The sequence below is a fragment of the Stenotrophomonas sp. 2694 genome (genome assembly GCF_040548715.1).
In the GTDB taxonomy this organism is placed as follows: domain Bacteria; phylum Pseudomonadota; class Gammaproteobacteria; order Xanthomonadales; family Xanthomonadaceae; genus Stenotrophomonas; species Stenotrophomonas indicatrix.
On sequence record NZ_JBEPSG010000001.1, the window covers coordinates 112,098 to 566,973 of the forward strand.

Genomic DNA, 454,876 nt, shown 5'->3' on the forward strand with positions numbered 1-454,876 from the left:
GCGCTGCGCCTCGTTCCGCAGGTTGCTGCGAGCGCAGCAGCGCGTAGCGCGCGGATGAACTGCCGACACCCGCTCAATCGCGGGTGCTGACTTCCCAGGTGGCATGCAGCACGCCCGGCACCTGTTCCATCCGCGCCAGCACCACGTCCAGTTCGTCGGCGCTGACCGCGGTGCTGACCAGCACTGCGATCACATCAGTGGGCGCATCGGCGTGCTCCACCAGTTGCACGTCGCCAACGGGGTACTGCGCGGCTTCCAGCGCATCGACCAGGCGCTCGCGCACGCGCGGCACCGCGTCGGCATCCACGCTCAGGCGCACTTCGTAGGTCGCTTCGCTGGCGGCTTCGTTGATCGGGATGCGGTTGATCGCGTTCACCAGTGGCCGCAGCAGGGTATTGCCGGCGATGATCAGTACGGTCAGCAGCACGCCTTCGGCCAGCATGTCCGCGCCGGTGCAGCTGCCCACGGCAGCCGAGCACCACAGCGTCGCGGCGGTGTTCAGGCCGCGCACGTTCATGCCTTCCTTCATGATCACGCCGGCGCCGAGGAAGCCGACGCCCGAGACGACGTAGGAGATGACCCGCACGGCCTCGGCGCTGCCGGCGATGCGCATGCCCAGGTCAACGAAGGCGGCAGCGCCGACAGCCACCAGCACGTTGGTGCGCAGGCCAGCGGTGCGTTGCCGGTACTGGCGTTCGGCGCCGATCAGGGTGCCGAGCACGAACGCCGCCAGCAGGCTGACCACGGTGTCGGCGAAGGGGCCGGCCTGGAAGGTTTCAATGAAGCGCATGGCCGCAGTCTACCTCCCGCAGGTGACAGCAGATCCACGCCACGCGTGGAGGGGCAGGGGGCATCATCCACGCGTGGCGTGGATCTACTCGTCGACGCGCTCGCCCATCATTTCGCGCTGGCGCTTGTCCAGTTCCTCCGCATAGCGCTTGCGCACGAATGCTTCAGACACCACGCCCAGCACCTGGCCATCGTCGGCCACCACCGCCAGCTCGTCGGCCTGGGTCTGGTCGAACCGCTGCATCACGGTCACCACGTCGGCGCTGGTGGCAAGGGCCACGTCGCGGTTCTCGGCGAACGTACCTACGACGTCCTCGGGCTTCACGCCGTCGCCGAACAGGCGCGGAATCTGCACGATGCCAGCGTAGTGGCCTTCACTGTCGATCAGGATCACCCGGCTGCCCGAGCCCAGCGGGAAGCGCTGGCGGAAGGCGGCGGCATCGAGGTCGGCCGGGGCGGTGGCCACACCCTTGCGCATCATCCGCCCGGCATTGAGGTTGTGCACCCAGCCGATGTCACGCGCGCTCTTGATGGTTTCCCCGCGCAGGTGCATGCGCCAGGTCGAGAAGGAATAGCCGAACCACTGCCGCACCAGGGTGCTGGACACCAGCACGGCGCTCATCACCACGCTGGTCAGCAGGAAGTCGTGGGTGCCTTCCAGCACCAGCATGGCCATGGTCATCGGCGCGCCAACCACCGCCGCGGCCAGTGCAGCCATGCCTGCCAGCGCTGCCGACGTGGCGTCGACCACCGGGACGCCGGTGGCCATCGCCAGCAGCCCGGCAAACAGCGTGCCGACCAGGGTGCCCATGAACAGCGAGGCGAAGAACAGGCCGCCGCGGAAACCGAAGCCCAGCGAAATGCCGGAGGCCAGGCATTTCAGCGTCAGCAGTCCGCCGATCCAGATCAGCGGCAGATGGGTGGTCAGGTCCAGGTGCAGCGCCCCGTGGCCGGACGACAGCACCTGCGGGCTGGCCAGTGCCAGCGGAATCAGCAGCAGGCCGCCCACCACCGGGCGCCCCCACAACGGCAGCGGGCTGCGCTTGACCGTGCCTTCGATGGAGGCGATCAGGCGCATCACCACGATGCCGACCATCGCACAGCAGCAGCCGAGCAGGCCGTAGATCGCATAGTCGGCTGCGCGCACGTCGATGGTCGATGCCGCCGGCAGCAGATAGGCGTCCACGCCGGCCTGGTCGGCAACGAAGGCACCGGCCAGCGCGGCCACCGCAACCGGCGCCAGTGCCGCCGGCGTATAGGCACCGATGACGATCTCGAAGGCGTAGAAGGCCCCGGCCAGCGGTGCACCGAAGGCCGCGGCGATCGCACCGGCCGCGCCAGCACCGACCAGGATGCGCACGTCGTTGCGGCGCAGGCGCATCACCCGCCCCAGCTGCGAACCGCTGCCGGCGCCCATCTGCGTATACGACGCCTCCAGTCCGACCGAAGCACCGCAGCCATTGGAGACCAGGGTCTGGGTCAACACGATCAGGTTGTCGCGCATCGACATGCGGCCGCCATGCAGTGCATTGGCTTCCACGGCATCCAGCAGGGGGCGTTTCAGGCGCGTGGCAGCCAGGCTGACCAGGCCCACCACCAGGCCACCCAGCGGCAGCACCAGCAGGGCAGTCCAGGTCAAAGCGGGCAGCGAGCTCAGGCGCATGCCCTCGTCCAGCCCATACAACGCCGTCTGCAGGGTGCGTGCCAGCCCAGCCTGCAACAGGGTCAGGCCGCCGGCGATCAGCCCGACCACCAGCGCCAGGGCGATGAACCACAGGTCGCTGCCGCGCAGGCGCAGGCGCAGGCCCTGGAAGGCCAGATGCAGGCGCGATGGCGAAGCGGTGGAGGACATGGTGGCGGCATGATACGCCGCCACCGTGAGCGCTACCGTCACCGCATCAGGCGGTTGCCATGCTCAGAAGCGGTAGCGGCCCTGCACGTAGAACGTGCGCGGCGCGGCCACCATGCGCCCGGCGTTGCCATCCACGTTGCGGGTGTACCAGCGCTTGTCGGCCAGGTTGTTCACGCCCACCGCGACCTCGCTGTCGGCCAGCCAGGGCAGCTGCCAGGCGGCCTGCGCGTTCCACAGGCGTACGCCGGGTACACGGCCTACGCGCGCGTCGGCGGCTTCTTCCCAGGTGTTGGCGGCATCGGAGAACTGGCCGCTCTGGTGGGTGCTGGACACGTTGAAGGTCCAGCCGGCCAGCGCATAACGGGCGCCGACGCTGTCGGTATCGCGCGCGTAGAACGGCACATCGAGGCCGCGGTTGTCGCCGGACTGCTGGATGGCCTTGGTCCAGGTGTAGTTCGCGTACAGTTCCAGCCCGGCCAGCGCGCTGCTTTCGGCAAAGCGGTACTCGATCGCGCTTTCCACGCCCTTGTGGTCGGTGGCGCCGATGTTCTGGAAGGTGGGCGGGGTGATGCCCGGCACCTGCAGGATCTGGTTGTCGAAGCGCATCTTGAACACGGTCACTTCCGCACGCAGCCCGCCATCCTGCCAACGCGCGCCCAGCTCGGTGGTCCTGGCGATTTCCGGGTTCAGCGGGTTGGTCGCGCTCTGCGAGTTCAACTGGATGTTCTGCACGGGCCCGAACGAGGTGGTGTAGTTGCCGAACACGGTCAGCTGCGGGGTCAACAGGTAGGCGACGTTGAGCGAGGGCAGGGCCTTGTCGTTGCGGCTGCTGAAGGTCGCGCCGCCGCCGGCCTGGCGGCGGTCCATGTCGATCCACTCCATGCGCACGCCGGGCGTGATCCGCCACTGACCGATGGCGATGCGGTCATCAACGTAGAACGAGTGCGCATCGGTGGCGTTGTCGAAGCGGGTGGTCGCGCCGGTCGCACCGGTACGGCGGGTAACGGTGTAGCTGCGGTCGTTGCCGCGCTCGCGCAGGAAGCGGTAGCCGGCGGTGATGTCGTGCACGCTGCTGCCCCAGTGCAGGCGCTGGGTGTAGCGTGGCTCGATGCCGAGCACACGGTAGTCGCGCGGCTGCACCGTGATCTGTGTGTTGGCCGCGTTGATCAGCGAACTGGCCCGGTTGCTTTCGTTGTAATACGCCAGCACCTCGAACTCGCTGTTCTCCGACAGCGTGTTGGTGTAGCCCAGGTCGATGCCGGTGCGATGGCCCTTCCAGAAGTCGGACGGGCGGGTGTTCTGGAACGGATCGGCCTGGTACTGGGCGCGGGTCAGGCCGCCCGGAGTCAGAGAACGCACGTCGTAGTACGACAGCTTGGCACGCAGCTCCTGCTGTGCGTCGATGGCATAGGCAAACTTCAGCGCCAGATCATCGAAGCGGTCATCGCTGCCCTGGCGCCAGCCGCGGCCGTCCTGCCCCGAATACAGCAGGGCCATGCCCAGGCCGTTGTCGGCGGTGCCGCCGAGGAACGCGTTGTACTGGGTGCTGTCGCCGCCGCCGTGGTCGTAAGCGCTGTAGCGCACGCCGGCCTCGCCGTGCAGGCCAGCCGCAGTCGGAATCGCGCGGGTGCTGAAGTTGATGATGCCGCCGACATTCTGCGGCCCGTAGCGCACCGCACCGCCGCCGCGTACCACGTCGATCGATTCGATGTTGGCCAGGCTGGCCGGGGCGAAGGAGAGCTGTGGCTGGCCGTACGGCGCAACCGCCAGTGGCACGCCGTCCAGCAGGACGGTCGAGCGCGGCGAGTAACGGCCGGTCAGGCCGCGCACGCCGATGTTGAGCGAGACCGAGCTGCCAGCGGTGCCGGAGTTGTCGGTGACCTGCACGCCGGGAATGCGGCGCATGGCATCGCCCAGGCTGGCGGCGCCGCTGGCCTCGATGCGCTGGCGATCGACCACGGTACGCGCGCCAGCGAAGCTCTTGACGCTGTCGTGCAGGCCGGTGCCCAACCAACTGCCCGACACCTGGATGCTGTCGAGCGTGGTGGCGCTGTCCTGCGCGAGCGCGCTGGCGGCCGGAAACACGCACAGGGCGAGGGCGGCAGCCAGGGGCAGGCGGGCCGGTTGCGGGGCAGGGATAGGCATCGGTGCGGGGTGTGGAAGGTCGTAAATGAGAATTATTGCTGATTCCATTCGCCATTGGAATCCGTCCGCCGTTCAGCGCTTTGGCCCGGTGGTAAAGTGGCCGATTGCCTCCTGACCCGCTGAGAACTGCCATGTCCACTGCTGCTTTCTACCCCGTCGGTACCCCTGGCCAGCCGTGGGGCGTTGCGGAAAGGGAGCAGTGGCGTGCGCGCCAGCAGCGCCTGCGCCGTTACGACGAGGAGGTGCTGCCGCGCATCGATGCACTGGCCGGGCATTTCGACAAGGTGGCCTACGGCCAGCTCGACTATGCAGGCGAGACCTACACCCTGTTCGCCCTGCGCAGCCGCGACTGGAACCCGGCGTTGCCGGCCGCGCTGGTGACCGGCGGCGTGCATGGCTACGAGACCAGTGGCGTAATGGGCGCGCTGGAGTTCCTCGAAAAACATGCCGCCCACTACGCCGGCAAGGCCAACCTTCTGGTCGCGCCGTGCGTGAATCCGTGGGGCTTCGAGCGCATCAACCGTTGGAACTTCGATGCGATCGACCCGAACCGCAATTTCCGCGCGGACGGCCCGGCCCGCGAATCGACGGCGCTGATCGAACTGATCGCACCGCTGAAGGGCCAGTTCGTGCTGCACATCGACCTGCACGAAACCACCGACAGCGACGAGAGCGAGTTCCGTCCCGCACTCGCCGCGCGCGATGGCAAGCCGTTCGAACCGGGCCTGATTCCCGATGGCTTCTACCTGGTGGACGACAGCGGGAATCCTCAGCCGGCCTTCCAGCAGGCCGTGGTCGCCGAAGTGGAGAAGGTGACCCATATCGCACCGGCTGACGACAAGGGCGAGATCATCGGTTCGCCGGTGGTCGCGCATGGTGTGATCGAGTACGCGCTGGTGCCGCTGGGCCTGTGCGCCGGCATTACCGGGGCGAAGTACACCACCACCACCGAGGTATACCCGGACAGCCCCCGCGCGACGCCGCAGCAGTGCAACGACGCGCAGGTGGCGGCGGTGTGCTCGGCGCTCGATTACGCGCTCGCCCATCGTTGATCGGTAGTGCCGGCCGCTGGCCGGCAACCACGGGGCAAGGGGATGCCGGCCAGCGGCCGGCACTAGCTCACCCCAACGCCTCGGCCCACCACAACGCTGCCGGCCCCGGTGGCGTATCGCGCCGCCACACCAGGTCGCTGTGGATGCGCCTCGGCCAGCCCGGCACGCGCAGTTCCAGCAGGCGGCCCCGGTCGTAGCGCTGCACCAGCGCACGCGGCAGTTCGGCCCAGCCGATGCCGTCCTCGGCCATCTCCATCACCATCAGGTAGTCCGACGCGGTCCATGCCGGCCCGCTGATCGGCGGTGCGTGGTCGACCTGCGCACTCAGCCGCACCTGCCGATGCCGGGCCAGTTGCGCCGCCGCACGCACGCCGGCCTGCGCCAGCGGATGGTCGCTGGCCACGTACACCGCCAGTTCGCTGTGGTGGGCCAACGGCTGGGCCACCAGCGCATCGGGGTACTGCGCCTGGCGCGGCAGCAGGCCGAGCCCGGCGCGGCCAGCATCCACCAGTTCCAGCACGTCGCGCCCCTCGGCATCCAGCCATTCCAGCTCGATCTCGGGAAATGCCTCGGCAAACCGCTGCAGCACACGTTGCGCCGGATCGAGCTGGTAGACATCGGAGAACACCACGGTCAGGCGTGGCTCCACGGGTGCGGCCAGGCGCACGCTCAGTTGCTGCAGGCGCGCGTCGGCGGCAAGGATTTCCTGCGCGTGGCCCAGCACCTGCCGGCCGGCGTCGGTCAGCTGCGGATAGCGGCCGCTGCGGTCGAACAGAACCATGCCCAGGTCCGCTTCCAGATGGGCAATGGCAGTGCTGACCGTGGACTGGGTCTTGCGCAGCCGGCGCGCGGCCGCCGAGAACGAGCCCAGCGCGGCGGCCTCGACGAAGGCCTGCAGGGATTCGGGAGAATAGGGCATTGATCCATCGCTCCTGTCGATGGAATCCATTTTGATACCACCGTAAAAGACGATGATACTGGCCGCCGTCGCCCCTTGTCTGCGGGGGCGTTCCGGATCATCCACGCACGGCGTGGATCTACTGATGACGGGGCGCGGTCCCCGTCGCGCAAGGAGCTTCACATGTCCCGACCTGTTCCCGCCCGTGGCGCCTTCGTCGCCTGGGCCTGCCTGACCGTGGCGATCGTCGCCGAAGTGGTCGGCACGTCCTTCATGGCCCATGCCGCCCGCGATGGCGGCTGGACCGGCTATGTGGTGATGGCCGCCGCGCTGGCGCTTTCCTATTACTTCCTGGCGCTGTCGGTGCGCCGCATCGCCGTCGGCGTGGCCTATGCGGTGTGGGAAGGCCTCGGCCTGACCCTGCTGACCGTGGTCGGCATCAGCGTGTTCGGTGAGAGCCTGTCGCTGCAGCAGCTGGCCGGTCTGGTGCTGGCGGTGGTCGGCATCGTCTGTGTCACCCTCGGGGAGGCGCACTGATGAACTTGATGGCCTTGTTTTTCGTGATCTGCTCGGCGCTGATCGATGTGGCCGCCAACATGATGGTGGCCAAGTCCGATGGCTTCCGTCGCTGGCGTTGGGGTGTCGGCGCCATCGTGCTGGTCTGGATCGCCTTCGCCCTGCTGGGCCAGGCCGTGCGCTACATGGACCTGGCGACCGCCTATGCGATGTGGGGCGCGATCGGCGTGATCGGTACGGCCACCTGCGGTCGCCTGCTGTTCGGCAACCGCCTGCGCCCGATCGGTTGGATCGGCATCGGCCTGGTCACGGCGGCCGTGCTGCTGCTCAGTACGGCGTGATCCCGGCTTGATTGCGGCGATCAGTGAGGTGGCCGACACTTGGGCTTTCCCGCAACGGAGTGCCCGCATGTTCAGTCACGTCACTGTCGGAACCAACGACATGGCGGCTTCCCGCCGCTTCTACGATGCCTTGTTCACTGCCATCGGCGGTCGCGCAGGCGTGTTCGATGACGAGGGCAAGCTGGTCTATATCAAGGATGGACGGATGTTCATGGTCATCCCGCCCATCGATGGCGAGGCGGCGTGCCATGCCAACGGCGGCACCATCGGCTTTGCGCTGGCAGACCCGCAGGCGGTGCATGCCTGGCAGGAAGCGGGGGTCGCCCACGGCGGTACCGCGGTGGAAGACCCGGCCGGCGTGCGGCACAAGGCCGGGCGCCAGTTGTACCTGGCCTACCTGCGTGATCCCGACGGCAACAAGCTGTGCGCCGTGCATGTGATGGGGTGAATCGTCGGTGCCGGACGCGGCGTGTCGTAATCGGACCAAAGTGACAACGCCGCCCGGCACGCCCGCCGGTCTGCAGGCGCGCGCGTAGCACGGAAATCCAGCCGATCGTGCCTGCGCGATGCCACGACTTCATCCTGTGTCCACTGCGATTCAGCCAGAATCGGTCGGCTTACTCTTTGATCGATCCGGAGATGGCTGCCCATGGAAGCACTGGAGCCTCAACATCAGCCGGTGCGAACCCTGCGGCCCGTCTTCGCCTTCGCGGCGATCGTTGTCGTTGCCTTCGCACTGTTCGTCAGCCTGTATCCGATCGGCGCCGGTCGCCTGCTGGTCAAGGCGCAGGACTGGGCCGCGCTCAACGTCGGCTGGTACTACCTGCTGGCGATGACCCTGTACCTGGTGTTCGTGGTCGGCGTGGCGCTGTCCAAGTACGGCGGCATCAAGCTCGGTGCCGACCATGACGAACCGGAGTTCAGCTACCTCTCCTGGGCCGGCATGCTGTTCGCAGCAGGCATCAGCATCACCCTGTTCTTCTTCTGCGTTTCCGAGCCGCTGACCCACTACCTGCAGCCGCCGCAGGGTGATCCGGCCGCCGGCGAGGCCGGTGCGCGCCAGGCCATGCAGCTGCTGTTCCTGCACTGGGGCCTGCATGGCTGGGGTGTGTTCGCGCTGGCGGCGATGGCGATGGCCTATTTCGCCTACCGGCACAACCTGCCTTTGGCATTGCGCTCGGCGCTGTATCCGCTGATCGGCAAGCGCATCAATGGCCCCATCGGCTATACCGTCGACGCCCTGGGCATCGTCGCCACCGTGTTCGGCATCGGCGCGGACATGGGCTTCGGCGTGCTGCATCTCAACGCTGGGCTGTCGCACCTGTTCAACGTGCCGCACTCGAACATGGTGCAGATCCTGCTGGTGGTGGCGATGATGGGCGCGGCGGTCGCGGTTGCCGTGTCCGGCGTGGAGAAGGGCGTGCGCTGGATGGCCAACATCAACATGCTGCTGGCGATCGCGCTGGTGCTGTTCATGCTGTGCGCCGGCCCCACCCAGTACCTGCTCAGCACGCTGATGCAGAACCTGGGCGACTACCTGGGCAGCGTGGTGGGCAAGAGTTTCGACGTGTACGCCTATGGCGGCCGGCCGGAATGGCTGGGCGGCTGGACGGTGTTCTACTGGGCCTGGTGGATCGGCTGGGCGCCGTTCGTCGGCCTGTTCATCGCGCGCATCTCGCGCGGCCGCACCATCCGCGAGTTCGTGTTCGGCGTATTGCTGATCCCGCTCGGCTTCACCCTGGCGTGGCTGTCGATCTTCGGCAACAGCGCGCTGGACCAGGTGCTGCACCATGGCCAGCAGCAGTTGGCGCAGCTGGCGGTGGATGACCCACCGACGGTGCTGTATGCGTTGCTGGATGGCTACCCGTGGAGCAAGGCGGTGATCGGGGTGACCGTGCTGGTCAGCTTCATCTTCTTCGTGACGTCGGCCGATTCCGGGGCGGTGGTGCTGTCTACGCTGTCCTCGCATGGCGGTGCGCCGGAGGACGATGGCCCGCGCTGGCTGCGCGTGTTCTGGGGCACGGTGATCGCGGTGCTGACCGCCGGCCTGCTGCTGGCCGGCAGCATCGATGCCCTGAAATCAGCGGTGGTGCTGGCCTCGTTGCCGTTCTCGGCGGTGCTGCTGTTGATGATGTGGGGCCTGACCCGCGCCTTCAGTGACGAGTCGCACCGCAAGCGCGCGCAGCAGTTCAGGCCATCGCCGCTGATCGGCGATGACCGCCACCACCAGGGCTGGCGCCAGCGCCTGACCCAGGCCATGCACTTCCCGGTACGCGACCAGGTGTACCGCTTCATGGATGACACGGTGAAGCCGGCGATGGAGGCGGTGGCCGAGCAGCTGCGCGAGCAGGGCTGGGACGTGCAGACGCGGTTCGAAGCGGGCGACATGGAGCTGTCGGTCAACCACGGCGAGCAGCAGGACTTCCAGTACCGGGTGATCCTCAGTGGCTACCTGACCCCGTCCTTCGCCGCGCAGCAGCTGCGCAACCAGCGCTACTACCGCGCCGAAGTGCATCTGTACGAGGGTAGCCAGGACTACGACCTGGTCGGCTACAGCCGCAAGCAGATCATCAACGACATCATCAGCCAGTACGAACGGCACCTGCAGTTCCTGCACCTGAGCCGTTGATGCAGCCACGCCGGGCATGGCCCTTGCCTTTGGAGGGTGTGGACCGTTGGTCCGCACCCTCCTGTTCAATCAGAACCGGTAGCGCGCGCCCAGCGAAACGAACTGCCCGCGCAGGTTGTACTGGCTGATGTCGAAGCCGTTGGAACCGCCGGCCGGATCGAACGGCGGGTCCTTGTCGGTCAGGTTCAGCACCGACAGCGACAGCGTGGTCTTCGGAATGCCTTCATAGGCCACGTACAGGTCCAGCTGGTGGTACGGCTTGACCCGATCGCGCAGGCCCGGATTGCTGGTGGCCGTGGCTACGCGCTGGTCATAGCCGCTCACGTACTGCAGGCTCAGCGTGCTGCTCCAGTCGCCCACCGCCCAGTTCAACGAAGTGGTGCCGCGGGTGCGTGGCAGCGCGCCATGGCGGTTGTTGCCGGCGCCGTCATAGGGCGCCTGGCCGGCCACCAGCGGCTGCTTGAAGCTGAGCAGGTGGGTCCAGCTGCCGGCCACGGTGAAGTTGCCCCAGCCCTCGGTGCGGAAGGTACGGTTGGCTTCCAGGTCGATGCCCGAGGTGGTCAGCTCGCCCTGGTTGGCGTACTGGTTGGTGATGATCTGGATGCGGCCCTGCGCATCGCGCTGCACGCGACCGGGGAACAGTCCTGGGTTGTCGACGATGAACTGCGCGCTGTCCGGCTTGACCAGGTTGTCCTGTTCGATGCGGTACCAGTCCAGGCCGATGCTGGAATCGGCATCGGGTGACCACACGGCGCCGACGTTGAGGTTGCGCGAGCGCTCGGCCTTCAGGTCCGGATTGCCGGTGCGCAGGTTGGTCACGCCGCGGCTGCCGCCGGGCTGCAGCGGATCGAACGGGTCGACCACCGAGCCGTAGCTGATGGTCTGCCCCGGTGCGATCTCCGGCAGCGACGGTGCACGGAAACCACGCGAGAACGAGCCACGCAGCAGCAGGCTGTCCAGCGGTTGCCAGCGCAGCGCGAACTTCGGCGAGAATGCCTTGCCGAAGTCATCGTAGTGGTCACCGCGGCCGGCCACCTGCAGCTCCAGGGTGCGATGCAGCGGCACGCTGAACTCGGCATAGGCGGCACTGACCTGGCGCTCGCCGTCGACGATGTTGATCGCCGGGCGCAGTTCAGTACCGGACAGCACCTGCGCACTGGTGCGCGCGTCCAGCGATTCCTTGCGGAATTCCGCGCCCCAGGCGAAGCCGATCGCACCCGCCGGCAGTTCCCACAACGAGGTCGATGCCTTGACGTTGAGCGAGTGCAGCTTGTACCAGCCCGGGCGCTTGGTCTGCAGGCGCAGTTCGTCCAATGCGCCCGGCGTGCTGGACGGATCGAGGAAGTTGTAGCTGCCGTCGCGCAGGATCTGCTGGAAGGCGTAGCGGTCAACGAAGTTGTCCACGTACTCGCGCTGCGCACTCTGCGAGGTCAGTGCGGCCACTTCCCAGTCCCAGCGTTCGCCGTTGCCACGTACGCCGGCCAGGGCGCGGTAGAATACCTGGGTGTTGTCCTTCAGGCGCGGGCCGAGATCGAAGAAGGTGTACTCGAACGGCAGTGGCGTGCTGCCCGGATTGTTCGGATGGCCGACCGGCAGGACAGCGGCGATATCGGTCAGCGTACCGGTGGCGGGATTGTAGGCACGCAGGCCCGGGCCGACCGTCAGCGGGGCGCTGAAGATCTGGTCGGCCTTGTTGTGGCTGTACAGCACGTCGGCGAAGGCTTCGACGCTGTCATTGAAGCGATAGGTCGCGCTCAACGATGCCTGCAGGCGCTCGGCGCCCGGCTGCAGGGTCTTGAACGGCTGCGCGTTGAAGGCGCAGGCCTGGCCGGGCAGGGTGCTGCCGAAGTCGCTGTAGGGACGCAGCTCGCTGCCCTCGGGGCAGGGCGAGAACGGCTGCGGTGCGCGCGGATTGGACAGCCAGTTGCCACCGGCGGTGGACCAGCCGGCCAGGCGACCACCGGGCTTGTCGCGGAAATCGCCGTCGCGGGTGTACGCGCGCTGGTCGGCGTCGAGGCGGTCGCGCTTGAGCAGGTCCAGCCCGAACAGCACGTTCCAGCCTTGCTGCTCGAGGTCACCGAAGCCGGCCAGCAGGTTGGCCTTGCGCTCGTTCAGGCCGCCCTGGGTGGCGGTGCCGAAACCACCGCCGACTTCCACGCCCTGGAAGTCGCGACGCAGGATGATGTTGATGACGCCGGCGATGGCGTCCGAGCCGTACACCGCCGAGGCGCCATCCTTCAGCACTTCGATGCGCTCGACCGCGCTGATCGGCAGCGCATTGAGGTCGACGAAGGTGTCCTGGGTGTTGAGCGCGAAACCGAAGTTGGCCACGCGGTAGCCGTTGACCAGTACCAGCGTGTTCTTCGGTGACAGGCCGCGCAGGCCGATCGAAGCCGAGCCTGCAGCGAAGCTGCCGGTGTACTGTTCGTCGAAACTGTTGCCGGCGTTGGCCGACAGGTTGCGCAGCACGTCGGTAAGGGTGGAGCGGCCGGTCTGCAGGATCTGCTCGCGGGTGACGATCTGCACCGGATTGGGACCGGCGGTGTCGCTGCGCTTGATGTTCGAGCCGGTCACCAGCACGGTGCCGAGGGTGGTGCTGCCCTTGCCGGTGTCGGCGGTTTCAGCGGCGCCGGCGTTGCCAGCGACGAGGGCCAGCGCGACCGCGCTGGAAAGCAGGGTGGTGCGATACATGGAAGCGACTACGCCAAACGGTGGAGGAGCCGTCAGTACCGCACGCGGGTGAGTGCGCCTTCCAATGACGAAAGCGCATTCAGTTATACATCACAGGTTCTTAACCATCGGAATAAGCGGTGGCGGACTGCCTCGCGCGCCGTTACGGCATTCAACCCCGACCCATTTAATCGACCGGGTGCATTGCCAGGTCGGAGACGAAAATCCAGAGGCTGTCCGGTATGTCGTTGTGGCACGCAAGCCCCATATCCCTGATGCTTTCAGGAAACTGGACCAGCACGCGCAAGCCGCGTTGATGCTTGGCCATGGAAGCTTGGAATTCCTCAAGAACAATGGTCCCGTTTGTACCGATCAACCTCCAGTAGTCTTCGGAGGGCCGAACGTCGTCAGGCGGGTGTTTGCTCCCGAGAAAGGTCGCCAGCAGCACCTTCCGACCATTCATTCCGCTCAACGTGATTCCTTCTTCAGCAAAGACGATGCAGACATTATCCATTGGGATGGGGGCGGCGCGCAGCGCCGCCGGATCCAGCGCCTTGCATCAAGGCCGCAGCAGCACCTTGCCATTGCGGCCCGAACCGGCGCCGGCTTCTGCCGCCTGGGCGATGTCGTCCAATGCGAAGGTCTGCTCCACCGGCAGGGTCAGTTCACCCCCGGCCGCACGCTTCAGCAGTTCACCCACCAACCGCCGCTTGTCTTCCACCGCCATTGCCTGGCTGACCTTGCTGCCCCAGAAGCCCTTCACCGTGGCTTCCTTGTAGATCAGGCCACCGGCGGGAATGCGCATCGGTTCGCCGCTCATCACACCGAAAGAGACCAGGGTGCCGTGGTGGCCGAGCAGGTCGACCAGGTCGCCGCTGGCATCGCCACCGATGGAGTCGACTGCAGCAGCGGCCTGCGCTTGCCCGGTGGCTTCGCGCACGCGGTCCTTCCAGCCGTCCACCGAGGTATCGAACACGTGATCGATGCCCAGTGCCTGCAGTTGCGCCACGGCCTCGGCATTGCGCACCAGGTTGGCCACGTGCACGCCGCGCGCCTTTGCGAGCATCGCCAGCGATTTGCCGACGGCACCGTTGGCGGTGTTCTGCACGATCCACTGGCCCTGCTCGACGTGCAGGAATTCCAGCAGCATCAACGCGCTCAGCGGCATGGCGATCAGCTGTGCGGCCATTTCATCGGCGATCGCGTCCGGCATCGGGATCACCATCCGCGCCGGTGCGATGAACGCCTCGGCCCATGTGCCGTGCACGGAGGCGGCGGCAACCCGCTGGCCGATCTGCAGGCCGTCGACGCCTTCGCCGAGCGCATCGACCACACCCAGTGCTTCGCTGCCGCCGATCGCCGGCAGCGTCGGCTTGTAGCCATACAGGCCACGCACGGTCAGCAGATCGTGGTTGTGGATCGAGGCCAGCACGGTGCGGATGCGTACTTCGCCGGGACCCGGTTCGGGCAGGGGGGCATCGGCAACGGCGAGGACCTGGGCTGGATCGCCGAAGGAGGAGTACAGGGCAGCGCGCATGGGCAGTGTTCCAATGAAAGTTGACGTTGTACCGAACTGGGGATGCGCCCGGCGTCGACAAGGCCGCGCACGTGCAACACGGCATCCTGCGACCGATGGTCGCGTTGGCGCGCGATCACCGCATCTTGTGTTGACGGCTAGGAATATCCCCACTATGTTGTGGCTGTCACTCCCGGTCAGCCGCCGCCGCCGGACATGCAGCAAACGTCCCGCGGCCCGCCCCTGAAGGCTTGCCGTGTCGACGCGGCCGCCACCGTGCGGACGCAGGTCGCCCCCACGGCCCGGATACCGGCCGCAGGCGCAGGCAGATGCCGACGACCTGTGTTCCCGCCCCTTGGCACTTCACCCGTTCGCCCCGTGCGCCGGTATCGCGTGCAGGGCCGCCATGGCATCGGGCGCCGACGCGCGCACGAGCCTGGAGTTCCACCACCATGACCGACAGTACCTTCCGCGTGGCCGACCTGGCCGGCGCCGGCGACGCCATGCGCGCCAGCGGCGAGCGCGTGCCGACCTGGATCACCAAGGAAGCCGGCAATCGTCGCCTGCCGTTCGATGCGGCGCGCCTGCTGCGCAGCATCGATACCATCCACGCCGAGCTGCCGCAGCTGGATGTGGCCGACTATCGCCGCGTGGTGCTGGCGATGGTCGAACGCAAGCCCAGCATCAGTGCCGATGATCTGGTGGATCTGCTGATCCGCGAAGCGGAATCGCGCGTCGACCTTGTCGCGCCGCAGTGGGAACAGTTCGCTGCACGCCTGTACCTGCGCCGGCTTTACAAGCGCGCCAGCCGCAACCGCTTCTACGATGTCAGCCTGAAGTACGGTTCCTACGTGGGCCTGCAGGAAAGCCTGGCCGACCGCGGCATCTACAGCAATGACATCCTGCGCTGCTATTCGAAGGAAGAGCTGCAGCAGGCCGGCGAGATGATCGACCCCGAACGCGATCGTCTGTTCGCCTACAACGGGCTGTACCTGCTGGCCACGCGCTACCTGGCTACCGATCGCAGCCGCGAGGTGTATGAGCTGCCGCAGGAACGCTGGCTGACCATTGCCCTGTACCTGATGCAGAACGAGGGCGGGGCTGGTGAGAGCGGCCGCGTGCGCCGCATGCAGCTGGTGGGCGAGGCGTACTGGGCGTTGTCCAACCTGTACATGACCGTGGCCACGCCGACCCTGGCCAATGCCGGCAAGGTCGGCGGCCAGCTGTCGAGCTGCTTCATCGACACGGTGGACGACAGCCTGCAGGGCATCTATGACTCCAACACCGATATCGCCCGCGTGTCCAAGCACGGTGGGGGCGTGGGTGCGTACCTGGGGTACGTGCGCAGCAGTGGCGCGCCGATCCGCGGCGTGCCCAACTCGTCCGGCGGCGTGGTGCCGTGGATCAAGCAGCTCAACAACACGGCGGTGTCGGTCGACCAGCTCGGCCAGCGCAAGGGTGCAGTGGCGGTGTACCTGGACATCTGGCACCGCGACATCGAGGCGTTCATGGACCTGCGCCTTAACAACGGCGACCAGCGCCTGCGTGCGCATGATGTGTTCACCGCCATCTGCGTGCCGGACCTGTTCATGGAGGCCGTCGAGCGCCGTGCCGACTGGTACCTGTTCGATCCGCACGAGGTGAAGCAGGCCAAGGGCTGGTACCTGCAGGATTTCTACGACGAGAAGCGAGGGCAGGGCAGTTTCCGCGACCGCTACGCCGAGCTGGTGGCCGACGAGCGCATCAGCCGTCGCACGGTGAAGGCGATCGACCTGTTCAAGCGGATCATGCTCAGCCAGCTGGAAACCGGCAACCCGTTCCTGTTCTACCGCGACGAAGTGAACCGGAAGAACCCGAACAAGCATGCGGGCATGGTCTATTCCAGCAACCTGTGCACCGAGATCCTGCAGAACATGAGCCCGACGCGGATGATCCAGGAGATCGTCAGCGGCGACCAGATCGTCACTACCCGCCGCGCGGGCGACTTCGTGGTCTGCAACCTGTCGTCGATCAACCTCGGCCGTGCCATCACCGCCCCCGAGGATCTGCTGGCCAAGGATGTGCTGGAACGGTTGATTCCGATCCAGGTACGCATGCTCGACAACGTGATCGATCTCAATGCGCTGCCGGTGCCGCAGGCCACCATCACCAACCGCAAGTACCGCGCCATCGGCCTGGGCACGTTCGGCTGGCACCACCTGCTGGCACAGCAGGCGATCCATTGGGAATCGCCCGAGGCCGAGGAACTGTCCGATCGCCTGTTCGAGCGCATCAACTTCCTGACCATCCAGGCCAGCGCGCAGCTGGCCAAGGAGAAGGGCAGCTATCCGATGTTCGCTGGCAGCGACTGGCACAACGGCAACTATTTCCGTGACCGCGATTACAGTGGCGCGGCCTGGGACAGTCTTGCGCGCGAGGTAGCGACCAACGGCCTGCGCAATGGCTGGCTGCTGGCGGTGGCGCCGAACATGAGCACCGCGCAGATCGCCGGGTCCACCGCGTCGATCGATCCGATCTACAGCGCGTTCTACTACGAGGAAAAGAAGGACTTCCGGCGGCCGGTGGCCGCGCCTGGCCTGTCGCTGGAAACCTGGCCGTACTACGAGAAGGGTGCCTACAAGGTCGACCAGTTCGCCAGCGTGCGGCAGAACGCACGCCGCCAGCGCCATGTGGACCAGTCGATCAGCTTCAACCTGTACGTGCCCAGCACGATCCGCGCCAGCACCCTGCTGGAGCTGCACCTGAGTGCCTGGCGGGAAGGGTTGAAGACCACCTACTACGTGCGCTCCAACGACATCGACATCAGCGAGTGCGAGTGGTGCTCAAGCTGACCAGCCCGACCCATCGGTGGTAGTGCCGGCCGCTGGCCGGCAACCCGTCAGCAACAGAACGAAGGCAGAAGACCATGGCAACACCCCTGGACCGCATCAAGATCCTCGAACCGCGCCACCCCAACCGCAGCACCGGCATCATCAACGGCCGCACCAGCGGCATCCTGAACTGGAACGACATTCCGTACCCGTCGTTCTATCGCGCCTACAAGGAGCTGTCGACCAACTTCTGGATCCCCGACGAAGTGGACATGAAGGTGGATGCACGCCAGTACGGCGAGCTCAACGCGCGCGAGAAGAACGCCTACGATTCCATCATCGGCCTGCTGGCCACGCTGGATTCGCCGCAGACGCGCTTCATCTACAACGTCGCCGAGTACATCACCGATCCGGCCGCGCACGCCAACGCGGCGATCATCGGCCAGCAGGAGGTGATCCACAACGAGAGCTACAGCTACGTGCTGGCCTCGATCACCGACCTGCCCAACCAGAACCGCATCTTCGAGATCGCCCGCACCCATCCCACCATCATCAAGCGCAACGCGCCGATCATGGGGGCCTATGACGATTTCATGCGCGAGAAGACTGCCGAAACCCTGCTGAAGTCGTTGATCCAGTCCTCGATCCTGGAAGGCATCAACTTCTATTCCGGCTTCGCGTACTTCTACAACATGGTGCGGCAGAACCGCATGAACGGCACCGGCAAGATCATCAGCTTCATCAACCGTGATGAGCTGGCCCACACCAAGTTCATCAGCGAGCTGATCCGCGCCATCATCGGCGAGAACCCGGAACTGCAGACCAACGAGCTGACCGCCTACGTGCACCAGTCGTTCGAACACGCCATTGAACTGGAAACCCAGTGGTCGGCGGAGGTGCTCGATGGCATCGATGGCATCGACGTGGACGAGATGGTGCGCTACGTGAAGTACCGCGCCAACAAGATGGCCGGCATGCTCGGCATCGAGCGCCTGTACAGCGACACCACCGACAACGTGATGCCGTGGATCAAGGCCTACGCCGACAACTTCACCGAGACCAAGACCGACTTCTTCGAGATGCGCAATGCAAGCTACAAGAAGACCAACGTCGACAACGGCTTCGACGACCTCTGAGCGCGGCCCGGCGCTGCGCATCCTGATCGTGGTGGCGTCGCTCAGCGGCAACACCCGTGAGCTCGGCCGCCACATCGCCGCGCGTTGCCGGGCCGCCGGCCACGCCGTGCACTGGCAGGAGGCCGACGACCTGCGCCAGGGCACGCCGTTGCCGGTGGACGAGGCCGACCTGGTGCTGCTGGGCTGCTGGACCGACAACGCCGGGCGCACACCGTCGGAGATGAAGGCCTGGGTGGCAGGCATCGCCGAGCGCGGCCAGCGGCCGCGGCAGGTGGCGGTGTTCGGCACCGGTGAAACGCAGTGGGGGCAGGAATACTACTGCGGTGCGGTGCACCGGCTGATCCGCTATTTCCACAGTGGCTACCCGCCGCTGGAGATCGAACAGATGCCACATGGCCGGCGGCATGCTGCGGCCATCGATACCTGGACCGATGCGGTCCTGGATCACTACTGGAGTACCACCGATGCAGATCATCGACGCCACCACGCCTGAGCAGTTCCAGCAGTTGCTGGCCGACCATCCACGCGTGCTGGTGGACTTCCACAAGGACCAGTGCCCGGGCTGCCGGATGCTGGACATGTCGCTGCAGCGGGTGGCCAGCGGCACTGCAGGGCAGGGCACGACCCTGCTGCGGGTGCAGCTGGAGGTGGTGGGCGAGGCGTTCTTCCGCGAGCTGGGCCTGCGGCAGACCCCTACGTTGTCGCTGTTCCTGGACGGTGACGAGCGCATGCGCATGCCGGGTTTCCAGTCGCCGCAGCAGATCGAAGCGGCCATCGCGGAGTTCCTGTAGCGCCGGTCATGCCACATCCACGCATGGCGTGGATCTACTGCAGGTCGCCAGCGGTAGCGCCGGGCCATGCCCGGCGGATTCCCACCGCGCGGATCAACCGGCTGCGAACGTATCCACCAGCAGCTTCACGTTCAGCACCACGATCACCAGCGCGATCACCCAGGCAATGCCGCCCAGCCAGCGCGGTGCCACCAGCGCGCCCATCGTCACCTTGTCGGTCACGATGCGTACCAGCGGGATGATCGCGAAGGGCAGCTGCATGGACAGCACCACCTGGCTCAGCACCAGCAGCTTCACCGCGCCCTGGTCGCCGAACAGCATGATGACCACCACCACCGGAATGATCGCCAGCGCGCGGGTGATCAGCCGCCGCAGCCACGGCGGCAGGCGCAGGCGCAGGAACCCTTCCATCACGATCTGCCCGGCCAGTGTCGCGGTCACCGTGGAGTTCAGGCCGGAGGCGAGCAGTGCCACCGCGAACAATGTCGAGGCCAGGCCGACGCCCAGCATCGGTGCCAGCAACTGGTGCGCCTGCTCGATGTCTTCCACGTCGAAGCGGCCGTTGGCATGGAATACCGCCGCCGCCAGGATCAGGATGCTGGCATTGATGAACAGCGCCAGGGTCAAGGCAAAGGTGCTGTCGGTCACCGCCCAGCGCAGCGCGCTGCGACGGCCTTCATCGGTGCGTGGATAGGCACGGGTCTGCACGATGGAAGAATGCAGGTACAGGTTGTGCGGCATCACCGTGGCACCGATGATGCCGATGGCGATGTACAGCGCATGCGGATCGGTGACCACCTGCGCGCGCGGAATGAAACCGCCCAGCACCTGCATCACCGGCGGCGCGGCCAGCGCGATCTGCACCATGAAGCAGCCGAAGATCACCAGCAGCAGTGCGATCACGAAGGCTTCCAGCGCGCGGAAACCGCGGTTCATCAACAGCAGCACCAGCAGCGTGTCCAGCGCGGTGATCACCGCGCCCCACAGCAGCGGCAGATCGAACAACAGTTTCAGCGCGATGGCCGTGCCGATCACTTCGGCCAGGTCGCAGGCGATGATCGCCGCTTCGCACAACGCCCATAGCGCCAGGTTCACCGGCTTGGGGTAGCGCGCACGGCAGGCCTGCGCCAGGTCCATGCCGGTGGCGATGCCCAGCCGTGCCGACAGCGCCTGCAGGATCACCGCCATCAGGTTGGAGATCAGGATGACCGACAGCAGCAGATAGCCGAAGCGTGAGCCACCTGCGAGATCGGTCGCCCAGTTGCCCGGATCCATGTAACCCACCGACACCATGTAGCCGGGGCCCAGGAAGGCCAGCAGCCGGAACCACCAATGGCCCTTTTCGGGTACGGCGATCGACGCGTTGAGCGCACCCAGGCTGGCCGCGGTGGAGGCCGGAGAGTCGGTGGGCGCGACAGTGTTCATGGCTGTCAATATAGCCACTGCTATATCGCATAGCAATGTGAAACAATCGTCTTTACTGCGTCACTGGTCCAGAATTCAGGTTCGCACCCGGATGACAACTGCAGGACAGGCACACGCGTGGGCAAGACGGACGATTCGACATCGCTGAAAAGCACCCCCTTGATCGAGGCCGAGCGCCAGGTCGAGAGCTTCCGGCAAGTGCGCGAAGCACACCGGATGGAGCTGGTGGAGGATTATGTCGAGCTGATCTCCGACCTGCTGGCCGACGGCGGCGAGGCCCGCCAGGTCGACATCGCCACCCGCCTCGGTGTGGCCCAGCCGACCGTGGCGAAGATGCTGCGCCGGCTGGCCCGCGATGGCTGGGTGGTGCAGCGCCCGTACCGCGGCGTGTTCCTGACCCCGGAGGGCGAGGCGCTGGCCCATGCCAGCCGCCAGCGCCACCAGACCGTGGAGCGCTTCCTGCTGGCGCTGGGCGTGGACCCGGATACCGCGCGACGTGATGCCGAGGGCATCGAGCACCACGTCAGCGAACAGACGCTGGCGCTGTTCGACGCATTTGTGCGCAAGGCCGAGGGCGGTTCCGCCGAACGGTAGCGCCGGGCCATGCCCGGCGGGCGCGTTGCAGCCTCACGCATTTCGCCGGGCATGGCCCGGCGCTACCGGGGTTGAACGCCTGGCGTTGGGCGTGGACCCGGATACTGCGCGACGTGATGCCGAGGGCATCGAGCACCACGTCAGCCCAGCGGGCTCGTTGCCGCCTCACGCGTTTCGCCGGGCATGGCCCAGCGCTACCGGGGTTGAACGCCGTCATCGGGGCAGTGCGCCTGCTGTTGCGCACATGCCCGCTTCCACCATTCCTGCAGTACCGGTTGCAGCCCGCGGTAATGGCGCCCCTGCCAACCATTGGCCAGCACCGTGCCCTGCGCATCGATCAGCACCAGGTTGGGCGGGGCCGGGCCCGCCAATGCCTGCAGCGCTGGCATGCGCTGCGCACGACGCGGGTCCAGCACCGGCCACGGCATCTGCTGCAGGTGCATGTAGCGCCGCAACGCCGCCTCGCTTTCATCCAGGCTGACATACACCACTTCGGTATCGGCGCCGGCCTCGCGCAGCGCGTCACGCACGCCGCGCAGGGTCGGCACGAAAGCGTGGCAGGGCGCGCACCAGTCGGCGCCGAAGTACAGCGCGATCAGCGTTGGCGGTGGCGACCACTGCATCGGGCGCAGGGCACGTGGCTCGGGCCGCATCAGCGAGGCGGAGACCTGCGCATGCAGGTCGGCAGCCACTGCCGGCCATGCCAGTGCCAGCAACAGCGCGGGCAGCCAGCTAGAACGCATAGCGCAGGTTGACGTACCACGAGCGGGCGAAGCGAGGACCGTACACGTAATCGCTGTCGCGCAGCGCGCCGCTTTCCAGATCCTTCTGCCGCTGGTCGAACACGTTCTTGACCCCCGCCGCCACCGACACTTCCTGCTGTGCCTGCGCACCCAGATGGCGATGCCAGCGCGCGCCGAGGTCGGTGACCAGGAAGGCGCGGGTGCGATGCAGCTCGCCCAGCCGGTTGTTGAGCACCGGCATCGATCCGGTGTGGCGCAGCGCCAGGAACGTCTCCCAGGGCTCGGCCGGCATCCAGCTGAGTTGGGCCAGGCCGGTCCAGCGCGGGGTTTTCAGATAGTCGCGGCTGTCGATGACGGTGTCGCCGCCGTCGGCGGTGTCGTCGAAGATGCGCTGCGGCTCGCGGAACTGCGAGCGGTACCACGATGCGCCGGCAGTCAGCCGCCACTGCGGGGAGGGCTGCCAGCCGAGGTTGGTTTCCACGCCCAGCACGTTCGAGCCGGAGGCGTTGTAGCGCAGCTGCGTCAGCTGGCCATCATCGCCGCGCTGGATCTCACCCAGCGCGAAGGTATCGCGGATGCGTGCGTAGGACGCGGTGGCATCCCAGCTCCATACCGGGTCGGCCGGGTCGGAGCGCCAGTCGAACCCGAACAGGGTGGTCAGCGCACGTTCCTCCTTCAGGCCACGGGTGTTGCGCACGCGCACCTGCTCGCCGCCGAGGGTATCGACGTGGACATCCTCGACGAAGATTTCCGGCGCACGGAAGCCGGTGGCGATGCCCGCTCGCCATTTCAGCCGTGGCGTGGCCTGCCAGGCCAGGGCGATACGCGGTGAGAACACGGCGCTGTCCAGTTCCGAACTCTTGTCCACGCGCGCGCCCAGCACCAGGTCGACGTCCTCGCGTACGCTCCATTCGTCCTGCACGAACGCGCCGAGGTTGTGGAAGGTTGCATCCTCGAGCACGGCCAGGCGCTGGCCGGCACCATCGCGATTGTCGTCACGCAGGCCCTCATGCTTGTACTGAACGCCGAACGCCAGCGTGTGTGCACCCAGCCGCCAGTTCAACTGGCTGTCGATGTAGTGCAGCGGGTTGTGGGTGCGCCCGTACTGGCGCCATGAGCGTGATGCGGCGCTGCCCGGTACGTTCGGGTCCAGTTGCGAAGGATCGTAGCCGGGTGCGGACGGATCGGTGACCACGTCGCCGAGTCCGCCATAGAAGCTGTCGCGGTCGATGTCGGCGAAGGCATAGGCCAAGCGGAAGTCGACGTCGCCGCTCACCTCCTGGTCCCATGACAGGCTGCCGCGGCGGTAGTTCGTGTCCAGCGATTCGGCGATGTTGGCCAGGTGTTCGGGCTGGTCCAGGCGGTTGCCACCGCGACGGCTCTCATCGGTCACCTGCAGGTCCAACCGCAGGCGCGTGCCCGGAGTGGGCGCATACCAGGCCTGCAGGCCACCGACCTTGAGGTTCTTGCGGGTGATCTCGGTATAGCCGTCGCCGTTGTAGTCGATGCCGCTGTTCCAGTTGCGCTGGGCGATCACCGACAGTCCCGCGTCGGCTTCGCTGGCGACCAGATCCAGGCGCACGTCGGCGTTCTTCTGCGGCGTGCCCTTCAGAACATCCACGCCCGCCTGCACATGGCCGCCGCTGCGTGCCGGCAGCGGCGGAACCAGATTGATGACACCGGCTACAGCGCCCGGCCCGTACAGCGACGAACCACCGCCCTTGACCACTTCGATGCGGTCGACGAAGCCGGCGGGAATCTGTTCCAGTCCATACACACTGCCCAGCGTGGACAACAGTGGAATGCCATCGAACAGCAGCTGGTTGTAGGCACCGGGAAGGCCCAGCAGCTGCACTTCGCTGGTGTTGCAGTTCTGGCAGTTGCTCTCCACCCGCAGGCCGTTGATCAGCTCGGCCGCGCGGGAGAAGTCGGTGGCCGCGCGCAAAGCGATGTCTTCCTTGCGCAGTACCTCGGTGCGGATCGGCACGTCCGACAGCAGGCGTTCGCTGCGGGTGGCCGTGCTGACTTTCACCTGCACGCGGTCCAGCTCGGTAGGCGAAGGCGGTGCGGCGAATGCGGTCACCGGCAGGGCGGCGGCAATACCGGCAGCCAGCGGCAGCCGGCGGAGAAGGGAGGCAGCAATGCGCATGAGGGCGTCGTCCTTGGGGAGGGAGGGCGGCGAGGGCGACCTGGCTGGCGCACATGAAAGCAGATGGTCATCAACATAGCAATTGCTATATCAGGGTCTCGACGCGTGCGTGAACCGTGGCCTTTACTCGAACGCAAGTGTTATAACATTACACAATGCGCGCGCAAGCGTGCCGGTGGTCATGCACCGGAAGGGGTCAGCCGCGGCGGAAGGCGGCGGGAGTGCGCGCGCCGACGATGATCATGCGGATCATCGTGGAGATCTGTTCGACCAGTTCCGGATCGTTCTCAGGGGGCTGGTCCATGGCCGAAGCGCCCATCGCAAACACCAGCCGGGTGATCGCCATCGACACCAGTTCCGGCTTGTACAGCACCGCGCCATCCAGTGCGGCCAGGCGCACCAGGTCATGCTGCAGTTCTTCTTCGAAGTAGTGCAGTTCGCGTTCGACCGCGTGCTTGAAATCGTCCGAGCCGACCGCGCCTTCGCGTAACAGTACGTGCAGCAGCTTGTCGTCGGCACGCAGCTGTTCCATGAAGGTTTCCACCGACACGCGTACCACGCTGGTGGCGCTGGACGTAGCGCGCTGGCGGGCTTCACCGATGATGGTGCGCAGCGAGCGCCCAGCCACGTCGATCAAGGCGACGGCCAGTTCGTCCATGTCGCGGAACTGGCGGTAGAAGCTGTTGGGTGCGATGCCCGCCTCGCGCGCGACTTCGCGCAGGCTGAGGGTGGAGAGGCTGCGATGCGGGCCGATCAGTTTCAACGCGGCGGCCAGCAGATCTTCGCGGCTCACCGTACGGCGGGCCGGGCTGCTGGCATCTTCAGGCGGAGACAGAACGGTGGCGGCGGCCATGGTACTTCCGGAGGGGCAAGGCTGAATCATACCCAATCCGGTGCAATATACACATGTATACACAGCTGTGTGTGCGGCCGTATAGTGCATCCATGAGCGCTGTCGTCCGTCCTTCCCTGTTTTCCCCGTACCGCTGGCTGTCGCCGTCGCTGTTCGACTTCTGGGCGGGCCAGCTGAATCCGTTGTGGACCCTGCGTGAGCCGATGGCCCGCCTGGTACGGCGCGAGCCGGCGGGCGAGGGCGCCGCCACCCTGGTCCTGCGCTGCAACCGGCACTGGGCCGGGATGCGCGCCGGCCAGCACGTCACCTTGGGCGTCGAGCTTGAGGGGCGTGTATTGCGCCGCAGCTACAGCCCGACCCGCCTGGGCCGTCGTGAGCTGGCCATTACCGTCAAGGCGGTGGAAGGCGGCAAGGTCAGCCAGCATCTGGTAGCGCATGCCAAGCCAGGCGACCTGTTCCGGCTGGATGCGGCCTTCGGTGATTTCCACATGCCCGCCGCAGCGCCGGTACTGCTGCTGGCGGCAGGCAGCGGCATCACGCCCATGCGCAGCCTGCTGCGCGACGCCTGCCAGCGCCCGCTGGCGGCGCCGGTCGACCTGTTCTACTGGGAGCGCAGCGCCGCGGCGTTCCAGTTCCGTGATGAGCTGCAGGCGCTGGCCGCAGCGAACCCGAACCTGCGCGTGCATCTGCTGACCACCCGCGAAGGCGAGGTGCCGGCCGCGCGCATCGACAGCCACACGTTGGCCGTTGCCGGTGACGACACCCCGCTGGCGCAGCGCCATGTGCTGGCCTGTGGCCCGGATGGCTTCGTTGCCGCTGCGCGCACGCGGCTGGCGCAGCAGGTGGCCGGCTTCCAGGCTGAAGCCTTTACGCCGCCTGCGGCACTCAGTGATGCCGACAGCCTGGGTGAGGTCGCATTGACCCTGGCCCGCAGCGGCCGGCGGCTGATCGTGCCGCGTGGCCGCTCGCTGCTGGAGAGCCTGGAGGCGCAGGGCATCGCGCCCAAGCACGGCTGCCGCATGGGCATCTGCAACAGCTGTACCTGTGAACGCGTCAGTGGCACCACCCGCCACCTGCGCACCGGCGATACCCAGTCCGAAACGGCCGTGCCGGTGCGGATCTGCGTGAGCGCGCCGACCACCGACCTGACCCTGGATCTCTGAGGACTCCGCTGCCATGACCCGCGCTACCGACCGTGCCCTGAGCCCTGCCGAGATGCAGACGTTTGGTGAGGAACTCGATGCGATCCGCGACCGTGTGATCGGCAGCCTCGGCGCCTCCGACACCCGTTACATCCGCCGCGTCGCAGCGGCTGTGCGCTGGTCCGGCGTGCTCGGCCGCAGCCTGCTGTTCCTGGGCGCGTTCTCTCCGTTGTTCTGGGCGCCGCTGCTGTGGCCGGCCTGCATCGCCGGCACGCTGCTGCTGGCGCTGGCCAAGATCCTGGAAAACATGGAACTGGGCCACAACGTGATGCACGGCCAGTACGACTGGACCGGCGATCCCAAGCTCAACGGCAACACCTACGAATGGGACATCGTTGCCACCGCCGACAACTGGCGCAAGACCCATAATTTCCGCCACCACACCTACACCAACGTGCGTGGCATGGACGATGACATCGGCTATGGCCTGCTGCGCATCTTCCCGGAACAGCGCTGGAAGCCGTTCTACCTGCTGCAGCCGATCATCGCACCGATCTTCGCGCTGCTGTTCCAGTGGGGCGTGGCGGCGCAGGACCTGCGCTTGGGGCGCTGGTTCAAGGGCCGCATCAGCAGCCGTGCGATGTGGCTGCAGACCCGTCCGGTGGCCCGCAAGATGATCCGCCAGGTGCTGAAGGACTACGTGTTCTTCCCGCTGCTGGCCGGTCCGTTCTTCCTGCCGGTGATGCTGGGCAACATGGTGGCCAACGGCCTGCGCAACATCTGGACCTACGTGATCATCTTCTGCGGCCACTTCACCGCCGAATCGGAAACCTTCCCGAAGGAATGCCTGCGCAATGAATCGCGTGGCCACTGGTACCTGCGCCAGCTGCGCGGTTCGTCCAACATCAGCGGTGGTTTCGTGATCAACGTGCTGTCGGGCAACCTCAGCCACCAGATCGAGCACCACTTCTACCCGGACCTGCCGGCCAACCGCTATGCGGCCATCGCCAAGGAAGTGAAGGAAATCTGCCGGCGCTACGGCCAGCACTACAACAACGGCTCGCTGCCGCGGCAGTTCACCCAGGTGGTCTGGCGGATCCTGCGCCACGCGTTCCCGAGCAAGCCGCGCCGCCTGCCGATGCCGGACATCATGCCGGCACCGGCGTCGGCCAACGCCGGCTGAGTCTTCAGCCGGCCTTCGCCAACAGCGCAGGTGAATCGCGATCGAGCCTGCGCAGGAACACCTGCATTTCCTTGCGGGCCTGCTGGTCGCCCTTGCTGCCGGCCACGCTGAGCCCGCGCTGCCACGCTTCGCGCGCCGCCTGCGGCTGGCCACCAGCCAGCCAGGCCTTGCCCAGCAGCTTCCACGCCGCCGAGTAGTCCGGGTCCAGCACCACGCAGCGGCCCAGATGGGTGGCTGCGCGCACCGGGTCGCCGGCATCCAGCCAGCTCTTGCCCAGGCCGAAGCGCAGCAGTGCGCTGTCCTTGCCGGCGGCAAGCATCCTCTCCAGCGTTTCGATGTCCATCAGCGCACCTCCAGCAGGGTTTCCACCGGTCCCGCCTGGAAGCGGCCGCGATGGAACATCAGTGGTGCACCGCCTGCTTCCTGCACATCGACAATGCGCCCGGCCAGCAACAGGTGATCGCCGACCGGCCACTGCGCGTGGCGGGTGCAGGTGAGATGGATCACGGCACCGGCGATACGCGGTGGCGCATCTTCGCCGTCGTCCAGCAAGGGCACATCGGTGAATCGATGGCGCACCTGCGGATCGGCGAACCGGCGCGCCAGGGCTTCCTGGCCAGCGCCGAGCACGCTGATCGCAAAGCGGGTGGCGCGCTGGAACGTGGACAGGCTCTGCGCATGCAGGGCGAGGTTCCACAGCACCAGTGGCGGCTGCAACGAGATCGGCACGAACGAGTTGATGGTCAGCCCCTGCGGTTTTCCCTGTGCGTCGCGGGCGCAGACGATCGCCACGCCGGTAGGGAAATGGCCGAGCAACCGCCGCAGCGCACGCGGTGGCAGGCTGACCGATGGCACCGGTGCCGGAGCGGGGAACACCCCCGCCCACGGCCCGGCGTATGCACCGGAGTCCGCGTTCATGCTGCCCTGGCCTGGCGGTAGCGCCGGCCGACCTCGGCCCAGTTGATGAGGTTGAAGAACGCGCCGATGTAGTCCGGGCGACGGTTCTGGTAATGCAGGTAGTAGGCGTGCTCCCAGACATCCAGGGCAAGGATCGGGGTGTTGCCGGAGGCGCCCACCGCCGCGCCCATCAGCGGGCTGTCCTGGTTGGCGGTGCTCTCGACCTGCAGGCGGCCCTGGTGATCGACGGTGAGCCACGCCCAGCCGCTGCCGAAACGGGTCTGCGCGGCCTTGCTGAAGGTTTCCTTGAAGGCGTCGTAGCCACCGAGGTCGCGATCGATGGCCGCGGCAAGCTCATCATCGGCGGTGCCGCCATTGGCGCTGAGCACGGTCCAGAACAGGCTGTGGTTGGCGTGGCCGCCGCCGTTGTTGCGCACTGCACCGCGGATCGATTCGGGCAGGGCGTCGAGGTCGGCGATCAGGGTTTCCACCGGTTGTGCCGGCAGGCCCGCCTGTTCCAGCGCGGCATTGAGGTTGTTGACGTAGGCCTGGTGATGCTTGCTGTGATGGATCTCCATCGTGCGCGCATCGAAGTGCGGCTCGAGGGCGTCGTAGGCATAGGGGAGGGCGGGAAGCGAGTACGGCATCGAGACAGTCTCCGTGGGGAAGGCCAGGGGTATGGCCGTGGGGAGACTGTTATCGCACCTAAACATTGGTTGAGGTCAAGCGGGGTGGTTGAAAAGAGGGCGCTGTCGGCGCGTTGACTGCCCCGGGGTCGCGTGGGCGGATGGGCCCATGCAGGACAGGTCCACGCGCCGGCGCGGAGGCGACGTCAAAGGCGAGAGCAGAAGCAGCGGGGTAGTGGGGGGGGGGGGGGGGGGGCGGGCGGGGGGGGGGGGGGGGGGGGGGGGGGGGGGCGCCCGCCCCGCCCCCGGCACTACCTGTATCCGTCGAATCCTGCGTCTGGCGTCAGCTCAACCATTCCTTGCAGCCGCTATCAACCTGCTCACCACAGGCCGCCTGCATCCGCTGCTGCAGCCGCGCCAGCGTGTCCGCACCCTTGTGCTTGGCGCTCCACGCCTGCAGCTGCCCGGCCAGCCGTTCGAAGCGCTGGCGCGTGCGCTGGTGGTAGCCGGACGGCTGCTTGTCCAGCTCGGCGATCAAGGCCTCGGAGGCCTGCTCGATACGCGGTGCATCATCCGGTGCCAGCCGCAGCAGGCCTTCCACGTACAGCACGCCCCACTGCACGCGCGTGGCAGGGCCCTGCGCGCCTTCGTAGGCACGCTTCAGCCATTCCAGGGCGCCGGCGGTATCACCACGCTGCTCGGCCAGTTCGGCCAGCTCCGGCATGTAGTAATAAGGCTGCTCGCTGCGCTTCAGCTCTGCCAGCAGCAAGGCCTCGGCGCCTGCATCATCATCGACCTGACGCAGCGCGTAGACGGCACTGCTGATGGTGGCCTGGCGCGCGTGTGCATCGGTGGCTGCGGCATCGGCGGCGGCCACGCGCTGCTTTACGCGCTGCACCAGTGCTGCCGACAGCGCGCCTTCAGGCTGCTGCTGGCGTGCCAGCGCCAACTCGGTCAACGCACGTGACAAGGCATCGTCTGCGCGATCACCACGCGCGGCGTCGGCACGTTCCAGCGCGACCAGCAACTGCTGGCCGAGGGCATTGCTGCTGGCCGGACCGGCGCTGGCCTGCTTGACCAGCCCGGCGCCGGCATACCCCAGCAACTCGCGGTTGCGACGTACCTCCGCCGGTTGTGCCAGCACCGCCTGCAACAGTTCGCGTACCTGGGTGGGCGCTGCCGTCGGTTTCTCGGCGGTAGCCAAGGCGAGCAGCGCGAAGCGACGCTGCAGCGCAGGCTCGGGTGCGGCCTTGGCCAGCTGCTGCAGCACGTCCTGGGCGCTGCGCTTGCCAGCCAGGCGGTTGGCATCCACCTCCCAGCCGTAATCGCCCAGTACCTGCCAGTCTTCGGCGCCGAGCGTGGCCGGCGTCGCCAGCGCGGTCGCAAGTGTTTCGGCGACAGCGCTGCGGCGGCTGGCGGCGACGGTCAGGGCCCGGGTCAGTTCGGCCGCGTCGTTGCCGCCGGCCACGCGGGTGATTTCGTTGCGCTGCGGGTCGAGCACGATCAGGGTTGGATAGCCGCGCACGCCGAAGCGTTCGCCCCATGCCTGCGCGCCTTCTTCGTCGCCGTCCAGGTAGACCGGCACGAATTTGCCGGTCAGTGCGATGAAGGCCGGATCCTTGAACAGCCCCGCCTTGAGCTGGTTGCACGGCGGGCACCATACCGCGCCCCAGTACAGCAGCACCGGCTTGCCACTCTCGGCGGCTTCGTTGAACGCATCATCCACATCGCCCTGGCGCCAGGCGATGGCGGAGGCCGGGGCGGTCGATGCCGCCTTCGCCGTCGGTACCGGCGCGGACGCGGGGGAGCAGGCGCTCAGGGCCGAGGCCAACAGCAACAGGGAAAGCGCGACGCGCATCGGCAGCATCTCGAAGGACAGGGTGGTGGGCCATTGTAGGAACGGTCGGGGTGCTGGCTGATGCAGTTTGCTTATGTCGCACGCGCAGCACGGCATGTGGGCTGGGTATCAGTGCGGACCAGGGGGCGCAGCCACCGCAGCGGGCACCGCCAACACCAACGGCTGGTAGATCAGGCCGTGGTACTCGCCGACGTCGCCATCCAGCACGAACCCATAGTGTTCGTAGGCCGGCACCGCGTTGAGCGAGGCGCGCACGGTCATCTGCGGTCCGCGTACCTGCGGCAGCACCGCCTGCAGCAGGGCACGACCGATGCCTTGCCCCTGCAGCTCCGGCGCGACGAACAGCATCGCCAGGTGCTGGCCCGCCTTCAGTTCCACCACGCCGACCACACGGCCCTCCTGTTCGGCCACCAGGATGTGGTTGTCACCCTGCAGGCGCTCGGCGAAGGCGCTGGCTGCGGCCACGTTGCCGAAGGTGGCGATGCCCTCGGCGGTAAGCATGGGCGCAACGGCTGCAGTGAAGGCCGCCATGCACACCGCGCTGATCGCGGGTAGGTCATCGACGTGGGCGGGACGGATCCTGGGCATGCGCTGTACTTCCTGTTGTGGGACGCCATCAATGCCCCACGCTAAGCTGGCGACATGACTGATTTCAATCCTGCCCATGCACGTCTGTTTCCAGAGCAGGGCTTGAGCCTTGGCCTGATGACGCCGGTAGCCGCACACGGCCTGGCCGATCTACTGGAGGCGCGCCGCGTCGCGCGGCTGGCCGACGATCTGGGCTTTGCTGCGCTGTGGACCCGCGATGTGCCGCTGATGGTGCCGCAGGGGCCGGATGCGACCGCCAGTGCGCTGGATGATCCGTTCCTGTGGCTGGGCATGCTGGCCGCGGCGACCGAGCGCATCGTGATCGGCACTGCGGCCATCGTGCTGCCGTTGCGGCAACCGCTGCAGGTAGCGAAATCGGCGCTGACGCTGGACCGGATCAGCGGTGGACGCTTCGTGCTGGGGCTTGGCTCGGGTGATCGACCAGAAGAGTTCGCGGCCTTCGGCGAGGACCTACAGGGCAGGGCGGGCACCTTCCGCGAGCGCTGGTCGCTGCTGCGTGCGGCGCTGTCCCCCGAACCCTCCGAGCGCGCGCCGGTGTTGCAGGCAACCGATGGATACGACGTACTTCCCGCGCCGGCAAGGCGCATTCCGATGCTGGTGGTCGGTACTGCGCGGCAGAGCCTGCAGTGGATCGCACGCGAGGCCGAAGGCTGGGCAACCTATCACCGCGAAGAGACCGCGCAGGAAGGGCGCATCGGTCTGTGGCAGCAGGCGCTGGCCCAGAGCGGCGGCGCGCCCAAGCCATTCGTGCAGTCGATGCTGCTGGACCTGCAGGCCGATCCAACTGCGCCGGCGGAGCCGCTGCCGCTGGGCCTGAAGGTGGGCCGCGATGGCCTGCGCGCGTACCTGCAACGCGTACACGCGCAGGGTGTGGCGCATGTGATGTTCAACCTGGTGGACAACGGCCGACCGGTGGACGACGTACTGGGCGAGATCGGCGAGCACGTCCTGCCCGATACGCGTCGGTAGGTGTCCACCTTGGTGGACACGCCGCAGGTATCCGGCATGTTCGCATCTGCGTATCATTCGCATTTGATATCCAGCGCTGGAGCCCTGCGTGACCCACCGTAACCCGCTGCACCCGACCGGGCGCCTTTTCGCCGTCGTCGCCTTCATCGAGGCCATCACCTGGGCCGGTCTGCTGGCCGGCATGTGGCTCAAGTACGGCCCGCAGGCCAACGTCGCGCTGGTGAAGCTGTTCGGGCCGCTGCATGGCGTGGCGTTCCTGGTCTACGTGGCGGTGACTCTGTTTGCGGCGCTGCGCCTGCGCTGGCCATGGTGGGCAACGGGGCTGGCGTTGCTGGCTGCGATTCCGCCGCTGGTGACCCTGCCGCTGGAGTGGTGGTTCAAGCGTCGCGGCCTGCTGTCGGTACGCGCAGGGCATTGATGCACCCGCAGGTGCGTGCCCGTTAAGCGAATGGGTATCAAATGCAAATGCGAGCCGTTATCATTTAAGGATGGCGTCGCCGCCTGACAGGGCGACGTCGCGCGGGGTGCGGATGCGCCCGGCGTTCCCTCCCTGGTTACGGTTGGTGTTCCATGCATGCACGTCCCGTGGTTCCCGGCTTGCCGGCGCTGGTGTTGGCTGCCCTGATCGGCACCATGGCGATGATGTCCTTCGTCGCCGTCATCGGCCCGGTGGTCCGCCTGCTCGGCCTGTCCGAATGGCATGCCGGTCTATCGGTGACTGCTGCAGGCGTGTTGTGGATGCTGGCCGCGCGCCCGTGGGGCCAGCTCAGCGACCGCATCGGCCGCAAGCGCGTGCTGATGCTGGCGATGAGTGCCTACACCGTGGTCTACCTCGCGCTGGCGGTGTTCATCGATGTCGCGCTGCAGACAATACCGCCGGTGCTGGTCTCGGTGCTGGTGCTGGTCGGTGCGCGTGGCCTGATCGGCCTGTTCTACGCGGCTGTGCCGCCGACCGCTGCCGCGCTGATCGCCGACAAGGCACCCACCGGCCAACGTACGAAATTCCTCGCCCGTCTTGGCAGCGCCAACGCGCTGGGGATGGTGCTGGGTCCGGCTGCTGCCGGATGGCTTGCCTACAAGAACCTGCCGCTGGCGCTGTACGTGGCTGCGCTGTTGCCGCTGCTCGCGCTGGGCCTGCTGGCCTGGCGCCTGCCGGCCACGCCGCCGGTGGCAGCCGCACACAGCCGCAACCGCGTACCGCTGTCGCGCCTCGACCCGCGGCTGCGCCTGCCGCAGATGGCCGCGTTCGTGGCGATGGTGTCGGTGACCATCGCCCAGGTCACGGTCGGCTTCTTCGCCATCGATCGCTTCGGCCTGGATGCAGCCGAAGGTGCACGCATGGCCGGCATCGCACTGACTGCAGTCGGCGTGGGCCTGATCCTCGCGCAGGGGCTGGTGATGAAACTGGACGTGCATCCCCGGCGCTGGATCATCCTCGGCGCACTGATCGCAGGCATCGGCTTTGCGTCGGTGGCGGCGGTGCAGCAGACCTGGCAGTTGCCGGCGGCCTACGCGCTTGCAGCGTTCGGCATGGGCTTCGTGTTCCCCTCGTTCCAGGCGTTGGCCGCCGACGCGGTGCAGGCGCACGAACAGGGGGCGGCGGCCGGCACCGTCGCGGCGGCGCAGGGGCTGGGCATGGTGGCCGGGCCGATGCTCGGCACTCTGTTGTATCGCGGCGGCGCCAGCCTGCCTTACCTGCTGGTCGGCGTGCTGCTGCTGGTGCTGTGCGTGCTGGCAGCAGCGTATCGGATGAAGGAGACCCCATGAACGATTCCCTGATGCAGGGCGCGTGGCCGGAGGCTGCGTCGTTGCTGCCCGAGCCCACCGCCGAAGCGTCGCTGTTCCTGCTGCGGCAGGCCGATCAGCAGATGCACGCGCGCGGCTGCCGCGCACCCTTGCCGACCGGTGTGCTGGCCACGCTGGCCGAGCGCGTGGCGACGTTCTTCGCGCAGCAGCGCGGTGGGCCGGGCCTGCTGGTCGGCGCGGTGCCGTTCGAGCCGCGCGCCGATGATGCGTTGTATCAACCCGAGCGCCTGCTGCCGGCGTTGCCCGTGCAGTCGCAGGCGGCGCCGGCGCTGTCCGGAGCGCTGACTGCCGAGCCCTCGGCGCAGGCGTATGCAGCGGCCGTGGCCGACGCGGTCAGCGCGATGCGCGCGCCGGACCCGGAGCTGCACAAGGTGGTACTGGCGCGCAGCCTGTTGGCGCACACGCAGCAGGCGCTGTCACCGGAAATGCTGCTGGCCCGCCTCGGCACCGATCCTTCGGTGGCGACCTACGCCGTGCCGCTGCCGGTGGACGTTGGCCAGGCGCCGGCATGGCTGGTGGGGGCGACACCGGAACTGCTGCTGCGCAAACGCGGTGCGCAGGTGCTGTCGCATCCGCTGGCCGGTTCGGCCAGGCGCAGTGCCGATCCGGTTGCGGACGAGCGCGCCGCGCAGGCGTTGCTGGCATCGGCGAAGGATCATGACGAACATCGGCATGTTGTCGACGCCATTGTCGATGGCCTCTCGCCCTGGTGCAGCCATATCGAAGCGCAGCCACGCCCGGTGCTGCACGCCACCGCCAGCATGTGGCATCTGGGTACGCGCATCCACGCCACGCTGAAGGACGCTGCTACGTCGGCGGCGACCCTGCTGGCCGAGCTGCATCCCACCCCGGCCGTCTGCGGTACCCCGCGGCTGCAGGCACTGCAGCGCATCCGTGCGCTGGAACCGGTGCCGCGCGGCTTCTATGCCGGTGCGGTGGGCTGGCTGGATGCGCAGGGGGACGGCGACTGGTATGTGGCGATCCGCTGCGCGCGCCTGCAGGGCACCCAGCTGCGCCTGTATGCCGGCGCCGGCATCGTCGCCGACTCGCAGCCCGAGGCCGAAGTGGCCGAAACCGCCGCCAAGTTTGCTGCCCTGCTGAACGCATTGGGCGTGCAGGACCCGCTGTCCCTGATCGAGGTATCCGCATGACGCCGTCCACCGTTGATTCGCGCCTGCCGCTGCAACAGCAATGGCCTGAAGCGCTGGTGGCGCGCTATCGGGCCGCAGGTCATTGGCGTGGCGAAACCTTCCCGGGTTTCCTGCGCGAACGCGCCGAGCGCCATGCCGATGACATCGCGGTGGTGGCTGGCGATGTGCGCCTGAGCTATGCGCAGCTCTGGCATGAGGCCGGGCGCATCGGCGCCGGGCTGCTGGCGCTGGGCCTGCAACCCGGCGAGCGCGTGCTGGTGCAGCTGGGCAATACGGCCGGTTTCATCGCAACGGTCTGTGGCCTGTTCCGCGCCGGGCTGGTGCCGGTGTACGCGCTGCCGGCACATCGCATCACCGAGCTGGCCCACTTTGCGCGCAAGGCCGAGGCCAGTGCCTATATCAGTACCGATGTCCATGAAGGCTTCGATCATCGTGGCCTGGCGCGCGCGCTGCAGGCGGAAGTGCCGGCGGTACGCCACGTGCTGATCGACGGCGATGCGGCGGAGTTCGTCGCGCTGGAATCGCTGCAGGGCGATCGCAGCCAGCTGCCGGCCGATCCAGATCCGCAGTCGGTGGCGTTCCTGCAGATCTCCGGCGGCAGCACCGGGCTGTCAAAGCTCATTCCGCGCACGCACGACGATTACATCTACTCGTTCCGCGCCAGCAACGAAATCTGTGGCATCGACCGCGACAGCGTGTACCTGGTTGCGCTGCCGGCAGCACACAATTTCCCGATGAGTTCGCCGGGTTTCTTCGGTGCGCTGTACGCCGGCGCCCGCGTGGTACTCAGCCCGGGCCCTGGCCCGGATGCGGCATTTCCGTTGATCGCGCGCGAGAAGGTGACCTGCTGTGGTCTGGTGCCGCCCCTGGCGCTGCTGTGGGCGCAGGCGGCGGCGACCAGCAGGCACGATCTGTCCAGCCTGCGGGTGCTGCAGGTCGGGGGAGCGAAGCTGGTGCCGGAAGCCGCGCGGCGGGTCATCGATGGCCTCGGTTGTACGCTGCAGCAGGTGTTCGGCATGGCCGAAGGCCTGGTCAACTACACCCGGCTGGATGACCCGCAGGACCTGGTCGTCGCCTGCCAGGGCAGGCCGATCAGCGAGGATGATGAAGTGCGCGTGGTCGACGACCACGACCAGCCCGTTGCCGAAGGCGAGGTCGGTCATCTGCTCACGCGCGGTCCGTACACCATCCTCAGTTACCACAATGACGCGGCGGCCAACGCGCGCTCGTTCACCGACGACGGCTTCTACCGCACCGGCGACCGCGTGCAGCAGCTGCCCGGCGGCTATCTGGTGGTGCAGGGCCGTGCCGGCGACCACATCAACCGGGCGGGCGAGAAGATCTCCGCCGAGGAGATCGAAGACCATCTGCTGGCCCATCCCGGCGTATTCGACGCCGCCGTGGTCTCCATTCCTGACGACTACCTGGGCGAGCGCAGCTGTGCCTTCGTGATCCAGCAGGGCGAGGCCATCAAGGCGCCGGCGCTGAAGGCGTGGATGCGCGGGCGTGGCCTGGCCGCGTTCAAGGTGCCCGATCAGATTGTTTTCGTGGACAGTTTCGACACCACGGCGGTTGGCAAGATCAGCCGCCGCGAACTGCGCGCGCAGCTGCGCGCGCGTCATCTGCAACAGACAGGAGGAACGCGCTGATGGCGCTGCCCCGCATTACCCCGTATTCCCTGCCGACCGCTGCGGAACTGCCGCAGGCGCGAGGCGCCTGGCGCCCCCAGCGTGATCGTGTTGCCTTGCTGGTACACGACATGCAGCGCTATTTCCTCGCCGCATTCGACGCCGGCAACGCGCCGCTGCAGCCGGCGGTGGACAACATCGCGCGCCTGCTGGGACATTGCCGTACGCACGGCATTCCGGTGTTCTACACCGCCCAGCACGGCGACCAGGACCGCCGCGACCGCGGCCTGCAGGCAGACCTGTGGGGCCCGGGCATGGGCCGGCGTGCCGACCACGAGCCGATCATCGACGCACTCGCGCCGCAGCCGGGCGAGCATGTGCTGGTCAAGCACCGCTACAGCGCGTTCCAGCGCAGCAATCTGGAAACGCTGATGCGCGTGCGCGGCCGCGACCAGCTGCTGATCACCGGCGTCTATGCGCATATCGGATGCACCGCGACGGCGGTGGAGGCGTTCCAGCGTGACATCGAGACGTTCATCGCTGCCGATGCCGTGGCCGATTTCTCGCGTGCCGACCATGACCAGGCGCTGCACTGGATCGCCCGCACGTGCGGCGTACCGATGACCACCGACCAGCTGCTGGAGGCAATGTGATGAACGCGACGACCGAAGCCCTGACCCTGGAGCGCATGCGCGCCGACGTCGCCCGCGTGCTGGACTGCCACGCGGCGGACATCGGCGATGATGACAACCTGATCGATCTGGATCTGGATTCGATGCGCATGCTGGGGCTGGTGCTGGCCTGGGGCAACACCGGGCTGCCACTGGAGTTCGCGCAGCTGGCTGAGCACACCACGCTGCGCCAGTGGTGGGCGGTGGTGCAGCAGCTGCAGGCTGCGCAGACGGCATGAGCGGATCGCCGCTGCCGCTGACCGAGGCGCAGGCAGGGCTGTGGTTTGCCCAGCGGCTGGCACCGCAGAATCCTGCATTCAATACCGCGCACGCGGTGTGGATCGAGGGTTCGCTGGATGTGCCGGCGTTCACCGCTGCCGCCAACCAGGCCGCCGTCGAGGCCGAGGCGCTGGCGTTGCGTTTCGCCGAGGCCGAGGACGGCCAGCCCGTGCAGTGGCACGAGCCCGCGCGGGTGCCATTGCTGCAGCTGCGCGATGTCGCCGCGGCCGATGATCCGCAGCAGATGGCGCGCGCGGCGATGCTGGCTGACCGCTGCAGCGCGGTCGACCCGACCCGCGACCGGCTGAGCCAGCAGGTGCTGTTCGACCTGGGTGGCCAGCGCTGGGCCTGGTACCTGCGCGTGCATCACCTGGCCACCGATGGCTATGGCATGGCGCTGTTCACTGACCGCGTCTGCGCCCTGTATGCGGGCCGCACCGGTAGTGCGCTGCCAGGGGTGGCGGGCGTGCTGGCCGATGATGCCAGCTACCGCAGTGATGCGCGCCGCGACGTCGACCGGCAGTGGTGGTTGCAGGCGCTGCAGGGCGCCCCGGCCTCCACCGGCCTGGCCGGCACCGCCGCGGCCAGTGACGATGCACTGCGCTGGGTGCAGCCGGTGGACCCCGCATTGCGCGAGCGCCTGCTGCAGGTCTCGGCATCGTGGCTGCAGCCGTGGCCGGATGTGCTTGCCGCGCTGGCCGCCGAGTATGTGCGTCGCATGAGCGCGTCCGAGGAAGTCGTGCTCGGGGTGCCGTACATGGCGCGGCTTGGCAACGCGGCGGCGCGGGTGCCGGCGATGGTGATGAACGTGCTGCCGCTGCGGGTAGCGGGCGGCGAGGGCGGCGTCGAGGAATTCTGCCGGCGCATCGGGCGCCAGCTCAGCCAGAGCCGCAAGCATGGGCGCTACCGTGGCGAACAGCTGCGTCGTGACCTCGGCCTGGTCGGTGCACAGCACCGTCTGCATGGGCCGTTGATCAACGTACAGCCGTTCTACAAGCCGCTGGCGTTGCCGGGTGTGCAGGCCTCACTGGAAGTGCTGAGCACCGGCCCGGTTGACGACCTGACACTGGGCTTCCGTGGCGATGGACAGACCCTGCTGGATCTGGAGATTGAAGCAAACCCGGCCCTTTATGGCCTGGATGACATGAAGGCGCATGCCCGGCGGCTGCTGCATTTCGTTTCGGCCGCGCTGCTGGCCGAAGACATCGCGACGGTGCCACTGGCCACGCCGGAAGAATCGAAGCAGGTCGTGCATGGCTTCAATGCCACCACGCATGCGCTGCCTGACACCACCCTGGTCGAACTGTTGCAGCAGGGCATGGACCGTGATCCGTCGGCAGCGGCGCTGGTGTTCGGCGATACGACGCTGGACCATGCTGCGCTGGAGGCGCGCAGCTTCGCCCTGGCCGCGCAGCTGCGCTCGCTGGGCGTGGGCCCGGGCACGGTCGTTGCCGTAGCGCTGCCGCGTTCGCTGGAACTGGTGGTTTCGTTGCTGGCGGTGCTGCGTGCAGGCGGCGCGTACCTGCCACTGGACCTTGCCCATCCAGCGGAGCGCCTGGCGCGGATCCTGGCGTCGGCGCAGCCGGTCTGCGTATTGGCAGAGGCCAGCGTGCAATCCCGTCTTTCAGATGTGCCGGTGCTGCCGCCGGAGCAGTGGACCGACCTGAGCTTTGCCGCACCCTGGCCGGGCCCGACGGGCGACGATGCGGCCTATGTGATCTATACCTCCGGTTCGACCGGCGAACCCAAGGGCGTGGTGATCGAACACCGCGCCATCGTCAATCGCCTGCTGTGGATGCGCGAGCACTATGGCATTGGTGCCGACGACCGGATTCTGCAGAAGACCCCGGCAACGTTCGACGTATCGGTCTGGGAACTCTTCCTGCCACTGCTGTGCGGCGCGACGCTGGTGTTGGCGGGGCCGGACGCACACCGCGATCCGACCGAGCTGGCGCGGTTGATCCGCGTGCATGGCGTCACCACCGCACATTTCGTACCGTCGATGCTGGATGCGTTCCTGGCGGCACCGGCCTCACAGGACCTGCGGCTGCGGCGCGTGTTCACCAGTGGCGAGGCGCTGGATGCCGCACTGCGTGACCGCTTCCACGCGAGAATGCAATCCGAACTGCACAACCTCTACGGTCCGACCGAAGCGGCAGTGGATGTGAGCTGGTGGCCAGCCTCGGCCGATGACCGCTCGCGCCCGGTGCCGATCGGTTTCCCGGTCTGGAACACCCGCCTGTATGTGCTGGACGCACGGATGCAGCCCATGCCGGTGGGCGCGGCCGGTGACCTGTACCTCGGCGGTGTGCAGTTGGCGCGCGGCTATCTCGGCCGCGACGACCTGACTGCCGAGCGCTTCCTGGCGGATCCGTTCCTGCCGGGTGAGCGCATCTACCGCACCGGCGACGTGGCACGCTGGCGGGACGACGGTGCTGTCGAGTACCTGGGACGCAGCGACCATCAGGTAAAGCTGCGCGGCCTGCGCATCGAACTTGGCGAGATTGAAGCAGCGTTGCGCGAGCTGTCTGGCATGGACCGGGTGGAAGTGCTGTTTCGCGATGATCTTCCCGGTGAGGCGCGGCTGGTCGCCTATGTGCCGACGGCGCTGTTCGATGCAGCGGCGCTGCGCAGCCATCTGCTGACGCGGGTGCCGGACTACATGGTGCCGTCTGCGTTCGTGGGCGTGGATCAGTGGCCGGTGACCGCCAATGGCAAACTGGACCGGTCTGCGCTGCCGAAACCGCCGCAGCAGGACGTTGCGGGGCAGGCGCCGCGTACGCCGCTGGAGCAGGAACTGGCCGGGCTGTTCGCACAGGCGCTGGGGCGTGAACTGCCGGTGGCGGTTGATGTGGATTTCTTCAGCATCGGAGGCGACTCCCTGTCGGCCGTGCACCTGCTGCTGGCCATCGAGCAGCGCTGGCGTTGTGAGCTGGGGCTGGGCGCGCTGTTCGCGCAACCGACCGTAGCCGCGCTGGCGGCACGCATTGCCGAGCCGCCCGCACGCGCCGATCACGCGCTGGGGCCGGTGATTGCGCTGTCTGCATCCGACGAGGCAACCGCAGCCCCCCTGTTCGTGCTGCACCCGGCAGGCGGCATTGCCTGGAACTATCGCGCGCTGGCCCGGGCGCTGCAGCCAACGCGCGCGGTGTACGGGCTTCAGTCACCCGCGCTCGACCCCACGCAACCGCTGCCAGGCAGCATCGAGGCCATGGCCAATGACTATGTGCAGCGGGTGATCACGCTGCAGCCACAGGGGCCGATCCATCTGCTCGGCTGGTCGGTGGGGGGCATCCTCGCGCAGGCGATGGCCGTGCGCCTGCACGACATCGGCCGCGAGGTCGGCGAACTGGTGCTGCTCGATGCCTATCCCAGCGAATGCTGGCGTGCCGAACCGGAGCCCGACCCGATCGCGGCGCTGCGGGCGCTGTTGGCCATCGCCGGGCATGACCCGGACGCGCATCCGGAACTGGACGATCGCGAGCGCATCCTCGCCTTCCTGCGGCGCGGCGGCAGCGCGCTTGGCAGCCTGCCCGAGGTGGTGCTCGACGGCGTGGTACGGGCGGTGACCGGAACCAATCGACTGATCCGCGAACACCAGCACCGACCCTTCGTCGGAACGCTGGCGCATGTGCGGGCCGGACGCGATCATCAGGCACGGCCGCAGTTGCAGTCCGCGCTTTGGAGGGCACATGCGCTGCAGGTGGATGCCATCGAGCTGCCGTTCCTGCACGCCGAACTGACCGGGCGTGATGCGGTGGCGCAGCTGGCACCGTGGTTGTCGGCGCGGCTGCAGCAGTGGGACAGGCAACAGGAGAGCGCAACATGCAGCTGACGGGTTTTGAAGGAAATGTGGCGCTGGTGACCGGCGCAGCCGGCGGTATCGGTGCGGCGCTGGTGGGGCAACTGCTGGACGCAGGGTGCCGGGTCGTGGCAACCGATCGCGAGCGACCTGCGCTGGCAACCGACGATGGCCGCGTGCAGGCTTTCGCACTGGACGTCACCGACGGCGCGGCCGTGGACGCGCTGGTAAACCAGGTGGAAGCCACGGTGGGACCGATCATGTTGGCGGCCAGCGTGGCGGGCGTGCTGCATGTCGGCGAGGTCGTGGACACCCGTGACGCGGATTGGCGCAGGGTGTTCGCGGTCAATGCCGATGGTGTGTTCCATGTGGGCCGCGCACTGGCACGGGTGATGTCGCCGCGCCGGCAAGGCGCCATCGTGACCGTCAGTTCCAACGCGGCGGGCGTGCCACGGCATGGCATGGCCGCCTATGCCGCCTCGAAGGCGGCGGCGACGATGTTCACCCGCTGCCTGGGCCTGGAGCTTGCACCGTTGGGCATCCGCTGCAACATCGTTGCGCCGGGCTCCACGCTGACCGCGATGCAGACCGGCATGTGGGAAGACGAGCAGGGCGCGGCACGGGTGATCGCCGGCAATCCGGCCACCTACAAGGCGGGCATCCCCTTGCGCAAGCTGGCCACGCCGGAGGACATCGCGCAGGCGGTGATGTTCCTGCTGTCCGAGCAGGCCGGGCACGTGGCGATGAGTGACCTGTACGTGGATGGTGGCGCCACGCTGCGCGGGTGACGGGGCCAGGCGCCGCCGGGCGGGGTTCATGGGTTGCCGGCCAGCGGCCGGCACTACCACGGGGCAGGCGCGATGGGCTTGTGCGTTGGCGTGGGTTGCCGGCCAGCGGCCGGCACTACCACGGGGCGGACGTGACGGGCTTTTGCATTGGGTAGTGCCGGCCGCTGGCCGGCAACCCCAGCAGACTGTCAGCAACATCCTCATGGAATCTCGCGCTGTTCCCCGACAGCCAGCGAGGTCTGCCTGATCCACGATGGGCCATGAGCAGCGATCTCCTGCGCCACGGGCGGCGCTCCATCATCGGTCAGGTATATGTGCTGACCACGACAACATGCCAGCGCCGCCGACGCTTTGAATGCGGCGCTACCGCAGGCTGCGTCTCCAGCCAGTTTGAGGAACTGGAGCGACAAGGCCTGGTCCAGTCACTGGCATGGGTGGTGATGCCGGATCATGTGCATTGGATGTTGCAACTACGTGCGTCGGAGCTGTCGGGTATCGCCCGTCGGTTCAAATCATCCAGCGCGTTGGCCTTGAATCGGCTGGTCGGTCGCCGCGGCGTGGTCTGGCAGTCCGGGTACTTCGATCATGCGGTCAGGGCAGAGGAATCGTTGCATCGCCAGGCTCTGTATATCCTGGGAAATCCCATTCGAGCGGGCCTGGCCAGGGAGATTGGCCAGTATCCCTATGCGTGGTCGATCTGGTAGTGCCGGCCGCTGGCCGGCAACCAGGCGGTGTTTCCGGAGATTCATGAGGCTGCCGGCCAGCGGCCGGCACTACCATGGGGCAGGCGCGCGGGATTTTCCTGTCGGGTAGTGCCGGCCGCTGGCCGGCAACCAGGCGGTGTTTCCGGAGATTCATGAAGCTGCCGGCCAGCGGCCGGCACTACCACCGGTCGGGGTTTGTGAGGTTGCCGGCCAGCGGCCGGCACTACGGCAGGGTGAGCCGATACACCAGCACCCGGTTGTCGTTGTCGTACGCACTGTCGCAGTGCTCGCCCTGCATGCGGCAGTTGCGGGCGGTGAAGTCGTTGTCGTTGCCGATCAGCAGCAGTACGTCGTTCGGGTGCTCTGGATCAAGCGCCGGCAACACGTCCATCGCCTCCCATTTCTCCGACAGCAATCCCGGGTGAGGGCCACGCCCTGTGTCCAGGTCCAGCCCGGCCCGGGCCAGCTGCGGCCGGTCGAGCAGGTTCAGGACCTCTTTGACGTTGGCGGGCACGATGCCGGTCTTCAACATGGCGTCAGCGGGATCGGCCAGCACCGATGCCGTGCCGGTCTCATAGGCCGTGTCCACCAGATTGGAGGCCTGCCCCACGTTCACCAGCAGCACCGATTTATAGACGATCGGGTCGTTGCCCTCCTTGCCCAGTCCATTGCCATCGCGCGCCAGCATCAGGAAACGCTCGTTGTCCAGCGCACGCAGCTCGCTCTGTGCAGCGGTACGGTCGAGCTTGCCTTTGCCGTCGTGGGCGTAGGCGGGCAGGATCATCACATGGTGGCCCACCGGTTGCGTCGGCGTCGGGTTGGCAGACACGTCGTAGACCAGCACGCGGGTGTTGATGCGGCCGGCGGCATTGCCCGCCGCGCTGTCCTGCATCAGCGCGCTCTGCAGGGCAACGAACAGCCGTGTGCCGTCGGGCGACAGGCCCATGCCTTCCACGCCCTGGTTGTTGCGGCGCCCGGTCTGCGGCGGGGCCAATGATCCAAAGGCAGGCTTGCCATCACGTTGTGGCTGGATCGCCTGCGGCGGCACGATCACGCCCTGCAGCTGGCCCTGTGCGTTGAAGTAATAGACGTTGGCGGTGTACTCGTCGCCGATGTAGAAGTGGCCGTCCGCAGTGAACTGCAGCGATTCGGCATCAAGTGCGACCTTGCCGGCCCCCGCGCCCACGGCGGGTGAGGGCAGCACCACGCCACGCTGGATGATGGTGTGATCACCGGGGTCGGCACCGGTGAATGGCTGGCCGTTGTAGTCCTTCAGCACCAACCCCTTTTCCGGCTTCATCGTCAGCGTGCCGAAGCTCTCTGGCTTGTCCGCCGGCCAGTCGATGCGCAGCTGCATGCGCTCCAGGCGACCGGCGTAGTCGTAGAACAGGCCGGCTTCCGGATCGTTGCGACCGCGGTCGGGCAGGGTCCACAGCACCCCTTCATAGCCACGCGCGGTACGCCGCCACGTGCCCGGCTGTACCGCCAACGACGAGAACGAGCCCAGCGTATCGCCGAGGAAGTCCACGGTGCCGGCCGGCAATCGTCCGGCGGCGACCAATCCCTTGTCCACGTAAGTGAAGCTGGCCACGTCCACCGCGCGTGGTGGCATGCCGCGGGCTTCATGCGGTGCGTTGTAGCCGCTGACCGAGAGCGCGGCCAACAGCAGGGCAGTAACGGACATCAATGGACTCCTCGGCCGGCGATCAGAAACGGATGTCGATGGTACCGAACACCTGGCGCGGTGCCGACGCATGGAACACATACAGCTTGCCGGCCGGGTCGCTGGGTGCGAACACGCTCGAGTCCAGGTTGCTGGCGTAGCGCTTGTCACCCACGTTGGTCACGTTCAGCGACAGGCGCATGCCCTTGGCGAAGCCAACCTGACCGAAATCGTAGCCACCGGCCAGGTCGAACACGGTGAAGCCACCAAAGCCCTGGTCGTTGGTATAGGTGTAGAAGCGTTCGCCGGTGTACTTGCCGCGCAGGCTGGCGAACCAGCCGTTGTCGCGCCAGGTGATTTCGGTGGCCAGCAGCTGCTTGGGCGTGTCGGTCTGGATCTTGCCCTTGATCTGCTGCTCGACGCCGGCCTGGGTGTAGTTGGAGGCATATGTCGAGCGGTTCAGCGACGCCGAGGTGTACCAGCTGAAGTGCTCGTTCGGTGTCCACAGCACGGTCAGTTCAGCACCGCGGCTGTCGACGCCGCCGACATTGTAGAAACGGTTGCCGCAGGTGGGGCCGACCGGCTGCCGCGAATCGCAGGGGTTGTACTGCAGCAGGCGATTGTCAAAGCGCACGCTGTAGGCAGCGACCGATGCCTGCAACGTATCGGTGACGAAGCGATAGCCCGCCTCCAGCGAGCGTGATTCTTCCGGCTTCAGGTTGCCCTGCGCGTTCCAGGTGGCCTGGCTGACCGCCTGTGGGCCAAGTTTGAAGCCGCCCTGGAACATGGCGATGTTCTCGGCGTAGCTGGCGAACATTTCGTGATGCTCGCTGAGGCGGAAGTTGGCACCCGCGCTGGGCAGAAAATTCCTGCTGGCCTTCAGCGAACCGGTGGCGAACTGGTTGTTCGAGCTCGGCAGGATCGGTGTCTTCGCATCGCCCGGCAGCGCCTGCGCATCGGAGGTGGCGTGCGGGCTCTTGGCGCCGAACTCCAGGGTCAGGCGGTCATCGAGCAGGCGCCAGGTGTCCTTCAGGAAGAACTGGTGGGTCTTCCAGCGCGTACGCTGGGCGAACACGCCCACATCCGAGGGCAGGGTGTTCATGCCGCTGAGGTCGCGTGGACCGTCCACCGCCGTCTGGTAGCGTTGGGCGCTGCTGGTGTTGCGTTCGTACCAGAGGCCACCTTCGAGGCGGTGTGCGCCCAGCTCCCAATCGAAGGACAGCGTGCCGCCATCGCGGTCGATGGTGTAGATGGTGTTGCGGAAGATGATCGGGATTTCCTGCGCGGTGCCTTTGTTGGACCACGCACCGCTGTTCCAGTTGTGGCCTTCGCCGCGGTCATCGTGGTGGTAGGCCAGTGCCCGCAAGCTGAAGCCATCTGCCAGGAAGAAATCACCGGCCAGGTAGTACAGGTTGTCATCGCGCAGGATCTGCCCGGCGGTGAATGCGCCGTCGGCGTCCTTGTCCGGACCGCTGTTGTCGCACTTCTTCGCGTTGAGGCTGGCGGTGTTGCAGTAGGCCTTGGCCACGGCCTTGTTCCAGTCCGGTGCGTAGCCGCCCCAGTCCCAGCCCAGGCCGCGGGACATCTCGTCCTTGGACAGGTAGAAGTAGTCTGCCTGGCTGGTCCGCGAGGTGTCGACGAAGCCTGTGATCTGGCCGCTGCCGAAGTTCCACACGCGCTTCGCGTTGAACTGCTTGGTAGTGGATTTGTTGTACGCGGTCTGGTCGTTCCACAGGTCCGAGACCGCGTTCATGCCCGATACGTAGCCGGAGAATCCGTTGTACTCGCCGCTGTCCACGCGCACGAAGGTGCGACGGTTGGCATCGCTGCCGAAGGTCTGCACCACGCGGCCGCCCAATTCCTGCGCCGGGCGGTCGGAGGTATAGGAAATGGTGCCGCCGAGGTTGCTGGTGGACGGCGTGCCGAGGCTGCCGATGCCCACCGCCAGTTCGGCGCCCGCCATGTTCTCGCTGATCAGCGCACGGTTGATGGTCAGGCCGTTGTAGTTGTTGTACGCACCATCGCCCAGCGGCACGCCGTCCAGCGTGTAGCCCAGGCGGGTGGAGTTGAAACCGCGCAGGCTCAGGGTCATCGACTGTTCGTTGGTGCCCAGCGCGTCGGCCGACTGCGCGTTGACGCCGGGCAGCAGGTTGAGCGTCTTCTGCAGGCTGGTACCCGGCGGCAGGATGTCCAGGTTCTCGCGGGTGATGCGCTGCACCTGGCGCGCCTCGCCACTGCCGATGACTGAAACCGCATCGAGTTCAGTGGCGGACGGCGCCTGCTGCGCCCACGCGGTCGGTGCAAGGGCCAGGGACAACGCAGCAGCCAACAGGGTCTTGGTCATGGAACAGGCACTCAGGCAAGCGCGAGCCGCCGCATGGAAGCGGAGCTCAGGCAGATGAAAGGGGAAACACGCGATGCGATCACGGGCGCCTTGGGCGCCGCGCGATCAACGTGAAAATGGTGCGCTAGACAGATGACTGTCTGGTGACATGGTCATCTGCGGACATCACGCGCGGGTAGTGCCGGCCGCTGGCCGGCAGCTGCAGGATGCTGCGGAGGGTTCATGAGGCTGCCGGCCAGCGGCCGGCACTACCGGTATCGGTCAACCCGCGTTGCTGCGTGTGCGCTTTAGCGTCGCATCCTGCAATGCCCGCAGCTTCATCTGCGGACATACGGGTGGGTAGTGCCGGCCGCTGGCCGGCAACTGCGGGATGCTGCGGAGGGTTCATGAGGCTGCCGGCCAGCGGCCGGCACTACCGCTATCCGTCAACCCGCGTTGCGCGGCTTGCGCGTGCGTTTCGGCTTTGCGGCATCCGCAGCGCTGGCGGCACCATCCTGCAACGCCTGCAGCCACGACAGCGTATCGACATAGTCGATGAAGTGGCGCAGATACCCGGGGCTGGTCGCCTGCATCGTGTCCAGCATGCGCTGCACCAGCACCGCCGAGTTCAGCGGGCCACCATCCGCCGGGGCTTCGGTGCGCAGCGAGCGGCGCACCTGCAGTTCGCTGCGCAGCTCGGACCACTCGCGGCGCACGTCGTCCAGCATCGGCACCTGCGGGTAGTGCAGCAGCGATCGCGACCCGGTGTCGAGGTCGCGCACCAGGGCACGCAATCCCTCCAAAGGCGAGGACTCAGCTGCCATTGCCGTTCTTCTCGCCCGGCGCAGCAGCCTTGGGCGTGGGAATCGGCGCGATCTCCACACGGCGGTTGCGCGCGCGGCCATCTTCGTTGGCATTGGAGCTGACCGGCTGCTCGCTGCCGAACGCGGCGGCGAACACCGCATCGGCCGGTACGCCGTCGGCGATCAGGGTACGGGTCACCGTCAGCGAGCGCTGCGCGGACAGCTCCCAGTTGTCGGCAAAACGGCGGTTGCCTTCCCGCACCGGTGCGTCATCGGTGAAACCGCTGACCATCAGGATCTCTTCGCGCGTGCCGAGATAGGCCGCCAGCGGCGCGGCCAGGCTGCGCAGCAGTTCCTGGCCTTCCGGCTGCAGCTGGTCCGAGTTCAGCGCGAACAGCACGCTGCCGCTGATGCCGATGCGGCCATTCACCAGCGTCACCCGGCCGGCGGCAAGCGGGCCGGCCAGCGCCTGCTCCAGCGTCTGCAGGCGCTTGGCTTCGGCCTGGCGCTGCTTGACCTCCTGGTCCAGGCGCTGCGACAACTCCAGCTGCACGGCGACCACGCCGACCAGGATCAACACGAACGCGCCCAGCAGCACCGACATCAGATCGCCGAATGCCGCCCAGATCGGGGCGTGTGAGCCGCCGTCGACCTCCAGCTCGTCGCTCATGCGCTGCCGGCCTTGCCGCGGCGCGCGGCCAGCTGCTGCAGTTCTTCCATCACCTGCTTCTGCGACAGCAGGCTGAGGTCGACCACCTCGCGCGCCTGTGCCACGTAGTACGCCAGCTGCTCATCGCTGCGCGCCAGCGAGGCATCCAGCGCACCGCCAATCTGCTCCAGGCGCCCGGAGAGCTCTGCCGAAGCGGTGCCGAACTGCTCGACGGCAGCGCCGAAGGTGCCGGCCAGCTGGCCCACTTCACCGGCACTGCCATTGAGCAACGTGGCGATGCCATCGAGCTTGCCGGTCTCGGCCGCGATATGGTCGCTGAAACGGTTACCGACGCGTTCCAGCAGTTCGGCCGAGCCTCCGACCAGTGCATCCACAGCGGTGCGCTGCTCGTGCGAGGCGTGGTTGATCGCGTCCAGCAGGGTCTGCACGGTGGCCAGCAGGTGGCCGCGTTCTTCCAGCATCTTGTTGTCGCGCACCAGGCTTTCGGACAGGGTGCTGCGCAGTTCGTTGATGACCTCGGCGGCGGCCTTCGGTGCTGCGGCCGCAGTCTGCAGCAGGGTGGACACTTCGGCCAGCGTGGCGCTGGCCTGGGCACGGCCGTTCTCGCCGATCTGCTGCGCGGTCTGTGCCAACGTGTCGCAGACCTGCTGCTGCTGTTCGGCAAGGCGCTGGCCATCGGCCTGCAGGCGCTCGGCCAGATCGGCCGAAACGCTCTGCAAAGCATCGCTCCAGCGCTGCAGGCGCTGCTCGTCGCCTGCCAGCAGCTGGGCCTGCAACGCCGCGTGCGCCTGCTGCAGCTCGGTACTTACCGCGTCCCAACGCAGCTGGCGCTGCTGTTCGCGTGCATCCAGGCCCGCCTGCAGTTCGGCATGCGCCGTGGCGGTGGCGGCCTGTGCGGCGTGCCAATCCTGCAGGCGCTGTTGTTCGTGTTCCTGCAGCAGCGACTGGCCGGCGGCGTGGCGCTCATCCAGTGCCTGCAGCAGCGCCTGCGCACGGTCATCCAGGTGGCTGCTGGCATGCTGCAGCGCCTGCTGCTGGCGCTCGACCAGTTCACTGTTCAATGCCTGCTGCTGTTCGGCAGCAGCGCGCCAGGCCTCGGCGTTGCTGCTGGCATCGGCCTGCAGGCGCTCGCCGATGCGTGCCACCAGGGCTTCACCCTGCGTGCTCTGGCCTTCGCTGAAGGACTGCAGATGCTGGCGCAGTTCGGCAACCAGCGCCTGCTGCGCGCCGGTCTGCTCGGCCACTACCTTGGCCCAGCTCGCTTCGGTCGCCACGCGGCTGCGCTCGAAGCCCTCGGCCAGACCATTCAACTGCTGCTGCACGGCCTGTTCGACACGCGAATGCAGCGCCTGGCCGTGGCTGGCCAGACCGGCCAAGGTGGTTTCGGCCATCGGTTGCAGCGCGCCACCAATGGCCGCAGCACTGGCTTCGGCCCCCTCGCGCAGCGACTGCTGCAGCGAGGTGGCCAGGCGTTCCTGCAACGCCTGGCTCTGCGTCAGGAACTCGGCCTGACCGGCCAGCAGGCGCTCATTGGCGGCCGCGCTGTGCAGTTCGAAGGTGCTGGTCATCGCCTGCAGGCGATCGATCAGCGTAGGCAGCGCCGCAGACTGCGACTGCAGCAGGCGCAGCGACTCGGCACGTTGCCAGGCTTGCGAATACGGATGCAGGTCAGTGGCGATGGCGCGGTCCAGCTGCTGCACCACCTGCAGGCGGTCACGGCGCAGCAGTGCCGACAGCAGGCCCAGCATGGCCGAGCTGGCCACGCCGGCGATGGACGTGCCGAAGGCCACCGCCAGCCCCTGCACCGGCGAGGCCAGCGAGCCGCGGATGGCCGCCATGTCGGTGGCGCTCTGCAGCGCCAGGCCGGTGCCGCGCAGGGTGTCCATCATGCCCAGCAGCGTGCCGAGCATGCCCAGCAGCACCAGCAGGCCTACCAGATAGGGCGTCAGCACCGGCGAGGGCAGGGCGGTGCGTTCGCCTTCCACGCGCAGGCGCACGGCATTGCGCAGGCCCAGCGGCACACGCTCCAGCCACGGTGCCAGGCTTTCCTTGGCCAGCGAAAGGTCAGCCAGTGCGGCGCGCAGGCCCTTGCTGGCCTGCCGGTAGCGGTACAGCTCCACGCCACCGGCGATGTAGCAGGCTGCGATGATCGCTGCCACGGCTGCACCCAGCGGGTGCACCGAGACATAGCCGACGCCGATCCAGCACACGGCCAGCAGGCCAGCTAGGAAGACAAGGACGTGGAAAACAGTTCTGGACATGGTGTTCCGGTCAGTGTGAGCGCAGGGCGGCAAGCAGCCCCTGGATCGGGTGGAAGCGCAGTTGCAGCTCGGCGAGCAGCAGCGTGCGCATGTCGTGGCGGAAGGACGCGCGCCAGCCGGGCTGGCCGTGCACGCGTTCGAATCGGGCACCCAGCACCGCCGGGGCGGTGGCAAGCAGGCTGTGCTCGCGCGGGCTCAAGGTCTGCTCCATCACCGCATCGACCTCGGCCAGCCGCGCCAGCTCCGGTGACGCCTGCACCAGCTGGTCGCGCAGGCGGCCGCGCAGGCGGCCGGTAGCGGTCTGGATGGCCTGCTGCAGCACCCGGTAGCGCTGCCGCAACGAAGCGAAGTTCGGCGCGGCGGCGGCCTCGGCCAGGTCCAGCAGGCGCTCGGCCTCGGCATCCTCGCTCAGCGAGGCCAACAGGCTCGCTTCGGCCTGGGCGCAATCGGCCAGCAGGTCATCCAGCGCTTCGGCAGCCTCGGCCGGTTCAGCCAGGCGGCCATCCAGCGCCCCGGCAAGGGCCACGGCACGGCTCCAGTCCACCCACTGGCCGAGGCGATCGGTCAGGGCGGGACTGGAGGCCGGCATCGCGCCGTCGCTGAGACGGGCGAGCAGACGGAGGAAGTCCGGTCCATCCACGACCGGCTGCGCTGCGTTCGCCATCAAGGGGGTGGGGGCCAAAAACCGTTGATTTTACAACCAGATGAGGCCGGCCGTATGAAGGCGGGGGCGAGGGGCAGCACCGATCGGGCCACAAGGCTTAAAATGGTCGGCTGTACCACCGCACCCCGACTTCTGGAGCTTGAGATGACCGTTGCGCAGTTCTACCCGATCGGCACCCCCGGACAGCCCTGGGGCGACGCCGAACGCGCGCAGTGGCGGGCCCGCCAGCAGCGGCAGCGCAGCTACCACGAAGACGTGGTGACCGCGCTGGAACGGCTGGACGAGCGCTTCGACGTGGTGCAGTACGGCCAGTTGGACTACGCCCCGGACCACTACCCGCTGTTTGCGGTGGTGAACCACGACTGGAACCCGGCGCTGCCGACCGCGCTGGTCACCGGCGGCGTGCATGGCTACGAAACCAGCGGCGTGCATGGCGCCCTGCAGTTCCTGGAGCAGCACGCCGAGCGTTACCTGGGCCGCTTCAACCTGATCGTGGCCCCGTGCGTGAGCCCGTGGGGCTATGAGCGCATCCAGCGCTGGAACCCCAACGCCATCGATCCCAACCGCAGTTTCCGTGACGGCGGCCTGATCGAAGAAGCCGCCTCGTTGATGCGCTGGGTGGCCGAACGCAAGGCCAACATCCGGGTGCATCTGGACCTGCACGAGACCACCGACAGCGATCTGCACGAGTTCGACCCGGCCCGCTGCGCCCGCGACGGCAAGCCGTTCGAGCGCGACACCATTCCCGATGGCTTCTATGTGATCGGCAACAGCGAAGACCCGCAGCACGAATTCCAGAAGGCGCTGATCGCCGCCGTGGCTCCGATCACCCACATTGCCCCGGCCGACGCCGAAGGCAATCTGGTGGGCATGCCGCTGCAGTCGCTGGGCGTGGTGTGGGGCGAGTCGCGTTCCATTGGTGCATGTGCCGGCTTCACCGATGCGCTGTATGCCACCACCACCGAGGTGTACCCGGACAGCCCGCGCACCAACCCGCAGGAATGCAACGACGCCCAGGTGGCGGCGGTGTGCGCGGGGTTGGATTTCGCTCTGGCCAATTGATGGCTGCGTCGTAGCGCCGGGCCCATGCCCGGCGACTTCCAACGGCTGCAGGATCAGCCGATGCCTTCGGCCTGCAGGCGCAGGCTGTCGGCTTTGTCGACCCGTCCAAGCGACTGCAGGTAATCGGCAAGAATGGCGAGGTACAGTTTCTCGGCTACTAGAAACTCGTACCCGCCGTGCGCCGGTCCCCAGAAGCCGTAGAGCTCGACGTGACCGTCGGGGATGAACATCCCTTCCACCTCACGCTGGTACTCGTCCAGGCTATGGGGATACACGACGCCGAAGCCTCCGTTCGAATCGCCAAATCCTCGTCGCTTCAGCGCGAAGGCGGCGACCTCGGCGGGGTTGCTCCATGCGTCGATGACTTCCTTGACGCGTGCGATGGTTTCGGGTTTGGGCTGCATGCTGCAAGGATGCACCAATGGGCAACCTGCTGCAGGCCATTGCCCGTATCTGCGACGTGCAGGCCTGGCGCTGCCGGGAGGGTGGGGCGCGTCGCCGCGCCCCACGCCATCAGTACTTCTTTTCCAGGTTCAGCTGCAGACTATGGTCGGTGTCTTCGCTGCTGCCGAACAGGCCGCGGTACTCGATCCGCAGGCTGAGGTCGCGTTCAGTCTGCAGCACCGCCCCCAGACCGAAAACGAACCGGTTGCGCTTGAGTCCATCGATTTCGCTGCGGTAGAACGGGCCGCCCGGCAGATCGGCGTAACCCATCGTCACCGGGCTGGCGTCCTGGAAATCGTGCTGGTATTCGAGCCGCAGCTGTGGCGAGAGCGTGCCGAAGCGGACCGGGTAGCGATAGTCCATGTGCACGCCCAGGCTGGCGGTGGTGGTGTCCACATCCTGGTCCTCGTAGCGCAGGGCGTGGATCGCGTCGCCGCGTTCGGTATAGCCGTTCAATGTTGCACGGGCCAGGTCCAGCCGCGCATACGGACTCACCGACAAGCGGTCGCGCTGGTAGTCGCCGCCGACCGACAGCGAGGCGAACCACTGCTTGCCATCGCGGTCGCCTTGCACCATCGCGCCATTGGCGGTCACGTAGCGACGTGAGTCGAATGACAGCAACTGGTAACCCAGCAGGCCATCAACGAAGAAGTACTGCCCCGGGTGGTAGCTGCCGTACGCGGCCAGGGTGTAGCTTTCGCCGTGGCTGCGGGTGTCGTTGTGACCGACGTCGGTCGTGTCGCGGCCGTAGCCGATACCACCGCCGAAGGCGAATGCCTGGTTCATCCGGGTATCGGCACCGGCGCTGATGCCGCTGGTCTGGAAGTCGAAGCCCGCGCTGCCCGAGCGACCATCGCGATCACCGCTGTTGATCGAGCCGCCGGTCCACAGGGTAAGGGCACCGTTATCTCCATCACCCCTACGTGTGCCGCGATCCCCAGCGGCGGGCGCGACAGCAACGTCGTCCCTCAGAGCAGATTCGTCCAGCGTGGTCACCTGGCGGCAATCGCCACCGGGCATGCGTCGTACCTCATCCTGGCAGCGACGATCGCGGTCGACGCCGAAGCTCAGGCCATTCTCGAAGCGTGTGCCTCTGCCGGCACCATGCAGGCCTTCCATGCGGCGCTGGAAATTGCCGATCTGCGCGGTGGCGAAGCGCCGGGTGGAGGCGGTCTGCGCGCCCAGCAGGCCCATCACCTCCGCGTCCAGGGTCGGGTCCGGTCGGCCGATCACATCAAAGTCGATCGTCGCCGGCGCCGAGGTCGCGAACGTGTTGCTCAGGGTGAAGGTGGCCGTGGCGGTACCGGCGAAGGTGGCCGCCGGGGTGAACGTGAGGCGATAGCCCGCGCTGGCACCACTGCCGGACGGTGCGATAGTGGCAGTCCCGGCAGTGGACGGCGACAGCGACACCAGGGTGGCTGCAGTGAACGGGCCGCCCGTTGCATCCGTCGTCAGCTCGACCACCGCCGCAACACCCGCATTTGCACTGACCCGGCGCGAGATCGCCACCGGCACCTGGTTGATGGTGATCGTGGCGGTGATCGGAGCCGAAGCACCGTAGGCGTTGTTCAAGGTGTAGACGATGCTTGCCGTGCCCGATGCGGTGGCCAGCGGGGTGTAAGTGATGGTGGTACCGGTCACGGTCGTGGTGCCGGTGGCCGGCTGCGTCACCAGGGTCACACCGGTGAACGGACCGCCGGTGGCACCGACCGTGGTGTCGATGGTCAGCGGTTGGCCGGCCACGGCAGGGATGGCCGCGCGCGGCTGTCCGGCAGGGACGGGCAGCGCATTGACGGTGATCGACACCGTGGCCGGGGCCGAGGTGCCGCCCGGGCCGGTAGCGGTGTAGGTGAAGCTGTCCGCGCCGAAGTAGGTGCCCGTCGGCGTGTAGACAACGGTCACGCCGTTCACTGTGGCGGAGCCATGTGCCGGCGCGCTGGCCACGGCGATCGAGGTGATCACACCGCCGTCGTTGGCCGTCACCGGAATCGTCACCGGTTGCTGCGACGGCGTGGTGGCGCTGTCGTCCACCGTCACCGGCACCGCGTTGGCAATGACGAGGGTGTAGCTCTGGATGCTGGTGTAGCCGGCGTCGTCGGTGGAGCGCACCACTGCGGCATAGCTGCCGGCCGTGGTCGGCGTACCACTGAACACGCCTGCCGAACTGAAGGCAATGCCGGGGGGCAGGGCGCCGGAGTCGATCGCATAGGTGTACGGGGCGATGCCGCCGCTGCTGCTCAGGTTCTGCGAATAGGCCGTGCCGACTGCGCCGCCGGGCAGGGTGGCCGGTGCGATCACTACGGTTGCCGGGGCGATAGTGAAGGTGTACGCGCGGCTGGCGGTCTGGCTGCTGGAATCGGTGGAGCCCACCGTGATGCTGAAGTTGCCATCCGAGCGCGGGACGCCGGTCAGCGCGCCAGCGGAATTGAAGGACATGCCGACCGGCAGCGCACCACTGAGCAGAGAGTAGCTGTACGGCGCAAGGCCGCCGCTGGAGCTCAACTGTGCGTTGTAGGCCACGCCTGCGCTGCCGTTGGGCAGGCTGGGTGGATCGATGGCGATTGCAGGCGTGGCAACGACGATGGTGTAGTTCTGCTGCAGCGCGAACGGCGCGCCCGCGCCGGTGCTGGAATCGGTGGTACGCACAGAGATGTTGTAGTTGCCCGGTACGGTCGGCGTACCGCTGAGCAGACCGGTAGAGTTGAAGCTCACGCCCACCGGCAACGAGCCGGAGACCAGTGCGTAGCTGTATGGCGCGGTGCCACCGCTGCTGGCGAAATTGATGGTGGTGGCCATCCCGTAGTTCATCGGCAGGTTGCCCGGCGCCGGTGTCATGCTCAGGGTCGGCGCGCCGGCGGTCAGCGTGAAGCCCTGGCCGGTGGTGAACGGACCGGTGCCGGTGCTGCTGTCGGTGGCAGTGGCGACGAGGCTGAAGCTGCCCGCCGCGCTCACCGTGCCGCTTACGGTCACGCTGTTGGCGGTAGTGCCACCAACGCTGAGGCCTGCTGGCAGGCCGGTGACAGTGAAGCCGCTATAGGGTGCAGTGCCGCCATTCCAGGTGAACGTCTGGCTGTAGCTGGCGCCGACCTGCGCGCTCATGGGGCCACCCGCAGTCACGGTGATGGTCGGGTTGCCGACAGTGACACTGACCGTGGCGGGCGACGAGGTGCCGGCGGTGTTTGTTGCGGTGTAGGTAAAGCTGTCCGGGCCCGCGTAACCCGCGGTGGGCTGGTAGGTAATGGAGGTGCCGCTGGCGTTCGCACTGCCATGAAGCGGCGCGGTACCGACGGCCACCGAGGACGGCACGCCGCCAGAGATGTTCAGCGTGATCGGATTGGCGCTGCTGTTGTAGGCCACGCTCGCCGACAGCGGATTGGCGACAGGCGGGGTGTTGATGATCTGCAGCGTATAGCCGCGCGGCGCGGAACTGTAGGGCCCGGTGCCGGTGCTGCTGTCGGTTGCGGTCACGGCGAAATTGAAAGTACCCGCGGATGTAGGTGTACCCGACAGGGCGCCCGAGGAAGCGTTCAGCACGATGCCCGGTGGCAGCGCTCCGGCGGTCACTGCATAGCTGTACGCTCCCGTGCCGCCGCTTGCCGGATTCAGCATGGCGCTATAGGCCACACCCTGGGTGCCGTTGGCCAGCGTGCTTGCCGGCAGAGTGATGGTCGGCGGAGCGATCACCAGCGCATAGGCCCGGGAGCCGGTGTGCGGTGCGCCGGTGCCAGTACTGTTGCTGGTGGCGGTCACGGTGAAGTTGAAGGTGCCGCCGGCCGTCGGTGTGCCGGTGATGCCGCCGGTGCCGCCGAGGGTCAGGCCGGTGGGCAGCGCGCCTGCCGTGATCGCATAGGTGTACGGCGCAATGCCGCCGCTGGCACTGACAGACTGGCTGTATGCCGCCGCGACCGTGCCGTCGGGAAGTGTCGTCGGCGCGATCACGATCACCGGCAGTGCCACCACCAGGGAATAGGCGCGTGAACCGGTGAACGTATTGGCGTCCGTCGCAGTCACGGTGAAGTTGAAGGTGCCGGCTGCGGTCGGCGTGCCGGCCAGTGCGCCAGTACTGGTGTTGAGGCTCAACCCGGCGGGCAGCGAGCCTGCGGTGATGGCGAAGGTGTAGGGCGCGGTACCACCGCTGCCGCTGAGGGTCTGGCTGTAGCCCGCGCCAACGGTTGCACCCGGGACGGTGAACGGGTTGACCAGGATGGTCGGCGGCGGAATCACCTGCAGGGTCACCGTCTCGACCTCGGCGTAGCTGCCGGTGCCGCTGCTGCTGTCGGTGACGCGGATGCCGAAGGTGTAGCTGCCCTGGGTGGTGGGCGTGCCGCTCAGGGTCGCGCCGCTCAGGGTCAAGCCAGGCGGCAGCGCGCCGTTTTCAAACGCGAACGTGTAGCTGGGCACGCCACCGCTGGCAGTGAAGGTCACCGAGTAGGCAAGGCCCTGCGCCGCAGAGGGCGACGACGGCGCGATGGCAAGGGTCGGGTTGGCTGCTGAACCGCTGAAGGAGCGCACGCCGCTGGCCGAGGTGCTGTCGGTGGCGCGGATGGTGAAGGCGTAGGCGCCGCGCTGGGTGGGTGTACCGCTGATGGTGTTTCCGCTCAGGCTCAGGCCCGGCGGAATGGAACCGGTGTCCAGGCTGTAGGTGTACGGTCCGGTGCCGCCGCTGGCACTGAGGCTGGTGCTGAAAGGCACGCCAACCGTCAGGTTGACCGCAGGCGAGGCGGCGAGGGTGATGGCTGATGCCGGAGCGATGGTGACGGTGACGGTGATGTCACCGTTCGAGTCGTCCTGGATGACGAAGGTATCGCTGGTCGCGCTGTCGCCGTTGTGGGTGTACGTCAGCGGCAGGTTGGCACCCGACTGCACGCCGACGGTGCGGCTGCCGTGCGGGGTCGCCGCGGTGCCCGCAGAGATGCCGAAGCCGCCGTGGCAACCGTTGATGTTGATGGTCTGCGAGCCACTGTTGGCGACCGACATGCTCAGCGTCGGGCAGAAGGACGATGGTGCTGCCGTCGCCAGCTGCGGCCACAGGCTGCCTGCGCACAACAGCACGAGGGCGAGCCAGGAGCAGAACGAAGAAAAGAAGACGTGTGAACGCGCACGCGGCGTCTGCACGCGTTGCGCTGATGACTGATGCATGTTCTGCCCCTGTTGGCACCGCACGGGCTCGATCGTCCCAAGGACATCGAGCCAAAACGGCGAGACCTTACCCCTGTCCGCGGACACCGGGCTGGACCCGGTACCGCACCCCTTGCGAACTGCTGGCGATTATTCAAGCAGGATTCAGGGTATAAAAGGAAGTGCCTATATATTCATGAAGGATTAATGTTGCATTCGCACAAAAATTTCGCTTGTACGGCGAGCGGAGTGTGAGCGAGAGTAGCGCCGGCAGCGGACATGACGTCCGTGCCACCAACCTTTCGGGGGAAAAGGTATGACCGAAGTCTTCCTCGGGCAGATAATGCTCACGGGGTTCGCGTTCGCGCCCAGGGGATTCGCCCTTTGCAACGGACAGCTGCTTTCCATCGCGCAGAACCAGGCGCTGTTTTCTCTGCTGGGAACCATGTACGGCGGTGACGGCAGAACCACGTTCGCCTTGCCCAACCTGCAATCGCGTACCCCGGTGGGCGCCGGCAATTCGGTGGATGGCAACTGGAATCCTGCGCCTTACAGCCAGGGCGAAGTGGGCGGTGTGGAGAACGTTACCCTGCTGGCCACTCAGGTTCCGGCCCACATTCCGGTGGTCAACGGAACCACCACTGCAGGTACGGCCCGCAACCCTACCGGGGGTCTGTACGGCACCAGCGGCAGCGCCATCTTCGGACCGGCCAACGGCACCCTGGTTCCGCTGCAGGGCGTGGGGCCGGGCGGCGGCAGCCAGTCGCATCCGAACCTGCAGCCCTACACCGTGATCAATTTCGTGATCGCGTTGAACGGCATTTTCCCGTCGCGCAACTGATTCTTCCGACGCCCATTACAGGAGTTCCCCATGAGCACCCCTTACGTCGGAGAAATCCGCATGTTCGGCTTTTCGCGCGTGCCCAACGGCTGGTTCGCATGCGACGGTTCGCTTCAATCGATTGCCGAGTACCAGGTGCTGTACGCTGTGATCGGCACCACCTATGGCGGTGACGGCGCCAGCACCTTCGGTGTGCCTGACCTGCGCGGCCGCGTGCCGATCCACCAAGGCCGTGGAACGGGATTGAGTTCCTACGTGATGGGGCAGATGTCCGGCAGCGAAAGCGTCACCCTGCTGCAGACGCAGTTGCCGCAACATACCCCCTCGCTGATGGCCAGCACCGTCCTGGCAACCACCGGTGCGGTTGGCGCTACCGTAGTGCCGGCAGCGTTGTCAGGCGAGACCATGTACGTCACCGATATCACCGGCGCCAACGGCGCGACCCTGGCCGCCAACGCAGTTGTCAGCATGGGTGGCAACCAGCCGCACGACAACGAGATGCCCACGCTCACGGTGCAGTTCTGCATCGCCTGGGCTGGCGTCTTCCCTTCGCAAGGCTGAGCGGCCACCTGCGCATACTCGATTCCAGGATACGACCATGACCGAACCTTTCATCGGCGAAATCCAGTTGTTCGGCTTCAACTTCGCGCCCTATGGTTGGGCCAGCTGCAACGGCGCCATCTTGGCCATCCGGCAGAACACGGCCCTGTTTTCGCTGCTGGGCACCCAGTACGGTGGCGACGGACAAACGACGTTCCAGCTGCCCAACTTCGTCAACCGCGTGGCCACCGAACAAGGCCAGGGCGCGGGGTTGTCCCCGCGCAGAATCGGTGAAACCTATGGCAGCAATTCGGTGGCGTTGACCCAGACGGAAATGCCGTCGCACAACCACTCCCTGACGATCTACAACCAGCCCGACCAGTCCAAGCGCACCAGCACCCCGGTAGCGGGCAACTACCTGGGACTGCCGACCTCAGGGGCGCCGTTCGTGCCAAACGCCACCGCCAACGCACAGTTCAGTCCCAACATGATCGGTCCGTCCGGTGGCGGCCAGCCCCACGAGAACCGCCAACCCTACCTCGCGACGAATTTCTGCATTGCGTTGCAGGGTGTGTTTCCCCGCTTCAGCTGAAGACATGCAGGCGTCGTCGCAGCTCACTTCATTTCCGGCGGGCCGCGACGACCGCCTGCGTACCCCCGCGTGGCTGTGCGAGCGCGGGTATGCGCTGCGCCCGCTACACGATGATGACGTGCCGTGGCTGCGCGAACTCTACGCCAGCACCCGCGCCGAGGAACTGGCTCCGGTGCCCTGGCCCCAGGCGGCCAAGCGCGCGTTTCTCGACAGCCAGTTCGCGCTGCAGCACCAGCACTACCAGGCGCACTACGGCGATTCGGATTTTCTTGCCATAGAGCGTGGCGGTGTGCCGGTTGGCCGCTATTACCTGCAGCGCGGAACATCAGATCACCTGATTGTCGATGTCTGCCTGTTTCCCGGTGAGCGCGGACGAGGCCTGGCTGCGGCGCTGATCAGCCACAGCCAAGGCGAGGCCGCCGCGCTGGGCTGCGGCATGACCCTGCATGTGCAGGCCGACAACATTGCTGCGCAGCGCCTGTACCGGCGCGCAGGCTTTACCGTAATCCACGACCAGGGCTCGCATCTGTTGCTGCGCTGGGCGCCGGACTGAGCCGGCGACACGCCACCGCAAGCCTGGCCGCGGGCTCACATTCTCAGTTGAAGATCGCCTGATACAGGAATCCGGCCTGCTCACGCGCTACCGGCACCAGGAAAATCCCCACTTCACCGATGTCGGCATGGCGCATCAGATAGATCTGCTGCGGAAACAGGAAGGCCGAGCTGTTGCGGAACAACAGCGAAAACGGCGCCCGCGCCGCACTTGGCGGCAGTTGCGATGGATTCAGCGCCCGTGCCTCCACAAGCACGAACGGAATCTCGCCGTCGTTGATGACTGCCGAGAAGGTCTGATCAACGTGGCGGGCGAAATGATCGAGTGTCAGCAATTCCATGCAGGGTTCCCCTAAACCGAACCGCATCGTCGCCGCGCTGCACGCCCGATGCAAGTGTGCGGGCGGCCATGTTCCTGTTCGCCAGGGTTGAATGCGGACCATCAACACACGCCCGCAGCCGGTGACTGGTAGCCTGCGGCCGGGAAATGGCGCTCGCGACGCGCTGTGCACGTTGTTGAACCGTTCACTGCCCCAGCGCCAGGCGATGCATCCGGTCATCGGCTTGCGGCGTATGCCCTCATGCACGCAACGCTGTTGCCCTGCTGCTACGGATGCCCTGCATTCCCGCATGGCTGCTAGGCGGTGCAGTGATGGCAGCGAACGCTGCGCATTTCCCAGCCCGGTTGGGCTATCAACGAGGACACGAACATGCGTACCCAGATCCAGCGCCTGACCCTTGCCGCCACCGTCGCGGTTGCCTGCGCAACTGCCCCGGCCGCCTTTGCCGCCGACAACCCGATGGTGGGTGGCGTGCCGATGTACGCGAACAAGACCATTGTCGAAAACGCCTCCACCGCCCAGAACCTGAGCACCCTGGTGACTGCGGTGAAGGCGGCCGGGCTCGTTGACACGCTCAGCGGCAAGGGTCCTTTCACCGTATTTGCTCCCGACAACCAGGCGTTCGCCAAGCTGCCCGCAGGCACCGTGGAAACGCTGCTGAAGCCGGAAAACAAGGCCAAGCTGACCCAGGTCCTGACCTATCACGTGGTACCGGGCACCTACACCTCCACCCAGCTGACCGCAGCAGCGCGCAGCCACGGTGGCAGCAGCACGCTGAAAACGGTGCAGGGTGAAGCGCTGACGGTGAAGCTGCAGGATGGCAAGGTCTGGGTGGTCGACGCCAAAGGCGGCAAATCTGCAGTAACCACCGCCGACGTGAGGCAGTCCAACGGCGTGGTGCATGTGGTCGATTCGGTGCTGATGCCGAAGTAAGCCCAGGGCCGCAACATCGATGGCAGTGCGGGAGCGGCTGGTTTCACAGGCCAGCCGCTCACGATTGAGCGCGGTTCAGCGATCAAGCGCGTCGGGCGTTGTGCCTGCCGTCGCCCAGCCCCCACCCAGCGCCAGGAACAGATCCACCTGACGATCCCCCAGCTGCGCGCGCGATGCTGCCAGGGCAGACTCTGCATCGGCCAGCGCGGCCTCGGCAGACAGCACGTCGATGAAGTCGATCCTGCCGAACCGGTACAACTGCCCGGCCTGATCGCTGGCATGTGCCGCGTCGTCGCGGGCGAGGGCAAGGCTGTGCTCGCGATCGATCTCCTGAGCGTAGGCCGACAGCGCGGTTTCGGTCTGCCGCAGCGCGTCCAGCACCACGCCATCGAACGATGCCAGCGTGGCATCGGCGTTGGCGCCGGCCGCATCGATCCGCGCCCGGGTTGCGCGGCGGTTCGGCCAGCGCCACGACAGCAGCGGTCCGAGGGACGCGCCGACGCTGTCGCTGCTCAGCAGCTGCTTGAATGAACCTGCCGTGCCGGCGGACGCGCCGATGCTCACCTGTGGGTACAGGGCTGCCGTTTCCACGCCGATCATCGCGGTGGCGGCCGCCAGGCTGCGCTCGGCCGCGCGGACATCCGGGCGGCGCTGGATCAGCTGGCCACCATCGCCGACCGGAACCGGTTGCTGCAGGCGCGGCGGTTGTTGGCAGTTGGCGACGTCCTGCGGATAGTCGGCTGGTACGCGTCCCATCAGCGCCGCCAGCGCGAACAGGGCCGCCTGCCGTTCGGCAACCAGATGCGGCACCGCCGCCGCACTGCGGTTGACCGCCGCGCGCGCCCGGCTGACGTCGAATCCGGTTCCGCGCCCGCCGGCCGCCAAGCGCGTGGTGGCGTCCAGCGTGGCGCGCTGCGCATCGAGCACACGCTGCGTCGCCGCCAGGGTGAGGTTGGTCGAACAGATGCCGACATAGGCGCGGGTGACAGCGGCGGCGACCACCACCCGCACCTGGTCACGTGCTGCAGCGACAGCCTCTGCATCGGCGCTGGCAGCTTCGATACCGCGGCGGATGCCACCTGCCAGATCCAGTGGGTAGGCCAGGTGGATGCCGAGCGCATACACCTGCGGTGGCGAGGTGGGCGAGGTATATCCCCCGGCATGGGCCAGCGTGGCCGATGCATCTGCGTCGGTGCTTACCGAGCCCTCGGCCCGGTACTGCAGCACCATCGCCGTGGCGCGGCGCAGGTTGGCATCAGCCGCGCGCAGATCGGTGTTGGCTCGCAGTGCTTCGCTGACGTAGGCATCGAGTCGTGGATCGTCGTACAGCTGCCACCAGCGGTCCGGCAGCTCGGCCTGTGCGTAGGCCGCCTGGTGGCTCGATACGAATGCGAGGCGAGCTGCCGGGGCGGCGGCAACCGCGTTGGCCGGCAGCGTGTAGTCCGGGCCGGACACGCAGCCGGCCAGCGACAGCGCACAGGCGAGCACGCCCACGCGTGATGCGGTGCCGATCACTTGCAGGCTCCCTGCGCGCGCGGAGTGATGGTCACGCTGGCGGTCCTGCCGACGATCAGGCGCGTATCCGGTGCTACGTCGTCCAAGTGGATGCGCACCGGTATCCGCTGCGCCAGCCGCACCCAGGTATACGTTGACGCAACCGATGGCAGCAGGTTGTGGGTGCTCGCGCGCTGGTCGTCGGCAATGCCGGCGGCGATGCTCTCCACGTGCCCATGCACGTCGCGGCCATCGCCCATCAGGCGGGCGACAGCGGCATCGCCTTCATTGATGCAGTTGAGCTTGGTTTCTTCGAAATAGCCTTCGACCCGGAGGCTGGCGCCGTCGATCAGCGCCAGCGCCTGGGCACCTGGCTGCAGGAAGTCGCCCGGGTGCAGGTCCAGGTTGGTGACGATGCCATCGGCGCTGGCGCGCACTTCGGTGCGCTGCACGTTCAGCAGCGCCACCCGCCGCTCCGCTCGGGCCTGTGCAAGGCCGGCCACTTCGGTATCGACCTTGGCGGCATTGCGCTCCCGCGTTTCTGAAGCCACCAGGTTGCCCAGCGCGATGTCCCGCTTCGATTCACGGCGGGCAAGGGCAAGCGTGGCCTGCGCGCTGTTCACCGCGGCATCGGCCTTGTCCAGCGCGGCGGCGTAGCGCGGCTGGTCCAGCACCAGCAGCAGCTGCCCGGCTTTCACCCGCTGGTTGTCCTGCACCAGCACCTGGGTGACCAGCCCGCCCATGTCCGACGCCACGCGGATCACGTCCGCCCGTACGCGGCCGTCGCGCGTCCACGGCTGCGCTTCGTAGCGGTTCCACAGGGACAGGGCCGCGATGACGGCAACGACGAACAGGCAGAGCGTTGCGCTCCAGCGGCCAATGACACTCAACAGGTGCTTCATTTCAGGTTCTCAAGCAGGGGCGCGAGCTGGATCAGCAGCTCCGCCAGGATCACGAACAGCGAAAGGCCCACCAGCGGGCGATAGGCGAACAGCCGGTACAGGCCGAGGCTTGCCAATAGCCGCGAGGCCATCATCGACAGCGCCAGCGCGATGAGTGCCACCGCCAGCAGCCCGGGAACGAAGACGCCGTCAATGGAGATATCGGAAAACATCGACTCAGTCCCCATGTACGATCAACGGAGCGATCAGGTCACGGCGCAGGCCGCAAAGCAGCGCAAGAACAGGCTTGGATGCGCCGTTGCTGCCAGCGATGATCACCTCGCGTGTGCGCTCGAGTGATTCCAGCAGCGGCGTATCCACTGTGCGGCATGTGGAGGTACGGATACGGAAGTGGGCCGACGCGCTGTGCAGCAACTGGGCCAGGCAGTCGTGGCTGCGGCGATCATTCAACGCCCCGCCAATTACGCGAAGTTCGGCCACGGCACTGGCCGCGCGCATGTCCGCAAACAGCGTCCGCAACGTGGGGGCTGCATCCGGATGGCCGCGCAGGCGAGGGGCAAGCAGCGCAAGCCGATCCACCATGCGGCTTGTCCAGTCGCTGGCATTTCGTACCTGCCCGGCGGCGCGGCGTGCGATGTCCCGCCGGATGACATCCTGCAGGCGCGCGCGGCTGCGATTGCTGTCCAGCGTCTGCAGCAGCGACATGCTGCACAGTGCCGCCGCCGTGCCCACGAACAGCGCCACGCTGCTGTTGAGCGCGCCCGCGATATGGGTGGCATTGGTGGCGCCCAACCCGGCGATGAGGGGGAAGGTGAGCACTACCCCCAATGCGCCCATGATGAACGGCGGGCGGGCGAGGAACGAGCCACACACCAGCAGTGCCGGCGCCAGTGCCATGGCAAGGCCGACGAAATCGGACAGACCCGGAAAGATAACCAGCGCGTAGAACAGCCCGATGACCACGCCGATGGTCGACCCGATCAGATAGCGCATGACATGCCCGGCAGGTGCCTCGGTGGTCCCGAACAACACGCAGGCGGTGCCGATGATGGAGACGGCGGTTGCACCATCGGACCACGCGGTAATGATCCACAGCGCGCAGGCCAGTACGATGCCGACGAAGGCGCCCAAGGCGCTGCGCAGGGCGATCCGGTGGTCACGATGCAGCACATGACCGTTCGCCTTCCTGGCAAGGTGCGCGGGCACATGCCGGCGCCAGTCCGGGCGGGCGGCGTGCAGCTGCTCTTCCAGCAACCGGCAGTCGTGATGCGCAGCATCGAGTTCGGCCTGACGTGCGCAGAGATCTGCACGCATCAATTCCTTCCATGTGGTGCGCGCCGTGCCAGCGGGCTGCGCGCGCAACTGGGCCAGTGATTCGTCCACGGCGCTGGACAGCATCAGCACATCGAGCATCCGGTCATGCAGTGCGCGCAGGATCTGCACCTGGGCGACGCCGTGCACACTGTCGAACGGCAGGTGGATGGACAGCGTGTGCAGGTCGAGGAGATCTGCGGCTACCTTGGAGCGATCCGTAGCCAGTACCGTTTCGTTTGCGCCAGCGCGCATGTCCCGCGTCCAGCGCTCCGCATCGGCGAGGATCGATGCCACGCGCGCGTGCACACGCGGCGAGACCCGGCGTGGCAACAGCAGGCCATGGACCAGCGTCGCCGCAAGAATGCCGATGGAGATTTCCTGCACGCGGGTGACGGCGATGGTGAAGACGTCATCGGGCACCATCACCGCCGGGAAACCAATCAGGCTGGTGGTGTACCCGGCCAGCAGGAAGGCGTACGCACGCGGTGTGCGGTCGAGCATGGCCAAATACAGGCACAGGCCCATCCAGGCGGCCAGTACCACGCTCAACACCAGCGGCGCGTTGGCGAACCGCGGCACCAGCAGCACCGTAGCAACCGCTCCGCCGATCGTTCCCAGCAGCCGGAACAGGCCCCGGCTGAGTGTCGCGCCGGACATCGGCTGCGACACCAGGTAGACCGTGCCGATCACCCAGAACGGGCGGGTCAGGCCGATGCGCAGCGAGACATACAGCCCGAGGATCGCGGCGAGCAGGCATTTGAGCGAGAACAGCACCGCTTCGCGGTCGACCTTCAATGCGGGCGACGTCAACAGCGCGATGGGGCGCGAAAGCCAAGGGCGGGTAGGGGCGGGGATGTGCATGGCGCCATCGTATTCAGCGAGCCCCGCCGCCGAATTTCGCTAGAATGTCAGTCTATCGCTGAATCCGGTCATCGAGAATGACTCGCATTTCACTGCCTGGCTTTGATCTGGACCCGGACGCGACGGATCGGCCGGCAGTGGCCAGCCGCCTGCAGGTGGCCGACCACGATGCCGAGATTCCAGTGCATGACCACCGCAAGGGACAGCTGATCCTGGCACTTCATGGCGCGGTGACCTGCGAGGTGGCCAATGCGTTGTGGATCGTGCCGCCACAGTGCGGCGTGTGGATTCCGGGCAGCATGCCGCACAGCAACCGGGCCACCGCCAACGCCCGCCTGTGCTATCTGTTCGTCGAGCCGGGCGTTGTCGACCTGCCACTGCACTGCGTGACGCTGTCGATCTCGCCGATGGTGCGCGAGATGATCCTGCACCTGGCCGATGCGCCGCAGGACTACCCGCGCGGCGGGCACACCGATCGCCTGGCGCGAGTGCTGCTGGACGAACTGGTGCAGATGCCGGCCGAGCGGTTGTACCTGCCTGTGAGCGACCACCCCAAGATCCGTGCGCTGGCTGCGGCGCTGTCGGTCAATCCGGCCGACCGCAGCACCATCAGCGAGTGGGCCAAACGCCTGGCGTTGGGTGAGCGCACGTTGACGCGGCTGATTGATCGGGAAACCGGTCTGTCGTTCGGACGCTGGCGGCAGCAGCTGCATCTGCTGGTTGCCATTCGCGAGCTTGCCGGCGGCGCGGCGGTGCAGCGGGTTTCTGAAACCCTGGGCTATGAATCGGTGACGGCGTTCATCACGATGTTCAAGAAAGCGCTGGGGCAATCGCCTACGCGGTATTTTGCGGCGCGGTTGCGGAATCAGGATTCTGCTGCGCGTGGTGGTTGATGGTGACTGGCTGACGTTGATTGGCTGAAAGGAAGTATCAGCTCTCCGCGGAACTGCGTTTGTCACGTATCGAATAGATCACTGAAAAGATCTTCCAGCCCCGCTCGGTGCGGACCAGCTGCCACATTTCCCTGCCCCAGTTTGCCTTCACGCCGTTGGCATGGAAGCTGTAGTCGAACGACACCGATGCCACATCGCCATCTGTATCGATTTTGGCGTTGAAGAACTTCTCCTCCCGTGGCTCTGCCGTGGCCACTGCCTCATCGATGAGCGAGATGAAGTTGTTCGATGGGATCTTTCGCGCCTTGATCGCATCGGGCTTGGCCCTGCGGATGTCCGCCAATCGCCGATCCTCGGACACGAACTGCCAGCCGATGTCGCCCGGTCTATCCGAGAAGAACAAGCTCATGTAGGTCGGTTTGTCCTTGTTGATCAGCGAGGTGCGGAAGGACTCGATCACCTGTTCGATCGCTTCCACATCGGCAGGCGTGTTTTGTTCTGCGCAAGCTGGAAGGCAGGGCAACAGGCAAAGGGCGAGCGAGGTGAGGACCGTTCCTGGAGTGTGCATCTGTAGTGTCGGGTTGAAGGGGAGGGTGGGCATGCGCATCAGCGAGCGTACGTGCGCCAGAAGAGCACGCGATTGCCTGTGCTGCTTGTTGCGACGAAGATCGACTTGCCGAATTCGGGCTCGCAACGAAAGAAGGTATAGGAGCGCTTCAGAGCGGTCTCACTCGGCCACCAGCTTCGATTGAACAGCGCCGGCTGGGTAGCGCTGTGGTTGACGGGCCGGCAACCGGGCGGCAACAACAACTGCTTGCTGCGTGGTTTGCTGAAGGCAAGCGCGCTCACGTTTGAATCGAGGTCGTGCACCTCGCGCAGGTCGGTCGCCTCCTCGGGCACCCACGCAGGAATCCAGCCCTTGGCAATCATCTCGACGTCGACGGCTTCCTGCTTCGTGGCGTAGGAGCTGTCCATCACCAGATCGCAGGAGGTGAGTATTAAGCAGAGTGCGAAGAGGAGGAGCAGCCTCATGCGGTCTGGAAATGGAGGTAATGTCGGGGTCATAGACGATCCTGCAGCGCATCCTTGCATCACTGGCTTGACGGTGCACGCTAGCACTAATGAAGACTGGAAGCAGTTTGGGGGAGTACCCTGATCACCAGGGCAGGGGCGTTGCCGATATCGATAATCGTGACCGACATCCCACGGCTTGAATTGATTATGTAATGGGCTTGCGCGATAACTGCCCCGTGCGGCATTGCCGCATTCCGGAACAGGGGCGATCCGAAGCAGGGCGCGACAGGGCGGTGAACCGCCTGTGCGCCTTCGTCCCTCCCGGCGCGGTATTCGCCCAGGAAGGAGAACACGGATGTTCGGACGGAAAATGAAGCTGGCGTGTGTGGCGCTGACGATGGCCGCGCTTGGCTGCGCAGCCCCCCTTGCCGCGCAGGCGCAGGAGAGCAAGACAACCTGGCGCATCTCCCGAGGAGGGAGAAGATTGTGAGGCCCTGCTACGGACTGACACGGATACCTGCAATGGAATCACCGGGGGGCGTGGCGCAAGAGCTGGTGCGGTCTGTCATGCGTCGGCGACGCAGAGATATGCTGCGTGTCTTAGCGGAAGCCCTATTCCGCCATTGAATACATGGAACAATTGACAATGAATACGTATGACCATCTCGTCTGTGTCGATGAAGATGCACAGGAATTGGTTGTTTTTCGGGTGGGGCAGATGGGAAGAGGACCTTGTTCACCAGGGTGGCGCTTCCGCAGGTTGAGGGATGGTCTGCCGAGTTGCAGGATCTTGCGAAAGCGCTCGGCGAGAACCTGCTGATCGACTCTCCGGTGATCCGGCGGATTCTTAATGTGCGAGACATGAAACAGGGAGCTCCTCAGCCCTCCAGGAAGGCATAGCATGAGAGCGTTTGACCTGCGGAGATTGAAAAAGGACGCGAAGAAAAGCGGCATGCGGGTCGTTGGAAATTTCTTGATTGCCTCGTATACGCGAGATGTGATCTCTGGGTTTGCGATAGACCCTGCACCGTCTGCTATCTACTTATGGACCTTCGTACTTCCGACCTATGATGATTTGCCGTTCCTGCACATGTCTCTAGGCCAGAGGGTTGCAGTTGCGAAAGGAGATGAACGTTTCTTCTGTGGCATGCATACTGAGTACGTCGAAAATCTTGAGAGGGTGAGAACGGCGGCAGACCTTTTGATCTATGTTGACGGCCTTGACTTCAGGAACGACTACTCCGAATGGATAAAGTACATATCCGCCATTCGGCTTGGCGATTTCTTGGCGGCGGATGCCACGCTGAAGAATCTCCTGGCTTTGCCAATGTCCAGTGCGGTCCAACGTAGATTGGATGCGATTATCTCCGTCCTGAAGAATGGTGGTGAATCGGGCGCGCAGCATCTTCTGGAGACGTGGTCTGTTCAGATGGCTCGATTGGTCGGCGGCAGCTCCTGGGGCAGCGGACGGTAGCGAATCGCCTCGCTGCGCGCAGCCCTAAGGCAGCAGGGAATGCCACGCTCTGGCAGCAGATCGTTTACCTGCAGCGATACCAACCGCATGAACGCGGTGAAGCAGGGTAATGCCGTGCAGGAAAGCTACGCCTACAACCACCGCGGTGAGCGAGTGCTGCGCACGCCGGACGGTGGCGCAGCGCAGATCGCGCTGTATGACGAGGCAGGGCAGTGGCTGGGCAACTATTCGGCCACGGGGCAGGTGCAGCAGCAGGCGATCTGGCTGGACAACTATCCGGTGGCGTTGATCAATCTGCCGAGCAGCGGCGTGCCGGAGCTGGCCTACGTCCAGCCGGATCATCTGGGTACGCCACGTGTTGTGATCGACCCGGTGCGCGATGTCGCGATCTGGGAGTGGAGCAACAAGAGCGAGGTGTTTGGTGATCAAGCACCGATCAATGACGTCGATAGCGATGGAGTGACGTTCAGGCTGGCGCTACGCTTCCCGGGCCAGCAGGCCACGGATGCCAGCGGCTTGTTCTACAACTACCAGCGCGAGTATGACCCGGCGGTTGGTCGGTACTCGCAGAGTGACCCGATTGGCTTGAACGGGGGGCAAACACCTTTGCTTATGTTCAGTCCACGCCACTTTCCTTGGTCGATCCGCATGGGCTTCAGGCGACCTTCGCCGATTGCGTTTCGGAGAGGCGATGGGACTGGGGCAAGCTTGGCGCCAGCGGTCCGGAAGGTACGTCGACAACAGGTGATGTCACATCCAGGGCACAGGTAGCAAACGCCGCTGCCAACACTGCAGTTGGAAGTACAGGTTCGGGAATCAGCGCGGCACCCCACGCAACAACGTGGCAGCATGCAGCGGGTTCCCAAGCGGGGCAGACGATGCAGCGGGCGGCCAACGGGCGTCGATTCGGCCCTGTTCAAGCATCTTGGAGTTCGGCAGGAAGACTCTTGGGTCGCGTGGCTGTGGTGACGACTGTGTGGGAGGGATTCTGGAACATCGGCTCCGTGGTTTATTGTGGCTGTAGCGCAGGCGGTGAATAGAGGTCAATAGAAATGATGGATATTCTGAGAGAGCGAGAGGAGCTATCTCCTCCTGGCTTCTATGACCAGTACTATGCGGAAAGTGGCTTGGATCAGGAAACCGTAGTCGAGCTACTTAAGCACGTTGCAGATGAGCTTCGACTTCCACCAGGGAAGCTCCGGCCCGGAGATCGCTTTTCGAAGGAGCTGTCGCCTGACGACGCACATGGTTGGGACTCGGGATATGGGGTTTTGATATTCGAGCTTCAATCGCTGGCGAGAAAGCGGGGTGTTGCAATCAATCAGAAGGTAGATTCGCTCGACGATTACATTCGTATCATGGCTGGCATCTATTGATGGGAATGGATGAGTGCTGAACTGTTGTCAACGCGAAAGCAGGTCGTATCTGTGCGTGGACGATCAGGATCAGCTGTTCGAGCTTGAATTCTGGACGGTAGACTCCTCGCCGATCATCTACCTCGATCCGAGGAGCGCTTTCAGCGGGCACTGACGCCTGCTGAAAGCGCTCTTCGCTGAAGCGTTGCGCGTGGCATTCACCCCTCGGGCTGCAATCGCCCCACAGCCTGCGCACTCAACGCCAGGCACGCCAGCATCAGCCCTTCCATCACCCGGTCCCCCACATAATCCTCGAGCTCGCCGTTCTGCCGGGTGCGCTCCGCCGCCAGCAGTACCTCCTGCACCACCCGCAAGCCGGCCAACGCGCAATCCGAATCGGCCAGCGCCATGCAGCGCCCGGGCAACTGGTGTCGCTCTGGCCAGGGCTGCCCGTCGGCGGCGGCGCCTTTGCCGATGCGCTTCAGGTTGGCAATCAGGGTATGCGCATCCGCGCAGGGCACAGCCTCTGCCAGGTCATCGGCATTGGCCGGGTCACGGTAGGCGTGCAGGTGGGGAAGATCAGATCCGTTCATGGCGAGGCTCCGTGCAAGGCAATCGGTAGCCGCCACACAGAGGTGGCGGGCGGTACGTGGTTCGAATCCGGGTTGACGTCAAGCCGGTGGGCGCGAACGCCCCCACGCACCGCCCGCCATAGCCGGCAGACGGATTGCCAGCCGGCGCCACGGAATGTGGACGCCGGCTGGCAAGCGCAATCACTCAACGCCAACACGGGATTCGAAACCCGGCCACCCGTTTTCGGTGGCACGCCATCTGAGCCCGCGTCGCTGTGCAATGCCAATCAGAGAAGTTGCAAATAACTCACGATTGGAGACGCTTTCGGCATTGAACCACGCTGTTAAGTACTGGCAGCGCTGGCTGCCGCGATGATCCACCGCGACCAGGCAATCTGCGACAGGGGTCGTGGTTATAGGGGATGCGCGGGATGTGTGAGCGGGTTGATGGCGACAAGCCATGGGTAGCGCTGGACCATGCCCGGCGAGCAACGTGGTGTGGTGCTCTGATGCACTCCTCCGGGCATGGCCCGGCGCTACCGTTTCCGTCGCGCCTTGACGTTCCCCGCCACCAAGCGCAGGCTTGCCCAGCACGTTTCCTAAACACAAAGGAGACTTATGACAGCTACCGCGTCTCTGCATCCCACGCCCGACACCCAAGGCCGTTCACGCCTCTGGAACGTCTTCTGGCTGCAAGGGGTCATCCCCAGCAACATGCTCTGGGCCGTTGCCCTCTGGGCCCTCGCCAACCAGCGCACCACACTGGTGCTGGCGATGTTCGCCGTGCTGCTGCTCTATACCGGTTGGATCATCCCCGCAGTCTGGCGCGCGGCGCCCACCGCGCGGACCCCGAACCTGGGTGTTGCCGCGCGCGGGCTGACCGTAGCCTGGGGCCTGAATACGGTGCTGGTGATCTTCTTCCTGACCCTGCAGCTGGTGACTCAATAGAACTGGATCGGCTCACCGCTGCGGTCGAAGGCGGCGAAGCGGCCGATCTGGCCGTCGTTGATGGCGTTGACCATCAGCCGCAGCGGGCGGGTGGCCTCGTCGGTGCTGGGGGCGAAGCCTGCACGCCCATCCATTGCCGCCACGAACACCATGTCCCACTCCACGCCGGTGGTGGTGGACTCGCTGGCCAGTGCCTGGAAGCTCGGCACCTCGGCCGGCAGCTTGTCCACGCACAGCACAGGCGACAGGGTGCCGCCCTCACGCCGGTCATGCCGGTCGCGCTGGTCGTCGGTGGGCGATTCGGGCAGGTCGGCGCGGGCGAATACGAACAGCAGGCGTTGCGGTTCGGCCTGTTCGCTGGCGGCCTGCAGCAATTGCTGGAAATCATTCATCATCATGATGGCTGTCACACGCACGCTGCACGGAAAGCCGCATGCTGCCATAACGTCCGGGCGGCGTGGCCGGCGGCGATTGATTTAAGTCATCCCGCTGCCAATGCCTGCCGCGTAGGCTGGCGTCAGTCTCAGCAGGCGAGGGTATCCGGGCCGTTCCGGGCACAGGCAAGACGGTGGAACAACAAGGTGGACCAGCCATGAGCCAACTCACCGACGGATTCGGGCGCAGCTTTCCTTACCTGCGCCTGTCGTTGACCGAGGCCTGCAACTTCCGTTGCAGCTACTGCCTGCCCGATGGCTACCAGGCCGACGGCCGCCCGCGCTTCCTGGCGGTGGACGAGATCGCGCGCCTGGTGCGCGCCTTTGCCATGCTGGGGATGACCAAGATCCGCCTGACCGGTGGCGAGCCCAGCCTGCGCAAGGACCTGGACGAGATCATCGCCACGGTGGCGGCCGTGCCGGGCATCCGCAAGGTGGCCATCACTACCAACGGCACGCTGCTGCCGCGTCGCCTGCCGGGCTGGCACCGCGCCGGCCTGACCGCGCTGAACGTAAGCATGGACAGCCTGCAGCGCGAGCGCTTCAGCACCATCACCGGCCATGACCGCCTGCCGGAAATCCAGCAGGGGCTGGAGATGGCACAGGCATTGGGTCTGCCAGCCATCAAGCTCAATGCAGTGCTGCTGCGCGGCCTGAACGACGACGAGCTGCCGCAGTGGATGGACTTCCTGCGCGACCGTCCTTTCAGCGTGCGCTTCATCGAACTGATGCGTACCGGCGACAACGAAGCTTATTTCCAGCGCCACCATCTGCGCGCCGACGTGGTGATCGAGCAGCTGCTGGCCGCTGGCTGGCACGAGCGCCCGCGCGCGGCCGATGCCGGCCCGGCACGCGAGTTCAGCCACCCGCAGCATCGCGGCACGGTGGGCATCATCGCCCCGTACTCGCGTGACTTCTGCAAGGGATGCAACCGCCTGCGGGTGACCGCCAAGGGTGACCTGCGGCTGTGCCTGTTCGGCGAATTCGGCGTGCCGCTGCGCCCGCTGTTGCAGAGCGACGACGACCAGGACGCGCTGCTGGCACGCATCACCACACAGCTTGGCCTGAAAGCGGCCGGGCACGGATTGCACCAGGGCCAGACCGGGTTGACCCCGCATCTGGCTTCGATTGGAGGATGAGGAACACGATGAGTGGTGAATTGACTGCGGCCTTCCACATGGCCGATGTGCGTGACAAGCGCGTTACCCGCCGCCGCGCGGTAGCGGTGGGCGAGCTGCATGCCGGGCCAGTGGCCTACCCGCTGATTGTCGAGCGCCGGTTGCCCAAGGGCGATGCGCTGGTGATGGCCGAGATCGCCGGGCTGCAGGGCGCCAAGATGGCCTCGATGCTGATGCCGCTGTGCCACCCGTTGCCGCTGGAACTGGTGCAGGTGTACTGCGCGCCGGTGCCGGAGCGGCAGGCGATACGCGTGTGGTGCGAGTGCGCCAGCGAGGCCCGCACCGGTGTGGAGATGGAGGCGCTTGCCGGCGTCAACGCGGCACTGCTGACCCTGTACGACCTGAGCAAGCCGGTGGAGCCGGCACTGCGCATCGAGGGCATCCGCCTGCTGTTCAAGGAAGGCGGCAAGCGCGGCCTGTGGCTGCACCCTGAAGGCATGGACGAGAGTGAGCGCGAGCGCTTCCGGCCACGCCCGCCCAAGGGCCTGAACGGTGCGGCCTGCGCGGTGATCACCCTGAGCGATCGCGCCAGCGAGGGTAGCTATGCCGATGAGTCCGGCCCGAAGCTGGTGAACGGGCTGCAGACGCTCGGTGGCGAGGTGGTGGCTGCCGAGGTATTGCCCGACGGCATCGAGCCGCTGGCGGGCCGGCTGCGTGCGCTGGCGGGCGAGGGCGTACGCCTGTGCCTGTGTACCGGCGGCACCGGGCTTGGCCCGCGCGACTTGACCCCGGAGGCGCTGCGTTCGTTGAATGCGCGACCGGTGCACGGCTTGGCGCAGATGGTGCGCGCGTTGAGTGCGCAGCACACGCCGATGGCCTGGCTGAGCCGGGCCGAGGTGGTGCAGCTGGATGACATGCTGGTGTTTGCGCTGCCGGGCAGCCCGCGTGCGGCCGCGCAGTGCCTGGACATCCTGGCGCCGGTGCTGGGCCACGCATTGGCGATGGTCGATGGCGGTGGCCACGCATGATTGCCTACAGCGAAGCGCTGCAGCACCTGATGGAAGCGGCTGCACCGCTGCCGGCCGAGCGGCTGGCATTGCATGAGGCTGCGGGTCGCATCCTGGCCACGGACATCATCAGCGGGCAGTCGTTGCCGCCGTTCGACAACTCGGCGATGGACGGCTTCGCGTTGCGCGCCAATGGCACGCCGTTCGAAAGCGATACCGAATTTGTGGTGCAGGGCTGGCAGGCGGCGGGCGACGCCGGTGCCGAGGGCGGCGACGGCGCCTGGGAAATCATGACTGGCGCGCGCATGCCGTTTGGGCTGGATACGGTGGTGCCGATCGAGAACGTGGAGATCCTTGCCAGCGAGCAGGGTCGCCCGACCCGCATTGCGTTGAAGAGCGGGGTGAAACCTGGCCAGAACGTGCGCCTGCGCGGACAGGACGTGGAAGAAGGCGAGCGCGTGCTGCAGGCCGGGCAGGCCTTGGACATCAATGCACGCACTCTGCTGCACGCCATCGGCGTGGCCGAGGTGGCGGTGGTGGCACGGCCGAAGGTCGCGGTCATTGCCACTGGCAAGGAGCTGGTGACCGAAGCGGCGCAGGCGCTGGACTCCGGACAGATCCGTGACAGCAACCGGCCCTACCTGATCGGCCGCCTGCAGGCCGCCGGTGCCGAGGTGGTGTGGCAGGGCACGGTAGGCGATGACGTGGCTGCCTTCGATGCGGTGCTGGACGACGCGCTGGCTGCGGGTGCGAAGGTGCTGATCAGCACCGGCGCGGTGTCGGCCGGCCGCTACGACTTCATTCCCGATGCGCTGCGCGCCCGCGGCGCCCGCATCGTGTTCCACAAGGTGGCGATCCGCCCGGGCAAGCCGCTGCTGTTTGCAGTGCTGCCCGATGGCGAGTTGTATTTCGGCCTGCCGGGCAACCCGGTGTCGGCGGCGGTGGGGCAGCGTTTCTTCGTTGAACCGGTGCTGCGTCGCCTGCTGGGCCTGGCCGCAGAGCCGCTGCTGCAGCTGCCGTTGCAGGCCGATGTGCGCAAGCCGCCGGGCCTGCGCTTCCACGCGCGTGCGCGGGTGGACGTGGACGCGCAGGGGCGCTTGAGCGCGCGCGTGCTGTCCGGGCAGGAATCGTTCCGTTTGAAATCCATGCTGCAGGCCAACGCCTGGGTGGTGCTGGAGGGTGAGGGTGACCTCGTCGCGGCCGGCACACCGGTGCGCGTGCAGGGCTGGGGCCATCAGGACCCGCTGCAGCTGGCAACCCAGGAGTCATGATGAAACAGGTGAATCTGCAGTTGTTCGGTGCGTTTTCCGATCTGGATGACAGCCGCGAGATTGCGCTGGAGGTGGCCGGTGGCACCGTGGCCGACCTGCGCCAGGCGCTACGAGAGCTGTTGCCGGTGCGCTTTCCCGGTTTCCGCGCCGGGTTGCTGGACTATTCGGCCTTTGCCGACCAGCAGCGCGTGCTGCGTGACCACGAGGCGCTGCCTGCCGATGGCAAGGTGGCGATCCTGCCGCCGGTGAGCGGGGGCTGAGCCATGAGCAGCAACGTGACGGCAAAGGTGGTGGACCGTGCGCAGCGCGCCATCGACCCGGTCGAAGGCATCGCGGCAGTGTCCGACCCGGCATTCGGCGGCATCGATGTGTTCATCGGCAAGGTGCGCGACTTCAATGTGGGGCGGCCGGTGACCGGCATCACCTATGACCTGTTCGAACCGCTGGTGCTGAACGAGATCCAGCGCTTGGCGGCGGAGATCGAGGCGACGTTCGGGCCGAAGCTGAAGCTGTATGTGGCGCATGCCAAGGGCCGCTTGGGCATTGGCGATGTGGCGGTGGTGGTGGCTGCGGGCAGCCCGCACCGCGATGAAGCGTTCCGCGCGTGCCGGCAGTTGATCGAGGCGGTGAAACACCAGTGCCCGATCTGGAAGCAGGAACATTACGAGGACGGCGACAGCGAGTGGAGCGAAGGCTGCACGCTGTGCCACGCCGACGGTGAACCGGCGCATGATCACCACTGACGGCAGTAGATCCACGCCATGCGTGGATGGCGCCTTCCCCTCGCGCTTGGCAGAAGCAGCCACGCATGGCGTGGCTCTACTGAGGCGTACCTGCACGGTTGCTCCATGCGTGGATGGCGCCTTCCCCTCGCGCCCGACAGGAGCGGCCACGTATGGCGTGGTCGGGTTTCCCGCGTGACAACGCCCATTGCCGGCATCCTTCTGGCCGGCGGCCTGTCCAGCCGGATGGGCCGCGACAAGGCATTGCTGCCCTGGCAGGGGCGCACCCTGCTGGAGCACATGCGCGGCACCTTGCGGCTGGCCGGGGCAGACCGGGTCTGGGTGAGCGGGCGCTACCCTGCCTTCGGCGGCATACCCGACCAGATCACGCGTTGCGGGCCGCTCGGAGGCCTGTTCAGCGTGGCGATGCAGATGACCGATGGCCCGGCTTGGGTAGTACCGGTGGATACGCCCCGCTTGACCCCGGATCTGCTGCAGCAATTGCGTGACGGGCATCGCAGCGCTTGCACGATCTTTGACGGGCATCCGCTTCCGATGCTGTTTAATGTGGACAATGAAAGTCGCACGATCCTCGAAAACATGATCCACGATCCCCTCGGCCCGCGTTCCCTGCAGGCCTTGCAACACCGGCTGGACGCGCAGACGCTGCGCCTGGCCCACGCTGATGAAAGCGCCCTGATCAACTGCAATACCCCCACCCAATGGGAGGACGTTGCCTCATGAAGGTGCAGTTGCAAGAACAGACAATGCGCTTGCGCCTGGACGAGGCCGAGCTGGCCACGCTGCTGGCCGGTGAAACGGTGGAGAACCTGACCCGGTTCGGTGGCAGCGGCGGTTGGGGCACGGCCGTTTCGCTGCATGGTGGCGAATCGGCCGTGCTGCTCGACAGCGGCACCGATTGCCGCCTGGTATTGCCCCGGTCTTCCGTGGAGGACCTGGCCGGGCGCCTGCCATGCCGCGATGGCCTGGCCTTTGCGCTGTATCTGGACGACGGCACCACGCTGCAACTGCAGTTCGATGTGGATGTGCGCGACAGCGTGCGCCAGCGTGGCGTGACCCGCCGCGGTTCCGCGTCACCGGTTTGACATTTGTCAGGGGCAGGCTGAAAACCCGCCCCTGATTGATCCAGATCAACCCCGTCGTTGCTGCTGCACGGCCTAATGGCTGCATGACGACGGGTTACAACTTGAAAGCAGTACCCACGTCATTCCACAGCCTTGGAGCCATGTATGACCGTCGGTAGCGATCCTGTTGTCCGCAGCACTGCCAGTCCCGGTCGCGTCATCAGCGACTGGACGCCGGAAGATCCCGGCTATTGGGAGCGCACCGGCAAGCGGGTCGCCACCCGCAACCTGGTCATCTCCATTCCCTCGCTGCTGCTGGCGTTCTCGGTCTGGGTACTGTTCTCGGCGGTGACCATCAGCCTGCCGAAGATCGGCTTCGGCTTCAGCACCGATCAGTTGTTCTGGCTGGTGGCACTGCCCAGCCTGTCCGGCGCGACGCTGCGCATCTTCTATTCGTTCGTGATTCCGATCTTTGGCGGACGCCGCTGGACGGCGCTGTCCACTGCGTCGCTGCTGGCACCGACGATCTGGCTGGGCTTTGCGGTGCAGAACCCGGCCACGCCGTACTGGGTGTTCGTGGTGATCGCGATCCTGTGCGGCTTTGGCGGGGCGAACTTCTCCTCGTCGATGTCCAACATCTCCTTCTTCTATCCCAAGCAGAAGCAGGGCCTGGCGCTGGGCCTGAATGCCGGCCTGGGCAATGTCGGGGTGTCCGTGGCCCAGGCGGTGATTCCGCTGGTGATCACGGTGGGCGTATTCGGTGCCCTCGGTGGTGCGCCGCAGCCGGTGGTGGAGGGCGGTGCACCGCTGTACCTGCAGAATGCCGGCTTCATCTGGGTGCCGGCCATTGCGATCTGCGCCGTGGCGGCCTGGTTCGGCATGAATGACCTGACCAGCGCGCGTTCCTCGTTCGCCGAGCAGGCGGTGATCTTCCGCCGCAAGCACAACTGGCTGATGTGCTGGTTGTACATCGGCACCTTCGGTTCCTACATCGGCTTCTCTGCTGGCTTCCCGATGCTGGTGAAGAGCCAGTTCCCCGCCGTGAACCCCCTGGCCTACGCCTTCATCGGCCCGTTGCTGGGTGCGCTGATGCGCTCGGTGGGCGGCAGCATGGCCGACCGCTGGGGTGGTGCGCGGCTGACGTTCTGGGTGTTCGCGCTGATGATCGCAGCGGTATTCGGCGTGCTGCATTTCCTTCCCAGCGATGGCCAGGGCGGCAACTTCTACGGCTTCCTCTTCAGCTTCATGGCGCTGTTCGTGCTCAGTGGCATCGGCAACGGCACCACCTTCCGCATGATCCCGGTCATCTTCCGCACGCTGCATGAGCGCCTGTCGGCAGGGGCCAACGCTGAAGGCAAGGCCGCGTCGGCGCACCAGGCCAGCATCGAGTCGGCTGCGGTGGTGGGCTTCTCTGGTGCGATCGGTGCCTACGGCGGCTTCTTCATTCCCAAGAGCTATGGCTCTTCGATCACGTTGACCGGCAGCCCCGATATGGCGCTGTACGGGTTCGTCGTTTTCTATGTCACCTGCCTGGCCGTGACCTGGTGGTGGTACTACCGGCGCGGCGCTGAGACGCCCTGCTGACATGAAAACGCACCGCAGCCAGATGACACACACAGCCACGATGCAGATGTCCGCAAAGGGAGACCCCCGATGAGTTATTTTCTTGATCGCTTGCAGTTCTTCAAGCGTGACCCCCAGCCCTTTGCCGATGGCCATGGGTTTGCCAAGAGCGAAGGCCGTGACTGGGAGAACAGCTACCGGCAGCGCTGGCAGTACGACAAGATCGTGCGCTCCACCCACGGGGTGAACTGCACCGGTTCGTGCAGCTGGAAGATCTACGTCAAGAACGGACTGGTCACCTGGGAAACCCAGCAGACCGACTACCCGCGCACGCGCCCGGACCTGCCCAACCACGAGCCGCGTGGCTGCCCGCGTGGCGCCAGCTATTCCTGGTACCTGTACAGCGCCAACCGCCTGAAGTATCCGCTGATCCGCGGCACGCTGCTGCGCCTGTGGCGCGAAGCACGCAGGACCCAGGGGCCGGTGGATGCCTGGGCCAGCATCGTGGAGGACAAGGAAAAGGCGCGCTCGTACAAGACCCGGCGCGGCATGGGCGGTTTCGTGCGGCTGAACTGGGAAGAAGCCAACGAGATCATCGCGGCTTCCAATCTGTACACCGTGAAGCAGTATGGGCCGGACCGCGTGGTCGGTTTCTCGCCGATTCCGGCGATGTCGATGGTGTCCTACGCCGCCGGCGCGCGTTATCTGTCGCTGCTGGGCGGCGCCTGCCTGTCCTTCTACGACTGGTACTGCGATCTGCCGCCGGCCTCGCCGCAGATCTGGGGCGAGCAGACCGACGTTCCCGAATCGGCCGACTGGTACAACAGCCGCTACATCATCGCCTGGGGCTCGAACGTACCGCAGACGCGCACGCCGGATGCGCACTTCTTCACCGAGGCCCGCTACAACGGCACCAAGACGGTTTCGATCTGCCCGGACTATTCCGAGCTGGCCAAGCTAACCGATCATTGGCTGCACCCCAAGCAGGGCACCGACGCCGCGTTGGCGTTCGCCTTCGGCCACGTGATCCTGCGCGAGTTCCATGTGGATTCGCCGTCGCAGTACTTCCAGGACTACTGCCGCCAGTACTCGGACATGCCGATGCTGGTGCGCCTGGAGCGCCGCGCCGATGGCCGCCTGGTGGCCGGCCGTTTCCTGCGTGCCAGTGAGCTGGGAGGGTTGGGCGAAGCCAACAACCCGGACTGGAAGACCCTCGCTTACGACGAGACCAGTGGCCAGATCGTGGTGCCGAACGGTTCGATCGGTTTCCGCTGGGGCGAGAAGGGGCGCTGGAACATCGAGGAGAAGGCCAGCAACGGTGCGGAGACGCGCCTGCGCCTGAGCCTGTCCGAGGCCAACGATGGCATCGAGGCGGTCAGCTTCCCGTATTTCGGTGGCATCGAGAGTGACGGCTGGACCGCCGCTCCGGCCGAGGAAGTACTGGATCGCAACATTCCGGTACGTCGCCTGGCGCTGGATGATGGTAGCCAGACGCTGGTGGCGACGGTGTATGACCTGCTGCTTGCGCAGTACGGCGTGGACCGCGGTTTCGGCGGCGCCAATGTCGCCAGGAGCTTCGATGAGAACGTGCCGGGCACGCCCGCCTGGCAGGAACGCATCACCGGCGTGTCGAGCGGGGAAGTGATCGAGATCGCCCGCGAGTTCGCGCGTACCGCCGACAAGACCCATGGCCGCTCGATGATCATCGTCGGTGCCGGCATGAACCACTGGTTCCACAACGACATGAACTACCGCGGCCTGATCAACATGCTGATCATGTGCGGTTGCGTGGGCCAGACCGGCGGCGGCTGGGCGCACTACGTGGGCCAGGAAAAGCTGCGCCCGCAGACCGGCTGGCAGCCGCTGGCGTTCGGCCTGGACTGGAGCAAGCCGCCACGCCATATGAACGGTACGTCGTTCTTCTACTTCAACACCGGGCAGTGGCGTTACGAGAAGCTGCAGGTGGACGAACTGCTGTCACCGCTGGCCGACGCCAGCAAGTACAGCGGCAGCCTGGCCGACCTGAACCTGCGCGCGGTGCGCATGGGCTGGCTGCCAAGTGCGCCGCAGCTGGACCGCAACCCACTGCAGCTGGTGCGCGAAGCCGAAGCGGCTGGCGTGGCACCTGCCGACTACGCACTGGGCAAGTTCAAGGACGGTTCGCTGGACTTCGCCTTCGCCGACCCGGATGCCAGCCAGAACCACCCGCGGATGATGTTCATCTGGCGCTCGAACCTGCTGGGCTCTTCGGGCAAGGGCCATGAGTACATGCTGCGGCACCTGCTGGGCACCCGCCACGGCCTGCAGGGCAAGGACCTGGGCGAGATGGGCGCAGTGAAGCCGGAGGAGGTGAGGTGGCGCGACGAGGCGCCGGAAGGCAAGCTGGATCTGCTGGTGACGCTGGACTTCCGCATGTGCACCACCGCACTGTACTCGGACATCGTGCTGCCCACCGCCACCTGGTACGAGAAGGACGATCTCAATACCTCGGACATGCACCCGTTCATCCACCCGCTGTCGAAGGCGGTGGACCCGGCGTGGGAATCGCGCAGTGACTGGGACATCTTCAAGGAGGTGGCGCGCACCGTGAGCGAGATGGCGCCCGGCGTGCTGGGCGTGGAGAAGGACCTGGTGCTGGTGCCGACCCTGCACGACACCCCCAACGAGCTGGGCATGCCGTTCGGCGTGGCCGACTGGAAGAAGGGCGAGTGCGAGGCCATCCCCGGCCAGACCATGCCGTCGATGACGGTGGTGGAGCGCGATTACCCGAACCTGTATCGCAAGTTCACCTCGCTGGGCCCGTTGCTGGACAAGCACGGCAATGGCGGCAAGGGCATGAACTGGGATACGAAGCATGAGGTGGAATTCCTCGGCAAGTTGAACCATACCGTGCGCGAGGAGGGGGTCAGCCAGGGCCGGCCGGCCATCTCGACGGCGATCGACGCGGCCGAAGTGATCCTGCACCTGGCCCCGGAAACCAACGGCCATGTGGCAGTGAAGGCGTGGGAGTCGCTGGGCGGCTTCACCGGCCGCGAGCACACCCATCTGGCGGAGGGCAAGGAGCACGAGGCGATCCGCTTCCGTGACATCCAGGCGCAGCCGCGCAAGATCATCTCTTCGCCGATCTGGTCCGGGCTGGAAGACGACAACGTCAGCTACAACGCGGGCTACACCAATGTGCACGAGTTGATTCCGTGGCGCACAGTGACCGGCCGCCAGCAGTTCTACCAGGACCACGAGTGGATGATCGACTTCGGCGAGGCCTTCATGAGCTACCGGCCACCGGTCAATACCCGCACCATCGAGCCGCTGCTCAACCAGCGTTCGAACGGCAACAAGGAGATCGTGCTGAACTGGATCACCCCGCACCAGAAGTGGGGCATTCACAGCACCTACAGCGACAACCTGATCATGCAGACACTGTCGCGCGGTGGCCCGATCGTGTGGCTCAGCGAGGACGACGCGCGCAGTGCCGGCATCGTCGACAACGACTGGATCGAGCTGTTCAACGTCAACGGTGCGATCGCCGCGCGAGCGGTGGTCAGCCAGCGGGTGATGCCGGGCATGGCAATGATGTACCACGCCCAGGAACGCATCATCAACGTGCCGGGTTCGGAGATCTCCGGCACCCGCGGCGGCATCCACAACTCGGTGACCCGCATCGTGCTCAAGCCGACCCACATGATCGGTGGCTACGCGCAGCTTGCCTACGGTTTCAACTACTACGGCACCTGCGGCACCAATCGCGACGAGTTCGTGATCGTGCGCAAGATGGACAAGGTGGATTGGCTGGACGATGAACAGCCCGCTGGTGCCTCGGCATCGGCCAGCAAGGAGGTGGTGTGATGAAGGTCCGTGCACAGATCGCGATGGTATTGAACCTGGACAAGTGCATCGGCTGCCACACCTGCTCGATCACCTGCAAGAACGTGTGGACCTCGCGCGAGGGCGTCGAGTACGCCTGGTTCAACAACGTGGAAACCAAGCCGGGCATCGGCTACCCGAAGGAATGGGAAAACCAGGAGAAGTGGAATGGTGGCTGGGTGCGCACCGGCAGCGGCAAGCTGGTGCCGCGCGCCGGTGGTCGCTGGCGGATGCTGGCCAAGATCTTCGCCAACCCGGACCTGCCGCAGATCGACGACTACTACGAGCCGTTCGATTTCGACTACCAGAACCTGCACACCGCCAAGGACAGCCAGCACCAGCCGACCGCAAGGCCGCGCTCGCTGATCAGTGGCGAGCGCATGCAGAAGATCGAATGGGGCCCGAACTGGGAGGAGATCCTGGGCTCGGAATTCAGCAAGCGCTCGCGCGACTACAACTTCAATGAAGTGCAGAAGGAGATCTACGGCGCCTTCGAGAAGACCTTCATGATGTACCTGCCGCGCCTGTGCGAGCACTGCCTGAACCCGGCGTGCGTGTCGGCGTGCCCGTCGGGCGCGATCTACAAGCGCGAGGAAGATGGCATCGTGCTGATCGACCAGGACAAGTGCCGCGGCTGGCGCATGTGCGTGTCGGCGTGCCCATACAAGAAGATCTATTACAACTGGAAGAGCGGCAAGTCGGAGAAGTGCATCTTCTGCTACCCGCGCATCGAGATGGGCGAGCCGACAGTATGTTCGGAAACCTGTGTCGGCCGCATCCGCTACCTGGGCGTGATGCTGTACGACGCCGACCGCATTGCCGAGGCCGCGTCGGTAGCTGCCGAAAAGGATCTGTACCAGGCCCACCTGGATATTTTCCTGGATCCGCATGATCCGGCGGTGATTGCTGCTGCGCGCGCCGAAGGCATTCCGGACAGCTGGCTGGAATCGGCCAAGCAGTCGCCGGTGTACAAGCTGGCGATCGACTGGAAGCTGGCGCTGCCGCTGCACCCGGAGTACCGCACGCTGCCGATGGTCTGGTACGTACCGCCGCTGTCACCGATCCAGTCGGCGGCCGAGCGGGGCCGCATCGGCATGAGTGGCGAGCTGCCGGACGTGGCCTCGCTGCGCATTCCGGTGCGCTACCTGGCCAACATGCTGACTGCCGGTGACGAGGCGCCGGTGGTGCGTGCGCTGGAACGCCTGATGGCGATGCGCGCCTGGCGCCGGGCCAAGAACGTGGACGGCGTGGAAGACACGGCGGTGCTGGACCAGACCGGGCTGACCGTGGCACAGGTTGAAGAGATGTACCGCTACCTGGCCATTGCCAACTACGAGGACCGTTTCGTGATTCCGACCGCACACCGCGAGTACGCCAACGATGCCTTCGGCGAGCGCGGCGGCTGCGGTTTCACATTCGGCAACGGCTGCAACGGCGACAGCCCGGCCGACCTGTTCGGGCAGCGCAAGAGCACCAGCTTCGTGGTGAACAACGGCCCGAACCACCGCCGCAAGGAGGTGGTGTGATGAGCGTACTGAAGCTGGTGGGGGTGCTGCTGGACTACCCCCGCGACGAACTGTGGCAGCACGGCGAGGAACTGCTGGCGGCGTGCGATGAGGCGGCACTGACACCGGCGCGGCGCAGGCAGTTGCGTGGTTTCGTACAGCAGTTGCTGGACAGCGATCCGTTGGATGCGCAGGCCGCCTGGCTGGCGACCTTCGACCGCGGCCGCTCGATGAGCCTGCTGCTGTTTGAACACATCCACGGCGAATCGCGTGACCGTGGCCAGGCCATGGTGGACCTGGTGGAGACCTACCGCCGCAACGGCTTCGAACTGGATGCCCGTGAGCTGCCGGACTACCTGCCGCTGCTGCTGGAGTTCCTGGCCCACCAGCCGGAGACCGAAGCGCGCGAGTGGCTGCACCATATCGGCCACATCGCCGGGATGCTGGCCGCGCGCGCCACCGAGCGTGAGCTGCCGCACGTGCCGCTGCTGGAGATCCTGGTGGAAGCTGGTGACGGCAAGGTCAACCTGGAGGCGCTGCGGCAACGCGCCAGTGAGGAACCCCGCGACGATACGGCCGAGGCGATGGACCGGTTGTGGGAAGAGGAAGCGGTGCGTTTCGGTGCCGAAGCGCCCGCTGAAGACTGCAAGCCACCGACGCGCTCGCCGGCCCGTCCTGTGCATCGTGAGGTCCAGCCATGAACTACTACCTGCATCAATTCGCCTTCCAGTACTACCCGTACATTGCCGTGGCGGTGCTGCTGATCGGCAGCTGGGCGCGCTATGACAAGGCCATGTACACCTGGCGCACCGGTTCCAGCCAGATGCTGTCGGACAAGGGCATGCGGATCGGCAGCAACTGCTTCCACATCGGTATCCTCGCCATCCTTGGCGGCCATCTGGTCGGCCTGCTGACCCCGCACGCGGTGTATGAGCACTTCATCACCTCCTCGCAGAAGCAGATGCTGGCGATGGTGGTGGGCGGCGTGTTCGGTGCGCTGTGCTTCATCGGCATCAGCATCCTGCTGGTGCGTCGCCTGACCAATGCCCGCGTGCGCGCCACCGGCAGCTTCGGTGACACCCTGGTGCTGGTGCTGCTGTTCGCCCAGCTCTGTCTTGGCCTGTACAGCATCCGCGTATCGTCCGGGCATCTGGACGGTGGGGTGATGGTGCAGCTGGCCGAATGGGCGCAGCACATCGTGACCTTCCGTGCCGGTGCTGCTGACTACATCGAGGGCGTCAGCTGGGTCTACAAGATGCATATCTTCCTGGGCCTGACCCTGTTCCTGATCGCGCCCTTCACGCGGCTGGTGCATGTGTGGAGCATTCCGGTCAGCTATCTGTGGCGGCCGTACCAGGTGGTGCGCCGTCGCCAGGCGGCGCTGCGCTACGGGCCGCGGGAGTAAGCCATGGGCAACCTGCCGAAGTTCCTGCCGATCACCGTGATCGATTCCGCCCAGGCGGTTCCGGCCGAGGCCCACCAGCACCAGCATGACGGGGCAGGGGAGGGGCCGCGCTCGCTCGGGCAACCGGCACCGTGCCGGTTGTTCGTGGAGGACACGGCGATAAGCGAGGCCGACATCGCCCGCGAGATGCAGCACCATCGGGCACTGCGCCCGGAACAGTCGCGTGCCGAGGCGGCGCGCGCACTGGTGGTGCGTGAACTGCTGCGGTTGGAAGCGCAGCGCCTGGGCCTGCTGGCGCCGGCAGGCGGCCGGGTCAGCGATGAGGAAGTGCTGATCCAGCAACTGCTGGAAGACGCGATCGAAGACCGCGTGCCGACCGACGAGGACTGCCAACGCTACTTCGAGCAGAACCCGGAGCGATTCCGCTCACCGGATCGGGTACGGCTGCGCCATATCCTGCTGGCCGCGCCGGCCGATGATGTGGCCGGGCGGCTGGCCGCACGCACCGAGGGCGAGCGTCTGGCCAATGAACTGAAAGCAGCGCCGCACCTGTTCGCCGACTTCGCCCTGCGCCATTCGCGCTGCCCGTCCAGCAGCGACGGCGGTGACCTGGGCTGGCTGCAGCGTGGGCAGACCACGCCGGAGTTCGATCGCCAGGTGTTCCGCCTGCGCGAGGGCCTGGCTGGCTTCCCGGTGGAATCACGCTGGGGCTACCACGTGGTCAGCATCGATGGGCGCGAGGAGGGGCAGCCGCTGCCGTTCGACGCAGTGCTGCCACAGATCCGGGACTACCTGGAGCTGCAGGTGCGCCAACGCGAGGTGCAGGCGTACCTGCTGCAGCTGCAGGAGCGCTACCCGGTGCGCGGACTGGACGAGATCGAAGCCGAAGCCGAGGTCGGCTGACCCACTCTTGAGGAAGGAGATTGCATGAACCAGGCCCTTGCCCCCGCCAGTGCCGGGCAGCAGCAGCGTGCGCTGTGGCTGAGCACATTCGCCTTCACCGTGTGCTTTGCGGTGTGGATGATCTTTTCCATCATCGGTATACAGATCAGCGAGCAGCTGGGATTGACCGACACCCAGTTCGGCCTGCTGATCGCCACCCCGGTGCTGACCGGCTCGGTCAGCCGCGTGTTCCTCGGCATATGGTCCGACCAGTTCGGCGGCCGCAAGGTGATGGTGCTGGTGATGCTGTGCGGCGCAGTGGCTACCTGGATGCTGACCTATGCCCACACCTACCCCCAGTTCCTGTTCGCCGCGCTGTGCGTGGGTATTGCCGGTGGCAACTTTTCGGTGGGCGTGGCCTATGTGTCCAGGTTCTTCCCGGCCAGCAGGCAGGGCACCGCCCTGGGCATCTTCGGCGCCGGCAACATCGGCTCGGCGGTGACCAAGCTGCTGGCGCCTTTGGTGATGGTGGCCGCGGGCTGGACCATGGTGGCCAAGGTGTGGGCGGTCGCGCTGGCGGTCACCGCCGTGCTGTTCTTCCTGTTCAGCAAGGAAGACCCGTCGCTGGAACAGCGCCGCCGTGACGGGGTGAAGCCGGTGCCGTTCTCCGAGCAGATGGCTCCGCTGAGGAACCTGCAGGTGTGGCGGTTCTCGTTGTACTACTTCTTCGTGTTTGGTGGTTTTGTGGCACTGGCGTTGTGGCTGCCGCATTACCTGGTGGGGGCGTACGGCATGGACGTCGGCACCGCCGGCATGCTGGCAGCCTGCTATTCGATTCCGGCCAGCCTGTTCCGCGTGGTGGGCGGTTGGATGTCCGACAGGATGGGGGCGCGCCGGGTGATGTACTGGACATTCAGTGTGTCGGCCATCTGCACCTTCCTGCTGGCCTACCCCGATACCGAGTACGTGGTGAAGGGCATCCATGGCCCGATCCACTTCCACCTGGCCATCGGCGTGGTGATGTTCACCGTGCTGGTGTTCGTACTGGGCTTCTTCATGTCGCTGGGCAAGGCTGCGGTCTACAAGCACATCCCGGTGTATTACCCCAGGCACGTGGGTGCGGTGGGCGGTGTGGTGGGCATGATTGGCGGCCTGGGTGGCTTCATCCTGCCGATCGTGTTCGGTGCGCTGAACGATGTCCTGGGCATCTGGAGCAGCTGCTTCATGTTGCTGTTCGTGGTGGTGTCCGCTGCCCTGGCGTGGATGCACTTCGCGATCCGCCGGATGGAGCGTCGACACTTCCCGCAGATCGATCGGGAGACCGATCTGCCGGAGGCCATCGATGCGGCTGCCGCGGAACGGGCGCGCGGCACGTGAATGGCAGTGCCGGCCGCTGGCCGGCACCTCAGCGCAATACGTCACGCTTGATTTCAATCAGGGCTACGCGAAGAGGATCGCGCGAGGATGACAGCCATGAGCTTCCACGTTGATGCGAGCGAGGACACAGCGCTGCAGGCCGCATTGCTGCGGCAGCCGCGCCATGTGCTGTTTCCACCGGCCGGCCATTTCAGTGCCGGCTTCGGTGAAAGCGGCTGGCGTACTGCCGTGCAGGCCAGCAACGAGCACCTGATTCCACGTGGCCTGACGCTGGGCTTCCAGACCGGGCGCATGGGGACCGATGTGCCGGCCGAACGCTATCTCGACACATTGCTGGCCGCGTTGCGCCTGCAGGCAGATGCCTTGGCCGAAGACCGCGAGGTAGTGGCGATGGTGCTGCAGCTGGGCCTGGCCGAGGCACTGCCGCCGGTTCTGCTGGGGCAGCTGCTGGATGCGGTGCCGCAGTACCTGCGCACCGTGGCCCGGCCGCAGGTGGAGGCACGGCTGGATGCCGGCAGCGGCTTGTCGCCTGCACAACTACGTGCAGTGGGTTGCACGCGACTGAACGTGATCGACCGCGCCGATGCGCCTGGCCCGGCAGTGCTGGCGCAGGCGCGCGACGCCGGCTTCACTGCCCGCTACTACCAGCTGCGTGTGCCCGCTGTGGAGGATGCCGGATTCATCGGGCGCCTGCAGACCGTGCTGGCAGATGCGCCCGAACGCGTGCTGTTGCCGGCGCCGTGTGCGCTGCCAGAGCATCCCTCATCGGAACGCTGGCTGCAGGCATGGCGATTGCTGCGCGAGGCAGGCTATGTGGGTATCGGCGGCGACCATTACCAACGCGGGGACCTGCCGGACCCGAACGGCCCGGGTGACGGCCAGCGTCATTGCGATCTGGCAGGCGTGCCCCGCCGCGATCGCAGCGATTTCATCGGCATCGGCCTGGCGGCGTGCAGCCAGATTGGCGAGGTGTTCTGCCGGACGGAGGATGACCTGGAGCGCTGGCAGGCACGCCTGCGGGCAGGGCATGTGGGCGTGGCCGCTGGCCTGATCCTGTCGGAGGAGGAGCGGCTGGCTGCGGAGGTCGCGCAGAGCATCGCCTGCGATCATGCGCTGGATGCTGCTGCCTTCGAATGGCGCAATGATGTTCCGTTCGATGAATGCTTTGCCGAGACCCTGCCTGCACTCGCACCGCTGCTCGCGCGGGGCTGGGCGCGCTGGGACGGCCGCGTGCTTCGCCTGGCCGAGGAAGGGCGGTTGCTGTGGCGTATGATGGCCGCATGTTTCCGGCCGGCGGCCGCCATCGCTTGAGTGCTGTCCCGATGTCTTCAACTCCGCCCTCACAGGCCCGGCCCGGCCGGACCACGCCGAATCCTGCCGCCGCCGATGATGGCGACGCGCTGCATTTCTGCAGCACCTGTGCCTTCTCCGATGCATGCATGTCGCAGGGCTATGACAAGACGGCGCTGGGCGAACTACATGTCCTGGTCGACCACGTGGGGCCGTTCCATGCGGGTGATTACATCTTCCGTGCGGGTGAGGCCTTCGATTCCATCGCCGCTGTGCGCGCAGGCATGGTCAAGACCTTCGTCGACGACAGCCAGGGCAACGAGCAGGTGCTGGGCTTTGCTTTGCCGGGCGAGGTGATCGGGCTCAATGCGATTCACGGTTCGCGCTTCCCCTGCAATGCGGTGGCACTGGATACGGTGCACCTGTGCCGCATTTCGTTCCCCAAGCTGAGCCTGCTGGCCACCCGCATGCCAGGGCTGCAGGCCAAGCTGTTCAGCCTGCTCAGCGCGGAGATCGGCAAGGTCGCCACGCTGGCGGCCAACCACCGCACCGAGGAGCGGATGGCAGCGTTCCTGCTGGATATGTCGGCGCGTTACGCGCGGCGTGGTTTTTCCGCGACCCGCTTCAACCTGACCATGGCCCGCACCGAGATCGCCAATTATCTGCGGATGGCGCCGGAGACGGCCAGTCGCGTGCTGCGGCGGTTGAGCGATGATGGTGTGATTGCGGTGAAGCAGCGCGAAATCCTGCTGCTGCAACCCGACCGGCTGGCGGCACTGGCTGTGGCCGATGAAAACGAACCCGATTGAACCTGGCCAGGGAGCCGACGATGAAGCGATGGGCAATGGTGTTTCTGGGTCTGCTGGCCACGCTGCCTGCGTGGGCTGGCAACCTCACCGTGTCGGCGGCATCCAGCCTTACCGAAAGCTTCCGCGAGTTGGGCGCAGCCTATGAGAAGGCGAACCCGGGCAGCAGGGTCGATTTCAACTTTGCCGCTTCCGGAGTACTGCTGCAGCAGATCGCGCGCGGCGCGCCGGTGGATGTGTTCGCTTCGGCCGATGAAGCAACGATGGACCAGGCTGCGCAGCAGAAGCTGCTGGCGGCCGGTACGCGCGAGGTCTTCGCGGTGAACGCGTTGTGGGTGGTCGTGCCACCGCAGGCGAAGGCGCCGCCGCGCGCACTGGCCGATCTGGCGGGTGCCGGCGTGCAGCGCATCGCAGTGGGCAACCCGGACAGCGTGCCGGTGGGCCGCTACGCGCAGGGCGCGCTGCGCGCCGCCAAGCTGTGGCCGGCCGTCCAGGGCAAGGTGATCAGTACGCAGAACGTGCGGCAGTCGCTGGATTACGTTGCGCGGGGCGAGGTGGATGCGGGCTTTGTCTACGCCACCGACGCGCAGGCAATGCCTGATCGCGTGCGGCGCGCGTTCGAGGTTCCGGTTGCCGGACGCATCGCCTATCCGCTGGCGGTGGTGCAGGCCAGCACGCAGCCGGTGGAAGCCAGGCGCTTCGCGGCGTTCGTGCGCTCGGCGCAGGGCCAGGCGATCCTGCACAAGCACGGGTTCGGCAAGCCCTGACGGATGGACCTGGACTGGAGCGCACTGGGATTGTCGTTGAAGGTGGCCGGCTGGGCCACGGCGATCAATCTTGTTGCCGGCGTGGCACTCGGCGCGCTGCTGGCGCGACGGCGCTTTCCCGGTCGGGAACTGCTGGATTCGATACTGACCCTGCCGATGGTGCTGCCGCCGACGGTGCTGGGCTATTACCTGCTGGTGCTGATCGGGCGCAATGGCCCGATCGGCGCCTGGTTGCAGTCGTGGTTCGGCATCAACCTGGTGTTTACCTGGCAGGCGGCGGTGATCGCTGCTGCGGTGGCGTCGTTTCCGCTGGTGTTCAAACCGGCACGCGCTGCATTCGAGGAAGTGGACGGCCAGTTGGAGCAGGCCGCGCGCACGCTGGGTGTGTCCGAAGCGGCGGTGTTCTTCCGCATCACCCTGCCGCTGGCATGGCGCGGGATCCTGGCGGGCCTGCTGCTGGCGTTCGCACGGGCGATGGGTGAGTTCGGCGCCACGCTGATGGTGGCCGGCAGCATTCCGGGCCGCACGCAGACCTTGTCGATCGCCATCTATGAAGCGGTGCAGGCGGGGCAGGATGGCAAGGCCAATGCGCTGGTGATCCTGACGTCGGTGGTGTGCATCGTGATCCTGCTGCTGGCCGCGCGGCTGGTGGGTGGGCGCCGTCGGGAGCTGCGCGATGTGGCTTGACCTGCAGGTGCAGCGGCGATTGCAGGCGTCCGGCCAGACGTTCGAGCTGGACGTTGCACTGCAGTGCACGCAGCGGCAGGTGGTGCTGTTCGGGCCTTCCGGTGCCGGCAAGAGCCTGACGCTGAAAGCGGTGGCCGGCCTGCTGCGCCCGGAGCATGGGCATGTGCGCCTGCACGGGCAGACACTGTTCGATGCGGGAGCAGGGGTCGATCTGCCACCGCAGCGTCGTCGCCTGGGATATGTGTTCCAGGACTACGCGCTGTTTCCGCACCTGAGCGTGCGCCAGAACGTGGCGTTCGGGCTGCAGCGGGGCTGGTTGAATCCACCGCGCGGCACCCGTATCGAGGCAGTGGAGCAGTGGCTGCAGGCATTCCGGATCGAGCATGTGGCGGATCTGCTGCCGTCACAGGTATCCGGCGGACAGCGCCAGCGCACGGCGTTGGCGCGTGCACTGGTGACCCGGCCACAGGCGTTGCTGCTGGACGAACCGTTCGCAGCGCTCGACCACGACCTGCGCCAGCACCTGCGCCAGGAGCTGGAAACCGTACTGGATGAAACCGGTATTCCACTGCTGCTGATCAGCCACGACCCGCAGGATGTGGCGGTGTTCGGCCAGCAGGTAGCGCGGGTGGTGGACGGGCGCGTCGTCGATGGATGACGCGGGGCGTTTGTGCAGGGCCATAGCCTGGCGCGCCGTGTATCCACGCGGGTAGTGCCGGCCGCTGGCCGGCAGCGTCGTAGGGACGGTTCAATACAGCTCGCAGTGGGTGCGGCCCTCACCGCGCAGGGCATCCCAATGGCCTTCGCCGCCGATCGCGTCGATGGCTTCGCGCATCGCACCTTCCAGGTGGCTCTTGTTGCCACACAGGTAGATGTGGCCGCCACGGGCCAGCACATCCCGCATCTGCGTCGCCTGCTGCTTCAGCACATGCTGCACATAGACCTTTTGCGCCGCGTCGCGCGAGAACGCGGTGTGCAGGCCAGCCAGTACGCCACGCGCCTGCCAGTCCTGCAGCTGCTCGCGGTACAGGAAGTCGTGCTCGCGATGCTTCTCGCCGAACACCAGATGGACCTCCCGTGCGTCGCCGGTGGCCTGCAGTTCCTGCATCAGGCCCATCAGCGGCGCGATGCCGGTACCGGTGCCCACCAGCAGCAGAGGTGCGTTGCCGCCTTCGGGCAGGTGGAAGCCCGGATTGGAGCGGCAGTACACACGCGCCGTGTCGCCGCCGTGCAGCAGGCTGCCAGTGGCGGTGCCGAAGCGTTCGCGGCCACGCAGGGTGTAGCGCACTTCGCGCACGCACAGGCTCAGCTGGTCGTCGCGCGGATGCGAGGCAATCGAGTAGGCGCGCGGCAGGCAGGGTGAGAGCAGCTCGCGCAATCGCGCCAGAGGGACCGACTGCGGGGTGGCGTGGTCCTGCAGCACGTCCAGCAGGTCCAGGCCATGCAGGTAGGCGTCCAGTTCGCGTTTCTGGCTGATCTTCAGCAGGCTTTTCAGTACGTCGCTACCCCCCAGCCTGGCCAGTTCGCGCAGTACGCCCTTGCTGAGCAGGCGCAGTTCGCGGTCGCGCAGCGCGTCGACGGCGCTGGAATCGCCATACCAGCTGGCCAGGGCCTGCAGCAGCGCAGGATCGTTTTCTGCAACCAGATGCAGGGTGTCGCCGGCCCGGTAGGCCATGCCGCTGCCCGCGATGTCCAGCTGCAGGTGCCAGGCGGCGGGGGGGCTGTGATTCAGTCGGCGCCGTTCGACAATGCCGGCGGCGAACGCGTTGTCTTCGCCGTAGGCCGTCACTTGCAGGCGCAGATCCTGGCCCGCAGTCGCATCACCGTCCAGTACCTGGCCCAGCACCGGCCGCCACTGCTGGAAGAACTGTTCGTAGCCGAGGTCGGCGTCGACACGGTGCAGCAGTGGCTGCGCCTGACGATCGCTCAACGCTGCATCCAGCGCCTTGGTGAAACCGCAGAAGCTGGGGTAGCCGGTATCCCCCAGGCCGAACACCGCGTAGCGCAGTCCGGGCAGGGCGGGCGCCTGTCGCAGCGACTCGAAGAAGCGCTCGCCATTGGCCGGCGGCTCGCCGTCGCCGAACGAGCTGGAGATGGCCAGCAGCACATCGCCGTGGCCGAGGCCGGCCACATCGATGTCATTGAACGGCAGGACCTGCGGTCCATGCGGCTGCAGTTCCGGGTCCGCACCCAGGCGTTGGGCCAGGGCGCGGGCGTTGCCCGACTCGGAGGCGAAACCCACCAGCAGCCGGCTGATGGGGCTGCGTGTGGGGATGGCGTTCACGCAGCCTCGTAGAAGTCGTCGAACTTTTCCTTGCTGAACTCGACAAGGTCATAGTTCTGCATCAGGTCGTTCACCACGCGGCGGATGCTGATGTACGAGGTGATGTTGCCATCGGCGTCGAACAGTGGCTGCACGGTGGTGTCGACCACGTAGAGCACGCCGCCCTTGCCAAGGTTGGGGACGATGCCGGTCCAGGTCTTGCCGGCCTTGATGGTGTCCCACATGTCCTTGTAGACGGCCTTGGGTACGTCAGGATGGCGGACGATGCTGTGCGGCTGGCCGATCAGTTCCTCGCGCGCGAACCCGGTGAGCGTGCAGAACAGGTCGTTGGCATAGGTGATGTTGCCCTGCAGGTCGGTGGTGGAGATCACCATCACGTTCTGCATGGCGTTGAGCAGCTGGGCGTTGTCGGGGGTGTAGCTCATCGCGGGTCCTTTGGATGCCGGTGACGCCGGCGTATTGGGTTCCTGCATAGAGATACGCGCCCGTGGCGTGGGGCGGATTGATATAGGTCAAGCGTGTGCCCGGAGGGGGCTGCGACCGGCTGTCGCAGGGAGGGGCGGCGCTAGTGGGCGCTCACCCCATCACATACCGCAGCACACCCGCCGATACCACGCCGATCAGCACCGTCGGCAGCATCGACAGCCGCGTGGCCGCAAGCAACGTGATCGCCAGTGCAGCCAGATCGGCCGGCTTGTCGGCCACGAAGTCCGGGGCGATCACCGAGATCAGCACGCAGCCCGGGGCGGCTTCCATCACCGTCACCGCGCGCTTGCTCAGGGTGCGGTTGCGCAGCGCGAGGAAACCGATGATGCGGGTGAGATAGGTGGCGGCGGCCATCAGGATGATGGTCAGCACCGAGGTCCAGTGGATCAGTCCGTTGAAGATCATGCGGCGTCCTCGGCCAGCAGCCACGCAGCGGTCAGACCGGCCAGCGCGCCGCTGGCGACGTACCAGGCGCCGGGCACCAGCAGGTAGGTGCCCGCTGCCACCACCAGGCTGACCAACCATGGCCGGGCGGCGCGGATGCCTTGCCACATGCCGCGCAGCAACACCAGGAACACGGCGGGGAAGGCCATGTCGAAGCCATAGGCGTGGATGTCACCGAGCAGTGGGCCGACGATCGCGCCCAGCGCGGTGCACAGTACCCACACGGTGTACAGGCCGGCCGACACGCCGAGGTAGTAGGACAGGCTGAAGCCCAGTGCCCGACGGCGCGCATCGGCCACGCCCAGAGCCCAGCTTTCATCGCACATGAAGAACAGCGCCGGCAGCACGCGACGGCGCGGCAGGTGCTGCAGCAACGGCGCCAGGCTGGCACCCATCAACAGGTGGCGGCTGTTGACCAGCGCGGTGATCGCTACGATCAGCGCGATGTGTGGCGGCGAAGTCCACAGTTCGACCGCGGCGAATTCAGACCCACCGGCAAAGTTGAGGCCGGTCATCAGCGGCACTTCCAGCGCCGACAGGCCCTTCTGGGCGGCCTGGGCACCGAGCACCAGGGCGAAAGGAATGAAGCCGATCATCACCGGCACGGCGGCGCGCAGGCCGCGCAGGAATTCGGCGCGCGGTGCGGTGTCGCACGCGGTATCAGGCAGGGGCAGGGTGGTTCGGGCGTCCATGGATCAACAACGGGTGGGGGTGGCCCATGCTAACGGTCCGATCACGCAATCGGGTTGCGTTGATGCCATTGAGTCGACGGAATGTAGAATATCATGCGGCCATCAGCCTGATGGGTGAAATTTCATGCAGTACCAGCTCGATAACCTGGATCGCCGCATCCTCGACGCCCTGCAGCGCGATGGTCGCCTGCAGAACCTGGAGCTTTCGCGACAGGTGGGGCTGTCGCCGTCCGCCTGCCTGCGCCGGGTCCGCCTGCTGGAAGAGGGCGGCTACATCGATCGCTACGTGGCCCTGCTCAACGCGGCGAGGATCGGGCGTGGGTTCACGGTGTTCGTCCGCGTGTGGCTGCGTGGCCAGGACGAAGACACCACCAACCACTTCATCAACAGCATCAAGTCCTTCCCGGAAGTGCTTGAATGCCATCTGATGGCGGGCGACTGCGACTTCCTGCTGCGGGTGGCGGTGGCCGACCTTGATGCGTACCGGCAGTTCCAGATACAGCACCTCAACCGGATCGCCGGGGTGCAGAACACCAAGACCGAAATCCCCATGCAGCGGATCAAACAGACCACTGAACTGCCGGTCTGAACGGCCCGGCGCGTCCCCTGCGCGCCGCCGTCATCGCAATGACACGTGACGCCGCTACGGTTTGACCCGCTTGCCGGCCGTGCGCAGGTCGACCCGCCTGGTCGCACCGCGCTTCGCCGCTGCAGCTGATGTCGCTGCCGAGGGTCATGTGTTCTACGTCAGGGGGCTGAATGGACAGCATGCGATCAGACGTTGGAGGGTGGCGGCCGCCGCCGGGTTGCTGTTCGCCTTCGCTGCCGCCGCACAGGACGACATCCGCGCCTATGACATTCCCGCGCAGCCGCTGGAACAGGCGGTCGAGCGCTTCAGCGTCGTCAGCGGCTGGTCGGTGATGTATCCCGGCGACCTCGGCACGGGCCGCAGCAGCCATCCGCTGCAAGCCAGCCTGCCGCCACTGCAGGCGCTGCAGGTGGTGCTGCAGGATACGGGTGTCGAGGCCGAGCTGATCGGCGCGCAGCGCGTGGTCCTGCGCCGCGCCGCACGCGCCGCTGCCGAGGCCTCTGCGACCGGTGTGGCCAACGACCTCGGGCAGCGTCGCCGCTTCGGCGACCTGCAGCAGCGGCTGCGCACTGCGTTCTGTGGCGACCCTGACCTTGCACCGGGCGCCTATGCGGCGACGCTGCGCTTCCGCATTGCCAACGACGGCCAGGTGCAGGAACCCGAACTGCTTGCCGGCAGCGGCAGCCCCCGCCGCGATGCGCGTCTTCTGCAGGCGATGCAGGCGCTGCGGCTGGACACCGATGCTGCCGCGCTGCCGCAGCCGGTGACCCTGCAGATTCGTCCTTCCAGCGCGGGCCACGACTGTGGCCGGCGCCCGCCCCAACCATGACGTCAAGGAATCGAACATGAGCAACAGCACGGCTGGGGCGGTAGACCTGATGGACCATCTGCTGGGCGCGTACGACGAACTGAAGCGCCGCCTGGTGCGCAAGCTGGGCTCGGAAGAGCTGGCCGGCGACGCGCTGCAGGACACCTGGATGCGCCTGAGCACGCGCCGCGATCGCCTGGACCCGGTACAGAACCCCGCGGCGTACCTGCTGCGCATGGCGATGAACACCGTGATCGACCGCCAGCGCGCCGACCATCGCCTGCTGAGCCTGGAAGAAGTGGATACGTTGATGGACATGGCCGATCCCGGCCCGGGGCCGGCACAGGCGGCCGAGCAGGAGATGGCGCTGGAAGACATGGTCGGGCTGCTGCAGCGGATGCCCGAGCGCCGCCGCCGGATACTGCTGGCGATCCGCGTGGACGGCCTGCAGCAGCGCGATGTGGCCGAGCACCTGGGCGTGTCGTTGCGGCTGGTGCAGCGTGAGCTGAAAGCCGCACAGGATTACCTGGCCGAACGCAGCGGGCAGGGACGGCAGGTGCGGTTCTGAGGCACGGCATCCGTCTACACTTTGACGCCGAGCAGAACCCCGCAGCGTGCGGGGACGGCAAGAGCCCTCATGGACGCTGACGACCAACCGCACCGCCCGCTCGACGCCGTGGAGCGCCAGGCCCACGCGTGGGTGGTACGGTTGACCTCGGGCGAAGCCACTGCGGCCGATGCCAGGAAATTCCGCCAATGGTGCGAGGCCGATCCCGGCCATCGGCACGCCTTTGCGCGCGCGAAACGGCAATGGGAACAGGTACGCCTGGCCGGTGAGCAGCTGCCTGCCGCTGCGCGCCAGCCGCAGCCTGCAACCCCGGCACAACGCTGGAGCCGGCGCGCATTCCTGGGTGCGGCCGTGGCGGCACCTGCGAGCCTGGCCGTGGTGGCTGCGCTGCACCCGCCACTGGGCCTGTGGCCTTCGGTGACGGCGATGACCGCCGATTTCCATACCGGTACCGGCGAGCGGCTGCAGATTGCGCCGACGCCGCACCTGAAGATCGAACTGGATACGCAGAGCAGCCTGCGCCGGCGCAGTGATGCCCAGGGTGAAGGCTTCGAGCTGGTGCAGGGACAGGCGGCGATCGAGGCCGCTGCGGGAGCGCGCCTGGCGCTGTTCGCCGGGCCGGGTTGCCTGGTGGCCGACGAGGGCGCAGCACGCCTGGATGTGCGCAATACCGATGGCCAGGTGCGCGTGACCTGCCTGCGCGGCAGCGTGCGCATCGAGCATCCGCAAGGTCGCCTGCAGCTGCAGGCCGGCCAGCAGACGGTGTATGACGAGCGCCTCAGTGGCGTGGTGGCCGAAGCCGTGGCGGCCGAAGTCAGCGCGTGGACCGAAGGCATGCTGGTGTTCCGCCGCGCGCCACTGCGTGAGGTGGTGGCCGAGATCAACCGCTACCGGCGCGGCAAGGTGCTGCTGGGCGAATCCGCATTGGCGCGGGCGCCGGTCAGTGGTCGCTTCCGCATTGATGATCCGGATGCCGCACTGGAGCAGCTCGGGCAGACGCTGTCACTCGGCCTGCGTCGCTTTCCCGGTGGAATTGCCGTCTTGGGGTAAGACCCTGGCTGCGCGCGACGCGCACGCCCGCTGCATGCATGGAGAGGCCAAGGATGCGCAACGAGACCATCGGTGTGTTGGATCTGCGCCGCAATCTGTCGGCGCTGCTGGAAACCACCCAGCGGCGGCCGCTGATGGTGCACCGCTATGGCGCGCCGTGGGTATGCGTGGTGTCCGACCCGCAGTGGCGGCAGCAGGCGGTGCTGCTGGAGTTCGAGCCACAGGACCATCCGTTGGCGATGCTGCTGCGGTTGCAGCGGCAGGCGCTGCCACTTTCGGAATCGGGAATGCTGCCTGCTGCTGCACTGGCACGTGCCTTGTTGCTGATGGCCATGCACGGCATCGAGGGTCTGGCGGCACTTCACGATCACGTGCGCTACCACCGGTTGTGGCACTGGTTCGTGGCCGCCAGCGATGCACAGATGGAGGGATGGCAGCTGCCACTGCTGCAGGCGACGACGGCGGCGCTGCTGGATGACGCGGACGCGATGCACGCGCTGGCGGCATTCGCGCAGCGCAGCGACGTTGCCGTGCTGGCCCGGCGGTGTGGCGGAGAGGCGCCGCGCCTGGACCTGCAAGCCTGCAGGCGGATGACGTTGCGGTGACATTCCCGCGATGCTGCCACGCACTGCTCAACATCGCATTCGTGCTGTCGCTTCGGCTGCCTTGCTGACGTCTTCTGCAGAGTACGACGCTCCCGCGTCGCGGAGCGCAGGCGACGCCGATGAACGACAGTCGCAGGATCAGCATGCTGGAGCTGGACCGCCACCTGAGCCAGTCGCTGGAGCAGGCGCGGCACGCCCCAGTGAATGTGCAGCGCTATGGGCAGCCGTGGGTGTGGATGCTGTCCAGCGATGCCTGGGCCGATGCGGCAAGGTGGTCAGCGCTGGATGTCAGCGGCCATCCGTTGATGCTGCTGCGGCAGGCGCTGGACGCATGCCTGCAGCCGTGGCCTGAAGCCGCCTTGGCCACGCTTGCGCAGGAGAGCGCGGAGATGCGCATGGTGCAACGTGCGGTGCTGCTGATCGCGCTGTGCGCCCCTGGCAGCGTGCAGCGCCTGCACGACGATCTTCGCTATCACCAGGTGTACCGGCAATTCATCGGCTTCGATCATGGCATGGCCTGGTCGCCCCTGCAGTGCATGCGCCTGCTGCAGGCGTGTGCCGCGCCACTGCTGCAGCGCTGCGTGGAGGAAACGCTTGCGCGCGTTCCGTCGTCGCTGCTGGACGCTGCCTGCGTGGGGAATGCGCGCCGTGTGGGTGATCGGCTGCAGGAACGGCCGATTTCCGCAGGATGTTTATCGTACTGACACATGCGCCGCTGACCATGGGGCGGCGGTCTCTTCCAGGATGATGAGGGCGGAACAATGGCAATGCAGATGGGTGGTCGCAGGGCTCGGCAGCAGGGCTTCAGCCTGATCGAGATCATGGTGGTGGTGGTCATCATCGGCATTCTGGCTGCACTGATCGTGCCCCGGCTGATGGATCGCCCCGACCAGGCCCGCGTGGTGGCGGCACGCCAGGACATCGCCGCACTGATGCAGGCCATGAAGCTGTACCGGCTGGACAATGGGCGTTACCCCAGTGCCGGGCAGGGGCTGCAGGCGCTGCTGAAACCGCCGCAGGGCAGCGGCGCGATGCCGGTCACGCCGTACCTCGACCGCCTGCCGGATGACCCGTGGGGGCACCCCTACCAGTACCAGAACCCCGGCACGCACGGCGATATCGACGTGTTCTCGCTGGGGGCCGACAGCAAGCCCGGCGGTGAGGCCGGCAACGCGGACATCGGTTCCTGGCAGTTGTGAGGCCGGACAATGGCACGCCGGAACATTCCAGGTGCGTTTACCCGCCAGCAGGGCATGGCGGTGATCGTGGCGATGCTGGTGGTGGCACTGGTGGCGGTGATCGCCACTGCGCTGCTGACCCGGCAGGCCGCACAGCTGCGTGCGGTACGCAGCGACCAGCTGCGCATGCAGGTACGCATGGCAGTGGACGTCACGCTGGAACGCGCGGCGCAGCAGTTGCGTGACGACGCGCGCGAGCAGTTGACTACCGTTGGCAACGGGCGCTGGGCGCGGCCGGTGCAGCTGCAGGCGCCGCTGCCGGTGCACCTGCAGCTGGTGGACGCGCAGTCGAGGTTCAACCTGCGCACGCTGCTGGCTGACGGCCAGCCTGCCGCAGAGGCACTGCGTGCGTTCACTTCGCTGTGTGTGGGGCAGGGGCTGCCCCGCGCGGCCTGTGCCAGCGCCGCAACGCAGGTCCAGTCGCGCCTGCGCGATGGTGATCGGCAGGCGCGGGCACCGTTGCCGCGTGAGTCGCTGATTGAACAGGTTCTGGCAGGCGCCGATCCGGTGGCGATACAGGCACTGGCGCGGCGTACGGTGGTGCTGCCAGCGCAGACCCTGGTCAACGCCAATACAGGTGATATCGCCGTACTGCAGGCGGTTGCACCCGGGGTGGAAGCCGGGCGCCTGCAGGCGCTGCTGGGCGAGCGTGATCGTGGCCACTGGCTGCTCAACCGCGGTGACATCGCCAACCGGCTGCAGCTGAGCAACGAACAGATGGCGCTGATGCCGCTGGGTATCCACAGCGAGTGGTTCCTGGCGGTAGGCCAGGTACAGGCAGACGGCGCATCGGTGGATTTCCGCGCATTGATCTGGCGCGAGTACCGTGACGACAGCGTGCGTGTGCAACGGGTATGGACAAGGATCGGTGCATGAGCCTGCAGCTGAGAGTGCGCCTGCCGGCGCTGGAACGATTGGATGGGGACAGCGCGGTGGAGTGGGCGCAGCTGCACAAGGACCGCGTGCTGGCCACGGGCAGCGACCCTCTGTCGACGCTGGGCCAGCGCTTTCCGCAGGCGAGGGTGCATGCGAGCCTTGATCCGCAGGACCTGATCCTGCTTGAGCTGCAGCTGCCGCCGCTGCCCGGGCGACGCCTGCAGGCGGCCCTGCAGGGTGAAGTGGAAGCGATGCTGCTGGATGATCTGCAGGAGGTGGCGCTGGGCCATGGCACCCAGGCGGCCGATGGCACGGTGGCGGTGGCGTGGCTTGGCCTGGAGGCGATTGCGCGCGTACAGCAGCAGTTGCACGAGTGCGGGCTGCAGTTGCAGGCGCTGCACCCAACGCCCTTGGTGCTGCCGTGGGCGGTCGGCCAGGCCACCCTGCAGCTGTGTGGTGAGCAGGTACTGGTCCGCTGTGGCCGTGATCGTGGCTTCGTGCAGTGGTGCGGTGGGCGTGACCTGGCCTCGGTGATGCAGGTGCTGGCCGTGCGCTTGCAGCAGGCCGGGGTGCAGGCAGTGCAGTGGATCGATGCCGTGCCGCCCGCTTGGGCCGAGCGTCTGCCGGCCAGCGTGCTGACGCAGGCGGTGCAGTGCAGCGGTCCGCTGCCTGGCTGGTCACTGCCGTTGCCGGCCTCGCGTGCAGGTGCGCCACGCCTGGCTATCGGTCTTGCGCTGGCGGCGGCAGTGCTGGTTGCGCTGGGCCTGCAACTGCAGGTGTCGCGCTGGCACAGCGAGGGTGAAGCCCTGCAGCATGACTTGGCGCGGCAGTTCAGCACGCACTTCCCCGAGATCCACGATGTGGTCGATCCGGTGGTGCAGGCGCGGCGGGCACTGGCGGCGCCGGCAGCGCCACGGGCACTTCCCGCCGTGCAGCAGCAGGTTGCCGGCGTGCTGCAGGCCATCCCCGAGTTGGCTGGCCAGGTTCGCAGCCTGCGCTATCAACCGGGCCAGATGGAATTGGAACTGGACGCTGACGCGCAGGTGTTGGCCGAGGACGCGCAACGGCTGGAGCGCTGGCAGCAGGCGATGCAGGCACAGGGGCTGCAGCTTGCGCACGAAGCCGGTGGCCGCTTGCGGATCAGCAGCGGGACTGCGCCGTGACCACAGCGGAACTACGGCCGGCGGGCTTCGTGCGCGGACTGTCGCAGCGTTGGCAGCGGCTGGCGGCGCGCGAGCGCGCGATGCTGCTGTTGATGGCTGTGGCGATAGCGGCGGCCGCACTGTGGCTGGGCTGGCTGCAGCCGCTGCTTAAGCAGCGCAGCCATTGGCAGGCTGAGCTTCCACGGCTGCAGGCGCAGGCGGCAGCACTTGCACCGCTGCTGCGCGCCCGTGAACAACAGCAACAGGCGCAAGGCCGGCGGCCGACACTTGCAGGCCTGCGCCAACAGATCACCGCTGCCGGCCTGGCGGGCAGCCTGCATATCGAAACGCGCGACGGGCGCTGGCACCTGCAGGTACGCAGTGTGCCCGCCGATGCGCTCTGGAACTGGCTGCTGCCTCTGCTGGCCGACCCGGCCATCGAACTGCAGCAACTGCAACTGCAACGGACAGGGGACGCGAACATGCCGGCGGCACGGATTTCCGGAAACATCGTGATGGCCGCCCAGGGCGGTGGCCATCCATGAAGGCGATGCGCAGCCTGGGCTGCAGCGCGGCATTGGCACTGGTGGTGGGCCTGGCCCATCTTCCGGCGCCGGTGCAGGCGCAGGACGCCAATGGCGAACCGGTGCAGCTGAACCTGGTGGACACCGATATCGGTGGGGTGCTGCGCATGGCGGCACGCTTCACCGGCCGCCAGTTCCTGGTCGACCCCCGGGTGAGCGGCAAGATGACCGTGGTCTCCGATGGGCCGGTCAGCCGTGTGCAGGCTTACCAGCTGCTGCTGGGTGCATTGCGCATGCGCGGTTTTGCCGTGGTTGAAAGCGGGGGTGTCAGCCGGGTGGTGCCGCAGGCCGATGCCAAGCTGCTGGGCGGCCGCGTTGGTGCCGGTGGCGCGGGCGGCGAAATAGCCACGCGCACGTTTTCCCTGCGCTACGAGAGTGCCGCGGCGCTGGTGGCGGTGCTGCGGCCGATGATCACCGCGGACAATCCGATCACCGCCAACCCCGGCAACAACACGCTGGTCATCACCGACTACGCCGACAACCTGGAGCGCATCGCGCGGGTCATCGCCAGCGTGGATACACCGGCCGGCATGGACACCGACGTGGTGAAGCTGCAGCAGGGCATTGCCGTGGACGTGGCGGCGATGGTCGCACCGCTGCTGGATGCGCAGGGCGCGGAGCCGGCGCAGAAGGTGGTGGTGATGGCCGACCCGCGCAGCAACAGCGTGCTGCTGCGTTCCAGCAGCCCGGGCCGCACGCGCTTGGCGCGGCAGCTGGTGGAGAAGCTGGACAAGGCCCAGGACGAGTCCGGCAACCTGCATGTGGTGTACCTGCGCAACGCCCAGGCCACCCAGCTGGCCGGGGTGCTGCGGGGCGTGGTGGCAGGGCAGAGCGATGCGCCGGCAATGGGCAGCAGCGACGGCATCACTGCATTGCCGGGCGAGACCAGCCGCAATGCCAGCCCGCCGCCGCAGCCTGCACAGGGCAAGAACAAAGACAATGCGCTGGAATCGCCGCGGCTTGATCCCGGCCGTCGCGAACCGACCGATGCCGGCAGCACCGGCTTCAGCCAGAACGGCATTTCGGTGCAGGCCGACATCGCCACCAACACCTTGCTGATCTCTGCCCCGGAGCCGGTGTACCGCAACCTGCGGCGGGTGATCGACCAGCTGGACCAGCGTCGGGCGCAGGTGCTGGTGGAGAGCCTGATCGTGGAGGTCAACCAGACCGACGCCGCCGAGCTGGGCGTGCAATGGATGCTGGGCAACGGCCGCACCTTCGGTGGCACCCATTTCGGCGGCACCACCGGTGGTAGTGGGCTGAACACCACCGCGCGCACCACGCTCGACGTGCTGCCGAAGGACGGGCTGAACATCGGCGTGATCGACGGCACGATCAACCTGCCCGGCGTCGGCCAGATCCTCAACATGAAGGCGCTGGCCAATGCCCTGCAGAGCAAAGGCGGCGCCAACATCCTCTCCACGCCGAACCTGATGACGCTGGACAACGAGGCGGCCAGCATCATGGTCGGGCAGACCGTGCCCTTCGTCAGTGGCCGCTATGTGACCGATGGCGGTGGTGGCAGCAACAACCCGTTCCAGACCATCGAACGCGAGGACGTGGGCCTGAAGCTGCGGGTGCGCCCGCAGATTTCCGAGGGCGGCACGGTGAAGCTGGACATCTACCAGGAAGTCAGCAGCATCGATGCGCAGAGCTCGGGCAGCGCCGGCATCATCACCAACAAGCGGGCGCTGGACACCAGCGTGCTGCTCGATGACGGCCAGATCATGGTGCTGGGCGGCCTGCTGGAAGACAGCGTCAGTCATGGCCGCGATGCCGTGCCGGGGCTGGGGAAGATCCCGGTGCTGGGCGCGCTGTTCCGCAGCGATACGCGCAAGCGGGCCAAGACCAACCTGATGGTGTTCCTGCGCCCGCACGTGGTGCGTGACCCGGCTGCCGGCCAGCGCCTGACCCGCGACCGCTACGACTACATGCGCAATGCACAGGCCGGCACGCAGCCGGTACAGAGCTGGGCATTGCCGGCGCTGTCGGCGCCGCAGCTGCCGCCGCAGGACCTGTCGGTGCTGGGCCAGGGCAATGCACGTGATGGCCAGGGCCAGCCGCTGCAGAACGGCAGCCTTGCGGCGTTGTATCCGGCCAGCGAGGGCAATGTGCAGGTGGTGCAGTTCGCGCAGGGGCTGGATGCAGCGCGTACCATGCAGGCCGTGGCACAGGTGCGCGCGCTTGGCCTGCAGGCCTATGCCGAAACCACGCCGGGCGAAACCGGACAGCGACTGCGGGTGCGGGTGGCACGCGACCCGGCCACGCTGGACCCGGCGCTGCAGCAGCTGCGCGGGCTGGGCTACACCCCGGAACTGGTCATCGGCCCATGAGCATGGCCACGCCGCCGCCAGCGCTGCCGTATGCCTGGGTGCGCAGCCACGGCGTGATGCTGGCTGAAGCAGGCGGCGCGCCGGTTCTGCTGGGAACTGCCGAGACCGCCGCCTGGGCGGTGGCCGAACTGCGCCGCCGGCACGGGCCGCTGCCGTTCCAGGTGCTGGATGCGGCGGCCTGGCAGCAGCGGTTGGGCGAGCAGTATCGTGACGGTGGCGATGCCGCTGCACTGGTCGGCGCGGCCGAAAGTGAAGTCGATCTCGACCGGCTGATGCAGGACATGCCCGAAGTGACCGATCTGCTGGATGCACAGGACGACGCGCCGGTGATCCGCATGATCAACGCCCTGCTGGCACAGGCCGCGCGTGACGGTGCAAGCGATCTGCACATCGAACCTTTCGAAACCCATTCGGTGGTGCGCTACCGCGTCGATGGCACCCTGCGTGACATGGTGCAGCCACGACGTGCGTTGCACGCGGCGCTGGTCTCGCGCATCAAGATCATGGCCCACCTGGATATCGCCGAGAAGCGCCTGCCGCAGGACGGCCGCATCGCGATCCGCGTGGGTGGCCGGCCGCTGGATATCCGCGTCTCCACCGTGCCCACCGGGCACGGCGAACGGGCGGTGCTGCGCCTGCTGGAAAAGGATGCCGGGCGGTTGCAGCTGCAACGCCTCGGCATGGCCGACGATACGCTGGCCACCTTCACCGGGTTGATCCGCCAGCCGCATGGCATCGTGCTGGTGACTGGGCCCACCGGCAGTGGCAAGACCACATCGCTGTATGCGGCACTGGGGCAGCTCGACAGCAGCACAAGCAACATCCTCACGGTGGAAGACCCGGTGGAGTACGACTTTGCCGGTATCGGCCAGATCCAGGTCAACGCGCGCATCGGCATGAGTTTCGGCACCGCATTGCGCGCGATCCTGCGCCAGGATCCGGACACCATCATGATCGGCGAGATCCGTGACCTGGAAACGGCGCAGATCGCGGTGCAGTCGTCGCTGACCGGTCACGGCGTGCTGGCATCGCTGCATACCAACGATGCGATTTCGGCGGTGACCCGACTGGCGGACATGGGCGTGGAACCTTTCCTGCTGGCCTCATCGTTGCGTGGCGTGCTGGCGCAGCGGCTGGTGCGCAGGCTGTGCCTGCAGTGCCGGCGTGCCGAAGTGGATGCCGAGGGCCGCACCGTGTGGCGGGCCGTAGGCTGCCCCGCCTGTGCGAACAGCGGCTACCGCGGGCGCACCGGTATCCACGAACTGTTCGTGGTGGATGAGCGTGTGCGGGCACTGATCCATGAAGGGCAGGGCGAGCCCGCGCTGCGTGAGGCAGCGCGACGTGCCGGCATGCGCACCCTGCGCCAGGACGGGCAGCGCTGGGTCGACAGCGGGGTGACTACGCTGGAGGAGATCCTGCGCGTGACCGGCGACGACTGAGGCGCGCATGGCACTGTTCGACTACCAGGCCGCCAACGCACAGGGGCGCATCGAGAAGGGGCAGCTGGACGCGGACAGCGCGCGCGGCGTGCGCCAGCAACTGCGCGGGCGTGGGCTGACACCGGTACAGGTATCAGCCGCACGAAATTCCGGCAGTGGCTGGGGCACGCGCAGACTATCGGCCAGCGAACTGGCCTGGGCCACGCGGCAACTTGCCAGCCTGCTGGCCGCCAGCCTGCCGCTGGAAAGCGCGTTGAGCGCGGTGATCGAACAGGCCGAACGCTCGCACGTTGCACAGGCACTCACTGCGGTGCGTGCCGATGTGCGCGCCGGCCAACGGTTGACCGTGGCGCTGGCGGCACGGCCGCGCGACTTTCCCGCGATCTATCGTGCCCTGGTGGGCGCGGGCGAAGATTCCGGCGATCTGGCGCGGGTGATGGAGCGCCTGGCCGACTACATCGAAGAACGCAATGCACTGCAGGCCAAGGTGCTGACGGCATTCATCTACCCGGCGGCGATCAGCCTGGTGTCGGTGGCGATCGTGATCTTCCTGCTCAGCTACGTGGTTCCCCAGGTAGTGACTGCGTTCGTGCAGGCGCGGCAGACGTTGCCGATGCTGACCCAGGTGATGCTGGCGGCCAGTGCGTTCGTACGCGCATGGGGCATATGGACGGGATTGGGCATCGGCGCGCTGGTGGTGGGCTGGCGGCTGGCACTGCGGCGGCCGGATCTTCGCCTGCGCTGGGACACCCTGCTGCTGCGCGTACCGATGGTGGGGCGCTTCGTGCTGGGCGTGAACAGCGCACGCTTCGCATCGACACTGGCGATCCTGCTTGATGCCGGTGTGCCCTTGCTGCGCGCACTGGACGCCGCACGACAGACACTGGGCAACGCGCTGCTGGCGCGCTGTGCCGATGATGTGGCCGCACGCGTGCGCGAAGGTACTTCGCTTGGCGCTGCGCTGAAGGTGCAGAAAGTGTATCCGCCGATCCTGGTGCATCTGGTGGCCAGTGGCGAGAAGACCGGTTCATTGGCATCGTTGCTCGACCGCGCTGCACAAACCATCTCGCGCGAGATTGAACGCCGCGCGATGGCACTCACTGCATTGCTGGAGCCCACGATGATCCTGGTGATGGGGGGCGTGGTGCTGACCATCGTGCTGGCCGTGCTGATGCCGATCATGGAAATGAACCAGCTGGTGCAGTGATGCGCGAAGCGCATCACGGGTAGCGACGGGCCATGCCCGGCGAGCGCGCAGCGCGGCAGGCTTTCGATTCTCCACACAATCCTCCACACCTTTTCTCGATCTTCCACAGGTTTCTTAAGCGGCCTGTCATCGGCGGCGACCAGCATGTCCCTGTCGCCGCAGAGTGGGCTGGGAGGCCCTCGGCGGCAGCAGGCGTGTAGTGACCGTTCCTCCCTTGGTGTTTCACCTTCGCAGTAAACCCTTCAGGAGAAGATCATGACCAAGTACAAGACCCTGGCCGCGCTGGTTGCTACCGCGCTGCTCGCCACTGCTGGTGCCGCGTCGGCCCAGACCGCTGTCACCGGCGGCGGTGCTTCGCTGCCGGCCGACCTCTACAAGGGCCAGGCCGACAGCATCCTGCCGGCCAACTTCAGCTACGCCGTGACCGGTTCGGGCACCGGCAAGAAGGCCTTCCTGGAAAACAACTCGGCGCTGTTCTCGACCACCGGTACCGTGCATTTCGCCGGCAGCGATTCGGTGCTGAGCAGCACCGAGCTGAGCACCTACAACAGCACCTACAACGTGGCTGGCGATGCCAACCGCTTCGGCGCGCTGGTGCAGATCCCGTCGGTCGCCACCTCGGTCACCATCCCGTTCAACAAGGCTGGTTCGGCGGTTGATCTGTCGGTTACCCAGATCTGCGGCATCTTCTCCGGCAAGATCAATGACTGGAGCCAGCTGGCTGGTTCGGGCCGTACCGGTGCCCTGCAGGTTGTCTACCGTGGCGAGAGCAGCGGTACCAGCGAGCTGCTGGCCCGCTTCCTGACCAGCGCCTGCCAGCCGGCGGACGTCTCCGGCACCACCCTGAAGCTGACCAACGGCGTGCCGGCGTTCTCGGTGCAGTCGACCTTCGCCAACCTGTTCACCACCGTGCCGTCGAACTTCATCGCCGCGCCGGCCACCGGTGGCACCTCGCTGTACAACGCGGTGTACGCCGTTGACGGCCGCATCGGCTACGTTGGCCCGGACGTCATCCCGAGCCTGACCGATGCCACCAAGGTGGCCAAGGTCAAGTCCTTCTCGCCGGATGAAGTGAGCGTGCAGGCGACCCTGGAAACCGCTGCGCCGCCGACCGGCGCCGCTGCTGAAAATCCCGCCAACTGGGTGCCGGTGTTTGGCAACCCGAGCGCGGGCTACCCGATCGCTGGCTACACCAACTTCGTGTTCGGCCAGTGCTACAAGAACGCCACTGTCGGCGCCAACGTCCGTGGCTTCCTGACCCGCCATTACGGCAGTGTCGTGGTCGCCGGCGTCGAGCAGGGCCCGAACGATGCCGCGATCCGCGCGCACAAGTTCATCCCGCTGACCAAGGCCTGGCGTGATGCGGTCCGTGCCCGCTTCGCGACTGCCAGCAATGCTGGCGCCGTGAACAACCCGAGCACCTGCGCCAGCATCGGCCGTCCGCTGTAACTGTCTGCAAGGCAACACCTGCTGATCGAAGCGCCGGCCGAAATGCCGGCGCTTTCCTTCGTGGTGGCACCGCATCCGCGCTGAGCTGTCGTCTTCACGCCGCGGCCACCGTCTATCAGGTGCAGGGCATGCGTTACGCAGGCCCCCTTCGTACTCGCCGCGGCCGACGCGGCCCATCAGGTTGACGAGGTCCCCGATGTCGCACCCGCATTCGCCCGCCGCCCGTTTTTCCGCCTCCCTCTGGCGCAGCCACCCGATGGCCTGGGCCGTGGCCGTGGCGCTGGGCAGCGTGGTCGCTCCTGCCAGCCAGGCGCAGCAGGCCTTCAGCCCCGGCTGGTTCGCCGACCGCGGCGCCGCCCAAGGTGCGGCAGCGCAGAGTGGCCGTATGCCCAATGGCGCGCCGATCCAGTTCCAGCTGCCTGCACAACAGCAGGATGCGGCGCGACAGAAGCTGCAGCAGTCGATCGACAACCTCGGCACGGCCGCGCAGGCCATCGCATTGCAGCAGCGCATGCAGGAGCAGGCCAGGCAGGCGCGACGGGAGGCGGGCTTCGTGGTGGCCGATGGGCTGGGCAAGGATGGCCTGAAGGTGGACGAGAATCCGCTGACCCGTGGCTGGATCAATGCCCGCGAAGCGACCCAGTCGCAGGGCGCCGACGGCCGGGTGCAGGTCAGCATCGAGCAGACCGCCGACCAGGCGATCCTGAACTGGGAAACCTTCAACATAGGTGGCAACACCACGCTGAATTTCCTGCAGAACGCTGACTGGGCCGTGTTGAACCGGGTCAATGATCCGGCCGCAAGGCCCAGTCAGATTCTCGGCCAGCTGAAGGCCAATGGCACGGTGTTCGTTGCCAACCGCAACGGCGTGGTGTTCGGCAACAACAGCCAGGTCAACGTCCGCAACCTGGTGGCTGCTGCAGCACGTATCAGCGACGCGCAGTTCCGTGACAACGGTCTGTACAGCGTTGATGCGAACACGTCCGCCCTGACCGATGCGGTGGGCAAGATCATGGTTGAACGTGGTGCGCGCATCACCACGCATGAGCCCACCAGCGCAACGCGCGGCGGTGGCTATGTGCTGCTGGCCGGCCACAGCGTGGAGAATGCGGGCCAGATCGAAACCCGGAGGGGCCAGACCCAGTTGGCAGCCGGCGACAGTTTCGTGATCCGCCGTGGCGCGGGTACGGCGCAGAACACCGCGTCGACCACGCGGGGCAATGAGATCGCGCCGCGCTTCGTCACCGACAGCACGGCCGGCAGCGTTCGCAACAGCGGTCTGATCCAGGCGCGCGAGGGCGACGTCACTCTTGCCGGCCGCACGGTCGAACAGGCCGGCGTGGCGGTGGCCACAACGACATTGAACCAGCGCGGCACCGTGCATCTGCTGAGTTCGTCCTCCGACAGCAAGGGCAGCGTGACGCTGGCCACGGGTTCGACGACGGCGGTGCTGATCGAAGATGATGGCAAGACCACCGCGCTTGACAGCCAGCGCGACGTCCTCATCAAGGAATCGGCCGAGCAGGACAAGCTTCGTGGCGCCAGCAACAGTGGCACCTTCGACAATCTCTCGCGGCTGCAGGACCGCCGGGAGCAATCACGCATCGAAGTCGTCTCCGGCGGCGATGTGAACTTCCAGGCCGGCTCGCTGGCGGTGGCCACCGGCGGCCAGGTGATCGCCGACGCCAGCCGGCGCAGCTACCTGGATGATGGCGCGCGCGTGGACGTCTCTGGTGCGGTGGGCGTGCAGGTGGCGATGGAGAGCAACAACGTCAAGGTGAAGGTGCAGGGCAACGAGCTGCGCGATTCGCCGGACAACCGTGACAGCGGCAAGCTGATCAGCAGCGAGGTGTGGATCGACCGCCGCCAGTTGATCGAAGTTGCCGCCGGTACCGGTGGCTATGAAGGTACGCGCTGGTATGCCGGCGGCGGCCTGCTGGAAGTGGGTGGCTACCTGGACAATCAGGGGCATTCGATCAGCGAATGGGCGGCGCAGGGCGGCACCGTCCAGCTGGCAGGCAAGGAAGTGGTCAGCCACGCCGGTTCGCGCATCAATCTGGCCGGTGGCAGCCTGGATGTGCAGTCCGGCGTGGTCCAGCAGAGCTGGCTGCGTGGGCGCGATGGCCAGTTGTACCGGCTTGACGATGCGCCGGCGGAGATGCTGTACGACGGTCTGTATCAGGGCTACGAACTGAAGCAGGAGCGTTGGGGGGTTACCGAATCCTTCCGCAATCCACTGGTTGCCCCTGGCCAGCGCTTCGACAATGGCTACACCGTGGGACGCGACGCCGGCCGCCTGTTGATCTCGGCGCCCACGGCCGTCCTGCAGGGCCAGGTGGATACGGTGGCCTTCCAGGGCGTGCAGCAGACGCGCCGCCCAGACCAGGGACAGGACGGGTACACGCAGGCGCAGACGGCGGCGGCCCGCAACGCCCAGCTTTGGCTTGGGCGTTTCGACAACACCGGGCGCAGTGCAGTGTTCGATTCACAGGTCCGCATCGGAGAGCTCCAGGCCGACACCCGGCCGTGGACGCTGCAGGCGCCGATCGGGGAGGCACAGCGCAATACCGTGTGGTTGGACAGTGAGGTCCTGAGCGCCCAGCGTTGGGGGCAGGTGGACCTCGCTTCGGCCGGCCGCATCGATCTGGATGGCACGCTCAGGTTGCAGGAGGGCGGCCGGCTTGGCCTTGCCGCAAGCCGCGTCAGCCTCGGCGGAACGGTGCAGATTGCCGGCGGCCAGGTGGAGGCCGGCAACCTGCTTCTGGTGCTCGGCAGGCCGACGGCCCTGCTGTCCTCCGGGCGCGGCGCGCTCGATGTTGCGGCGGGCGCGCGGATCGATCTTGGCGGCGGCTGGAGCAACGCGCTTGCCGCGCCGGAAGGCGGTCCCGCACAGGCGTGGATCGACGGTGGACAGCTGCGCTTCAACGGCAGCCACGACATCAACGTGGGCGAGGGTGCACGGATTTCGGTGGATGCCGGTGGTGTCATCGATGCCAATGGCAAGGGGCGCGTGGGCAAGGGGGGCAGTGTCAGCCTGCTCGCGGCCAGTACCGAGGTCGCCACCGACGGCAGTGGCCGGCTGCGTATCGGCAAGGACGCACGCTTCAGTGCGCTCGGCAACGGCAGCGGCAACTTCACTTTGGCAACAGGCGGTGCGGTGGCCATCGGCGCGCCTGGCACGGACGCATCGGCGGCGTCGCTGCACTTGCAGGAAGCGCTGTTCAAGAGTGGCTTTGCCGGCTATGACATCGCCGGCCACAACGGCTTGACGGTTGAAGAGGGTACCCAGCTGCAGGTGGAACGACCGGCGCTGCGGCTGGCCGAGGGCGCACAGCAGGCACTGGCCCGCGAGCAGGGTGTGCAGGCCTGGACGCCATCGTTGTATGAGGCCGATCCAGCCAGCGGACGCGTCTCGCAGCGTGGCGGCGCCAGCCTGACGCTGCGCGCCGGGCATCTGTTGTCCACGGCCGACCTGCGCGTTGGCAAGGGGGCCAGGATCGAGGTCGACCCGGGCCAGTCGATCGAACTGTTCAGCGCCGGCAACCTGACTGTGGCCGGTAGTCTGAAGGCGGCCGGCGGGCGCATCCGCCTGGACGAGGCATTCGATCCGTCGGGCGTACGCGGCGATGCACGCCGCGAGCGCCAGTGGACGATCACCGATGGCGCACTGCTTGACGTGAGTGGGGACACCGTTTCCCTGCCCGACGCGCGCAGGACGTTGCGCGGGCAGGTGCGCAAGGGCGGAACCATCGAGATCGGGGGGGCGCTGGACTGGGAAGACCAGGACAACGTGCGCCATCTGCCGCCCGATACCTTCGTGGTGGTGGAGCGCGGTGCACGGCTGGATGCGTCCGGTGCTTCGGCGCTGCTCGATATCGATGGCAGCGGGCGTACCCGGGTCGACAGCGATGGCGGCAGCATCGTGCTGCGTGCGGGCAATGCCCTGTACCTGCACGGCGAACTGGATGCAGCGGCGGGCGGCGACGGTGCGCGCGGTGGCACCCTTGGTGTTGCCTTCGGTGGCGGCACCTACGGCAGAACGGCAGACGGTAAGGAGGTGCTGGCGCCGCGGGTGATCTCGCTGACCCAGCACGCCGCGCAGACGGCGAGCCTGCCTGCACGCCTTGAATACGGCCATGCGGCACTGTCGGTGGAGCAGGTCGAGGCCGGTGGTTTCGATCATCTGGCCCTGTTCGGCGATATCCGCGCCCAGGGAGATGTCAATCTGCGCATGGACCAGAGCCTGCGCCTGCAAGGCGTGAACGAGCGATACCTCGGCTTCGTCCCGGGCAACAGCGCGGGCAGCCGCCTGCAACTGGCCGCGCCGTATGTCCGCCTTGCGCAGGGGCGCTGGTGGCAGCCGGCCGGGGAAGGCACGCTGCGCCCGCTGGAGGCACCGTTCGATACCGGCCGGCAGCATCGCCTGGAGGTGGACGCCGATCTGATCGAGCTGCGCGACGTCACCTGGCTGGCCGGCTTTGATCAGGTCGGGCTGCGCAGCAGCGGCGACATCCGCATGCTGGCGCCAGTCGCCAGCACTTCACGAATCTCCACGCTGGCAAGCCCGGGTTCGATCGATATCAGCGCCGCACGCCTGTTCCCTGCGGCCAGGGCCCAGGGACGCATCGTGGCCGGCGTTCCCGACATCGGTCCTTCGGGGGTGCCGTCCTGGCAGAACCCCGACGCCGTGCTGCGCATCCATGGCATTGCGGGCGGCGCGCAACCGGCACCGGATTCTGCGTTCGGCAGCCTGGAGCTGGTGGCGGCAACGGTGGTGCAGGGCGGCACGGTGCAGGCGCCGTGGGGCCGCGTGCAGCTGGGCGGCAACGAGTTCAACTCGAATCGTGCCAGCCGTGTCGATCTGCTTGCCGGCAGCGTGACCTCCATCAGTGGCGCCGGGCTGGCGCTGCCCTTTGGCGGCACCGTGGACGGTGTGAGCTGGCGCCGCAACGGTGCCGACTTCGATGTACTGGGCCCCGGCTCGATCAGCATCCCGATCGGTATCGACATCGTGGCCAATGCCTTCAGTGGCGCGGCGGGCAGCGTGCTGGATGTGTCCGGCGGAGGCGAGCTGTCCGGTGCCGCGTTCGTGGCAGGGCGCGGTGGCTCGGTGGACATCCTGCGGCATGCGCTGGCGGATGCGAACCCGCGCTACCGCTTCAGCGGCAGTGACAATGCGGTCTACGCGATCATGCCGGGACGCTCGGGCACGCAGGCGCCGCTGGGCACCGCTGACGGCAGTGCCGATCCGCGCGTTGGCCAACAGATCGTCATAACCGCCGGCGTTCCCGGCCTTCCGGCGGGAACCTACACGTTGCTGCCGGCCAGCTACGCCCTGCAGAAGGGCGCATTCCGCGTCGAAGTTGGCGCCGAAAGCGCCGTCGGCAGCCGCCAGCCAGTGGCGACCGGCACTGGCTCCTGGCGCGTCAGTGGACACCAGGCGCAGAGCCTGGGCGTTGGTGTCTCACCGCTGCTCACCGATCTGGTGCTGACGCCGGCGGAGGTGGTGCGCCGCCATGCCAGCTACAACGAGACCTCCTACAGCGCGTTCGTGCAGGGCGTGGCCGAGCGGCGTGGCGAAGCGCTGCGCTGGCGGCCGACCGACGCCGGCAACCTCAACCTGGTGTTGGGCGACGGCGCAGGACGTTCGGCCGTGCCGGCCGCGATCTTCCAGGGCCTGTCCCATTTCAACGCCGGCAGCAATGACGGGCGCGGCGGCACGCTTTCGGTCAACCTGCGCACCTCCAATGGCGCGGTGCTGGAGATTGCCACCGAAGGCGACAGCGCCGGCAGCGGCAGCGGTGCAACCATCTTCGACTCCGCGCTCAATGCGTTCCGCCCGGAAACGATGCTGATTGGCGGCGTGCTGCGACGTGACGCGACGACCTATTCGCTGGAAGGCAGCGCGCAGCACATCGTGGTGCGCAACGGCGTCAACCTGACGGCGCAGGAAGTGCTGCTGTCGGCCGCCTTCGGAGGCAAGGGGATCCTGATCGAGCAGGGCGCTGTGATCGACACCTTGACCGGGGCCGATCCGTCGCGAGTTGCGCAGCCCACGGCGCCCTACCTGGTGTCGGGCGGCCTGCTTGCCGTGTCCAACCAGCGCCTGACGGCGCTCAGTGCACAGGGCGGAGGCGCCGCAGGTCCGGTGGCGATCGACATCGGCGGAGGCGCGTTGGACTGCAGCGGCCAGACCCGGTTGCTGTCGGCAGGCAGCATCAACGTGGTCACCGACGGCGCCCTGAACATTGGTGATTCGGTGAGCTACGGCACGCGCCAGCTCGGCCTGGGCATGTCGGCACTCAACCTCGGCAGCGCCGAAGCCATTGCGGCGGCATCGGCGGCCGGCGGCCTGCCGGTCGGCATGACCATGAACCAGGAGGTGTTGCAGCGATTGCTGCGGGGAAACACCGCCACCGGCGCGCCGGCGCTGGAGGCCCTCAGCCTGACCGCGCGCGATGCCATCAATGTCTTCGGCAGCGTGGACCTGGACACCCGTGAGGGCGCAACCGGACGCAGCAGCCTGCGCAGCCTGGTGCTGGGCGCACCGGCCATTCACGGTTACGGCACCGCTACCGATCGCGCGCGCATCTTCGCCGATACGCTGGTCTGGGACGGTACGCTGGCCGGCACCACATTGCCCGGCGGAGAGCAGACCCAGCCGGCCGGCGAGGCGATGGTGGGCCGGCTTGGCCAAGGACAGCTGGAAATCAATACACGGGTGCTGGAGTTGGGACGTGCGCCCCTCACCCGGCCCAGCTCGTCGGTGGCCGCGGATCGTCGGGTGCTCGGTTTCGCCGGCGTTACCTTGGCAGCGTCTGATCGCATGCTGTTCTCGGGCAAGGGCAGCCTCGAGGTCTTCCAGCGGCAGGGCGACTATGTGGCAGGCAGCGGTTGGCAGTTCAGCGGCGGCGCGCTGGATATCGTCACCCCCTTGCTGACCGGTAACGCGGGTGCGCAGCTGGCAATCCGCAACGGCGGCACGGTGCAGCTGCACGGCGCTGCGGCAAACTCGGGCAGCGATGCATTGGGTGCGGAGCTGTCGATAGCGGCAGAGCGCGTTGTGATCGACAGCCGGGTGGCGCTGGCGTCCGGCAGGTTCGAGGCCAATGCACGCCAGGACGTGGTGCTCGGCAGCAATGCGGTGCTGGACATGGCCGGGCGCAAGGTCAGCCTGTTCGACGTGGACAAGTACAGCTGGGGCGGCGACGTAGCGCTGTCGAGCCGTGACGGTGACATCGTTGCCGACGCGGCGTCGCGCATCGATCTTTCCGCCGGCAACAACCGCGGCGGCCGCTTGACGGTTTCTGCGCTGGGCGCGCAGGGCGGCCGTGTCGATCTGGCGGGTACGTTGCTTGGCGGCGCCAGCGGCCGCTACGACGCTGGTGGCACCGAAGTGCCCTACGACGGCGGCGAACTGGTGCTGCGTGCGCGTCAGCTGCAGGATTTCTCCGGACTGAATACAAGGCTTACCGCCGGTGGCATTACCGGTGGCCGGACGTTCCAGTTGAGCGTAGGCGACCTGGTGATCGGCGATGAAGTGAAGGCACGCAACGTTGATATCAGCGTCGATGGTGGCAGTCTGCTCGTCAATGGCCGCATTGATGCCAGTGGCGAACAGGTCGGCAGCATCCGCCTGTCCGCCCGCGATGTGCTGCGTATCGACGGAACATTGGACGCGCATGGCAGCGCCTTGCGCGTCGATAGTTACGGCAAGATCATCGACAGCCCGAACCGGGCCATGATCGAACTGACCTCGGCCAATGGCGGCCTGCAGCTGGGTGCGGCCTCCTCGATGGACCTGCGCAGCGGCACCTCGGTGGCCACGGGTGGCGGCCCGGGCCAGAACGACGGCCGCGCGCGCGGCAGCGTCAAGCTCAACGTGCCACGCGTGGGCACCAACGATGCAGCGATCGAGGTGGCCAGCGGCATCCGCATTGCCGGTGCCGGCGATCTCCAGGTCAACGCCTTCCGCAGCTATGATTCGGCGCCGCTGGCCAGCGCTCCGGACGTGCACGGCCATCGTCCGCAGGTGATCAACCAGCAATGGCTGGATACGGTGGTGGACCCGGACAACAGCCAGTGGATGAACGCCGCGCTGGTCAATACGGGATTGCAGCAGCGCATTGCCGCCTTGGGCAGCTACCGCCTGCGCCCCGGCGTGCAGATCGTGGCGCGGACCAGCAGTGACAACCCGCGTGGCGATCTGGTCGTGGCCGGCGATATCGATCTGTCCGGCTATCGCTACGGACCGCAGTCGAACCGGCTCGATCCTGCGCGCCGCGGCTTCGGTGAATCGGCCGCGCTGGTGCTGCGTGCCGAGGGCGATATCAATGTCTATGGCAGCATCAACGACGGCTTCGCGCCGCCGCCCGCCAATCCCGATGAGGACGGCTGGGTGTTGCTGGAAGGGCGCAGTAGCGGTACGCCCAACACCGCGTTCGGCGGCGACCTGATCGTGCCCGGCGAAGGTGTCCAGCTGCAGCGCGGCACCGAGTTCCGTGCTGGCGCCACGCTGAACTATGCACTGCCATTCGAGGCCGTAACCTTGCCGGCGGGAACCGTGCTGCCGGCGGAGATGGTGTTGTCCGGGCCGCTGCTGCTGCCCGCCGGTACCGTTCTGGGCGCGGCCGTGACGACAGGCAGCGGACAGGTGATGGCGGCCGGTACCGTGCTGGCACAGGCGCTGGCTTTGCAGTCCGGTGCCCGCCTGGGCGCTGGCTTCCGCCTGCGCACGCCGGCGCCAGTGGCCGCACAGGTGTGGCCGGCCGGTGTCGCCCTGCCCATGGCAATGAAGCTTTCCGGCGCACTGGACCTGCATGCCGGTGCGATCATCCCGTCGATGACCAAGGTGGAGCTGGCCGGCGATGCGCCGGTGAAGCTGCGAACGGCCGATGCCAGCGGGCGCCAGGGGCGCAACTGGGCGCTGGCGGCGATGCTGCCCGACGGCACCACGTCGTGGGATCTGACCGCAGTGGCCGGTGCCGATACGACCGCCGCCGATCCGCGTACTCGCCGCTGGGGAAGTGACGGCAGCATCGTGCTGGCCGACAGCCACTACAGCACCATCGGGACAGTAACCACGACGACAGAATGGAAGGGTGATCGCATCGTCAATCTGGAGGGTTCTCTGTACTGGTGGGGCGATGAGAGTCTGGCCGGAAAGTCACCTGCCGAGGTGGCCGAGATCATCGGGACCACCGAGGCGGAGATCTGTGGTGCAGGCTCCTTCTGCGGCCCCGCGCCGCGCCTGGTGGACAAGGAAGGCTCGCTGGCATGGTGGGGCGATGAATCCTGGGTCGGCCGCCCGGCTTCGGAACTGGGTGCCGAGATGGGCATGTCGGAGGAAGAGATCTGCGCGGCAATGGGCTACTGCTATGGCGGCGGCACGCTGACGGAAGTCACGACCTATGGCAAGCGGCTGGGGGCACCGGCCTGGAGCGTGCTGCGTACCGGCAAGGGTGATCTGGCACTGCTGGCCGCGCAGGACGTTCGCATGAAGTCCGGCTTCGGCGTGTACACCGCAGGTGCGCCGACGTTGTTGGGCGACGGCAACGACGCGCGCTTCAACGCGGCACGTGCGCCGAAACCGATGAACACCGCGCTGCTCGGCGCGACGCAGGCCTCCGGATCCTATGACGCGGCCATCGCCGGCTACCAGGCCTGGTACCCGGACCAGGGCGGCAATCTGCGTGTTGAAGCGGGGCGCGACATCATCGGCGATGTCTGGACCGGCCGCTCCGAATCGGGCACGGCGCAACGTGACCAGGCCGGGCATTCCAGTGCCGCGGTGGGAGGCTGGCTGTGGCGGCAGGGTTCGGGCACGACGGAAGGTGTGCAGACCACAGCAACCAGCTGGTGGATCAACTTCGGCACCTACAGCACCGTCGGCGCCGAACTGGACGCGACGCCCCGCATGGTCGGCTTCACCGGCTTCGGCACGTTGGGTGGGGGCAATCTGTCCCTGGAAGCCGGCCGCCACTCGGGCGTGATCTCGCCGATGGGCAATGCCCTGGGCTTGTTGACGGCGCCCCATTCCAGCGCGATCGTCGCTGCGGTCGGGTCGACCGGACGCGTCAGCGACGGTGAGCTGCATCTGACGGGGGGCGGCGACCTGACGCTGCGAAGCGGCGGAGCGCTCAACCCCGGCCTGCGCGCGAGCGCGCAGCAGCCCGAAGGTTTCCTGCAGGGTCTGGATCTCAATGGCGCCGTGACCAATCTACGCGGCAGCACACTGCTGCAGGCGGCGCGCATTGGTGGTGTCAGTGCGATACAGAGCAGCTACGGAACGTTGGGGCTGAAGAATCCGTTCGTGGCCGACGCCCCGGTGGCGATGGCGGGGCCGGTGCTCATCCTGGGTGATTCCACCGCGCTGGTGCAGGCGCGCGGCGATGTGGTGCTGGGCAGTGCGGCCGACCCCGGGCGGGTGCCGGTGGCCAATTTCAACGATATCCTGCTGGACGATGGCAGCCACGCGTCGGGCTCGAGCTGGTTCTCGCTGTGGACACAACGCACCGCACTGGACCTGTTCTCGGCAGGCGGGAACCTTTCGCCGGGCCTGGTCGGCACGCAGCATGCCAGCGGAAGCAACCAGGGCAGGGAGGTGATAGACATCAGCCCCAGCGATGGTGACGTCATCCTCAACTACTGGTTGTATCCGTCCCGGTTCAGCGCCGTGGCGGCCTCCGGCAACATCAATCTCGCCAGTCTGCGGGCGAGCGGCGCCACCCTCGGTGCCCAGGATGTCATCCTGCTGGCGCCCTCGGCGTCGGGTCGACTGGAGGTGCTGGCAGGAGGATCCATCCTGGCTGCCGAACAGGCCACCCAGATTGTGCGCTCCAGCAGTGATGCCCGCGTTCCGGGCCCGTTCGATCCGGGCTTCATCGCGCGGGGGCCGGGAAATGCCGGAACCGTGCGCAGCAACGTATCCGTGGACGGGGGCAGGGCCGACCCTGAGGCCGTGCTGCCGTATTTCGCGTTCGGTCCCAATACAGCGCTCGGCGCGCTGCTACCAACTACCCCAACTGTAGCCAGCAGATTCTATGCCGTGGCCGGCGACATCATCGGGCTGGGCAGCGGCAGCAGGCGGCAGTTGTCGCGCGATACGGGGAACAACGGGCGCACCGTGTTCGACTGGTACGAAGCGGGCTCGGCAGTACAGCTGCGCGCCGGTCGCGATGTCATCAATGCAAACGTTACCGCGCTCAACACCAGCAGTACCGATATCAGTGGGATCGACGCGGGCCGCGACATCATCCGCAGCAATCTGACGGTGGCCGGCCCCGGCAATGTCGAGGTCAGCGCCGGCCGCCAGCTGCGCCAGGAAGAGGCGGGAAGCATCGTCAGCCTCGGCGGTATCGTGCAGGGTGACACCCGGCCGGGTGCGAGCATTGCGGTGACCGCAGGCAACCAGCATCTTGATTTCGATGCACTGCGCGCACGCTATCTGGATCCGGCCGCGCTCGCCGACCCGGCGCAATCGCTGGCTTCGCAGCCCGGCAAGGCGGTGAAGATCTATGACAAGGAACTGAAGCAGTGGCTGCAGCAGCGCTTCGGTACATCCAGCGAAGGCTTGGATGCACTGGCCGTGTTCGACGCATTGCCGAAGGAGCAGCAGCGCATCTTCCTGCGCCAGGTCTACTACGCTGAACTACGCGAAGGTGGTCGTGAGTACACCAATGCAGAAGGGCCGCGCTTCGGTTCCTACCTGCGCGGGCGCGAAGCGATCGCCACGCTGATGCCGGACAAGGATGCCAATGGCGCAACGATCAACCGTACTGGCGATATCGTGATGTATGGCGGCTCCGGTGTGCGCACCGAAGCGGGTGGCAACATCGAGCTGATGGCGCCAGGCGGGCAGATCGTGGTGGGCGTGCAGGGCGTGGTACCTCCGGCCAGCGCGGGCCTGGTCACCCAGGGCCAGGGCGACATCCGTCTGTTCAGCCAGGACAGCGTGCTGCTGGGCCTGTCGCGGGTGATGACCACCTTTGGTGGTGACATCCTGGCGTGGTCCGAGCAGGGCGACATCAACGCCGGCCGTGGCTCGCAGACCACGCTGCTGTACACCCCGCCGCGTCGGGTCTACGACACCTGGGGCAACGTCATCCTGTCGCCGCAGGCACCGGCCAGCGGCGCCGGCATCGCAACGTTGAACCCGATCGCCGAAGTGGCGCCGGGCGATGTCGACCTGATCGCGCCGCTGGGCACGATCGATGCCGGCGAGGCGGGTATCCGCGTGTCGGGCAACATCAACCTGGCGGCACTGCAGGTGCTCAACGCCGCCAATATCCAGGTGCAGGGCGACAGCAAGGGCCTGCCGGTACTGGCCTCGGTGAACGTCAACGCGCTCGCGTCGGCAAGCGCTGCGGCCAACAGCGCCAGCCAGGCCGCACAGGACGTGATGCGCAAGAGCCAGGACGATGCGCGGCGCAACCAGCCGTCGGTGATCAGCGTGCAGATCCTGGGCTTCGGCAGTGCCAGCAGCAGCATCGACCCGCCAACGCGCGGAAACACGGCCGCCGCCGCGGGCTACGACGTCAACAGCGCCTTCCAGTTCCCGCAGGCCCGGGCAGACGCGGGCAAGCAGCAGGTGCAGTAGATCCACGCCATGCGTGGATGGAGGAACGGTGCGGGCCAAGGTCCGCACCCACCACGCGCAGAACACAGGATCGGGCCAGCTGCCAGGGAACGGTGGTGGCCCCAGCCAGGACGGCACCGAGGGCAGGGAGCAGCCATCAGCGGTGAGGACCACCGACACGGCGCCGCCGGGCGCGGGACAGCGCCCGGCGGCAGGAGGGCGGTAGATCCACGCCATGCGTGGACGCCTCTCAGTAGATCCACGCCACGCGTGGATGCCTCTCAGTAGATCCACGCCATGCGTGGATGGCGTCCAGTAGATCCACGCCATGCGTGGATGCCTCTCAGTAGATCCACGCCATGCGTGGATGGCTGGGTCAGCTTCAGTGCCGACCAACGGTCGGCACCCACCAGAGCAGGCTTGGCAGCAGAAGCAGGCCCGGCAGTAGATCCACGCCATGCGTGGATGCAGTCCAGTAGATCCACGCCATGCGTGGATGTCGTCCAGTAGATCCACGCCATGCGTGGATGGCTGGGTCAGTTTCAGTGCCGACCAACGGTCGGCACCCACCAGAGCAGGCTTGGCAGCAAAGCAGGCCTGGCAGTAGATCCACGCCATGCGTGGATGCTCCTCTCAGAGCGCCAACACCCGCCGATAGCTCAACGGTCCGCGTCCATCACGCAACCCCAACCGCAACTCCAGGCCGGTAGCCGGCAAAACCTCCCCCTGGCTCGGCAGCATCGCCCAACCCACCCCTGGCTGCCACGCCCGCACCTCGAAGCGCTGCACATCACGGGCCACCAGCAACCCGCGCGTTGGCTCGGGCGCAGGCAGCGGATAATGATCGGAAGGCGCACCGCTGGCACGCCACAACGTGCTGCCTTGCCGCCACCAGCGAACGCGCTGCCACTGCAGCCCATCACTACCGACGCTGCGGGTGATCTCCAGCGTGAAGCCACCATCGGGGTGGCGCTCACTGGTCAACGACGGCGGCAGCAGCCGCGCGGGTTGATCGGCCGGCCGCACCGCGCCGTTCATCAGTGCATCGTCAGCGCGCATCTCGATATCACGCTGGAACTGCTGCAGCACCCGCATCGCCGTGCTGGTCTCGGCATCGGCCTGGCGCAGGCGCTGGTCACTGTTGGCCACGCTGTCCAGTGCGCGCCAGCAGATCACCGCCAGCACGCCCATGATGGTGATGGCGATCATCACTTCGATCAGGGTGAAGCCGCCCGCCGCGCGTTTCATGGCGCCGGCGTCCACGGCAGCTGCAGGCGTGTCAGCGATTGTTCCGGTGCATCTTCGGCCATTACGCTCAGCTCCAGTTGCGGTTGCCCGTCGGCGCCACTGCCCAGGTGCTGCTGCACCAGGAAGCGGGTGCGCCCCTGCAGGCACAGCAGGCGCGCATTGCCGGGTGGCTGTGCGGACAGACGCAGCTCCTGCCAGCGGTCCTGCGCACACAGCAGGGCCAGCCGACGGTCACGCAGACGCGACTGGTCATCGGTCGCCACCGCCACCGAGCGCATCACCGCCGCCAATGCGATGGACACGATGGCCAACGCGATCAGCACCTCGATCAACGTGAATCCGTGTTGCTGCCTTTTCACTGCAGGACCTGCAATTGTCCGCTGCCATCATCACGAAGACGCAGTCGACGCCCGTCCAGCGACAACGCCAGCTCCCACGGCACACCAATCCATTCGGGGCTCAGCTCGATGGCGGCCATGGGTTGAACGGTGATGCCACGGGTCTGCCACTGCTGGGGGCGCAGCAGGTCATCGCGCCGCAGCTCGACCCAGCCCTGGCTGTCGCGGCGGCTGAAGCGGTAGCCCTCTGAAGTGGCCTGCCAGCGGATCGGCCGACCATCGATGCGCGCTTCATCGCGAGCGACCTGCAGGCGCTGCGCCAGCCGCTCCGATTCCTGGCGCAGCTGCCGCGCAGGGTCGAGCAGGCTGCCCAGGCCGAGGCCGATACCCGCCGTGCAGATGCCGATGATGACCAGCACCACCATCAGTTCGATCAGGGTGAAACCGCGTGGTCTGCCTTGCATCGCACATCGCTTCCCGTCCTTGCCGATACCTGCCAGCGTAGGCGCGGATGATGAAACAAAAGCGTCAGCGTCAGCTGCTAGCGTGGCCGCACAGGAACCTGGCGAAGGTGCGGAACATGGACGGCAGGCGTTGGGATCGCAATCGCACGTTGACCCTGCTGGCGGCCATGCTGCTGCTGACCGTGGCGGGATACTGGGGCATGGCCCTGTTCATGGCGCCGGCTCGCGCTGCCGCCGCCACGGTGCAGGTCGCCGTACCCGCTGCCCCGGCCTTCGACGACGCTGCGAGCGCACCGCTGGTGCGGCTGCTTTCGCCAGGTGCAGTACAGACCGAGGTGACCGTGCTGGGGGTGATGGCAGGGCGGCAGGCGCCACTGGCATTGCTGTCGGTGGATGGGGCGCCTGCCCAGGCCTATGCACCGGGCCAGCGTCTCGGCCCATCCACGGTACTGGCAGCAATCAGCGCGAACGCGGTTGAACTGCAACAGGCAGGCCAGCCGCGCTCGCTGCCCGTGCCCGAACTGCCGTCCATGCCTACCGATGGCATCGTCCCCACCGCGCTGGGGCGGCACTGAACACGGCTCAGCGCGCTGGGCGCTGTGGCACCACCGAACGCCCGAACGCATCGCCCATGCGTTGCCGCGTGCCCTCCAGGTTGTATTGCAGCAACTGGTTGCCGGGCTTGCGCATCAAGCGCTCGGCCTCGGGAAGATTGGGATGGAGGGCGTTGTTCTCTGCCGGCGCCAGCTTGCGTTGCAGGCAGTCCCAGGCGGGGATGCGCTCGCCATTGACCTGTACTTCGATGCATGGCGCTGCATCTGCATGTTTGGCAGCCTGCTCGGCCCGCGCCCAGGGCGAAGCCAGAGCCAGAACCAACGTCAGGCAGAGGGCGGGGCGGCTTGGCGTAAGCAGAGTGGCGTGCATCCTGAATCTCCCGAGGCAGCAAGCGCTTTGCAATGAAGACGTGTGCCAGGCGAAGTGTCCGCCTGCGCCTGTTTCAGCATCGTCAGCAGATGACAGTGCTGTCACAAAACTGTTGGCGGTTTTGACGCGGCCTGCACGTCCTGTTGGTAGACCCACGCGCCGCTCCCTGGCCATTCCCTTCGATACGACGCGATGCCTTCGATGACTCCCGTTCCGTGCCGTGCCGTTCGCCTTCCGCTGCGCCTGCATCCCTTGCTGCTGGCCCTGGCGTCGCTGCCGTCTCCAGCGTTCGCGCAGGACGCCGCGCCAGCGCCCACGGTGAACATCAACGAGTACATCGTGCGCGGCAACACCGTGCTCGATGCGCGCCAGATCGAACGCGCGGTCGAACCGTTCCTCGGCCCCGGCAAAACGCTCGCCGATGTCGAGAAGGCGCGCGATGCAGTCAACGCGCTGTACCAGCAGGCCGGCTACCAATCGGTCTATGTGGAGCTGCCCGAGCAGCAGGTCAATGCGGGCGTGGTGCTGCTGAAGGTGCAGCAGACGCCCATTGGCCAGCTGCGCGTGGTCGGTGCCCGCCATGACTCACCCGAGCGCATCCGCGAGCGGGTGCCGTCGTTGGCTGAAGGGCGCGTGCCCGATTTCGACCAGGCACAGAAGGAACTGACGGCGCTGAACGAAGGGGGCCGCCGCCAGGTGATGCCATTGGTGCGCGAAGGCCAGGTGCCGGGCACCATGGATGTGGACCTGCAGGTGGAAGAAAAGTCACCCTGGCGTGCCAGTGCGGCGCTCAACAACGACCATAGCGCCGATACCGAGAAGCTGCGCCTGAGTGCATCGCTGGCCCACGACAACCTGTGGCGGCGAGGACACAGCGCGAGCATCGGCGTGTTCATCGCGCCGGAAGACACCGACCAGGCCAAGGTATTCTCCGCCTCCTACACCGTTCCCTTCGAGGGCACGCCGTGGAGTCTTGAGGCATCGGGCTACACGTCCGACAGCCGCGTACTCAATGCCGGCGGACAAGGCGGCGCAGGCACGGGCACCGGCACCAACGTGATCGGCAACGGTCATTCCATTGGTCTCAAGCTCAACTACCGCCTGCCGGGCAGCAGCGCTTGGTGGCGCCAGCTCAGCCTCGGCGTGGACTTCAAGGACACCGAAGAAGACACGCAGATGGGCAAGGACAGCCTGAAGACGCCCTTGAAATACGCACCGGTCACGCTGGCCTTCGTCGGCGTGCGCCAGGGCGAGCACGATCAGCTGAGCATCAACACCCAGCTGGTGGCGGGAACCCGGCGTCTGTTCGGTTACGGCAGCAACGCCACCGATTTCGGTCAGAAGCGCTACTGGGCCGATCCGAGTTTCGTGGCGTTTAAGGCCGATGTCTCCAACACGCACACCTTCGGCAACGACTGGCAGTGGTCTGCGCGTGGCTCGCTGCAGGCGACCGATGCACCGCTGGTCTCGGCCGAACAGTTCGCCGCCGGCGGCATGTACACCGTGCGCGGCTACCTGTCGGCCGAAGCGATCGGCGACTACGGTGGCCTGGCCAACCTGGAATGGCGCACCCCGGCGTGGTCGCTGTGGAGCGGTACCGACCTGCGGCTGTACAGCTTCGCCGACGCGGCCTACCTGCGCCTGCGTCAGCCGCTGCCGGAACAGCGCGACAAGTACAACCTGGCGTCGGTCGGGCTGGGCGCGCAGCTGCGCCTGGGCGAACACCTGCAGCTGCGCCTGGACTACGCCTGGCCCTACGCCGATGGCCCGGTCACGCGCAAGGACGACCCGCGGCTGCATTTCAACATCAGCACCAGCTACTGACCCTTCCCTTGAGATGCGTTCTCCGGAGACCTTTTGCATGGACCGTCTGCTTTCCCGAATGTTGCTGCTGTTGGCTGCGCTGATCGCGCTGCCCGCCGCCGCGGCCGATGCCAACTGGTGGCAGGCCGAATGGAAGTACCGCAAGCCGATCACCGTCGACGCAGGCCCACAGGGCGCGGGGTTGACCGGCAACCCCGGGCGTACGCCGCTGCTGCTGCGCCTGCATACCGGCAACTTCGGTTTTGATGGCACCCAGGAGGGTGGCAACGACCTGCGTTTCGTTTCTGCCGACGGTCGCACCGTGCTGGCCCATCAGATCGATCAGTTCGACCCGAACCTGGGCCTGGCCCTGGTCTGGGTGGACGTTCCGGCACTGACCGCCAGCGCACCGCAGACGATCTGGATGTACTACGGCAACGCGAAGGCACCGGCCAGCGGCAATGGCCAGCAGGTGTTCGATCCGGACTACACGCTGGTCTACCACTTTGCCGAAGCCAATGCGCCGGCGCGTGATACCACGGCCTACGGCAACACGGCCGGCGCGGTAGTGCCTGCGGCGGAAAGCACGGTGATCGGGCGTGGCGTGCAGCTGGGCGCTGGTCCACTGCCGCTGCCGGCCAGTGCTTCGCTGGCACAGGAAGCGGGTGCGCCGCTTACCGTTTCTGCCTGGATCAAACCGGGCGCGCTGACCACCGCGCAGGCGATCTATGCCCGCCGCGACGGCAGCGCCGAGCTGGTGGTGGGGATCGACAACCGGGTGCCGTTCGTGCAGCTCAACGGTCAACGCAGCACGCCGGCGCAGCCGATTCCGGAAGGGCAGTGGGCGCATGTTGCGGTTACCGCCGAGAAAGGGTCGCTGCAGCTGTATCTGAACGGTCGCGTGGTGGCCCAGCTCAGTGGTGAGTTGCCGGCACTGACCACCGCAGCGGTGGTGGGTGCCGATGCGCCGGGCGCGGCGCAACCGCTGGCCAACTTCGATGGCGCGCTGGATGAACTGCGCATCTCACGCGTAGCACGCCCGGCGGCGCTGCTGCTGGCAGATGCCACCGCGCAGGGCGCCGATTCGCGCCTGATCAGCTACGGCGCCGACGAGCAGTCGGCCGGGCAGAGCCACTTCGCCTTCATCCTCAAGGCGATGCCGTTCGATGCCTGGGTGGTGGTCGCCATCCTCGGCCTGATGATGCTGTTGTCCTGGGCGATCATGATCGCCAAGAGCCGTCATTTCGGCCGCACCAGCAAGGCCAATGCGGTGTTCACCGAGAGCTTCAGCAAGCTCTCCGGCGTGCCGCTGCGCACGTTGTCCGAGATGGACCGGCAGGGCAAGGTGCCGACGGCGATGCACGATGGCTCGCTGTGGCGCATCTACCAGGTGGCCATCGATGAAATGCAGCAGCGTCATCAGCGCGATGGCAACTCCGGCTACCTGAGCGCGGCCACCATCGCCGCCATCCGCGCGTCGATGGATGCGGTGATGGTGCGCGAACAGGAAGCGATGGCGAGGCGCATGAACTGGCTGTCGACCACCATCGAGGGCGCACCGTATGTCGGTCTGTTCGGCACCGTGATCGGCATCATGCTGGTGTTCGTGGTGGCGGCGATGGCCGGTGCGGTGGACATCAACTCGGTGGCCCCGGGCATGGCGGCAGCGCTGCTGTGTACCGCCGCCGGCCTGGGCGTCGCGATTCCTGCGCTGTTCGGCTACAACTGGCTGGGGGCACGCGCCGAAGCGATCGGCGCCGACATGGCGGTGTTCATCGACGAGTTCGCCGCCCGCCTGGCCGAAGAGCAGGACGGGCGCGGCCCGGCCGTGGTCCAGGGCTGAGGGGCCGGCCATGGGCTACAAGGCGAAGTTCGGCATCAAGAAGCGCGAGAAGGGCATCAACGTGACGCCCTTCGTCGACGTGCTGCTGGTGGTGTTGGTGATCTTCATCCTGACCAGCAACGCCTCCATTCCCGGCATCGAGGTCAACCTGCCGAAGGCCAGCAACAGCACCGCACTGGAGAAGCCCAAGACCAAGGCGATCACCATCGACCCCAGTGGCCAGGTGTTCCTGGATGCCTACCCGGTGACGATGACCGAGCTGGAGGACCGCCTGCGCACCGAACGGGCAACCTCGCCGGATTTCCCGGTGATCGTGCGCGGTGATGCGCAGGTGCAGTACGCGCGCGTGGTCGAGGTGCTGGATCTGCTGCGCCGGCTGGAGCTGGCCCAGGTCGGCCTGGTCACCGGCAAGGCGCAGGGCTGAGGCATGGCCGGTCATCGACCACCCCTGCAGGAGCCCGGTACGCGCGGACGCCAGTTGCTGGTGACGATCGCGCTGGTGCTGGCGGCGCTGCTGGTACTGGGTGTTGCCGTGTGGTGGCTGCTGTTCAAGGACACCGCCAGCACCCGCCGGCCGGTGGTGCAGCCGCCGATGCTGGCGTTGCCACCACCGCCGCCGCCTCCACCACCACCACCGGAAAAGCCGCCTGAGCCGGAGACGCCGCCGGAAGAAACCGTGCCCGAGCCGGAGCCGCTGGAACAGCCAACGCCGGCCGAAGAACCGACGCCGACGCCGGACAACGCCGACCCGGTGACCATGGACGCTGATGCACAGGCTGGTGGAGACAACTTCGGCATCCAGTCGGGCAGCGGCGGTGGCTCGTCCGGCGTTGGCCGCGGCGGTGCCGGCAACGCCAGCTATGGCCGCTACCTGGGCTATCTGATGCAGCAGGCGATTTCGCGCGATGCGCGGGTCAAGCGCCTGGCGTTCCAGCTGCAGGTGAATGTCTGGCTGGCGCCCGATGGCCGGCTGGAGAAGGTCGAGCTGGTGCGTGGCAGCGGCAACGAAGAGGCCGACGTGGCCGTGCTTGAAGCACTGCGACAGATCGGCAAGGTCGACCAGATGCCACCAGCGTCGCTGGATTTCCCCGCGCGCGTGCTGATCCAGGGGCGCCGTCCCGGCGCGTGACCGATGACTTCCGTGATTTCCCTTCTTTCGATGAGAACCGTGATGAACGACCACGACCGCGCTCGAACCGCATCCCGCCGCCCACGGCCGGCCCGACGGGCGTTGCTGTGCTGCGCCGTACTGCTCAGCCTGGCCGCGCCGGCCGGTGCGATGGCTGCCGAAACCACCCTGGTCAAGTTGATCAAGGGGCTGATCGCCAGCGGCGCGCTCAAGCCCGAAGACGGCCAGGCCCTGTTGGTGCAGGCCGAAGCAGAAGCGGCGGCTGCGCAACGCGGCACCGCGGTCAGCGCAGCCAGCAGCGGCGGCGTGGCGCTGGAAGCCGGTGATGTGCGTGTGCCGTACGTGCCGCAGAGCGTGCGCGATGGCATCCGTGATGAGGTACGCCAGGACGTGATGGCGCAGGCCAAAGCCGAGGGCTGGGCCGCGCCGAACGAGGTGGCCGAGTGGACCAAGCGCATCAAGGTCAGCGGTGACATGCGTGTGCGCAGCGAATCGCGCTTCTACTCCGAGCGCAACAGCGACATCGAGACCAACTGGGCCTCGGTGAACGCCGGCAACGGCTTCGATACCAACAACAACACCAACCTGCAGCTGCCGCCGCTGCTCAACACCCGCCAGGACCGCCGCAATCTGTGGCGCATCCGCGCACGGCTGGGCATCGAAGCGACGATCGGCCAGCACACCACCGCAGGCGTGCGCCTGGCCAGCGGCAGCAGCAACGGGCCGGTGTCCACCACCGAACAGCTTGGCGGTGGCCTGGGCAAGAAGGACGTGTGGCTGGACCAGGCATGGCTGGCCTACAGCCCGGCCGACTGGGTGACGGTGCGCGGCGGACGCTTCGGCAATCCGTTCTGGACCAGTGACACGCTGTTCTCCAACGATCTGAACTTCGACGGCCTGGCGGCCAATCTCAGCTACGACCTCGCCGAGGACGTCGGCCTGTTCGGCAACCTGGCGGTGGTGCCGTTGGAGTACACCTCCGACAGCGCGCCCAGCCAGAGCCGGGTGAAGACGCCCAACGAGAACAAGTGGCTGTCCGGTGCGCAGGTGGGGGTGAACTGGCGCTTCAACGATGACAACAGCCTGCGCGCGGCACTGGGCTACTACGATTTCAAGAACATCAGCGGTCGCCTGTCGTCTCCCTGCGCGCTGTACGCCGGTGCGGTCGGTTGCGATACCGACTGGTCGCGGCCGGCGTTCATGCAGAAGGGCAACACCCTGATGCTGATCCGCGACATCGCCCGCAACCCGTTGGATCCGGCCAACACGCCCACGCCGCAGTACGTGGGCCTGGCTTCTGCCTTCCGCCTGGCGACCTTCAACCTGCGCTGGGATACACAGCTTGCGCAGGACATCGGCATGCGCCTGGATGCGGACTACATCCGCAACCTGGCCTATGACAAGCAGGCCATGTTCGCGCGGGCCAACAACGGCATCGTCAACAACTACGGTGCCGGTGGCAGTGCCAGCATCGACACCTTCCGCAGCGGCGACACCGCCTGGATGCTGCAGGCCACCTTCGGCGCCACCGAGCTGAAGGAGAAGGGCCAGTGGCAGGCCCTGCTGGGCTACAAGCGGATCGAGGCCGATGCACTGCCCGATGCCTACAACGATCCGAACTTCCACCTGGGCGGCACCAATGCGCGCGGCTACTACGTGGGCGGCGCCTATGCGCTGGACGCGCGCAGCTGGATCAGCGGCAAGTGGATGGCGGCCAAGGAAGTGTCGGGCCCGCCGTTGTCGATCGACGTGTTCCAGCTGGAGTTCAATACCGGTTTCTGATCGGACAGCGTGACCACAGTCACGACACGTGTGGCGGGGGCGCGGCAATGCGCCCGTCTAGGAAAGGAGACCACGCGTTGCACAAAGGAGGAGTGGATGAGCCGTCGCAAACTGTTCGAGAGTTCCGAGCCCGCCGCGCAGGCACTGGGCATCGGGCCGGCCTATGTCTCGGTGGAGGGGTTGCGCCAGCACCTGGCCGAATTCCTGCTGTATGCGGGGCGGCCGGTCGTCATCATGCGCGGGCGCAGCGAGGTCGGCTATTTCCTGCCGGCACGCTGCTGGCGCCAGCGCGAGGATGATCCGCTGGCTGCCGCCGCGGCCGATCAGCTGCTCGATGCCGCCGGCTTCCAGGTCGAAGACATCCAGCAGGTCGAACAGGAGTTCAACGCCATGCGCCAGCGCACCGTGCTGCATTCGCGGCGTTGAAACCAGGGCCGCCGGGCATGGCCCGGCGTTACCTGATGGCGCCAGGCTGCTCCGGTAGCGCCGGGCCATGCCCGGCGATCAGACAGCAGCCCCGCGCTCGCTGGTGATCCGTGCACCTTCGCGCATCACCAGCGTCACCGGGGTCTTTTCCACCACCTCCAGCAAGCGCTGCCACTGCGCATCGCTCAGCTCGGCGGTGGCATGCAGCACGCGGTGCACATGGAAGCGTCCATCCGCATCACGTTCGGAACGCAGCTCGGCGTGGAACTCGCCCAGCTCCCAGCCCTTGCGCTGCGCGTACATGCGCAGGGTGATGGCGGTACACGCGGCCAGCGAGGCCAGGTACAGGTCGAACGGGGCGAAGCCCTTGCCCTGGCCGCCGAGCGAAGCGGGTTCATCGGCCGCGACATCGAAGTGGCCGTTGCTGATGTGGTGCAGGTAGTTGTCGGCGGTCGAAACAATGCGTGCGTAGGCCATGGGAATCCCCGGTGGTAGGGCCGAGCCATGCTCGGTTGCAGGAAAAGGCGGCGCCAGCCGGAGCCGGAGCCGCCAAGGAATCACTCGGTACGATCGTACGAGAACTGGATGCCGGCCGTGCCACCGGTTTCGATGAAGAGATTCATGAAGGCCGGCACGGTCTCCGCCCGTACCCAGTCGCGCTGCAGTTCGCAGAACAGCTGCGTCACGCTGATCAACTGGCCGCCGGCCTGTTCGATGCGGCGCAGCGCGGCATCATGCGCGGCCAGCGACGTGCCGCCCACCGCGTCGACCACCACGTAGACCTCATAGCCTTCCTTCAGCGCATCCAGCGCGGGGAAGGTCAGGCAGGCTTCGGTCCACAGCGCGGTCATGATCAGTTTGCTGCGGCCGGTGGCCTCCACCGCCTTGCGGAACTCGACATCTTCCCAGGAGTTGATGGTGGTGCGGTCGTAGGTCGGGTAGTCGCCCAGCACCTTGCGCAGCTGCGCGATCGGCGGCTTGTTCAGGCCGGTCTGCACGTTCACGGTCGAATGCACGATCGGCAGGCCGTAGGCGACCGCCGCCTTGGCAGTGCCGACGATGTTGTTGACCAGCAGCTGGCGGTCCATCGAGGCGATGGAGTTCACCTGTACCGGCTGGTAGTCGATGATGATGAAGGCGGAATTCTGCGGGGTCAGCAGGTGGTCGCTGACGGGGTCACGGATCGGTTCACTGGCCATGGGGGTGTCCTGGTCGGGGTTGGCTTGCGGTAGTGCCGGCGGCGTGCCGGCAGGCGGAAATCGCCGTGGATGCAGCGGCTCAGCTACGCTGCGAATCCAGCTGCTCGTGGTTCTTCTGCACGTCCTGCGCTTTCTGGTAGCTCTCGATCAGCAGCTGGTAGTTGGGGAAGATCTGCGTGTAGATCGCGGCCCACTGCTGGGCGTCCTCGCGGTTCCAGGTGCGCTGGATTTCCGAGGCGACCGCAGCGGTATCCATCGGCACCACACCGGCCTGCACCACGCGCGCCAGGGTGATTTCCTCGGCCATCTTCGAATAGGTGCCGGAGGCATCGACCACCGCGAACACCTGGTAGCCGTCGGCGGCGGCGGCAATGGAAGGGAAGGCCATGCAGACGCTGGTGATGGTGCCGGCAATGATCAGCTGGCTGCGCCCGGTGGCCTTCACCGCGGCGACGAATTCGGGGTTGTCCCAGGCGTTGATCTCGCCGCGGCGCGCTACGTATTGCGCATGCGGTGCGGCGTCATGGATCTCCGGGATCAGCGGGCCGTTCGGCCCCTGCGGTACCGACGCGGTGGTGATCACCGGCATCTTCGCCAGCGTGGCCATCTTCGCCAGGGCGGTGGCGTGCGCGCGTACCGAAGTGAACGGCATGTCACCGATGGTCTGGAACAGACCACTCTGGTGGTCGATCAGCAGCATCGCGGCGTTGTCCGGGTCGATCACCGGGCGGGCGCCGTTGAAGTTGGCGGGGGTACTCATGGTCAGTCTCCTGGGGAGGAGGGCGAAGGCCCGGAATGCGGCGGGCGGTTGCCCGCCGCAATGCAGTGGATCAGTGCGCGATCTGGCCGAAGCGGCCGCCGTTGAAATCGTTGACGGCCTGGCTGATCTCGGCCTGGGTGTTCATCACGAACGGGCCATAGCCCACCACCGGCTCGTCGATGGGTTCGCCGCTGAGCAGCAGCACGGTGGCGTCGCTGTCGGCGTCGATGAACACGTCTTCGCTGCTGCGGTCGAAGGTCACCAGCTGTGCTTCGCCGACTGCCTGGCCACCGTTGATCCGCACCGTGCCCTTCAACACCACCAGCGCCAAGGTGCGGCCGTCGGCCACCGGCAGCTCGGCGTGCTGGCCCTGCAGCAGGCGGATGTCCCACACGTCCATGGGGGTATGGGTACGTGCCGGTCCAGCATGGCCATCGAATGCCCCGGCGATGACGCGTACGCGACCGGCACCGTCAGGCAATGCCACCGAGGGAATCTGCGCATCGAGCAGGGTCTGGTAGCCCGGTGCGCCCATCTTGTCCTTGGCGGGCAGGTTCACCCACAGCTGCACCATGTCCAGGGTGCCGCCGCGCTTGCTGAATTCCGGCGTGTGGAATTCCTCATGGAGGATGCCGGAGGCAGCGGTCATCCACTGCACGTCACCCGGGCCGATGGTGCCGCCGGCACCCGTCGAGTCGCGATGGGCCACCTCGCCTTCGTACACGATGGTGACCGTCTCGAAGCCGCGATGCGGATGCTGGCCGACCCCGCGCGGGGTCTCGCTGGGCGGGAAACTGTATGGCCCGGCGTAGTCCAGCAGCAGGAACGGGCTCAGGTGCTGGCCGTGGGTGTTGTAGGAGAACATCGAACGGGCGGGGAAGCCGTCGCCCACCCAGTGCGGGCGGGGGGCGCTGTAGGTACCGGTGACACGCTTCATGGCGATCTCCTGACCGGGTCAACCGGTCGCTGTTTTTCGTTGCGGAGACGATATCGACGTGACAATGGCCCCGGTAGTCGGCAGAATTTGCCGTCATAGTCCTATTTCGTGAACGATGGAGGCCCAGCAAGGGCCGCAGGAGATCGTCCCGTGTTCATCGCCGACATCCGCCGCTGCGATCTGAACGACCTGTTCTACTTCGCCATGGTGGTCGAGCATGGCGGCTTCTCGCAGGCCGGGCGCGCGCTGGCCATGCCCAAGTCCAAGCTCAGCCGCCGCATCGCCCTGCTGGAGGAGCGGCTGGGTGTCCGCCTGATCCAACGTTCGACCCGCCGCTTCTCGGTCACCGAGATCGGCCAGGACTACTACCGGCACTGCAAGGCGATGCTGGTGGAGGCCGAAGCGGCCGAGGAGGCCATCGCGCTGTCGCGTGCCGAGCCACGGGGCACCCTGCGGCTGGCCTGTCCGATCGCACTGCTGCACGCGCGCATTGGCGCCATGCTGGCTGACTTCCTGGCCCTGCATCCGCAGGTGACCCTGCAGCTGGATGCCACCAACCGGCGCGTGGACGTGGTGGGCGAGGGCGTGGATGTGGCCATCCGCGTGCGCCCGCCACCGCTGGAGGACAGCGATCTGGTGGTGCGCGTGCTGGCCCGCCGCATCTGGTGCACCGCTGCCAGCCCGGCCTTGCTCAAGCGCATGGGTACGCCGAAAGTGCCGGCTGATCTGGCGATGATGCCAACCGTGGACCTGGCATCGCCCGCCCAGGTGCATGCCTGGGAATACGCCGGGCCGGAGCAAGTGCAGGCCAGCGTGCACCACCGCCCGCGGCTGGTCAGCGATGACATGATCGCCCTGCGCAGTGCGGCGGTGGCGGGTGTCGGCGTGCTGATGCTGCCGCGGATGATGATCACCGACGAACTGGCCAGCGGCGCGCTGGTGCCGATCCTGCCGCAGTGGCAGCCCAGGCACGGCATCGTGCATGCGGTGTTCCCGTCGCGGCGCGGCCTGCTGCCGGCGGTACGCGCGTTGATCGACTATCTGGCCGAGCGTTTCGAGGCGCTGGAAGAGCCGTAGATCCAGGCCGTGCGTGCAGCGTGGCGGATGACCGGGGGTGCAGGATCGACGGTTGCCGCCTACACTCCCGGTCCGGACCGTCGCCATCACGCCCATCATTCCCCGGTCCGGCCTTGGCACTTATGTCTCCCAATGCCCTGGCGCTGATCGAGCTGTTGATCCGCGAGCGCCGTGCGTTGTCCCGCTTCATTGCCCGCTACCTCGACCCGGCCAGTACCGAGGACACCCTGCAGAACCTTTATCTGAAGGCCAGCAGCGTGCCCGGCGATCCGCCGATCCTGGAACCGCGCGGGTACCTGTACCGCATGGCCTACCACCACGCGCTCAACCGCAGCCAGGCCGACGCACGCGAACGGCGGGCGATGGCGGAGTACGCCAGCGACCTGGCCGATGCCAGCACTGATGGCCAGGCGCAGGCGCTGGACCAGGCCCAGCTGCGCGAGATCAGCCAGACCATCCTGGCGCTGCCGCCGCAGGTGCGCGAGTGCTTCGTGCTCAACCGCTACCTGGGGCTGAGCGAACGCGAGATCGCCGAGCGCCTGGGTATTTCCAAGAGCGTAGTGGGCAAGTACGTGATGCGCGCGGCCCTGCTCATCCAGCAGCACCAGCGGGGAAGCCGCGCATGACCGGCATGTGCCGTGGGCAGATGCCGCTCGCCGTTGTCTCAACTGTAAGGCGCACCCGTTGGTGGTGCCGCAGGCCACAATCATGACTAGGTCCATACCCTCGCCGCGTCAGGCCAGGCAGGCGTTGCGCTGGGTGATACGGTGCAATGCGGGCCGGTTGCCGGAGCGCCAGCAACGCGCCCTGCAACGCTGGCTGCAGGCCGATCCCCGGCATGCCGATGCCTGGCGCCAGCAGCAGGCCTTCTGGCAAGGCCTGGATGCCGCCGGCCCGGATGTCCTGGCTGCGCTTCCGGAGCTGACAGCCGAACCCGCGCTGCGGCCCCTGCAGCCGCGTCGTCGAGTGCCTTGGCTGCTGGCCAGTGCGGCGGTGCTGCTGCTTTCGGTAACAGCGGCGCCGCACGCGTGGCTGCTGGTCCGCAGCGACGTGCGCAGCGACAACGCGCCGCGCACGGTGCAGCTGCAGGATGGCAGCACTGCCATATTGGATGCAGGCAGCGCGCTGGCGCTTGATTTCAGCGCCGGCCAGCGCCGCCTGCAGTTGCTGCGTGGCAGGGCCTGGTTCCAGGTGGCGCACGAAGCACGACCGTTCCGGGTGGAGGCCGGCGGTGGCGAGATCCGTGACATCGGCACGGCGTTCAGCGTTGCACTGCAGGATGCCGTGGTGACCACCGAGGTCAGCCAGGGCGAAGTGGAGATCAGGCCGGGTCATGTCGCCGCGCAGCGGCTGCAGGCGGGGCAGGCACGCGCGTTCCGTGATGGCCGCTGGCTGCAGCCGTTGCAGCTGGCCGATGTGGAGGCCATCGCACCGTGGCGACGCGGCGAGATCGTCATTGATGATCTGCCTGCGCAACAGGCGATCGAGCGCCTTGCCCGCTATCGGCGTGCGCCGGTCTGGGTTCTGCACGGTCAGGGCGCGCAGGTGGCGGTGAGTGGGTTGTTCCACCTGCAGCAGCCGGATGCGGCGATTGCCGCAGTGGCCCAGCAGGCCGGTCTGCGCAGCCAGCGCTTGCCGGGCGGCGCGATGTTGGTGTGGTGATGCCACCGGGGTAGCGGGTGGGTTCATCCACGCATGGCGTGGATCTACTGGCGTGATTCGTGTTCATCCACGCATGGCGTGGATCTACTAGGGGGCATGGTAGATCCACGCCATGCGTGGATGATCTGTCGATCAACGAAAAAAACCGTGGGCAGATCCGATCCCACCTTGTCTCTAGTGGTATAGCCAGAGCGAAACCGCGTTTCTTCTCAAGCCAACCGAGCCGCGTGCACCCGACGTGCGCACGGTCCCGCCACCTTGAGGAGTCACCGTTCATGCCGTTCCCGGCATCCGCCCGTCATCGCCGCGCCACCATCCTCGCCCTGGCCATCGCCACGGCACTGGTTCCCTTCGCTTGGGCGCCGACCGCCCGCGCCCAGGCCGCTACCGCCTCCGTGCGCGCGTATGCCATCCCCGAACAAGCCCTGGCCGACGCAGTGCGCAGCTTCGGTCGCCAGTCGCAGGTGCAGGTGGTGTTCCGCAGCGATCTGGTGGAAGGGCGGCGCTCGCGCGCAGTGCAGGGCCAGTACAGCCCCACCGAGGCACTGGACCAGTTGCTGCAGGGCAGTGGCCTGCGCGCGCAGCAGGAGCCGGGCGGTACCTGGACCCTGCAGGCCGCCGCCGATGACGGCGGGGTGGTGGTCACCGACACGCTGAAGGTGGGCGGACGCCTGCAGGCCGACGGCGGCGAAACACGTGATCGTTGGGGATACGACGACGTGTTCGCGCTCGACCTGAGCACGGCCTATTCCGGTCGCGACCGGGTGGAGCGCTATCGCGGCGCCAACCCGGCCGACGTGGTCAAGGACCTGGTCGGTGTGTTCAGCGGCGACGCCCGCAACAGCGGCGCACTGGACCTCAACATCCGCGGCATCCAGGGGCCGGGACGGGTGCCGGTCAGCATCGACGGCGGCGAGCAGGCACTGACCGTATGGCGGGGCTACAACGGCGTCAGCAACCGCAACTACATCGATCCCAACCTGATTGGTGGCATCCAGGTCATCAAGGGGCCAGCGTTGGTACGCGATGTACACAGCGGTATCGGCGGAGCGATGGTCATCAAGACCCTCGACGTCGACGACATCGTGCCGGCTGGCGAGCGCTTCGGCGGGGAGCTGAAGATCGAAGGCAGCAGCAATGCGGTCTCGCCGCGCCTGCCACGGCTGCACACCGGCGAGGACTACCGCACGGTGGAGGGGTTCCCGCAGTCGTCGCCGGCCTCGCCCTATGCTGACCGCACCCTGGTGGTGCCAGTGAAATCGCGCAGTGGTGACAACCCGTTCGATGGCGATGACCAGGCCTGGCGCCTGGCGCTGGGCTGGCGCGGTGAGCGGGTGGACGTGATGGCCGCCTACGCGTGGCGCAAGCGCGGCAACTATTTCTCCGGCAGCAAGGGCAGTGCGTACTACGACCAGGACCCGCGCGAGCAGTACGAATACCAGGGCATCGACTACATCACCACGCTGGCGCGCTACTTCAAGCCGGGTGATGAAGTGCCCAACACGTCCAGCGAACAGGAGTCGTGGCTGCTGAAGGCCACCTGGCAGATCACCGACGACCAGCAGCTCAAGGCCACCTGGCGGCACACGCTTTCGCACTATGGCGAGATCATGCCCTCGCGCATCCTGTCCGCACCGGATTACGGGCGCATCCAGTGGCCGCTCAGCCGGGTCGATTCCGATGCCTGGAACCTGGAATACCGCTGGCAGCCGGCCGGCAGTCGTTGGCTCGACCTGCGCGCCAACCTGTGGCGAACCGAAACCAACAGCGATACCTACACCGCTGGTGGCTTCCCCAACTTCGCCTCGGGCAACCCCGATTGGGATTCCAGCCGCAGCCCGATCCTGCGCAACACCGCGCTGGCCAACGCCCGCAACGACCGTACCGGGCTGACCCTGAGCAACCGCTTCGGCCTGCATTCCACGCTTGACCTGACCGTGGGTGGCAACTGGCAGTACGAAACGCTGCGTTCGGGCGATCCGTACTTCGGCGTTACCGACGGCTGGCGCATGTACCCGCGCGCCGGCCGGCGCCAGGAAGGCGAGGGCTACCTGAGCCTGGAATGGCGGCCGGTCGAGTTCCTTACCCTCAACGCCGGTGTGCGCTACAGCCGCTACTGGGCGTTCGACGATTTCCTGCAGGCGCATCCGGAGCTGCTGACCCGCAGTGTCGGCAGCAAGGAGGCGCGCTACCGGGTCAATGAGCTGCCACCACGCCCCGCCAGCCTGCAGGGAGAGATCGATGCGATCGAATCGGAGCGTGAGTTCTGGGAAAGCATCGGCATGGGCTCGCTGGTCGACGACCTGCTGAAGAACCTGCTGAGCAAGTACGAAACACCGGTGCCGGTGGAGCACAGCATCGCCTGGGCAGCGGATGCCGATGGCAACTACACGCGAGCCAGCAACCCGTGCCTCAACGGCCAGGTGGCCGCCATCCCCGGGCTGCTGCCGATGGTGCTCGGTACCGACCAGACCTGCCGGGTGCAGAACGCCGTGCAGGGGCAGGCGGTGCAGGCGCACAACAGCCGCCGCCGCGACCATGCCTGGCTGCCCACGTTCTCGGCCACCGTACATTTCTCGCCTGCTGCGCGCCTGTATGTCCGCTACACCGAGGCCAAGCGCTTCCCCAGCATGTTCGAAAGCACCATCGCGTTTTCCAGCAGCCTCAATCCGCTGTATCCGCTCAAGCCCGAACACGCTTACAACTACGAGCTGGGTTATGTGCACAACCTCTCTGCGCTATTCGGCGGCACCGCCGATGCGGACGTAAAGCTCAGCTACTACGTGCAGAAAACCCGCGATGTGATCGAGCGCGATGCGTACTTCCTGTTCGACAACATCGACAAGCAGACCCTGCGCGGCATTGAGCTGCAGGCGCGCTTCGACAACCGCCGCTTCTTCAGCGACCTGGGCATCGCTCGCACCCTTGAAAACGAAGTGTGCGACGAAAGCACCGCAGTACAGCTGGATGCCAACCGCGGCCTGGTGCCCAACTGCGTGCAGGATGGCTTCGTCGGTGGTTACTTGCTGACCCAGGCCGTGCCGAAGCTGTCGGTGAACCTGTCGCTGGGCACCCGCCTGTTCGACGAGCGGCTGGAACTGGGCAGCCGCATCGTGCACTACCGGCGTCACCACAACCCGGACCTGCAGGCCTACCGCGACCGCTTGCTGGCCGGCGGCAGCAGCCTGCTGTGGCAGAACGTGCCGTTCACCTGGGGAAACATCACCACGGTGGATGCCTATGCGCGCTGGCGCTTCAACGACCACGCCAGCGTCGAACTGGTCGGCAGCAATCTCGGCAACCGCTACTACGTCGACCCGGCCACGCGCTCCACGCTGCCGGCGCCCGGTCGCACCCTCAAGCTCGCAGTCACCGCGCGCTTCTGACGCCTCACCAATTCAAGCGTTGTACCTGTAGTTCCCTCAATCCAAGGAGTTTTTCCATGAAAATGTTCTCCCGCTCCCTGCTCACCGTGGCCGCCAGCCTGGCCCTGGCCGGTGCCGCCCACGCTGCCGATATCGTCGGCGCCGCCAGCGCCGTCACCGATCCGCAGTTGAACGTCAATGTCGGCGAATCGCAGGTCAATGGTGGCCCGCACGTCGCTGGCAAGGCCGGCATCGGCGTCGGCACCGTGTCCGGTGGCACCCGCGTGGACTTCCAGGGCCTGAGCGCCTATTCGGCACCCACCACCGTCAACGGCACCACCGTGCGCACCCTGGCCATGCCGATCACCGGCACCCCGGGCAACCACGCCGGCATGGGCCACTTCAACTTCGTCAAGGTGGGCAGCGGCGATGTCTGGTTTGGTGAATGGTCCAAGGATGGCGCCGCCGGTGGCTTCAACAACCGCCAGGTCTATTTCGCTGGTGACCGTGCAGGCACCACGTTGCCGGCAGGCGTGGCCACCTACAGCGTGGCGGGCCTGAACAAGTTCAACGGCAGCAACCTGCTGACCGGTGCGTTCCGCGCCGACTTCGGTGCCGGTACCCTGCGTGGCCAGATCGCCGGTGGCGGCCTGACCGTGGGCGTCAACGCTGCCATCAACAGCGCCAATGCGTCCTTCGCAGGCACGGCCGTGGCCAACGGCTCGGTGTCGGGCAGCACCCAGGGCCAGTTCTTCGGTGCCAACGCCGCCACCCTGGCCGGTATCGCCACCTTCGCCGGCAACAGCCAGTACGACACCGCCTTCGGCGGCAGCAAGAACTGATCGCCACGCCCCTGACGGGGCAGGGCAGGGACAAGCCGCGATCCGCCAGTCCCTGCTTCGGCCCGCGATAGTGCTTCAACCGGATCGAACATGCGCCACCTTCTCTTTCTTGTCGTCCTGCTGCTGGCCTGGCCGCTCAACAATGCCCACGCGCAGCAGGATGACCTGCGCCGTGTGCTCGAACAGGGCAGCGAGCTGCGTCATCAGCAGCAGGACCAGCAGCGCCTGCGCCAGGCCGAGCACGAGCGACCGACCATCACCCTCGACGGCCAGCAGTACCGCGTGGAGCGCACTGTCGACGACCTCGGCCAGGCGCTCTATCTCGCGCTGCAGCACCAGCAATGGCAGGCCGCGGCCGCCTTCCTTGCCGAGTACATCGAACTGCCTGGCCACGATCCGCTGCTGCGCCACTACGCGCAGGGTGCGCTGGCGCGCGTGGGTGGCCAGCACGGCAAGGCCGCGGCCGAATACGAGGCCGTGCTCGCCGCGCAGCCGGACTTCCTGCCGGCGCGGCTGGAACTGGCGCGTGTGTATGCCGAAGACCAGCGCGACCGCGATGCCATCGCCCTGTTCGAGGCGATCGCAGCCGGCATCGATGGCGGCGACCCTGCAACGGCGGGCGTGCGTACGCGGGTGGACGGCTACCTGCAGGCCCTGCATGCACGCCAGCGCTGGAGGGGGGGCATCGCCGCCGGCCCCGCCTGGAGCGACAACATCAACCGCAGTTCGGCCAGCCGCACCTGCCTGTTTGGTGACGGCACCACCTGCTTCATCGAACGCCGGTTGCCCGATGCACAGGCAGCGTTCGGCCTGGACTACGACGCCAGCCTGGAACGGCGCCTGCCGTTGGCCGGCCACCATGGGCTGTACCTGCGCGGGCTGGCGTTCGGCCAGGCGTGGCGTGGGTACAGCGACTACAACGAGCTCAATGCCAGCGTGCAGGCCGGCTACAGCTGGCGCAGCGCACGGCATACCTTGCTGCTGGCGCCCAGCTACGATTACCAGGGACTCGGCAACCACGCGCTGCAGGGCGGTGCCGGCATGCATGGCGAATGGCAGTTCGCCGCAGATCCGCGCAGCCTGCTGAAGCTGGAAGCCGACTGGAAACGCCAGCGCTATCGACAGCAGGGCGTGGCCAGCAACTACGACGGTGAACTGGCGGCGATCTATGCCACCTGGTTCCGCGCGCTCAACCCGCGCTGGACGGTGTTTGCCGGGGTCGACCTGAGTGACAGCAGCGCCGCCGATCCCGCCAATGGCTACCGGCAGCGCGGCCTGCGCCTGGGCGCAGCGCGCCAGTGGAGCGGCACCACGGCCACGGTGTTCGTGTCGCTGCGTGAGCGTGACTACGATGCCTGGAGCCCGTTGCTGGAGGCGCGTCGGCAGGACAGCGAGCAGAACCTGATCGCCATCGTGCGCAGCGAGCGCCTGGCCGTGGCTGGGCTGGTCCCCAGCCTGAGCCTGCGTTACGCACGCATCGACAGCAATGTGGACTGGCTGTACAGCCACGACCGCAGCCTGCTGAGCCTGAAATGGGAACGGGCGTTCTGAGCCGTCGGGCGCGGGGCAAAGGGGTGGGGCAAAGGGGTGGGGCAGTCCATTAATCCCCAATTTGGCCAAATTGGGTATAGTGGCCACATATCCTTCCGCTGGAGCCGTGCCATGACCCTCCCGCTCGACCTGCCCGGCCTCGACAAGGCCCCGGCATCCTCGGTCAAGACCCGTGGCTGGCCCAGCCTGATGCGTACCGTGCGCGAGAAGCAGGCGCTGGTCATCACCAACCACAATCACCCCGAGGCGGTGATCGTGGACATCAAGACCTACCAGGAGCTGTTGGCCAGGGCCAGCGGCAGCGACAGCGAGGAGCGCAGCGACGTGCTCTCGCGCCTGCGCAGCGAGTTCGACCAGGCGCTGGCCGGGCTGCAGCAGGGTGAGGGGCTGGGCAAGGTGATGGGCAAGCCGATCCGCCGCGGCCACAAGGTCGCGCTCGGCCGTCCGCTCTGAATCATGGGGCGGATCCTGGCGTTGGCCGGCGTCAATGGCGCCGGCAAGAGTTCGCTGCTCGGCACCTGGCTGGAGGCCGACGGCCTGGGCTGGTACAACCCGGACAGCTTCACCCGGCGCCTGGTGGAGGCGGGCTGGCCGTTGGCCGACGCCAACGCCGAAGCGTGGCAGGAGGGCGCACGACGACTGCGCCAGGCGATCGCCGACGGCAGTGACTTCGCCTTTGAAACCACCCTGGGCGGCAACACCATTCCGCGCCTGTTGCGCGAGGCCTGCAGCCAGCATGACGTGGCGATCTGGTTCTGCGGGTTGGCCACCGTCGAACTGCATGTTGCTCGCGTGGCGGCCCGCGTTGCTGGCGGTGGCCACGACATCCCGCAGGACAAGATCCGCGCACGCTTCGATTCCGCACGCGAGAACCTGTTGGCATTGATGCCGCACCTGGCCGAACTGCATGTGTATGACAACAGCGCGCCGGCCGATCGCTATGGGCGTGTTGCCCCCTTGCCGGTGCTGGCGCTGGATCGCCAGGGGCTGCAGTATCCGGTGTCGGTGGTGGAGCTGCTGCACACCCCGGACTGGGCCAAGCCCATCGTCATGCGCGCGATGGAACTGCATGCCGACAGTACGCCGCTTGCCGGCCCGCCTGTGCGATGATCCGAGCCCGCAGATTCATTGATCGAGGAACACGGATGTACGAGCGGAAGCACTGGCAGGCCACTGGCCTGCGCGCGCTGGTGGCGGCCATGGCATTGACGGTGGCGGCACCGCTGCTGGCCCAGGATGCAACGCCGGCCGATGCCAAGGTCGAGGCGCCGAACGAGCCGATGAGCTACGACAAGGCACGCCGCACCGCCGAGGCATCGCTGCGCCTGCACCCGGGCACCGACAGCCAGTACGACTACCGCCCGCTGTGGGCCGGCAATGCCGACCTCGATGGCGACGGCCGCCCGGAGATCATCTATCTCTATACCGCGACCCAGACCGGCAGCGCGATGCAGCTCAACGAGCTGGTGGTGATGACCCCGCTGGCCGAAGGCGATGCACGGGGCCAGGCCACGTCACCCGGCAAATCCGCCTATGACGACGAAACCTACGCGTTGATCCGCGCCTCGGGCTACGCCGATGACGCCAGCGTGCATATCCCCGGCGAAATGGAAACGATCACCATGGACGGTGACCGTATCCGCGTGACCTTCAACAGCACCCGCAGTTCGAAGCTGTGCGTGCGAGGCAAGGTGGCCTGCCCGCCGGAAGGTCAGCATGCCTGGGTGTACCGCTGGACCCCGGGCAAGCTGACCCGCGCCGACTAGCCCTGCGCTGACGGCAGCGCCAGGCAACGCCTGGCGCCACCGCAGCCACTCAGGCCGGGGTCACCTGTTCCGGTTCGGCCACGTCCGGCAACGGCGGCAGGGCGCGGTCCACCGTGACCGGTGCATCGCTCTTCAACAGCGCGGCCGCCTCCTTGTCGCAGCCCACGGCCGGCGGCGAACCGCGCAGCGGCAGGCCGGCGGTCTCCTTCACGAAGATCATCGTGATCAGGCCGATCACCGCCGCGCCCATCAGGTAGTAGGCCGGTACCAGCGGATCGCCCGTGCGTTCCACCAGCCAGGCGGTCACCAGCGGCGTGGTGCCACCAAACAGCGACACCGACACGTTGAACGCAATGGACAGCGCGCTGTAGCGCACCGGCGTATAGAACAGCGCCGGCAGCGTGGACGGCATCGAACTGGTGAAGCACACCAGCGCCAGGCCCAGCAGCATCAGGCCAAGGAAGATCAGCCCGTCGTTGCCGCTGCCCACCAGCAGCAGGCTCGGTACCGCCAGCACCAGCAGCGCGATGCAGGCGCCGATGATCATCGGCCGCCGGCCCAGCTTGTCGCTGAAAAGGCCGCCGACGATGTTCAACGGCATCATCACCAGCATCACGATGATGATCAGCAGCAGGCCCTTGCTCTCCGCATATCCCATGGTCACGCTCAGGTAGCTGGGCATGTAGGTCAGCAGCATGTAGTCGGTCACGTTGAACACCAGCACCAGGCCCATGCAGACGATCAGCTGGCGGCCGTGCACGCGGAACAGGTCGACCAGGCCGGGGCGCTCATGGTCGCGCTTCTCGGCCTCTTCGGCGAACGCGCGGAACGCTGGCGTTTCCTCCAGCCGCATGCGCATGTACAGGCCCAGCAGGCCGAGTGGGCCGGCCACCAGGAACGGAATGCGCCAGCCCCAGTCCAGCATCTGCTCGCTGCTCAACAGCATGTGCAGCGCAGTCACCGTACCGGCACCGGCGATGTAGCCGCCCAGCGTGCCGAACTCCAGCCAACTGCCCATCAGGCCGCGATTGCGGTCGGTGGAGTACTCGGCAATGAACGTTGCCGCGCCGCCGTACTCGCCGCCGGTGGAAAAGCCCTGCACCACGCGGGCGAGCAGCAACAGCACCGGCGCCCAGATGCCGATGCGTTCATAGGAGGGAATCAGGCCGATGGCGAACGTACCCAATGCCATCATGATCATGGTGAAGGCCAGTACCTTCTGGCGCCCGTAGCGGTCGCCCAGGGGCCCGAAGACCATGCCGCCCAGCGGGCGTACCAGGAAGGCCACCGTGAACGTGGCGAACGCGGCAATCACCTGCGCGGTGGGATTGCTGGACGGGAAGAACACCTGGCCGATGGTGACGGCAAGATAGCCATAGACACCGAAGTCGAACCATTCCATCGCATTGCCCAGTGCAGCGGCGCCGACGGCGCGCTTGAGCATGGGTTTGTCGACAACGGTGATCTCGTCGACCTTCAGATGGCGGCGGCGTTTGAACCAGCCAAAATGGGCATGGGCATCGGAGTTGTCCTGCATGGGGACTCCCTTGGAAGAATGGAAATGGCGTTGGAATGGGCGGTACGAATGTCCCGGAATTCGGAAACGGCGATGCTGGCGCAGCAGGCGCAGGGGCATCGGATGGAAGACCCGGAAGGGGGCGAAAGGTGTGTGCGATGAAACGCCGTGCACGCAACACGCATTGCCCGCTGCCAGAACGCAGAGCGAGATGCAGGACGAACGGATGGGGCCGATTACGTGTCAGTGCACGCGCGGGTGGGGCAGGCGCAGGGAACAGGCGGGGCAGGGCCCGCAGGCGTCATCCGCCGGGATCCAGCGCGAGGCGATGGAAAGGCGAGGGAGAGGCAATGATGGAAAGCGAAGCGCCGGTCGGCAGTGCTTCCCGCAGGCCAGCAACAGGTGCTGACGTGCAGTGGGTCGTGTCGATCATGCGTTCATGATAACGGTTACAGTGTGAGCGTGCCGAGAATCGCGTCAGTACGAATGCAGCGTTCCAAGTTGCCTGTTCATGCACATGACCCACGCACATCGAATGAACATGTTGTGCTCGCTTCGCTCACGCCACGGCTTTTACGGTGGTCACGAACCAACGCAAGGAGTAACGCATGACCCGTCGCATTCCCGAAGGCACCCTGGTTATCGTCGCCGATGGTGGCTCGGCGCGCGTGTTCACCAACGTCGGCAACGAGCACAAGCTCACCCTGAAACAGGAAGGCGAGCTGCGCCTGCAGGACATCAGCGAACAGGGTGTGTCCGGTCAGGGGCCATCCGGTGCGGTGCCCAAGGACATGTCGATCTCGCAGCTCAACGAGGCGACCTTCGCCAAGCAGGTGGCCGAGCAGCTCAATGAAGACGCGCTCAACAACCGTTATGCGCATCTGGTGCTGATTGCCGATCCCACCACGTTGGGCCGCATCCGTCCGTTGCTGCATAAGGAGACGCAGGCGCGCTTGCTGGCCGACATCGCCAAGGATCTCACCAACGCGCCGCTGGAAGACATCCAGCGCACGCTGCAGGCGTAACCGGCATGCCCTTCATGCGTGACCATGTGGCAGCCGAGCCGGCCCGCGCGGAGGTGGATGCGCAGGCCGGTTGGCTGTTGCTGGAATTCGGTGCACCGTGGTGCGGCCATTGCCAGGCTGCACAACCGGCACTGCAGGCTTTCGTCGAGGCACATGATCTGCCGCACTGGAAGATCGAAGACGGCAAGGGCAAGCCGCTGGGCCGCTCGTTCCAGGTGAAGCTGTGGCCCACCGTGATCCTGTTGCGTGATGGCACGGAAGTGGCGCGCGTGGTGCGGCCTGTGGATGCGGCAGATCTTGCAACGCTGCAGAGCGCGCTGCCGGATTGAGTGGCCTCTTCAGTGGCCTTCATGGAGCCGAGCCACGCTCGGCTCATTTCCCTGGCGGTGTCCGCTTCAATGCAGCGTCACCCGCACATGCTGCTCGCGCAGTTCATGGAGCAATCGCCGGCCATGCTGGCTCAACGCCATCATCGCAACAGTGATCTTCTGCAGGCTGTAGCCCGGGCGCAGATGCGCCTGCGGGTCGGCCGGTTCGTTCTCGCCGATCATCATCGCCATGCCCTCGGCGGTGTTCAGAGCGTGCTCGATGCGGAAGAACAGGGATTCCATTTCCGGGGTCAGGATGGGCGGTTCATGCGACATGCGATGGCTCCTTGAGGGGACGTGGCCACCGCAAGGGTGGCGGGCGGTGCGGGGTTGGAACTTCGGCTGAGCTACGAGAAAAGCCGGAGGGCCATGCGGCCGCCGCGCACCGCCCGCCGCAGTCACGGCAAGCAGCTCTCGTAGCTCATTCCGGGGTTCCACACCCGGCAGCGGTGTTCGCGCTGCGCGGATATCCTGCACACGCATTGGCGGTCTGTTCCACCCGGCATTGCATCTGAAAGTCTCCAATTACGGGCTGATTTTTTCTCGGTAGTGCCCATTCCGACAACCGCTTGCGCGTTCGCATCGAAATGGGCCCGCCAGGCTTGGCAGCATCCCTTCAATTCCAGTGTCGATCCATCCAATCGGTTGCAGATGCATGCGTTGAAGGCGGCATCCGCACTGCAGCATGCGACACCGTCACCCCGGTGCTAGGATCTGACCACCATCTGAATCGATCCAAATGCCGATGCCCACGCTGGACCGTCGTCTCCTGATCGCTGTCGCCGCCACGGCGATGTTCGCCTCCGGCCTGGCTGCGGCCGCTCCGGCCAAGACCGCCGCCGACAAGGCCTATGCCTCGGTCGATCCCTTCATTGGCACCGGCGGTGAGGGGCATACCTACCCCGGCGCGACGGTGCCGTTCGGCATGGTCCAGCTCAGCCCGGACACGCGCATCCAGCCGCGCGAGAAGGCCTACGGCTGGGCGGCGGGCTACCGTTACGACGACAGCAGCATCGTCGGTTTCTCGCACACGCACTTTTCCGGCACCGGTCATTCCGATTTGGGCGACATCCTGCTGATGCCGTTCACCGGCAACCCTGGACTGGAGCGCGGCGACCCCGAAAAGCCACGCAGCGGTTACGCCTCGCGTTTCCGCCACGATGACGAGAAGGCCGAACCGGGCTATTACGCTGTCACCCTGGACGACTACAAGGTGCGCGCCGAGCTGACCACCAGCGCCCGCGTGGGCGTGCATCGCTATGCGTTCCCGAAGGGCAGCGAAGCCAAGGTGCTGCTGGACATGCGTACCAGCATGTATGACTACCCGGGCAAGATCCTGTGGTCGCGGGTACGCGTGCGTGGCGATGGCACCATCACCGGCTTCCGCGAGACGCGTGGCTGGGCCGCCGGCCGCCAGCTGTATTTCGCGATGCGCTTCTCGCGGCCGCTGGCCAGCCACGCGCTGCACAACACCGAACAGGACATCGTCTACAAGGGCTTTGCGCCCCCGGGCGAGAAGGACCCGGCGCAGCGCGCGCAGATGGAGGGGCGGCAGCTGGTGGGCACCTTCGACTTCGGCAAGCTGGATGCACCGCTGGTGGTGAAGGTGGCCATTTCGCCGGTCAGCGAGGCGGGCGCCATCGCCAACCTCGATGCGGAAGTGGCCGACTTCGATTTCGACCGTGTGCGCGCGCAGGCGAAGCAGGAGTGGACGCAGGCGTTGTCGGTGCTGGATATCGACGCACCGGAACACGCGCGTCGCAGCGCGTACACCGCGCTGTACCACACGCTGCTGGGGCCGACGCTGTTCATGGATGCCGACGGCCAGTACCGCGGCGCGGACAACGCCGTGCACCAGGCCAAGGGCTACACGAACTATTCGACGTTCTCGCTGTGGGATACCTACCGGGCGCTGCATCCGCTGCTGACCCTGGTGCAGCCGGAGAAGCGCAACAGCGATTTCGTCAATTCCATGCTGGCCCATCACGAGCACAGCCCTTACGGCATGCTGCCGGTGTGGTCGTTCCATGGCCTGGAAGACTGGTGCATGATCGGCTACCACGCGGTGCCGGTGATCGCCGATGCCTACGTGAAAGGCATTCGTGGCTTCGATGCGGACAAGGCCCTGAAGGCGATGGTGCAGACCGCCAACTACGGCCCCTACGATGGCATCGCCCAGTACCGTGAGCTGGGCTACGTGCCTATCGACGAGGAGGGCGAAGCAGCCAGCAAGACGCTGGAATACGCGTTCGATGACTGGACCATCGCGCGCATGGCGCAGGCGATGGGCAAGACCGATGTGGCCGCAACCTTCGACAAGCGCGCGGGCAACTGGCGCAACGCCTTCGACAAGGACACCGGCTTCATGCGTGCGCGCAAGCGCGATGGCAGCTTCCGTACGCCGTTCGACCCCAGCGCCAGTGGCTACGGCACCGACTACACCGAAGGCAATGCCTGGCAGTACTCATGGTACGTGCCGCAGGATGTGGCCGGCCTTGCCGCAGCGCATGGTGGCAGTGACAGACTGCTGGCGCGCCTGGATGAAGTGTTCAACGCGAAGGTCGATCCGGCCATCTTCGAGCACATGGAAGACATCACCGGCCTGATCGGCTGGTATGCGCATGGCAACGAGCCCAGCCACCACGTCGCCTACCTGTACTCGCATGCCGGCCAGCCGTGGCGCACGCAGGCACGCCTGAAGCAGATCATGGACACGCAGTATGCCGATCGTCCCGATGGCCTGGCCGGCAACGATGACGTGGGCCAGATGTCGGCGTGGTACGTGTTCACCGCGCTGGGTTTCTACCCGGTAGCGCCTGGCTCGGGCGAGTACATCCTCGGCCGCCCGTTCCTGCCGAAGACCGCAATGCGGCTGCCCAACGGCAAGACCTTCACCATCGTGGCCGAAGGGCTGGACGACAAGCACACCTATGTCGGCAGCGTGACCCTCAACGGCACGCCGTTGCAGCGCACCTTCCTGCGCCACGATGAGATCCTGGCCGGTGGCGAGCTGCACTTCACCATGCAGGCCGAACCGAACAAGGACTGGCCGGGGCAGGGCGCGCAGGCACCGTATTCGATGAGCCGGTAACACCCACGGTAGCGCCGGGCCATGCCCGGCGGTTGAGGGGCGGCGCCAACCAAGGTTGGCGTCTACCGGAACCGCGCACACCGCATTGAGGCGCCCTTGGTAGATGCCAACCTTGGTTGGCCTGCCGCGCGCCCACCAAGGTGGGCGACTACCGATGTGGCGTGATCTGGTAGGTGCCAACCTTGGTTGGCACGCCGCGCGCCCACCAAGGTGGGCGACTACCGATGTGGCGTGATCTGGTAGATGCCAACCTTGGTTGGCTGCCGCGCGCCCACCAAGGTGGGCGACTACCGATGTGGCATGATCTGGTAGATGCCAACCTTGGTTGGCATGCCGCGCGCCCACCAAGGTGGGCGACTACCGATGTGGCGTGATCTGGTAGATGCCAACCTTGGTTGGCACGCCGCTACACCATCCCACCATTGGCCCGCAGCACCTGGCCATTGATCCAGCCGCCATCGGCACCGGCCAGGAACGCCACCGCGCCGGCGATGTCTTCCGGCGTACCCAGCCGCTCCAACGGATTCATCTTCGCCAGCCGATCGATCAGTTCCGGCGACTTCCCGTCCAGGAACAGATCGGTGGCGGTCGGCCCGGGCGCCACTGCGTTCACGGTGATGCCGCGCCCACGCAGTTCCTTGCTGAGAATCGCGCCCATGGTCTCCACCGCGGCCTTGCTGGCGGCATACACGCAGTAGTTTTCCAGCTTGATGCCAACCACGCTGGTGGACAGGGTGACGATGCGACCACCGTCGCGCACGCGCCGCGCGGCCTCGCGCAGCACATTGAAAGCACCCTTGAGGTTGATGCCGATCACACGGTCGAACAGGGCATCATCGCTGTCGGCCAGTGCGGCCAACTGCAGCACGCCGGCACTGTTGACCACCACATCGATGCCACCGAAGCGTGCATCGATGGCGTCGAACAGCGCGTGCACGGCCTGCGGGTCGGCGACATCGGCCTGCAGGGCGATGGCGTGCCCTCCGCTGGCGGTCAATTCGGCAGCCAGTGCTTCGGCCTCATCACGGCGGCCGGCATAGTTGATCACCACGGCATGGCCGTCGGCGGCCAGCCGGCGCGAGATGGCAGCGCCGATGCCACGGGAGCCCCCGGTGACCAGGGCGACAGAGCGGGAAGCAGAGGAGGTCATGGCAGATTCCAGAAGGGCGCGCCGGCATGGCGCACGGCCATCTTCGTCTCTCCGCCGTCGCGGATAATCATGGATAATCCGGAAACATCATCCGGTCGCCCGAACAATGGACAGATTCACCGCCCTCCGTGCGTTCGTGCGGATCGTCGAGCGCCGCAGCTTCAGCCGTGCTGCCGAAGACCTGGGGCTGCCGCGGGCCACGGTGACCGACGCGATCAAAGCACTGGAGCAGCGTCTGGGTGTGCGACTGCTGCACCGGACCACGCGCGTGGTGGTGCCGACGCTGGGAGGCGAGGCCTTCTACGGCCGCTGTCTGCGCCTGATCGCGGACATGGACGATGCCGAAGCCGCGTTCCGTGACGTGCCGCCACGCGGGCCGCTGCGCATCGAGGTGCACGGTACGCTGGGGCGCCACCTGTTGTTTCCGCATCTGCCGGATTTCCTGCAGCGGTACCCGGACATCGAACTGGAGGTCAGCGAGGGCGACCGCTATGTCGACCTGCTGCGCGAGGGGGTGGACGGGGCCATCCGCGTGGGCACCCTGGCCGACAGCGATCTGGCCGCGCGGCGCCTGGCGTTGCTGCGCGAGGTCACGGTGGCGTCGCCCCCTTACGTACAGGCACACGGGCGGCCGGAAAGCATCGCGTCGCTGGCGGCGGGACACCAGATGGTCGGCTACCGTTCCAGCGCCACCGGCCAGCTCATTCCGCTGGAGTTCCAGCAGGGCGGGCAGGTTCGCCACGTGCCGCTGCCGGCACGCGTGCGGGTGTCCGGTGCCGACGCCTTCCTCGGTGCCGCGTTGGCCGGGTTGGGCATCATCCAGGCACCGCGCTACCGGATGGACCCTTACATCGCGCGCGGGCAGTTGCTGGAACTGTTGCCCGGGATGCCACCCACACCGAGCCCTGTCAGCCTGGTCTATCCGCGCAACCGTACGCCATCGCCGCGGCTGCGGGTGTTCATCGACTGGGTGGCGGCTGTGTTCGAGCACGCAGGCTGACGCCGACCTATCGGTCAACCCAGGCCGGGCAGCGGCGCGTGCGATGACACCAGCTGGCGGTCGCGCAATGCCTGCCAGAACGCGGTGGGAATCGTCGCCCCGGCCAACGCCAGGTTCTCGGCGATGCGCTCGGGACGGCTTGCACCGGGAATCGCCGCTGCCACTGCCGGGTGCGCCAGCGAGAACTGCAGCGCGGCGGCGCGCAGGTCCACCTGGTGTTCTGCCGCAACGTCGCGCAATGCCTGCACGCGGGCCAGCACCTCTGGCGTGGCGGTCTGGTATTCGTAATGCGCGCCGCCGGCAAGGATGCCGGAGTTGTACGGCCCGCCGACCACGATGCCGACGCCACGTGCAACGCTGTCCGGCATCAACCGCTGCAGGGCCTCTTCGTGGTCGAGCAGGGTGTAGCGCCCGGCAATCAGGAAGCCATCCGGGTCGGCCTGCTGCAGCGCCATCTCGCAGGGCTGCACGCGGTTGACGCCCAAGCCCCAGGCCCTGATGACACCTTCCTCGCGCAGGCGGGTGAGCGCCACGGCGGCGCCGTCCATCGCCTGCTGGAAGACGTCCTTCCAGGCATCGCCATGGAAGTCACGCGCCGGATCGTGGATCCAGACGATGTCCAGGCGATCGGTACGCAGGCGCTGCAGGCTCTCCTCGATCGCGCGCAGGGTGCCGTCAGCGCTGTAGTCGTAGACGATGCGGTTGGGCAGGCCATGCTCGAACAGGCCGCCTTTCTCACCAAGGTCACGCCGGGTGGTGTCTTCCACCTCGTCCAGCACACGGCGGCCGACCTTGCTGCTCAGTACATAGGCATCACGGTCGTGATGCTGCAGGGCCTCGCCCAGGCGCAGTTCGGCCAGGCCAGCGCCGTACAGCGGTGCGGCGTCGAAGTAGCGGATGCCCTGCTGCCAGGCTGCCTCGACGGTATCCAGCGCCTCCTGCTGGGGGATGTTGCGGTACATGTTGCCCAACGGTGCGGTGCCGAAGCCGATGGGCGAGGGAATGGAAAGTCGCATGGGAATCTCGTGGGGAAGGGACATTCAGTCGTGCGGGGGCAGTGCCTGCAGCGTGCCCTGCATGCGGTGGAAGCGGCCGTCGGTGGCGGTGAACCACGCCAGCGAATGGCCGTGCAGGAAGTCATCGACGTGCACCACGGTGGCACCGTCGGCTTCCTGCCAGGAAATGGCATGGATGCCCTCGGCAACCTGCCGCCACTCGCAGCTGGCTTCGCCGTGGGCACCGGCATATAGGTACCGGAGACGATGGCGTAGTGCACGCGATGGCCATCAGCGCTGTAGCGGGTGTCGGCGGCCAGGCCGTCATAGCTGACCCGGAATCGGCGACCGGCAAACATTGGCGGGGCGTCGCTCATCGGATCGCCACCGGGTTGATGTTGACCTGGGTGGAGCCGACGTACAGCGGCTGGCCGAGCACGAACAGGAATTCCCACGCCTTGTCGCGCACCAGCGCGCGGCTGTCGATCAGTTCCAGGTTGTAGATGCCGCGCTTGGCCAGCATGTACTGGTTCACCGGGAACTCGTCGGCGCCGTGCGGATTGGGGTAGACCTCCGAGGCCCAGGTGTCACCGCCGAAGGCGACGATGCCCTGGTCGGCCAGCCACTTCGCCGCGTCCATGCCGATGCCCGGCTCGACCTCCAGGAACTGCGTGTTGTCCTTGCCGATCAGCTCCAGCCAGCCGGTGTTGAACAGCACCACATCGCCCTTGCGCAGGGTCAGGTGCTGCTGCTTCAGCACGGCCTGGATGTCGGCGACGCTGAACTCGGTGCCGCCGGGCACGATGGCCTTGCCGTAGTACGCGGTCATGTCCAGCACCACGCCGCGTGTGACCAGCGGCGGCACCTTCTCCACGCCCAGCCTGCGCACGCCATCGACGCTGACGAAGTCGGCGGCCTTGTTGCCGTTGTAGTAGACGTTGTCGATGCCGATGTGGCCAATGCCGTTGAGCTGGGTGCCGACACCGGTCCAGGCGTTCACCAGTTCATCGTTGAAGGTGAATCTGTTCGGGCCCAATGACTTGCCGGCCTGTTGCCCGACCTGCACGTTGTACAGGCGGAAGCTGCGATGGCGGAAGGCGGGCAGGTTCTTGTCCACCGGTACCGCCAGCGGATACGTCTTGCCGGTCTTCACCAGCGACACCGCCTGCTTGACCACATCGGCGGTGAGCAGGTTGGCCGCGCCGATCTCATCGTTGGCGCCGTATACCGAGGGATACCAGTCCGCAGCGAGAGCGGCGGAGGGCAGCGGGAGCGAGGCCAGTGCAAGCAGGGCCAGGGAGGTGATGTTCATTGCGGGGCTCCAGTGCCGGTCACGCATGCGCCGCGAACTGCGGCAGCACGTACTCGGCGATTTCGTGGAAGGTGTCGGCCAAAGGCCGTTCGTTGCGGCGGAACTGCAGGCCGATGTGATCGACGCCGGCGGCCTGCATCGCCTGCAGTTCGGCCAGCAGCGCATTGCGGCCGCCGCGCAGGCCGAAGCGCCAACGCTGCAGTGGTGCGTCGGCCCGTTCCAGCAGATCCAGGTGGATGAAGCTGGCATAGGGTTTGTTGCCGGCCACCGCGCGCCACGCCGCCACGCGGTGGGCGTGTTCCTGGGGCGTGCCGGGGTAAGCCAGACAGCCGTCCATATGCGCGCCGATCCAGGCCGGCTGCTGCTGCGCCAGGCCGGCCACCAGCAGCGGCAGCGCCCGACCATCGGCAGGCAGTACTTCCAACCCCTGCGGCAGCCGTGCAGCGGTGCCTTCGCGCAGCAGCCCGATCTGCTCGCGGAAGCGCGTGCCACGGGTGTCGAAGTCGCGGCCGAACAGCGGGTACTCCACCGGCCGGTCGCCGCTGGCAACGCCCAGCAGCAGGCGATCGCCACTGAGCTGCTGTACGCTGCGTGCCGACTTCAACGTCAGCAGAGGTTCGCGGATCGGCAGCACCACCGCGCCGGTCCCCAGCAGGATCTCTTCGGTGATGCCGGCCAGGTAGCCGAGATAGGTGAACACTTCGAACACCTGCGCGGCATCGCCGAATGCCGGGTCGTACACCGGCACGTCGCGCACCCACAGCGCACGGAAGCCGAGGCGGTCGGCCAGCCTGGCAAGGTCGGCGTGCTGCTGCAGGTCCGGTTCGCCCGGCAGGCGGCGCGCAATGCGTCGTGCCTGTTCGCCCAGCGGCGTCCAGTCGTTGTCCAGCGGCGCTTCAATGCCAATGCTGAAGCCGCCCGCCTGCAGTCGTGTCAACGCAGTAGCCATCAGCGCGTGCTCCTCAGTCCCAGGCAGGCGCCAGGCCCGGCGGGTCGACTTCGCGGCCGTTGCGTTCAAGTGCGGCGATCGCAGCCATGTCTTCGGCATCCAGCTGCAGCTCGCGGGCAAGCAGGTTGCTGGCCAGGTTTTCGCGCTTGGTCGAGGAAGGAATGACGGCGTAACCCAGCTGCAGCGCCCAGGCCAGTGCGACCTGGGCCACCGTGGCCTGGTGCTTGTCAGCGATGGCGGCCAGCACCGGGTCCTTCAGTACCTTGCCGTAGGCCAGGGTCATGTAGGAGGTCACCGCGATGCCCTGTTCCTGCAGGAAAGCGGTCAATGCCGGGTTCTGCAGATAGGGGCTGAGCTCGATCTGGTTGGTGGCGATCTGGCCCTGGCCAACTACGGCGATGGCCTGGCGGGTCAGTTCGATGTTGAAGTTGGATACGCCGATCTGCCGGGTCAGGCCCAGCGTCTTTGCTTCGGCCAGTGCGGTCATGTACTCGCGCAGCGCGACCGCGCTGCCCGGTGCCGGCCAGTGGATCAGCAGCAGGTCGACATGGTCGGTGCGCAGCTTGGCCAGGCTCTCGCGCAGGCTCGGCAGCAGTCTGTCGGCGGCATGGTTGTCGACCCAGATCTTGGTGGTGATGAACAGTTCGTCGCGCGGTACACCGGATTCGGCGATTGCCTGGCCGACCTCGGCTTCATTGCCGTAGATCTGCGCGGTGTCGATGGCGCGATAGCCGAGCTCGAGGGCGTTGCGCACTGAATCGATGACGGTCTGGCCGGTCAGGCGGAACGTGCCGACGCCAAAGGAAGGAAGGCTCATGGGAACTCCAGCTGGGTAGGGAGCGGTGTGCTCCGATGGGGGCCAGTCTGGCCGCTTTACATTTGCAGATTAAGCCGTGTATACGGGAAATGCTTTTGCGCCGAGGTAAAGAATGAAAACCACCCTGGATGAGCTGAAGGCGTTTGTCGCCGTGGTCGACAGCGGCTCGATCACAGCCGCCGCCGAGGTGCTGGGACTGACCATCTCGGCCACCAGCCGTACCCTGGCGCGCTTGGAGGACAAGCTGCAGACCACGCTGCTGCGGCGGACGACGCGGCGGCTGGAGCTGACCGAAGAGGGCGCGGCGTTCCTGGAATACGCGCGCACGATCCTGGCCACGGTGGACGAAGCCGAGGAACAGATGGCGGCGCGCCGGCAGCAACCGGTAGGGCGGTTGCGGGTGGATGCGGCCACGCCGTTCATGCTGCACGTGATCGTGCCGCTGCTGGCCGGCTTCCGCGAGCGCTATCCGCAGGTGCAGTTGGAGCTGAACTCCAACGAGGGCATCACCGACCTGATCGAGAAGCGCACCGACGTGGCGTTCCGCATCGGCGTGCTGCGCGATTCCACCCTGCATGCGCGGCCGATCGGCCACAGCCGCATCCGCGTGGTCGCCAGCCCGGAGTACCTGCGGCAGTACGGTACGCCCACCCGCATCGCGCAGCTGCGCGCGCACACGCTGCTGGGTTTCACCCACCCGGGTTCACTCAACGAGTGGCCGCTGCCCGACGCCGATGGCGGTCCATTGGTGATTCAGCCGGCCATTGCATCTTCCAGCGGAGAAACGCTGCGGCAGATGGCGGTGAACGGGCTGGGCATCGCCTGCCTGTCCGATTTCCTGACCCGCCAGGACCGGCGCGAGGGGCGCCTGGTACAGCTGTTCGCCAAGCAGACCCAGGAGGTCCGCCAGCCGATCAACGCGGTGTACTACCGCAACACCGCGCTGGCCGCGCGCATCACCTGTTTCGTCGACCACGTGACGCAGACGCTGGGTCAACGCCCGTTCGACGAATAGCGTCCTGGCGGCCGGTGCCTTGCGCGGCCCAGATGCTGGGCGTGCAACCGGCCACGCGCTGGAAGGCCGCCGCGAACTTGCTGGGATTGGCGTAGCCGCAGGCCAGCGCGACCTCGGTGACGCGCTGCCCCTTGGACAGTGCGTACTGCGCCCAGTGCATCCGGCGCTGGGTCAGGTAGGCATACGGTGGCATGCCGGTAGCGGCGCGCAGGGCGCGGCTGAACGTGGTCGGTTCCATGCCGAGTACGTCTGCCAGCGCTGCGACATCCAGCGACTGGGAACGGTGTTCATCGATGAAGTCCTGCAGCTGGCGCAGTTGCCGCGATGACAGCGGTGCAGCCATCCGCGGCCGGGCGGGCGGTTGGCCGGCAAGCTGCGCCAACCGCCGCACCACGACTTCTGCGCCGTACTGCAGGAAGCCGGGCACGCTGGCGTCAGCCTGCGCGCTGGACCACAGCGCGTGCAGTACGGCAGCGATGACCGGGTCGCGATGCAGCCGCAGGGAAAGGGCATGGATGTCCGGGAAGCCGCCAGGCGCATCACGCCACTGCGCGGTATCGATGGCCATTCCCAGCAGCTCCACGGCTGGGCTGGCGTAGTGTCCACGATCGCCGGGCAGTACCACGTTGAACTGGCCCGGATGCCAAGGCGCCTGCAGTACCCCGGCAGTGGTGCGTTGATACAGGCTGCCGCCACCGGCCAGCGCCAGGCCCAGCCGCAGCTGGTGCGGGTTGCCCATGGGGCCTTCGCTGGCCTGGAAGCCATGGCGCAGCAGAACGATCGCGCCGTCCTCGCTGGTCACGGTGCCACCACTGGGCAGGGCGGCTTCCCGGTGCAACTGGTCGGCGAGGGCGGGCATGGCAGGTCCAGGAATGGAGCAGCGCTGACTGCAATGGAGTGGCGGCGAGCGCGTAATGTTACAGGATAACAGTTTGCGCCAGCTGGCCCGCCAAGCGCGTTTCCGTTCCTCATGAGGTCTACCTTGAAATCCCCCGTTTCCTCCGTTGCCCTTGTCGCAGCGTCGTTGCTGGTTCCTGTTGTTCCTGCCCACGCGCAGTCCGCCGATGCCACCACCCTTGATGGGGTGGTGGTCACCGGCTCCAAGCGCGACACGCCCTACCTGAAGAGTGACCTGTCGGTGACCGTGCTTGATCGGCAGGCACTGAAGGAAGCCGGTGTCACCGAGTTCCGCGACCTGGACAAGCTGGCGCCCAACGTGAAGTTCAACGTGATGGGCCAGCTGAGCAACATGTTCATTTCCATCCGTGGCATCGAATCCAATCCCTTCCTGGTCAACCGCGCGTCGGTGTACATCGATGGCATTCCGTTCCGTGAGCTGAGCAACGCAGTACTCAACCAGGTGGAATCGGTTGAGGTGCTGCGGGGGCCGCAGGGAACCCTGTACGGCGCCAACAGCGAATCCGGGCTGGTGCTGGTGCGCACGCGCGGCCCGGCCGATACCCGCGAGGGTGAGGTGAACGTGCGCAGCACCTGGTTCGGCAACGGCAACGGTACGGCCGTGGATGGTTTCCTGGCTGGCCCGCTGGGCAAGGACGGCACGCTGTCGGGCTCGGTGGCGTTCATGGGCTCCGATGAGGATGCCTACTTGAAGAACCTGACCCCGTACGGCGCGCGCGGCGAAGTGAAAGAGGGCTACCTGCAGGGCAAGCTGCGCTGGCGTCCCAGCGATTACGTGACCGTCAACGCCTTGGCCTATCACCTGCGCACGCGCGCACCGGGCATGTTCGAGTACGAGTACCTGCCGCTGGATACCGGCCTGTACAACCGCACCTATGGCGACCGCCTCAATGGTGGCCGCCATGCAGGTGACTTCACCTACATCAACGATGCGCCAAAGCGCACCGAAAAGGACGAGACCGTCGCAGGCCTGAGCTCGCAATGGCAACTGCAGGCCGGCACCCTGGATGTGGCCACGTCGTACCGCAGCGAGGAAGCGAGCTCAGCCGGCTACGACTTCGACATGACCGCCAGCTCCGCGCTGGCCGGGTACATATATGACAAGAAGAATGCCTGGAATGCCGAGGCGCGCTTCAGCTCGCCCAGCGACCAGGCGTTGACCTGGATGGCCGGTGTATCGACGTACCGCATCGACAAGGATTCGATCCAGGGCACCTTCGTCGGCCCGGCGCTGCGGGGCCTGGACAGTTACAACCTGGCGCCGCGGCAGACCTCCAAGGGTGAGGACTACAGTGTTTTCGCGACCGCCAGCTACACGCTGCCGGCATTGCCGAAATTGACCGCCAGCCTCGGCATTCGCCACGAACAGGCCCGGCGTTCCACCGAGCAGCGTGCCGGATTCCTCGACCTGGGCGCGGGAGGCCTGGTGCGCTACCGCGACGCAGCCCTGGCGCATACGTTCTCGGCCACGTTGCCCCGCGTCTCGCTGCGCTATGACGCCAGCGATGATCTGTCGTTCTATGCGGCCTCGGCCAAGGGCTACATCCCCGGCGGCTTCAACCTGGCCGCCGCGCAGAGCGATGTGATCAACGACAAGGTGCTGCGTTACGAATCCGAACGCATGTGGAGCCATGAGGTGGGTTTCAAGATGAACCTGGCTGGCGGTCGTGGCCATATCGGTGGTGCCCTGTTCTACATCAGCTCGGACAACTGGCAGGAAATCCAGGTGGCCACCGATGCCAACGGCCGGCCGATCTCGTCCGACTACGTGGGCTCGGATGCCTCGATACGGTCGCGCGGTGCAGAACTGGAAGGTGTGTTTGAAGTCGCGCCGGGGTTTACGGTGATGGCCAACGTCGGCTATGTCGATGCGACGTACACCAAGCTCTGGGTAAGCCCGCAGGAGAACCTCCACGGCAAGCGGGTCAAGCTGACGCCGCACTACACCGGCTACCTGGCAGCGCGGTATCAGTTCGACTCCGGCATCTACGCCCGGGTGGAATCGCAGTTCACCGGCTCCAGCGCGCTGGACGAGCGCAACCGCGCGTTCCAGCCGGCCGTGGCTGTGCTCGGCGTGCAACTGGGCTATGAGCGCGGGCCGTGGAGCACGCGCGTGTTCGTGCAGAACCTGACCGACAAGCGCCGCATCAATGGCCTGATCTTCGACAACCTGGCCTTCGGCCGCGACGGCAACTACTACGGGCCGGTGGACAGCCCGCGCATTGTCGGCGCCGAGGTCGGCTACCGGTTCTGAGCGGGCATCAGCCGGCGGGCCGCAGGGCCCGCCGGTTGCGCAGATGTGCAGTGGCCAGCATCACCCCACCACAGGCGGTGGCAGCGCCGTGCCAGAGCAGCGATTCCTTCAACGGCAGGTACAGCGAGGCGGACAGCAACAGGATCGCGCCTGCCAGGGCCACGCACAGCGGCAGGGCGCGTCGATGGCGGCGCTGGCCGGCGGCGGTGCTGAGCAGGGCGATCGACGAGGCCAGCAGCGCGAACAGCCATTCCCAGCGCGACATCACCAGCAGTGCGGTCATCGCGCCATGGCCAGGGTGCTGGAACGAGCGCAGCGCCATCATCGCCGCTGGCGTGAAGGCCAGCAGCAGGGGCAGGGCCACGCAATGCGCGGCACAGGCCAGCGACAGCCATGCGCCTGCCAGATCGAAACGGGGATGCCAGCGTGCCCAAGCTGGCGGTTGGGTGCGGGCCCTTGCGGGCGAGATCGGGATGTGGTCCATAATGTTACATAGTAACAATACGGAGCCGCCCGATGAAACGTTCTGCCGCCCTTCTGCTGCTGCTTGCTGCCCATTCTGCGAACGCCCACGACGTGCGCCATCACGGTGCTCATGTCCATGGCCAGGCCGATGTCGATCTGGCCGTGGACCAGGGAACGCTGGAACTGGCACTGCGTGCGCCCGGCATCGGCATCCTCGATTTCGAGCGACCCCCGGCCGACAGCCGCGAACAGGCCGCATTGGCGCGGGCGCGATCGATCCTGCAGAGCGGCAGCTGGGTCACGCTGCCGACCGCTGCGCAGTGCCGGTTGGACCATGCCGAGGCGACGGCGGAGGGCTTTGCGCCAATGGCTGTGGCAGCACAGCCAGGCCAGCACACGCACGCTGGATTCACCGCCGCACTGCGCTACCACTGCGCCAACCCGGCAGCACTGCGCGGGCTGGCATTGCCGCTGCCTACGCTGTTTCCGGGGCTGCACGAGGTGATCGTCAACACCGCAACATCGACCGGGCAAGGCCGCAGCGTGGTTACTGCTGACAGCCTGCGGGTGCCGCTGGCGCCATGAACGACGATGTCATCATCGACCTGCAGGGCGTGCAGTTCGGCTACTCAGGCCGTGCAGTGCTGGACATCGCACAGCTGCAGGTGCGCGCAGGCAGCAGCGTGCTGCTGCGCGGGACCAGCGGCTCGGGCAAGAGCACGCTGCTGGGCCTGCTGGCGAGCATTCTGCTGCCGGCCAGCGGCAGCATCCGGGTTGCCGGCCATCGGGTGAACACGCTCGGTGCCGCCGCGCGCGATCGTTTCCGTGCCGACCAGCTGGGCGTGATCTTCCAGCAGTTCAACCTGCTGCCGTTCCTGAGCGTGCGCAACAACATCGCCCTGGGCGTGCGCTTTTCGCCATTGCGCAACGCGCGCATTGAAGGTGGGCTGGACGCGGAAATCGCGCGTCTGCTGCGTGCGCTGCAGCTCGATCCGGCACTGATGCCGCGCGCGGCAGGCACGCTCAGCGTCGGCCAGCAACAGCGCGTTGCCGCTGCCCGTGCCCTGATCGGTCGCCCGGCGGTACTGCTGGCCGACGAACCGACCTCGGCGCTGGATCCCGAAGCGGCCACGGCGTTCGTGCAGCTGATGTCCGCGCAGTGCCGCGCCGCTGGCACCACCGCGCTGGTGGTCAGCCACGATGACCGCCTGCAGCCGTTGTTTGACCAGGTGTTGTCGCTGGGTGATCTGAACCGGGCAGGGGGTGCACATGTTTGAGTTGGCCTGGGCCAGCCTGCGCAGCCGCGCCTTGAGCGTGAGCCTGACCGTGCTGGTCATCACCCTGAGCGTGGTCCTGCTGCTGGGCGTGGAGCGCATCCGCACGCAGGCCCACGAAGGCTTTGCCAGCACCGTCTCGGGTACGGACCTGATCGTGGGCGCACGCTCGGGGCCGGTGAACCTGCTGCTGTACTCGGTCTTCCACATCGGCGACCCGACCAACAACGTGTCCTGGCAGTCCTACCAGGAACTGTCCACGCTGCCGCAGGTGAAATGGGCGGTGCCGCTGTCGCTGGGCGATTCCTGGCGTGGCTATCGGGTGATCGGCACCACCGCCCGCTATTTCGAACATTACCGGCATGGCGCAGGGCATGCGCTGGCATTCGCGCAGGGCCAGCCGTTCGACGACCTGTATGACGCGGTGGTCGGCGCTGAAGTCGCGCAGGCCGCGCACATCGGCCTGGGCTCTGAGATCGTGCTGGCCCATGGTACCGGTGCGGTAACGCTGGCCACGCATGCCGACAAGCCGTTCCGCGTGGTCGGCATCCTGCAACGTACCGGCACGCCGGTGGATTCGTCCGTGCTGGTGTCATTGCCGGCGATCGAAGCGATCCATGTCGATTGGCGCTCCGGCGTGCAGTTGCGCAGCCAGCATGTCAGCGCAGAACAGGCACGGCAGCTTGACCTGACCCCGACCAGCATCACCGCCTTCATGCTCGGGCTGAACTCGCGCATCGCCACCTTCGGCGTGCAGCGCAGCATCAACGAGTATCCAGACGAAGCACTGCAGGCGATCCTGCCCGGCGTGACGTTGCAACAGCTGTGGCAGTCGCTGGGCACTGCCGAGCGCGCGCTGCAGCTGATCAGTGCGATGGTGGTGCTGCTGGGCATGGTGTCACTGATGGCGCTGCTGGTATCGACGCTGCAGGAACGCCGCCGTGAGATGGCGGTGCTACGCGCCACCGGTGCGCGCCCGGCCTATGTGGCCTGCCTGCTGGTCGTTGAGGCCGTGGCCACTGCAGCAATGGCCTGCGCGTTGGCGCTGGCGGTGCTGACCTGTGCCAGCGCGGCCGGGCGCAGCTGGGCGCTGGCCAATTTCGGTCTGTCGATCACTCACGTCTGGCCGGACGCGCGCGAACTGGCCTGGGTGGGCGGCGTGCTGCTGATCAGCGCGGTTGCCGGCCTGCTGCCTGCGCTGCTGGCCTACCGGCGCACCCTGGCCGATGGCCTGGCGCCTGCGTCGTGAGCGCGGGCGTGCGCTGGTTGCTGCTGGTTGCGGCAATGCTGTTGGTTGCCTGCACGCGGCCGACCGATACCGGTGTGCAGGCACTGCCGCCGTCGCCGGTACAGAGCAATGCTGGCACGCAAAGCGAGCAGGAACTGGACTGGCTGCAGATGCTGCCCAGCGATGAACTGGCAGCACTCGAGCGCGGTGAGGGGCCGGAGGTGCAGCACAACGGCAACCGGCGCATGGCCCAGTTCGGCACGTTCCGTACGGTGGACGCGGTACTGGATCGCGCAGTGCGGTTGCCGGGCTACGTGGTGCCTTTGGCCAACGCGGCAGATGGCCGACTGGTCGAATTCCTGTTCGTGCCGTACTACGGCGCGTGCATCCACGTGCCGCCGCCGCCACCGAACCAGATCGTGCATGTGCTGCTGCCGCGGCCGATCGCCATGCCCGACATGTACTCGCCGTTCTTCCTGGCCGGCGTGCTGCGCGCCGAGCGGGTGGACGATGATCTTGCCGGCTCCGCCTACAGCATGGCCGACGCCGAACTGAGGCCTTATGAACCGTAGCGCGAAGCTGCTTGGTGGTGTGCTTGCCGCTGTACTGCTGGCCAGTTGTGGCCGGCCCGCCGTGGACGCCCCACCGCCACAGGCCAGCAATGGCGCTGCGTCGCCGGTGGCGGCGTCTGCAGTGATCGATCGCTGGGACGCGCTGATGCCCGAAGAGGACAGCTTCCAGCGTCCACCGCCGCAGATCGGGCTGTCGCGTGGCAATGGCATGGACGGGGTGGGGGGCTTGATCGACGATACGGGTTCGGGCTCGCTGCCTGGGCAGGCCATCGATCACTCCAGCCCGCTACGTGCGCAGCAGTTCGGCTCGTCGGCGGTGGTCGATGGCGTGGACGGACGTGCGCTGGACCTGGATGGCTATGTGGTGCCGCTGGCGATGAACGACGCCGGGCAGGTGGACGAACTGCTGTTCGTGCCGTTCTATGGCGCGTGCATCCACGTACCGCCGCCACCACCGAACCAGATCATCCATGTCACCCTGGCCAGCCCCATCACGATGGGCGCGCTGTGGGATCCCTACCGGCTGTCAGGGCGCCTGCAGGTGAAGCACTTCGAGGCGGATATCGCCAGCGCGTCCTATGACGCTGCCGCAGCGACGCTTTCCGCGATCAACCGATGACGAGCACCCGATGACGAGGCTCCGCGCACGCACCGTCGCGCTGCTGATGGTGGTGTTGCTGCTGGCAGGAACCGGGGTGGCGCTGCTGTGGAACGCAACGCACGCGCCCTCGCCACCGGCCGTTGCATTTCCCGCACCAGTGGCGGAAGCGCAGGCACGCATCGAACATCACCTGGCGGCCGACAAGGCCTTTCGTGATGACCTGCTGTTCCTGCTGGTGGCGACGCTGCGCGACCGCTGCGAACCCGCGCAGGCGGGAGTGCTGGCGCGCATGGCCAACCGTGCGTCGCTGCCGGTGCTGGCGGCGGTCAGCGCCGTGACCGCGCAGGATGCGAGCCTGGACCGACCCATCTACCAGTACATCCAACACCGCGCCGACGCCACGAGTTGCGGTCAGCCACTGCGCGTGCCGGCAGGCGAAGGCGGCACTATCGAGGTGGACATCGAACAGTACGCGCGCACCTTCCCGGACAGCTACTTCGATCCGCAGCGCAGCAGTGTGCCGCGTGACTTCGGCGCGCGTCCGCTGGCGGAACGCGCCGGCAACGCCTGCAACAGCGTGGTCTATTCGGTGCTGCCGCTGGGAGGGGGCGATTGGCGCTGCAGCACGCTGCGCAGCAACGCCCGCGCGCGGGTGCGTGCGCTGTGCGAAGAGGAGATGCAGCGCCAGCACGGCCATCTGCAGGGGGAGCTGGATGCCGCGGTGGGACGCGCCATGCAGGACCCGATCGTGCAGGCGGTCGCTGCCTTGCCTGCGGAGTGCAGGTAGGCCCCGGGTCATGAGGCAGGGAGCATTGCGCCTCCCGTCAGCTGAATGGGTCTCACTGGCAGCCTCATAACTATACAGGATGTCCTGTATAGTTATGGATGTACTCCTTCCCCATCCAGGTTCCCATGGCTCTCTCCAAGCCCTTGGACGGTGCTCCGTCCCTGTCGCGCGCACGACGCTGGTCGCTGCTGTTCACCGTTGCCGCCGGCCTGCTGCTGGTCACGCTGGACAACTCGGTGCTGTATACCGCGCTGCCGACCCTGACCGAGGAGCTGTCGGCCAGTGCCGGGCAGGCGCTGTGGATCATCAACGCCTATCCACTGGTGATGGCCGGCCTGCTGCTGGGCGCTGGCACCCTGGGTGACCGCATCGGCCACCGCCGGATGTTCCTGATCGGCCTGGTGGTGTTCGGCATCGCCTCGTTGGCAGCGGCGTTCTCTGCAACCGCAGGGCAGCTGATCGCAGCGCGTGCCTTCCTCGCGGTGGGTGCGGCGGCGATGATGCCGGCCACGCTGGCCTTGATCGGGCTCAGCTTCCATGAAGAACGCGAGCGCAACATCGCCATCGCGATCTGGGGTTCGGTGGCCATCGTCGGTGCGGCGCTGGGGCCGATCATCGGTGGCTTGCTGCTGCAGCACTTCTGGTGGGGCTCGGTGTTCCTCATCAATGTGCCGGTGGTAGTGGTCGCTTTCATCGCGACCCTGCTGCTGGCGCCGGAAGGGCAGCGCGACAGCACCCGCCCATGGGACCTGCTGTCCTCGCTGCTGGCATTGGCCGCGCTGTCGGGCCTGGTACTGGCGATCAAGTCGCTGATCGCCACGCCGCCCTCGTACAGCGTGGGCGCGGTCTCGCTGCTGCTGGCGATCATCTCCGGCATCGCCTTCAGCCGCCGCCAGCAGCAGTTGCCGTATCCGCTGCTGGATTTCGCCATCTTCCGCAATCCGGCCTTCCTTGCCGGCACCCTGTCGGCGGTGTTCACCCTGTTTGCGATGGCAGGGCTGCAGCTGCTCACCACCCAGCGTTTCCAGCTGGTGGCCGGCCTCAGCCCGTTGCAGGCGGGCCTGCTGGTATCGGTGGCGGCGCTGGGCAGCCTGCCCAGCGCGTTGCTGGGCGGCAGCGTGCTGCATCGCGTCGGCCTGCGTCCGCTGATCTGCGGCGGTCTTGCGGCCGGCGCGGTAGGTGTGGGCGTGGTGGCGCTGGGCTTCCCGCATGGGCTGGGCTGGGTGGTGGCCGGCATGGCGATCACCGGCTTCGGCATGGGTGCTGCCATCTCGGTGGCATCCACCGCCATCCTCAACAACGTGCCGCCGCATCGTGCGGGCATGGCCTCGTCGGTGGAGGAAGTGTCCTACGAGTTCGGCGGCCTGCTGGCCGTCGCGCTGCTGGGCAGCCTGAGCGCTGCGATGTACGGCGCTTTCCTGCCGGAGTCTGCGGGTATTCCCGCCGCCGCGCGCGAGGGCTTCACCCAGGCGCTGCACGTGGCGCGTGAGACGGGGCAGGGCGAGTGGTTCGCGCTGGCCACCGCGGCCTACGATCGCGGTTACCAGATCGTGCTGCTGGTGATCAGTGCGGTGCTGGCGGCCGGCGCGGTGATCATCGCGCGCCTGCTGCGTGGACGCGCCGGTGGCCGCGACGGCGCCGCCGATCGCGTAAAATAACGGCATGAGAACCAGCAAGCGCGAGCGCATCCTCGACGCCGCCGTCAGCGTGATCAACCGCGACGGCGTGCGTGCGGTCACCTTTGAATCGGTGGCGGCCGAGGCGCAGTTGACCCGTGGCGGCCTGCTGTACCACTTTCCTTCGCGCGAAGCGTTGCTGCGCGGCATCGACGAGCACCTGGTGCAGAGCTGGGAAGCATCGATGGAGGCGCTGCTGGGCAAGTCGGCCGGCGAGGCCACTGCGCTGGAGCGCTACCAGACCTTCGTGCGTGTGTCGGCGCAGAGTGCCACCCGGGCCGAGCTGATGTTCATGCTGGACTCGGTGGACCCCGAATTCCCCAGCGAGCGGCCGTGGGCACCGGTGGTGCAGCGCTGGGCGCCTTCGCCACCGGCCGCCGGCAGCGACGATCCGGCGGCGCTGGATAATTTCGTGGCGCGGCTGGCCGCCGATGGCCTGTGGATCTACGAGGCCATGTACGAAGGCCAGCTGGACGAGAACGTGCGCGCGCAGGTGACCGAACGGATCGGCGGGCTGCTCTCTCCCGAGCGGTCCCGCAAGGCGTAGCAGCCAGTCCATCCGCTGAGGGCGCCCGTCAGGCAGGCGGATGCCCGTGCAGGCCATACCCCTGCAGCCGCTCCGGGTGGGTATACACGTTGAAGCCTTCTTCGCGGGCGAAGCCCACCAGGCACAGGCCGGCACTGCGGGCCAGGTCGATGGCCAGCGCAGTGGGGGCCGAGACGGCGGCCAGTACGCTGGCACCGGCGCGCGCGGCCTTGCTGACCATTTCGTAGCTGGCACGGCTGGATACCACCAGCAGGCCGCCATCGATGCTGTGTTCGTTGTGGTGCAGTGCACCGATCAGCTTGTCCAGCGCATTGTGGCGGCCGACGTCTTCGCGCACCCAGCCGATGCGGCCACTGGCATCGGCCCAGGCCGCTGCATGGGTCGAACCACTGGCAGCATTCATCGGCTGGCGTAGGGCCAGCCCAGCCAATGCCCGCTGCAGTGCAGCCGTCTGATACGTGCGGCGGTCCTTTACCGGAGGCAGCGGACGCAGCACGTCCTCCAGCTGGCGTGCACCGCACAACCCACAGCCGCCGCGACCCGGCAGCAGGCGCTCGTTGTCAGGATCCAGTGCGGCGCCGGGGGCGTCGGCGGACACGCTCATATTCAGCGCGATGCCCTCCAGTTGTGGCTGCATCTGGATGGACAGCAACTGGTCAGGACGCTCGATCAACCCTTCGCTGAGCGAGAAGCCCAGCGCGAAATCCTCCAGGTCGCATGGCGTGGCCATCATCACCGCGAAGGCCGCGCCGTTGTAACGCATCGCCACCGGTACTTCTTCGGCGATCGTATCCACCCGTTGCTCCTGCCCCGTGCTGCGCCAGCGTTGCAGCGTGCGCAGGGCCGTGCCGGCGGGCGGGGGCGAAGGCAACGTCGATCCGGGCATGCGGCACATCCTGGGCAAAGCAGAAGGGCAGGCTACGCCCGGAGGATAGCGCAGCCATCCAGTGAAGACGCGGCGGTAACCGTTGCCGTGGCAGCCTGCTGTACCCGGGCCGGGCCATGGCGCTGGGGTTGCCGGTGTGCTTGACTGGCCACGGCAGCCGGGCGCGAGCCCGGCTCTGCAGGCAGGCACTCCACCAACGCAGGTTCCCGACCATGTCCGAACAGAAGCCGCCGCGTTACAAGCCTTACAACCAACCGGCAGGCGGCTGGGGGGCCGCCGGTGCGACCGCCAAGGTGCTGCTGCAGCAGAGCGTGATCGGCAAAGGATCCAAGGCGCTGCTGGCGATGAACCAGCCGGGCGGATTCAAATGCCCCAGCTGCGCCTTCCCCGATGCCGACCACCGCAAGAAGCTGGAATTCTGCGAGAACGGTGCCAAGGCCCTGGCCTGGGAAGCGACCCAGCACCGGGTGACCCGTGAGCTGTTCGCCCAGCACACCGTCACCGAGCTGATGGCGCAGACCGATTACTGGTTGGAGCAGCAGGGCCGGCTGACCGAGCCGATGCGCTACGACGCCGCCACCGATCACTACGTGCCCTGCGAATGGGACGAGGCGTTTGCACTCATCGGTCGTCATCTGCAGGCGCTGGACAACCCCGACCAGGCCGAGTTCTACACCTCCGGCCGCACGCCCAACGAGGCGGCGTTCCTGTATTCGATCTTCGTGCGCGAGTTCGGTACCAACAACTTCCCGGACTGCTCGAACATGTGCCACGAGCCGACCAGCCGCGGCTTGCCGCCGGCGATCGGCGTGGGCAAGGGCACCATCGTGCTGGACGACTTCGAACACGCCGAGGCGATCTTCGTGATGGGCCAGAACACCGGTACCAACTCGCCGCGGATGATGAGCAACTTGGTGGAAGCGCGCAAGCGCGGTGTGCCGATCGTGGCGGTCAACCCGATGCCGGAGCGTGCCCTGATCCGCTTCACCGAACCACAGGACGTGGTGCAGATGGCCACGTTCGGTTCCACCGAGATCACCAGCGAGTTCGTGCACGTCCGCATCGGCGGCGACCTTGCGCTGATCAAGGGCATGATGAAGGTGATGTTCGAGCGCGAAGCCGAGGGTGAGCAAGTGCTGGATCATGCTTTCCTGGCCGAACACACCGTTGGCCTGGAGGCGCTGCGCGAGGACGTGCTGGCGCAGGACTGGGATGAGATCGTGCGGGTGTCGGGCATCGCACAGGAACAGATCCGGCGCTGCGCGGAGATCTACATCCGTTCGCAGGCGACGGTCATCTGCTATGGCATGGGCCTGACCCAGCACCAGCAGGGGTCGCGGCTGCTGCAGCAGGTGGCCAACCTGTTGTTGCTGCGCGGTAATTTCGGCAAGCCGGGCGCGGGTATCGGTCCGATCCGTGGCCATTCCAACGTGCAGGGCGACCGCACCGTCGGCATCGACGAGAAGCCGACGGCGCGTTACCTGGATCGCGTGCAGCAGGTGTTTGGTTTCGATCCGCCGCGCGAGCACGGCCACCATGTGGTCGAGTCGATCGCGGCGATGCTCGATGGCAGCGCCAAGGTGTTCATCGGCATGGGCGGCAACTTCATCCATGCCGTGCCCGATACCGAGCGCGCCTACCAGGCCATGCGCAGACTGGAACTGACCGTGGGTATTGCCACCAAGCTCAACCGGGGGCATCTCGTGCACGGTCGCGACGCGCTGATCCTGCCGGTGGTGGCGCGCTCGGAGTGGATCCGCACGCCGAAGGGCGAGCAGTTCGTCACCATCGAAGATGCGATGTCCAACGTGACGGCGTCGCGCGGCGTGCTGGAGCCGGCCAGCGACCACGTGCTGCCGGAGGTGGAGATCGTCTGCCGGATGGCGATGGCAACGTTGCCGGACAGCAAGGTGGACTGGGCCGCGTACATGCATGATTACGGCCCGATCCGCGACCTGATCGCCGCCGTCTACCCGGACATCTATGCCGGCTTCAACGAGCGCATCCAGGCACTGCACGGCTTCCACCTGGATATTCCGCCGCGCCGGCGCGTGTGGCCGACGCCGAACGGCAAGGCTAACATCCTCGTCATGCCGGGCCTGGAAGTGAACACGGTAGTCGATGACCCGGAGATGCTGCGGCTGGCCACGGTGCGTTCGCACGACCAGTACAACACCACCATCTACAGCTACAACGACCGCTACCGGGGCGTGTACAACGACCGCATGGTGGTGTTCATGAACATCGAGGACCGTCTGGCGCGCGGGCTCGGCAAGGAAGCCCTGGTAAGCCTGGAAACGATCAGCGACGACGGCGTGACGCGGCGAATCGAAGGCCTGACCGTGCTTGACTACCCGATGCCGCGCGGGGCGCTGGCGGGCTACTACCCGGAGCTCAACCCCCTGCTGCCGCTGGACTACTACGATCGGATCAGCGGTACGCCAGCGGCGAAATCCATTCCGGTACGGATGCGCGCGCAGGTCGACGTGCCCGCGTAGGCGCCGATCCTACAATTGCTCGTTGTCGCTCAGCACGATGCTGCCATCCAGCAGCACCGGCACCATCTGGGTCCAGCCCTTGGCGTTGTAGTCGAGGCTGACCAGGTACACCCAGCCGCGCGCTGCGTCCTCGCTCTGCGGCGCAGCGCCGGCGGCGAACCGCTGCAGGCTTACCTCGGAGACCACGAAGTCATCGCCGGGATAACGCAGGCGCGCGTGGGCCAGTGCTGCCGCCGCAGCTTGATGCACCGACAGCGGCGGCTCGGCGCGTGCCGGGTCGAACGCGGGAAGCGTTCGCAATCGCGTCCCGCTTACCTGCCAGCGCTCATGGGTGTGGTCACCATCGCCGCTGGACAGCACGGTCCATTGGCGTTCGCCTGCCATGGCCGGAAGGCTCAGCAACGCGGACAGCAGGAGGGCAGCAGAGGCGAAGCGGGCAGGCATGGAAAGGCTCCAATGAACGTCATGCATGATGACAGCAGGCAGCGGCGACGGGCGCGTCGTGCGTCGGCTATCATCAGCCCGTGGATATATCCGGCCTGCTGCTGCGTCTGATGCTGCTCCTGACCCTGGTGCTGAATGCACCGGCGCTGGCGCTTGCCTCGGGCGGCTTCAACGGTCAGTCCGGCGGTGGTCATTGCGATGGCCCCCACGAGATCGCCGACGCTGCGATCTCTGTCACGCCCGCCTGCTGCGATGAACGGAACGCAGCCGCGTGCAGCAGCGAGGGTTGCGAGTGCGTGCCGGCGAGTGTGGCCATGCTGTCGACAGCGGCAAGCCTCGCTGCATGGCCACTGCGTGCAGTGCCCGGCGACGCGCTGCCGCCGGATCATCCCGCGCCTGCGCTGCCTCACCTGATTCGTCCGCCGATCGCCTGATTTGCGCGCAGGTTGCGTACCTGCCGTCCTGTAGTACCCCTCATCTACTTGACCCACGCGCATCCGTCGCGTGGATGGCAGGCGCTCGCGCCTGCGATTGCAAAGGAAAACCTGACCCATGAACCGCATTCTTTCCCTGAGCCTGTTGCTCACCCCCGTTCTGCTGGCCACCGCCTGCGCGCGTGCCTCCGAAGAGGCCGTGTCCTCGCCCGCAACCGCAACCGCCTCGGCGGTCGAGGCGACGGCCGGAGCGACGATCGACCGGGAGCTTCCCCTGGCCATCGTGCACAAGACGGCCAGTTGCGGTTGCTGTGGCGTGTGGGCCGACCACCTGAAGGCTGCCGGCTTCGCGGTTGAGATACGCGATACCGATGACATGCATCCGGTCAAGCAACGGCTCGGCGTACCGGCCGGCAAGGCGTCCTGCCATACCGCCGAGATCGGTGGCTATGTGGTGGAAGGCCATATTCCGGCCAGCGACATCAAGCGCCTGCTGAAGGAAAGGCCGACGGCACGTGGCCTGGTGCTGCCGGGAATGCCGGCTGGATCACCGGGCATGGAAATGCCTGATGGCCATGTGCAGCCGTATACCGTGGAGCTGGTGCTGGCCGATGGCAGCACTCAGCCCTTCGCACAGCACGGGCAGGGTGGCTGACAAGGTGTGGCGGGCGCGGCGGCGGATCGCCGCCGCGCCTGGTCAACGCTGCTTTTCGCGTTGCTTCTTCAACTGCGCGTCGAAATTGCGTTCGGCCGAGTCGGCGTAGTCCTGGCAGGTCATTGCCTTGGCTCCTGCCGATGTGCCCGCTGCGTAGTTCCAGCCGCTGGCGCCGGGATGCGGAGTCAGCAGGACGTCGCAGGGCAGGGCGCGCACCGTGGCGAAGCTGCGGCGATAGTCCCCGATCAGGTGCGGGTAGCGCGGGTTGGCCTGCAGCTGATAGCCCGGCGCACTCAGGCTGTCGGCATAGACCATGCGCACCGGTTTGCCGCCCCGGGTGTCGGTCCAGGTCCAGGCGGTGCTGCCCGGGGTATGGCCGGGCACAAAGTGCGCGGTGAAGTCGACGCCACCGAGCGAGACCACCTCGCCATCCATGATGATCCTGTCCGCCGTTGCCGGTGGATAGGTGATGTCGTCGCCGAAGTGCAGGTCGTTGCTGCCGCCACGTGCCAGCAGTACCGCAGATTCGGCATTTGCGACGATCTGCGCAGCGGTACTGCGCTTGAGCGCAGCAACCGGGCCGGCGTGATCGGCGTGGGCATGACTGAGCAGGATCAGGCGCAGATCCTGCGGCGCAACGCCGCGCGCTTTCATGTTGCGCAGCAGGTGGTCGGCCATCTGCGGCATGCCGCCATCGAGCAGCACCGCGCCCTGCGGCGTCTGCACCAGCAGTGCGGTCAGGTCTTCGGTGCCGATCTGCCAGGTGTGGTCGGCAATCTGCAGCGGCGCCATCGGCTGCAGCCAGGAGGCATCAACGGTGTAGGCACGCAGTTGCGGCAGCGTCGGTTCGGCGGCAGAGGCCGCAGCGGGAAGCAGGGCAGCGAGCGTGATGGCGAGGGTCTGCAAGCGCATGGGAGGGCACCGATGAAGGAGGCCCAGAAACTAGCATGGGCCTCCTTCGTCGCGTCACGCATAGAATTCATGGCACCCATAAGGGCGCCGCAGCTCAGTAGCGGTACTGCCATCCCAGCGTAAGCACTCGCCCACGCCCGGCGAAATAGCTCGGGTTGGATGGCGTGGTCTGCGAGTAGTAGGTGATGTACTGCTTGTTGGCGAGGTTCTGCACGCCCAGGGTGAAACTGCTCTTGCCCAGCGCATAGCGGGCGACCAGGTCGAACGTGGTGTAGCCCTTGAAGCTGGCCACCGGCACGCCGCGCAGGTCGAAGTCGCGATCGAAGGCATGGCTGGCCTGCAGACGGGTGCTGAGCTGCGAGGTCCAGCCCTGTTCCCAGAACGCGGTCAGACGGTTCGGGGCGATGTTGACTCCTGCCAGGTCGCTTTCCAGACGACCATCCAGGTCGGCGTCGTAGCGGCCATTGGCGCGGGCATAGCCCATGCCGAGGTGGCTGTCACCCAGGCGCAGGCGCAGGTTGGTCTCGAAGCCTTCCACCCGAGTGGCCTGGCGCTGCACGTTGTAGGCATCGATGCCGGCGTCATAGACCAGTACCGAACCCAGCTTGGATTCGGAGGTGTAGTACGCGATATCGCCGCTGAAGCGGCCGTCGTCATACTCCAGCCCGATTTCGCGGTTGTCCGACACCACCGGCGACAGGTCCACCAGGTTGTCCACGCGCTGGCCATCGCGATTGATCGCGCGCAGCACGCGGCCAACATCGGCCACGGTGTAGCCTTCCGAATACGACGCGTAGGCATTGAGACGGTCATTGATGTACCAGACCGCGCCGAAGTTCGGCAGCGTCTCGCTCATCGTCGGTTTGCCGCCGGCCACCTTGCGTGCGCCGTAGCGGGGCAGGGTGGTGTAGTCGCCCACCTCCAGCTCGCCCTTTTCGTAACGCAGGCCTGCGGACAGCATGACGTGGTCGGTGGGCCACCACTGCAGCTGCAACAGCGGCGACAGGCTCTGGTAGGTGGTCAGCGGCACCCAGTTCAGGCCGCTGGCCAGCAGCACCTGATGGGTGCGGTCGCGCAGGCCATCCAGGCCCAGGGTCACGTCCAGCGAGGTGTCGCCGATGCGACGCCAGCTCTGGGTCAGCTTGAAGCCGCGTTTGTCTGATTCATTCTGGGTCTGGTCCCAGGCGGCGTTGGCACCCGTGTTGCCCCATGGGTCCCACTGGCTGGCGCCGTAACGCCCTTCGAAATCGACCGCGAAGGCCTGCGCGAGGAACTGGCCGCCGAACAGATCGGCATTGCCGTAGTCCAGGGTCAGCGAGCGTGAGCGGTTCATCGGCGGATCGAGCGGCGTATCGCCGGGCACCGACGTGGCCGGGCGACCGGTGCGGAAGTTGCCATCCACGGGCAGGTAATTGTCCAGGCCACGCAGTTCGTAGCGATTGGCCATCAACTGCACGCGCTGGCCTTCGGCGATGTTCCAGCCAAGCTTGGCGAAGATGTTGGTCGAGGTCGAATCCATCAGCTCGCCCTGCGCGTTGGTGCCGATCGCACGGCCGTCGCCGTCGTAGTACAGGCCCTGCCGTTCATGGGCGAGGCCGGCCACGAGGTCGAACTGTTCGCCGCGGATGCCCACCAGTGCCGAAGCGCGCTGGCCGTCATCATCGCGCCGGCGCGGCGAGGCGGCGGTGAGCGAAAGGCTGCTGTCCAGCAGGAAAGCACCCGGTTCGCTCGGCGCACTGCGGGTGATGATGTTGACGATGCCGCCGGTGCCGCCGATGCCCTGCAGCGCATTGGCACCGTGGATCACTTCGATGCGTTCGATCATCGCCGGATCGATGGTATGCGAATCACGCGAGCCGTCGCGCAACGGGGTTGACTGCGGCACGCCGTCGACCATGTACAGGATGCCGCGCCCGCGCATGCTTTCGCCATAGTTGGACATCTTCTCGCGTGCCGGGGCGAAGGCCGGGATCTGCGAGGACAGTACGCGCGACACATCCGAGCCCAGCGCCAGCTGTTGCTGGACGTCCTCACGGGTGAGCACGGTGATGGTGTTGGGCATGGCGGTCTCGCCCTGCGGCATGCGCGCGGTGGACGCCGACACGGTCACTCTGCCGAGTGAGGTCGTGGCTGCCGGCGTTGCTGCCGTACGCGGGCTGTCTGCTTTTGCCGCCGGCGTGGCGGTTGCGACCGCACTGCGGATCACGAACACGCCCGGCGAGCGTTCCTCGACGCTCAGGCCCTGGCCGGCAATCAGCCGTTGCAGTGCTTCGCGCGGGGCATAGCGGCCGTCCAGCGCTGGCGCCTGGCGGCCGGCAACGCTGTCTGCAGCGAACAGCAGTTGGATGCCGCTCTGCCTGGCCACCGCATTGAGTGACTGTTGCAGCGGGGCGGCCGGAAGATGGACGTCCACCGCCGTGGGGGTGGACTGCGCCGCCGCCGGAAGGGCGGCGCACAGGCTGACGGCCAGCAGGGCAGGCGTCAGACGGCGCAGGGCGGCGGGCAGGGCAATGCGGGTCATGCGGGGTCCTTCAGAGGGGTTCATGCAGCAGCCGGATGAGCAGGGCCATAACCCACCCTCGGTGCCGAATTCAGTGGCGTGCGGAGATGTGCACGCTGCCATCGCCGCGGACGTGGACGGCGACGGGCAGGATCTCCGGCAGCAGCGCCAGCGCGGTGGCGGCATGGTCGCCATCGAACACGCCCGATACCTGCAGCGTGGCCAGTCCGGGTTCGTCCAGTACGATTGCGCCGTGGTGATAGCGCTGCAGGCTGCGTACCACCTCGCCCAGCGGGGCCTGCGCGAACTGCAGTCGGCCCTGCGTCCATTCCCCGCTGCCAGTGGCGATCGGCTGCGGCGGCTGCACCGGCCCTGTCCCTGCCAGCAGCTGCTGGCCAGGCTGCAGGTGCTGCTCGCCGTCACGGCCAGCAACGCGCACGCCGACCTTGCCTCGCCACAGGCGGACTTCACTGCGGTCACCGCGTCGCTCCACGTCGAACACCGTGCCGTAGTTGCGCACCTGAACGGGCCCGGCATCGACCTGGAACCGGCGCCAGCGCGAGGGCGCCACGTCGAAGCGGGCGCGTCCGGAGACCAGCACCGCGCGGCGCGAACGCAGATGGCTGCGCACCTGCAGATGGCTGCCCGCATCCAGCTGGATACGGCTGCCATCGGCCAGCAGCACGTTGCGACGTTGGCCGATGGCCGTCCGGTAATCGTGCTGTTGCCAGCCGGGATCGACAGCGTAAAGCCCGCCCAGTCCAGCCACCAGCAGCAGGCAGAGCGCAGCCCCGCCGATCTGCCGGCTGCGGTGGGGGCGATACAGTTGCGCCGGATCGGGTACCGGGAACAGTGCCTTGAGGGTGTCCCGATATTGCTCCAGCAGACGATCAGGCGAAGGCGTGCCGGCCTTGTCCGGGAGTGGAGGGCGCGGGCGAGGGGGCGCTGTCACGTCAGCGCCCTCACCGGCAGCGCCTGCCGGCAATCGACCATCGCCAACCGCAGATGCCGCTCGACCGCCTTCAGGCCGATGCCCATGCGGCGGGCAACCGCAGCCTGCGGAACGTCATGGATCTTGTGCAGGATGAACACCTGGCGGCGTCGACAGGGCATCGCACGGATGACGTCGACAAGCCGTGCCAGTTCCTGCGCGGCAACGGCCTGTCTGGCCGGGCCGGCACCTTCGCAGGCCGCATCGGGCAGTTCGGCACGGGGTTCCACCCACTGGCGGCGCAGGTCTTCAGCACGGCAACGATCAACCGCAGCGTCATGCGCCATCCGTCGCAGCAGCGCCATCGGCTGGCGCACGCCGGCCGGTTCGGGGCGCTCCAGCAGGCGTACGCAGACGTCGTGCACCACCTCGCGGGCCAGCCCGGGTGAGGCGAAGCGACGGCGCAGGTAATCCACCAGATCCTCGTAGTGGCGCACCAGCGAGGACACCAACGGCAGCACAGGTGGCGGGGGGTGCGGTGGCGTGGACATCCGGGAAAGCGGCGTAGGCAGGAAGGGGTGCCACGCAGGGCCGGCCCTGCGTGGTGCCACGATAGTAATGGGAACTGTTCGCATTTGCTATCGGATGAGCGACGACGGGATTGTTCGCGGTGCCCGGAAAGTGAATCCACGATCACCCTCTGCAGCGCACACTCGGCCGCAGATAGGCTGCATGGCAGCCATCGGGGAGAGTGACCATGCACGTGCTTCTGGTGATCGTCGGCGGGTTCCTGCTGCTGGCCGTCTTCGCGCTGTTCGGCAGGCTCTGGAGCACCGGTGGTTCGCAGCTGCCAACGGCGCTGCTGGCCTTCATCGGCACCTGGCTGCTGGTATCGGTGGCCAACATGTGGGTGGGGGTCAGCCGCGCAGGCTATACGGTGCGCGAGGAGTTGCCGATCCTGCTGCTGGTGTTTGCCGTGCCGGCGCTGGTGGCCGGTGTCATTTTCTGGCGGCTGGGCCGCTGAACCGAGGATCCGTGATGCCGGCAACGCCCCGTCTTCCTGCCCTGCGTCGTCGCGACGGCCATCATGCACGGGTGACCTACGAAGAACTGTTCTTCGACCTGGTCTATGTGTTCGCGGTCACCCAGCTCAGCCACCACCTGCTGCACCACCTGGGCCTGCTGGGCGTGCTGCAGACGCTGGTGTTGTGGTTTGCGGTCTGGCTTGGCTGGCAGTACGCGTGCTGGGTCAGCAACTGGTTCGACCCGGAGGCGCCACGTATCCGTGGCCTGTTGTTCGTCACGATGCTGCTGGCGTTGCTGATGTCTTCGTCCATCCCGGAAGCCTTTGCCGGTCGCGCGTGGATGTTCGCCGGTGCCTACGCCACGATGCAGGTAGGGCGGACGCTGTTTGTGCTGCTGGAAGTAGGGCGCTCGCACCCGCTGGCCGCCAACTTCAGGCGCATGCTGGCCTGGGTCAGCGTTTCGGCCTGCTTCTGGCTGGCCGGTGCAGCGGTCGAGGGCAATGCGCGGCTGGCATTGTGGGCGGTGGCTGTCGCCTGCGAGTACATCTCGCCGATGTTCGGCTTCGCGTTTCCGGGCCTTGGCCGTTCGCGTACCCGCGAGTGGACCATCGAAGGTGGGCACCTGGCCGAGCGCTGCCAGTTGTTCGTGATCGTCGCATTGGGTGAGACGTTGCTGGCAACCGGCGGCGTGCTGAGCGAGGTGGAGCACTGGAGTGGCGCGGTGGTGTCGGCAGTGCTGGCGACCTTTGCCGGTACTATCGCGATGTGGTGGCTGTACTTCGGCATCTCCAGCCGCGACGCCACCGACACTATCACCCGTTCCGACGACCCGGGCCGCATCGGCGCCTACTTCCACTACGTGCACGCGCTGCTGATCGCCGGCATCATCGCTACCGCCGTTGGCAACGACCTGGTGATGGACGAACCGGAGGCGAGGGTGACCCTGCCGTATGCCGCGATGCTGGCAGCGGGGCCGTTGATCTACCTGCTGGGCAGCGCACTGTACAAGCGGGCGGTCTACGGCCGCGTGCCGCGCTCGCACCTGGTGGGGGCAGGGGTTCTGGTCGTGCTCGGCTTCGTGCTGCCATGGATGCACCTGCTGGCGGCAGGGTGGCTGACCAGCATCGTGCTGCTGGTGGTGGGGCTGGCCGATACACGGTTGAAACGGAACATCGCAGCGGCGCGCGGGTAACGGCCCCGGCTCAGTGAAGGGCAGCGGCCATCATCGCCAGCTTGCCCACGGTGTGCGCGCAGGCGTGAAGCGGCCATGCCATCGCCGCAATGGATGAACAGCTCGCGCCGGTGTCGCCGACATTGGCCGCGCGCAGCAGGGCCACGCAGGCGGTCATGGCGCAGCGGCCTGCAGCCGGTCGTACATGCGTACCAGATCGACCAGCGTGCGTGCTTCCATCTTGCGCATGACCTGCGCGCGACGCACCTTCACGGTGATCTCGCTGACCCCCAGGTCGGCGGCGATCTGCTTGTTCAGGCGACCGCGCACCACGCCGGCAACCACCTCGCGCTCGCCGGCGTTCAAGGTGCCCCAGCGCAGCTGCAACGCGCCCAGCGCATCACCCTCGCGGCGCCGCTGGCGATCGATCCCGATGCCCCTGTGGATCGCGTCCAGCAGTTCCTGGTCACGGAACGGCTTGGTCAGGAATTCGATCGCGCCGTCCTTGATCGCATTGACGCCCATGGCGATGTCGCCGTGGCCGGTGATGAACACCACCGGCAGATGCAGATCGTGGCTGGCCATGCTGCGATGGAAATCCAGTCCGCTCTGCCCGGGCATGCGCACGTCCAGCACCAGGCATGACGGAGCGTCGTCCCGCGGGTGGGCAAGGAATTCCCCGGTGGAGGCGAAGGCCCGCACCTGCAGGCCCATCGAGGCCAGCAGGTCCTCCAGCGCGGCGCGTACCGAGGCGTCGTCGTCGATCACGTAGACGATCGGTGACGGTTCCATAGGTGCTGTGGTGGGTTTACGCATGCGCAGCCTCCGTCGCCGTGGGCAGCTCGAAGATGAAGCAGGCGCCGCCACCGGCCGGTCGTTCGGCGCGGATATGGCCGCCGTTGGCTTCGATCATCGAGCGGCTCAGGCTGAGGCCCAGGCCGAGGCCGTTGGCCTTGGTGGTCCAGAATGCATCGAACACGCGGTCAGTCTGCTCCGAGGGCAGGCCGACACCACGATCGCGCACGCTCAGGCTGACGTGGCCGCGGCCATCGTACGCTGTCACCAGGGACAGCCTGCGCTCGCTTACGGACGTGTCCGACATCGCATCGACGGCGTTGAGGATGAGGTTGCCGATCACCTGCTGCACCTGCACGCGATCGGCGTGGGCGGGTGGCAGGTCGCTGCCCAGCACCAGCGCCACGGTCACACCATGCTGTTCCAGTTCGCTGCGCGAGAGTGCCAGCATTTCCTCGGCGGCCAGGTTGAGGTCGAAGGCCTGGCGCTCTGGCGCGGCGCCTTGGGTCAGGCTGCGGATGCGGGCAATCACGTCACTGGCGCGATGGGCATCGGCGACGATGCGGGCGATGGTCTGGCGCGCCTTGTCCAGGTTCGGCGGTTCCTGGGCCAACCAGCGCTGGCTGGCTTCGGCGCTGCTGGCGATGGCCGCCAGCGGCTGGTTCACTTCATGTGCGATGGAGGTGGTCAGCTCGCCGACGGTGGAGGCGCGCGCCACCCGCAGCAGTCGCGCCTGTGCATCCTGCACCGCGGCCTTGGCCGCTTCCATCTTCAATGCCAGGTAGGTGGTGATGCCGATCACCAGCATGCCGATCGCTGAATTGACCAGGCCGATACGGTAGGTGCCGAAGCGGGTCAGGAAGAAGCTGAGGCCGGTCAATGCGATGCAGACTGCCGCAAGGGCGATGAGGCCGCGGGCGGGAAGCCGCCGCGACGCTGCGAGGATCACCGCCGCGTAGAAGCAGGCGGCAGCAACGGCGTAGTCGGTAACCGTATCGACCAGGAAGATGGCCGCCATCACGATGATCAGGGCCAGCACGACCAGTGGGCGGCGGGGCGACAGCGATGGCATCGGGATAGCTCCCTGGCGTGGGTGGAAAGGATAGCAAAGCGCTGTTCAGTAGATGCCGACCTTGGTCGGCATGCGCCAGAGAGATGCAGGGTAGTGCCGGCCGCTGGCCGGCATCTGCAGGGTGTTCCCGCAGTTCATGAGGTTGCCGGCCAGCGGCCGGCACTACTCCTCCAGGCTGGCGTTCCAGAATCCCTGCAGCACGCCCGGCGTGGCGGCCAGCGTTGCCAGCACTGCATCCAGTTCAGCGCCATCGACCGTGGTGGCGTACAGCACCGCTTCGATCTCGACATCGCGCTCGCCGAACGGCCGCTGGTCGACCGCGCGTACCGGGTACTGCGCCTGCTCCAGCAACAGCAGCAGCCGGTCCAGCACCTCGGCCTGCTGCTCACGCTGGCAGACCACGTTGATGGCATAGATGGCCTCGCTGAACGCTTCCGGCAGCGGTTGCCGCTGGATGCGGTTCACCACCGGCCGCAGCAGGGTATTGGCAGCCAGCACGAACACCGCAGCCAGTACCGCTTCAGGCAGCAGCTTGATGCCGGCACAGGCGCCGACCGCCGCCGAACCCCACAGGGTAGCGGCGGTGTTCAGGCCCGACACCTGGGCGCCATCCTTCATGATCGCGCCGGCACCGAGGAAGCCGACGCCGGAGATCACGTAGGCCACCACGTGCAGTGGCGACGGCGGCCCGCCGTACAGGTCGTGGAAGCGCACGGCCAGGTCGACGAACACCGCTGCACCCACCGCTACCAGCGTATTGGTGCGCAGGCCGGCAGTGCGCTGGCGGAACTGCCGCTCCAGGCCGATCAGCGCACCCAACACGAAGGCGACGGACAGGCTGATCAGCGAACTGAGGGTGGCGCCCGCGTTGAACGCGGGCAGGTGGGGGTTGAAGTCCATGATGCGTCTCCCTGCGCCGGTGCGTTTACTGCCAGCCGTAGCGGCGGATGTAGAGCTTCTTCAGCGCGGTGGTCAGCACCGCATAGCCGAACAGGATCGCCACCAGGAACGGCCAGTAGCCGGCCGGCAATGCTTGCAGCTTGAAGTAGCCGGCCAGCGGGCTCATCGGCAGGATCACGCCGATGGCCATGATCGCCCCGGTCATCAGCAGCAGCGGCGGCGCGGCGATGCTCTGCAGGAACGGTACCTTGGGCGTGCGGATCATGTGCACGATCAGCGTCTGGGTCAGCAGCCCGACCACGAACCAGCCCGACTGGAACAGGCCCTGTTCGGCCGGCGTGCGTGCATCGAACACGTACCACATCAGGGCGAAGCAGCTGAGGTCGAAGATCGAGCTGATCGGACCGAAGAACACCATGAAGCGGCCGATGTCCGCCGGGTTCCACTTCAGCGGCCTGCGCACCAGCTCCTCATCCACGTTGTCGAACGGAATGGCGATCTGCGAGATGTCATACAGCAGGTTCTGCACCAGCAGCTGCAGCGGCAACATCGGCAGGAAGGGCAGGAACGCCGAGGCCACCAGCACCGAGAACACGTTGCCGAAATTGGAGCTGGCGGTCATGCGGATGTACTTGAGCATGTTGCTGAAGGTGCGCCGCCCCTGGATGACACCTTCCTCCAGCACCATCAGGTTCTTTTCCAGCAGGATGATGTCGGCGGCCTCCTTGGCGATGTCCACCGCACTGTCCACGCTGATGCCGATATCGGCGGCGCGCAGTGCGGGAGCATCGTTGATGCCATCGCCGAGAAAGCCGACCACCTTGCCCTGCGCGCGCAGCTCGCGCACCAGCCGTTCCTTGTGCAGGGGCGTGAGGCGGGCGAACACGCGGTGCTCCTGCAGTGCACGCGCCACGGCAGCGTCGTCCATGCGCTCGATCTGCGGGCCGGTCACGATCGTGTCGGCGTCCAGGCCGACCTGGGCGCATATCCTCGCGGTGACCAGTTCGTTGTCGCCGGTGAACACTTTCACTTCCACACCATGCGCGGCCAGCGCCTGCAGTGCTTGAGCAGCGGATTCCTTCGGCGGATCGAGGAAGGCCACATAGCCCACCAGGGTCAGATCCCGCTCGTCGGCCTGCGAGTAGACCGTCTGGCTGGCGGAGGTTTCTTTCATCGCCACCGCCACCACGCGCAGGCCCTGTTCGTTCAGTTCCTCGGTGGTCTGCCGCACCCGGGCCAGGCGCTGCGCGTCCAGCGGCATGTCCCGGCCGTTCTCGCGCACGGTGCTGCACACCGCCAGCATCTCCTCCACCGCGCCCTTGCAGATCAATTCGTGATGGTCCTCGCGCTCGGAGACCACCACCGACATGCGACGGCGCTCGAAGTCGAACGGAATCTCATCGACCTTGCGGTAGTCCTGCGACAGGCGCAGCGAGCTCTGCAGCTCCACATGCTCCAGCACCGCACGATCCAGCAGGTTGATCAGGCCGGTCTGGAAGTGGCTGTTGAGGTAGGCGAAGGTCAGCACATCCTCCGAATCCTGCCCGAACACATCGGTGTGCCGCTCCAGCGCGATCTTGTCCTGGGTGAGGGTGCCGGTCTTGTCGGTGCACAGCACTTCCATCGCACCGAAGTTCTGGATCGCGTCCAGGCGCTTGACGATCACCTTGCGCCGCGACAGCAGCACCGCGCCCTTGGCCAGGGTGGAGGTGACGATCATCGGCAGCATTTCCGGGGTCAGGCCGACTGCCACCGACAGCGCGAACAGGAATGCTTCGGTCCAGTCGCCCTTGGTCCAGCCATTGACCAGCAGCACGAACGGCACCATCACCAGGGCAAAGCGGATCAGCAGCCAGCTGACACTGTTGACCCCGGCCTGGAATGCCGTAGGCGCGCGATCGCTGGCACTGCTGCGCTGGGCGAGGGTGCCGAAGTAGCTGGTGTTGCCGGTGGCCAGCACCAGTGCTGTTGCCGTGCCGGACACCACATTGGTACCCATGAACAACAGGTTGGCCTGTTCCATCAGGCCGGAGTCGGCGTTGCCCGGCTGCACGAACTTCTCCACCGGCAGCGATTCGCCGGTCATCGCCGCCTGTGCGACAAACAGATCCTTGGCGGCGAGCACGCGGCAGTCGGCCGGGATCATGTCGCCTGCCGACAGCACGATATGGTCACCCGGTACCAGAGCGCGGATCGGCAGGTCCAGCAGCCGTGCCGGCCGACGGCTGTGCAGCTGCGCGCCGAAATATTGGTCGGCCACCTCCGCCGCTTCGGTGCCCGCAGCGCGGCGCAGCACGCGGGCGGTGTTGCCTACCAGCGCCTTCAGCCGTTCGGCAGCGCGGTTGGAACGCCCCTCCTGCACGAAGCGGATCAGGGTGGACAGCACCACCATCGCACCGATCACCACCGTCGCCTTGGCGTCTTCGGTCAGCCAGGACACGGCCGCCAGCACCGTCAGCAGCAGGTTGAACGGGTTGCGATAGCACTGCCACAGATGGCGCCACCACGGCAGTGGCTTCTCGTGATCGACCTCGTTGGGGCCGAAGCGCAGCAGGCGCTCTTCGGCCTCGTGCGGGCTGAGACCATCGACATGTGACTGCAGGGTGGCCAGCGCATCGGCTTCGCTGCCCTGTGCAAGCGCGAGCAGTCCAGCAGTGAGCGCGGTGGGCGCGGCCTGCGTGCTGCCACGGCCGTACCCGGCTTCGGGCATCGCGCGACGACCGAACAGGTTGCCCGCGCGACGGCTGCGCAGGAAGGCGTTGAACCAGGCGTTGAGCAGGCTCATGGGAAGGTCCTCTTGGAGCGGCGCCGGGCGGAGCCAGCGCGTGGAGCGGAAGGGGTGGTATCAGGCGTGGCGCATGGCCAGCACCGACGGCGACCAGGGCTGCATGCGCAAGCGTTGGCTGCCGCCGATGCACAGCGGCTTCATCGCATCGCGCAGCGGGTAGGGCAGGTGGCGCAGCACGTTGATGCGCTCGCTGATCGGCAGCAGCGACAGTGCGTCGGCCACCACCCGTGGCGAGCCGAGGGCCAGCGAACGGGCGAACAGGACAGGGCCGTGCTGCAGCAGCAGGCTGCGCAGGCCGGAAACATCGCGCTCACCGATCAGGCGGCGCACGGTGATGTAGAGAATCTTGTAGGACATGGGATTCCTCCGGGCAGGCGCTGCCCGGGGCTCCCATCGCTTACACGGACAGGAACCGGCCGTCAGTCGCCAGCAGTGAACAAGTAGGCAGGCAGGGGCGCGCGTTGCGCCCGGCAGGGTCGGGATCCATCTGCGTCTCCGCGTGGGGCGGCCAGTCACTGGCCAGTGGCGCTATTGTCCGCGCTCGTATTCAGCAGGCCTAGAGGCCCGTGGGTTAGCCCGGCTATACCTTGGTATAGAAAAAGGGGCCGTTGGCCCCTTTTGTTCAGCTGCGGTCCGCGAAAGCGTCGGTGGCCCGCACCAGGGCATCGGTCGTGGCCGCTTCGTTGGCACTGTGGCCGGCGATGACCATCTCCAGCCGGGCTTCCGGCCACGCCTGCGCTAGGTCCCAGGCACTGCGCGGCGGACAGATGATGTCGTAGCGCCCCTGCACGATGACACCCGGCAGATGGCGGATGCGATCGATGTCGCGCAGCAGCTGGCCTTGATCGAGGAAGCTGTTGTGACGGAAGTAGTGGGCCTCGATGCGTGCCTTGGCCAGTGTATCGAGCGGATCGGTAGCGGACACCGCGTCGACGTCGTGCAGCAGCGTGGCGGCATTGTCTTCCCAGCCCAGCCACGCCTGTGCCGCGGCGATGCGGATGGCTTCGTCGGCGTGGTCCAGGCGTTTCCAGTACGCGTCGAGCATGTTGCCGCGCTCGCTTTCCGGAATGTGCGCCTGGTAGCGATCCCAGCGCTCCGGGAAGATCCAGCGCGCACCGCCGTTGAGCTCGGCGAACCAGCGGTTCTCTTCCTCGCGCCCCAGGAACACGCCGCGCACGATCAGCCCGGTGGCGCGGTCGGGATGCGCCTGTGCATAGGCCAGCGACAGGGTCGAACCCCAGGAGCCGCCGTAGACCAGCCAGCGCTCGATGCCCAGGTGTTGGCGCACCTTCTCGATGTCGGCCACCAGATGCTGCGTGGTGTTGTCGCGCAGCTCGCCGAAGGGCGTGGAGCGGCCGCTGCCGCGCTGATCGATCAGCACGATGCGGTAGCGCCTGGGGTCGAAGAAGCGGCGATGGGTGGGCGAGATGCCAGCGCCCGGACCGCCATGCAGGTACACCACCGGAATGCCATCGGGCGTGCCGCACTCCTCGACATGCAGGGTGTGCAGTGCATCCACGGGCAGCGTGTGTTCGCGGTACGGGGTAATCGGCGGGTACAGCGTGCGCATGGCGGTGCCTCACAAGCAGGGAGTACAAGGATAGCGGGGCACATCGACCAGCGTCATCCGCCCCAGGTTCAAGTATTCTTTGCGTTCAAGGGGTAAGGCCGCCGATTCCTGGCGATATCGACCCTGCAGGACGCAGAGGATGGATGGCATGAGCGCGCAGGACGTCGCTGCACGATACTCCCCGGCGCGCAGCGCCCTCGGCAGCGGCGCCCGCGAGCTGCTGAAGTGGCTCGCGCTGCTGTCGATGACCGGCGATCATGTCGCCAAAGTGGTTTTCGGCGGCTATGTACCGGTGGTCAGCGAGCTGGGGCGCATCGCCTTCCCGCTGTTCGCACTGGTGATGGCCTGCAACCTGGCACAGCCAGGGGCGGATCTGGGCAAGTCGATACGGCGCCTGTCCGCATGGGGCCTGGTCGCGCAACCCTTCCATGTGCTGGCCTTCGGCTACTGGCTGCCGTTGAACATCCTGTTGACGTTCTGCCTGGCCGCTGTGGCCGTGCATGCGCTGGCCAACAATCGGCAGCTGTTGCTGTTGGTAGCGGGAGGCCTGCTGCCGTTCTTCGTCGACTATCAATGGGCCGGGGTCGCATTCGTGATGCTGGGCTGGATCGCCTTCCGCCATCGGGCGTACTGGCTGCTGGCGTTCGGGTTCGGTGGGCTGTGCTGGGTCAATGGCAATGGATGGGCATTGCTGGCCATCCCGCTGGCGCTGGCGGCCGCGCGCGTGCAGTGGCGGCTGCCACGATGGCGCTGGGCGTTCTACGTCTACTACGTGGCGCACCTGGCGGTGCTGGCCGCCTATGCGCACTGGCTGCGCTGACGCAGGGCACTCATCGCGGCGGCGAACTGCTCCCGGCTACGTCGCTGGAGTACTGCAGAACCTTGTCTTCGCGCTGCAGCGCAATGACATCCACCGGCTGTCCTCGCAACACCGCGCGCAGGCAGCGGATCGCCTCGGCGGAGTAGCCCAGCTCTGCAGGTGGCAACGACAATGCAACGCGGCCATCGCTGTGCTGATGCACCACGTATCGTGACAACGGCAGCGCAGCCAGCGCATGGGTCAGGTCGATGTTGTTGATCCACTGCTGGTCGGCGGTCAGATAACGTACCGGACGTCGCCCCTGCAGGCCGACGATCATCGGCGTATCGCCGGCCATGGCCAGCGCGCCGCGGTCGCCGGTGCGGTAGCGCAGCAGCGGCAGACAGAAGTTGAATCCGCCGCTGAGCGTGATCTCACCGATCTCCCCGGGCGGCAACGGCGCCCCGTCAGCACCGAGAATTTCCACATACATGCGCGGCTGCAGCAGTACGTGGCCGCCGGCTGCATCGTCATACACGGCCAGCGGGCCCGCTTCGTTCATTGAATACAGATCGAGCACCGCGCAGCCAAAGCGCGCGGCCAGGGCCTGGCGCAGGCCCGGAGACAGCGCCATCGATACCGACAGCAGCGCCTGCGGCCGGTGTCGCACGGGCAATTCCAGCAGCGCTGCGAAGGAAATCGGATCGCCGGCGATCACTTCCGGCTGCATCTGGTCGATGTAGCGTGCGCGGTCCTCAGGATGGCGCCAGTCATCGGGATGCAGGTTGATCTTGGCCAGGCCGGATTCGTCCATCGTCGGTGTCACCGAAACATAGGTGAAGCACCGCTGCTGCATGCCCAGCAGCATCACCCCCATCTGGCCGCGGCCGTGCGCCAGGGTGATGCCGAAGCGCTGCAAGGCGCGCTTGTGATGGGCCAGATAGCGTGCCGCCACCACCGGATGCGATGGCAGCACCAGTGGATGGCCAGTGGTGCCGGTGGTGCGGAAATTGATCATCCGCTCCAGCGGTACCGGGTCTGGCACGAAACGGGCGATGTCCGCTGCGAGGTCGCCACGGTGGACCGGTGCAATGTCGGTGAAGGCGGCTGGCATCGCCTGAGCGCGGTAATACGGCACCTGCGCAAATACCTCGGTCACATGCGCCTGCAGCCACGGTGGCGGTTGACCTGGCGTCCACTCGAAGCGCGCGCAGGCGATCTCCCGTTCGTAGCCACGCAACGCCGTCACCTCATCGGCAAGCAGGCGGTTGCCGCTGGCATTGCGGAAGATCGGCGCCGCCGGGTGCTCGCGCATCTGCTGCAGCATCGCCAGGCCCGCCGCGCTCAGCGTGGGATAGCGATCGGCATCGGTCGGCTCGCGGCTCACTCGCGGGTCCACTTGTCCGCAGACTCTTCGGCCGCCTTGCGCGCCAAGGCCTCGCGGATGGCACGCGCGCGCGCTTCAGCGGCGCGGCTGGCATCGAGCAGGCGCTGCCGTTCCACGCCGCTGACCCGGGCCAGGCGATCGGTCGCCTGGGCCGCTGTTTCACCCTGCGGCAGCAGGCCCAGCCGGGCCACCACGGTACGCACCAGTTCTTCGCGGCGCTCCGGATCGAACACGAACCGGTCTGCGCTGGTACTGGCCGCCAGCGCCGGCACCGCTTCGGCGAACAGGGGCATCCACGCCTCCGGGGCGATATCCAGTGCATTCCAGTACGCATCTGCCATCAGCCATGCGGTCACCGCTGAAAGCGAGAGCTGGTTTGCATCCACGCCGGCCAGATCACCCGACAGCGTTGCCCGCAGTGCAGGGGGCAGGTGCAGCGAGCGTGCGGCAAACACATCGCCCACCACCGCCGCGACGTGCAGCCGGCCGCTGCCGGCGCGGCGCGGTGGCTCGAGGAAATCGGGCGGCATGTCCAGCAGGCGCCGCAGCAGAACGTCAAGGGAGGGGCCGGAGAGCATGGTCAGGGTCCAGACTTGGCAAATACCTGGGTGGAAGGGCAATCGTCAGAGGTGCGCGGGCGCAAGGCAGAGCACGATCATCGCTGCACCCGCATGCCGCCAGGGCCGTAGTGCTGCTGGCTGAAGGCGCGCGCGAACTGCAGCAGGTCGGCCATGTCGCGCACCACATGGATGTTCCATCCCGCGTCGCGTGCGCGCAGCAGATCGCCGGTCCATCCCGCGTTGCCGGCATCGGCGATGCGGGACGGCAGCGGACTGAACAGGTTCAGTGCCATGGTGCCGCCACCGCCGGCCACACGCAGTGCTCTGGCGGCCACGTCCCAGCCGCTGTTGCCGCGCTCATCCTTGTCGAACATCGTGGTGATGCCGTCGTCGGAGATGTGCAGGATATGCGCCGCCCGTGCATGCGGTGGACGCTCGGCGTAGGTGTCACGCAACCGGTGGATCGGAAACGCGGTGGCGCCACCGAAGTAGCCGGTAAGCACCTTGAGGATGTCGTCTTCCGAACGCACGAAGCCGTCGGTGTGCAGGTGCTGCCCGGTGCCGCTCCACAGCGTGGCCTGTACGCGTGCACCCACGCGCAGCGCCGACAGCGCGATGATGGCGCCGGCCAGGGTCAGGAACGAGGTCCATGCCTGGGGGTTGGGCATCGAACCGGAACTGTCCACGTACAGATCCAGGTCCACCGGTTCGGCAGCGGGTTCACGGCCGGGTGCCAGCCCGTGCACACGCTGTACCGTCGTCAGCCCGGGAATCACATGGGGTGACTGCAGCACCGATTGCAGCCAGTCCACTGCGTCCAGTGCATTGCCGGCTTCCCAGGGCTGCAGCCCTTCCGGCAGCGGCTCCAGGGCCTGCGGCTGCGGCCGCGACGGATAGCGGATCAGGTGTGGCAGCGCGCGCTCGCGGTAGTAACGCACGGCGATCTGATGGTCATCCAGGTCCAGGCCGGCCGCGCGCAGGATCTGCCCGTACTCGAACGGCTCGCGCATCTGTCCTGGCGGGTGCGCGGGGTCCCCAGCGAGCGCATCCGCAGGCAGATCGCTCTTCTGCTGTGCGTCGCCGCCGCGCTCATCGCCGGTGATGCGGGGGTCGGATGCAGGGTGCGGCGCCGGCGCCAACTCGTCGTCCTCCAGCTGCCCCAGGCCGACCGGTTGGCTTCCCTGGCCGGCGTGCCGGGTATCCATCAAGGCATCCACCCGCGCATCCTGCTGTGATTCCAGCAGCCAGGGCAGCAGCAGCGTGGCGAAGCGGCCAGCGCCAATCATCCAGTCGCTGGCGTAGACGCGCACGACGCGTGCACCGAGCCAGGCATCGCCCTGCAATGCGCTGTCGTCGGTCGAGCCCCCCAGCGTGCCGCGCGACTGCTGCCACAGTTCCTCGTAGATGCCCATGTACAGCTGCCAGACCGGCGAGCTGGCCTGCGCCGGTTGTGCGGCCAGGCGTCGATAGATCGCATCCATGCGCAGCCCGCTCTGGCGCTGCAGGCGATCGTTGATGAGCAGGTCGGTGTAGAGGTTGGCGACCATCGGTGCATGCGCTTCCAGCGTCGGCAGCGCACGGCGGATGCGCGCCAGCAGACGTGCATGGTCGCTGGCGGTGGCAGGCGCCAGCACGTGGTGACCGATCTCGTGGGCGAGGATCTCCAGCGCGTAGGGTTGCAGCTGCAGGCGCTGTACTTCTTCCAGGTCGATGACGATGCGCTGGTCGGCGAGGCGGATGGCCGCGAAGCTGCCGGTCAGGCCCTCGGCAGCCGCCTGCATGCGCGAATGGCACAGCTTCGGGTCCTGCAGCCGGGTGAAACGGCTCCATGTGGCCAGTGCCTGTGGCCAGGCCTCGCGCCAGGGCTGCAGCGGATCAGCGACCGTGGCACTCATTGGGGTGGCAACACATGCACATGGTGCGACCACGGCGAGAACAGGGCGATGCCCGACGCGCCGGAGACCGCACACAGGTCGTCCTTGGACAACGCCGGCGCCATCCACTGCACGCCCAAGCGGGCGGTCACATCCGGCGCCGGTCCGCTGCTGCTGCCCGCTGCGTATTCGGCGGCGCTGGCAGGCAGCAGGACGGCACCGAAGGCATCGGCGAGCAGCAGGAAGTACCCGCCTGCACTTTCGACCACGAAGCCCTCGGTCGCTGCACGAACCTGTGGCGGTGCCGGAAACGCGCCGTCCAGGCCGCTGAAGCTGCCGACACGATGCCCGCGCAGGTCGACGCTGCCCTGCCGCGGATTCCACCAGCGGTCCTGCTCAAGCTGGACCCGGACCGAGGCCAGATCACCCGCATCGATGCCCAGCACGGCGGCCACCGTATTCGCGGGCAGGGCATCGATACGGGCAAGGGCAGGGCGGCGCAGCTGCACCATCCCCGCCTGCCAGGCACAGAGCGCCCCGATGTCGCGCAGTTCCGGCAAGGATGTGCACCCGCCTGCATGCGCGGCCATCGCATCGATCCACTGCGCGACGCGAATGTCCGGACTGGCGCCCAGCCGCACTACCGCATTGCTGATGGTGCCGAGGGTCTCGCGCGGAGCGTGGGCCAGCAACGGGACGAGGGCCGGGGCCAGCGAGCGCCAGGCCTGCTCGACCCACGGGAGACGCGCCTTCGGGCCGGCATGGCCCTGCGCCACCAGCTCCAGACCGATCTCGAAGGCGGCCTCGCAGGTGCTCTGCGTTGCCGACGGTTGGTGGCGCTGGATGGCCTGGCAGAGGGGGTCGATGGTCTGGGTGACGAACGCGCTGAAGGCGGCCATGTCCAGGCCGGGCCAGCGGTGGCGGGCATCGGCCACGGCCTGGTTCAGCACGGAACGGCGCGCGGCCAGCAGTTCGGCGAGAACGGCGGAAACCACGATCAGCGTGCCCGCAGCCAATGCAGGTAGTTGGTGTAGCGCTGGTGCAGGTACTTCAGCTTCAGCAGGTCGTCGTACAGATGGCCGTACAGCTTGCGTCCCTTCACCCGTTCCTCCACCAGACGCTCGATGCGGGTCAGGCGCTTGCGCGTTTCCGTCTCGGTCATCCCATCCAGGCCCTGCTGGAACTGTGCCGACAGCTCGCCCACCGGATCGTCGCGATCCAGATCCAGCCGGTCATATTCGGCATTGGAGGCATCGAGCAGCCAGCGCAGCCAGCTGAGCCGATCGCTGCGATAGGGCGCATTCTCCGGCAGGGCGAAGAAGGGAGCATCAAGATCCGGTTGCAGCTTGTCGTTCAGCACGAAGGGCAGTACCTGGCGCACATCCTCCAGGGCAACGGCAGGGCTGCCGCGGAAGTACGCCATGGCCTTGGCGAACATCAGCAGGGTCATCAGGTTGCGCACCGACAGGCCGTTGCGGGTCTGGCAACCCAGGTCCTTCATGCGATCGCGGCCGCTGTCGGCAGCGGTTGCCTGCGCCCATTCGGTGCCGGCCAGGCGCACGGTGTCCTTGGTCAGGTACTCGAACTGGGCGCCGGCGGTTTCCATCAGCTCGAACTGGCTGCTGAAGAATTCGATGCGGCGGCGCACGTCCTGCGGTACGTCGACCGCGCGGATCTCCTGCAGCAGCTGGTCGCCCTCGGCCTCGCTGAAGATGATGTCACGCGGCACGACCTCTTCCGGGCGGATGTCCTGCTCGATGCGCAGCAGCATCTCTTCCAGGAACCGCGGGTTGAAAGCCAGTGCCTGCACCACCACGTCGATGCGGTCGCGCAGGGCTTCGATCACCTGGTAGGTACCGCCGCCGCGATCATCGTTGGCGGTCAGGTACCAGGCCGATTCCGGGCATTCGTAGACGTGGTTGAGGATCTCGGCGTAGTTGTCGCCCATCACCGTCAGCAGCGCGCTCTGCGTGCGGGTGGGAATGCGGTTGTATTCGTCGATGATCTTCACCCGCATGCCCAGCCACGACCGCCAGGCAATGCGGATGTCCGCCATGTCCTGCGCGGCCACCAGGTCGGCGGGCAGGGGGTTGCCGAGCAGATCGGCGATGGTCATCTGCGGGTGCCCGTGCTGCATCGCCCGGCGCACCTCGCGGACCGGATAGCCGGCCAGGACGCCCATCAGGATCGCGCTGGCGGTCTTGCCGCGCCCTGGCCCACCCACGAACAGGCACTTGCGGCGGGTGGCGAAGGTCAGCAGCGGCAGCAGCACGTAACTGGAATAGCTCTGCGCCGATGGCAGGGTCAGCGGCCGCCGTGTGTCACCCACCGCGAACGAGGCGGAGGGGCCTTCGTGGTACTCGATGTCGTAGTGCGGGCTGATGATCGCGTTGTTGACGATCCAGAAGTAGGCCTGGCGCAGTTTCTCGTCCAGCCGCAGCGGCGCGGCGGCTGCATCGTCCTGCAGGCGCACCGGCCCTTCGTACAGTTCGGCCACGTCGAACGTGCGCGGCGCAGTGTCGGTGCGCGGGTTGGTCGGCGCCTGCGACAGGCGCTGGAACAGGTTGAACGGTGGCACGCGATTCCCTTGGCTGTGGCCTGCTGGGGAGATTGTAAGCGGCGGGCCAGCGGATCCGGTGCGCAGCGAGCGCTGGCGGTGCGGCCAGTCGCGGATCCCGAGACGCCGCTTCTAGGAATTTCCCTACGCAGTTTCGTGGACGTTTCCGATGGTTGCCTGGGTGTTCGAGGCCTAGACTGAGGCGATAGCGACACTATTGGATGGCGTGTTCTGCTGGGGAAGGCAGGCGCGCGCGATACATCCCCAGCCGGGAGCTGTTCGAGTGCACATGAAAGGATTCCTGCCGGGCGCTCTCGCCTGCGCCCTGCTGGCTGCGGCCGGTGCTGCAGGCGCGCAGACGCTGGGCGCCGCCGCCAGAGCGAGCGCCGATGGATGGATCGGGCGCGAGGCATCGCAGCTGTTGATGCAGCTGCGCGTGGATGGCGGCCGGGTGCAGATCGAGGAAGACGATGCAACGCTGGAAACACGCTACACCTGGCGCACGGTCGTACCGGCCTACACCGAGCAGGTGAAGGTGGGCGGTGGCGAGTTCCTGTACATGGAACCGACCGGTACCAGCGGCGAGCGTCCGGTGTTCGCACCGATCATCGTCGAGGACGTGCACCATGCCGAGCAACACCGCTGCGACATCACCTACATCGCCGACCGTGATGGCGTGGTACGGAGCTGGCAGCACCGCGGGCCCCACTGCGATACCGATATCGTCGGCCCGGACGCGCGTCGCCCAGGCAGGTCAACCCCGACCGCTTCCCGCAACCAAGGACACTGACATGAGACAGCACACCCCCTTCCGTGTTGCCGGACTGCTGGCCCTGGCGATCGGCGCATCACTGTTGATGCCGACCGCCTGGGCCAAGCCTCGGCATGGTGTGGTCGAAGACATGCAGCCGATCGAGAATCGAGGCGAGGACACCTCCGAACGCACCAAGCGCGGCCGCAGCATCGGCGAGCGGCTGGGCAAGATCGGCGGTGTTCTGGCGGGTGTCGGCCTCAGCAGTGCCGGGCAGACCGAAGCAGGCTATGTGGTCACCAATGTCGCCGCCAACAGTGGCGACAAGATCGGTGGCTCCATCGGCGAGAAGATCGCCGGCGAAGGCCCCACCACCCGCTACATGGTGAAGGTGCGCCTGGACGAGGGCCGTGTGCTGTCAACCACGCAGTTGCGTGAACAGGTCGCAGGCCTGCAGGTCGGCAGCCGGGTCATCGTGGACGGCACCGGCGACGATGCCCGCATCGTGGCCGAGTAAGGCCAGGCGCGCCTTGCGCGGATGACGTCCTGCAGCGGGGCGGCCGGCAGCCCTACAATCGGCCCATGCCGACCTCGCCGACCCTCGATGATCTGCGCCGCTACGCCGTAGCCCGCACGCTGTTCACGCCCACCACGTTGCTGACAGCGATCCGTCGGCTGGGCTTCGTGCAGGCCGACCCCATCCGTGCGCCCGCACGCGCCCAGGACCTGACCCTGCGGCACCGGGTGAAGGGCTACCGGGCCGGGGACCTGGAGCGCCGCTACAGCCGACTGCCGATCGAGGAAGACTTCCTGGTCAACTACGGCTTCCTGCCGCGTGAACACCTGTCCCTGATGCATCCCCGGGTGTCCCGCAGGCCATGGGACGCGAGCACGCGGCGCAAGGCAGCCGACGTGCTGGCGTTCGTGCAGGAGCGGGGGGCGGTGCATCCGCGCGAAGTCGACCAGGCGTTCGCGCATGGCCGGGTGACCAACTACTGGGGCGGCACCAGCAATGCCAGCACCCACCTGCTGGACGGCATGCACTATCGCGGCATGCTGCGCATCCATCGTCGTGACAGCGGTACCCGCATCTATGCCGTTGCGGCACATGCCCCGGCCGATGGCGGCAAGGCTGCACGCCTGCAGCGCGCCACGGCACTGATCGATCTGGTGGTGCGCAAGTATGCGCCGCTGCCTTCGGCGAGCCTCACCTATCTGGCGCGGCTTCTGGGCTATGGCGCACCGCATCTGGCGGAGGAGATCCAGCAGGCACTGCGGTTGGCGCGCGAGCAGCTGGCGGGCTGCAGCATCGATGGAACCACCTGGTACTGGCCGGCCGACGAGAACCCCCGTTCGCGGCGCTACCAGGCCGATGAACAGGTGCGGCTGCTCGCGCCGTTCGATCCGGTGGCCTGGGATCGGCGACGGTTCGAACTGCTCTGGGGCTGGGTCTATCGGTTCGAGGCCTACACCCCGGCGGCCAAGCGTCGCTTCGGCTACTACGCGCTGCCGCTGTTGTGGCGCGACCAGGTGATCGGCTGGGCCAATGTCGCGGCGAAGGATGGGCAGCTGCAGCCCAGCTTCGGTTATGTCGATGGCAGCGCACCAAGGGACGTGGCATTCAGCAATGCGCTGGAGGACGAGCTGGAGCGGATGGCGAACTTCCTGCCAGGGACGGGCCCGGCAACGCCGTGATCGTGCGTGCGGCGTCCTCCACGCTGCCTGCATGCCGCCTCGCCAATACTGCAGGCCCGCCGCCCGGGTACTTCCGCAATGGCTCGCCGCAAGACACTGCGCATTGCCACGTTCAACGTCAATGGCATCGGCACGCGCTTGCCGCATCTGCTGTCCTGGTTGCAGCGTGAAGCGCCTGACGTGGTGGCACTGCAGGAGCTGAAGGCGGTCGATGCCGCCTTTCCGGTCGACGCGCTGGAGCGGGCAGGGTATGGCGCACTGTGGCTGGGTGAGGCGCGCTGGAACGGAGTGGCGATACTGGCCCGCGATGCCATGCCGATCGAAAGCCGGCGCCGCCTGCCCGGCGAACCGGCCGATACGCAGAGCCGGTACCTGGAAGCTGCCGTGCATGGCGTTGTGGTTGCGGCGCTGTACCTGCCCAACGGCAATCCCCAGCCGGGGCCGAAGTTCGACTACAAGCTGCGATGGATGCAGCGGCTGATCCGCCATGCGCGCACCCTGGTCGATCTTCCGCACCCGGCACTGCTGCTGGGGGATTTCAATGTCATTCCAGACGACGAGGATGTGTACGACCCGGCCTCGTGGCGGCGCGATGCGCTCATGCAGCCGGAGGTCCGCGATGCCTTCCAGCAGCTGCTGGCGCAGGGGTGGACCGACGCCCTGCGCACGGTGCATGGCGACCAGCGCATCTACACCTTCTGGGACTATTTCCGTCAGCACGCCGAACGCGATCGCGGCCTGCGCATCGATCATCTGCTGCTGAACCCGGTACTGGCCAAACGGCTTCAGGATGCGGGTGTCGATCGTTGGGTGCGGCTGCAGGAGAAGGCCAGCGATCATGCCCCTGTGTGGGTCACCGTTACCCGCTAGTCGGCGCTGCCCGGCGGACGCATCTCGCGACGTACCCTGGCCCGCGTGCGATACAGCCGGCTGTCGGCCTTGTGGATGGTTTCCGCCACGGGTTCGCCGGGGACGTTGACGGCGGCGCCCATCGAGAACGCGGTGGGAGCACGCGCGGCGTTGCCCGCATACCAGGCTTCCAGCGCAGCCAGCCGCCCGGCCGCCGGTTCGATCAGCGCCACCAGGAACTCGTCGCCGCCCAACCGCACTGCCGCCTCATTGGCCCGCAGCGGCGCGCGCAGGAAGTCGGCGAACTCGACCAGCACCGTGTCGCCACGACGGTGCCCCAGGGTGTCGTTGACCTGTTTGAAGTGATCCAAGTCGAACACCAGGCAGGCCCACGACCGTGAGGCGACGTCGTCGAGCCGATGCAGGTACCGGCGGTTGTGGCACTGGGTCAGCGGATCCTTCAGCGACAGTTCGCGCAAGCGCTCTTCCTGCAGGCGCAGCGCGGTCACGTCCTGGGCGTGGCCGAGCACGAACGGGGGATGGGTCTCGGTGTCCAGTACGTTGTTGTACGCCCAGTAGCGGCGGGTGCCATCGGCGGCGAGCAGTTCGATCACGCCTGCGTCGGTATGGTTGGCTTCGATGCGCCGCAGGTAGGCCTTGAACGCCTCGCGCTTTTCCGGCGGCATCAGGTCGCACAGGCTGCGGCCAACCATCTCGCTTTCCGGGTAGCCCAGCGACTGCACGGCTGCCGGATTCACCGATGTCACGGTGCCGTCCAGCGTGTGCGTGCAGATCAGGCCCAGGCTGTAGTGGAAGAGGCGGCGATAACGCACTTCGCTGGCTTCCAGCGCGTCCACCACCGCGCGTTCTTCGGTGATGTCCTGGATGGCACCGACCAGCCGTGGCAGGCCCTCCACCTGTTGCCGGGTGCCCACCACGCGGGTCCAGATGCTGCGGCCATCGGCGGTGGTCATCGGCAGCTGCACTTCCCAGGGCGTGCCCTGTTCGGTGCAGCGCTGCACTGCCGCCTGGATGATGCTGCGGCTGTCCGGACGATAGAACGACAGGGCCGATTCGAATGTTGGCTGGTAGCTGGAACGCACGCCGTGGATCTGCTTGGTCTCGCGTGTCCAGCGCACTTCGCGGGTGGCCAGCTCCAGCTCCCAGCCGCCGACCTTGGCGGCGGTGTTGGTACGTTCCAGGAAGTCCTCGCTGCGCTTGAGATCGCGATGCAGCGCCTGTGCCTGGTCGATCTGCCGCAACAGCGCACTGCGCTGCTCCAGCACCTGGGTGGTAACCCGGCCAAGATGGACCATCAGCTCACGCTGCGACGGCGACAGCACGCCAGGCAGGGTGTCGAGCAGGCACAGCGTGCCGATGCGCGCGCCATGGGCAGTGGCCAGAGGGATGCCGGCATAGTGGCGCACCCTGGGCCCGGCGGTGACCAACGGGTTGTGGGCGAAGCGCGGATCCTGCCGCGCATCCGGAATCTCCAGCAGCGCGTCCTGTTCGATGGCGTAGGTACAGAACGAGATGGAGCGCGGCGTTTCGCTGACATCGCCCAGGCCGATGCTGGATTTGAACCATTGCCGTTGTTCGGCAACGATGGAGACCAGGCCGATGGGCATGCCGGTGGCGGCGCGCGCGGCGGCGACGATGGCATCGAACACCGGCTCGGGCGGCGTATCGAGCACGCCCAGCCGTTCGATTTCGCGAAGTCGGGTGGCCTCATCCATGGCTGTCCACGCTAGTACCCGGTCTGTTAGCGCCCTGCGTACGGCAGTGATGCCGTCGTGATGCGCCTGCTCATGGCTGTTGCAGGGACGCCTGCAGGGCGCTGGCCAACGCGGCGTCACCGGAGACGAGGTCTTCCCAGCGCAGTTCCAGGCCCTTCCGCCGTCCCTTCTCGACCAGCTTCAGTCCGCTCGGGTCCAGGGTCAGCGTATAGGCCTGGCCGGCGATGGTCAGTTCACGGCGCAGCGGTTTGTCGAGAGGTGTCATCGGGGGCTCCTTCGCGTTGAGGCGCGGGCAGGGCGCACTGAAATGTGACGATGATCGCGAACATGCCAGCGCCAAGGAAAATCCACTGCCCGGGTGATGCCGATGCGTGGGCCTACCACCGGATCGTCGGGGGGCCGCGTGCCGTCATCCACGAGGGTGATGCCGTGGCTGGCGGTGACCAGATCGGCGCCATCAACGCGCCGGTCCAGGCCGAACGCCTGCGACAGTTTGCCGGGACCGCTGGCGAGGTCGTGATCGTGGCGGGCAGCTGGCCGCAGTGGGTACATCCGTTCCTGTCCGGCCACCGGCTCTGCCGCGCGCAGCAGTACCGCAACACCCTCGCCGACCTCGCCGCAGACCACATTGCTGCCCCAGTGCATGCCGTAGGTGAAATACACATACAGGTGCCCGGCCTCGCCAAACATGCTGGCGTTGCGTGCGGTCCTGCCACGATACGAATGGGCAGCCGGATCCTCACTGCCGGCGTAGGCTTCGACTTCGACGATACGCGCTGCACGGCCGTCGCTGCGCACCAGCAGCTTGTTGAGCAGGTCCGGTGCAACCACCGTCGACGGGCGCCGGTAGAAGGTGCGGGGTATCGGTATCCAGGTATCCGGCAGCCAATCCATCATGTTGCGGCAGTGCTCGCTTCCCAATCCTGCTCCAGTGTGGCGTGCAGCGGGTGAAGCCGCCGCCATCGATTCACTCCGGGTCAGCCAGCGCCGCGCGCCGCCTGGCGAAGACTTCCGGCGTCTGCGGTTTCACGAACAGCGCCACCAGTTCCGGGAACTCCTGCTTCACCGCACCCTCGATGCGGGTGATGCAGGCTTCGATCTGCGGGGTGGTGCGGTCGTCCTCGAATTCGGCACTGAGCATGGCCACCACCTGCTCCGGGCCCATCTGCATGGTGGTCACGCCATTGGCACGGCGCAGGTCCGGATCGGTCACGGCCACCGCCATGATGCGCTGGGCAACGGCCGGGTGCGCAGGCTCGCCCACCAGCAGGCCCTTGGTTTCCCGCGCCAGCAGGAATGCGGTCAGCGCCAGCACGCCGGCAATGCACAACGAGGCGACCCCATCCAGTACCGGCATTTCCAGCAGCTGCGCGGCCAGCAACCCGACCAGGGCAAAGCCGAGGCCGAGCAGGGCGGCACTGTCCTCCAGCAACACGGTGAAGGTGGAGGGGTCCTTGCTGCGGCGGAACGCCTCGAAATAGCCCAGCGTGCCCTTGCTGCGCCGGAACTCGCGCAGTGCAACCCACCAGGAGGCGCCTTCGAACAGGATGGAAATACCCAGCACGCTGTAGCTGATGGCGTGGTTGGTGGCCGGTTCCGGCTGGCGGATGTGCTGGATGCCCTCATAGGCCGACACACCGGCGCCGGCGGCAAAGACCAGCAAGGCGACGATGAAGCTCCAGAAGTACAGCTCGCGACCGTAGCCGAACGGGTGCAGGGTGTCGGGGGCCTTTTCGGCACGGCGCAGACCGTACAGCAGCAGCACCTCGTTGAGGGTATCGACCAGCGAATGCACGCCTTCGCTGAGCATCGCGGAGCTGCCGGACAGGCCGGCGGCGATGAACTTGGCAACGGCGATGGCGAGGTTGCCGGCCAGCGCGGCGTAGATGACAAGGCGGGAGCCTGAGGGTGCGGCCATGTGCGGGAATGCTGGCAGGTAGCGGGCGCACCATCCTGCGCGGCGGAGCGTCCGCGCAGCGTGTATGCCAAGCGTCCGCGCAGCCCGGTCGGGCCAGTTCAACTGTCGCCGCCGCCCTCAGGCGGACGCAGGATCCAGCCAGCCGAGCGCGCGCGCGCGGCGCAGGTCCTCGGGCGTATCGATATCGCATTCCAGCCCGGCGCCGGAGCAGCGCGCAATGCCCTCGGTCTGCCGCAGCCGCCGGCCAAATCCCCCGTCTGCAGGTTGCAGTCCTGTTCCGGCAAACCAAGTGCCCGGCACCACCGCCGGCACGCCGATGGTGTCGCCCAGTACCGTGGCGGCGCAGCCGGACGGTGCAGCGGTTGCCGCGCCCAGCAGTGCGCGCAGGTGCTCCACGCGCAGCGTCGGTTGATCGCAGATCATCACCAGCACCCTGGCGGCGCTGTGCACGTGGGTAGCGGCCAGCGACAGGCTGCCGCCGATGCCGAGCCCGGGGTTGGGATTGCGCAGCCGCTGCGCCGGCAGGCCGTGCAGTTCTTCTTCGAAGCGTGGGTGCTGGGGCAGTACCACCACCAGCGTGTCCGGCAAGGTTTCCAGCGCCAGCCGCACGCTGCGTCGCAACAGCGTCTCTCCGCCCGCGCGCAGCAGCTGCTTGGGCTGCCCCAGGCGCTGGCTGCACCCGGCCGCGAGCACCACGGCCGCATGCCCGGTCATGGCGTGGCCAGGGGCGTTCCGTGCCGCCATGCCTGCAGCTGCGCGGCAATGCTCAAGGCAATCGCTTCGGGACCACGTCCGCCCAGGGGCAGGCCGATCGGTGAGCGCAGGCGCGGTTCCAGCGCACGGCGCGTATGGGTATCCAGTACGCTGAAAAGGTCGTCCTTGCGACGGCGTGGCCCCAACAGCCCGATGAAGGGCACGCGCGAGCCTGCCAGCCGTTCGAGCGCTTCACGGTCGAGCTCGAAATTGTGATGCATCACGAGTGCGGCATCGGCCACGCCGGCGGCAGCGGAAGAACAATACGAACCAGCGGCAAGGGGCAGGTGCTCGCGCCAACGGGGTCGCGGTTCCTCGACATGCGCGCACCAGCCCAGCTGGTCCAGCAGGGGTAGCAGAAGCGCGGCCTCCGGGCCTGCTCCGTGCACGTGCACGACAGGCGACCGGTGCCACTGCAGCCGCCAGCGGTGGCTGCCGTCCAGCGGCTGCAGGGCGGCAGGGGGCACCGTGCGGGTGAAGGTGAAGCCGGCGCAGCGGGCGTCCAGCCGTCCATCAGCCTGCAGTGCCAGGTGCAGCATGTGCGGCCCTTGCAGCCACGCATCGAGAAGCTGTTCGATGCCGCCGAGCTGCGGCAACGGAAGCAGTGCCAGCCACTGGCGACCCCGGCATCCGGTGGCATTGCCGGAGAACAGCGCAGCGTCGTCTCGGCTGTCGATCTCCATCCATGCAATGCGCCCGGCATCCACCGCGTTGGCGGCCTGTCGCGCCAGCTCCGGTTCCAGGCAGCCGCCGCTCAGCCAGCCCACCTGTCGACCCGGTTCGAACAGCGCACAGGTGCCCGCGCGGCTGTAGCTGGACCCTTCCGTCTGCAGCACCACTGCCAATGCAGCCGCACGGCCGGTTCGCGCCGCGTCGGCGGCGGCCTGCAGCACCGGGCGCGGGTTGCCGCCATCCAGATCCAACGGGGCAGGGTGGAGCGCACTGGTCATGCGATGTCCGGCAGGCCGGCGAGCAGCTTGTCCAGGGTCAGTGGATAGTCGCGCACGCGGATTCCGGTCGCGTTGTACACCGCGTTGGCCACTGCCGCGCTTACGCCGCACAGGCCCAGCTCGCCAACGCCCTTGGCCTTCATCGGCGACGACACCGCATCGCTTTCATCGAGGAACACCACCTCCTGGTGCGGCACGTCGGCATGCACGGGTACTTCGTAGCCGGCCAGGTCGTGATTGACGAAGAACCCCAGCCGCCGATCCACCACCAGTTCCTCCGACAGCGCTGCGCCGATGCCCATCGTCATCGCGCCGATCACCTGGCTGCGCGCGGTCTTCGGGTTGAGGATGCGGCCGGCTGCGCACACGGCCAGCATGCGGCGGATCCGGCTTTCGCCCGAGGCCACATCCACGCCCACCTCGACGAAATGCGCGGCGAAGGTGGACTGCTGGTACTTCTCCTGCAGCGTGTCGAACTCGATGCTGTCTTCGGCCACCAGCTCGCCGGCCTGAGCGGCATCGGCAAGGGCGCGGCTGCGGCCCCCTGCCGTCACCCTGCCTGCTTCGAACTGCGCTGCCGCCGGGTCCATTCCCAGCGCCTGCGCGACCTTCGTACGCAGTGCCATGCATGCGGCGTAGACGCCTGCGGTGGAGCTGTTGGCGCCCCACTGGCCACCGGAACCGGCAGCCACGGGATAACGGGAATCGCCCAGCTTGACCGTGACCTGCTGCAACGGAACGCCGAGCATTTCCGCGGCCGTCTGGCCGATGATGGTGTAGCTGCCGGTGCCGATGTCGGTCATGTCGGTTTCCACGGTGACCTGGCCATCAGCGGCCAGGCGCACGCGTGCGCCGGATTTCATCACCAGGTTGTTGCGGAAGCCTGCCGCCACGCCCATGCCGACCAGCCAGCGTCCGTCGCGCACGGCGCCCGGGGTGGCGCTGCGCCGCTGCCAGCCGAACCGTTCGGCGCCCGTGCGCAGGCACTGCACCAGCTGCCGCTGTGAAAAGGGGCGCTCGGGATTGGACGGGTCGACCTGGGTGTCGTTGCGGATACGGAATTCGATCGGGTCCAGGCCGAGCTTGATGGCCATTTCGTCCATGGCGATTTCCAGCGCCATCAGTCCCGGCGTTTCGCCCGGCGCGCGCATGGCATTGCCTTCGGGCAGGTCGAGGGTGGCCAGGCGCAGTGCGGCCAAGCGGTTGGGCCCCGCATACAGCAAGCGGGTCTGCTGCACCGCTTCCTCCGGCGAGCCCCCTGGCAGGTTGCCCGACCATGATTCGTGACCGATGGCGGTCAGGCTTCCTTCCGGCGTTGCGCCCAGCCGGATGCGCTGCAGCGTGGCCGGGCGGTGCGTGGTGTTGTTGGCGATCAGCGGCCGCTGCAGGGCCACTTTCACCGGCCGCTTGGCAGCGCGTGCGGCGAGCGCGGCCAGCAGCGCATCGGAGCGCAGGAACAGCTTTCCGCCAAAGCCGCCGCCGATGTAGGGCGACACCAGCCGTACCTTGTCCTTGGCGATGCCCAGGGTGCGGGCCAGATCGGTGCGGCCCCAGTCGATCATCTGGTTGGAGGTCCACACCGTCAGCTGGTCGCCTTCCCAGGCGGCCATCGTCGCGTGCGGCTCCATCATTGCGTGCGACTGGTCCGGGGTGTGGTAGGTCGCATCGAGCGTAACCGCCGCCTGGCTGAAGGCCTTCTCGAAATCGCCGACGCGCGCATCGGGCTCCGGCGTCTGCAGGGAAGCGCCTGCCTGCTTGGCCTCCGCTAGATCGAAGCGGCCGCGCTGCGGGGCATAGCGGATGCGGATCTGTCCGGCCGCAGCCCGGGCCTGTTCGAACGTTTCGGCCACCACCACCGCCAGTGCCTGGTGATAGTGGTGCACCTTCGGACCACCCAGCAGCGGCGCCGCGTTGCGCTTGACCGGATGCAGCGGCCCGGCGGTGTCGGCGGTGACGATGGCCAGAACGCCGGGCGAGCGCCGCGCTGCGTCCAGCTCCATGCGGGTCACGGTGCCGGTGGCAATGCCCGCCCCGACCACCACGCCATAGGCGGGGGCGGACGGGGTGGCGTCATGCCATTCGTGTGCGTAGGTGGCCTTGCCGGTGACCTTCAACGGGCCGTCGATGCGATCGTGCGGCTTGCCGATGACGGTCTGCGCATCGATCGGATTGCGGCCTGCGGGGGTGTCGAATTTCATGCCTCGGCCCTCACGTCCTGCAGGATGGAAGCCAATGTGCGTTCGGCCAGCGCCAGTTTGAAAGCGTTCTGTGCGGTGGGCGCAGCACCCTGCAGCAGCACCGACATCACGGCGGCGGCGCCCTGCGGCAGGGCCGCATCGGCCGCAGCGCTGTGCCACGGCTTGTGCGCGACACCGCCAAGGGCGATCCGGCCGCTGCCGTCGGGCCGCAGGATCGCCGCCACCGACACCAGGGCGAACGCATACGATGCGCGGTCGCGTACCTTCCGGTACACGTGCACGCCACCCGGGGGCGGCGGCAGGATCACGGCGGCGATCAGCTCGCCCTTGTCCAGCATGGTGTCGATATGCGGCGTACGGCCAGGAGCGCGATACAGGGCGTCCAGCGCGATGTTCCGGCGCGATCCGTCGGCGCGGACGGTCTCCACCGATGCATCCAGCGCCATCATCGCCACCGCCATGTCGCTGGGGTGGGTGGCGATGCAGTGCTCGCTGGCGCCGATCACGGCCAATTGCCGGCTGAAACCTTCGCGCGCGCCGCAGCCACTGCCGGGCAGCCGCTTGTTGCAGGGCTGTGCGGTGTCGTAGAAATAGGGGCAGCGGGTGCGTTGCAGCAGGTTGCCGGCGGTGGTGGCCTTGTTGCGCAGTTGACCCGATGCGCCGGACACCAGTGCGCGGGTCAGCACCGCATAGTCGCGCCGGATGCGCCGGTCGGCCGCCAGATCGGTATTGCGTACCAGCGCGCCGACGCGCAGGCCTCCCTCGCTGGTGGGCTCGATGGTGTCCAGATCCAGCCCGTTGACGTCGATCAGGTGGGCGGGCGTCTCGATCTCCAGTTTCATCAGGTCCAGCAGGTTGGTGCCGCCGGCAATGAACCTAGCGCCCTGGGTACGCGCCGCTGCCGCTGCCGCCTCGGCGGGAGAGCGGGCGCGCTCGTAGCTGAAAGCTCTCATGCGCTGGCCTCCCCGACGTCCTGGATGGCCTCGATGATGTTGGAATAGGCGCCACACCGGCAGATGTTGCCGCTCATGCGCTCGCGCAGTTCTTCGGCGGTGAAGGCGCTGGGAGCGTCCAACGCGGCGCTGACGTGGCTCGGTATGCCGGCCTTGATTTCCTGCAGCACGGCGACGGCCGAGCAGATCTGCCCCGGGGTGCAGTAGCCGCACTGGAAACCGTCATGCTTGACGAAGGCCGCCTGCATCGCGTGCAGCCGGTCTGGCGTGCCGAGGCCTTCGATGGTGGTGATCTTCGCGCCCTGGTGCATCACCGCCAGCGTCAGGCAGGCATTGATGCGCCGGCCGTCCACCAGCACCGTGCAGGCACCGCACTGGCCGTGGTCGCAGCCCTTCTTGCTGCCGGTCAGGTGCAGGTGCTCACGCAGGGCGTCGAGCAGGGTGACGCGGGTGTCCAGCCGCAGCGATCGCGCTGTTCCGTTGACCTCGAAGTCCACCTGCATCAGTTCCGGTGCCCGTGCACCGGTCCGGTCCGGCTCCGCCGCAGCGACCACGGCAGGCAGGGCCATGGTGGTGGCCGATCCCGCGCTCAACTTCAGCAGTTCCCGGCGCGAAAGGGGAAGGTGTGACGGTGGGCTCATCGTGGCTCCTCGCTGGCTGCGGCAGGCTGGCTGGCGGATTCAATGCCGGGACAGCATGGCGGTGCCGCGGTAGGCATGCGGTGAAGCATGACCCGGTCGCGCATTCATCCGCTGCCGGCTGCGGCGCAACCTGCGTGGCGGCCTTCAGCCATCGCCGGCCAGCGCGATCCTTACCCGCGAGGCCAGTTCGCCGATGGTGAACGGTTTGCCGATCAAGTGAACCTGCGCATCCAGCACGTTGTTGTCGACCAGCGCGTTGCGGCTGTTGCCGGTGGCGAACAGCACCTTCAGCTGCGGATGGCGCGCGCGTGCCTGCTCGGCCAGCTGCCGTCCATTGACCTCGGGCATCACCACGTCGGTAAACAACAGCGCGACCTCTGGATGGGCCTGCAGCAGCGCCAAGGCGCTGGCGGCGCCATCTGCGGCCAGTACCCGATAGCCGAGTTCAGTGAGGGCATCGACCGAGAACGCGCGGACGGCCGCATCATCGTCCACGACGAGAATGTGCTCGCGCCCACCGTGCAGGGCCGGCGCATCGTCATCCGATGCGGCAGCGGGCATGTCGACGTCGGCCAGCAGCCGCGGCAGGTAGACCTGTACCCGCGTCCCTTTGCCGGGCGCGGAATCGAGTTTCACATGCCCGGCCGATTGCTGGACGAAGCCATACACCTGCGACAGCCCGAGCCCGGTGCCCTGGCCGACCTGCTTGGTGGTGAAGAACGGATCGAACGCGCGCGCCATCACCTCCGGCGTCATCCCGTTGCCGTCGTCGGTCACCGCGATCACGACGTAGTCCCCTGCAGGCACGCCCGCATGCGCCGATGCGGTGTCGAGGTCGACGCGCTGGTTGCGGGTCTCGATCTTCAATCGGCCGCCGGAGGGCATCGCATCGCGCGCGTTGACCGCCAGGTTCAGGACCACGTTCTCCAGCTGGTTGGCGTCGGCATGGGTCCACCACAGGCCCGCGCCGAGTGCGGTTTCAAGGATGATGCTGCTGCCAAGGGAATGCACCAGCAGGTCGGTCATGCCGGCCACCAGGCGGTTGGCATCCATCGCCACCGGCTGCAGCGGTTGCTGGCGCGAGAACGCAAGCAGGCGCTGGGTCAGCTGGGCGGCGCGCTGCGCGCCATCAAGGGCCATTTCAATGTACCGGCTGGCGCGCGCGTCGCTGTCGCCGAGGCGCAGCGCCAGCAGGTCGAGCGGCCCGATCACCGTCGCCAGCATGTTGTTGAAGTCATGGGCGATACCACCGGTCAGCTGGCCGACCGCCTCCATCTTGCGGCTCTGCCGAAGCGCCTCTTCCACCCGCAGGCGCTCGGCGACTTCGGCCCGAACACGTGCCTCCAGCTGCCCGTTCAGCTCCTGCAGGCGCGCGTCGGCGGCCTTCCGCGCGGTGATGTCGATGGCCACGCCCAGCACGCGCACGCACCTGCCGAACTCGAAGATGCCGCGGCCCTTGGCGGCGACCCAGCGGACGATGCCATCCTCCTTGCCGACGGTGCGGTACTCCACGTCATAGGTCTCGCGCCGCTCGGGATCGCAGGCGGCGGCGAACGCGGCCAGGGTTGCCGCGCGGTCGTCCGGGTGCAGCCCGGCACGGAAGTCGTCCATGGTCACCGAAGCACCGGCGGAGATGCCGAACATGGCCTTGGTGCGCGCCGGCCAGATCAGCACGTCCTGCACCATGTCCACGTCCCAGAACCCTTGCTCGCCTGCTTCGGTGGCCAGCCGCAGGCGCTCTTCGCTGTCGGCCAGCGCCGCTTCGGCGGCCTTCCGACCGGAGAGATCCAGCATGGCCCCGATCATCCGCAGCGGGGTGCCATCGGCGTCGCGCAGGACCGTTCCGCGATCCAGCACCGACGCATAACTGCCATCCGCGCGCTGGAAACGGTACTCGTCCGTCCAGCCGCTGCCGTTCCCGTCTATCACGGCGTGGATGCCGTGATCGATACGCGCGCGGTCATCGGGGTGGATGTGCTGCAGCCACCATTGCGCGGTCGTGTTCTTTTCCGTGTGGCCGAACAGGCTGGCCAGCGCTTCGTTCCAGATCACCTGGCCATCGGCGATGCGCCAATCCCAGATGGCATCGTTGGTGGCCTGTGCGGCCAGCCGGTAGCGTTCTTCGATATCGCGACGCTCGGCTTCGGCGGCCTTGCGGTCGGTGATGTCCAGCGACGTACCGACCAGGCCGATCACGGCGCCATCGGCGTCGCGCAGCGGCGATTTGGTCGACAGCCACCAGGCCCGGCGACCATCGGGGAAGCTCACTTCCTCCTCCAGCTGCTCGCTGTTGCCGCTGGACATGATGCGCTCGTCGGTCGCCATCACCGACGCCGCCTGGGCGGGGTCGCCCAACAGCTCGGCATCGGTGCGCCCGATATATTCTCCCGGCGGCAGGCCGATCAGCTCGGTGGTGCCGTGGTTGCCGATCAGCAGCCGGCCTTGCCGGTCCTTGGCATACATCACGCCCGGTGCCGCCTCCACGAACGAGCGCAGCAGCGCCTGCGCCTGGTCGCGCTCGGCCTCGACGCGCAGGCGCTCATCGATGTCGATCAGCACGCCCGGGAAACCCAGCGCGCGGCCCTGGGCATCCATATCGACCCTGCCGATGCTTTCCAGCCAGTGATAGCTGCCATCGGTGGCGCGCGCGCGGTACTGGTGGGCAAAGCGCCCGCCCGTCTGCACGGTCTGCTCAATCGCCGCCGACAGCGCGGGCAGGTCATCGGGATGCACGGCGCCCAGTACGTCCTGCAGGTGCAGTTTCCGCTGCGCCATTGCCGGGTCCAGGCCGAAGGCGCGGGCCAGGGCTTCATCGACCGTGAGCTGGTCGGCCTGGACGTCCCAGAACCAGGTGCCGACGATGGCCCCGGCGGCCAGTGCCATGTTGACGCTGTCGGTGGCCCGGCTGTCGCGGGTGGCAAATGAGGGCAGGGACGTCACGTTGATCTCGAGCGGGAGGAGGGGTGCTGCGCCAGCGTGGCGGGATCAGCACGGGCGAAGGGGCGCAAGTCTAGGCAGCGCCGCGTCACGGCTGCGTGGTGCCGGTGCCCGACGGTGAGCAGGCTACACTGCCGCTCCCATCCCGGCAGGGAACATCGATGTCCGCAGCAGAAGCCGGCGAGGCCTTTCGCCAGAGAGCGCTGCATGAGTGTGCCGCGATCGCTGCGGCGTTGTCGTCGGCATCCGACCCGCACCCGGCCATCCATTCCGCGCGCAAGGCCATCCGCCGATTGCGGTCCCTGTTGGCGCTGCTGGAGCACGCAGCGCTGGACGTCGAGGCTGCCGACCTGGGATTGAAGCGCCTGGGTGATGGCCTGTCCCGCCTCCGTGATGCGCATGTGGTGGTCGAGGTCGCCCGGCAACTGCAGGAGCGGGTTGCCGATCCGCGATGGAACGGCGTCATCCGGATGCTGGTCCTGCGTCGTGAGGGGCTGCTGCAGGCGACCCTGCAGCGTGACCCGGGGTTTGCACGCCGCCTGCGTGTCCTGGCAGCGGTGCAGCAGCAGTTGGCGGTCCAACCCTGGCATCAGCTGCGGCGTGGCCCGCTGCGCCAGAATCTTGAGCGTAGCTGGCGCCGCGTGGACAAGGCTGCCGCACGGGCGAAACGCGACGGCGGTGCCGCGGCGGTCCACCGCTGGCGCCGACGCGTGCGCAGGCTGCGCATGCAACTGGATATCGCCTGCGACCTGCAGCTGCACGTGCCGCACAGCAGGCCGGTGCACGCCCCGGGGCATCGTTACAAGGCGCTGCATCGGCTCAGCGACGAGCTTGGCCGGCAGCAGGACCTGCGGCTGCTGCGCAACCTGGTGCGGGCGATGCCTGCCAGTGACGGCAAGCGCTCAGTGATGCAGCAGATCAACGGAGAGGTGGCGCCGGACTGAATCGAGGGGCATCGGGACGTACGGCCACCTGACGTTCCAGTTTGCTTCGAAGGCTGGGAGGGTCCCAGCCCCCGAAGCGCTGGCGGAGCGTTCAATCGTCTCCGCTGCTCACCCGCGCTACCCGCTTTCGATACTCATACACGTTGTCGCCGCGGATCCGCTTTTCCTGCGTGCCCGAGATCGAATCGACCCGGCGATCCGAGCCGGTCACCGGCTTGGCATCGATCTCGGTCTCGTGCTCGAACGAATGCGATTTGTCGGTATTGCGGTAGAAGCGGTACAGCGCCCAGTACAGCGCAGTTGCGCCGGCCGGGCCTGCGGCCAACAACCAAAGACCACTGTCATCACTCATGTGCTGGCCACCAGGAAGGCAATTGCGAGGGCTTCGATGATCGTACCTGCGGTCAGCGCCGCCAGCAGCATCTTCCACTGCTGCACCGGCACGCTGCCCATGGTTTCACCGGTCCGGCCGTTCACCGCGATGTAGTGCAGCATGCCGCCGTTCCTGCCGGGCTGGTGGTACGAATACAGCCACACCGGCAGGTACATGGCCACCCAGCGGGTGCCGTGCACTTCCAGTTGCTCCTGTTCCCAGCGCACGCCACGGTCGTAACGGCGCACCGTGCCTTCCACCTGCGCGCGGGCGATCGACAGCAGCTGGTCTTCCAGGCGCGGCCGCAGCTTTTCGACGTCCAGGTTGCGCTTTTCCGAAGTGAACCCGGCCAGGTACGAGGCGTTCCACTTCACCGCGTTCTTGGTGTCGAACGGCAGAATCGTGTTGATGATGTTGTTGGTGTTGGCGCGCGTGTCCAGGTTGCCGCGCTCGGCAGAGGATTCCAGCGGCAGGTCGTCCACGGTGAAATCGACCTGGCGTTCCACCTGGTAGATATCCGCGTCGTAGTAGGTCTGCTTGTTCTTCTCGGTGCCACGGGTGTACTCGCGGGTCTTGATCTCACCCTTGCCAGCCACCGCTGCGCTGACATTGCCGTCGACGATCATGTAGGGCAGGTACACGCCCACCACGTTCTCCGGGGTGAACTGTTCCTTGAACGCCTTGAGCGCGAACATCCGGCGCTTGTCGACGAACTGGCGGATGCGCGCGACCGCATCCTCCTTCTTGATATGGAACGGCAGCACGGCGTCGGGCACCGCGCCGTTGGCGATCTGTTCGTTCACGCCGAACACATGCCGGCACCAGTGGCAGCGCGCCGTCATCGTGCTTTCGGTGTTGACCGTGACTTCGGCGCCGCAACCGGTGCACTTGAAGGTCATCAGTGCCGAGGTGTCGGCATCGATATCGCGTGCGCCCGATGCGATGACGGTGCCACGCAGCTGGTCGATGGCTTCGCCCAGCCCGAATTCCTCCTCCACCCGCGCGCCATGCCATTGGTGACGGCAGTACAGGCAGACCAGGATGTCGGTGCCCAGCTTGGGCCGTATGTCGGTGGCGCCGCACTTGGGGCAGCGGTTGAGGCCGTCTTTCAGTTCGGCCGCAGCGGTGTCGATGGCGACCGGGTCGGGCGCCTCGACTTCGTTGCGGATGGCCTCAGGCAGCTTGGAAGTATCCAGCGGGAAGCTGCCGGGCAGGGGAGGGACATCCTGCGGCGAACCGGGGCCGTCCAGCACCGCCGCCGGCAGGGGCGGGGGTGCTGAAGCGGAACCGGGCAGCGGCGGAGGCGTGTTTCTGGGATCGGACATGGTGGTTGCGCGTCCTGCGTCTTCTTACAGTCCCAGCGCCTTGGCCTTCAGCGCGTCGTAGTCGGTCTGGGTGATGAGGCCCAGGTCGAGCAATTCCTTGGCCTTCTTCAGCTTGGCCACCGGATCGTCGGCGGCAGGGGCGGCCGGGGTTGCCGGCTGCTGCAGGTTGCCCGCGCCGAACATGCCCGATGCCATGCCCACGCCGACAAGCCCGGCGGCACCGCCGTTCTCACCGGCGGACTGGATGCCCTGGGCGACGCTGGCCTGCAGGTTGGAATTGCCACGCGAGCCGGACAGCGCATCGGCGCGCTGCACGGTCTTCAGCAGCTCGCGGGTGTTGGCGTCGTACTCGATCGAGACGATGGCGGTCTTGACGATGGCCAGGCCACGATCGGACTTCCACTGGTAGCCCTGTTCGACGGCGGCCGACAGGCTCTGCGCAAAGCCCAGCGAATCCTGCTGCAGCTTGGTGATGCGGTTGCCCTTGCCCGGATCGTTGGTGTACAGGCTGAACGCCGGCGCCAGCGAACCCACCACTTCATTGAACAGCTGGCTGGCAGCAGCATTGTCCAGGTCGGTGAAGTCGAACACCTGGCCCGGCCGCAGGTAGCTGGCCGGAACGAAGTTCTTCACGAACAGGATCGGGTCGACGATCTTCAGCGTGTACGAACCGCGGGTGACCGCGCCGACCTGGGTGTTGAGGAAACCGTCGTCCCAGTAGATCTCCGACTGGGTGCCGAAGCGGTTGTCCGGCAGTTCCTTCAGCGAAACAAAGAAGGCGGCCTGCTGCGAGCCCGGCTGGCCGCCGAACTTGAAGCGCTCCCAGCTCTGCTTGATGAAGGTGCTGACCAGGCCGTCGCCGGCGAAGATCGACTGCGAGTTCAGATCGTCCGAGCGCCATTCGTAGCCACCCGGCTCGGCCACGAAGGCAGTGATCGCGCCATCCTGCAACAGCAGCAGGCCGTAGCCCTCGGGCACGACGATCTTCGAACCGTTGCTGATGATGTTGGAGGAGCCGCTGGTGTTCGAACCGCGCCCGGCATTGGTGCCCTGCGGCACCGCCGCGAACAGGGCTGCCGTGGATGGCAGGCCGGTCGGCACGGTGTAGAAGTCCTTCCACTGGTCGGCCAGCACACCGCCGACTGCACCCTTCACCGCTTGTACCAGACCCATGACCCACTCCCTGTAGTTGCCGGACAGGCACCACGCCTGTCGTGCTCGGCTGACTATAGAGGAGGCAGGCTGCATGCGGCTAGCGGCCGGGTGGACCCCCATTCATCTCGCGTCACAGGCCAGGCTGCGGTTGATCAGGCCTGGCCGATCAGCGGCACCCCGTTCCGGAGCCCATCGCCGCGATGCGACAGTCCGGCCTGGGCACGGCCCCGCAGCGGATCAAGCCTGCACAGTGCTGGCAACCCGGGGTTCCGGAGCCGGTGCCGATGATTGCTCCATCACACATTCCAGGCCTGAAGCATCTGTGTCCAGCAGGCAGGTGGCGAACAGCAGGAAGCGATAGGCATCGGTGAAATTCGATCCCAGCCCGAACGAAATCCTGACCGCACCGCAATCACCCTTCTCCAGGATCTTCTCGTCGAATGTGGTGCAGTCGAGAATCTTCCCGGTCTTGTCCAGTTCACAGTGCTCGGCGCCTGCGGTCGCGTAGGTCGCCTGCTGGACGGCGCCCAGGTTGCAGAAGCAGCCATTGCGCAGGGTGATGCCGAACCGGTCTGCGGCGCGCTTGACGCGGGCGTGCGGCAGGATGGAGCCATAGCAGTCGAAGAAGTTCAGCATCAGCGTCGCGCCCCGCTGCGCAGCGGGCGGGCCATAGATCCGGCACAGCGGCAACGCGCCGCCGATGTGGTGGCGAAGCGATGACAGCTGCGCCTGCAGCCACTCGGCCAACGCACGCGAGCGCAACGCGACCGCTTCCACTCCGCCCAGCGCAGCCACGAATTCAAAGCCTCTGGCGATGGCGGGGAAGGCGGCGTAGTTGGGCGTGCCGACTTCGAATCGCTGGCCCGCATCGCGGTACAGCAGGCGATCGGTGGGTGACCATGGCCCGGAGTAGTAGCACACGCCACCACCGGCAAACGACGGCGGTTTCAGCAGGTCGAGTGCGGCCCGCCGGGCGAGCAGGCAACCTGCGCCGGTGGGGTAACCGAAGATCTTGTAGAACGATGCCACCACGAAATCGGGGTGATGACGGCCGCAGTCAAGCCGGTATTGCGGCACCAGGGCCGCCGCGTCACACAGCACCGTCGCGCCATGCGCCTGTGCCCGCTCGATCCAGGCCAGATCGTGCCGGGCGCCGGTCGCATTGGATTGCGCGGGAAAGGCGAGCAGATGCGGGGCGCCGGGCTGCAGCCGCTGCAACGCGCGCCACATCAGCCCTTCATGCAACAGCAGCTCGTCATCCAGCGGAATGTACTTCACCTGTGCGCCCTTCGCCGTGGCGTACTCGCGCAAGCCGTGTACCGAGGTGTGATTGTCCTTGGTCAGCAGTGCCTGCGACCCGGCCTGGAACGGGAATGACTCGGCCACCAAACGGATTGCGCTGCTGGCATTGGCGGTGAACAGTATTTCGTACTCCTCCGGCGTGGTTCCGAAGAAGGCGTGGATCTGCTCACACGCCCTATGCAGTGCGTCCTGGGATGCTTTCGATCCGCTGTGCGGATTGCCGAGAATCGTCCGCTTGAGTGCCTGGTAATCCTGCTCAAGCAGGCTGTCGGGTGGCAATGCTCCGCCCACGTGATCCAGATAGGTCACCTGTTGCTCATCCAGCCGCGCATACTCCTGCTGGCGCATGGCCTCGACCTGATCATGGGGATAATCGGGGTGGTCGGCGAGGAACTGTGCACGAGCGCTTTCGAAGCCGCGCATCGCGCGCGCATCCTGCTGCAGCGGCAGGTGGAACGCCAGCAGGGGTGAGAAATCCGGCGCCCGGAGGGCGGCCTGCGCTGGAGTGTGTGCAGCATCCACACAGCCGCGCAACAACCAGGCTTCCACCTGGTAACGCCGGTCTGGCACTGCTGCATGGACGGCGTCCAGCATCGCGTCCAGATAGCGCTCCCTGCTGGGGGCGTCGCACTGGTTGAACTCCTCCAGAAGGATGCAGGCGTTGAACAGGAACTCGCGCACATCGGCGTCGCCCATGGCAAACGCGAGGGGCCGCAGTTCAGCCATCTCGCCATCGCGTGGGGAAAGTCCTTCGATCGCGAACGCGCGTGTGATGGGCGACGGGTCGGTCAGGCTCAGGGCTGCATCCATCAGCCGGGAGGGCATGCCGAAGTGCTGCCGGGACTGTTCGCGGGCCAGCTCGAACAGCTGGTTGTAGTGGAATGCCGTGGCGTAGACCCGTCCGCCAGGGCGGAGCACGCGCCTGAACTCGCGGGCGACGCGCGCCTTGTCCGGCGGGAACATCAGGCCGAACCCGCAGACGATGACGTCGAAGCTGGCGTCGGCGAAGGGCAGCTCCGCCATGTCCACGTCGGCAAGGAGGGGCACGTTGCGCTGCACCTCATCGCTCAGCACGCTGCGTGCCACGTTCACGGCGATCGCTGAGAGATCGGTGGCGACCAACCGTAGGCCGAGCGGCCTGCTCAGGTGCTGGTAAAGGTTCGCGGTGATGACCCCGGTGCCGCAGGCGACCTCCAGGACGTCGGACGCGTTGAAACCGGCCCGGATGTCGCCAGCGATCTCCTCGGCCAGCAGCTTTCCGTAGGGACCGAAAATGCGCTGGCTCAATACGCGCTCATAGAACTCCATGAACGTGCTGAGCGACCATTTCCGTTCGGATACAACCTTGCACTGATGCGGCGAGACATCCTGCATGGCACGCTCCCTGTGGCCGGAGGCCGGTGAATCTTCGCCGCCTTTATTGCATGGGAGTAAATGCCTTTAAGTGATATTAATCACATAAAGCGGGATTGATAATCCGTGAAAGGCCGGGCAGCCCTATATTCCCCCATTCATGGGGCAACGGCCGATTCGGCGCTCGCATCATTCTGTTCTGCAGCATCACTTCGCGCGGGCTCAGCGCACCGACTGCGGCACCCGGCGCAGCTTGCCGGTGTCGTAGCCCATTGCCTGGATGCGGGCGACCGCCTGCTGGTAGTCCGCCTCGCTCACCTGCGGCGTGCGCGCCATGTACCACACGTAGTCACGCTTGCTGCGGGCCACGATGGTCTGGGTGTAGCCCTCATCCAGCCAGGCAATCAGGTATTCGGCCTGGATGGGCCAGATGAACTGCATGCCCCAGACCGCACCATTGCCGTGTTTTTCCACACGGCCCACCGGGTGCATCGACTTCTGTGGCGACTGGAAGCTGCCCTTGCGATAGGTGAAAGTGGTCTGGATGCGGCCATCGGCCTGCAGCGCGTAGCTTTCCACCGCGTCGAAGGCCTCGCGCTCGGGCCGGGACGGAATATGGGCGATGACATACCAGTCGCCCATGAAGCGCGGCACGTCCACCTTCGGAGGCAGCGGGATGGGGCGGGTGTCGTGGCTGCTGCAGCCTGCGCCGAACAGGGCAACGGCCAGCAGCGGGAACAGCGATGCGATACGCATGAGGGCGGTCTCCTTCAGCGCGGGCGGAACAGGTAGTGGGCGACCAGCCATTGCTGGCCGTCGTCGTAGCCGAACAATTCGGCGCAGGCCATCCAGAACATGCGCCAGCGCTGCCACCAGATGCGTGCGGCCGCTTCGTCGCCATAGGTCTGTGCCAGCACCGGCAGCAGCTGTTCACGGGCGGCATCCTGGTTGGCCAGCCAATGGTTGGCCGTGCGCTGATAGTGCGTGCCGTCCAGCAGCCAGCGCTGGTCCAGCACCAGGTCGCGCTGGAAGTGCAGCAGCGTGTCCGCTGCCGGCATCAGGCCGCCGGTGAAGAAGTGCCGGCCCATCCAGTTGTCGTCGCCCTCGGTCTCGAACGGATACATCAGCGTGCGATGGGCGAAAATGTGCACGAACAGCGCACCGTCCGGCTTCAGCCAGCGGGCAATGCGGCCCAGCAGGCGGTCGTAGTTGCGGACATGCTCGAACATCTCCACCGACACGCAGCGATCAAATGCAGCGGCAGGCAGGTCCAGCTGGTTGACGTCCCGGGTGAGTACCTCGACGTTGCCGAACCCGCGCGCCTCGCACTGCGCCAGGATATGGCTGCGCTGGCTGTGCGAGTTGGAGACGGCGGTGATGCGCGCGTTCGGGTAGCGCTCGGCCATCCACAGCGTCAGCGAGCCCCAGCCGCAGCCCAGCTCAAGAATGGCCTGGCCGTCGGCCAATCCGGCGCGCTGCCCGTACAGCTCCAGCATCGCATCCTCGGCTTGGTCCAGCGTCTCGCGGCCGGTGCGGTAGTAGCAGCTGCTGTACTTCAGGCGATGCCCCAGGCAGCCCTGGAAGAAGGCGGCAGGCACCTCGTAATGCTGGCGGTTGGCCGCATCCACGTGCAGTGCCAGTGGGCTGCCAGCGAGCTCGGCGATACGGCGGCTGAAGCGCTGGGCCTGCTCCTCCATGCTGCCGCTCGACTCCTCGGCCAGGCGTTGCGCACACAGGCGGCGTATGCCCGCGCGCAGCGCCGCATCGGGCAGCCAGCCACGCTCGGCCCAGCCGGTAAGGCCGGCTTCCGTATCGGCAACCGGAGCAAGGGACGGGGTGCTGTTCATCGGGATCACTCCTTGGGGCTGCGCGGAAACCAGGGGAAGAACATCGGGGTACTGCGCTGGTAGTCGCGATAGTCATCGCCTCGACTGCGCAGCGCCTGTTTCTCGGTGAAGGGAACGCCACTGAGGTAGCGCAGGAACACGTACATCAGCACCGGCCCGGACCAGGCCAGCCACCACAAGGGTGAGCCGGCTGCCAGCAGTACATAGGTGAACCAGTGCAGCCACTCGAAGAAGTAATTGGGATGGCGCGTGTACCGCCACAGTCCTTGGCGGCAGGTCCGGCCCCTGTTCGCCGGGTCGGCACGAAAGCGTGCCAGCTGACGGTCGGCCAGTGCTTCGCCGCCCACGCTGAGCAGCCACACGACGACCGCCGCTGCGATCCAGCCAGGCATGTCGCTGTGGGGATTGCCGGCCACGGCCGTGAACGGCAGCGCAAACAGCACCACCAACAGCGCCTGCGCCATGAAGAAGCCGAAGATCCTGCCCTGGTGGCCGTGCCAGTGTTCGCGCAGATAGCGGTAGCGACCGTCTTCTTCCTCGCTGCGTACGCGGCGCCACAGATGCAGGGCGAGACGACTTCCCCACAGGCCACCGAGCACGGCCAGTGCGATGCGTGGCTGCAGCGCGCCATCGCCCAGCCATGCAAGCAGCAGCGCGCCTGCCGCCACGCCCTTTGCCCACAGGACATCGACGATGCCGATGTTGCGGTGCCTGCGCTGCCAGGTCCAACCCCAGGCCATGATCAGCACGGCGTACAGCAGTACCCACCACAGAATGCTCATCAGGCTGCTCCGATCAATGGGGTGTCACGATTGCTGGGCGTTCCGCGACGGGCGACGGCGCACAGCAGCGACAGTGCCACGCACCAGCCCAGCGCCAGTGTTGCCACGCCCAGCCAGGCCGGGGCGGTGAAATGTACGGCCTGGAAACCCCGCGCCGCGGACAGATACGCCAGCGGCGCCAGCAGGCCCAGGGCCACCGGCAGCATCCAGTGCCGCTGCAGGAACGCCATCGACGCCGTCAGCGTCATCGCAAAGGCCGCCCACAGCGCGAAAATCCACGGTGGCGGCACCCATCCAAGCGGTGCGGCGGCGTACTGCACGGCACCGCTGGCTGCAGCGCTGCCATCCACCAGCCAGGCACACCCCAGCGCGAGCAACAGCAGGCGCAGCTCCAGGCGTGGCCGCGTCGAGGCAAGCAACTGGCTGCCGACATAGAGTGTGGCCGACAGCAGGGCCGGCCATTGCCAGCCGCGGCCGGCTCCGGCAACGGCGCACAGCCATACCAGCTGGTTGCCGATTACGTTGACCCAGGTGCGGCGCATGTCAGCCGGCCCGTTGGCCATGGACGTCCGTTTCGGGACGGTAGCCCGGGCGTGCCAGCAGCAGATGGGACACGCCGATCGAGCGCTCCAGGAAGCCGCCCTCGCAGTAGGCTAGATAGAACTCCCACAGCCTGCAGAAGCGGTCATCGAAACCCTGCGCACGTACCGCCGGCAACTGCGCGAGGAAGCGCTGCCGCCAGGCGCGCAGGGTGAGGGCATAGGAGTGGCCGAAATCCTGCTGGGCGATCAGCTGCAGGTCGCAGGCCCGGGTCTTGGCGGCCAGGATGGCGTTGATCGAGGGGATGAAACTGCCGGGGAACACGAAGCGCTTGATGTAGTCCACGCTGCGACGCGCCTGTTCGTAGCGCTGGTCCTCGATGGTGATGACCTGCAGCAGGGCCACGCCATCGGGCTTCAGCAGCCGCTGCAGGGTGGCCATGTAGGTGTCCAGATACTCGGCACCGATGGCCTCGATCATCTCGATCGACACCAGCTTGTCGAACTGACCCTGCAAATCACGGTAGTCCTGCATCAGCAGGGTCACGCGCTCCTGCAGGCCCGCCTCGGCCACACGCTGGGCGGCAAGCGCGTGCTGTTCGGCGGAGATGGTGGTGGTGGTCACATGGCAGCCGTAGTGCTGGGCGGCATGCAGGGCGAACCCGCCCCAGCCGGTACCGATCTCGACGACGCGATCACCGGGTTGCAGCTGCAGCTGCTGGCAGATGCGGTCCAGCTTGCGGCGCGAGGCGGTTTCCAGCGAGTCGCCGGCATCGCTGAACACCGCCGAGGAGTACATCAGGTCCGGCGACAGGAACAGCGCGAAGAAGTCATTGCCCAGATCGTAGTGGGCGGCGATGTTGCGGCGACTGCCTTCGCGGCTGTTGCGCCGCAGGCGGTTCCAGCCGCGCAGCAGCCAGCCACCGATGCGCGCCGGCCCGCGTTCCATGCCGTCCAGCAGGTCGCGGTTGCGTACCAGCAGCCGCACCAGGGCCACCAGGTCATCGCAGCGCCAATCGCCGTGGATGTAGCTCTCACCCGCGCCGACGCTGCCCTGCGCGGCCACCTTGCGGTAGAACGCCATATCGCTGATGGTCACCGTGGCCTGCAGTGCGCCCGCACGATCACCGAGGATGACCTCGCCCAAGGGGTCGCGTACCCGCAGCCCGCCTTCGCGCAGCGGCGCCAGTACCGCCAGCAGCCTCCGGCGCAGGAATACGTCCACCGCGCCGGGGCGGGGCAGGGCAACGGAAGGATTCAGCTCGTTCATCGCGGTTTCTCGGCAAGAGCGGGGTGGTCATGCACGGGATTGCGCTTCAGCCACAGGCGCAGTGCCTGCCAGTGGATGGCGGCTACCACCTGCACGGTCATCAACGGGTAGAACGCCAGTACCCGGGCCAGGCCGTGGCCATCAAGCTGGCGTCGCTGCATGGCCTGGGTGGCATCGAACTGCCGGACACCGTCGCGCCAGACCTGCATATGTACGCGCAGATCATCGCCGGGCGCGGTGAAGCGCCAGTCGTAGCGGCAATCCATTGGCATGAAGGGGGAAACGTGGAAGGCTTTGTCGAACTGCCAGCGCAGGGCACGCCCCTGCGGCTGTGCGCTTTCAACAGGCAGAACATAGGCGTGCCGTTCCTTCCACGGCGTGCTGGTGATGTCGGCGACGATGCAGTCCAGGGTGCTGCCGTCGGCCCGGTAGCAGTAATAGAAGCTGACCGGATTGAACACGTGGCCACCGAAGCGCAGGTGCGCCAACAGCCGCACCGGGCCGTCCGGGCGCCGCCCCAGCACGGTCGCGGCATGGTCACGCACGGCGTCTGCAAGCGATGTCCTGGGATCGCCGAGATAGTCGCTGCGGCGGAACTCTGCCAGGTTGCGGCGCCCGACCGACCACAGCCAGCGCCCGGCAAATACCTGGTCCAACTCGTCCAGGTCCAGCAGCAGCTGCGCGATGGGGTAGCGGAAGGCATGCGGATGCGGATGGTGCCGGCGGTGCACCACCTGCCCGAAGTAGAGGGCGCTGGCGCTCATGCAGCCACCTCCACCTGCAGGGGAGGCGGCGCGCCGGCGTCGCGCATCTGCAGTGCATCCACAACGCGGCGGGCACTGCGGATTCCATCTTCATGGAAGCCCCAGCCCCAGTACGCACCCGCAAACCAGGTATGCCGCCGGCCCTGCAGTTCGGCCCAGCGCCGCTGCGCGTCCACCGCAGCCGGATCATGCACCGGATGCGCGTAGTGCAGTCGGCGCAGCACCTTGGCCGGGTCGATGGCCTCGCTGCGGTTGAGGGTCACCACCAGCGGCGTATCACCGGGCAGCCCCTGCAACAGGTTCATGCAGTAGCTGACCGTGCAGGGTGCGGTAGGGTCGCGCGGTACATGCGCGTTCCAGGCCGCCCACGCCTTGCGGTTGGCGGGCAACAGGGAGGCGTCGGTGTGCAGTACGGCCTCGTTGGGTTGGTAGCGGATCGCGCCGAGCACCGCATGCTCTATCGGATCGGCGTCGGCCAGCAGGGCAAGGGCCTGGTCGCTATGGCAGGCCAGGATCACTTCATCGAAGCCTTCAATGCCGGTTGCGGTGTGTACGCGTGCCCCCCAGGGCATGCGCTCGACCGCATGCACCGGGCATTCCAGCCGCTCATGCACCCGCCAGCGCGCACGCAGGGCGTCCACGTAGCGCGCCGAGCCGCCCTTGACCACGCGCCAGGGCGCGCGCCCGGTCATCTGCAGCATCTGGTGATTGGCCATGAACTGCACCAGGTAACGCGCCGGGAAGTCCAGCACCTGCGCGGTCGGCGAGGACCACAGCGCCGAGGCCATCGGCAGCAGATGCTCCTGCACGAACGCTTCGCCATAGCGCTGGCTGTGCAGGTACTGGCCCAGCGTGGGGCCCTGCTCCTCGCCCAGCAGCAGGGGCGCGTCGCGATAGAAGCGCCGCAGGTCGGCCAGCATTCCCCAGAAACGCGGCGAGAGCAGGTTGCGGCGCTGGCAGAACAGGCCATCGAGCGATGTGGCGTTGTACTCCACGCCGCTGCGCTCGCTGTGCATCGAGAAACTCATCGTGGTGGGCTGCGAGTCCACGCCAAGTTCGTCGAACAACGCCGACAGCAGCGGGTAATGGTGCGGATTGAAGACGATGAACCCGGTGTCGACCGCCATCCTGCGGCCGTCCACTGTCACCTCGTGGGTGTGGGTGTGGCCGCCCAGATAGTCGTTGGCCTCGAACAGGGTGACGTCATGCTCGCCGTCCAGCCACCACGCACTGGCCAGACCCGCGATGCCGGAACCGATGACCGCGATACGCATGTCAGTGCCTCGCCTTGGCCAGTACCCAGGCCGGGATCGGCTTGAGGCCCTTCACCAGCCCCAGCGCAGCCATTGCGCGCAGGCCATACCAGCTGATGTCGATCTCCCACCAGCGGAAGCCCTGGCGGGCGGTGCCGGGAAAGAAGTGATGGTTGTTGTGCCAGCCTTCGCCGAAGGTCAGCAGCGCCAGCCAGAGGTTGTTGCGGCTGTCATCACGGGTCTCGAAGCGGCGCCGGCCGAATCGGTGCGCCAGCGAATTGATGGTGACCGTGGCGTGGAACAACACCACGGTGGAGATGAAGAAGCCCCAGACCAGCAGCTGCGGGCCGGAGGTATGCAGGCCTGGCGCCACACGCTCGAGCACCGCACCCACACCATACAGCGCAGCGGCCAGCAGCACCGGAACCACGGTGTCGAACCGATCCAGCCAGCGCAGCTCGGGGTAGCGGGCCAGATCGGGAATGCGCTGCAGATCGGTGGCAAAGGCGCTACGGGTGAGGAACCAACCCATATGGCTGCGCCAGAACCCGCCCTGGCGCGGGGAATGCGGGTCCTGCGGTTGATCGGCGTGGCGGTGGTGGTGGCGGTGGTGCGCTGCCCACCAGAGCGGGCCACGCTGCACGCTGGCGGCGCCGATGACCGCGAACACGAACTGCACGGTGCGCGACGCCTCGAACGTCCGGTGCGAGAAGTAGCGGTGATAGAACGCGGTGATGGCGAACATCCTGATCGCGTACAGGAACGCTGCGACGGCAACCGCTGTCCAGGACACGCCCACCCAGATCACCCCGAGGCAGGCCACGTGCAGCAGCGCGAAGGGCAGGGCGCGCAGCCAGTCGATGCGGTCACCCTGGCTGCCGTCGATCGCCGCTTCGCTTCCGGCATCGGTGTCGAACCAGCGCTGGAAGGTGCGCAACAGGCGCGAACGTCTGCGGAGTGGAGGCGCTGCGGATGCCATGGACGGAAGCCCGAGGGAGTCGATTGCCTACCTCTACGCGTTGCAGTGCAGGTTGGATGCAGTGGATTGCAGCTGACTGCATGTTCACCTGGTCGTAACACCACAGCTCGCTACCAGCGGTCGCTGCAGCTCAGTGCGCCAGCGCTGCTCCGGCTGCTCGGTTGCGGGTGCGGCGAAGCGCACGGTCACCTGCGGATAATCGCCACGTGCATCGCGCAGGTTGCTGGTACCACGGAACTCGAGCAGGCGGCGATCAGCATCGGCGTAGACCAGCGACAGACGTGGGGCCACCGCGCCGAACCAGGTATCAAGGCGGACATTCACCGCATGGGCGGAAAGCCCCTGCCAGCGCACCGGGCCCTGGTACTGCACCTGCACGGGGTAGAAGCGTTGCCGGCCGGGCACCAGAAAAGGCAGGCTGACCGGTGCTCCACCCTGCAGCGTCCGCCAGTGGGCCCGCACGGCGGCATCGAAGCCGGCGTCGATCACGGCATCCGGGGGCAGCGGCAGCTGCCTGGTTCGGGAAGGCGTGGACGTGTCCTCCTTCCAGTCGACCCGGACCACGCCGGGGTCGACCCTCACATCGGCCGCTTGGCCGCTGCGGGCGTCCTGGAGCACATAGCCCCGCACCTGCGGCCGGGTGGCGGCGGGCATCTGCTTGCGGGCGAAAGGTTGGCCCGCAGGGCAAAGGTATTCCACCCAGCGTTCGCTGCCATCGCCGGCGCCGCGCTGCCAATGCACTTCGCGGTAGGCAATGACTCCGTTGGCCAGGGTGGCCACGCCCTCTGAACGCAGAAGAGGGGCGGCCGAAGCGGCGCAGGGCATGCAGAGCAGCAAACAGGCAAGACGCATCGGGGCGATCCATGGGAGGCTTGCGGGCCTGTACGCGCGACGGCGCCGGCTGGATGCACGTTGGCACCCATCCCGGGTGCATCCAACAGGCGCCACCGTGCGTAGAGGGAAGGACTCCTCTTCACCCAACGGCAGCCCCCGCCGATGTACCGTCCTCCCGCCAGTCCCTCCCATCCCTTCGACACCGCGCGGATCGTGTCCAGTTCACAGCAGCCCAGCAACGAGCCAACGAACTGGAACGGCGAGATGGATGGCGTCGCCCGGCTGCGCGATCGTGACTGCTTCATGCGCATCTACGACCATTTCATGCCGCGCCTGTGCATTTATCTGCGTGGCCTTGGGGCACCCGCAGCGGTGGCCGAAGAGCTGGCCCAGGAATGCCTGCTGCGCCTGTGGCTGCGCGCGGCCGAGTTCGATCCTGCCCAAGGTGCGCTGAGCACCTGGTTGTATCGCATCGGTCGCAACCTGCACATCGACCGCGTGCGTCGCGAACGCAGCTGGATGCAGGTGCAGGAAGCCGTGGAAGACGCCGCTGCCGCCGACGTCGGCGAGCGCAGCAGCGCCGAGCAGTTTGCCGACCATGCCCGCCTGCGCCAGCGCATCAATGAACTGCCGGCCACGCAGGCGCGTCTGGTTCGCATGTCCTACTTCGAGGCCAAGAGCCACAGCGAGATCGCGCAGGCGCTTGGGATGCCGCTGGGCACGGTCAAATCACACCTGCGGCGAGCGTTCCTGCAGTTGCAGTCGAAGGTCGGGGGTGCACCATGAATCCGCACCACCACCTGCATGAGTCGACGCTGATGAGCTACGCCGCCGGTGCTCTGCCGGCACCGTTGAGCATCGTCGCCGGCACCCATCTTGAGCAGTGCCCGCACTGCCGCCAGCGGCTGCGCGAAGCGGAGGCCATCGGTGCCGCACTGCTGGAGCAGACCCAGCCCGTGGCGAATGAGGCGCGGCGGGCGGGCCTGCGCGAAGCGATGCTTGCGCAGCTCGTCGAGGTCCAGGCCGACGCGGTGCCAGGCCCGCTGCGGTCGATGCCGCGCGAACGCCCCGAGGCGGATCCGGATCATCTGCCGACGTCGCTGCATCCGTACTTCGGCGATTCGCTGGGTCGGCTGCACTGGCGCTGGATGGCGCCGGGAGTGCATTGCATCCGTGCCGAGCAGATGCCGTCGCTGATCATGCTGAAGATCGCGCCGGGCAAATGCCTGCCGATGCACAGCCATGGCCGCAGCGAACTGACACAGATCCTGCGGGGTTCCTACAATGATGCGCTGGGTCTTTTCGCGCCCGGCGATGTGGCCGACCTGGACGAGGAGGTCGAGCACCAGCCGGTAACGGCGCCGGGCGTACCGTGCATCTGCGTTTCCGCGCTGGATGCGCCGCTGGTATTCAGTGGTTGGCTGGCCCGCCGGATCCAGCGCTTCGTGAAACTCTAGGCTTCTTCAAGGTCAACGCATGTACGAAACACGCCCGCTACGGATTCTGCTGACCGGCGCGACCGGACTGGTCGGGCAGGGCGTTGCCCGTGCCTGTCTCGCTTCGCCGCAGGTGGCGCGCACCGCTGCCCTGGTCCGCGGCAAGGCCCCCATTGACGCGCGTATCGAGCAGATCGTGCTGGCCGATTTCCAGCATGCCCGTGGTGTGGGCCCGCAGTTGGCCGGATTCGATGCGTGTTTCTATTGTGCCGGAGCACCGCCGGTCGGCACCGCCGAGGACGAGTATCGGAAGGTGACGCTCGATGCCACCCTCGCCGTGGCTGCAGCATGGGCCGAGGCGAATCCGGACGGCCGGTTCCTGTATGTCTCCGGCGCCCATGCCAATCCCCACAGCCGGATCATGCCCCTGCGCATCAAGGGCGAGACCGAGGCCGCATTGGCGCAGCTCGCGGTGCGCAGCGTCATGCTGCGTCCCGCCGGGGTGCGCCCGGTGGCGGGGACCGGCACCCGTCATGCGGCGTTGAAGCCGCTGTATCGCTTTGGCGGTCCCCTGATGGCGGCGGCGGGCCGCGTCCTGCCCTCACTGGTGACCAGCAACGAAGCCATCGGCCGCGCGATGATCTTGCTGGCGACGATGCCGGAGCCGCCGCCGGTGCTGGAATGTGCGCAGATCAACCGGCTGGGTGGCGCTGCTGCAGCCTGATGGGTGCGGTGCACATCTGCTGCACATCGCGCCTACTACAGTCGTCGCTCATCCTTCTGTGACGCATCGACGTGAACCTGCAGCCATCGTCTTCCCTGCTTCGCCCATCGCGCCCAGCGCCTGAAAAAGGCCGTTTCGACCTGCTGGATGTCAATGCACTGCAGGATCCCGGCAGCGGCCGCATCGTCCATCTGTATTCGCTGGTGGCGCGTTGCCTGTGCTGCGAGGTCGTATTCAAGGCGCAGGAGGGCGATGGGCTTGTCAGCACGTCTGCCGCGCGTGTACTGCGCTGCCCGACCGGCTGCGGTGAGCAGGCCTTCAGGGGCAGCGCGCTGCGCCAGTGGCGGCCCGCAGCGCAAGGCCCTCAGGCATTGCCCGGCTAAAGCGCGGCCGGATTGGCCTGCCACACCGCGTAGTTGAGCGCACTGGCAAACGTCACCCATGCCAGGTAAGGCAGCAGCAGCCATGCCGCCGCCGGACGCACGCGATGGAAGGCCACGATCGTGGCCACGATCAGCGCCAGCAACAGTGCGATGTCAGCGAACGCCAACGCCCCCTGTTTCCAGCCGAAGAACAGCCAGCTCCACAGCACGTTGAGGGCCAGCTGCAGCAGATAGAGTGCCAGCGCAGGCGCGGTCGCGCGCCATCCGCCTTGGCGCCACACCAGCCACGCCGCCAGCGCCATCAATGCGTACAGCACCGTCCACACCGGACCGAACACGCTGGCCGGCGGTGCCCATGCCGGCAGCGCCAGGCTCGCGTAGAAATCCGCTGCCGAGATCGAGGCACGCGCGCCCAGTGCGGCCGCCAGAAAAGTGACGATGGCCCAGCCCAGAAGGCCAACCGCTTGCCTGCGGACATTCACGGTGTCTTTCCTCCTGCACTATCGCGAACTGCGGTAGTGCGTTGTACGTAAAGGCGTCGCGACTGGATGCAGCCTTCGGGTCAGTCCGCCGTGCCACCGTCGCTGGCCGCTGCAGCACCGGGCAGCAACGCAGGCCGACCGTCGAACCATTCCCGCGCACCGGCCAGATGCCATTGGCGGCGCTGCCCATCCAGCTCGATGCCGGCACCCAGCAGGCCCCAGCGAAGGTAGAGGTCGCCACGCTTGCGCTGGTCCAGCAGATCCAGCCGCGCACGCAGCGAAAGGCGCTCGTTCTCCGCCTGCAGTCCATCCAGTACCAGATGCCCGGCGCGCCAGCGCAGGCGGGTATGTGCATCCACCTGGCCGGAGTCGAGCAGCGACAATGCCCAGCGCGGGTAATCGCTGCGCTCGGCAAACAGCGCCAGCAGCGGGCCCGCGTCGCGCATGGCAAGATCCGCGCGTGCGTCCACCTGGAACGGTGACTGCGCATCGATGTCACCGCGGGCGATGGTGACCCGGCCCCACCACGGCTGTGAACGCTGCTGCTCACCCACCTGCACGTTGCGCAGCTCGATCACGCTACCGCCCAGATCGAAGCGGCGCTGGCTGAAATCGCCACGCCGCAGCCTGCCATCAACGCGGGCGTCGCCCTGCAGGCCAAGCCCGGCCACCTGCAGGCGTGCGCGTTGGCTGCGCAGGCGGACACTGCCATTGCCAACCCGGCCCTGGGTATCGAGTTCAACGTCGCCGCTCACCTGGCCAGCGCCTCCCAGCAGCCGCACCTGGCCGTTGCCCAGGTAGCGGTTGTAGGCGGTGAGGTCTGGAATGCTTGCGTCATCGAAGCGCAGCTGCGCGCGCACGCCCTTGCGCAGCTCGCGCAGGCGACCGTCACCGGTGAGTGTCAGTGCCAGGTCGCGCCCATCGAACAGCGTGGCACCCTTGGCGCCGCCTGCACGCGCATTGAACGTGGGAAGCTTCACTGCCAGTACGGCGTGCGTGGGCGTCCCGGCCTGCAGTTGGCCATGGGCGCTGGCCGTTCCCTGCATGTGCACGCCGGCCACTTCGGCCACCGCCCGCGCTGCAGGAATGTCGACGCTGCTGCCAGCGGCCAGCTCGCCGTTCTGCAGGCGCAGGTCGGCGCGCAGCACGCCGCCACCCTGCAGCTGGAACCAGGGTTTCTGCACGAACAGTGCAGGAATCCAGTTGAGCGAGGTGAAGGTCCATTCGCCCTTGACCGTTCCGGAGGTACGGCCCAGCATCTCGCTGGGTTCGGCGAATGGAATGTGCCGCCCGGTGATGGTCAGATCCGCGTCCAGCGCAGCGCCTGTGCCCTCGCGCTGCGGCAACCGCGCCTGCAGGCGGATGTCGCGGGCGGTATCCAGCTGCACTGCCAGCGTTCCGCGGTCGGGGGCGCCAGCTCCCATCTGCAGGGGAACGCGCCAGACCGCATGGCTGCCGGGCTGAAGCGCGCCCTGGTCCAGGGTGATCGAGGCCTGCAGCTGCCCCGGCACGGCGGCGCTGGCAATGGAAGGACGTTGCGTGTCCGTATCCAGGCGCAGGCCCTGGCTGCGCGCCTGCACCTCCAGCACGGCATGCAGCAGCCCCAGCTTTGCCAGCCCGGGCGCCTGGTCGCGGTAATGCCGTGGGTAGGAGAACTGCGTCTTCAGCTGCATGTCGCCGAGCAGCTGGGTGCCGTCAAGGCTGACGTCGGCATCAGCGAACGCCACCTCCGAGTCCAGCAGTTCCGAGGGACCACCACGCAGCTGCTTCACGAAACCGACCGTGCCGCTGCCCTGGCCAACGATCAACAGCTTGCCTGCGCGGAAGCTGCGGATGCTCTCGCTATGAATGGCATCGAACCGCAACGTCCAACCGCGATCACTACGCGGCGGGGAGGGAATGGCCTCATCCACGCGCGCGATCTCGGCGGCCACCCCGGTCGCGTGCAGCGACGGCACGCGCACTTCGCGCTGGAACAGCGGCAGCAATGCCAAGCGTGCACTGGCGCGGTCCGCGCGCAGCACATACACCGTGTGATTGACGTGGCCGCGCATCTGCACATTCCAGGCGATGACATGCCCCGGCAGCAGCGTGATCGCCGGGCCAGTGGTCATCACGAACTTGTGCGGCTTGCGATTGGTGACCTGGTCGAACAGCGGCGTATTGAGGAAAACATTGCCTGCCAACAGGTACAGCAGATACAGGCCCAGCAGGTACGGCAGCAGCTTGCGGCCGTGACGGCGCCATCGCTGCGGGCGGGCGAGGGAGTGGGGCATGGACCCTCGGCGTGGAATGGGATGGCCATCACTATCGTAGATGCGGCTGCGGCGCGATGTGAACGTGCTGCGCACACCGCGTCCTATAATCAGCGCGTCACTGTTCAAGGAGGTCACGGCATGAATGCCCAGACCAGCAAGGAAGGCGCAACCCAGGATGCGCCGCGCGATGCCGCCTCGGCGTCGTTCGATCCGACCTACACCTCGGCCAACAGCGAGGTGCGGGCCGCCGCCGGTGGTTACTCGGTCACGTTGAACGAGGGCGACGGCGCGTTGAAAGTGGGTACCGAGCACAAGCGCGCAGCGTCCAGTCCCGCATCGCAGTTCCAGGGGACGTCGCTGAACATGGCCGGCAGCCCGACGCCCGATGGCGGCAGGGACTACCTGCTCACGATGGAGTCGGTGGTCGGGGCAAGCGCGAAAGGTGCCGGCTTCCAGGACACCAGCAGCACCGGCGTACGCGGGCGCTACAGGGTCAGCCTGCCCAGCGAGGCGGTGGACGTCGATCCCACCCGCATCAACCCGTTCGATCCGCAGACCATTCCCAAGGGGGGCAGCGTCACCCTGGATGGCCAGCAGTTCACCGGCACCGCACTGGAAGGCAGCTTCCGCAACATCGCCATGCAGAGCCAGACGACCGAGGCGAGCGGTGCAAGCTACCGCGTGGATCGCCTGGATGATGGCCGGGTGCGCGTCACCACCGGGCCGAACGAGGCGGTGGAAGCCTTCAACGGCATGGGATTCAGTGTCGGCAGGTTCAGCGCGATTGCCGGTCGGCAGGATGCGCTCGGTCACGCTGCCGTCCGCACTGCCACGTTCGACCTGGATCAAGCCGAAGGCCGCCAGGCCTATGAACAGTTCATCGACAACGGCACCCTGAGCGGCCAGACCCCGGGCGTGCAGGATCTGGCGACGGTCGAGCGGCTGGGCATGAGTTCGCAGACGCGGCTGAAGGTCGGCTATGGCGACACGTTCGGCCTGGACCTGGCGGGTGCACGCAACAGCGGCGACGTGGTGCAGGTCAGTCGCGAGGACGGCAGCCGCACCGAACTGCGCAGCGTGCAGTACAACGGCAACCTGCCGGCCACCCGGGTCAGCGCCTACGGCGCCGACGGCCAGGAAGACAGAGCGCAGCGCCGCTATGAATTCACCTTCGACCTGCGCGGGCATGCGCAGGGTGAGCAGATTGCCGGAATGGCCAACGCGGCACTGTCCGGCGCCCCCAGCGGTGATCGCGGACCGGTGAAGGCCGGTGAGCTCACTACCCTGAGCTTCAGCGAGGCCCAGATGCGCACGCTGATGGAGCGTACCCAGTCGATGGTCGGGGACAACCCGATGCTGGGGCCATCGTGGCAGGTGCTTGCAGAGGACGGCAACGGCAGGCCGCAGCAGGATGTGGACGCCTTTGCACTGGGGCTGGCGCGCAACCAGGGGCAATCCACCTATGGCATGGCCGAACGCCTGTTCCATATCGCCGCGGCTGGCGGCAAGGATCTGCAGAAGATCGACGCTGCCGTGCAGGGCGAGCACCTGCAGTCGCTCGCGCCGCCCTCACCGCTGCTGCCCCGGCAGGACCCACGGCACACCGTCAGCCCGGACCACGGCATGTGGCTGCAGAGCCAAGGCGCTGTGAGCAGCCTCGACCAGGCGATGGGGCGCCAGCCTGATGAGATGAGCGAACGGCTGGGCATGGCCCTGCTGGTCGCGGCCAAGGCCAAGGGCATGCAGCGGATCGACGAGGCCGTGCTCAGTGACGACGGCAGGTACGCGTTCGCGGTGCAGGGCCAGCCGCACGCCGCCGATCGTCAGATCGCCCGCACCGATACTGCGCAGGCAGTGGCTACGCCGGTCGAGGACCAAGTGCGTCAGCTGCAGGACGCACCCGAGTGCACCGGCGCTGCACAGCATGATGCCCGGCAACAGGAGCAGGCCGTACAGGAGCAGGCCGCGCGGGCCATGGCGCGCTGACGCGCGCACGGGCGTGTTGCCTGCCGGGCGCTATCATCGCGCGAAGGAGCCCTCCGGCAGGCACTGGCGCTCGGCCGAATCGACCACCATGCCCAGATAAGGTTCGCCGATGCCCTGTCCGGCCAGCAACCGGCGCTGCCAAGCCTTCGCAGCGGGTATGTCACTGCTGAGGCAGGCATGGCGGGCTGCGGCCTCCAGGTTCCATGCAGTCGGGTACTCGGCGAGGATGTCTTCCCATCCCTGCCGCATCAGCGGCCAGTCGACCGCCGAGTTCTGGAACAGCTGCTGTCCCGGAACGCCTTCGCTGACCGATGCGTACAGGCGGGCATACAGGCTGGCGCGGCGGCGCTTGGCGGTTCGTGCCAGGGCATGCCGCGCGAAGGCTTCCATCTGCTGCGCATCGCCCTGCCAATGCGGGGTGAAGCGCTGCATCGCGATCAGATACAGCGGGTCATGGTCGGGAAAGAGCCTGCTGCCTTCGTCGACCAGCGCCATGAAGGCTGCTTCATCCACCCCCTGCCGCAACGCGATCAGGATGGACATTTCATACCAGTAGGGGTCGCGCTTGGCGATCGCCTTGTGCTCCTGCATATAGGCGGCCGCTACCGCGTTGTACTCGCTGAACTGCTGCCAGCCCTTCGCCGCCACCTCGTGGGCATAGCCATCGCCTCGGAAGCTCCAGGCCAGATTGAGTGGCACGCGCGCGGCGACCAAATGGGCCGACAGGGAGCCCGGTGACTGCCGGATCCAGCGTGCGGCCCAGGCGGTCCAGTCATTCCACTGCTGCACATCCTGAGGCGCGGTGCCGATGCGCCGCGATATGCAGATGTAGAAACGGCTGAGGTTGGAATAGCCGCTGGCATTGCGCTGGCCCTTGCGGAAGCGGTCGGCCATGGCATCGAGCGCCTTAAAGTCGTCGGCGTCCATCAGCGGCGTTACTTGATCGCACAGGGCCAGTGAATCGGGATCTTCCGCGGCCCAGGCGGACGAAATGGAAAGGCATGCCAGGCTCAACAGCGTGCCGGCGAAGTGCATCCTGCGCATCGGGGTCATCCTTGAAGTTTGGGGGCCGGGAGCGGCTTCAGGCCCGCTGCGGCATTGCGCAGTATCCCATTGCCCGCTACCTATCGGAAGCGAGGCCGTCTTCTGCGCTACGCTGGGCGCCATGACCCAGAGCCCGGAACTGCTGCGCCGCCTGCTGCGTGCAAAAGACCACATGGACCGGGCCAGCCATGAAGACTGGCCGGTGGCGCGGCTGGCCGGGATCAGTGCGGTTTCCGCGGCCCATTTCGCGCGCTCCTTCAAGGACGCCTTCGGGGTGCCGCCGCACCGCTATCTGCTCAGCCGCCGCATCGAGCGCGCTGTCGCCCTGCTGCGCGATACCGACCTGCCGATCACCAAGATCGCACTGCAGACCGGGTGGACCAGCCTGGGCACCTTTGGCCGCATCTTTCGTGACATCACCGGCGACAGCCCCGGCGCCCTCCGCGACCGAGAGCGGACCGATGCCCCGGCGCAGGGTCCGGTGCCGGAGTGCCATGCGCGTGCCGCACGGCGTCCGGACCTGAAGATCGCAGTTTTGGAGAAGCGCCGCCGCACCGGCCTTGTTAGCGTAGATCCCACCTGAGGGAGGATCCTATGACTGGCATGGTGAATGTGGTCGGCCTGTATGTGCACGACCAGGATGCGGCACTCGATTTCTACGTCAACGCACTCGGCTTCCAGGTGCATACCGATGTCGGCAACGGCGACTATCGCTGGCTCACGGTACATTCGGGCGGCGAGGGCGGTTTCCAGCTTGGCCTTTTCAAACCGGGGCCGCCGGTACACGATGCGGCCACTGCGCTGACCCTGCAGCAGATGGTGGCCAAGGGTGCGATGCCGCCGCTGGTGCTGGCGGTGGACGATTGCCGCGCCAGCTACGAGCGGCTGCTGGCACGTGGGGTGGAATTCACCCAGGAGCCGGTGGAGCGCTATGGTGCAGTGGATGCCGGATTCCGTGATCCGTCCGGCAATGGCTGGAAGATGATCGAGCGCCCTGCGAAGACTGCCGCGAGGACGCCGCAGTGAGGGCCGGCAGCTGGGCGCGTCCCGTGCACCGCTGGACGTCTATCGTCTTCACCCTGACAGTGATCGCCAACTTCGTGGCGCGCTGGATGGGGCAGGGCGAACCACCGGACTGGCTGACCTACTCGCCGCTGCCGCCGTTGTTCCTGCAGCTGTTCACCGGGTTGTATCTGTTTGCGTTGCATTACCGCCGTAGGCCGGATGCCGCGCGCGCCGGCGTCGCACCCTGACGCGGGGCGCAGAGGCAGATCAGGCAGGGTCCTCACGCAGCGCAGGCCCGGCGGAGAAGGCTCTGCCGGGCCATCCGGCGCTCAGCTCAGATCGCATCCGCTCGGCAGCGGCCAGCTGGCGCTGGGCAGCATGTTCTTCAGCGACGCCGGCGCGTTGATCGCCACGTAGCTGGCACCCAGCAGCTCTTCCAGATCCGCGATGGTGACCAGATAACTGTCCAGGCTGCCCAGACCCGTTTCATTGGGAATGATCCAGCTGATGGCCTTGGCGGTGCCGGTGTTTGGATCCTTGGTGATGATCGTCTTCCAGAAGAATTCCGGGGTCGGAATGCCATGGCTGGCCAGGAAATGGTCATTGGACGCATCGCCATAGACAACGCCGCCATAGACGTCGACCGGGGCGATGTCCCGGTAGCATTCGGCCACGTTCTCGGCCTTCACCCAGATGCCCTGGTTGAAGCTGGACACCTGCGGCACGATGTTGGTCATGTAGTTGGCGCGGCGGATGTAAGTGGCGTCGTAGTCCATGTGATTGGACGTCACCAGATGTCCCCGGTCATAGCCGGACCGCACGCTGGCATAGGAGGCGGTGCTGGTCTGGCCGAGGCAGCCTGCCGGCAGGTCCGGGTCCTTGTAGAAGCTGGACGGGCGGGCCGCCGAGCCGGTGTCAGCCACCAACGTGTATTCGTACCGGGTCGCGCTGTGGATGCTGCAGTCATAGGTCAATACGAACCCGCCCTTGTTGAGGGTCACGACCTGGGCATGTGCGGCCCCGGCAAAAGTACTGAAAACAAGGGCAAGGAAGAACGTGGCAAGGCGCATTGCGGATCTCCATGGATATGGGCAAGGCGCAGCCGTCCACCACGGCAGGCCAGGCCATTCCGTGTGAAGGACGATGCGGTGACAGGTATTGGGGATGCGACCCGGCCGTAGCCGGTATTGCCTGGGATCTCGACCGCGCACTGGCGTCAGGAAAGCTGTCGCGGTGTCGTTAGCGTCATTTTTTGGCGTCAACAGGTCAACGACCAAAGTGCGAAGGTGTGACTGCGCGCAAGCACTGGGCTCCTGTCAGATCAGGGTGCCCATGCATGAAAAGAAGACCTGTTAGTGGCGTGGCCGCTCTCCACAGACCGCTTTGTCGCTGGGCAGAGCAGGGCGAAGGAGCTCGCCTCCAGCAGCACGTCGCGAAGGCGGTCGAGGCCTGCACGCAACGGCCATCCATTCTTGACGGCGCCTTGGCGCCGGACGTGGATACTTCCGCCGTCATTGGCCGAGGAGGACTGAAAATGGGTAGCACCGAGACCAGCAGGGCGCCGCGCATTCTGCGCGTGGAAGTGATGCCGCTGGACTGCGGGGAAACCGCAGTGGTGGTGGAACTGGCGTCGCCCCCCGGCAGGGCCTGGGAGAAGGCACTGAAGCGCGTGATTTCTGAAACCGAGGGGCTTGAATCGGCGCAGTCGCGCTGTGACGGCCGCTTCGTCTACATCATCGGTATCGAGCCCGGTGGCCGTGGCACGCTCCATCGGGTGAACCAGGTCCTGGCCGCCACCCACGAACGCATTGCACCGCGCAACGGGCATTCCATGCCGATGCCACAGCAACCGGCAGGCGCCATGGTCAACGCCAGCCTCTGAGCAGCGATGGCCGATACACGGCAACCGGCCGGCTGCAGCCCCGCCACGCCCGGCGGCACAGGCTTCACGCCGCAGCCAACGTGTGTTCACCATGTTGCTACGAGCCTGTCGCCACCGTAGCGCCATGGCACGTGAACTCCGTCATCCGCGACCGGGCCACCCGGTCGCCGTGGGCTGCGCAGGGTGGTCGCTGCCCACGGACATCGCCCACGCGTTTGCTGCGGGAGACAGTGCGCTGCAGCGCTATGCATCGCGCTTTCCGATCGTGGAGATCAATTCGTCGTTCTACAGACCACATCAGCCCGCCACGTATGCGCGCTGGGCGGCCAGCGTGCCGCACGGTTTCCGTTTCTCGGTGAAGATGCCGCAGGCCATTTCCCATGACGCGCGCCTGCGCGGTGCTGCGCCGTTGCTCGACACGTTCCTGCACGCGGCGGCGCATCTGGGTGATCGGCTGGGCGCCCTGTTGCTGCAGCTGCCGCCGAGCCTGGCCTACGATGGCCGCACGGCCTCGGCCTTCTTCCGGGCGCTGCGCCGGCGCAGCGCCGTGCGGGTCGCCTGCGAACCACGCCACCCGAGTTGGTTCGACGACAAGGCCGACGCGCTGCTGGATGACCACGGCATTGCCCGGGTCGCGGCCGATCCCGCCCGGGTTGCAGGGGCTGATCAGCCGGGCGGAGCCAGGCACTGGAGCTACTGGCGGTGGCACGGGCAGCCGCGCATGTACTACAGCGCCTACCAGCAACCGCAGCTCTGCAGTCTGGTGGCCGCCGCAGTAGAGGCCGCCCAGGCGGGGGAGGCGTGGATCATCCTTGACAACACGGCGCACGGCCACGCCGTGCCCAATGCACTGCAACTGCAGTCGATGCTGGAGCACGCCAATGCCTGAAGGTCCTTCCATCGTGCTGCTGCGCGAGGCCGCCGCCAGGTTCAAGGGAAAGACCGTCCGTGGCGTCAGTGGCAACAGCACGCTCGACCTGGCCTGCCTGGAGGGACGCCGGGTGCGGGCCGTGCGCAGCTGGGGCAAGCATTTCCTGCTGGAGTTCAGCCACGTCAGTCTGCGCATCCACCTGATGATGTTCGGCAGCTGGCGCATCGACGAACGCAAGGAGACGCCAGCGCGGGTATCGCTGCGCTTTGACAACGGCGAACTGAACTTCTACACCTGCTCGGTGAAGCTGATCGATCAGCCGTTGGACGAGGTCTACGACTGGCGCACCGACGTGATGAGCCACCTGTGGGACCCCCGGCTTGCCCGCCGTCGCCTGAAGTCGATGCCCGATGTCCTGGTCTGCGATGCCCTGCTGGACCAGACGCTGTTCTCCGGCGTGGGCAACATCATCAAGAACGAGGTGCTGTTCCGCATCCGGGTCCACCCGGCCAACCCTGTTGGTGATCTTCCGCCGCGCAAGCTTGCCGAACTGGTCAAGCAGGCCCGCGAATACAGTTTCGACTTCCTGCGCTGGAAGCGCGGGTTCGAGCTGAAGAAGCACTGGCAGGTGCACACCCGGCGGACGTGTCCCTGTTGTGGTGGTCCGGTCAGCAAGGTCTACATGGGCACCACGCATCGGCGCACCTTCTTCTGCCCGGTATGCCAGGTCGATTATCGCGCTGGGACGCCGCGGCCGCCGGCGAAGAAGCGCACGCTGGCGAGAGGCCCGGTTCAGCGCGGTGGTGCCAGGCCCGTGCGTTGATATGAGGACGTGGATGACAGCGAAGCGATGATCTGACCGTTGCTGAGTACTTCGACGGCGCCCGATCGCTGCAGGGTCTGCAGGGCCGGCTGGCGGCGGTCCGGCAGGGCGGCGACCGCTTCCCGGGCGACCACCGTCGCGTACTCGCGCGAGTTGGCATCGATGGCAGTGGCCAGCACGCACGCGTCCAGTGCCATGCCGGCCAGCACCAACCGCCGGGTGCCGAGCTTGGCCAGCAGCACCGGCAGTGGCGTGGCGAGGAAGGCGGAGTGCTTCGGCTTGAGGATGAAGTAGTGTTCCTCGCTGGGGGCAAGGTACTCGACGATCCGCGCCGAGGCTCCGCCCCTCTGCCGGCAGGCCTCGACCAGCTGCGGGAAGTCGCGCTGCCAGTTGCCGAAATTGTCATTGGCGTAGATCACCGGCGAGCGGTGCGCGTCGAATGCAGCACGCAGGCGGGCGGTGCGCTGGGCTGCACGTACGGCGTACGGAGCCAGTTGTCGCCCCTGTGGACAGTCGAACAGGCTGAAAAGATCGATGATGAGCAGGGCGGTGGGCTGTTCCATGGCGGGCTCCGAGGTGTCAGGCCTCCACTGCCTGTTCGTCTTCGGCACCACGCACCAGCGCGCCGGAGCCGCCTGACGGGCGCGGGCTGCCCGGCCCCCTCGGCGGGAGCGCAGGCCCGATCACTGGCCAGCTCCGTCGTCCCCCTCACCCTTGTCGTGCCGAGCGGGCGCCACGCGCTTGCCAAGCCGTTGCGCCTGCTCATCCGGCGTGGCGGCGGCGACGAAGGGAGAGATCGGATCACTGGCCGGGAACGTCTCCGTCAACGCCTGATCATGATTGGCACTGTTGTGGGCCTTGGCCTGTCCAGCGCTGCCAGCAGGCACCGCGGCCGTGTGGTCATCCGGATGGGGCAGGTCTTTCTGATCGCGCTGCATGACGTTTCCTCATTGATTGGACCGCATCGTGCGGGTTGCACGACAACGGTAAACGTGAACGCGTGAGTACCCGCATCAAGCCGGTGTAGACGCAACGTCAACAATCAAGGCGTCCTTCCAGATGAGCTCGAAGCCGTTGCACGGTTGCGGCGCCACGCCAGCAGCTGTCCGATCAGCGCGGTTGCCAGCAACAGCAGGTTGGTGACCACGAACACGGTGGCACCCAGCAGCGCGCTGTAGATCGTGAACAGCGTAGACGCGGTCATCTGCCCGATGAAAAGCCACTTCGAGACGGTTTCCGGGTGCGGCGAGTGCCATTGCTTGACCATCTGCCGGACCAGTGTGGCCATCAGTACGGCTGTGGCGGTCCATCCAAGTAGATCAGGATGCATACGTCATCCTCGTGCAGAAGCGCGCCGCCCCCTAGGGAGCGACGCGTGGGCTGATCTGCGGCGCACCTGCGATCACGCGGCCTGGACGGCCTTGGCGTTGCCGCCGCTCTTGGCCAGCAGGGTCAGCTTCTCGTCCGTGGCCTTTTCTTCTTCCAGCGTTTCCAGCAGCAACGGCACAGCGTCCTTGTATCCGAGCTGCTTGGCCAGCGCGGCGATGGTGCCGTAGGAAGCGATTTCGTAATGCTCGACTTTCTGCGCGCCGCCAATCAGTGCTGCATCGCGCACCGGGCCCTTTTCAATGCTCTCGATGACTTCCTTGCCTTCTTCCACCAGGCCTTCCATCGCCGCGCACTTGATCCGCTTCAGGCGGATGCCCAGTACCTCCACCACCTGGTCGATGCGCTCGATCTGGCCCTGGGTCTCCTCCAGGTGCGTCTCGAACGCGGCGGCAAGTGCGGGGTTCTCTGCGGCCCGGGTGAGGCGCGGCAGGGCCTTGGTCAGCTGCTTCTCGGCACTGTAGATGTCGGACAGTTCGTGGATGAAAAGGTCTTCAGCGGTCTTGATGGCCATGGTGCGCTCCAGCAGGGAAGGAGCGACGAGGCTATCCCGGCCGGTGTTGGGGTGCGGGGTAGATGCAGTGAACGGCGGATGCGCATCGAGCGCGCAGATGCATGCATTCCCCTCACGCCGGGCACTGGGCGCGCGTCGGAACCAAGCTCAGCGTGGGTCGGCCGCTGCTGCGGAGTGGCCGGTTGCCGCCAGATGTTCGCCGTCCACCAGGCGCGCATTGCTGACGGCCTGGTGCGACCCGCACCTTCCGCAGGTCAGCAGCGTGCCCCCTGTCATCCGCTTGAGCTCCGCGTCGGCGCGGGACACGTGGTGGCACTGGTTGCAGCGGAAGGCGATAGCGGTGACCTGATCGATGCAGCCTCGCGCATCGGTCGCGTAGTCCACTGAAAAGACGTAGAAGAGTCCGGTGTCAGGCATGAAGTCGATCTCGCGGGCGGACCTGTTTCATGCCATGGGGCAGCAGTGCATGGCGTGAATCCTTTTCGGGTTCGTTTTCACATTTCACTGAATTGTTCTGTTTCAGGCTGCGCCTGCTGCGCTGCCTCAACCGGCCTTCTGCTACGGTTGGGAGCCCACTGCAGGGAGGTCGAACGTGCCCATCAGAGCCGTTGTATATACCAGCGAGGCGGCAGCGGATATTGCTGCCAGCCGGCTGGGCCAGACCGGGGGCAGGCTGTGCGGAATCGTGGATGACGCAGCACGTTTCAACCGTGATGCCGGCGTCACTGGCGTATTGCTGTTCGATGGCGCGCGCTTTGTGCAATACATGGAAGGCCCGGACGATGGCCTGCAGGTGGCATATTCCCGGGTGCTGGGTGCCAGCAGCCACAGCGGCCTGATCGAACTGCAGCGCGGCAGGGTGGGGCAGAGACGCCTGCCTTTCTGGCCCATGCGTTGGCTGCCGGTGGAACCGACGGAGCTGAGGCGGGTGGCCGGCGCGGACTGGACCGGTTTCGTCCAGCGCGAAGGCACCGCTGCGCCCACCACTACTGCCACGGGCATGGAGCTGCTGCGCGCCCTGGTTGAACCCTATACCGTCTCACCCAGTACGGAGTCGCCATGACACAAGCAACTTTCCACAGCGGACACCACCGCCGGCTGGACGTTCTTGCCGGAGTGTGGGAGACCACCCTCATCGCGCTGCAACCCGACGGCAGCACGGGCGGGGTGTCGTTCGCATCGGACGTTTACACGTGGATGCCCAATGGTCACTTCCTGGTGCATGAGGTCGACGCGATGATGGATGGGCAGCGTGTGCGCTCCACGGAAATCATCGGCGTCGATGTTGAATCCGGTGGTTTCTTCAGCCGCAGCTACGACGCTGATGGTGGCACCAGCGATTTCACTTCACGACTTGATGGCGGCAGGTACACCATCCAGGGCCAGTCCCAGCGGTTCGACGGCGTGATCAGCAGCGACCGGCAGTTGCTGACCGGGGAATGGGAGCATCGGGTCGGCGATGACTGGATACCGTTCGTCCGCATCGTGCTTGAAAAGGCCGAGTAGATTCGCTTGTTCGGCGGGCGCCCCCGCATCGGGGGCTTCGCGGCTGGCTGCGCCTAGCGCTTGGGCGGCGGCGGCGGCGCGGCTTCTTTCCCGCGTTCGGCCTCTGGCCCCGAGGCCTGGTCTTCGGAGGCGGCGGTGCCGCTGCCGCCGCCGGGCACGTTGCGCGCCGGCGCGCTGGCCGCTGGCGGGGTTTGCCGAACCGCATCGGCATGTTGTGCCTTATCGGTCGGTTCGCCTTGGTTGCAGGCCGACAATGCCATCGTCGCCACGGCACACAGCAGCAGTACCCGCATGGCCACTCTCCAGAGTAGGAAACCCCTTGCTTCTAGCGTTGAGCGCGTTGTGCGGGCGTGACGGGGGCGGCAGCGCACCGGCTGAAATCTGCCTCTGCTGGTGCCGGGAAGAAGGGTGCTTCGCCGCGCTTCGGCTCTTCCTGCTCACTCCGCGACGACGTTCAGGTGCGTTAAAGTTGCCCGCGTAGGTGCCCCCCGCGTCGCGGTCAGGGGCAGCCGAAGAAGTGACGCATCAGGAGTCCACATCATGAGTGTTCCCGGGGGATTGGAAGGGAGTGGGCAAGGCCTGACGCGCAGAACCTTCCTGCTGGCCGTTGGCTCCGCTTCGCTGCTGGTTGCCTGCAACGGCAAGGCGCCGGCAACCCATGCCGGTGCCACGCCAGCGAAACGGACGGACGGCCGCTTTCTGCAGCTCTCCCAGGCACTGACCGGCAAGTCCGACCTTGATCCGGCAACCGCCGGGCGCATCGAAGCCGCCTTCGCCAAGCTGCATCCCGACATGCACGCCCAGTTCCCCGCACTCGCGGCCAAGGCGCAACAGGTGCAGGGCCCTGAAGCGCTGCTGGCGGCCGCTGGCGATGCACGGCCGACAGCGCTGGCCATCATCACTGCCTGGTACACCGGCAGCGTAGGCAAGGGGCCGCAGGCCATCACCGTTTCCTATCGCGATGCGCTGATGCAGCGCCCGGTGGACGATGGCCTGTTCCCGCCCACCTACGCACAAGGCGGTCCCGCATGGTGGACGGCCGAACCGCCGGCGGCGGTACGCGCGCACGGCTGAGCCTGCGCTTCCAGCTCTTTTCCCGTAATTGTTATGGATTCCCCTCATGAAAGCTCCGGTTTTCCGTGATGGCGACGCCGATGCCGATGTTGTGATCGTCGGTTCGGGCGTCGTCGGCGCATTGATCGCCCACCAGTTGGTTCGTGCCGGAAAATCGGTTCTTGTGCTGGAGGCGGGCCCCCGCCTGCATCGTTCCGACGTGGTCGAGAACTGGCGCAACGTCAGCTTCGAACGGCGCATCGGCAGTGATTTCCAGGGGCCGTATCCGCAGTCACCGCTTGCCACCGCGCCGCTGTACTTCCCGGCCAATGACTACGTGGGCCTGACCGGCCCCGATGCCAGCAGCTTCCATCAGGGCTTCATCAAGGCCGTGGGTGGCACCACCTGGCACTGGGCCGCCTCCTGCTGGCGCCACCTGCCGGTGGACTTCAGGATGCAGAGCACCTACGGGGTGGGGCGCGACTGGCCGATCAGCTACGACGACATCGAGCCTTATTACTGCCGCGCCGAGGAGGCGATGGGCGTCTCCGGGCCGAATGATCCGGACAAGCAGAGCCCCTCCGAGCGATCCAGGCCCTACCTCGCCGACATGATTCCCTGGGGCAACGGTGACAAGGTGTTCGCCGAGGTGGTCAATCCGCACGGCTACAACCTGGTGCCCATTCCGCAGGGTCGCATGGTCACGCCCTGGAACGACCGGCCCGCCTGCTGCGGCAACAACAACTGCCAGCCGATCTGCCCGATCGGCGCGATGTACAACGGCATCCATACCATCGAAGCGGCCGAGAAACTGGGTGCGCAGGTGCTGGCCGAAGCAGTGGCCTACAAGATCGATACCGACGCGCAGAACCGGGTCACGGCCATCCACTGGTATGACAACAACAAGGTCAGCCACAAGGCCACCGGCCGCAGTTTCGTGATTGCGTGCAATGCACTGGAGACGCCGCGTCTGCTGCTGCTCGCCGCCAATGAGCAGAACCCGAACGGCATCGCCAACAGTTCCGACCAGGTGGGGCGTAACATGCTCGACCATTCCGGTTTCCACTGCTCGTTCATTGCCGACAGGCCGATCTGGCTGGGCCGTGGACCGGCGCAGTCCAGCTGCATGGTTGGCCCGCGCGACGGCGCCTTCCGCTCGCAGTACTCGGCCACCAAGATCATCCTCAACAACATCAGCCGGGTGGCGATCGCCACCGACCAGGCGCTGAAGAAAGGCCTGGTCGGCGACGCGCTGGATGCGGAGATCCGCCGCCGTGCGGTCTTCGGCGTGGATCTTTCGATCAGCCTGGAACCCTTGCCGGATCCCAGCAACCGGTTGACGCTGTCGAAAACGCGGGTCGATGGCCACGGCCTGGCCTGCCCCGATATCCATTACTCGCTGGGCGACTACGCCCGCAAGGGCTATGACGAGTCCTGCAAGCAGTTGCGTCACATCGGCTCGCTGTTCAACGCCGAGGAATTCGTCATCACCACGGCGCTCAACGCCAACAACCACATCATGGGCTCGACCATCATGGGCGCGGATCCGCGCGATTCGGTGGTCGATGGCGATTGCCGCGCACACGATCATCCCAACCTGTGGCTCCCGGGTGGCGGCCCGATGGTGTCGGCCAGCGTGGTCAACAGCACCTTGACCATGGCCGCGCTTGCGCTGAAGGCAGCAGATGCCATCGAGCGTGCCGCATGAAGACCTTCTGCTCGCTTCTGCTGATGATGCTAGCTGCAGCCAGCCAATCCGCGCGCGCAGACGAGGTTGCCGAACGTGGGCGCTACCTCTCGGTCGCTGCGGACTGCGTGGCATGCCACACCAGCCCCAAGCAGGGCAAACCCTACGCAGGCGGCTACGCGATTGCCTCGCCGCTGGGTGAGATATGGGCAAGCAACATCACGCCCTCCAGAAGCCATGGCATCGGCCTCTACAGCGAAGACGATTTCGCCAAGGCGGTACGCGAAGGCGTGCGCAAGGATGGCGCCCATCTGTATCCGGCGATGCCCTATACCTCCTATGCCAAGCTGACCGACGAGGACATCCACGCGCTGTATACCTACTTCATGAAGGAGGTGGCGCCGGTCGATGAGGAAGCTCACGCGACCGAGCTGCCGTTTCCCTTCAGCATCCGCCAGTCCATGGCGGTGTGGAACCTGCTGTTCCTGGACAAGGAAACGTTCACCCCCGATGCGGGCAGGAGCGCGCAGTGGAATCGCGGCGCCTATCTGGTGGAGGGTCTGGCGCACTGCTCCAGCTGCCACAGTCCGCGCGGGCTGATGATGCAGGAAGTGGGTGGCAAGGCCTTCGCCGGCGGATCGCTGGGTGACTGGTACGCCCCCAACATCACCTCCCACCCCACCAGCGGTATCGGGGGTTGGAGCGATGCCGAGCTGGCCCAGTACCTGAAGACCGGCCGCGTCGCCGGTAAGGCGCAGGCCGGCGGCGGCATGGCCGAAGCGGTGAGCAACAGCCTGTCCAAGCTGCAGGACGAGGACATCGCCGCCATCGTCGCGTACCTGCGCACGGTGCCGGCCGTGGCCGACCCTGATGCCACGCGGGCCGCCTTCGCGTGGGGAGACGCCGCCACGGCGCCGGGTGAGCAGCCGGTACGCGGAACGAGTGCTGCATTGGCCTCGGGCGGTGTGCTGTATTCGGGCCTGTGTGCAAGCTGCCACGGTTCGCGCGGCGAGGGCAGCAGGGACGGGTACTACCCCTCCCTGGTGCACAACACTACCGTCGGCATGACCCGCCCGCAGAACCTGATCGCCACCATCATCGGCGGCATTGACCGCGATGTGCACGGCGAACACGCGTTGATGCCGCACTTCTCGAAAGGCTCGTTCGTGCAGGACCTGAGTGACGCCGATATCGCAGCGGTTGCGACCTACGTGCGCACGCAGTTCGGGCCGGGCGACCAGGTCACCGAGGCGCAGGTTGCGCTGACCCGTGCCGGCGGCGAGAAGCCACTTCTGGCGAAGATTGCACGCTTGTGGCTGCCGATGCTCATCCTTGCCGTGCTGGCGTTGGTAGGCATCGTGCTGCTGGTGCGACGCGCCTGGAAGACCCGGAAGGCGCGGAGGGCGGCCGCATGAATTTCGTATCCTTGACCGGCATCGGGCTGCTTGCCTTCATCGTCAACGGGTCGGTGTCGGCTGCCGAATCAGGTGCCACCGCCAAGCACAAATCGGTCGACAGCGTCGCGCAGACGCCGCTGAGCGCGGATTGGGCAGCGCGCCTCTGGCTGCAGGACCACGGCGTTACCCCCAGCGCACGCATCGTGATCGGCAGCGGCGTCAACAGCGATGGTTACAAGGGCAGTGGCTGGTCCACCGCCGAGCACATCGACCTGGGCGCGACGATCGACACCGGCAAGGCATTCGGCTTCGACGGCACCCTGCGCGTGGTGTTCTCCGATCGCTTCGGCAACGCCATCAACGAACGATCCACTGGTTCCTACATCCAGAACCAGGCCTTCTATGGCCAGGGCCAGAACCTGCGTTTCAACGAGCTCTCCTACGAGCGTTTGCTGCTGGGCAAGCGGTTGAGCCTTAAGGGTGGCTTCTACTCGATGGGCAACGACTTCGGTGGCTTGCCTTACACCTGCAACTTCAACAACAACGGCCAGTGCGGGCATCCGCTAGGCCCGATCTACAGTTCTGGCTGGTTGGACAATCCGACAGGCCAATGGGGTCTGCGGGTAAAGTGGAATGATCCTTCAGGCTGGTACGCACAGACCGGCATCTACGACGTCAACCCGACGCGCAAGCAGGCCAACAGTGGCTTCCGTGTTTCGACGAAGGGAAAGACCGGCCTGTTCCTGCCGGTCGAGCTGGGCTACAGCCATGGCAAGTCCGGCGAGGACTATGGCGGTACCTACAAGGTCGGCTACTACCTGGATACCTCCAACGCCGATGACATCGGTGACCCGACGGCACCTCGCGCTTCGCATCGCAGCGGTTCGTACGTGCAGGCCGCACAGCGGGTGTGGAAGCCCGAGGGTGACACGGTGCGCGGCATTTCGGTGTTCGGCGTGGCTACCCGTGCCGACGCAAAAACAGGGCTGATGCGCTACTCGTGGGAAGCCGGCGTGAGCTGGCGTGGCGTGATCGCATCGCGCGAAGATGATGTGCTCAGCCTGGCCTGGAACCGGCTGGACATCTCCGACCGGCTCGCCCGCCATCAGCAGCTGACCGGAAAGGATGTGCAGAGCAACGAGCAGTTCGTCGAGCTGAACTACGGCGTGCAGGTCGCCCCGTGGCTGGTGCTGCGGCCGGCGGTGCAGTACGTGGCACGGCCCGGCGCCTATGCCAGCCGACCCGACAGCTGGGTGTTCACCCTGCAGGCGCAGGCGACGCTGTAGGCGGTTCAGAGCCCGCAGCATGGGGTGCCGAACGTGCGCCCCATGCTGCAACGCAAGGTGTAAGCCACCATTCGCACTGGTACGGTCCTGCCCGTTGCACCACCAACGACGGGGAGAGACGACGATGCGCAAGGTATTGCTGCTGTTGATCCTGCTGACCGGACTGGCGCCCACCGCCTGGGCTGCCACGGTCAAGACCACCCACCGCACCCTTCCCAGTTGGGATGGCACGCCCCTCGGGGTCTTTGTCATCGAACCCCAGGACGCAGGTGGCGGCAAGTACCCGCTGCTGGTGATGCCCAGCAGCTGGGCCGTTCCCAGCGTGGAATACGTAGGGGTGGCACAGTCCCTGGCCAAGCGCGGCTATGTGGTCCTCAGCTACAGCTCGCGCGGCTTCTGGGAGTCCGGCGGGGCCATCGATATCGCCGGGCCGGCCACGGTCGAGGATGTCAGCGCATTGATCGACTGGGCGCTGGACAACACCCAGGCCGACCCGGCGCGGATCGGCGTCTCGGGCATCTCCTACGGCGCCGGCACCAGCCTGCTGGCGGCGGCACGCGATCCCCGCATCAAGGCGGTGGCCGCCCTCAGCGGATGGGCCGACCTGCAGGCGTCGCTGTACGCCAACGACACCCCCAGCGCACAGGGAATCGCGCTGCTGGTGGCCGCCGGCCTGGTCACCGGCCGACCCGGGGCAGAGCTGGCCACGATCAACCGCAACGTGGTGGTCGGCAACTACCAGGGTGCAGTGGAATCGCTGCTGCCCGTGGCCGCCATCCGCAGCCCCGCTGCGAGCATCAGCGAGATCAACGCCAACCAGCCGGCCGTGTTCCTGGCCAACGCCTTCAACGACAGCCTGTTCCCGCCGGGTCAGCTGGTGGACTTCTTCAACCAGCTGAAAGGCCCCAAGCAGCTGCAACTGCGCCACGGCGACCATGCCCTCAACGAGGCCTTGGGCGCACTGGGTATTCCAAACGAGGTCTACGACTCGGCGGGTGACTGGTTCGACCATTACCTCAAGGGCGTGGCCAACGGCATCGACCGCGAGCCGGCGGTGCAGCTGAAGTCGCAGAAGGGCAGCTGGAGCAGCTACCCGAACTGGCAGGCGACCAACAGTGGTGCGGTCAGCTACGCGTTGACCGCACCCGGCGGCATGCTTCTGCCCACTGGCGGCCTGGCTGAGAACGGGCGCAGCAATGGCTGGAACTACCGCATCGGCAGTGGCCTGGGGACCGCCGCCAATTCCGGCGTGGCGATGGTGTCCGGCTCGCTGCAGATGATCAACATTCCGCCGGGTGCGTACGTGCCTTTCATCGGGCGCAACGCCGCCGGCGTCTGGCAGGGGCCGGTGTACTGGAACGCACGCCGCCTGGACGGCGCGCCGGAAGTGCGCGTGACCGTTACCCCCAGCCGCGCCAACACCACGCTGTATGCCTATCTGTACGCGGAAGATGTGCTGGGCAATGGCCAGCTGATCAGCCACAAGCCCTACACCCTGCGAGGCGTTGCGCCCGGCCAGGCGACCACCCTCGATCTGCGCCTGGAAGCGAGCAGCTGGAACATTCCGGCGGGCAGCCGGCTGACGCTGGTGGTCGATACGGTGGACCTGCGCTATGCAGGCATCAGCCAGTTGGGCGGGGTGGTGACCTTCAGTTCGCCCGCGTCCGCACCATCGGTGCTGAAGGTGCCGTTGCATTGAGTTGCAAGCGGGCGCCCGTCGTTGCGGGCGCCTGCTTGCGTTGGTTACGCTGTTCGCATTCATGACGCATGGAGTATTCGATGGGGCCGGAAACGCTGATCGGCACAGCGGCAGCCGCCATCGCGCTGGTGGTAGTGCTGGCCCTGTTCAACAGGAAGCGACAGCCACCTTCGCGGATCTTCAAGTGCGGTCGCTGCGGCAGCGCCGCTCACCACAATGATCGCACCAGCAACGCCTGGCGCAATGGCAAGACCCGGTTCTTCTGCCAGGCCTGCCATCGCCAGTGGCTGCAGTCACAGCCGCCGTCCGAGCGGAGAAGCGGCGACGCTCGGAGCGATTTCACATCCACCACCAGCAACAGCAACGGCGGCTGCCTTGGCGTGCTCGCCCTGCTGGCCGTGTTGCCACTGGGCGGATGGCTGGCCTGGGCCTGTATCTGACACTACGTGTTGTGCCGTGCTGCAGCGCGCGGGGCCTCCTGCCATCCTGTCAGATCCAGCTGAGGACACCAGAAGACACCTGCGGACTGCGTGGTGCACTCAAAGCTTGCCGGCCGTCCTGTAGCGGGACGCACCCTGGTCGATGAGCATCCGCAGCTCGTGCAGCAACGCCGGATCCCAGGCATCGAAGTTGAAGCAGGACTTTCCTTGCATATGCTTCTTCAGGGCCGGGCTGATGCCCACCAGAAGCTCGGGAAAGGTGTAGACGGGCATGAAGTGGAATGAATGCCTGCGGCCCGATGCCTTCACCGCGCCGAAGAACTGCGCCTTGCCCTTGGCGTCTGCGTTCCTGCAATTGGCGTAGAAGCGACCAGGATCATCGTGTACCACCAGAAGATCGGCCTTGTAGGTGAGCAGCAGATCCCGCAGGGCGACGAACAGGTCGGGCGACGGACCGTCCAATGCACTGTTCGGCTGGGAGGCAGGCAGGCGAGGGTTCTTCATCGAAGTCGGCCCGGAGGGGAGTGCAGCGGGGATATCGTGCGCAGGTTCTGCCGGGCCAGCCTAGCACGTGCCCAGAGGCGGGTAAGGGCGCGATCGGTGCTGCCCGGATACAGGCGTCGGGCAGAGGAGGATATGGGTCCTGATGGTACGGGCCAGTGTTGGCAGATGGAGATGGACTTGCAGCCTCGAGCACCTGAACATGGCGCTGCAAACACACCCCCCGCAACCTGGCACCTCGATGAAGACTCTGGCTTTGATCGCACTTTCTCTTTCCATCTGCATCAGCCTTGCCGGATGCATCGCCCCGTTCCGCGTCAAGGCGCGTGAATATGCGGCCGCCGGCACGACCGCGCCCAAAACGCCGGCTCCGTCGATTCCTGCAGCGCGACCGCGGTGACGGCGCGGAGCAGCAATGGGCGAGGGCTTCGGCGCTGTTGAAAGCAGCGGGCCCGATGCTGCCTCCTCAGGGCTGCACGTGCTGTGTGTGCACCATCTGCACCACCACCTTGCCCTTGGCGCGGCCGCCGTCCATGTGGGCCAATGCTCTGCCGGTATCCTCGAAGGGAAATACCGTGTCCACCACCGGGCGCAGGGCGCCTGATTCGACCAGTGCGGTGACCTGTTCCAGCTGTTGCCCATCAGCACGCATGAACACGAAGCTGTACCGGATGTTCCTGCGCGCGGCCTTGCGGCGGATGCGAAGGCTCAACAGGCGCAGCACCTGCCGAAGCGGCCAGGCCAATCCTCTTGCCGCACCGAATGCCGGCGTGGGTGGCCCGGAAATGGAAATCAGGTGACCGCCGGGCTTGAGGATGCCGAGGGATCGATCGAGTTCGTCGCTGCCGAGGCTGTTGAGGACCACGTCGTAGTCACGCAGCACGGCAGCGAAGTCCTGCTGCCGGTAATCGATGACGACGTCCGCACCGAGTGCCTTCACCCAGGCAACGTTGGCCGTGCTGGTGGTGGTGGCGACGAAGGCGCCCAGGTGCTTGGCAAGCTGGATCGCAATCGTGCCGACGCCACCGGAGCCGGCCTGGATGAAGACCCGCTGTCCCTTCTTCAGTGCTGCGGTTTCGACCAGCACCTGCCAGGCGGTCAGTGCCACAAGTGGCAGGGCGGCCGCCTCGACCATGCCAAGGTTCTTCGGTATTGGTGCTACCGAAGAGGCCTTGACCGCGATGTACTCGGCAAATCCGCCGATGCGATCATCGTCCGGGCGGGCATACACCGGGTCGCCCGGCTTGAACCGGCCTGCGCGATCGCCGACCCGCACCACCGTCCCGGCCACATCGTTGCCCAGGATCAACGGAAAGCGATAGGGCAGGATCTGTTTGAACTCGCCGTGCCTGATCTTGCTGTCCAGTGCATTCACGCCTGCGGCATGAACCCGGATCAGGACATCGTCGTCGCCCACATGCGGCTCGGGCACGTCGGCGATGCGGCCGACGTCCTTGCTGCTGTAGCGGTCAATGATGAAGGCTTTCATGGCGGACGGTTCCTGCAGTGATGGGGCCGGGTGGATGCAACGGAGGCCGGCCTCAGGCGCCGGTGCGGTAGCGCTCTGCGGCGTGCGCCTGGTGGATGTCGCCGAGCAGGGCCTGACGTGCGCCATCCAGCGTGTCCCAGCGTTCGGCCACGTGCAGCGGCGGAATGGTCACCGTTTCGCGACGATCGAAGCCGACCAGCGCTGCATCGACCAGTTCGCCAACGTCCATCACTTCAGCAAGCGTGGTGATGTCGATACCGGCGCGTTCCCAGATCTCGGTGCGCGTGGCAGCGGGCAGCACCGCCTGCACATGGACGCCCTTCGGGGCCAGTTCCTGGCTCAGGCCCTGCGACAGGAACAGCACATACGCCTTGCTCGCGCCGTACACGGACATGCCGAACTCCGGTGCAAGGCCAACCACCGATCCGATGTTGACGATCGCGCCGTTGCCGGCACCGACCAGCCGCGGCGCAATGGCGGCGGCCAGGCGCGTGAGCGCGGTGGTGTTCAGGGTGACCAGGCGTTCGATGGCGTCGGCCGACTGTGCGAGGAAGTCGCCGGACTGGGCGATACCGGCATTGTTGACGAGGATGCCGATGCGCGCATCGTCGCGCAGCCGTGCCTCGACCGTGGCCAGCGCGTCAGCCTGGGTGAGATCGGCCGGCAGTATGTCCACCGCCACGCCGGTCTCTTGGCGCAGTCGTGCGGCGAGTGCTTCCAGGCGGGCGCTGTCACGCGCGACCAGGACGAGGTCATGTCCGCGCCGCGCGAAGCGGTCGGCATAGGTGGCACCGATGCCGCTGGAAGCGCCGGTGATGAGGACGGAAGGGAGGACGGACATGATGGGCTTCTCTGGACGGGGGACGTGTCGGATGCGGGCGGCCGCGTTACTGCGCGTGCGCTTCAGCCAGGGTGGGGTAGTCGGTGTAGCCTTCGGCGCCACCGCCATACAGCGTGGCCGGGTTCAGTGCCGCCAGCGCTGCGCCGCGCTTGAGGCGCTCGACCAGATCGGGGTTGCTGATGAACGGGCGACCGAAGGCGACCAGATCGGCCTTGCCTTCGGATACACGGGCGCTGGCCAGCTGCAGGTCGTAGCCGTTGTTGGCCAGGTAGGTGCCGTTGAAGCGACGGCGCAGCCCATCGAAGTCGAACGGTGCCACATCGCGCGGGCCACCCGTGGCGCCCTCGACCACATGCAGGTAGACAATGCCCAGTGCGCTGAGTTGATCGACGATGTAGTCGTACTGGGGCTGCGGATCGCTGACGGTGGAAATGGCATTGGCCGGCGACACCGGCGAAATGCGCACGCCGGTGCGGTCAGCGCCGATTTCGCGCGCCACCGCAGCGGTCACCTCAAGCAGGAGGCGGGCACGGTTCTCGACCGAGCCGCCATACGCGTCGGTGCGCTGGTTGGCCCCGTCCTTGATGAACTGTTCGAGCAGGTAGCCGTTGGCGCCGTGGATCTCCACGCCGTCAAAACCCGCTGCGATGGCGTTGGCAGCGGCCTGGCGGAAATCGTCGACGATGGCGGGCAGCTCGTCGATTTCCAGGGCGCGCGGCTCGGACACATCGACGAAACCATTGTTGACGAAGGTCTTGGTCTGCGCGCGGAGGGCCGAGGCGGAAACCGGCGCGGCGTTGCCGGGCTGCAGGTCGACGTGCGAGATGCGGCCGACGTGCCACAGCTGCACGAAGATGTGCCCGCCGCGTGCGTGCACCGCATCGGTGACGGTGCGCCAGCCGTCGATCTGGTCCTGCGTGTACAGCCCCGGGGTGTCCTGGTAACCCTGCGCCTGCGCCGAGACCTGGGTGGCTTCGGTGATGATCAGGCCGGCCGATGCGCGCTGGGCGTAGTAGGTGCTCGCCAGCGGACTGGGCACCAGGCCCTGGCCGGCGCGGTTGCGCGTCAGCGGTGCCATCACGATGCGGTTGGCCAGCGTCAGCGGGCCGAGGGGATAGGGCTGGAAAAGCGTGGCGTCGGACATGGGAGGGTGGGCTCGTCTACGGAGGAGGGGTCTGGATCAATGATGATGACCATCATCATTGATGTCAATGGTTTGATGATGAATATAATCTATGTGTGTTAAAGTGCCCTCCACACGCGACAGGACTCCCAAGGGCGAAGGCTCATGAAGGTCACCAAGGCACAGGCTCAGGCCAACCGGGCACACATCGTCGAAACCGCCTCCACGCTGTTCCGCGAGCGCGGCTACGACGGCGTTGGCGTGGCCGACCTGATGGCCGCCGCTGGCTTCACCCATGGCGGCTTCTACAAGCATTTCGGCTCGAAGGCCGACCTGATGGCCGAAGCAGCCGCCTGCGGCCTGACCAGCTCGGCTGCAGCGGTGGCTGATCTGGATGTGCAGGCATTCGTGAGCGAGTACCTGTCCCGCGCGCACCGCGACGGGCCCGGCCAGGGTTGCACGCTGGCGGCGCTGTGCACCGACGCGGCGCGGCAGACGGACGCGGTCAAGGCTGCCTTCGCGGCCGGCATCGAGGCCAGGCTGGCAACACGTGCCACGCAGGAGGGGCAGGCGCAGCGCGATCCGGGCGATGCGGCGCGTGCGCGCAGGATTGCGCTGATGGCTCAAGCGGTCGGCGCGCTGGTGCTGTCGAGGTCCTGCCCGGACGAATCGCCGCTGGCGGACGAAATCCTGGATGCATGCCGGGCGGATCTGCTGGCCCGGTTGCCAGCTGCGTCCAGCCGCTGAGCTGCGTCCTGCAGCGCTAGCCGGACGTGCGCAGCAGCGCCGCAACCGCTTTTGCCGTCGCCTTGGCCGACTGCGGATTCTGGCCGGTGACCAGCCTGCCATCGACAACCACCTTCGGCACGAACGGCAGTAGTCCCTTCTCGTACAGGGCTCCTCGCCGGGACATTTCCGCCTGCGCGTTGTATGGCATCTGCCTGGAAACACCCGCCAGGATTTCCTCGGTCCAGGAGAATCCTGTTACCCGCCGGCCCTGCACCAGCAGTTTCCCATCGCTCAGCCGCGTATTGAGCAGGCCGCAATAGCCGTGGCAGACCGCCGAGACGATTCCGCCCTGCTCATGGATGCCCCGCGTGATTTTCTGGATGCCCTCGCTGTCCGGGAAATCCCACATCACCGCATGCCCACCGGTGAAGTAGATCGCGTCGTACGCGGCAGCGTCGACGTTGTCGGGGGCGAGCGTGTTGTCCAGCAGTGCCATGCGCTCCGGATCCTGCAGCCATGCCTTCGCCGAATGGTCCAGCGCCGGCCATTTCAGCGAGCGCGGCTCAAGCGGTGAGTGCCCGCCGCGCGGGCTGACCAGGTGCTGTTCATGGCCTTGCCCGGCGAACAGGTCGTAGGCATGCGTCAGTTCCGACAACCAGAGCCCGGTCCTGTGGCTGGGGTCATCGTAATGCGCGACGTTGGTGACAACATGAAGGATGCGACGGTTCATCAGATACGCCTCTGGCTCATTTTCCGGTTTCCCATTCGTGCTTGATCTGCCGCAGTCCTGCGTCGTAGCTGGTTACGGGAAAGTCGGGAAAGCGCTGCTTGAACTTTCCGGATTCGAAGCGATTGTCATGCTCATAGCGCGGCAGCAGCTCCCGAATCTCGCGCGCACCTTTCGAGAACAGGCCGGCGATGTACAGCGCAGTCCTGCCGAGGGTGGCGTGGGTGTCCGGCCTGCCGAACACAGTGCAGGCCAGGGTGGCGAACTGGGCATAGGTCAATCTCGGCTCACTGCAGGGCAGATGCCACGTCTGGTTCTGCGCGTCGGGCGTATTGCCCAGCAGTGCGAGCGCGCGACTGGCGTCGGGCGTCCAGATCAGCGTTCTGAGGGTATCGTCGCGCAGTGGCACGCGCGGCGACTTGCCAGCCTTCAGCCTGTCGATGACGAGGGCATTGGTGAAGCTCTGCGTGCTGCCCGGTCCATAGAATTCCGGTGCTCGGGCGATGGTCACGGCGATGCGCCCGGCTGCCATCTCATCCAGGACCATGCGCGCCATCTCTGCGCGCACGCGTGCCTTCCTGCCGGCCGGTGCGAACGCGGTGTCCTCGGTCTGCGCAGCCGCCGTCTGCGGATACATGTAGGTATTGTCGAAGTACGCAAATGCAGCGCCGGTGGCGACGGCGGCATCCAGTGCGTTCTTCAGCATGGAAGGAAACTGCCGCTCCCAGAGCCCTGAATCCGGCGGCAGCCCTGCGGTGAAATAGACGATGTCGCTGCCTTCAACGGCTTTCAGCGTCTGCTCTGCGTCCAGCAGGTCCGCCGGCACAAGCTGGTCGCCCGTGTTGACCGGCCGCGGCGTGCGGCTCACCAGGCGAAGGTCGTCGGTGTACGTGCGCCTCAACGCGCGCGCCAGTTCCTGGGCGATCTGGCCGTTTGCTCCCAGAATGGTCTGCATCTCTTTTCCTTGGGCGTCTGGGCCTCTGATCGCCCGGGTGGAAGTTCAGCCCAGGGCGCCCGCATTTCAGTGCCGCGCGGGTGCTCGCCAGACCGCCGTCGGCAACCTCTCACGCTGACGGTCGCGGCAGTGTATGTTTAAAGTCAACTTGAAGGTCAAGGGGCAGTGGCAGGATGAAAATCGGGGATCTGGCCAAGGCCACCGGCCTGGCCCCATCGCGTATCCGGTTCTATGAGGCCGAAGGCCTGATCAGCGCGCCGCCCAGGGGGAGCAATGGCTACCGGATCTATTCCCCGGACGTATTGGGCGTGCTGCAGATCATCGACAACGCGCAGCGCGTCGGCTTCTCACTTGATGAGATCCGGCATTTCCTGCCTGGGGGCACGCAGGCGTGCGATCACCAAGGCCTGGTCGAGTCGCTGGGCAGGCGCCTGGCCGAGATCCGACGCTTGATCCTGCAACTGCAGGAGAACGAAGCGCGCCTGCTGGGCATCATCGAGGGTGTCACCCAACGTCCTGAGGGCATTTCCTGCACCGACAACCAGCTCAGGCTGATGGACCTGCTGGATCCTCCACGGCGCCAGCGGGGCGGGCGCGCCGGGCGATCAAGCAGAAGAACGAAGTGACACTCCGTTGGCCGCAGGCCGCAGCGTCAACCTGCGTCGGTGGCTGCGCCCACATCATGCAGGCTGCGTAGCTTCTTCTTGTTGATCTTGCCCACGCTGGTGCGTTCCAGCGAATCGACGAAGCTGACGCGGTCGGGGATCGCGTAGCGGGAGATATCACCGGAGCGGCTGCGCGCTGCGACCAGTTCGATGATCTCCGCCTCGGTCACATCGCTGCCGTGCTGCCGGACCACCAACGGCAGCGGTCGTTCGCCCCATTTCGTATCGCTGATGCCGATCACCGCGACCTCGTTGACCGCCGGATGCAGGGCGATGATGTCCTCCAGGGCGAGCGAGGAGATCCACTCGCCACCGGTCTTGATCACATCCTTGATGCGGTCGGTCACGCGCAGGTAGCCGCTGCCATCGATGTTGCCGATGTCCCCGGTGTGCAGGTAACCGCCGGCCCATAACGCCGTGGAAGCGGCCGGATTGTGCAGATAGCCGTGGGTGAGCCAGGGCGTGCGCACCACCACCTCCCCGGTGGCGATGCCATCGTGGGCAACATCATTCATGCGTTCGTCGACGATGCGCAGGTCAACCAATGGCACCGGAATGCCGGCCTTGGTGCGCAGGGACAGCTCCTCGTCCGGGCCGTCCACGGCGTCGGCATCGATCTGCGCGAGGGTGAGCAGCGGGCAGGTTTCGGACATGCCGTAGCCGCCGAAGATGTCGATGCCACGGGCCAGTGCCTGCTGCGCCAGTGCCCGCGGTAGTGCCGCACCGCCGATGATCACCTTCCAGCGGCGCAGGTCGGTATCGGCAGCGGCGGGATGGCCCAGCAGCATATGCAGGATGGTCGGCACGCAGTGCGAGAACGTCACCTTCTCGCGGGCGATCAGCGCCAGCAACGCGCCCGGCAGGTAGCGACCGGGGTAGACCTGCTTGATGCCCAGCAGCGTGGCCACGTACGGCATGCCCCAGGCATGGACATGGAACATCGGCGTGATCGGCATGTAGACATCGTCGCGGTGCAGGCGGCCCTGGCTGGACGCGCTGCCGAGGGCTGCCATCGCCGCAAGCGAGTGCAGTACCAGTTGCCGATGGCTGAAGTACACGCCTTTGGGCAGGCCTGTGGTGCCGGTCGTATAGAACGTGGTGGCGCGGGTGTTCTCGTCGAAGTCCGGGAAGCGGGTGATGGGCGTGGCCTCGCGCAGCCCGGCCTCATACTCGGTCACGAAGCCCGCTGGCAGCGGGCCCTCATCATCATCCAGCAGGATGCGCGTGCGCACGTCCGGCAGCTGTTCTTCGATGGCGTCCAGCACCGGCAGGAACTCGCGGTTGGCCAGGATCACCCGCGCACCGCTGTGATTGAGCGTATAGGCAATCTGCTCGGGCGCCAGGCGGATGTTCACCATCATCAGCACCGCTCCGATCATCGGCACGGCGAAATAGCTCTCCAGGTAGCGGTTGCTGTCCCAGTCCATCACTGCCACGGTATCGCCGCGCTTTACCCCCAGTGAGGTCAGCAGCCCGGCCAACTGGCCGATGCGCGCCTGCAGGGTGCGGTAGTCGAAGCGGACCTTGTCGCCGTAGACGATCTCCTGCCGTGGACGCACTGCCAGAGATGTCAGCAGCAACTGCTTGATCAGCAGGGGGTAGGCATGAGGCTCGGCGGCGGGCGCGTCTGCGGCGGTGGCGAATGACATGTGGTCTTCCTGATGGGGCGGCGCGTCAGCGGCCGGGGGGCGCGGGAATGGACAGCTGCTCGCGCAGCAGCGGCGCTTCCGCGCGTGGGCTCGGCTGGATGAGTGCATCCTGCGGCAGCGCTCGCGCTGGATCTTCAAGGTGTTCCCACACCTGGTCCATCGCCGCGAACAGGTAGGGCAGCAGCGGGACGTAGCGCTTCCGGTAGTCCGGGAAGGCCAGCAGCGAGTCGAAGTGCTGTGCCTTGTTCACCCGCCAATAGGCGATCTGCGCCCCGGCTTTGCGGGCAAGTGGCACGTAGCGATCACTGGTCATGCTGATCGGTACCAGCCCGTCGTCCAGGCCATGGATGACCACGATCGGCAGGCCGCGACGCGGCGCCTTGGCAGTCGCTGCGGCGACGCCGGCGCGTACCCGTCGGGCATCGGCGCTGTCGCCCTCGCCGAGTGCACGCAGGCAGTTCAGGCCACGCAGCGGATCAGCTGCCGCCCCGGTGGCATTGCCGTCCACCAGAACCACGCCGCTGCCCGGCGGGATGCCACTGCCCTCGCTCCACCAGGTTGCACGAACCTCGGCCGTGGCCGCGTGGGGTCTGCCGTCGGTGCCGGCGGCCGAGAAGCTGTACGCGCAGGGATGTTCGCCCGTGGCGTAGCGTCCATAGGCTGACGAGTAGGTCGCTGCGATGGCGCGCCACAGATCGAAACCGGTGGAGAATGCACCGGCGCGAAGTGCATCGGCGCTCAAACCCGCGTCGAGCAGCTGCTGCCGTGCCGACCGTGCCTGTGCTGCAGTGTCATCGCCTTGCACCAACCCAGCGGATTTCAGCGTGGCACATCGCTGGGTCCACCCTGGCACGGCCTGCGCCCGCATCGGCGGTTGTGGCAGATCGTCCTCCGTCAGCAGGGCACAGGGCATCAGCAACGCGGCCTGGGTCACGAAGTCGTACAGCGGCGGAGCGCCTGCCACCGAGACATTGGGTTCGCCGGCCACCATTGCATCGAACCAGTCGCCTTCGATCTCCGCCGCGCGCAGCACGGCGCCACCGCCATTGGATACGCCCACGCCCAGCGTGCGTGTATTGGCCGCAGTGAACGGGGCCGATTGCGGATAGGCGCGGTCCAGCGCCTGCAGGCCGAACTGCAGCGCCTGCAGCAGATGGCGGCCCCAGTCCGCTTCCGGGTTGTCACCGGAATGGGCATGTTTGAAGGCGATTCCCTGCGTGGCTGTCGCACCCGCAGGAATGAAGGCCAACGCGCCTTGGCTGGCTGGCGTGCCGTCTGCCTGGAACCCGGCCTTGGCGTCCAGATCGTAGTAATCACTGCCGGCGCCCTTGTCGGTATAGGCGACCGCGCAGCCATGTGCCAGGCCCCAGCTGCCGGCAACCGCGATCGCGCCATGGATGCCACGCGAGCCGGAAGATGCCGCGACGACCAGGCAGCGCCGCGCGGCGTCGAAGCTATCGGGCACCTGCACCAGTACCCGATGGGGATGGCGGGCGCCGGGAACGCGCGCATAGGCGGAGAATTCGCGGCCGGGTACCGCCTGCAGGCTGCCGTAGACATCGCCAAAGCCGCCGCCGGGTGTCAGGTCGGCGATGCCGCGCCAGCTGCTCCAGATCGCACGACGCCGGACTTCCTCGGCCGTGGGCTGGGCCGGGTTGGCAAACGCCGGCGCGGTGGCCGAGCGCAGGGCGTCGATGCCCAGGCCTGCGGTCAGCAGTTCGTCGCTGCCGCGATGCACGGTTTCCCGCCACTGCTCGAACGCCGGAACAGCGGTAGTGGGGCGGGGCGGAGCGGCGTGGGTGCTGGAGATGCTGCCCAGAAGCAATGGCAGCGCGGCGCACAGCAGCATGACGGGGCGGTGGATGTTCATTGCTCCACCCTAACCATCCGGGCGGCACACGCCAGCGTACCTTGGTACCCGTGCCCAGGCGCAGGCGATTTGCTAACCTCGGCTGGACATGCCGACCCTGCTCATCGCCGATGACCACCCCTTGTTCCGCGCGGCGCTGCATCGCGCCGCCGAAGAGGCGGTGGCTGACCTGCAGATCAGCGAGGCCGATTCGCTGCACGGCGTGCTCGAAGCGATCGAGAGCCAGCAGATCGATCTGATGCTGCTGGACCTGCACATGCCGGGCAACCACGGCCTGGCCGGACTGGCAACCATACGCGCGTTGCAACCGGGGCTGGCGATCATCATCGTTTCGGCCAATGAAGAGCCGCACGTGATCCGCCGCGCCATCGACCTGGGCGCAGCCGGGTATCTGCCCAAGAGCTCGGGCCTGACCGACCTGCAGTCCGCACTGCAGACCGTGCTGGAAGGTGAGCGCTGGATACCGGCGCTGCTGCGCGAGCCGGTGGCGCGGGTGGCGCCCTTCAGCAAGGACGCCGATCTTGCCGCGCGCTTGTCCAGCCTGTCCGCGCATCAGTACAAGGTGCTGAGCCTGGTGGCCGAAGGGCTGCTCAACAAGCAGATCGCCGACCGGCTGGGCGTGCAGTTGCGCACGGTCAAGGCACACATGACCCGCATCATGGGGCGACTGGGCGTACGCAATCGCGCGCAGGCCATCCGCGTGCTGCACGAAATGGGGTTGACCGACCCATCCCGGCAGATCGAAGACGCGCAGGACGCCTGAACCTTCGTCAGGTCCTTTCCGTGCTGGCCGTTGCCAGCAGATGGTTGATCGCCCAGCGCAGCGCCAGCGGCTTGAACGGTTTGTTCAGCAGTGACAGGCCCACACTGCGCACCGCCTCGCGCGTGTCATTGCCGGTATCGGCGCTGAGGATCACCGTCGGCCGCGCGCCATGTACGGTGACGAGGCGCTTCCACAGTGCGACGCCGGTATCGCCCTCATCAAGGTGGTAGTCGAACAGCCACAGTGCCGCCTCATGTGCTGACGCACCCAGCGCAGCGACATCACGCGCCGCGATGACATCGCAGCCCCAGGCAAGCAGCATCAGCCGCATTGCCTCCAGCGCCTCCGCATCGTTGTCGACCACCAGCACGCGGATGCCCTTGATGCTGCTGTTGCCAGCGGCGGGCTCAGTGCGTGGGGCCTCAGGCGGCGCTGCACGCGCCACGGTGATGGAAAAGGCCGAGCCGCGATCCAGTTCGCTTTGCAGTTCCAACGGTGCATGCAGCAGGTCGGCAATGCGGTGCGCGATGGTCAGGCCAAGACCGAGGCCCTGGCCATTGCTGCGGTCGCCACGGTGGAATTCCTCGAACACCACGGCTTGTTGCTCCGGCGCGATGCCGGGGCCGCTGTCATGCACGCCGATCGACAGTGCCTGGCCGTGCCGGCGAACGCCCAGCAGTACGCCGCCACGGCGGGTGTAGCGGATGGCGTTGGCCAGGAAGTTCTGCAGTACGCGGCGCAGCAGCAACGGGTCGCTGTGCACCCACGCGCGGGTGCGCACATGGCGGAACTGCAGGCCGCGTGCCGCGGCCAGCACGGCGAACTCCTGCGCAAGCGGCTCCAGCACGGTCGACAATGCGAACGGGCGCGGATCGGCCACCAAGCCACCGGCTTCCAGTCGCGAAATATCCAGCAGGCCCGACAGCAGATCGTCGGTGGAATCCAGCGCGCCGCGAATCTGGCGCAGGAAACTGTCCAGGAATTCCGATTCGATGTGCTGCGACATGGCGTCGGTCAACAGTTGCGCCGCATGCAGGGGCTGGATCAGGTCATGGCCGACCGCGGTCAGGAAGCGGGTCTTGGCCACGTTGGCCCGCTCGGCTTCATGCACGGCCTGTTCAAGCCGGGCGGTGCGGTCCTGTACGCGACGCTCCAGGGTTTCGTTACTGCGCTTGAGCGCGTCCTCTGCCCGCCGGAAGGCGGTGACATCGGTGAAGGTGGCCACGTAGCCGCCACCGGGCATTGGGTTGCCTCGGATCTCAACGATGGTGTTGTCCGGGAAAATCCGCTCGGAAAGGTGCGGCGTGCCGCGCCGCATGTGCACCACCCGCCGCTGCAACGCCTTGTCGCGCGAGTCACCAGGGGTGTCGCCGATCTTCAGCTGCCCCAGTGCCCACGCCGTCAGGTTCGACACCGGCTGCCCCACCTGCAGCAGCTCCGGCGGGAACTTGAACAGCGCGGCGTAGCGGCTGTTCCAGGCCACCAGCTGCAACTGCGCATCGACCACGCTGATGCCCTGGCTCATGTTCTCCAGGGCAGCCTCCAGCAGGCGCTGGTTGAAGCGCAGTACCTGGGTGGCTTCACCGACCGCGCGGGTAACAGCGTCCAGCGGCGCTGCGCCACCATCGCGTGCCGCCTCCACCAGCAGCCGCGCCATGCCTGCACCGACCACGGCGGTCAGTTCGCGCTCGATGGCAGTCACCCGGTCGTCGTCCAGCATCTGCCCGGCGTGCCCGTCCATCAGCTGGCGTGCCCGTTCCTGGCCAAGGAAGCGCCCAGCCGTCTTGCGCAACGATGCAGCAGCCACCGCGTCGCGCTGCCGAGGCACAGAAGGACGCACCGCGCGCGACACCAGCACCACGGTTGCCAGGTTGACCGCCAGGCTGGCGCCCATGCTGATGGCGATATGGCCCGGCTGCATGCGCAGCGAGAACATCGCCAGCCAGTGCAGTCCGTCGGGACCGGCCGACGCCAGCGGGGCAGGGAGCACCATGGGCAGCAGCACCAGCCACAACCAGACCAGCGAGCCCAGTACGATGCCGGCGATGATGGCCGGGGAGGGCGTGCGCGGACGGTACACCGCCAGCAGCACCGCCGGTGCCAGCTGCGAGAGCGCGGTGAACGACATCAGGCCGAAATCGCTGAGCGCCTCGGTGCCGCTCATCGCACGGCTGTACAGCCACGACATCAGGAACACGGCGAGAATGCCGGCGCGCCGGAAGGCCAGCACCCGCGGTCGTAGATCCGCGCCGGTGTTGAAGCCGTTGACGCCGCTCAGCAGGCGCGAGCCCACACCGTGGTTGCCGAGCATGATCGACAGGGTCAGCCCGGACAGGATCATCATGCCGGTGGCGGCACTCAGACTGCCCAGGTATGCCAGCAGTGCCAGCAGGTGATGGCCGCGCTCCTGCGGCAGGGCCAGCACGTACAGATCCGGCGTCATCGAGGGCGGCAGCTGCGCGGCACCGGCCAGTGCCATCGGCACCGACGGCAGGCCGATCAACAGCAGGTAGACCGGGAACAGCCAGCGCGCCGTCTTCAGGTCCGATGACTGGCGCAGCTCGACCACGCCCACATGGAACTGATGGGGCAGGGTGAACGCGGCCATGGCACCGAGCGCCACCATGGTCAGGTAATCCGGCACCACCGCCGGCGGCGGCAGGTGCGCCATCTTCTCAAGCAGCGGCGTGCCGGCCTTGTGCACCGATAGCGCGGCATACAGGCCAATGGCCAGCAGTGCCGTCAGCTTCAACAGCGATTCCAGGCCCAGCGCGACCACGATGCCGCGGTTGTGTTCGGTCGCCGACGCCTTGCGTGCGCCGAACAGGGTGGTGAACGCCGCCATCGTCAGTGCGAACCAGAACGACACGTCCAGCTGCCAGCCAACGGGTGCGAACTGGTCACCGAGCAGGGCGGCAAGGCCCTGACTGACCGCTTTCAGCTGCAGCGCGATGTAGGGAATGATGCCGAACAGCGCGACCAGGGTGATGGTGATGCCCAGCCCTTGGTCGGCACGCAGTCGCGCGACCACCAGGTCGGCGATGGTGGCACTGTTGTGCTGTTTGGCCAATCGGCCCAGCCGCACCAGGAACGGCAGGCCGAAGGCAAAAATGAGGGCCATGCCGATCAGTGTCGGCGGAATCGGGAAGCCCCATTGCACGCCCTGCGAGGCAGCCCCGTAGTAGGTCCACGCCGTGCAGTGCACGCCCAGTGACAGCGCGTAGATGGCTGGCCATACCTTCGACAGCCGATGCCCCTGGCGTTCCCCCCACAGGGCGACGCCGAACAGCAGCACGGTCCACGCGATGCAGGCGAACAGGACGATGGAAGGCGTCAACATCGCTCCAGTGTAGAGAGAACCGCGGCCGGCGGGCAGCCGGCCCGCCCCGCGCGGGAGGACGGTGCGGCGCTAGTCGGCGAGCACGATCAGCGACAACTGTTCGGCGACCACGGCTGTCTCGCCGGCGGGAACCACTTCCACGGTCTTGTGCTGGGTCAGCAGCCACTGCCCGGGCCTGCGCGCTTCCAAGGACATCAGCTGCGCGCGTACCCGTACCTCGGAACCGCTCGGCACCGGCGCCAGGAAGCGGACCTTGTTCAAGCCGTAGTTCAGTACGTGGGCGATGCCGGGAAAACCGGCCAGGGCCGCCACGTCGTCCTCTACGGTAAGCGAGAGCAGAAGGAAGCCATGGGCGATGGTCTGCCCGCCCGGCAGGCCGGTCCGTGCGCGGGCGGGATCGGTGTGGATCCAATTGTGGTCACCGGTGGCCTCGGCGAAGGCATTGATGCGCGACTGCGCGATGCGCGTGCTGCCGCTCAGCCGCTCGCTTGCCGCCCATTGGTGCAGGGCCTGCAGGGCGGCAGGCAGCGCATCCCTCGACACGCCGGAACTCATCGCACGCGCTCCAGCAATGCCAGGATCGCGTCACGCGCCTCGGGCTCGGACAGCATCGGCGCATGACCCACCTCCGGTACTTCGACGAGGCGGGCGTTGGGCGATGTAGCTGCCATCTGCTGCGCGACATCGGCAGGCAGGATGTCCGACAACGCCCCACGAACCACCAGCACCGGCACGCGTGCGGTCAGCCCACGCACCGCGCGCCACAGCACCGGGCGCAGCAGCCACAGCAGCCACGGCCGCGTGGTGCGGATCACCGCCGGGTCGTAGTCCAGTTCCAGCAGGCCATCGCTGCGCTGGCGGAACGTGCGTACGGCCATCGCCCGCCAGTCGTCGCTGGTGAAGCGGGGGAACGCGGCCTTGCCGATGGATTCCACATAGGTCGTGGCCTGTGCCAGGTCCATCGGCGGCACGGGCTTGCCGGCATACTTGCCGATCCGCGCCAGCGCTTCGCGCGGCACCTTGGGGCCGGCATCGTTCAGAACTGCCGCGGCGATCAGCCCGGGCGCACGCGAGGCCAGGGTGATGGTGACCAGCACCCCCAGCGAGGTGCCGACGAATACCGCCTTGTCGATGTTCTGTGACCGCAGCAGCGCCACCATGTCGTCGGCATAGGTGCGCGGGTTGTAGCTGGACGGGTCCGATGCGCGTTCCGAACCTGCGCGTCCTCGCAGGTCAACCGCGATCACCCGCCAACCCGCAGCAGTCAGCGATGCGGCCAGCGCATCGAAGTCGGCGCCATTGCGGGTCAGGCCGGGGATGCAGACCACGGTGCCGCGCGCCGGCTGCGCGCCTGCAGGAGCATGGTCACGCGCATGCAGGCGCAGGCCATCGTCACTTTTCCAGTACAGATCATCGTAAGACGGTGTCATGCAGAAGCTTCCTAGAAATCGTAACGGACGCTGAGGCTATATTGGCGCGGCGGCCCATAGAAACCAATCAGCGTGCCAACCGCCGGAATGTTGTAACCGGTGGTGCGGTATTCCTTGTCGGCCAGGTTGGTACCCTGCAGCGAGAAGGTCCAGGCGTCGTCAAGCTTCCAGGTCACGCCGGCATTGACCAGCCCGTAGCCGTCCTGGCGGATCACCGGGCTCAGATCGGTGGTCGGCCACACTTCACTCTGGTAGCTGTAGCTCACCCGTGCGGACAGGTTGCTGCCATTGGCCAGGTCGGTGCGGTACTCCACGTTCAACGCGCCCGAGAAGTCCGGTGCGTTGGTGAACTTCATCTGCTTGGCCACGTTGACGCCGCGGTCCATGTACTCGTCATACTTGGCATCCAGCCAGGCCAGGTTGCCGGAGATCAGCCAGTGCTGGCTGGGCAGGTACTGGTACTCGATTTCCAGGCCATTGATGGTGCCGGCGCCGGCATTGGTGAAATCGCCGAAGAAGGCATCGTCTACACCGTCGCCGTTGGTATCGATGCCGGTGAACACCGACAGCTGGATGTCCTTGTACTTGTTATGGAACGCCGACAGGTTCAGGAACAGGCGCTGGTCGAGGAAGGCCATCTTGCTGCCGATCTCGAAGCTGTCGACCGTCTCGTCATCGAATGGCTCGGCCGAGCGTGGCACGGCAACAGCATTGGCGCGGATGTTGTAGCCGCCGGACTTGAAGCCACGCGTGGCCAGGCCGTAGACCATGATGTCCGGGGTGATCTGGTAATCCAGCGACACCTTGGGCGAGATGTTCTTGAAATTGGTCTTCTTGTCGAAATCGGCGGCGACCGCGATCGGACGGGTGAACGTCGCATCGGAGTAGAAGCGGTTGAGCACGATCGCGCGCTTGTCCTCGTCGGTGTAGCGGGCGCCGACGTCCAGCTTCAGCTTGCTGGTCAGGTCGAACGTCCAGTCGGCATACAGCGCGATGCTGTCGGTGAGCACCTTGCCACGGGTGTCGCCGAACTGCAGGTTGAAGAAGTTGTTGCGGATCTGTCCACCGGCCTCGCCACTGAACTGGTACAGGCCCACCACGCCCCGCGCGCGGCCGCCGGCATCGTAGTTCAGCTGCACCTCGTTGCTGACCTGGTCGTCATGGTAAGTGCCACCTACATCGGCCAGCTTGACCGGCGTGCTGTCGAAGTCGATGTTCGCGTCGCTGTCCGACTCGCGCTTGGCCACCACGTACTTCAATGCAACGTCTTCGCTGGGCCGCCAGTTCACCGTGGCCGAGGCGCCCTTGGTCTCCACGCTGTTGAGGTTGCGCATGCCCGAGCGGATGTCGTAGCGGTCATCCATCGGCGGGTAGGCGCGCACGAACGGGTTGGGTGCCAGCATCTTCGAGCCACGCATGCCGGACTGGTCATCGATCCAGTCCAGGGCGAACTGCACGTCGAAGTCGTCGCCCGCATGCGCACCCAGGTTGAAGCGTGCAGCATTGATCTGCTTGTCACTGACCGGCTGGTCGGTGAAGGTGTTCTCGCCGAAGCCGTCACGATTCATGCTGGCCACCGCCACGCGCGCGCGCAGGCCGCTGTCGGCCCCGCCGATCGGGCCGCCGATCGCCGCCTTGGCGTCCAACTGGCTGTAGTTGCCCACGGTGATCTGGGCGAAGCCTTCGGTCTGGGTGGGCAGGCCGCGCGAGATGTACTTGATGGCACCGCCAATGGTGTTCTTGCCGTACAGCGTGCCCTGCGGACCGCGCAGCACCTCGATGCGCGAGACATCGAACACGTCCAGCAACGCGCCCTGCGGACGGGCGATGTAGACGTCGTCCAGGTAGATGCCCACGCCCGGGTCAGCGCCCCAGGTAGGGTCGGACTGGCCGATGCCGCGGATGTAGGCGGTGACCGTGCTGCTGGCGCCGCGCGCCGCGTAGATGGTCAGGTTGGGGACCTGTCCATCAAGGTCGCTGATGTCCTGGACGTTCATCTTGTCCAGGGCTTCGGACGTAAAGGCGGTGACGGCAACCGGCACCTCCTGCAGGGTTTCCTCGCGCTTGCGTGCGGTCACCGTGATGCTGTCCAGGTTGGTGGCCGAAGCGGTGCGGGCGGCTGCCGGCGCGCCCTGCGGTGCGTCCTGCGCCAGAACCGGCCCGGTGGCCAGCAGTGTGCCGATCATCAGGCTCAAGCAATTCCGTTTCATTCGGTCCTCCCCCAAGGCATGTACGCGGCGAATGGCCCATTGCCACCCATGGACGCTAGGCTAGCGGCGCGGTTGCGCACCGGCGAGTGGACCTAGGTCCAGTCGGCAGCGGTCGCCAGATCCGGATACTGGGCGCGTCCCCACCCGGAAGCGCCGTATGTCGTTACTGATCGTACTTGCAGCGCTGGCCTTCCTCATCCTGGTGGCCTACCGCGGTTACAGCGTGATCCTGTTCGCGCCCATCGCCGCGCTTGGCGCAGTGCTGCTCACCGATCCCTCGCTGGTGGCACCGATGTTCACCGGCTTGTTCATGGACAAGATGGTTGGCTTCCTCAAGCTCTACTTTCCGGTGTTCCTGCTGGGCGCGGTGTTCGGCAAGCTGATTGAACTGTCCGGCTTCTCCCGCTCGATCGTGGGTGCGGCGATCCGCTTGTTCGGACCGCAGCGGGCGATGCTGTCGATCGTGCTGGTGTCGGGCCTGCTCACCTACGGCGGCGTGTCGTTGTTCGTGGTGGTGTTCGCGGTCTATCCGTTCGCGGCCGAGATGTTCCGCCAGAGCAACATCCCCAAGCGCCTGATTCCGGCCACGCTGGGGGTGGGCGGCTTCAGCTTCACCATGGACGCATTGCCGGGCACGCCGCAGATCCAGAACATCATCCCGACCACGTTCTTCGGCACCGATACCTGGGCGGCTCCGGTACTGGGTACGCTGGGCAGTGTGTTCGTGCTTGCGGTGGGCATGGCCTACCTGGAGTGGCGCCGTCGCGCGGCGGTGCGCAGTGGCGAGGGCTACGGAGACCCGGCCACCTTGGTGAACGAGCCGGCACCGTTTGCAGGCACCCGTCTGGCCCACGCGGGCATTGCCGTGCTGCCGTTGCTGCTGGTGTTTGTGTCCAACAAGCTGTTCACCCTGGGCATACCGCACTGGTACGGTGCGGAGCACAGCTTCGTGCCGTCGATCATGGGCAGCGCCGCGCCGGTGGTGCAGGGCGTGGCGAAGATCACCGCAATCTGGGCCGTGCTGGGGGCGCTGCTGGTTGGCATCCTGTCGGTGCTGGCGCTGGCCTGGCGCCCGGTGGTCACCCAGTTTGCCGAAGGCACCAAGGCGGCGATCGGTGGTGCCGTGCTGGCAGCCATGAACACCGCCTCGGAATATGGCTTCGGCGCGGTCATCGCCGCGTTGCCTGGCTTCATGGTGGTGGCCAACGCGCTGGGGGCGATCAAGGACCCCCTGCTGCATGAAGCGGTCACCGTAACCGGTCTTGCCGGCGTCACCGGCTCTGCATCGGGCGGCATGAGCATCGCCCTGGCGGCAATGTCGGAGACCTTCATCGCCAACGCGCAGGCTGCCGGCATCCCGATGGAGGTGCTGCATCGTGTTGCCGCGATGGCATCGGGCGGCATGGACAGCCTGCCGCACAACGGTGCAGTCATCACCCTGCTGATGGTCACCGGGCTGACCCATCGGCAGGCCTACAAGGACATTTTCGCAGTGACCATCATCAAGACCCTCGCGGTGTTCGTGGTGATCGGCATCTACTACGCCACCGGCTGGGTTTGACAGCGGCGTCGCAGCACCCTCTGGAAGGTCGGTCCACGAGGATTTCCGGTACCACTTCATCCACGACTCACGCATGAGGATCTGGTCATGAAATCTGGAATCGATTCAATCAAGGCGCTGATGCTGCTGCTGTGCACCTGGCTGGCCACCACGGGCGCCGCCTCTGCGGCAGACCCACCCGGGCATTGGGACGTTGGCCTGTACGGCAATCTGTTCGGCGCTCGCGAGTACCAGGTGTGGGTGCCGGCCGGCTACGACGAAACGCAGCCACTGCCCCTGTTGCTGGTGCTGCACGGCTGCGTGACCGGGCCGAACCTGATGGGCGAGGCCTCCGGCTTCAACGAGGTGGCCGACACCGAAGGCTTCATCGTGGTCTACCCGCGGCAGAACGTAACCTCCAACCCCGCACGCTGCTGGAACTGGCAGCTGCCGATCAACCAGGCGCGCGACAGTGGCGAAGCCTCCATCCTGGCCGGCATCGTGGACAAGGTGAAAGCGGGCTACAGCATCGATCCGCATCGCGTGTACGTCACCGGCATTTCCGCCGGCGGGGCGATGACTTCGATCATGCTGGCCTGTTATTCGGATGTGTTCGCGGCGGGCGCGATCCACTCCGGCGGCATGTACAAGGGCGCGACCACGATTTCCGGCAGCGCCTATGCGCTGTTGGCCGGCAGCATCTACTCACCGGACAGCAACGGGCGGCTGGCCTGGCAGTGCTCGGGCTCGCCGTCGCCGCGGCCGATCCCGGTGCTGGTCTTCCATGGCACCGCCGACGCCACGGTGAACCCGATCAACGGGCAGCAGGCCGTGCGCCAGTTCCTGCAGACCAATGACCTGGCTGACGATGGCATGGACAACGACTCGGTGAAGTACGTGCCGACCAGCACCTTCCACGGCCAGGTGCCGGGTGGGCGTGCCTACACGGTTGACTCTTACACCTATGGCGGCAGGACGCTGGTGCAGCATTACGTGGTGCAGGGGATGGGGCATGCCTGGAGCGGCAGCCAGTCCGGTTTGCCGTTCACCGATCCCAAGGGGCCGGATGCCACGTTGATTACCTGGCTGTTCCTGAAGGATCAGCAGCGCTGAGTGTGGAGGCACAGGAGCAGGGGAGGCGGCGCCAGTGTGGGAGCGGTGGGCTCCCGCACTGGCGCGCGGCCTTTGCCTCATCCATCCAAGCGTGTGCGCCCGCATGCGCACTCGTGCTCAGCCGCGGGCCAGAAGCTCGTCGCGGATGATCTGTGCACCTGCGCTGAGCGCGCGCAGCTTGCCTCGTGCCACGTCACGCGACAGCGGCGCCATGCCGCAGTTGGTGCTGGGGTAGAGCTTGTCAGCATCCACGAACTGCAGGGCCTTGCGCAGCGTGTTGGCCACTTCTTCCGGCGTCTCGACCGTGCTGGAAGCCACATCGATGGCACCGACCATCACCTTCTTGCCGCGCACCAGCTCGATCAGGTCAATCGGCACGTGCGAGTTGTGGCATTCCAGCGAGATGATGTCGATGCTGGACGTCTGCAGCTTCGGGAACGACTCCTCATACTGGCGCCATTCCGAACCCAGCGTCTGCTTCCAGTCGGTGTTGGCCTTGATGCCGTAGCCGTAGCAGATATGCACCGCGGTTTCGCACTTGAGCCCTTCGACCGCGCGCTCCAGTGCAGCGACACCCCAATCGTTCACTTCGTCGAAGAACACATTGAAGGCCGGTTCGTCGAACTGGATGATGTCGACGCCGGCCGCCTCCAGTTCCCTGGCTTCCTGGTTGAGGATCCCGGCGAACTCCCATGCGAGCTTTTCGCGGCTCTTGTAGTGCGCATCGTAGAGCGTGTCGATCATGGTCATCGGGCCGGGCAGCGCCCACTTGATCGGCTGCGTGGTGTGCCTGCGCAGGAACCTCGCGTCCTCCACGAACACCGACTTCGGACGACTCACCGCACCCACCACGGTGGGCACGCTGGCGTCGTAGCGGTCGCGGATGCGGACGGTTTCGCGCTTCTCGAAATCGACACCACTGAGGTTCTCGATGAACGTGGTGACGAAATGCTGCCGTGTCTGCTCACCATCACTGACGATGTCGATGCCGGCATGCTGCTGCTCCTGCAGGGACAGGCGCAGGGCATCCTGCTTGCCCTCCAGCAGCTCTTCATCCTGCAGCTTCCAGGGCGACCAGAGCTTTTCCGGCTGTGCAAGCCAGGACGGCTTGGGCAGGCTGCCGGCGGTCGAGGTGGGCAGTAGTTTCTTCATCGGGCTGTTTCTTGTGTCCAGGTGGGAAAGGGGAATCGACTGATCAGCGGGCGGCCCACTGCTCAAGCACGGCGCGGTACGGCTTGATGAAGTGTTCTTCGGTGAACCGGCCTTGCTTGACGGCCAGCTGGCTGCGCTCTTCGCGGTCGTAGACGATGCGGGTGGACGAATAGTCCTGGTGCTTCAGGCTGGGCTGGTAGACCTTGCCCGCTACGGAATTGGCGTTGTAGATCTCGGGGCGGTAGATCTTCTGGAAGGCCTCCATCGTGCTGATGGTGCCGATCAGTTCCAGGTTCGAGTAGTCGCCCAGCAGGTCACCCTGGAAGTAGAACGCCAGTGGCGCGACGCTGCCTGGCGGCATGAAGTAGCGCACCTGCAGCCCCATCTTGTCGAAGTACTGGTCGGTGGGGGAGAACTCGCCTTGCCGATACTCGACGCCCAGGATGGGATGGTGGTTCTCGGTGCGATGGTAGGTCTTGCTGCTGGACACGCTGATGCAGATCACCGGCGGCTTGCTGAAGCGCGCACGGTAGGCGTCGGACGCCAGGAAGTGCTTGAACAGCTTGCCATGAAGATCGCCGAAGTCTTCGGGAATGCCGAAGGTGGCCTTGCCTTCGTTGCTGGCGGGCAGCACGACGCTGAAATCGTAGTCGCGGACGTAGGAGGAGAAATTGTTGCCGACGATGCCTTCTGTACGCACGCCGGTGCGCGTGTCGACGATGGTCGGCCGCAGTACCTCGATCAACGGGAACGTATCGCTGCCGTCGCTGCCATCGATGTGCATCTCCACCGAGATGATGTCCAGCTCGACCGCGTAGCGATCCGCGCTGGGGTTGTCCCAGTGCGCCAGATCGTTGAAGCGGTTGTTGATCATGCCGAGCGTGTTGCGCAGGTTTTCCTGGCGGGATTCGCCGCGGGCCAGGTTGGCAAAGTTGGTGGTGATTCGCGTGCCGTCAGCGGGCTGGTAGTCCTCGTTGAAAGGAATACGGGTGATGCTGAAGGTGAAGTTCTCGGTCGTCATGGGCGGCGTTCCGGGTTGCGGGGGTGACATCCGAATGCAGGTCGCTGGCATTCGGCATTCAGAGGACTGCAGCGGCCTCGGTAACGGCAGGTGCTGCACGATGGGAGAGGGCAAGCAGGGGCATCGCTCGCTGCACCGCCAGCCGCGCCCGCTGCATCAGGGCCTCGTTCTGCACGCAGCCGTCTGCGAAATCCTTGTCGGTTGCGTAGACACCCAAGGGCAGGGTTCGCGCCTGGAAGAAGCTGAAAAGCGGTCGCAGCTGGTGGTCGATCACCAGCGCGTGGCGTTCGCTGCCGCCAGTGGCGGCCAGCAGGATCGGGGTATCGACCAGCGCGTCCTGGTCGATGAAATCGAAGAAGTGCTTGAACAGGCCGGTGTACGAACCGCGGTAGACCGGCGTAACCACCACCAGCACATCGGCCCGCTCGACAGCGGCCAACTGCCGCTCCACGGTTTCGGGCAACTGCGAGCGCCGGAGCGCACCGGCCAGTTGTGGCGCCAGTTCACCCAGTTCAATCAGGTGCTGATCGCAGGGGACGCCTTCGCCGATCAGGTCCAGCAGGTGCTCGGCCAGGGTGGCGGCCCTTGAGGGGCGCTGCAGCCCGCCGGAAACGGCGACGATACGGAGGGGGCGGGTCATCTCTTCGCTTCAGCAGGGGAGGGGCTGCTTCGGGGTGACCTGCAGGGGCGCAGTCCTGCGTGCCGGCTGGGTAGCCGCGCTGGCAGGGATCCGAAGGCATGAGCCGATGCTAGCCAGCCCATCCCATGACGTAAAATGGTATTACTTCACCAATCCATGAGTGAGATTCATCGTCATGTTGGAGCGGATCCATCTCAGCATCGTGCAGCAGGTCGAGCAGCAGGGGTCGCTCACGGCCGCCGCCGGCGTGCTGAACCTGACCCAGTCAGCCCTGAGCCACAGCATGAAGAAGCTGGAGCAGCAGTTGGGTACCAACGTCTGGCTGCGCGAAGGCCGCAGCCTGCGCCTGACCCAGGCGGGCCAGTACCTGCTGGCGGTGGCCAACCGGGTGCTGCCGCAGCTGGACCTGGCCGAGGAACGGCTGGGCCAGTTCGCGCAGGGCGAGCGTGGCGCGCTGCGCATCGGCATGGAATGCCACCCCTGCTACCAGTGGCTGCTGAAGATCGTCTCGCCCTATCTGGCCAGCTGGCCCGACGTCGATGTGGACGTCAAACAGAAGTTCCAGTTCGGCGGCATCGGCGCCCTGTTCGGCTATGAGATCGACCTGCTGGTCACGCCCGACCCGCTGTTGAAGCCTGGCCTGAAGTTCGTCCCCGTCTTCGATTACGAGCAGGTGCTGGTGGTGGCCAAGGGCCACGCGCTGGCGTCGGTCGAGCACGTCAAGCCCCGCCAGCTCAGCCAGGAAGTACTCATCAGCTATCCTGTGCCGTTCGAGCGGCTGGATATCTATAACCAGTTCCTGCTGCCTGCCGGGGTCAGGCCCCGGCGCCACAAGGCCATCGAAACCACCGACATCATGATGCAGATGGTGGCCAGCGGTCGCGGCGTGGCCGCCATGCCGCGCTGGCTGGTGGAGGAGTACGCCGCCCGCATGGACGTGGTACCGGTGCGTCTGGGTGCGAAAGGCATTCCCAAGCAGATCTACCTGGGCGCGCGTGAGGCCGATACCGGTATCGATTACCTGCAGGCGTTTGTCGAACTGGCACGGAACAGCTCCACAAGCGCCGGCAACCTGCCTGGAGCCGGCTGATGTCAGCAGGCGTTGGCCGCATGGAGCCACTGGCGCAGACCTTCGTCAACGCCTTTTCATTGGAAGTCAGTGCCAAGGCCATGCCTGCGTTGCGCGCCGAAGCCGCCCGCATTGCACGGGGGACGACGATCTCCATTCCCTACCTGCCGAGCGAGGACGATGCTGCGCGACTGGCCGCGGCACGCAGGGTGCGCGAACTGGGGTTCGAGCCGATGCCGCACCTTTCCGCACGCCGCATCGGCTCGCGGGCGGCGCTGGAGCACTTCGTCGAGCGTGCCGTCATCGACGCTGGCATTGACCGCTGTTTCGTGATCGCAGGCGATCTTGCCACGCCTGCCGGGCCGTTCGCCGACAGCACATCGATCATCGAGAGCGGCATTCTCGAGCGCACCGGCATCAAGGTCGTAGGGGTGGGCGGGCATCCGCAAGGCCATCCGGTGATGACCAGCGCCGAGAGGTGGCGCGTGCTTGAAAACAAGTGCCAGCGTATCGAAGAGCGAGGCATGGCACCGCTGGTCATCACCCAGTTCGCATTCGACGCCGATATCGTTCTGGCCTGGTTGAATGAACTGCGCGCCCGTGGCATCACCCATCCGGTGCTGGTGGGCGTTCCCGGGCCGGCCAGCATCGCGCGGCTTGTACGCTATGCGGCCATGTGCGGCGTCGCTGCAAGCACCTCGATGCTGTCCCGCTACGGCATCTCCATCGGCCGCCTGCTGGGAAGAGCCGGGCCGGACGTGTTCGTGGACCGCCTGGCAGAGGGCTTGACCGAAGCCCATGGGCAGGTCAGCCCGCATCTGTTTCCCTTCGGCGGTATCGCACCGACCATGGAGTGGGTGGAGCACTACCGGATGCGTGCAGGCGATGCGCACACGACCCGCTCACCTGTTGCCGATGAACCGTCATGACACGCATGGGCCTGTCATGGCCGATCACTGCACTCCTCACCCAGCCATTGGCAGAACGCCTGCACATCGGGGCGGTCCTGAGCCATCTCCCGACGGATCAACCAGAATGCGTAACGGTTCTCCAGCTCCAGGCTGAAGGGTTTCACCAGCCTGCCTTGGCGGAGATCGTCTTCCACCAGCGGCGCCACGCCGAGCGCCACGCCATGGCCGGCCACCGCCGCTTCCTGCGCAAGATAGATGCTGGGGAAGACCGGCCCGGCGCTTGCGTTGACGTTGATGGCGCCGGCGGCCTCCAGCCAGTGTGACCACGCCGGCACGCCGGGGCGGTCCGTGGCACTTTCATCGTGCAACAACGTGCAGTGGCGCAGATCATCAGACCGCTGCAGCCGGCCAGCAGTGCCGGCCAGCAGCGCGGGCGAGGACACAGGGAATACCGGCGCCTTCAACAGCAGCTCAGCGCGCACGCCGGTGTAGTTGCCTGCACCGTAGCGGATGCCGACATCGAATCCTCCGCGCAGAAAGTCGGCGTGTTCATTGCCGGTGTCGATGCGCACCCGGACATTGGGGTGCGCATGGTGAAAGCGGTGCAGCCTTGGGGCCAGCCATTTCGCGGCGAACGACTCCATGGTTGTCACCCGCAGCTCGTGTGGTGCGCGCGTCCTGGCGCGCTCCAACGCCAGGTCCAGCTGCCCAAGTAGATCGCCGACCGTTGTTGCCAGCGCCGCGCCGTCTGATGTGAGCGCCACGGCGCGGTGATTGCGCTGGAACAGGCTTACGCCCAGATAGGCCTCGAGGTGTTTGACCTGATGGCTGACCGCAGCCGGGGTGACGAACAGTTCGCGCGCCGCCTGATTGAAGCTGAGGTGGCGGGCAGCCGCTTCGAACGTGCGCAGCGCATTCAGTGGGGCAGTGGGGCGGGCTTTCACGGGCACCATCCAAAGCAGGGGCCCTGTCATCGTAGCGCATGAATTTTTCTAACGCGAAGCGTAGAACTACTCGTTTGCCGGGTGCCGCATGAGTTGGTGATGATGCCGATCCTCCCACCCGGAATGCCCGCCGTGCGAATTCAGGAGCTTGCCCCAGATGTGCTGATGTTCGTCGGTGACCAGGTTGAATCGGTCGCTACCGCCTTCGTCAACGGAGACCAGGTGCTGCTGGTGGACGCGTTGGGCAGCGAGGAGGATGCCGCCTGGTTGCGGGACGTACTGCACGGGCAGATGGGCAAGAGGGTACGACTGGTTGCCGCCACCCATTTCATGAGCGACCACATCTGTGGCATGACGCTGTTTCCGGAGGCGCTGACCCTGGCGCACCGCCATCACCGGCATGCCTTTCTTTCGCAGAACCAACCGGTGGCATCACGCTACCGCGATCCCGATATCGTGTTCGACAATCTCGCCATGCGCTGGGGGCGCCACCAGCTGCGCTTCCTGTACAACCCCGGCAAGACGATGGACCACATGAGCGTGGATGTGCCGAGCGCCGATCTGGTCTGCGTGGGCGACAACATCGTCGGCAACATCGTCTATCTCTCCCGGTCGGACCCGGCGCTGCAGCGCGCCGCCATCGGCCGTATCCAGCAGTTCGGGCGCAGCAGGGTGGTCGGCGGGCATATCGGGGTCTTCGATGCGGCGGTGCTGGGCAATGCACTCCACTACCTGCAGCGGATGCAGGAGATCGTCGTGGATATCCGGCTGCGAACTGCGCCGACGGAGACCACGGCGCTGATGGCAGCCATCAGACTGGAGGATTGCATCGCGTCGGGGGTAACGCCGACGGCATTCGAACGAGAATGGCATGGACACAATCTCACGGCGATCGTCGCGCAGTCGATCTTCTCCCTGGACGCTGCGCTGGCAGCAAGGGAGCAGGCCGCATGAAACACGATGCCGTCAACGCACCGGCGCTGGGCAGTCGCAGACGCTTCCTTGCCCGTTGCGCCGGTGTGGCCGCTGCTGCGCTGGTCCCTGCTGGTTCCGCTGCGCCACCGGCGGAGATGCGCAGCCTGCGGGCCCAGCGATTGGCGTGGGCCGGGGTGCGGCTGCAGTTGCCGGAGAGCACGCTGCTGATTGATCCGCTGGTGAATCCCGCAACGTGGGGCAAGGCATTGCCGGACCGGCTGGTGCCGGTGAACGATGTGCTGGGCGAAAGCCACGTGCTGGTCACCCACACCCACTCCGATCACTTCGATGCAGATGCGGTTGCGGCGGCGCTCAGCAAAGGGGGAACACTCGCATATCCAGCCGGCCTGCAGCCCATGCCGCTACCCGCAGCCGCACGTGCACGGCCGAGCGCGCTGTGGGAGCCCCAATTGCTGGGCGACTTCACTGCAACGCCGGTACCGGCATCGGACGGCTACGGCGATACGCAGGTTTCCTGGGTGGTAGCAGCGGGCGGCCGACGCATCTTCCATGGCGGCGACACCCAATGGCACGGCCATTGGTGGCGTATCGGGCGCCAGTTCGGACCGTTCGATGCGGCCTTCCTCCCCATCAATGGCGCCACGTTCGGCTGGCGCGAGCCCGTAAGTGGCCAGCCTGGCGTACTGACGCCGGAGCAAGCGGTGGCAGCGGCGGCAATCCTCGGCGCACGCACGCTGGTGCCCATTCACTATGGCATCAGCGGAATGGACAACTATGCGGAAGTGGACGACCCGCTCGGGCGGCTTCGCAAGGCAGCCGGTGACCGTGCCGTGGCCGTGCAGGTCGTCGAGCCGGGCGCGTGGCTGACATGGCCGGCGTAGTCCCGTATCCGCGCGTGAATCATTCCTGGCCCTGGGAGAACCCATGAATCGAGCACACTGCATTGCAACCGCCATCGCGTTTTCTTCTTTTTCCATGGCCGCCCTGGCGGCGGAAACCACCAGCCCCAAACGCCCCTCGGTCGAGCAGCTGCAGAAGGTTATCGTCAGCACCTCGCCGGAGACCCGCGTGGATGCTCCCGACAAAGAACGCATCACGGTGCGGCGGATCGATATCGTCGACGAGAACGGAGTGATCCGGATGACGCTCTCGGGCCAGACGCCACCGCCCATCATCGATGGCATCCAGTACAAGCGAGCCTTCAATGTGGCGGGCATGGTGCTGTACGACCACAAGGGCAGCGAGCGCGGTGGCTTCGGAACCGCAGACGTCGAGGGCGGCATGGCCGTACTGGCGCTTGACCACCCGGCCATGGATGCAATTGGCTGGCGCGTGTCGCCCGACGGCGACGTGCGGTTCTCGATCAACCAGGCGCCGCCGCTGATTCGCGAGCCGCGGCTGGACAATCGCCTGATTCCGGGGGTGCAGACGCCAACACGCATCGAGATGGCGGTGGCAGCCGATGGCACCCCCGCCATCGCGCTGAACGATCAACAGGACCGCGCCAGGCTGCGCCTGACCGTAACGCCGGAAGGCTACGGGGCCATCGAGTTCCTGGACGTGCAGGGCAGGGTGATCCATACCCTGGCGCCCGAAGCCCATCGGCAGTGATGGCAGGTTGTCACTGACGCAGCAATCGCCCAACTACCATGGAGCCGGCATGGACACTGAAATACGGCAGCTCGAAGAAGCGCTGCGCATCGCGATGCTCACCAGCGACGTGGCCGCGCTGGATGGCCTGATTGCAGACGCCCTGATCTTTGTGGGGCCTTCGGGCGAAGTGTTTGGCAAGCAGGATGATCTGGCCCTGCATCGTTCAGGGCGCCAGAAGCTGAGCATGGCCGAATGGCAATCGGTGGAGATTGCCCTGCATGATCAAACCGCTGTTGCACTCACTACTGCGGACCTGGCCGGAACCTTCGATGGCGCAGCCTTCTCTGGCCGCTTCAGGTACTGCCGCTTCTGGGGGAAGACGGCCGGTGTCTGGCAGGTGCTGGGCGGCTCGGTTGTCGCTCTGCCCGCAGCAATGGAGACAATCGCCTAGACAGCCGGCGGTGACTCATGGCCCGGGGTGGACGTTGTTCTCCGCATCCTCCATTCCCGGGCTCACCCGGCGGCCGATGTCCTTCAGCCTTGCCAGCTGGTCGACCATCGACGGTGCATCGTCCAGGCTGCCGACAAAGGTCCACAGGTAGGTCATCACCGCATAGACGTGGCCAGGGGTCACGCCATCGGTCGTGGCGAGGCGGCCGATGGTCAAGGCAAACAGCACCGCAGCAGCCGCACCGACCACCACGAAGGCACCAGCCTCGCGATCGGACAGCAGGATGCGCAGTCGCGACAGGGTACGGTAGTGGCGGCGCAGTACCGACGGGCCGACCCGGTCGACCAGCCGGATTTCATGCTCCAGCCGGTTGTTCAGGCGGCCGTGCAACTGCTCGTTGCGGCGAGCGAACGAGGGCAGCAACACCAGCGCACCGAGCAGGGCGATGAGGCTGGCGGCCCCAACCAGGGGTTCGATTGCCAGCAGCATCGCCGCCGCGCCGAACATGGAAACGAGCGCAGTGGCGATGATCGGCACGTGCTTCTCGAAGAAGTCGACGAACTCGCGGGCCAGTACCACCCGCGCCGCCGAGGTGGAGGTAGCCTGGCCCTGGCGCCGCTGCGCCTGCACCACGTTTACCGCCAGATCGGCGTAGATACGGGTGAAGGTGCGTGTATCGACCGCACGGCGGGCGGCGCCTACCAGCCAGAACAGCAGCACCACGCCGGCGTAGGAAATGGCATGGCCGACGTTGCCACGGATGATCGCGTCCACCGCGAAGCCGGCGAACAGCGGATAGGCCAGCAGCAGCGCATTCTCCAGCGCCACCAGCGAAAAGGTGCCGGTGAGCTGCCAGGGGTAGGTGCGCAGGATGGCTTTCAGGGTGGCGGCCGCATTCTGCTGGCCGATGCTGCCGGCTGCGACGGCCGGATCGTGTGGGGGCTTCATGGGGACCTGGGCAGATCGAGGATGGGGCAGGGGATCGATGGAGGCATTTCCCCTGATCGCTGCCAGTATCTGCAGTCCTTTGGAGGGAGCATGGAGGAGCGATGGAGATTGCGTGGAGATGCTGGCAGCGTTCAGCGACGGGCGTGCACCGGCCAGGGGAGCTCGACCCGGGGCGAGGCTCGGCATCCATCGGCAATCGAGCCCCTGCCATCGGGTATCTTAAGAGCCCTTTTCCCACCTCCCTTCAAGCGCCTACGCATGCATGCGAATCCGATGACTGTTCGAAACAGGCGATGGCTCGGCAGCGTGGTCGTATCCGCGGCGTTGTTGGCGGCAGGCTGCGCCAGCGAGAAGGCCGCAACGAAGGATCTCGGGGCGGAGATCGACGAAGTTGCCGCGACGCTGATCCAGCGGCCGCTACTTCATTCGACCTCGATCGGCGTCGTGTACCGGGGCGAGGAATTCGTCCGTCATCGCGGCGACATGGAAACCGGCAAGCCTGGCCCTCCAACCGATGCGACCCTCTACGAGATCGGTTCGTTGAGCAAGACCCTGGCCGGCACCCTGATGGCCAATGCCGTTCTGGAACACAAGGTCAGTCTGGACGACGACGTCCGGCAGTACCTGCAGGGGGACTATCCGAACCTGCAGTACAAGGGCGAGCCCATCCGCATCCGCCATCTGCTGTCGCACACCAGCGGCCTGCCGAACATGCTGCCGGAACGCGCGAACACGGTGTTGGAGGACTTCACCGATCATCGTACGCCCAGCGAACTCAACACCCTCTATGCGCACTACGGCAGGGCTGACTTCTTCAAGGATCTGCACGCCGTCGAGATTGACCGGGCACCCGGCAAGGACTACGCCTACTCCAGTGCCGGAACGGAACTGACAGCGCATATCCTGGAAACCGTCTACAACAGCGACTACGAGTCGCTGTTACGGGGATTCCTTGGCGATTCCGCGGCGATGACGGGTCTCAGAATCAGACTCAGCGACAGCGAAGCGTCCCGGCTTGCGGTCGGCTATCACAGCGACAACCCGATGCCGACCACGCCGATGCCACAGCTGCCGTGGGGCGCCTCCGGGAACGTGAAGGCAACTGTCCCGGAAATGGTGAAGTACCTAAGGTTCCAGCTGGCCAACGGGCCGGTGGTAAAGGAGTCGCATCGCCCTCTGGTCACGTTCGATTCGGAGTTCAGCATCGGCTACTTCTGGAACATCGTTTCCGGTGACCGGCTGAAGGGCGTCTACCATGCGCATCATGGTGGTGTACCGCGGTCGCAGTGCTACATCTACATCGTGCCCAAGTACGATCTTGGCATCTTCATCATCACCAACCAGAGCGGCGACCAGACGGCGCGCGCCATGGAGGCTGCGATCGATGCGCTGGTCGAAAAAATCGCCGCGCTGGAAGCTCTCGCTGGTAATGATGTTTCCCGATAGAGAGGGTGTTTCCCAGCTGTCCGGTGTGGTGCCGAACAGTGTTGGCACCCCAGGCAGGAGCATTGCGCATTGATCACCCGTACGTTGAACAGGATTCTACTGCTCGCAGGCTTGGGGCTTGTCATTGCGCCGAACGCCCCAGCAGCAGAATCGATCCGCAGCACCGTTCCCAGGCAGGATGAAATCGATCAGGCGCTGGCGCTTGTGTCCTGCAAGGCGGATCGCACCGCATTCCGGGCGTTGGCCCATCAATTGCGTGACATCGCAACCCGCGGGAAGCCATCGGGTGGCTGGCAGCCGATCGCCGGCAAGGGTGGGGGTTACAGCAATGCACTGGGCGACATGCCCGGCGTTGTCGCGGAAATGAAGCTTCCGGCACCGGCTCTGGTCTTCGGTCATCCGTCCACGCGGCTGATACTGTCGCGCAGTTCCGTGGTGGCTGTCTTCGATGCAGCCCTTGCTGCAGACCTCACCAAATCGCTTTCCCTCGATGTGCCGGGGACGCAGGGCGAACCCGGAGGAATGCGGGTGGTCCAGTCAGCACCGGAAGCCCAGGGCGATGGCATTGAAGTGATGGCACTGGTGGCCCAGCGCATCGAGGCCGACCCGATGCCGATCGCCGTGGCCGGGTGCCTGTACTTCACCCGGTGAAGTGCGCGACGTTCTCATGGACGGGCCCCTTCCCGGTTTCCGATCTTCGCTCCGGGGCTGTGAACAGAGGGATTCAAGGGCGCGGACCAACCTCGAAATCCTGCGCACGTACGGGCTGTTCGATCCGCAGGAATGCCAGGCTCGCCTTGCGCGGTGAACACTAAACGTCTCGGCGCTCCCCGGTTTCAGACGTGCTTTCCACCCCTTCGTCGGCCACCACGGGAATTGGTCGCGCGTCCATCAGCAGTGTCGATGCGTTTGGCTAGGCTGGATCGATCGACCCCAAGGACGAATGATTTCGATGAATCGCTGGCTCTTTCTGCTGCTTGCCGCGCTCCCGTTCGCTGCCGGGGCCATCGTCATCCGTGATGATGTCGACGATGGCAGGTACCGCATCGAACGATCTGACTTCCCGGCGCTGGCGGACATGCCAGGAGAGGGGCACGGCGTTCTCATCGCCCCGCGTTGGGTGCTGACCGCAGCGCATGCAGCGCCGATGGAAGGGATGGGAGCAACGATCGCGATCAATGGCAACGCGTATGGCGTTGAACGCGTATTCCTGCATCCCGGCTACCGGAGGATGCCCGAGGCTCTGGGCAAGGAGGCGATGGCAACAGGAAGTCCTTCCCGGATCCATGCCTTCCTGGCGGCCTCGGATGACATCGCGCTGATCAAGCTTGCCGCGCCAGTGACCGATGCCACGCCCGTGGCGCTGTATCGGGGTTCAGCAGAGGTCACGCAGGTCGCCGTCCTGATAGGGAAGGGCGCCACCGGCAACGGTGCGGTTGGCCAGTTGCCGGATGCGCAGCACCGTACATCCCTGCGGCGGGCCCACAACACGATTACCGGCGGCAATCAGCGGTATCTCTGGTACCGGTTCGATCCGCCGCCGCAGGGCCTGCCGCTTGAGGGCGTACTGGGAAGTGGAGACAGCGGTGGTCCGCTTGTGGTCAACGACCACGGCACCTGGCAATTGGTGGGACTGGGGTCCTGGATCACGGCCGTACCCGAGCATGCCCTTGAAGCGGGCTTCTATGGCCAGATGGTCCACAACGTTCGCGTGTCACGCTACGTCGACTGGATCGAGGCCGTCATGCGGCAGGGGGACGATAGCCTGCCGCCCAGTAAAACCGGACGCGCCAATGGCTCACTTGGAAATGGACGCCCGTAAAAGGCTCGATCGTGAAATCCCGCACAAGCTGTTCTGAAGCGGAGCGCGCGCAGATGTGCCGCGCTCAGCGCTCAGCGCTCAGCGCACCGCGCATGTCGCTGAGGTGGCCCGCGGGGCGGGCACCCGCCACACCTGTTCACCTTCCTCGTCATTGCCCACGTAGAACGCGATGCGCCCATCCTCCTCGCGGCGAAGCGTGGGACTGAACGTGATGGTGTCCATTTCGCCGCCCTTGCCGACGAAGCGCATTTCACCGCCGCAGACAAAGTTCGAACCGGCCTGCTCTCCCAGCGCACCACAGTTCAGTGGCGAGGATTCGACGCGGACCAACGGATTTACCCGAGGCTGGATACGCCTCTGGTCAGCCAGCTCGCAGAAGTGGTCGGCGATGGTGCTGCGCATCTCGGCCTGTAAGGGCATCCATGCGGGGCAGCGGGACGCGTCGTCCTGGCAGCTGCTGGCCGGGGCGGTGGAGGCGGGCTGGGTGGACGGTGCTGCGATCGTCCCGGAAAGCGGCAGCAGGGAAGCTGCGATGGCAAGCAACAGGCGAGTGGAGACGGACACGCGCATCTCTGGTCAGTTGAGCCCGGCATCGTAACGCAGCGCGCTGGCCATCACTCTCCTGGCGTCCCCGGCGGCAGGCTGTCATCACGCTCGTACCAGGATGGAAGCTCCAGCGCGTGACTTTTGAGCATGGCCTGGATGCACGCGTGCGCCTGGCCCCTTTCTGCGTGCTCGCATTGGTCCAGAATCTCCGCAGCCAGCGTTTCAAACTGCGGCCAGAACTGCGCTGGATGGCGCGACCGCGCCAACCAGTGCATCAGCATCTCGGCCAGCGCATCAAGCTGCACCTGTATTTCAGGGCGCACGTTCATCCCGGGGCCGCACCCAGATCAAGCGCGACGCGGTAGTGATGGCCGTCGTCGCGCAGCAGGACGGTGAGGTCCGGCTGCAGCACGCCATCCACGTGCAGCGTGGGCTGGTCCTGCGCAGTGCGGGTCACCACGAACTCGTAGAAGCTGCGGCCGAAGCGGTAGCTCAGTTCGAATGACGGCCAGTGATCGGGCAGGCACGGTGCCAACGAAAGACGATCGCCCTGGCGACGTATGCCCAGCAGCGATTCGACCAGCAGGCGATACATCCAACCGGCCGAGCCGGTGTACCACGTCCAGCCGCCTCGCCCGACGTGCGGAGGTACGGCGTAGACGTCGGCTGCCAGCACATAGGGCTCGACGCGATAGGTCTGGATCGCCTCCGGGTCCAGCGTGTGACTGAGCGGGTTGATCATGCCGGCCAGCTCCCAGGCACGCACCGCATCGCCCTGCTGTGCGAATGCCATGGCCGCCCACACGGCCGCGTGGGTGTACTGGCCGCCATTCTCGCGCACGCCCGGTACGTAGCCACGAATGTAGCCGGGGTCTTCCGGGGTCTGGTCGAAGGGCGGATCGAGCAGCTGGATCAGCTTGGCGTCCTTTCGCACCAAGTGCGTGTACAGCGAATCCAGCGCCTGCGAGGCACGTTCAGGCGCGGCGACGCCTGACAGCACCGACCAGCTCTGCGAAATCGAATCGATGCGGCATTCTTCGTTCTGTGACGAGCCCAATGGCGCGCCGTTGTCGAACCAGGCGCGGCGATACCATGCCCCGTCCCAGGCATGCTGTTCCAGGTTCTGGCGCAGGCTTTCGGCCTGCTGTTGGCACCACTCCGCACGCGGTGCATCGCCATGCGCGTTGGCCAGCCCGATGAAGCGGCGGAGCGTGTCATGCAGGAAGAAGCCAAGCCACACGCTTTCACCGCGCTGCCGGTCGCCGACGCGGTTCATGCCGTCGTTCCAATCCCCGCTGCCCATCAGTGGCAGGCCGCGCTCGCCGAGCAAGCGGCAACCGCGCTCGAGCGCGAGCACGCAGTGCGCATACAGCGTGCCGCGCTGCGTCGAAGGCGTGGGCATGTCGTAATACCCTTCCTCTTCGGGTGTCACCGCGCGCCCCTCGATGTAGCCGACCACTTCGTCCAGCACGCTGGCGTCGCCGGTAACCTCCAGGTAGCGGCATGCGCCCTGCGGCAGCCAGAGGTAATCGTCCGAACAGCGAGTGCGCACGCCGCGACCTTGCGGAGGGTGCCACCAGTGCATCACATCGCCTTCGGTGAACTGGTGTGCAGCGCATAGCAGCAGGTGCTCGCGGGTCAGGTCCGGGCGAGCGTGCACGAGGGCGAGTGCATCCTGCAGCTGGTCGCGGAAGCCGAACGCACCGCCTGATTGATAGTAGCCACTGCGCGCCAGGTAGCGGCAGCCCAGCGTCTGGTAGACCAGCCAACCATTGGCCAGTGCGTCCAGCGCCGGGTCTGGCGTGCGCACCTGCACCGTGGCCAGCACGTTGCGCCAGTGGATGCGCACCGCGTCCAGCGCGTCGATGGCCTCATGGGCGCCCTGGCGGCTTCGTGCCAACGCCAGCGTTTCCTTGCGGTTGCGCCCGGCGCCAAGGCGGAACGTCGTTTCGCTGCGGTCGCCTGCAGCCAGCAGCAACGGCACCTGGATCGCCGCGCAGGGATCCAGGCCCGCACCCAGCCGTGAATCCAGGCGCTCGCGACGCAGCGCCGCCGGTGCGTGCAGGCTGCCGTTGCGGCCGATGAACTCCAGTCGGTCACAGGTCCAGCCGCAGCCATCGGCATCGGTGTCGAAGAAGGCCATCCGGCCGCCGAAGTCGGTGCTGTAGGTGTTGCGCGCCAGCAGCGCGCCGCTCTGCGGGTCGCGTTCGGTGAGTACGTGCATGCGCGACTTCGCGCGCAGGTCACCCATCACCCATTCAACGTAGCCGATGGCCGACAACCGCCGTGGCCGGCCCGACAGGTTGTGCAGCCGCAGGACCGAGAACTTCAGCGGCGCGGCGACGTCGACGAAGACCCACAATTCGCTGGCGATGCCGTCTTCAACATGCTCGTAGACCGTGTAGCCGAAGCCATGGCGCGTACGGTACGCGCCGGTGCCACGGCGCGGCAGCGGCATCGGTGACCAGACACGACCGGTGTCTTCGTCGCGCACGTAGAAGGCTTCGCCGCCAGTGTCCGACACCGGATCATTGAGCCAGGGCGTCAGGCGGAATTCGTGTGCATTCTCGAACCATGTGTAGCCCGGTGCACTCTCACTGACCACCGTGCCCAGGCGGGCGTTGGCGATCACGTTGGCCCATGGCGCCGGCGTCGGCGCGCCTTCGCGTACCACCACCACGTACTCGCGGCCGTCCTCGCTGAAACTGCCGGTGCCGTTGTCGAATCGGCCGGTGCCGCGGTAGGGAAGGAAAGGCCACGGGTCGTCCACTTCTTCGTCGTGCTCGGCGCTCGGCGGCAGTCCGGGCTCCGGGCCCAGGTCGGCAACGATGGGCAGTCCGGGCGTCGCCTCCATCGACAGGGCCAGCTCCTGCTGCAGCGCCTGCGGCACCAGAGCCGGGATCCGTCGCGGAGGCAACGGCTGACGCCCCACCTGCGCGACCAACGTACCGTCTTCGTCGCTGATGACCGCCCGTGCCACCGCCTGCAACAGAATGCGGTCCTCGTGGGTCATGTTCTGCACCGGCCGCACGAAAATGCCGCCGGGGCGGTCGAGCAGGCCGGTCTCCGAACTGGCGGCCACCATTCCCAGAATCTGGTCCTGCAGCTCCTGCCGATAGCCGGCCTTGCTGTCGTTCCAGATGACCAGGTCGGTGTTGAGGCCCTTCTGGCGCCAGTAGGCATGCGCCTGCACCAGTTGCCGGACCAGTTCCACGTTGTCCGCGTCGGTGACCTTCAGCAGCACGATGGGCAGGTCACCGGAGATGGCATGGCCCCACAGCCCGGATTGTCCTCGCTGGTTCTGCTGCAGGACGCCTGCACCGGCGCGCAGCAGCGGACCGGCATACAGCACGTGGCTGGCCAGGCGCTCGTACAGCGATGCCTCGGCCTGGCTTGCGTTGATCTGCCGGCGCACCACCTGGCTGTGTGTCCAGGCCAGGTCGAAGACGCGGTCGGCCAGGCGGCGATCACGGTATTTGTCCACCAGTGCTTCGCAACCGCCGCGACTGGCGCCGATGCCATACACCATGTCCAGCTGTACGGTCTGCTCGGGCTCAAGCACCACGCGGACGCGGATGGCCACGATCGGGTCCAGCACCGAGCCATCGGTGCCGGACAGGTCGGCATCGGTGGTCAATGCCTGCGGCGTGCGCGGCGTGTTGCCACGGCCCAGGAAGCGCGCACGGTCGGTTTCATAGGAGATCGCCACCACTTCCGCATCGTGCACCGCCACCAGATGGAACATCCACGGCGGCACCTCGTCGTGCGAACGTGGCCGGCGCGTGCACAGCACCGCCTGCTTGGCGGCCAGGATCTCGCTCTGCACGAAGAGGTTGCTGAAGGCCGGGTGCGCATCGTCGGCCGCGGCGGGTGCCAGCACCACTTCGGCATAGGTGGTGATCTCCACCGTGCGCGGGCGACGGCTGCGGTTGGTCAGGCGCAGGCGCCTGAGCTCGATGTCGTCCTCGGCGGAGATGGCGACCTGCAGGTGGCTCTCGCAGCCGCGGCGCACACCGCGGAATTCCGCCTTGGCGTCAGAGAAGATCGCCTCGTAATTGTCCACTGCCACGCAGGTGGGCTGGTAGGCGGCAGACCAGAACTCGCCGCTGTCCACGTCGCGCAGATAGCAGAACGTGCCCCATGCATCGGTGGTACCGTCCTCGCGCCAGCGGGTAAGCGACAGGTCGCCGTGGCGGCTGTAGCCGCCGCCGGCATGGGTCAGCATGCCGTGGTAGCGACCGTTGGACAGCAGCTGAACTTCCGGGCGCGGGCCACCCGGGTCGCGCAGGACGCGCAGGGACGTCTCGTGCTCGGCCAGTGCCGAGTGCTCGCCAAGCGCTTCGACCTCATGGGGATGGAACACGCCCACGCGCGGGATACGTTCCTGCAGCAGCAGCAAGGTCGCCTGGAACTCGACATCGGCAAGGAAGCGGCGCTGCATCGGCTGGTCGCGCAACAGGTAATCCAGCGACAGCAGGCCCATGCCCTGATGGTGGGCCATGAACGAACGCAACAGGACGTGATCCTGTCCCGGCGGCACCCGGGTGGGCGTGTAGTCGATCGCCTCGTACATGCCGAAACGCCCGCAGAAGCCCAGTTCTTGCAGCGCCTGGAGGTTCTGGCAGGCCGCTTCCGGCGCCACCATCAGTGCCATCATGCTGGCATAGGGCGCGATGACCCGATCCTGCCCAAGGCCGCGTTTGAGCCCCAATCCGGGCACGCCGAACGCCCGGTACTGGTAGTTCAGGCGGGCATCGACGGCGTTGTAGCCGGACTCGGATACGCCCCATGGCAGGTTCAGCGTACGGCCGTAGACGATCTGTGCCTCGACCGCGTGCCGTGCGGTCTGGTCCAGCAACGTGTCCGGATAGCTGGGCATCACCAGCTGCGGCATGAGGTACTCGAACATCGAGCCACTCCATGACAGCAGTGTCGGCGTGCCGTTGACCTCGGTGAGCATGCGGCCGAGCGCGAACCAGCTTTCCTGTGCCAGCTGGCCCTGCGCAATGGCAACGAACGCGCCCAGCCGGGCTTCGGAAGCCAGCAGGTCGTAGAAGCTGTTGTCGAGGCGGTGGTCGTCTACGTTGTAGCCGATCGAAAGCAGGTTGCGGGTACGGTAGAACAGGAACCCGTATTCCATCAGCGAGAACTGCCCGGCGCGGTGCGCCAGGTCCTGCAGCTGCTCGATGCGCGCGCGCGCGTCCGCGCCGGCCGTACCGGGCAGGGCGGCCAACTGACGCAGGCTTGGCACCGGTGCATCGACGGCCGCGCTGGCATCGGCAGGGATATCGGCAAGCGAGGCGTGGGCGGCATGGCATTCGGCGGCGAACAGGGCCGGCCAATGCAGCTCACCGTCTTCGGGCGAGGGCGGTGCCGGCCATTGCAGCAGCACGGTGTCGGCCAGACCGGCCAGTTCCTGCAGACGGGCCAGCGACTGCGCCGTCCCGACGGGACGGTCGACACGCGTAGACGCCAAGCGCTGGCGAAGATGATTGAGCGCCTCGACCAGCGACGCATCGTCGGCGCGATGACGCTGCCGCTCCTCTTCCAGCACGCCCAGCGTATCGGCCAGGCCATCGAACGTGTGCGGCGCCAGCACCGGCGCATCCACCAGCGCGAGCAGGCCTTGGCGCAGGGTAAGCAGGTGGCCGGCAAGGTTGCCGCTGTCCACGGTGGAGACGTAGCGCGGCGGTAGCGGCGCCAGGGTTTCGGTGTCGTACCAGTTCAGGAAGTGGCCGCGATGGCGCGGCAGCTGGTCCAGCGTATCGAACGTGCGGGCGGTACGTTCAGCCACCGCGCCCTGCTGCAGATAGCCGAAATCCCACGCAGACAGATTCGCCAGCAGGGACAGGCCGATGTTGGTCGGCGAGGTCCGCCGCGCGACCACCAGCGCAGGATGCTCCTGGATGTTGTCCGGCGGCAGCCAATGGTCCTGCTCGCGCACCCAGGCCTGGAAGAAGGACCAGGTGCGCCGCGCCAGCCGGCCCAGGAACGCCCGTTGTGTGACCGACAACTCGGCCACGCTTGCCGCCGGCGGGCGGCCCAGCCACGCCATCAATGCCGGCGCAAAGGTCCATGCCAACAGCAGCGGCAGGGCGATCGGCAATGCCTGCGGACGCACGCCGGCCACCACAGCCACCAGCGCGAGCGCCAGCAGCGAGGCCGGCGCCATCACCCGCCATTCCGCGCCACGGTCGCTGCCAAGGCGGCGCTCGACTTCGCTGGAGGGATTCCATTGCAGCAGGTGACGGCGTGTGACGGCCATGCGCCAGAGCGTGCGCAGCACGGCGTCACTGGCCAGCAGTGCTTCGTAGGGCAGGCACGCAATCTGGGTGGATGCGCGCAGCAACGACTGCAACGTACCGCGCCCGACCTTGATGTAGTGCGCTTCCAGCGGAGTGTCTTCCGGAACGCTCAGGCCATCACGCAGCATGCCTATCAGCGGCGGCGCGAACCACAGCGCCAGCACCCACGCGGTCCACGCAGCAGGGTTCCGCGCATACAGCCAACCGGCTACCAACAACGCCAGGGCAGCGATCGGCACCACGCTCCGGCGCAGGTTGTCCAGCAACTTGCCGCGCGAGAGCAGGCTGAGCCGGTTGCGTTCCCAACCCGGGCCCGGGCGCGGTGTCCACGGCAACAACCACGGCAGCAGCTGCCAGTCGCCACGGATCCAGCGCGCACGGCGCTTGGCGTCGGCGGCGTAGCGCTCGGGATAGTCCTCGTACAGGCGCACATCACTGACCAGGCCTGCGCGTGCATAGCAGCCTTCCAGCAGATCGTGGCTGAGGATGCGGTTCTCGGGCAGGCGGCCCTCCAGCGCATGCTCGAAGGCGTCGACGTCATAGATGCCCTTGCCCACGAACGAGCCTTCGTCGAACAGATCCTGGTAGACGTCGGAAACCATGCGCGTGTACGGATCGATGCCGGGCTCGCTGCCGAACATCCTGGCAAAACGCGAGGTGCGGCGCCTGCCCAGGCTGGTGCCGACGCTGGGCTGCAGGATGCCGTAGCCCTCCACCACGCGTTGCAGCTGCGGATCGAAGCGCGGGCGGTTGAGCGGGTGCGCCAAGGTGGCGACGAACGCGCGTGCCGCATCCCGCGGAAGCTGCGTGTCCGAGTCCAGCGTGATGACGTAACGGACGCCGATCAGGGCCGCCGCGTCTCCGACGATGCGCATGAACGCAGCCGCATCGCCTTGGCGGAGCAGGGCATTGAGCGCGGCCAGCTTGCCGCGCTTGCGCTCGTGGCCCATCCACACACCTTCGCCCGGGTTCCATTGCCTGGGCCGGTGCAGCAGGTAGAAGCGGTCGCCGCGCTCGGGCGCGTAACGATGGTTCAATTCCTCGATCCGTGCCACGGCGTGCGCAAGCAGAGCGTCGTCCATCGGCGCCTGTGCTGCTGGCGCGTCGAGAAAATCCGTCAACAACACGAAGCGCAGCTGGGGATCGCGGTTGGCCAGGAAACGCACCTCCAGCGCTTCGACCAGAACGTCGATGCCGTCGACGCTGGACAGCATCGAGGGGACCGCGACCACAGTGGCGCACGCGGCAGGAATGCCTTCGCTGAAATCGAGCTTGGGAAGCGGCCTGGGGGCGACCAGCACCGTCGCGGTCCAGTTCACCAGCACGATGCCCAGCTCACTGAACACCAGCAGCCCGAGCAGCGCGGCCAGCCAGACAGGTACCGAGCCGCTGCCGGTTGCCAGCAGGCCGCTGGTGGCCAGCACCGCCAGCAGGCCGATCGGCAGCAGGTACAGCGCAAGCGGCACGCGATGCGCCAGTCGCCGTGCCTTGCGGTGGCGCGGTGCTGCCTCGGCCACCGCCGCAACAGTGGTCTGCAGGCCTTCGCCGACCAGCCAGTAGCCCACGTGCGTGCGTGGGCCGTCCGCCGGCGTAGCCGCCCGTGCCAGGTCCAGCGCGATGGTCGCAACGCGTTCCTCGGCGATGCGGCTGCCGCGGGCAATCTTCTCCACCACATGGCGGTAGGCATCGCGGGTGCCGAAATCCATCTGCGCATAGACGCCCATGGGTTCTTCCCGCAGCCGCTGCTCGACCACACTCATGTCTTCGACAAAGGTGCGCCAATCCATGGTGGAGAGGAAGCGCAGGCTGCCGATGCTGTTGCCGATGGAGACCTGGTCGGCCGCCTGCTGCTGCCCCTCGGCGGCAACCAGTTCGTCGATGCGCTGCCCAGCCGCCGCCGCCCACTGTTCCAGCCACGCGATGGGCATGGCCCACGCGCCGCCGCGCCCCTGCAGCGAGCGCGTCAGCTCGGCGATGAACGCGCCGGTCAGCGGCGGCGCGGATCGCGCCATGTCGGCAACCACCAGGACCACATCGGTAGGGGTGTCGGACGCCGCGCGATTGAGCTGGTCGGCCCACTGCGCAGCCAGGCGGCGGTCGGTCCCATCGCGCATCACCCGCGCGGCCATGCGCCGCAGGTTCTCCAGCAGCGCCAGGCGCAGCATGATCGGAACGGCCCACAGTTCGCCCAGGCTCAGCGGCGCGAGCGACTGGTACGAGGCGATGAAGCGGCCCAGCGTATCGGCGTCAATGCGGCCGTCACCGTGCGCGATCGCCTGCATCGACAGCTCATACACCCGTGGCAACCCGGCCGATGGGCCGGAGGCAAGTGAAGGCAACTGGCGGCTGTAGCCGCGCGGCAGGTGGCGTCGCGCGGTCTGGATCTGTTCTTCGACCAGGTAGTAGTTGTCGAGCAGCCATTCCCCCGCCGGGGTCACCGGCCGCTGTTCGCGCACCACGCTGCTCAGCAGCGTGTTGGCGTCTTCCAGCACGCGCTCGTTGGCCTGCAGTCGTTCGAGCAGGCGCTCCGGGCTGGGGCGCAACCGCACGCGATGCTGTCGCGCAAGTGCGCGGCCGTACTCCTCCATCTGTTCAACGTTGTACAGCGCGGCACGCAGTGGGCCCTCGGTGGCCTCGATGGCCGGGGCCGAGGCCTGGTGCTCACGCCAGCGCCAACGCACACGACGACGCAGGCGCAGCCAGCGGCCAAAAAGACGACGAAGGTGGGGCATAGGTTACCGATGGGGGCAGGGCGCGTCCTGCATGGTTGCATTGCAGGGGCCGTGGTAACTGTGAAGGCCGGGCCCGGTTGGCGTGCTCGCCGCTCAATGCGGTCTGATCCTGAGGCGACCCGGAGTCAGCAAGGCAAGGGTAGTGCCGGCCGCTGGCCGGCAACGCGCCATCCATCGCGCTCCTCGACTACGATGGATGCCGAGCCTGCTCGGCGCACTTCTTTCTATGTCGAGGCCAAGGCGCGCCCGCGCCGGGTCGCCCCAGGCGAGTGCCCGATGACGCGCTTGTAGGCGCGACTGAAAGCGGCCTGCGACGCGTAGCCGAGGCGCTCTGCCACTACCTCGATCGGTAGGCTCTGGTGGGTCAGCCATTGACTTGCCAATTGCATCCGCAGCTCAGTCACGTACCGCAGGGGTGCGGTTCCAATAACGGTCTGGAACCGATCTGCAAAGACAGAGCGTGAGATGTTGGATTCTGCGGCCAGCGCTTCGACGGTCCAGTCACGCCCGGGGTCTCTGTGCAGGGCAAGCAACGACAGCGATAGACGCGGGTCGCGCATGGCCATGACCAGGCCGGATGCGCCGTCGCAACCGCGCTCGACCCAGTCACGAACGATCATGGCGGCCACTGCATCCGCCAGCCGGGAGAGTATTCCTGCATATCCGATACGTCCGGAGCAGACCTCGCGCTTCATCGCGTCGACCATGGGCAACAGCCCAGGGAACTGCGTGCCGTTGCCATCGGCCAACATCACCGCCGGCATCACCTTGCTCAGCCCTTGCATGCCGCCCAGATCGAACACCATGCAGCCGTGGAAGAGCACTGCGCTCGGCACGGCGTGCGTGCTCGGGCACGTGTCTATGCCGCTCACCGCGTCACCCAGCGGGGCTGCGTCTATCGTTTCCAGGCACTGGACGGGGTGGTCGTCGCCCGACAGCAACGCGTGTCCTTCTCCGCGGGGAAGAAGCACGACATCCCCGGCAGACAGGCGGTGTTGGCTACCGTCCGCGCCACGAAGAATGGCAGTGCCCACTGCCAGGTAATGGAAGTAGGCATGGCCTGGCTTCGGAGAAAATCCAAGCCCAAAGGTCGGCCCGGTCTGAATGCGTCGGTATTGAACGCCATGCAGCCGCATGCCGGTCAGCAGCTCGCTGATCAGGTCGGTGGGCTGGGATGGAGCGTGGCTCATGAGACGACCCGGGGTTTCGATCAAAAATACAGGTCAGGCAATCATAGATCATCCGGGTGTAGCTCCCTAGACTCTCGGCTGCACGATTGCACTGGGATCTTTGATGAGTAATGACGTAGCTGATGCCGCAGACGCACCTGATTCTGTGGCCTGGAGTAGCGGGGAATCTTCTTCGTCGGCATGGGTAGCGGTGTTTTCGCTGGCCATGGGTGTCTTCGGGCTGCTCACGGCCGAATATCTGCCTGCCAGCCTGTTGACGCCGATGGCGGCGGACCTGGCGGTGTCGGAGGCGCTGGCTGGTCAAGCAGTGACGGTCACCGCTGTAGTGGCCCTGTTCGCTGGCCTGCTGGTGCCGCGGCTGACCCGTTCGATAGACCGGCGCCTGGTGCTGTTGAGTTTCACGGGTCTGATGATCCTCTCCAACGCCCTGGTGGCATTGTCGTCCAGCATGGGCGTCCTGCTGGTGATGCGCGTCCTTCTGGGCATCGCGCTGGGCGGTTTCTGGAGCATGGCAGCGGCCGTGGCCATGCGGTTGGTGCCGCCGCAGCGCGTGCCTCGCGCGCTTTCCATCATTTTCAGCGGCATTGCGGTCGGCACCGTGGTTTCCGTTCCTTTGGGGAGCTACCTGGGAGGTCTGCTGGGCTGGCGCAGCGCCTTCTGGGCTGCGACGGCGGTAGGTGGACTCACGTTCGCGTTCCAGTGGTTCACGCTGCCCCGAATGGCCCCGCGTAAGGCGGCAGTCCCAGAGTCGGTGGTGGGGCTCCTGCGCCGGCCAGGCGTTGCGGTCGGCATGCTGGGCTGCGTTCTGGCGCACACCGGTCAGTACTCGCTCTTTACGTACATCCGCCCCACGCTGGAGAGCCTGGGGCAGATGAGCGCGGATGGCCTGGCGCTGATTCTGCTCGGATTCGGTGTGGCGAATTTCGTTGGCACCCTGCTGGCCGGCTGGCTCATGGAGCGCAGCTTGAAAGTCACGTTGGTGATCATGCCCGCCTTGGTTGGCGCAGCCGCGCTGGGCATGCTCCTCTTGCCGGTGGGCGTTGGCGGACTGTCGGTCCTGGTCGCGCTCTGGGGCCTGGCCTTCGGTGGCGTGCCCGTGGCCTGGTCGAGTTGGGTTGCACGTGCGGTGCCCGATCAGGCCGAGAGTGCCGGCGGGATGGTGGTCGCTGCTGTGCAGTCTTCCATCGCTGCGGGTGCCGCTTTGGGCGGCCTGGTGTTCGGGTTCGGGGGCATTGTTGCCGTGCTCACCGTTGCTGCGGCGGTGATGCTCATCGCGAGCCTGCTCATTGCGTTCCGTGTCAGGGTGAGTTCGGCGACGTTGTCGGCGGGTCCGGTGTTTCACATCTAGCCGTCATCTGTCCTGAGCGTCCTACTGGGTATCAAGCCGGTAATCGACCGGGTGTTTTCGTGCGCTGAACTACCTGAGGCGTTCAGCCGGCGCGGGCAATGCGGGCCGCGCTGATCTTGTCGGCCCTGGTGTCGCCCCGGACCTCAGGCATCTCGCCTCAGCCAGGCCACCAGCGCCGAAAATGCCGGCGAGGGCTGCCGACGGTTCGGGTAATACAGGTGATAACCGGGGAAAGGCAAGCACCACTTGTCCAGCACGGCAACCAGCCGCCCCTCGGCAATGTGGTCGGCCACCATCGGCTCGGGCGCATACGCCAGGCCCAGTCCATCCAGTGCGGCATTGATGACGTGGATCATGCTGTTGAACACCAGTGGCCCATCACCGCGCACGGTGAATTCCTTGCCCTTCTCTTCGAACTCCCAGGCATAGATGGCGCCGTTCGGGCGATGCCGGATGTGCACGCAGCGATGTTGCGTGATATCGGCAGGCTTCCTTGGCTTGGCGTGCCTCTCGAAGTAATCGGGGGATCCAACCACCACCAGGCGCCAATCCGGTCCGACCCTGACCGCGATCATGTCCTTGCTGAGCGCCTCACCCAGCCGGATGCCGGCGTCGAAGCGCTGTTCAACCACATTGGTGAAGCCGTAATCGACGTAGAACTCAAGTGTGATGTCCGGATACTCGGCGAGGAACCCGGCAAGGCGAGGGCGGACGATGGTCTCCATGGAATCGTCCGTACAGGAGATACGAAGAGTTCCGGCCGGGCGGTCGCGCAGATCCCCCAGTGCCTCGACGCTGGCGACGATGGCCTCGAAGTGCGGTGCGATGGAGCGCATCAGGCGCTCGCCCGCCTCGGTCAGGGAGACGTTGCGCGTGGTACGGGCCAGCAGGCGGATGCCCAGGCGCTCTTCCAGCAGCCGCATGGAATGGCTGAGCGCTGAGGGCGTAACACCGAGGCGGACAGCTGCCCTGGTGAAGCTCTGCTCCTGTGCCACCACCAGGAAGGCTTGCAGATCATTGGTCTTCACGCCGTTCATGGGCCAATTGTGAGCGCAACTCAATAATGCATCAACTTTCAGCTGGCTTATCGCGGTAGCGGGCGGCGCCTATCGTGGCGACCTGACTCCCCGTTGAGGCCGTCCGTACATGAAACCCACCACGCTGCTGTTGGCACTGATCGCCAGCCATTTCGTTCCGCAGTCGGCCTTGTCCGCTGAGGCGCCGGCGGCCACAAGAACCGCCGGCGCCGACAATTTCTACAGAAGCGCCAGCGTAAAAGGCGAGCGCGTCAGCTTCCGCAACCAGTACCAGATGGAAGTGGTCGGGACGCTGTACCGGCCGCAGGGCCTGACGCATGGCGGCCGCGCACCCGCCGTGGTGGTCGGACACCCGATGGGCGCGGTGAAGGAGCAGAGCTCACAGCTGTATGCGCAGAAGCTGGCTGAGCAGGGTTTCGTTACGTTGGCGATCGATCTTTCCTTCTGGGGAGAGAGCGCCGGTACCCCGCGGCACTTGGTGTCGCCTGAAATCTATTCTGACGACATCAGCGCGGCGGTGGACTTCCTGAGCACGCAGTCGTTCGTGGATCCGCAGCGGATTGGTGGCCTGGGCATCTGTGGCAGTGGCAGTTTCGTGATCAGCGCAGCCAAGATCGACCCGCGCATCAAGGCAATCGCTACGGTCAGCATGTATGACATGGGAGCCGCCGCGCGCCAAGGGCTGAGCCACGCGCAATCGCTGGAGCAGCGCAGGCAGATGATCAAGGCTGCAACGGACCAGCGTCTGGTCGAGTTCAACGGTGGGCCGGCAGTCCATGTACCTGGCACCGTGAACAAGCTCGAGGCCGATGCGTCCGAAGTGCAGCGCGAGTTCTTTGATTTCTACCGCACGTCGCGTGGCGCTTACACTGCCGAAGGCGAGCGCAGCGACTTGACCACCCAGCCGCTGTTCAGCAGCTTGGTCAAGTTCGTCAATTTCTACCCCTTCAACGATATCGAGACCATCTCGCCCAGGCCGATGCTGTTCATCTCTGGCGACCACGCCCACTCGCGTGAGTTCAGCGAGGACGCGTACCGCAGGGCAGGGCAGCCGAAAGAGCTCTACTGGGTGAAGGATGCCGGTCATGTAGACCTGTATGACCGCACCGACCTGATTCCCTTCGCAAGGTTGGCGACGTTCTTCCAGCAAGGTCTCGCTGGGAAATGAGCAGCAACGACGCGACGGCCGACCGGGCCAACTGGGGCGGGGTGCTGGCAATGACGCTGTGCGTGTTCGCACTGATCGCCTCTGAATTCATGCCGGTGAGCCTGCTTACGCCCTTGGCGGCTGACCTTGGCGTGAGCGAAGGGCTGGCCGGGTATGGGATTGCCATCTCTGGTGCCTTCGCCGTGCTGACCAGCCTGTCGATCTCCCGGTTGGCCGGGAGCATCAACCGGAAGACAGTGCTGCTGACGCTCACCGCATTGATGGCGGTATCCGGCGTGGTGGTGGCATTGGCTCCCAGCTACCCGATCTACATGATGGGCCGGGCATTGATCGGCGTGGTGATCGGTGGCTTCTGGTCCTTGTCTGCGGCCACGGCCATGCGGCTGGTGCCAGCAGCGCAGGTGCCGCGAGCACTGGCAATCTTCAATGGCGGCAACGCGCTGGCAACGGTAGTGGCTGCCCCCTTGGGCAGCTACCTTGGCGGCGTGATCGGATGGCGTGGGGCATTCCTGTGCCTCCTGCCTGTGGCCGCCATCGCGCTGGCATGGCAGTGGCTGTGTCTTCCTTCCATGGCCGCGGAACGACGGCAATCCCGGGGCGGGGTGCTGGCCCTGTTGCGGCGGCGGGTGGTGATGTTGGGAATGGCGGCGTGCGGCATCTTCTTCATGGGGCAGTTTGCCTTGTTCACCTATGTGCGCCCGTTCCTGGAAAAGGTCACGGGTGCAGGGGAATCCGCCGTTCCGCTGGTGCTGCTGGCCATTGGTGCAAGCGGCGTTGTGGGCACGCTCGCGATCGGGGCATTCATCAGGCGTGGTCTTTATCGCACACTGGTGGCCGTCCCGATCCTGATGGCGGTGATTGCCGCGGCGCTCGTGGCGCTGGGGCCTCAACTCTGGCCGACGGCCGCACTGTTTTCGGTATGGGGTCTGCTGGCCACGGCTGCGCCGGTGGGTTGGTGGAGCTGGCTGGCACGCACGTTCACCAACAACGCTGAAGCGGGCGGCGGGCTGATGGTAGCGGTGGTGCAGTGCTCGATCGCGCTGGGCTCCAGCCTTGGCGGCGTGCTGTTGGACAGTGTTGGTTTCGCCTGCACATTCCTGGCCAGTGCGGGCTTGCTGCTGTTCGCGGCATTGCTCGCCTATGTCACGGCCGCCGATGCTGCGTCCGCATCCGGCTCGGCGGTCGCCGTAGAGGCATGAGGCTGATGAGGCGCGCGACGAGGATCATTGGGCAGCTGCTTTCGCTTTGCCTTGCCTTCGCGGCGGTGTCCGCATGCTCTGCCGAGCAGAAGCATCACACCGTCGCGCCCATGAAAAACGCATCCAACCCGGAGGTGCCCTCAGTGAAGGTTCGACTGATCATCAACAGCCAGACGTTGTCGGCCACGCTGGAGGACAGCGTCCCTGCACGCGAATTCGCCGCACAGTTGCCGATTACGCTGCAGCTTGAGGACCATGCAGCTACGGAGAAGATCGCGCAGCTCCCGTACGGTCTCAGCATCGCCGGCGAACCGGATGGGTTCACGCCAGTGGCCGGCGATATCGCCTTCTACGCGCCGTGGGGAAATCTGGCGCTCTTCCACAGGCCGTTCCGTTACTCGAAGGGTTTGGTGCGGTTGGGCCGCATCCAGGGGGACTTACAGGCGCTTCGCGCGGAGGGACCAGTGGAAGCGCGGATCGAGTTCGAGTAGACGTCTGGCTACGCCCCCTGCACACGAAGGAGCAGCTATGAACAGCAAGTACAGCCGGTTCTCTGTCACCGGGCTGGATGCCCACCAGCAAGCCATCATTCCAATCAGCGCCTGCGCAGCGGCGGGCAACATGAGTGCCCTTGATCAGGCGTTGAATCAAGGTCTGGACGCGGGGCTGAGCGTGGCAGTGGTGCGCGAGATCCTCGTGCAGGTCTATGCCTATGCAGGTTTCCCACGGAGCCTGAACGCGTTGAGCGAACTGATGAGGGTGGCGCAGGCACGCAGGCAGCGGGGCATCCAGGATGAAGCTGGCCGCGAGCCGGGCAGGCCGATCCCCAAAGGAGACGCACTGCTCGCCGCAGGCACGGCCAATCAGACCAGGCTGGCTGGCGGCCCGGTCTCAGGGCCTTTGTTCGATTTCGCACCCCAGGCAAATGAGTACCTGCGTACGCATCTGTTTGGCGACATCTTCGAGCGCGACAACCTTGATTGGCAAATCCGCGAGTTGGCCACGGTCAGCATGCTGGCTGCCATGTCCGGGGTGGAGCCGCAGTTGCAGTCTCACATTGGCATCAGCATGAACATAGGGCTGCGCCCAGAGCAGCTGTACGCGCTGGCTGCTGTTCTCGAAGCGCGCTTCGGCCTGGAGGCCGCGGAGCGTGTTCGTGTCGGTATTCAATGCCAGCTGGACGTTCGGCACGAATGATGTTCAGACGGGAGATTCCGTCGCATGGCTCGCGCATTGGAGGATTGAATGAAAAATTGGAGGATTGAATGAAAAAGATGATCATCGGCACGTTGATCAGCATGCTGGCAGGACCCTTCAGTGTTGGAGCGCAGGAGGTACAGATGACAAGGCTCTCGAAGATCACCGTCAATGCAGACCATCTGCCCGCCTATCGAGACGCCTTGGCTGAGGAGGTTCGCGCTTCAATGCAGCTGGAGCCCGGCGTGCTGTCGTTGTATGCGGTCTTTGACAAGGAAGATCCGACCCGGCTGACAATCCTTGAAATCTATGCGAGCCGACAGGCTTACGAACAGCATGTGAAGAGCTCGCATTTCCTCAAGTACAAAAGCGGGACGCTGCACATGGTCAAGTCACTGGAACTGGTTGATGTTGATCCTCTTCTGCCGGAGTTGAAGATCAAATAGCCGCCGGGTGGCTGGTGGACCGAAAGACTCCCCGGGAACATTGAGTCGATGCCTCAAGGCCATCCGGCTTTCGCCATGGCCCGACCAGGCATTCAGCGCACGCTCGATTTCAGTCCAAACAGGGGCCGCAGCCAGCGGGAACGTCGGATCAGCAGTTCGTGCAGCAGCAGGCAACCGCCTACCGTGCCGAGCAGCACCAGCGCCGGCTCCATCCAGGGCCCAAGCTGCATCGGCTTCAGCCAGAACAACACGGCGATCATCAGGCTCTGATGCAGGACATACCAAGGATAGATGGCCTCCGTGCAGTACGGCAGCCAAGGGAAGGGGCGATCCAGACAGTGCTTGCCCCAGCCGAGCAGGGTCAGCAGCATTCCCCACGAGTACACCACCTCGCAGTACTGCGACTGCAGGCGCCAGAAAGGTTCGGGCCACTGGCGCAGTGGCGATGCCGGAGGCAACCAGCGCCCCAGCGCTTCCAGGAACAGGTACCACGCAACAGCACCCAGTACCGTGGCCAGTGTTGCCCAGCGAAGCGCCTCGACCCGTTCCCAGAAGCGCGGCTCACGGCCGAGCAGGTAACCGGCAAGGAACACCGTCCCATACTTGGCGTGTTGATGGACATCGTACACCAGGGTGTTGGTGGCAGGGTAGGACGGGGCGAGCCACACCAGCCACAGCAGCAACAGCAGCGCCGGAAGCCCGGTCAGCATCCAGCCCGGGGCGTTGGCAAACCGCCGGCTGGCCGATCGCAATGGCGCCGAATCCAGCACCGGCAGGGCGATGGCCAGAATCGTCGTATACACCCAGAGATAGGCCAGGTACCACAGATGGTTCCAGGTGATGCCGAAGCGATCACCGGCGAAACTGCCTTCCGGCCATGGGCGCACCTGCCAGTAGCGCAGCAGGAATTCCCAGAATCCGGGCGCGACCATGCCTCTGCTCACACCCTCGCAGTACGGTTGGATGGGCACGACCACGAACATGCCGAAGGCGAGTGGCAGCAACAGCCTCCCTGTCCGCTTCAGAATGAAGTGACCGCGTTGCAGTCGGTTTCGTGTCAGCGCAATGGCTACTCCGGAAATCAGAAACAACAGTGACATGCGCCAGCCGTTGAGCAGGCGCATGGGCCATTGAAGTGCGTCGGTCGTGAAGCTGCCCTTGAGATGAAAGCCCCATTCGCCCACGTACGCCATGGCGGTGTGGTAGAGGATCAGCAGGGCGAAGGCGATGATGCGAAGAGCATCGATATCGTGGCGGCGCGTCATGATGGTTCTGCTGGAGGCAAGATCGGGCCAATGTGCGGCACGTGGCCGGCAGGGCCAGCGGCGAAGGGATGGCCCGTTGCCGGAAAGTGACCAATGGCGGGGTTCGTGGGACGGATGGCGCGGCTAGAATTGCCACCTTGTCGCGTTATGCGCCGTTCTGTGTGGCCACCACCCCATGCCTGTCCCTTCCTCCCCACGCTTGCCCCTGGCCTCCCGTCTGCTGATGTGGGCAGGGATCCTGCTGGTGGTGGCCGTGGCCAATGCCGTGGTGGAAGTCATGGACGCACAGCGCCGTGGCGATGTACTTGCGCTGTGGGAGCCGCTGGTCTGGGAGCTGAGCAGCGTCGGTGTGATCCTGGCCTGCCTGCCGATGCTGTGGTGGGGCTGCAGGCGCTGGCCCCTGCACATCGACACCTGGAAGCGGCGCCTGCCGCTGTACCTGCTGGCCAGCGTGGGATGGTCGTTGCTGCATGTGCTGGGCATGATGGCGGTGCGCAAGGTCACCTACCTAGGGCTTGGTACAACGTATGTGGATGGCTCCAGCTGGGCGTCACGGCTGCTGTATGAGTACCTGAAGGACGTGCGGGTCTTCTTCAGCTTCGTGGCGCTGGAGCATTTCCTGAGCTGGTTCGGCCGCCGCCGTCAAGGCGAAGCCCATCTGTTGGCAGCGCCGGAAGATGGCCCGCCAGTCGAGCCTGTTCAACGGCCCCAGAATTTCCTTGTGCGCAAGTTGGGTAAGGAATTCCTGGTGGCCACCGAGGAGGTGGAGTACGCCCAGGCCTCCGGCAACTATGTGAACCTGCGGGTGCGCGGATGTGACTATCCGCTGCGGATGACGATGGCCGCACTTGAGGAGCGCCTTGATCCTTCCGTTTTCCTGCGCTGCCACCGCAGTTGGCTCATCAACCGGCGTCATCTGCGCTCGATCGAACCTGCCGATGGCGGTGAAGCCCTGCTGCACATGGCCGATGGTGCACGGGTGCCGTGCAGCCGCCGCCAGTTGCCAACGCTGCGGCAGGCACTGGGAGGAGGGTGATGGATGAAGCATGACTTCATGCACTGCAGATTGACTACAAATGTAGTCATTATCTCTGTGTCCATTGAAGGAGCCTGCCATGAGAGCACCTCTGCTTGTCTGCCTGTTCTTCCTGGCGCTACGCCCGTTTGCGGCCGCAGCCAACACGCCTGATGCCTTGGCAGCGATAGAGCGGAATGCCCGCAACGCGCATTCCGACGCGGTCTACATTGAAAGCGGGCGCGGGGTGCTGCTGCAGATCGCGCCGGCAGCCGGTGAAGACCGCATCCACCTGATGTCGGCGACCAAGTCCGTCGTCGCCCTGGCCATCGGGCTGCTGCTCGATGACGGCAAGCTCGCATCCATCGACGAACCGGTCAGCACGGTGTATCCGGAATGGCGCCAGGGCAGGAAGCGGGACATCACGATCCGGATGTTGATGGACCACACCTCCGGCCTGCAGAACGTGGCCAACGCGGGGGTGGAACTGGAGGGCGCGCCGGATCTGGTGAAGCTGGCGCTGGCGGCCGAGGTGTCCAGCGATCCAGGCACCACCTTCGCCTACAACAACAAGGCGACCAATCTTCTGCCGGACATCGTGCAGCGGCTTGCCGGCAAGCCACTGGATGTCTACCTGGACGAACGGTTGTTCAAGCCGCTTGGCATCACCGGCCATGCATGGATGAAGGACCAGGCCGGGACGCCCATGGGCATGGCCGGGCTGTCGTTGTCGGCGGTTGATCTTGCAGCGATCGGACGATTGATGCTGGGCGGCGGCGTCACCCCGGACGGCAAGCGGTTGCTGAGCGAACGCTCGGTGGCGTTGATGACCGCCGAAAGCGCGCGTTCCCCCGACGTCGGCCTGTTGTGGTGGCGCATCCCCGCATGGGAGCACTACCGATTGAAGGCCGGTGCGGCCACGCTTCTGAGCGCTCGCAGCATGGATGCCGTGATGCTGGACGCGCTGCTGGCCGCCGACGGCCAGGTATTTGACAGCAAGTCAGCGCTGATCAGCTTCCTGGCCGAACGGCTGGGACCCAGCTGGCCACAGCGCTACGCTGCGGAAATCACCGGGCGTGGACTGAAGCTCGGCGACATCTTCGACATCGACCGAGGGCCGGTAGCGGCCTACGCCGCCAACGGCTATCTCGGCCAGCACCTGGTCATTGTTCCCGACAAGGGCGTGGTGGCGGTAAGGCAGATTCAACGGCGGGAGAGCCACAGCGCCCCGCTCGACGATTACGCCGCGTTTCCCATGGATGTACTGCGATTGGCAGAGACGCTGTGACTGGCCAGCACGCTAGGGAATGCGGCAGCCCGCGAACACATCCAGTCCCGGCTGGTAGATACCGCTGCTGATATCGAACAGTCCCAGCAGGGAGTGGAAGAGATTGTCGTGGCTGTAGGATCCGGTGCCCGCGGCATGGCGCAGGCAGGCCAGATCAAGGCGGGCATGGGTAGCAAAGCCCGGGGAGAACCACATCACCATCGGCACCTGGGTCTGCTCGCGTGGCGCAATGAAGTAGGGCGTTCCGTGCAGATACAGGCCGCGCTCGCCAAGCGACTCGCCGTGATCGGAGACATAGATCAGTGCAACGTCACGCTGCTCCGAATAGGTCTGCAGCAGGTCGATGGCCTTGCCCAGCAGCCGGTCGGTATAGACCAGCGTATTGTCGTAGGTGTTGGTCAGCGCTTCGTTGCTGCACTTCTGTATCTGGTTGCTGTCGCAGGTAGGGCTGAATGCCCTGGAGTCGGCGGGATAGCGTTCAAAGTAGGTGGGGCCATGGCTGCCCAGCTGGTGCAGCACGATCAGACCATCACCCTGCATGGCCGCGATGCGCGTGTCCAGCTGGTGCAGCAGGATCTCGTCATGGCAGGTGCCGTCCTTGTTCACGCACAACCCAGGCACCTTCAGCGGCGGCATGTCCTCGGTGGGAACGCGGTTGCACACGCCCTTGCAGCCACCGTTGTTGTTGTCGCGCCAGAGCACGCTGGCGCCGGTGCGCTGCAGGACGTCCAGCACGTTCTCCTCCGATGCCGCAGCGACGCCCTCGTACCGCGACCGCGGCATCTGCGAGAACATGCACGGCAGTGACACCGCCGTTGATGTGCCGCAGGATGCAACGTCCCGGAAGCTGATGACGCCGTCCTTGCGTGACAGCTGCGGGTTGGTTGGGCGCGGATAGCCGTTGAGCTGGAAGTTCTTTGCACGTGCCGTCTCGCCGGCCACCAGGATGACCAGGCGCGGGCGCTCGCCGGGCGCGCGCGTGGCGTCTTCGCCGATCGTGCGCAGCGGCTGTGCCTTGGCGCTGTAGCTGCTCCGGAGGTAGCCATAGGTGTGACGAAGGACGTTCATCGGCAGCACCTGCTCGCGGATGTAGCGGTTGTTGCGGAGCAGGGACGAGTACTCCTTATAGAACGCCAGGCTTACCGCTGCCAGCACCATCAGCGTCGCCAGCACGTTCCCCAACCACACCAGCGCCGTCCGCAAAGGACGCCCGCTGTTTCCACTGCGCATGATCAGCAGAACACATGTGGGCAGCGCGCCCAGCAAAAGCACCGTCAACAGCAACGGCAGCGACAGGTAGGAGGTCATTTCAGCTTGGTTGGTCTCCAGTGCGTTCTGCACCATGTCGCGGTCGATCAGTACGTTGTAATGCAGCATGAAGTAGGTGCACGCAGCGCTGACGACAACCAGCAACGCCAGCACCGGTTTGCGCACATAGGGAAGCATGCCGATGGGCGTGAACAGCAGATTGAACAGGCACAGCAGAAGCACCGGAAGGCTGCAGAAGAACAAAGCGCTGCGCAGATCATGGATATCGATGAGAGACCAGAGCGTCTTCCAAAGAGCGATGTTTCCCAGCGTGGTGAAGAACAATGCCGTGCACCAGACAAGCATGATCGGATGTTGCGGGACAGACCTGAAGCATGAACGCACGTGCAGAATCCGCTGAGCCAGAAGTGCGCGCAGTATCTGGACGCGTTCATCAGGAAGTTGTCAGGTTCGTTGCTCATCCCGACAGGACCACGGCCCACACCGTACCGACCATCAGCAGGGCCGTGCTCTGTGCGGCGCTGCCCATGTCCTTGGCGTTCTTGGAAAGTGGATGGTGTTCCAGAGAGATGCGATCCACCACCGCTTCGATGGCCGAGTTGAGCAGCTCCACCAGCAGGCTGATGAAGCAGACCATCAGCATCAGGGCGCGCTCGCTGCGGTTGACGTCCAGCAGGAGCGCGACGGTTGCCAGCGCGCCATGCAGCAACAGCAGCTGCCGGAACGCGGCCTCACCCTTGAATGTCGCGACGAAGCCGTCGCGGGAATGGATCACGGTATGCAGGATGCGGCGCAGCCCGGTCTTGCCGTGCGCGTACTTGCCGTTGCCCTTGGGTTGCCCTGGCTGCATTTCGTACCTGCCTTCATGAAGAGATCCGGCAAGGGTGGAAGGGGCAATGTCAGGAAGCTGTCAGGTATCGGCTGCGGCTGGGCGCATCTGCAGGGTGAAGCAGCAGCCTTGCACCGAGGTATCGACCGTCATCTGCCAGCCAAGATGCTCGACCACGCGCTGCACGATGGACAGGCCCAGACCTTCGCCACTCTGCCGGGCGCTGGTCACGAAGCGCTGGAACTGCTGCGCGTCGATGCTGGACGGCAGTCCCGGGCCGGTATCGGCAACCCGCAGCGTGGTGCCACGCAGTTCCACCCGTACCTCGCCTTCCTCCGTGTACTGGCACGCATTACGCAGCAGGTTCCAGATCACGCTCTGTGCCAGCACGTCATTGGTCAGCAGCTGCTCGTCCTGCGCCGCATCAAGGATGAGGCGCACCGGCTTTCCTGCCAGCCACGGCACGCATCGCGCCATGCATTCCTCGATCACCGGTCGCAGCAGGAGGTTGCTGCGTGGCACCGTCCTGGGGTCGCGGGAAAGCAGCAGCAGGCAGGTCAGCTGGCGCTGCATTTCCTGCGTGGTCCGCACAATGCGCTCGGCACTGGCCAGCAGCCGGCTGTCGGCCGGCAACTGGTGCAGCAGCGTTTCGGCGGCGCCACCGATGATCGCCAGTGGTGTGCGCAGTTCATGGCTGGCGTCGCCGGCGAAGCACTGTTCACGCTGCAGGAACTGCTCAAGTTCGTCGCTGTGCTGGGCAAAGGCGCGCGCCAGAACGCCGATCTCGTCGCGCGCGTCCTGGAAGGGAAAGGGCTTGTGCTTGTTCTGCACGGCATCAGCCAGGCGCGTAATGGGCGCGATGACGTGGGCCGACGTCCGGCGACCAATCCAGAACGCACAGAGCACGCAGGTCAGGATCACCAGCGCAGCAAAGGCGTTGATCAGGTGCTCGAGGTAGGCGTAGTGATCACCGTGCTGCAGCAGGTAGTAGCGCTGTCCGTTGCTTTCGAAGACCCGAAGGTGCCATTCGTTCGGTGCGGCTTCACCGTGGTAACCCAGCCCGTACCGGCGCAGCACCTGCGGAACCGTATGCGGATCAAACAGCTGGCTGCCTTTCGGCAGGTCCGGTTGCACGCCTTGGGCCAAGGCCACCTGCAGCCTGCGGACCTCCCGGTCCTGGCTCATCGAAACCACGGAGGCCCTTACTTCGTCATAGTCCACCAGTTCGACCAGTACGATGAAGCCCATGGCACCGGCCATCAGCAACACGAACGCAACGGTGATGCGCGTTCTCAGGGTCAAGCTTCGATAGAGGGACTTCAGCGAGCGGGCATTCATGGGTGGCGACTATTCCGCGAGTGCTGGCGCCGGCGTGCCCAGGCGCCAGCCGACACTGTGCACGGTAGCAATGAGTGCAGGGTCGAACGGCCTGTCCACCTGAAGGCGCAGCTCATGGATATGCGTACGTAGTGCGCCGCTCTCCGGCGGCTCGTCGCCCCATATCAGGTACTCCATCTCCTGCTTGCGCACCACCGCCGGCGCGGCCCGCATCAGGCACATCAGCAGCTTGTGCGTGGTCGGTGTCAGGTTGAGGGCCTGGCCCTGGCGCCATGCCTGTGGCGAACGGGTGTCGACCCGAAGGTCCGCCCACGCCAGCACGCTCTGCACCTGCCGGCCCTGGGCACGGCGGACCAGCGCCTTGATGCGCGCGTCCAGCTCCTTCAGGGAAAAGGGCTTGACCAGGTAATCATCCGCACCCAGCGCGAGCCCCTGCACGCGGTCTTCCACCGGATCACGGGCGGTCAGCATCAGGATCGGCACCGGGTTCTGGAACTTCTCGCGGAGTGTCTGGCACAGCGCCATGCCATCAAGGCGGGGCAGCATCAGGTCCAGCAGGATGGCATCGTAATCATGCTGCGTTGCCCTGCGCAGGCCGCTGGCACCATCCCGTGCATCGTCAAGTACGTAGCCCAGTGGCTCGAAGAACGCGTAAAGGTTGGCAACCAGCTCGGGGTTGTCTTCAATGATGAGCAGTCGTGTCATGGGCTACGTGCATCCGTGCATGAGCAGCGGACTTTGGACGATCACCTGTGGTTTGCCAAGTGCGGGGAGGTGCTGCAGGCCATCGCCGGGGCACGGCGACAGGCGCCTGTGATAGCGTGCCAGGATGAAGATCCTTGCCATATCCGGTAGTGCACGCCGGCTGTCCACCAACACCGCATTGCTGAGGGCGCTGGAAGAAATCGCGCCGCCGGATATCGCGCTGACGACCTGCGCCGATCTCGGCGGACTTCCCGTTTTCTCTCCCGACCTTGAAGATCTGCCCTTGCATGACAGCGTCGTGCGCTTCAAGCAATGCATTGAAGCCAGCGATGGCATCCTGATTTCAAGCCCTGAGTACGCAAGAGGCATTCCCGGCGGCCTGAAGAACGCCATGGATTGGCTGGTATCGGGCGACCTTGTGGTTGCAAAACCCATCGCCCTGGTGCACGCCTCCCATCGCGGCGATGACATGCTGGCGTCTCTCCGGCTTGTGCTGTCGACCATCAGTTCCCGCTTCAACGAGGAACTGTTCCTGCGCTTTCCTTTCATGAAGATGGAGCCGGAGGCCATTGCCAGTGCTGTAAGACAACCGGTCAATCGCGCGCCGGCAGAGGCCTTTCTTCAGGAATTCGCCCGCTACTGCGGCCGACCGCAGGGTGATCGCGCATGATCGATAGCGCGGCCTGCTGACAAGGGCGTTCCGGACACGCACCGTGCGTCCGCAAGTTCCGGCCATGCGCTTGCGGCGTCAGCGGGTCACAGGGATGCAGATGGGAATAGCCTGCAGCGTCCACGAACTGCGGCAGCGTCCACAGCTGGCCATTGGGCCCCCAGCGCCTGCAGACGCTGTACATGTCGCCGGCAATGAGGGTGAGGGCGCCGCATTGCTGAATGCGGGTTTGCGGACGCCCATCGGGTCCGGTCGGGCTCACGGATTCATTCACAGGCGCTGCCCTATATTCCGGGTCACAACGCCGCATACCGCGGCTGGACCGGGAGCATTCCCATGAAAACCGGACATTTGCTTGGCATTGCCCTGGGCGCTGCAATCACCCTGGTGGCTACCCCTGCCTGGGCCGATCCGCCGCACCATGCACGTGGCAACGGACCGCCGCCCCACGCAGGCGGCCCCCACAACCGCGACGCACCGCCGCCGGGCTGGCAGAAAAAGGCATGGCGCCGCGGCGATCGCTTGCCCTGGGCCGAGGTTGACCGCCGCTACTGGGTGGACGACTACGCGCATTACCGTCTGCGCGATCCCGGCCGCGGTCAGCGGTGGGTGCGGCAGTCGGATACGGAATACCTGCTGGTGGAGATCGCCACCGGCGTGATCATCGACGCCTTGCGTCGCTAGGGATTCCGGCACGGGCCCCCGGGCGGCGCGCAGCCGCCGCGGGGGTAATGGCGGCACGGCCGCCGGTGACATCGCGCTCTCACCCCGGCAACTCGCACTTCATCTTGCCGTCCACGTAATACGGCTTGGGTACGTTCGGGTTGTCGCTGGTCTTCTCAAAGACCACTTCGAACGACGCTGCGTCGGGCGAGCCCTTGCGATCGGTACACGCGTCGTGGAGTTTTTTCTTGACCGCGGCAATGCCGGCCTCGCGGTTGGCACCGTCGGCGCTGTTGGTCAGGTTCACGGTTTCAGCCAGGGCCAAGGGGCTGAAGGCAGACAGGCAGCCGGCGATCATCAGGGTATGCAGCTTGGTCAAGGGTGCACCTCGCGGAAGTCCAATGAGGCGGTCAGCATAATGCGGGAGCGTTAACAGCACGTGCCCGCTAGCGGCAGTTGGCTTGGCTGATGTTGTTTGGTACAAGCCAAGCTGTCGAAGATCAGAGAATGGGCGCGAGCCATGTCCGAACCCTATTCGGCCCTGCTCAGGCTGCAGCTGCCGCGCGAGCGTCTTGCACGCTGGTTGGCGGCCCCGGTGCCTGCAGCATCGAGGTGGAATGACTGGCGATCCATCGCCGGCCGGTGGCGCCTGCCCGGCGGCGTCGATCTGGCTGCGTCCAGTGATGTGGAGCTGGGTGAATTCCTCTCCGATTGCACTGCAATGCTGGCCCGGCATGCGGACAATCGCGCCGCGTTGGCCGCCCTGCTGGAATCGGCGCAGGCGGAGAACATCAAGGTTGCGGCCTACGATCGGGCCGGGGCGTACTTCGTTGCAGGGTCACTGACGTATTCCGAGAACCTCTATGATCTGGTCGTGTTCCTGGCGATGGCGCGGGGCGCCGCCGATTTCCTTGAGCCTGGCGAGCACGGCGTGGCACTGGTGCACGACTACCTATGGGCCGAGGACGGTGAGCGGGAGACGGTTGCCGCGGTCCACCTCGCCGGCAAGGGCGATTCGGGCTTCATGACGCCGGCGCAGGCCGGCGAAACCGCTGCGACCTTCGATGCAATGGTCGAGTTAATGCTGGACGGAGCGGACGACCCGCAGTTCACTCCACGCAATCAGTTCGACCGTATCCAGGAGCGCGGCCATGCGGCGCAGATATGACGATAAGCCCGCGCCTCCGCTGCATGTCGCCGGACCGGAATGAAGAGGCTGCTGCCGCATGCGAGTGATGGAGACAGCGTTGTCTGCCGACGTGCTGGCCCTGCTGGAGACCAGCGGCCTGCCTACGGAGGATCTGCGTGCAGGCAGGCCGATCACCTTTCTGGCAGCGTCGTTGAACGGAGAGCTGCTCGGTTGCGTGGGCTATGAATCGAGCCGCGACGTCGTGCTCCTGCGCTCGTTGGCGATCCAGCCGATGTCGCAGGGCAGGGGCCTGGGGCGGCAACTGGTGGAGGAGTTGGAGCGGCATGCCAAGGCGGCGGGTGGCAGGACCGTGTTCCTTCTCACGACCACAGCAGCACCGTTCTTCGAGCGGCTTGGCTATGAGCGCGTCGCGCGTGATGCAGCACCGGGATTCATCGCTGCGTCGACGCAGTTCAGTGAGCTGTGCCCAGGCTCCGCCCAGCTGATGATGCGTCGGCTGTAGGCCGGCCGGGACCCGGCGGGTGCTTCAGCCCCCTTGTCCATCGATGTCCGGGGCATGCCGCGTTGCGATCCGGGATGCCCGGCGTGCAGAGGACAGCGGCGGTGTCGATACCGAGGCGCGCGTGATCAACTGGTGCGCAAGCACGTGGTTGACGGTGGCGCGCCTTGAAGAGGAGGGGCGGCGCATTTCCCGCAGCAGGATGTCTATCGCGTTGTCCGCCATCTCTGCGACCGGCTGATGGATGGTGGTCAGTTCCGGCCACACCATGGTCGCGGCGGAGGTATCGTCGAAGCCCACCACCGAAAGATCCCCCGGCACCTGCAGGCCGCGGCGGTGGGCCACTGAAACAACCGCCGATGCCATGTCATCGTTGCTGGCGAAGATCGCACTGGGTGGCGGGCCCTGGGCCAGCAGCCGCTCGGCTGCCTCCAGGCCGGAACGGTAGGTGAAGCAGCCGGGTTGCACGAGCGCGTCGTCGTAGCCGATGCCGGCATTGGCCAGTGCATCCCGGTAGCCCTGCCAGCGGTGCGCGCTGGCGGTCTGGTTCGGGTCGCCCTTGATATAGCCGATGCGGGTATGCCCGTGGGCGATGAGGTGCGACACCATGTCATGGCTGGCCTGGCGGTCGTCGATGCGCACGCAGGAGATCCTGTCGCTGAAGCGGCTGGAGGCGATGGAGACGACGGGAATGCCCGCGTTGACGAATACCTCGACGATGTCCTTCGATTCACACAGCGGCGGCGGAAGAATCACGCCTGCCACGGTGGTGGCGAGTTGCCGTGCCGCCTCACGACGCGCCGGGGTGCCCAGCTCATCCCAGGCAGCGATGACCAGCTGCGCCGCCGACCGGGTGGAACCACGCAGCGCGCCGACCAGCAGTTCGCGCAGGTAGTTGGAGCTGGGGTTGGTGTAGATCAGGGCGATGCAGGTGTGCTGCGCCGCAGCCAGGGCGGAGGCAGCAGGGTTGGGCCGGTAGTCCAGCGCCAGTACGCTGCGCAGGACGCGCTCGCGGTTGTCTTCGCGTACCCCGGCATGGCCGTTGATGACGCGTGACACCGTCATGGCGGAAACACCGGCATGGGCAGCGACGTCATCGATGGTGACGGCACTTGCTTTTCGACGGACCGCTTTATGGCCGTTTTTCAAGGCTGGATTCCTTTGCTGCGCTGCATGATGACAAGCGCGATTGCGGATGAGTAGTCTGCGCCGTGACGCGATGGTAGCGCTACCACTGAGCCGGTGTAAGGCCAGCGGATGCCCCCCCCCTTTACCGCGCGGCTGTTCCGGCAAGTCTGAAAGCGAGTTTGAGTCGCAGTGGGTGCAAAGCGCACTGCGATGTTCGGTGTGGAAGACGGGCGTCGCCCGTACGTGCCCCCAGGAGGGGCGGTACATCCATTCGATCGTATGTCAGAGGGGAGAGTCATGAGCGCTGCTACTTTCCGTCGTACCCCAGGCCGGAGGGCTCGTCGATGAGCCGGACGCTGGCGAAGTTCACTTCCAGGGCCATGTTCACCTTTGTCGGTGGCGTCCTGGTCATCAATCCCGCATTCGCACAAGAGGCGTCAACGCCGGCACCCGTCGCCGGGCAGCAGAATCCGCCCAGCCCGACACAGCTGGACACCGTCCAGGTCACCGGCATCCGCAACAGCCTCAGCCAGGCCATGGACATCAAGCGTGATTCAGCCGGCGTGGTGGATGCGATCAGTGCGGAGGACATCGGCAAGTTCCCCGATACCAACCTGGCCGAATCCCTGCAGCGCATCACCGGCATCTCGATCGAGCGCCGTGACGGTGAGGGCGCACAGGTAACGGCACGTGGTTTCGGCCCTCAGTTCAACATGGTGACGCTCAACGGGCGGCAGATGCCCGGCGCCGATGCGTTCGGTGCGTCGGGGCAGGTCGCCATCGGTGGTGTCGACGGCGGCACCCGTGCCTTCAACTTCGCCCAGCTGGCCGCTGAAGCCATCAATGGCATCGAGGTCTACAAGACCAGCCAGGCCAATGTCCCCAGCGGTGGCATCGGTGCCACCATCAACATCCTGACCTCGCGGCCGTTCGACCACGAGGGCATCGTCGCCAGTGCCGGGGCGAAGGCCGTCTCCGACCGCAGCCAGCCGTTCGGCGACGACCTGACGCCGGAACTGTCCGGCATCTTCAGTTACGCCAATCCCGACAAGACCTTCGGCGTGGGCGTGAGCGCCAGCTACCAGAAACGCAAGGGCGGTTCGGTGCAGGCCACCGACAACTACTGGAACGTGCAGCCGTGGACCGGCACGATGCCGGGCAACCCGAGGGTGGTCAATGCACCGGCGATCGGTGCGCTGTATGCGCGGCCGAACGACCTGCGCTATGCCTTCTCCGAATTCGAGCGTGAGCGCATCAACGGCCAGGCCGTGCTGCAGTTCGCGCCGACCGATGCGGTGACCTTGACCCTGGATTACACCTATTCGACCAACGAGATCACTGAAAATCGTGGCGAGCAGGGCATGTGGCTGCAGAACAGCAACTACACCGACGTCGAATTCGATACCAGCGGTGCGGTTGCCACGCCGATCTACATCCGTGAAATCGCCGGCACCAAGGATTTCGGCCTTGAGCAGCAGCGCAGCATGCAGAAGTACAAGCTGGGTTCGCTCGGCCTGAATGCGGTCTGGAATGTGACCGACCGCTTCAAGCTCAGCTTCGATGCGCACAACTCGAAGAATGAAAGCCGCCCGAACGATCCGCTCACTGGTGGCGGCTCCATCTTCAGCAGCATCGCCGGCACCAACAACTGCACCGCCGGACCGCATTGCGGTGGGTCATGGGTGCAGGAAATGGTCTTCAACAGCGGCCTGCCGGTGGGCACCCAGGTCTGGTACCCGAGCACGGCCGATGCCATCGCCAACACCAACGGCGTGGTCAATCCGGGTTTCGCGCCGGGCGAGATCGGTTCGCAGGTGCTGCGCATCAACTCGCAGACACAGATCAGCGAGATCAAGCAGGGGCGTGTCGACGGTGAGTGGAGCTTCGACAAGGGGCGCTTCCAGTTTGGCGTGGACTCGAGCAAGCAGACCACCCACCGCATCCAGGCAGCGGAGAATTACAACACCCTGGGCGATTGGGGCGTGGCCAACGTTGACGGGGACGTTGCCAACGGGCTGATGGACCTGCTGCAGCCGGTCAACATCGTCGGGCTGTTCAACGACTTCAATGCCAACAGCTTCACGGCCTGGCGCGGCGATGCCGGTCGCCTTGCGCAGTGGGCGGCGGACAACTATGGCGCCAATCTCGGCGTGAGCCCGCAGCGCGCCGCCGATAACCTGGTGGAAGAGAAGACGAAGTCGGCCTACTTCCAGGTGGAGCTGGATGGCGAGCTGGGCGGCATGCGTACCAATACCCGCCTGGGTGTGCGCTATGAAACCACCGATGTTGTCTCCACCTCGAACATCGCCATCCCGGAAGCCATCGAGTGGCAATCCAACAATGACTTCCGCGTGGTGTTGTCCGACGAACAACAGCCGTTCACCGAGAAGAACAGCTACAGCTACATCCTGCCCAATCTGGATTTCAGCATCGATCTTCGTGAGGACCTGAAGGGGCGTGTCTCATTCGGCAAGAGCATCGCACGCGCGCCGATCGGGAACCTGTATGCCGGCCCGACCGCCCAGCAGCCGTTCGGCTCGGTCCTCATCGACCCGTCCTCGCGGGCCAGCGGTACCGCACAGAACCCGCAGCTGAAACCGCTGGAATCGGACAACCTGGATCTGGCGCTGGAGTGGTACTTCGCCGATGCGAGCTACGTCTCGCTGACCTACTGGAACAAATCGGTCGACAATTTCGTCGGCAACACCATTGTCCAGGAGAATCTGTACGGCCTGCGCGATCCTACCGCCGGTCCGGATGCGCAGGCGGCGCTGGCGTTCCTCACCAGCGGTGCCTGCGTCACACAGGTCGGCGCTGCCAATGCAGCGGCGTGCTCGGCCAATGACACCTCGCTGTTCACCGCCCTGGCCCTGCTGCGCAACAATCCCGCCGGGTTGGGCGCCTACAACGGTACCGACGCCCAGGTGCTGGCCACTGAAGCAGCCTACGACCTGTACGGTACGGCCGGCGATCCGCTGTACCAGTTCAACGTCAATCGTCCCATCAACCAGAACAAGGCCAAGCTCCACGGCTGGGAACTGGGTGGGCAGTACTTCTTCGGCGATACCGGCTTCGGCATCCTGGCCAACTACACCCTGGTCAATGGCGATGTGGGCTTCAACAACGCAGGCGACCCGGGCATCGACCAGTTCTCGCTCACGGGACTGAGCGACACGGCCAATGCGATGCTGATGTACGAGAAGTACGGTTGGTCGGTACGACTGGCGTGGAACTGGCGTGACCAGTACCTGATCCTGGCCAACCAGGGAGCCAGCCGCAATCCGTACTATGTGGAGGCGTACGAACAGTGGGATCTCAGCGTGAACTACACCCTGGATGACCACTGGTCGTTTGGCCTGGAGGCGATCAACCTGACCGGTGAGGATGTGCGCTGGCGTTCGCGTACCTCGCAGATGATCGTGAAGCTGGCCGACCAGAGTCCGCGTTACATGCTGGGCGTGCGTTACAGGTTCTGAACCGTGGGGTGCCGCTGCCACGGCAGCGGCACCCGTTAAAGGCTGCTGACGGATTGGACAACACCATGTCGCGTTACGAAATGCTCAACAACATTGCCCATCGGGACCTGCGTGTGGCCACCGGCTTCGGCGCCGAGTTCGGCGACGCGGTGGGCATGGTGCCGGCCTATCCGAGCGAGTTCGCCGAACTGCAGCGGGAATATCCCATCTTCCTGCGCAAGGACCCCGCCACGGGCGGCTGGCAGGCGGTGGCCCTGCTGGGGTTCGAACAGCACGAGAACCTGTTCCTGCAGGACGGTCGCTGGAACGCCTCCTACCTGCCCGGTGCCGCGGCGAAAGGGCCATTCCTGATCGGCTTCCAGGAAGGCCACATCGATGGTGCGCTTACCCGGGAAGCGGTGCTGCACGTGGATCTGGATCATCCGCGCGTGACCGCAATGCACGGCGAGCCGGTGTTCCTGCCACAGGGCGGTAACTCGCCCTATCTGGACCATATCGCCGGGGTGCTGCGCGGCATCCACGACGGCCATGCCTTTGCCGCGGACATGTTCGCCACGCTCGACGCGAAAGGGTTGATCCAACCGATCACGCTGGACGTGCGGATCGACGCGGAGCATCGGGTCGGCGTCAACGGCCTGCATGCGGTCGACCGTGACCGCCTCGCGCTGCTGGAGGGTGCGGCGCTGGCCAAACTCAACCGCGCCGGCTACCTGGAGGGCGCCTATCTGATGCTGGCATCGCTGCACAACATGCGCCGCCTGATCGCCGAGAAGCAGCGACGCCTGCGCGCAGCGGATACCGCCGTCGCGGGCGACAGGAACTGACCGGTGCTGGACGGCGTCGCCATGCGCACACTGGAAGGCCTGGATTCCACGGCGCTGCCGCTGCAGGCGCTGGTGGCAGCCGGCGAGCCAGTGGTGCTGCGCGGCATCGCGCGCGACTGGGCATTGGTGCAGGCCGGGTCGCGTTCCCTGCAGGAGGCCATGGCCTACCTGCGCGGGTTCGAAGCAGGCCTGCCTGTTCCCTATTCCTTCGGCGGCCCCGAGATCGAAGGGCGTCCGTTCTACAACGCGGACTTCACCCGCTTGAACTTCGAGGTCCGGCGTGGCCTGCTGACAGAGGTGCTGGACGCAATCGCCGACCACCTCGATTCGCCGACCCCGCCCACCTATTACGTCGCTTCGCTGCTGATCGCGCGTGCGCTGCCTGGGTTCGCCCAGCACAACGACGCCGGACTGGCGGGGCAGGGCATCGATGCTTCGGCCAGCATCTGGGTCGGCAACCGGGTGACGGCCTCCTGCCATTACGACATTCCGGACAACCTGGCGTGCTGCGCGGTGGGCCGGCGCCGCTTCACCCTGTTTCCGCCGGAGCAGATCGACAACCTCTACCCGGGGCCGATGGAGCCCACCCCGGGTGGGCAGGTGGTCAGCGTGGTGGATGTCGACCAGCCGGATTTCGACCGCCATCCGCGCTTCCGTGATGCATTGGCAAGCGCGCAGACCGCCACGCTTGAACCCGGGGATGCCATCTTCATCCCGGGCCTGTGGTGGCACCACGTGCGCAGCCTGGAACCGTTCAACGTGCTGGTGAACTACTGGTGGCGCAGTGCGCCTGGCTATCTCGGCTCACCCCTGCCGGCGCTGCAGCATGCGATGTGGGCCCTGCGCGATCTACCGGCGCGCGAGAAGCAGGCGTGGGCAAAGATCTTCCAGTACTACGTGTTTGGTCCCGGCGAGCAGGCAGGGCAACACCTGCCCGAAGCGGCCCGGGGTGAGCTGGCACCGTTCGACGAGACGCAGGCGCGGCGCATGCGCGCCCAGCTGCTGGGTCGACTCAACCGCTGATGGGAGCATCGCATTGAACGCTGCGGACACTACACAAGGGCCGATCCGGAGAGTGGTGATCGCCGGTGGCGGCACTGCCGGCTGGCTGGCCGGCTGCGCACTGGCGCACCAGTTCCGGCAACAGCTGGACATCACCCTGGTGGAGTCCGAGCAGATCGGTACCGTGGGTGTGGGCGAATCCACCGTGCCGCCCATCCGCACGTTCCACCGTTTCCTGCAGATCGATGAGCAGGAGTTCCTGCGTGCGGTCGCCGGCACGTTCAAGCTGTCGATCTCGTTCGAGAACTGGCGTCGCCCCGGTGAACGCTTCATCCATCCTTTCGGCACGATCGGGCAGGGCACCTGGGCCACGCCGTTCCATCACTTCTGGCTGGACAGCCTGCGCCGCGGCATGCCCTCCGAGCTGGGCGACTTCTGCCTGGAAAGCGCCGCTTCCCTGGCCGACAGGTTCTCGCTGCAGACCCAACCCCAGGTCAACTACGCCTACCATTTCGACGCCGGGCTCTATGCCAGGTTCCTGCGCGGCAAGGCCGAAGCAAACGGCCTGCGGCGGGTGGAAGGCAAGATCCGCGAAGTCCGCCAGCATCCCCATGACGGCTCGGTTGCGTCGCTGGTGCTGGACGACGGGCAGGTCATCGAAGGCGATCTGTTCATCGACTGCACCGGCTTCCGCGGCCTGTTGACCGAGCAGACCCTGCATACCGGCTATGAAGACTGGAACGAATGGTTGCCCAGTGATCGCGCCGTTGCCGTGCAGACCGACTCGCCCGCGCCGCCGGTGCCCTACACCCGTGCCATCGCGCACGAGGCCGGGTGGCGCTGGCACATCGCGCTGCAGCACCGGGTCGGCTGCGGGCTGGTGTTCTCCAGCCGCCACATGTCCGATGACGAGGCGCAGGCCAAGCTGCTGCGTGATGTCGACGGACGGCCCCTGCGCGATCCCTGGCTGGTGCCGTTCCGCAGCGGGCGCCGGTTGCAGGCCTGGAACAGGAACGTGGTGGCGCTCGGGCTGGCCAGCGGCTTCATCGAGCCGCTGGAATCGACCAGCATCCACCTGACCATCAGCGCCGTGGTGCGCCTGATCCAGCTGTTCCCGTCCGACGGCATCACCCCTTCGCTGGTGGCGCTGTACAACGACGTGAGCCGCCAGGAGATGGAGCACGTGCGCGATTTCATCATCCTGCATTACCACGCCAACCAGCGCGACGAGCCGATGTGGAAGGCCTGCCGCGAGATGGCGCTGCCTGAATCGCTGCAGGTCCGCCTGCGCGCGTGGCGCGAGCGGGCCCATGCCTGGCAGGAACCTGGCGAGCTGTTCCGGGTCGACTCCTGGACCAGCGTCCTGATGGGCCAGGGTATCCAGCCCGGACCGCCGCACCCGCTTGCGCGGGCCATCGGCGATGCGGACCTGCGCACCCTGTTGCATCGCATCCGGCAGCCAGTGCAGGAAACGGTGGCGAAGATGCCGACGCAGGCAGAGTTCATCGAGCGCTACTGCAAGGCGGCGCCGGACGCATGGCAAAGGGGCAGGGCCGTGGCGTAGCCGCAGTGCGCGCTGTTGCATCGAATTGGTAGCGCTACCTTCAAGCCACTACGGGGTGCAGTGAATGGAATTGGTTGCGGGAATCGACGCTGGTACGCAAAGCCTGAAGGTGGTCGTCTACGACCCTGAAGGGCGCAGTCTCGTGGCCAGCGCCAGCGCGCCATTGCAGCTGACCAGCGCTGCAGACGGCAGCCGGGAACAGCGGCCGGCCGATTGGGTGACGGCACTGCACGCCTGCTTTGCTGCGATCGATCCGGCGGTGCGCTCCCGGATTGCCGCGCTGGCAGTCTCAGGACAGCAGCATGGGTTCGTGCCGGTCGATGCGGCCGGGGAGGTGCTGGCACCGGCCAAGCTGTGGTGCGACACCAGCACCTCGGCCGAATGCGTGCAGATCATGGACGCCGCAGGCGGCACGGCGCGCACCATCGCGTTGGCCGGCAACCCGGTGCTTGCCGGTTACACCGCCTCCAAGCTGCCGTGGACGAAAACGCACCGGCCCGACGCCTACGCGCGGCTTGCCACCATCCTGCTGCCGCACGATTACCTCAATTTCGTGTTGACCGGCGAGCGCTTCTGCGAATACGGCGATGCGTCGGGCACCGGCTGGCTGGATGTGCGCACCCGGACCTGGTCGGCCGAGCTGCTGCACGCGACCGATCCGCAGCGCGATCTCGCCGACTGCCTGCCACGCATCGCCGCGACCGAAGAGATGTTCGGCATCACCCCCGCCGCGGCGGCGGCGTTGGGCCTTCCCGCATCGGTGAAGGTGGCCGTCGGCGGTGGCGACAACATGATGGCGGCCGTGGGTACCGGCTGCGTCGTACCGGGTCGCCTGGTGATGAGCCTGGGTACGTCCGGCACCCTGTTTGCCTTCTCGGACACGCCCGTGGTCGACCCGGGCGGGGCATGGGCCGCGTTCTGCTCGTCGACCGGCGGCTGGTTGCCGCTGATCTGCACGATGAACTGCACCGTGGTGACCGGACAGGTCGCCGACGCCTTCGGCTTCAGCAGCCGCGAGGGCGACCGGCACCTGCAGGCCACGCCGCCCGGTGCCGACGGCCTGGTGATGCTGCCGTTCCTCAACGGCGAACGCACGCCGGACCTGCCGCAGGGCAAGGGGGTGCTGGCGGGCCTGGACACGACCAACATGACGCCGGCACACATCTACCGCGCGGCCATGGAAGGGGCCACCTACGCCCTGAAGTATGGCTACGACGCATTCGTCGGCGCGGGCATGCAGTTCGAACGCATCGTGCTGACCGGCGGCGGCAGCAACAGCGCGCAGTGGCGGCAACTGGTGGCCGATGTGTTCGGCCTGCCGGTGGACGTGCCGGCCCAGTCCGAAGGCGCGGCATTCGGTGCGGCATTGCAGGCCCTGTGGGCGTTGGGCCACGGCCGAGGCGATGCCGCCTCCATCGCCGACGTCGCCGACCGCCACGTTGCGCTTGACCCGCTGCGTTCGGCACGTCCGGACCCCGCACGCGCCGAAGCCTACGCCACGGCCTACGCCCGTTTCCTTCGACATCTCGACGCCATCACGCCGCTGTACCGCGGCTGATCTCTTTTCCGCGACACCTCGCACAACGACAGGAAGACGCACCATGAGCACGCAACCTTTCATCGGCGCCAAGGAATACTTCCCCGGCATCGGCCGCATTCCCTTCGAAGGCCGGGGCTCGGACAACCCGCTCGCGTTCAAGGTCTACGACGCGGACAAGGTCATCGGCGGCAGGACCATGCAGGAACATCTGCGCTTTGCAGTCTGTTACTGGCACACCTTCTGCAATGCCGGGCACGATCCGTTCGGTCCGGGTACCCGTCATTTCCCCTGGGAGGCCGGCTCGCCGATGGCGACCGCCGAGGCGAAGGTGGACGCGGCATTCGAGTTCTTCACCAAGCTGGGCGTGCCGTACTGGTGTTTCCACGATATCGACCTGGCGCCGGACGCCGAGGATGTCGGGCAGTACGAAAAGAACCTGAAGCACATGGTGGGCCTGGCCAAGGCGCGCCAGGATGCAACCGGCATGAAGCTGCTGTGGGGCACGGCCAACCTGTTCTCGCACCCGCGCTACATGAACGGTGCGTCCACCAACCCGGATTTCGCTGTGGTGGCGCGTGCCGCCGTGCAGGTAAAGGCGGCGCTGGAGGCCACCGTTGAACTGGGCGGCGAGCATTACGTGTTCTGGGGCGGCCGCGAAGGCTATGCCGCGCTGGCCAATACCCAGATGAAGCGCGAAGTCGACCACCTCGCGCGGTTCCTGACCATGGCGCGCGACCATGGCCGCAGCATCGGCCTGAAGGGCAACTTCCTGATCGAGCCCAAGCCGATGGAACCGATGAAGCACCAGTACGACTTCGACAGCGCCACCGTGGTGGGGTTCCTGAAGGAACATGGCCTGGACAAGGATTTCAAGCTCAACATCGAGGCCAACCACGCGACGCTGTCCGGCCACACCTTCGAACACGATCTGCAGGTCGCCTCGGACCACGGCCTGCTCGGCAGCATCGACGCCAACCGCGGCAACGCCCAGAACGGCTGGGATACCGACCAGTTCCCCACCGACCTGTACGACACCGTGGGCGCGATGCTGGTGGTGCTGCGCCAAGGCGGTCTGGAAGGCGGCTTGAACTTCGACGCCAAGGTGCGCCGTGAATCGACCGACCTGGAAGATCTGTTCATTGCCCACGTCGGCGGCATGGATGCCTTCGCCCGCGGGCTGGAAGTGGCCCATGCGCTGCTGAACGACTCGCCGCTGGAGCAGTGGCGCAAGGAGCGTTACGCCAGCTTCGACAGTGGTGCCGGCAAGGACTTCGCGGGCGGCGCGCTCAGTCTGGCAGAACTGGCTGCGCTTGGTGCCAAGGGCGGCGAGCCCAGGCAGATCAGCGGCAAGCAGGAGCGCTACGAGAACCTGATCAACCAGTACCTGCTGCGCTGAGCACAGCGGCTCGCATCGATGACACCGAACCGGGGAGGGGCACGGCAATGCAGCAGGCAATGAGCGGTGGAGAGAACACCCGGCTGATCGTACTGATCAGCGTGGTGGCGACGATTGGCGGATTCCTGTTCGGGTTCGACAGCGGCGTGATCAACGGCACCCAGGACGGCCTGCACCAGGCGTTCAGATCCGGCGAGTGGATGCAGGGGTTCGAGATCGCCTCGATGTTGCTGGGCTGCGCTGTCGGTGCCTTCAGCGCCGGCCGGCTGGCCGACCGTCTCGGCCGCCGCAACGTGCTGATCGTCTCGGCAGTGTTGTTCCTGCTGTCGGCGATCGGCGCCGGCGCCGCATCCTCCTCGGCGATGTTCATCGTCGCGCGGGTGTTGGGGGGCTTTGCGGTGGGGGCCGCCAGTGTCATCTCCCCGGCCTACATCGCCGAGGTCGCGCCGGCGCGCTACCGTGGCCGGCTCGCCACGGTCCAGCAGATCGCCATCATCAGCGGGCTGACCGTCGCTTTCCTGTCCAACTATCTGCTGGCGGCCACCGCCGGTGCGTCCACCGAGGCACTGTGGGGCGGGCACGCAGCATGGCGCTGGATGTTCTGGATGCAGGCCGTGCCCTCGCTGCTGTTCCTGGCACTGCTGCTGACCATTCCGGAAAGCCCGCGCTACCTGATGGTGAAGCGCCGCAAGGACGAGGCGCTGCAGGTGCTTGCGCGGCTGTACGGCGGTGTCGAGGCGCAGGCGAAGGCTGCCGAGATCGACGCTTCGCTGTCGAGCGACCACCATCGGCCGCGGCTGTCGGACCTGCGTAACACGGCCACCGGCAGGATCCGCCCGATTGTCTGGGTCGGCATCGGCCTGGCCACCTTCCAGCAGCTGGTCGGCATCAACGTGGTGTTCTACTACGGTGCCGTGCTCTGGCAGGCCGTCGGCTTCTCCGAGAACGACGCGCTGCTGATCAACGTGTTGTCCGGTGCGCTCAGCATCGGCGCCTGCATCGTCACCGTGCTGCTGATCGATCGCATCGGACGCAAGCCATTGCTGTGGGTGGGCTCGGCCGGCATGGCGGTGTCACTGGCACTGCTGGTGGCCGCATTCGCCAGTGGCTCGCTGGTCGATACGCACCTGCAGCTGCCTGCGGGCATGGGCACGCTGGCGCTGGTGGCGGCCAATGCCTATGTCGTGTTCTTCAACATCTCGTGGGGCCCGGTGATGTGGGTGATGCTGGGCGAGATGTTCCCCAACCAGATCCGCGGTTCGGGCCTGGCGGTGGCCGGTGCGGCGCAGTGGACCGCCAATTTCGCCGTCACCGTGACCTTCCCGATTCTGCTGGCCGCCACCGGGCTGGCAGCCACGTACAGCATCTACCTGGTGGCGGCGGTCATTTCGGTGTTCTTCGTGCTCAAGTACGTGCACGAAACCAAGGGCAAGGAACTGGAGCAGATGGAAGGATGAACGCGATGACCCATCGACACGTTGGCCGCGCCCACGCTGGCGTGCTGCTGACCACGCTGCTGCTGGCACTGGCGGCCTGCGGCAAGGATGAGAAAGCAGCTGCAACTGCAGCCGCGACGCCGGACCCGTGGCCGCAGGTCGCCTGGCCACTGGCCGAGGACCCCGCGCTGGAGAAGCGCATCACCGACCTGATGGCCAGCATGACGGTGGAGGAGAAGGTCGGCCAGCTGGTGCAGGGCGATATCGCCAGCATCACCCCCGACGACGTGCGCCGCTATCGGTTGGGCTCGGTCCTGGCCGGCGGCAATTCCGATCCCGGTGGCCGTTACGATGCCGCGCCGGCCGAATGGCTGGCGCTGGCCGATGCGTTCTACGCGGCGTCGATGGACACCTCCACCGGCGGCAAAGCGATTCCGGTGCTGTTCGGCATTGATGCCGTGCACGGGCAGAGCAACATCATCGGCGCGACGCTGTTCCCGCACAACATCGGCCTGGGCGCGGCCCGCAACCCGGATCTGCTGCGCCGGATCGGCGAGGTGACCGCGCTGGAGACCCGTGCGACCGGGATGGAGTGGGCGTTCGCACCAACCGTGGCGGTACCGCAGGACGACCGCTGGGGGCGCACCTATGAGGGCTATTCCGAATCGCCCGAGGTGGTGGCCAGCTATGCCGGTGCAATGGTCGAAGGGCTGCAGGGCAAAGTGGGTACGCCCGCGTTCCTCGATGGTCGTCATGTGATCGCCTCGGTGAAGCACTTCCTCGGCGACGGTGGCACTACCGATGGCAAGGACCAGGGGGATACCCGGATCAGCGAAGCGGACCTGGTGCGCATCCACGCGGCCGGCTATCCGCCGGCGATCGCTGCAGGCGCACAGACCGTCATGGCCTCCTTCAACAGCGTCAACGGCGAAAAAATGCATGGCCACAGGCAGTACCTGACCGATGCGTTGAAGGGCCTCATGCATTTCGGTGGATTCGTGGTGGGCGACTGGAACGGCCACGGGCAGGTCAAGGGCTGCACGACCACCGATTGCCCCGCCACCATCAATGCGGGCCTGGACATGGCCATGGCCTCGGACAGCTGGAAGGGCTTCTACGAGACCACGCTTGCCGCCGTGAAAAACGGCACCATCAGCCAGCAACGGCTGGACGAGGCAGTGCGTAGGATCCTGCGCGTCAAGATGCGGCTGGGTCTGTTCGAGGCCGGCAAGCCGTCCACACGTGCGGTCGGCGGCCAGTTCGCCCTCATCGGCGCACCGGAACATCGTGCGCTGGCACGGCAGGCGGTGCGCGAATCGCTGGTACTGCTGAAGAACCAGGGGGGCGTGTTGCCACTGTCGCCCAGGCAACGGATCCTGGTGGCCGGTGACGGTGCCAACGACGTGGGCAAGCAGGCCGGCGGCTGGACGCTGAACTGGCAGGGCACCGGCACGACCCGCAAGGACTTCCCCAATGCGGACACGATCTACGAGGGCATCGCCCAGCAGGCGTCGGCCGCGGGTGGCGAGGCAGTGCTGGCGGTCGATGGGAAATATGTAACGAAGCCGGATGTGGCCGTGGTGGTATTCGGCGAGAGCCCGTATGCCGAGTTCCAGGGCGATCTGCCGACGCTGGCCTACAAGCCGGGGGACGATGCCGACCTTGACCTGATCAAGCGGCTGAAGGCCGACGGCATTCCGGTGGTGGCCGTGTTCCTGAGCGGACGCCCGCTGTGGGTCAACCGCGAGATCAACGCCGCTGATGCGTTCGTGGCGGCGTGGCTGCCCGGTTCGGAAGGTGCTGGCGTTGCCGACGTGCTGCTGCGCAGGCCTGATGGCAGCGTGCAGCACGATTTCAAGGGCAGGTTGAGCTTCAGCTGGCCGCGCACGGCGACGCAGTACGCCAACAATGTGGGGCAGAAGGATTACAACCCGCAGTTCGCCTTCGGCTTCGGCCTGTCCTACGCCGACAACGGCGATCTGGCGGCGCTGCCGGAAGTCTCCGGGGTAACTGGCAATGAAGGTGCCGCCGGCGTGTTCTTCGCGCGCGGCGAAGCCGGTTCCGGCATGGCCCTGCGCCTGCAGAACAGCACGGGGCAGGGCGTTACGGTCACCAAGGTGCCGGAGGCCCTGGAGGGCGATCTGCTCAAGGTCACCGGCGTGGACCACCTGGCACAGGAAGACGGCCGCCGCCTGGCCTGGTCGGGCAAGGCTGAGGCAGTTGCCGCGCTGCAGTCACACACGGCACTGGACCTGCAGCGCGAAAGCAACGGCGACCTGATGCTGCTGACCACGCTGCGGGTGGAGTCTGCACCCCGTGGCGAGGCCTGGTTGGCGGTGGGCTGCGGCACGGGCTGCTCGGCCCGCATTGCGCTCACGCCGACGCTGGCAAAACTGCCGGTGGGCCAATGGACGCGCGTGGGCGTGCCGCTGAAGTGCCTTGCAGCCGCAGGTGCGGACGTCGGCAAGCTGGATCGCCCGTGGTCGATCGGAACGGCGGGGGCGATGACACTGTCGGTGTCACGTGTCGCGCTGGGCGCCCTGAACGAGGCGGAGACCAGCATCGGGTGCGCAGGCGCGTGACCGTGACGCTGCGTCCTGCGCTATCGGGAACCGGGTGGGCGCGTGACCGAATCGCGCACCACCAGCCGGTGCGGCACCACGAGGTCGGTCAACACGCGCACGCCCTCGCTGCGGCGGCGGATGGTGCGCAGCAGGATCTCGATGGCGGCATCGGCCATCGAGGCGATGGGCTGATGGATGGTGGTGAGCTCGGGCCAGACCGTCGTGGCGGCGGAGCTGTCATCGAAGCCGACCACCGACAGGTCGCGGGGCACCTCCAGGCCACGCCGGTGCGCGACGGAGATCGCCGCCGCGCCCATATCGTCGTTGCTGGCCAGGATTGCGGTGGGCGGCCTGGGCTGGCACAGCAGTTTCTCGGCAGCGGCCAGCCCGGAGCGGTAGGTGTAGTCGCCCTGTTCGACCAGGGCGGGGTCGACCTCCAGCCCGGCGTCGTGCAGCGCGCTGACAAAGCCGTCATAGCGCCGCGCGCTGGCACTGAGGTCGGTGCGCCCGCAGATGAAGCCGATGCGGCGGTGGCCCTGCTGGATCAGGTGTTCAGCCAATTCCCTGCCGGCGTGGAAGTCATCGATGCGCACGCAGGAAATGTCATTGCCGAGGTGACCCGGCGCGATAGCCACCACCGGGATGCCGGCCTTGACCAGCTCGGTCACCACGGGCTTCGATTCGCACAGCGGCGGCGGCAGGATGACGCCGTCCACCCGCCCGGCCAGGGCACGCGCGGCCTTGCGCTGGGCCGCGGGGCCCGGCTCGTCCCAGTAGTCGATGACCAGCTGGATGGCAGCATTGGACGCTACGCGCAGCAGGCCGACCAGCAGTTCGCGCAGGTAGGCACCGCTGGGGTCGGTGTAGATCAGTGCAATACGCGTGTGCTGCGCGGCGGCCAGCGAACTGGCGGCGAGGTTGGGCGTATAGCCCAGTTCACGCACTGCGCGCATCACGCGCTCGCGGGTGACGTCGCGCACCTTGCCCTGGTTGATCGCCCGCGACACCGTCATCGGCGACACTCCGGCCAGGGCCGCCACCTCGTCGATCGTCACACCACTGGTTTTGCGGCGGACCGATTTCTTCGGCTTGTCCAATACGCGCTCCCGTTCTTCTCTGTGACGCTGCCGAAGCCCGCGCACGTCCGGAGCTTACAAGGTTTGCCGGCCAACCAGCGGTCCGGTCCGGATGGCGAGCGGTGTCATTGGATGTTCGCTGCCGTGCTGGTGCTGCTGGCCTGCATGGGCGACGCGCGCGCAGAGGATGGCCATGCCCTGTGGATGCGCTACGTCCCGCTCGAACCGGTCCTTGCTGCCGACTACCGTGCCCGCCTGGGGCAGGTGGTGGCCCCTGATCACACACCCACGCAGCGCGCCGCGCGCGATGAACTGCAGCGTGGACTGGCCGGGCTGCTCGGCAGCGCTCCGCAGTTGGCAGGTACGGCAGCCACCGGCCCCATGCTGGTGCTGGGTACGCCGCAGTCGTCGGCGTTGATCGCGCCGTTGCGTGCGCAGATGCAGCCGCTGGGCGAGGAAGGCTACCTGCTCAAGCGCACACGGGTGGGCGGGCGCGATGTGCTGCTGGTCGCCGCACCGCGGGATATCGGCGTGCTGTACGGCGTGTTCCATCTGCTGCGGCTGCTGCAGACGGGCGCGGTACTGGACGCTCTCGATGTGCGTCAATCGCCACGGCTCCGGCTGCGCGTGCTCAATCACTGGGACAACCTGGATGGCCATGTCGAACGTGGCTACGCAGGCCGTTCACTGTGGGACTGGCAGACGTTGCCGGAGTGGCGCGACCCGCGCTACACCAACTATGCACGCGCCAACGCATCCGTAGGCATCAACGGCACCGTGCTCAACAACGTGAATGCAAATGCGCAGAGTCTTGCGCCGGACTATCTCGACAAAGCGGCAACACTGGCCGATCTTTTCCGTCCGTACGGCATCCGTGTCTACCTGAGTGCACGCTTCAGCGCACCCATCGAGCTGGGCGGGCTCGACACCGCCGATCCGCTCGACCCGGCCGTGCAACGCTGGTGGCGCGACAAAGCCGAGCAGATCTACGCGCGCATTCCCGATTTCGGTGGCTTCCTGGTGAAGGCCAATTCGGAAGGGCAGCCCGGCCCGCAGGACTACGGCCGCTCGCACGCCGACGGCGCCAACCTGCTGGCCGATGCGCTGGCCCCGCACGGCGGCGTGGTGATGTGGCGCGCCTTCGTCTATGCGCACGACGTTCCTGCGGACCGCGCCACGCAGGCCTACAGCGAATTCGCCGGCCTGGATGGTGCGTTCCGCCCGAACGTGGTGCTGCAGGTGAAGAACGGGCCCATCGACTTCCAGCCGCGTGAGCCGTTCCATCCGCTGTTCGGAGCCATGCCGCGCACGCCGCTGGTGATGGAAGTGCAGATCACCAAGGAGTACCTGGGCTTTGCCACGCATCTGGTTTACCTGGGGCCGTTGTACGAGGAAGTGCTGCGGGCCGACACCCGCATACGCGGCAAGGGGGCCACCGTGGCGCAGTCCCTGGCCGGCATGGCCGGGGTCGCCAACATCGGCACCGACCGCACCTGGAGTGGATCGCACTTCGACCAGGCCAACTGGTACGCCTTCGGGCGCCTTGCGTGGGATCCGCGGCAATCGGCCCAGGACATCGCGGCGGACTGGGCGGCGCTGACGTTCTCGGCCGATCCCGGCGTGGTGCAGCCCATCGTCGGGATGATGATGGCCTCGCGCGAGGCTGCGGTGAACTACATGACGCCGCTGGGCCTGCACCATCTGATGGCGCGGGGGCACCACTATGGTCCCGGTCCATGGGTCGATGGCGGCCCGCGCGCGGACTGGACGTCGGTGTACTACCACCGTGCGGATCACAACGGCATCGGCTTCGACCGCACCGCACGCGGCAGCAACGCCGTGGCCCAGTATTCCCCCGGCGTGGCCGAGCAGTATGGCGACCTGGCGCGGGTTCCGGAGCCGATGCTGCTGTGGTTCCACCACGTGCCGTGGGATCACCGCATGGCCTCTGGGCGGACGTTGTGGGACGAACTGCTCGGGCGCTACTCGCAGGGGGTACGGCAGGTGCAGGGCATGCAGGCCACCTGGGCGGGGCTGCAGGGCAAGGTGGATGCGCAACGGCATGCGCAGGTCACGGCCTTCCTGCGTATCCAGCAGCGCGAAGCACAGTGGTGGCGCGATGCCAGCGTGGCGTACTTCCAGTCGGTGAGCGGCAGACCGTTGCCCGCAGGCGAAGCCGCGCCGCCGCATCCGCTGGCCTGGTACCAGGCCCTGCAGTTTCCCTCCGCGCCAGGAGATGGCCGATGAAGCCGACGTCGTGGGTGGGATGGCTGCTGCTGGTTGCCATGGGCGGCTGCGCCACGCGTGCAGCGGCACAGGAACCAACGATGGCGCTGCTGCATCCGCTGTTCCAGGATCACGCCGTGCTGCAGCGTGACCGGCCGATTCCGGTATGGGGCCAGGCCACACCGGGCGCCTCGGTTTCCGTGGCGTTTGCAGGGCGCACTGTCAGCACGCACGCGGCTGGCGATGGCCGCTGGCACGCAACGCTGCCGCCTGCCGCAGCCGGCGGACCTTACGAAATGTCGGTCCGGTCCGGGCATGCCAGCCAGATCGTGCGCGACGTGCAGATCGGCGATGTCTGGTTGTGTTCCGGGCAGTCGAACATGGAGCTTCCGGTGTGGCGCGCGCTTGATGCAGGCAGCGAGATCGCCTCCGCCACGGAACCGGGGATCCGCCTGTTCACCGTGCCGAAGGCGGCGGCGGTTTCACCGCAGAGTGATTTTTCCGCGTCTGTGGCATGGCGCCCCGCCTCACCGGACACCGTGCGTGACTTTTCCGCCGCGTGTTTCTACTTTGCGCGTGATCTGCGCAGGACCGTCGACGTTCCGATGGGGCTGATCCAGGCAGCGTGGGGCGGCTCGCGTATCGAGGCCTGGACCAGCAGCGATGCCCTGCGCATGCAGGGTGGCCTGGGCCCAGCGCTTGACGTGCTCGCGCTGTACGCCCGTGATCCGGCTGCGGCAAACGAACGTTGGGGCCAGCAGTGGCAACACTGGTGGGCCCAGCGCGCCGGTGTCGCCGCCGCCGATGCACCCTGGCAGCCAGGCACCGACAGCCGTGGATGGCAACGCGCACCCGCCACGCTCGGGGCGTGGGAGCGCTGGGGTGTGCCAGCGCTGGCCGGCTACAACGGCATGGTCTGGTACCGCACCCAGGTGACACTGAGCGCCGACCAGGCAGCCAAGCGCGCACAGCTTGAGCTCGGCCCCATCGACGAGACGGACATGACCTGGGTGAACGGCGTGGCCGTGGGCAGCCAGTACGGTGCGGGCGAGCGGCGAACCTATGCGCTGCCAGCCGGATTGCTGAAAGCCGGCGCCAACACCGTGGTGATCAATGTCCTGGACACCTACGGTGAGGGTGGCCTTGCAGGGCCCGCGAGCGCGCACGCCATCGGCCTGGATGACGGTACGCGCATCGAGCTGGATGCCCGCTGGCAGTACCGGCTGGCGCCCGGCGCACAGGCGCCGCCGCTGGCACCGTGGCACGCCGCCACGGGACTGTCGACGCTGTACAACGGCATGATCGCGCCGCTGGGTGCCTATGGCCTGCGCGGCGTGCTGTGGTACCAGGGTGAATCCAACACCGGCGACGCAACGGCATACCTCGCACGCCTGCGCAGCCTGCGTGACGACTGGCGGGGGCGGTTCGGCGCGCACACGCCGCTGCTGCTGGTGCAGCTGGCCGGCTATGGCCAGCCACCCGTGGCGCCGGTTGAAAGTGGCTGGGCGCAGGTGCGCGAGGCGCAGCGGCTCGCTGCGGCGGAAGACCCGCGCACCGGGCTGGCCGTGGCCATCGACATCGGCGATGCCTACGACATCCACCCGCCGAACAAGCAGGAACTGGGCCGGCGGCTGGCGCGGGCAGCGCGCCATGTGGTCTATGGCGAGCGCAGCCTGGCGCCCGCCGGCCCAACTGCACACACGGCATCGGCCACGCGCGCCGGCGTGCGTATCCGCTTCAACGGGGTCACCGGCACCCTGGTCACGACCGGCGCGAACGGCCCCATCGGCTTCGAGCTGTGCGACGCCGATGCGCACCACTGCCACTACGCCGACGCGGTGCTGCACGGGCACGACGTCGTGCTGCGCAGCCCGCTGGCAGACGCGGGCGGGCGCGTGCGCTACTGCTGGGCCGATGGCCCGGTGTGCACCCTGCGCGACAGCAGTGGGGCGCCCGCCGGCCCGTTCGAGCTTTCCATCACCCCTGCGGAGGTTCCCTGATGCGTCTGCTGCTGGCTTCAGTACTCGTGTTGATGTCGTTGCTGCCGCAGGCGGGGGCAGCGGAGCCCGCGCCGCCGGTCTACTTCGACTGGTTCGAGTACAGCGGTCGCGACGCGGCCTTCGATGCGACGTTGCCGGCCGGGCACTATCGCAACCCGATTCTTGCCGGGTTCCATGCCGACCCCAGCATCGTCGCCGCAAACGGGCGCTTCTATCTGGTCAATTCCAGCTTCACCTACTTCCCGGGCATCCCGGTATTCGAAAGCGTGGACCTGGTGCACTGGAAGCAGATCGGCAATGTGATCGACCGACCGTCGCAGCTGGACTTCGACGGACTGGGCGTGTCGCGCGGTATCTTCGCGCCGGCCATCAGTTACCACGACGGCATGTTCTACGTGGTCACCACGGCCGTCGACAGCGGCGGCAACTTCATCGCTACCGCCCGTGATCCTGCCGGTCCCTGGTCCGACCCGCACTGGCTGCCTGGCATCGATGGAATCGATCCGTCATTGTTCTTCGACAACGACGGCACCGTGTATCTGCTCAACAACGATGTACCGCCTGGCCCGCCACGTTACGAGGGCCACCGTGCCATCTGGATGCAGCAGATTGATCTGGCGGCCTTCACCCCGGTAGGCCCCCGCAAGGTGTTGATCGACGGCGGGGTGGAGCCGGCCAGGAACCCGATCTGGATCGAGGGGCCGCACATCTACCAACGCGATGGCTGGTACTACCTCTCCGACGCGGAAGGCGGCACCGGGCCGCAACATTCGCAGGTGGTGCTGCGCAGCCGTGATGTGTGGGGGCCCTACGTGCCGTATGCGGGCAATCCGATTCTCACCCAGCGTGACCTGCCCGCCGACAGGCCGTTGCCGATCACCAATGCCGGACATGCGGATCTGGTGGAGGGGCCGGACGGCTCATGGTGGGCGGTGTTCCTTGCCAGCCGCAACTACGACACGCGCCACTACAACACCGGGCGCGAGACCTATCTGCTGCCGGTGCAATGGCGTGACGGCTGGCCGGTGATCCTGCCGGCCAACCAGGTCATTCCGTATGCGGCCAGAGCGCCTTCCTGGATGCAGGGCGAAGCGTCGCAGGCGCCGTCCACCGGCAATTTCACCGAACGTGACGAATTCGATGCGCCCACACTCGGCAGCGGCTGGCTGCGCGTGCGCGTCCCCAGGCAGTCGTGGGCGGACCTGCGCGAGCGACCGGGGGCCTTGGCCATCCATCCGCTGGCGGAGAACCTGGACACGCTGCGCAACCCCGCGTTCCTCGGCCGGCGCCAGCAGCACCTGCGCTTCGAATCCAGCACGGCCATGACCCGGCCGGCGGCGGGCGTGGCCGCAGGCCTGGCAGCTTTCCAGAGCGAGACCCACTGGTATTTCCTTGGCGTGCGCAGCCTCGGCGGTGACCGCGTGGCGGTCTTCCTGGAAGCGCGCGACGGCGGCGGTGTCACCCGCACCCTGGCAACGCGCCAGGCAACGGCAGCGACGTCGCTGCGCCTGAAGATCGCCGGTGACGAAGGCCGCTATGCGTTCGCCTTCGACAGCGGCGACGGGCGTGGCTGGCAGACACTGGCCGATGCCGTGGACGGAACGGTGTTGAGTACGGATCGTGCAGGCGGCTTCGTCGGCGCCCTGCTGGGACCATTCGCGCGCGACGAGCGTGCATTGAGGAGCAAATGATGACGCGCACTCCCATCTTCCGCACGCTGGCCCTGTGCGCTGCCATCGCGCTGGCGGGCACGGGTTACGCAGCCGAGCCCGCGCCCTGGCTCGACACCTCGGACAGCTTTGAAAACCGCGCCGCTGCCCTGGTCGCACGGATGACCCTGGAGGAGAAGGCAGCGCAGATGCAGAACGCCGCGCCCGCGATCGAGCGCCTGGGCGTTCCGGCCTACGACTGGTGGAACGAAGGCCTGCATGGCGTGGCGCGGGCAGGGCAGGCCACCGTGTTTCCGCAGGCCATCGGCCTGGCGGCCACCTTCAATGTACCGCTGATGGGGCAGGTGGCCAGCACCATCAGCGACGAGGCCCGTGCCAAGCACCACCAGTTCCTCCGTGAAGGCTCGCATGGCCGCTACCAGGGGCTGACCTACTGGTCGCCGAACATCAACATCTTCCGCGACCCGCGATGGGGCCGTGGCCAGGAAACCTACGGCGAGGACCCGTACCTCACCGCCCGCATGGGCGTGGCCTTCGTGCACGGCCTGCAGGGCGATGACCCGGTGTACCGCAAGCTCGACGCCACCGCCAAGCACCTGGCCGTGCACAGTGGCCCCGAGGCCGACCGCCACCACTTCGATGCGCGCCCGAGCAAGCGCGACCTGTACGACACCTACCTGCCCGCGTTCGAGGCGCTGGTGAAAGAGGGGCAGGTAGACGCGGTGATGGGCGCCTACAACCGGGTGTACGGCGAGTCCGCCAGCGCCAGCCGGTTCCTGCTGCGCGACGTGCTGCGCCGCGACTGGGGCTTCAAGGGCTACGTGGTGTCCGACTGCTGGGCCATCGTCGACATCTGGAAACATCACCGGATCGTTCCCAGCCGCGAGGCGGCTGCCGCGTTGGCGGTCGGCAACGGCACCGAACTGGAGTGCGGCCAGGAATACGCCACGCTGCCGGCGGCGGTGCGGCAGGGCCTGATCAGCGAGGCGGAGATCGACGATGCGGTGACCCGCCTGTTTGCCGCGCGGATGCGGCTGGGCATGTTCGATCCACCCGAGCGCGTGCGCTGGGCGCAGATTCCCGCGTCGGTCAACCAGGCTCCGGCGCATGATGCGCTGGCCCTGAAGGCCGCCCAGGAATCGCTGGTGCTGCTGAAGAACGATGGCGTGCTGCCGCTGTCGCGCAACCTCAAGCGCATCGCCGTGATCGGCCCCACGGCCGATGACACCATGGCACTGCTCGGCAACTACTTCGGCACCCCGGCCGCGCCGGTCACCCTCCTGCAGGGCATCCGCGATGCCGCCAAGGGAATCGAGGTGAGCTACGCACGCGGCGTGGACCTGGTTGAAGGGCGCGACGATCCCAGCGCCACACCCTTGATCGAAGCGACCTACCTGCGCCCGTCGGCTGACTCGCCGGAGCGCGGGCTGCGCGGCGAGTATTTCCGTACCGCCGATCTTTCCGGCACTCCGGCCCTGGTCCGCACCGATGCCCAGATCGGATTCCGCTGGGATCGGGGTTCCCCGACCGACAACCTGCTGGCCCGTGGTGAAGCCGCACCGGGGCAGGGCATCCCCAGCGATGGTTTCAGCATCCGCTGGACTGGCCAGTTGCTGCCGCCCGTCTCGGGGCGCTACCGGATCGAGGCGGCCGCCGACGATGGTTTCCGCCTCTACGTGGACGGCAAGCGGGTGCTCGACCACTGGGCCAACAGTGATCGCCTGCACGGCGATGGCGTGGACCTGGACCTGCAGGCCGGCCGCGCCTATGACCTGAGGCTTGAGTACTTCGACGCCGAGCGCGATGCCGGCGTCCGCCTGGGGTGGCGCATGCCCGGAGCCAAGCCGCCGTTCGAAGCGGCACTGGAGGCCGCGCGCAACGCCGATGTGGTGGTGTTCGTGGGCGGCCTCACCGGCGACGTCGAAGGCGAAGAAATGAAGGTCAACTACCCGGGCTTCGCCGGCGGTGACCGTACCGACCTGCGCCTGCCCGCGCCCCAGCGCTCGCTGCTGGAAGCGCTGCATGGCACCGGCAAACCGGTGGTGATGGTCCTCACCGGCGGCTCTGCCATGGCGGTGGACTGGGCGCAGCAGAATCTGTCCGCCATCCTGATGAGCTGGTATCCCGGGCAACGCGGCGGCACTGCCGTCGGCCAGGCGCTGTTCGGCGACGTCAATCCGGGCGGGCGCCTGCCGGTGACCTTCTACAAGGCGGACGAGGCGATGCCGGCCTTTGACGACTACACGATGGAAGGACGCACCTACCGCTACTTCCGCGGTACCCCGCTGTATCCGTTCGGGCACGGGCTGTCGTACACCCGCTTCGACTACGGCAGGCTGCAGCTCGATTCAACGCGCATCGCCAACAACGGGACACTCAAGGTGCAGGTCGAGATCGCCAACACGGGCAAGCGCGCCGGCGACGAAGTGGTCCAGCTGTATGTGCGACGGCTGCAGGCCGGGCCTGGCGACGCACGCCAGACATTGCGCGGCTTCCAGCGTGTGCACCTGGCCGCAGGCGAGCGGCGCACCGTGGTGTTCGACCTGGAAGCGCAGCAGGCCCTGCGCCACTATGACGACGCGCGCGGCGGCTATGCCGTGCCGGCGGGCGCGTACGAGGCATGGGTGGGCAGCTCCAGCGCCGACATCCGCGCGAAGGCCGGGTTCACCGTGGAGACCAACCGTGACTGATGCGCGCCGCATCGAAAGCACCGGGCACACGCTGTCCATCCGGGAGAAGCTCGGCTACAGCCTGGGCGACCTGGCCGCCAACCTGATCTTCCAGACGCTGATCACCTACCTCGCGTTCTTCTACACCGATGTGTACCGGCTGCCGCCCGCCACGGCCGCCACGATCATCTTCGTGATCGGCGTGCTCGGTGCCTTCGTGTTCACCCCGTTGATCGGCATCGCCGCCGATCGCACGGTCAGCCGCTGGGGCAAGTTCCGGCCGTGGATCCTGTGGACGGCGATTCCCTTCGGGGTGCTGTCACTGCTGGCCTTCAGCACCCCCGACCTGGCGCCGCGCGCCAAGGTCGTCTACGCCCTGGCCACGTACGGCCTGTTGATGCTCGTGTACGCGGCCAACAATCTGCCGTACTCGGCACTCAGTGGCGTGCTCACCGGCAGCATGGCCCAGCGCAACAGCCTGTCGGCCTACCGCTTCGTGGCGGTGATGATCGCGCAGTTCATCATCCAGGTCCTGCTGCTGCCGCTGGTGCTGATCCTCGGCGACGGCGACCGGGTGCTGGGCTTCGAGCGGGTCATGACGGTATTTGCGGTAGTGGGAACGGTGTTCTTCCTGATCACCTTCGCCACCACGCGCGAGCGCATCGTACCGGCGAAGGAACAGACTGCCGGGGTGCTGCAGGACCTGTCCGACCTGCTGCGCAACCGCCCGTGGAAGGTGATGCTGGCGCTGACCATCCTGGTCTTCATCAACCTGTCGCTGAAGGGCGGCACCTACGTCTACTACTTCCAGTACTACATGAGCGAGGCCGCCCTGGCGGGCTTCCTCGACAGCTCCGGCTTCAACCGCTGCATCGGCGCCATCAATGCGGCACTCAGCGGTCTGGGCCTGGCCGGCTTCGCCTGGCCGAAGGATCCGGCAACCTCGGCCTTCAGCCTGTTCAACGCCTGCGGCATCGTCTGCATGATCCTGGGCATCGGCGTATCGCGCCGCCTGGCCGACCGTTTCGGCAAGCGTGATGTCTTTGGCGGTGCCTTGCTGGTGTCCACCGTGTTCCTGCTGGCGTTCTATTTCTTCCCGCCCACGGCGGTCGCCGTGGCCTTCGTTGCCTTCATGCTGCACGGGTTCTGCTACGGCATCACCATCCCGCTGCTGTGGGCGATGATCGCCGACGTCGCCGACTACTCCGAATGGAAGAACCATCGCCGTGCCACCGCCATCGTCTTCTCGGCGATGCTGTGTGGCCTGAAGATTGGGCTCAGCATCGGTGGCGCGCTGGTCGCTGGCATCCTCGCCCATCACGGCTACCAGGCAGGCGCACCGCAACAGCCGGAAGCCGTGGTGGATGGTATCCGTCTGACGGTGAGCGTGTACTGCTCCCTGCCGTTCCTGGCTGCAGTAGCGCTGCTTTTCCTCTACGAGATCAACAAGCGCATGGAGACCCGCATCGAGCAGGACCTGCAGTCGCGGCGCCAAGGCAGCGATCTGCAGCAACTGGCAGCACACGCCATCTCCCAGCCTCTGGTAAGCCACATCTACACGGCCGACCCTTCGGCCCATGTGTTCGAGGGGAGGCTGTACATCTATCCATCGCACGACATCGACAGCGGCGCACCCTTCGACGATGAGGGCGGCCACTTCGGCATGCAGGACTACCACGTGCTGCGGATGGACACGCCGGAGGGCGAGGCGACCGACTGCGGCGTGGCGCTGCATGTGCGCGACGTGCCCTGGGCCAGCCAGCAGATGTGGGCACCGGATGCCGCCTCCCGCAATGGCCGCTATTACCTGTACTTCCCGGCCAAGGACGCCCATGGCATGTTCCGCATCGGCGTTGCGGCGGCGGATCGGCCGGAGGGCCCGTTCACTCCAGAGCCCGAACCCATCGAGGGCGCGTACTCGATCGACCCGGCCGTGTTCGAGGACGACGACGGCACGCACTACCTCTGTTTCGGTGGCATCTGGGGTGGCCAGCTGCAGAAGTACCGCGACAACCGCTACGACCCGGCGCATGAAGAACCTGCCGGCGAGGCGCCGGCACTGGGCCCGCGTATCGGGCGACTGGATGCCGGCATGACCCGGCTTGCCGAACCCACCCGGGAGATCGTCATCCTGGACGAGCACGGGCAGCCGCTGCGCGCCGACGACCATGCCCGTCGCTTCTTCGAAGGACCGTGGCTGCACAAACACCAGGGCCGGTATTACCTGTCGTACTCCACTGGTGATACGCACCTGCTGTGCTATGCCACCAGCGACAGCCCGTACGGGCCGTTCACCTATCGCGGCGTGATCCTCACCCCCGTGGTGGGCTGGACCACCCATCACTCCATCTGTGCGTTCCAGGGGCGGTGGTACTTGTTCTATCACGACGCGTTGCTGTCCGGCGGGGTCACCCACCTGCGTTCGGTCAAGTGCACACCGCTGCACATGGAAGCAGACGGCAGCATCCGGACGATCCATCCCTATGGCACCTGAGCCGACTTCGCCCACGGATGATGCGCAGGCGGCACTGCCTGCCGGCCCACTGCACTGGTTGCGCGCAGGCAGGCTGGAGGTCGCGCTTGCACCGGAAGCCGGTGGGCGCATCGCCCAACTACGCTGTGACGGTGTGGACTGGCTCGTCAGCGAACATGAAGTAGGGCAGGCGGGCATTGCGTGGGGGTGCTATCCCATGCTGCCCTGGGCCGGGCGCATCCGGCACGGACGCTTCGCCTTCGAAGGCAGGCCCTATCAGCTGCCGGTGAACTTCGGAATGCACGCCATCCATGGCGTCGGCTTCTCACGGCCCTGGCGCATCGACCGCGTTGAACCGGACGGCGCCTCGTTGTCGCTGGACCTGCCTGAGGACGCCTATTGGCCCTTCGGGGGCAGGGCATCGCAGCATCTCCTCGTGCAACCCGACCGCCTGACGCTGCGCCTCGCGGTGCAGGCCGGTGCCATGGCAATGCCAGCCGTGCTTGGCTGGCATCCCTGGTTCCGCAAGCCGGATCGACTGCTGTTCGCACCCAGCGCGATGTACCCGCGCGACGGGGAGGGCATCGCCACCTTGCCCTGCGTGCAGCCAACGCAGGGGCCGTGGGATGACTGCTTCATCAACCAGACAGAAGTGACGCTGGTTGCCGCCGGCCAGCGGCTGCGGCTGAGCGCCGACACCGATCACTGGGTGGTCTATGACGGGGCGGCGCACGCCACCTGCGTGGAGCCGCAGACCGGCCCACCCGATGGATTCACGCTGGCGCCAACCCGGTTGCAGCCGGGACAACAGCTGGAACTGAACTTCGAACTGCGTTGGGAGATCGGCAGCGATGGCGATCTGGCTGGCGTCGACGCCAGCTGATTACCTGTCCACAGCAGAAGCCAGGAACTCCCCGCGGCTGTTCCACCGCATCGAATGCCTGCCGGCCCTTCTGTTCTTCGCATCCGCCGGGCATGGCCCGGCGCAACCCATCTTCGCGTCCGGTAGTGCCGGCCGCTGGCCGGCAACACGCGATCCGGCGCGCGCTTACAGCGCGCTCTGCGGGCGCACCTTCAGCAAGGGCGCACGCCATGTCGCGTGGCATGCACCGTTGGCTTCAAGTGGCGCCAGCCCGCTGTGCCTACCCGGTCGGATCAGGATCAGGCCGCTCGTAGTCGTCGGGCGTAGCTTTGGGGTCATCACCATCATCGGGCATGTCGTGCTCCTTCCATGTCGCTTTGTCATTCCTGAGCCTGTCCGGGGTATGGCTCTTCGACGCATCGTCCGCGTCGGCGCCAGGGTTGAAAGGCAGGTCATCCCGCAGCTTCTTCTCGTTCACTGGAGTGTGCTCCTCGGGCGTGTTGACCAGCCTCTGCCAGTGAGCGTTAACGCTGCAACACAGACGGATGAAGGGCCGCCGCACGGCCCATCAACCCATGTGCGCAGCCTCGGCATGCGGCTGCGATGGCAGCACTCCCTTGCCTCATTGACCTGTCGTTGACGCACAGATGTCAGACTCGCGCACAAAGGGGTGTCCGGGTGAATTGCAGGGGAGTGATCATCAGGAGAGCTGGCAATGCCGTTCTTCACTGATTCAACGGAAGTCGCCGTCGAGGGCGTCGGTGCGGCCCGGCGCATCGGCTGGATGCGCTTCGTGGGAAACGGCTTGGGCGCGCTTCCGATTGCCTCGATCATTCTGGAGCGTCAGACGGATGCTGCCCCCTGGGTGCTGCTGTTGCTCAACGCCCTCGCATGGCCGGCGCTGGCGATGCTCCTGACACGTCGCGCCCGTGAGCCTGCAGCAGCGCAGTTCCGCTGCATGATCGTCGACTCTCTCTTTGGAGGCGCATGGATCGCCTTCATGGCCCTCAGCACGGTGCCCAGTGCGTTGTTTGCCGCGCTGCTGGTGGCCGACAAGATCGCCGCCGGCGGCATCCGCCTGGCAACGAGGGCAACCCTGGCCCTGGTGATCGGGTTCGCCGCCACCTGGCTTGCCCTGGGCCTGCCTTATCAACCCATCACCTCGCAGCGCACCGTTGTCCTCAGCCTGCCTTTCCTGTTCGTCTACGGCATCGGGTTGAGCGTGCTGAGCTGGCGGCTGGCGCGCCGGGTGAAATCACAGAATCGCCAACTGCAGCGCCTGAGCCGGATGGATCCGTTGGTGGAGCTGGCCAACCGCGGCTTCCTGATCCAGCGCGCCCAGCAGCTGCTGCAGACGGGGCAGCACCTCGGTGGCGACGCCTGCCTGCTGATGCTCGATGTTGATGATTTCAAGCGGATCAATGACTCGCATGGCCATCGTGCCGGCGATGAGGTGCTTCGCCGCATCGCGGTAGTGCTGCGTCAGCTGGCCCAGCCGGGTGACATGCCAGCGCGTCTGGGCGGTGATGAGTTCGCCGTCCTGCTGCGCCAGCGGATACCGGCAGAGGCCATGGATGTGGCCGAGCAGATAAGGCACTACCTGCAGGAGCCGGGCGCCCCTGAAACAGCCGATATCCAGTTCAGCGTCAGTATCGGCATCGCCGCAGCGGCTGGCACGGGCAGCGCAGAAGATTGGTTGGCGAAGGCGGACAAGGCGCTCTATCACGCAAAACGGCACGGCAAGAACACCGCAAGCTACGCCGAGTAATCTGCACCGGGGCGGTGTACTGACCAGGTGTCTGTGAGGTAGTTGCCGATCCTGGGCGCTGCGCTGGTCGCGATAGACGCGCCTGGCGTTCCAGCCCGCGCCTGATCAGAGCAGCAGCAGCGCCCCGATCAGCGCGGGCGGCATCACCAGCGCGCCCACACGCAGGAAGTCGAGCGCGCTGACATGCTCGCCTTCGCGGCGCAGCGCCACCAGCCACAGCATGGTGGCCAGCGAGCCGGTCACCGACAGGTTCGGGCCCAGGTCCACGCCGATCAGCAACGCCGCGCGCGTCTGCGCCGGCAGCTCGGCCATCTGGCCCAGCGAGCCCGCCGCCAGGCCCACCGGCAGATTGTTGGCCACGTTGCTGAGCAGTGCGGCAGCGCCTCCGGCCAGCCAGCCCGCCTGATGCGGCGAGGTCTGCGCCAGCGCCTGCAGGTTGCTGGCCGCTGTCTGGATGACACCGGTCTGCGAAACCGCTTCAACCAGCACGAACAGGCCGGCCACCAGCGGCAGGACGCCCCAGGAGACGTGGCGCAACAGCGGCAGAGGGCTGCGGCGCTGGCGAATCGCCACCACCGCTACGCTCAGCGCGCCCGCACAGAACGTAGTCAGGCCCAATGGGCCGTTCAGTGCGGAGGTCACCAGCAGCACGGTGCCGGTGAACAACACACCCAGCGCACTCAGGCGGCCACCCTCGGTAAGCGGGCGATGCTCGGGCGACGCTGCCAACGGCTGCGCGATCTCGCGGCGATGCACCCAGCGCAGCACCAGATACGTGGCACCGATCGCGGCCAGCGAAGGCAGCGCGAACTGCGCCAGCCACTGCAGCAGCGGCGGCATGTGGTTGCCGTACACCACCAGGTTGGCCGGGTTGGAAATAGGCAGCACGAAGCTCGCCGCATTGGCGATGAACGCGCAGACAAACAGATAGGGCAGGGGGTTGGTGCGGGCCGCCTTGCACGCGGCATAGACCGCGGGCGTCAGCACCACCGCCGTGGCATCGTTGGACAGGAACACCGTCACCACCGTGCCGACCAGGAACACCAGGTCGAACAACCGCCGCCCCGAACCGCCCGCATGCCGTACCGCATACAGCGCCAGCCAGTCGAACAGGCCCTCGCGCCGCGCCAGCTCGGCCAGCACCATCATGCCGACCAGGAACAGGTAGACATCCCGGCCTTCGGCAACCGCATGCCAGGTCGTGCCGAGCGACACCGCCCCAAGCAGCGGAAGCAGCGCGGCCGCGCCCAGCGCCCACACGTACTCCGGAATGCGGAACGGCCGGAACAGCAGGCCGACGGTGGCAACGGCCACGGCCGCCCAGATGATGAAGGGGGAACAGGAAGCGAGCATGAAGTGGGTGGGGTCTCAGCTGCACCGGCGCGAGCCAACAGTAACGCGCGCTACAGCGATGGCAAGTGCGAGAAAGTCGGCATCATACCGTGCCGGCTGCAGCGCCGGTCCCGCCAGCAAAGGGCTGTATCAAAACCCGACGTGCGCCCGATTGAAGGCGCATGCCATTGACCGTGACGCGTCACGGTAATATCGATTCCGGACATCCGCATCGCAAGGGTAGTGCCGGCCGCCGGCCGGCAAGACGCCAAGTGGCGCCGCCTCAACTACGGCTCGGTGGCCGCTACAAATGTCGGTGGGACAGGGACGCAGTGGACATGCTCCCGCATCATTCTGTGTCCATTTGATTCAGAGCAAATTCACCCGCAATGCAGCGTAATCCGGCCACCCGCCACCGCTCTTGGCCACCGTCGTATGCAGATGACTTCAGTGATTCACAGGAGATCTTCCGGTGGCTAAATACCTGTGGGCAGGAATACTCCTGACATCACTGCTCCCGGTTTCGGGCGCGGCGTTATCCTCGACTCTTCCTCGTATCGCAGTCTATCGTGGCGATGCGGGATGCGATGACTGCTCTGAGACCGTTCGACGCTCGATCGAAAAATCGGGAAAGTACCAGGTGGAATACGTCGGGTCGGATGAGCCGCTGGATGTTACATCTGAAAATCTGAAGCGCTTCGATCTCTACATTCAACCTGGTGGAGGCCAGAATATTCCAGCTGCTCTTCGTGCTCTAGGCAAGCAGCGTTCGAGCGCCATCAGGGAGTACGTCGATCAGGGCGGCCACTACCTTGGCTTATGCATGGGCGCGTATCTGGCGGACGCGAACAATCTAGCGCTGATTGACGAGGAGTTGGATAGTGCCGTCAACCGTCCTGGCTTCCCAGTGCATTCGATTGTCGACGATTCCGTTACCGTGGAGTGGCTTGGGCATCAAGATCAAATATTCTTCCAGGACGGCCCCTATTTCCCTGAATCTCCCTCTCCTGGGTTCAAGGCGCTTGGGCACTACAAGAATGGCGATATAAGCGCCGCCGCGTACCGCTATGGTTCGGGAAAAGTTGTTCTGACGGGTCCGCACCCTGAGGCCAGCCGAGCGTGGTTTGAACAAGCCGAAATTCCAGTCAACCAAATGCCAAGATCTGACGTGATGGGCAACATTCTGGCCGAGGCCCTGGCGCGATAGCGCTCATCACTCACACTCACTGCAACACGATGGACGTGCATATATATCCTGCATGCATTGGTCATATGCACTCCCGCGCTTCTTCCAGGATGGCCCGGAGGGTAGATTCCCCTGACAATCTGTCACGGAGTGACCCATGCAGACTCGCACGCGCCTTCGCACTCTGGTGCCCAGCTTCCCCTCCACACTGCTCTGGATAGCGGTTTCCCTCTGCGCCACGACCGCCATGGCCAACGAGCCACTGCAGATCGATTCGCAAGGCAGCTTCCTCGCTGGGGGCACGACCAAGAAGGAGTCTGGCACGTTCGATCCGTTGAAGCCCTCCAATCCGGATGGCCAGAGCTATCACGGCGATCACGTCTATGTCTTCAACCAGAAGCCGGTGAACGCGCGCACGTTGCCCATCGTGATGTGGCACGGTGCGGGCCAGTCTTCCAAGAGCTGGGAGACGACGGCCGATGGGCGTGAGGGCTTCCAGAACCTGTTCCTGCGTCGTCGTTTCGCTACCTACCTGATCGATCAACCACGGCGCGGCAAGGCCGGCCGAAGCATGGTCGAGGCGACGCTGAAGCCCGTGGCAGACGATCAGATGTGGTTCAACCAGTTCCGGATCGGCCTCTGGCCAAACTACTTCGCTGGCAGCCAGTTCCCGAAAGGGGAGGCCGCGCTTGACCAGTTCTTCCGTTCGGTCACGCCCAACACCGGCCCCTTCGACCTCGGTGTAGTGTCGGACGGGGTGGCCGCCGTGCTGCAGAAGACAGGGCCTGCGATCCTGTTTACCCATTCGCAGGCGGGCGGTCCTGGCTGGATGACGGCCATAAAAAGCCCCAACGTCCGCGCGATCGTCGCGTTCGAGCCTGGCAGCAGCTTCGTGTTCGCAAAGGACGATGCGCCGGCACCGATTCCCAGCGCGTTCGATACCGTCGCTCCCGCGCTGGTTTCGCCCGCGGAATTCAAGGCGCTGACCCGGATCCCGATTCTGGTGCTGTATGGCGACAACATCCCTGACAAGCCCATTGACCTGCCGGCGCAGGACAGTTGGCGGGCCCGGTTGGAAATGGCCCGCGCCTGGCGTGATGCCGTCAATCGGCAGGGCGGTGATGTCACCCTGATCCATCTGCCGGAGATGGGAATCCGTGGCAACAGCCACTTCCTGTTCTCAGACCTCAACAACGTCCAGATCGCCGATCTGGTGAGTGAGTTCCTGCAGAAGAAGCACCTGGATCGTTGATCCGGACCGTCCCGTGCATCATTCATATCATGCATGCATGAGTGATATCCGGCTGATGCTCTGTTTCCATGAGTGCACGGACGTTAGGTTTACTCCTGAACACCGCCAACGTCGGCCCGCAACACGCGCCGTCAGGGGTAACGTACAAACCCGGAGCACTTGAATGAAGCACATCGTGCACGCCACGCTGTTGGCGATGTCTCTCGGCTTGGCAGCAGGCAACGCGTCCGCTGCCGACTACACGCTCAACCCGTTCAAACTGGCCTACGAAGGTGCGATCACGCGCAATGTGCCCGGTGAGGTCAACATTCACTCGGTGTCCTATCCGCTGAATGGAATCGAGATCGCGGCAAACTTCTACACGCCCGCCAATTTTGATGCCTCGCGGAGGTACCCGACCATCGTGGTTGCGCACCCCAATGGCGGGGTCAAAGAACAGGTGGCCGGCCTGTACGCGCAACGCCTGGCCCAGCAGGGCTACATCGCCATTACCGCCGATGCGGCCTATCAGGGGGCAAGCGGTGGCCAGCCGCGCAGCGTGGACATGCCTTCCCACCGCATCGAGGACATCCACGGCATGGCGGACTTCATCAGTCGATTCCCCTGGGTCGACACCTCGCGCCTGGGCTTGCTCGGCATCTGTGGTGGCGGCGGCTACTCGCTTGCGGCCGCGCAGACCGACAAGCGCTTCAAGGCCGTCGCCACGATCAGCATGTTCAACTCTGGCCGAGTTCGCCGCAACGGTTATGCCGACTCGCAGCTGGACACCGTCCAGCAGCGCCTGCAGCAGGCTTCGCAGGCGCGCGCACAGCAGGCCGCCGGCGGCGAAGTGCTGTACTCCGGCGATGCCAACCTCAGCGACGAGCAGATCGCCAAGCTCCCCTTCGATCTGTATCGGCAGGGCTATGAGTACTACTGGAAGACGCATGCCCATCCCAATTCCACCTTCCGGTACACGACCAGCAGCCTGCTGGACCTGATGCGCTGGGACGCCACCAACCAGATCGAGCTGATCAACCAACCGCTGCTGATGATTGCCGGCAGCAAGGCGGACAGCCTTTACATGACCCAGGATGCCTTCGCCAAAGCAACCGGTACCATCGACAAGCAGCTGGTGCTGCTGGAGGGGGCCACGCACATCGAGACCTACTGGGTGCCGAAGTACGTGGATGCTGCCGTCGCCTCGCTCACCACGTTCTACACCCGGACGCTTGCACCATGACCACGCCTCGTAAATCACCCGCGCAGACGGCGCTGCTGGGCGCTGCATTGAGCGTGGCGGCACCGTTCGCCGGCGCCGGCGAAATGCCCATGCAGCAGATCACCCGGTCGGGAACACAATCGTCCGTTGCCGGTCCAGCAGAGACCTTCGTTGGCAAAGTACGCGTGGATCCGCTGTTCCCAGCGGACAAGGACGTGCAGGTCTCATCCGCATACGTCAGCTTCGAGCCGGGCGCGCGTTCGGCCTGGCACACCCATCCCGCCGGGCAGCGATTGGTGGTTACCTCCGGCGTTGGGCTGACCCAGGAATGGGGCAAGCCGGTGCAGCAGATACACGCCGGGGATGTGGTGGTGTGTCCGGCCGGGGTCAAGCATTGGCACGGCGCCGCGCCGCACAGCGCGATGACCCATCTCGCGGTAACCGGTGTGACCGATGGAAAATCGGTGGCCTGGCTGGAGCAGGTGAGTGATGACCAGTACCGCCAAGCGTCAGCAGGCATCGAGGCGCCCGTTGCCGGGCCGCTTTCGCCCAGGCAGCAGGCGATCCCGCTGATTGCGGCCGCTGCGGCCAGCAGTGACATGCCCCAGCTCAACGCCGCGTTGGTCCGGGGGCTGGACGCCGGCCTCACCGTGAGCGAGGCAAAGGAAGTGCTCGTGCAGCTGTATGCCTATGCGGGGTTCCCAAAGAGCCTCAACGCCCTGGGCGAACTGATGAACGTGGTGCGCAAACGCGAGGAGCAGGGTATCGCCACCGCACCCGGGAAGCCGCCCGCCGGGAAGGCCCCGGTAGGCGATGCACTGCGCGCCGTGGGTACCGCAAACCAGACGCGGATCTCCGGTGCCCCGGTGGCTGGCCCGGTCATGGACTTCGCGCCCATCATCAACCAGTTCCTGCAGACACATCTGTTCGGCGACATCTTCGAGCGCGACAACCTGGACTGGCAGAGCCGTGAACTTGCAACGGTTGGCGCGCTGGCGGCCATGCCTGGCGTGGAGGCGCAGTTGCGCTCGCACATGGCGGCCAGCCAGCGCGTGGGCCTCAGCCGCGCACAGTTGCAGCACCTGGCCCAGTTGCTCGCACATAGCGGATATGCGGCCGCATCTGACCGCGCAGTGCAGGCACTGGAACAGACCCCGGCACCGTCGCCATGACCGTGCCGCCGTTCAATCCCGATAGCGCAACGCATCACGCAGCACGGTGAACGCAGGCGATGACTGCCTGCGGCTGGGGTAATACAGGTGGTAGCCGGGGAAGGAGGGGCACCAGTCCTGCAGCACGTGGACCAGGGTGCCTGCCTGCACATGGGGGCGCACCAGATCCTCGGGCATGTACGCCAGCCCCAGGCCTTCCAGCGCAGCGCCCAGCCGCAGGGCGATGTTGTTGAACACCAACTGGCCTTCCACGCGTACTTTCAGCTCCTGGCCTTTCTTCTCGAACTCCCACGCGAAAATGCCACCGTGGGTCGGCAGGCGGATGGTGATGCAGTTGTGCCGAGTCAGGTCGTGCGGTGATTTCGGCTTCGGATGGCGCTGGAAATAGGCGGGCGATCCGACCACGGCCATGCGCAGGTCGGGCCCAACACGCACGGCAATCATGTCCTTGGCCACCTGCTCACCCATGCGGATACCGGCGTCGAAGCCCTCGGCCACGATGTCGGTCAGCCCGTAGTCGACAATCACCTCGATGTTCAGGTCGGGATTGGCCGGCAGCAGCTTGCCCAGTACCGGCTGCATCACGGTGAGCGCAGCGTGCTCACCTGCAGTGATGCGGAGGCGACCGGCGGGTTTGTCGCGGTACGCGTTGAGCTGGGCAAGCTCGCTATCGATCTCCTCGAAGCGCGGTGCAATCACCCGCAGCAACTGCTCTCCGGCCTCGGTCGGCGAAACGCTGCGGGTGGTCCGCGCAAGCAGGCGCACGCCCAGGCGTTCTTCCAGCTGGCGCATCGATCGGCTAAGGGCGGGTTGGGACATACCCAGCTGGGCAGCAGCCCGGGTAAAACTGCGTTCCCGCGCCACCAGCGCGAACATGGCCAGCTGATCGTAATTCTCGACGCTCATTGATGCGTACCGGATATAAGCGATATCCGATTATGCCTCTGCAAGAATGTGTTTTGGGGGCGTAGATTGGCGCCATGACGATTCCAACCCCCAGCCCTGGTCGCCGGGCAGTGGTCGCTGCCTTGGCTTCACTGCCGCTGGGATGTTCAGCCGCAGCGCCGCAGGAAGGCACGGCCGCTGGTCGATCAGGCGCACGGACAGTGGTTGCCTGCTTCTCACGTTCGGGCAACACCCGGGTGGTTGCCGGGCTCATTCATCGCAGCATGCCCAGCGACCTGTTCCAGGTAGAGCCTGCCATCGACTACCCGGCGGACTATCTTGAAACGGTAGCCAAGGCGCGACAGGAGCGCGACGACGGGGTAGAGCCTGCACTGCGCACCCGCATTGTCGACATTGATCGCTATGACACCGTGTACCTGGGCTTTCCAATCTGGGGCGAGACCGCGCCGCCGATCATTCGATCGCTGTTGTCGCAGCACGACATGAGTGGCAAGACCATCGTGCCGTTCATCACCCATGGCGGCTACGGCGTGGGCAGCAGCCTGCGCGTGCTCGCCCGCCATGCGCCCAACGCACGCATCCTGGAGGCATTCGTGATGCAGGCCGACCAGGAGCGCAAAACCATGGAGAGCGTCAACGCCTGGTTGGCCACTCCGCACACTGCCCGATGAGGATTCAACCATGAAGTTCCGTACCCTTGGACAAGGCCTTGAAGTTTCCGCCCTCGGCCTGGGCTGCATGGGCATGAGTTCGGCATATGGCCCGGCCGCCGACAAGCAGGAGATGATCGCGCTGATCCGCACGGCGGTGGAGCGCGGCATCACCCACTTCGACACGGCCGAAGCCTACGGCCCCTTTGCCAACGAAGAACTGGTGGGCGAGGCACTGGCACCCGTTCGCGACCAGGTGGTGATCGCCACGAAGTTCGGCTTCGACATCGACCCGGTCACCGGTGCCCGCGGCGCAGGCACCAACAGCCAGCCTGCACACATCCGGGCAGCTGTCGAAGCCAGCCTGAAGCGGCTGCGCACCGAGCGCATCGACCTGCTGTACCAGCACCGTGTTGACCCGGCGGTGCCCATCGAAGAGGTTGCCGATACCGTGAAGGCGCTCATTGCAGAGGGAAAGGTCGCGCATTTCGGCCTGTCCGAAGCGGGTGCGCAGACAATCCGCAGGGCGCATGCAGTGCAGCCGCTGACGGCTGTGCAGAGCGAGTACTCACTGTTCTGGCGTGAGCCCGAAGCAGAGCTGCTTCCGCTGCTTGAGGAACTGGGCATTGGCTTCGTACCCTTCAGCCCGCTGGGTGCGGGCTTCCTGACGGGAAAGATCGACGAGCACACGCAGTTCGATGCAACGGATTTCCGCAATGCGGTGCCGCGCTTCTCCGCCGAATCACGCCGGGCCAACATGGCGTTGGTGGACGTGGTGAAGGCGATGGCCGCAGGGAAGGGCGCCACGCCGGCACAGGTCGCTTTGGCTTGGCTGCTGGCGCAGCGACCGTGGATTTCGCCGATCCCGGGCACGACCAAGCGCCATCGGCTGGATGAGAATCTGGGCACAGTGGATCTGGTGCTCGATAGGGACGACCTGGCGAAAATCGATAACGAAATGGCGCAGATCAGCATCAGTGGCGCACGTCTGCCGGAGGCCGCATTGAAGATGACTGGCAAGTAGGCATTCCTGCATCGCCTTGCAGCCGCGCAGGGGGAAGGGTGCAGGCCGTATCGCTGACACCTGTCACTTGTCCGTGCAATGCGTACCGCCAATAGTGAGCGCCACCGCCGCCTGCCTGGCCGGCACTCACCGAAAGGACCTCCCGTGAACCTGCTGCAGCAACTTCTCTGGCAGACCCCCATCTGGGTCTGGGTGCTTCTCGCGTTCCTGGTCTCGCGCGGCATCGCGGCCATGCGGCCGGGGCAGACCTCGCTGCGGAAGCTGGCCATCGTGCCGGCGCTGTTCAGCGTCTGGGGCATCTGGTCGATCAGCCACCGCTATGGCGGCTCGCCGCTGGCGTGGGGCGAATGGCTGGCCGGCATCTGCGCGGGCGCAGCAGTGGGCTGGCTGCTGCTGCGCCGGGCAACCCTGACCGTGGACGCCTCCACGGGCACGCTGTGGCGCAGTGCCGACTACAGCCTGCTGCCACTGCTGCTGGTCACGTTCGTCATCAAGTACGGTTTTGAAACGGCGCTGGCCGTGGCGCCCGGCCTGAGCAGCAACGCAGGTTTCAGCGCCGCCTATCTCCTGCTGTCTGGCGGATTCACCGGCATCTTCATCGGCAAGTACTGCCGGTATCTGGCGGCGTCGCGCGGGGCAACGCCCAGCGGGATGCAGCCTGCGGGCTGAGTCCAGCCCAGGATGAGGGGGCGGTGCACGCGCTTCGGTCGTGCCCTCACCACATTCACCTCGCAGCAGCGAAAATGCAGCCTTGGGCGCGCTCCAGGGCGCACCGCTCACTGCCTGCAGGAACGCAACGATGTCCAACAACCCTTTCGGTGAATCCTCATGCGCGGCCGCAGCCAACGGTTGCGTGGAGGTGCGCGGCGCGCGCGAGCACAACCTCAAGAATGTCGATGTCTCCATTCCGCGCAATGCAGTGGTGGTGTTCTCCGGGGTGTCGGGGTCGGGCAAGTCGTCGTTGGCCTTCGGTACCGTCTTCGCCGAAGCGCAGCGGCGTTACTTCGAATCCGTAGCGCCGTACGCGCGGCGCCTGATCGACCAGGCGGGCGTGCCCGATGTGGACGCCATCGACGGGCTGCCGCCGGCGGTGGCGTTGCAGCAGCAGCGCGGCGCCAGCAATGCACGTTCCTCGGTGGGCAGCGTGACCACGCTGTCCAGCCTGGTGCGCATGATGTACTCGCGCGCAGGGGCCTACCCGGCCAACCAGCCCATGCTGTACGCCGAGGACTTCTCGCCCAATACGCCGCAGGGCGCCTGCAGCACCTGCCACGGCCTGGGGCATGTGTACGAGGTGACCGAAGCGCTGATGGTGCCGGACCCGTCGCTGAGCATCCGTGAACGCGCCATCGCCTCCTGGCCACCGGCATGGCATGGCCAGAACCTGCGCGACATCCTGGTCACGCTGGGCTACGACATCGATGTGCCGTGGAAGAAGCTGCCGAAGAAGGACCGCGACTGGATCCTGTTCACCGAGGAAACGCCAACCGTGCCGGTGTATGCCGGCTTCACGCCCGCAGAGACCCGCGCCGCGCTGAAGCGCAAGCTGGAACCCAGCTACATGGGTACCTATACCGGTGCGCGCCGCTACGTGCTGCACACCTTTGCCAACACCCAGAGCGCACTGATGCGCAAGCGCGTTTCGCGCTACATGGAAGGCAGGTTGTGCCCAGCCTGCCAGGGAAAGCGCCTGAAGCCGGAAGCGCTTTCGGTCACCTTTGCCGGTGTGGATATCGGCGAGTTCATGCGGTTGCCACTGGACCAGTTGGCGGACCTACTGGGGCCCATCGCGCAGGGCGATTTCAGAGCGCACAGCCGCGGCGCGCGTAGCAGCGGCAGCGCCACGAAACGCGATCGCACGCAGCGGGCTGCAAGCGGCCGCCCTATCCATGCTGGGGCCCCCGACGTGCGGCTGACCTCGGCCCTGTCAGAAGAGAAGCGCCTGGCCGCGCAGCGGCTGGCAGGCGGCGTCATGGCGCGCGTACACCAGCTGCGAGGCCTGGGCCTGGGATATCTCTCGCTGGATCGCGCCACGCCAACATTGTCGGCCGGCGAACTGCAGCGCCTGCGGCTGGCCACGCAGCTCAGCTCGTTGCTGTTTGGCGTGCTGTACGTGCTTGATGAACCTTCGGCCGGCCTGCACCCCGCCGACAGCCAGGCGCTGTACGACGCGCTGGACCGGTTGCGCGACGGCGGAAACTCGGTGTTCGTTGTCGAACACGACCTGGAGCTGATGCGCCGCGCGCAGTGGCTGGTGGATGTTGGCCCGGAGGCGGGTGAGCACGGCGGGCGCGTTCTCTACAGTGGCGAGCCCGACGGCCTGCGCAAGGTCCAGGAATCGCGCACCGCCCGGTATCTGTTCGACCAAGTGCCTGCGGCCGCCAGCCGGCAGCGCAGCGCCAGCAGCTGGCTGGAACTGAAGGGCATCCACCGGCACAACCTGCAGGGTGTGGATGCGCAGGTGCCACTGGGGCTGCTGACCGCAGTGACCGGCATTTCAGGGTCGGGCAAATCCAGCCTGATGGCGCAGGCACTGCCCGAGCTGGTGCTGCTGCACCTGGGGCATGAGCCCGAAGACAACAGCGCCGAGAGTGCGCCCACCGACGCGCCGATCGTGATCGAAGCGACCCGAGGCCGGCTGGCTGGCGATGTGGACGCCATCCAGCGGGTAGTGCAGGTGGACCAGAAACCCATCGGCCGCACGCCACGCTCCAACCTGGCCACCTATACCGGGCTGTTCGACCACGTGCGCAAGCTGTTCGCCGCTACGCCCGCCGCGCGCCGTCGGCGTTTCGATGCCGGCCGTTTCTCGTTCAACGTGGCCAAGGGCCGATGCGAGACCTGCGAAGGCGAAGGTTTCGTCAGCGTCGAACTGCTGTTCATGCCCAGCGTCTATGCGCCGTGCGCCACCTGCCACGGCGCGCGTTACAACGAGGCCACGCTGAAGGTGCTGTGGAATGACCGCAACATCGCCGAAGTCCTGCAGATGACGGTGGACCAGGCGCACGCGTTCTTCATCGAGGAAGAGGCCATTGCCCGTCCGCTGCAGCTGCTGCAGGAGATCGGCCTGGGCTATCTGCGGCTGGGCCAGCCGGCCACAGAGCTTTCAGGCGGCGAAGCCCAGCGCATCAAGCTGGCGACCGAGCTGCAGCGCAGCCAGCGCGGGCGCACGCTTTACGTACTGGACGAACCCACCACCGGCCTGCATGCATCGGACGCGGACAGGCTGCTGGTGCAGCTACAGCGACTGGTGGACGCGGGCAATACGGTGGTGATGATCGAGCATGACATGCGCGCGGTCGTGCAGGCGGACTGGGTGATAGACGTCGGACCTGGCGCAGGCGCTGCGGGCGGCACCATCGTGGCGAAGGGAACGCCGCAGCAGGTGGCGCGCGCCAAAGGAAGCAGGACGGCCCCCTTCCTTGCGCGCGAGCTGCGGCAGGGTGGGTAAGGCGGGGGCGTCGCCGGCGTTGCACTCCTACTTCCGCACGCCACACCGCTCATCCTCAGGCACATCGCCAGCAAGCGTCAGCAGCAGCCGATCCTGCAGCGTAGGCTCCTGCACGCCAGACAGGACCTGCTCCAGATAGGTCAACGGCACCAGTGACCACTGCAGCGTGGCCTGCAGGGGGTAGATCGCAGGCGCCCGTTGCTCGGTACCCAGCGCAACCCTGATCAGCAGAAGCGGCGGCTGCCTCTCCACGTGCAGCACCGGCACACCCTTGCACAGGATCTGGAAGGAAGCCGAAGCGGGCGTCCCCTCCACGAACTCGAAGCCCTCCCGCGCCCGCGCCTCTGCGAACCGAAGCGCGTGGCGGCGCAGCGTCCAGAATGTCTCATCGGGCACATCGCGGTACGCGAGCACCTCCGGCTCAACAGGCTCTGGCAAGTGCATCTGTACGGCAACGACCAGCGCCAGAAAGAGCGCCCACATCACCCCGTGGCGCACCTTCATTTCAGGCCCCACCGAAGTGATCCTTCAGTCTGCCGGCTGCAGCCGTTCGCTTGCGTGCGCTGCCAGCCCAAGGCCGGCCATGATCAGCCCTTCCATCACCCGGTCGCCGACATATTGCTCCGGCTCGCCGTTCTGACGCGTGCGTTCTGCCGCCAGCAGCACTTCCAGCACCACGCGCAGGCCTGTCAGCGAGCAGTCGGCATCGGCCAGCGCCATCTGTCGGCCACGCAGCTGATGCCGCTCTGGCCAAGGCTGGCCGTTGGCGGCCACGCCCGAGCCGATGCTGTGCAGCAGCGCGATGAGGGTGTTGGGATCTACGGCGGGCCCGGCCGAGGGCGCCTCGTGGATGGGCTGTGGGGCAGGGGAGTAGGGCGTGGTCATGGCAGGGCTCCTTGCGTACAGGCAGAAGCCGCCACCGATAAAGGTGGCGGACGATGCGTGGCTCGAAAACCGGGTCTTTGTGCAAAACCGGCGGGCACAAGGCCCCCACGCACCGCCCGCCATAGCCGGCAGACGGATTGCCAGCCGGCACCACGCAACGGTGGTGCCGGCTGGCAAGCGTAATCAAGCACAAAGACACGGGTTTTCGACGCCCGGCCACCCGTTTTCGGTGGCATGGCAAGGATTACGCCCGGTTGTGCGCGATGCCAAGGGGTTGAGGCTGAAGCCGTCAAAACCCGTGACGCTTGCGGCATTGTCGCATAGTGGCGAGAAGGCGCGAGATGCTTGCCTGACAGGAGGTTGTCGCCGCCACGGGAATAATTTCTGCTTGGCGATGGCAGGGTCAGGCTGGGCTGAAAGTGCGCCGATTCCGACATGGAAATCGGCTGTCTCGTCCGAAATGTGCCATGCGACGGCCGGTGCGATAGCATGCAAGCTCCGCAGGACGCGAAGGTGGCCATGGGAAAAGGAATGGATACGAAGTTTCTGGTTGAGACCCCAATTGCTTCCCAGTTGCACGTCGAGACTCTGACCTTCCACGGGCTGTACACCCGCGTACAAGGTCTAATCGACCGCAGCATTTACCCAAAGCCAAGTGGCATTGAGCGCTGGTCGATGCGCATTGCTGTCATTGCCGCCATCGTTGGTATCGTCAGTGGGCTGTGGCTCGTCCACTGGGTGCCCGTCAGCATTCTGTTGCCGATCACAGTGACGTGCCTGCTGGTCGAAATTGGCGGCTTTGCCGTCAATGGGGTACTGAGCGTCCTGAGACAGTATCAGCAGTACCTGCAACCTAGGTTGTCACATGCCAAAGAGATGGACAGCGAATTCGCACAGTGGCGCGCGCTAGTGGGTGAACTGCAGCGCTTCCCGAAGATCGAACGGGAGCAGAGGCTTCGCTTCGCCACGGCGCTCAGAGCCGGCATGGTTGATCGCATGGGTCTGCTGTATGGCGGACTTCAGCGACTGGGGCCATTCCCCCTGATCGTGGCGTTGTTCGTGCAGTACCAGGCCTGGAAGAAGGGCGGCTGGGCAGGTGTGTTCGACGTCGGATTGGCGGGAGGCATCCTTATCTTTTTCATTGCGCTACTTTACGTTGCCGCCTGGCTCCTGATCAGTCAGCGCACTCGACTGGATACCTACATAAACCTGCTTGAAGCTTCTTTGCAGGGAGATTCGGGGTCTGAGCTTTAGGCGCCATGTTCGATTGCCCCATCGAGAGGAAGGGCCGCTGCAGGAGCGCACACGATAGAGTGTGATCCTCTCATGGTCCGCCAAGCGAGTTTTTGCTGAGCGAGCCAAGAGGCATTCTTGCGGCGATAAGGGATGTTTATCGGGGGCAGGTCAGTTCCCCGATGGCATTGCTAAGTGGGGCAGGTCAATAGCTGAGGCTGTTACAGCTTCAAGCCGATAGATGCCTCTACGGAGTTTTCTATCCTTGCCTTTCCACCGCAGCCACATCCACAAAGAGCGTCAGCTTTGCCCCCGCTCCTCCGTCCTCACCCTCACCTTGACCGCCGCCCATAGGTGGCTTATGACCACCACCCCCTCCACTCCTACCGTTATTTGCAGTTAGCGGATCAACTTCCACCTCCCATTTCTCCTGCAAATTGAGCGAAAGATTGAACTTCGGCCGGTAGCCATTGAATCCGGTCGAAAGGAACGCGTAAGGAATATCCTCCGGGCCAGAGACATTAAAACAGGTGGTGCAGCCTGCCCGGCAAAAGTGGCCTTGGGAATCAATCCACATCGGCCTTCCTATATGGCTCTCCGCCAGCATGGCGCACATCAAGACGTTAGCTTTCTGGCCCTTGATCATGGATGCATGTCCGGACTGTGGCTTCTGCGCGGCCTTGTGCAGTATCTGCTGCGCAAGCTTCTCCCACTCGGGATGTGGCGCAAGTGGTGCGCCATAGACATTCGCGGGCACAGGTTGCACGAAGGAATGAGTAACCAGCTCCAGCAACTCATCGCAGAAAGACGATACAGCAAGTCCGCTGGAGACAGAGCCCGGCCAACGCACATCGACGAATTTGTTAGCTGGAGGTGACTGAGTATTTTCCCGGAAGCAGAGAAACGACCAATGCTTGTAATTCGCGACCGAGCCTATGAAGTCATTCTTCAGCTGGAAGTGGAATCCAAGTGATTCTTGGCCATGCCAACTGAAATTCGGCATTGATTCGTACAGATAGATTTCGCGTGCGGTAGAATCTCCGGCAGGCAGCAAGCTGCTGGAATTGCCCACTACTTTAGCCTGTAGTAGCCACATTCTTGCGCCGGCCTTACTATTTACGGCATCTCTCACTATGACGGCCAGGTCTGCTACTTCCTGGTACTTGTACTGCTGCCCGGGCGCCAAGGGATTCGGTACCACATTTCCGAATTTATCCTGCCAAACCGAGGTAAGTTGAATCTTAAATCCACTATTCACCTGCAACCAATTTCTTAGGTTGGTGAGGAAGGTCAGACTGTGAAAGCCACGCAGGAAATCGAGTTCGTGCGGATTCCCGGGGATACGTGCATTATCGTAGCCAGAATCCCAAAGCTGAGCGTCCATGATTGAGGCGGAAGGCACTGGGGCAGGATGCGGCATGGAATAGAAAAAGTGAGCGTTGGGACCATCAGCATATCCGATCATTGCTACGCTGTTCGAGTAACAGATTGCGACAAGTGCAGGGGACTCTAAAGAAGTGGATTTGTTGGATTTATCGGGGGTAGGGCAGGTCCTCATCCGATCAAGGCGGATTGGGGCAGCTGCTACCGCCAAGTACTAAGTCGATCGAAACGGCAAATCGCTGCAGCGGCCAGCGTGTGGACCCGCATTGGGGCTGCGGCCTGCCGACCCTATCTGCGTTACGAGCTACTGCAGCTGGCACGGCTCGTATGCCCATCAAACGCCAGAAGGCCTTGCATTAGCCCGCCCAGTGGCTGCCACCCATCGACAGCGCGATACCGGCGCTTCCAAACGATGCGGGCGACGGCGATCACCGGGCGCCGGGAACCGCCCGATGGCAACGTTTCCCGACTCCGTCCAGAACCGCCATGGCGCGGTCAATTGTGATTGGGGGCGTTGGCGCTTCGGCGACCTAGGCATGCCCATACTTTGCAAGAACTTCACTCACTGTAGCTTCAACCGCCTCATGGGGAGGCAATGTAAGCATCCGGTGCTGGTGGCGCCGGCTGCGCTGGACTACGCATGGCCCGGCGTGTGGCTGGTTCGGCGCTGGCGCCGGGGGCAGGGGGGCGGCCTTGGCTGATATGGGGCTGCATGGGCCTGCTTTGCCTATACAGCGGCAATGCTTGGGCGCTGCTGGCTCTCCCTTTGCTCAGACTGGGAAACGTGGACCTTCCAATTCCCCGTGTTGGCCGCGCCTTCTACGGCTATTACATCGGCCAACTAGCCTTGCTTGCGTTGGTGGCTGCGCTGCCATTGAGTGGCGTTTTACTCGCGGCATAGCACTGGCCGGCCGTTATGCATTACCGATTCCAAGCCGTTCTGGGTTCGGTCGATCAGCCTCCCGCCCATGCACTTTGCTGTAGCGGGCCAGGGCACTCGTCCTCCGCGCATTCTAGCCCCGGTTTGGGGGCATCGCCTTTTGGGGCCTAGTCCAGCTAAGCTCCTCCACCGAAGTGAAGTGCTCGGTCTGAGCTGCCATAGGGGGCGCAATGTTTGACGATATCGTTAAGAGCATTAGGGAGTACGTGTCAGATAGGTTCATGAGCCCCTTGGGGGCGTCACTTACCGTGTCCTGGTGTCTTTGGAATTACAAAGCGCTGCTCGTTGTGTTCTCGGGGGAGTCTGCCATTCGAAAGATTCACCTGATGCACCTCATCTATCAGGACACGGGCTATTCAATACTTCATCTGATAGTGGGACCCTTGGCTGCTGCAGCGTTCTATATCCTTGCCTTCCCATACCCATCCAACTGGGTCTATAGCTACTCCCTCAGGCGTCGCAAAGAGGCGCTGAACTTAAAGCGCGAGATCGATGATCAGACCGTCCTCACGCAGGAAGAATCCCGCTCCCTTCGAAACAGATTTACCGAGATGGAAATTCAGCACACGACAGATTCAGTGCGCCTTAGTAACACGATCGACAGCCTGAAAGGACAGCTCAAGCTGGCAATTGAGGAGAGGGATGCGCTTGCAGAAGCAGCGCTGGCGTCTGCAGTGAAGGCGGAGGTTGTTGAGCCTGCGCCGTCTGAGGTGTCTGTGTCACGCGCCACCGATAGGGCTGGCGAGAGCATTGGTCTCGACAAATATCAATCGCAAATGTTGGAGGCCTTGGGTCGCCTGGGCAACAAGACTCCGCTGAGCTCCCTTACTGTCCGCATGAATTTGGGCGATGACGCAATCTGGTTTATAGCTAAACAGTTGGAGAAGTTGGGCCTTGTAACAAGAGGAAGTGTGAGCGATTACGAAACTGGCCAGCAGGTCGCTGTAGTGTCGCTCACTGACGCAGGCCTCCACCTGTTCATGGAATCAGTGAAATAATCCGGGGATGTAGGGGCATCGCCTACGGAAGCGCCTCACACGCGCTGGCGCGGTCTCGGCCCACGGCTCATGTAGACCACATTGGACGGCTCGGCGTCGGCCTCGCGATCACCGACGCTCAACCGCCGTTCGCGGCGAATTCTGAGGGCCTCGGCAAGGTAGATGACGCTGGATTTCGTTGCGGCAGAAGCCTTCCGAGGCGGTGCCGATCGGGTGGCCACCTCGGCGCGGGCCTCGACCATCATCACACGCCATTCCCGGGCGATGTTGCAGGTCAGTGACCACCAGGTCATATCGCAGGGTTCCAGCTGGTGGCCTTCGGGCGTAAACATGTGGCCGCCCTGAAAGCCGAAACCGGCCCAAGGGCCGGTTAGATCCATGCGGTCGTGGGGATCAATCTTGATCATGCTGCGAGCTCGTCCTTGTCGGGGGAACGAACAGGCAGGCAAGAGCCGAGCCAGAGCCGTAGCCATTCCCAAGTAGAACCGACGAAAGCGGCCCAGCGGCGGAGCCTGTGTCGGCTACGTCGCATTTCGCATAATGTATATTATGTTCAAAGCAGACTGAGCATCGACTCCGCTACCGAGCCCGACCAATGGCACCCCAAACATTACCCGGGCCCCAACCCCAGCCATAGCTTCTCTGCACTCATGGTCGCTGGCGACCCAGAGGCATCCCGCCACGTCCAGGCGACACACGCTCGCTCAAACAGTCGCACGCTCCAGTCTCCACCAGTCAGGCGCACCTCACCGGACCAACGTTCAATTCTGAGGGAAACCCAAGCCCTCAGCCCTGCAGAATTCAACGCCGGCGGACCCGTGACCACCGTGACGCGTCACGTTAATTGCGCCCGCCAACCCGTCAATCGCGCCGCTCTGGAACGTCTCGTGATTGGACCCGTCCTTGACCGGAGCGTGGACGCTGGCATCTCGCCAGCGGAGCCCGCACTCGACTTGCGCAGCGCACGCTGTCCGCGCGCCCCCTGTAAACGCGATTCAAAAATCATCAGACGCAACAGGCTACTTCGCTGCACCCACGCTGTGCAGATCCCGACACAAACCTCCAACTTCTCCTACTTCCACTCTAGGAAAAGTCTCAAAAATCGAATGTTTTCGATGCTCGACGCGACAGCGGCGCCAGAATGAGTGCCACGCCACTGGGCGCTGACAACACTCCTGCGCATGAACGGATTCCCTGCACCGCGCCGGCTTCGCCTGGCCCTGCTTGATGACCATGACGTCGTCCGCCGCGGCACGGCCTTCCACCTGGGCAACGACAGCCGCTTCGAGATCGTCGCCAGCCACAGTGACAGCCAGGCGTTCGTGCAGGCGCTGCAGCAGCGTCATGCCGATGTGGCCATCATCGACATCACCCTGGCGCCCGGTGATATCAGCGGCACCGAGCTCGTCGAGCACCTGCGGCAGGCACTGCCGCGGGTAACGCTGCTGGGTTTTGCCGGACAGACCTCGGTGGCGATCATCAACCACCTGTTGGATGCCGGAATCAGCGGCTTTGTCGGCAAATCCGAGCCGTTGATTGAACTATCCGACGCGGTCGTACGCGTGTCCCAAGGGCTCTGCCGCATTCCGCCGTCGTGCAAGCTGCTGACGCCCTGCGATGCACTTAGCCGCAACGAGCGCGAGGTCATCCGGCTGGTCCTGGATGGGTTGACCGTCTCGGAGATTGCCCTGCATCGCCACCGCAGCATCAAGACCGTCAGCACGCAGAAGATTGCCGCGCTGCGCAAGCTGGGGTTGCGCAATGACGCGGAGATCTTCGCGATACGGCAGCAGTTGGAGGCACTGTGACCGCGCTGTTCAAGCGTGGCCGCAGGTTCATGCTGCTGGCACTGTTTACCCTGCTTCCCTGTACGTCCGCAGGCGACATCCAGCACGGAAAATGGACAGCGGGGCGCGTGGTCCGGGTGGCCGCGGCCCCCACGCTGCACCCTGTGCCCGAAGATGCTGCCGACCCCGAGGTGCTGCAGACGCTGGCGCATGGCTATGCCGCGCTCGTGGCCCGCCATTCCGGCCTGACCTTCGTCGAAGTCCCTTTTTCCAGCACCCTCGCCGCGATGACCGCCGTCTGTGAGGGGCGGGCCGATCTTGTGCTGGCGATGGGTGCTGACGCTGGGGCACGCCTGCCCTGCCCCAGCCTGGCGCCCTCGCGCAGTTTTCCTGGCGGTGCCAGCGTGCTTGCCGGCCGCATTGGCGAGCGCTTGCCGCGGCGGGTTGCCGATCTCGGCACGCTGCGCATCGCTGCTGTTGAAGGGGGCCCCTACCCTGTGTGGCTGGCACAGCACCACCCTGCGGTGCCCGTGCTGCCGCACCCCAGCATGCGGGCGGCATTGGCTGCCGTGGATGCCGGCATTGCCGACGTTGCGATCGGGCTGGAATCCACTGCAGGTGCGATAGCACGACGTCACTTCTCCCACAGCCTGCGGTTGCAGACAGTGGATGCCGATCTTTCGACCCAGCTGCATCTGCTTGCCCGGCGCGAAGACCAGGCGCTGCTGGATCGTATCGAGGCGGCACTGGATGACATCACCATCGAAGAGCATGCCCAGTTGCTGCAGCGCTGGGCACGGCAGACGCTGCCGGCCGCGCTCGGCCAGAAGGTGCGCGAAGGCCTCGATGGCACCGTGCTCTGGCTGTTGCCAGCCGCAGCCCTGCTGCTGGCACTCCCGTTGCTGGCTGCACGCAGGCTGCGCCAGCAGCAGGGTCTTGATCAGAGGCAGGCGCAGATGACGGGGATGATCAGCCATGAGGTGCGCAATTCCGCCCAGGCCGTCATGGCGTCGATCGACCTGCTGGGCCAGGCGCCACTGCCAGCCGGGCAACGCGAACTGGTAGCCGCTGCGGCCACCGCCAGCCAGACATTGCGCGGATTGCTCAACCGCACGCTGGACTTCTCCCGCCTGGCCAGCGGCACTTTCCGGCCAAAGCGGGTGCCCTGCAACGTCCCTGCGATCTGCACGCAGGCGCTGCAGGCCATTACGCCCTTCGCGCAGAAGAAGGCGCTCAGCCTGCAGCTCTGCGCACCGCAGGCGCCGTTCCCGATGCTGGCAACGGACCCGGACTGCCTGCGCCAGCTGCTCGACAACCTGCTCGGCAATGCCGTCAAGTTCACCGACGTAGGCGGCGTTGAACTGCGCCTGCAGCTGGATGCGCCCACGAAGAACGCATCACTGTTGATAGAGGTCATCGACAGTGGCATCGGCATCGCGCCAGCGCAGATGAGCGCCCTGTTCGAGCCCTTCCGGCAGGCCGATGCAGGCAGGCAGCGCGGCGGCAGCGGCCTGGGCCTTTCCATCTGTCGCACGTTGGCCGAGGCCATGGGCGGCACTCTGGATGTCCATAGCGTGCATGGCCGTGGCAGCCGCTTCATTCTTCGCCTGCCCGTGCAGCAGGTGCAGGAAGATGCGCCGGCCACTGCCGCTGCGTCCGCCCTGCCCCGGCTGGCCGGCACGCGCATCCTGCTGGTGGAGGATCACGCGCTGACCCGACAGGTCATTGCCGCCCAGCTGCGGCGCTGGGGCGCGACGGTGCAGGAGGCTGCCAATGCCGAAGAGGCCTTGGCGGCCCAGATGCAGGCGCCCTGCCCGCTGGTGATACTGGACATCGGTCTGCCGGGAATGGATGGCTGCGCGCTGGCCCGGCAATTGCGGCTGCATGAGGCAGAAGGCGCGCCGCGCGCCCGGCTGATCGCGCTTTCCGCCTTCACTGGCGGCGATCACACGATGCGCTGCCAGGTCGCCGGCATCGACGCGGTATTGCTCAAGCCGTTGCAGGCCGATGCGCTGCTGCAGGCGCTGGACCAGGCTGTGCCCGACCGTGCCTTCGAAAGCACTGCCCGAGAACTGGTGGCCGCCTACGAAGAAGATATCGATCGCGAGCTGCAATGCCTGCACGAAGCGATCGCTCGTTGCGATGCCGCCCAGCTGCGCCATCATGCGCATCGCCTGCAGGGCGTGCTGCAGATGCTCAACGCGGGCGGCATGGATGCACGCGCCGGCGAACTATGGGAGCTGGGCGATCGCGTGCCGCCCGGCTGGGACGATGCGCGCCAGCTGCTGGCCGAGCTGCAGACGTGGCGCGGCTCCCGGGGTGCGGGAGCCGCGCCGTCGCCCTGAATCAGGCGGCGTTGCGGCCTGCCTGGCGGCGGGTCAGGTCGTTGAAGCGACCCAGCGACATCAGGTGCTGATGGATCAGCGCCAACCAGCCGTTGCGGTGCCATTCGATGACGGTCGCATCCGGCAGCGCAATGAACTTCTCGACGTCGACCACGAAGAAGCCGTTGAGGTTGAACTCGCGACCATCGGGCAGGCGCACGGTTGCATTGCGCTCGACCAGCAGGCCGTTGTCGACCAGTGCCTTGGAGAAGGCCTGGGTCTGTTCGTGCTCGCGGGTGAACTGGCCGCAGAACTCAAGCGCCTGCTGCACCATCTCGGTGGCCTTGCCATCGACGAACAGCGGCTGGCCTTCTTCGCCGCCACGGACGATGCGCGGGCTGTCTTCGTCGATGCCGAGCAGGAAGTCATTGTCCGCGCCGGTGTCGATGAAGATGAAGGGATGGCGGCGCAGGTAGGCCGGGATGTAGGTCTCGTCGTCCCACAGGCCATCGGTGATGAACAGGTTGTCGGTGGTCACACCCACGGCGGCCATCGGCACCGCGCTCGGGCCTGCGAACAGGATCGGGAAGTGGTGCAGCGCCAGCGAGAATTCGCCCAGCACCAGCGGGATGGAGTTGCTGCTGGCAGCGAACTCGAGCTTGCCCGGCAGGATGCGCAGATCGGCGTGCAGGTCTGCCTGCAGCGGCACCGGGCGGGTGTAGAACAGGGGCGCGCTGCTCGGCGCAGCTTCGGTGGTGGTGTCGCTGGTGGTGGTCATCGTGGAAACCATGTCGATCATGCGCGCCTGCCATCCCGGGCGCGCCAGCGGGAACAACCTGAATCCCGCATTATCAACAAGGCAGGTGACAACGGCCACCCCGCGGCCGACTTATTTCAACTGCAATGGGTAGCGCTGCCACAGTACGTGGACCAGAAAGCCAGCCAGTTCGGTGTCGCGCGCACTGACCGCCGCGCGGATCTTGTCCAGCAGGACCATGTCGCTGCAATGCCGCACATCGGCGTGGTTGGCCTGGCCAGCGCGCCGTGCCCGATAGCGTGCAGCCCGCTGTGCGTCGCTCATTGCGTACCCGAACTTGGGCGGCCGACCGCGTTTGCGCGGCAGGGTCAGCTCCAGGGTTCCGGGATCATTGTCATCACGCATGGGCAGGGTGCGGGCGGCGGCAAGCAACGGGGGGTGCGCAATTTATCGTGAGGCATCACTTTAATCCAGCTTTTTCTGCAGTTTTGTTGCAATGCAATGCAGGCACGTGACGCACGGATGGCACCCATCCACGCCTGGCGTGGGAAGTAGATCCACGCCATGCGTGGATAGACCCCCGCCAATGCAAAGGTCGGTAGATCCACGTCACGCGTGGATGACCCCTCGCCAACACAAAAAAAGGGAGCCCGCGAACGGGCTCCCTGCATCCACCTTACGCTGCACGCACCGGCTCGTAGCCATGCAGGTGCGATTCGCTGCTGGCCCGTCCCTGGCTCAGCGAACGCAGCGAGGTCGTATACCCGACCAGCTGCGCCAACGGCGCGAATCCGCTGACTTCGGCGCGACCGTCCTGGTCGTCGATGCGGGCAACGCGTCCATGGCGGCGATTCAGATCACCCACCACGTCCCCCACCGAGGCGGACGGCGAATGCACCGTCACCGCCATCACCGGCTCCAGCAGCTGCGTACCGCTGGCCGCCAACGCGGCCTTGATGCCCTCGCTGCCGGCCCGATGGAACGCCATCTCCGACGAATCCTTCGCGTGGGTCTGGCCATCCACCAGGCTGACTTCGATGCCGACCACCGGATGGCCCTGCGGGCCTTCCGACAGCGCGGCACGAACGCCCTTCTCCACCGCAGCGATGAAGTTGCGCGGCACCACGCCACCGACGATGCGGTCATTGAACACGACCTCGCCGTCGTCGCGCGGCACCACATCCAGCACCACGTGCGCGAACTGGCCCTGGCCACCGGTCTGCTTGACCAGGCGGCCCACGACGCCTTCCACGGCACGCTGCGGCGTTTCCTGGTAAGCCACACGCGGCGCGCCAATGCCGATGTCCAGCTTCCATTCGCTGCGCAGCCGCTCGACCATCACCTCCAGGTGCAGCTCGCCCATGCCCCAGGCCAGGGTTTCACCGGTCTCGCGATCGGTTTCCACCCGGAACGAGGGATCTTCCTGGGCCAGGCTTGCCAAGCCCTGCGCCAGCCGGATCAGGTCGGCCGCACGTGCCGGCTCCAACCGCCAGGCCAGTACCGGGGCCTGTGCCTGGATGCTCTCCAGGCGCAGCGGCTGCCCTCGCCCGCTCAGCGTTTCACCGCTGACCGCATCCTTCCAGCCCAGCACCGCCACGATGTCGCCGGCCACGGCCTGCCCGATGTCCTGGGTCTGGTCGGCCTGCACGCGCACCAGCCGGCTGATGCGACGCCCTTGCGGGTGCTGCGAGCTGGCCACGTTGTCGCCGACCTTCAAGGTGCCCGAGTACAGCCGCACGAAGCTCAACGCACCGTGCTGCTGGTGGGTGATCTTGAACAGCAGGCCAGCCAGCGGACCGTCCGGATCCGGCGGCAGCAGGACGTCGCCGCCCTCGCCTTCGGCAGTGACCGCAGGACGATCCAGCGGCGACGGCAGGTAATCGACCACCGCATCCAGCAGCGTTTCGATGCCCTTGTCCTTGAAGGCAGCACCCGCCAGCACCGGTACGCCGGCGCCCGCCAGCGTCGCGCGACGGATCGCTGCGCGCAGCGTCGCCGCGTCGATGTCACGGCCTTCCAGCCATGCCGTTGCCAGCACATCATCATGGTCGGCCACGGCTTCGACCAGCGCATTGCGCTGCGGTTGCCACTGCGCGCGCTCGGCTTCGCTCCATGCCGTCACCGTCGCCGCGCCTGCGTCCTGCCACTGCAGTACGCGGCCATCGACCAGGTCGACCCAGCCGTGGAAGTCGCCCTCACTGCCCAGCGGCACGCCCAGCGCCCACGGTCGCGCCCGCAGCTTGTCCTGCAGCTGCTCCAGCACGCGCTCGAACGAGGCACCGATGCGATCCATCTTGTTGACGAACGCAATCAACGGCACGCCATGCCGGCGCGCCTGGCGCCACACGGTTTCCGATTGCGGCTGCACGCCGTCCACGGCCGAAAACACGGCCACGGCACCGTCGAGCACGCGCAGCGAGCGCTCGACCTCGATGGCGAAGTCGATGTGGCCGGGCGTGTCGATCAGGGTCAGCTGGTGCAGCGGCAGATCGCGTGGCGCCCACTGTGCGTGCACGGCGGCCGCACCGATGGTGATGCCACGTTCGCGCTCGATCGCCGAGAAGTCGGTGGTCGCGTTGCCGTCATGCACTTCGCCGACGCGGTGGATCTCGCCGGTCTTCCACAGAAGGCGTTCGGTAAGGGTGGTTTTGCCAGCGTCGATGTGGGCAATGATGCCGAGGTTGCGAAGACGCGACAGAGTCTGGGTGTTGGTGTTCATGAGAGAGGTTCCTGCTGGGCCAACTTCGGGGGCCGCACACGCCGGTTGGCAACGGCGTGTGCGGCTAGCGTTCGGTCTCGGCGATCTGGTGCATGGCACGTTCTCCTTGCGGTGGCGCGGGTTGAGGGATGGGGACGGAAACGAAAAGAGCGCCCCGGAGGGCGCTCTGTGGATGGTCCAGCGAAAGCCGCGATCAGCGGCCTCGTAGGGCTCCAGGCAGACACGCCCGTTCCGCGCTTGCGCGGGTCAGGGTGAAAAACTTCAGGAGCGGCATCCGGTTCATGCGGCGCATTCTAGACCTGTCAATCTGGCGCGCAAGTGAATATTGCGCACATGGATGGAACGATGAGGCGCAACGGGGCAGCAATCACCCAGGAACGATCATTCGCACCCATTGATCCGCCGCGCCTCACCCACCGTCGCGGCGTGATCCCCCGTCACCGACACCCAGTCCTTCAGCGGGAAGCCGGCATTGATCTCCCCTCGACGAGGCGTGTCGTGGATGGTCACTTCAGTCCAGGCGCCCACCGCACCGAGCTCGCTCAGGCGGGCAGCCTGGTCGTCATCGGTGCTGAAGGTGTCGCCCGGCTTGGACGGCTTTGCGTTGTTCACCGTGGCGGTCTTCAGTGCGCGCACGCGCAGCGCACCATTGGGCATGCGCTGGCTGATCACGTCGTAACGCTCAACGCCGTAGGCCCACGACCGCTCGGCCTGGCGGCGCACTTCACTGCCGTCATCGGCCACCTCGATCTTGCCATCCACCAGTCCACTGATCGAAGCGAGGCTGCCGTAGCCGGCCATCATCGCTTCGTAGCCGATCATCTGCCGCTTCTCCAGCGGCAGTTCGCTGGCCGCAGGCTTCATGCCCGGCAGCTTCAGATACGCCGACTTCTTGCAGAGCAGCAGCACGCTTTGATTGCCCCAGGCCATCAGCATCGCGCCACCGGTGTAGTAGTGCGTGGTGAAAAGATCGGAGGCGGCGCCGGCGCCCTTCGCATGGCGGATTTCGATCGAGGTCGCCTGGTCAGCCACCTTGTCCAGCACAACCGTGCGGACGGGAGCGGCGTGCGCCGTGCACGATGCAGCAATGATCGAAGCCAGCAGTGTCGCGCGCGGGAGGATGTAGTTCATGGGGGTCATTCCGTTGAGAAAAACGAACCGACAATGATACGTCGCGCTGCGCAAGGAAGCTTTACTGCATCAGGTCACCACAACCAACGGCACACCGCGTCGCGGATGCTGCAGCACCACCACGTCCTGCTGGTAGACACGCTGCAGGTTGCCCTCGGTCAGCACGTGCGAAGGCGTGCCGTCAGCGGCCACCCTGCCCTGCTCCAGCAATACGATGCGATCGGAGTATCCGGCCGCCAGGTTGAGGTCATGCAGCACCACGATCACGCACGCGCCGGCTTCGGCGCAGGCACGTACGCTGCGCAGGGTGCGCTCCTGGTGGCGCAGATCCAAGGCAGCCGTAGGCTCATCCAGCAGCAGCAACGGCGTGTCCTGTGCCAGCACGCGCGCGAACGTGGTGCGCGCCGATTCGCCGCCGGACAACTGCTGCACTTCGCGCAGGCGCAGCGCCTGCAGTTCGGCAGCATTGATCGCCCGCTCCACCTGAGCCTCATCCACCTGCGGATCCGGCGGGTGCGGCAGGCGCCCCATCGCCACCACTTCCTCCACGCTGAAGGCGAAGCGCACGCCGTGCTCCTGCGGCATCACCGCACGTTCGCGTGCAAGCGGCCCAGCCCTGTAGTCGCGCAGCGGACGTCCATGCAGCTGCACATCGCCACCGTCGGCACGCAGATCGCCAGCCGCCACCCCCAGCAGGGTCGACTTGCCGGCACCGTTGGGCCCCACCAGCGCCGTTACCGTGCCCGGCTCGAATGCGAGGGTGATGCCATGCAGGATCTCGCGCTGCTGGCGACGCACCACCACGTCGCGCAGTTGCAGGAAGGCGCTCATGCGGCCGCCTTGCGGCGCTGCTGCAGCACCAGCCAGAGGAAGAACGGCGCGCCCAGTGCGGCGGAGAACAGGCCCAGCGGAATCTCGGCAGGCGGGTCCAGGGTGCGCGCCGCAGTGTCGGCCACCACGATCAGCAGTGCACCCAGCAGACCCGACAACGGCAGCAGCCAGCGGTGGCCAGGGCCAACCAGCAGGCGCGCCACGTGCGGCACCACCAAGCCGACGAAACTGATCGAGCCGGCGAACGCTACCGCCGCGCCGACCAGCAGCGCACTGAAGGCCACCAGCAGGCGCCGTGTGCGCGCCACGTCCAGCCCCAGATGCTGTGCCTGGCGCTCGCCGAGCGCCAGCATGTCCAGCGGCGTGGCCAAGCGATGCAGTGCGAACGCGCCGATGGCGAACAGCGGCAGCACCGCCACCACGTCGGCCCAGTTCGCGCGCGCCAGCGAGCCCATCTGCCAGAACACCAGCGATTGCAGCTCGCTTTCGTTGGCGATGTAGGTCAGGAAGCCGATCAGTGCCGAACAGAACGCGGCCATCGCAATGCCCACCAGCAACAGCGTGGCATTGCCACTGCCCTTGCCCGGCCGCGCCAGCGCGTAGGTCAGCCCGATCGCGGCGGCACCGCCGCCGAAGGCCGCCACCGGCACCAGCCAGCCGGCTGCACCCGCAGCGCCCAGCACGATCGCCGCCACGGCACCCAGCGCGGCGCCCTGGCTGACACCGACGATGCCCGGATCGGCCAGCGGATTGCCGAACAGTCCCTGCAGGCTGGCACCGGCCATCGCCAGCGCCGCGCCGACCATCGCCCCCAGCAATGCACGCGGAATGCGCAGCTGCCAGACCACGGCCAGGTCACGGCTGCTGACCGATTGCGGATCCAGCAGGCCCAGCTTCACCGCCAGCGCCTGCATCACTTCCAGCGGCGGCAAGCGCAGCGGCCCCACTGCGAACGATGCCAGCACCGCGCCCAGCAGCGCGAGCAGCGCAATCAACAACATCGTCCGCCCGCGACGGCGGCGTCGATCCGCAGGGCTCATGCCTTCGGCAGCGCCGCCAGCGCCTGCGCCAGGGCCAATGCACCCGCACCGGAACCGATGCTGGCGTACTTCAACTGCGCATCCGGCATCACCCAGACCCGGTTGGCCTGTCCGGCCGGGGTCTGCTTCAGCGTCGGGTAGGCCTTCCACAGGCCTTCGGCACCACCGAACAGCTGCAGGTCGTGCTCGGTCACCAGGATCACGTCCGGCGCTGCCGCGACCACGCCTTCGTTGCTCAGCTGCGAATAGTTGGCCACGCCGGCCTCGGTGCCGATGTTCAGGCCGCCGGCCAGGGCGATCAGCTTGGCCGATGCGCTGTCGGCACCGGCCACGGTGGGCGAGCCGCCCGCTCCCGTCGCCGACACATGGATCACCCGCGGCGCATGCGCCAGGCCCTTGCCGATCGCGGCGGCCTCATCCAGCTGGCGCTGCACCTGCGTGGCCAGGGTCTGCCCTGCGTCGGCCACACCGAGCACGGCGGCGATCTTGCGCACCTTGTCCGGCGCCGGCTGCAGGTCATCGATCACCACTGCAGGCTCGCCCACTTCGCGCAGCTTCTTTGCCAGTTCGGTGTGGCGACGCAGGCTGTTGCCGATGAACAGCGACCCCTGCAGGCTGAGAACCCCCTCCACGCCGGTCGTGCGGTTGAACAGGAACTGGTGCGGTGCGGCCAGGCCTGCCTCGGTGGTGGTGTTGGTCGGCGCGGCGAACACCTGCTTGCCCAGGCCCAGCGCCTCGATCACCGCGATGATGTCGTCACCGCCGGCAATGATCCGGCTGCTGTCATCCACCTCCACATCGGCGCCATCGTCGGAGTGCACCTTGCTCGGCAGCACCGCCTGCTGCCCCGGCAGTGTCGGCACGTCGCTGCCTGCCACCCGCTGCCAACCTGCGGGAAGTGCTCCCGCCTTGGCGGCGGCGGCCGCCGGTGCTGCTGCATCTGGGTTGCCGGCAGACGGCGGCGCTTTGTCGCCACAGGCGGCCAGCACCAATGAAACGGCAATCGGGAGCGCGCACTGGCGCAGGCGGGAAGCGATGTTCATGCAGATTCTCCTTGCTGGCAGGGCGGCGGGGTGCCGCCCTGCCCTGTGGCTTACAGCTGACGCAGGCTGATGCGGGTGATGCGGTCACCCTTCGGATCTTCAGCGCCACGCGACTTGTTCACGGCGAAGACATTGCCCTTGCCATCGGCGCGGACGTGATTTGGGAAGGTGCCGCCATCGAGGTTGCCGACCACCTTGCCATCACGGTCGACGGCAGTGACGGTGCCGGCACCGCGATTGGTGACATAGGCCAGGCCACTCTTCGCATCGAAGGCCACGTTCAGTGCACCGGCGCCGACCGGCACGTCGTGCACGACCTTGCCGCTGGCCACGTCGACGATCAGCAGGTTGTCGGTGCCCTGCGAGGCCACGTAGAGGCGGTTGCGCTCGGCATCGAAGGCAACGCCCGAAGCGCTGATCGAATTGCCCAGATCGATGACCTTGTCGACCTTGCCGCTGGCCACATCGATCACCGCCGCTTCCGGCGTACCGATGCTGACCGTGAACAGTTTGCCGCTGGGCTCATCCAGCACCAGGCTCATCGGCACGAACTTCTCGTCATCCACGCCGGAGGCCAGGGTGATCGGCTCCAGTGCCTTCAGCGTCTTCGCATCGAACACCGACAAATGGTCCTCACCGGCGGCCGAGGCGAACACCTTGCCGTGCGTGCTGTCGACCACCACGTCGCGGGCGTGCGGCACGGCGCCGACCGGGAACTGATGGACCAGCGACAGATCCGCCTGGCGATAGACAGCCACGGTGTCCTGGCGGGTGTTGCTGACCCAGACATTGCCATTGGCATCATCGACGCCCACGCCATACACCGCGAACACCGCACCGTTGGTGCTACCCGGCACCTGCGCCGGGGTGATGGCCTTGGTCACCTTCAGCGACTTCGGGTCCAGTTTCAGCAGCTGCGACTGGGTGACCGGCGGGCGGCCGACGGCCGAGGTCACGAACACGGCATTGCTGGCAGCACTGTAGGCCGACTGGTACAGGCCCGGCACCAGCTTGTTGGACTGGGTGGCGAACTTCGCCTGGCCCGACAGCGGCAGCTGCGGCGACACACGCAGCTTCAGCACGGCTGCGGCGGCCGGCTGGCTGGCGCGCACCACCACCGGATGGGTACCCGGCACGGCGTCGGCCGGAATGGCCAGCTGGGTCTTGAAATTGCCATCGGCATCGACCACCACCGGCTGGCTGTTGAGCACGGTATCGCCACGCAGCAGGCTGACCTGCTGGCCCGGCACGAAGCCACGGCCGGTGACATCGGCGGTGCTGCCGGGAACCACGTTCTCACCGCGTGAGACAACCTGGCCCTTGAAGGTAGCGCTGGCCGGCTGGTCGAACACCGGCTGTGCGCTGGCGGTCACTGCCAGCAGCAGGCCGGCGGCCAGGGAAGTGAGGCGGAAAGACGGACGGAATGACATGGAAGGCTCCTTGCACACGTAGGCCGCGCCTGATGGCGCGGGATTCATCGGTTGCCTTGGCCGCTGCACATCGACAGTCCGCCTGGGTAGTGGGGTCGCACGGCACTGCCGTGCGAGGGGGTCATTCGGCGGCGTTGTCTCCACCGGCCGGCGGGCCGTCGGCGGCGCTGCGGTCGGTCACGCCATAAAGCTCGTGCAGCGCCGCGTGGAAGGACGCCGGCAGCATCGGGCCATGGCCCAGGCCTGGGAACTCGCGATACTGCACGCTCAGCCCCGGCACCTTGCCCAGGCGCTCGGACAGCTGCATCGCCGCATCCGGAGTGGCGCCACCAATGCGGCGCAGATGCGCGACCACGCGCGGATTGCTCATGTCGCGCTTGCCACGGTCGCCGACGCGCTCGGCACCGCCCAGCATCAGCCACACCTTTGCTGGCTGGCCGTGCACGTTCTGCACGAACTGCTGCTCGATGTCACCCAGCGGCGCACCCTGGCTCCACCACAATGACGGACTGGCACTGAGGTAGTACTGGAAGGCGGCCGGACGGGTGTACAGGCTGCTGAGCACGAACAGGCCGCCCAGCGAATGGCCCCACAGGGCCTGCTGCTGGCGATCGATGTTGGCGCGGCGTTCCACTTCGGGCTTGATGCGACGCTCCATCATGTCCAGGAAGGCCGCTGCGCCGCCGCCGACAGCCTGCGTCCTGCCGCTTTCATCATCGGCGCGATCGATCCATGCGGTGTAGTCGCGGGTACGCGACGCCGAATCGATGCGCAGGTCGTTGTCGTAGCCGATCAGCACCAGCACCGGCGGCGCCTTGCGTGCGGCCAGCTCGGCCAGCAGCGGCTGGTCCAGCACCATCGCCACGGCGTTGCCGTCCAGTGCGTACAGCACCGGCGATGGCGCCTTGGGGGCCTTGGCCGGAATCGCCACATTCACCCGCCAACGACGCTGCTGGTCGGGGCTGTCGATCACGAAACGCTCGAAGCGATAGCTGGCCGCCGGTGCATCGAGCACCGTCTGGCCCATCTTCTGCAGCGGATTGCGTTGCTGCGCGTATGCGTACGGGGTAGCCAGGAGCAGGCCCATCATCAAGGCGGCCAGGCCGGACAGCAGCGGGCCGCGGCGCGGAGGCAGGACGGAAGACTTCATCAGTGACGGCGAAAGCGGCACACGGCCACCGGTTCACAAGGGACCGCAGTCTACCTTAAACGCGAATGATTATCACATCGATCAAACGTCACGCTATGTATCACGCGCGCGACAGTGCGTACGCCAGCGCTTGCACCGGAAGTCCGGGTTCCTCTACTTTGCTGCCATCGGGGCGCAGGAATCGCCCCGCCCTTGCGGGTGGCTGCCTGGCCCCCGCCCATCAGCTCCACAACCACCATGGGATCGGATCCCATGATTGTGAGAACCCCTTGAAGCACAAAGCACTGATCGCACTCGTCGCCGGACTTCTGGCCCCGCTGGCCGGCCATGCCGCGCCGAGCCTGGCCGGGCTGTATTCGGCCTATGAAGAGGCCGGCTATTCCTCCCTCGGGCTGGAACAGCTCAACCAGACCGTACAGTTCACGGCAGTGAGCCTGGGCGCCTCCAGCAACCTGCAGGGCGAGCCGGTCCGTGAGGCGGGCGATGAGGATGGCCAGGTGCTGGCCCGCCTGACCGCCTCCGACGACGAGCAGAACGCCAAGCTTGCAGCGATGGAGGAAGGCGTCACCTTCACCGCCAGCTGCACACTGCAGTTCAGTTCGGGATCGGATTACCTGGCGCTGGGCGACTGCGTTCTGCAGTAATCGGTTCGGCACCGCCGACAGCAGCGCAGAAACAACGAAGCCGGCCTTGGGCCGGCTTCGTTGCATCGGGCCGAAACCCGTTGACTCAGGGGCCGGCGGGCACCGGACCGTACGGGTTGTCCTGCGGCGTACCCGGCAGCAGCGCAAAGATCAGGATCACCACGCCACCGCCCGGCACCAGCGCCAGCAGGTACAGCCACCCTGACTGGTTGCAGTCATGCAGGCGGCGCACGGTCACCGCGATCAGCGGCACGATCGTGGCCAGCCAGAGCGCACCCACCAGTGCCACCGCGCCGATCGTGATCCCGGCCATCCAGCTGGAATCAGCGTCCAGCACGAGGCCGGCAACGAGCGCCACTGTCAGCGCAATCACGCATACCGCGGCTCCCGCAAGCAGCAGGAACAGCTGGAACATCCAGTACTCGCGGCGGTTGGCGCGGCCTTCGAACTGGGCGTAGCGCTTCAACGGCAGAATCATTTCCTGCACGGCATCGTTCCTTGAAAAACAAGCCGCGCAGTCTGCCAAATGCATGCGGGCGGAGCAATGCGCCGCCTTGCCACACGCAGACGACTACGCGCCCTTGGCCGCCCTCGCCGCCTCACGCTCGGCACGCAGCCGGTCGAGCTTTTCCTTCAACTTGATCTCCAGCCCGCGCGGCACCGGGTTGTAATACACCCGCTCGCCCATCGCATCGGGGAAACCGGTCTGGTCCAGCGCGATGCCGCCCTCGGCATCGTGGTCGTACTGATACTCGGCACCGTAGCCCAGCTCCTTCATCAGCTTGGTCGGTGCATTGCGCAGGTGCAGCGGCACTTCTTCGGTACCACTGTCGCGCACATCGGCCTTGGCCTGGTTGAAGGCGGCATAGCCGGCATTCGACTTGGCGGTGCTGGCCAGGTACAGCACCAGCTGCGCGAAGGCGAGCTCGCCTTCCGGGCTGCCGAGCCGCTCGTAGATGTCCCACGCTTCCAGCGCCATGCTCTGCGCGCGAGGATCGGCCAGGCCGATGTCCTCGATGGCCATGCGGGTGAGCCGGCGCGCCAGATACGAGGGATCACAGCCGCCGTCGAGCATGCGCGTGAGCCAGTACAAGGCGGCGTCGGGATTGGAGCTGCGCACGGACTTGTGCAGCGCCGAGATCTGGTCGTAGAACTGCTCGCCGCCCTTGTCGAAGCGGCGGGTGCGGTCGGCCAGCACCTGGGTCAGCGTCTGCGGGGTGATGCGACCACCCTCCCCGCCCGCCAGCTCGGCGGCGATTTCCAGCAGGGTCAGCGCACGGCGGACGTCGCCATCAGCGGCGGTGGCGATCTCCAGCAGCAGCTCGGGCGCGACTTCGATGCGTTCCTCGCCCAGCCCGCGCTCGCGATCACCGAGCGCACGTTCCAGCGCTTCGACGATGTCGGTTGGCGAAACACCTTCCAGCACGTGCACGCGGCAACGCGACAGCAGCGCCGAGTTCAACTCGAACGACGGGTTCTCGGTGGTTGCACCAACAAAAAGAATGGTGCCGCGCTCGATGTGCGGCAGGAACGCATCCTGCTGCGCTTTGTTGAAGCGGTGCACTTCATCGACGAACAGCACGGTGCGACGACCTTCGGCGAAGCGCTGCGCGGCCTCTGCCAGCACCTGGCGCACCTCCGGCAGGCCGGACAGCACGGCGGAAATGGCACGGAATTCGGCGTCGGAGTATTCAGCCAGCAACAGCGCCAGCGTGGTCTTACCGCAGCCGGGCGGTCCCCACAGGATCATCGAATGCACGCGACCGGATTCGACGGCACGGCGCAACGCGCTCTCTGGCGCGAGCAGACGCTTCTGCCCGACCATCTCATCCAGGGTGCGGGGGCGCATGCGCTCGGCCAGCGGGCGCATGTGTTCCCGATCGACACTCAGTAGATCGGGGCCGGGGAATGAAGTGGAGCGATGTCTTGGCACGTGCTCATTGTACCGCGAGAGCGTGCCAACCAAGGTTGGCACCTACCAGGGGCGGTAGTGCCGGGCCCTGCGAGGCGGATCAGGATCGGTAGTGCCGGCCGCTGGCCGGCAGATCAAAGCGTGTCAACCAAGGTTGACACCCACCAAGGCGGTGCCAGTTGACACCCACCAAGGGCGAAGGTTGACACCCACCAGAGCAGATAGCGCCGGGCCATGCCCGGCGACCGCGATCAGTTGCCGATGACGTCGGTACCGGCCGGCGGGGTGAAGCGGAACGTGTTGGCCGCGAAGCTGGGGTTGCGCTTCCAGCCGCTGAAGCTGATCACGGTGCGCTGGCCCACGGCGTCGGTGATTTCCATCTTCGCCAGGCCCTGCGCGTTGAAGCCCAGCGCGGCGTACTGGAAGCTGGCTTCGGTCTCGCGCTTCGGCGACAGCGACAGCCACTGCAGGCCATCGCGGGTAGCGGCCTCTTCGCTCACGTCGTACTGCTGCTCCAGCAGTGCCGGGTTGATCAGCGCGGTCAGCGGGCTGTTCTGCTCTTCCTTGCCCTGCTCGCGCACGGTCGCCTGCTCCAGGTCCGGCTCGAACATCCACACCTTCTTGCCGTCAGCCACGATCAGCTGCTCGTGCGGGCGCACGTATTCCCAACGGAACAGGCGCGGTGCCGACAAAGCGACGCGACCACTGGTGGATTCCTTGACCTTGCCACGGCTGTCGAACACCTGCTGGCTGAACTGCCCATCCAGGCCCTTCAGGCCGGTGGTGAAAGTCTTCAGGTCATCACGGGCGCCGGCCCAGGCGCTGCCGGCAGCGGCGCAGGCCACGGCCAGGGTGGTGGTGGCAAGGAAACGGCGGAGGCGAAGGTTCATGCAGGGATCCTGTGGGCGCGCGGCCAGGAAAGTTGGGTGCCAGTGTGCCCGGCGAAAGATGAATGGGCGATCAGGACGCCATTATGACGCCCTGATCGCTGATCGGCGATTCAGCTGCCAGCGGCCGGCAGCTTGCCGTACAGCACCTGGCCACGGAAGCCGCGGCGTACCTCGCGGAACAGCGCGCGGAACGCGGCATAGTCCTGCGGCTGGCACAGCGCCTCGGCGCCGCGCACCGCGTTCTGCTGCAGGCGGTGATGCACGGTCACTTCCTGGCCCTGCCGGCTCCAGTCGACCCGGTACTCGCCGGCCGCATTGGCAAACCGCTGGCTGCGCGGAATCGCGATGATCGGGGCATTGGCCGGGAACTGCAGGCGATAGGTTTCCTCGCGCAGGCTGGCATTGCAGTAGAACGGCGTCTCATTGTCCGGCGCCGAGGCGCTGGCATACAGCCCGCGTACCGATTCACCACCGGGCGGATCGGGCACGGCCATGCCGCCGGCCACATCGAAGTCCACGTAGTCCTCGGCCTGGAAGGCCATGCGATAGCCAAACGGCCGGGTCAGGTCGACCGGCACACCCTGCAGCTGCAGCTGGCCGCGGCCATCGAAACCGGACGCGGCCATGATCGATTCTTCAGCGCGCGCCCGGTTCTGTGCATTGAGCTGGGCGAACTGCGCGCGCATGCCGATCTCGGCGTTGTCGCTCAGCTGCGGCACCGTCTCGCCACGCAAGTTGCCCTGCGCGTCGAAGGTGAAGCGCACCTCCATCACCGTGGCGTTGCGCTGCGGATCATTGGCCGGCGTGCGCGCCAGGGTGGCATCACGGGTGTGCAGCACCGGCGCACCGAGGTCGCCATCGGGCAGCTGGCCGAAGCGCGCCCAGGCACTGGTCGAATCCAGGTACAGGTCGAACTCGGGCACGTAGGTGATGGCGTGGTTGAAGCGGCCCAGCAGCGGAATCTTCGGCAGCGTCGGGCCGCCACCGGCACCGATCAGCACCGGCGAACTGGTGATGCCCTTGGCCGCCAGCAGCGCCTCGAGGATCGTTACGTGGTCCTTGCAGTCGCCATAGTGGTTGTCGAGGATGCTCTGCGCACTGTTCGGCTCCAGGCCGCCATTGCCCAGGTACACCGCCACGTAGCGGATGTTCTGCGCCACCCAGCGGTACAGCGCATCGGCCTGCGCGCGACGGTCGCTGATGCCGGCGGTGACTTCATCGGCCAGCGCCTGGATCTCCGGGGTGACCTGTGCGGCCGGCCCTGCCTTCAGCTGATAGGCGCGGCCCATCTGCGCCCAGTCGCGATAGGTGCTGGCCATGATGTTCGGCCCGAACTCCCACACCGCCGCCGACCAGTTCTGCGCCTGCATCGGCTCGCGGCGCTGGTAGCGCCAGCGCCATTGCGCCTGGCCGTTCTTCACCACCGGCCGGTCACTGCCCTGCACGCCACGGCTGTCCACGAACATGGGCAGATTGGCCGGCGCGCTGAGGGTCACTTCGGCATCGTCGTACTGGGTGAACACATTGAAGGTTTCCCACAGGCCGAAGTAGCCCGGGAAATAGGGCGTCAGCTGGGTCCGGCGCACCTGGTAGAACAGCCGCGTGCCCGGCGCGAGGTTCGGGAACACGATCACCCGCACCTTGCGGTCGGCATACATCGCCGCCGAGGCACTGGAATAGCTTTCCTGGGTGTAGATGCGATCGGCCGGCACTTCGCGGCGCTGGCCGTCGGCGGTCAGCGTATAGGCGTTGACCACATCCAGCGTTTCCATCTTCTCGCTGTAGCTCAACCGCACCTGGCTGAACTGCTCCACCGCTGCCTTGGCCTTGAGCAGGATTTCGTAGGTTTCAGTCTGCACGTTGCCGGCATCGGCGCGTACCTGGTAGTCGGCGCGATAACGTACAAAGCTGAAGTTGTTGCTGGCCTCGGCATCGCCGCCGGTGGATGGCGGCGCGACTGCGGGTACAGCGGTCGCGGCGGCGTCGGCCAGCGCCGGGCCGGCTGCCAGCAGGCAGGCCAGCGCCAGCGCGCAGGAAACGGGTTGAAGCATGCGTCGGTTCCTTGGACGTCGGGAGTGCGGCAGGGCTTGGCTTACTTCGGCGGCGGCGGTGCCAGCACCGTGCGGTCGCCGTTGTGCTCGGGCGGACTGACCACACCGGCCGCTTCCATGGCCTCGATCAGTCGCGCCGCGCGGTTGTAGCCGATCTTCAGGCGACGCTGCACACCGGAAATCGACGCGCGGCGGGTCTCGGTGACCACGCGCAGCGCTTCGTCGTACAGCGGGTCGGACTCATCGCCGCCGCCGGAACTGGTCTCCGGCAGGCCGGTCGCACCGACCACCACGCCATCGCCCATCGTCTGTACTTCGTCCAGCACGCCGTCGACATAGTCGGCCGGCCCCATTGCCTTGAGGTGCTCGACCACGCGATGCACTTCCTCATCGGACACGAAGGCGCCGTGCACACGCTCGGGCATCGCCGTGCCCGGCGGCAGGTACAGCATGTCGCCGTGACCGAGCAGCGTCTCGGCGCCGGACTGGTCGAGGATGGTGCGCGAATCGATCTTCGAGCTGACCTGGAAGGCGATGCGGGTGGGAATGTTGGCCTTGATCAGGCCGGTGATGACGTCAACCGACGGGCGCTGGGTAGCCAGGATCAGGTGGATGCCGGCCGCACGTGCCTTCTGCGCCAGTCGCGCGATCAGCTCTTCGACCTTCTTGCCGACGATCATCATCATGTCGGCGAATTCGTCGATGAAGATGACGATGAACGGCAGCGTCTCCAGCGGACGCGGCGCCTCGCCCAGCTCCGGGTTCGGCTTGAACAGCGGGTCCATCATCGGCTGGCCGGCGTCCTGGGCGTCCTTCACCTTCTTGTTGAAGCCGGCCAGGTTGCGCACGCCCACCGCGCTCATCAGCTTGTAGCGGCGCTCCATCTCGGCCACGCACCAGCGCAGGCCGTTGGCGGCCTCCTTCATGTCGGTGACCACCGGCGCCAGCAGATGCGGGATGCCCTGGTAGACGCTCAGTTCGAGCATCTTCGGGTCGATCATCAGCATCCGCAGGTCTTTCGGCGACGCCTTGAACAGCAGGCTCAGCACCATCGCGTTGACCGCCACCGACTTGCCCGAACCGGTGGTACCGGCCACCAGCAGGTGCGGCATGCGCGCCAGGTCGGCCACGGTCGAGCGACCGGCGATGTCCTTGCCCAGCGCAAGAGTTAGCGAACTGGCCGACTTGTCGTATTCCTTCGAGCGCAGCAGCTCGGACAGGTAGATCATCTCGCGGGTGACGTTGGGGATTTCCAGGCCGATCACCGACTTGCCCGGGATCACATCGACCACACGCACCGACTTGACCGACAGGCCGCGGGCGATGTCCTTGTCCAGCGAACTGATCTGGCTGACCTTGATGCCCGGCGCCGGCTCGATCTCGAAGCGGGTGATGACCGGGCCGGGGTTGGCGCCGACCACCTGTGCATCGATGCGGAAGTCCTTGAGCTTGAACTCGATCTGCCGCGACAGCGCGTCGAGGGTGTCCTTGTCATAGCCCACGGGTTGCGGCTTGGGATCATCCAGCAGGGCCAGCGGCGGCAGGTCCGAGCCGTCGCCATTGACGCCACGGAACATCGGGATCTGGTTGTCGCGCTTGGCCCGGTCACTCTTTTCGATCACCGGCTCCGGGCGCGGCTCGATCTTCACCGGCTCGCGCTTGGCGCGCACTTCGGCATCGGCCTTCCGCACTTCCTGGCGTTCCTCGCGCAGGACGCGGGTCTGCTGCCATTCGGTGGCCTGCTCCTTCTTGCGCTCCAGCAACGGTGCCAGCGACATCACGCCGCGGCCGATCTTCTCCATCACCACGAACCACGACAGGCCCGTGGCCAGGGTGATCGAGGCCAGCAGCAACACCAGCACGAACAGGTTCGCGCCCAGCGCACCAAAGCCCACGCTGAGCGAATTGCCGACCAGCTTGCCGAGGATGCCGCCTGCATGGGAGACGTCGCCACTGAACAAGCGCACGTGCAGGAAACCGGTGCCGGCGATCAGGAAGCCGACCAGGCCAACCAGCCGCAACGCGGGGTCCAGATCGTTCTCGCCCTTGCTCTCACGCTTGAGGCCGAACATCGCGATCCAGGCAAGCGCGCCCAGCACCACCGGCAGCAGGAAGGCGATGTAGCCGAACAGCTGCAGCAGCACGTCGGCGATCCACGCGCCCGCGCGGCCGCCCATGTTGTGTACCGGCGCAACCACGCTGCCGGTGTGTGACCAGCCCGGGTCCGTCGCTGAATAGGTGAAAAGGCTGGCAGCCAGATACAGCAGCGCCGGCGCGATGGCGATCAGACCCAGGTCGCGCCACAGGCGCTGACGGCGTGGGTTGTCGGTCGTGGCCGCTGCCGCCGAGCGACGCGATGCCTTTTTGTCGTCGGACTTGGAGCGTTCGGGGACCTGCTTCGCCACCTTAGACCATACCTTTGGAATGCGCTGTTAGTGTTTGATAATAAACGAGACGGCGTCAGTTTTCAGTTATCCGTTGCCGCACAAGCGAGGACGGGGCCTGAAACCGCCCGTGGATGGCGCTGTTCTGTTCATCGGCTTGAATCGCCCTGCCCCAGCCGCCACTCTATGACCAGCCAAGGATGCTGTGCAAACATCGCCGCGCCTTGTCCCATCTACCTTTTCGCGAGTCTACATGAGCACCAGCCTGCCCTCCCGCCACCAGCGTCTTGTCATCCTCGGTTCCGGCCCGGCCGGTTGGACCGCTGCCGTCTACGCTGCCCGCGCCAACCTGAAGCCGGTCGTCATCACCGGCCTGCAGCAGGGTGGCCAGCTGATGACCACCACCGAAGTGGACAACTGGCCGGGTGACGCCCATGGCCTGATGGGCCCGGACCTGATGGCGCGCATGCAGGCCCACGCAGAGCGCTTCGAGACCGAGGTCATCTTCGACCACATCCATACCGCGGACCTGTCGCAGCGCCCGTTCAAGCTGATCGGCGACAGCCACGAATACACCTGCGACGCCCTGATCATCTCCACCGGCGCGACCGCCAAGTACCTGGGCATCCCGACCGAAGACGAGTTCAAGGGCCGCGGCGTCTCCGCCTGCGCCACCTGCGACGGCTTCTTCTACCGTGACCAGGACGTGGTCGTGGTCGGCGGCGGCAACACCGCCGTGGAAGAAGCGCTGTACCTGTCCAACATCGCCCGCAAGGTCTACCTGGTCCACCGCCGCGACACCCTGAAGGCGGAAAAGATCATGCAGGACAAGCTGTTCGCCAAGGTTGAAGCCGGCAAGATCGAAACCGTCTGGCACCACCAGGTGGAGGAAGTGCTGGGCAACGAGGCCGGCGTGACCGGCGTGCGCGTGAAGTCGACCCTGGACGGCAGCACCCGCGACATCGATGCCCACGGCTTCTTCGTGGCCATCGGCCACCACCCGAACACCCAGTTGTTCGACGGCCAGCTGACCATGAACAACGGCTACCTGGAAATCCGTTCGGGCCTGGGCGGCAACGCCACCCAGACCTCGGTGGAAGGCGTGTTCGCCGCCGGCGACGTGGCCGACCAGCACTATCGCCAGGCGATCACCTCGGCCGGCTTCGGCTGCATGGCCGCACTGGACGCAGAGCGTTACCTGGATGCACAGGGCAAGGCCAGCTGAGAAGCGAACCTGCTTCTGTAGAGTCGAGCCATGCTCGACTGCGACAAAAGGCCGACGCGAGAGCGCCGGCCTTTTGTTTTCAGTAGCGCCAGGCCATGCCTGGCAAGTACAACACTGTGAAACCGCTTAGGTCAGGACGCAGGATTGATTGAACTCCTGATACTCCGTCACTACGCCATCCGCATCGCGTAGGCGTGTCCGCCAGCGAACGGTTCCGACCCCGTCGCCATTGCAGAGCAATTCAAGCTGCACTGGCTGGCCGGGGTCCATGAATTCCTCGTCCGACGGCGTACAGTTTCCCCCCACGCAAGAGGCAACGCTCAACTCCAGCACCAGGGGATACTGGGGATTGCCCTTGAATGCGACCGGGACAAACCGAGAGGAGCGCACCGGGATCTGTACATCTGCCAGAGGATCGAGGGCCAAGGTCTCGCATGCCTTTCCGGTCGCCCACAAGCGATAGCCTTTCTCAACGCCCTTCATGGCAGCAGACCGGAAGACGGGGTCAAGAAGCGCCTTGGCATCATCCGGGTTCGTGTGAAACGCGGTCTCTACGATGATCGACGGCATGTGCGCCTCTCGATTCTCTCCTTTGTCCAGCGCATGTGGAGCAGGAGCCACCGTGAATGCCCCATGTTCAGGTAACGAGTGAATCAGCTCCTTCATCGAACATAGAACACTCTGTGCAAGGGCAGCATCCATCGGCCTTCCAGGCTGCACGATCACACGAGTGCCTCGCGCGGACCCCGAGGGTTCTCCATTGCTGTGTAGATGAATCGCCACCTCAGCCCGGTGGTGGTTTGCGAGAAGCGGTCGACTGTTGATGTCTTCACGCTCCTCCCGATCCCAAAGCGCACTACCTGCGTACGTATTCCATATCTTTGTCTCGCCCGGATACTGCTCCGCAATTGCGTAGCGCGCAGCTATGGTCCACCACTCCTCACCACTTGGCGGATGAGTCGTCCCCATGGTCTGAACGCGCGGACGGACGACAGGCATCTGGCTCCTTTGCTCGATCACCGCCTTTAGTTCCTCGGCGTACGACGGAGTCAACAGCCCCTCGGAGACGCCATTCCATTCATCCCTCGAGGTCACCCACCGGTTGTCCTTGTAGCTGTAGAAATACCCATGCCCGGCTGCTACGAATGCCATCCCGGAACCAGGTGTTCCACGTATCCGCCGCAGCGCCTCCCCCGCCTCCCGCGCCGCATCGTCCGCAGCCTTTATCTCAGGAAAGTAGTGCTCGATCTCTTTCCCGTCATACAGAAAAATGACACGACTGAACGGCGCCGCCTGCTCGGCCCAATGCAGCAGTCCAAAACTGATCTCGCTTCGCTGATCCTCGAACGACGGTCCGTAATCGGCCGGAAGGAAGGCCCGATCCAAGGCCACGGTCACAACACCCTTGGCGATATCCGCTGACACCTCGACCCGGCGGGTCCGCGCCTGCCCATCCACGAGACGAACCCGCTCCAGGATGTCACGCGCCTTCTGGGTCAACAGAATGTCGAGTCCTGCGTCACGCTCTGCTGCGGCGGGAGGCGCGGCAGCCAGGACGAGGCCAGGTGATAGTGCGCCCCCCAGAAGGGCCAGCAGCACAAAAAGGGTTCTTCGGGGATTTTTCCGGTTCATCGTGACTACTCCTTGTTCGGAATGAATGCACCGCTCCTGCGGCACGCACCAGCCTGTCCGATGCCGCAGCGGCGTTCTTCCAACGCGCGCACACCCCCAAAGGATTCAAACTTTCCTCACTCAAGGCCCGGAACAAACCAACCCGATCCCGCCAGCACCGTTCGCATCCCACCTGCCCTATCCTTTCTCACATGCCCACCGCCCGCTTCCTCGACTCCCTGCAGACCGTTCCCGCCACCGCCTGGGACGCCCTGCACGATGGCCGCAATCCATTCGTCAGCCACGCCTTCCTGTCCGGCCTGGAAACCTACGGCTGCCTGCGCGAGGACTGGGGCTGGCAGCCGCGGCACTTCACCCTCTGGGACGGTGATGCCCTGGTCGGCGCCGTTCCCGGCTACCTGAAGACCAATTCCCACGGTGAGTTCGTGTTCGACCACGCCTGGGCCAATGCCTATGCGCGGCACGGACGCGACTACTACCCGAAGTGGCTCGGCGCGGTGCCGTACTCGCCGGTGACCGGTCCGCGCCTGCTGGCCCGTGACGACGCGCAGCGCACCGCCCTGCTGACGGCACTGCGCGACCGGTTGCCCGCGCTGGATGTGTCATCAGCCCACATCAACTTCCACACGGCAGCTGACGAAACGGTCTTCGATGACGACTGGCTGCTGCGCGAGGACATCCAGTTCCAGTGGCAGAACCCGGGCGAATGGGTGACGTTCGAGCAGTTCCTGGGCGCGATGGACCACAAGCACCGCAAGAACATCCGCCAGGAGCGCGCCAAGGTCGGCCGCCAGGGCATCAGCTTCCGGGTGGTGCATGGCGATGAGGCCACCCGCGCCGATCTGCAGGCGATGTACCGCTTCTACCTGCAGACGTTCCTGGAATACGGCAACGCGCCAGCGCTGACCGAAGCGTTCCTGCGCCATCTGGCGGTTTCACTGGGACGCGGGCTGGTGCTGTTCCTGGCCGAACAGGACGGCGAACCGATTGCCGGCGCGTTGTGCCTGCGCGGTGGCGACACGCTGTACGGCCGCTACTGGGGCGGTGCCACCCTGCCCGGCCTGCACTTCGAGGCCTGCTACTACCAGGGCATCGAGTACTGCCTGCGCGAGGGCGTGGCCCGGTTCGAGCCGGGTGCGCAGGGCGAGCACAAGCTGGCACGCGGCTTCCTGCCCACCATCGTGCGCAGCCGGCACTGGGTGGCCGATGCGGAGTTTGCCGAGGCACTGCGCGACTGGTGCCGGCAGGAGCGGCGGGATGTGCGGCGCTACCAGCAGGAGCTGCAGGGGCATGGCCCGTTCCGCGCGGAACCGTAGCGTCGGAGAAGCGCGCCAACCAAGGTTGGCATCCACCACGGCAATGGCGGGGATGCGGCGCTCAGGTGCACTGCCAGAAGTGCCCGCTCACCCGGCACTTCGCGCACCAGAAGCTGTAGAGCATGCCGCCACTACCCCACAGCAACATGCCTTCATTGTTAGTCGGCAACGTTGAGTCCAGCTGCATCACAAAAGGCATCTGCTCGCCGCAATCGATGCACGCCGGGTAGTGCGCGCTCTGCACCCAGCTCGGTGCGCCACCCACCCGCGACAGGTTCTGCCGGTGATTGGACTGGCCCCAGTCCTGCTGCTGCCAGCGATGGCTGTCCATCGCGGCAAGACCCACCTCGGCCTGCAGCAGGTCGCCGCTGTCGGTGGGATTGATCGGCACCTGGCAGTGCTGGCTGGGGTGGCAGCTCGGCATGCCTTGTGCATCGTGCCGATAGAAACGCACGGGCGGGTCTTCCCAGCCACAGCAGTCCAGGCAAAGCCCGAGCGTGACCTCGCCCTCCGCGTCCGGCTGCAGCGCCGCAGCATCGGACTGCAGCAGACGCTGCAGCGGCGCATGACAGCTGCCGCACAAGGCATCGAGCAGCCCGCCCACGCGCCCGGCGTGAAGCACCTGGCCGCCATTCCAGGTGGGATGCAGCCGCCAGATCCGCTTGCGCCAGGCAGGCTCTTCGGCCACCTGTGCACGATGCTGTTCGCGCCCGAAGCGCAGGTGCAGCGGTTGCCGGCCATGCAGATGGCGCAGGCGCGGGCCATCGGCCAAGCCTGCCCAGTGCGCCCAGACCTCGGCATCCAGGTCGCTCCAGTCCGCCAGGTAGCCACGGGCGGCGGCATGGGTCTCCGGCTGGGTGGCCAGCAGCACTGCCTTGGCCCGCTCCAGTTCGCGATCGTCGTCTGCCTCGGTCAACCGATGCGCCCAGTCAGTCGCAACCGACGGCGGCAATGCCTGCCAGACCTGCGAGGCCAGCTGGATGTGATCCTCGATGGCGACCTCCAGCAGCGCCTCCCAATCGTCCTGCAGCGTGTGCGGCGCCTGGTAGCTGGCAAACTCCAGCACGCTGGTCAGCAGCTCGCCGCGCTCGCCGTCACGATAGCGCCGCCAGGCGTCAATACAGACCGGGGCGACAGCCTCGTCCGGCAGCAGATCCAGGGCGGTGTCGAGGAAGGTGGAGCTGGGCGAGGGGCGGTCCAGCGCCCGCAGCAGCAGCGCGCCAAGCTGGGGACGGTCTTCGCTGGCCAGGGTCAACAGCATGGCCAGGCTGTCATTGCGTGTGCGCGGCGCATCGTGCGCATCGAGGATGGCGGTGATCGGATCGCTCATGCGGGGCTCCTTGCCGATAGTGCGTGATGGTGCCAGACATCGCGCATCGTCACGACGAATACAATGCCGGCATGACCCGTCAGTTGCCCTGGCGCCTGGCCGATGCGCCGGATGCCCCCTTCCCGCCGGCCGAGACAGCGCTGCGCCAACCCGATGGCCTGCTTGCGGTGGGCGGCGACCTGCACCCGCTGCGCCTGCTCAATGCCTATGCCGGCGGCATCTTTCCGTGGTTCAGTGAAGGCGAGCCGATCCTATGGTGGTCGCCGGACCCGCGCATGGTGTTCCGTACCGACGGCGTGCACCTGAGCAGCAGGTTCCGCCGGCAGCTGCGCGGCAACTGCTGGGAAGTGACCGCCGATACCGCCTTCAGCCAGGTGATGCGTGCCTGCGCCAGCGCGCCCCGCCCCGGCCAGGACGGCACCTGGATCAGCCCGGCGATGGTGGATGCCTACAGCCAGCTGCACGACCTGGGTTTCGCACATTCCTTCGAGGTGTGGGATCGGCAGACGCTGGTCGGCGGCATCTATGGTGTGGCCATCGGCACGATGTTCTTTGGTGAAAGCATGTTCAGTGGCGAAAGTGGCGGCTCCAAGGTGGCGCTGGCCGCACTGGCACGCACGCTTCACGGCTGGGGTTGGCCACTGATCGACGCGCAGGTGGAAAATCCGCATCTGCTGCGCATGGGTGCCGAGCATCTGCCGCGCGCGCCGTTTCTGCAGCAGGTCCGCAGCGCGGTACAGGCGCCGGGCCGGGAAGGCGCCTGGACCCGGCTCGTCGGGCGCGTGCAGGCAGCCGATTTTGCCGGGGAATAACACAATCTTTGCAAGCTGGGCGTTTGACGCGTAAAATGCTGCGCCTTAGGCCCAGCGTGGCCGTTTTCTGAACCGCACAGGACTACATGTCGAAAGACGATTCCATCGAGTTCGAGGGCACCGTCAGCGAGACGCTGCCGAACACCACTTTCCGCGTTCGTCTGGAAAATGGGCACGAAATCATCGCCCACATCTCCGGCCGCATGCGCAAGAACTACATCCGCATCCTCACCGGTGACCGGGTCAAGGTTGAAATGACCCCGTACGACCTGACCAAGGGTCGTATCACCTACCGAATGAAGTAAGCGGCTGGCGCGTTGCGCCACCTCGACAAGGCCAGCCCTGGACGCTGGCCTTTTGTCATGCCTGCAATCCGGCCCTGCCGGACGGCACCCTGACCGAATGCACCGTGACATCGGTCAGCCATGCTTGCGGCAGATTCGCATTCGCAGCGGCAGCGTCATCGTGGCATCCGATCCAGTCCGGATCGCCATCCCCTGCCCCTGCCATGAACGTGACCTCCCTGCCCGCTGGCTTCGCCGCCCTGGTACTCAGCACTGCCGCCCTGATCGCACCCGCCGCCCAGGCCGCCGACACGCCGTCGGCAAGCGCCGGTGACAGCTGCATTGCCTTGAGCGAAGACCAGCAGATCGTCCGCGCCGGCGCCGATCGCGATGTGCTGCTGCGCAATGGTGACCAGCACTACCGCGTGGTGTTCAAAGCCTCCTGCAACGGCGCCGTGACCTCGCGCCGGCTGGCCTTTGAAACCCAGGGCGAAAGCAACCAGCTGTGCGCCGGCTCACGCAGCGTACTGAAGACCGACCGCGCCAGCTGCACGGTCGAGCGGATCGAGCCCCTCGAAGCTGCCACCTTCCAGCGCATGGCCCGCCAGCGCAGCCGCTGAGGAGCTGACACGACAAGGGCGGCCTGCGCCGCCCTGTCGTTGCTTCCGTTGCCGGGCGCTGCCCGGCACATCCTTACTCCACCGTGGCGGGCAACAGCCGTTCCGGCTCGGCCTGCGCCTCGACCACCAGCTCGTCGTTGCGCACGTCGATGCTGACCTTGCCACCGTTGACCAGCTTGCCGAACAGCAGTTCGTCGGCCAGCGGGCGCTTCACCTTGTCCTGCAGCACCCGCGCCATCGGGCGGGCACCCATCAGCGGGTCGAAACCGTGGTGGGCCAGCCAGTCGCGCGCAGTCGGCGTGGCCGACAGGCTGACGTGCTTCTCCTGCAGCAGCATCTCCAGCTCGATCAGGAACTTGTCCACCACGCGCAGGATGTGTTCGAAGCCCAGCGGCTGGAACTGCACCACCGCATCGAGGCGGTTGCGGAATTCCGGGGTGAACGCACGACGGATGGTCTCCATCGCATCGGTGGCGTGATCCTGCTTGGTGAAGCCGATCGAGCGCCGCGAGGCCTGCGCCGCGCCGGCATTGGTGGTCATCACCAGCACCACGTTCTTGAAGTTGGCTTCGCGGCCGTTGGTGTCGGTCAGCACGCCGCGGTCCATCACCTGCAACAGGATGTTGAAGATGTCCGGGTGCGCCTTCTCGATCTCATCCAGCAGCAGCACGCAGTGCGGCGTCTTGACGATCTTCTCGGTCAGCAGGCCACCCTGGTCGAAGCCGACGTAGCCCGGGGGCGCACCGATCAGGCGGCTGATCGAATGCGGCTCCATGTACTCGGACATGTCGAATCGGACCAGCTCGATGCCCAGCTGCAGCGCCAGCTGCTTGGTCACCTCGGTCTTGCCGACACCGGTGGGGCCGGCGAACAGGAAGTTGCCGATCGGCTTTTCCGGATTGCCCAGGCCCGAGCGTGCCAGCTTGATGGCCGACGCCAGGGTGCCGATGGCAGGATCCTGGCCGAAGATCACCATCTTCAGGTTGCGCTCCAGGTGCTGCAGCACATCCTTGTCGGTGGCGCTGACCTGCTTGGCCGGAATGCGCGCCATCTTGGCGACGATGGCCTCGACTTCCTCGACGTCGATCAGCTCCTTGCGCTGGCCTTCCGGCATCAGGCGCTGGCGGGCACCGGCCTCATCGATCACGTCGATGGCCTTGTCCGGCAGCAGGCGATCGGCGATGTGCTTGACCGACAGGTCGACGGCGGCCTGCAGCGCTTCATCGGCGTAGGTGACGCCGTGGTGGGCTTCGTACTTCGACTTCAGACCCTGCAGGATCTCGTAGGTTTCGCCCACGGTCGGCTCGACGATGTCGATCTTCTGGAAGCGACGGGCCAGCGCCCGGTCCTTCTCGAAGATACCGCGGTATTCCTGGAAGGTGGTCGAGCCGATGCAGCGCAGCTCGCCCGACGCCAGTGCCGGCTTGATCAGGTTGGAGGCGTCCATGGTGCCGCCCGACGCCGAACCGGCGCCGATGATGGTATGGATCTCGTCGATGAACAGCACCGCATTGGGCACCTTCTTCAACGCGGTCAGCACGCCCTTCAGGCGCTTTTCGAAGTCGCCACGGTATTTGGTACCGGCCACCAGCGCGCCGAGGTCGAGCGAATAGATGACCGCATCGGCCAGCACGTCCGGCACCGAACCCTCAACGATGCGTCGGGCCAGGCCCTCGGCAATCGCGGTCTTGCCGACGCCGGCCTCGCCCACGTACAGCGGGTTGTTCTTGCGGCGGCGGCACAGGACCTGGATGGTGCGCTCGATCTCGTCGGCACGGCCGACCAGCGGGTCGATGCGACCGGCACGCGCCTGCTCGTTGAGGTTGCTGGCGAACTCGGTCAGGGCATCGCCCTTGGGCTCGCCTTCGCCCCCTTCCATGCGGCCCTCACCCTCGGAGGAGGACGGCTGCTCGCCTTCCTCGCCCAGCTTGGCGATGCCGTGGGACAGGTAATTGACCACATCCAGCCGGGTGACATCCTGCTGGTTGAGGTAATAGACCGCGTGGGAGTCCTTCTCGCCGAAGATGGCGACCAGCACATTGGCGCCGGTGACCTCCTTCTTGCCGGAGGACTGCACGTGGTACACGGCCCGCTGCAGCACGCGCTGGAAGCCCAGCGTGGGCTGGGTATCGCGGCCGTCATCTTCGGCCAGGCGGGACACGGAGGCCTCGATGGCCTGCTCCAGCTCCTGGCGCAGGCGGTCGGCGTCGGCGCCACAAGCCTTCAGTACGGCCTGGGCGGACGGGTTGTCGAGCAGTGCCAACAGCAGGTGTTCGACCGTCATGAACTCATGTCGGGCCTCACGGGCGCGCTTGTAGCACTGGCCGATGGTGTGTTCGAGGTCTTTGCTGAACATGGATTACTCCGGCGGCAGTTGGAGACAATATGCGGCCTGACTACACGATTTCCATCACCCTAGCGGATTGCGACGTTCAGATGGCGTTAGCACTACCAAACGCTTGATCATCGTTCACTCCAGGACAGCCCACCCACATGAGCGAACCCTACCTGAGCCGCTGGCGATTGCGACGTGATGGTCCTTCGATCCGTACCCCCCATGCCCGGCTCTGGCCGGTGCTGACCGCCTCTGGCGAGGCGGCCATGTTGAAGGTGAGCACGGAGACAGAGGAACAGAACGGCCATCGCCTGCTGCGCTGGTGGAACGGCGACGGTGCCGCACGCCTGCTGGCCCACGAGGGGCCGGCGATCCTGATCGAACGGGCGCACGGCGATTCGCTGCGGCAACGCTCGATCAAGGGCGAGGACGACGCCTGCACCATGATCCTGTGCCAGGTCCTGCAGCAGCTGCACCGGCCACGGAGCGCGCCACCAGAAGATCTGGTCTGCCTGCGTAGATGGTTCGCCGATCTGCTGCAACCAAGGGCACCGCTGCCGCCATTGCTGGAACAGTGCAGATCGCTGGCGATGGCACTGCTGGAGGACGAGCAGGAGATCCGGCCCCTGCACGGCGACCTGCACCACGACAACGTGCTGGATTTCGGCGCGCGGGGCTGGCTGGCGATCGACCCGAAGCGGTTGCTGGGTGACCGTGCGTTCGACTACACCACGATGTTCAGCAACCCGGACCTGTGCGGGCCGGGCATCCATGTGGCAACACGGCCCGAGCGCTTCCATGCCCGGGTGGAACAAGTCTGCCGGCTGGCCGATCTCGAGCGCACGCGGCTGCTGCGCTGGATCGCGACCAGTGCCGGCCTGTCAGCGGTGTGGTTCAGGGATGATGGCGACCCGGCCGACATCGATGAGGCGGTGGCCGTGATGGCCCTGCAGGCGCTGGCGGAGGCGTGACTCGAACCTGGTAGGTGCCCACCCTGGTGGGCACGCCGTGCCAGGATCAGGCCTTCTCCATCGTGCACAGCAGCGGGTGCTGGTTCATCCGCGCGTACTCGTTGACCTGGGCCACCTTGGTTTCGGCCACTTCGCGGGTGAACACACCGCAGACGCCACGGCCACGGGTGTGGACGTGCAGCATCACCTGGGTGGCCTTGTCCAGATCCATGTTGAAGAACTGCTGCAGGACGTCCACGACGAAATCCATCGGGGAGTAGTCGTCGTTGAGCAGCATGACCTGGTAGAACGGCGGCGGCGCCACTTCCGGGCGCGCGGGCTCCACGGCAACGCCGTGCTCGTGGTGGGAATCGGGGGCGGACTCGCGAGGCATCTGCCGATTATAAGGGGTGCGACGGCCTTGCGTAGGCCCCGCGTGGAATGGACGGCACGGGCGCCCGCCGTCACAATTGCACCTTCCCACACACTTGGTTTCACAGGATCTTCATGAAAAGGACCCTTCTCTCCGCCCTGCTGATCGCCCTGGCTGCCGCGGGCACCGCTGGCGCTGCGACCACCACTGACAGCACGAAGGCCGACAAGGCCGTTGCCCGTCACCTGGAAAAGCTGGGTTACACCTACGAGGTCGATGAAGACGGCGATTACCAGATGGTGTTCGATGTCGAAGGCGATCGCACCCAGATCGTCTATGTGCGCTCGTCGGTGGAAGACTTCGGTACCCACAACATCCGCGAGATCTGGTCGCCGGGCTACACCTCGCAGACCAAGCAGTTCCCGGTGGCCGTGGCCAACCGCCTGCTGGAAGATTCGCAGGACGCCAAGATGGGCGGCTGGGTGAAGCAGGAATCGACTGCGATGTTCGTGGTGAAGATCGATGCCGACGCCACCTCCGACCAGCTCAGCGACGCCATCGATGCGGCCATCCGCACCGCCGACGCGATGGAGCTGGAGCTGACCAAGAAGGACGATCTCTGAGTTGAACACCTCGCCGGACCCGCGCTGGGCACCGCATGCAACCGTCGCCACCGTGGTGGTCGACGGCGGCAGGGTGCTGCTGGTGGAAGAAACCATCGAGGGCCGGCAGGTGCTGAACCAGCCGGCCGGGCATCTGGAGCCGGGTGAAAGCCTGGCCGAGGCCGCCCTGCGCGAGACCGTCGAGGAAACCGGCTGGACGGTGGAACTGACCGCCTTCATCGGCTGCTACCAGTGGACCGCCGGTGACGGCACCCCGTTCCTGCGCTTCTGTTATGCCGCGCGCCCGGTCTCGCACGACCCCGCGCGGCCGCTGGATGCCGGCATCGATCGGGCGCTGTGGATGACCCCGGCCGAACTGCAGGCCGCCGCCGGACGCCAGCGCAGCCCACTGGTCTGGCAGGTGCTGGCCGACTACCTGGCCGGCCAGCGCTACCCGCTTGCACTGGTCCGGGAGGTCGCATGAGCAGCCCTCGGGTGATGGTTGGCGTGTCTGGCGGCGTGGATTCTTCCGTGGCTGCCTGGCGCCTGGTGCAGCAGGGCGAGGCCGTGGCCGGTCTGTTCATGCAGAACTGGGCCGACGACGGCAGCGGTGACTGCCGCGCCGAGGACGACCGCCGCGACGCGGTAGCGGTCTGCGGACTGCTGGGCATTCCGTTCCATTTCCGCGATTTCTCCAACGAATACTGGCAGGCCGTGTTCGAGCACTTCCTGGCCGAATACGCCGCCGGCCGCACGCCCAACCCGGACGTGCTGTGCAACCGCGAAGTGAAGTTCAAGCACTTCCTTGATGCGGCCCGCGAACTGGGTGCCGAGCGGATCGCCACCGGCCATTACGCACGCATTGCCCAGCGCGGCCATCAGTGGCTGCTGCTGCGCGGCGCCGACCGTTCCAAGGACCAGAGCTACTTCCTGCACCAGCTGGGGCAGGAGCAGCTGGCGGCCACCCTGTTCCCGATTGGTGACCTGGAAAAGAGCGACCTGCGCCGGATTGCCCGCGACGTCAGCCTGCCGACCCATGCCAAGAAGGACTCCACCGGCATCTGCTTCATCGGCGAGCGCGATTTCCGTGAGTTCCTTGGGCGCTACCTGCCGGCCAAGGCCGGGCAGATCCTCGATCCCAGCGATGGCAGCGTGATCGCCGAACATCCTGGCGTCTTCTATTTCACCCTGGGCCAGCGCGAAGGCCTGAACATCGGCGGTGTGCGCGGCCGCCCTGCCGCGCCCTGGTATGTGGTCGGCAAGGACGTGGCCAGCAACGTGCTGTATGTGGACCAGGACCGTGACAGCCCGTGGATGCTGTCCAACAGGCTGCGCTCGGAGACCGCGCACTGGATTGCCGGCGCACCACCGGCACGGCGTTTTGAATGCACCGCGCAGACCCGCTACCGCCAGCCCGATGAGCCGTGCACGGTGGATGTGCTGGACGATGGCAGCGTACAGGTCACCTTCGCCCGGCCGCAGCGTGCAGTCACCCCCGGGCAATCCCTGGTGCTGTATGACGGTGAGGTCTGCCTGGGTGGCGCGGTGATCGCCGCCACCGACGCGCCGCTGGAACAGCGCCTGCGCACCACCCCTTCTCCTTTTGAGGTAATCGCTGCATGAGTTTCACTGTCGACGACCGCGTTCTGGCTTTGGCCGGCATTGCCCAGGCCCTGCAGCAGGTACGCCGTATCGCCGATACCGGCCACTCCGACGCCGCTGCCGTGCGCACTGCCGTGGACAGCGTGTTCCGCATCGATGCGTCCTCGCCGCAGGCGGTTTTTGGCGATCGGCACGCCCTGAAATCCGGCCTGCGCCTGCTGCACAATTATTTCCGCAGCCAGGGCCAGGACCCGATCCTGCCCAAGCTGGCCCTGTCGGTACTGCAGCTGGAGCGCCGGTTCGTGCAGGACGGCGCCACCGTGAACAAGGTCGCCTCGGGTATCGAGCGCGCCCAGCGCCAGGCCACCGAGCTGGGTGACAGCGGCCACCCGGATGTTCTGGCCGCGCTGGGCGGCCTGTATGCAGACACCATCAGCCACCTCAAGCCGCGGGTCATGGTGCAGGGCAACCCGCATTACCTGGGCCAGGCCGGCGTGGTGGCCGAGATCCGTGCGCTGCTGCTGGCCGCCGTGCGCGCCGCCGTACTGTGGCGGCAGCTGGGTGGCAGTTACTGGGACTTCCTGCTCAGCCGCAAGGCGATGGTCGAGGCCGTGGACCGGCAGCTGGCCTGAGGGTGGGAAGCCCGCCGGGCATGGCCCGGCGCTGGCGACCGAGCGCCCCGAGGGTAGCGCCGGGCCATGCCCGGCGGATGGCGCCAGAAATCCGGCGCATTCAGTGAGCACATCGACGTTAAAGAGAAAGGGGGTACGGCCGATACATCCTCCGTGCACCTCCCGAGAACGTCCATGTACTCACGCATTTTCATCCGTCTGGCCGCCCCCTTGGCTCTGACCCTGCTGCTCCCCTTCGCCATCGGTTTCGAATGGCCGGTCGCCCTGCGTTGGGCGATCCTGACCACGATGACGCTGAGCTGGCTCGGCTTTGCGTGGTGGACCGCCCGCGCCCAGGCGCACCGTTCCCCGGAACATGCCCGTGTCCTGCGTGAGCAGGACCAGCTGCTGACCGAACTGCGCAACTTCGTCGGCAACGAGATCGACGGTTCGCGTGGCGAAGTGGAACGCGCCCGCGACCTGATCCGCCAGGCCGTCTCCAGCCTCGGCGGCAGCTTCGATGCCATGAACCGCAAGTCGCGCCAGCAGAGCCAGGCCCTGTCACGCATCGTCGACCGCGCCGGTGACGAAGGCGGCGCCGGCCTCGACGTTGCCCGTTTCGCCCAGCACGCCAGCCACCGCATGGAACAGCTGGTGGAAGCGCTGGAGCAGGTCAGCGGCCAGAGCAGCACCACCGTGCAGCACATCGACCAGATGGCGCAGCACCTGGATGGCATCTTCGCGCTGCTGGAAGACGTCAAGTCGATTGCCGACCAGACCAACCTGCTGGCCCTGAACGCTGCCATCGAAGCTGCGCGTGCCGGTGAAGCCGGTCGCGGTTTCGCCGTGGTTGCCGACGAGGTCCGCAACCTGTCCGAGCGTTCGACCACCTTCAACGAGCAGATCCGCAAGCTGGCGCACAGCTCCAAGGATGCCATCGCCAAGGTCCGCGAGACGGTTTCGCACATGGCCTCGCGCGATATGGACCGCTCCCGTGAAGCGCGCCAGGAAGCCGCGGCGATGCTGGACAACGTGGCGCAGATCAACGCTTCGCTGGGTGACGGCATGCGCGAAGTGTCCGACTGCGCGCGCTCGATCGACGGCAGCGTGGCCGAAGCCGTGCGTGCCCTGCAGTTCGAGGACATCGCCACCCAGGCCCTGGGCGGCGTGCATACCCACCTGGACCGCCTGACCGCGATCAACCGCGAAGCGGTGGCCCTGCAGGAACTGCTGCACCGCAACGGCGGCGTGTTCGACGAAGAAATCGCCTCTGCCCTGCAGCGCACCGGCAACCGCCTGCGCGAACTGCGCAGCGAATGGGAGCGTCCGCCGCACAAGCCGGTTGCCCAGCAGAGCATGGGCGCCGGTACGGTCGAGCTGTTCTGATCCTGATGTCCGCTGCCCCGTCCGGCAGCGTGCGAGGCCCCGGTTCTGCCGGGGCCTTTGCGTGTGACCCGCCTTTGGATGCATCCTGCAAGCGCACCATGACCCTGATCCGCGCCCTGCCCCCGATCAACGAGAACGAGCGCCCGCGCAATGCGGGCGTACGTGAGCAGCTGCGCCAGCTGGAAGAGGTGGCCCGCGAAGAATTCCAGGAGCTGCAGAAGCTGGCCGACGCCCGCCCTGCCCCGTCGGGCCTGGCCAATGAGCTGCTGGGGCTGGCGTGGGATTTGGGGTTGGATGGGGAAGCCTTGAGGTAGATCCACGCCATGCGTGGATGCAACTGCCCACGTGGCATGATGCGCCGGTCCCGTTCATGGAAGACCGATGGCCATCGCCCTGATCGCATTGCTGCTGATCGAACTCCTGCTGCTGGCCCTCTGGGCGCCGTTCTTCTTCCGCACCGGCATCGCGCTGTTCAACCAGCGCATCGCCGCTACGCCGGCAGAGCTGGCGCAGCTTTCACTGGCCGGTCTGGAGCATGACCTGCCGCCCGATACCTGGCTTTGCCTGGTGTTCCGCGCGCTGCCGGACGGCAGCATCGCCTTTCGCGAGAGCTTCGTGCCGAGCGTTGGCCGTCGCTACTTTCCGCTGATGCGCGGGCGGGTGATGATCGATGCACGGCGCAGGGAGGTGCGGGTGATCGGGCTGTGCAGCTGGTTCGCGCTGGGCCTGACACTGATGCTGGTGCCGGTCATCCTCGTCCGACCCGCTGCGTGGCCGATGCTGGTGGCCCTGGTGCTGTTCTACATAGGCTATTTCATCCAGCGCCGACGCTATGTAGAGGTGGTCGAAGCGGTACGCGCACGACTTCGCTCCGAATTTCCCGAGCGCTTGGTTGCCGCGCCGCAGTAGATCCACGCCATGCGTGGATGGATCCACCAGAGCCATACAGTTTCGGATTGTTTGCATGGACCTCGGCCAATCCGCCGTTCATCGTGACAGGCCGATTCCGGCTCTGATCAGACTGCCGCCCGATGTCCAGCACAGCCCTCTGCCTTTCAGTTGCCTTGCAGCTTCCGGCACCCCCTCACCCATTGACCATGGATCCCGATTCACTCGAGGCGCTTCAGCAGGCCCTGCAGACATTTGGAGAGTTCCAACAGCCCTACTCCGCTCCGATCGATCCGTACGATCCTGACGCAGGCGTGATCGACGCAGCGGTCGAGGTGGCCGCGGGGTGCCTGCACGACGGTCCGCCAGTCATCATCCTTGACGATGATGCCGATGAGGCACTGCAGCGCCATCTGGTGCTGGAGGAGTCGTGGCACGGCCTTCCAGCGGGCGCCTTGTTGCTTGTCTCAGGAAGCAAAGCAACCGCCATTCCATCCCACGAATCGACCCCGCAGCTTGCACACGCCGAGGCGATGCTGACGGTCCTGGGCTATCTGTCAATCGGCTTCGACGGAAATGCGCTGGCCGCCCCAGGCATGGGAGCGCAACCAGCGGGCACTGAATCCGACGCGTTCATGCAGAGCTTCACTGTGAGCTCCAAAGGCGAGGCGGTTCCCGAGGCAACACTTGCGGCATGGGAAGGCGTCTTGCCTGACCTGCTGCTGGCGCTGTGGCGACGCGACGGGTTCGCACGCTATCGCGACGACAGGCTCGTCATGGTCGATCCCCACCTGTATGCGGGGGTTGTCGAAACTTACCTGCAGGGCAATCCGCTGCAGCACGCCGATACATTTCACGCCTACGCAGTGACCGCTTTCGGCCAGATTCTGTTGTGTGGGGAGAATACCGCCGTGCAGATCAGCATCGACCCGCACGGCGCACAGGTTTCGGCGGACTCGGATGTACCGGGCCCCGCCGATGCGGCGGAACGCTACTGGAAACTGGCGTTCCTGCTGGACGTCTTGGATGGGCCTTATCTTGACGTCACCGACGAAGAGGAGCGGCCCTTGCATGCACATGCACTCGATTCCCTGGGGCCTCTGGCTCCGAACGAGATTTACAGTTTCTCGCCCGCGGTTGTCGAAGGCGGTTGGGAGGCAGCGCACCTGGTCAAGCGGGATCGTCTCGCTGAACTGAAATCACTTGCCGAGCAGACAGCAGCGAGGCGGTCCTTCCGGCCCGATGCTGAATACAGGTAAATCCGCGCTGTGCACAGCTGATCGCGATCTCAGGCATCCATGCCGACCAAGGTCGGCACCCACCAAGGCTAGCTCGGAAGTAGATCCACGCCATGCGTGGATGAGTATGTCAGCGCGCCAGCATCACTTCGCTGGCGGCATCGGTGCGGCCTGGGGCGAGGTGCTGCTGGCGCAGCCACTGCGCCAGGTCGCGCGGTGTGAGCGGGCGCGAGTACAGGTAGCCCTGGATCTCGTCGCAGCCCTGGCGGCGCAGCATGTCTTCTTCCTGGTGCGTTTCCACGCCCTCGGCCACCACCTTCATGCCCAGTGCGTGGCCAAGATGGACGATGGCCTGGGTCACCTCGGCGGTGCCCGAGTCATGCAGCATGCCCTGCACGAAGCTGCGGTCGATCTTCAGGCGGCCGACCGGGAAACGGTTGAGGTAATTGAGGTTGGAGAAGCCGGTACCGAAGTCGTCCACTGCCAGCGGCACGCCGTGCCGTTCCAGCACATCGAAGCAGTGGCGCAGGATGTCGGTGTCACGGATCAACGCCGATTCGGTCAGCTCCAGCTCCAGCCGCTGCGGTGGCCAGCCATGCGCGTGGCAGATCTCGATCACGCGCTCGGCAAAGCCACGATCGCGCAACTGCACTGCCGACACGTTTACGGCGATGCGCTCGAAATGCAGGCCGGCACGATCCCACGCGGCTGCCTGGCGACAGGCTTCGGACAATACCCAGTCGCCGATGCGGACGATTTCGCCGCACTTTTCGGCGATCGGAATGAATTCTGCCGGGCTGCAGTAGCCAATGCCCGGACGATGCCAGCGCAGCAACGCCTCGATTGCCGGGGGCTCGCCGTGATGGGCGTGCAGCAGTGGCTGATAGGCCAGGCTGAACTCGTCGCGCTCGATGGCGCCGTGCAGGCCGTGCTCGATCTCCAGCCGGCGCTGGATCCGCGCCAGCGCGTCCTGGCTGTAATACTGATAGGTATTGCGACCAGCTTCCTTGGCCGCGTACATCGCTGCGTCGGCCGCGCGCAGCAGCGAATCGAAGTCGGTCTGGCTCTCGCCGAGCATGGCGATGCCCACGCTGGCGCCCACTTTCAAGGTGGTGTCGCCACGGCGCAGCGGCTCGGCCAGCGAATTGATCAGCTTGCGCGCCACGTGCCCGGCATCTTCCGGTTCGGCCAGGTCGCGCAGCACCACGATGAACTCGTCGCCGCTGAAGCGGCCGAACAGGTCGTTGTTGCGCAGGTTCTGGTGCAGCCGGGTTGCGGCGGCCTTCAGCAGCGCATCGCCAGTGGCGTGGCCGAAGCTGTCGTTGATGTTCTTGAAGCCGTCCAGGTCGATGAACAGCATCGCCAGCGAGGTGCCGCGATCGCGCGCCTCCTCGATGGCTTCGGAGGTCTGCTCGCCCAGCAGCACCCGGTTGGGCAGTCCGGTCAGCAGATCGTAGTGGGCAAGCAGCTCAATCCGCTCGTTTGCTTCGCGCTCGCGGGTGATGTCACGGAACAGGACCACAAAGCGCGGCGGCAGGCCATCACGACGGTCCAGTTCGATCAGCACCTGCACCCATACGCGCAACCCGGACTGGCGGTAGAAGCACAGATCCAGCTGCTCCGGCAGGCCGCCACCGGCGATGCGCCCCAGCGCGGCTTCAAACGCCGCACGCGAATCCTCGGCATACAACGCGAGCGCCTGGTCGAGGGTGATCGGTTCCTTGCGCAGGCCGTGGATGCGATAACACTCCTCGGTCCATTGCATGTTGCGCGTCGCCACTTCGATCTCGCAACCACCGATGCGACCCAGCGCGGACACGCGGTTGAGCAGTTCGGTACGCCAACGGATGAGGGCATCGGTCTGATGCTGTTCGGTGATGTTCTGCACCTGCCCCAGCAGGCGCTTGGGCTGCCCGTCCATGTCCAGCAACGGTTGCATCCACAACCGCAGATGCTGCGAGGGTTCGTTGCCGCGGGTCAGTTCCAGTTCGAGGTTGGCAGCCCGGCCATCGCGCCACAGGCGGCGCCAGGCCGCACGCAGTGCGCCACGTGAGCGCGGGTGCAGCTGCTTGAGCCAGCGTCGCTGCCCAGGGATGCTGTCCTGCCGCAGCGCCAGCAGCGAGCGCAGTTCCGGCGACCACCAGAATTGCCGGCTGTGCGGATCGAACGACCAGCTGCCCATGCTGGCGATGCGCTGGGCTTCGCGCAGATGAAGTTGTTGCTCCTGCAGCAGGGCTTCCAGCTGCTTCTGCTGCTCGATGTCGGTATGGGTGCCGACCATGCGCAGCGGCTGGCCGTCGGCGGTACGGGCCACCACCCGGCCGCGGTCCAGCACCCATCGCCACTGGCCATCGGCCTGGCGGAAGCGGAACTGGGCGCTGTACTGCTCACTGTCACCGTGCAGGTGTTCATCCAGCGCGGCGCGCACCTGGGTGATGTCGTCGGCGTGCACGCGCGCCAGTATCTGCGTGGCCGTTTCCTCACCCAGCGCGGGCGTGCGCGCCACCCGGTCGCTGGGGATGTCCCAGTCCCACAGGCTGTGGCCGGCGCTGTCCAGTGCAAGTTCCCAACGACCGCCACCATCAACCGGCACCGGCTCGGGCACGCTGAGGGTGAAGGCGAGCAGGTTGCCGCTGCCGTCATGCACGGCGCGCAGGTGGCCATCGTAGTGGCCGCGCGGGCCGCCCGGCAGCGTGCAGGCGACGATGCCACCGTCGGCAGCCAGCAGGCGCAGGTCTTCCAGCATCGGCGCGTAGGCGGCCACCGTGGCCGGCAGGCCATGCTCGCGCGCAGCCGGATTGGCCGCGAGCGGGCGCCCGCTGCGGTCGACGATGACCAGCGCCGAGGCGAGCGGATGCTGCAGCAGGCTGGCGATGATCCCTTGGTCCACGCGATCTTGCTCCGGATGAAACGCCCGACAGCGGGGCACGCAGTGGTTAACGGCGCCTGCGGCGGATAATTGAGTGGCCAGGGCACAGCTGCGCGGTAAGATGGCCCGCACCCCTTCTCCCTGCCCGCCTCCCTGCCCTGTCCATGCCCGTAGAACCGACCGGCACCGCCCCTGTTCCCGACCCGCGGATGGCGCAGGCGCTGGGGCGCGACCGTCGGCGCATCGTGCTGAGCTACCTGGCGATGGCGCTGGCCTGGATGATCGCCACCGACGGCGCGGTGACCGCGCTGGTGCCCGACCCGCAGCAGGCGGCGCTCTGGCAGAGCATGAAGGGCGCGTTCTTCGCTTTGGCCAGCGCCGGCCTGCTGTACCTGCTGCTGCGGCCGCTGGCCGAGCACGTGCTGCACACCCATGCCCGCCTGCAGGCCTCCGAACTGCGCCTGCGGCAGATGTTCGAGGGCAACCCGGGCCCGATCCTGGTGTATGACCTGGACAGCCTGGCCATCCTCGATGCCAATCCGGCCGCCTGCAGCACCTTCGGCTGGGACCGCGAGGCGCTTCTGGCGCAGACCATCGACGTGCTCTGGCCACCCGGCCAGGACCAGGCGTTGCAGACCAAGCTGGAGGAGATCCGCGGCGCGCCCGACCAGCTGTGCATCCTGCGCGCGCAGTTGCAGCTGCGTGATGGCAGCCTGCGGCAGATGGAACTGCGTTCGAACGCGATCGACTACGACGGCCACACTGCGCGCCTGCTGATCGCCATCGACCGCACCGCTGAAGACCTGGCCCAACTGCGGCGCGACCAGGCATTGGCCCGCGTGGAAGAAGCCCACGAGCTGGCCCGGATCGGCGCGTGGGAGCTGGACCCGTCCACCGGCCAGGGCCGTTACTCCAACCAGGTCTATCGCCTGCTGGGCCGTCGCCCGCCCGAGGCGCGACGCTGGCACCGTTTCGACGAGCTGCTGGTGGCAGCCGACCCGGCCACGGCCGCACAGACCGATCAGGTGCTGGCCGAGCTGTGCTCGGGTGAGCAGGTGCAGGTGGACGTGCTGCTGCCGGTACTGGCAATGGATGGCCGTGCGCTGATGGTGCACCTGCGTGCCGCCAGCGGCGTGGATGAAGCCGGACGTGACCGGATACTGGGCACGTTGCAGGACGTGACCGAGCGTGAGCAGTCGCGGCGCCTGTTGCGCGAACGCGAAGAGCAGTTCCGCGAGCTGGTGCGGGTGCTGCCCGATGGCGTGGTGATCCTGTCCGACGAGCATGTGCTGTATGCCAATGCGTGGGCGGCCGGCCTGTTCGGCTACGGCAGCCACACGCTGCTGGGTGAGCCGCTGTCGGCCCTGGTGGCAGGCGGCGATCTGGCCCGGATGCGCGCGCAGATGCGCGCCGGGCAGCCGCAGCACAGCCCGGGCCACAGCAGCGTGGTGGCCATGCAGCGCGCCGATGGCCGCAGCTTCCAGGCTGGCATTGCGGTGGGCGACGTGCGCTACGGCGGCCGCGACTGCAAGCTGCTGATCGTGCGCGACCTGAGTGAATCCGAACAGACCCGAAGCGCGCTGGAGACCAGCAACCGCGAGCTGCAGGCGATGGCCGGCCGCCTGTTCTCGCTGCAGGAGGACGAGCGCCGGGCAATCTCGCGCGACCTGCACGATGACATCGGCCAGGCGATCACCGCGATCAAGCTGTCGGCCTATGCGGCGCAGGACGAGGACGATGCGCAGCGGCGCGGCGAGGACCTGGCACAGATCGTCAGCCTGGCCGATACCACCGTTGCCAAGCTGCGCGACATCTCCACCCTGCTGCGGCCGCCGCAGCTGGATGCGCTGGGCCTGGAAGCGGCATTGAGCTGGCAGGCACGCGTGCTGTTCCGCTCGTCCACCGTCGAGCTGCAGGCCGAGATTGAACCGCTGCCCACGCGCCCGGACAACAGCATCGAGCAGGCCTGTTTCCGCATCGCCCAGGAAAGCCTGACCAATGCGCTGCGCCACGCGCGCGCCAGCCAGGTGGTGCTGCAGCTGCGCGACGTCGACCAGCGCGGGCTGCACCTGATGATCCGTGACGATGGCGAAGGGTTCGATCCGGATGGCCCGCGCGGCCTCGGCCTGATCGTGATGCGCGAGCGTGCGCAGAGCGTGGGCGGCCATGTGCGGATCGAGTCGGCGCACGGCGCCGGTACCCTCGTCGATGTCCACCTTCCTTACCAGGCCGCTGTTACGGCGGCCGTCGAGTCAGCGGAATACTGAGCCCATGTGGAACCCCAACCTGCCCCCGGTCAGCATCGATGATGCACCTGATCGCCTCGGCGCCGGCAACCCCGAGCTGCAGGCGATGGTCGCCGAAGCCGCCTCCGGTGGTACCCCGCTGATGCTGATGCATGTGGACATCGACCACTTTGCCTCGGTCAACGAGAACATGAGCGCGGAGGTTGGTGACCAGGCCCTGGTGCTGGTGGCCCAGCGGCTGCAGTCCTACCTGCGCGGACGCGGCATGCTGTGGCGGCATGGCAGCGATGAGTTCCTGATTGCCGTGCCGCGCACCGCCGATCTGCCCCTGGCCGAGGATTTTGCCGAAGAGATCCGCCAGCAGATGGAACTGCCGCTGTCGGTACTGCCCTATACGCTGTTCATGACCGGCAAGCTGGGCGTGAGCCTGTGCCCGGAGCACGCCAGCAATGCCTCGCGCCTGCTCGACCATGCCGAGGATGCGCTGTACCAGGCCGCCCGCGAAGGCGGCAATGCGGTGCGCATCCACGCGGTGGACACGCCGCCGAGCGCGCACAGCGAGAGCATCATCGCGCGGCAGATCGTCGATGCCATTCCCAACGGCGAACTGAAGCTGCGTTACCAGCCGCTGGTCAGTGCCCGCGATGGCCATGTGGTGGGCATGGAGGCGCTGCTGCGCTGGCAGTCGCCGACCCTGGGCATGCTGGTGCCGGAGCGTTTCATGCGCACCGCCGAGCGCCTGGGCATCATCGTGCAGATTGGTACGTGGGTGCTGGAGGGTGCATTGAAGCAGGCCCGGCTGTGGCGCGACCAGGGCTTTGATGACTTCACCATCGCGGTGAATGTGTCCACCCTGCAGCTGCTGCGCCCGAATTTCTTTGCCGAAGTGATGGGCGTGATCCAGGCGTCCGGCGTGCCGGCGCAGATGCTGACGCTGGAAATCAACGAAAGCGCGCTGACCAACAACGTGAACTTCGTCCACGAAACCCTGGCCAACCTGCGCAACGAAGGCATCAGCCTGAGCCTGGACAATTTCGGCACCGGCGATTCGAGCCTGAGCGCGCTGGTGCGCTACCCGGTGGACAAGCTGAAGATCGACCGCAGCTTCATCAAGAGCGCCCCGGCCGGCAACCGTGAAGCGGCGATCGCACGCGCAATCATTGCGATGGGCCATCAGCTGGGCATGACGGTGATCGCCAACGGCGTGGAATCGCAGGCACAGCTGGGCTTCCTGCGCCGCAACGACTGCGACGTGTTCCAGGGCTACCTGTTCGGCGAACCGATGTCCGCCGATGCCGCCGGCATGACCCTGCGCCGCCGCTACCTGCGCCCCGAAGCGTTCGCCGAAACCCGGCCGGACCGCACCCTGCTGCTGCTGGATGACGAGGAGAACGTGCTGCGCTCGCTGGTGCGCCTGTTCCGCCGCGATGGGTACCGCATCCTGGCGGCAGGCAACGTGCGCGATGCGTTCGATCTGCTGGCCATCAACGATGTGCAGGTGATCCTGTCCGACCAGCGCATGAGCGACATGAGCGGCACCGAGTTCCTGGGCCGGGTGAAGATGCTGTACCCGGACACGATCCGGCTGGTGCTGTCCGGCTACACCGACCTCAACACGGTGACCGATGCGATCAACCGCGGTGCGATCTACCGGTTCCTGACCAAGCCGTGGAACGACGACGAGCTGCGCAAGCACATCCACCAGGCCTTCCGCACGTACGAGGAACAGCGGCGCAGCAACGGTGGCCTGGCGGCTGTCGAGCCGGCCGACGGCGGTGAGGATCGTTCGCCGCTGCGGTAACCGCATCCGCCGGGCATGGCCCGGCGCTACCGGGGACCAGGGATAGCGCCGGGCCATGCCCGGCGGCCACGATCAGCGCGGCTGCTTGATCGGCAGCACCAGGCGGAAGCGCGAGCCGACGCCCGGGGTGCTGTCCAGATCGATGCGGCCGTGGTGCTTGTTGATGATGCTGTAGGAGATCGACAGGCCCAGGCCGGTACCGCTGCCCACCGGCTTGGTGGTGAAGAACGGATCGAAGATGCGCTGGCGCAGTTCCGGCGAAATGCCGCCGCCGGTGTCTTCGAACTCGACCCACACCGTGTCGCCGTCCACGCCGGTACGCACGGTGATCGTGCCGCGCTCGGCGATGGCGTGGCCGGCGTTGAGCAGCAGGTTCATGTAGACCTGGTTCAACTCCGAGGGCAGGCATTCCACCAGCGGCAGCTGGCCGAACTCGCGCACCAGGTGCACCTTGTACTTGAGCTCGTTCCAGATGATGTTGATGGTCGATTCAAGGCCGGAATGCAGGTCGACCAGCTTCCACGATTCGTCGCGGCCGGAATAGGAGAAGTCCTTCAGGTCGCGCACGATGCGGGTGACGCGCTCGATGCCTTCGCGTGACTCGGCCATCAGCTGCGGCAGGTCGCGGCTGATGAAATCGATGTCCAGGCGGTCACGGATATCGTCGATTTCCGGAATCAACGCCTTCGGGTCGGGCGCACGCAGGGCGCGTTCGTAGGCTTCGATCACCGTGAACAGGCTGCGCAGGTATTCCTGCAGGCTGCCCAGGTTGGAATGCACGTAGCCGATCGGGTTGTTGATCTCGTGCGCCACGCCGGCGGCAAGCTGGCCGATGGACGCCATCTTCTCCGACTGCAGCAGCTTTTCCTGGGTGCCGTTCAAGCGCAGGTAGGCCTGGCGCAGTTCGGCATGGCGCTGCTGCAGTTCGCGTTCGTAGTCTTCCTGGCCTTCGATATGGCGGAACAAGGCCAGGTAGTGCCCCGAACCGGGTTCGCCATGGAAGTACAGATGAGCGATGACCACGCCCTCGCCCAGCGGCAGGCTGCCGTTCCAGTGACCGTGCTGGCGCGCATGTTCCAGCGCATCCGGCGGCAGCAGCTGGCGCAGGCGCTGTGGCGGCGGCAAGGTGCCTTCATCGCTGCCCAGCAGGCTCTGCGCGGCCGGGTTGGCCAGTGCGACCTGCCCATCTTCGGTGAACAGCAGCAGGCCCTCGCGCAGGCGCTCAAGCAGGGCCTGCAGCACCGGTTGCGGCGGAAGGGGGGCGGTAACCAGAACGTTGGCGGCAGACACGGGGGCTCGGGGCGATCAAACAGGCGCCCAATATACGCGTTCATGCGGCGGCCTACAGCCGCCATCGGGCGCTCAGCCGACCGCCGGTCCTGTCAGGCGACGGCGAGCGGCCGCCGCGCGGTGACGGTATGCGACTGGCCCTTGGCATCGTATGCCGAGGACTCTTCGGTGCGGCCCATCTGGCGCAGTGCCCAGTTGACCTCGCGCCGGCGCCGCGACAGCAGCACACCGTTGGCGCGGTTGCGCTCGGCCAGTTCCTGCAGCTGCTCGCCCTCGCCCACCGGTGGCGCGCCTTCCAGCGCACGCAGCGCTTCCAGCTTCGCGCCGGTGGCACGGATCAGGGCGTGCACGTCGTGCTCGACCAGGGCCTGGCGTTCAACGTCCAGGGCCTGGGCAAGGCGCTGCAGCGGCTCGCTCATCGCCGCGGTCATCCTTGCAGCTGCTGGTCCAGTTCAAGCATGCGCGAAGCGATCGCGTCCGGATTGATCTTGTAAGTGCCGTTCTGCAGCGATTCGCGCACCGCTGCAACACGCTGAGCGTCGATCGCCGGAGCGGTGCTCAGCTCACGCTCGATGGCCTGCAGGTTGGTGGCTTCGCCGGTCAGGCGCAGGCTGTCGGCCGCCTCGACTGGACGTGCCGCCGAATCGGTGCTGACGCCGGGCTTGGCGGCCGGGGTGGTCACGCTGCGCAGTGCCTGGGGGACCTGCAGGTTGCCGTCGATTTTCTGGCTCATGGGGTGTCCTGGAGTTGCCGTACACAAGGGATAACGGCCGCAGGGCCGTGATCTTTAGGGGAATTCTGCATTATTTCAACGCGCCACGATTACGTCACCGGTCGCGTCCACCGTGCCCTTCACGATACGGCGCGAGGACAGGTTTTCCACAGAGACGCGCTCATTCTGCCCGGCATCGCCCAGTGCGCGGCCGGCGATGCGGACCTCGACCGAACCACGCCGCGATACCAGTGCCACACTGTCTCCTCGCTTGATGAGACGCTGTGCAACCAGGTCGTTGCTCGACAACAGCGTTCCCGCCGGCAACGGCCGACGGGCGATGCGGCCGATCGCTGCGGCAGGATCGGCCAGCACTGCACCGGCAATCCGTGCCGCGTCACGCTGGGCAGTACTGATATCGGCAGCGGCGATGGATTCTCCAGTGCCGATGCCTCGGGTCAGCACCAGCACGGTCTGGTTGCGGCGCACCTTCACCGGCACGAACAGGCGCCAGCCACCGGCGTCGGGACAACTCACTTCCACGGTGGTGTTTGCCGTGGGCTGCACCTGCAACGCGCCGCCGCATTTTGGAAGGCGCAGCGCATCGGCAACCACGGCCTCACCTTCAGTGCCGGCGGCCAGGGTCGACAACGCGGCAGCACGGATGCTGGCCACCGGCTGCCAGTCGGCTGCGGTTGCCCACGGCGCGGCCACGGCCATTGCAATGGCAAGGAAAGAAGCAATGCGGCGCATGGCGCCTCCTGTCGGTAAGACCTGGCCCAGACGCGTGCAAGCTGCGTGCCACAGGCACAGGGCGGACAGCTTCCCGGCCGCGGCGCTGCACTCGCCCTCAAGTTCCACCCTGCCCGCGCCGATACAGCAGCCATGTCCCATGACCTGCTCAACCGGATCGACCAGCGAACCCGACTGGCCGGCCACAATCGCCTGGCGCTGCTGCTGTTCCGCCTCGGCGGACGTCAGCTTTTTGGCGTCAATGTCTTCAAGGTGCAGGAAGTGCTGCGCCGCCCGGAACTGTTCCAGGTGCCCGGCCTGCCCGGCCAGTTCGCCGGCGTGGCCGACGTGCGCGGCCGTTCGGTGCCGGTGCTGGACCTGGGCCTGGCCATCGGCCACCCCGAGCGCGAGCCCGATGCGGACACCGCACCCGGTTACCTGGTGGTGACCGAGTTCAACCGCTCGATCCAGGGCTTCCTGGTCAGCGGCGTGGAGCGCATCGTCAACATCGCGGTGGAAGACATCCACCCGCCGCCGGAACTGGGCGCTGAATCGAGCTACCTGACCGCGGTGACCCGCTTCCAGGGCGAGCTGATCCAGGTGATCGACGTGGAAAGCGTGCTGGCCGACATCGCCCAGGTGCGCGGCGAGGCCGTGCTCGACCCGGCCATGGCGATGCCCGCCGACGCCCCGCAGCTGCAGGTGCTGGTGGTGGATGATTCGCGGGTGGCGCGCCAGCAGATCCGCAGCGTGCTGGACCAGCTGGGGGTGGGCGCGACCCTGCTCTCGGACGGCAAACAGGCGCTGGACCACCTGCTGCAGATCCATGCCTCGGGTGAAAACCCGGCCGAACGCTACGCCATGGTGATTTCGGACATCGAGATGCCGGCGATGGACGGCTACACGCTGACGACGGAAATCCGGCGCCATGCCGGCCTGTCCGGGCTGTACGTGCTGCTGCATACCTCGCTGTCGGGCGTATTCAACAATGCGATGGTCGAGCGCGTGGGTGCCAACGCCTTCGTCGCCAAGTATTCGCCGCACGAGCTGGCCGACTTCGTGCTGGACCGCCTGCGCAAGGTGGCGATGGCGGCGTAAGGCCGCCGCACGCGTCTGCGCCGGGCATGGCCCGGCGCCACCAGACACCTGCTCCGACCCACGGTAGCGCCGGGCCATGCCCGGCGAGCGCGATGTTGCGCACCACGGTTCTGGCACACCGCTTGCAGCTTCCCGGGCAACGTTCCCGTGGGAGTGCACCGTGCGCAACCTGATTACCGACTACCTGGGCGTCCATGCCCAGGCAATGCCGTTGCGCGAACAGCGCATGAAGCTGATCGCCAGCAACCTCGGCAATGCCGACACCCCCGGCTACAAGGCCCAGGACCTGGACTTCGATTCGGCCCTTCGCCATGCGCAGGGGCTGGATGCCAACGGCCTGATGACCACCACCAACGAGCAGCACTACGAAATCGGTAGTGGCCTCAACCCGTTCCAGGTGGCCCGCGAGGGCGTACAACCCAGCATCGACGGCAACACCGTCGACCCCGATGCCGAACGCGCCGCCTATGGCCGCGCTGCACTGGAATACCGCGCTTCGCTGAGCTTCGTCGAAAGCAAGGTGCGTTCCATGCTCACCGCGATCACGGGGCAATAAGCCATGAGCAACCTGCCGATCTTCGATATCGCCGGCTCCGCGCTGCAGGCGCAGTCGGTGCGCATGAGCACCATCGCCTCCAACCTGTCCAACGCTGACAGCATCGCCGGCTCGGCCGACGCGGTGTACAAGCCGCTGGAACCGATCTTCCAGGCGGTGACCAGCAAGACCGATCCGAACATCACCTCGGTGCAGGTCAAGGAAATCACCCAGAGCAACGCGGCGCCGATCAAGCGCTACGAGCCGGGCCATCCGCTGGCCGACGGCGATGGCTACATCTACCAGCCCGACGTCGATCCGGTGGCGCAGATGGTCAACCTGATCTCGACCTCGCGCAATTACCAGGCCGGCGTGGAGATGTTGACCACCGCCAAGGAACTGGCCCTGGCCACCCTGACCATGGGCCGCTGAGGCCCGCTGCACCGGACACCGCCATGACCACTGCCGTCAACAACCAGAGCAACCAGGACGTCTACGCCGCACTCGGCCTGAACGCCCCCAACAGCAACGCCACCAAGAAGAAGAACACGCTGGACCAGGCCGATTTCCTGCGCCTGATGACCGAGCAGCTGCAGCACCAGGACCCGCTGAAGCCGATGGACAACACGCAGATGGTCTCGCAGATGGCGCAGATGTCGACCGTGCAGGGCATCACCGATCTGAACAAGTCGGTGAAGGGCTTCCAGGAGTCGATGGCCAGCGACCAGGTGCTGCGTGGCGCCGCGCTGGTCGGCCACCAGGTGCTGGTGCCGTCGGAAAAGCTGGTGCTGGAGAAGGAAGGTTCGGTGGAGGGCACGGTTGCCGCGCCGGCCGCCGGCATCGTCACCGTGGACGTCACCGACGCCAACGGCGCCAAGGTCACCTCGATCAGCGTTGAAGCCAAGGCCGCCGGCGAGACCGCGTTCACCTGGGATGGCAAGGATGCCAACGGCAAGCGCATGGAGCCAGGCAAGTACAACATCGTCGCCAACCACGTCGACACCACCGGCAAGAGCACCAAGCTGTCCACTTTCGTGCAGGCACCGGTGGAAAGCGTGACCGTCGGTTCCGACGGCCTCTACCTGAACCTCAAGGGCCTGGGCACGGCCCCTCTCGACTACGTGCTCCGCGTCAGCTGAGCCGCACCTACCGCATCCAACAGGAGCATCCCATGGGCTTCAACATTTCCCTGTCCGGCATCAACGCTGCCAACTCGGACCTGAGCGTCACCGCCAACAACGTGGCCAACGTCAACACCACCGGCTTCAAGCAGTCGCGCGCGGAATTCGCCGACCTGTTCGCCGCCACCAGCTACGGCCTGTCCAAGAACGCGATCGGTTCGGGCGTGCGCGTCTCCAACGTGGCCCAGCAGTTCATCCAGGGCAACAACGAGCAGACCGGCCGCAGCCTGGACATGGCCATTTCCGGTGAGGGCTTCTTCACCATGAACATGAACGGTGCACGCGTGTACTCGCGCGCCGGCAACTTCCAGACCGACGCCGCCGGCTACGTGGTCAACCCGCAGGGCGCACGCCTGCAGGTGTTCGCTCCGAACGCCGACGGCACCAACTTCGACGCCGGCCGCCTGGTCGACCTGCAGCTGCTGACCACCGACAGCCCGCCCAAGCAGACCAGCGAGGTCAAGGTCGGCTTCACCCTGCCGGGCAATGCCAAGCAGCCGACGGTGAACCCCTTCGACCCTACCAATTCCAACAGCTACAGCCATTCCAGCGGCGGCATCACCGTGTATGACTCGCTGGGCGTCAGCCACACCCAGGTGTCCTACTTCGTCAAGGAAGCGGCCACCAACGCCTGGACGGTGCACAACTACGTCGATGGCCAGCCGGCCGGTACGCCCACCCCGCTGACCTTCGACAACGCCGGCAAGCTGACCGCACCGGCCAACGGCAAGATCAGCCTGGGCACCTTCACCCCGACCACCGGCGCCGGCGTGCTGAACATGACGCTGGATGTGAGCGGCTCGACCCAGTACGGCGAGAAGTTCGCCCTGCGCAACACCCAGCAGGATGGCTACGCGGCCGGCAAGCTCAACGAGATCACCGTTTCGGAAACCGGCGTGGTGTTCGCCCGCTATTCCAACGGCGACGACAAGCCGCTGGGCCAGGTTGCACTCACCAGCTTCAACAATCCGCAGGGCCTGGAACAGAAGGGCAACAACCTGTGGGTGGAGACCTTCGATTCGGGCACGCCGCGCACCGGCGCCGCCGACACCTCCAACCTCGGCAAGATCCAGGCCGGTTCGCTGGAATCCTCCACCGTCGACCTGACCGAACAGCTGGTCAACATGATCACCGCGCAGCGCAACTTCCAGGCCAACGCGCAGATGATCACGACCCAGGACCAGATCACCCAGACCGTCATCAACATCCGTTGATGACCTGCTGACCCTGTCACGGAACTCCCCGCATGGATAAAGCCCTTTACGTGGCGATGACCGGTGCCCGCGCCTCCCTGCAGGCGCAGGGAACGCTCAGCCACAACCTCGCCAACTCGGACACCCCCGGCTTCAAGGAAGCGCTGGCCAACACCGAAGCCTTCCCGATCCGTGGCCCGGGCTTTGCCTCGCGGGTGGATGCACTGCACGTCGATGCGGGCTTCAACCGCACGGCCGGCGCGCAGCACATCACCGGCAAGCCGCTGGACCTGTCGTTGCAGACCGGCACCTGGCTTGCCGTGCAGTCCACCGATGGCAGCGAGGCCTACACCCGTGGCGCCGCGCTGTCGGTGACCCCGAACGGCCAGCTGGTGACCTCCAGCGGCCGTCCGGTCCTGGACGACAACAACAACCCGATCGCGATTCCGCCCTACCAGGCGATGGAGATCGGCAACGACGGCACGATCTCGATCATCCCGCAGGGCGAAGGCCCGCAGACGATGGCGATGATCGGCCGGATCAAGGTGGTGCAGGCGCCGGATGATCGCCTCGAACGCGGCCTGGATGGCCTGTTCCGCAATACCGATCCGCTGCAGCCGTTCGCCCAGGCGCAGGGCACGGCGGTGCACAGCGGCCAGCTGGAAGGCAGCAACGTCGATGCCGCCGGCGCGCTGGTGCAGATGATCCAGCTGCAGCGCCAGTACGAAATGCAGGTGCAGGTGATCAAGCACGGCGATGACAACGCGCGCAGCGCCAACAGCCTGTTGCGCCTGGGCAGCTGACGGAATTCCGGCACCGGCCCGCGCCGGTGCTGGCACGCCGCTTGCACTCCCTACCCCATGGGCCGCACCGCGCGGCCGGCTTCACCCAGACAGGACTCCGAAGATGAACCAGGCATTGTGGATCGCGAAAACCGGACTGGATGCGCAGCAGATGCGCATGTCGGTGGTTTCCAACAACCTCGCCAACACCAACACCACCGGCTTCAAGCAGGACCGCGCCAGCTTCGAGGACCTGTTGTACCAGCAGGTGCGCCAGCCCGGCGGTTCCTCTTCGGCACAGACCCAGCTGCCCACCGGCCTGCAGATCGGCACCGGCGTGCGCGTGGTGGCCACCGCCAAGAACTTCGAGCAGGGCAGCCAGCAGCAGACCGGCCGCGCGCTTGACGTGATGGTCAACGGCCGCGGCTTCTTCGAAGTGCAGATGCCCGACGGCAGCTCGGCCTACACCCGCGACGGCTCGTTCAAGATCAACCAGGACAGCGAGCTGGTCACCAACAGCGGCTACCCGGTGCAGCCGGGCATCCAGATTCCCGAAGGCGCGCAGTCGGTGACCATCGGTACCGACGGCACCATCAGCGTGAAGATGGCCGACGGTGCGGCATCGGTGGAAGTCGGTGCATTGACCCTTACCGACTTCGTCAATCCGGCGGGCCTGCAGGCACGTGGTGAAAACCTGTTCCTGGAAACCACCGCCTCCGGACCGGCGCAGAACGGCAATCCCGGCCTGAACGGCCTGGGCACCGTGGTGCAGGGTGCGCTGGAAGGCAGCAACGTCAACGTGGTGGAAGAGCTGGTGTCGATGATCGAAACCCAGCGCGCCTACGAAATGAACGCCAAGGCGATCTCGACCACCGACTCGATGCTCGGCTACCTCAGCAACAAGCTCTGACCGCCCTCACCGGGAAACTGCCATGTCGCCCCTTTCTTCCTTCGCCCGTACTGCCCTCGCCTGCGCCGTGGCTGCCCTGCTCGGCGGCTGCGTGATCGCTGGCGACGTGCGCCCCTATCCGACGATGGCGCCGTTGCAGCCGATCATGCCGCCGCAGGCCGAACCGACCGCCGGCGCGATCTACGCCGCCGGCCCGACCCTGCAGCTGTATTCGGACCGCCGTGCGCGCGATGTCGGCGACCTGCTGACCATCACCCTGCTGGAAAACACCACCGCGCAGACCAGCGCCAACACCGCCACCAACAAGGAATCGAACCTGAGCCTCGGCACGCCGTCGATTCTCGGCGCACCGGTCACCCTGGGCGGCAAGGACATCCTGAGTGCAACGGCCAAGGGCGCACGCGACTTCACCGGCAAGGGCAACAGCGCGCAGAGCAACCGCCTGCAGGGCAACGTGACCGTGACGGTGGTGCAGCGCCTGCCCAACGGCAACCTGGTGGTGCAGGGGCAGAAGAACCTGCGCCTGAACCAGGGTGATGAGCTGGTGCAGGTACAGGGCATCGTGCGCCCCGGCGACATCAGCGCGGACAACACCGTGCCTTCCAGCCGCGTGGCCGAAGCGCGCATCGTCTATGGCGGCCGCGGCCCTGTCGCGCAGTCCAACGCGATGGGTTGGCTGAGCCGCTTCTTCAACTCCGGCCTGACGCCGTTCTGAGTATGGCCATGAAACTCTCCTTCTCTTCTTCCTGGCAGCGACGCGCAGCGTCGCTCTACTGTGCCGTGTTCATGGTCTTTGCGGTGGCTGCACCCGCCAGCGCCGAGCGCATCAAGGACCTGGCCCAGGTGGGTGGCGTGCGCGGCAATGCACTGGTGGGTTACGGCCTGGTGGTCGGCCTGGATGGCAGCGGCGACCGCACCAGCCAGGCGCCCTTCACCGTGCAGAGCCTGAAGAACCTGCTGGGCGAGCTGGGCGTCAACGTACCGGCCAACGTCAACCCGCAGCTGAAGAACGTGGCGGCAGTGGCAATCCACGCCGAACTGCCGCCGTTCGCCAAGCCCGGCCAGCCGATCGACATCACCGTGTCCTCGATCGGCAACGCCGTGTCGCTGCGCGGTGGCTCGCTGCTGATGGCGCCGTTGCGCGGTGCCGACGGCCAGGTCTACGCGATTGCCCAGGGCAACCTGATCGTGGGCGGCTTCGGTGCACAGGGCAAGGACGGTTCGCGCGTCTCGGTGAACGTGCCCAGCGTCGGCCGCATCCCCAACGGTGCGACCGTTGAGCGCGCCCTGCCCGATGTGTTCGGCGCCAGCGGCGAGATCACCCTGAACCTGCACAACAGCGACTTCACCACCATCTCGCGGATGGTGGGTGCGCTCAACAATGCCTTCGGCGAGGGTTCGGCGCGTGCCGTGGACGGCGGCACCGTTGCCGTGCGTGCGCCCACCGATGCCGGTGCGCGCATCGGCCTGCTGGCCCGTATCGAAAACCTGGAACTGACCCCGGGCGCTGCACCGGCCAAGGTAGTGGTCAACTCGCGTACCGGCACCGTGGTCATCGGCCAGCAGGTGCGTGTCGGCCCGGCCGCGATCTCGCATGGCTCGTTGACGGTGACCATCCAGGAAAACACCAACGTCAGCCAGCCCAACGCCTTTGCCGGTGGCCAGACCGTGGCCACGCCGCAGTCGACCATCACCGCCACCAACGATGGCAGCCGGATGTTCAAGTTCAACGGCGGCACCACTCTGGACGAGATCGTGCATGCGGTGAACGCCGTTGGCGCGGCACCGGGTGACCTGATCGCGATCCTGGAAGCACTGAAGCAGGCCGGCGCCCTGAGCGCCGAGCTCGAGGTGATCTGACATGCGCATCACTCCCGCATTCGAACTCAGCCCGGCCCAGCAGAACGACCCGGCCAAGATCGACAAGGTAGCGCGCCAGCTTGAAGGCCAGTTCGCGCAGATGCTGGTCAAGAGCATGCGTGACGCCAGCTTCGGCGATTCGCTGTTCCCGGGTGAAAACAAGATGTTCCGGGAGATGTACGACCAGAAGATCGCCGAGGCGATGACCCGCGGCAAGGGCCTGGGCCTGTCGAGCATGATCACCCGGCAGTTGTCCGGCGCGCAGGCCGATGGCCCGGCGCTGGATACCCGGGTGGACCCGGCCAAGGCCAGCCGCGCCTACCAGCTCAATGCGCCGGCGGCGCCGTCGCTGCCGCTGCAGGACGCCGGCCAGGCCGTGCGCATGCTGCAGCAGATGGCGGCCGGTGTGCAGGATGGCGCGCAGTCCTCCGTCGCCCCGATGGAGCAGGCGCTGGACCTGATTGCGGGCCGGGAAAGCAGCGGCATGCACCGTTCGCTGGGGACCGACGATCCCTATGCCGGTGCCATCGGTGGCGCCGATTGGGCCGCTGCCAGCGACCAGTGGGCGCCGACCGCCAGCAACCGCGGCAGCAGCGGCACCCCGGCCGATGCACTGGCCACGCGCACCGCCGTCGCCCAGTTGGGCGCACACACCCCGGAAGGCTTCGTCGCCAGCATCTGGCAGCACGCACAGAGCGCGGCCAAGGAACTGGGCGTGGACGCCCGCGCCCTGGTTGCCCAGGCAGCGCTGGAAACCGGCTGGGGCAAGCGCCAGATCAAGCATGCCGATGGCAGCACCTCGCACAACCTGTTCGGCATCAAGGCCACCGGCTGGAAGGGCCAGAGCGCTACCGCCGGCACCCATGAGTATGTCGATGGCGTGCGCCGCAACGAGACCGCCAGCTTCCGCGCCTACACCTCGCCTGCAGAGAGCTTTGCCGACTACGTGCGCCTGCTGAAGACCAGCCCGCGCTACCAGCAGGCGCTGCAGGCCGGCACCGATGTGCAGGGCTTCGCGCGCGGCCTGCAACGCGCCGGCTACGCCACCGACCCGCGCTACGCGGCCAAGATCGCCGCGATCGCCGGCGGCCCGACCATCGAGCGCGCCGTGGCCGCCGTGGCCGACGCCGGCTCACGCATCGGCCAGACCTTCGCCAGCACCGCAACCGCGGCGCTGGGTATCACCCGTCGTTGAGGAACCCCATGTCCAGCGTACTTTCCACCGGTACCAGTGCCCTGCTCGCCTTCCAGCGTGCGTTGGCCACCACCAGCCACAACGTGGCCAACCTCAACACTCCCGGCTACAGCCGGCAGAAGGTCGACTTCGCCACCGCCACCCCGCAGAACTACGGCTATGGTGACGTTGGCAACGGCACCCGCATCGTCGACATCCGCCGCGCCGCCGACCAGCTGGCGATCTCGCGCCTGCTCGACAGCGGCGGCGAACTGGCACGCCTGAAGCAGCTCTCGGGCATGGCCGACCGGGTCAATGCCCTGTTCTCCGACGCGGCCACCAACGTGGCCGGGGTCTGGTCGAACTTCTTCGATACCGTCAGCGGCCTGTCCTCCAATGCAGCGGGTACGGCCGACCGGCAGAACATGCTCGATGGCGCCAAGGCCCTGGCCAACCGCTTCAGCCAGCTCAACACCCACCTGAACAACCTCAATGGCGAGGTCAACAATGGATTGATGGCCGGTGCCACCGAAGTCAACCGGCTGGCGTCGGAGATCGCGCAGATCAACGGTGCCATCGGCACCAACATCGCCAACGCCGCGCCCGACCTGCTGGACCGCCGCGACCAGCTGATCTCGCAGCTGGTGGGCTACACCGGCGGCACCGCGGTGATCCAGGACGGCGGCATCATGAACGTCTACACCGCCGGCGGCCAAGCGCTGGTGGTGGGCACCACTGCATCGAAGGTCACCACGGTGGCCGACCCGTACCAGCCCGAGCGCCTGCAGCTGGCGCTGCAGACCCAGGGCGGCACCATCACCCTGGACCCGAAGGCCGTGGGCGGCCAGATCGGCGGCCTGCTCGAGTTCCGCGACACCGTGCTGACTCCGGCCCAGGCCGAACTGGGCAAGCTGGCTGTGGGCCTGGCCGAGACGTTCAACAGCACCCATCGCCAGGGTGTGGATCTGTACGGACAGATGGGCGGCGACTTCTTCAACATCGGCACGCCGCGTGTCACCGGCAATGCCGGCAACACCGGCACCGGCGCGATCACCGCCAGCTACGGCGACCTCGGCAAGCTGGAAGCACAGAACATCGTGCTCAAGTTCGATGGCAGCAACTGGGCCGCCAGCCGCGCCGACACCGGCGCCAGCGTGCCGCTGACCGGCACCGGTACCGCTGCCGACCCGTTGATCATCAACGGCGTGAAGCTGGTGGTGGGCGGTGCCCCGGCGGCCAACGACCGCTTCCTGCTGCAGCCGACGGCTGGCGTAGCCGGCAGCCTGGAGATGGCGATCACCGATCCGTCGCGCATTGCCGCGGCCGCCGCCATCAAGGGCGCTGCCGCACTGGCCAACACCGGCACCGGCAAGCTGAGCGGCGTGACCGTGACCGATGCGGCCAACGCCAACCTGCGCAATCCGGCTGCGATCGTGTTCACCTCGGCCACCACCTACACCATCGATGGCGGCCCGCCGCAGACCTATACGCCCGGGCAGACCATCAGCGCCAACGGCTGGAGCTTCGTGCTCGATGGCGTGCCGAAGAATGGCGACACCTTCAACATCACCCCGACTCCGGCCGGCTCGTCGGACAACAGCAATGCCACCAAGCTGTCCAAGGTGGAATCGGCCAAGGCGTTCAACGCCGGCACGGTGACGCTGGGCGGCGCATTGGGCGGGCTGACCACCCAGGTCGGTGCAGCAGCGCGTTCGGCGGAGTATTCGCTGGGGGCGCAGCAGGTGATCGCCGACCAGGCACAGGCAGCGCGTGACGAAGTGTCCGGCGTCAACCTCGATGAGGAGGCGGCCGACATGCTGCGCCTGCAACAGGCCTACCAGGCCGCCTCGCAGCTGATCTCCACCGCCGATTCCATGTTCCAGACCATCCTGGGAGCCGTGCGCCGATGAGCAACCGCATCTCCACCGGAATGATGTACAGCCAGTCGGTAGCGCTGATGATGGCCAAGCAGGCCAAACTCAGCCACCTGGAACAGCAGATCGCCACCGGCAGCAAGATCGTCAGCGCCAAGGACGATCCGGTCGCCGCAGGCGCTGCGGTGGGCCTGGACCGCAGCCTGGCCGCACTGGAACGCATGAAGCTCAATGGCAACAACGTGCAGAACCGCCTGGGCGTGCAGGAAAATACCCTGGCCCAGGTCAACGACCTGATGGCGCGCGTCAACGATCTGACCATCCAGGCCAGCAATCCCGCCTTGAGTGCGCCCGACAAGAAGACCCTGATCACCGAGTTGAACCAGATCCGCGAGGGCCTGCTGTCGCTGGCCAACAGCAGCGACGGCACCGGCCGCTACGTGTTCGGCGGCACCAACGACAGCGATCCGCCGTTCGCCAAGATTGACGGCAAGGTCGTCTATCGCGGCGACCAGACCCAGCGCCAGGTGGAAGTCGGCCCGGATACCTACGTGCGCGACGCCCTGCCCGGCAGCGAGATCTTCCTGCGCATCCCCACCGGCGATGGCTTCGTCGATGGCAGCGCAGCGGCAGGCAACGCCGGCAACGGCGTGCTGACCAACATCACCCGTGATGGCAGCGACAGCTGGAACGGGCAATCGTTCAGCGTGCGCTTCACCGCGGCCGACCAGTACGAAGTGCTCGACGGTGCCGGCAACGTGACCGGCACCGGCACCTACAAGGCCGGCAGCGAACTGGAGATCAATGGCGTTCGCCTGCAGATCGCTGGCGCGCCAGCAACAGGTGACAGCTTCAACGTGCAGGCCGCCAGCAGCCGCGACATCTTCGGCACCATGGACAAGCTGATCGCCGCACTGGATGCCGATACCGGCACCCCGGCGAAGATGGCCGCGCAGCAGAACGAGCTGCAGAGCGCATTGCGTGATGTCGGCCGCGCGGCGGAACGGATGATCGATTCGCGCGCTGCCGGTGGCGCGCAGCTGAAGGCGCTGGACAACGCGGCGGAGATGCGTGAGGCCAACGGCGTGACGCTGAAAACCACGCTGTCGGAGATGCGCGACCTGGACTACGCCGATGCGTTGAGCCAGTACCAGCTGGAAAGCACCGCGCTGCAGGCGGCACAGACGCTGTTCTCGCAGATGCAGTCGATGTCACTGTTCAACAAGATCCGCTGATTCCACGCGCCAGCGCTGGAGCCCAAGGCCGCGATGCCCTGCATCGCGGCCTTTTTCGTTTCGGCGGTCATGTACCGCTGCGCTCGCCGGGCATGGCCCGGCGCTACCGAAGGGTTGGCCATGCCCGGCGGATGTTCCGAAGGGTTGGCTCTGGTAGCGCCGGGCCATGCCCGGCGGATGTTCCGAAGGGTTGGCTCTGGTAGCGCCGGGCCATGCCCGGCGGATGTTCCGAAGCGTTGGCTCTGGTAGCGCCGGGCCATGCCCGGCGGATGTTCCGAGATCGCCCATCAAGCCCAGCCGCCCCCCGCCGATACCTTCATCAGCGTGGGTTGGGCATGCCCGACCGCCCCTACCAGGAGTTGCCTTGACGCTTCTCCAGGGCGGAAATCCCCGGAAAAACAGCTTTCAGCGACGAAATTCGGTTGCAACGAAATTCCCGGCTAAAGGTTGTTGACAAAGCGCCGTTATTCATTTGGCAACGGCGAAGCACACAGCCAAACAAAAAAATCAGGCGGCGCTTCGTTTCATTCACCAACGGGTTCCACATAAGAGGAGACGACCCCATGGCACAGGTAATCAACACCAATACGATGTCGCTCAACGCTCAGCGCAACCTGAGCACCAGCGGCAGCTCGCTCGCCACCACCATCCAGCGCCTCTCGTCCGGCCTGCGCATCAACAGCGCGAAGGACGACGCCGCCGGCCTGGCCATCAGCGAGCGCTTCACCACCCAGATCCGTGGTCTGGACGTGGCCATCCGCAACGCCAACGACGGCATCTCGCTGGCCCAGGTGGCCGAGGGCTCGCTGAACGAAGTGGGCAACAACCTGCAGCGCATCCGCGAACTGGGCGTGCAGGCCTCCAACGCCACCAACTCGGCCAGCGACCGCAAGGCGCTGCAGGCTGAAGTGACCCAGCTGGTCAGCGAAATCGACCGCGTCGCCAAGCAGGCCGACTTCAACGGCACCAAGCTGCTGGACGGTTCGTTCACCAGCCAGCTGTTCCAGGTGGGCGCCAACGCCGGCCAGGCCATCGCCATCAACAGCGTGGTCAACGCCAAGGCCGATTCGCTGGGCGCGGCCAGCTTCGCCAACGGCTACACCGGCACCAGCCTGGCTGCAGCCGACAAGGCCACCGCCGATACCACCTTCTCCGGCCTGCAGATCTCGGTGACCCCGCCGGGCGGCGCCGCCACCACGGTCACCGTCAGCGACTTCACCGTGAAGGCAGGTGAATCGATCACCTCGGCCACCGCGGCCGCGATCAACAACAAGCTGGGCGAAACCGGCGTGGTCGCCTCCGTCAACGCCGGCGTGGTCAGCCTGGCCTCGGTCAAGGACGGCCAGACCTTCGCTCTGGGTGTCAGCGCGGCGACCCCGCCGGCCGGCGTCACCGCCGCCACCATCGCCGGCCTGGGCCTGACCGAGACCAGCACCAACGGCGGCACGCTGACCGGTGCAACGGCCAGCTTCGTCAAGGACCTGAACGTCACCACGGCCGAAGGCGCACAGAAGGCGATGTCCATCGTCGACAAGGCCCTCGAATCGGTCAACAGCGTGCGCGCCGACCTCGGCGCGATCCAGAACCGCTTCACCTCGGTGGTCGCCAACCTGCAGACCTCCTCGGAGAACCTGTCCGCATCGCGCAGCCGCATCCGCGATACCGACTTCGCCAAGGAAACCGCCGAGCTGACCCGCACCCAGATCCTGCAGCAGGCCGGTACGGCCATGCTGGCCCAGGCCAACCAGGTACCGCAGAACGTGCTCAGCCTGTTGCAGCGCTGACATGAGCCGCCCCCGGGGCACGTCGGGGGCGTCTAACCCAACTCACGTGCAACCGCTCAAGGACCTCTCCTCATGGCACAAGTAATCAACACCAACACGATGTCGTTGAATGCTCAGCGTAACCTGAGCACCAGCGGCAGCTCGCTGGCCACCACCATCCAGCGCCTGTCCTCCGGTTCGCGCATCAACAGTGCCAAGGACGATGCGGCCGGTCTGGCGATCTCCGAGCGCTTCGGCACCCAGATCCGCGGCACCGACGTGGCCATCCGCAATGCCAACGACGGCATTTCGCTGGCACAGGTCGCCGAAGGTTCGCTGACCGAAATCGGCAACAACCTGCAGCGCGTCCGCGAGCTGTCGGTGCAGGCCTCCAACGCCACCAACTCGGCCAGCGATCGCAAGGCGCTGCAGGCCGAAGTGACCCAGCTGGTTTCGGAAATCGACCGCGTCGCCAAGCAGTCGGACTTCAACGGCACCAAGCTGCTGGACGGCACCTTCTCCAGCCAGCTGTTCCAGGTCGGCGCCAACGCTGGCCAGGCCATCGCAATTGATAAGACCATCGATGCCAAGGCCAATGCCCTGGGCGGTGCGCAGTTCGCCACCGGCGCTCTGGCCGTCACCGTGCCGGCTGACGGCACCACCGCTGGCACCATTACCGGCCTGTCGATCACCGACAGCAAGGGCAACGCCGTCAGCTTCGCCGACCTGAAGGTAGAGGCTACCGGCACCGCCGCCGGCACCCAGAAGGCTACGGCCACCGCGCTGTCGGCGGCGATCAACGCCAAGATCGGTGAGACTGGCGTCTACGCCGAAGTCAACGCGGCCGGCACCGGCGTGGACCTGACCTCGGTCAAGGACAGCGTGGACAAGGACGGCGCCTTCAAGGGCTTCGCCGTGGCCGTCACCGGTGGCACCTTCGCCGCTGGCCAGACCGCGCCGGCCGTAGCTGCCAAGCAGTTCGCCGACAAGATCGACGTGTCCACCGTGAAGGGTGCACAGCAGGCGATGGAAGTGGTCGACAAGGCCCTGGGTGCGATCAACAGCACCCGCGCCGACCTCGGTGCGATCCAGAACCGCTTCACCTCGGTCGTTGCCAACCTGCAGACCTCGTCGGAAAACCTGTCGGCGTCGCGCAGCCGCATCAAGGACACCGACTTCGCCAAGGAAACCGCTGAGCTGACCCGCACCCAGATCCTGCAGCAGGCCGGTACGGCCATGCTGGCCCAGGCCAACCAGGTGCCGCAGGGCGTGCTCAGCCTGCTGCGCTGATCCGCTTCTTGATCGACCACCGGGCGACGGCTGAGCTGCCGCCCGGTTCCTGAAATACGTTCCACCTTCGCCAAAGGAAAAGCACCATGGCACAAGTCATCAACACCAACACCATGTCCCTGAATGCTCAGCGCAACCTGAGCACCAGCGGCAGCTCGCTCGCTACCACCATCCAGCGCCTGTCCTCCGGTTCGCGCATCAACAGCGCCAAGGACGATGCGGCCGGCCTGGCGATCTCCGAGCGCTTCGGCACCCAGATCCGCGGCACCGACGTGGCCATCCGCAATGCCAACGACGGCATTTCGCTGGCCCAGGTCGCCGAAGGTTCGCTGACCGAAATCGGCAACAACCTGCAGCGCGTCCGCGAGCTGTCGGTGCAGGCCTCCAACGCCACCAACTCGGCCAGCGACCGCAAGGCGCTGCAGGCCGAAGTGACCCAGCTGGTTTCGGAAATCGACCGCGTTGCCAAGCAGTCGGACTTCAACGGCACCAAGCTGCTGGACGGCACCTTCTCCAGCCAGCTGTTCCAGGTCGGCGCCAACGCTGGCCAGGCCATCGCCATCGACAAGACCATCGATGCCAAGGCCAACGCCTTGGGCGGTGCGCAGTTCGCAACCGCAACCGCTGATGTCGGCGGCGCTGATGCTGTCGATACCACCATTGCGGCCTTCACCATCACCGACAGCAAGGGCACCGTTGTCAATTTTGATGCGATGACCGTCAAGAGCGTCGGCGACGCTGCAGCCAACGCCATCGCAGCTGGCAAGGCCGCTGCTACTGCAATCAACGCAAAGATCGGCGAGACTGGCGTCTACGCAGAAACCGCAGCCGATGGCGCCCTCACGCTGACCTCCGTCAAGGACAGCGTGAACAATGCTGGCGTCGCAACTGCTTTCACCTCGACCATCCTCGGCTTCACGGCCGGTGCTGCTGCCACCAACCAGTACGCCGACAAGATCGACGTGTCCACCGTGAAGGGTGCACAGCAGGCAATGGAAGTGGTCGACAAGGCCCTGGGTGCGATCAACAGCACCCGCGCCGACCTCGGCGCGATCCAGAACCGCTTCACTTCGGTCGTTGCCAACCTGCAGACCTCCTCGGAGAACCTGTCGGCGTCGCGCAGCCGCATCAAGGACACCGACTTCGCCAAGGAAACCGCTGAGCTGACCCGCACCCAGATCCTGCAGCAGGCCGGTACGGCCATGCTGGCCCAGGCCAACCAGGTGCCGCAGGGCGTGCTCAGCCTGCTGCGCTGATCCACGGCAAGAAGGCGCCGCTACCGTCGGGTTGAACCGACGGTAGCGGCAACCCGACAGCCACGGCGTACTCAGGTGCCGGCCATGCCCGGCCCGGGAAGCTTCCCGAACCGGCTTGGCATCGCCCGCCCCTGCGGACCTCTCTTTCAGCGTTGTGCATGTTGACTGTACGTACCGGGCGGCTTCGTCTCCCCCCGATTGTCAGTAGCCTGATCCCTCCCCTGCATTGGGGGAGGGTTTTTTACAGACCCCCGGCAGCCCGCGGTGAACCCACCCGCGCCCTGCCCCAGGCCTCCTGCAACCGGCGTGCCAGAACCGCCCCACCGGCCAGTGGCACGGCGCATGCATCAACGAAGTCCTCAAGACCCAGCGGCGCAGGCCGCTATTTTCGTTGACGACGGGCCGCTGCACGACGGCCAGGCCCGTATACCAGGAGAAACGACGTGGCAGACTTTGGATACGGTGGCATTGGCTCAGGGCTGGACATCTCCAGCATCGTCAACCAGCTGGTCGCAGCGGACCGCAAGCCGGCCGACAATGCGCTGAACCTGCAGCAGTCCAAGACCAAGATGCAGCTGTCGTCGCTCGGCACGGTCACCTCGGCCTTCGACAAGCTGAAGACCGCCCTGACCGCATTGAAGGCCACCACCGCCTTCGACACCCGCACCGTCAGCGCAACCGGCAAGGCCGGCCCCAACAACGCCGACGATGTGTTGACCGCATCGGTGGCGCTGTATGACCTCGGCACCAGCAAGGCGGCCGCAGCCAACGGTACCCACAAGGTCGAGGTGAAGAACCTGGCGTCGGCGCACAAGCTGATTGCCGACACGTCGGTGCCCAAGACCGATACTTTCGGTGCCGGAACCTTGACGCTGACCGTTGGCGTGGGCGACAAGGCCAAGACGATGAACGTGCAGGTGGAGGAAGGCGACACGCTTACCACCGTCCGCAACAAGATCGACGCCGCCGGACGCAAGGAAGGCGTGCAGGCCACGCTGATCAGCTCCGGCGACAACCAGTACCTGTCCATCGCCCAGGAAAAGACCGGCGCGGCCAGCGCGATCAAGCTGGAATACGCCGGCAGCGATCCGAAGCTGGGCGCACTGGTCGGCAGCCTGAAGGAAAACAGCCCCGCCAAGGATGCGGTGCTGACCATTGACGGCGTGGAAGTGGTGAGTGCCAGCAACACCGTGACCGACGCGGTGCCAGGCCTGACCCTGAACCTGAAGGTGCCGGGCCTGAGCACCGTCACCATCAGTACCGACACTACTGCCGCAACCAAGGTGATGCAGGAGTTCGTCACCGCCTACAACGCGGCCATCGCGGCGATCAACACCGAAACCAAGTACGACGCGAAGACCAAGGAAGCCGCCGCACTGACCGGCGATGCGCAGATGCGGGGTGCGATCGCGCAGCTGCGCTCGACGATGTCCGGTGTGCTCAAGGACCTGGCAGGCGACCAGCTGGATGCCAAGGCACTGGGCCTGCAGACCCGCGGCTATCCCAACGCCGATGGCACCCTGGTGCTGGACAGCACCAAGTTCGCCGCAGCCCTCGCCGCGCAGCCGGAGAAGATCCGCCAGGCGGTCACCGGCGATACCGGCGGTGCCGGCCGGCTGTATTCACTGGTGGACGGCTACGTCAGCACCACGGTTGGCAAGGAAGGCGCCTTCGTCGCCCGCACCAAGGGGCTGAACACCACGCTGGACAACATCGACAAGCGCCGCAAGGACCTGGACGCGCGCATGGTCGGTGTCGAGGCCCGTTACAAGAAGCAGTTCGTGGCATTGGACAGCCTGATGGGCAAGCTGCAGCAGAGCAACACCGCCCTGCAGCAGCAGCTGGCCCAGTTGAACCGCTGAGGAAACACGCACGGCGCTCAAGTTTGGCGCCGTACGCACCGATAACGGACGCAACAGCAATCATCGCAGTGCCGGCGTCAACGGTCCCTTCGACCGCACCCCGGCACCCCGCGCAAGGGAGAATCACGAATGTACGGTTCCAGCCGTCAGTACGCCGAGCAATACCGCCAGGTGGGTGTGACCAGTGCGGTCGCCGATGCCGATCCGCACAAACTGGTGGCGCTGCTGCTGTCTGGCGCGCTGGAGCGCGTGCGCCGTGCACAGGCCACCCTCGACCAGGGCGACCAGGCCGGCAAGGGCAAGGCGATCGGCGAAGCGTGCGCGATCGTCGCCCACCTCAACGGCTCGCTGGACCATGAAGCCGGCGGCGAAATCGCCGGCAACCTGTCGGCGCTGTACGACTACCTGCTGCAGCGCCTGACCGAAGCCAACCTGCACAACGACCGCGCCGCGCTGGACGAATCGCTGCAGCTGCTGGGCGAGATCGACGGTGCCTGGAATGCCATTCCGCACGAACAGCGCCGTCCCGCGGCGGTGGCGCCATGAGCCTGCTTGAACTCAACGCGCAGCTGGATGCCTTCGAGAAGGCCCTCGACGAAGAGGCCTTCGAACAGGCCGACAGCCTGCTCGATGGCCATGACAGCACCCTGCACGCACTGCTGAGCCAGCCGCTGGGCAGCGCCGACTACGCGCCGCTGTCGGCCCTGCTGGAGCGCCAGCAGAGCCTGCTCGGCCTGCTGCGCCAGCGTCGCGACGCAGTCTCCGTGCAGATGCAGGACGGCCGCCGCTCCCTTCGCGCCGCGCATGCCTACCTGCAGGCAGAATCGCTGGCATGACCGTGCTGCCGACCACGTCCCTGCACCACCCGGCTGAAAGCGAGCTGTTCGACGAAACGCTCAGCTGTGAACTGGCCCTGCCCGCCGAGTTCCAGGCCGGCAGTGCAGTGGGCCGGACCAGCAGTGCCGAAGGCCTGCTGCGCAGCCTGGCGCTGGTCGAAGACAGCCGCATCGACGAACACGAGGAACGCAGCGAAGCCAGCCTGCAGCTGCAGCGCCTGGAAGCCAAGGTGGACCTGACCATGGTCCTGCTCGGGCGCCTGATCCGCCAGCAGGGCCAGGAACCAACGCTGCGCCCGGTGCGCTGGTCGCGCCGTGGCATCCGCCTGCAGCTGGGCCCACGCAGCGGCAGCACGCCCGGCCAGGCCGGCGTAGTCCGCCTGCAACCCAGCGACTGGCTGCCGGACCATATCGACCTGCCGGTGGAAGTGATCGCCGAAGCGGCCGATGGCGGTGGTGGTCACTATCTGTGGCTGCGCTTCCATCGCCTCGGCGATGGCCTGGAAATGGCGATGGAACGGCATCTGTTCCGGCTGCACCGCCGGCAGGTGGCCGAGGCCCGCCGCGCACGCTGAAATCTGCCACCATGCAGGCGGACGGACAGCCCTTGGCGTGCCCGTTCAGCTAAGTTAAGGTGGACCCCCCTCCCCAACCTCCAGCGTGCCTGTGCGAGTTCTCATCGTCGACGATCACACCCTGGTTCGCGCCGGCCTGGCGCGGCTGCTGCAGGGGTTTGCCGACGTGCAGCTCGTCGCCGAGGCCAGCAATGCCGAACAGGCACTGCAGATGGCCCTGCAGCACGCACCGGACGTGGTGTTGATGGACCTGTCGCTGCCCGGCCGCACCGGCCTGGAAGCGCTGAGCGACATCCGCCTGCGCGCACCCGGCACGCGCATCGTGATGATGACCATGCACGACGACGCTGCCCACGTGCGCGACGCCCTGGATCGGGGTGCCGTCGGTTTCGTGGTCAAGGATGCCGCACCGCAGGAGCTGGAACTGGCGCTGCGTGCCGCGCATGCCGGCCAGGTATTCCTGAGCCCGCAGATCTCGGCCAAGATGCTGGCGCCGATGCTCGGTCGCGAAAAGCCGACCGGCATTGCCGCACTGTCGCCGCGCCAGCGCGAGATCCTTCGCCGCATCGGCAAGGGCGAGAGCAACAAGGAAATCGCGGCCGATCTTGGCATCAGCGTCAAGACGGTGGAGACCCATCGCGCACGCATGATGGAATCGCTCGGTTGCCGTCGCGCCAATGATCTGCTGCTGCTGGCCGCGCGCCACCAGCACGAACTGGAATGACGTCCCCGCGTCGGCGCTAACGCCGCAGCGCCACTGGCAGGGCCGGCGCCGAAATACCGTCACCCACACGCATCCCGACGGGATTCCGTTCAGCACGCACGACCTGCCGCCATGGCCGATGACCACGAATCAATGACTTGGCGCGCATGATCGTCAAAATCCCGCGTTAGCGTAGGGGTTTTCCCTACACGGTGTCGGGAACACCACCAACACCCTCAGGAACCCCCCGATTCCGCCCTTGCCGGATCAAAAGCAAGATGTGTTCCACAAGGCGTCGGGGAGCGGCGCCGGGGAACCACGATGAAGGCTGCACTTTCGACCCAGCTGGGCCAACAACTTCACCTCACCCCGCAGTTGCTGCAGTCGATCCGGCTGCTGCAGCTCGACGGCCTGCACCTGGAACAGGAAATCCAGCGCCTGCTGGACTCCAATCCGCTGCTGGAAATCGAAGACGCCGAAGCGCCCGCCGCCGAAGCTACCGATCCGGCCACCACCACGCTGGATACGGCCGCGTTCGACGAACTGCCCGAATCCTCGATGTGGGAGGTGTCCGGCGCCAACTGGCAGGACGGCGACGACGACCGCATGGCGCGCATCGCCGCTGGCGAGTCGAGCGACCCGCAGCTGCGCGTGCTGCAGCGCCTGGCGCTGGACCTGGACGAGCACGAACTGGCCGTGGCCGCCTTCTGGCTGGAACACTGCGACGATGCCGGCTACCTGCAGGCACCGCTGGCGCAGCTGCAGCTGCTGGCCAGCGCGCAGTTCGACATCGATGCCGACGGCGTTGAAGCTGTCCGCCAGCACCTGCTGCAGGGCGAGCCGGCCGGCATGGCCGCGCAGGACCTGCGCGAATCGCTGCTGGCCCAGCTGTGCAGCCTGCACGGCGTGGTGCCGGCCCGGCATCTGGCTGCGCGCATCCTGCAGGGCGCGCTCGATGCCTTGGCCGCGCACGACTACCCCGCCCTCGCCCGTCAGCACGATGCCGAGATCGAGGACGTGCGCGAAGCCGTCCGCCTGATCCTGTCGCTGCAGCCGCGCCCGGGCGACAGCCTGCTGCCCGAGCGCAATGCAGTGGTGGTGCCGGACGTGGTCGCCTGGCACGCCGACGAACAATGGAAGGTGGCGCTGAACCCGGCCACCAGTCGCAGGGTGTCGATCAACAGCCAGTACGAACAGGCTCTGGCTGACAGCGGTGAGGCGGCCCCGGCACTGCGCGAGATGCTGCAGGAGGCACGCTGGTTCAGCCGCGGCCTGTCGATGCGTTACGACACCCTGCTGCGCACCGCGCGGGTGATCGTCGAGCGCCAGGCAGCCTTCCTGGTGCGTGGCGAGGAAGCCATGGCACCGCTGACCCTGAAGGAAGTGGCCGAAGAAATCGGCATGCACGAATCCACCGTTTCGCGCATCACCACCGGCAAGTACCTGCAGACCCCGCGCGGCACCTTCGAACTCAAGCACTTCTTCGCCGTGCGCCTGGAAGGGGCCAGTGTGTCCGGCCAAGCGGTCAAGGCCATGGTCCGCCGCCTGATCGACGCCGAACCGGCCGGACGCCCGCTGGCGGACGAGGCCATCGCTGGCCTGCTGTCCCGTCAAGGGGTGAACATTGCCCGTCGAACCGTCGCAAAATACCGCGAACAACTGGATATCGCCCCGGCCCGCGAACGGCGCCGGGTCAACGCCAGGCAACCGCAGCTGGCCCGGGTGGGCTGAAAAGGATGTTGGACATGAACAAGCTCACAGTTCTGCTGGTCGATGACCACGAGGGCTTCATCAACGCGGCCATGCGCCACTTCCGCAAGATCGACTGGCTGCAGATCGTCGGCAGCGCCGGCAACGGCCTGGAAGCGATCGAACGCTCGGAAAGCCTGCGCCCGCAGGTGGTATTGATGGATCTGGCGATGCCGGAAATGGGCGGCCTGCAGGCCACCCGCCTGATCAAGTCGCAGGATGATGCCCCGTACATCGTGATCGCCAGCCACTTCGATGACGTCGAGCATCGCGAGCACGCACTGCGCGCCGGCGCCGACAACTTCGTCAGCAAGCTGTCCTACATCCAGGAAGTCATGCCGATCCTGGAAGGCCTCAGGGAGGAACGGTCGTGAGCGAATCGCGCATCCTGGTACTGGACAACGACGCGGTGCGTGCCGAGCGCACCGTGGCCCTGCTGGAATTCATGGACTTCAACCCGCGCTGGGTTTCCGACGCGGCCGATTTCGACCTGACGCGCCAGCGCCAGAACGACTGGATGGCGGTGATCGTCGGCAGCCTGGACGACAGTGCCGCCAGCACCGCCCTGTACGCCTGGCTGGGGGGCAGCAGCCTGCCGCCGCCGGTGCTGCTGGCCGACGGTGACGCGACTGCGTTCGCGCAGCGGCATGGCCTGCACGAAGCCAACATCTGGCCGCTGGAAGCACCGCTGCGTCACGCACAGATGGAAGCCCTGCTGCGCCGCGCCAGCCTCAAGCGCCTGGATGCCGAACACCAGGCCGGTGCCGTGCAGGACCAGGGACCGACCGGCAACGGTCCGGCGGTCAGCGGACTGCGCACGATGATCGAGCAGGTCGCCGCGTTCGACACCACCGTGCTGGTGCTGGGCGAATCGGGCACCGGCAAGGAAGTGGTCTCGCGCAGCATCCACCAGCGCTCGCCGCGCCGCGATGGCCCGTTCGTGGCGATCAACTGCGGCGCGATTCCGGCCGAACTGCTGGAAAGCGAGCTGTTCGGCCACGAAAAGGGCGCCTTCACCGGCGCGCTGACCGCACGCAAGGGCCGTTTCGAAATGGCCGAGGGCGGCACCCTGCTGCTCGATGAGATCGGCGACATGAGCCTGCCGATGCAGGTCAAGCTGCTGCGCGTGCTGCAGGAGCGCAGCTTCGAGCGCGTCGGCGGCAACCAGACCATCCGCTGCAACGTGCGGGTGATCGCCGCAACCCATCGCGACCTGGAAAGCCGCATTGCCGATGGCAAGTTCCGCGAGGACCTGTTCTATCGCCTCAACGTGTTCCCGATCGATGTGCCGGCCCTGCGCGAACGTCGCGAAGACCTGCCGGCGCTGGTGGAAACCATCGCCACCCAGCTGGCCCGCACCGGCCGCGGCGAAGTGCGCTTCACCCCGGAAGCGCTGCAGGCGCTGGCCGGCTACGAGTGGCCGGGCAACGTGCGCGAACTGACCAACCTGGTCGAGCGCCTGGCCGTGTTGCACCCAGGTGGCTCGGTGCGCGTGCAGGACCTGCCGGCACGCTACCGCGGCGACGCCGCGCTGGCCGTACCCGCTGTGGTCGCGGCCGCTCCGGTGGTCGCCAGCGAAGAACGCCTGGACCTGCGCAGCTTCTCGTTCCACACCCCGGGCAGCGGCAACCAGCCGTCACTCGAGCATGGCATCGCCGTCAACCGCGCCGCAGCGCCGGCCGCGTTGCCGGACGACGGCCTGGACCTGCGCAACCACATGGCCAACATCGAACTGGGCCTGATCAACGAAGCACTGGAACGCACCCAGGGCGTGGTTGCCCACGCCGCCCAGCTGCTCGGCCTGCGCCGCACCACCCTGGTGGAAAAGCTGCGCAAGTACGGCATCGAACGCGAAGCGGCCGAACTGGCCAGCTGACACGCGTCACCAGCATGAAGGGGGCACGAACGCCTGGGCTTGCCCGGGCGTTGGTGTTTGTTGAGCTGCTGTATGGCGTCAGTAGATCCACGCGATGCGTGGATGAGGAATTCAGCCGGCGGACTGCGTTTGCAACTTCTCCTAAAGGCACCTGCGAAACATATCGGTAGCCTTGTCCGTATGAAGACCGCAATCAGACCGGCGACGCTGGACTTCATGGCGATAAGCCAGGAAGAGATCAACCACTCCGTTCTGCTGTTCGAAGCACAGCGGCTTTCTGACCGTCTTGAGCCATATGCCAACAACAACACGATGTTCCGTTCGAGCCTGAAGCGATGTGTGGTTGACGGTCGCAACCTGGCGATCTTTGGACGCGTCCTGGATGGACTCTTCTTCGTGGACCTCACGGATGGCTCCGCAGGGCTGCTTCCGATCGATTGCGAAACAACGCGGCAGTACTGCAATTCAGACTTGGAGAGCTTCGCAGCGTTCCATGTCGCGTTCATGGAAGCCATCCAACCTGCAATGAAAACCAACAGTGGCGTGACCGAGCGCGTTCTCATGGAGCTTGAGGCCGCGTTCCGCAAGCGCGATGCCAGTTCAATGGCGGACGAGAGCAGCTTTTGGTCCATGCGCCTCTACGAGCTATCGGAGGGGTTCTTTCCTCTTTCATCCGAGAAAGTGGAACTACACCGTTCGCTCGGGATCGATCTCTGCCATCCCTGGTAGCGCTTGACTGAAACACGCTCTCCAGGCACTGCCCCAAATGGGGTCAGATCCCTTACCTCCGGAAAGGGGTCTGCCCCATTGCATCTAAAGAACCCCGAAAATTCCTGATGAGCTTGGAATTGAAAACATCTGAAGGTGACTCATGAGCCACGACATCAATAGGCACGTCGCGAGAGCCATTGTTGAGCTTGCTGTATTCCTTGAATTTTCGGGAGAGGATGCACTACATCCAGATGCCGCAATGCGGGGGCTTGAACAATTGGCTTCGACATTGCAAATGATGGACTGGGACTCCAGGTCATCTTTGTGCTCACTCTTTAAGAGCATCGCAATAGAGTATTCAAATGAGCAGGCGGAGTTTGTGGATAGCTTGGGCGAAGCGCTGGGGTTGATCGAGAAGTAGTTTACCCAGCAGTACGGCCCCCGTTTTGCTGACATGCAATGACTATGCATCACACTGACACCTACTTTGCGTCGGTGTTTTTGCACCCCGCCTAAACCATGATCGCCCTGACTACGCACATGGCCGAGATGGAGATGATCGAAGCTCCCCTCCCGCCGGCCCCGCCCGCAACACCCTGCTGCTGACCTGCCTGACCGACCACCAGGGCCGCTTCATCTACACCCAGCAAGACGGCCCCATCGCCCCACGCCAGCGCCAGAATTCCGGCCGCTGGACCCTGCAGCCATAGGCCAAAAAACCGACGCCGGTGAAATGACGCGTCACGCATCCCAAGCGCCATCCACCCATGCCGCGGATCAAGCGTGTCGACCAAGGTCGACACCTACCAAGCGCAGCGTGCCGACCAACGGTCAGCACCCACCAACAGCAGCAGGAACCTGTCGAAGGCGGGGTGGGTCCGGTTGCGGGGGTGTCCGCGGCATGGATGCCGCGGCCAAGCCCCCATGGACGGGTTTACGGCGTCCCCCGCAACCGGACCCACCCCGCCATCCCTCAGGAAACCCGCTTTGGCTGTTGCTGTTGAGGTTGCCGGCCAGCGGCCGGCACTACCGCGGGGCGCGGGGCACAACCCCGCAAAGCACCACCCCCTCACTTCACTGAACCGATCAGCCATTTCGGCACGGCACTTGCACTAGCTCCAGCAGACACCCCCATCCCTGTTTCTGGAACCGTTGCAGATGTCCCACTCCGTCACTTCGATCCTTTCCCAGATCCGCTCCTACCAGACCCAGGTGGGACAGCCCGCGCTCAACCCGCTGGCCGAAGCGCCGCGTAGCAATGCCCTGCCGGGTACGGTGCTGGATGCGCCGCAGGTCCAGCCTGCCAGCTTCACTGAAACCCTGCGCGGGGCCATCGCCGGCGTCAACGATGCGCAACAGAAATCCGGCGCGCTGGCCAAGGCCTTCGAACTGGGTGAACCCGGTGCCGACCTGGCCAAGGTGATGGTCGCCTCGCAGCAGTCCCAGATCGCCTTCCGCGCCACCGTGGAAGTCCGCAACCGTCTCGTCCAGGCCTACCAGGACGTGATGAACATGCCGCTGTAAGGATAGAACCGCATGGCCCTGTCGCTCTCCAAGGAATCCCTGAACGCCGAAAAGGCGGGCCAGTGGTTCGATCGGCTGCAAAGCCTGCAGATCACCCGTCGGCTCGGACTGATGGCGATGATCGCCGTGGCCGTCGCGGCCGGGCTGTTCGTGTTCTTCTGGTCGCAGAAGCCGGGCATGGTGCCGCTGTACACCGGCCTGGACCAGAAGGCCACCGCTGAAGCGACCGATCTGCTGCGTGCCGCACAGATTCCGTTCCAGCTGGACCCGGCCACCGGCGGCATCACCGTGCCGGAGAAGAACCTGCATGATGCCCGCCTGAAACTGGCGGGCTCGGGCCTGACCGACAGCGGCAAGCTCGGCTTCGAGCTGATGGAGCGCGACCCCGGTTTTGGTGTCAGCCAGTTCGTGGAAAGTGCGCGCTACCAGCACGCGCTGGAAACCGAACTGTCGCGCACCATCAACACGCTGCGCCCGGTGCGCGATTCGCGCGTGCACCTGGCCATTCCCAAGCCCAGTGCGTTCACCCGCCAGCGTGATGTGGCCAGTGCCTCGGTCACCCTTGAACTGCGTGGCGGCCAGCAGCTGGAACGCAGCCAGGTTGATGCGATCGTGCACATGGTTGCTGCAGCCATTCCCGATCTGGCGCCGGAACGCGTCACCGTGGTCGACCAGAGCGGTCGCATGCTCAGCGTCAGCGACCCCAACAGCGAAGCGGCCGTCAACGCTGCCCAGTTCGAACAGGTGCGCCGCCAGGAAACCTCGTTCAACCAGCGTATCCGCGAGCTGCTGGAACCGATGACCGGCCCCGGCCGGGTCAACCCCGAAGTCAGTGTCGACATGGACTTCTCGGTGACCGAGGAAGCGCGCGAGCTGTACAACGGCGAGCCGCAGAAGCTGCGCAGCGAGCAGATGAGCGAGAACACCAGCAGCACGCCGGGCCCGCAGGGCGTACCGGGTGCCACCAGCAACAGCCCGCCGGGCCAGGCCGCCGCACCGGCCACCGCGCAGGCACCGACCGAAAGCAGCAAGAACGCGACCCGCAACTACGAGCTGGACCGTACCCTGCAGCACACCCGCCAGCCGGCCGGCCGCATCAAGCGCGTGTCGGTGGCGGTGCTGGTGGACAACGTGCCGCGCGCCGGCGCCAACGGCAAGGTTGCACCGCAGCCGCTGTCGGCGGCCGAACTGACCCGGGTCGAGGCACTGGTCAAGCAGGCCGTCGGTTTCAGTGCCGAGCGTGGCGACACCGTGTCGGTGATGAATGCCCCGTTCGTGCGTGACACCACGCCGGTGGAACGCCCGGCCTGGTGGGAACTGCCGTGGGTGCACGATGCCGGCCGCATGCTGCTGGGTGCGCTGGTGGTGATGGCGTTGCTGTTCGGCGTGCTGCGCCCGGCACTGCGCGGCATCACCGGGCAGAACCGCAAGAACGAAGAACTGGCGCTGGAACCGCACACCGCGGACGTGCAGCTGGTCGATGACGATGGCACCCCGCTGCCGGCGCTGGGCGCCGACCGGGTCAGCCTGGGCGGGCCGGAAGCGCTGGCCCTGCCGGTGGATTCTTATGAGGAACGATTGCGGATGGCCCGTGAAGCCGTGAAGACCGACTCCAAGCGAGTGGCCCAGGTGGTCAAGGGCTGGGTGGCCAATGACTGAGGTCGCGCCCCTGACCGGCGTGCAGCGCGCCGCCGTCCTGCTGCTGTCGCTGGGTGAACTGGACGCGGCCGAAGTGCTGCGCCACATGGAGCCGAAGGAGGTGCAGAAGATCGGCATCGCCATGGCCACCATGTCCGACATCACCCGCGAACAGGTGGAACGGGTGATGGACCAGTTCAGCCAGGAACTGGGCTCGAAGACGTCGTTGGGCGTGGGCTCGGACGACTACATCCGCAACATGCTGGTGCAGGCGCTGGGCAGCGAGAAGGCCGGCAACCTGATCGACCGCATCCTGCTGGGCCGCAACACCACCGGCCTGGACGCACTGAAGTGGATGGACCCGCGTGCGGTGGCCGACCTGGTGCGCAACGAGCATCCGCAGATCATCGCCATCGTGATGGCGCACCTGGAAACCGACCAGGCTGCCGACGCGCTGAAGCTGCTGCCCGAGCGCACCCGCGTGGACGTGCTGCTGCGCATCGCCACCCTCGACGGCATTCCGCCCAATGCGCTGAACGAACTCAACGAAATCATGGAACGCCAGTTCGCCGGCAACCAGAACCTGAAGTCGTCCAACATCGGCGGCGTGCAGTGCGCGGCCAACATCCTCAACTTCATGGACAGCGGCCAGGACCAGGCGATCCTGGGCGAGATCGCGCGCATCGACGCACCGCTGAGTGGCCGCATCCAGGACCTGATGTTCGTGTTCGACGACCTGGTGGACCTGGACGACCGCGAGATGCAGCTGGTGCTGCGCGAGGTCAGCGGCGAACGACTGGGCCTGGCCCTGCGCGGTGCCGACATCAAGGTGCGCGACAAGATCACCCGCAACATGTCCCAGCGTGCAGCCGAGATCCTGCTGGAAGACATGGAAGCGCGCGGCCCGGTACGCCTGTCCGACGTGGAAGTGGCGCAGCGCGAGATCCTGGCCATCGTCAAGCGCATGGCCGATGAGGGCACTGTCACCATCGGCGGCAGCGCGGAGGCGATGCTGTGAGCAACGTCGTGCGCTGGCTTGCCCCGGACCTGCTGGCCCAGCCCGAACCGGTGCTGGACCAGGACGAGGCCTTCGAACTCACCGAGCCGGACCCGGAGCATGAGCCCGAGCCGCCGCTGCAGCTGCCGACCCTGGAGGAAATCCAGGCGATCCAGGACAGCGCCGAGAAGGAAGGTTTCGACCAGGGCCATGCCGATGGCTTCAGCCAGGGCCAGGCCGAAGTGCGCCGCTTGGTCGCGCAGATCGAGGGCATCCTCGACAACTTCGGCCGGCCGCTGGCACGCCTGGAAAATGAAGTGGTCGGCGCCCTCGGCGAACTGGCGGTACGCATTGCCGGTGCGCTGGTAGGCCGTGCCTACGAGGCCGATCCGGCGCTGCTGGGACAACTGGTCGGCGAGGCGATTGACGCCGTCGGCGGCAGCAACCGCGAGGTGGAAGTGCGCCTGCACCCCGATGACATCACCGCCCTCGCCCCGTTGCTGACCCTGTCGCCGCAGCAGCGCCTGGTGCCTGACACCAGCCTGAGCCGTGGCGACCTGCGCGTGCATGCCGAAGCGGTACGCATCGACGGCACCCTGGAAGCCCGCCTGCGCGGCGCGCTGGACGCCGTGATCCGCCAGACCGGAGCCATCGCATGAACACAAATACCGCTTCGCAGCCGTCGCCGCCGGCCGACTGGGCCGTTGCCCGCAACCTGCGCCTGGCCAACCGACTCGACGGCCTGAAGGTCGACACCGCGCACGGTCGCGGGCTGATCCGCGAAGGCGTGCTGCGGCGGGCGGTCGGCCTGACCCTGGAAGCGGTCGGCTGCGAAGCGCCGCTCGGCGCCAGCTGCAAGGTGGAAGTGGTTGACGGCGGCTGGGTCGATGCCGAAGTGGTCGGCTTCGCCGGCGAACGCACCTACCTGATGCCCAGTGCCGAACTGCACGGGCTGCTACCGAATGCGCGAGTGGTGCCCTCGGCACGTCGTGGCGGCGTGGAAGTGGGCGAAGGCCTGCTCGGCCGTGTCATCGACAGCGATGGCGTACCGCTGGATGGCAAGGGCCCGATCCGCGCTGAAGGCCACGTCGGCATGGCCGGCGTTTCGATCAATCCGCTGGCGCGCGAACCGATCACCCAGCCGCTGGACGTGGGCGTGCGCGCGATCAACGCGCTGCTGCCGATCGGCCGCGGCCAGCGTGTGGGCCTGTTCGCCGGCTCCGGCGTCGGCAAGTCGACGTTGCTGGGCATGATGACCCGCTACACCGCCGCCGACGTGATCGTGGTCGGCCTGATCGGCGAGCGTGGCCGCGAAGTACGCGATTTCGTTGAAAGCACCTTGGGCGAGGAAGGCCTGCGCCGCGCGGTGGTGGTGGCCAGCCCGGCCGACCGGCCGCCGCTGGCCCGCCTGCATGGCGCCTACCGCGCCACGGCCATCGCCGAATGGTTCCGCGACCAGGGCCTGAACGTCCTGCTGCTGATGGATTCGCTGACCCGCTTCGCGCAGGCGCAGCGCGAGATCGGCCTGTCGGTGGGCGAGCCGCCCACCACGCGCGGCTATCCGCCATCGGTGTTCGCCAAGCTGCCGGCACTGGTGGAACGTGCAGGCAACGGCGCCAAGGGGCGCGGTTCGATCACCGCCTTCTACACCGTGCTGACCGAAGGCGACGATCCGCAGGATCCGATCGCCGATGCAGCGCGCGCGATTCTTGACGGCCACATCCTGCTCTCGCGCCGGGTGGCCGACAGCGGCCTGTACCCGGCCATCGACGTGGAATCGTCGGTCAGCCGCGTGGTCACGGAAATCGCCGACGAACCGTGGCGTCTGCGCATCCGCAAGTTGAAACGGCTGGTCTCGGCCTACTCGGCCAACCGCGACCTGATCGCCATCGGCGCCTATCAGCGCGGCAACGACGCGGCGACCGATGAAGCCCTTGAGCGCTGGCCGGAAATCATGGAATTCCTCGGCCAGGATGTGGCCAAGGCCGCAGATCTACCGCACAGCCAGGCGGCATTGCAGCGCCTGGTGGAACAAGAGAACGAGAGGCTGACATGATCCAGTCCAAGCGCATCGACCCCCTGCTGAAGCGGGCCCAGGAACACGAGGACGCGGTCGCCCGCGACCTGGCCGAACGCCAGAACGTGCTCGACACCCATCTGTCGCGCCTGGACGAACTGCGGCGCTACGCCGAGGAGTACGCCAACGCGCAGATGGCCGCGACCAGCCCGGCGCAGCTGTTGAACCGGCGCGCATTCCTGGACAGGCTGGACAGCGCGGTGGAACAGCAGCAGCAGACCGTCAACGGCAACCTCGAAAAAGTGGAGGCCGAACGCGCGCGCCTGATCCTGGCCAGCCGTGACAAGGCCGTGCTGGAGCAGCTGGCCGCCAGCTACCGCGCGCAGGAAAAAGTGGTGACCGACCGCCGCGACCAGCGCGAGATGGATGACATCGGCGCACGCCGCGCGCGCCTGGCACAGACCGAAGACCAGGACGATGGCGAGCAGGGAGGCCGGTCGTGATGCCCTCCCCGTTGAGCAGCAACGCCAGCGCACCGACGCCCGGCGGCAGTGGCAATGCCGGCAGCGCACGTGCCTCGCGCAGCGATTCCGGCAAGGATTTCGGCCAGATGCTGCAGGGCGGCAGCGCCTCGACCGGCACGCCCGCTACCGCCACAAACGCCAGCAATCCGGCAACACCGGCCAACGCTGCAACACCAGCCGACGGCAACCCGGGCAAGGCGACGCCGCGGCCGACCGACGGCGAAGCAGCCGCCACGGACGCCAGCACATCGACACCTGCTGTACCGGCAACGTCGGCTGCCAGCGACGACAAGGACACCCCGGCCAACGCGGACGACGCGCCCTGGCCGCCACTCGGATTGGCCGGCCTGATGCTGGCCGTGCCCACCGGCGTCGATCCGGCGCCTGTGCTGCCGCCGCCAGCGGCCAGCGATGCCGAAGGTGGCGCGCTGCCCTCCGCTGCACTGGCACCCGCGGCCGCCGCAGTGGCGACCAACGCGAGCCAGGGCGCGGCAGCGCCGGCCGCCAGCGCTCCGGCATCCGCTGCCGGCGATGATGAGGCCAGTGGCCTGCCGTTGCCGGAGCTGGTGATGGGTGGCAAGGCATTGGATCGTGCCGACGACGGTGACAGCCTGCAGATCGGCGACCGCGCACCTCCGGCGCCGCTGCAGCCCCCCCTGCCCGCCGCCCTGCAGGACCTGAAGGCCGCACTGGCCAGCAATGCCGTCTTCAATGGCGAACCGACTCCGAAGCCGGTGCTGGGCGATGATGGTTTCGACCAGGCCATCGGCGCGCGCATCGGCTGGCTGGCCGACCAGAAGATCGGCCATGCCCACATCCGCCTCAATCCGGAAGACCTGGGGCCGGTGGACGTGCGCCTGCAGATGAACGGTGACAAGGTCCATGCCAGCTTCAGCAGCCCGCATGTGGATGTACGCCAGGCGCTGGAAAGCAGCCTGCCGCGCCTGCGTGAACTGCTGGGCGAGCAGGGCTTCCAGCTGGCCCATGCCGATGTCGGCCAGCAGCACAGTGGCGACGGCACTCCGGGCAGCCCGGCGGGCGGCGGCGGTCGTGGTGGTGACGGAGAACCGTCACTGGGCGACACCACGGTGTCGGCGTCGCAGCTGATCCGCCAGCGCGGGTTGTTGGACGCGTACGCCTGACAGTGCGTGCCGACCAAGGTCGGCACCTGGCAGTACACGGGTAGCGCGGGCCATGCCCGGCGGATTCCCGACATTCCGCCGGGCATGGCCCGGCGCTGCCGATATGAACACCCGACGGAATTCCGTCACCGCCCTCCCCGGCCGCTCCGGCACACCCCTTGCATATCCCGGTGAAGCAACCCTCAGGAGCTTCACCCCGTGGCCGCAGCCGCTGACAAAACCAAGAAGACCGCCGACAAGGACAAGACCGCCAAGCCGCGCAGTCCGATCCTGATCACCGCCCTGGTCGCCGTACTGGCCGCCGGTGCCGCCGGTGGCGGCGTCTGGTTCTTCACCCAGTCCAAGCACGAAGACAAGACCGCGCAGGCGCCGAAGAAGACCACCACCCCGGCCCCGGCCCAGTACTTCGCGCTGGAACCGGCATTCGTGGTCAACCTCAACGGCTCGATCGACGGCCCGCGCTACCTGCAGGTGGAAGTGCAGCTGATGACCCGCGATCCGGCCGCGCTGGAAGCGATCAAGACCCATGCCCCGGCCATCCGCGCGCGCCTGCTGATGCTGTTCTCGCAGGTCAGCCCGCAGCAGATCGCCGACATCGCCGGCAAGCAGAAGCTGCAGGCCGATTCGCTGGCCGAAGTGCAGAAGGTGCTGAAGGCCGAGACCGGCAGCAACGGTGCCGACGACCTGCTGTTCACCAGCTTCGTGACCCAGTAAGGGCTCCCCGATGAATGACCTGCTGTCCCAGGATGAGATCGATGCCCTGTTGCATGGCGTGGACAGTGGCGCGGTCGAAACCGAGCCGGACGCCCCCAGTGGCGAAGCACGCTCCTACGATTTTGCCAGCCAGGACCGCATCATCCGCGGTCGCATGCCGACCCTGGAAATGGTCCACGAGCGCTTTGCGCGCCTGTGGCGGATCGGCCTGTTCAACCTGATCCGGCGTTCGGCCGAACTGTCCGTGCGCGGCATCGAGCTGATCAAGTTCAACGACTACATGCACTCGCTGTATGTGCCGACCAACCTGAACCTGATCCGCTTCAAGCCACTGCGCGGTACCGGCCTGATCGTGTTCGAACCGACCCTGGTGTTCGCCATCGTCGACAACTTCTTCGGCGGCGACGGGCGCTACCCGACGCGTATCGAAGGCCGCGAGTTCACCGCCACCGAAATGCGGGTGATCCACCTGCTGCTGAAGCAGACCTTCGCCGACCTGCGTGAAGCGTGGGCACCGGTGATGGACGTGGAATTCGAGTACATCAACTCGGAGATCAACCCGCACTTCGCCAACATCGTGACGCCGCGCGAATACGTGGTGGTGTGCCGCCTGCATGTCGAACTCGACGGCGGTGGCGGTGACATCCACGTGACCCTGCCCTACTCGATGCTGGAGCCGATCCGCGAACTGCTCGACGCCGGCATCCAGAGCGACCGCAACGACCGCGACGAGAGCTGGGGCCGCACCCTGCGCGAGCAGCTCAACGTGGCCGAAGTCACCCTGTCCAGCGTACTGGCCAGCAAGCGCATGACCCTGCGCGACCTGACCCGGCTGAAGGTCGGCGACATCCTGCCGATCGACCTGAGCCCGCAGGTGCCGCTGTGCGTGGAGAACATCCCGGTGTTCACCGGTGAGTTCGGCGTCGCCAACGGCATGAACGCCGTAAAGATCACCGCTACCCATCCGCCGGGCACCCGTCCGCGCGTACCCGTCATCCAGGAAGACCCGCAATGAACGATATCGACGCCCTCGAACCGACCCCGGCCCAGTTCAGCAACCTGCAGGCCGATGAAGCGACCGGCCCGGATTTGAACCTGGACGTGATCCTCGATGTGCCGGTGACGCTGTCACTGGAAGTCGGCCGCGCCCGCCTGCCGATCCGCAACCTGCTGCAGCTCAACCAGGGTTCGGTGGTTGAGCTGGAACGGGGTGCCGGCGAATCGCTGGACGTGTTCGTCAACGGCACGCTGATCGCCCATGGCGAAGTGGTGGTGATCAACGACCGCTTCGGCGTGCGCCTGACCGATGTGGTCAGCCCGAGCGAGCGGATCCGGAGACTGCGTTGAGCCTGCTCGCCACCACTCTGGCCGTCGCCAAGACGGCCCCGCAGATCGGCCAGCATGCGCCGGCCGCACCGAGCCTGTTCGGTGCGGTGCTGGCCCTGCTGGCAGTGCTGGCCCTGGTCATCGGCCTGGGCTGGCTGCTCAAGCGCCTGCCCGGCAGCGGCTTCCGCCCGGCCGAGGGCATGAAGCTGGTGGCGAGCCTGAATGTCGGCGCCAAGGAACGCGTGGTGGTGGTCGAGGTCAATGGTCAGCAACTGCTGTTGGGCGTCACCGCCGGCGGCATCAACGCCCTGCACACCCTGCCCGAACCGCTGCCACCGCCTGCGCCGGTACGCGTACCCGACCTGAAGAACCTGCCGAATTTCGCCCAGCTGCTGCAACAGCGGCTGCGCAAGGACCCCTGACATGCGTGTGACCCGTTCCCGTCTTGCCACCCTGCTGCCGTGGCTGAGCCTGATCGCCCTGTGCCTGCTGCCTGCGTTGGCGTTCGCCGCCCCGGGCGCGCCGACCACGCCGCTGCCGGACATCAACGTCGGCAAGATCGGCGGTGCGCCGGTCAGCCTGCCGTTGCAGACACTGCTGTTGATGACGGCGATCACCCTGATCCCGTCGATGCTGCTGGTGCTGACCTCCTTCACCCGCATCATCATCGTGCTGGGCCTGCTGCGGCAGGCGCTGGGCACCGGCCAGACGCCTTCCAACCAGGTCCTGCTGGGCCTGGCCCTGTTCCTCACCGCGATGATCATGCTGCCGACCTGGGACAAGGCCTGGAGCACCGGCATGGCGCCGTACCTCAATGGCGAGATCGACTTCCAGACTGCCTGGACGCTGACCACCACGCCGCTGCGCGCCTTCATGCTGGCGCAGATCCGCGAGACCGACCTGATGACCTTCGCCGGCATCGCCGGTCACGGCACCTACGCCAGCCCTGATGCGATTCCGTTCCCGGTGCTGGTCGCGTCGTTCGTCACCAGCGAACTGAAGACCGCCTTCGAGATCGGCTTCCTGATCTTCATCCCGTTCGTGATCATCGACCTGGTCGTGGCCAGCGTGCTGATGTCGATGGGCATGATGATGCTGTCGCCGATGCTGGTCTCTGCGCCGTTCAAGATCCTGCTGTTCGTGCTGGTCGATGGTTGGGTGCTGACCGTCGGCACGCTGGCGGCCAGCTTCAATCCGGCCTGATCCGAAGGTCAGCCGAGCATGGCTCGGCTCTACAGAGGCGACGCCGGTCAATACCGGCTGCCGCATTGACCACCGCCGGGCATGGCCCGGCGCTACCGATGGAACCATGATGTCTCCCGAACTTGCCTTGACCGAACTGCGTGGTGGCCTGATTACCGTGCTCTGGGTGGCCGGCCCGCTGCTGCTGACCGTACTGGTGGTCGGCGTGGTGGTGGGCGTGGTGCAGGCGGCGACCCAGCTCAACGAGCCGACCATCGCCTTCGTTGCCAAGGCCGCGGCCCTCACAGCGGTGTTGTTTGCACTGGGCAGCCTGCTGATCGGCCATCTGGTCGAATTCACCACGCTGCTGTTCCAGCGCATCCCGCACCTGATCGGCTAGACGGACGCGCACGCAGATGGACGCCGCCACCCAGATGGCTGCCGACGGCCTGAACGCCTTCGGCATGATCGGCACCGTGCTGTGGACCATGCTGCGCATCGGCGCAGTGGCCATGGCAATGCCGATGATCGGTACCCGCGCGGTGCCCGGCCGGGTGCGGGTGATGCTGGCCGGTACCCTGGCCATCGCGTTGGCGCCGCTGCTGCCGCCGGTACCGGACTGGACCGGCTTCGACGCCGCTACCGTGCTGACCATCGCCCGCGAGCTGGCGATCGGCGTGGCCATCGGTTTCATGCTGCGGCTGGTGTTCGAGGCTGGTGCCATGGCAGGCGAACTGGTCGCCCAGGGCACCGGCCTGGCGTTTGCGCAGATGAGCGACCCGCTGCGCGGCGGCACCTCCGGTGTCATCGGCCAGTGGTTCTATCTGCTCTTCGGCCTGCTGTTCTTCACCGCCAACGGCCACCTGGCGCTGATCTCGCTGGTGGTGGACAGCTACCGCGCCCTGCCCATCGGCGCGCCCCTGCCCGACCCGCACGCGTTCTTCAGCATCGCCCCGACCTTCCTGCTGACCGTGCTGCGTGGCGCGCTGACCCTGGCCATCCCGCTGACCGTGGCGATGCTGGCGGTCAACCTGGCCTTCGGCGTGCTGGCCCGCGCCGCGCCGGCGTTGAATCCGATCCAGCTGGGCCTGCCGGTCTCGCTGCTGCTGGGCCTGTTCCTGCTGACCCTGCTGGTCGGTGAAATGGGGCCGCCGGTGCAGCGCCTGTTCGATGCTGCCTTCCAGGCGGCCGGTGCGGTGACCCGCTGACGTGGTCGTCACGTTCTGCTGCTTGCCGTCCCCCCCGGTGCCCGCGTTAGAGTGAATGCGCAGCGACCGGGGGGACGCTGCAACCGGCGGCTCTGGTCGCCCGCCTTGCGCATGCCCCACCGTAGTTTTTCCGTTGACAGGCAGGTCCGGGAGACTGACGAATGCTGGTAGGCACGTACAACCCGTGGCTGGTGGCGACCTCATTGCTGGTTGCAGTGATGGCGTCCTACACCGCACTGGCGATGGCCGGGCGCACCGTCACCGCGCCCGGCAAGGGCGCGACCTGGTGGTGGCGCCTGGGCGGCGGCTTTGCGATGGGGCTGGGCATCTGGTCGATGCACTTCATCGGCATGCTCGCCTTCGACCTGCCCATTCCACTGGGCTACGACCTGCCCATCACCCTGCTGTCGCTGGCACTGGCAATCGGCTCGTCGGTGTTCGCGCTCTGGCTGGTATCGCTGCGCACCCTGCCCCATCCTCGCCTGGCCGGCGGTGCGCTGCTGATGGGCAGCGGCATCGCCAGCATGCACTACGTGGGCATGGCCGCGATGCGCATGCAACCGGGCATCGACTACCAGCCGGTGTGGCTGCTGCTGTCGCTGCTGGTCGCTGTGGCCGCGTCGTGGACTGCCTTGTACGTGGCCTTCCGCCTGCGCGCACAGCACACCCGCATCGGCGACCGCCTGGCCGCCGCCGGCCTGCTTGGCCTGGCCATCGTCGGCATGCACTACACCGGCATGGCTGCCGCCCGTTTCCCCGAGGGCAGCGTCTGCGGCGCAGCGGTGGGCGATGGCCTGCAGAACAACTGGCTGGCGATGCTGGTGGTGGTGCTGACCGTGGCGATCCTGGCGGTGGTGCTGGTGGTGTCCTGGCTGGACCAGCGGGTGGAGGCGCAGCTGTTGCGCCTGCGCAATTCGCTGCTCAGCACCTCGTTGACCGACGCCCAGCAGGAACTGACCCAGGCCGCGCTGCACGACCCGCTCACCCGCCTGCCGAACCGGCTGCTGCTGCAGCGGCGCATCCTGCAGGCGCTGGCCGAGGCCGAACAGGGCGGCAGCCGCTTCGCGGTGATGTTCATGGACCTGGATGGCTTCAAGCAGGTCAACGATGCCTATGGCCACCAGGCCGGCGATGCGCTGCTGGTGGCCGTGGCAGAACGCACCCGCCAGCTGCTGCGGCCGCACGACATGCTGGCACGGCTGGGCGGCGACGAATTCGTGCTGGTGGTGCGCATCGAACAGGACGAGGACCTGCCGACCCTGGCCCGGCGCATCCTGCAGGCGGTGGGCAGCGGCCCGCTGCTGCCGGACCACGAGCTGCAGGTGAGCGCCAGCATCGGCATCGCGATCTGCCCCGACCATGCCGCCAGCGAACGCCAGCTGATGGCCTTCGCCGATGCAGCGATGTACCAGGCCAAGGAGTCGGGCCGCAATGCGTTCGTGCTGTTCGCCGACTGGATGAACGACAGCGCCGAGCAGCAGTTCCGCCTACTGGCCGACCTGCGCCGCGCGATCGGCAGCGAGCAGCTGTTCCTGCATTACCAGCCGAAGATCCGCGTGGCTACGCAGAAGGTGGCTGGTGCCGAAGCGCTCATCCGCTGGCGTCATCCGGAACAGGGCCTGATTCCGCCGGACCGCTTCATCCGCCTGGCCGAGCGCAGTGGCGCGATCAACGAGATCGGCCGCTGGGCGCTGGACCAGGCCTGCCAGCAGCTGCGCCACTGGCACGATGCCGGCCACGAAGGCTGGACGATGTCGGTGAACCTGTCACCGGTGCAGTTCAGTTCGCCGCACCTGCTGCAGGACGTGCGCGAGGTGATCGAGCGCTACGCGATCGCCCCGCGCAACTTGGTGCTGGAGATCACCGAAAGCACGGTGATGCGCGATACCGATACCAGCCTGCGCCTGCTGCAGAGCTTCTCCGCCCTGGGCGTGGGCATCTCCATCGATGATTTCGGCACCGGCTACTCCAGCCTGCTGTACCTCAAGCGCCTGCCGGCCACCGAAATCAAGATCGACCACGCATTCGTGCGCGACCTGGAACACAGCGCCGAAGACGTGGTGATCGTGTCGGCCATCGTTGCGCTGGGCCATGCGCTGGACATGGACATCGTGGCCGAGGGCGTGGAGACCGCCGCGCAGCGCGCCTACCTGGAACGGCTGGGCTGCGACTACCTGCAGGGCTTCCTGCTGGGCCGGCCAGTGGACGCGGCCCGCTTCATGCAGCTGCACGACCTGCCGCGGCCACGGGTGGAACTGGCGCAGAGCCCGCAGGACCGGCCCCCGAGGTAGCGCCGGGCCATGCCCGGCGGATGCAATGATCCAGGCTGCCCGCTCGCCGGGCATGGCCCGGCGCTACCGGTACCTGCTCCGGCAGGCGCCAACTGCGGTTGGCACATGCACCCGTAACGGAACGAATCTTGCACGCACTCCGGCATCCCCTGCTGCAGTGCCTGTGATGTCCGAGAACGAATCCGCCGGCGAAAAAACCGAACAACCGACAGAAAAACGCCTGCGCGACGCCCGCGAACAGGGCAACCTGCCGCGCTCGCGTGAACTGGGCACGGCCGCCGTGTTCGGCGCCGGGGTGATCGCGGTGATGGCCATGAGCGGCTCGATGGCCAGCGGCGCCAGCGCCTGGATGCGCCATGCGCTCAGCCCCGAACAGAGCCTGCGCCAGCACCCGAAGGCGCTGTTCGGCCACTTCGGCGACCTGCTGCTGCAGCTGATGTGGGTGATCGCCCCGCTGGTGCTGGTCTGCCTGCTGGCCAGTTTCCTGGCGCCGGTGGTGATGGGCGGCCTGCGCTGGTCGGCCAAGGCGATGATGCCCGACATCAACCGCATGAACCCGATGAGCGGGCTCAAGCGCCTGTACGGCCCCGAAGCCATCGCCGAGTTCATCAAGTCGCTGCTGCGGGTGGCCTTCGTCGGCGTCGCGGCCGGCATGGTGGTCTGGACCAGCTTCAACACCCTGCGCGGGCTGATCCACCAGCCGCTGGAAACGGCCATCGGCGACGGACTGGGCTTCACCCTGCGGCTGCTGCTGGCCACCGCCGGGGCGATGCTGGTGCTGGCCGCCATCGACGCGCCGTACCAGCGCTGGAACTGGATGCGCAAGCTGAAGATGACCCGCGAGGAGCTGCGCCGGGAGATGAAGGAAAGCGAAGGCAGCCCGGAAGTGAAGGGCCGCATCCGCCAGCTGCAGCAGCAGATGGCCAACCGCCGGATGATGGAGGCGGTCCCCACTGCCGACGTGGTGGTGGTCAACCCCACCCACTACGCGGTGGCCCTGAAGTACGAAGGCGGGGCCATGAATGCCCCCACCGTGGTCGCCCTGGGCGTGGATGAAACCGCCCTGCGCATCCGTGAAGTGGCCGACGGCAACAAGGTCGCCATCGTCTCTGCCCCGCCTTTGGCACGCGCCTTGTATCGGGAAGGCCAACTCGGCAAGGAAATCCCCGTGAGACTGTATTCAGCCGTCGCCCAGGTCCTCTCTTACGTCTACCAGCTGCGCAGCTGGCGGACCGGCCCGATGCCGTCCACGCCGCACATCCAGGTTGATGAGTTCGGCAACGGGGGCCGTCCATGAGCGCCCAGGCATCCAGCTTCAATACCCGCCGCGCGCTTGAAATGATCCGACAGGGCCTTGGCGCGCCGCTGATCGTGCTGGCCCTGCTGGCCATGGTCGTGGTGCCGCTGGCCGCGCCGGTGCTCGACGCACTGTTCACCTTCAACATCGCCATCTCGCTGATGGTGCTGCTGGCGGTGGTCTACGTGAAGCGCCCGCTGGACTTCACCATCTTCCCGATCGTGCTGCTGATCACCACCATGCTGCGGCTGGCGCTGAACGTGGCCTCCACCCGCGTGATCCTGCTCAACGGCCAGAACGGCCACGAAGCGGCCGGCAAGGTGATCGCCGCATTCGGTGAGTTCGTGATCGGCGGCAACTACGCCGTCGGCATCGTGGTGTTCGCGATCCTGACCATCATCAATTTCGTGGTCATCACCAAAGGCGCCGGCCGCGTCTCGGAAGTGACCGCGCGCTTCATCCTTGACGCCATGCCCGGCAAGCAGATGGCGATCGACGCCGACCTCAACGCCGGTTTGCTGACGCGCGAGGAAGCCAAGCTGCGCCGCGAGGAAGTACGCGAGGAAGCCGACTTCTACGGTGCGATGGACGGTGCCAGCAAGTTCATCCGCGGCGACGCGATCGCCGGCATCCTGATCCTGTTCATCAACATGCTGGGCGGCCTGGCCGTGGGCGTGCTGCAGCATGGCATGCCGTTCGGCGATGCCGCCGCCACCTATACCCTGCTGTCGATCGGTGACGGCCTGGTGGCGCAGCTGCCGGCGCTGCTGGTCTCCAGCGCGGTGGCGATGCTGGTTACCCGTGCCTCGCGCTCGCAGGACATGGCGCAGGCGATGACCGGCCAGGTGTTTGGCCAGTACCGTGCGCTGGCCATCACCGCCGGCATCCTCGGCGTGGTCGGCCTGGTGCCGGGCATGCCCAACGTCGCTTTCCTGACGCTGGCGGCCATCCTCGGCTTCATCGCCTGGAAGGTGTACCGCAAGGGCCTGGTGCCGGCGCAGGCCGACACCGCTGCAGGCGACGCCAACGCACTGAACGCACTGGGCCGCCCCGCGGCCCCCGCACCCACCGCGGAACTGAGCTGGGACGAGCTGCGCCCGGTCGATCCGCTGGGCCTGGAAGTGGGCTATCGATTGATTTCGCTGGTGGACAGCAACCAGGGCGGCGAGCTGATGCCGCGCATCAAGGGCGTGCGCCGCAAGCTGACCCAGGACGTCGGCTTCCTGATTCCCTCGGTCCACATCCGCGACAACCTGGAACTGCCGGCCAACGGCTACCGGGTACTGGTGCATGGCGTGCCGGTGGCCACTGCCGAGATCCATCCCGACCGCGAACTGGCGCTGGACCCGGGCAGTGCCCTCGGTCCGCTGGAAGGCATCGCCGGCAAGGACCCTGCCTTCGGACTGGACGCGACCTGGATCCAGCCACACCAGCGCGCCCAGGCCGAAACCCTGGGCTATACCGTGGTCGACCCGGCCACGGTGGTGGCCACCCACCTTTCGCACCTGATCCGCGAGCACGCACCGGAACTGCTCGGCCACGAGGAAGTGCAGCACCTGCTGGCCAACCTGGCCAAGAGCGCGCCCAAGCTCGTCGAAGATCTGACGCCGAAGGCGCTGCCGCTGTCGGCGGTGGTGCGCGTGCTGCAGAACCTGCTGGTCGAGCGCATTCCGATCCGCCAGCTGCGCAAGATCGCCGAAGCACTGGTCGAACACGCCCCGCACAGCCAGGACCCGGCCACGCTGACCGCCGCCGTGCGCACCGCACTGGGCCGCTTCATCGTGCAGGAGATCGCCGGAATGTCGGCGGAGCTGCCGGTGTTCACCCTCAACCCGCAATTGGAACGTGTCTTGCAGGAGTCCACGCAGGGCAACGGCGCCGCGCTGGAACCCGGACTCGCTGAGCGACTGCACCAGAGCCTGGCCGAATGTGTCAGCAAGCAGGAAGCCCGCAACGAGCCCGCGGTGGTGCTGGTACCTGGCCCGGTGCGAGCCGCGCTGGCCCGCCTGGTCCGCCACAGCGTTCCGTCGCTGTCGGTCCTGGCGTACAGCGAGGTGCCGGAGGACAAGCGCCTGAAGCTGGTCGGAACGATCAGCTGACGCCGCCCTGCAACGCGCCAGAAAACAGACACCACTTTCAAACACCCGCAACAGACAGATTCCAAGGGGAACCCGAACCGTGCAGACCACCGACCATCCGCGTTCTCCGACCGCCACTCCGCCGACTTCGTCCCGTGACCACAGCATGAAAATCAAACGATTCGTCGCCGCCGACATGCGCTCGGCCATGAACCTGGTGCGCAAGGAACATGGTCCTGATGCCGTGATCCTGTCCAACCGCCGGATCGAGGAAGGCATCGAGATCGTGGCCGCCGCCAACTACGATGAGAGCGCCGTGCAGCGCGCCCTGGAAGCGTCGCGCCGCGACGTGGCACCGCCGCCCGCGCCGAAGCCGCGCAGCGCCGCCGACGCAGTGATCGCCGCGGTCACCCGCCGTCGCAGCGGCACCCCGGCACCGGAGCCGGTGGCCGCCACCACCTCGGCCGTCGCCGCCCTCGCCCGCGCCGCCGTCGGCGCTACCGGCCGCACCCTGGACAGCGCCGACGAGATCGTGCCGACACGTGGCAGCACCGGCTTCGCCGCCACCCTGGCGCGCGCCGCCGTCAATGAATCGACGCTGCCGGAACAGATCTTCGCCCCGTTCGCCGACGCCATCGTGGCGCCCTCACCCTCGCCTGCGGCAGCCGCGCCGGTGAACCGCGCCCGCTTCCAGATCGACCCGCCGCTGGAAGACAGCGCGCAGATGCCGGCAGTGACGCCGCCGCCGTTGCCGGTTGCCCTCCAGGCCACCACGGCACCCGAAGACCAAGCCTCACACGCGCAGGTTGCCGTGCAGCCGACCGAGGCTGCACCGGCACCGATGCCGGCGCTGGCGCCAGCACCCGCGCTGACCCTGGTCGCCGATGACGCCGAGATCCGCCACCTGCGCCAGGAAGTGGCCGGCATGCGCCAGGTGATCGAGCGCGAGATGAACCGCTTCACCGACGAGCGCCTGCGCGGCAGTCCGGTGCGCGCTACGGCACTGGACCTGATGGACGAGTACGGCTTCGATGCCGGCATCGCCCGCGACGTGGCCATGCAGATCCCGCTGGAAACCGAAGCGCATCGCGGCCGCGGCCTGATGCTGGGGCTGATCTCGCGCAAGCTGCCGATCGCCCCGGTCGATCCGATGGAGGAAGGCGGCGTGATCGCCCTGGTCGGCCCGACCGGCGCCGGCAAGACCACCACCATCGCCAAGCTGGCCTCGCGCTTCGCCGAAGCCCATGCCGCCCGCGACGTCGCCCTGGTCACCACCGATACGATGCGCATCGGCGCCCGCGAACAGCTGTACGGCTACGGCCGCCAGCTCGGCATCGCCGTGCACGAGGCCAACAGCGGCACCGACCTGGACCAGCTGCTGGAACGCCTGAAGGACTACAAGCTGGTGCTGATCGACACCGCCGGCCTGGGCCCGCGCGACCGTGCGCTGGCCGCCCAGCTGCAGTGGCTGCGCGCCGCCCGCCAGGTCCGCACCCTGCTGGTACTGCCGGCCAACACCAGCTTCGGCGACATGGACGAGGTGGTCCGCCGCTTCGGCGCGGCCAACCTGCAGGGCCTGGTGCTGAGCAAGCTGGACGAGACCGGCCGCTTCGGCAACGCCCTGTCGGTGGCGGTGGACCACAAGCTGCCGATCACCTGGGTGACCGATGGCCAGGACGTCCCGGACGACCTGCACCGGGCCAGTGCGGCCAATCTTGTACTTCGCCTTGAAGATTTGCGCCGCGCGGCCGATATGCCCTGCAACCCGGAGTTGAACCATGCCGTCGCGTGAGTACGCCAAGCTGACCACCACCTTCCCGCTGACGGCGACCCGCAGCGAGCCGCTCGGCCCTGTGCGCACGATTGCCGTGACCGGCGGCAAGGGCGGCGTCGGCAAGACCAACGTATCGGCCAACCTGGCCGTGGCGCTTGCGGGAATGGGCAAACGCACCCTGTTGCTGGACGCCGACTTGGGCCTGGCCAACATCGACGTGATCCTGGGCCTGAGCCCCACCAACACCCTGGCCGACCTGGTCGCTGGCCGCTGCAGCCTGGATGACGTGATCATCGAAGGCCCGAACGGCGTGCTGGTGGTACCGGCTGCGTCGGGCCGCCGGCACATGGCCGAGCTGGCCCCGGCCGAGCATGTGGGCCTGGTCAACGTGTTCTCCGAACTGGAGCGCGAGCTGGACATCATGGTGGTGGACACCGCCGCCGGCATCACCGATGGCGTGCTGACCTTCTGCCAGGCCGCGCAGGACACCGTGGTGGTGGTCTGTGATGAACCGGCCTCGATCACCGACGCCTATGCGCTGATCAAGGTGCTGTCGCGCGAACGTGGCGTGGACCGCATCCAGGTGGTGGCCAACATGGTGCGCGACCCCAACGAAGGCCGCGTGCTGTACGAGAAGCTGACCCGCGTCTGCGAGAAATTCCTCGCCGACGTCTCGCTGAACTACCTGGGCTGCGTGCCGCAGGACGACTGGCTGCGCCTGTCGGTGCAGCGCCAGCAGCCGGTGGTGAAGGCCTATCCGTCCAGCCCGTCGGCACTGGCGATCACTGAGATCGCCCGCCGCACCGCCCGCTGGCAGGCACCGACCGAGCCGCGCGGTGGCGTCGAGTTCTTCCTCGAACGCATCATCAAGCAGCGTGGGGTGGCCGCATGAAAGGCGCCGCCCAGTACAGAGAGGTCCAGCGCACGGCGGCCAACGAGGTCATCGCCCAGCACTCGGACCTGGTGCGGCGCATCGCCCACCATCTGGCCGCACGCCTGCCGGCCAGCGTTGAGGTGGACGACCTGATCCAGGCCGGCATGATGGGCCTGATCGAAGCCTCGCGCAGCTACGACGCCGACCAGGGTGCCTCGTTCGAGACCTACGCTTCGATCCGCATCCGCGGTTCGATGATCGATGAGATCCGTCGTGGCGACTGGGTACCGCGTTCGGTGCACCGCCGTGCACGTGACGCTGCGGCCACCATCCGCCGCCTGGAGCAGAGCACCGGCCGCGCCGCCAGTGCCACCGAGGTGGCCGCCGCGATGGAGATGCCGCTGCCCGAGTACCTGCGCCTGATGGAGGACGCCTCGCGCGGCCAGGTACTGAGCCTGGAGTCGCGCATTGAAGACCAGGGCGAGCTGGACACCGTCGCCCAGGGCGGCCCGACCCCGCAGCAGGTACTGGAACGTGGCGAGTTCGGCCGCGAGCTGGGCAATGCCATCGGCCACCTGCCCGAGCGCGAACAGCTGGTGCTGTCGCTCTACTACGAGCAGGAACTGAACCTGAAAGAGATCGGCGCAGTGCTCGGCGTGAGCGAGTCGCGGGTCTGCCAGATCCACGGCCAGGCGGTCCTGCGCCTGCGTGGCCGACTGAAGATTTTCGAGGCGGCCGACGCCGGCCTCGAGAGCTGATCAACAAAGGAACTCTGCTTTGAACAAGAACATGCGCATCCTGATCGTCGACGATTTCTCGACCATGCGTCGTATCGTCAAGAACCTGCTGGGCGATCTGGGCTTCACCAATACCGCCGAAGCCGAGGACGGGCATGCCGCGCTGTCGCTGCTGCAGAGCCAGCCGTTCGACTTCGTGGTCACCGACTGGAACATGCCGGTGATGACCGGCATCGAACTGCTCAAGGCCATCCGTGCCGATGCCAAGCTGAAGACCCTGCCGGTGCTGATGGTGACTGCCGAAGCCAAGCGCGAGCAGATCATCGAAGCGGCGCAGAACGGCGTGAACGGTTACATCATCAAGCCGTTCACCGCACAGACGCTGGAAGAGAAGCTCGGCAAGATCTTCGAACGCCTGGCGGCCAGCGCTTGATGGATACCACGGTCGACAAGAGCGCCCTCGCCCTGCGCCTGCAGGAAGCCCTGGATGCACTGGAATCCGGCGACGAGGCGGCATGGCGCCAGCGCATCGACGGCCTGGTCGCGCTGCGCACCCAGCCGATGATGAGCGGCCTTTCGCGGCTGGCCCGCGAGCTGGGCCAGGCGCTGGGCGAACTGCCGACCGTGCCCGATGAAGCCGGCGAGCTGGACGATGCCTGCGCGCGCCTGGACCACGTGGTGGCGATGACCGAACAGGCCACCCACCGCACCCTGGACCTGGCCGAAGAGTGCCGCAGCCTGACCGAACAGCTGCGCGCCGACGGCCTGCAGCCGGGCCAGGACGTGCAGCTCGACCGCATCCGCCACAACCTCACCGAGATCGCCCTGACCCAGAGCTACCAGGACCTGACCGGGCAGATCATCCGTCGCGTGGTGGGCATCGTCCGCCGCGTGCACGAAGGCTTCGGCGCGCTCGGTCTGCCGCCGGAACAGCATCGCACCGATCCGGAACTGGCTGGGCCGGCACTGAAGGGACTGGACCGCCATGCGGTCTCGCAGAACGACGCCGACGACCTGTTGTCGGATCTGGGGCTGTAACCATGGGCGCAGTAGCCGACGACATCACTGCCGATTTCATCATCGAGGCCCAGGAGATCCTGGATCGCCTCGGCGAACAGCTGGTGTCGCTGGAACAGGCACCGCAGGACAATGAACAGCTCAACGCGGTGTTCCGTGGCTACCACACGCTGAAGGGCGGCGCAGGTTTCCTCGGCATCACCGCAATGGTCGAGCTGTGCCACGCCGCCGAGGAAGCGCTGGGCGCCGCACGCGCCGGCCAGGCCGTCCTGCAGGCGCATCACTTCGATGCCGCCCAGCAGTCACTGGACTACCTGCAGTCGATGCTTGACGCGGTGTCTTCGGGCACCGAGCCGGGCTTTGCCCCGCCCGAACTGGTCGCCCAGTTCGACGTGCATGGCGGCGGCGCTGCCGCGCCTGCGGCCGCGACGCCGGGTGCGGGCGGTGGCGACCTGATCACCGACGATGAATTCGAGGCCCTGCTCGACCAGCTGCATGGCGGCAAGGCGCCGACAACCGTGGCGGCGGCGAAGAAGGCCGACGACATGATCAGCGAGGACGAGTTCGAGGCATTGCTCGACCAGCTGCATGGCGGCGCCGCCCCGGGCAGCAACACCACCGCAGCGGCTGTTGCGGTACCGGCACCGCGACCGGCGCCCTCGCCGGCCCCGCCCGCTGCCAAGCCCGCACCCAACAAGCCTGTCGCCGAAGCCGAACACACCGTGCGCGTGGACACCAAGCGCCTGGATGCCATCGTCAACCTGATCGGCGAACTGGTGCTGTCACGAAACCGGTTGAAGACGCTGCGCGCGCGCCTGCGCGATGAAGAGCTGGACCGCGCCGTGTCCACGCTGGATATCGCCACCGCGCGCCTGCAGTCGGCGGTGATGCGCAC

The 454,876-nt window shown here is 66.5% G+C and carries 416 protein-coding genes and 3 pseudogenes (2 of these 419 only partly in view); 252 read left to right on the forward strand and 167 right to left on the reverse strand.

The window, feature by feature from the left end; translation table 11 throughout:
- Window positions 1-58, forward strand: the 3' end of a protein-coding gene (locus ABIA73_RS00525; protein WP_025878553.1) for a MerR family transcriptional regulator. 347 nt of this gene lie to the left of the window's left edge; 58 of the gene's 405 nt are visible here — the last part of the coding sequence; the start codon falls outside the window, past its left edge; the stop codon is at window positions 56-58.
- 15 nt (window positions 59-73) lie between these two features.
- Here the strand turns inward: ABIA73_RS00525 and ABIA73_RS00530 are convergent, their stop codons facing one another.
- The 3 genes from ABIA73_RS00530 to ABIA73_RS00540 form a co-directional block, all read right to left on the reverse strand.
- Window positions 74-790: an MgtC/SapB family protein gene (locus ABIA73_RS00530; RefSeq protein WP_315828962.1), complete on the reverse strand. Its 717-nt coding sequence runs from the start codon at window positions 788-790 to the stop codon at window positions 74-76.
- An 84-nt stretch (window positions 791-874) separates the two neighbouring features.
- On the reverse strand, window positions 875-2,641 hold the full coding sequence (locus ABIA73_RS00535; RefSeq protein WP_354275233.1) for a chloride channel protein: 1,767 nt from the start codon (window positions 2,639-2,641) through the stop codon (window positions 875-877).
- 63 nt (window positions 2,642-2,704) lie between these two features.
- Window positions 2,705-4,786, reverse strand: coding sequence for a TonB-dependent receptor family protein (locus ABIA73_RS00540; protein ID WP_032975303.1), 2,082 nt, complete (start codon window positions 4,784-4,786; stop codon window positions 2,705-2,707).
- Window positions 4,787-4,917: 131 nt separating this feature from the next.
- Here ABIA73_RS00540 and ABIA73_RS00545 point away from each other — a divergent pair, with 131 nt between their 5' ends.
- Window positions 4,918-5,838: a M14 family metallopeptidase gene (locus tag ABIA73_RS00545; protein ID WP_025878557.1), complete on the forward strand. Its 921-nt coding sequence runs from the start codon at window positions 4,918-4,920 to the stop codon at window positions 5,836-5,838.
- 67 nt (window positions 5,839-5,905) lie between these two features.
- Here ABIA73_RS00545 and ABIA73_RS00550 read toward each other — a convergent pair whose 3' ends face one another.
- Window positions 5,906-6,757, reverse strand: coding sequence for a LysR family transcriptional regulator (locus ABIA73_RS00550; RefSeq protein WP_033831329.1), 852 nt, complete (start codon window positions 6,755-6,757; stop codon window positions 5,906-5,908).
- A 162-nt stretch (window positions 6,758-6,919) separates the two neighbouring features.
- On the opposite strand from ABIA73_RS00550, the gene ABIA73_RS00555 reads away from it, so the two are divergent.
- The 4 genes from ABIA73_RS00555 (at window position 6,920) to betT (ending at window position 10,222) form a co-directional block, all read left to right on the forward strand.
- Window positions 6,920-7,273 (forward strand): SMR family transporter, encoded by a 354-nt coding sequence (locus ABIA73_RS00555; RefSeq protein ID WP_088100152.1) that lies wholly within the window; start codon window positions 6,920-6,922, stop codon window positions 7,271-7,273.
- A complete protein-coding gene (locus tag ABIA73_RS00560) occupies window positions 7,273-7,593 on the forward strand; it encodes a DMT family transporter (RefSeq protein WP_032975307.1) in 321 nt (106 codons plus the stop codon). The genes ABIA73_RS00555 and ABIA73_RS00560 overlap by 1 nt, the downstream gene beginning before the upstream one ends.
- 67 nt (window positions 7,594-7,660) lie before the next feature.
- Window positions 7,661-8,041, forward strand: coding sequence for a VOC family protein (locus tag ABIA73_RS00565; RefSeq protein ID WP_025878561.1), 381 nt, complete (start codon window positions 7,661-7,663; stop codon window positions 8,039-8,041).
- A gap of 201 nt (window positions 8,042-8,242) precedes the next feature.
- On the forward strand, window positions 8,243-10,222 hold the full coding sequence (betT, locus tag ABIA73_RS00570; protein WP_025878562.1) for a choline BCCT transporter BetT: 1,980 nt from the start codon (window positions 8,243-8,245) through the stop codon (window positions 10,220-10,222).
- 69 nt (window positions 10,223-10,291) lie between these two features.
- Here the strand turns inward: betT and ABIA73_RS00575 are convergent, their stop codons facing one another.
- From ABIA73_RS00575 to ABIA73_RS00585, 3 genes are all read right to left on the reverse strand, one after another.
- Window positions 10,292-12,913 (reverse strand): TonB-dependent receptor, encoded by a 2,622-nt coding sequence (locus tag ABIA73_RS00575; RefSeq protein ID WP_354275234.1) that lies wholly within the window; start codon window positions 12,911-12,913, stop codon window positions 10,292-10,294.
- A 166-nt stretch (window positions 12,914-13,079) separates the two neighbouring features.
- Window positions 13,080-13,406, reverse strand: coding sequence for a hypothetical protein (locus tag ABIA73_RS00580; RefSeq protein ID WP_354275235.1), 327 nt, complete (start codon window positions 13,404-13,406; stop codon window positions 13,080-13,082).
- Window positions 13,407-13,451: 45 nt separating this feature from the next.
- A complete protein-coding gene (locus tag ABIA73_RS00585) occupies window positions 13,452-14,429 on the reverse strand; it encodes a zinc-binding dehydrogenase (RefSeq protein ID WP_354275236.1) in 978 nt (325 codons plus the stop codon).
- 482 nt (window positions 14,430-14,911) lie between these two features.
- On the opposite strand from ABIA73_RS00585, the gene ABIA73_RS00590 reads away from it, so the two are divergent.
- The 4 genes from ABIA73_RS00590 (at window position 14,912) to ABIA73_RS00605 (ending at window position 19,145) form a co-directional block, all read left to right on the forward strand.
- On the forward strand, window positions 14,912-17,239 hold the full coding sequence (locus ABIA73_RS00590; protein ID WP_223497264.1) for a ribonucleoside-diphosphate reductase subunit alpha: 2,328 nt from the start codon (window positions 14,912-14,914) through the stop codon (window positions 17,237-17,239).
- Window positions 17,240-17,313: 74 nt separating this feature from the next.
- Window positions 17,314-18,354, forward strand: a complete 1,041-nt coding sequence (locus ABIA73_RS00595) for a ribonucleotide-diphosphate reductase subunit beta (protein ID WP_025878567.1) — start codon at window positions 17,314-17,316, stop codon at window positions 18,352-18,354.
- A gap of 13 nt (window positions 18,355-18,367) precedes the next feature.
- Window positions 18,368-18,847, forward strand: coding sequence for a flavodoxin (locus ABIA73_RS00600; RefSeq protein WP_223482691.1), 480 nt, complete (start codon window positions 18,368-18,370; stop codon window positions 18,845-18,847).
- Window positions 18,819-19,145: a thioredoxin family protein gene (locus tag ABIA73_RS00605; RefSeq protein WP_032975313.1), complete on the forward strand. Its 327-nt coding sequence runs from the start codon at window positions 18,819-18,821 to the stop codon at window positions 19,143-19,145. The genes ABIA73_RS00600 and ABIA73_RS00605 overlap by 29 nt, the downstream gene beginning before the upstream one ends.
- A gap of 93 nt (window positions 19,146-19,238) precedes the next feature.
- Here the strand turns inward: ABIA73_RS00605 and ABIA73_RS00610 are convergent, their stop codons facing one another.
- Window positions 19,239-20,570: an Nramp family divalent metal transporter gene (locus tag ABIA73_RS00610; RefSeq protein WP_025878570.1), complete on the reverse strand. Its 1,332-nt coding sequence runs from the start codon at window positions 20,568-20,570 to the stop codon at window positions 19,239-19,241.
- Window positions 20,571-20,687: 117 nt separating this feature from the next.
- Between ABIA73_RS00610 and mntR the strand changes: the two genes are divergently transcribed.
- Both mntR and ABIA73_RS21490 read left to right on the forward strand, forming a co-directional pair.
- Window positions 20,688-21,164, forward strand: a complete 477-nt coding sequence (gene mntR, locus ABIA73_RS00615) for a manganese-binding transcriptional regulator MntR (protein WP_025878571.1) — start codon at window positions 20,688-20,690, stop codon at window positions 21,162-21,164.
- Window positions 21,165-21,177: 13 nt separating this feature from the next.
- A pseudogene (locus tag ABIA73_RS21490) lies at window positions 21,178-21,309 on the forward strand (manganese-binding transcriptional regulator MntR); the annotation flags it as partial.
- Between the two features lie 49 nt (window positions 21,310-21,358).
- Here the strand turns inward: ABIA73_RS21490 and ABIA73_RS00625 are convergent.
- The 3 genes from ABIA73_RS00625 to fabR all read right to left on the reverse strand — a co-directional run bounded on the left by ABIA73_RS00625 (window position 21,359) and on the right by fabR (window position 24,909).
- Window positions 21,359-21,907, reverse strand: coding sequence for a thioredoxin-like domain-containing protein (locus ABIA73_RS00625; protein ID WP_025878572.1), 549 nt, complete (start codon window positions 21,905-21,907; stop codon window positions 21,359-21,361).
- The gene (locus tag ABIA73_RS00630) at window positions 21,897-24,056 is read right to left on the reverse strand and encodes a TonB-dependent receptor plug domain-containing protein (RefSeq protein ID WP_354275237.1); all 2,160 of its coding nucleotides are present in this window, start codon (window positions 24,054-24,056) and stop codon (window positions 21,897-21,899) included. The genes ABIA73_RS00625 and ABIA73_RS00630 overlap by 11 nt, the downstream gene beginning before the upstream one ends.
- 196 nt (window positions 24,057-24,252) lie before the next feature.
- The gene (fabR, locus tag ABIA73_RS00635; RefSeq protein WP_025878574.1) at window positions 24,253-24,909 is read right to left on the reverse strand and encodes an HTH-type transcriptional repressor FabR; all 657 of its coding nucleotides are present in this window, start codon (window positions 24,907-24,909) and stop codon (window positions 24,253-24,255) included.
- 92 nt (window positions 24,910-25,001) lie between these two features.
- On the opposite strand from fabR, the gene ABIA73_RS00640 reads away from it, so the two are divergent.
- Both ABIA73_RS00640 and ABIA73_RS00645 read left to right on the forward strand, forming a co-directional pair.
- Window positions 25,002-26,072 (forward strand): ferredoxin reductase, encoded by a 1,071-nt coding sequence (locus ABIA73_RS00640; RefSeq protein ID WP_051584920.1) that lies wholly within the window; start codon window positions 25,002-25,004, stop codon window positions 26,070-26,072.
- A gap of 13 nt (window positions 26,073-26,085) precedes the next feature.
- Entirely contained in the window at window positions 26,086-27,234 is a 1,149-nt protein-coding gene (locus ABIA73_RS00645; protein WP_025878576.1) for a fatty acid desaturase family protein, read from the forward strand.
- A 4-nt stretch (window positions 27,235-27,238) separates the two neighbouring features.
- On the opposite strand, the gene ABIA73_RS00650 is transcribed toward ABIA73_RS00645, so the two are convergent.
- From ABIA73_RS00650 to ABIA73_RS00670, 5 genes are all read right to left on the reverse strand, one after another.
- On the reverse strand, window positions 27,239-27,577 hold the full coding sequence (locus tag ABIA73_RS00650; RefSeq protein WP_033831318.1) for a tetratricopeptide repeat protein: 339 nt from the start codon (window positions 27,575-27,577) through the stop codon (window positions 27,239-27,241).
- The gene (locus ABIA73_RS00655) at window positions 27,577-28,152 is read right to left on the reverse strand and encodes a flavin reductase family protein (RefSeq protein ID WP_059064398.1); all 576 of its coding nucleotides are present in this window, start codon (window positions 28,150-28,152) and stop codon (window positions 27,577-27,579) included. Before ABIA73_RS00655 ends, ABIA73_RS00650 begins: the two co-directional genes overlap by 1 nt.
- Window positions 28,149-28,778, reverse strand: coding sequence for a superoxide dismutase (locus ABIA73_RS00660; protein ID WP_059064397.1), 630 nt, complete (start codon window positions 28,776-28,778; stop codon window positions 28,149-28,151). The genes ABIA73_RS00655 and ABIA73_RS00660 overlap by 4 nt, the downstream gene beginning before the upstream one ends.
- A 322-nt stretch (window positions 28,779-29,100) precedes the next feature.
- Window positions 29,101-30,624 carry a thioredoxin fold domain-containing protein gene (locus ABIA73_RS00665; RefSeq protein ID WP_354275238.1) on the reverse strand — a complete coding sequence of 508 codons (1,524 nt, stop codon included), beginning with the start codon at window positions 30,622-30,624 and terminating at the stop codon, window positions 29,101-29,103.
- Window positions 30,625-30,723: 99 nt separating this feature from the next.
- Window positions 30,724-31,203 carry a GNAT family N-acetyltransferase gene (locus ABIA73_RS00670; protein WP_248152428.1) on the reverse strand — a complete coding sequence of 160 codons (480 nt, stop codon included), beginning with the start codon at window positions 31,201-31,203 and terminating at the stop codon, window positions 30,724-30,726.
- Window positions 31,204-31,257: 54 nt separating this feature from the next.
- Between ABIA73_RS00670 and ABIA73_RS00675 the strand changes: the two genes are divergently transcribed.
- The 10 genes from ABIA73_RS00675 to ABIA73_RS00720 all read left to right on the forward strand — a co-directional run bounded on the left by ABIA73_RS00675 (window position 31,258) and on the right by ABIA73_RS00720 (window position 43,022).
- Window positions 31,258-32,193: a TIGR03571 family LLM class oxidoreductase gene (locus ABIA73_RS00675; protein ID WP_354275239.1), complete on the forward strand. Its 936-nt coding sequence runs from the start codon at window positions 31,258-31,260 to the stop codon at window positions 32,191-32,193.
- 88 nt (window positions 32,194-32,281) lie between these two features.
- Entirely contained in the window at window positions 32,282-32,611 is a 330-nt protein-coding gene (locus ABIA73_RS00680; RefSeq protein ID WP_354275240.1) for a DUF3817 domain-containing protein, read from the forward strand.
- A gap of 152 nt (window positions 32,612-32,763) precedes the next feature.
- Complete coding sequence (locus ABIA73_RS00685) at window positions 32,764-33,960, forward strand: MFS transporter (protein WP_279206922.1); 1,197 nt, start codon at window positions 32,764-32,766, stop codon at window positions 33,958-33,960.
- Entirely contained in the window at window positions 33,957-35,150 is a 1,194-nt protein-coding gene (locus ABIA73_RS00690) for an isochorismate synthase (RefSeq protein WP_354275241.1), read from the forward strand. Before ABIA73_RS00685 ends, ABIA73_RS00690 begins: the two co-directional genes overlap by 4 nt.
- Window positions 35,147-36,799, forward strand: coding sequence for a (2,3-dihydroxybenzoyl)adenylate synthase (locus ABIA73_RS00695; RefSeq protein ID WP_354275242.1), 1,653 nt, complete (start codon window positions 35,147-35,149; stop codon window positions 36,797-36,799). Before ABIA73_RS00690 ends, ABIA73_RS00695 begins: the two co-directional genes overlap by 4 nt.
- Window positions 36,799-37,431, forward strand: a complete 633-nt coding sequence (locus tag ABIA73_RS00700; protein WP_025878587.1) for an isochorismatase family protein — start codon at window positions 36,799-36,801, stop codon at window positions 37,429-37,431. The genes ABIA73_RS00695 and ABIA73_RS00700 overlap by 1 nt, the downstream gene beginning before the upstream one ends.
- Window positions 37,431-37,688, forward strand: a complete 258-nt coding sequence (locus ABIA73_RS00705) for a phosphopantetheine-binding protein (RefSeq protein ID WP_059064390.1) — start codon at window positions 37,431-37,433, stop codon at window positions 37,686-37,688. The genes ABIA73_RS00700 and ABIA73_RS00705 overlap by 1 nt, the downstream gene beginning before the upstream one ends.
- Complete coding sequence (locus ABIA73_RS00710; protein ID WP_354275243.1) at window positions 37,685-41,563, forward strand: non-ribosomal peptide synthetase; 3,879 nt, start codon at window positions 37,685-37,687, stop codon at window positions 41,561-41,563. The genes ABIA73_RS00705 and ABIA73_RS00710 overlap by 4 nt, the downstream gene beginning before the upstream one ends.
- Window positions 41,554-42,318 (forward strand): 2,3-dihydro-2,3-dihydroxybenzoate dehydrogenase, encoded by a 765-nt coding sequence (locus tag ABIA73_RS00715; protein ID WP_354275244.1) that lies wholly within the window; start codon window positions 41,554-41,556, stop codon window positions 42,316-42,318. The genes ABIA73_RS00710 and ABIA73_RS00715 overlap by 10 nt, the downstream gene beginning before the upstream one ends.
- A 260-nt stretch (window positions 42,319-42,578) precedes the next feature.
- Window positions 42,579-43,022, forward strand: coding sequence for an REP-associated tyrosine transposase (locus ABIA73_RS00720; protein WP_025878591.1), 444 nt, complete (start codon window positions 42,579-42,581; stop codon window positions 43,020-43,022).
- 223 nt (window positions 43,023-43,245) lie between these two features.
- Here the strand turns inward: ABIA73_RS00720 and ABIA73_RS00725 are convergent, their stop codons facing one another.
- From ABIA73_RS00725 to ABIA73_RS00750, 6 genes are all read right to left on the reverse strand, one after another.
- Window positions 43,246-44,706 carry an esterase-like activity of phytase family protein gene (locus ABIA73_RS00725; RefSeq protein WP_354275245.1) on the reverse strand — a complete coding sequence of 487 codons (1,461 nt, stop codon included), beginning with the start codon at window positions 44,704-44,706 and terminating at the stop codon, window positions 43,246-43,248.
- A gap of 22 nt (window positions 44,707-44,728) precedes the next feature.
- Window positions 44,729-47,029, reverse strand: coding sequence for a TonB-dependent receptor (locus ABIA73_RS00730; RefSeq protein ID WP_354275246.1), 2,301 nt, complete (start codon window positions 47,027-47,029; stop codon window positions 44,729-44,731).
- 425 nt (window positions 47,030-47,454) lie between these two features.
- Window positions 47,455-47,832, reverse strand: a complete 378-nt coding sequence (locus tag ABIA73_RS00735; RefSeq protein WP_223495287.1) for a DUF2894 domain-containing protein — start codon at window positions 47,830-47,832, stop codon at window positions 47,455-47,457.
- Window positions 47,822-48,481 (reverse strand): OmpA family protein, encoded by a 660-nt coding sequence (locus ABIA73_RS00740; protein ID WP_354275247.1) that lies wholly within the window; start codon window positions 48,479-48,481, stop codon window positions 47,822-47,824. Before ABIA73_RS00740 ends, ABIA73_RS00735 begins: the two co-directional genes overlap by 11 nt.
- A complete protein-coding gene (locus tag ABIA73_RS00745; RefSeq protein ID WP_354275248.1) occupies window positions 48,478-50,742 on the reverse strand; it encodes a DUF802 domain-containing protein in 2,265 nt (754 codons plus the stop codon). Before ABIA73_RS00745 ends, ABIA73_RS00740 begins: the two co-directional genes overlap by 4 nt.
- Window positions 50,743-50,752: 10 nt before the next feature.
- Window positions 50,753-51,406, reverse strand: coding sequence for a DUF3348 family protein (locus ABIA73_RS00750; RefSeq protein ID WP_032975341.1), 654 nt, complete (start codon window positions 51,404-51,406; stop codon window positions 50,753-50,755).
- A gap of 144 nt (window positions 51,407-51,550) precedes the next feature.
- Here ABIA73_RS00750 and ABIA73_RS00755 point away from each other — a divergent pair, with 144 nt between their 5' ends.
- Window positions 51,551-52,468, forward strand: coding sequence for a M14 family metallopeptidase (locus tag ABIA73_RS00755; RefSeq protein WP_025874316.1), 918 nt, complete (start codon window positions 51,551-51,553; stop codon window positions 52,466-52,468).
- Between the two features lie 53 nt (window positions 52,469-52,521).
- On the opposite strand, the gene ABIA73_RS00760 is transcribed toward ABIA73_RS00755, so the two are convergent.
- Together ABIA73_RS00760 and ABIA73_RS00765 are read right to left on the reverse strand one after the other, a co-directional pair.
- On the reverse strand, window positions 52,522-52,872 hold the full coding sequence (locus ABIA73_RS00760) for a hypothetical protein (protein ID WP_354275249.1): 351 nt from the start codon (window positions 52,870-52,872) through the stop codon (window positions 52,522-52,524).
- Window positions 52,873-52,981: 109 nt separating this feature from the next.
- Complete coding sequence (locus ABIA73_RS00765; RefSeq protein WP_354275250.1) at window positions 52,982-57,889, reverse strand: putative Ig domain-containing protein; 4,908 nt, start codon at window positions 57,887-57,889, stop codon at window positions 52,982-52,984.
- Between the two features lie 457 nt (window positions 57,890-58,346).
- Here ABIA73_RS00765 and ABIA73_RS00770 point away from each other — a divergent pair, with 457 nt between their 5' ends.
- The 4 genes from ABIA73_RS00770 to ABIA73_RS00785 are packed head-to-tail and all read left to right on the forward strand — an operon-like array spanning window position 58,347 to window position 60,556.
- Window positions 58,347-58,871 carry a phage tail protein gene (locus ABIA73_RS00770; RefSeq protein ID WP_025874318.1) on the forward strand — a complete coding sequence of 175 codons (525 nt, stop codon included), beginning with the start codon at window positions 58,347-58,349 and terminating at the stop codon, window positions 58,869-58,871.
- A gap of 30 nt (window positions 58,872-58,901) precedes the next feature.
- Window positions 58,902-59,432, forward strand: a complete 531-nt coding sequence (locus ABIA73_RS00775) for a phage tail protein (RefSeq protein ID WP_025874319.1) — start codon at window positions 58,902-58,904, stop codon at window positions 59,430-59,432.
- Between the two features lie 37 nt (window positions 59,433-59,469).
- Complete coding sequence (locus ABIA73_RS00780; protein ID WP_354275251.1) at window positions 59,470-60,003, forward strand: phage tail protein; 534 nt, start codon at window positions 59,470-59,472, stop codon at window positions 60,001-60,003.
- 4 nt (window positions 60,004-60,007) lie between these two features.
- Window positions 60,008-60,556, forward strand: coding sequence for a GNAT family N-acetyltransferase (locus ABIA73_RS00785; RefSeq protein ID WP_346602983.1), 549 nt, complete (start codon window positions 60,008-60,010; stop codon window positions 60,554-60,556).
- A gap of 43 nt (window positions 60,557-60,599) precedes the next feature.
- Here the strand turns inward: ABIA73_RS00785 and ABIA73_RS00790 are convergent, their stop codons facing one another.
- A complete protein-coding gene (locus tag ABIA73_RS00790; protein ID WP_025874322.1) occupies window positions 60,600-60,896 on the reverse strand; it encodes a DUF6916 family protein in 297 nt (98 codons plus the stop codon).
- Window positions 60,897-61,265: 369 nt separating this feature from the next.
- Here ABIA73_RS00790 and ABIA73_RS00795 point away from each other — a divergent pair, with 369 nt between their 5' ends.
- Window positions 61,266-61,829 (forward strand): fasciclin domain-containing protein, encoded by a 564-nt coding sequence (locus tag ABIA73_RS00795; RefSeq protein ID WP_025874323.1) that lies wholly within the window; start codon window positions 61,266-61,268, stop codon window positions 61,827-61,829.
- A 75-nt stretch (window positions 61,830-61,904) separates the two neighbouring features.
- Here ABIA73_RS00795 and ABIA73_RS00800 read toward each other — a convergent pair whose 3' ends face one another.
- From ABIA73_RS00800 to ABIA73_RS00815, 4 genes are read right to left on the reverse strand one after another with little or no spacing between them, the layout of a single operon-like run.
- Complete coding sequence (locus ABIA73_RS00800; RefSeq protein WP_354275252.1) at window positions 61,905-63,344, reverse strand: efflux transporter outer membrane subunit; 1,440 nt, start codon at window positions 63,342-63,344, stop codon at window positions 61,905-61,907.
- On the reverse strand, window positions 63,341-64,225 hold the full coding sequence (locus tag ABIA73_RS00805; RefSeq protein ID WP_032975344.1) for an HlyD family secretion protein: 885 nt from the start codon (window positions 64,223-64,225) through the stop codon (window positions 63,341-63,343). Before ABIA73_RS00805 ends, ABIA73_RS00800 begins: the two co-directional genes overlap by 4 nt.
- Window positions 64,222-64,437 (reverse strand): DUF1656 domain-containing protein, encoded by a 216-nt coding sequence (locus ABIA73_RS00810; protein WP_032975345.1) that lies wholly within the window; start codon window positions 64,435-64,437, stop codon window positions 64,222-64,224. Before ABIA73_RS00810 ends, ABIA73_RS00805 begins: the two co-directional genes overlap by 4 nt.
- A 4-nt stretch (window positions 64,438-64,441) precedes the next feature.
- Window positions 64,442-66,400, reverse strand: coding sequence for an FUSC family protein (locus ABIA73_RS00815; protein ID WP_354275253.1), 1,959 nt, complete (start codon window positions 66,398-66,400; stop codon window positions 64,442-64,444).
- 77 nt (window positions 66,401-66,477) lie between these two features.
- On the opposite strand from ABIA73_RS00815, the gene ABIA73_RS00820 reads away from it, so the two are divergent.
- Window positions 66,478-67,293, forward strand: coding sequence for an AraC family transcriptional regulator (locus ABIA73_RS00820; protein ID WP_218787629.1), 816 nt, complete (start codon window positions 66,478-66,480; stop codon window positions 67,291-67,293).
- 37 nt (window positions 67,294-67,330) lie between these two features.
- Here ABIA73_RS00820 and ABIA73_RS00825 read toward each other — a convergent pair whose 3' ends face one another.
- Together ABIA73_RS00825 and ABIA73_RS00830 are read right to left on the reverse strand one after the other, a co-directional pair.
- Complete coding sequence (locus ABIA73_RS00825; protein ID WP_105165013.1) at window positions 67,331-67,861, reverse strand: hypothetical protein; 531 nt, start codon at window positions 67,859-67,861, stop codon at window positions 67,331-67,333.
- Between the two features lie 38 nt (window positions 67,862-67,899).
- Window positions 67,900-68,268, reverse strand: coding sequence for a YbbD-related protein (locus ABIA73_RS00830; protein WP_354275254.1), 369 nt, complete (start codon window positions 68,266-68,268; stop codon window positions 67,900-67,902).
- A 940-nt stretch (window positions 68,269-69,208) separates the two neighbouring features.
- Between ABIA73_RS00830 and ABIA73_RS00835 the strand changes: the two genes are divergently transcribed.
- The 4 genes and pseudogenes from ABIA73_RS00835 (at window position 69,209) to ABIA73_RS21500 (ending at window position 71,311) form a co-directional block, all read left to right on the forward strand.
- Window positions 69,209-69,781, forward strand: coding sequence for a hypothetical protein (locus ABIA73_RS00835; protein ID WP_025874332.1), 573 nt, complete (start codon window positions 69,209-69,211; stop codon window positions 69,779-69,781).
- Between the two features lie 14 nt (window positions 69,782-69,795).
- Window positions 69,796-70,821 (forward strand): annotated as a pseudogene (locus ABIA73_RS21495) (RHS repeat-associated core domain-containing protein); the annotation flags it as partial.
- A gap of 12 nt (window positions 70,822-70,833) precedes the next feature.
- Entirely contained in the window at window positions 70,834-71,157 is a 324-nt protein-coding gene (locus ABIA73_RS00845; RefSeq protein ID WP_025874334.1) for a hypothetical protein, read from the forward strand.
- A 55-nt stretch (window positions 71,158-71,212) separates the two neighbouring features.
- Window positions 71,213-71,311, forward strand: a complete 99-nt coding sequence (locus tag ABIA73_RS21500) for a hypothetical protein (RefSeq protein WP_425513044.1) — start codon at window positions 71,213-71,215, stop codon at window positions 71,309-71,311.
- Between the two features lie 43 nt (window positions 71,312-71,354).
- Here ABIA73_RS21500 and ABIA73_RS00850 read toward each other — a convergent pair whose 3' ends face one another.
- A complete protein-coding gene (locus ABIA73_RS00850; RefSeq protein WP_263928948.1) occupies window positions 71,355-71,729 on the reverse strand; it encodes a hypothetical protein in 375 nt (124 codons plus the stop codon).
- Window positions 71,730-72,326: 597 nt separating this feature from the next.
- On the opposite strand from ABIA73_RS00850, the gene ABIA73_RS00855 reads away from it, so the two are divergent.
- Window positions 72,327-72,656, forward strand: coding sequence for a hypothetical protein (locus ABIA73_RS00855; RefSeq protein WP_025874336.1), 330 nt, complete (start codon window positions 72,327-72,329; stop codon window positions 72,654-72,656).
- On the opposite strand, the gene ABIA73_RS00860 is transcribed toward ABIA73_RS00855, so the two are convergent.
- On the reverse strand, window positions 72,650-73,054 hold the full coding sequence (locus ABIA73_RS00860) for a hypothetical protein (protein ID WP_025874337.1): 405 nt from the start codon (window positions 73,052-73,054) through the stop codon (window positions 72,650-72,652). The two genes, ABIA73_RS00855 and ABIA73_RS00860, sit on opposite strands and share 7 nt — an antisense overlap.
- Before the next feature lie 194 nt (window positions 73,055-73,248).
- Here ABIA73_RS00860 and moaA point away from each other — a divergent pair, with 194 nt between their 5' ends.
- The 19 genes from moaA to ABIA73_RS00955 all read left to right on the forward strand — a co-directional run bounded on the left by moaA (window position 73,249) and on the right by ABIA73_RS00955 (window position 93,097).
- Complete coding sequence (gene moaA, locus ABIA73_RS00865; RefSeq protein ID WP_263928947.1) at window positions 73,249-74,229, forward strand: GTP 3',8-cyclase MoaA; 981 nt, start codon at window positions 73,249-73,251, stop codon at window positions 74,227-74,229.
- Window positions 74,230-74,237: 8 nt separating this feature from the next.
- On the forward strand, window positions 74,238-75,236 hold the full coding sequence (gene moaCB, locus ABIA73_RS00870) for a bifunctional molybdenum cofactor biosynthesis protein MoaC/MoaB (protein WP_354275255.1): 999 nt from the start codon (window positions 74,238-74,240) through the stop codon (window positions 75,234-75,236).
- Window positions 75,233-76,486 carry a molybdopterin molybdotransferase MoeA gene (locus tag ABIA73_RS00875; protein ID WP_354275256.1) on the forward strand — a complete coding sequence of 418 codons (1,254 nt, stop codon included), beginning with the start codon at window positions 75,233-75,235 and terminating at the stop codon, window positions 76,484-76,486. The genes moaCB and ABIA73_RS00875 overlap by 4 nt, the downstream gene beginning before the upstream one ends.
- On the forward strand, window positions 76,486-76,746 hold the full coding sequence (locus tag ABIA73_RS00880; RefSeq protein WP_025874341.1) for a MoaD/ThiS family protein: 261 nt from the start codon (window positions 76,486-76,488) through the stop codon (window positions 76,744-76,746). The genes ABIA73_RS00875 and ABIA73_RS00880 overlap by 1 nt, the downstream gene beginning before the upstream one ends.
- Before the next feature lie 3 nt (window positions 76,747-76,749).
- A complete protein-coding gene (locus ABIA73_RS00885) occupies window positions 76,750-77,229 on the forward strand; it encodes a molybdenum cofactor biosynthesis protein MoaE (protein WP_025874342.1) in 480 nt (159 codons plus the stop codon).
- Window positions 77,230-77,403: 174 nt separating this feature from the next.
- Window positions 77,404-77,952 (forward strand): molybdenum cofactor guanylyltransferase, encoded by a 549-nt coding sequence (gene mobA, locus ABIA73_RS00890; RefSeq protein ID WP_425505512.1) that lies wholly within the window; start codon window positions 77,404-77,406, stop codon window positions 77,950-77,952.
- Window positions 77,949-78,314 carry a hypothetical protein gene (locus ABIA73_RS00895; RefSeq protein WP_154880612.1) on the forward strand — a complete coding sequence of 122 codons (366 nt, stop codon included), beginning with the start codon at window positions 77,949-77,951 and terminating at the stop codon, window positions 78,312-78,314. The genes mobA and ABIA73_RS00895 overlap by 4 nt, the downstream gene beginning before the upstream one ends.
- Before the next feature lie 144 nt (window positions 78,315-78,458).
- Window positions 78,459-79,877 carry a NarK family nitrate/nitrite MFS transporter gene (locus ABIA73_RS00900; protein WP_033831277.1) on the forward strand — a complete coding sequence of 473 codons (1,419 nt, stop codon included), beginning with the start codon at window positions 78,459-78,461 and terminating at the stop codon, window positions 79,875-79,877.
- 69 nt (window positions 79,878-79,946) lie between these two features.
- Complete coding sequence (locus ABIA73_RS00905; RefSeq protein WP_354275257.1) at window positions 79,947-83,702, forward strand: nitrate reductase subunit alpha; 3,756 nt, start codon at window positions 79,947-79,949, stop codon at window positions 83,700-83,702.
- Window positions 83,702-85,246, forward strand: a complete 1,545-nt coding sequence (gene narH / locus ABIA73_RS00910) for a nitrate reductase subunit beta (RefSeq protein ID WP_025874347.1) — start codon at window positions 83,702-83,704, stop codon at window positions 85,244-85,246. Before ABIA73_RS00905 ends, narH begins: the two co-directional genes overlap by 1 nt.
- Entirely contained in the window at window positions 85,246-85,926 is a 681-nt protein-coding gene (gene narJ / locus ABIA73_RS00915; RefSeq protein WP_025874348.1) for a nitrate reductase molybdenum cofactor assembly chaperone, read from the forward strand. The genes narH and narJ overlap by 1 nt, the downstream gene beginning before the upstream one ends.
- Window positions 85,923-86,630, forward strand: a complete 708-nt coding sequence (gene narI / locus ABIA73_RS00920) for a respiratory nitrate reductase subunit gamma (protein ID WP_088100111.1) — start codon at window positions 85,923-85,925, stop codon at window positions 86,628-86,630. The genes narJ and narI overlap by 4 nt, the downstream gene beginning before the upstream one ends.
- Window positions 86,631-86,633: 3 nt before the next feature.
- Window positions 86,634-87,533 (forward strand): peptidylprolyl isomerase, encoded by a 900-nt coding sequence (locus tag ABIA73_RS00925; RefSeq protein ID WP_025874350.1) that lies wholly within the window; start codon window positions 86,634-86,636, stop codon window positions 87,531-87,533.
- A gap of 24 nt (window positions 87,534-87,557) precedes the next feature.
- The gene (locus ABIA73_RS00930; protein WP_025874351.1) at window positions 87,558-88,889 is read left to right on the forward strand and encodes an MFS transporter; all 1,332 of its coding nucleotides are present in this window, start codon (window positions 87,558-87,560) and stop codon (window positions 88,887-88,889) included.
- A gap of 96 nt (window positions 88,890-88,985) precedes the next feature.
- Window positions 88,986-90,200: an oxygen-independent coproporphyrinogen III oxidase gene (locus tag ABIA73_RS00935; protein WP_354275258.1), complete on the forward strand. Its 1,215-nt coding sequence runs from the start codon at window positions 88,986-88,988 to the stop codon at window positions 90,198-90,200.
- 11 nt (window positions 90,201-90,211) lie between these two features.
- Window positions 90,212-90,988: a helix-turn-helix domain-containing protein gene (locus ABIA73_RS00940; RefSeq protein WP_033831271.1), complete on the forward strand. Its 777-nt coding sequence runs from the start codon at window positions 90,212-90,214 to the stop codon at window positions 90,986-90,988.
- A gap of 20 nt (window positions 90,989-91,008) precedes the next feature.
- Window positions 91,009-91,752 (forward strand): molybdate ABC transporter substrate-binding protein, encoded by a 744-nt coding sequence (modA, locus tag ABIA73_RS00945; RefSeq protein WP_099784375.1) that lies wholly within the window; start codon window positions 91,009-91,011, stop codon window positions 91,750-91,752.
- A 3-nt stretch (window positions 91,753-91,755) separates the two neighbouring features.
- Entirely contained in the window at window positions 91,756-92,439 is a 684-nt protein-coding gene (gene modB, locus ABIA73_RS00950) for a molybdate ABC transporter permease subunit (RefSeq protein ID WP_025874355.1), read from the forward strand.
- On the forward strand, window positions 92,429-93,097 hold the full coding sequence (locus tag ABIA73_RS00955; RefSeq protein WP_279206998.1) for a sulfate/molybdate ABC transporter ATP-binding protein: 669 nt from the start codon (window positions 92,429-92,431) through the stop codon (window positions 93,095-93,097). Before modB ends, ABIA73_RS00955 begins: the two co-directional genes overlap by 11 nt.
- 90 nt (window positions 93,098-93,187) lie before the next feature.
- On the opposite strand, the gene ABIA73_RS00960 is transcribed toward ABIA73_RS00955, so the two are convergent.
- From ABIA73_RS00960 to ABIA73_RS00975, 4 genes are all read right to left on the reverse strand, one after another.
- Window positions 93,188-94,723, reverse strand: a complete 1,536-nt coding sequence (locus ABIA73_RS00960) for a diflavin oxidoreductase (RefSeq protein WP_354275259.1) — start codon at window positions 94,721-94,723, stop codon at window positions 93,188-93,190.
- On the reverse strand, window positions 94,720-95,148 hold the full coding sequence (locus ABIA73_RS00965; RefSeq protein WP_005409905.1) for a PAS domain-containing protein: 429 nt from the start codon (window positions 95,146-95,148) through the stop codon (window positions 94,720-94,722). Before ABIA73_RS00965 ends, ABIA73_RS00960 begins: the two co-directional genes overlap by 4 nt.
- Window positions 95,149-95,299: 151 nt before the next feature.
- Window positions 95,300-95,614 (reverse strand): AzlD family protein, encoded by a 315-nt coding sequence (locus ABIA73_RS00970; RefSeq protein ID WP_033831264.1) that lies wholly within the window; start codon window positions 95,612-95,614, stop codon window positions 95,300-95,302.
- Window positions 95,611-96,345 (reverse strand): AzlC family ABC transporter permease, encoded by a 735-nt coding sequence (locus ABIA73_RS00975; RefSeq protein WP_354275260.1) that lies wholly within the window; start codon window positions 96,343-96,345, stop codon window positions 95,611-95,613. Before ABIA73_RS00975 ends, ABIA73_RS00970 begins: the two co-directional genes overlap by 4 nt.
- 124 nt (window positions 96,346-96,469) lie before the next feature.
- Here ABIA73_RS00975 and ABIA73_RS00980 point away from each other — a divergent pair, with 124 nt between their 5' ends.
- The 15 genes from ABIA73_RS00980 to ABIA73_RS01050 all read left to right on the forward strand — a co-directional run bounded on the left by ABIA73_RS00980 (window position 96,470) and on the right by ABIA73_RS01050 (window position 122,831).
- Window positions 96,470-96,934 (forward strand): Lrp/AsnC family transcriptional regulator, encoded by a 465-nt coding sequence (locus ABIA73_RS00980; protein ID WP_025874361.1) that lies wholly within the window; start codon window positions 96,470-96,472, stop codon window positions 96,932-96,934.
- Window positions 96,935-97,082: 148 nt separating this feature from the next.
- Entirely contained in the window at window positions 97,083-97,763 is a 681-nt protein-coding gene (locus ABIA73_RS00985; protein WP_317850715.1) for a TonB-dependent receptor, read from the forward strand.
- A 16-nt stretch (window positions 97,764-97,779) separates the two neighbouring features.
- Window positions 97,780-98,310, forward strand: a complete 531-nt coding sequence (locus ABIA73_RS00990; RefSeq protein ID WP_025874363.1) for an RNA polymerase sigma factor — start codon at window positions 97,780-97,782, stop codon at window positions 98,308-98,310.
- 69 nt (window positions 98,311-98,379) lie between these two features.
- Window positions 98,380-99,360, forward strand: a complete 981-nt coding sequence (locus ABIA73_RS00995) for a FecR family protein (RefSeq protein ID WP_025874364.1) — start codon at window positions 98,380-98,382, stop codon at window positions 99,358-99,360.
- Window positions 99,361-99,413: 53 nt separating this feature from the next.
- On the forward strand, window positions 99,414-99,965 hold the full coding sequence (locus tag ABIA73_RS01000; protein WP_059064332.1) for a hypothetical protein: 552 nt from the start codon (window positions 99,414-99,416) through the stop codon (window positions 99,963-99,965).
- A 119-nt stretch (window positions 99,966-100,084) separates the two neighbouring features.
- A complete protein-coding gene (locus ABIA73_RS01005; protein ID WP_354275261.1) occupies window positions 100,085-100,669 on the forward strand; it encodes a hypothetical protein in 585 nt (194 codons plus the stop codon).
- Between the two features lie 57 nt (window positions 100,670-100,726).
- Window positions 100,727-101,164: a type II secretion system major pseudopilin GspG gene (gene gspG, locus ABIA73_RS01010; RefSeq protein ID WP_033831258.1), complete on the forward strand. Its 438-nt coding sequence runs from the start codon at window positions 100,727-100,729 to the stop codon at window positions 101,162-101,164.
- Window positions 101,165-101,218: 54 nt separating this feature from the next.
- Window positions 101,219-102,079 (forward strand): type II secretion system minor pseudopilin GspK, encoded by an 861-nt coding sequence (gene gspK / locus ABIA73_RS01015; RefSeq protein WP_354275398.1) that lies wholly within the window; start codon window positions 101,219-101,221, stop codon window positions 102,077-102,079.
- Window positions 102,076-103,242: a type II secretion system protein GspL gene (gene gspL, locus ABIA73_RS01020; protein ID WP_354275262.1), complete on the forward strand. Its 1,167-nt coding sequence runs from the start codon at window positions 102,076-102,078 to the stop codon at window positions 103,240-103,242. The genes gspK and gspL overlap by 4 nt, the downstream gene beginning before the upstream one ends.
- Window positions 103,239-103,766 carry a type II secretion system protein M gene (locus ABIA73_RS01025; protein ID WP_301908908.1) on the forward strand — a complete coding sequence of 176 codons (528 nt, stop codon included), beginning with the start codon at window positions 103,239-103,241 and terminating at the stop codon, window positions 103,764-103,766. Before gspL ends, ABIA73_RS01025 begins: the two co-directional genes overlap by 4 nt.
- Entirely contained in the window at window positions 103,763-106,138 is a 2,376-nt protein-coding gene (gspD, locus tag ABIA73_RS01030) for a type II secretion system secretin GspD (RefSeq protein ID WP_354275263.1), read from the forward strand. Before ABIA73_RS01025 ends, gspD begins: the two co-directional genes overlap by 4 nt.
- A 2-nt stretch (window positions 106,139-106,140) precedes the next feature.
- Complete coding sequence (gene gspE, locus ABIA73_RS01035) at window positions 106,141-107,577, forward strand: type II secretion system ATPase GspE (RefSeq protein ID WP_425507118.1); 1,437 nt, start codon at window positions 106,141-106,143, stop codon at window positions 107,575-107,577.
- A gap of 7 nt (window positions 107,578-107,584) precedes the next feature.
- Window positions 107,585-108,784, forward strand: a complete 1,200-nt coding sequence (gspF, locus tag ABIA73_RS01040; RefSeq protein ID WP_354275264.1) for a type II secretion system inner membrane protein GspF — start codon at window positions 107,585-107,587, stop codon at window positions 108,782-108,784.
- A 255-nt stretch (window positions 108,785-109,039) separates the two neighbouring features.
- The gene (locus ABIA73_RS01045) at window positions 109,040-110,233 is read left to right on the forward strand and encodes a substrate-binding domain-containing protein (RefSeq protein ID WP_025874374.1); all 1,194 of its coding nucleotides are present in this window, start codon (window positions 109,040-109,042) and stop codon (window positions 110,231-110,233) included.
- Between the two features lie 196 nt (window positions 110,234-110,429).
- Entirely contained in the window at window positions 110,430-122,831 is a 12,402-nt protein-coding gene (locus ABIA73_RS01050) for a putative filamentous hemagglutinin family protein (protein ID WP_354275265.1), read from the forward strand.
- Between the two features lie 612 nt (window positions 122,832-123,443).
- Here the strand turns inward: ABIA73_RS01050 and ABIA73_RS01055 are convergent.
- From ABIA73_RS01055 to gspH, 3 genes are read right to left on the reverse strand one after another with little or no spacing between them, the layout of a single operon-like run.
- The gene (locus ABIA73_RS01055; RefSeq protein WP_301864546.1) at window positions 123,444-124,058 is read right to left on the reverse strand and encodes a prepilin-type N-terminal cleavage/methylation domain-containing protein; all 615 of its coding nucleotides are present in this window, start codon (window positions 124,056-124,058) and stop codon (window positions 123,444-123,446) included.
- Window positions 124,055-124,417 carry a type II secretion system minor pseudopilin GspI gene (gspI, locus tag ABIA73_RS01060; protein ID WP_354275266.1) on the reverse strand — a complete coding sequence of 121 codons (363 nt, stop codon included), beginning with the start codon at window positions 124,415-124,417 and terminating at the stop codon, window positions 124,055-124,057. Before gspI ends, ABIA73_RS01055 begins: the two co-directional genes overlap by 4 nt.
- The gene (gene gspH / locus ABIA73_RS01065; protein WP_354275267.1) at window positions 124,414-124,860 is read right to left on the reverse strand and encodes a type II secretion system minor pseudopilin GspH; all 447 of its coding nucleotides are present in this window, start codon (window positions 124,858-124,860) and stop codon (window positions 124,414-124,416) included. The genes gspI and gspH overlap by 4 nt, the downstream gene beginning before the upstream one ends.
- A gap of 116 nt (window positions 124,861-124,976) precedes the next feature.
- Between gspH and ABIA73_RS01070 the strand changes: the two genes are divergently transcribed.
- Complete coding sequence (locus ABIA73_RS01070; protein WP_354275268.1) at window positions 124,977-125,435, forward strand: hypothetical protein; 459 nt, start codon at window positions 124,977-124,979, stop codon at window positions 125,433-125,435.
- A 7-nt stretch (window positions 125,436-125,442) separates the two neighbouring features.
- Here the strand turns inward: ABIA73_RS01070 and ABIA73_RS01075 are convergent, their stop codons facing one another.
- Window positions 125,443-125,784 carry a hypothetical protein gene (locus ABIA73_RS01075; RefSeq protein ID WP_354275269.1) on the reverse strand — a complete coding sequence of 114 codons (342 nt, stop codon included), beginning with the start codon at window positions 125,782-125,784 and terminating at the stop codon, window positions 125,443-125,445.
- A 201-nt stretch (window positions 125,785-125,985) separates the two neighbouring features.
- On the opposite strand from ABIA73_RS01075, the gene ABIA73_RS01080 reads away from it, so the two are divergent.
- The 6 genes from ABIA73_RS01080 to ABIA73_RS01105 all read left to right on the forward strand — a co-directional run bounded on the left by ABIA73_RS01080 (window position 125,986) and on the right by ABIA73_RS01105 (window position 132,767).
- Window positions 125,986-127,608 (forward strand): ShlB/FhaC/HecB family hemolysin secretion/activation protein, encoded by a 1,623-nt coding sequence (locus ABIA73_RS01080; protein WP_313282048.1) that lies wholly within the window; start codon window positions 125,986-125,988, stop codon window positions 127,606-127,608.
- A 37-nt stretch (window positions 127,609-127,645) separates the two neighbouring features.
- Entirely contained in the window at window positions 127,646-129,430 is a 1,785-nt protein-coding gene (locus ABIA73_RS01085; protein ID WP_354275270.1) for a DUF2341 domain-containing protein, read from the forward strand.
- Between the two features lie 10 nt (window positions 129,431-129,440).
- Window positions 129,441-129,854, forward strand: coding sequence for an ExbD/TolR family protein (locus ABIA73_RS01090; protein ID WP_025874382.1), 414 nt, complete (start codon window positions 129,441-129,443; stop codon window positions 129,852-129,854).
- Window positions 129,855-129,857: 3 nt separating this feature from the next.
- Window positions 129,858-130,559: a cell envelope integrity protein TolA gene (gene tolA, locus ABIA73_RS01095; protein WP_051501606.1), complete on the forward strand. Its 702-nt coding sequence runs from the start codon at window positions 129,858-129,860 to the stop codon at window positions 130,557-130,559.
- 42 nt (window positions 130,560-130,601) lie between these two features.
- Complete coding sequence (locus tag ABIA73_RS01100) at window positions 130,602-132,341, forward strand: putative porin (protein WP_279207073.1); 1,740 nt, start codon at window positions 130,602-130,604, stop codon at window positions 132,339-132,341.
- A 96-nt stretch (window positions 132,342-132,437) separates the two neighbouring features.
- Window positions 132,438-132,767, forward strand: coding sequence for a hypothetical protein (locus ABIA73_RS01105; protein WP_025874385.1), 330 nt, complete (start codon window positions 132,438-132,440; stop codon window positions 132,765-132,767).
- 78 nt (window positions 132,768-132,845) lie between these two features.
- Here the strand turns inward: ABIA73_RS01105 and ABIA73_RS01110 are convergent, their stop codons facing one another.
- The 4 genes from ABIA73_RS01110 to ABIA73_RS01125 form a co-directional block, all read right to left on the reverse strand.
- Complete coding sequence (locus ABIA73_RS01110; RefSeq protein ID WP_279207077.1) at window positions 132,846-133,244, reverse strand: OsmC family protein; 399 nt, start codon at window positions 133,242-133,244, stop codon at window positions 132,846-132,848.
- An 80-nt stretch (window positions 133,245-133,324) separates the two neighbouring features.
- Window positions 133,325-133,966, reverse strand: a complete 642-nt coding sequence (locus tag ABIA73_RS01115; protein ID WP_279207079.1) for a hydrolase — start codon at window positions 133,964-133,966, stop codon at window positions 133,325-133,327.
- 79 nt (window positions 133,967-134,045) lie between these two features.
- Window positions 134,046-134,726 carry a hydrolase gene (locus ABIA73_RS01120; protein WP_059064311.1) on the reverse strand — a complete coding sequence of 227 codons (681 nt, stop codon included), beginning with the start codon at window positions 134,724-134,726 and terminating at the stop codon, window positions 134,046-134,048.
- Window positions 134,727-134,796: 70 nt separating this feature from the next.
- Window positions 134,797-135,663, reverse strand: coding sequence for a pirin family protein (locus ABIA73_RS01125; protein WP_059064310.1), 867 nt, complete (start codon window positions 135,661-135,663; stop codon window positions 134,797-134,799).
- Between the two features lie 150 nt (window positions 135,664-135,813).
- Here ABIA73_RS01125 and ABIA73_RS01130 point away from each other — a divergent pair, with 150 nt between their 5' ends.
- The 9 genes from ABIA73_RS01130 to ABIA73_RS01170 all read left to right on the forward strand — a co-directional run bounded on the left by ABIA73_RS01130 (window position 135,814) and on the right by ABIA73_RS01170 (window position 145,926).
- Window positions 135,814-136,740, forward strand: coding sequence for a LysR family transcriptional regulator (locus ABIA73_RS01130; protein ID WP_032974583.1), 927 nt, complete (start codon window positions 135,814-135,816; stop codon window positions 136,738-136,740).
- Window positions 136,741-136,862: 122 nt separating this feature from the next.
- The gene (locus tag ABIA73_RS01135) at window positions 136,863-137,366 is read left to right on the forward strand and encodes an RNA polymerase sigma factor (protein ID WP_025874391.1); all 504 of its coding nucleotides are present in this window, start codon (window positions 136,863-136,865) and stop codon (window positions 137,364-137,366) included.
- Between the two features lie 82 nt (window positions 137,367-137,448).
- On the forward strand, window positions 137,449-138,402 hold the full coding sequence (locus tag ABIA73_RS01140; protein WP_354275271.1) for a FecR family protein: 954 nt from the start codon (window positions 137,449-137,451) through the stop codon (window positions 138,400-138,402).
- Window positions 138,403-138,677: 275 nt separating this feature from the next.
- Window positions 138,678-141,788 (forward strand): TonB-dependent receptor, encoded by a 3,111-nt coding sequence (locus ABIA73_RS01145; protein ID WP_354275272.1) that lies wholly within the window; start codon window positions 138,678-138,680, stop codon window positions 141,786-141,788.
- A gap of 56 nt (window positions 141,789-141,844) precedes the next feature.
- The gene (locus ABIA73_RS01150; protein ID WP_025874394.1) at window positions 141,845-142,609 is read left to right on the forward strand and encodes a Slam-dependent surface lipoprotein; all 765 of its coding nucleotides are present in this window, start codon (window positions 141,845-141,847) and stop codon (window positions 142,607-142,609) included.
- Window positions 142,610-142,699: 90 nt separating this feature from the next.
- Window positions 142,700-144,160 carry a surface lipoprotein assembly modifier gene (locus ABIA73_RS01155; protein WP_354275273.1) on the forward strand — a complete coding sequence of 487 codons (1,461 nt, stop codon included), beginning with the start codon at window positions 142,700-142,702 and terminating at the stop codon, window positions 144,158-144,160.
- Between the two features lie 111 nt (window positions 144,161-144,271).
- Window positions 144,272-144,613 carry a type II toxin-antitoxin system prevent-host-death family antitoxin gene (locus tag ABIA73_RS01160; protein WP_025874396.1) on the forward strand — a complete coding sequence of 114 codons (342 nt, stop codon included), beginning with the start codon at window positions 144,272-144,274 and terminating at the stop codon, window positions 144,611-144,613.
- Window positions 144,614-144,616: 3 nt separating this feature from the next.
- Entirely contained in the window at window positions 144,617-145,270 is a 654-nt protein-coding gene (locus tag ABIA73_RS01165) for an ATPase (RefSeq protein ID WP_025874397.1), read from the forward strand.
- Between the two features lie 35 nt (window positions 145,271-145,305).
- The gene (locus tag ABIA73_RS01170) at window positions 145,306-145,926 is read left to right on the forward strand and encodes a hypothetical protein (protein WP_080148650.1); all 621 of its coding nucleotides are present in this window, start codon (window positions 145,306-145,308) and stop codon (window positions 145,924-145,926) included.
- Window positions 145,927-145,975: 49 nt separating this feature from the next.
- Here ABIA73_RS01170 and proP read toward each other — a convergent pair whose 3' ends face one another.
- Window positions 145,976-147,463, reverse strand: a complete 1,488-nt coding sequence (gene proP / locus ABIA73_RS01175; RefSeq protein ID WP_025874399.1) for a glycine betaine/L-proline transporter ProP — start codon at window positions 147,461-147,463, stop codon at window positions 145,976-145,978.
- A 587-nt stretch (window positions 147,464-148,050) separates the two neighbouring features.
- Between proP and ABIA73_RS01180 the strand changes: the two genes are divergently transcribed.
- Window positions 148,051-148,467, forward strand: coding sequence for a baeRF12 domain-containing protein (locus tag ABIA73_RS01180; RefSeq protein WP_025874400.1), 417 nt, complete (start codon window positions 148,051-148,053; stop codon window positions 148,465-148,467).
- 5 nt (window positions 148,468-148,472) lie between these two features.
- Entirely contained in the window at window positions 148,473-148,796 is a 324-nt protein-coding gene (locus ABIA73_RS01185; protein WP_025874401.1) for a thioredoxin family protein, read from the forward strand.
- Window positions 148,797-148,862: 66 nt separating this feature from the next.
- On the opposite strand, the gene ABIA73_RS01190 is transcribed toward ABIA73_RS01185, so the two are convergent.
- Window positions 148,863-149,111 (reverse strand): hypothetical protein, encoded by a 249-nt coding sequence (locus ABIA73_RS01190; RefSeq protein WP_025874402.1) that lies wholly within the window; start codon window positions 149,109-149,111, stop codon window positions 148,863-148,865.
- A gap of 463 nt (window positions 149,112-149,574) precedes the next feature.
- Between ABIA73_RS01190 and ABIA73_RS01195 the strand changes: the two genes are divergently transcribed.
- Window positions 149,575-151,926, forward strand: a complete 2,352-nt coding sequence (locus ABIA73_RS01195; RefSeq protein ID WP_354275274.1) for a GH92 family glycosyl hydrolase — start codon at window positions 149,575-149,577, stop codon at window positions 151,924-151,926.
- Window positions 151,927-152,332: 406 nt separating this feature from the next.
- Here the strand turns inward: ABIA73_RS01195 and ABIA73_RS01200 are convergent, their stop codons facing one another.
- Window positions 152,333-153,076, reverse strand: a complete 744-nt coding sequence (locus tag ABIA73_RS01200; RefSeq protein WP_354275275.1) for an SDR family oxidoreductase — start codon at window positions 153,074-153,076, stop codon at window positions 152,333-152,335.
- A gap of 106 nt (window positions 153,077-153,182) precedes the next feature.
- On the opposite strand from ABIA73_RS01200, the gene ABIA73_RS01205 reads away from it, so the two are divergent.
- Window positions 153,183-154,076, forward strand: coding sequence for a LysR family transcriptional regulator (locus ABIA73_RS01205; RefSeq protein WP_354275276.1), 894 nt, complete (start codon window positions 153,183-153,185; stop codon window positions 154,074-154,076).
- Window positions 154,077-154,090: 14 nt separating this feature from the next.
- On the opposite strand, the gene ABIA73_RS01210 is transcribed toward ABIA73_RS01205, so the two are convergent.
- The 5 genes from ABIA73_RS01210 to dkgB all read right to left on the reverse strand — a co-directional run bounded on the left by ABIA73_RS01210 (window position 154,091) and on the right by dkgB (window position 158,149).
- Complete coding sequence (locus ABIA73_RS01210) at window positions 154,091-155,092, reverse strand: aldo/keto reductase (protein WP_354275277.1); 1,002 nt, start codon at window positions 155,090-155,092, stop codon at window positions 154,091-154,093.
- A 24-nt stretch (window positions 155,093-155,116) separates the two neighbouring features.
- On the reverse strand, window positions 155,117-155,269 hold the full coding sequence (locus tag ABIA73_RS21505) for a MoaF-related domain-containing protein (RefSeq protein ID WP_502960541.1): 153 nt from the start codon (window positions 155,267-155,269) through the stop codon (window positions 155,117-155,119).
- A gap of 175 nt (window positions 155,270-155,444) precedes the next feature.
- Window positions 155,445-156,383, reverse strand: a complete 939-nt coding sequence (locus ABIA73_RS01215) for a cyclase family protein (RefSeq protein WP_032974597.1) — start codon at window positions 156,381-156,383, stop codon at window positions 155,445-155,447.
- Between the two features lie 19 nt (window positions 156,384-156,402).
- Entirely contained in the window at window positions 156,403-157,332 is a 930-nt protein-coding gene (locus ABIA73_RS01220) for a TIGR03571 family LLM class oxidoreductase (protein WP_025874409.1), read from the reverse strand.
- A 13-nt stretch (window positions 157,333-157,345) separates the two neighbouring features.
- The gene (dkgB, locus tag ABIA73_RS01225) at window positions 157,346-158,149 is read right to left on the reverse strand and encodes a 2,5-didehydrogluconate reductase DkgB (RefSeq protein ID WP_154880535.1); all 804 of its coding nucleotides are present in this window, start codon (window positions 158,147-158,149) and stop codon (window positions 157,346-157,348) included.
- A gap of 112 nt (window positions 158,150-158,261) precedes the next feature.
- On the opposite strand from dkgB, the gene ABIA73_RS01230 reads away from it, so the two are divergent.
- The gene (locus ABIA73_RS01230) at window positions 158,262-159,164 is read left to right on the forward strand and encodes a LysR substrate-binding domain-containing protein (protein ID WP_180831073.1); all 903 of its coding nucleotides are present in this window, start codon (window positions 158,262-158,264) and stop codon (window positions 159,162-159,164) included.
- On the opposite strand, the gene ABIA73_RS01235 is transcribed toward ABIA73_RS01230, so the two are convergent.
- Window positions 159,106-160,023: a helix-turn-helix transcriptional regulator gene (locus tag ABIA73_RS01235; protein ID WP_354275278.1), complete on the reverse strand. Its 918-nt coding sequence runs from the start codon at window positions 160,021-160,023 to the stop codon at window positions 159,106-159,108. The two genes, ABIA73_RS01230 and ABIA73_RS01235, sit on opposite strands and share 59 nt — an antisense overlap.
- A gap of 123 nt (window positions 160,024-160,146) precedes the next feature.
- Here ABIA73_RS01235 and ABIA73_RS01240 point away from each other — a divergent pair, with 123 nt between their 5' ends.
- Complete coding sequence (locus tag ABIA73_RS01240; protein WP_354275279.1) at window positions 160,147-162,336, forward strand: TonB-dependent receptor; 2,190 nt, start codon at window positions 160,147-160,149, stop codon at window positions 162,334-162,336.
- 7 nt (window positions 162,337-162,343) lie between these two features.
- Here the strand turns inward: ABIA73_RS01240 and ABIA73_RS01245 are convergent, their stop codons facing one another.
- Window positions 162,344-162,820 carry a MerC domain-containing protein gene (locus ABIA73_RS01245; protein ID WP_354275280.1) on the reverse strand — a complete coding sequence of 159 codons (477 nt, stop codon included), beginning with the start codon at window positions 162,818-162,820 and terminating at the stop codon, window positions 162,344-162,346.
- A gap of 32 nt (window positions 162,821-162,852) precedes the next feature.
- On the opposite strand from ABIA73_RS01245, the gene ABIA73_RS01250 reads away from it, so the two are divergent.
- From ABIA73_RS01250 to ABIA73_RS01285, 8 genes are all read left to right on the forward strand, one after another.
- Entirely contained in the window at window positions 162,853-163,386 is a 534-nt protein-coding gene (locus ABIA73_RS01250; RefSeq protein ID WP_354275281.1) for a ZrgA family zinc uptake protein, read from the forward strand.
- Window positions 163,383-164,078 (forward strand): ATP-binding cassette domain-containing protein, encoded by a 696-nt coding sequence (locus tag ABIA73_RS01255; protein ID WP_354275282.1) that lies wholly within the window; start codon window positions 163,383-163,385, stop codon window positions 164,076-164,078. The genes ABIA73_RS01250 and ABIA73_RS01255 overlap by 4 nt, the downstream gene beginning before the upstream one ends.
- Window positions 164,071-165,324 (forward strand): ABC transporter permease, encoded by a 1,254-nt coding sequence (locus ABIA73_RS01260; RefSeq protein WP_354275283.1) that lies wholly within the window; start codon window positions 164,071-164,073, stop codon window positions 165,322-165,324. The genes ABIA73_RS01255 and ABIA73_RS01260 overlap by 8 nt, the downstream gene beginning before the upstream one ends.
- An 8-nt stretch (window positions 165,325-165,332) precedes the next feature.
- Window positions 165,333-165,875 carry a DUF3299 domain-containing protein gene (locus ABIA73_RS01265; protein WP_279207117.1) on the forward strand — a complete coding sequence of 181 codons (543 nt, stop codon included), beginning with the start codon at window positions 165,333-165,335 and terminating at the stop codon, window positions 165,873-165,875.
- Window positions 165,865-166,494, forward strand: coding sequence for a DUF3299 domain-containing protein (locus ABIA73_RS01270; RefSeq protein ID WP_354275284.1), 630 nt, complete (start codon window positions 165,865-165,867; stop codon window positions 166,492-166,494). The genes ABIA73_RS01265 and ABIA73_RS01270 overlap by 11 nt, the downstream gene beginning before the upstream one ends.
- Before the next feature lie 46 nt (window positions 166,495-166,540).
- The gene (locus ABIA73_RS01275; protein ID WP_134833367.1) at window positions 166,541-167,263 is read left to right on the forward strand and encodes a hypothetical protein; all 723 of its coding nucleotides are present in this window, start codon (window positions 166,541-166,543) and stop codon (window positions 167,261-167,263) included.
- Window positions 167,264-167,388: 125 nt separating this feature from the next.
- Complete coding sequence (locus ABIA73_RS01280) at window positions 167,389-168,921, forward strand: MFS transporter (protein ID WP_354275285.1); 1,533 nt, start codon at window positions 167,389-167,391, stop codon at window positions 168,919-168,921.
- Between the two features lie 4 nt (window positions 168,922-168,925).
- The gene (locus ABIA73_RS01285) at window positions 168,926-169,486 is read left to right on the forward strand and encodes a TetR/AcrR family transcriptional regulator (protein WP_025874422.1); all 561 of its coding nucleotides are present in this window, start codon (window positions 168,926-168,928) and stop codon (window positions 169,484-169,486) included.
- A 28-nt stretch (window positions 169,487-169,514) separates the two neighbouring features.
- Here ABIA73_RS01285 and fdhD read toward each other — a convergent pair whose 3' ends face one another.
- Entirely contained in the window at window positions 169,515-170,372 is an 858-nt protein-coding gene (gene fdhD, locus ABIA73_RS01290; protein ID WP_354275286.1) for a formate dehydrogenase accessory sulfurtransferase FdhD, read from the reverse strand.
- 212 nt (window positions 170,373-170,584) lie between these two features.
- On the opposite strand from fdhD, the gene ABIA73_RS01295 reads away from it, so the two are divergent.
- Window positions 170,585-172,870 carry an FdhF/YdeP family oxidoreductase gene (locus tag ABIA73_RS01295; RefSeq protein ID WP_354275287.1) on the forward strand — a complete coding sequence of 762 codons (2,286 nt, stop codon included), beginning with the start codon at window positions 170,585-170,587 and terminating at the stop codon, window positions 172,868-172,870.
- Window positions 172,871-172,879: 9 nt separating this feature from the next.
- Here ABIA73_RS01295 and ABIA73_RS01300 read toward each other — a convergent pair whose 3' ends face one another.
- Complete coding sequence (locus tag ABIA73_RS01300; RefSeq protein WP_354275288.1) at window positions 172,880-173,314, reverse strand: hypothetical protein; 435 nt, start codon at window positions 173,312-173,314, stop codon at window positions 172,880-172,882.
- A 110-nt stretch (window positions 173,315-173,424) separates the two neighbouring features.
- On the opposite strand from ABIA73_RS01300, the gene ABIA73_RS01305 reads away from it, so the two are divergent.
- Window positions 173,425-173,748, forward strand: coding sequence for a hypothetical protein (locus ABIA73_RS01305; RefSeq protein WP_354275289.1), 324 nt, complete (start codon window positions 173,425-173,427; stop codon window positions 173,746-173,748).
- 118 nt (window positions 173,749-173,866) lie between these two features.
- Window positions 173,867-174,403, forward strand: a complete 537-nt coding sequence (locus tag ABIA73_RS01310; RefSeq protein ID WP_025874426.1) for a DUF411 domain-containing protein — start codon at window positions 173,867-173,869, stop codon at window positions 174,401-174,403.
- A gap of 42 nt (window positions 174,404-174,445) precedes the next feature.
- Here the strand turns inward: ABIA73_RS01310 and blaL1 are convergent, their stop codons facing one another.
- The 4 genes from blaL1 to ABIA73_RS01330 form a co-directional block, all read right to left on the reverse strand.
- Window positions 174,446-175,315 (reverse strand): L1 family subclass B3 metallo-beta-lactamase, encoded by an 870-nt coding sequence (gene blaL1 / locus ABIA73_RS01315; protein WP_354275290.1) that lies wholly within the window; start codon window positions 175,313-175,315, stop codon window positions 174,446-174,448.
- 94 nt (window positions 175,316-175,409) lie between these two features.
- Window positions 175,410-177,836 (reverse strand): TonB-dependent receptor, encoded by a 2,427-nt coding sequence (locus ABIA73_RS01320; RefSeq protein ID WP_354275291.1) that lies wholly within the window; start codon window positions 177,834-177,836, stop codon window positions 175,410-175,412.
- A gap of 70 nt (window positions 177,837-177,906) precedes the next feature.
- Entirely contained in the window at window positions 177,907-178,767 is an 861-nt protein-coding gene (locus ABIA73_RS01325; protein WP_354275292.1) for a FecR family protein, read from the reverse strand.
- Window positions 178,764-179,297 (reverse strand): RNA polymerase sigma factor, encoded by a 534-nt coding sequence (locus ABIA73_RS01330; RefSeq protein ID WP_180831086.1) that lies wholly within the window; start codon window positions 179,295-179,297, stop codon window positions 178,764-178,766. Before ABIA73_RS01330 ends, ABIA73_RS01325 begins: the two co-directional genes overlap by 4 nt.
- Window positions 179,298-179,503: 206 nt before the next feature.
- Here ABIA73_RS01330 and ABIA73_RS01335 point away from each other — a divergent pair, with 206 nt between their 5' ends.
- On the forward strand, window positions 179,504-179,770 hold the full coding sequence (locus ABIA73_RS01335; RefSeq protein ID WP_105164145.1) for a hypothetical protein: 267 nt from the start codon (window positions 179,504-179,506) through the stop codon (window positions 179,768-179,770).
- A gap of 14 nt (window positions 179,771-179,784) precedes the next feature.
- The gene (locus tag ABIA73_RS01340) at window positions 179,785-180,963 is read left to right on the forward strand and encodes a low temperature requirement protein A (RefSeq protein ID WP_354275293.1); all 1,179 of its coding nucleotides are present in this window, start codon (window positions 179,785-179,787) and stop codon (window positions 180,961-180,963) included.
- 10 nt (window positions 180,964-180,973) lie between these two features.
- On the opposite strand, the gene ABIA73_RS01345 is transcribed toward ABIA73_RS01340, so the two are convergent.
- From ABIA73_RS01345 to pip, 7 genes are all read right to left on the reverse strand, one after another.
- Window positions 180,974-181,120, reverse strand: coding sequence for a hypothetical protein (locus ABIA73_RS01345; RefSeq protein ID WP_354275294.1), 147 nt, complete (start codon window positions 181,118-181,120; stop codon window positions 180,974-180,976).
- Window positions 181,117-181,758 carry a response regulator transcription factor gene (locus ABIA73_RS01350; RefSeq protein ID WP_154880496.1) on the reverse strand — a complete coding sequence of 214 codons (642 nt, stop codon included), beginning with the start codon at window positions 181,756-181,758 and terminating at the stop codon, window positions 181,117-181,119. The genes ABIA73_RS01345 and ABIA73_RS01350 overlap by 4 nt, the downstream gene beginning before the upstream one ends.
- Window positions 181,751-182,809: a sensor histidine kinase gene (locus tag ABIA73_RS01355; RefSeq protein ID WP_354275295.1), complete on the reverse strand. Its 1,059-nt coding sequence runs from the start codon at window positions 182,807-182,809 to the stop codon at window positions 181,751-181,753. The genes ABIA73_RS01350 and ABIA73_RS01355 overlap by 8 nt, the downstream gene beginning before the upstream one ends.
- 162 nt (window positions 182,810-182,971) lie before the next feature.
- The gene (locus ABIA73_RS01360) at window positions 182,972-183,709 is read right to left on the reverse strand and encodes an MgtC/SapB family protein (protein WP_025874436.1); all 738 of its coding nucleotides are present in this window, start codon (window positions 183,707-183,709) and stop codon (window positions 182,972-182,974) included.
- Window positions 183,710-183,734: 25 nt separating this feature from the next.
- Window positions 183,735-186,494 carry a magnesium-translocating P-type ATPase gene (mgtA, locus tag ABIA73_RS01365; RefSeq protein WP_354275296.1) on the reverse strand — a complete coding sequence of 920 codons (2,760 nt, stop codon included), beginning with the start codon at window positions 186,492-186,494 and terminating at the stop codon, window positions 183,735-183,737.
- 60 nt (window positions 186,495-186,554) lie between these two features.
- A complete protein-coding gene (locus ABIA73_RS01370; protein WP_032974628.1) occupies window positions 186,555-186,854 on the reverse strand; it encodes a hypothetical protein in 300 nt (99 codons plus the stop codon).
- Window positions 186,855-187,119: 265 nt separating this feature from the next.
- The gene (gene pip, locus ABIA73_RS01375; RefSeq protein WP_354275297.1) at window positions 187,120-188,067 is read right to left on the reverse strand and encodes a prolyl aminopeptidase; all 948 of its coding nucleotides are present in this window, start codon (window positions 188,065-188,067) and stop codon (window positions 187,120-187,122) included.
- 148 nt (window positions 188,068-188,215) lie between these two features.
- On the opposite strand from pip, the gene ABIA73_RS01380 reads away from it, so the two are divergent.
- Window positions 188,216-188,887: a TraX family protein gene (locus ABIA73_RS01380; protein WP_354275298.1), complete on the forward strand. Its 672-nt coding sequence runs from the start codon at window positions 188,216-188,218 to the stop codon at window positions 188,885-188,887.
- A gap of 10 nt (window positions 188,888-188,897) precedes the next feature.
- Here ABIA73_RS01380 and ABIA73_RS01385 read toward each other — a convergent pair whose 3' ends face one another.
- The 5 genes from ABIA73_RS01385 to ABIA73_RS01405 all read right to left on the reverse strand — a co-directional run bounded on the left by ABIA73_RS01385 (window position 188,898) and on the right by ABIA73_RS01405 (window position 195,265).
- Window positions 188,898-190,253: an AMP-binding protein gene (locus ABIA73_RS01385; protein ID WP_279207158.1), complete on the reverse strand. Its 1,356-nt coding sequence runs from the start codon at window positions 190,251-190,253 to the stop codon at window positions 188,898-188,900.
- Entirely contained in the window at window positions 190,250-190,831 is a 582-nt protein-coding gene (locus ABIA73_RS01390) for a hypothetical protein (protein ID WP_032974634.1), read from the reverse strand. The genes ABIA73_RS01385 and ABIA73_RS01390 overlap by 4 nt, the downstream gene beginning before the upstream one ends.
- 77 nt (window positions 190,832-190,908) lie before the next feature.
- On the reverse strand, window positions 190,909-192,708 hold the full coding sequence (locus tag ABIA73_RS01395) for a hypothetical protein (protein ID WP_354275299.1): 1,800 nt from the start codon (window positions 192,706-192,708) through the stop codon (window positions 190,909-190,911).
- Window positions 192,705-193,682: a hypothetical protein gene (locus tag ABIA73_RS01400; RefSeq protein WP_354275300.1), complete on the reverse strand. Its 978-nt coding sequence runs from the start codon at window positions 193,680-193,682 to the stop codon at window positions 192,705-192,707. The genes ABIA73_RS01395 and ABIA73_RS01400 overlap by 4 nt, the downstream gene beginning before the upstream one ends.
- Window positions 193,683-193,684: 2 nt before the next feature.
- A complete protein-coding gene (locus ABIA73_RS01405; RefSeq protein WP_354275301.1) occupies window positions 193,685-195,265 on the reverse strand; it encodes an AAA family ATPase in 1,581 nt (526 codons plus the stop codon).
- Between the two features lie 268 nt (window positions 195,266-195,533).
- Between ABIA73_RS01405 and ABIA73_RS01410 the strand changes: the two genes are divergently transcribed.
- From ABIA73_RS01410 to xth, 4 genes are all read left to right on the forward strand, one after another.
- Window positions 195,534-196,034: a hypothetical protein gene (locus ABIA73_RS01410; RefSeq protein ID WP_354275302.1), complete on the forward strand. Its 501-nt coding sequence runs from the start codon at window positions 195,534-195,536 to the stop codon at window positions 196,032-196,034.
- 1 nt (window position 196,035) lies between these two features.
- Window positions 196,036-196,512: a hypothetical protein gene (locus ABIA73_RS01415; protein ID WP_051501603.1), complete on the forward strand. Its 477-nt coding sequence runs from the start codon at window positions 196,036-196,038 to the stop codon at window positions 196,510-196,512.
- Between the two features lie 65 nt (window positions 196,513-196,577).
- Window positions 196,578-197,690 (forward strand): DNA glycosylase AlkZ-like family protein, encoded by a 1,113-nt coding sequence (locus tag ABIA73_RS01420; protein WP_099842561.1) that lies wholly within the window; start codon window positions 196,578-196,580, stop codon window positions 197,688-197,690.
- A gap of 78 nt (window positions 197,691-197,768) precedes the next feature.
- The gene (gene xth / locus ABIA73_RS01425) at window positions 197,769-198,560 is read left to right on the forward strand and encodes an exodeoxyribonuclease III (protein WP_154880477.1); all 792 of its coding nucleotides are present in this window, start codon (window positions 197,769-197,771) and stop codon (window positions 198,558-198,560) included.
- On the opposite strand, the gene ABIA73_RS01430 is transcribed toward xth, so the two are convergent.
- The 10 genes from ABIA73_RS01430 to ABIA73_RS01475 all read right to left on the reverse strand — a co-directional run bounded on the left by ABIA73_RS01430 (window position 198,557) and on the right by ABIA73_RS01475 (window position 210,628).
- Entirely contained in the window at window positions 198,557-200,275 is a 1,719-nt protein-coding gene (locus tag ABIA73_RS01430) for a sensor domain-containing diguanylate cyclase (protein WP_025874450.1), read from the reverse strand. The genes xth and ABIA73_RS01430 overlap by 4 nt on opposite strands.
- A gap of 70 nt (window positions 200,276-200,345) precedes the next feature.
- Window positions 200,346-200,540: a hypothetical protein gene (locus ABIA73_RS01435; protein ID WP_025874451.1), complete on the reverse strand. Its 195-nt coding sequence runs from the start codon at window positions 200,538-200,540 to the stop codon at window positions 200,346-200,348.
- Window positions 200,537-201,172 carry a DNA-3-methyladenine glycosylase gene (locus tag ABIA73_RS01440; protein ID WP_218787566.1) on the reverse strand — a complete coding sequence of 212 codons (636 nt, stop codon included), beginning with the start codon at window positions 201,170-201,172 and terminating at the stop codon, window positions 200,537-200,539. The genes ABIA73_RS01435 and ABIA73_RS01440 overlap by 4 nt, the downstream gene beginning before the upstream one ends.
- Before the next feature lie 70 nt (window positions 201,173-201,242).
- A complete protein-coding gene (locus ABIA73_RS01445; protein WP_025874453.1) occupies window positions 201,243-202,193 on the reverse strand; it encodes a cation diffusion facilitator family transporter in 951 nt (316 codons plus the stop codon).
- Window positions 202,194-202,310: 117 nt separating this feature from the next.
- The gene (locus tag ABIA73_RS01450; protein WP_301868789.1) at window positions 202,311-202,907 is read right to left on the reverse strand and encodes a nucleotidyltransferase family protein; all 597 of its coding nucleotides are present in this window, start codon (window positions 202,905-202,907) and stop codon (window positions 202,311-202,313) included.
- Entirely contained in the window at window positions 202,904-203,896 is a 993-nt protein-coding gene (locus tag ABIA73_RS01455; RefSeq protein ID WP_354275303.1) for an XdhC family protein, read from the reverse strand. Before ABIA73_RS01455 ends, ABIA73_RS01450 begins: the two co-directional genes overlap by 4 nt.
- Window positions 203,893-206,094 (reverse strand): aldehyde oxidoreductase molybdenum-binding subunit PaoC, encoded by a 2,202-nt coding sequence (gene paoC / locus ABIA73_RS01460; protein WP_354275304.1) that lies wholly within the window; start codon window positions 206,092-206,094, stop codon window positions 203,893-203,895. Before paoC ends, ABIA73_RS01455 begins: the two co-directional genes overlap by 4 nt.
- On the reverse strand, window positions 206,091-207,047 hold the full coding sequence (locus tag ABIA73_RS01465; protein ID WP_033831181.1) for an FAD binding domain-containing protein: 957 nt from the start codon (window positions 207,045-207,047) through the stop codon (window positions 206,091-206,093). Before ABIA73_RS01465 ends, paoC begins: the two co-directional genes overlap by 4 nt.
- Entirely contained in the window at window positions 207,044-207,688 is a 645-nt protein-coding gene (paoA, locus tag ABIA73_RS01470; protein ID WP_032974655.1) for an aldehyde dehydrogenase iron-sulfur subunit PaoA, read from the reverse strand. The genes ABIA73_RS01465 and paoA overlap by 4 nt, the downstream gene beginning before the upstream one ends.
- 144 nt (window positions 207,689-207,832) lie before the next feature.
- The gene (locus ABIA73_RS01475; protein ID WP_354275305.1) at window positions 207,833-210,628 is read right to left on the reverse strand and encodes a PAS domain-containing hybrid sensor histidine kinase/response regulator; all 2,796 of its coding nucleotides are present in this window, start codon (window positions 210,626-210,628) and stop codon (window positions 207,833-207,835) included.
- Between the two features lie 158 nt (window positions 210,629-210,786).
- Between ABIA73_RS01475 and ABIA73_RS01480 the strand changes: the two genes are divergently transcribed.
- Entirely contained in the window at window positions 210,787-211,569 is a 783-nt protein-coding gene (locus tag ABIA73_RS01480; protein WP_354275306.1) for a CHAD domain-containing protein, read from the forward strand.
- Between the two features lie 91 nt (window positions 211,570-211,660).
- On the opposite strand, the gene ABIA73_RS01485 is transcribed toward ABIA73_RS01480, so the two are convergent.
- The 13 genes from ABIA73_RS01485 to ABIA73_RS01545 all read right to left on the reverse strand — a co-directional run bounded on the left by ABIA73_RS01485 (window position 211,661) and on the right by ABIA73_RS01545 (window position 225,363).
- Window positions 211,661-211,921 carry a hypothetical protein gene (locus tag ABIA73_RS01485; protein ID WP_025874461.1) on the reverse strand — a complete coding sequence of 87 codons (261 nt, stop codon included), beginning with the start codon at window positions 211,919-211,921 and terminating at the stop codon, window positions 211,661-211,663.
- Entirely contained in the window at window positions 211,918-213,267 is a 1,350-nt protein-coding gene (locus tag ABIA73_RS01490) for a membrane protein (protein WP_032974658.1), read from the reverse strand. The genes ABIA73_RS01485 and ABIA73_RS01490 overlap by 4 nt, the downstream gene beginning before the upstream one ends.
- Before the next feature lie 24 nt (window positions 213,268-213,291).
- Complete coding sequence (locus ABIA73_RS01495) at window positions 213,292-214,440, reverse strand: SPFH domain-containing protein (RefSeq protein ID WP_354275307.1); 1,149 nt, start codon at window positions 214,438-214,440, stop codon at window positions 213,292-213,294.
- A gap of 219 nt (window positions 214,441-214,659) precedes the next feature.
- Entirely contained in the window at window positions 214,660-217,098 is a 2,439-nt protein-coding gene (locus ABIA73_RS01500; protein ID WP_354275308.1) for an aminotransferase class V-fold PLP-dependent enzyme, read from the reverse strand.
- Window positions 217,099-217,299: 201 nt separating this feature from the next.
- Window positions 217,300-217,833: a lipocalin family protein gene (locus ABIA73_RS01505; protein ID WP_032974662.1), complete on the reverse strand. Its 534-nt coding sequence runs from the start codon at window positions 217,831-217,833 to the stop codon at window positions 217,300-217,302.
- 14 nt (window positions 217,834-217,847) lie between these two features.
- Window positions 217,848-218,924 carry an SAM-dependent methyltransferase gene (locus tag ABIA73_RS01510; RefSeq protein ID WP_080148694.1) on the reverse strand — a complete coding sequence of 359 codons (1,077 nt, stop codon included), beginning with the start codon at window positions 218,922-218,924 and terminating at the stop codon, window positions 217,848-217,850.
- 5 nt (window positions 218,925-218,929) lie between these two features.
- Window positions 218,930-219,706: a DUF1295 domain-containing protein gene (locus ABIA73_RS01515; protein WP_099784220.1), complete on the reverse strand. Its 777-nt coding sequence runs from the start codon at window positions 219,704-219,706 to the stop codon at window positions 218,930-218,932.
- Window positions 219,706-220,248, reverse strand: a complete 543-nt coding sequence (locus tag ABIA73_RS01520; protein WP_025874468.1) for a DUF2878 domain-containing protein — start codon at window positions 220,246-220,248, stop codon at window positions 219,706-219,708. The genes ABIA73_RS01515 and ABIA73_RS01520 overlap by 1 nt, the downstream gene beginning before the upstream one ends.
- Window position 220,249: 1 nt before the next feature.
- Window positions 220,250-221,515: a class I SAM-dependent methyltransferase gene (locus ABIA73_RS01525; protein WP_354275309.1), complete on the reverse strand. Its 1,266-nt coding sequence runs from the start codon at window positions 221,513-221,515 to the stop codon at window positions 220,250-220,252.
- Entirely contained in the window at window positions 221,512-222,279 is a 768-nt protein-coding gene (locus tag ABIA73_RS01530; protein WP_354275310.1) for a DUF1365 domain-containing protein, read from the reverse strand. The genes ABIA73_RS01525 and ABIA73_RS01530 overlap by 4 nt, the downstream gene beginning before the upstream one ends.
- Window positions 222,276-223,553 (reverse strand): NAD(P)/FAD-dependent oxidoreductase, encoded by a 1,278-nt coding sequence (locus ABIA73_RS01535; protein WP_025874471.1) that lies wholly within the window; start codon window positions 223,551-223,553, stop codon window positions 222,276-222,278. The genes ABIA73_RS01530 and ABIA73_RS01535 overlap by 4 nt, the downstream gene beginning before the upstream one ends.
- 1 nt (window position 223,554) lies before the next feature.
- Window positions 223,555-224,511, reverse strand: coding sequence for an acyl-CoA desaturase (locus ABIA73_RS01540; protein ID WP_354275311.1), 957 nt, complete (start codon window positions 224,509-224,511; stop codon window positions 223,555-223,557).
- Between the two features lie 84 nt (window positions 224,512-224,595).
- Window positions 224,596-225,363: a hypothetical protein gene (locus tag ABIA73_RS01545; RefSeq protein WP_354275312.1), complete on the reverse strand. Its 768-nt coding sequence runs from the start codon at window positions 225,361-225,363 to the stop codon at window positions 224,596-224,598.
- Window positions 225,364-225,507: 144 nt separating this feature from the next.
- Between ABIA73_RS01545 and ABIA73_RS01550 the strand changes: the two genes are divergently transcribed.
- The 4 genes from ABIA73_RS01550 (at window position 225,508) to ABIA73_RS01565 (ending at window position 227,888) form a co-directional block, all read left to right on the forward strand.
- On the forward strand, window positions 225,508-226,131 hold the full coding sequence (locus tag ABIA73_RS01550) for a sigma-70 family RNA polymerase sigma factor (RefSeq protein ID WP_025874474.1): 624 nt from the start codon (window positions 225,508-225,510) through the stop codon (window positions 226,129-226,131).
- A complete protein-coding gene (locus ABIA73_RS01555) occupies window positions 226,128-226,802 on the forward strand; it encodes a ChrR family anti-sigma-E factor (RefSeq protein ID WP_313281939.1) in 675 nt (224 codons plus the stop codon). Before ABIA73_RS01550 ends, ABIA73_RS01555 begins: the two co-directional genes overlap by 4 nt.
- A gap of 19 nt (window positions 226,803-226,821) precedes the next feature.
- On the forward strand, window positions 226,822-227,505 hold the full coding sequence (locus ABIA73_RS01560) for an NAD-dependent epimerase/dehydratase family protein (RefSeq protein ID WP_354275313.1): 684 nt from the start codon (window positions 226,822-226,824) through the stop codon (window positions 227,503-227,505).
- A gap of 71 nt (window positions 227,506-227,576) precedes the next feature.
- The gene (locus tag ABIA73_RS01565; protein ID WP_354275314.1) at window positions 227,577-227,888 is read left to right on the forward strand and encodes a hypothetical protein; all 312 of its coding nucleotides are present in this window, start codon (window positions 227,577-227,579) and stop codon (window positions 227,886-227,888) included.
- Here ABIA73_RS01565 and ABIA73_RS01570 read toward each other — a convergent pair.
- Together ABIA73_RS01570 and ABIA73_RS01575 are read right to left on the reverse strand one after the other, a co-directional pair.
- Window positions 227,885-228,370: a TspO/MBR family protein gene (locus tag ABIA73_RS01570; protein ID WP_354275315.1), complete on the reverse strand. Its 486-nt coding sequence runs from the start codon at window positions 228,368-228,370 to the stop codon at window positions 227,885-227,887. The genes ABIA73_RS01565 and ABIA73_RS01570 overlap by 4 nt on opposite strands.
- An 80-nt stretch (window positions 228,371-228,450) precedes the next feature.
- Window positions 228,451-230,646, reverse strand: coding sequence for an AsmA family protein (locus tag ABIA73_RS01575; protein WP_354275316.1), 2,196 nt, complete (start codon window positions 230,644-230,646; stop codon window positions 228,451-228,453).
- A 120-nt stretch (window positions 230,647-230,766) separates the two neighbouring features.
- On the opposite strand from ABIA73_RS01575, the gene ABIA73_RS01580 reads away from it, so the two are divergent.
- On the forward strand, window positions 230,767-232,614 hold the full coding sequence (locus ABIA73_RS01580; protein WP_354275317.1) for an XVIPCD domain-containing protein: 1,848 nt from the start codon (window positions 230,767-230,769) through the stop codon (window positions 232,612-232,614).
- 33 nt (window positions 232,615-232,647) lie between these two features.
- Here ABIA73_RS01580 and ABIA73_RS01585 read toward each other — a convergent pair whose 3' ends face one another.
- Complete coding sequence (locus ABIA73_RS01585; RefSeq protein WP_059064223.1) at window positions 232,648-233,658, reverse strand: DUF4034 domain-containing protein; 1,011 nt, start codon at window positions 233,656-233,658, stop codon at window positions 232,648-232,650.
- A gap of 121 nt (window positions 233,659-233,779) precedes the next feature.
- On the opposite strand from ABIA73_RS01585, the gene ABIA73_RS01590 reads away from it, so the two are divergent.
- The 3 genes from ABIA73_RS01590 to ABIA73_RS01600 are packed head-to-tail and all read left to right on the forward strand — an operon-like array spanning window position 233,780 to window position 234,911.
- Window positions 233,780-234,241 (forward strand): helix-turn-helix domain-containing protein, encoded by a 462-nt coding sequence (locus ABIA73_RS01590; RefSeq protein ID WP_309908724.1) that lies wholly within the window; start codon window positions 233,780-233,782, stop codon window positions 234,239-234,241.
- A gap of 11 nt (window positions 234,242-234,252) precedes the next feature.
- Entirely contained in the window at window positions 234,253-234,684 is a 432-nt protein-coding gene (locus ABIA73_RS01595; protein WP_032974687.1) for a VOC family protein, read from the forward strand.
- Window positions 234,681-234,911: a hypothetical protein gene (locus tag ABIA73_RS01600; RefSeq protein WP_099842541.1), complete on the forward strand. Its 231-nt coding sequence runs from the start codon at window positions 234,681-234,683 to the stop codon at window positions 234,909-234,911. Before ABIA73_RS01595 ends, ABIA73_RS01600 begins: the two co-directional genes overlap by 4 nt.
- 81 nt (window positions 234,912-234,992) lie before the next feature.
- On the opposite strand, the gene ABIA73_RS01605 is transcribed toward ABIA73_RS01600, so the two are convergent.
- Window positions 234,993-235,733, reverse strand: coding sequence for a DNA/RNA non-specific endonuclease (locus tag ABIA73_RS01605; RefSeq protein ID WP_033831157.1), 741 nt, complete (start codon window positions 235,731-235,733; stop codon window positions 234,993-234,995).
- Between the two features lie 464 nt (window positions 235,734-236,197).
- Between ABIA73_RS01605 and ABIA73_RS01610 the strand changes: the two genes are divergently transcribed.
- The 3 genes from ABIA73_RS01610 to ABIA73_RS01620 all read left to right on the forward strand — a co-directional run bounded on the left by ABIA73_RS01610 (window position 236,198) and on the right by ABIA73_RS01620 (window position 238,239).
- Window positions 236,198-236,545 (forward strand): hypothetical protein, encoded by a 348-nt coding sequence (locus tag ABIA73_RS01610; protein ID WP_080148719.1) that lies wholly within the window; start codon window positions 236,198-236,200, stop codon window positions 236,543-236,545.
- A gap of 124 nt (window positions 236,546-236,669) precedes the next feature.
- Complete coding sequence (locus tag ABIA73_RS01615) at window positions 236,670-237,434, forward strand: DUF72 domain-containing protein (RefSeq protein ID WP_059064230.1); 765 nt, start codon at window positions 236,670-236,672, stop codon at window positions 237,432-237,434.
- Window positions 237,427-238,239 (forward strand): DNA-formamidopyrimidine glycosylase family protein, encoded by an 813-nt coding sequence (locus tag ABIA73_RS01620; RefSeq protein ID WP_218787551.1) that lies wholly within the window; start codon window positions 237,427-237,429, stop codon window positions 238,237-238,239. Before ABIA73_RS01615 ends, ABIA73_RS01620 begins: the two co-directional genes overlap by 8 nt.
- Here ABIA73_RS01620 and ABIA73_RS01625 read toward each other — a convergent pair.
- The 5 genes from ABIA73_RS01625 to ABIA73_RS01645 all read right to left on the reverse strand — a co-directional run bounded on the left by ABIA73_RS01625 (window position 238,209) and on the right by ABIA73_RS01645 (window position 240,556).
- Window positions 238,209-238,802, reverse strand: coding sequence for a cysteine hydrolase family protein (locus tag ABIA73_RS01625; protein ID WP_354275318.1), 594 nt, complete (start codon window positions 238,800-238,802; stop codon window positions 238,209-238,211). The two genes, ABIA73_RS01620 and ABIA73_RS01625, sit on opposite strands and share 31 nt — an antisense overlap.
- A 120-nt stretch (window positions 238,803-238,922) precedes the next feature.
- On the reverse strand, window positions 238,923-239,177 hold the full coding sequence (locus ABIA73_RS01630; protein ID WP_051501597.1) for a hypothetical protein: 255 nt from the start codon (window positions 239,175-239,177) through the stop codon (window positions 238,923-238,925).
- Window positions 239,178-239,281: 104 nt separating this feature from the next.
- Window positions 239,282-239,569, reverse strand: a complete 288-nt coding sequence (locus tag ABIA73_RS01635) for a hypothetical protein (RefSeq protein ID WP_059064233.1) — start codon at window positions 239,567-239,569, stop codon at window positions 239,282-239,284.
- A gap of 72 nt (window positions 239,570-239,641) precedes the next feature.
- Window positions 239,642-240,139 carry a YciE/YciF ferroxidase family protein gene (locus tag ABIA73_RS01640; protein ID WP_354275319.1) on the reverse strand — a complete coding sequence of 166 codons (498 nt, stop codon included), beginning with the start codon at window positions 240,137-240,139 and terminating at the stop codon, window positions 239,642-239,644.
- A 147-nt stretch (window positions 240,140-240,286) separates the two neighbouring features.
- Window positions 240,287-240,556 (reverse strand): hypothetical protein, encoded by a 270-nt coding sequence (locus ABIA73_RS01645; RefSeq protein WP_025874499.1) that lies wholly within the window; start codon window positions 240,554-240,556, stop codon window positions 240,287-240,289.
- A gap of 175 nt (window positions 240,557-240,731) precedes the next feature.
- Between ABIA73_RS01645 and ABIA73_RS01650 the strand changes: the two genes are divergently transcribed.
- Window positions 240,732-241,202: a BLUF domain-containing protein gene (locus ABIA73_RS01650; protein WP_354275320.1), complete on the forward strand. Its 471-nt coding sequence runs from the start codon at window positions 240,732-240,734 to the stop codon at window positions 241,200-241,202.
- On the forward strand, window positions 241,199-241,645 hold the full coding sequence (locus ABIA73_RS01655; protein ID WP_354275321.1) for a hypothetical protein: 447 nt from the start codon (window positions 241,199-241,201) through the stop codon (window positions 241,643-241,645). The genes ABIA73_RS01650 and ABIA73_RS01655 overlap by 4 nt, the downstream gene beginning before the upstream one ends.
- 53 nt (window positions 241,646-241,698) lie before the next feature.
- On the opposite strand, the gene ABIA73_RS01660 is transcribed toward ABIA73_RS01655, so the two are convergent.
- The gene (locus ABIA73_RS01660) at window positions 241,699-241,938 is read right to left on the reverse strand and encodes a hypothetical protein (RefSeq protein ID WP_025874502.1); all 240 of its coding nucleotides are present in this window, start codon (window positions 241,936-241,938) and stop codon (window positions 241,699-241,701) included.
- 247 nt (window positions 241,939-242,185) lie between these two features.
- On the opposite strand from ABIA73_RS01660, the gene ABIA73_RS01665 reads away from it, so the two are divergent.
- From ABIA73_RS01665 to ABIA73_RS01690, 6 genes are all read left to right on the forward strand, one after another.
- A complete protein-coding gene (locus ABIA73_RS01665; protein WP_080278295.1) occupies window positions 242,186-242,719 on the forward strand; it encodes a sugar dehydrogenase complex small subunit in 534 nt (177 codons plus the stop codon).
- Window positions 242,720-242,765: 46 nt separating this feature from the next.
- A complete protein-coding gene (locus ABIA73_RS01670; RefSeq protein WP_032974706.1) occupies window positions 242,766-244,406 on the forward strand; it encodes a GMC family oxidoreductase in 1,641 nt (546 codons plus the stop codon).
- Window positions 244,403-245,800 (forward strand): c-type cytochrome, encoded by a 1,398-nt coding sequence (locus ABIA73_RS01675; RefSeq protein ID WP_033831150.1) that lies wholly within the window; start codon window positions 244,403-244,405, stop codon window positions 245,798-245,800. The genes ABIA73_RS01670 and ABIA73_RS01675 overlap by 4 nt, the downstream gene beginning before the upstream one ends.
- Window positions 245,797-247,068 (forward strand): carbohydrate porin, encoded by a 1,272-nt coding sequence (locus ABIA73_RS01680; protein WP_033831149.1) that lies wholly within the window; start codon window positions 245,797-245,799, stop codon window positions 247,066-247,068. Before ABIA73_RS01675 ends, ABIA73_RS01680 begins: the two co-directional genes overlap by 4 nt.
- A 124-nt stretch (window positions 247,069-247,192) precedes the next feature.
- Entirely contained in the window at window positions 247,193-248,767 is a 1,575-nt protein-coding gene (locus tag ABIA73_RS01685; protein ID WP_354275322.1) for an alpha/beta fold hydrolase, read from the forward strand.
- Window positions 248,768-248,847: 80 nt separating this feature from the next.
- On the forward strand, window positions 248,848-249,207 hold the full coding sequence (locus tag ABIA73_RS01690) for a hypothetical protein (RefSeq protein WP_354275323.1): 360 nt from the start codon (window positions 248,848-248,850) through the stop codon (window positions 249,205-249,207).
- Window positions 249,208-249,306: 99 nt separating this feature from the next.
- Here the strand turns inward: ABIA73_RS01690 and ABIA73_RS01695 are convergent, their stop codons facing one another.
- The gene (locus ABIA73_RS01695; protein WP_354275324.1) at window positions 249,307-249,711 is read right to left on the reverse strand and encodes a hypothetical protein; all 405 of its coding nucleotides are present in this window, start codon (window positions 249,709-249,711) and stop codon (window positions 249,307-249,309) included.
- 238 nt (window positions 249,712-249,949) lie between these two features.
- Between ABIA73_RS01695 and ABIA73_RS01700 the strand changes: the two genes are divergently transcribed.
- Complete coding sequence (locus ABIA73_RS01700; protein WP_223495158.1) at window positions 249,950-250,108, forward strand: hypothetical protein; 159 nt, start codon at window positions 249,950-249,952, stop codon at window positions 250,106-250,108.
- Between the two features lie 66 nt (window positions 250,109-250,174).
- Here the strand turns inward: ABIA73_RS01700 and ABIA73_RS01705 are convergent, their stop codons facing one another.
- Genes ABIA73_RS01705 through ABIA73_RS01715 form a run of 3 tightly spaced genes read right to left on the reverse strand, consistent with a single transcriptional unit; the run spans window position 250,175 to window position 253,182 of the window.
- Window positions 250,175-251,197, reverse strand: a complete 1,023-nt coding sequence (locus tag ABIA73_RS01705; RefSeq protein WP_354275325.1) for an NADP-dependent oxidoreductase — start codon at window positions 251,195-251,197, stop codon at window positions 250,175-250,177.
- A 52-nt stretch (window positions 251,198-251,249) separates the two neighbouring features.
- Window positions 251,250-252,038, reverse strand: a complete 789-nt coding sequence (locus ABIA73_RS01710) for an SDR family NAD(P)-dependent oxidoreductase (protein WP_223495154.1) — start codon at window positions 252,036-252,038, stop codon at window positions 251,250-251,252.
- Window positions 252,039-252,084: 46 nt separating this feature from the next.
- Window positions 252,085-253,182 carry an alkene reductase gene (locus ABIA73_RS01715; RefSeq protein WP_354275326.1) on the reverse strand — a complete coding sequence of 366 codons (1,098 nt, stop codon included), beginning with the start codon at window positions 253,180-253,182 and terminating at the stop codon, window positions 252,085-252,087.
- Window positions 253,183-253,326: 144 nt separating this feature from the next.
- On the opposite strand from ABIA73_RS01715, the gene ABIA73_RS01720 reads away from it, so the two are divergent.
- Window positions 253,327-253,908: a TetR/AcrR family transcriptional regulator gene (locus ABIA73_RS01720; protein WP_140226949.1), complete on the forward strand. Its 582-nt coding sequence runs from the start codon at window positions 253,327-253,329 to the stop codon at window positions 253,906-253,908.
- A gap of 16 nt (window positions 253,909-253,924) precedes the next feature.
- Here the strand turns inward: ABIA73_RS01720 and ABIA73_RS01725 are convergent, their stop codons facing one another.
- Both ABIA73_RS01725 and ABIA73_RS01730 read right to left on the reverse strand, forming a co-directional pair.
- Window positions 253,925-254,620, reverse strand: a complete 696-nt coding sequence (locus tag ABIA73_RS01725) for a type 1 glutamine amidotransferase domain-containing protein (RefSeq protein ID WP_140226950.1) — start codon at window positions 254,618-254,620, stop codon at window positions 253,925-253,927.
- A 16-nt stretch (window positions 254,621-254,636) separates the two neighbouring features.
- Entirely contained in the window at window positions 254,637-255,572 is a 936-nt protein-coding gene (locus ABIA73_RS01730) for an NAD-dependent epimerase/dehydratase family protein (protein ID WP_025874514.1), read from the reverse strand.
- Between the two features lie 173 nt (window positions 255,573-255,745).
- On the opposite strand from ABIA73_RS01730, the gene ABIA73_RS01735 reads away from it, so the two are divergent.
- Window positions 255,746-256,198 (forward strand): MerR family transcriptional regulator, encoded by a 453-nt coding sequence (locus ABIA73_RS01735; protein ID WP_059064246.1) that lies wholly within the window; start codon window positions 255,746-255,748, stop codon window positions 256,196-256,198.
- A 26-nt stretch (window positions 256,199-256,224) separates the two neighbouring features.
- On the opposite strand, the gene ABIA73_RS01740 is transcribed toward ABIA73_RS01735, so the two are convergent.
- Together ABIA73_RS01740 and ABIA73_RS01745 are read right to left on the reverse strand one after the other, a co-directional pair.
- Window positions 256,225-257,886 (reverse strand): fatty acid--CoA ligase, encoded by a 1,662-nt coding sequence (locus ABIA73_RS01740; RefSeq protein WP_354275327.1) that lies wholly within the window; start codon window positions 257,884-257,886, stop codon window positions 256,225-256,227.
- A 25-nt stretch (window positions 257,887-257,911) separates the two neighbouring features.
- On the reverse strand, window positions 257,912-259,756 hold the full coding sequence (locus tag ABIA73_RS01745) for a 3-hydroxybutyrate oligomer hydrolase family protein (RefSeq protein WP_354275328.1): 1,845 nt from the start codon (window positions 259,754-259,756) through the stop codon (window positions 257,912-257,914).
- Window positions 259,757-259,844: 88 nt separating this feature from the next.
- Between ABIA73_RS01745 and ABIA73_RS01750 the strand changes: the two genes are divergently transcribed.
- Window positions 259,845-260,519, forward strand: coding sequence for a response regulator transcription factor (locus ABIA73_RS01750; protein WP_025874518.1), 675 nt, complete (start codon window positions 259,845-259,847; stop codon window positions 260,517-260,519).
- 7 nt (window positions 260,520-260,526) lie between these two features.
- Here ABIA73_RS01750 and ABIA73_RS01755 read toward each other — a convergent pair whose 3' ends face one another.
- The 4 genes from ABIA73_RS01755 to ABIA73_RS01770 all read right to left on the reverse strand — a co-directional run bounded on the left by ABIA73_RS01755 (window position 260,527) and on the right by ABIA73_RS01770 (window position 267,475).
- Window positions 260,527-263,859, reverse strand: a complete 3,333-nt coding sequence (locus ABIA73_RS01755) for a hybrid sensor histidine kinase/response regulator (RefSeq protein WP_354275329.1) — start codon at window positions 263,857-263,859, stop codon at window positions 260,527-260,529.
- A gap of 69 nt (window positions 263,860-263,928) precedes the next feature.
- Window positions 263,929-264,414, reverse strand: coding sequence for a MaoC family dehydratase (locus tag ABIA73_RS01760; protein WP_354275330.1), 486 nt, complete (start codon window positions 264,412-264,414; stop codon window positions 263,929-263,931).
- Window positions 264,411-265,289: an alpha/beta fold hydrolase gene (locus tag ABIA73_RS01765; protein WP_354275331.1), complete on the reverse strand. Its 879-nt coding sequence runs from the start codon at window positions 265,287-265,289 to the stop codon at window positions 264,411-264,413. The genes ABIA73_RS01760 and ABIA73_RS01765 overlap by 4 nt, the downstream gene beginning before the upstream one ends.
- A gap of 11 nt (window positions 265,290-265,300) precedes the next feature.
- Entirely contained in the window at window positions 265,301-267,475 is a 2,175-nt protein-coding gene (locus ABIA73_RS01770) for a TonB-dependent receptor (RefSeq protein ID WP_354275399.1), read from the reverse strand.
- A 181-nt stretch (window positions 267,476-267,656) separates the two neighbouring features.
- On the opposite strand from ABIA73_RS01770, the gene ABIA73_RS01775 reads away from it, so the two are divergent.
- Both ABIA73_RS01775 and ABIA73_RS01780 read left to right on the forward strand, forming a co-directional pair.
- On the forward strand, window positions 267,657-269,060 hold the full coding sequence (locus ABIA73_RS01775; protein ID WP_025874523.1) for a GntP family permease: 1,404 nt from the start codon (window positions 267,657-267,659) through the stop codon (window positions 269,058-269,060).
- An 87-nt stretch (window positions 269,061-269,147) separates the two neighbouring features.
- Entirely contained in the window at window positions 269,148-270,152 is a 1,005-nt protein-coding gene (locus ABIA73_RS01780; RefSeq protein ID WP_354275332.1) for an extracellular catalytic domain type 1 short-chain-length polyhydroxyalkanoate depolymerase, read from the forward strand.
- 117 nt (window positions 270,153-270,269) lie between these two features.
- Here the strand turns inward: ABIA73_RS01780 and ABIA73_RS01785 are convergent, their stop codons facing one another.
- Genes ABIA73_RS01785 through msuE form a run of 3 tightly spaced genes read right to left on the reverse strand, consistent with a single transcriptional unit; the run spans window position 270,270 to window position 272,965 of the window.
- Window positions 270,270-271,304 carry a methionine synthase gene (locus ABIA73_RS01785; RefSeq protein ID WP_354275333.1) on the reverse strand — a complete coding sequence of 345 codons (1,035 nt, stop codon included), beginning with the start codon at window positions 271,302-271,304 and terminating at the stop codon, window positions 270,270-270,272.
- A gap of 43 nt (window positions 271,305-271,347) precedes the next feature.
- Window positions 271,348-272,325, reverse strand: coding sequence for a DUF1852 domain-containing protein (locus ABIA73_RS01790; RefSeq protein WP_354275334.1), 978 nt, complete (start codon window positions 272,323-272,325; stop codon window positions 271,348-271,350).
- Window positions 272,326-272,383: 58 nt separating this feature from the next.
- Complete coding sequence (gene msuE / locus ABIA73_RS01795; RefSeq protein ID WP_025874527.1) at window positions 272,384-272,965, reverse strand: FMN reductase; 582 nt, start codon at window positions 272,963-272,965, stop codon at window positions 272,384-272,386.
- Between the two features lie 175 nt (window positions 272,966-273,140).
- Here msuE and ABIA73_RS01800 point away from each other — a divergent pair, with 175 nt between their 5' ends.
- Together ABIA73_RS01800 and ABIA73_RS01805 are read left to right on the forward strand one after the other, a co-directional pair.
- Window positions 273,141-274,055, forward strand: coding sequence for a LysR family transcriptional regulator (locus tag ABIA73_RS01800; RefSeq protein ID WP_279207264.1), 915 nt, complete (start codon window positions 273,141-273,143; stop codon window positions 274,053-274,055).
- Window positions 274,055-274,963, forward strand: a complete 909-nt coding sequence (locus tag ABIA73_RS01805) for a methylenetetrahydrofolate reductase (RefSeq protein WP_279207266.1) — start codon at window positions 274,055-274,057, stop codon at window positions 274,961-274,963. Before ABIA73_RS01800 ends, ABIA73_RS01805 begins: the two co-directional genes overlap by 1 nt.
- A gap of 14 nt (window positions 274,964-274,977) precedes the next feature.
- Here the strand turns inward: ABIA73_RS01805 and gcvA are convergent, their stop codons facing one another.
- Window positions 274,978-275,889 (reverse strand): transcriptional regulator GcvA, encoded by a 912-nt coding sequence (gene gcvA, locus ABIA73_RS01810; RefSeq protein WP_157804385.1) that lies wholly within the window; start codon window positions 275,887-275,889, stop codon window positions 274,978-274,980.
- A gap of 99 nt (window positions 275,890-275,988) precedes the next feature.
- Between gcvA and ABIA73_RS01815 the strand changes: the two genes are divergently transcribed.
- Genes ABIA73_RS01815 through ABIA73_RS01830 form a run of 4 tightly spaced genes read left to right on the forward strand, consistent with a single transcriptional unit; the run spans window position 275,989 to window position 278,869 of the window.
- Complete coding sequence (locus ABIA73_RS01815) at window positions 275,989-276,843, forward strand: MBL fold metallo-hydrolase (RefSeq protein WP_279207268.1); 855 nt, start codon at window positions 275,989-275,991, stop codon at window positions 276,841-276,843.
- Window positions 276,840-277,706 (forward strand): MBL fold metallo-hydrolase, encoded by an 867-nt coding sequence (locus ABIA73_RS01820; RefSeq protein ID WP_223482504.1) that lies wholly within the window; start codon window positions 276,840-276,842, stop codon window positions 277,704-277,706. The genes ABIA73_RS01815 and ABIA73_RS01820 overlap by 4 nt, the downstream gene beginning before the upstream one ends.
- A 43-nt stretch (window positions 277,707-277,749) precedes the next feature.
- The gene (locus ABIA73_RS01825) at window positions 277,750-278,436 is read left to right on the forward strand and encodes a hypothetical protein (protein WP_354275335.1); all 687 of its coding nucleotides are present in this window, start codon (window positions 277,750-277,752) and stop codon (window positions 278,434-278,436) included.
- A 49-nt stretch (window positions 278,437-278,485) separates the two neighbouring features.
- On the forward strand, window positions 278,486-278,869 hold the full coding sequence (locus tag ABIA73_RS01830) for a nuclear transport factor 2 family protein (RefSeq protein ID WP_025874534.1): 384 nt from the start codon (window positions 278,486-278,488) through the stop codon (window positions 278,867-278,869).
- A 15-nt stretch (window positions 278,870-278,884) separates the two neighbouring features.
- On the opposite strand, the gene ABIA73_RS01835 is transcribed toward ABIA73_RS01830, so the two are convergent.
- A complete protein-coding gene (locus tag ABIA73_RS01835; protein ID WP_354275336.1) occupies window positions 278,885-279,817 on the reverse strand; it encodes an ABC transporter six-transmembrane domain-containing protein in 933 nt (310 codons plus the stop codon).
- Window positions 279,818-280,090: 273 nt separating this feature from the next.
- Between ABIA73_RS01835 and ABIA73_RS01840 the strand changes: the two genes are divergently transcribed.
- From ABIA73_RS01840 to ABIA73_RS01850, 3 genes are all read left to right on the forward strand, one after another.
- Window positions 280,091-281,263: a serine hydrolase domain-containing protein gene (locus ABIA73_RS01840; RefSeq protein ID WP_354275337.1), complete on the forward strand. Its 1,173-nt coding sequence runs from the start codon at window positions 280,091-280,093 to the stop codon at window positions 281,261-281,263.
- 69 nt (window positions 281,264-281,332) lie between these two features.
- A complete protein-coding gene (locus ABIA73_RS01845; RefSeq protein ID WP_354275338.1) occupies window positions 281,333-281,914 on the forward strand; it encodes a hypothetical protein in 582 nt (193 codons plus the stop codon).
- A gap of 301 nt (window positions 281,915-282,215) precedes the next feature.
- Complete coding sequence (locus ABIA73_RS01850) at window positions 282,216-283,085, forward strand: S1 family peptidase (protein ID WP_354275339.1); 870 nt, start codon at window positions 282,216-282,218, stop codon at window positions 283,083-283,085.
- Between the two features lie 78 nt (window positions 283,086-283,163).
- Here the strand turns inward: ABIA73_RS01850 and ABIA73_RS01855 are convergent, their stop codons facing one another.
- The 4 genes from ABIA73_RS01855 to ABIA73_RS01870 all read right to left on the reverse strand — a co-directional run bounded on the left by ABIA73_RS01855 (window position 283,164) and on the right by ABIA73_RS01870 (window position 293,858).
- Window positions 283,164-283,649, reverse strand: a complete 486-nt coding sequence (locus ABIA73_RS01855; RefSeq protein ID WP_354275340.1) for a hypothetical protein — start codon at window positions 283,647-283,649, stop codon at window positions 283,164-283,166.
- Window positions 283,650-283,699: 50 nt separating this feature from the next.
- Window positions 283,700-283,960: a hypothetical protein gene (locus ABIA73_RS01860; protein ID WP_025874540.1), complete on the reverse strand. Its 261-nt coding sequence runs from the start codon at window positions 283,958-283,960 to the stop codon at window positions 283,700-283,702.
- Entirely contained in the window at window positions 283,957-292,668 is an 8,712-nt protein-coding gene (locus ABIA73_RS01865; RefSeq protein ID WP_354275341.1) for a glycoside hydrolase family 94 protein, read from the reverse strand. The genes ABIA73_RS01860 and ABIA73_RS01865 overlap by 4 nt, the downstream gene beginning before the upstream one ends.
- Before the next feature lie 224 nt (window positions 292,669-292,892).
- Window positions 292,893-293,858 carry an AraC family transcriptional regulator gene (locus ABIA73_RS01870; RefSeq protein ID WP_080148914.1) on the reverse strand — a complete coding sequence of 322 codons (966 nt, stop codon included), beginning with the start codon at window positions 293,856-293,858 and terminating at the stop codon, window positions 292,893-292,895.
- A gap of 190 nt (window positions 293,859-294,048) precedes the next feature.
- Between ABIA73_RS01870 and ABIA73_RS01875 the strand changes: the two genes are divergently transcribed.
- Entirely contained in the window at window positions 294,049-295,206 is a 1,158-nt protein-coding gene (locus tag ABIA73_RS01875; RefSeq protein WP_354275342.1) for an MFS transporter, read from the forward strand.
- 143 nt (window positions 295,207-295,349) lie between these two features.
- Here the strand turns inward: ABIA73_RS01875 and ABIA73_RS01880 are convergent, their stop codons facing one another.
- Entirely contained in the window at window positions 295,350-296,243 is an 894-nt protein-coding gene (locus ABIA73_RS01880) for a LysR family transcriptional regulator (protein WP_033831116.1), read from the reverse strand.
- Between the two features lie 109 nt (window positions 296,244-296,352).
- Here ABIA73_RS01880 and ABIA73_RS01885 point away from each other — a divergent pair, with 109 nt between their 5' ends.
- The 5 genes from ABIA73_RS01885 to ABIA73_RS01905 all read left to right on the forward strand — a co-directional run bounded on the left by ABIA73_RS01885 (window position 296,353) and on the right by ABIA73_RS01905 (window position 300,253).
- On the forward strand, window positions 296,353-297,411 hold the full coding sequence (locus ABIA73_RS01885; protein ID WP_218787520.1) for an alpha/beta hydrolase: 1,059 nt from the start codon (window positions 296,353-296,355) through the stop codon (window positions 297,409-297,411).
- Window positions 297,408-298,610, forward strand: coding sequence for an MFS transporter (locus tag ABIA73_RS01890; protein ID WP_263928851.1), 1,203 nt, complete (start codon window positions 297,408-297,410; stop codon window positions 298,608-298,610). The genes ABIA73_RS01885 and ABIA73_RS01890 overlap by 4 nt, the downstream gene beginning before the upstream one ends.
- A 5-nt stretch (window positions 298,611-298,615) precedes the next feature.
- Window positions 298,616-299,101 (forward strand): cyclophilin-like fold protein, encoded by a 486-nt coding sequence (locus tag ABIA73_RS01895; RefSeq protein ID WP_218787518.1) that lies wholly within the window; start codon window positions 298,616-298,618, stop codon window positions 299,099-299,101.
- 37 nt (window positions 299,102-299,138) lie between these two features.
- Window positions 299,139-299,807, forward strand: coding sequence for a carboxymuconolactone decarboxylase family protein (locus ABIA73_RS01900; RefSeq protein ID WP_099842500.1), 669 nt, complete (start codon window positions 299,139-299,141; stop codon window positions 299,805-299,807).
- Between the two features lie 68 nt (window positions 299,808-299,875).
- A complete protein-coding gene (locus tag ABIA73_RS01905; protein WP_354275343.1) occupies window positions 299,876-300,253 on the forward strand; it encodes a putative quinol monooxygenase in 378 nt (125 codons plus the stop codon).
- A gap of 92 nt (window positions 300,254-300,345) precedes the next feature.
- On the opposite strand, the gene ABIA73_RS01910 is transcribed toward ABIA73_RS01905, so the two are convergent.
- Window positions 300,346-301,518 carry an acyltransferase family protein gene (locus ABIA73_RS01910; protein ID WP_354275344.1) on the reverse strand — a complete coding sequence of 391 codons (1,173 nt, stop codon included), beginning with the start codon at window positions 301,516-301,518 and terminating at the stop codon, window positions 300,346-300,348.
- 175 nt (window positions 301,519-301,693) lie between these two features.
- On the opposite strand from ABIA73_RS01910, the gene ABIA73_RS01915 reads away from it, so the two are divergent.
- On the forward strand, window positions 301,694-302,554 hold the full coding sequence (locus ABIA73_RS01915; RefSeq protein ID WP_088099977.1) for a LytTR family DNA-binding domain-containing protein: 861 nt from the start codon (window positions 301,694-301,696) through the stop codon (window positions 302,552-302,554).
- 79 nt (window positions 302,555-302,633) lie between these two features.
- Complete coding sequence (locus ABIA73_RS01920; protein ID WP_354275345.1) at window positions 302,634-303,821, forward strand: serine hydrolase domain-containing protein; 1,188 nt, start codon at window positions 302,634-302,636, stop codon at window positions 303,819-303,821.
- 12 nt (window positions 303,822-303,833) lie between these two features.
- On the opposite strand, the gene ABIA73_RS01925 is transcribed toward ABIA73_RS01920, so the two are convergent.
- The 4 genes from ABIA73_RS01925 to ABIA73_RS01940 all read right to left on the reverse strand — a co-directional run bounded on the left by ABIA73_RS01925 (window position 303,834) and on the right by ABIA73_RS01940 (window position 307,962).
- On the reverse strand, window positions 303,834-305,435 hold the full coding sequence (locus ABIA73_RS01925) for a phosphoethanolamine transferase (RefSeq protein WP_354275346.1): 1,602 nt from the start codon (window positions 305,433-305,435) through the stop codon (window positions 303,834-303,836).
- A 112-nt stretch (window positions 305,436-305,547) separates the two neighbouring features.
- Window positions 305,548-305,940, reverse strand: a complete 393-nt coding sequence (locus tag ABIA73_RS01930) for a diacylglycerol kinase (RefSeq protein WP_354275347.1) — start codon at window positions 305,938-305,940, stop codon at window positions 305,548-305,550.
- Between the two features lie 60 nt (window positions 305,941-306,000).
- On the reverse strand, window positions 306,001-307,257 hold the full coding sequence (locus ABIA73_RS01935) for a sensor histidine kinase (protein ID WP_354275348.1): 1,257 nt from the start codon (window positions 307,255-307,257) through the stop codon (window positions 306,001-306,003).
- A 9-nt stretch (window positions 307,258-307,266) separates the two neighbouring features.
- On the reverse strand, window positions 307,267-307,962 hold the full coding sequence (locus tag ABIA73_RS01940) for a response regulator transcription factor (protein ID WP_059064349.1): 696 nt from the start codon (window positions 307,960-307,962) through the stop codon (window positions 307,267-307,269).
- 124 nt (window positions 307,963-308,086) lie between these two features.
- Between ABIA73_RS01940 and ABIA73_RS01945 the strand changes: the two genes are divergently transcribed.
- Together ABIA73_RS01945 and ABIA73_RS01950 are read left to right on the forward strand one after the other, a co-directional pair.
- Complete coding sequence (locus ABIA73_RS01945; protein WP_059064348.1) at window positions 308,087-308,632, forward strand: NADPH-dependent FMN reductase; 546 nt, start codon at window positions 308,087-308,089, stop codon at window positions 308,630-308,632.
- Between the two features lie 336 nt (window positions 308,633-308,968).
- Window positions 308,969-309,316: an RcnB family protein gene (locus ABIA73_RS01950; protein WP_263928844.1), complete on the forward strand. Its 348-nt coding sequence runs from the start codon at window positions 308,969-308,971 to the stop codon at window positions 309,314-309,316.
- 79 nt (window positions 309,317-309,395) lie between these two features.
- Here the strand turns inward: ABIA73_RS01950 and ABIA73_RS01955 are convergent, their stop codons facing one another.
- Window positions 309,396-309,674: a hypothetical protein gene (locus ABIA73_RS01955; protein ID WP_033832140.1), complete on the reverse strand. Its 279-nt coding sequence runs from the start codon at window positions 309,672-309,674 to the stop codon at window positions 309,396-309,398.
- Window positions 309,675-309,770: 96 nt separating this feature from the next.
- Between ABIA73_RS01955 and ABIA73_RS01960 the strand changes: the two genes are divergently transcribed.
- Both ABIA73_RS01960 and arsN2 read left to right on the forward strand, forming a co-directional pair.
- Window positions 309,771-310,463, forward strand: a complete 693-nt coding sequence (locus tag ABIA73_RS01960) for a hypothetical protein (protein ID WP_354275349.1) — start codon at window positions 309,771-309,773, stop codon at window positions 310,461-310,463.
- A gap of 79 nt (window positions 310,464-310,542) precedes the next feature.
- On the forward strand, window positions 310,543-310,947 hold the full coding sequence (arsN2, locus tag ABIA73_RS01965) for an arsenic resistance N-acetyltransferase ArsN2 (RefSeq protein WP_301863674.1): 405 nt from the start codon (window positions 310,543-310,545) through the stop codon (window positions 310,945-310,947).
- 24 nt (window positions 310,948-310,971) lie between these two features.
- Here the strand turns inward: arsN2 and ABIA73_RS01970 are convergent, their stop codons facing one another.
- Window positions 310,972-312,009, reverse strand: coding sequence for a LacI family DNA-binding transcriptional regulator (locus tag ABIA73_RS01970; RefSeq protein ID WP_354275350.1), 1,038 nt, complete (start codon window positions 312,007-312,009; stop codon window positions 310,972-310,974).
- A 15-nt stretch (window positions 312,010-312,024) separates the two neighbouring features.
- Here ABIA73_RS01970 and ABIA73_RS01975 point away from each other — a divergent pair, with 15 nt between their 5' ends.
- The 9 genes from ABIA73_RS01975 (at window position 312,025) to ABIA73_RS02015 (ending at window position 325,892) form a co-directional block, all read left to right on the forward strand.
- Complete coding sequence (locus ABIA73_RS01975; protein WP_268844462.1) at window positions 312,025-312,147, forward strand: hypothetical protein; 123 nt, start codon at window positions 312,025-312,027, stop codon at window positions 312,145-312,147.
- Window positions 312,148-312,416: 269 nt separating this feature from the next.
- A complete protein-coding gene (locus ABIA73_RS01980) occupies window positions 312,417-315,548 on the forward strand; it encodes a TonB-dependent receptor (protein ID WP_080148772.1) in 3,132 nt (1,043 codons plus the stop codon).
- A gap of 65 nt (window positions 315,549-315,613) precedes the next feature.
- Window positions 315,614-316,372, forward strand: coding sequence for a SapC family protein (locus ABIA73_RS01985; RefSeq protein ID WP_354275351.1), 759 nt, complete (start codon window positions 315,614-315,616; stop codon window positions 316,370-316,372).
- Window positions 316,373-316,393: 21 nt separating this feature from the next.
- Window positions 316,394-317,395 (forward strand): cupin-like domain-containing protein, encoded by a 1,002-nt coding sequence (locus ABIA73_RS01990; protein WP_502960538.1) that lies wholly within the window; start codon window positions 316,394-316,396, stop codon window positions 317,393-317,395.
- Between the two features lie 13 nt (window positions 317,396-317,408).
- Window positions 317,409-318,938: a tryptophan halogenase family protein gene (locus ABIA73_RS01995; RefSeq protein ID WP_354275353.1), complete on the forward strand. Its 1,530-nt coding sequence runs from the start codon at window positions 317,409-317,411 to the stop codon at window positions 318,936-318,938.
- 64 nt (window positions 318,939-319,002) lie between these two features.
- The gene (xylB, locus tag ABIA73_RS02000) at window positions 319,003-320,496 is read left to right on the forward strand and encodes a xylulokinase (RefSeq protein ID WP_025877148.1); all 1,494 of its coding nucleotides are present in this window, start codon (window positions 319,003-319,005) and stop codon (window positions 320,494-320,496) included.
- 43 nt (window positions 320,497-320,539) lie between these two features.
- Window positions 320,540-321,874 (forward strand): xylose isomerase, encoded by a 1,335-nt coding sequence (gene xylA / locus ABIA73_RS02005; RefSeq protein ID WP_025877150.1) that lies wholly within the window; start codon window positions 320,540-320,542, stop codon window positions 321,872-321,874.
- A gap of 47 nt (window positions 321,875-321,921) precedes the next feature.
- A complete protein-coding gene (locus ABIA73_RS02010) occupies window positions 321,922-323,331 on the forward strand; it encodes a sugar porter family MFS transporter (protein ID WP_354275354.1) in 1,410 nt (469 codons plus the stop codon).
- A 5-nt stretch (window positions 323,332-323,336) separates the two neighbouring features.
- Complete coding sequence (locus ABIA73_RS02015; protein ID WP_502960539.1) at window positions 323,337-325,892, forward strand: glycoside hydrolase family 3 N-terminal domain-containing protein; 2,556 nt, start codon at window positions 323,337-323,339, stop codon at window positions 325,890-325,892.
- A 20-nt stretch (window positions 325,893-325,912) separates the two neighbouring features.
- Here ABIA73_RS02015 and ABIA73_RS02020 read toward each other — a convergent pair whose 3' ends face one another.
- Window positions 325,913-326,971 (reverse strand): LacI family DNA-binding transcriptional regulator, encoded by a 1,059-nt coding sequence (locus tag ABIA73_RS02020; RefSeq protein WP_059064186.1) that lies wholly within the window; start codon window positions 326,969-326,971, stop codon window positions 325,913-325,915.
- 111 nt (window positions 326,972-327,082) lie between these two features.
- Between ABIA73_RS02020 and ABIA73_RS02025 the strand changes: the two genes are divergently transcribed.
- The 7 genes and pseudogenes from ABIA73_RS02025 (at window position 327,083) to ABIA73_RS02055 (ending at window position 338,871) form a co-directional block, all read left to right on the forward strand.
- The gene (locus ABIA73_RS02025) at window positions 327,083-329,197 is read left to right on the forward strand and encodes an alpha-glucuronidase family glycosyl hydrolase (RefSeq protein WP_354275356.1); all 2,115 of its coding nucleotides are present in this window, start codon (window positions 327,083-327,085) and stop codon (window positions 329,195-329,197) included.
- Entirely contained in the window at window positions 329,194-331,176 is a 1,983-nt protein-coding gene (locus tag ABIA73_RS02030) for a sialate O-acetylesterase (protein WP_354275357.1), read from the forward strand. The genes ABIA73_RS02025 and ABIA73_RS02030 overlap by 4 nt, the downstream gene beginning before the upstream one ends.
- Window positions 331,176-332,867, forward strand: coding sequence for a glycoside hydrolase family 43 protein (locus ABIA73_RS02035; RefSeq protein WP_354275358.1), 1,692 nt, complete (start codon window positions 331,176-331,178; stop codon window positions 332,865-332,867). Before ABIA73_RS02030 ends, ABIA73_RS02035 begins: the two co-directional genes overlap by 1 nt.
- Complete coding sequence (locus tag ABIA73_RS02040) at window positions 332,864-335,536, forward strand: glycoside hydrolase family 3 protein (RefSeq protein WP_354275359.1); 2,673 nt, start codon at window positions 332,864-332,866, stop codon at window positions 335,534-335,536. The genes ABIA73_RS02035 and ABIA73_RS02040 overlap by 4 nt, the downstream gene beginning before the upstream one ends.
- A gap of 10 nt (window positions 335,537-335,546) precedes the next feature.
- A pseudogene (locus tag ABIA73_RS02045) lies at window positions 335,547-337,028 on the forward strand (MFS transporter); the annotation flags it as partial.
- Window positions 337,029-337,043: 15 nt separating this feature from the next.
- The gene (locus ABIA73_RS02050; RefSeq protein ID WP_502960542.1) at window positions 337,044-338,009 is read left to right on the forward strand and encodes a glycoside hydrolase family 43 protein; all 966 of its coding nucleotides are present in this window, start codon (window positions 337,044-337,046) and stop codon (window positions 338,007-338,009) included.
- Window positions 337,999-338,871, forward strand: a complete 873-nt coding sequence (locus ABIA73_RS02055) for an aldose epimerase family protein (protein WP_354275360.1) — start codon at window positions 337,999-338,001, stop codon at window positions 338,869-338,871. The genes ABIA73_RS02050 and ABIA73_RS02055 overlap by 11 nt, the downstream gene beginning before the upstream one ends.
- Before the next feature lie 259 nt (window positions 338,872-339,130).
- Here ABIA73_RS02055 and ABIA73_RS02060 read toward each other — a convergent pair whose 3' ends face one another.
- Window positions 339,131-339,328, reverse strand: a complete 198-nt coding sequence (locus tag ABIA73_RS02060) for a hypothetical protein (protein WP_394195669.1) — start codon at window positions 339,326-339,328, stop codon at window positions 339,131-339,133.
- A gap of 237 nt (window positions 339,329-339,565) precedes the next feature.
- Between ABIA73_RS02060 and ABIA73_RS02065 the strand changes: the two genes are divergently transcribed.
- Window positions 339,566-340,618 (forward strand): sensor domain-containing diguanylate cyclase, encoded by a 1,053-nt coding sequence (locus ABIA73_RS02065; RefSeq protein ID WP_354275361.1) that lies wholly within the window; start codon window positions 339,566-339,568, stop codon window positions 340,616-340,618.
- Between the two features lie 105 nt (window positions 340,619-340,723).
- Here the strand turns inward: ABIA73_RS02065 and ABIA73_RS02070 are convergent, their stop codons facing one another.
- Window positions 340,724-341,971 carry an arsenic transporter gene (locus ABIA73_RS02070; RefSeq protein ID WP_059064178.1) on the reverse strand — a complete coding sequence of 416 codons (1,248 nt, stop codon included), beginning with the start codon at window positions 341,969-341,971 and terminating at the stop codon, window positions 340,724-340,726.
- A gap of 451 nt (window positions 341,972-342,422) precedes the next feature.
- Here ABIA73_RS02070 and ABIA73_RS02075 point away from each other — a divergent pair, with 451 nt between their 5' ends.
- From ABIA73_RS02075 to ABIA73_RS02090, 4 genes are all read left to right on the forward strand, one after another.
- Window positions 342,423-343,157: a BPL-N domain-containing protein gene (locus tag ABIA73_RS02075; protein WP_279207333.1), complete on the forward strand. Its 735-nt coding sequence runs from the start codon at window positions 342,423-342,425 to the stop codon at window positions 343,155-343,157.
- Window positions 343,158-343,293: 136 nt separating this feature from the next.
- Window positions 343,294-344,388, forward strand: a complete 1,095-nt coding sequence (locus ABIA73_RS02080; protein ID WP_354275362.1) for an alpha/beta hydrolase — start codon at window positions 343,294-343,296, stop codon at window positions 344,386-344,388.
- A gap of 163 nt (window positions 344,389-344,551) precedes the next feature.
- Window positions 344,552-345,610: an alpha/beta hydrolase gene (locus ABIA73_RS02085; RefSeq protein WP_354275363.1), complete on the forward strand. Its 1,059-nt coding sequence runs from the start codon at window positions 344,552-344,554 to the stop codon at window positions 345,608-345,610.
- Complete coding sequence (locus tag ABIA73_RS02090; RefSeq protein WP_051562422.1) at window positions 345,607-346,761, forward strand: (R)-mandelonitrile lyase; 1,155 nt, start codon at window positions 345,607-345,609, stop codon at window positions 346,759-346,761. The genes ABIA73_RS02085 and ABIA73_RS02090 overlap by 4 nt, the downstream gene beginning before the upstream one ends.
- A 12-nt stretch (window positions 346,762-346,773) precedes the next feature.
- Here ABIA73_RS02090 and ABIA73_RS02095 read toward each other — a convergent pair whose 3' ends face one another.
- Window positions 346,774-347,667: a LysR family transcriptional regulator gene (locus ABIA73_RS02095; RefSeq protein ID WP_025877180.1), complete on the reverse strand. Its 894-nt coding sequence runs from the start codon at window positions 347,665-347,667 to the stop codon at window positions 346,774-346,776.
- A 74-nt stretch (window positions 347,668-347,741) separates the two neighbouring features.
- Between ABIA73_RS02095 and ABIA73_RS02100 the strand changes: the two genes are divergently transcribed.
- From ABIA73_RS02100 to ABIA73_RS02115, 4 genes are all read left to right on the forward strand, one after another.
- Window positions 347,742-348,338 (forward strand): flavodoxin, encoded by a 597-nt coding sequence (locus ABIA73_RS02100; RefSeq protein WP_354275364.1) that lies wholly within the window; start codon window positions 347,742-347,744, stop codon window positions 348,336-348,338.
- 10 nt (window positions 348,339-348,348) lie between these two features.
- Window positions 348,349-349,341 carry an aldo/keto reductase gene (locus tag ABIA73_RS02105; RefSeq protein ID WP_354275365.1) on the forward strand — a complete coding sequence of 331 codons (993 nt, stop codon included), beginning with the start codon at window positions 348,349-348,351 and terminating at the stop codon, window positions 349,339-349,341.
- 144 nt (window positions 349,342-349,485) lie between these two features.
- Window positions 349,486-350,010: a DUF6622 family protein gene (locus tag ABIA73_RS02110; protein WP_354275366.1), complete on the forward strand. Its 525-nt coding sequence runs from the start codon at window positions 349,486-349,488 to the stop codon at window positions 350,008-350,010.
- A 130-nt stretch (window positions 350,011-350,140) separates the two neighbouring features.
- A complete protein-coding gene (locus ABIA73_RS02115) occupies window positions 350,141-352,792 on the forward strand; it encodes an excinuclease ABC subunit UvrA (protein WP_354275367.1) in 2,652 nt (883 codons plus the stop codon).
- Between the two features lie 27 nt (window positions 352,793-352,819).
- Here ABIA73_RS02115 and ABIA73_RS02120 read toward each other — a convergent pair whose 3' ends face one another.
- Both ABIA73_RS02120 and ABIA73_RS02125 read right to left on the reverse strand, forming a co-directional pair.
- On the reverse strand, window positions 352,820-353,296 hold the full coding sequence (locus ABIA73_RS02120) for a hypothetical protein (protein WP_354275368.1): 477 nt from the start codon (window positions 353,294-353,296) through the stop codon (window positions 352,820-352,822).
- 24 nt (window positions 353,297-353,320) lie between these two features.
- A complete protein-coding gene (locus tag ABIA73_RS02125; protein ID WP_080148792.1) occupies window positions 353,321-353,677 on the reverse strand; it encodes a hypothetical protein in 357 nt (118 codons plus the stop codon).
- A 489-nt stretch (window positions 353,678-354,166) separates the two neighbouring features.
- On the opposite strand from ABIA73_RS02125, the gene ABIA73_RS02130 reads away from it, so the two are divergent.
- Entirely contained in the window at window positions 354,167-354,931 is a 765-nt protein-coding gene (locus ABIA73_RS02130) for a hypothetical protein (protein ID WP_354275369.1), read from the forward strand.
- A 238-nt stretch (window positions 354,932-355,169) separates the two neighbouring features.
- On the opposite strand, the gene ABIA73_RS02135 is transcribed toward ABIA73_RS02130, so the two are convergent.
- A complete protein-coding gene (locus ABIA73_RS02135) occupies window positions 355,170-356,375 on the reverse strand; it encodes a hypothetical protein (RefSeq protein WP_354275370.1) in 1,206 nt (401 codons plus the stop codon).
- Between the two features lie 630 nt (window positions 356,376-357,005).
- On the opposite strand from ABIA73_RS02135, the gene ABIA73_RS21510 reads away from it, so the two are divergent.
- Window positions 357,006-357,194 carry a TraX family protein gene (locus ABIA73_RS21510; protein ID WP_502960540.1) on the forward strand — a complete coding sequence of 63 codons (189 nt, stop codon included), beginning with the start codon at window positions 357,006-357,008 and terminating at the stop codon, window positions 357,192-357,194.
- Window positions 357,195-357,403: 209 nt separating this feature from the next.
- A complete protein-coding gene (locus tag ABIA73_RS02140) occupies window positions 357,404-358,231 on the forward strand; it encodes a hypothetical protein (protein ID WP_354275371.1) in 828 nt (275 codons plus the stop codon).
- A gap of 35 nt (window positions 358,232-358,266) precedes the next feature.
- Here the strand turns inward: ABIA73_RS02140 and ABIA73_RS02145 are convergent, their stop codons facing one another.
- Window positions 358,267-358,638, reverse strand: a complete 372-nt coding sequence (locus ABIA73_RS02145; protein ID WP_354275372.1) for a DUF3653 domain-containing protein — start codon at window positions 358,636-358,638, stop codon at window positions 358,267-358,269.
- 774 nt (window positions 358,639-359,412) lie between these two features.
- Here ABIA73_RS02145 and ABIA73_RS02150 point away from each other — a divergent pair.
- Both ABIA73_RS02150 and ABIA73_RS02155 read left to right on the forward strand, forming a co-directional pair.
- Complete coding sequence (locus ABIA73_RS02150) at window positions 359,413-360,039, forward strand: response regulator (protein WP_033831073.1); 627 nt, start codon at window positions 359,413-359,415, stop codon at window positions 360,037-360,039.
- The gene (locus ABIA73_RS02155) at window positions 360,036-362,363 is read left to right on the forward strand and encodes an ATP-binding protein (protein WP_354275373.1); all 2,328 of its coding nucleotides are present in this window, start codon (window positions 360,036-360,038) and stop codon (window positions 362,361-362,363) included. The genes ABIA73_RS02150 and ABIA73_RS02155 overlap by 4 nt, the downstream gene beginning before the upstream one ends.
- Window position 362,364: 1 nt before the next feature.
- Here ABIA73_RS02155 and ABIA73_RS02160 read toward each other — a convergent pair whose 3' ends face one another.
- The 9 genes from ABIA73_RS02160 to ABIA73_RS02200 form a co-directional block, all read right to left on the reverse strand.
- A complete protein-coding gene (locus tag ABIA73_RS02160; protein ID WP_025877209.1) occupies window positions 362,365-363,120 on the reverse strand; it encodes a SapC family protein in 756 nt (251 codons plus the stop codon).
- Between the two features lie 111 nt (window positions 363,121-363,231).
- Window positions 363,232-363,504: a hypothetical protein gene (locus tag ABIA73_RS02165; protein ID WP_025877210.1), complete on the reverse strand. Its 273-nt coding sequence runs from the start codon at window positions 363,502-363,504 to the stop codon at window positions 363,232-363,234.
- Window positions 363,505-363,775: 271 nt separating this feature from the next.
- A complete protein-coding gene (gene fusA / locus ABIA73_RS02170) occupies window positions 363,776-365,818 on the reverse strand; it encodes an elongation factor G (protein WP_025877212.1) in 2,043 nt (680 codons plus the stop codon).
- Window positions 365,819-366,199: 381 nt separating this feature from the next.
- Window positions 366,200-366,949, reverse strand: a complete 750-nt coding sequence (locus ABIA73_RS02175) for a hypothetical protein (protein WP_033831072.1) — start codon at window positions 366,947-366,949, stop codon at window positions 366,200-366,202.
- A gap of 69 nt (window positions 366,950-367,018) precedes the next feature.
- On the reverse strand, window positions 367,019-367,780 hold the full coding sequence (locus ABIA73_RS02180) for a heme ABC transporter ATP-binding protein (protein WP_313443680.1): 762 nt from the start codon (window positions 367,778-367,780) through the stop codon (window positions 367,019-367,021).
- Window positions 367,777-368,820, reverse strand: a complete 1,044-nt coding sequence (locus tag ABIA73_RS02185; RefSeq protein ID WP_025877218.1) for a FecCD family ABC transporter permease — start codon at window positions 368,818-368,820, stop codon at window positions 367,777-367,779. The genes ABIA73_RS02180 and ABIA73_RS02185 overlap by 4 nt, the downstream gene beginning before the upstream one ends.
- Entirely contained in the window at window positions 368,817-369,863 is a 1,047-nt protein-coding gene (locus ABIA73_RS02190; RefSeq protein WP_140226997.1) for a heme/hemin ABC transporter substrate-binding protein, read from the reverse strand. Before ABIA73_RS02190 ends, ABIA73_RS02185 begins: the two co-directional genes overlap by 4 nt.
- 50 nt (window positions 369,864-369,913) lie before the next feature.
- The gene (locus ABIA73_RS02195) at window positions 369,914-371,293 is read right to left on the reverse strand and encodes a YncE family protein (protein ID WP_117310388.1); all 1,380 of its coding nucleotides are present in this window, start codon (window positions 371,291-371,293) and stop codon (window positions 369,914-369,916) included.
- Window positions 371,294-371,414: 121 nt separating this feature from the next.
- A complete protein-coding gene (locus ABIA73_RS02200; protein WP_354275374.1) occupies window positions 371,415-372,443 on the reverse strand; it encodes an alpha/beta hydrolase in 1,029 nt (342 codons plus the stop codon).
- Between the two features lie 269 nt (window positions 372,444-372,712).
- Here ABIA73_RS02200 and ABIA73_RS02205 point away from each other — a divergent pair, with 269 nt between their 5' ends.
- Window positions 372,713-373,087 (forward strand): hypothetical protein, encoded by a 375-nt coding sequence (locus tag ABIA73_RS02205; RefSeq protein WP_354275375.1) that lies wholly within the window; start codon window positions 372,713-372,715, stop codon window positions 373,085-373,087.
- A gap of 85 nt (window positions 373,088-373,172) precedes the next feature.
- Here ABIA73_RS02205 and ABIA73_RS02210 read toward each other — a convergent pair whose 3' ends face one another.
- The 5 genes from ABIA73_RS02210 to ABIA73_RS02230 all read right to left on the reverse strand — a co-directional run bounded on the left by ABIA73_RS02210 (window position 373,173) and on the right by ABIA73_RS02230 (window position 380,345).
- Window positions 373,173-373,574 carry a DUF805 domain-containing protein gene (locus ABIA73_RS02210; RefSeq protein WP_080148804.1) on the reverse strand — a complete coding sequence of 134 codons (402 nt, stop codon included), beginning with the start codon at window positions 373,572-373,574 and terminating at the stop codon, window positions 373,173-373,175.
- A gap of 84 nt (window positions 373,575-373,658) precedes the next feature.
- Entirely contained in the window at window positions 373,659-374,957 is a 1,299-nt protein-coding gene (locus ABIA73_RS02215; RefSeq protein WP_223485498.1) for a replication-associated recombination protein A, read from the reverse strand.
- Between the two features lie 293 nt (window positions 374,958-375,250).
- Entirely contained in the window at window positions 375,251-375,889 is a 639-nt protein-coding gene (lolA, locus tag ABIA73_RS02220) for an outer membrane lipoprotein periplasmic chaperone LolA (RefSeq protein ID WP_032974810.1), read from the reverse strand.
- Window positions 375,890-375,999: 110 nt separating this feature from the next.
- Window positions 376,000-377,940 (reverse strand): DUF3857 domain-containing protein, encoded by a 1,941-nt coding sequence (locus ABIA73_RS02225; RefSeq protein WP_354275376.1) that lies wholly within the window; start codon window positions 377,938-377,940, stop codon window positions 376,000-376,002.
- A gap of 41 nt (window positions 377,941-377,981) precedes the next feature.
- Window positions 377,982-380,345, reverse strand: a complete 2,364-nt coding sequence (locus ABIA73_RS02230; protein WP_033831062.1) for a DNA translocase FtsK — start codon at window positions 380,343-380,345, stop codon at window positions 377,982-377,984.
- A gap of 232 nt (window positions 380,346-380,577) precedes the next feature.
- Between ABIA73_RS02230 and trxB the strand changes: the two genes are divergently transcribed.
- Window positions 380,578-381,549 (forward strand): thioredoxin-disulfide reductase, encoded by a 972-nt coding sequence (gene trxB / locus ABIA73_RS02235; RefSeq protein WP_025877237.1) that lies wholly within the window; start codon window positions 380,578-380,580, stop codon window positions 381,547-381,549.
- A gap of 126 nt (window positions 381,550-381,675) precedes the next feature.
- Here the strand turns inward: trxB and ABIA73_RS02240 are convergent, their stop codons facing one another.
- On the reverse strand, window positions 381,676-383,181 hold the full coding sequence (locus ABIA73_RS02240) for an N-acetylmuramoyl-L-alanine amidase family protein (protein ID WP_223495063.1): 1,506 nt from the start codon (window positions 383,179-383,181) through the stop codon (window positions 381,676-381,678).
- 191 nt (window positions 383,182-383,372) lie between these two features.
- Between ABIA73_RS02240 and ABIA73_RS02245 the strand changes: the two genes are divergently transcribed.
- The gene (locus ABIA73_RS02245; RefSeq protein ID WP_354275377.1) at window positions 383,373-384,497 is read left to right on the forward strand and encodes a GNAT family N-acetyltransferase; all 1,125 of its coding nucleotides are present in this window, start codon (window positions 383,373-383,375) and stop codon (window positions 384,495-384,497) included.
- 61 nt (window positions 384,498-384,558) lie between these two features.
- On the opposite strand, the gene ABIA73_RS02250 is transcribed toward ABIA73_RS02245, so the two are convergent.
- A complete protein-coding gene (locus ABIA73_RS02250) occupies window positions 384,559-385,827 on the reverse strand; it encodes a hypothetical protein (protein ID WP_354275378.1) in 1,269 nt (422 codons plus the stop codon).
- Between the two features lie 71 nt (window positions 385,828-385,898).
- Between ABIA73_RS02250 and aat the strand changes: the two genes are divergently transcribed.
- From aat to ABIA73_RS02265, 3 genes are all read left to right on the forward strand, one after another.
- The gene (aat, locus tag ABIA73_RS02255; RefSeq protein WP_080148811.1) at window positions 385,899-386,639 is read left to right on the forward strand and encodes a leucyl/phenylalanyl-tRNA--protein transferase; all 741 of its coding nucleotides are present in this window, start codon (window positions 385,899-385,901) and stop codon (window positions 386,637-386,639) included.
- Window positions 386,640-386,725: 86 nt separating this feature from the next.
- Window positions 386,726-386,944 (forward strand): translation initiation factor IF-1, encoded by a 219-nt coding sequence (gene infA / locus ABIA73_RS02260; protein ID WP_005409596.1) that lies wholly within the window; start codon window positions 386,726-386,728, stop codon window positions 386,942-386,944.
- Between the two features lie 203 nt (window positions 386,945-387,147).
- The gene (locus ABIA73_RS02265; protein WP_059064152.1) at window positions 387,148-387,543 is read left to right on the forward strand and encodes a hypothetical protein; all 396 of its coding nucleotides are present in this window, start codon (window positions 387,148-387,150) and stop codon (window positions 387,541-387,543) included.
- A gap of 73 nt (window positions 387,544-387,616) precedes the next feature.
- Here the strand turns inward: ABIA73_RS02265 and clpA are convergent, their stop codons facing one another.
- Window positions 387,617-389,899 carry an ATP-dependent Clp protease ATP-binding subunit ClpA gene (gene clpA, locus ABIA73_RS02270; RefSeq protein ID WP_032974818.1) on the reverse strand — a complete coding sequence of 761 codons (2,283 nt, stop codon included), beginning with the start codon at window positions 389,897-389,899 and terminating at the stop codon, window positions 387,617-387,619.
- 137 nt (window positions 389,900-390,036) lie between these two features.
- Between clpA and ABIA73_RS02275 the strand changes: the two genes are divergently transcribed.
- Entirely contained in the window at window positions 390,037-390,849 is an 813-nt protein-coding gene (locus ABIA73_RS02275; RefSeq protein ID WP_279207483.1) for an APH(6) family putative aminoglycoside O-phosphotransferase, read from the forward strand.
- A gap of 46 nt (window positions 390,850-390,895) precedes the next feature.
- Here ABIA73_RS02275 and clpS read toward each other — a convergent pair whose 3' ends face one another.
- Window positions 390,896-391,222 carry an ATP-dependent Clp protease adapter ClpS gene (gene clpS, locus ABIA73_RS02280; protein ID WP_025879127.1) on the reverse strand — a complete coding sequence of 109 codons (327 nt, stop codon included), beginning with the start codon at window positions 391,220-391,222 and terminating at the stop codon, window positions 390,896-390,898.
- Window positions 391,223-391,335: 113 nt separating this feature from the next.
- Between clpS and ABIA73_RS02285 the strand changes: the two genes are divergently transcribed.
- The 8 genes from ABIA73_RS02285 (at window position 391,336) to ABIA73_RS02320 (ending at window position 397,549) form a co-directional block, all read left to right on the forward strand.
- A complete protein-coding gene (locus ABIA73_RS02285; RefSeq protein WP_025879126.1) occupies window positions 391,336-391,824 on the forward strand; it encodes a hypothetical protein in 489 nt (162 codons plus the stop codon).
- 1 nt (window position 391,825) lies between these two features.
- Entirely contained in the window at window positions 391,826-392,287 is a 462-nt protein-coding gene (locus ABIA73_RS02290) for an NUDIX hydrolase (protein ID WP_025879125.1), read from the forward strand.
- Window positions 392,284-393,426 carry a tRNA 2-thiouridine(34) synthase MnmA gene (gene mnmA / locus ABIA73_RS02295; protein WP_354275379.1) on the forward strand — a complete coding sequence of 381 codons (1,143 nt, stop codon included), beginning with the start codon at window positions 392,284-392,286 and terminating at the stop codon, window positions 393,424-393,426. The genes ABIA73_RS02290 and mnmA overlap by 4 nt, the downstream gene beginning before the upstream one ends.
- Window positions 393,423-394,037, forward strand: coding sequence for a high frequency lysogenization protein HflD (gene hflD / locus ABIA73_RS02300; protein ID WP_025879123.1), 615 nt, complete (start codon window positions 393,423-393,425; stop codon window positions 394,035-394,037). The genes mnmA and hflD overlap by 4 nt, the downstream gene beginning before the upstream one ends.
- Before the next feature lie 174 nt (window positions 394,038-394,211).
- Window positions 394,212-395,402: a methyl-accepting chemotaxis protein gene (locus ABIA73_RS02305; protein WP_025879122.1), complete on the forward strand. Its 1,191-nt coding sequence runs from the start codon at window positions 394,212-394,214 to the stop codon at window positions 395,400-395,402.
- Between the two features lie 98 nt (window positions 395,403-395,500).
- Window positions 395,501-395,716: a hypothetical protein gene (locus tag ABIA73_RS02310; protein ID WP_354275380.1), complete on the forward strand. Its 216-nt coding sequence runs from the start codon at window positions 395,501-395,503 to the stop codon at window positions 395,714-395,716.
- Between the two features lie 67 nt (window positions 395,717-395,783).
- Window positions 395,784-396,311, forward strand: a complete 528-nt coding sequence (locus ABIA73_RS02315; RefSeq protein WP_354275381.1) for a hypothetical protein — start codon at window positions 395,784-395,786, stop codon at window positions 396,309-396,311.
- Window positions 396,312-396,499: 188 nt separating this feature from the next.
- Window positions 396,500-397,549: a GAD-like domain-containing protein gene (locus ABIA73_RS02320; RefSeq protein ID WP_059064149.1), complete on the forward strand. Its 1,050-nt coding sequence runs from the start codon at window positions 396,500-396,502 to the stop codon at window positions 397,547-397,549.
- 109 nt (window positions 397,550-397,658) lie between these two features.
- Here ABIA73_RS02320 and ABIA73_RS02325 read toward each other — a convergent pair whose 3' ends face one another.
- Complete coding sequence (locus tag ABIA73_RS02325; protein ID WP_025879118.1) at window positions 397,659-400,418, reverse strand: bifunctional diguanylate cyclase/phosphodiesterase; 2,760 nt, start codon at window positions 400,416-400,418, stop codon at window positions 397,659-397,661.
- Between the two features lie 143 nt (window positions 400,419-400,561).
- Here ABIA73_RS02325 and ABIA73_RS02330 point away from each other — a divergent pair, with 143 nt between their 5' ends.
- On the forward strand, window positions 400,562-402,664 hold the full coding sequence (locus ABIA73_RS02330; RefSeq protein ID WP_354275382.1) for a sensor histidine kinase: 2,103 nt from the start codon (window positions 400,562-400,564) through the stop codon (window positions 402,662-402,664).
- 4 nt (window positions 402,665-402,668) lie between these two features.
- The gene (locus ABIA73_RS02335) at window positions 402,669-404,444 is read left to right on the forward strand and encodes an EAL domain-containing protein (protein ID WP_025879116.1); all 1,776 of its coding nucleotides are present in this window, start codon (window positions 402,669-402,671) and stop codon (window positions 404,442-404,444) included.
- 72 nt (window positions 404,445-404,516) lie between these two features.
- Here the strand turns inward: ABIA73_RS02335 and ABIA73_RS02340 are convergent, their stop codons facing one another.
- The 4 genes from ABIA73_RS02340 to flgA all read right to left on the reverse strand — a co-directional run bounded on the left by ABIA73_RS02340 (window position 404,517) and on the right by flgA (window position 407,199).
- Window positions 404,517-405,734, reverse strand: a complete 1,218-nt coding sequence (locus ABIA73_RS02340) for an ATP-binding protein (RefSeq protein WP_025879115.1) — start codon at window positions 405,732-405,734, stop codon at window positions 404,517-404,519.
- Window positions 405,735-405,826: 92 nt separating this feature from the next.
- Entirely contained in the window at window positions 405,827-406,165 is a 339-nt protein-coding gene (locus ABIA73_RS02345; protein ID WP_025879114.1) for a flagella protein, read from the reverse strand.
- Window positions 406,162-406,467 (reverse strand): flagellar biosynthesis anti-sigma factor FlgM, encoded by a 306-nt coding sequence (flgM, locus tag ABIA73_RS02350; protein WP_025879113.1) that lies wholly within the window; start codon window positions 406,465-406,467, stop codon window positions 406,162-406,164. The genes ABIA73_RS02345 and flgM overlap by 4 nt, the downstream gene beginning before the upstream one ends.
- A 75-nt stretch (window positions 406,468-406,542) precedes the next feature.
- Window positions 406,543-407,199 carry a flagellar basal body P-ring formation chaperone FlgA gene (gene flgA, locus ABIA73_RS02355; RefSeq protein WP_354275383.1) on the reverse strand — a complete coding sequence of 219 codons (657 nt, stop codon included), beginning with the start codon at window positions 407,197-407,199 and terminating at the stop codon, window positions 406,543-406,545.
- A gap of 132 nt (window positions 407,200-407,331) precedes the next feature.
- Between flgA and ABIA73_RS02360 the strand changes: the two genes are divergently transcribed.
- From ABIA73_RS02360 to flgL, 12 genes are all read left to right on the forward strand, one after another.
- Window positions 407,332-408,276, forward strand: a complete 945-nt coding sequence (locus ABIA73_RS02360; protein WP_025879111.1) for a chemotaxis protein — start codon at window positions 407,332-407,334, stop codon at window positions 408,274-408,276.
- Window positions 408,277-408,436: 160 nt separating this feature from the next.
- On the forward strand, window positions 408,437-408,832 hold the full coding sequence (gene flgB, locus ABIA73_RS02365; protein ID WP_025879110.1) for a flagellar basal body rod protein FlgB: 396 nt from the start codon (window positions 408,437-408,439) through the stop codon (window positions 408,830-408,832).
- A 3-nt stretch (window positions 408,833-408,835) separates the two neighbouring features.
- Entirely contained in the window at window positions 408,836-409,243 is a 408-nt protein-coding gene (flgC, locus tag ABIA73_RS02370) for a flagellar basal body rod protein FlgC (RefSeq protein ID WP_025879109.1), read from the forward strand.
- A gap of 23 nt (window positions 409,244-409,266) precedes the next feature.
- Complete coding sequence (locus ABIA73_RS02375) at window positions 409,267-409,950, forward strand: flagellar hook assembly protein FlgD (RefSeq protein WP_025879108.1); 684 nt, start codon at window positions 409,267-409,269, stop codon at window positions 409,948-409,950.
- A gap of 32 nt (window positions 409,951-409,982) precedes the next feature.
- Window positions 409,983-411,206 carry a flagellar hook protein FlgE gene (gene flgE, locus ABIA73_RS02380; RefSeq protein WP_025879107.1) on the forward strand — a complete coding sequence of 408 codons (1,224 nt, stop codon included), beginning with the start codon at window positions 409,983-409,985 and terminating at the stop codon, window positions 411,204-411,206.
- Window positions 411,207-411,238: 32 nt separating this feature from the next.
- Window positions 411,239-411,988 (forward strand): flagellar basal body rod protein FlgF, encoded by a 750-nt coding sequence (locus ABIA73_RS02385; protein WP_025879106.1) that lies wholly within the window; start codon window positions 411,239-411,241, stop codon window positions 411,986-411,988.
- Between the two features lie 103 nt (window positions 411,989-412,091).
- A complete protein-coding gene (gene flgG, locus ABIA73_RS02390) occupies window positions 412,092-412,877 on the forward strand; it encodes a flagellar basal-body rod protein FlgG (RefSeq protein ID WP_025879105.1) in 786 nt (261 codons plus the stop codon).
- 22 nt (window positions 412,878-412,899) lie between these two features.
- Complete coding sequence (flgH, locus tag ABIA73_RS02395) at window positions 412,900-413,592, forward strand: flagellar basal body L-ring protein FlgH (protein ID WP_025879104.1); 693 nt, start codon at window positions 412,900-412,902, stop codon at window positions 413,590-413,592.
- Window positions 413,593-413,594: 2 nt separating this feature from the next.
- Entirely contained in the window at window positions 413,595-414,737 is a 1,143-nt protein-coding gene (locus tag ABIA73_RS02400; protein ID WP_025879103.1) for a flagellar basal body P-ring protein FlgI, read from the forward strand.
- 1 nt (window position 414,738) lies between these two features.
- On the forward strand, window positions 414,739-415,932 hold the full coding sequence (gene flgJ, locus ABIA73_RS02405) for a flagellar assembly peptidoglycan hydrolase FlgJ (protein ID WP_025879102.1): 1,194 nt from the start codon (window positions 414,739-414,741) through the stop codon (window positions 415,930-415,932).
- An 8-nt stretch (window positions 415,933-415,940) separates the two neighbouring features.
- Window positions 415,941-417,821, forward strand: a complete 1,881-nt coding sequence (gene flgK / locus ABIA73_RS02410) for a flagellar hook-associated protein FlgK (RefSeq protein WP_025879101.1) — start codon at window positions 415,941-415,943, stop codon at window positions 417,819-417,821.
- Window positions 417,818-419,020 (forward strand): flagellar hook-associated protein FlgL, encoded by a 1,203-nt coding sequence (gene flgL / locus ABIA73_RS02415; protein ID WP_033831049.1) that lies wholly within the window; start codon window positions 417,818-417,820, stop codon window positions 419,018-419,020. Before flgK ends, flgL begins: the two co-directional genes overlap by 4 nt.
- Window positions 419,021-419,369: 349 nt before the next feature.
- On the opposite strand, the gene ABIA73_RS02420 is transcribed toward flgL, so the two are convergent.
- Window positions 419,370-419,552 carry a hypothetical protein gene (locus ABIA73_RS02420; RefSeq protein WP_144435750.1) on the reverse strand — a complete coding sequence of 61 codons (183 nt, stop codon included), beginning with the start codon at window positions 419,550-419,552 and terminating at the stop codon, window positions 419,370-419,372.
- 31 nt (window positions 419,553-419,583) lie between these two features.
- On the opposite strand from ABIA73_RS02420, the gene ABIA73_RS02425 reads away from it, so the two are divergent.
- The 36 genes from ABIA73_RS02425 to ABIA73_RS02600 all read left to right on the forward strand — a co-directional run.
- Window positions 419,584-420,804: a flagellin gene (locus ABIA73_RS02425; RefSeq protein WP_218789313.1), complete on the forward strand. Its 1,221-nt coding sequence runs from the start codon at window positions 419,584-419,586 to the stop codon at window positions 420,802-420,804.
- A 72-nt stretch (window positions 420,805-420,876) separates the two neighbouring features.
- Window positions 420,877-422,073 carry a flagellin gene (locus tag ABIA73_RS02430; protein WP_059064146.1) on the forward strand — a complete coding sequence of 399 codons (1,197 nt, stop codon included), beginning with the start codon at window positions 420,877-420,879 and terminating at the stop codon, window positions 422,071-422,073.
- 86 nt (window positions 422,074-422,159) lie between these two features.
- Window positions 422,160-423,329 (forward strand): flagellin, encoded by a 1,170-nt coding sequence (locus tag ABIA73_RS02435; protein WP_059064145.1) that lies wholly within the window; start codon window positions 422,160-422,162, stop codon window positions 423,327-423,329.
- Between the two features lie 443 nt (window positions 423,330-423,772).
- Window positions 423,773-425,191 carry a flagellar filament capping protein FliD gene (gene fliD, locus ABIA73_RS02440; RefSeq protein WP_059064144.1) on the forward strand — a complete coding sequence of 473 codons (1,419 nt, stop codon included), beginning with the start codon at window positions 423,773-423,775 and terminating at the stop codon, window positions 425,189-425,191.
- A 129-nt stretch (window positions 425,192-425,320) separates the two neighbouring features.
- On the forward strand, window positions 425,321-425,737 hold the full coding sequence (gene fliS, locus ABIA73_RS02445; RefSeq protein WP_025879005.1) for a flagellar export chaperone FliS: 417 nt from the start codon (window positions 425,321-425,323) through the stop codon (window positions 425,735-425,737).
- Complete coding sequence (locus ABIA73_RS02450) at window positions 425,734-426,027, forward strand: flagellar protein FliT (protein ID WP_059064143.1); 294 nt, start codon at window positions 425,734-425,736, stop codon at window positions 426,025-426,027. Before fliS ends, ABIA73_RS02450 begins: the two co-directional genes overlap by 4 nt.
- Window positions 426,024-426,602: a PilZ domain-containing protein gene (locus tag ABIA73_RS02455; RefSeq protein WP_025879003.1), complete on the forward strand. Its 579-nt coding sequence runs from the start codon at window positions 426,024-426,026 to the stop codon at window positions 426,600-426,602. The genes ABIA73_RS02450 and ABIA73_RS02455 overlap by 4 nt, the downstream gene beginning before the upstream one ends.
- 91 nt (window positions 426,603-426,693) lie before the next feature.
- A complete protein-coding gene (locus ABIA73_RS02460) occupies window positions 426,694-427,326 on the forward strand; it encodes a response regulator (RefSeq protein ID WP_025879002.1) in 633 nt (210 codons plus the stop codon).
- A gap of 300 nt (window positions 427,327-427,626) precedes the next feature.
- Window positions 427,627-429,036 carry an RNA polymerase factor sigma-54 gene (rpoN, locus tag ABIA73_RS02465; RefSeq protein WP_080148826.1) on the forward strand — a complete coding sequence of 470 codons (1,410 nt, stop codon included), beginning with the start codon at window positions 427,627-427,629 and terminating at the stop codon, window positions 429,034-429,036.
- Window positions 429,037-429,050: 14 nt separating this feature from the next.
- A complete protein-coding gene (locus tag ABIA73_RS02470) occupies window positions 429,051-429,428 on the forward strand; it encodes a response regulator (RefSeq protein ID WP_025879000.1) in 378 nt (125 codons plus the stop codon).
- Complete coding sequence (locus tag ABIA73_RS02475; RefSeq protein ID WP_309908906.1) at window positions 429,425-430,930, forward strand: sigma 54-interacting transcriptional regulator; 1,506 nt, start codon at window positions 429,425-429,427, stop codon at window positions 430,928-430,930. Before ABIA73_RS02470 ends, ABIA73_RS02475 begins: the two co-directional genes overlap by 4 nt.
- A 180-nt stretch (window positions 430,931-431,110) precedes the next feature.
- Window positions 431,111-431,659, forward strand: coding sequence for an SUKH-4 family immunity protein (locus ABIA73_RS02480; protein WP_354275384.1), 549 nt, complete (start codon window positions 431,111-431,113; stop codon window positions 431,657-431,659).
- Between the two features lie 142 nt (window positions 431,660-431,801).
- The gene (locus ABIA73_RS02485) at window positions 431,802-432,062 is read left to right on the forward strand and encodes a hypothetical protein (RefSeq protein ID WP_354275385.1); all 261 of its coding nucleotides are present in this window, start codon (window positions 431,802-431,804) and stop codon (window positions 432,060-432,062) included.
- A gap of 737 nt (window positions 432,063-432,799) precedes the next feature.
- On the forward strand, window positions 432,800-433,165 hold the full coding sequence (gene fliE / locus ABIA73_RS02490) for a flagellar hook-basal body complex protein FliE (RefSeq protein WP_025878997.1): 366 nt from the start codon (window positions 432,800-432,802) through the stop codon (window positions 433,163-433,165).
- Window positions 433,166-433,177: 12 nt separating this feature from the next.
- Entirely contained in the window at window positions 433,178-434,824 is a 1,647-nt protein-coding gene (gene fliF / locus ABIA73_RS02495) for a flagellar basal-body MS-ring/collar protein FliF (RefSeq protein WP_354275386.1), read from the forward strand.
- Between the two features lie 10 nt (window positions 434,825-434,834).
- Complete coding sequence (fliG, locus tag ABIA73_RS02500; protein WP_025878995.1) at window positions 434,835-435,821, forward strand: flagellar motor switch protein FliG; 987 nt, start codon at window positions 434,835-434,837, stop codon at window positions 435,819-435,821.
- The gene (locus ABIA73_RS02505; RefSeq protein WP_099842431.1) at window positions 435,818-436,459 is read left to right on the forward strand and encodes a FliH/SctL family protein; all 642 of its coding nucleotides are present in this window, start codon (window positions 435,818-435,820) and stop codon (window positions 436,457-436,459) included. Before fliG ends, ABIA73_RS02505 begins: the two co-directional genes overlap by 4 nt.
- Window positions 436,456-437,856 carry a FliI/YscN family ATPase gene (locus tag ABIA73_RS02510; RefSeq protein ID WP_025878993.1) on the forward strand — a complete coding sequence of 467 codons (1,401 nt, stop codon included), beginning with the start codon at window positions 436,456-436,458 and terminating at the stop codon, window positions 437,854-437,856. Before ABIA73_RS02505 ends, ABIA73_RS02510 begins: the two co-directional genes overlap by 4 nt.
- Window positions 437,853-438,320: a flagellar export protein FliJ gene (gene fliJ, locus ABIA73_RS02515; protein WP_025878992.1), complete on the forward strand. Its 468-nt coding sequence runs from the start codon at window positions 437,853-437,855 to the stop codon at window positions 438,318-438,320. The genes ABIA73_RS02510 and fliJ overlap by 4 nt, the downstream gene beginning before the upstream one ends.
- Complete coding sequence (locus tag ABIA73_RS02520) at window positions 438,320-439,483, forward strand: flagellar hook-length control protein FliK (protein WP_354275400.1); 1,164 nt, start codon at window positions 438,320-438,322, stop codon at window positions 439,481-439,483. The genes fliJ and ABIA73_RS02520 overlap by 1 nt, the downstream gene beginning before the upstream one ends.
- A 198-nt stretch (window positions 439,484-439,681) precedes the next feature.
- Window positions 439,682-440,197, forward strand: coding sequence for a flagellar basal body-associated FliL family protein (locus ABIA73_RS02525; RefSeq protein ID WP_025878990.1), 516 nt, complete (start codon window positions 439,682-439,684; stop codon window positions 440,195-440,197).
- A gap of 10 nt (window positions 440,198-440,207) precedes the next feature.
- On the forward strand, window positions 440,208-441,212 hold the full coding sequence (fliM, locus tag ABIA73_RS02530; RefSeq protein ID WP_025878989.1) for a flagellar motor switch protein FliM: 1,005 nt from the start codon (window positions 440,208-440,210) through the stop codon (window positions 441,210-441,212).
- The gene (gene fliN, locus ABIA73_RS02535; protein WP_025878988.1) at window positions 441,209-441,544 is read left to right on the forward strand and encodes a flagellar motor switch protein FliN; all 336 of its coding nucleotides are present in this window, start codon (window positions 441,209-441,211) and stop codon (window positions 441,542-441,544) included. Before fliM ends, fliN begins: the two co-directional genes overlap by 4 nt.
- Window positions 441,541-441,945, forward strand: a complete 405-nt coding sequence (gene fliO, locus ABIA73_RS02540; RefSeq protein ID WP_033831039.1) for a flagellar biosynthetic protein FliO — start codon at window positions 441,541-441,543, stop codon at window positions 441,943-441,945. The genes fliN and fliO overlap by 4 nt, the downstream gene beginning before the upstream one ends.
- 1 nt (window position 441,946) lies before the next feature.
- Window positions 441,947-442,726, forward strand: coding sequence for a flagellar type III secretion system pore protein FliP (gene fliP / locus ABIA73_RS02545; protein WP_025878986.1), 780 nt, complete (start codon window positions 441,947-441,949; stop codon window positions 442,724-442,726).
- 109 nt (window positions 442,727-442,835) lie between these two features.
- Entirely contained in the window at window positions 442,836-443,105 is a 270-nt protein-coding gene (locus ABIA73_RS02550) for a flagellar biosynthetic protein FliQ (protein WP_005413254.1), read from the forward strand.
- A gap of 16 nt (window positions 443,106-443,121) precedes the next feature.
- Window positions 443,122-443,913, forward strand: coding sequence for a flagellar biosynthetic protein FliR (gene fliR, locus ABIA73_RS02555; RefSeq protein WP_032974840.1), 792 nt, complete (start codon window positions 443,122-443,124; stop codon window positions 443,911-443,913).
- Window positions 443,914-444,074: 161 nt separating this feature from the next.
- On the forward strand, window positions 444,075-446,204 hold the full coding sequence (locus tag ABIA73_RS02560; RefSeq protein WP_354275387.1) for a putative bifunctional diguanylate cyclase/phosphodiesterase: 2,130 nt from the start codon (window positions 444,075-444,077) through the stop codon (window positions 446,202-446,204).
- A gap of 166 nt (window positions 446,205-446,370) precedes the next feature.
- Window positions 446,371-447,501, forward strand: a complete 1,131-nt coding sequence (flhB, locus tag ABIA73_RS02565; RefSeq protein ID WP_033831035.1) for a flagellar biosynthesis protein FlhB — start codon at window positions 446,371-446,373, stop codon at window positions 447,499-447,501.
- On the forward strand, window positions 447,498-449,600 hold the full coding sequence (gene flhA / locus ABIA73_RS02570; protein ID WP_032974843.1) for a flagellar biosynthesis protein FlhA: 2,103 nt from the start codon (window positions 447,498-447,500) through the stop codon (window positions 449,598-449,600). The genes flhB and flhA overlap by 4 nt, the downstream gene beginning before the upstream one ends.
- Before the next feature lie 145 nt (window positions 449,601-449,745).
- The gene (gene flhF, locus ABIA73_RS02575) at window positions 449,746-451,371 is read left to right on the forward strand and encodes a flagellar biosynthesis GTPase FlhF (RefSeq protein WP_354275388.1); all 1,626 of its coding nucleotides are present in this window, start codon (window positions 449,746-449,748) and stop codon (window positions 451,369-451,371) included.
- Window positions 451,358-452,245: a MinD/ParA family ATP-binding protein gene (locus ABIA73_RS02580; RefSeq protein WP_025878980.1), complete on the forward strand. Its 888-nt coding sequence runs from the start codon at window positions 451,358-451,360 to the stop codon at window positions 452,243-452,245. The genes flhF and ABIA73_RS02580 overlap by 14 nt, the downstream gene beginning before the upstream one ends.
- Window positions 452,242-452,985: an RNA polymerase sigma factor FliA gene (locus tag ABIA73_RS02585; RefSeq protein ID WP_025878979.1), complete on the forward strand. Its 744-nt coding sequence runs from the start codon at window positions 452,242-452,244 to the stop codon at window positions 452,983-452,985. Before ABIA73_RS02580 ends, ABIA73_RS02585 begins: the two co-directional genes overlap by 4 nt.
- 19 nt (window positions 452,986-453,004) lie before the next feature.
- On the forward strand, window positions 453,005-453,397 hold the full coding sequence (gene cheY, locus ABIA73_RS02590) for a chemotaxis response regulator CheY (protein WP_005413247.1): 393 nt from the start codon (window positions 453,005-453,007) through the stop codon (window positions 453,395-453,397).
- A complete protein-coding gene (locus ABIA73_RS02595; protein WP_025878978.1) occupies window positions 453,397-454,002 on the forward strand; it encodes a protein phosphatase CheZ in 606 nt (201 codons plus the stop codon). The genes cheY and ABIA73_RS02595 overlap by 1 nt, the downstream gene beginning before the upstream one ends.
- Window positions 454,003-454,004: 2 nt before the next feature.
- Window positions 454,005-454,876 carry the 5' portion of a chemotaxis protein CheA gene (locus tag ABIA73_RS02600; RefSeq protein WP_354275389.1) on the forward strand. 955 nt of this gene lie beyond the right edge of the window, so 872 of the gene's 1,827 nt are visible here — the first part of the coding sequence; its start codon is at window positions 454,005-454,007; its stop codon lies beyond the right edge, outside the window.

Coding starts and splice junctions, on each gene's coding strand:
- ABIA73_RS01525 (WP_354275309.1), bottom strand. CDS start 221,515: ATGAACGAGCTGAATCCTTCCGTTGCCCTGCCCCGCCCCGGCGCGGTG.
- ABIA73_RS00885 (WP_025874342.1), top strand. CDS start 76,750: ATGAGCAGCAACGTGACGGCAAAGGTGGTGGACCGTGCGCAGCGCGCC.
- ABIA73_RS01155 (WP_354275273.1), top strand. CDS start 142,700: ATGCGCCACCTTCTCTTTCTTGTCGTCCTGCTGCTGGCCTGGCCGCTC.
- ABIA73_RS01915 (WP_088099977.1), top strand. CDS start 301,694: ATGCCTGTCCCTTCCTCCCCACGCTTGCCCCTGGCCTCCCGTCTGCTG.
- ABIA73_RS01645 (WP_025874499.1), bottom strand. CDS start 240,556: ATGCCTGACACCGGACTCTTCTACGTCTTTTCAGTGGACTACGCGACC.
- ABIA73_RS02070 (WP_059064178.1), bottom strand. CDS start 341,971: ATGCTCGCTTCCTGTTCCCCCTTCATCATCTGGGCGGCCGTGGCCGTT.
- ABIA73_RS01520 (WP_025874468.1), bottom strand. CDS start 220,248: ATGCGCCGCACCTGGGTCAACGTAATCGGCAACCAGCTGGTATGGCTG.
- ABIA73_RS01535 (WP_025874471.1), bottom strand. CDS start 223,553: ATGCGTATCGCGGTCATCGGTTCCGGCATCGCGGGTCTGGCCAGTGCG.
- ABIA73_RS01585 (WP_059064223.1), bottom strand. CDS start 233,658: ATGCGCAGGATGCACTTCGCCGGCACGCTGTTGAGCCTGGCATGCCTT.
- ABIA73_RS00585 (WP_354275236.1), bottom strand. CDS start 14,429: ATGCGCGCTGCCCTGTACTCCTCCTTCGGCGATCCAGCCCAGGTCCTC.
- ABIA73_RS00995 (WP_025874364.1), top strand. CDS start 98,380: ATGGACGCTGACGACCAACCGCACCGCCCGCTCGACGCCGTGGAGCGC.
- ABIA73_RS00810 (WP_032975345.1), bottom strand. CDS start 64,437: ATGTTTTCCGATATCTCCATTGACGGCGTCTTCGTTCCCGGGCTGCTG.
- ABIA73_RS01575 (WP_354275316.1), bottom strand. CDS start 230,646: ATGCCCCACTCCCTCGCCCGCCCGCAGCGATGGCGCCGTCACGGCCGC.
- ABIA73_RS01935 (WP_354275348.1), bottom strand. CDS start 307,257: ATGAATGCCCGCTCGCTGAAGTCCCTCTATCGAAGCTTGACCCTGAGA.
- ABIA73_RS01920 (WP_354275345.1), top strand. CDS start 302,634: ATGAGAGCACCTCTGCTTGTCTGCCTGTTCTTCCTGGCGCTACGCCCG.
- ABIA73_RS01340 (WP_354275293.1), top strand. CDS start 179,785: ATGCCGGCAACGCCCCGTCTTCCTGCCCTGCGTCGTCGCGACGGCCAT.
- ABIA73_RS02105 (WP_354275365.1), top strand. CDS start 348,349: ATGAAGTTCCGTACCCTTGGACAAGGCCTTGAAGTTTCCGCCCTCGGC.
- ABIA73_RS00875 (WP_354275256.1), top strand. CDS start 75,233: ATGATTGCCTACAGCGAAGCGCTGCAGCACCTGATGGAAGCGGCTGCA.
- ABIA73_RS01245 (WP_354275280.1), bottom strand. CDS start 162,820: ATGGACCACATCCCGATCTCGCCCGCAAGGGCCCGCACCCAACCGCCA.
- ABIA73_RS00975 (WP_354275260.1), bottom strand. CDS start 96,345: ATGGACGCCCGAACCACCCTGCCCCTGCCTGATACCGCGTGCGACACC.
- ABIA73_RS02090 (WP_051562422.1), top strand. CDS start 345,607: ATGACCACGCCTCGTAAATCACCCGCGCAGACGGCGCTGCTGGGCGCT.
- ABIA73_RS01420 (WP_099842561.1), top strand. CDS start 196,578: ATGCCGACCTCGCCGACCCTCGATGATCTGCGCCGCTACGCCGTAGCC.
- ABIA73_RS01005 (WP_354275261.1), top strand. CDS start 100,085: ATGAACGACAGTCGCAGGATCAGCATGCTGGAGCTGGACCGCCACCTG.
- ABIA73_RS02095 (WP_025877180.1), bottom strand. CDS start 347,667: ATGAGCGTCGAGAATTACGATCAGCTGGCCATGTTCGCGCTGGTGGCG.
- hflD (WP_025879123.1), top strand. CDS start 393,423: ATGAGTTTCACTGTCGACGACCGCGTTCTGGCTTTGGCCGGCATTGCC.
- ABIA73_RS01815 (WP_279207268.1), top strand. CDS start 275,989: ATGATGCCGATCCTCCCACCCGGAATGCCCGCCGTGCGAATTCAGGAG.
- ABIA73_RS02435 (WP_059064145.1), top strand. CDS start 422,160: ATGGCACAAGTCATCAACACCAACACCATGTCCCTGAATGCTCAGCGC.
- ABIA73_RS01635 (WP_059064233.1), bottom strand. CDS start 239,569: ATGCATCCTGATCTACTTGGATGGACCGCCACAGCCGTACTGATGGCC.
- ABIA73_RS01945 (WP_059064348.1), top strand. CDS start 308,087: ATGAAGATCCTTGCCATATCCGGTAGTGCACGCCGGCTGTCCACCAAC.
- ABIA73_RS01490 (WP_032974658.1), bottom strand. CDS start 213,267: ATGTCCGATCCCAGAAACACGCCTCCGCCGCTGCCCGGTTCCGCTTCA.
- ABIA73_RS01235 (WP_354275278.1), bottom strand. CDS start 160,023: ATGCCCGCCCTCGCCGACCAGTTGCACCGGGAAGCCGCCCTGCCCAGT.
- ABIA73_RS00700 (WP_025878587.1), top strand. CDS start 36,799: ATGGCGCTGCCCCGCATTACCCCGTATTCCCTGCCGACCGCTGCGGAA.
- ABIA73_RS01925 (WP_354275346.1), bottom strand. CDS start 305,435: ATGCTTGTCTGGTGCACGGCATTGTTCTTCACCACGCTGGGAAACATC.
- ABIA73_RS00845 (WP_025874334.1), top strand. CDS start 70,834: ATGATGGATATTCTGAGAGAGCGAGAGGAGCTATCTCCTCCTGGCTTC.
- ABIA73_RS01870 (WP_080148914.1), bottom strand. CDS start 293,858: ATGAGCCACGCTCCATCCCAGCCCACCGACCTGATCAGCGAGCTGCTG.
- ABIA73_RS00720 (WP_025878591.1), top strand. CDS start 42,579: ATGAGCAGCGATCTCCTGCGCCACGGGCGGCGCTCCATCATCGGTCAG.
- ABIA73_RS01195 (WP_354275274.1), top strand. CDS start 149,575: ATGCCGATGCCCACGCTGGACCGTCGTCTCCTGATCGCTGTCGCCGCC.
- fliR (WP_032974840.1), top strand. CDS start 443,122: ATGGACGCCGCCACCCAGATGGCTGCCGACGGCCTGAACGCCTTCGGC.
- ABIA73_RS02425 (WP_218789313.1), top strand. CDS start 419,584: ATGGCACAGGTAATCAACACCAATACGATGTCGCTCAACGCTCAGCGC.
- ABIA73_RS02225 (WP_354275376.1), bottom strand. CDS start 377,940: ATGCTTCAACCCGTTTCCTGCGCGCTGGCGCTGGCCTGCCTGCTGGCA.
- ABIA73_RS00900 (WP_033831277.1), top strand. CDS start 78,459: ATGACCGTCGGTAGCGATCCTGTTGTCCGCAGCACTGCCAGTCCCGGT.
- ABIA73_RS01895 (WP_218787518.1), top strand. CDS start 298,616: ATGAGGCGCGCGACGAGGATCATTGGGCAGCTGCTTTCGCTTTGCCTT.
- ABIA73_RS02285 (WP_025879126.1), top strand. CDS start 391,336: ATGAAAAGGACCCTTCTCTCCGCCCTGCTGATCGCCCTGGCTGCCGCG.
- moaCB (WP_354275255.1), top strand. CDS start 74,238: ATGAGTGGTGAATTGACTGCGGCCTTCCACATGGCCGATGTGCGTGAC.
- ABIA73_RS01680 (WP_033831149.1), top strand. CDS start 245,797: ATGAATTTCGTATCCTTGACCGGCATCGGGCTGCTTGCCTTCATCGTC.
- ABIA73_RS01000 (WP_059064332.1), top strand. CDS start 99,414: ATGCGCAACGAGACCATCGGTGTGTTGGATCTGCGCCGCAATCTGTCG.
- moaA (WP_263928947.1), top strand. CDS start 73,249: ATGAGCCAACTCACCGACGGATTCGGGCGCAGCTTTCCTTACCTGCGC.
- infA (WP_005409596.1), top strand. CDS start 386,726: ATGTCGAAAGACGATTCCATCGAGTTCGAGGGCACCGTCAGCGAGACG.
- ABIA73_RS01950 (WP_263928844.1), top strand. CDS start 308,969: ATGAAAACCGGACATTTGCTTGGCATTGCCCTGGGCGCTGCAATCACC.
- ABIA73_RS00740 (WP_354275247.1), bottom strand. CDS start 48,481: ATGAGCGACGAGCTGGAGGTCGACGGCGGCTCACACGCCCCGATCTGG.
- ABIA73_RS01210 (WP_354275277.1), bottom strand. CDS start 155,092: ATGCGACTTTCCATTCCCTCGCCCATCGGCTTCGGCACCGCACCGTTG.
- ABIA73_RS00830 (WP_354275254.1), bottom strand. CDS start 68,268: ATGGACAGCTCCTACGCCACGAAGCAGGAAGCCGTCGACGTCGAGATG.
- gspG (WP_033831258.1), top strand. CDS start 100,727: ATGGCAATGCAGATGGGTGGTCGCAGGGCTCGGCAGCAGGGCTTCAGC.
- ABIA73_RS01335 (WP_105164145.1), top strand. CDS start 179,504: ATGCACGTGCTTCTGGTGATCGTCGGCGGGTTCCTGCTGCTGGCCGTC.
- ABIA73_RS01820 (WP_223482504.1), top strand. CDS start 276,840: ATGAAACACGATGCCGTCAACGCACCGGCGCTGGGCAGTCGCAGACGC.
- narI (WP_088100111.1), top strand. CDS start 85,923: ATGAACTACTACCTGCATCAATTCGCCTTCCAGTACTACCCGTACATT.
- ABIA73_RS02100 (WP_354275364.1), top strand. CDS start 347,742: ATGACGATTCCAACCCCCAGCCCTGGTCGCCGGGCAGTGGTCGCTGCC.
- ABIA73_RS00630 (WP_354275237.1), bottom strand. CDS start 24,056: ATGCGCATTGCTGCCTCCCTTCTCCGCCGGCTGCCGCTGGCTGCCGGT.
- ABIA73_RS01510 (WP_080148694.1), bottom strand. CDS start 218,924: ATGAACAGCACCCCGTCCCTTGCTCCGGTTGCCGATACGGAAGCCGGC.
- ABIA73_RS01755 (WP_354275329.1), bottom strand. CDS start 263,859: ATGTTGACGCCTTCCATCGTCCTGTTCGCCTGCATCGCGTGGACCGTG.
- ABIA73_RS01310 (WP_025874426.1), top strand. CDS start 173,867: ATGAACCGCATTCTTTCCCTGAGCCTGTTGCTCACCCCCGTTCTGCTG.
- clpS (WP_025879127.1), bottom strand. CDS start 391,222: ATGCCTCGCGAGTCCGCCCCCGATTCCCACCACGAGCACGGCGTTGCC.
- ABIA73_RS01610 (WP_080148719.1), top strand. CDS start 236,198: ATGGGTAGCACCGAGACCAGCAGGGCGCCGCGCATTCTGCGCGTGGAA.
- ABIA73_RS00790 (WP_025874322.1), bottom strand. CDS start 60,896: ATGGAATTGCTGACACTCGATCATTTCGCCCGCCACGTTGATCAGACC.
- ABIA73_RS01120 (WP_059064311.1), bottom strand. CDS start 134,726: ATGAGTACCCCCGCCAACTTCAACGGCGCCCGCCCGGTGATCGACCCG.
- ABIA73_RS01125 (WP_059064310.1), bottom strand. CDS start 135,663: ATGAAGCGTGTCACCGGTACCTACAGCGCCCCCCGCCCGCACTGGGTG.
- ABIA73_RS00660 (WP_059064397.1), bottom strand. CDS start 28,778: ATGCCGTACTCGCTTCCCGCCCTCCCCTATGCCTACGACGCCCTCGAG.
- ABIA73_RS01630 (WP_051501597.1), bottom strand. CDS start 239,177: ATGCAGCGCGATCAGAAAGACCTGCCCCATCCGGATGACCACACGGCC.
- aat (WP_080148811.1), top strand. CDS start 385,899: ATGACCCGTCAGTTGCCCTGGCGCCTGGCCGATGCGCCGGATGCCCCC.
- ABIA73_RS00930 (WP_025874351.1), top strand. CDS start 87,558: ATGAACCAGGCCCTTGCCCCCGCCAGTGCCGGGCAGCAGCAGCGTGCG.
- ABIA73_RS02585 (WP_025878979.1), top strand. CDS start 452,242: ATGAAAGGCGCCGCCCAGTACAGAGAGGTCCAGCGCACGGCGGCCAAC.
- flgM (WP_025879113.1), bottom strand. CDS start 406,467: ATGAGCCAGAAAATCGACGGCAACCTGCAGGTCCCCCAGGCACTGCGC.
- ABIA73_RS00940 (WP_033831271.1), top strand. CDS start 90,212: ATGTCTTCAACTCCGCCCTCACAGGCCCGGCCCGGCCGGACCACGCCG.
- gspK (WP_354275398.1), top strand. CDS start 101,219: ATGGCGGTGATCGTGGCGATGCTGGTGGTGGCACTGGTGGCGGTGATC.
- ABIA73_RS01640 (WP_354275319.1), bottom strand. CDS start 240,139: ATGGCCATCAAGACCGCTGAAGACCTTTTCATCCACGAACTGTCCGAC.
- trxB (WP_025877237.1), top strand. CDS start 380,578: ATGAGCACCAGCCTGCCCTCCCGCCACCAGCGTCTTGTCATCCTCGGT.
- ABIA73_RS00565 (WP_025878561.1), top strand. CDS start 7,661: ATGTTCAGTCACGTCACTGTCGGAACCAACGACATGGCGGCTTCCCGC.
- ABIA73_RS00860 (WP_025874337.1), bottom strand. CDS start 73,054: ATGATGATGAATGATTTCCAGCAATTGCTGCAGGCCGCCAGCGAACAG.
- ABIA73_RS02130 (WP_354275369.1), top strand. CDS start 354,167: ATGCAAGCTCCGCAGGACGCGAAGGTGGCCATGGGAAAAGGAATGGAT.
- ABIA73_RS01825 (WP_354275335.1), top strand. CDS start 277,750: ATGAATCGAGCACACTGCATTGCAACCGCCATCGCGTTTTCTTCTTTT.
- proP (WP_025874399.1), bottom strand. CDS start 147,463: ATGCAGGACAACTCCGATGCCCATGCCCATTTTGGCTGGTTCAAACGC.
- ABIA73_RS02140 (WP_354275371.1), top strand. CDS start 357,404: ATGTTTGACGATATCGTTAAGAGCATTAGGGAGTACGTGTCAGATAGG.
- ABIA73_RS00925 (WP_025874350.1), top strand. CDS start 86,634: ATGGGCAACCTGCCGAAGTTCCTGCCGATCACCGTGATCGATTCCGCC.
- ABIA73_RS00905 (WP_354275257.1), top strand. CDS start 79,947: ATGAGTTATTTTCTTGATCGCTTGCAGTTCTTCAAGCGTGACCCCCAG.
- ABIA73_RS01280 (WP_354275285.1), top strand. CDS start 167,389: ATGGCTCTCTCCAAGCCCTTGGACGGTGCTCCGTCCCTGTCGCGCGCA.
- fliM (WP_025878989.1), top strand. CDS start 440,208: ATGAATGACCTGCTGTCCCAGGATGAGATCGATGCCCTGTTGCATGGC.
- ABIA73_RS02400 (WP_025879103.1), top strand. CDS start 413,595: ATGGCCATGAAACTCTCCTTCTCTTCTTCCTGGCAGCGACGCGCAGCG.
- ABIA73_RS02150 (WP_033831073.1), top strand. CDS start 359,413: ATGAACGGATTCCCTGCACCGCGCCGGCTTCGCCTGGCCCTGCTTGAT.
- ABIA73_RS01070 (WP_354275268.1), top strand. CDS start 124,977: ATGGACGGCAGGCGTTGGGATCGCAATCGCACGTTGACCCTGCTGGCG.
- ABIA73_RS00545 (WP_025878557.1), top strand. CDS start 4,918: ATGTCCACTGCTGCTTTCTACCCCGTCGGTACCCCTGGCCAGCCGTGG.
- ABIA73_RS02030 (WP_354275357.1), top strand. CDS start 329,194: ATGAAGCCGACGTCGTGGGTGGGATGGCTGCTGCTGGTTGCCATGGGC.
- ABIA73_RS02035 (WP_354275358.1), top strand. CDS start 331,176: ATGCGTCTGCTGCTGGCTTCAGTACTCGTGTTGATGTCGTTGCTGCCG.
- fliE (WP_025878997.1), top strand. CDS start 432,800: ATGTCCCACTCCGTCACTTCGATCCTTTCCCAGATCCGCTCCTACCAG.
- ABIA73_RS00990 (WP_025874363.1), top strand. CDS start 97,780: ATGAGCAACAGCACGGCTGGGGCGGTAGACCTGATGGACCATCTGCTG.
- ABIA73_RS01215 (WP_032974597.1), bottom strand. CDS start 156,383: ATGAACATCACCTCCCTGGCCCTGCTTGCACTGGCCTCGCTCCCGCTG.
- ABIA73_RS01150 (WP_025874394.1), top strand. CDS start 141,845: ATGAAAATGTTCTCCCGCTCCCTGCTCACCGTGGCCGCCAGCCTGGCC.
- ABIA73_RS01940 (WP_059064349.1), bottom strand. CDS start 307,962: ATGACACGACTGCTCATCATTGAAGACAACCCCGAGCTGGTTGCCAAC.
- ABIA73_RS01985 (WP_354275351.1), top strand. CDS start 315,614: ATGTCGCGTTACGAAATGCTCAACAACATTGCCCATCGGGACCTGCGT.
- ABIA73_RS00535 (WP_354275233.1), bottom strand. CDS start 2,641: ATGTCCTCCACCGCTTCGCCATCGCGCCTGCATCTGGCCTTCCAGGGC.
- paoC (WP_354275304.1), bottom strand. CDS start 206,094: ATGAAATTCGACACCCCCGCAGGCCGCAATCCGATCGATGCGCAGACC.
- lolA (WP_032974810.1), bottom strand. CDS start 375,889: ATGAACCTTCGCCTCCGCCGTTTCCTTGCCACCACCACCCTGGCCGTG.
- ABIA73_RS01745 (WP_354275328.1), bottom strand. CDS start 259,756: ATGAACATCCACCGCCCCGTCATGCTGCTGTGCGCCGCGCTGCCATTG.
- ABIA73_RS01615 (WP_059064230.1), top strand. CDS start 236,670: ATGGCACGTGAACTCCGTCATCCGCGACCGGGCCACCCGGTCGCCGTG.
- ABIA73_RS02190 (WP_140226997.1), bottom strand. CDS start 369,863: ATGAACATCGCTTCCCGCCTGCGCCAGTGCGCGCTCCCGATTGCCGTT.
- ABIA73_RS02360 (WP_025879111.1), top strand. CDS start 407,332: ATGTCCCATGACCTGCTCAACCGGATCGACCAGCGAACCCGACTGGCC.
- gspF (WP_354275264.1), top strand. CDS start 107,585: ATGGCACTGTTCGACTACCAGGCCGCCAACGCACAGGGGCGCATCGAG.
- fliS (WP_025879005.1), top strand. CDS start 425,321: ATGTACGGTTCCAGCCGTCAGTACGCCGAGCAATACCGCCAGGTGGGT.
- ABIA73_RS02330 (WP_354275382.1), top strand. CDS start 400,562: ATGCCCGTAGAACCGACCGGCACCGCCCCTGTTCCCGACCCGCGGATG.
- ABIA73_RS01705 (WP_354275325.1), bottom strand. CDS start 251,197: ATGAAAGCCTTCATCATTGACCGCTACAGCAGCAAGGACGTCGGCCGC.
- ABIA73_RS01675 (WP_033831150.1), top strand. CDS start 244,403: ATGAAGACCTTCTGCTCGCTTCTGCTGATGATGCTAGCTGCAGCCAGC.
- ABIA73_RS02115 (WP_354275367.1), top strand. CDS start 350,141: ATGTCCAACAACCCTTTCGGTGAATCCTCATGCGCGGCCGCAGCCAAC.
- ABIA73_RS02180 (WP_313443680.1), bottom strand. CDS start 367,780: ATGAGCGCCTTCCTGCAACTGCGCGACGTGGTGGTGCGTCGCCAGCAG.
- ABIA73_RS02265 (WP_059064152.1), top strand. CDS start 387,148: ATGAACGTGACCTCCCTGCCCGCTGGCTTCGCCGCCCTGGTACTCAGC.
- ABIA73_RS01545 (WP_354275312.1), bottom strand. CDS start 225,363: ATGCGTCTTGCCTGTTTGCTGCTCTGCATGCCCTGCGCCGCTTCGGCC.
- ABIA73_RS00540 (WP_032975303.1), bottom strand. CDS start 4,786: ATGCCTATCCCTGCCCCGCAACCGGCCCGCCTGCCCCTGGCTGCCGCC.
- ABIA73_RS00895 (WP_154880612.1), top strand. CDS start 77,949: ATGAAGGTGCAGTTGCAAGAACAGACAATGCGCTTGCGCCTGGACGAG.
- ABIA73_RS00550 (WP_033831329.1), bottom strand. CDS start 6,757: ATGCCCTATTCTCCCGAATCCCTGCAGGCCTTCGTCGAGGCCGCCGCG.
- ABIA73_RS01440 (WP_218787566.1), bottom strand. CDS start 201,172: ATGATGGATTGGCTGCCGGATACCTGGATACCGATACCCCGCACCTTC.
- ABIA73_RS02550 (WP_005413254.1), top strand. CDS start 442,836: ATGTCTCCCGAACTTGCCTTGACCGAACTGCGTGGTGGCCTGATTACC.
- ABIA73_RS00850 (WP_263928948.1), bottom strand. CDS start 71,729: ATGAACGGATCTGATCTTCCCCACCTGCACGCCTACCGTGACCCGGCC.
- ABIA73_RS01050 (WP_354275265.1), top strand. CDS start 110,430: ATGTCGCACCCGCATTCGCCCGCCGCCCGTTTTTCCGCCTCCCTCTGG.
- ABIA73_RS01430 (WP_025874450.1), bottom strand. CDS start 200,275: ATGGATGAGGCCACCCGACTTCGCGAAATCGAACGGCTGGGCGTGCTC.
- ABIA73_RS02185 (WP_025877218.1), bottom strand. CDS start 368,820: ATGAGCCCTGCGGATCGACGCCGCCGTCGCGGGCGGACGATGTTGTTG.
- ABIA73_RS01790 (WP_354275334.1), bottom strand. CDS start 272,325: ATGACGACCGAGAACTTCACCTTCAGCATCACCCGTATTCCTTTCAAC.
- ABIA73_RS01720 (WP_140226949.1), top strand. CDS start 253,327: ATGAAGGTCACCAAGGCACAGGCTCAGGCCAACCGGGCACACATCGTC.
- ABIA73_RS01690 (WP_354275323.1), top strand. CDS start 248,848: ATGGGGCCGGAAACGCTGATCGGCACAGCGGCAGCCGCCATCGCGCTG.
- flgC (WP_025879109.1), top strand. CDS start 408,836: ATGAGCAACCTGCCGATCTTCGATATCGCCGGCTCCGCGCTGCAGGCG.
- ABIA73_RS01735 (WP_059064246.1), top strand. CDS start 255,746: ATGAAAATCGGGGATCTGGCCAAGGCCACCGGCCTGGCCCCATCGCGT.
- ABIA73_RS01110 (WP_279207077.1), bottom strand. CDS start 133,244: ATGGCCTACGCACGCATTGTTTCGACCGCCGACAACTACCTGCACCAC.
- ABIA73_RS00685 (WP_279206922.1), top strand. CDS start 32,764: ATGCATGCACGTCCCGTGGTTCCCGGCTTGCCGGCGCTGGTGTTGGCT.
- ABIA73_RS01560 (WP_354275313.1), top strand. CDS start 226,822: ATGTACGAAACACGCCCGCTACGGATTCTGCTGACCGGCGCGACCGGA.
- ABIA73_RS00580 (WP_354275235.1), bottom strand. CDS start 13,406: ATGGATAATGTCTGCATCGTCTTTGCTGAAGAAGGAATCACGTTGAGC.
- fabR (WP_025878574.1), bottom strand. CDS start 24,909: ATGGCCGCCGCCACCGTTCTGTCTCCGCCTGAAGATGCCAGCAGCCCG.
- ABIA73_RS00855 (WP_025874336.1), top strand. CDS start 72,327: ATGACAGCTACCGCGTCTCTGCATCCCACGCCCGACACCCAAGGCCGT.
- ABIA73_RS01260 (WP_354275283.1), top strand. CDS start 164,071: ATGTTTGAGTTGGCCTGGGCCAGCCTGCGCAGCCGCGCCTTGAGCGTG.
- ABIA73_RS01785 (WP_354275333.1), bottom strand. CDS start 271,304: ATGAAGAAACTACTGCCCACCTCGACCGCCGGCAGCCTGCCCAAGCCG.
- ABIA73_RS01450 (WP_301868789.1), bottom strand. CDS start 202,907: ATGACCGGGCATGCGGCCGTGGTGCTCGCGGCCGGGTGCAGCCAGCGC.
- ABIA73_RS00590 (WP_223497264.1), top strand. CDS start 14,912: ATGCGCGCCAGCGGCGAGCGCGTGCCGACCTGGATCACCAAGGAAGCC.
- ABIA73_RS01160 (WP_025874396.1), top strand. CDS start 144,272: ATGACCCTCCCGCTCGACCTGCCCGGCCTCGACAAGGCCCCGGCATCC.
- ABIA73_RS01295 (WP_354275287.1), top strand. CDS start 170,585: ATGTCCGAACAGAAGCCGCCGCGTTACAAGCCTTACAACCAACCGGCA.
- ABIA73_RS00595 (WP_025878567.1), top strand. CDS start 17,314: ATGGCAACACCCCTGGACCGCATCAAGATCCTCGAACCGCGCCACCCC.
- ABIA73_RS01445 (WP_025874453.1), bottom strand. CDS start 202,193: ATGGCCGCACCCTCAGGCTCCCGCCTTGTCATCTACGCCGCGCTGGCC.
- ABIA73_RS01700 (WP_223495158.1), top strand. CDS start 249,950: ATGAAGACTCTGGCTTTGATCGCACTTTCTCTTTCCATCTGCATCAGC.
- fliJ (WP_025878992.1), top strand. CDS start 437,853: ATGATCCAGTCCAAGCGCATCGACCCCCTGCTGAAGCGGGCCCAGGAA.
- ABIA73_RS02085 (WP_354275363.1), top strand. CDS start 344,552: ATGAAGCACATCGTGCACGCCACGCTGTTGGCGATGTCTCTCGGCTTG.
- ABIA73_RS01605 (WP_033831157.1), bottom strand. CDS start 235,733: ATGCGCCTTGCCACGTTCTTCCTTGCCCTTGTTTTCAGTACTTTTGCC.
- ABIA73_RS00820 (WP_218787629.1), top strand. CDS start 66,478: ATGACTCGCATTTCACTGCCTGGCTTTGATCTGGACCCGGACGCGACG.
- ABIA73_RS02080 (WP_354275362.1), top strand. CDS start 343,294: ATGCAGACTCGCACGCGCCTTCGCACTCTGGTGCCCAGCTTCCCCTCC.
- ABIA73_RS00665 (WP_354275238.1), bottom strand. CDS start 30,624: ATGCTGCCGATGCGCGTCGCGCTTTCCCTGTTGCTGTTGGCCTCGGCC.
- ABIA73_RS01770 (WP_354275399.1), bottom strand. CDS start 267,475: ATGATCGGCACACTGCTGGCCACCGGGCCGGTTCTGGCGCAGGACGCA.
- ABIA73_RS01670 (WP_032974706.1), top strand. CDS start 242,766: ATGAAAGCTCCGGTTTTCCGTGATGGCGACGCCGATGCCGATGTTGTG.
- ABIA73_RS00980 (WP_025874361.1), top strand. CDS start 96,470: ATGCAGTACCAGCTCGATAACCTGGATCGCCGCATCCTCGACGCCCTG.
- ABIA73_RS01200 (WP_354275275.1), bottom strand. CDS start 153,076: ATGACCTCCTCTGCTTCCCGCTCTGTCGCCCTGGTCACCGGGGGCTCC.
- ABIA73_RS01220 (WP_025874409.1), bottom strand. CDS start 157,332: ATGGCTACTGCGTTGACACGACTGCAGGCGGGCGGCTTCAGCATTGGC.
- ABIA73_RS01555 (WP_313281939.1), top strand. CDS start 226,128: ATGAATCCGCACCACCACCTGCATGAGTCGACGCTGATGAGCTACGCC.
- ABIA73_RS02305 (WP_025879122.1), top strand. CDS start 394,212: ATGTACTCACGCATTTTCATCCGTCTGGCCGCCCCCTTGGCTCTGACC.
- xylA (WP_025877150.1), top strand. CDS start 320,540: ATGAGCACGCAACCTTTCATCGGCGCCAAGGAATACTTCCCCGGCATC.
- ABIA73_RS02450 (WP_059064143.1), top strand. CDS start 425,734: ATGAGCCTGCTTGAACTCAACGCGCAGCTGGATGCCTTCGAGAAGGCC.
- ABIA73_RS01890 (WP_263928851.1), top strand. CDS start 297,408: ATGAGCAGCAACGACGCGACGGCCGACCGGGCCAACTGGGGCGGGGTG.
- ABIA73_RS01655 (WP_354275321.1), top strand. CDS start 241,199: ATGACACAAGCAACTTTCCACAGCGGACACCACCGCCGGCTGGACGTT.
- tolA (WP_051501606.1), top strand. CDS start 129,858: ATGGCCGGTCATCGACCACCCCTGCAGGAGCCCGGTACGCGCGGACGC.
- ABIA73_RS01415 (WP_051501603.1), top strand. CDS start 196,036: ATGAGACAGCACACCCCCTTCCGTGTTGCCGGACTGCTGGCCCTGGCG.
- ABIA73_RS00735 (WP_223495287.1), bottom strand. CDS start 47,832: ATGGCAGCTGAGTCCTCGCCTTTGGAGGGATTGCGTGCCCTGGTGCGC.
- ABIA73_RS01660 (WP_025874502.1), bottom strand. CDS start 241,938: ATGCGGGTACTGCTGCTGTGTGCCGTGGCGACGATGGCATTGTCGGCC.
- rpoN (WP_080148826.1), top strand. CDS start 427,627: ATGAAGGCTGCACTTTCGACCCAGCTGGGCCAACAACTTCACCTCACC.
- ABIA73_RS00835 (WP_025874332.1), top strand. CDS start 69,209: ATGAGAGCGTTTGACCTGCGGAGATTGAAAAAGGACGCGAAGAAAAGC.
- ABIA73_RS02025 (WP_354275356.1), top strand. CDS start 327,083: ATGTTCGCTGCCGTGCTGGTGCTGCTGGCCTGCATGGGCGACGCGCGC.
- ABIA73_RS00610 (WP_025878570.1), bottom strand. CDS start 20,570: ATGAACACTGTCGCGCCCACCGACTCTCCGGCCTCCACCGCGGCCAGC.
- flgE (WP_025879107.1), top strand. CDS start 409,983: ATGGGCTTCAACATTTCCCTGTCCGGCATCAACGCTGCCAACTCGGAC.
- ABIA73_RS01170 (WP_080148650.1), top strand. CDS start 145,306: ATGTACGAGCGGAAGCACTGGCAGGCCACTGGCCTGCGCGCGCTGGTG.
- ABIA73_RS02275 (WP_279207483.1), top strand. CDS start 390,037: ATGAGCGAACCCTACCTGAGCCGCTGGCGATTGCGACGTGATGGTCCT.
- ABIA73_RS01165 (WP_025874397.1), top strand. CDS start 144,617: ATGGGGCGGATCCTGGCGTTGGCCGGCGTCAATGGCGCCGGCAAGAGT.
- xylB (WP_025877148.1), top strand. CDS start 319,003: ATGGAATTGGTTGCGGGAATCGACGCTGGTACGCAAAGCCTGAAGGTG.
- paoA (WP_032974655.1), bottom strand. CDS start 207,688: ATGAGCCCACCGTCACACCTTCCCCTTTCGCGCCGGGAACTGCTGAAG.
- ABIA73_RS00670 (WP_248152428.1), bottom strand. CDS start 31,203: ATGCCCAGGATCCGTCCCGCCCACGTCGATGACCTACCCGCGATCAGC.
- blaL1 (WP_354275290.1), bottom strand. CDS start 175,315: ATGCGCTTGCAGACCCTCGCCATCACGCTCGCTGCCCTGCTTCCCGCT.
- ABIA73_RS01900 (WP_099842500.1), top strand. CDS start 299,139: ATGAACAGCAAGTACAGCCGGTTCTCTGTCACCGGGCTGGATGCCCAC.
- ABIA73_RS00640 (WP_051584920.1), top strand. CDS start 25,002: ATGAGCGCTGTCGTCCGTCCTTCCCTGTTTTCCCCGTACCGCTGGCTG.
- ABIA73_RS01830 (WP_025874534.1), top strand. CDS start 278,486: ATGGACACTGAAATACGGCAGCTCGAAGAAGCGCTGCGCATCGCGATG.
- ABIA73_RS00755 (WP_025874316.1), top strand. CDS start 51,551: ATGACCGTTGCGCAGTTCTACCCGATCGGCACCCCCGGACAGCCCTGG.
- ABIA73_RS01685 (WP_354275322.1), top strand. CDS start 247,193: ATGCGCAAGGTATTGCTGCTGTTGATCCTGCTGACCGGACTGGCGCCC.
- modA (WP_099784375.1), top strand. CDS start 91,009: ATGAAGCGATGGGCAATGGTGTTTCTGGGTCTGCTGGCCACGCTGCCT.
- ABIA73_RS02250 (WP_354275378.1), bottom strand. CDS start 385,827: ATGAGCGATCCGATCACCGCCATCCTCGATGCGCACGATGCGCCGCGC.
- ABIA73_RS01990 (WP_502960538.1), top strand. CDS start 316,394: ATGCGCACACTGGAAGGCCTGGATTCCACGGCGCTGCCGCTGCAGGCG.
- flgK (WP_025879101.1), top strand. CDS start 415,941: ATGTCCAGCGTACTTTCCACCGGTACCAGTGCCCTGCTCGCCTTCCAG.
- ABIA73_RS02430 (WP_059064146.1), top strand. CDS start 420,877: ATGGCACAAGTAATCAACACCAACACGATGTCGTTGAATGCTCAGCGT.
- ABIA73_RS02215 (WP_223485498.1), bottom strand. CDS start 374,957: ATGCGCCCGCTGGCCGAGCGCATGCGCCCCCGCACCCTGGATGAGATG.
- ABIA73_RS01355 (WP_354275295.1), bottom strand. CDS start 182,809: ATGCCATCGCTGTCGCCCCGCCGCCCACTGGTCGTGCTGGCCCTGATC.
- ABIA73_RS00650 (WP_033831318.1), bottom strand. CDS start 27,577: ATGGACATCGAAACGCTGGAGAGGATGCTTGCCGCCGGCAAGGACAGC.
- msuE (WP_025874527.1), bottom strand. CDS start 272,965: ATGACCCGCCCCCTCCGTATCGTCGCCGTTTCCGGCGGGCTGCAGCGC.
- ABIA73_RS01330 (WP_180831086.1), bottom strand. CDS start 179,297: ATGTCCACGCCACCGCACCCCCCGCCACCTGTGCTGCCGTTGGTGTCC.
- ABIA73_RS01435 (WP_025874451.1), bottom strand. CDS start 200,540: ATGACACCTCTCGACAAACCGCTGCGCCGTGAACTGACCATCGCCGGC.
- ABIA73_RS01730 (WP_025874514.1), bottom strand. CDS start 255,572: ATGCAGACCATTCTGGGAGCAAACGGCCAGATCGCCCAGGAACTGGCG.
- ABIA73_RS00805 (WP_032975344.1), bottom strand. CDS start 64,225: ATGAAGCACCTGTTGAGTGTCATTGGCCGCTGGAGCGCAACGCTCTGC.
- ABIA73_RS01550 (WP_025874474.1), top strand. CDS start 225,508: ATGTACCGTCCTCCCGCCAGTCCCTCCCATCCCTTCGACACCGCGCGG.
- ABIA73_RS01910 (WP_354275344.1), bottom strand. CDS start 301,518: ATGACGCGCCGCCACGATATCGATGCTCTTCGCATCATCGCCTTCGCC.
- ABIA73_RS00715 (WP_354275244.1), top strand. CDS start 41,554: ATGCAGCTGACGGGTTTTGAAGGAAATGTGGCGCTGGTGACCGGCGCA.
- ABIA73_RS01710 (WP_223495154.1), bottom strand. CDS start 252,038: ATGTCCGTCCTCCCTTCCGTCCTCATCACCGGCGCTTCCAGCGGCATC.
- clpA (WP_032974818.1), bottom strand. CDS start 389,899: ATGTTCAGCAAAGACCTCGAACACACCATCGGCCAGTGCTACAAGCGC.
- ABIA73_RS02520 (WP_354275400.1), top strand. CDS start 438,320: ATGCCCTCCCCGTTGAGCAGCAACGCCAGCGCACCGACGCCCGGCGGC.
- dkgB (WP_154880535.1), bottom strand. CDS start 158,149: ATGAGCCTTCCTTCCTTTGGCGTCGGCACGTTCCGCCTGACCGGCCAG.
- mnmA (WP_354275379.1), top strand. CDS start 392,284: ATGAGCAGCCCTCGGGTGATGGTTGGCGTGTCTGGCGGCGTGGATTCT.
- mgtA (WP_354275296.1), bottom strand. CDS start 186,494: ATGAGCCTGCTCAACGCCTGGTTCAACGCCTTCCTGCGCAGCCGTCGC.
- fusA (WP_025877212.1), bottom strand. CDS start 365,818: ATGAACACCAACACCCAGACTCTGTCGCGTCTTCGCAACCTCGGCATC.
- betT (WP_025878562.1), top strand. CDS start 8,243: ATGGAAGCACTGGAGCCTCAACATCAGCCGGTGCGAACCCTGCGGCCC.
- ABIA73_RS00655 (WP_059064398.1), bottom strand. CDS start 28,152: ATGAACGCGGACTCCGGTGCATACGCCGGGCCGTGGGCGGGGGTGTTC.
- ABIA73_RS02135 (WP_354275370.1), bottom strand. CDS start 356,375: ATGATCGGATATGCTGATGGTCCCAACGCTCACTTTTTCTATTCCATG.
- ABIA73_RS00775 (WP_025874319.1), top strand. CDS start 58,902: ATGAGCACCCCTTACGTCGGAGAAATCCGCATGTTCGGCTTTTCGCGC.
- ABIA73_RS02065 (WP_354275361.1), top strand. CDS start 339,566: ATGCCGTTCTTCACTGATTCAACGGAAGTCGCCGTCGAGGGCGTCGGT.
- ABIA73_RS00690 (WP_354275241.1), top strand. CDS start 33,957: ATGAACGATTCCCTGATGCAGGGCGCGTGGCCGGAGGCTGCGTCGTTG.
- ABIA73_RS00745 (WP_354275248.1), bottom strand. CDS start 50,742: ATGTCCAGAACTGTTTTCCACGTCCTTGTCTTCCTAGCTGGCCTGCTG.
- ABIA73_RS21510 (WP_502960540.1), top strand. CDS start 357,006: ATGGGCCTGCTTTGCCTATACAGCGGCAATGCTTGGGCGCTGCTGGCT.
- narH (WP_025874347.1), top strand. CDS start 83,702: ATGAAGGTCCGTGCACAGATCGCGATGGTATTGAACCTGGACAAGTGC.
- ABIA73_RS02310 (WP_354275380.1), top strand. CDS start 395,501: ATGACCCTGATCCGCGCCCTGCCCCCGATCAACGAGAACGAGCGCCCG.
- ABIA73_RS02010 (WP_354275354.1), top strand. CDS start 321,922: ATGCAGCAGGCAATGAGCGGTGGAGAGAACACCCGGCTGATCGTACTG.
- ABIA73_RS02335 (WP_025879116.1), top strand. CDS start 402,669: ATGTGGAACCCCAACCTGCCCCCGGTCAGCATCGATGATGCACCTGAT.
- ABIA73_RS00645 (WP_025878576.1), top strand. CDS start 26,086: ATGACCCGCGCTACCGACCGTGCCCTGAGCCCTGCCGAGATGCAGACG.
- ABIA73_RS00970 (WP_033831264.1), bottom strand. CDS start 95,614: ATGATCTTCAACGGACTGATCCACTGGACCTCGGTGCTGACCATCATC.
- ABIA73_RS01975 (WP_268844462.1), top strand. CDS start 312,025: ATGGGCAGCGACGTCATCGATGGTGACGGCACTTGCTTTTCGACGGAC.
- gspE (WP_425507118.1), top strand. CDS start 106,141: ATGGCCACGCCGCCGCCAGCGCTGCCGTATGCCTGGGTGCGCAGCCAC.
- ABIA73_RS02125 (WP_080148792.1), bottom strand. CDS start 353,677: ATGACCACGCCCTACTCCCCTGCCCCACAGCCCATCCACGAGGCGCCC.
- ABIA73_RS01075 (WP_354275269.1), bottom strand. CDS start 125,784: ATGCACGCCACTCTGCTTACGCCAAGCCGCCCCGCCCTCTGCCTGACG.
- ABIA73_RS00725 (WP_354275245.1), bottom strand. CDS start 44,706: ATGTCCGTTACTGCCCTGCTGTTGGCCGCGCTCTCGGTCAGCGGCTAC.
- ABIA73_RS02580 (WP_025878980.1), top strand. CDS start 451,358: ATGCCGTCGCGTGAGTACGCCAAGCTGACCACCACCTTCCCGCTGACG.
- ABIA73_RS01590 (WP_309908724.1), top strand. CDS start 233,780: ATGACCCAGAGCCCGGAACTGCTGCGCCGCCTGCTGCGTGCAAAAGAC.
- ABIA73_RS01100 (WP_279207073.1), top strand. CDS start 130,602: ATGAACGACCACGACCGCGCTCGAACCGCATCCCGCCGCCCACGGCCG.
- ABIA73_RS02485 (WP_354275385.1), top strand. CDS start 431,802: ATGAGCCACGACATCAATAGGCACGTCGCGAGAGCCATTGTTGAGCTT.
- ABIA73_RS01840 (WP_354275337.1), top strand. CDS start 280,091: ATGACTGTTCGAAACAGGCGATGGCTCGGCAGCGTGGTCGTATCCGCG.
- ABIA73_RS01085 (WP_354275270.1), top strand. CDS start 127,646: ATGGACCGTCTGCTTTCCCGAATGTTGCTGCTGTTGGCTGCGCTGATC.
- fliN (WP_025878988.1), top strand. CDS start 441,209: ATGAACGATATCGACGCCCTCGAACCGACCCCGGCCCAGTTCAGCAAC.
- ABIA73_RS01930 (WP_354275347.1), bottom strand. CDS start 305,940: ATGCAGCCAGGGCAACCCAAGGGCAACGGCAAGTACGCGCACGGCAAG.
- ABIA73_RS00560 (WP_032975307.1), top strand. CDS start 7,273: ATGAACTTGATGGCCTTGTTTTTCGTGATCTGCTCGGCGCTGATCGAT.
- ABIA73_RS02245 (WP_354275377.1), top strand. CDS start 383,373: ATGCCCACCGCCCGCTTCCTCGACTCCCTGCAGACCGTTCCCGCCACC.
- ABIA73_RS01320 (WP_354275291.1), bottom strand. CDS start 177,836: ATGACCCGCATTGCCCTGCCCGCCGCCCTGCGCCGTCTGACGCCTGCC.
- narJ (WP_025874348.1), top strand. CDS start 85,246: ATGAGCGTACTGAAGCTGGTGGGGGTGCTGCTGGACTACCCCCGCGAC.
- ABIA73_RS01580 (WP_354275317.1), top strand. CDS start 230,767: ATGAATGCCCAGACCAGCAAGGAAGGCGCAACCCAGGATGCGCCGCGC.
- flhA (WP_032974843.1), top strand. CDS start 447,498: ATGAGCGCCCAGGCATCCAGCTTCAATACCCGCCGCGCGCTTGAAATG.
- ABIA73_RS01695 (WP_354275324.1), bottom strand. CDS start 249,711: ATGAAGAACCCTCGCCTGCCTGCCTCCCAGCCGAACAGTGCATTGGAC.
- ABIA73_RS00750 (WP_032975341.1), bottom strand. CDS start 51,406: ATGGCGAACGCAGCGCAGCCGGTCGTGGATGGACCGGACTTCCTCCGT.
- ABIA73_RS01115 (WP_279207079.1), bottom strand. CDS start 133,966: ATGGCCAGTGAACCGATCCGTGACCCCGTCAGCGACCACCTGCTGACC.
- ABIA73_RS02480 (WP_354275384.1), top strand. CDS start 431,111: ATGAAGACCGCAATCAGACCGGCGACGCTGGACTTCATGGCGATAAGC.
- ABIA73_RS02200 (WP_354275374.1), bottom strand. CDS start 372,443: ATGAAGTCTTCCGTCCTGCCTCCGCGCCGCGGCCCGCTGCTGTCCGGC.
- ABIA73_RS00710 (WP_354275243.1), top strand. CDS start 37,685: ATGAGCGGATCGCCGCTGCCGCTGACCGAGGCGCAGGCAGGGCTGTGG.
- modB (WP_025874355.1), top strand. CDS start 91,756: ATGGACCTGGACTGGAGCGCACTGGGATTGTCGTTGAAGGTGGCCGGC.
- ABIA73_RS01765 (WP_354275331.1), bottom strand. CDS start 265,289: ATGACACCGTCTTACGATGATCTGTACTGGAAAAGTGACGATGGCCTG.
- ABIA73_RS01595 (WP_032974687.1), top strand. CDS start 234,253: ATGACTGGCATGGTGAATGTGGTCGGCCTGTATGTGCACGACCAGGAT.
- ABIA73_RS02055 (WP_354275360.1), top strand. CDS start 337,999: ATGGCACCTGAGCCGACTTCGCCCACGGATGATGCGCAGGCGGCACTG.
- ABIA73_RS01850 (WP_354275339.1), top strand. CDS start 282,216: ATGAATCGCTGGCTCTTTCTGCTGCTTGCCGCGCTCCCGTTCGCTGCC.
- ABIA73_RS01190 (WP_025874402.1), bottom strand. CDS start 149,111: ATGTCGCATGAACCGCCCATCCTGACCCCGGAAATGGAATCCCTGTTC.
- ABIA73_RS01045 (WP_025874374.1), top strand. CDS start 109,040: ATGACCAAGTACAAGACCCTGGCCGCGCTGGTTGCTACCGCGCTGCTC.
- ABIA73_RS01540 (WP_354275311.1), bottom strand. CDS start 224,511: ATGGCATCCGCAGCGCCTCCACTCCGCAGACGTTCGCGCCTGTTGCGC.
- ABIA73_RS00760 (WP_354275249.1), bottom strand. CDS start 52,872: ATGCAGCCCAAACCCGAAACCATCGCACGCGTCAAGGAAGTCATCGAC.
- ABIA73_RS01665 (WP_080278295.1), top strand. CDS start 242,186: ATGAGTGTTCCCGGGGGATTGGAAGGGAGTGGGCAAGGCCTGACGCGC.
- ABIA73_RS01980 (WP_080148772.1), top strand. CDS start 312,417: ATGAGCCGGACGCTGGCGAAGTTCACTTCCAGGGCCATGTTCACCTTT.
- gspH (WP_354275267.1), bottom strand. CDS start 124,860: ATGCAAGGCAGACCACGCGGTTTCACCCTGATCGAACTGATGGTGGTG.
- ABIA73_RS01285 (WP_025874422.1), top strand. CDS start 168,926: ATGAGAACCAGCAAGCGCGAGCGCATCCTCGACGCCGCCGTCAGCGTG.
- ABIA73_RS00785 (WP_346602983.1), top strand. CDS start 60,008: ATGCAGGCGTCGTCGCAGCTCACTTCATTTCCGGCGGGCCGCGACGAC.
- ABIA73_RS00965 (WP_005409905.1), bottom strand. CDS start 95,148: ATGAGCTACACCCCCGACAACGCCCAGCTGCTCAACGCCATGCAGAAC.
- ABIA73_RS01270 (WP_354275284.1), top strand. CDS start 165,865: ATGAACCGTAGCGCGAAGCTGCTTGGTGGTGTGCTTGCCGCTGTACTG.
- fdhD (WP_354275286.1), bottom strand. CDS start 170,372: ATGCCCGGATCGACGTTGCCTTCGCCCCCGCCCGCCGGCACGGCCCTG.
- ABIA73_RS01715 (WP_354275326.1), bottom strand. CDS start 253,182: ATGTCCGACGCCACGCTTTTCCAGCCCTATCCCCTCGGCCCGCTGACG.
- ABIA73_RS01345 (WP_354275294.1), bottom strand. CDS start 181,120: ATGACCGCCTGCGTGGCCCTGCTGCGCGCGGCCAATGTCGGCGACACC.
- ABIA73_RS01135 (WP_025874391.1), top strand. CDS start 136,863: ATGTCTCCCAATGCCCTGGCGCTGATCGAGCTGTTGATCCGCGAGCGC.
- ABIA73_RS00605 (WP_032975313.1), top strand. CDS start 18,819: ATGCAGATCATCGACGCCACCACGCCTGAGCAGTTCCAGCAGTTGCTG.
- ABIA73_RS01500 (WP_354275308.1), bottom strand. CDS start 217,098: ATGCAGGATGTCTCGCCGCATCAGTGCAAGGTTGTATCCGAACGGAAA.
- ABIA73_RS02040 (WP_354275359.1), top strand. CDS start 332,864: ATGATGACGCGCACTCCCATCTTCCGCACGCTGGCCCTGTGCGCTGCC.
- ABIA73_RS01055 (WP_301864546.1), bottom strand. CDS start 124,058: ATGAAACGCGCGGCGGGCGGCTTCACCCTGATCGAAGTGATGATCGCC.
- ABIA73_RS00795 (WP_025874323.1), top strand. CDS start 61,266: ATGCGTACCCAGATCCAGCGCCTGACCCTTGCCGCCACCGTCGCGGTT.
- ABIA73_RS02315 (WP_354275381.1), top strand. CDS start 395,784: ATGGCCATCGCCCTGATCGCATTGCTGCTGATCGAACTCCTGCTGCTG.
- ABIA73_RS01620 (WP_218787551.1), top strand. CDS start 237,427: ATGCCTGAAGGTCCTTCCATCGTGCTGCTGCGCGAGGCCGCCGCCAGG.
- ABIA73_RS02455 (WP_025879003.1), top strand. CDS start 426,024: ATGACCGTGCTGCCGACCACGTCCCTGCACCACCCGGCTGAAAGCGAG.
- ABIA73_RS01230 (WP_180831073.1), top strand. CDS start 158,262: ATGAAAACCACCCTGGATGAGCTGAAGGCGTTTGTCGCCGTGGTCGAC.
- ABIA73_RS01380 (WP_354275298.1), top strand. CDS start 188,216: ATGAGCGCGCAGGACGTCGCTGCACGATACTCCCCGGCGCGCAGCGCC.
- ABIA73_RS01835 (WP_354275336.1), bottom strand. CDS start 279,817: ATGAAGCCCCCACACGATCCGGCCGTCGCAGCCGGCAGCATCGGCCAG.
- ABIA73_RS01080 (WP_313282048.1), top strand. CDS start 125,986: ATGACTCCCGTTCCGTGCCGTGCCGTTCGCCTTCCGCTGCGCCTGCAT.
- ABIA73_RS01885 (WP_218787520.1), top strand. CDS start 296,353: ATGAAACCCACCACGCTGCTGTTGGCACTGATCGCCAGCCATTTCGTT.
- ABIA73_RS00675 (WP_354275239.1), top strand. CDS start 31,258: ATGACTGATTTCAATCCTGCCCATGCACGTCTGTTTCCAGAGCAGGGC.
- ABIA73_RS01300 (WP_354275288.1), bottom strand. CDS start 173,314: ATGCCTGCCCGCTTCGCCTCTGCTGCCCTCCTGCTGTCCGCGTTGCTG.
- ABIA73_RS01480 (WP_354275306.1), top strand. CDS start 210,787: ATGTCCGCAGCAGAAGCCGGCGAGGCCTTTCGCCAGAGAGCGCTGCAT.
- ABIA73_RS00625 (WP_025878572.1), bottom strand. CDS start 21,907: ATGCGTTCTAGCTGGCTGCCCGCGCTGTTGCTGGCACTGGCATGGCCG.
- ABIA73_RS01185 (WP_025874401.1), top strand. CDS start 148,473: ATGCCCTTCATGCGTGACCATGTGGCAGCCGAGCCGGCCCGCGCGGAG.
- ABIA73_RS01625 (WP_354275318.1), bottom strand. CDS start 238,802: ATGGAACAGCCCACCGCCCTGCTCATCATCGATCTTTTCAGCCTGTTC.
- ABIA73_RS01410 (WP_354275302.1), top strand. CDS start 195,534: ATGAAAGGATTCCTGCCGGGCGCTCTCGCCTGCGCCCTGCTGGCTGCG.
- ABIA73_RS02195 (WP_117310388.1), bottom strand. CDS start 371,293: ATGTCATTCCGTCCGTCTTTCCGCCTCACTTCCCTGGCCGCCGGCCTG.
- ABIA73_RS01275 (WP_134833367.1), top strand. CDS start 166,541: ATGGTGGTGTTGCTGCTGGCAGGAACCGGGGTGGCGCTGCTGTGGAAC.
- ABIA73_RS00825 (WP_105165013.1), bottom strand. CDS start 67,861: ATGCACACTCCAGGAACGGTCCTCACCTCGCTCGCCCTTTGCCTGTTG.
- ABIA73_RS00575 (WP_354275234.1), bottom strand. CDS start 12,913: ATGTATCGCACCACCCTGCTTTCCAGCGCGGTCGCGCTGGCCCTCGTC.
- ABIA73_RS00955 (WP_279206998.1), top strand. CDS start 92,429: ATGTGGCTTGACCTGCAGGTGCAGCGGCGATTGCAGGCGTCCGGCCAG.
- ABIA73_RS01465 (WP_033831181.1), bottom strand. CDS start 207,047: ATGAGAGCTTTCAGCTACGAGCGCGCCCGCTCTCCCGCCGAGGCGGCA.
- ABIA73_RS01255 (WP_354275282.1), top strand. CDS start 163,383: ATGAACGACGATGTCATCATCGACCTGCAGGGCGTGCAGTTCGGCTAC.
- ABIA73_RS01370 (WP_032974628.1), bottom strand. CDS start 186,854: ATGTCCTACAAGATTCTCTACATCACCGTGCGCCGCCTGATCGGTGAG.
- ABIA73_RS01760 (WP_354275330.1), bottom strand. CDS start 264,414: ATGAGTTCCGGCGTGTCGAGGGATGCGCTGCCTGCCGCCCTGCAGGCC.
- fliF (WP_354275386.1), top strand. CDS start 433,178: ATGGCCCTGTCGCTCTCCAAGGAATCCCTGAACGCCGAAAAGGCGGGC.
- ABIA73_RS01395 (WP_354275299.1), bottom strand. CDS start 192,708: ATGAGTGCCACGGTCGCTGATCCGCTGCAGCCCTGGCGCGAGGCCTGG.
- ABIA73_RS02345 (WP_025879114.1), bottom strand. CDS start 406,165: ATGACCGCGGCGATGAGCGAGCCGCTGCAGCGCCTTGCCCAGGCCCTG.
- ABIA73_RS00765 (WP_354275250.1), bottom strand. CDS start 57,889: ATGTCGGTCGCCAACAGTGGCTCGCAGACCATCAACATCAACGGTTGC.
- ABIA73_RS02510 (WP_025878993.1), top strand. CDS start 436,456: ATGAACACAAATACCGCTTCGCAGCCGTCGCCGCCGGCCGACTGGGCC.
- flgA (WP_354275383.1), bottom strand. CDS start 407,199: ATGCGCCGCATTGCTTCTTTCCTTGCCATTGCAATGGCCGTGGCCGCG.
- ABIA73_RS01740 (WP_354275327.1), bottom strand. CDS start 257,886: ATGTCATTCGCCACCGCCGCAGACGCGCCCGCCGCCGAGCCTCATGCC.
- flhB (WP_033831035.1), top strand. CDS start 446,371: ATGTCCGAGAACGAATCCGCCGGCGAAAAAACCGAACAACCGACAGAA.
- ABIA73_RS02470 (WP_025879000.1), top strand. CDS start 429,051: ATGAACAAGCTCACAGTTCTGCTGGTCGATGACCACGAGGGCTTCATC.
- ABIA73_RS01880 (WP_033831116.1), bottom strand. CDS start 296,243: ATGAACGGCGTGAAGACCAATGATCTGCAAGCCTTCCTGGTGGTGGCA.
- ABIA73_RS01360 (WP_025874436.1), bottom strand. CDS start 183,709: ATGGACTTCAACCCCCACCTGCCCGCGTTCAACGCGGGCGCCACCCTC.
- xth (WP_154880477.1), top strand. CDS start 197,769: ATGGCTCGCCGCAAGACACTGCGCATTGCCACGTTCAACGTCAATGGC.
- ABIA73_RS02160 (WP_025877209.1), bottom strand. CDS start 363,120: ATGACCACCACCAGCGACACCACCACCGAAGCTGCGCCGAGCAGCGCG.
- ABIA73_RS01145 (WP_354275272.1), top strand. CDS start 138,678: ATGCCGTTCCCGGCATCCGCCCGTCATCGCCGCGCCACCATCCTCGCC.
- ABIA73_RS02595 (WP_025878978.1), top strand. CDS start 453,397: ATGGATACCACGGTCGACAAGAGCGCCCTCGCCCTGCGCCTGCAGGAA.
- ABIA73_RS01780 (WP_354275332.1), top strand. CDS start 269,148: ATGAAATCTGGAATCGATTCAATCAAGGCGCTGATGCTGCTGCTGTGC.
- ABIA73_RS01250 (WP_354275281.1), top strand. CDS start 162,853: ATGAAACGTTCTGCCGCCCTTCTGCTGCTGCTTGCTGCCCATTCTGCG.
- ABIA73_RS01505 (WP_032974662.1), bottom strand. CDS start 217,833: ATGCGTATCGCATCGCTGTTCCCGCTGCTGGCCGTTGCCCTGTTCGGC.
- ABIA73_RS02560 (WP_354275387.1), top strand. CDS start 444,075: ATGCTGGTAGGCACGTACAACCCGTGGCTGGTGGCGACCTCATTGCTG.
- ABIA73_RS00530 (WP_315828962.1), bottom strand. CDS start 790: ATGCGCTTCATTGAAACCTTCCAGGCCGGCCCCTTCGCCGACACCGTG.
- flgG (WP_025879105.1), top strand. CDS start 412,092: ATGAACCAGGCATTGTGGATCGCGAAAACCGGACTGGATGCGCAGCAG.
- ABIA73_RS01750 (WP_025874518.1), top strand. CDS start 259,845: ATGCCGACCCTGCTCATCGCCGATGACCACCCCTTGTTCCGCGCGGCG.
- flhF (WP_354275388.1), top strand. CDS start 449,746: ATGAAAATCAAACGATTCGTCGCCGCCGACATGCGCTCGGCCATGAAC.
- ABIA73_RS02015 (WP_502960539.1), top strand. CDS start 323,337: ATGACCCATCGACACGTTGGCCGCGCCCACGCTGGCGTGCTGCTGACC.
- ABIA73_RS01455 (WP_354275303.1), bottom strand. CDS start 203,896: ATGACCAGTGCGCTCCACCCTGCCCCGTTGGATCTGGATGGCGGCAAC.
- pip (WP_354275297.1), bottom strand. CDS start 188,067: ATGCGCACGCTGTACCCGCCGATTACCCCGTACCGCGAACACACGCTG.
- ABIA73_RS01970 (WP_354275350.1), bottom strand. CDS start 312,009: ATGACGGTGTCACGCGTCATCAACGGCCATGCCGGGGTACGCGAAGAC.
- ABIA73_RS01860 (WP_025874540.1), bottom strand. CDS start 283,960: ATGAACGTGCGCCCTGAAATACAGGTGCAGCTTGATGCGCTGGCCGAG.
- ABIA73_RS02175 (WP_033831072.1), bottom strand. CDS start 366,949: ATGAACTACATCCTCCCGCGCGCGACACTGCTGGCTTCGATCATTGCT.
- ABIA73_RS01775 (WP_025874523.1), top strand. CDS start 267,657: ATGTCGTTACTGATCGTACTTGCAGCGCTGGCCTTCCTCATCCTGGTG.
- flgJ (WP_025879102.1), top strand. CDS start 414,739: ATGCGCATCACTCCCGCATTCGAACTCAGCCCGGCCCAGCAGAACGAC.
- ABIA73_RS00880 (WP_025874341.1), top strand. CDS start 76,486: ATGAAACAGGTGAATCTGCAGTTGTTCGGTGCGTTTTCCGATCTGGAT.
- ABIA73_RS02145 (WP_354275372.1), bottom strand. CDS start 358,638: ATGATCAAGATTGATCCCCACGACCGCATGGATCTAACCGGCCCTTGG.
- ABIA73_RS01105 (WP_025874385.1), top strand. CDS start 132,438: ATGAGCCGTCGCAAACTGTTCGAGAGTTCCGAGCCCGCCGCGCAGGCA.
- ABIA73_RS01805 (WP_279207266.1), top strand. CDS start 274,055: ATGTCAGCAGGCGTTGGCCGCATGGAGCCACTGGCGCAGACCTTCGTC.
- ABIA73_RS02385 (WP_025879106.1), top strand. CDS start 411,239: ATGGATAAAGCCCTTTACGTGGCGATGACCGGTGCCCGCGCCTCCCTG.
- ABIA73_RS02120 (WP_354275368.1), bottom strand. CDS start 353,296: ATGAAGGTGCGCCACGGGGTGATGTGGGCGCTCTTTCTGGCGCTGGTC.
- ABIA73_RS00555 (WP_088100152.1), top strand. CDS start 6,920: ATGTCCCGACCTGTTCCCGCCCGTGGCGCCTTCGTCGCCTGGGCCTGC.
- ABIA73_RS01180 (WP_025874400.1), top strand. CDS start 148,051: ATGACCCGTCGCATTCCCGAAGGCACCCTGGTTATCGTCGCCGATGGT.
- ABIA73_RS01305 (WP_354275289.1), top strand. CDS start 173,425: ATGCTGCTCCTGACCCTGGTGCTGAATGCACCGGCGCTGGCGCTTGCC.
- ABIA73_RS01515 (WP_099784220.1), bottom strand. CDS start 219,706: ATGAGCATTCTGTGGTGGGTACTGCTGTACGCCGTGCTGATCATGGCC.
- gspL (WP_354275262.1), top strand. CDS start 102,076: ATGAGCCTGCAGCTGAGAGTGCGCCTGCCGGCGCTGGAACGATTGGAT.
- ABIA73_RS02375 (WP_025879108.1), top strand. CDS start 409,267: ATGACCACTGCCGTCAACAACCAGAGCAACCAGGACGTCTACGCCGCA.
- ABIA73_RS01495 (WP_354275307.1), bottom strand. CDS start 214,440: ATGGGTCTGGTACAAGCGGTGAAGGGTGCAGTCGGCGGTGTGCTGGCC.
- gspD (WP_354275263.1), top strand. CDS start 103,763: ATGAAGGCGATGCGCAGCCTGGGCTGCAGCGCGGCATTGGCACTGGTG.
- fliP (WP_025878986.1), top strand. CDS start 441,947: ATGCGTGTGACCCGTTCCCGTCTTGCCACCCTGCTGCCGTGGCTGAGC.
- ABIA73_RS00780 (WP_354275251.1), top strand. CDS start 59,470: ATGACCGAACCTTTCATCGGCGAAATCCAGTTGTTCGGCTTCAACTTC.
- flgL (WP_033831049.1), top strand. CDS start 417,818: ATGAGCAACCGCATCTCCACCGGAATGATGTACAGCCAGTCGGTAGCG.
- ABIA73_RS00770 (WP_025874318.1), top strand. CDS start 58,347: ATGACCGAAGTCTTCCTCGGGCAGATAATGCTCACGGGGTTCGCGTTC.
- ABIA73_RS00815 (WP_354275253.1), bottom strand. CDS start 66,400: ATGCACATCCCCGCCCCTACCCGCCCTTGGCTTTCGCGCCCCATCGCG.
- ABIA73_RS02165 (WP_025877210.1), bottom strand. CDS start 363,504: ATGCGTGATGACAATGATCCCGGAACCCTGGAGCTGACCCTGCCGCGC.
- ABIA73_RS00705 (WP_059064390.1), top strand. CDS start 37,431: ATGAACGCGACGACCGAAGCCCTGACCCTGGAGCGCATGCGCGCCGAC.
- ABIA73_RS01530 (WP_354275310.1), bottom strand. CDS start 222,279: ATGAGCGCCAGCGCCCTCTACTTCGGGCAGGTGGTGCACCGCCGGCAC.
- ABIA73_RS01390 (WP_032974634.1), bottom strand. CDS start 190,831: ATGCTCTCCGGCCCCTCCCTTGACGTTCTGCTGCGGCGCCTGCTGGAC.
- ABIA73_RS01800 (WP_279207264.1), top strand. CDS start 273,141: ATGTTGGAGCGGATCCATCTCAGCATCGTGCAGCAGGTCGAGCAGCAG.
- ABIA73_RS02320 (WP_059064149.1), top strand. CDS start 396,500: ATGGATCCCGATTCACTCGAGGCGCTTCAGCAGGCCCTGCAGACATTT.
- ABIA73_RS00695 (WP_354275242.1), top strand. CDS start 35,147: ATGACGCCGTCCACCGTTGATTCGCGCCTGCCGCTGCAACAGCAATGG.
- ABIA73_RS01865 (WP_354275341.1), bottom strand. CDS start 292,668: ATGCCCCACCTTCGTCGTCTTTTTGGCCGCTGGCTGCGCCTGCGTCGT.
- ABIA73_RS01090 (WP_025874382.1), top strand. CDS start 129,441: ATGGGCTACAAGGCGAAGTTCGGCATCAAGAAGCGCGAGAAGGGCATC.
- ABIA73_RS01725 (WP_140226950.1), bottom strand. CDS start 254,620: ATGAACCGTCGCATCCTTCATGTTGTCACCAACGTCGCGCATTACGAT.
- ABIA73_RS00935 (WP_354275258.1), top strand. CDS start 88,986: ATGAGCTTCCACGTTGATGCGAGCGAGGACACAGCGCTGCAGGCCGCA.
- ABIA73_RS02240 (WP_223495063.1), bottom strand. CDS start 383,181: ATGAACCGGAAAAATCCCCGAAGAACCCTTTTTGTGCTGCTGGCCCTT.
- ABIA73_RS01140 (WP_354275271.1), top strand. CDS start 137,449: ATGACTAGGTCCATACCCTCGCCGCGTCAGGCCAGGCAGGCGTTGCGC.
- ABIA73_RS00730 (WP_354275246.1), bottom strand. CDS start 47,029: ATGACCAAGACCCTGTTGGCTGCTGCGTTGTCCCTGGCCCTTGCACCG.
- ABIA73_RS01485 (WP_025874461.1), bottom strand. CDS start 211,921: ATGAGTGATGACAGTGGTCTTTGGTTGTTGGCCGCAGGCCCGGCCGGC.
- ABIA73_RS01350 (WP_154880496.1), bottom strand. CDS start 181,758: ATGCGTAAACCCACCACAGCACCTATGGAACCGTCACCGATCGTCTAC.
- ABIA73_RS01905 (WP_354275343.1), top strand. CDS start 299,876: ATGAAAAAGATGATCATCGGCACGTTGATCAGCATGCTGGCAGGACCC.
- ABIA73_RS01205 (WP_354275276.1), top strand. CDS start 153,183: ATGGACAGATTCACCGCCCTCCGTGCGTTCGTGCGGATCGTCGAGCGC.
- flgH (WP_025879104.1), top strand. CDS start 412,900: ATGTCGCCCCTTTCTTCCTTCGCCCGTACTGCCCTCGCCTGCGCCGTG.